The organism is Pseudomonas sp. LBUM1666 (genome assembly GCF_059695775.1).
Genome location: NZ_CP166789.1, coordinates 2,290,067 through 2,744,493 on the forward strand (window position 1 = coordinate 2,290,067; position 454,427 = coordinate 2,744,493).

A 454,427-nucleotide genomic window follows, 5' to 3' on the forward strand; every position below is an offset into this window, starting at 1 on the left:
CAAGTTATTGGCTGATAGTCAGTGAGGTTTCGCAAGTAGTGATGGACCTGTTTCGCAGTGCCCCGATTGCTCAGCCCTTGGCCGCCCGTTTGCGTGCGGCCAATCTGGACGAGTACGTCGGTCAGGAACACGTGCTCGCTCGCGGCAAGCCTTTGCGCGAGGCGCTGGAGCAGGGTGCCTTGCACTCGATGATTTTCTGGGGCCCGCCGGGTGTGGGCAAGACCACCCTGGCGCGGCTGCTGGCGGAAGTCTCGGATGCGCACTTCGAAACGGTTTCGGCGGTACTGGCCGGCGTGAAGGAAATCCGTCAGGCGGTGGAAATCGCCAAGCAGCAGGCCGGCCAGTATGGCAAGCGGACCATCCTGTTCGTCGATGAAGTGCATCGCTTCAACAAGTCTCAGCAGGATGCGTTCCTGCCGTACGTTGAAGACGGCACGCTGATTTTCATCGGCGCAACCACTGAAAATCCCTCGTTTGAACTCAACAACGCGTTGCTCTCCCGGGCGCGCGTCTACGTGCTAAAAAGCCTCGATGAAGCGGCACTGCGCAAACTGGTGCATCGCGCGCTGACTGAAGAGCGTGGCTTGGGCAAGCGGCAACTGACCCTCAGCGATGAAGGTTTCCAGATGCTGCTGTCGGCCGCCGATGGTGATGGCCGTCGTCTGCTCAACCTGCTGGAAAACGCCTCGGACCTGGCTGAAGACAACAGCGAGATCGGCGTCGACCTGCTGCAAAGCCTGCTCGGTGATACCCGTCGGCGTTTCGACAAGGGCGGCGAAGCGTTTTACGACCAGATCTCTGCGCTGCATAAATCCGTGCGCGGCTCCAACCCCGATGGTGCGCTGTATTGGTTTGCACGGATGATCGACGGCGGTTGCGATCCGTTGTACCTGGCCCGGCGCGTGGTGCGTATGGCCAGCGAAGACATCGGCAACGCCGATCCCCGCGCCTTGAGCCTGTGCCTGGCAGCGTGGGAAGTGCAAGAGCGCCTCGGCAGCCCCGAAGGCGAATTGGCGGTGGCTCAGGCCATCACTTATCTGGCCTGCGCGCCAAAAAGCAACGCGGTGTACATGGGCTTCAAAGCCGCGATGCGCAGCGCCACCGAACACGGTTCGCTGGAAGTGCCGCTGCACCTGCGCAATGCGCCGACCAAATTGATGAAGCAACTGGGTTATGGCGACGAATACCGTTACGCGCACGATGAGCCGGACGCTTACGCCGCTGGCGAAGACTATTTCCCGGAAGAACTTGAGCCACAACCGTTCTATCAGCCCGTACCCCGAGGCCTGGAGTTGAAGATTGGCGAGAAGCTCAATCACCTTGCACAACTTGACCGTCTAAGCCCCCGGCAGCGGAGAAAATAGTGATTCCTTTGGTCATTGCGGTATCCGTCGGCGGTATTGCCGGGACTCTGTTGCGTTTTGCCACCGGCAATTGGGTCAACGCTAATTGGCCGCGGCACTTCTATACCGCGACGCTGGCCGTTAATATCGTCGGCTGTTTGCTGATCGGCGTTCTATACGGTCTGTTTTTGATACGCCCGGAAGTGCCGATCGAGGTACGCGCCGGGTTGATGGTCGGCTTCCTCGGGGGGCTGACGACTTTTTCATCCTTTTCACTGGATACGGTGCGCCTGATGGAAACCGGGCAAATGCCGCTGGCCCTGGGCTATGCTGCCATCAGCGTATTCGGCGGGCTGCTCGCTACCTGGGCCGGCCTGTCCTTGACCAAACTTTGATAACGAGAGACCGACATGCTCGATTCCAAACTGTTACGTAGCAACCTTCAGGACGTAGCGGACCGCCTGGCATCCCGTGGCTACACGCTGGATGTTGCGCGCATCGAAGCGCTGGAAGAACAGCGCAAGACCGTCCAGACCCGCACCGAAGCACTGCAGGCTGACCGTAATGCGCGCTCCAAATCCATCGGCCAGGCCAAGCAGCGCGGCGAAGACATCGCACCGCTGATGGCCGACGTCGAGCGCATGGCGAACGAATTGAGCGCCGGTAAAGTCGAGCTGGACGCGATCCAGACCGATCTGGATTCGATTCTGCTCGGCATCCCGAACCTGCCGCACGAATCCGTGCCGATCGGTGATGACGAAGACGGCAACGTCGAAGTGCGCCGCTGGGGCACCCCGACCGCGTTCGATTTCCCGGTTCAGGATCACGTGGCCCTGGGCGAGAAGTTCGGCTGGCTGGACTTCGAAACCGCCGCCAAGTTGTCCGGCGCCCGTTTCGCACTGTTGCGCGGCCCGATTGCTCGAATGCACCGCGCCCTGGCGCAGTTCATGATCAATCTGCACACCAGCGAACACGGTTACGAAGAGGCCTACACGCCTTATCTGGTTCAAGCGCCGGCGCTGCAAGGCACGGGTCAGCTGCCGAAGTTCGAAGAAGACCTGTTCAAGATTGCTCGCGAAGGCGAAGCCGATCTGTACCTGATTCCGACCGCCGAAGTGTCGCTGACCAACATCGTCGCTGGCGAAATCGTCGATTCGAAACTGCTGCCGATCAAGTTCGTCGCCCACACTCCGTGCTTCCGCAGTGAAGCAGGTGCGTCGGGTCGCGATACGCGCGGCATGATCCGTCAGCACCAGTTCGACAAGGTTGAAATGGTCCAGATCGTTGAGCCGTCGACCTCGATGGAAGCGCTGGAAGGCCTGACTGCCAACGCCGAAAAAGTCCTGCAATTGCTCGAGCTGCCTTATCGCACTATTGCGCTGTGCACCGGCGATATGGGCTTCAGTGCGGTCAAGACCTACGATCTGGAAGTGTGGATCCCGAGCCAGGACAAATACCGCGAAATTTCGTCGTGCTCCAACTGCGGCGACTTCCAGGCCCGTCGCATGCAAGCGCGTTTCCGTAACCCGGAAACCGGCAAGCCTGAACTGGTTCACACCCTGAACGGTTCCGGCCTGGCGGTCGGTCGTACCTTGGTGGCGGTGCTGGAAAACTACCAGCAAGCCGACGGTTCGATCCGTGTGCCGGACGTGCTGAAACCGTACATGGGTGGCCTTGAGGTCATCGGCTAAATGGACTATCTGCCGCTGTTCCATAATCTTCGCGGCAGTCGTGTCTTGGTCGTCGGCGGGGGGGAAATTGCCTTGCGCAAATCCCGCCTGCTGGCCGAAGCCGGTGCGCTGCTGCGGGTGGTCGCACCTGAAATCGAACCGCAACTGCGCGAACTGGTTGTCGGCAGCGGTGGCGAGTGTCTGGTGCGAGGCTACCTTGAAGCAGACCTGGACGGTTGCGGGCTGATCATTGCCGCCACCGACGACGAACCGCTGAACGCTCAAGTCTCTGCTGATGCCCATCGGCGCTGTGTGCCGGTCAATGTGGTGGACGCGCCAGCCTTGTGCAGCGTGATCTTCCCGGCGATCGTCGACCGTTCTCCTTTGATTATTGCGGTCTCCAGCGGCGGCGATGCGCCGGTGCTGGCGCGGTTGATCCGCGCCAAACTGGAAACCTGGATTCCTTCCACCTACGGTCAATTGGCCGCTCTGGCGGCGCGTTTCCGCAGCCAGGTCAAACGCCTGTTTCCGGATGTGCAGCAGCGCCGGGCGTTCTGGGAAGATGTGTTCCAGGGCCCGATTGCCGATCGGCAACTCGCCGGGCAGGGCGCTGAAGCCGAGCGCTTGATGCTGGCGAAAATCAACGGTGAAGCGCCTGTTGCCACTGGCGAAGTCTATCTGGTGGGCGCAGGGCCGGGTGATCCCGACCTGCTGACCTTCCGCGCCTTGCGCCTGATGCAGCAAGCCGATGTGGTGCTGTACGACCGCCTGGTCGCGCCGGCCATTCTGGATTTGTGCCGTCGCGATGCCGAGCGGGTTTATGTCGGCAAGCGCCGCGCCGATCACGCCGTGCCTCAGGATCAGATCAACCAGCAATTGGTCGATCTGGCCAAGCAGGGCAAGCGCGTGGTGCGGTTGAAGGGCGGTGACCCGTTCATCTTCGGCCGTGGCGGTGAAGAGATCGAAGAATTGGCGGCCCATGGCATCCCGTTCCAGGTCGTGCCGGGCATCACGGCCGCCAGCGGGTGTGCGGCATATGCCGGGATTCCGCTGACGCATCGCGATTACGCGCAGTCGGTGCGTTTTGTCACCGGGCATCTGAAGGATGGCTCCACCGATTTACCGTGGGCCGATCTGGTCGCGCCGGCGCAAACCCTGGTGTTTTACATGGGGCTGGTGGGCTTGCCGATCATCTGCGAGCAGTTGATCAAGCATGGTCGCGGCGCGGATACCCCGGCGGCGTTGATCCAGCAGGGCACGACGGTCAATCAGCGGGTGTTTACCGGCACGTTGGCCGATTTGCCAAGTCTGGTGGCGGAGCATGAAGTGCATGCGCCGACGCTGGTGATCGTTGGGGAAGTGGTGCAATTGCGCGAGAAACTGGCGTGGTTTGAAGGGGCTCAGGCGCAAGTCTGAACACCGAGTCGTTCCCATCGCCAGCAGGCTAGCTCCTACACTGGATTTGTGTCGTTCACAAATCCCCTGTGGGAGCTAGCCTGCTGGCGATTGGGGTCCTCAAAAACGGCACAAACCTCAGGCCCTGCGCCAAACCCCTTTCCCACTCAACCGCGCCCGATCATGGGTTGCTGTGAAATCCTGCGCCGGCCCTTTCGGCACAACCCCCGTCGGGTTGATGGTCTTGTGGCTGCCGTAGTAGTGATGCTTGATGTGCTGGAAATCCACCGTCTCGGCAATCCCCGGCCACTGATAAATCTCTCTTAGCCAATTCGACAGGTTCGGATAGTCGGCAATCCGCCGCAGGTTGCACTTGAAGTGCCCGTGATACACGGCATCAAAGCGAATCAACGTGGTGAACAGCCGAATATCAGCTTCAGTCAGGTACTCACCGGTCAGATAACGATTGGCACCCAACAGCTGTTCCAGCCGATCAAGCTCCTCGAACAACCCATCGAACGCCTCTTCATACGCCTGCTGCGACGTGGCAAACCCTGCGCGGTACACGCCATTGTTCACCGCCGGATAAATCCGTTCATTCAGCGCATCGATCTCGCCCCGCAGCGGCGCCGGGTAGAAGTCCAGATCATTACCCGTCAAATCATCAAAGGCGCCATTGAACATGCGAATGATCTCCGCCGATTCATTGTTGACGATGCGATTCTGTTGTTTATCCCAGAGCACCGGCACCGTGACGCGGCCGGTGTAGTCGGCGGTATCGGCGGTGTAGCGCTGGTGCATGAAATTGAAGTGATCGAGTTTGTCGCCGGTCGATCCGAGGTTCTGATCGAAGGTCCAGCCGTTTTCCAGCATCAGCCAACTGACCACCGAGACGTCGATGAGGCTTTCGAGCCCTTTGAGTTTGCGCAGGATCAGCGTGCGGTGAGCCCATGGACAGGCGAGGGACACGTAGAGGTGATAACGACCGGCCTCGGCCGCAAAGCCACCGACACCTGTCGGGCCAGGCTTGCCGTCGGCGGTCAGCCAGTTACGACGCTGCGCTTGTTCACGCTGGAACGCGCCGTCCTTGCCGCTTTCGTACCACTGGTCATGCCAGCGACCTTCAACTAACAAACCCATGTTCAAGACTCCTCAACCAATAAGCGTTGGAGAGGAGTCTATTCGCATAGGTTCGATAAAAAAGCGCAAAGGTTGGGCGCTTATGATCGGTTAAATCGATCTGTCCCGAGCGTCCCAATACTGCTGGGCGGTTTCGAAGGCGTGTTCGCGGGTTTGGCCGAGGCCGCGCAAGGCCAGGGCCATGGTTGAGATCAGCGCCATTTGCGGGTAACTGTCGACCACGTCGCCACGCCACACGGCTTTCAGATGCTCGGGCTCAAGCGAGGCTGGTTTGACGTGGCGCTGGCTCGACCGCTGCGGCCATTCCTCGTCCCAGCTTTCGCCACCGGTGGTGCCGTACAGGTGACTGTCGGCGTCCGGGTTGATCTCGATTTCGCCGCCGTCGCCTTTGATCACGATCGCGGTGTCGCCGAGCAAGCCGCTGGCATCGCGATGCACAGCCTGGTAACCGGGGTGGAAAATGCTTTGCAGACCACAGCGGGCATTCAACGGGTTGAGAATCCGCGCCAGGGAGTGGATCGGTGAACGCAGACCCAATGTATTGCGCAGGTCGATCATTCGTTGCAGCGGCGGTGCCCAATCCACCAGCGGCATGAAGGCCAGACCACCGTTATCGAGCGCCACACCCACCTGCTGCCAGTCGCGGCACAACGGGATCTTCAACTCATTCAGCAGTTGCTCGCTGTACAGCCGACCCGCCGTGTGCGCGCCGCCGCCATGCATGAAAATGCGCAGACCATTTTGCGCCAGGCATTTGGCTGCCAGCAGATACCACGGAAGATGACGCTTCTTGCCGGCGTAGGTTGGCCAGTCCAGATCCACATTCAACGTCGGTGCCTGTAAACGTTCGCGCAATGCTTCGGTAAAACCTGCCATCTCCTCAGCGCTTTCTTCCTTGTGCCGTAACAGCATCAGGAATGCGCCGAGCTGGGTGTCTTCGACCTTGTGGTCGAGCACCATGCCCATCGCTTCGCGGGCTTCCTCGCGGGTCAGGTCGCGTGCGCCGCGTTTGCCTTTGCCGAGGATGCGCACGAACTGGGCGAACGGGTGTTCGGCGGGTGTTTCGAGGGTCAGCGCTGGGTAGTCGGTCATAAGCAATTCGTCGGTTTGGGCAGGCCCGCCAGTTTCGCGGCGAGTTTGGCAGGGGTGCCTTTGAACAATCGGTTCAGGTGCAGGCTGTTGCCCTTGTCCGGGCCCAGCTTCAGCGCGGTGTACTTGATCAGCGGACGAGTGGCCGGCGACAACTGGAATTCGGCATAGAAACTGCGCAGCAGTTCGAGGATTTCCCAGTGGTCGGGGCTCAACTCGATGTCTTCGGCGGCTGCCAGGGCGCTGGCCACCTCGGAGGACCAGTCGCTCAGTTCTACCAGGAAACCGTCCTTGTCCAACTCGATGGCGCGTGCGCCGACCATCAGGGATTTCATAGCCAACTGTTGACCTTGTCGTAGTGAATCGACAGCTCGACGAAGGCGGGATAGTCGATAGCCTTGGCCGTATCAGGAATCTCCAGCGCGCGAGCCTGGGCGTCTTCGGCCAGTACGAACAGTTTCAGATTGCGAGCGGTCAGCGCATTGAACGGTGCAGTACCTGGTTGCAAGGCATAGACCGCGTCGCCAGTCAGGAGCAGCGCATCGTCATCGCCAATCACGCGCAGGCAACTGGTCAGGCGATCGTCGCCGAACGGGGAATGAGACAACACATGCAAAGTCGACATCAGAGGGTGATCACCTGGTCGTAACGGTCAATAAGTGCGGTGATTTCGTGGGCGGCCAGCACCTGCGCTTCTTCCAGCGACAAGCCGGCCGGGTCCAGGCCGCGTTCAGCGGCGCTGTCGCCACAGACGAACAGCTCGTCGACACCGAACATCGGCAAGGCTTGCAGGTTGGCGCTCAGGTCCTTCTGCTGGAGGGCCTTGGCATCCTGTTTCGCGGCGAGCTGGAACACCCCGTCATCGAGAAACAGCAGGCCGATCGGCAGATCGAAGGCGCCACCGGACAGCACGATGTCCAGCGCTTCCCGCGCACTCGGCCCGGACCAGGGCGCCTGACGGCTGATAATCAGCAAGGATTTAGGCATCTCACGCGCCTCCGAAACAGATCAGGCGGCCGGCGTCCTGCACCGCGTCATGCAACTGGCCGAGTCCGGACAATTCCCACGGTGCGCCCACCGCCACGGCTTCACGCTGATAGCGCCCGGCTTCTTCTTTATTCAACACGCCACGACGCAGAGCGGCCGCGATACACACGACACCATCCAGTTGATGCTCGGTGATGAAGTTGCGCCATTGCTTGGGCAAATCCTGCTCATCCTGCGGCGTGACCACGCTGCCGGAGGCGTTGTAGACGCCGTCCTGATAGAAAAACAGCCGGACAATTTCATGCCCACCGGCCAACGCAGCCTGGGCAAACAGCAGGGCGCGGCGCGAGGAGGGCGCATGGGCGGCGGAAAACAGCGCGATGGCGAACTTCATGACGGACTCGATCAGCAAAACTGCGGCCATGATAAAGCTTTATCGCCGGGGGGGCTAAATCGATGTTGTCTGTGCGGGCCCCATCGCGAGCAAGCTCGCTCCCACAGGGGGGTTGTGTGATGCCGAAGATTGTAGCTTCACCGCAAAACCTGTGGGAGCGAGCTTGCTCGCGATGGGGCCCGCACAGGCCACACAAGATTCAGCGCGGCATATAACCCAACTGCCAGCGCTTCGGGATTTTCAGCGACAGCAGCCCGACCACGCCGGCCAGCAGACCGCTGACAAACAGGGCCCTGAGCCCCAAGTGATGTTCCAGCAAGGCGCCGAGTACCGCGCCGACAAACATCCCGGTCCAAGGAATCAATTGCACGCGCCACCCGTTGCGCCGTTCGCCGAGCATCCAGCGTCCCAGCCCTCGGCCGAAGCGCGACAGGGCGCCGGTGACGTAGGTCAGGCCGACCGGTAGGCCGTTCACTTCTTCCACCGCGGCATTGAGCATGCCCATGGCGATGATCGCCGCCAGTAGCGCTGGCAATTGTTCGTCGTAGGGCCAGGCAGCGGCGCCGCAGAGCAGCGTGGCGATGCACAGCAGCAAGGGCAGCGCCCGACGGCCGCCGAGGCGGCTGACGACAATCCCCAAGGCGTTGCCGACGATGAAGGTGCCGACGAGGATCACCAGGCGCAAGGTCAGGCCCAGGTCCCCGTCGCTGATGGCGACGGCGAGGCGGGTAGTGTTGCCGCTCATGAACGAGACGAAATCGCCGCTGGCCATGAAGCCGATGGCGTCGGTCATGCCCGCGAGCACCGAGAGGCTGGCCACCAGCGACATGCCAATGCGTCCGCGCCATTTGCGGGTATGCAGATGGCCAGGACTGGCGCGGTCAGTTGAGAGGGATGGCAACATCAGCGAAGGTCGTCCTCAGGCAGCGACCGAAAGGGTCACTTACTCAATCCATATAACTCGCAATACTCCAGCCAGTCCATGCCGGCCATCTCGGCCACTTCCTTGTGCACTTCCAGGCGCTGTGCCTGATAGTCCTCGGGCGTCGCGGCGGTCAGTTGCAGCGTCAGCTCCCAGGCAAACAATCCCAGGCGCTCGGCCTCGGCTTCAAAGGCTTCATGCAAGCGTTCGTCGCGGTACTGCGCCGCGGTCTCGCCCTTGGCTTGAGCCAACAGCGGGTTGAGGTTGTCGAGTTCGACGCGCAGTTCAGGGCGCTCATCGAGAAACTTCTTCAGCGCTTGCTCGTGTTGCTGTTCGGTTGCCGCCATGGTCGCTCCTTGAGGCTGGATTACGAAGACTGCTTTTTGCTGGCCTTGGCCGCTGCTGCCAGGCACTCGAGGGCAAACTGCTCGGGGTAGGTCATTTGAATCGGTGTGGTTTCACCCTTGACGGTTCTTTCGCCGTCGAGGATGTAACGAATCCGCTTGTCGGTGACGCCAATTCGCTTGGCAATCCAGGACGGCGTCTGACCGATCTGGCTGATCAGCTTGTCGGCATATTCAGCGGTCGGTTTGTAATATTCGGCGTTGGGTGTCATGGCCTTTCCAAAAAATGAGCCCGGAAAACGGGCGATGCGGTGTTAATGGCGCGATAGGGTGCGCGAATCGTCACTCGGTGTCGCGGTATAAATGAAGTAAAGCAGAACGATACGCCGTGCCGCGGTGATACAGTCCGCTTTTTCTTGATGAGCGAACGCAATGCGAATTCTGATGGTGGCGCTGGCCGTAACGTTGCTGGCCGGTTGCGCGGGCTCGGTGATGAACGACGCCCGGACTGGAACCCCGTACAAAACCCTGACTTCGGATAAGCCGGAAAAAGTCGTCGCCCAGTGTGTGCAGTTTTCCTGGCAGGATGAAGCTGTGTTCGGTGTCGATGCTGGCGCGTATTTGCAGCCTGGCGAGAAGGGCGGCACTACCGTTTACACGCGCTCGGCGGAATCCTTTGTGGACGTGAAGACCGATGCTTCCGGCACCGTGCTGAATTATTACGCGCAGCATGACGACTTTGTCGCCAAGCGCCGACTGGCGGCGTTGGCGACCTGCTTGTAAGCAGGCTGATGAGCTGACACAGTCCCCTGTGGGAGCGAGCTTGCTCGCGATAGCGGCGGGTCAGTCGACATCAATGCTGAATGGAAAACCGCCATCGCGAGCAAGCTCGCTCCCACAATTGTTCGGTGTTGATCACATCAATGGGGCTGCTCCCACAAGTTATGCGTCGTTGATCAGGCGCTTCTGGAAAAAGAAGCGCTTGTGGCCTGGCGGGTAGTCAGCGATCTGGCCTAACTCGCTGTAGCCGAGCTTCCTGTAGAACTTCGGCGCCTGGAAGTCGAAGGTGTCGAGCCAGATTCCGATGCATTCCTTTTCCCGTGCCAGGTCTTCAGCCATCTGCATCAGCTTCGTGCCCATGCCCTGTCCCCGGGCTTGCTCCGGTACCGACAGCAATTCGATGAATAACCACCGGTAAAAAAACCTGCCATAGAGCCCGCCGAGGATTTCGCCGCTGTCGTCGCGTACCAGCAAGGCGATCGGCTGCGAGTTCGCTTCTCCCGCCTGCGCGGCGTTATAGGCGCGCAAGGGAGTGAGGATCGCCTCACGGTCTTCATTCGTGGGGTTTTGCGATAACTCGATTCGCAGGGTCATGGCTATATCCTTATGGCGGTGAAGTGGCAGCCTATCTTGGTTGCAAGCCTTGTTCCATCCCCTGAGAACAAGTGGAACCGTCGTCATCGCGCAGTTGTCTAGCCTAAACAGCGTCATTCCAGAACGCGGCCAATGAGGACCCATCGTGAATATTTTCGAAGCCTTGCGCGAAAGCCACGACCGCCAACGCACCTACGCCGAAGCGTTGATTCAGACCAGCGGCGACACCCCCGAGCGGGTTGAGGCTTACAAGCAGCTCAAGTCCGAACTTCAGGCCCACGAAACCGCTGAAGAGCGGCATTTCTACATCCCGCTGATGGAATTCGATAACGGCGTCGACCTCAGCCGTCATGCGATTGCCGAACATCACGAGATGGACGAAATGATGAAGGAACTGGACGAGACCGAGATGTCCAGCCCGGCCTGGCTGACGGTCGCGAAGAAGCTCGCCGAGAAGGTCAATCACCACCTGGAAGAGGAAGAGCAGAAATTCTTCCAGATGGCCGGCAAGTTGCTCGACGACAAACAGAAAGAGACGCTGGCGGGTCAGTATGAGAAGGAATACAAGGCTCAACTGTCTTAGCGCCAGGCTTTCGTTTTCGCCTAAGATGTGCGCCTTTTGACGAAAAAAGGGAATGCATTGTCATGTCGAACACAGCCGAGCGGGTCAACCTCATCGAGTCCCAGGTGTTGTCCCACGATTGGTACTTGCTGAAGAAAATCACCTTCGATTACCAGCGCAACAACGGCGAATGGCAACGCCAGACCCGCGAGGTCTATGACCGTGGCAACGGCGCGGCGATTCTGCTGTTCAACCGTGACAAGAAAACCGTGGTGTTGACCCGGCAATTCCGATTGCCGGTGTTCGTCAACGGTCACGATGGGTTGCTGATCGAAGTGGCAGCGGGGCTGCTCGAAGGTGCCGCGCCTGAAGAGCGCATCCGCGAAGAAGCGGAGGAAGAAACCGGTTATCGCGTGCACCACGTGCACAAGGTGTTCGAGGCCTACATGAGCCCCGGTTCGGTGACTGAAAAACTGCATTTCTTCATCGCCGAATACGACGCCGCTTCCAAGGTCAGTGATGGCGGCGGACTGGAGGAGGAGACCGAGGAGCTGGAAGTGCTGGAATGGAAATTCGACGACGCACTTGAGGCGTTTTATCGCGGGGAGATCTGCGATGCGAAGACCATCATGCTGTTGCAGTATGCGGCGATGAAAAACATCTTCGTCGCTTAAGCTGTGTCCCCTCGCCACAAATGCGGGGCCTGTCACGTCAGAACAAATCGCCTGTTCTGCCGGCCCCAGACCATTCGCAACCTTCCAGCGTAAGCAGCTGCTCCTTCGCCTCAAGTCCACCGGCAAACCCGGTGAGTTTCCCCGAAGCGCCAATCACCCGATGACACGGCGCAACAATCGAAATCGGGTTCTTGCCATTCGCCGCACCCACCGCCCTCACTGCACTGGGATTGCCGATCTGCCGGGCAATCTCGCTATAGCTGCGGGTCTCGCCAAACGGAATGGTCAGCAACGCCGCCCAGACCATCTTCTGAAATTCCGTCCCGGCAAAATCCAGTTCCAGGTCGAAACGATTGCGCGTGCCCGCAAAGTATTCCCGCAGCTGCTGAGCGGTGCGCATCAGGATCGGATTATCCGGCGCCTCGCGCATCGGCCCAAGCCGCACCCGGTCGGGTTTGTCGTTTTCCCAGAGGATGGCTGCCAGTCGTGAGCCGTTCGCGACCAGCTTCAACTCGCCCACCGGAGATGCGAGGGTGATGAAGGTGTAAATCATGCCGGTGGACTCCGTAAAAGTGCTGAGCAGAGGCCAAGCATACTGCCTCGACGGGGAGGCGCAATACGCAATCCCAGCCATACTTGCCTGTGCTCTTGAAGCCTTCCCTCTGTTTGTGTACAGAGCCTAAAAACAAAAAGAGACCGACTCATGAAGTTCGAACCTTTTGCCAAATCGCTGATTGCGACCTCATTGGCGCTCAGCTGCCTCAGTGCTTACGCGGCCTCCGTGGCGCCGGTCGCGGCCGAAAACGGCATGGTCGTCACCGCCCAGCATCTGGCCAGTCACGTGGGCGTCGATGTGCTCAAGAATGGTGGCAACGCCGTCGATGCCGCGGTAGCGGTCGGTTATGCGCTGGCGGTGGTTTATCCCGCGGCGGGAAACCTGGGTGGCGGCGGTTTCATGACCATTCAGTTGGCGGACGGGCGCAAGACGTTCCTCGACTTCCGTGAAAAAGCGCCGCTGGCCGCCACCGCCGACATGTACCTGGACAAGGAGGGCAACGTCGTCCCTGACCTCAGCACCCGTGGCCATCTGGCCGTCGGCGTGCCGGGCACCGTGTCCGGCATGGAACTGGCCCTGCAGAAATACGGCACCAAACCGCGCAAGGAAGTGATCGCCCCGGCTATCAAGCTCGCCGAAGACGGTTTTGTGCTGGAGCAGGGCGATGTCGAATTGCTGGAATACGCCACTGACGTGTTCAAGAAGGACATCAAGGATTCCGGTGCGATCTTCCTGAGCAACGGCGAGCCGATGCAGGTTGGTCAGAAACTGGTGCAGAAGGATCTGGCGAAAACCCTGCGGGAAATCTCCGAGAAGGGTGCCGACGGTTTCTATAAGGGCTGGGTGGCCGACGCTATCGTCACTTCCAGTCAGGCCAACAAAGGCATCATCGCCCAGGCCGACCTCGACAAGTACAAAACCCGCGAATTGGCGCCGATCGAATGCGATTACCGCGGCTACCACGTGGTTTCAGCGCCACCGCCAAGCTCCGGCGGCGTGGTGATTTGCGAGATCATGAACATTCTCGAAGGCTATCCGATGAAAGACCTGGGCTATCACTCGGCCCAGAGCATGCACTACCAGATCGAAGCGATGCGTCACGCCTACGTGGACCGCAACAGCTACCTGGGCGACCCGGATTTCGTGAAGAACCCGATCGCCCATCTGCTGGATAAAAACTACGCCACCAAAATCCGAGCCGCCATCGACCCGCAAAAGGCCGGTGTGTCCCGCGAGCTCAAACCCGGCGTAGCGCCCCATGAAGGCAGCAACACCACCCATTACTCCATTGTCGACAAGTGGGGCAACGCGGTCTCGGTGACGTACACCCTGAACGACTGGTTCGGCGCCGGCGTCATGGCCAGCAAAACCGGGGTCATTCTCAACGACGAAATGGATGACTTCACCTCGAAAATCGGTGTGCCGAACATGTACGGCCTGGTGCAAGGGGAGGCCAACGCCATCGCGCCCGGCAAGGCACCGCTGTCGTCCATGAGCCCGACCATCGTCACCAAGGACGGCAAAGTGGTGATGGTCGTCGGCACCCCCGGCGGCAGTCGCATCATCACCGCGGCCTTACTGACCATGCTCAACGTGATCGACTACGGGATGAACATCCAGGAAGCGGTCGATGCACCGCGTTTCCACCAGCAGTGGTTGCCGGAAGAGACCAACCTTGAGACCTTCACTACCAGTCCTGATACGGTGAAGATGCTCGAAAGTTGGGGACACAAGTTTGCCGGGCCACAGGACGCCAACCATGTGGCGGCGATTCTGGTGGGCGCACCGTCGCTGGAAGGCAAGCCGGTGGGCAAAAACCGCTTCTATGGGGCGAACGATCCACGTCGTAATACCGGGTTGTCGCTCGGTTATTGAGGGTTGTTTTTCAAAGGGGACGGATCTATTTTTCGTCCCCTGATCCACTGACTTTTCAAGGAAGGGACCATGGCTACCGCACTGCTGATCATCGACGTCCAGCGCGCCTTGTGCACTGGCGAGTACGCATGTTTTGAGATCAAGCGCGTTATCGAGAACATCAACGACCTCAGTGCCAAGGCTCGCGAAGCAGGCATCCCGGTCATCCTCATCCAGCACGAAGAAAAGGGCGACCTGCTCCAACACGGTTCTGAAGGCTGGCAACTGGCCGAAAGCCTGAAGACTTCGCCGCAAGACCTTCGCGTGCGAAAAACCAATCGAGACTCGTTCTACCGGACCCACTTGCAAGCCCAATTGCAGGATTTTGGCACCGACCGCCTGATCATCTGCGGGCTGCAAACCGACTATTGCGTCAACGCCACTGTCCGCCAGGCCCTGAACCTGGGCTATGACGTAGTGCTCGCCGCCGATGCGCATTCCACCGTCGACAACGGCAACCTCGCCGCCGAAGACATCATCACCGAGCACAATGCAGACCTGGCGCATTTGACGGGGCCCGTGGCGCGGATCGATGTTATGCCGACCAGCGAAATCCGGATATGAAACGCGTGAGGCGCTTGCCCGCGTTGAGTCTTACACGGCCCCGAAAATGTCGATCAACTCAGTCAAAAAAGCACTGACCAAATCCCGCTGACGCGCCGAATGCCTGACCGCCGCATGAAAACCGACCTCATAGCGCAACAGCTCAGGATTCAGCGGATGCAACTGCCCCAGTTGTTCATGCTTCGCCGCATAGTGCTGCGGCAGAAACCCCAAATGCTGGCCCGACAGAATGAGCAGGGCGGCGCCGTCCATGCTGTCCGTGAGCACCGTCAGGCGTTCTATCGAGGTGGGTGCCGGCATTTCCGGCAAAGGATGGCTGGGCCATACCCAATCGTAATCGCTGACGTCATCCCGGGTCAGCTCGCCCACTTGCTCGAACAGCGGATGAGTGGGGGCGCAGTAGGCGATCTGGGTTTCCTGGAATAACGCAAAGTAATCAATATTGGGCAAACGGTGCCAGAAATAGCCGATCGCCAGATCGATATGGCCGTTGATGATTTTCTCTTCCAGCAGCGATGACGACAGCTCTGTGAAATGGAAATACAGCCCTTCATGTCGGGACCGTAACCGCGCAATGGCCAAGGCGATTTTCTTGTTGGCCACCGGATCGATTTGACCGAGCAGGCCGATGTTGATGTTGCCCGACACCTTGCGATTGATGTGCTGGACTTCAACCCGGAACCCCTCGGCAGCCGCCAGTAACCGACGGGCCGCCTCGACAAACTGGCTGCCCTTGGGCGTCACCGAAAATCCACCGCGCCCGCGTTCGCAAAGACGAAACCCCACCCGCGCTTCCAGCGTCGCCAATTGCGCACTGATGGTGGGTTGAGTGGTATTGAGCGCCGTTTGCGCGGCCGAGATCCCGCCCGCCTCAACGACGGTCAGAAATACCCTGATCAAACGCAGATCCAGCTCCGATACAGTTCCCAGCATGCGTGCTCCCGATACTCACTTACATAGGCGTGGATCTATGTGAACAGTGTGCCTGCGATATTTTACAGCCCTGACCAACGCCCTACATTGCAATGAAACCGGCGCTTTGCCCATAAAAACAACAATTACCAGCATAGGAACACGCATATGTCAGGGTCCCCTCAATCTGCGCACGCCATCGAGGCGAGCAGCGGGTTGGCCATCGAAGGCCACTCGATCGATTACATTCCGCAAAACGAACGTCACGCCAAGCTCAGCAGCCAGGGCCCTTTCTGGTTTCTAGGCAACTTCCACTTCTTCACCATCTCCATCGGTTTTGTCGGCCCAAGCCTAGGCTTGTCGGCGCTGTGGACGATGTTGGCCGGTGCGCTGGGCATTATGTTCGGCACCATTTTCATGGCGTTTCATGGCTCGCAGGGTCCGGAAATGGGTCTGCCGCAAATGATCCAGTCGCGTGCGCAGTTTGGTTATCGCGGGGTGATCCTGGCCTTGATGGCGACGATGTTTGTGTTCGTCGGTTTCAACGTGGTGAACATCTCGCTGATCATGAACGGCCTCGAACACGTGTTTGGCATCGACCCGACCATCGTCGCCATTGCGGTGGTGCTGATCGGCGCGCTGCTGTCGATTTACGGCCACGACCTGATGCACAAAGCCTTCAAGTGGGCGTTGCTGGCCACGTTGCCGCTGTATGCGCTGGTCACCATCGCCTTGATGTTCGGTGCGGGGCAGGAGGGTGTCACCCCGGCGACCGACCTGGGTTTCAGCTGGATTGCCTTTGCCACACTGTTTGCCATTGGCGCGAGCTACAACATTTCCTATGCGCCTTATGTCTCTGACTATTCCCGTTATCTGCCGAAAAACACCAGTCGACCAAAACTGATCGCCGCTGTATTCATCGGCGCGTCGTTGTCGGGCGGCTGGATGATCGGCCTCGGGGCCTGGCTTGCGCAGCAGTTGAAAGCGGCGGATGCGCTGGTGGCGCTGAATCAGGTGGGCTCTTCGATGATTCCAGGCCTGGGTAATGTGTTGGTGATCGTTTCGGTGGCGGGCTTTCTGCCGATCATCGCGCTCAACACCTACAGCGCCATGCTGACGTTGCTGACGGGTGTGGATTCGATCAAAAAAATCACACCGACACCTCGTGCCCGAGTGATGTCGATCTCCGCGATCAGCGTCATTCTGTTGACCTGTGTGCTGTCGATCAAAGGCGATGGCATCGCCCTGTTGAATACCTTCCTCGTGCTGCTCCTGTACTTCCTCGTACCGTGGACCGCGGTCAATCTGGTGGACTACTTCTTCGTGCGCAAAGGCCGCTACGCGATCCCGCATTTCTTCACGCCAAAGGGCATTTACGGCGCCTGGCAATTTCGCGGCATCGTCTCTTATCTGATTGGCTTCGCCGCCATGGTGCCGTTCTTCTACATCTTTGATGCTGCGGCCGGCAAAGAGGTGTTCGTCGGGCCGCTGGCGCGGATGCTGGAAGGCGTGGATATCGCCTGGCTGGTTGGCCTGGTGGTCTCGGGCCTGACGTATTACCTCCTCAGCCGTTCGATAGACCTTGAGTACGAACGCCGGATTATCGATTCGATTACTGAGAGCGACATTGTTTCCATGGCTCATCAGTCTGTGGAGGAGGGGCGTTGAACAGCACTAAAAGTACCGTGGTCGCCTGCTGCCAACTGGCGCCGAAAATAGGCGACCTCGCTTACAACCGGAAGCTGACCGAACGGGCGATTCGTTCGGCGGCTCACCAGGGCGCCCAGGTGGTGGTGCTACCTGAGCTGGTCCAGAGCGGCTACTTGTTTGCCGACCGCAGCGAAGCCCTGTCCCTGGCGGAAACCGCCGAAGGGCCGACCTTGCTTCTGTGGGCGGCACTGGCCCGGGAATTGAACATCGTCGTGGTGGGTGGATTCTGCGAGCGGTTAGCCGGCGATGAACTGGCCAACAGTGCGGCGATGATCGATGCCCAAGGCCTGCGCGCCGTGTACCGCAAGGCGCACCTCTGGGATGGCGAGAACGAAATCTTCAGCGCCGGAAACGACGCGCCGCCGGTTGTAGAAACCGTTCATGGACGGATCGGCATGCTGATTTGCTACGACCTGGAGTTCCCCGAGTGGGTGCGACTCCCGGCGCTGGCCGGTGCGGACCTGCTCTGCGCACCGGTCAATTGGCCCGACGGGCCACGGCCGCAAACCGAGCGTCCGGCCGAAGTTGTGCGAGTCCAGGCCAACGCCTCGGTCAACAGAATGTTCATCGCCGCGTGTGATCGACATGGTCATGAACGTGGGGTCAGTTGGGTGCAAGGCTCGGTGATCGTCGATGCCGATGGCTACCCTGTGGCAGGTCCGGCGGAGCAGGGTGGCGAGCAGATTTTGTTGGCGACGCTGAACCTTGCCGAGGCGCGGAACAAGCGAATCAGTGCGCGTAATGATTTGCATCGGGATCGGCGGTCGCAGTTGTATGGGTTGAGTAGTTTGGTTGAGTAATGGGGGCGGACGTTTTGTGACGGAGGGGTAGAGCAGGCGTCCGCTTTCGACAGCCGATAGCAGTCTGTCGTCAGTAGCTTCTTTGACCATCAGCCTTTCCTGTAAGCCGCGAGGGAGCGAAAGAAATTAACGTTCGCAGGACCTCGCGGCTGACCTAGGATGTTTTCAGAAACGGCGTTGAACAAGCCTTTGTAATAGCGAGGTCCGGGGTCACAACACCACGGCACTCATCACTCAGCGGCGAGCGCGGCGTCACTCCTGACCGGTTGGGTGTCAGCGGCCGTCCGGCGACCCACCTTGAACCATGCAGCGTACAACGCCGGGACGAAGAAAATCGTCAGCAGCGTCGCCACGGTAAGGCCGCCCATGATCGCAATTGCCATCGGACCCCAGAACACACTGCGCGTTAGCGGGATCATTGCAAGCACGGTGGCCAGCGCCGTCAGCATCACCGGACGGGCTCGGTGAATGGCGGCATCCAGCACTGCGTTCCACGGGTCTCGCCCTTCGGCGATCTCGATTTGTACTTGATCGATCAGGATCACCGCGTTCCGCATGATCATGCCACCCAGTGCGATGATGCCCAGGATCGCAACGAAGCCCAGCGGCGACTGGAACACCAGCAGCGCCGGCACCACGCCGATCAGGCCCAGCGGTGCGGTCAGCATCACCATCCACATGCGGGAGAAGTTCTGCAGTTGCAGCATGAGTAACAGCAGGATGGTGATTAACATCAACGGAGCCACCGCGAGTAACGCCTTGTTGGCCTTGTCACTTTCCTCAACTGCTCCTCCCACATCGATGCGGTAACCGGTCGGCAGCTTGACTTCGATGTCCTTAAGCAACGGCTGGATTTCCTGCGTCACCGATACACCCTGCTCTCCATCCTTCACGTCGGCACGCACGGTGATCGCCATGTCTCGGTTGCGGCGCCACAGTACCGGCTCTTCCAGTTCTGAGCGCACCTGTGCGACCTGCGACAGCGGCACCACAGTTCCCTGGCGTGTGTAAAGGTTGATGTTTTTCAGTGTGTCGAGATTCAAGCGTTCCTCTGGCACGGCACGGGCCACGATGTCGATCAGGTCCTCGCGCTCCCGCAGTTGCGACAGGGTTGCGCCGTTCATCACGGTCTGGGTCGCCAGCGACACGTCGGCCGGCGTGAGGCCAAGCGCGCTCGCCTTGTCCTGATCAAGTTCCACTTTCAGCGTACGCACAGGGTCGTTCCAGTCGAGCTGGAGGTCGCGCACCTTCGGGTTGGACGCAACTACCTTCTCCACGTCGCGGGCGATCTTACGCACCACCTGGGTATCGGGGCCTACGACGCGGAACTGCACCGGGTAGCCGACAGGTGGTCCCAACTCGAGCCGGGTCACGCGCACCCACGCCTGTGGGAATTGTTGGTCAGCCGAGGCCACCAGCCGCGCACGTACCCGCTCGCGTGCATCCAGGTCCTTAGTCATCACAACGAACTGGGCAAATCCAGGATTGGGTAGCTCGGGGTTGAGCGAGAGATAGAAGCGCGGCGCGCCGGCGCCGGTGTAGGCGGTATAGAAACGCACGTCTTCGTCCTTCGCCAGGATCTCCTCCATGTGCTTGACCTGCTCGGTCGTCGCGGCGAACGAGGAGCCTTCCTTGACGCGCAGGTCAATGACCAGTTCAGGACGCGAACTGTTGGGGAAGAATTGCTGCGGCACCAGCTTGATGCAAGCCAGGGCAAGCACCAGTGCGCCAACCGTCGCACCGATGACCACCCAGCGGTGCTCGATGGCGGCGTCGATCAGGCGGCGTAGGTTGCGGTAGAACTTTGTGTCGTGCTGATCACCGTGCTGGTGCTTGCCCAAGTCGTTGGGCAGCATCTTGACCGCCAGGTACGGCGTGAAGATGCCGGAACAGATCCATGAGAACAGCACTGCGGCGCCGACGATCCAGAAAATGCCACCTGCGTACTCGCCGGTGGTGGACTTCGAGAGGCCGATCGGCAGGAAGCCCACGACCGTGATGAGTGCACCGGTCAGGCGCGGCATGGCGGTGGACTGATAGGAGAAGGCGGCCGCTTTCACGCGGTCCATGCCGGTTTCCATCTTCGCCACCATCATCTCGATGGCGATGATGGCGTCATCCACCAGCAGTCCCAACGCGATAATCAGTGAGCCGAGCGAGATGCGCTCGAGGTTCCAGCCCATCGCCAGCATCACCAGCGCCACGCCGCCCAGCACCAGCGGCACCGTGGCCGCGACCACGAGGCCGGCGCGCCAGCCCAGGCTGGCCAGACTCACCGCGATTACGATGATCAGCGCCTCGGCCAGCGCGCGCCCGAAGTCCAGGATTGCATCTTTCACCGTGGTTGGCTGGTCAGCCACCAGCTCCAGCTCCACGCCGTGCGGAAGTTCTGACTGGATCTTGGCGACTGCCGTGTCCATCGCCTTGCCAAGGTCCACGATGTTGCCGTCGCTGGTCATTGTGATGCCGAGCATCAGCACCGGCTGGCCGTTGTGGCGTACCGTGTAGGTCGGCGGATCCTCGAAACCACGTGTAACGGTCGCAATGTCGCCAAGCTTGATCAGCCGGCCGCCCGCGGAGATGGGTACATTGCGGATAGCCTCTTCGCTGGCGAACTGGCCACTCACGCGCACCATGACGCGGTCGCCGCGGGTGTCAATCTGGCCTGCGGGCAACATCGCGTTCTGGCTCTTGAGGCTTTCGGCAATGGCCAGTGGTGTGATGCCCAGCGCGGCCAGGCGCTCGTGCGAGAACTCGACGTAGACACGCTCGGCCTGCTTGCCGATGAGATCGATCTTCTTGACCATCGGCACCTTCAACATCTGGCGCTTGATGTCCTCGGCCGCGTGCGACAGGTCGGCGTGACCGACGCCGTCGCCCTTGATGGCGTACATCAGGCCGTACACGTCGCCGTACTCGTCGTTCAGGATCGGGCCGATCACGCCGTCAGGCATCTCGAGGCTCAGGTCGTTGAGTTTCTTGCGCGCCTGATACCAGGCTTCGCGCTGGTCAGCCTTGGAAGTGCCGCCGCGCACGGTGAGCGTCATGCCTGCATAGCCTTGCCGCGCGTAGGTGACCACCTTCTCGAAGTTGTCGATCTGCTCGAATTTTTTCTCCATGCGGTTGAGGACCTGGTCCTGCAACTGCTGGGCAGTGGCGCCCGGCCAGATGACCATGGCGGTCATGGACGGAACAGAAAAGTTCGGATCCTCGAGTTGGCCGAGCTTGGTGAAGCTGAAGGCGCCGGCTGCCGCGACAATGAGGAGCATGAACAGGACGATGGCGCGATGGCGCAGCGCCCAGTCGGTGAGGTTGAAGTTGTTCATCGGGCGGCCTGCTGCGTGGTATTCGCGTCAACGATCGCAACACCGGGGAGCGCGACCTTCAGTCCGGACGTCATCTTTTGGACGCCGGCGGTGATGACCAATACGCCTGCTTGCGGCCCGGAGACGAGTACCTCGTCATTGCGGTAACCCCAAACTGCCACACGCTCCAGATCGACGATGCCTACCGGATCCTTGCCCGTGGGCGTGACCACCCATAGCGCCGGCTGACCGCCGATCTGCGTCAATGCCGTGGCTGGCACTGCCGCCACAGAGACACTTGTCATGACTCGCTCGGCCGTCACGGTGGCGGTGGCACCCAGCGGCAGCGCCTGCAACGGCTTGAGCCGCGCGCGATAGGTGCGCGTCTGTGCTGCAGCCTGTGGCGACAGCTCACGCAACGTGACATCGAAGATCTCGTTCGGCGCACTGGCCAGCGAGGCCTTGAAACGCGCGTCCTTGAAGACGGCCAGTTGATCCTCGGGCACGTCGATGACGATCTCGGATTCGCCCGGATTCGCGATCAAGACAACCGGTTGCCCCTCCGGTACGACCTGTCCGGTCTCAAAGCGGACAGCCGTGACGACGCCGCTGCGCGAGGCGCGCAGCACGGTGTACTTGAGCCGGTTGCGCGCGAGTTCGAGCTTTCGCGCCTCGGCCTCGGCGGTCGCATGCGCGGTTTGGGCATTGGTCTGCGCGCGCTCGGCGTCGGCCGCACTGACCGAGCCGTCAGCCTTCAGCGCGGTCAGGCGCTGGCGGTCCGAGTCGGCTTGGCGCGTCTGCTCGACGGCAACCGACCACTGTTGTCGCGATGCTTCCTCAGCGAGGCGGTAGTCACTGTCATCCAGCACAGCCAAGATGTCGCCTTCACGCACAAACTGGCCTACATCGACCTTGCGCTGGGCTACCTTGCCGCCCACGCGGAAGGCCTGGTCGACTTCATGTCGCGACTGTACGGTGCCCACATAGCGACTGATGTCGCGGGCATTGTCGTAGCTGATTGCAGCGGTGCGCACCGGTCGTGGCGCCTGCACGGTGGGCTGGTCGGGGCTACACGCGGACAGCATGACGGCGACGGCCAAGGCGCCGGCCGCAGTAAGGGAATTCTTCAAGACGGTTCCTCTTTGGAAAACGACAGATACTTAGGAAAGTGGTGGCCGGTCGGCTTTGGCGGATGCGGTTGAGTTGGCGGGTTGTTCGAACACCTGCCAGCCCCCGCCCAGTGCCTTGTAGAGCTGCACGCTGTCGAGCAGCAGGCGGGTGTTGCTTTCGTTGGAATTCAGGCGTGCCGCCAGGCGCGCCCGTTGCGAATCCAGCAGTGGCAACAGGTCGATTTGCCCGCGGTTATAGAGCGACTGGGCGCGGTTCTGCGCAGCCTCCGCGGACGCGGCGGCCAATTGCAGCGACCCGGAGCGGCGGCGTTCCTGCGCAAGCGTGACAAGGGCGTTTTCCACATCCTCGAGCGCCCGTACGATGCCGTCCTCGGCGCGTAGCAGCGCCTCTTGTTGAGCGCTTTCGGCAGCATCATTGATTGCTTGCGTGCGCCCGGCGTTAAAGAGCGGCATCGCCAGCAGGCCCGCCACGTTGGTGAAGCGCGCAACGCCGAGATCGGCGCCGTTCAGGCTCAAGCCCTGGCGGCCGAAGGAGGCATCGAGGAACAGCCGCGGAAACCACTCGGCCGCGGCCTGCTTGCGGCGCGCATTGGCTGCATCGAGCTGCGCCATCAGCGCCAGCACGTCAGGTCGGCGTTGCAGCAGCTCGGCGGGCTGGCCCGGCTTGGCCTCGGGCACCACTGTCACATCGCTAACCGAAGTCTGGATGTTCGCGGTATTGAAGGACTGGTCGGCAATCAGCACCGCGATACGATGGCGCGACACAGCCACCTGCGTTTCCAGCGGCGGAATCTGCGCCCGCGCCGACAAGGCGTCGGTCTGCGCACGTTCGACGTCGAAGGCGGATGCCAGCCCCACCTGCTGGCGAGCGGAAACCAGACGCAGTGTCTCGTCCTGCATCGCTGAGATGGCGCGCAGCGTCGCGACCTGGCGTTGCGCGCCGACCAATGTGAAGTAGTTGCTGACGACGTCGCTCATCACCAGCAGGCGTACGCCGCGCATGCTGTGCTCCGCGGCCAGCGCATCGGCGTCGGCCGCCGCTGCGCCGGCGCGCAGGCGGCCGCTCAGGTCGAGCTCCCACGAGACGTCCAGGCCCGCACTGGTGGTCTTGGTATCCGGATAACCCTGTTTCGTGGCCGAGCTGTAGCCGCTGCTGCGATCACTGCCGGAGGCGGATGCGCCGACACTCGGGAACAGCCATGAACGGCTGACCGTTTCGCCTGCACGCGCGGCGCGCAGGCGCTCGGCGGCAATCTTGACGTCGCGATTCTCGCGCGCTGCCCGGCGCACCAGATCCGTCAGCACGGGGTCGTGGTAGACCTCCCACCATGCCGCCTCGGGTTCCATTTCGGAGGCCGTGCTCGTGGAGAAGTTGCTCGGCAGTTCTACCGACGGCGTGAGCACCTCCGTGGAGCAACCGTTCAAGACCAGGGCAACAGACGCGGCGAGCGCTGCCCCCATGACGACGCTGACCACGCGTTCGGCATATTGCAGGGGCGTCTGCCCGTTGCGGGTCAACAGATGGGAAGTTGGAAGTCGCGACATCGGATTGGACTCGTGAAGATTCGAGGTGGCATCAGCGTAGGGCTCGGTGTGCGCGAAGTCGTCAGCGAAGGGTCGCCGTTCGGTCGCCATATCGGGCTCTCATTCAGGTTGGAGACGTCACTCGCCGTCGGCATCCGCCGCGTGCTCACCGGCCGCGGACGCGAGGTCTGAGGCAATCGACTCCAGCAGTTCTTCGGCGGAGGAAAACTCGCGTTGTCGTCCGGTGACCAGGTTTTCGAGGCGGCCCACCAGGGCCCCCGGCGCGGCGTCGCTACGCAGCTTCACTACGTAAGAGCGGCGGCTCGGGTATTTGGATTCAGGGTTCAGGATCATCGCGGACCAGGGGGCAAGAAAGTTCGACGACAGCGTAAGCGTCCCCCTGGGGCGAGTCGTAAGCGAAAGGTCAGACTTCGGTCGGGACAGTAATCCTTACCGCAGAGAAATCGCGCCGCTTCACGCCGGCTTGGCAGCGTGAATCAGCAAGCGCGCACGTTTCGCCAGCTCGGTTCCGTCAGTTTCCGGCGACTGGTCAACCAGCGTGGCCAATGCCTGTTGGTCCTCGGCCGTAGCGTCAGGGTGCTCGCACAGTTCGACCAGCGCTTGCAGCTCCAGCCACGGTGCTTCCTGGGCGCGAGCCTCTTCAACCGCGCGCCGCACCGCAGCGATGCCGGCGTCGGGCTGACCCTGTGCTCGCGAGATCGCTGCCTCCAGCAGCAATAGCTGCGGCAGGTAGACGCGCTCGCCCAGTTCCTCGCCCACCCGAAATGCTTCCTGCAGCTCGACTTGCGCTGCGTTGCAATCACCTGCGAGCAGCAGCGCTTCGGTGGCGTAGCCGAGCACCTCGCTGGCACCGGAGCGCATTCCAAGCCCGGTGTGTTCTTCATAGGCCTCGCGGATGCGACGGTAGCCGTCGCGCGGTGCACCGTTGCGCGCGTCGGCCCAGCCACGCCACCAGCGACAAGCCGTTCGCCCCAGTGCGAGCGAATACTCATCGACCAACTTCTGCATGTCGTCAGCCAGCGCGGCTACACGCACGTGGTTTCCCATCCGCACCTCGATCAACACCTCCTGCCAGGCGGCGACCAGCCAGGTCATGGGTTGGCGCAACGCCTGCGCGCGTACCCGCGCCTGCTGCCTGTGGACTCGGGCTTGCTCAACCAGACCAGAACGCACGAGTTCTATAGCCAGCATGCCGTGCAGCATGACCTGAGGATCAGCCGCAAAAACCTCGTTCGTCCCGATGTCCAGCGGTTCGGCGATCGCGAGGGCGCGTTCCAGCCAGCGGCGAGTCGTTTTCGTGCGTCCCTGGAGGTGATGCACCTCGCCCTGGACGATGCACGCCGCCAGCATGAGCTCTTGATCATTTGCCTCGCAGGAGAGGGCTTCGGCACGCTCAGCCACTTCGAGCGCCAACGCATAGTCGCCGCGCAGACCAAGCAGATAGCCGAACCCGTGCAGCAGACGACCGCGCATGGGGTGTTCGGGGACATCCGCCAACAGCCTGTATGCACGTTCGAAGGCGCTTTTTGCTTCGCTGCCGACACCGAACATGTGGAAAGCCGAAACTCCTTGCAGCGTGGCCAGGGTGATTTCGAGCGCATTGCGCTCCGTCCCTTCGGGAGCCTGCATCAACAGGACCAAGGCACGCTCAGTGAGGCCGATGCACAAGTCCGGGCTGAAGTGCAGTAGTGCGGCTTCCGCGGCCTCGGCGTAATAACGCAGCGCAATCATCGGCTGCCGAGCCCGGTCGAAGTGCATTGCCAGCTCCGAGGCAGCAACCGGCACGCCGGTCGTGCGCTCGCGTTCGAGGGCAGCGCCGACCTGGCGATGGAGTTGGGTGCGCAATGAGCGCGGCGTGCGGTCGTACAGCACTTGGCGGAAGAGAGCATGTCGGAAGGAGTGGGGTGGCTCTAGCGTCTCCTCAACTTCTGTGGCCCGCGATCGTATGAGCCATACCTGCTCGCGTATCAGGTCTTCACAGGCGTGGGCCACCGAAGCGAGGTCTCGCTCGAGGGCCAGTGAAACCGTCTCGATTCGGAATTCAACTCCGCATACCGCTGCGGCCGAGAGGAGGGTACGTTGTTCCGGACCCAGCCTGGCGATGTAGTGATCAATGATGGCTGCGAGGTTTTCGGGAACCGCCAGATCCGCAAGCCTTGCTTCGATGGTGACTTTGTCGTCCTTTGGGTCCATCACTTCACTGGTGATTGACGACACGAACAACGGCACACCGTCAGTGCGCTCGTGCAGGGCGCGCACGAAGGTTTCATCGCGTGCCAGCGAGGTCGAACGCAACGCAATATAGGCAGCGACCTCGGTTTCCGAGAACGGGTCGAGCACCACTTCCTCGCACAGACGTTGCAGGCGCAGTTCGTGGCGCAAGGAGCTCAGGGGATGATCGAGCGCAACCACCTCGGCGAGGCGGAAGCTCGACAGCCACATCAGCCGCGTACGGCCACGTCGCCGTGCCACATAGTTGATGAGCTGGACCGTCGCCCGATCGCTCCAGTGCAGGTCTTCGGTCACCAGCATCAGCGGGCGCTGCTCCGTGTAGCGGTCCAGCAATTCGCCCATTTCCCGGAGCATGCGGTCCGGGCCGACACCGGCAAGCTCGCGCCTCAATGCGTCTTTCTCCTGCGTGGTACTCAGCCACGGGAGTTGAAGCAGCCAGGTCGGTGCCACGGCGCGCATCAGCGCCGGCAGGGTGGGGTCGGTGCGGCACAGATCGGCTAACGCCTCCAGCACCGGCAGATATGGCTCGCCGGCGCCGTAGTGCTCCACGCAATGGCCGCGTGCGCAGGCGATATCGCCAAGGTTTGCGAGGAAATGTTCGATCACCGTCGTCTTGCCAATTCCCGGCTCGCCGGCGAGCCAGACCACGGCGCGCTGGCCGCCATTGGCCCGCTCCCAGGCCCTTTGCAGCCTCGCGACCTCGTCCGTGCGACCGATGAATGACGGTGACGAAGGTGTGCCGGTCGCTGTAACCGTCGCGGATGCAGGCGGCATCGAAAGTGTGGAGGAGGGTGGGGCGATGAAGCGATAGCCGCGCCGCGACACCGTCTCGATGAAACGAGGATGCCTGGGGTCGTCGCCCAGCACCTTGCGCAGATCGCTGATGGCCGTTTTCAGTACTGAATCGCTGACGAACCGATGCCCCCACACGGCATCAAGCAAGGCATCCTTGGTTACCAGCGACCCTGGCTGGCGTGCCAGCACGCATAACAACGTGAAAGGCGTTGGTGCCACTGCAACGGGTTCCCCATTACGCAACAAGCAGGCGTTGGACTCGTCGAGCTCGAATTCGAAGAAGCAGAGCAAGACTGGATCTGGGTGGGGCTGCGGACGTGCCACGGTTGATTCCTAAAGACTAAAACAGGGTTGTGCGCCGCGAAGCTTCACAGGGGGTTCGATGCTGAAAACCGGTGTGCCCGACTTCCCTGTCGACCAGCCATTTGAATCAACGGCTCTCCAGCCTCGGCAGTCTTGAGCCATTGCTCCAATGACAACGCTGATCGGCGCTGAAGCCAAGCGTCGCCGGTCGGAAACTGGCACACGCGCAAACTCGGTTCACGCCGCGCACTTCGGCTCGGCCCTTGGCTCATCGCGGGTTGAGCATGATCCCAAAAAACTAATGACAAAAACATCAATATTGAAATATCTCTCAATATTGAATACCTTGACCTTGCCTGACGATGAGACCTCGCGTCTCACGACTTCAATCACAACAAGGGCCCGAGATGAACAACAACAAGAAAGTTTGCGAATTGCCTCCCGCCGCCGTCGACGTGCTGGTTATCGGTTATGGTCCGGTAGGTGCGACCATCGCTGCGCTGCTCGGCCGCTATGGGGTCACGACCCTGGTACTGGACAAGGTCCATGACGTCGTACTGATGCCGCGTGCCATTGCTCTGGACAACGAGGCGCTGCGCATCCTGCAACTTGCCGGTTTGTCGGAAGACGCTTTCGAGAAGATCGTTATCCCCGAAGTGAAGATGCACTCCCCGGTACTCGGGCAATTCGGCCGAGCCAATACTGAGGGGTGCATCGACGGCCATCCGAAACTTGTGACGTTCTATCAACCCGACCTCGAACACGCGATGCGCAGCCAGGTCTCCCGGCTGAAGTCAGTGACCAGTCTTGGTGGCTTCGAGCTTGAGAGTCTGGTTGAGGAGTCGGATTGCGTCGTCGCCTCCGTACGGGATCAGAATGGGCAATCGCATTCCGTTCGCGCCCAGTACCTGGTCGGTGCGGATGGCGCAAGCTCCAGGGTCAGGGCACTGATTGGCCAGGAGTTCGAAGGGCAGACCTATGCGGAGGATTGGCTGATTGTCGATGTCATGAACCGGCATAAGTCAGCGATTGATCACATTGAGTTTCTCTGTAATCCGCAGCGCCCAACGCCGCACATGCCCGCACCCGGCGGCAGGGAGCGTTGGGAGTTCATGCTGCAACCCGGTGAATCCCGGGAAGAGCTGGAAAGCCCGGAAAGCATAGCGCGGCTGATCGCACCATGGATCAACCCGCAGGAGTTGCAAATCGAGCGCAAGGCGGTGTATCGATTCCACGCGCGCTGCTGCAACAGATTCAGCAAGGGACGCATCTTCCTCGCCGGCGACGCAGCGCACATCACCCCTCCTTTTGTCGGGCAAGGCCTCGTAGCGGGACTTCGAGATGGCGCCAACCTTGCCTGGAAACTGGCCTGGGTCCTTCGCGGCCATGCCGCGCCTGCAATACTCGATACCTATGACGTAGAGCGCCGCCCCCATGCCCAGGCGATGATCAATCTGGCGAAACTCATGGGCCGCATGGTGATGCCCAAGAACAAGATCGCAGCTTTCTTTATCCACGGCCTGATGCGCATGCTGGCGTTGACTCCCGCTACCAGGAAATACTTCGAACAGTTGGACATCAAGCCGAAGAACACCTTCAAACACGGTCTGTTCGTGCAGCATCGCCGGGGCGACAAACTGGTACGTGGCAGCCTGTTTCCCCAAACCTGGATTCGCACCATGCAAAAGCAGATCAAACTGAGCGACGATGCTCTTGGAGACAACCTGACCCTGGTTGGATTCGGTGTTGACCCGTTGTCCCTGCTCACCACTGAGCAGATCGTTTCCTGGGAAAAAATGGGAGGCCACTTCTTAGAGGTCAGAACACGCGGCCAACGCTCCGGCGGCAGCTGTGACTTCATCGAAGACATGAATCATGACATCCTGCCGCTAGCCCCCAAAGGAACGCTCGTCGCGGTTCGTCCCGACCGGATCATCATGCACCACGCCCCTGGCTCAGAGGCCGACAGCCTTCTTCAAGACTGCAGGAACCTGCTGGCTAGCGAAGGCGCCACTCCGGACAGCGTTTCCATTACCATCAACGAGCCCATTAGATTGCGAGCTTGATCATGCATTCCCCCACACTTCCTTTAGAAGCTGATGCGCCAGAACCTCTCACGAGAGGTCACAAGAAGCGTGAGCGCACCCGTCGCGGCCTGGTGGACGCGGCATTGCGTCTTGTCGCACGTAAGGAGGTGGGGGAGATCGCGCTGCTCGAGGTCGCCGCGGAAGCAGCGGTATCCAACGGCACCATCTACAACTATTTTCGAACGCGCGACGAAGTACTCGAGGCGGTGGGCATCGCCATGGCCGCCGAGTTTTCTGACGCCATTTCCGTCTTGAACTCTGACGTGCAGTGCGGTGCGCAGCGGCTTTCGATTGGCGTTCGCATGTTTGTATGTCGGGCCGCCGACGACCATCAATGGGCGAATGCGCTGCTGCGCATCATCCATTTCGACCAGGCAATGCGCACGCGTTTGGCGGACCATGTACTGGGCGATCTGCGTGAGGGGCTGCGTGCGGGTACTTTTGTTTACGTGGACGAAGGGGTCGCCCTGGACATCGTCTTATCATGCACAACCGGAGCAATGCGCTCAGTTGTCGAGGGGCGCGCAGTGGCAGAGCACGATCTGCGGGTCGCCGAAATGGTTCTCCAGGCTCTGGGCGTAACACCTGCCAGAGCCAGGAGAATCGCCGGCAAGCCGCTACCCACCTGATTTGATGTCATCCTTGATCCGCCAGGCTTGATCAATCCATTGCCGATAGCTCTTCGCCTGGCGACGAGACTTCAGCTGATTGCCGATCAATGCCATGAGAGGCGACGTCCCGGGTTTTGTCCGTTTCCCTTGACTCAGCAAGCCGAGCTGCTTCTTGATCACCGACGCCACTGCAAGCGATGCCAGCGCCTTGTTCTTCCAGCGGACGACGATGGGCTCCACTTCGGTGTCCTGACCTGCCATCCACTGTTTCGGCAGGGCTGGCTCGATTGCCAGTGCAGTGGCAAGTCCGACCATCGACACCGAGCCGCTCACCACGCGCTCTGCCACCTCCTTTCTACGCACGCCACCGGTGACCATCAGCGGCATGCGCGCTATTTCTCCTATTTTCTCTGCGAACTCGAGAAAGTAGGCTTCTCGAGCCAGGCTGCTGCCATCGCGTGTCTGCCCCTGCATGGCCGGGCTTTCGTAGCTGCCACCCGACAACTCGACCAGATCGACCGCCTTGCTGTTAAGCATTTCCACTACCCGGGCCGCATCCGCGGCATCGAACCCGCCGCGCTGAAAGTCCGCGGAGTTGAGCTTCACAGCGACGCAAAAGATCGGTGCCACTCGCTGACGTATTGCGTCGATGGTTTTCAGGAGAATTTGCGCACGATTTTCCAGGCTACCGCCCCAGCGGTCGTCACGCCGATTGGTCAGGGGCGAAAGGAATTGGCTGAACAGGTAGCCATGCGCGGCATGAATCTCCACGCCGGTGAATCCGGCGCTCTCGGCCAGCACCGCCGCTTGGGTATAGCGCCCGATCAGCTCTTCGATCTCCTGCTCCTCCAAAGCCCTGGGCGGCACAAACGCTTTTGAAAGTCCGGGGATATCGACCGCCACTGCGGAGGGGCCCCTTGCCGATTGCCCCATTGAAGCCAACAGCTGCCGTCCGGGATGATTGATTTGCATCCAGGCCTGGGCTCCACGACTGCGGCAAGCATCGGCCCATAGCTTGAATTTGCCCAGGTTCCGATCATCCTCAAGTACGACACCAGCGGGTCCGGTCAAGGCGTGACGGTCAACCATGACGTTGCCAGTGATGATCAGACCGGCACCACCCTCCGCCCAACGCTGGTAGAGCTTAACCAGCGCTTCCCCTGGAGCGTGATCCTCATTGGCAAGGTTCTCCTCCATGGCAGCCTTGGCGATTCGGTTTGGAATCACCGTGCCGTTGGGCAATCGAAGCGGTTTGAAGAGATTTGAGCCGGTCATGTTCTGTCCTTCAGCTGATAAAAAGTCGGCCAACATAATTGAACACGCGTGTTCAGTTATGTCAATGTGCAGGACTTTTATTGACCCGATGGCATCGATCATGGCGTCCAGATTGTTTGGTTTATAAGGTCGGTTTCGGACAGAAAATCCAACATGCTAAAAAATAGTGTTGACGTAAAATGAACACGAGTGTTCAATCGGTCCATAAGGTAATCCTGGAGAGAGAACCGTGGAATCCCTGAATCCAACACAGCGTCGCATCCATCAAGCTGCCTTTCGCCTGTTTGCCGAGAGAGGCACCTCACACGTGAACATCCTCGACCTCGCCCAAGAGGCAGGCGTGGCGCGCGGAACGGTCTATAGCAACATCGACAGCATGGAAAGCCTGTTCGAGGCGGTCGCCAGTCATCTCGCGAGGGAGATGCATGAGCGCGTCAACAAGAGCTTCGACTCCCTCTCGGATCCCGCTCATCGCCTTGCAAATGGCATTCGATTCTTCATTCGCCGAGCGCACGAAGACTCCCAGTGGGGCGCGTTCATCCATAAATTCGCCATGAGCAATTCGGCGTTGCGCGAAATGTTCAGCAGCCAAGCGACCCAGGATCTTCTGAGCGGGCTTACCACTGGGCGCTACACGTTTGCGCAGGAGCAATTGCTCTCGGTACTGACGTTGATATCGAGCAGCGTGCTTGGCTCGATTTTCCTGGTGCTGGAAGGTCACCGAACGTGGCGCGAGGCGGGCTCTGATACCGCCGAGCTGGTACTGCGGGCATTGGGTGTGCCGTCAGAGGAGGCTCGTGCGTTGGCGACCAAAGAGTTGCCGGCACTTCCATCTCTCGACTGAGTTCGTAACTGACTTAATTGGCTAAACCCCTGGATTTTCAGGGGTTCGGGACAGCTTTGCCCAAAAAAACCGGAAAACAATAACAATGAACAACAAAATCGAACTGCACCGGTTGGCGACGCAACAGCCCGCCCGGCATCCGCAGCCGACGGTAAAGGCCCAGGATCTGACTCACCTGATTTTCCAACGGCCGGACTTGAATGAGGCGGCGCGTTTTCTGACTGACTTCGGCCTGACGGTAAGTCGGCAGGACTCCGATACGCTCTATATGCGGGCCACCGACGCCACTGCCTATTGTTACCGTGTCCAACGGGCCGAACATGCACGTTTTATCGGGTTCGGACTTGCCGTGCAGTCCCTGGAAGATCTGGAAAAGCTCACTCGGATCCCGGGTGCATCATCGATCGAGAAATCGGATCATCCTGGTAAAGGGTATTACGTCAGACTGACGGATCCTTCCGGTTTCATTGTGGAAGCTGTCTGCGATCAGACGCCTTGCAAGACGCTGGCCCATAGAGCTCCTCTCAACTGGAATCTGGCGCAGGAACAACCGCGAATAAACGCCACGCAGCGCCCGCCGATTGCTCCCCCTGAAGTACTCAAACTGGGTCACATCGTCATTGAAGTGGCCGACTATCAAGCGACCTGTGCCTGGTATACGCAGCATTTCGGGTTTATTCCCAGCGATGTGCAGGTTCTCCCCGACGGCACGCCTATTGTCACTTTCATGCGCCTTGATCTCGGTGACATTCCCGCGGATCACCATACGCTCGCGATTGCGCAAGGGTTCATGGCCGCCTACAGCCATAGCGCCTATGAAGTCGTCGATGCAGATGCCGTGGGTATGGGGCAGCGCGTCCTGCGCGAGCGCGGGTGGGAGCACTCATGGGGCATCGGCCGGCATATTCTGGGCAGTCAGATCTTCGATTACTGGCAAGACCCTTGGGGTGATAAGCACGAGCATTATTGCGACGGGGATCTTTTCACGGCCACTCGGCCTACGGGCATTCATCCGGTGAGTCCTGAGGCAATGGCGCAGTGGGGGCAGCGCATGCCCAAGAGTTTTACCAAACCCAAGATGAGCCTGGCCAATCTGCTTCTGCTGATCCGCAACCTGCGACGCAGCCCGGACCTGACCATTCGAAAGTTGGTAACACTCATGCGGATGTTCGGGTAGAGCTGCCGCCATGTCGGACAACTCAGCCCGGTTTCGCCGGCGGGACGTGCTTAAAGCCGGCGCTTTGATTGCTGGCGGTGCGTGGGTCTACACCGTTGCCAGCCCCTTTTCAGAACAACATCACAGTTCTCGCGCCACCGAACGCGGGACAAACGCCGCTCCAGGAGTACCTTCAATGTCTGCTGTACACGTAGTCCGCTTTGAATTTCAGAACGGTATCCACTGGGGCGTGCTACGCCAGGGCCGTATCACAGTTGTCCCCGGTGTTTTTGAAACCACCGGTGACTTTATTAGCCAGAACAGTATCGACGACCTCGCTCAGCTAAAAGGTTCGGAGTTGGAGGAGGGCGAAGTAAAACTGCTGTCGCCGGTAACCCGCAACCAGCAATTCGTCTGCCAGGGTGCCAATTACCGTCAGCACATGATCGAGTCGGGCATGGACCCGGATGCGAAGAAATTCAACATGATCTTCACCAAGGCGACGAGTTGCCTGGTGGCGGCAGACAGCGACCTGATCAAACCGCGCCACGTGCGCTTCCTTGACTACGAGATCGAGCTAGGCCTTGTGATGAAGCGCTCGATCACCGGCGCTATTGCTGTCACCGACGCCAATCTGCATGAGTTCATTGCAGGCGTTGTCATCGTCAATGACTACTCGGCTCGTGACATTCAGATTCCCCAGATGCAGTTCTACAAGGGCAAGAGCTACCGCACTTTCGGCCCGGTCGGCCCGTACCTGTGCCTTCTGGATGCCAAGAACATGCATTACCTGAAAGAACTGCAGCTGCGCCTGACAGTCAACGACCAGGTACGACAGAACGACAGCACAGCAAATCTGGTTTACGGCCCCGCTGAAACCTTGACCGAACTTTCCTCCTTGCAAGATCTCGCCGTTGGAGACTTGATCGCCACTGGTACGCCTGCCGGCTGCGCTCTAACGATCCCTTCGCCCGGTAAAATGCGCATTGCAGCCCTTTTGCCAGAAGCCACCAAGTGGAAGCTTTTCCTCAAGGCACAAGAGGGTCGGTCTCAGTATCTCAAGCCAGGAGACGTAGTCGAAGCGCGCATTAGCAGCGCGGATGGTGTGATCGACCTGGGCGTGCAACGTAACCGAGTCGTAGAGGAAGCCTGACGATGATGGTGCGATCGCTGAATGACATTGAAAATATCGAGCAGGTCCCGTTGGCGGAACGTGGCTTGGATTCCAGCACCTATGAAGCGCTGAAACGTACCGCCGAGCTTAGCCCCAACGCGCCTGCACTGAGTTTCTTCGTCGACGCTACCAGCTTCAGGAACACCCACCACTGGAGCTATGCCGAACTCGTCGAAGATATCACTCGCGCGGCGAATGCCTTTCACGACCTGGGCATTACCCCGGGTGAAGTGCTGGCCTTCATCCTGCCCAACCTGCCGGAAACCCATTTCACCATCTGGGGGGGTGAAGCGGCCGGTGTCGTCATGGCGATCAATCCGCTGCAAGAGGCCAAACAGATGGCTGCCTTGCTACGGGCCGCCAAGGCCAGCGTGGTGGTAACGCTCGCACCGACGCCGGGCAGTGACCTTTGGCCTAAGCTGGCCTCGCAGCTGGATCAACTTCCCGAGATCAAGCACGTCATTTGGGTTGGCATGGGCCCCTATGTTGATGTAGCTCAGCGTGAATCGCTTGAATCCCTGGCAGAGAAAGAACATGAGTTGCACAGGGGGGCCACGATTCACGAATTACGGACGCTGATGGATGCTCAACCAGGCACGCACCTGAAAAGCGACCGGCAATTCCGCCCTGAGGATCGTTCCTCTTACTTCTGCACCGGCGGTACCACCGGGCTACCCAAGATAGCAATGCGAACCCATGGGGCGGAGGTCTTCAATGCATGGGCCATGGCTACGCACATGCAACCACAGGGGAGCCGCCAGGTCATTTTTTGTGGATTACCGCTGTTCCACGTAAATGCACAGCTGGTGACAGGCCTGATGCCTTGGACCCAAGGTGATCATGTCATCCTCGGCACACCGCACGGTTATCGCGGTGAGGGTGTGATCACACGCTTCTGGGAGATGGTTGAGCACTTCGGCATCAACTTCTTTTCCGGCGTTCCAACCGTCTATTCCGCACTGTTGCAAAACGAGCTGGAAGGCCGCGACCTGTCCAGCCTTCGTTATGCCATGTGTGGTGCCGCGCCGATGCCGGTCGAGCTTTTCCGGGAGTTCGAAGGCCGGACCGGGGTAAAGATCCTCGAAGGCTATGGACTCACGGAAGGCGCGTGCGTCTCCTCGGTTAATCCGCCCCATGGCGAGCGCTATATCGGCTCTATCGGTATACGAATTGCTTACCAGGACATGCGCGCAGTCATGCTCGATGACGCTGGAGTTTATCTGCGCGACGCCGACATCGATGAAATTGGCCTGATCGCCATCACGGGTCCGAACCTGTTCGAGGGTTACGTTGAAGATAGCCATAACCGGGGCCTGTGGATTGAGATCAATGGTCAGCGTTGGCTGAATACGGGCGATCTGGGGCGCCAGGATGAAAATGGCTATTTCTGGCTGACCGGGCGCAAAAAGGAACTGATCATCCGCGGCGGTCACAATATCGATCCAAAACAAATCGAGGAGGCTTTACAGGCCCACCCAGCGGTGGCGTTGGCGGCTGCCATCGGCAGCCCGGACGCCTATTCGGGTGAAGTGCCGGTCGCCTTCGTGCAACTGCGACCAAATCATGACTGTACCGTCGAAGAACTTGAGCAGTTTGCTCAGCGACACATCAGTGAGCGGGCGGCTATTCCCAAGCGGATCGAAATCCTCGAAGCACTGCCATTGACGGCGGTTGGCAAAATCTTCAAGCCCGCCTTGCAGCAGCGCGAGGTGACCCGAGTAATTTGGCAGGAAGTGGAACGTATGTGTCTGAAGGGCATCGAGGTCGAGGTTATACAGCATGAACAACGTGGATTAGTCGCGTGCATCCGGGCCGGGAGAGATAAAGAGTCCCTGGCCCTCCTTCTTGGTCTCTATAGCTTTCAGGTGGAGTGGCTCAAATGAACCTGACTTCGTAAGTTCGGCACCCCGGCCCTGGTAATAGTCAACCAGGGCCTGTTTCACAACTTCGATCAACGCCAACCGGCACTACCAAGTGCACCGGAAGGCGAAGCTTTGCCTGCGCACCAATCAATAAAAACAATACGAGGTGGGAAATGAAACTGAGCAACCGTGCAACCCCGTGTCTCTCGGCTGTGCGAGAAATGTCTTCCTGGATTAAATTCACAGGTGTCGCGGCAATACTCAGCGTTTCAACAAACGCGGGCGCCAATGGCATTGCCTTGAACGAGCAAAGTGCAAGTAGTGCGGGTACTGCTTATGCGGGGAGGTCGTCTTCTGCGCTGGACGCCAGCACTATCTTTGGAAATCCCGCAGGTTTGACCAAATTGAAACGTACTGAGATTTCCGGCGGAGCTGCAGTCGTCTCGGTGAGCGATGACATCAGTGATGCACAGAGCAGTGCCCCGGGAACGAATAAAGGGGACTCGGTACCGTTGGGGGTTGTGCCCTTCGCTTATATGTCGACGCCACTTGATGATCGTTTCTCGATTGGCCTGGGTCTCTATGCTCCGAGTGGTCTGATCAATGATTACGAGAGCACTTTTCAGGGCCGCTACCATGGCTCCTATAGTACGACCAAGGAGATCACCCTTCAGCCCACCATTGCCTATCGGATCAATGACTACGTGTCCATTGGTGGCGGACCGACCATAAACCGTTTCAATGCAAAGCTTCAGAATTACCTGGCCACCGGCGCCCTGAACAACGGCGAGGACACATTGGTCACCATCAAAGGCGATGACACGGCACTTGGCTACAACCTAGGCATCCTGGTTGACTTTACTGAGTCAACCAGTTGGGGGATTAACTATCACTCGAAGGTGGACTATGAACTTGAAGGGCATACTGAAGTTTCCGGCTCCCCGAGCGTTATCCCGCTGGACGGAAAATATGACAACAAGATAGACCTCACCATGCCCGAATCCGTGGACACGTCTATCACCCATCATTTCAATAGTCGCTGGACGGGGTACCTGGGGACCACCTGGAAACGTTGGAGCCGGATCCAGAAGGTCGAGGCCGTCAACAGCGGACTTTCTCCCGTGGGCCAGGCGGCTGGCATGGGACATGTGATCGAAGAAATGAACTGGCGCGACACTTGGAGCACCGCAGTGGGTGCCTCCTATCAATTGAACCAACAATGGCTGCTGCGTGCAGGCTACGCCTATGATCCGTCGCCAATCAGAAATGCCGATCGCAGCGTGCGCATTCCCGTTGGGAATCGCCAGGCCGTGACTTTGGGCGGTGCTTATTCGCCGAATTCCGATCTGACCATAGACTTTGCTTATGGTTATCTCTGGGATTCCAAAGTCTCGGTAAAGCAGGCGAACAACTCCGGTCTTCAACCGGAATACAGTGCCAACTATGACAACAGTGCGAATGGACTTTCAGTGCAGGCAACCTATCGGTACTGATCGACACGATTCCATTTTTAATAGAGTGGATTTTCGCGGCCTTCTTTAAGGTTCACCTTTAATCGTTCATCAACTTTCCCAACGGGGGATGCAGTTCTGTTTGTCTATCAGTACCCACTACCGCGAATACTTTCGCGGTAGTGGTCGTTTTCCATTTCATTACCTCCAATCCATCGAGTTTGCCACGTGAACCTTCTGAATCAGTCCAAATTCTCGACCAAGCTTTTGACCTCGTTCGTCATTTGCGCCCTGATTACCCTGGCCGTGGGTGGGTTGGGAATGGTGGGAATCAATCGTTTGGCCACTGCGCTGTCTTTGACCTTTTCCAACAGCCTGGTCTCAGTGGGCAACATCAACGAGACCATGACCAGCCTGGTCGCTCACAACCGCGGGCTTTACCGGTTGCTTGACGCTCACGCCGGCGATGTGTCCGAAGCGGACAAGGCGCGTGTTCGCCAGAACCTGGCGACGGATCTGGCTCGGGCAGAAGATGCCTTCGCGACCTACCGTGCCACACCTCTGGCGGTTGACGAGCGGGCAGCCGGGGACAAGTACAAAGCACTGTGGCCCGGTTATGTGGCAGGTGCACAGAAGGTCATTGAGTCGGTGGACGTCGGCGATCTTGCGCAGGCACGCAATCGCCTGAACGCGCTGTCGGTTGACGTGTTCATTCATGCCCGCGATCACCTACGGGCCATGATCGATTCGAACAAGCGGCAGATCAAAGAAAGTGCCGAGGGTGCGCAGGAACTCGAAGCCAGCTCAATGCTGATCCTGTTGGTCGGGATCGTGATCGCCTTTCTGGTGGCTGTCGCTCTGGGCATTCTCATTACGCGCATGATCACCCGCCCGTTGGCGGTGGCAGTCGCGAGTGCCCAGCGCATTGCCGGTGGCGATCTGACCCAGAGCATTTCCACTACCCGTGGCGATGAAGCGGGGCAACTGCTCAATGCTTTGGCGGACATGCAGGGCGGCTTGAAACACACCATTGCGCAGATCGCCAGCGCCTCGAACCAGTTGGCCTCGGCCGCCGAAGAGCTGAGCGCTGTGACCGAGGAAAGTACCCGGGGCCTGACGCGGCAGAATAACGAAATCCAGCAGGCGGCCACCGCTGTCAATGAAATGACTGCGGCCGTCGAGGCCGTGGCGCACAACGCCGTGTCGACCTCCAAGGCCTCTAAAGCCGCGGCCGAAGACGCTGCTCATGGCCGCAGTCAGGTCGACCAAACGCTCATGGGCATCAGCACCATGGTGGAAGAGATCACCGAGTCGACCGAAACGGTGACTGAACTGGCCGGGCACATTCGGGAAGTCAGCAAGGTACTGGACGTGATCCGCAGCATTGCCGAACAGACCAACCTGCTGGCGCTCAACGCTGCTATCGAAGCCGCCCGTGCTGGCGAACAGGGACGCGGATTTGCGGTGGTGGCCGATGAAGTGCGCGCGCTCGCCCACCGCACCCAAGCCTCGACCGTAGAAATCGAAGGCATGATCAGTACCGTGCAATCGGGCGCTAATGGGGCCGTCACTGCCATGGGCAAGAGCCTGTCGCTGGCCATCAACACTCAGGAACTGGCCCAGAGCGCCGGGGCGGCGCTGGAGAAGATTACAGACAGGGTCGTCACCATAAACGAGCGCAATCTGGTGATCGCTTCGGCGTCCGAAGAGCAGGCCCAGGTCGCCCGTGAGGTGGACCGTAATTTGCTGAACATTCAGGACCTGTCGACCCAGACCGCTGCGGGTGCCAATCAGACCAGCGCTTCCAGCCAGGAACTGTCGCGGCTGGCCGTCTCCTTCAATGCACTGGTCACTCAATTCAAGCTTTAAGGCTGGAGGACGGCTTCGACCGCGAGGCGATCATTCAGAAACTTGTGGGCTGTAGCGTGTCGACATGGCACTAAAGCGAATAAAACGATTGAAAAAAACCTCTATAAGCTTTAAACGGAAAGCTCGCCGGCACATTGCTGGCAAACAGTACGTGAGTATCGCCAGTTTCTGGCTCAGGGAGCGCTGATGAGTTTTCGTCCATTGACCGACTCCCCACGGCAATCGAACGATTGCGACGTTTTTGCCTCTCAACAAAAAGGGAGTTTGGATACTGTCGCCCTGGCCTACGCTGGCAACGAGGACACGATCGAACAATTGCTGGACTCCGCGCGCAACTGGGCCCACACCACTGGCTGGGTCGTTTACCGCACCGGTGAACAAATGCATTGGGTCGGGCAGGGCAACCCGCTGGAGCAGTGGCCGTCAAGCGTTGCGAATGACGAGTTTGAAGCCTTTTGCCTGTCCATGCACTTGCACCGCTGGCCGACCGGTAGAGGCGAAAGTGTGCTGGGTTGGCTACTGGCGCCAGTCAACGATGCCGCGGAACCGGCGCTCGCCGAGTTTGCCCAGCGCCTGGGCATTGAGGTACAGACCAGTACCCTTGCCCGTGCGCAGATTACTCAGCGAGTGCTGTATGAAATTACCTACCTGGCCAGTTCGACCCGCGACCGGTCAGTGTTTCTGGTGGGGGTTCACCGACTGCTGGCTAGCCTGATCGACGCCGAGAATTTCTATCTGGCGCTGTATGACCCGCACAGCGGCAAGATTGACTACCCGTATTACGTCGACATCATCGACGTTGATGCCGTGGAGTCCTCGCACTACGAATACCTTGACCCTTCGCACCTGTCGTTGACCGGCCAGGTGTTGACCACCGGCCAGCCGTTGCTGATCGACGCCGCCGGCATTCTCGCGGCTCAGGCCGAGGACCGTTTTTACTGCGTGGGTGATCGTCCCGAATTCTGGATGGGCGCACCGTTGAAAAATGCCTCGGATGACGTGTTCGGCATGCTGGCCATGCAGGTCTACGACGTTTCGCGTACCTACAGCGCCGAAGACCGCGCGCTGTTTCTGGTGGTGGCCCGCCACGTGGCCATGGCGCTGGACCGGATTCTGCACCGAGAGGACCTGGAAGCGACGGTGATGCGTCGCACTCTGGAGCTTTCGGCACTCAACAACGCATTGCGGCAGGAAGTGGCAGAACGAGAGCGCGCCGAACATCTGCAGAGTGCACTGTTCCAGATTGCTGAGCTGTCGAGCCAGCCTGGCGACATGGCTGAGTTGTTTCAAACCTTGCATGGCATCGTCGGTGATCTGCTCTTCGCGCGGAACTTCTACATTGCGCTGTTCGACGACGCGACCAGTGAAGTGACCTTTCCGTATTATGTTGATGAGCGGCAAACGACCTGCCCGGTGGCACGGCGTGGGAGCCGGGGCTTGACCGAGTACGTTATCCGTCAGCGTCGACCTTGCCTGATTGACGCCGACGAAGCTGAGCGATTGACTGCGCACGGTGAAATCGAAGTTGCCGATGCGTATTTCCAATCCTATTCCTGGCTGGGCATCCCCTTGTTCGATGGCGATGTGGTGCGTGGCGTGCTGGCGGTGCAAAGCTATACCTCGCAGGTGCGCTATACCCTGCGTGATCAGGAATTGCTGACGTTCGTGTCGCGGCACATCGACACCGCGTTGTCGCGACGCACCGCCGCCGAAGCGATCCATGCTGCCAACCTCATGCTGGAAGCCCGGGTGCAGAACCGCACCCGCGAACTCGATCACGCCAATGCCAAGTTGCAACACGAAAACTCCCATGATGCGCTGACCGGGCTACCGAATCGCACCTACCTGCAACAGCGCCTCAATCTGGCCTGGTCGCAGTTCGGTTGCGCAGGCGGGCACCTGGCTGTGATGTTCATCGACCTCGACCGTTTCAAGATGGTCAACGACAGCCTTGGCCACCATTTTGGCGACCTGCTGTTGAGGCAGGCTGCCCATCGTCTGCGCGGCTGTCTGCGCGATACCGACATGCTGGCGCGCCTGGGGGGCGATGAGTTTTCGGTGCTCGCTCCCGAGGCACCGCTGGACGTGGTGATCGACATCGCCGAACGGATCCTGGTGGCGTTCGACCTGCCGTTTGTCATCAATGGCCATCAGGTTTTTTCGTCCTGCAGTATCGGCATTGTCAGCGCCGACAGTCAGTTCCATCACGAGCCAGCCGACTTGTTGCGCGATGCCGATGCGGCGATGTACCGGGTCAAAAGTGCCGGGCGCGACAGCTACGCGGTGTTCAACCAGGAAGTGCGCCGTGAAGTCTCGGACCAGGTCGAGCGTGAAGGTGCCTTGCGCAATGCGCTCAAACGCACTGACGAACTGCTACCGTATTTCCAGCCGATTGTCAGCGTCGAAACCGGCGAATTGTTGGCCCTTGAAGCGCTGATCCGCTGGCATCAGCCGGGCGGCCGGGTGATCGCGCCGGGCGAGTTTTTACCGGACGTCGAGGGTCTGCGCCTGATCGGTCGACTGGACCTGTACATGCTTACCAGCATCGCAGTAATCCTCGCACAGCCCGAGCACGCCAATTGGCCGCCGGTGCACGTCAATTGCTCCAGCTACAGCATGACGCGCCCGGACTTCGCCAGTGATGTGCTCGCACTGTTGGCGCGGCACGGGGTCTCGCCGTCGCGGATCTGCCTGGAGTTGACCGAAGGTGCGCTGGTCGCTGAGCCGGCGATTGCCCGACTCACCATGCAGCAATTGGCCGACAACGGCATGTCGGTGGTGCTCGATGACTTCGGTGCAGGGTTTTCATCCCTGAGCTATGTGCATCAATACCGTTTCAGCGGCTTGAAGATCGACAAGTCGTTCATCCTCGAATTGACCACCAGTTCCCGCAGTCGCGCGATTGTCCGGGCGATTGTGCGTATGGCCGAATCGCTGGACCTCAGCGTGGTGGCCGAAGGTGTCGAGGATGAAGCAACGTTGATCTTGCTGCGCGAAATGGGCGCAGGGCAGGCCCAGGGTTATTATTTTGCCAAACCGATGGGGTTGGAGGCGTTGTTGGCGAGTTCGCTGATCGGTCGCTAGGGTGCCAGTCTGGTCATGCTCTGGTGGACAGCGGCGGGGGCTTGCTGACAGCTGCGCATCCGAAAGCACATCATCAATGACTTCCCCGCTCTACAAACGTAACCTTGCCCGTTCGCTTCCAAGACAAGAAAAAAAGCCAGGAGTCATTGATGCAACCGATCCGTCTCGGTCTGGTGGGCTACGGCAAAATTGCCCAGGATCAACACGTCCCCGCTATCAACGCCAACCCCGCGTTCCAGTTGGTATCTGTCGCAACGCAAGGGCAGCCCTGCGACGGGGTAGCGAACTTTCAGTCTCTGAGCGAGCTGCTCGAAAACGGCCCGTCCGTCGATGCGATTGCGTTTTGCACGCCGCCGCAAGGACGATTCGTTCTGGTGCAACAAGCGCTGGCCGCTGGCAAACACGTGCTGGTGGAAAAACCGCCGTGCGCCACGTTGGGTGAAGCGATGGCGTTGGTGAATCAGGCAGATGAGCAAGGCGTCAGCGGTCTGTTCGCCTGGCATTCACGCTACGCGCCCGGCATCGAAGCCGCCCGCAACTGGCTGGCCACCCGCACCCTGCAACGCGTACAGATCGACTGGAAGGAAGACGTGCGCAAGTGGCACCCAGGCCAGGCATGGATCTGGCAACCCGGAGGCCTGGGCGTCTTCGATCCCGGTATCAATGCCTTGTCGATTGCAACCCATCTGCTGGCGCTGCCGCTGTTTGTTGAGTCTGCCGAACTGCGAGTCCCCAGCAACTGCCAGTCGCCTATCGCCGCCTCCATTAAAATGTCTGACGCGCACCACCTCGATGTTCGCGCGGAATTCGATTTCGACCACGGTCACGAAGAACTTTGGAGCATCGAGATTCGCTGCACCGAAGGCATCCTGAGACTGGACAACGGTGGCGCGCTGTTGAGTATCGACGGCGTGAGCCAAGCCGTATCGGAGGAAGGCGAGTACGCGGCGGTGTATCGACATTTTCAACAGCTGATTGGCGACAAAGCCAGTGACCTGGACCTCCAGCCGCTGCGACTGGTTGCCGACAGCTTTTTCGTCGGCAGTCGGGCGTTGGTTGCGCCGTTCTACGATTAACATCCGCTCAGAAATGCAGAGTCCCTCAGCAGGTAGAGAACCCGGAAATGACATCCCGGGTCTCGTGTCGGGTTCCCTGCCTGGTAAAAGTGCCGCGCAGGTGAACGTCAGTTGGTGACCAACAGTTCCGGGCCGAGGTAGTCGTTGATGTGGTCGATATCGTCGTCGCCCAGACTGCCTACCGAAGAGGCCAGGCGCAGGCGCGACATCAAGTAGCGCAGCTTGGCCTCGAACAGGTCGTGGCGCGCAACGAAGAGCAGCTCTTCGGCATTGAGGACGTCCGCATTGGTGCTGGTGCCCCCCTCTTTGAAGCCCTTGCGTGTCGAGTTCAGTGAGCGTTCGTTGGACTCCACTGCCCTCTCCAGCGCGCGTATACGTTGGGCGCCGCTCTCTACGCCGCGATACTCACGGGTGGTACCGGTGATGACTTCCTGGCGCGTGGCGTCGAGTTCGTCCAGGGCCTTATAGCTATTGGCACTGGCCTGGCGTGTCAACGCGCTGGTGCCGCCACCGCTGTACAACGGGAAGTTTACTTCCAGCCCGATTGAGGCGTAGCGGTTGCGTTGATTCAGCTCGGAGATTGATTGGCTCTCGCCCGCGGTGTAACCGGCCACGAAGTCCAGTGTTGGCCAGTGGCCGGCCCTGGCGCGCTTTACTTCTTCTTCGGCGAGGTCGCTGCTATGACGGCGCGCATGGATCAGCGGGCTGTCGCTCTGGGCTTTGACCAACCAGTCTTGCAGGTTGCTCGGTAGCAGCGGTGGCGTATCGAAGCTCGGACGCAAGGTGGTGAGCGATTCGGGGGTATCACCGATAAATTCCTCAAGCTTGCGGCGCGCGTTGACCAGGTTGTCCTGCGCTTCGATCAGCTCAACCGCGGCGAGATCGTGGCGAGCGGCCGACTCGTCGATGTCGGTGACGGTGCCGGCCCCCAACTCCATGCGCCGTTTCGCCGAGGCGAGTTGTTCATCGAAGGCGCTCAGCTTGGACTTGGCAAGGGTGATGGTTTCGCTGGCCAGGAGCACGTCGAAATAGCTTTCAGCCAGTCGCACTGCGGCGTCCTGACTCTTGGCATCGAACACCGCGACGCTGTAGTCGGCACGCTGTTTACCTTGGCGGTACTCGGCCATTTTCTGTTTGTTGAACAGCGGCTGGCGCAAGCGCACGTTAGCGCCCTTGGAGTCGTAGTCGAGATCCCTTTCGATGCCGCTCTGACGCTGGGTGCCATTGACCTTGTTGTCGTAGGCCGAGGCATTGACCTGTGGTAGCAGGCCGGCCATGCCGATGGCGCGGTTTTCCACACCGGCCTCCTTTTCATGCACGGCGGCGCGATAGACGGGGCCTTGGTATTGCAACAGATCCCAGGCTTGTTTGAGGTCCATGGCGCTGGCCGGGAGGGACAGCGCTAGCAGGCAGAAGATCAGGCAATGACGGTCCATTTCATTGTTCCTTGAAGGAGCTGTCAACACGCTCGAGCATTGGTTTGAGAAGGTAGCTCATCAGGTTGCGCTCGCCCGTCTTGATAGTGACGCTGGCGGGCATACCCGGACGAATGTGATTGCTGCCAAGCAGGCTCATGCCATCGGGCGTGACTTCTACCTGAGCCAGGTAGAACGGCTGCTTGCTTTCCTCGTCGAGCAGGCGGTCGGCGGAGATGGTCTTCACGCGGCCGGGGATGTTGGGCGTCTGGGCGTGGTTGAAGGCCGGGAAGGCAATGTCTACGGCCAGGCCGGGGGCCATCTTGTCGATCGCCTGCACGGGAATCATCGCGTCGACCTGCAGCGGTTCGTTGTCCGGAACGATTTCCATGATCTTGAAACCGGGCTGAATGATCCCGCCGATGGTCGCAATGCTCAGGGACTGGACCATGCCATCGATCGGCGAGCGAATTATCGTGTGGGTCACTTCATAGTCCAGCGCACGCAAGCGGTCGGCCAGGGTGGTGTTTTCCTTGGCGGTGTCGGTGAGCTGCGATTCGACTTCCTTCTGGTAATCGTGCTGGCGCTGCAGGATGCGCAGCTTGATTTCGGTGGTCTGGCTACGTATGCGAGCGATGTTATTGAGGTTCTCGGCCTGGCCGGCGGAGAGGTCGGCATTGCTGCGTTCCAGCTCAAGCAGACGGTTGCGCGGCACATAGCCTTCGGCCGCCAGCACGCGGGTGCCTTTTAGTTCCTGGTCGAGGAAGTTAATCTGCGAGGCGCGGGCGCCATAGACCTGCTGCAGTCCCTTGAGCTGCACCGCCGACGCCGCAAGGTTTTCCTGCAGGATGCTGATTTCACCAGCGAGGCCGGCGCGCCGGGTGTCCAGCAGACGTTGTTGCAGATTCATGGCGGCCACCAGGCGGTGGTCATTCCCGAAGCGCTTGAGCAATTCGGGATCGTAGTTCACCACATCGAGGCCGTCACGTTCTGCTTCCAGGCGGTTTTCCACCGTCTTGCTGACGATGTACTGGGCGCTGATTGCACCCTGTTCGGCAAGTGCACGCAGCGAGTCGAGGCGGACCACCTCCTGGCCTTTTTTCACTGCATCGCCTTCGCGAACAAGAATGGCCTCCACGGTGCCGCCGCTCAGATGCTGTACGGCTTTGCGATTGCTGGTGACTTTGACCGTGCCTGTCGCGACCACGCCGGCATCCAGCGGCGCCAGCCAGGACCACAGAAGGAAGCCGCCGAAGCCGGCGAGCACCAGCCACATGCCCCAGCGCATGGGTTTGCCGACGTCCAGATCCACCTCGTTCCTGGGATCGGCGTGAATCATCTCGGTGGTTTGGCTCATTTGCATGATCGGTTACTCCCGTGCTTTGACGGAGGCCAGCGGAGTTGACGCGCCTGCAGGCATCACACTGGCCTTGCGCAGCGCTGCGAATACTTCGTCGCGGGTGCCGAGCATCTGCACGCCGCCGTCGCGCAGCATCAGCACCTTATCGACGGCGCAGAGCACATTGGGACGGTGGGAAATCAGAATGACGGTGGCGCCGCGGTTTTTGAGTTGGGCCAGCGCATCGACCAAGGCCTTTTCACCGACGTCGTCGAGGTTGGCGTTCGGCTCATCCAGCACAATCAGATTGGGTTCTCCATACAGCGCGCGGGCCAAGGCGATGCGTTGCTTCTGGCCTCCGGAAAGCGGGCTGCCATCGGTGCCCAGACGGGTCTCATAACCCTGTGCAAGACGCAGGATCATCTCGTGCACTCCAGTCGTCCTGGCGGCGCGGATGACCGCGTCGCTGTCCACTTCGCCAAAGCGCGCAATGTTGTCGGCGATGGTGCCCTCGAACAGCTCCACGTCCTGTGGCAGGTAACCGAGCCAGGGGCCAAGTTCGCCCTTGTTCCAGGTGAATATGTCCGCGCCGTCCAGGCGCACCTTGCCGGCCTGTGCCGGCCAGACGCCGACCAACAGGCGGGCGAGGGTGGATTTGCCCGAGGCGGATGGACCGATAATGCCAAGGCTTTCGCCGGGGGAAAGGTTGAAGCTCACCCCGCGCAGAATCGTGTTGCCGGTGCCGGGGGCACCGGCATACACATTCTCCACCGCCAGCATGCCCAGCGGTCGCTGCAGCGACATGCTCGGTGGCCGGCGCGGATAGTCGTTCAGCATCTCGTTCAACCGGCCCCAAGCCGAACGGCAGCCAAGCAGCTGCTTCCACGACGCGATGACTTGTTCCACCGGGCCCAGCGCGCGGCCGGTGAGGATCGAGCAAGCAATCATCATCCCGGGAGTGATCTTGCCTTCGATCGCCAGCAGCGCGCCGGCACCGAGGATCAGCGACTGCAAAGTGATACGCACGAAGCGCCCGGTGCTGCTGATCAGGGCGGCACGGTCGGAGGCCAGGGTCTGCATTTCCAGTATGCGCAAATGGCTTTGGTACCAGCGCTTGCCGATCGACGGCAGCATGCCCATGGCCTCGATGACCTCGGCGTTGCGCAGGTTGTTGTTGGCGTAGCTGGCGGAGGAGAGGGCGGCCTGATTGGCTTCGGCCAGCGGCTTTTGCGTCGCCTTCTCGGTGAGATAAGCCAGGCCCACCAGAATCAGCGAGCCGATCAGCGTGATCAGTCCGAGCAGCGGGTGGATCAGATAGGCGACCAGCAGGTAGATCGGCGTCCATGGCGCATCAAAGAAAGCGAACAGGCCATTGCCGGTGAGGAACTGACGCACCTGCGCGAGATCCTGCAGGGCCTGGGCCGGATTACCACCGGCGCGGCTCAGGTTGCGCTCGAATGCTGCGGTGAAAATGCGTCGATTGAGGTCCATGTCGAGGCAGTTGCCGACCCGGATCAGCACGCGGGTGCGGAACATTTCCAGCGTGGCCATCAGCAAGAACAGGCCTATCACCAGAATGGTCAACATCGTCAACGTTGTGACGTTGCGACTGACCAAGGCCCGATCATAGACCTGCAGCATATAAATAGCTGGCGTCAACATCATGACGTTGATGACGCCGCTGAACCCTGCCAGCGAGTAAAAACTGCGGCGAAGTCGAAAAAGCGCGTCAGCCAGTTCTGATCGAGTGCTCGATTGTTTGTGCATTTGGGTGACCCCTCTTCGAAAAGCCGTTAGCCCTTGCGGCGCAACAGCTAACAGATGTAGTCCGCAGGCAGTTTGTCGATACGCAGGGTGGTCGCTCTAGGGCGAATCTCCTGCAAATCTCTGCGTTGCTTCCATAGCCAGCAGCGTAGGTGGCGTCGAAACAATCTGAAATAACGTTTCGCTCTAATGCTGCAATGAACTATCTATAAGTCTTTTAAAAACAGCTAGTTGACAGGTCAATTACCAGTCGTCCGTTTTGCGCGTCGTAAAATTGACAATTTTTCGCTATGCAACTTTAGTCTCAGTCAATGAGGGAACCGCGCACCTGGAGCCTGTCAACTTTTTGGCAGCACAAGGTGTGATGATTTTCCCGATGGAGCACACCATGTCGATGATTTCGTTCTACTGCGGAGTGAAGGGGCTGTTCAGGAAGTTCGCCGTTACTTCAAGTTTCCATGGCCCACCCAGGGCTCGGACTCGCTCTGCCTAATCGCTCAGCGAGCCATTCTTTCGCGAATTCCAGGCGCGCATCCCGGAGGGGCCGTGTAACGGCTCTGCCTTCCCGCGCCAGCGCTCGCCCATAAAAAAGAACTAACACACTGCGCAAGCCAGCACCGGACTGGGCGTGGGAGGATTCTTATCGTCCCACGCCCTTCCTCAAAGAGATCGAGGGCAATCAAAATGGCCAATTTCAACAAGTCGGACCTGGAATTCATCCTCAAGCAAATCTTCATCGCAGAAGCGCATGCCGACGGCGCCAGCCTCAGTGATTTGCTACCCAACAGTCAGGTGCCATTCGGCCTGCGCACCGTCGATGGCAGCTACAACAACCTGGTCGCCGGGCAAAGCGAGTTTGGCGCTGCGGACAATTCCTTCCTGCGCCTGCTTGATGCCCAATATCGAGCGGCCTATGCCGCGTCAGGGACGGTGTCCGACTCGCAGCCACGGACTATCAGTAACCTGATCGTCGACCAGACCGCCAACAACCCGGCCGCAGTAGCGGCGAACGGCGGTGCAGACCCGGTGATCAGCCCCGGTCTGGATGGCGTGTTCGGCACGGCCGACGACAAGGAAGTGTTCTTTATCCCCAACGAGTCGCCGGACGTTGGTCTGACCGCCGGCTTCAACTCGTGGATGACCTTCTTTGGCCAGTTCTTCGACCACGGCCTCGACCTGCTCACCAAGAGCAGTACCGACATCGTGTTTATTCCGCTGCAGCCGGACGATCCGTTGTTCGTACCGGGCAGCCCGACCAACTTCATGGTGCTGTCACGTGCAGTGCGTACGGCCGGCGCGGACGGAATTCTCGGCACTAGCGATGATGACCAGCCCAACACCACCTCGCCGTTCGTGGACCAAAGCCAAACTTACAGCTCGCACCCCTCGCATCAGGTGTTCCTGCGCGAGTACGTCCTCAACGCGGCAGGTGACCCTGTTACAACGGGGCGCTTGATTACCAACCGCGATCTTGGCGCTGACGGCAAGTTCGGCACTGCCGATGATGGCGACGGCGAAAATGGCGGTATGGCGACCTGGGCAGTGGTCAAGGCCCAGGCCCGTGACATTCTCGGCATCAACCTGACCGACGCCGATGTGCACAGCGTGCCGCTGCTGGCAACCGATGCGTATGGCAACTTCATCCGGGGGGCAAGCGGCATGCCGCAGGTGGTGATGCGCGTCAGTAACGGTGCTGACGGGATCGCCGGAACAGCTGATGACGTCACTCAACTGGTCGAAGGCAACCGGGATGCTCCGATCAGCCTGGCCAGCGCCGTGAGCGCCGGGCATGGCTTCCTCGACGACATCGCCCACAATGCCGCGCCGGTAGTCGTCGGCGGGGTTCTGCAGGCGGATGCTGACACTGATATCGGTAATTCGCAGCCGGTTGGCGCAGGCGGCAACAACCTGACCTACGACAACGAACTGCTCGACGCTCACTACATTGCCGGCGACGGCCGGGTGAACGAGAACATTGGCCTGACCACCGTGCACCATGTGTTCCACTCCGAACACAACCGCCTGGTCCAGCAAACCAAGGACACCCTCCTTGCCGCCGGCGATCTGGCCTTCCTTAATGAGTGGCTGGTGGACGACGTGGCCGCGATTCCGACTACACCCGCCGGAATCGCGGCGTTGGTGTGGGACGGCGAACGCTTGTTTCAGGCCGCCAAGTTCGGCACCGAGATGCAGTACCAGCACCTGGTGTTCGAGGAGTTCGCGCGGACCATTCAACCGCAGGTCGACGCATTCCTCGCACCTAACGGGTATGACACCTCGATCAACCCGGCAATCCTCGCCGAGTTTGCCCACGTGGTGTATCGCTTCGGTCACTCGATGTTGACCGAGACCGTCGATCGCTTTGACCCCGAGTTCAATCCGCTCCTCACTGACCCGAACAACCCGGACTCGCAACTCGGTCTGATCGCGGCCTTCCTCAACCCGCTGGCGTTTGTCGGCAGCGGGGCGACTGCGGACGAAGCGGCAGGGGCGATCATTCGCGGTGTGACCCGCCAGCTCGGCAACGAGATCGACGAGTTCGTCACCGAAGCGTTGCGCAACAATCTGCTCGGTCTGCCGCTCGATTTGCCGGCCCTGAACCTGGCGCGCGGTCGCGACACTGGCATCCCCACGTTGAATGAAGCGCGCCGTGAGATGTACGCATCAACCGGCGACAGCCAACTCAAGCCGTACATCAGTTGGGCTGACTTTGCGGACAACCTCAAGCACCCCGAGTCGTTGGTCAACTTCATCGCTGCCTATGGCACGCATGACACGATTACGGCAGCGACCACACTGGCAGACAAACGCGCTGCAGCCTTGGCGCTGGTATTCGGCGGTGGTGGTTCACCGGCTGATCGCCTGGACTTCCTCAACAGCACCGGTGCCTATGCCAACGTAACGCTGGCCGGCAAGGATGGGCTGCTGGGTACTGCCGACGACGTGACGGGTGTGACGATCACGGGTCTCGACGACATCGACTTCTGGGTCGGTGGCCTCGCCGAGCAGAAAATGCCGTTCGGCGGCATGCTCGGCTCGACGTTCAACTTCGTGTTTGAAACTCAGATGGAGGCGTTGCAGGACGGCGACCGCTTCTACTACCTGTCGCGTACCGCGGGCCTGAACTTCGGCACCGAGTTGGAGAACAACTCCTTTGCCAAGCTGATGATGCTCAACACCGATGTCACCCACCTGTCGAACACCGTGTTCCTGACGCCGACATTCACCCTCGAAGTGAATCAGGCCAATCAGTTCACTAACCTTGGCGTGGACGGCAGCGCCGATCCGACGGGCGGCCTCATGATCAACGGCGTGGAAATCGTGCCGCTGGTTATCCGCGACAACCCCAACACCGTTGGCTCGGACAGTAATTATCTGCAATACACCGGTGAAGACCATGTCGTCCTGGGCGGCACCGCCGGCAATGACATCATCGTCTCCGGTGAGGGCGATGACACCCTTTACGGCGACGGCGGTAACGACCGCCTCGAAGGCGGCGCCGGGAACGATGCGGTACTGGGCGGCGCGGGCGATGACATCATCACCGACTCGTTCGGCGACAACCGTCTGGAAGGTAATGCCGGTAACGATGTGATCATCGCCGGTAGCATGCTGGTTGGCGGCAACCTGATCCTGGGGGGCGATGGCCAGGACTTCATCATCACCACCGAAGACGTCAGCACCACCTTCGGCGGTCAGGGTGACGATTTCATCCTCGGTGCCAAGACCAACCTGCCAGCTACTGGCAACGAAGGCGATGACTGGATCGAGAAAGGTACCCAGGACGGCGCGCCTGGCGATAACGCCTCGCCGTTGCTCAATGACGATACGATCGGCAATGACATCTTTGTTGGCGGTGGTGGCTTCGACGAAATGATCGGCGAGGGTGGCGATGACATCTTTGTCGGCAGCGATGCCCAGGACAATATGGACGGCATGTCCGGTTTCGACTGGGTGACCTACAAAAATGACAAGGCCGGCGTGACCGTTGACCTGACCATGGCCACGCTGGCGCAGCCACACGGCAACGCGCCAAACCAGAACAACGGGCCGTTCAATCCGGTCGGCGCCTCGCCGGCCTCGATCCTCGACCGTTTTGCCGAGGTCGAAGGCTTGTCCGGTTCGAAATTCGCCGATGTGCTCATGGGCGATAATGTTGATGCGGACACTATCATCAACCACGGTGGTGCCACGGGCGGTGCACTGACCAATGTGGCGTTGATCCGCGGACTGGAGCAGTTTCTGGCCGATGCCGGCTTGCCGACCACCGGCTTTGCCACGGGCAACATCATCCTCGGTGGTAATGGCAGTGACCTGATCGAGGGCCGCGGGGGCGATGATCTGATCGATGGTGACAAATGGATCAACGTCAGAATTGCGGTTTATGGCCCCAACGACGTCAACCATACCGGCCCCGAGATCGCCACCTTCGACAGCATGGTCGATATGATCCCGTTCATGCTCGACGGCACCTATAACCCGGGTCAGCTCAAGGCCGTGCGAGAAATCCTGCCCGGCACCTCGACGGGCGGGGCGGCCTTTGACACCGCCATTTTCTCCGGGCTTCAGTCCGAGTATGTGGTGACGCAGGACACTCGCGGCACAGCCAATGTGGCGGACGATGTCTGGACGGTGACCGATACCGAAGTGGGTCGCGACGGTACCGATACCTTGCTGCATATCGAACGCCTGCAGTTTGCCGATACCCAGCGAGTGCTGGTGACGGGGCTGAATGCACAACCGACGGGCAGGCCGACTGTCGCGGATGGAAACGGCGGCGCGATCACAGTGGGCGACACACTGACCGTCAGCATGGCCAATGTGCGCGATGCCAACAACATCGCGGCGGGTAACCTGCAGGGTTTCGTCAATAACGCCTCAGTGTCCTACTATTGGCAGTTCGAAGCCGACCCCGGCACTGGCGTGTTCGAAGACATCATCCTGCTGCCTGCGGGTGACCTGGCGTTCCAAAGCGCCGACGGCACCACGTTCAAGGTCTCCCCGGATCTTGCCGGGCTGTCACTGCGGGTCAAGGCGATCTACCAGGATGGTCATGGCACGACTGAAGTGGTGTTCTCGCAGCCGACTGACGTGGTGGCTCCCGGCGCGCCGGTCGTGCCGACGGCGTCGACACCGGTAGTCGATGCCACCGCGGGTGGCGAGGGCCTTCACATGGTCCGCTCCGACCTCAACTTCATCCTTGATCAGATCAAGATTGCCGAGGCTGATGCGGCCGGTCAGGACATCCTCTCGCTGATCCCGAATATCCGCGCGCCGTTGGGCCTGCGTGCGGTCGATGGCTCGAACAACAACCTGATGAACCTCAACGGCATTAACAACACCGAGTTTGGTGCTGCGGATAACACCTTCCCGCGCTTGACCGATCCGGTCTTCAATCCGGCGGAAGGTGCTCCTGCCGGCTTCTTCGGCCCCGGCTCGCCGGCCATTCCGGGATCGTCGTATCAGCAGACCAGCGGCTCAGTGTTTGACTCGCAACCGCGCACCATCAGTAACCTGATCGTCGACCAGACGTCGAACAACCCGGCGGCCTATGCCACGGCTTACGACCCGGGTGCGGACGGTATGCTCAACTTCGGCACGGTGGATAATGACGACGTGCTCAAGGATGGCGTACGGATAGTCGCCAGCCCCGGCATGGATGGTCAGTTCGGTACTGCCGACGACCACGATGTGTACCTGTTCGAGAACACCGCGGCGGACGCAGGGTTGTCCGCGCCGTTCAACGCCTGGATGACCTTCTTCGGGCAGTTCTTCGATCATGGGCTGGATCTGCTTACCAAAGGCGGTTCGGGCACCATCTTCATCCCGCTGCAACCGGATGATCCGCTGTATGTGCCAGGCGGCCACACTAACTTCATGGTGCTGACCCGCGCGACCAACCAGCCAGGGGCGGATGGCGTTCTGGGCACGGCCGACGACATTCATGAGCACACCAACACCACCTCGCCGTTCGTGGATCAAAACCAGACCTACAGCTCGCACCCATCACACCAGGTGTTCCTGCGCGGTTATGAGCTTACCGACAATGGCCCGATCGCAACCGGCAGGCTGATCACTAATCGAGACCTGGGGGTGGACGGCAAGTTTGGTACCTCAGACGACAGCGAAATCGGTGGTATGGCGACCTGGAAAGTGGTCAAGGCGCAGGCCAACGACATTCTGGGGATTCACCTTACCGATGCCGACGTCGAAAACGGCCCGCTGTTGGCGACTGACGCCTATGGCAATTTCATCAAGGGGCCGAATGGCTTCCCGATGGTCGTGATGAAGGGGGCTGACGGTCTTGGTGGCACGGCTGATGACGTGCTTGTCGAAGGCAATCCACTTTCTCCCATTAGCCTGACCAATGCTGTGCGCACCGGTCACCAGTTCCTCGCCGACATCGCCCACAATGCAGCGCCGGTGTTCAGCGGTGGTGTACTCGTGCCTGACGCGGATACCGACATTGGCAACGCAGTGCCGTTCAATCCGCAGACCGGGGCCAATCTGGCCTACGACAACGAGTTGCTCGATGCGCACTACATCGCTGGCGACGGCCGGGTCAACGAGAACATTGGCTTGACCGCGGTGCATGCGATCTTCCACGCCGAGCACAATCGGCTGGTTGTGCAGACCAAGGACACCGTGCTCGATTCGGGTGACGTGGCCTTCCTCAATGAGTGGCTGCTCGCTCCGGTGAGCGCGTTGCCAACCAACCAGGCTGAGATCGATGCGCTGGTGTGGAATGGCGAGCGCTTGTTCCAGGCTGCCAAGTTCGGCACCGAGATGCAGTATCAGCACCTGGTATTCGAGGAGTTTGCGCGGGCCATCCAGCCCAGGGTCGACCTGTTCTTTGCACCGACCCAGGTCTATGACGTTGACCTCGATGCCTCGATCGTCGCCGAGTTCGCCCACACCGTGTACCGGTTTGGCCACTCGATGCTGACCGAGACCGTCGATCGCTTCGACGTCGACTTCAACGTGGTCGGCGATCCGAACAGCGCTGATCCTGATCAGCAACTCGGCCTGATCGCGGCGTTCCTCAACCCGTTGGCGTACGCCGCCAGTGGCGTGACGCCCGAGGATGCGACCAGTGCGATCGTGCGTGGGATGACACGGCAAGCCGGTAACGAAATCGACGAGTTCGTCACCGAGGCGCTGCGCAACAACCTGCTGGGCCTGCCGCTCGACCTGCCGGCGATGAACATCGCCCGTGGCCGCGACGTGGGGATTCCTTCGCTCAATGCGGTCCGCCGCGATATCTACAGCCAAACCGGTGATACCCAACTCAAGCCTTACATCAGCTGGGTCGACCTGGTGCAGCACCTCAAACATCCAGAGTCGTTGATCAACTTCATCGCGGCCTATGGCACGCATGACACGATCACCGCGGCGACCACGCTTGAAGGTAAACGTGCCGCAGCCCTGGCGCTGGTATTGGGTGGTGATGATGCGCCGGCTGACCGCTTGGACTTCCTCAACGGCACCGGTACCTGGGCCAACGTAACGCTGGCCGGCAAGGATGGGTTACTGGGTACTGCCGACGATCTGAAGGGGGTGACTGTCACGGGCGTCGATGCCATCGACCTCTGGATCGGCGGCCTGGCCGAAGAGAAAACCCCGTTCGGCGGCATGCTCGGCTCGACCTTCAACTTCGTGTTCGAGAACCAGCTGGAAAAACTGCAGGACGGTGACCGCTTCTACTACCTGGAACGTACCGCTGGCCTGTCGATGAACGCCGAACTGGAAAGCAACTCGTTCGCCAAGCTGATCATGGCCAACACCTCGGCCACGCACTTGCCGGGTCTGGTGTTCTCGGACCCTGGACTCTATCTGGAAAGGGACCAGAGCAAGCAGTACAACGATGGCCTGGGTAACGCCGATCCGCTTGGCGGGGACGGCGAACAGGTGGTGTTCCGCGACAATCCGCTGACCGCAGGGCCGGACACCAACTACATCAAATACACCGGTGAAGAGCACATCGTGCTGGGCGGCACCAACAACGCAGACATCCTCATCGCAAGTGAAGGAGATGACACGGTCTGGGGTGATGGCGGCAACGATCTCATCGAAGGCGGTGACGGCAACGACCAACTGCGCGGTGGCGCCGGCGACGACATCATCACCGACCGCGGCGGCGACGATAATATCCAGGGTGGCGACGGCAACGACGTGCTGCACGGTGGCAACGGCGTCAACCTGATCATTGGCGGGTTCGGCAATGACTTCATCGTGACCGGTGAGGACGCTTCCGAGGCCATTGGTGGCCAGGGTAACGACTTCATCCTGGGCAGCAAAGCCAACGAACAGGACATGGGTAACGAAGGCGACGACTGGATCGAGAAGGGCACTTCGGACGGTGCACCTGGCGACAACTTCGACCCGGCGGGCAATGACCCGGTGATTGGCCACGATGTGTTCATCGGCGGTAACGAAAACGATAAGTTCAACGGCGAGGGCGGCGACGACATCATGGTCGGCAGTCTCGGCATGGGTGACCGCTACATCGGCGGCTCCGGCTATGACTGGGCGACCTTCAAGGGGCTCGCCCAAGGCGTGACCATCGATTACACCGACCGCTTTTTCGATGTTCCACCGATGCCAGGTTCGGGTGCTTCGGCGCTGGTACGTTTCGACATCATGGAAGGTCTATCGGGTTCATCGCACGGTGACTTCCTGCGCGGTGATAACCAAGATGCCACTTCGCTGCCTACTGCGGGTGCAACCGGCAGTGTGCTGACCAACATCAACCTGATCAACGGCCTGGCTGATTTGCTGCCAGACGGAGCGACGTACTTCGATGGCGGCAACATCATCCTCGGCGGTAGCGGTAGCGACCTGATCGAAGGTCGCGGTGGTGATGACATCATCGATGGTGACAAGTGGCTGAACGTACGCATCAGCGTACGGGAAAACGTTGATGGCACTGGCGCGGAAATCGCCACGTTCGACAGCATGGAGCCGATGGTGCAGTTGATGCTGAACGGTACTTACAACCCGGGCCAGTTGGTCATTGTGCGGGAGATTCTGACCGGCAATGACAGCTTCGACACCGCGCTGTTCTCCGGTAATTTGGGGGAATACGGCATCGAGATCGATGGCGACACTGTCATTGTGACCGACTCGGTGGCGGGGCGTGATGGCGTCGATCGCTTGACGGGCATCGAGCGTCTGCAGTTCGCTGACGTGGCGCAATCGTCCGGAGTGGGCACCGCTCAAAACAACGACCCGTCGGGTCATCTGGCAATCCTCGATGCTGCTACCGGTATGCGTGACGATACGCCTGTCGCGGGCCAGTTGCTGCGCGTCAGTGATCGGGGGGTACACGACGCGGACAACCAAAGCGTGGCCAACCCGACCGGTGCGGTGACCGGTGGGGTGGCTTACTACTGGCAGGTTGAAAACATTCCCGGGTCGGGCATCTTTGACGACATCACCGTTATCGCCGCTGGCGAGGCATCGCGGGCGAGTGGCACCACCTTCCGGGTGGGGGCCGATGAGGCGGGTCTGAACATCCGCGTCCGGGCGGTGTACCAGGATGCCAAGGGCACGCTGGAGATCGTCGACTCGTCCGGGAACAGTGCACCGACCGAAGGGGCGACCGTTACCGGGCTTGCCGCGCAGAACCAGGTGTTGACCGCTGACACGTCGAGCATCATCGACCTCGATGGCCTGAGCAATCCGCAGTTCACCTACCAGTGGCAGGTGAACGACGGGCTTGGCTTCGACAACATCGCCGGCGCTACCGGTAGCACGTTCGCGCTTGGTCAGGCTCAGGTCGACATGGAAGTGCGCGTGGTGATCGGTTACGTGGATGACTTCGGTGTGGCCGAAAGCGTTTCGTCCAACATCGTGGGTCCGGTGGACAACGTCAACGATGCACCGACTGCAGGGCCGACCGTAACCGGGCTTGCAGTGCAGAACCAGGTGTTGACTGCTAACCCGGCGAGCATCATCGACGTTGATGGCCTCAGCAATCCGCAGTTCACCTACCAATGGCAGGCGAACAACGGGCCTGGCTTCGTCAACATCGCCGGAGCTACCGGTAGCACGTTCGCGCTTGGCCAGGCTCAGGTCGGCCAGGCAGTTCGCGTGGTGATCGGTTACGTGGATGACTTCGGTGCGGCCGAAAGCGCTTCGTCCAACATCCTGGGACCGGTGACCAACGTCAACGATGCACCGACAGGCGCGTTGCTGATCAGCGATACGACACCGGATCAAGGGCAGGTGCTGACCGCGCTGACGGGTGGGATCGCCGATGCGGATGGGCTGGGCACATTCAGCTTCCAATGGCAGCAAGGTGTCGGCGCTTCCTTCACCGACATCAACGGCGCGACTGCTGCGACCTTCACCCCTGGTGCGGCGCAGGGCAATCTGCAACTGCGAGTGATCGTGCGCTACACCGATGGCTTCGGCACGCTGGAGTCGGTGACCTCGGCGGCGACGGCGGCGGTTACGGTAATAGCTGGTGTGGTACTGCAGGGCAATGCTTTGGCGAACACCCTCACCGGCACCGCGGGTAACGATGTGCTGTTTGGCCTGGGCGGGAACGATACGCTGAATGGCCTCGCCGGTATCGACCAGCTGTTTGGCGGCACTGGCAACGACATCCTCAACGGCGGAGGCGACAACGACGTCCTCAATGGCGAGGACGGCAACGACACCCTCAACGGTGGGCTCGGCGAGGATGCCATGAGCGGCGGTGCCGGCAACGACACGTTTGTGGTCGACAACGTCGGTGACCTTGTCACCGAGGCGCTGGGTGGTGGTACCGATCTGGTGCAAACCAGCCTGACGAACTACCTGCTCGGTGCCAACGTCGAGAACCTGACCTATACGGGCGCCGGTAACTTCACCGGTACCGGTAACGCGCTAGCCAACACCATCACCGGCGGGGTGGGTAACGACTTCCTCAATGGCGGTGCAGGTGCTGACCGGTTGGTGGGGGGGGCGGGCAACGATACCTACGTCGTCGATGCAGCCTTGGACGTGGTGGTCGAGGTGGCGGGTGGCGGTACGGACACCGTGCAGACTTCGCTGGCCAGCCACACGCTGGGCGCTAATGTCGAGAATCTGACCTACACCGGAGTCGGCAACTTCGTCGGCAACGGTAACGGGTTGAGTAACGTCATCACCGGCGGGGTGGGTAATGACACCCTCAATGGTGGCGGCGGCAACGACCAACTGTTCGGTGGCATTGGCACGGATAACCTGAACGGCGGCACTGGCGATGACAGCCTCGACGGCGGTGATGGCAACGATACGGTCACTGGCGGTGCCGGCAACGACGTGATGGTTGCCAGCAGTGGCAACGATATCTTCATGTTCGCAGCGGGCTTCGGGGCCGATCAGATCATCGGCTTCGATGCCAACGCGGTGGGAGGCCAGGACCGGCTCGATATTTCCGCGTTCGGCGTCACTGCTGCGACCTTTGCCGGCAGCGTCATCATCACCGATCTCGGTGCGGATACCTTGATCAGCTCCGCAGGAATAGCTGACTCCATCCGCCTGGTCGGTGTGGCCGATGCAACAACTGTCACTGCCGCAGACTTCATTCTCGCCACTTGAGGTCCTGATCAGTACTGTCGCAGACGCGTAAAAAGAGGAGGGGAAGGCATGGATGCCCTCCCTTTTTTCTTTGAAAAACTGGCTGTTTGTTGAGCTGAAAATGGGTGAACCACCCTGGCAGGTCGGTATGTCGGACCGTAGGAAACGCTCGATCAACATTTGACTGGGGAGTGGAAAAAGAAGGACCGTCAATGCTCTGGAATCAGGCGTTGGATCCAGAGCAGCAGGCAGCGATCCAAATTGGATAAATGCGGTCTTTGACGGATTTTCAGCGAATGACTGTCGCGCAACTCAATAGGACTTGCCTGCGAACCTGAGTGCTTCCCTCTGACTCTTAACTGCTGAACAAGCTGATAAGACTCCAGGCTGCCCCTATCGCAAAAATGAAAAGAATGAGTACCAGCGTGAGGATTAGCGGTTCGACGCGCATGAAAGTGACTCCTCAGAAGGGCTAGCAATGCGCGCCTGATCTGCGGCGCAGGTGTTTTTCAAGGCAACGGTTGCATGTATAGGGAGTGCCTCAGGAAAGTTGTTTTCCAGTGGTAACAGCTTCAAACTCTCAATTAATGCGCTAGTGAACTCACAGCATTCTCTATGCCAAAAAATTTAACAGCCTATAATTCCCCGCCGTCGGGGCTGCCTGATTCTGTGGCCAGTTCTCCATCAAAAAAGTTGAAACAGGAAGCGGGTAATACAGCCCATTTATGGGGGATCTCTCACAATGTGGGTACGGCAATACCACAGGTGCTTGCGCCTTCCGCAACCTGCTGATATCGACCTGATGCGGACACTGAAAAAGGAACTGCAGTTGAACGAACACACATTGTCCCAGCGCCTGGAGCGCGTGGCGGCGCATGTGCCAGCAGATGCGCGCCTGGCCGATATCGGTTCGGATCACGGCTACCTGCCGGTGGCGTTGATGCGCCGTGGCGCCATCGCGGCGGCGGTGGCCGGCGAGGTGGCCTTGACGCCGTTCCGCTCGGCCGAACGCACCGTGCGCGAGAACGGCCTGGAGCAGCGGATCACCGTGCGCCTGGCCAAGGGTCTGGCGGCGATCGAGCCGGGAGACGGGATCACGGCGATCAGCATCTGCGGCATGGGCGGCGAGACGATCCGCGACATCCTCGACAGCGGCAAGGCGCGCCTGAGCGGTCAGGAGCGCCTGATTCTGCAGCCCAACGGCGGCGAGCAGCCACTGCGCCAATGGCTGATGGAAAATGGCTACCGCATCCTCTGCGAGGAACTGCTGCGGGAGAATCGCTTCGACTACGAAATCATCGTCGCCGAGCGCGCCGGGCCGGTGATGTACACCGCCGAGGAGCTTTACTTTGGCCCGCTGCAGATGCAGGCACGCAGCCCGGCGTTCCTGATCAAGTGGCAGCGCATGCTGCGCGAGAAGCAGAAGACCCTGACCCACTTCGCCCGTGCGCGGCAGGCCGTGCCCGAGGAGAAAGTGCAAGACATCGCCCGGCAGGCCCGGTGGATCACCAAGCTGCTGGCTTGATCCCGGCGGACTGATCCCGTGGCTTCGCACTAGCGACGATAGTAGCGGTGATCGTCCTCGTAGCGGTGCCGCATGGCCCGATCTTGATGGCGCTCCCAATCACGACGGCGTTCAGCTTCTCGGCGGGCTTGCTCTCTACGCCACTTATCTCTACGCCAGTCGTCTCGGCGCCAATCGTCTCTACGATCGTGCCAACGGCCGTCATGCCAGTACCGGTCGTCATGGGCAAGCAACGGCCCTGGCTGCTTGCCGGCCATATTGGCCAAGGTCGGCCAAGGGTTGCCGGCGGCCTGGACAGGAGCCTGAACGGCTGCGACTTCAGTTGCGAAAACAGGGGTTGAGGTCTTCATCTGTGTTGCTGATGCCGAGCCCACTGCCGCGAACGCGAACAGGCCGAAGAGCACCATCCGTGGGTCATGGAATTTCATGAGCGAAGACAACCTCTGATTGACAATTGGACGTGTGGCCATCTGGCTGCGGGACGCCTGCGGGTTCGCGCTTACCGAGCGGATGTGCCTATCCACATAGACAGATAAAAAGGGAAAAGTTCTAGGGCGCCGCTGCATAAATAGCCAACGGCCTCAGTGTTCGGCCTTCTTTGAGGTTTGCTATCTCGATGTCCCTTCTGGCCGATAGCTACCGGTTGCGAAGGGCAGCAATCGACCCAGGCTGTGTGAAAACGCACTAAATACGTAGAAAACTGAAAGTTGCGAAGGTTGCCTGTGGAAGGAGCGGACGGAAGCGCGAATTGCCTTGATCAGTTGCATAGACGTTCGTATTGCCGTTTGGGCCGCGTCAGCGGCCCAAACAGCCACTCACGGACGATCAAGCGGCTGGATTCACGCCCTCATCGCTTCAAGCAGTCCTGCGATGCCGAAGATGCTCATCATTCGTTTGAGGTTGTAGGCGAGCACATGAAGGCTCATCTCGGTGCTTACCCTTGGTAGGGTTTTGGTCAGGAAGTGGGTACTTCCCATCCAGTATTTGAGCGTTCCAAAAGGATGTTCAACGGTCTGTCGGCGACGCCTCATCATCGTTGGATCATTTTCCAGCCGTACCTGCATCGCGTCGATTACCGCCTCATGTTCCCAGCGCTTCACACGGCGCTCCTTACCCGTCGTACATTGCTTTTGCATTGCACAGGACTGGCAACCCGAGAAGTAGTAACAATGCAATAACATGCCGTCTTCCATCGACGAATGCCGCCGGGTCAGTAACTGTCCCGCAGGGCATCGATACTCGTCCGACGCCGCAAGATAGATGAAGTCCTGCTTACCAAATCGGCCTTCGGCTTTGCTGCCAGATGTCAGGGGTTTCGGTACGAAGGTAGTGATGCCGGTTTGCTCGCATGCAAGGATTTCCAGACCTTTGTAATAGCCTCGGTCATCCACCACCGTTAGCGATTCGGCCCTGATTTCTTCACGCGCTTGGTGCGCCATATTGCTCAGTTGCCCACGATCATTACCAACGTTGGTCACCTCATGGGAAATGATCAGATGGTGTTTGTCGTCGACAGCTGTTTGTACGTTGTAACCAACCGTTCCGGTGCCTCGGCCGCTCGTGGCCATTGAGCGTGCATCTGGGTCTGTGAGGGAGATCTGCTGGTCTGGACTTTCGTGGAGCTGCGCCTCGATTTCCTTGAGTTTCTGCATCTGCTGTTTCAGCGTTTCGATTTTTTCTTTCAGTCGCTCGGCCTTGGCCTCGGCCACTTCTGGCGTTGCCCGATCCGCCGAATCCATCGCCGCAAGATAACGGTCAATGCTCTGCTCGATCTGTTGCATGCGCGCCTTCACTTTGCCCTGGGTGAAGTTACGGTCGCGGTTGTTGACGGCTTTGAATTTGCTGCCGTCGATGGCGATGATCGATTGGGAGAAGAGATTGAGGTTGCGGCAAAGCACTACGAATTGTCGGCAGACGCTGCGAATGGCTTTGCCGTTGTCTTTGCGAAAGTCGGCAATGGTTTTGAAATCTGGAGCCAAGCGGCCCGTCAGCCACATCAACTCGACGTTACGCTGGGCCTCACGCTCAAGCCGGCGGCTGGACTGAATCCGATTGAGATAGCCGTAGATGTAGATCTTCAGCAAGATCGCAGGATGGTAGGCCGGACGGCCCGTTGCAGCAGGATCGATACCTTCAAACCCAAGTGCTCCCATATCGAGTTCATCGACAAAAACGTCGACCACTCTCACTGAGTTTTCTTCAGCTATGTAATCATCCAAGCACTCGGGCAGCAACGTGACTTGAGTGCGTGCCTCACCTTCAATGAATCGTTTCATGATCGTCCCCGATACGATCTCGACGATCACAAGGTTAGACAATCACAGGCGCTTTCACACAGTCAGGAGCGATTGCAGCCAGCAGCAGAACTCAATTTGCACTGCTGCAATCGAGTGATAACGCTGATATTTCGGGTGACAAAAAGGCGCTCGTTAAATGCCTGACCAAGTACTCGATTAATTAGCGCCGTTCGACGGAATGCCACCCTGTGGCTCCCGCGTAATCAAGTCATTAGGTACCTAAATGGGCCCGTATCGCATACTAGTTTCAGAGATAGAAAAATTCGATAGATGGGAACAGCCTTGGAGTTTTTATGAGGCTTTATCAACGTCACCTTCTCTGGATATAAATGCCCGTGAAAAGCAGCAAAGCGTATGGGCTACAGCAATTGACGGCTCAAGCTGGCTACTGAGCAAAGACTTTGCTGATGGTTGCTCGCTCGTAGATGCTCGTCTTGAGTTAGGTTTTCCTTGGCTTTCTGCCAAGGCCCGACGGCAACTGGTCAAGGGAGCCTCCTATCAATGGCGTTAGCAACCCAAGCAACTCCCAGACTTCAGCGTAACCAGTGTGTTTTCACACAGCCTGGACCCGAAGCAGACGGTGGTTACCCTGCCGATCTTGCCCAGAAAAGGCCATTCGATTCGTCTACGAAAATGGGAGCGACTCATAGAGTTGTTGTGGTTGAGGAGTTATTCAGTGAATTATTTTAGGTAAGTGGTGTTATTTTTAATTATTGCAGTGGATTGGATTTCGATTGCGCTGCACTTAATTAGATTTTTGGATAGGAAGTCTACAATCTGCGCTTTCTCTTTTAAAGATGAAGCATCAGTGGCTTGGCGTTGGATTTCTTTGTTCAAGTTCTCTGCTAGCGTTTCATATGAAGAACTGAATTGGTGTGATAGAGCGTAATGTGTGCCGAATTTAGATTCATACTCTTTCTTGGCTTCTGGCTTGATCAATACTTGTGCTGCAACATAAAATGCAGCACAGCTTGTGTTAGCCATCGCAAGCGGTTCAAGATTCAAGCCTTTTTGATCCGCTGACACGTTGTGAGTAATTGCTGAAAGTGAAATTAAAACTATCTTTAGATGCTTGAGTTTCATGTTTTTAGATCCGGTATAACGACGAACAGGCCCTGAATGGGGAAAAGTACTTTCGTGGACTTGATGGATAACATTCCTTGTTTCCTGTCTAGTCTGGGTTTTGCAGGGGAGCCGATGGCCACGTAAAGGAGCTTACACCATGGCTGGAACGCTACGGTTACTCCCGCAGATACACGAGCAAAATCAGCTTAAACACTACTCGATTCGTTTTGCTCGAGTCTACTGCGCCTGGCCGCTCATGCCGATTTCAGCCTGTCACCAGGGGCAGCCATCGACCCAGGCTGTGTGAAAACGCGCTAAATACGTCGAAAACTGAGAGGCGCGAGGATTGCCTGTGAAATCAGCGGGCGGAAGCGCGAATTACCTTAGTCAGCTACATAGACGTTCCTAATGCCGTTTGGGCCGCGTCAGCGGCCCAAACGGCTACTAACGGGCGAGCCAAGCGGCTGGATTCACGCCCTGATCGCCTCAAGCAGTCCTGCGATGCCAAAGATGCTCATCATTCGTTTGAGGTTGTAGGCGAGCACATGAAGGCTCATTTCGGTACTTACTCGCGGAAGTGTTTTGGTCAGGAAGTGGGTGGCTCCCATCCAATATTTGAGCGTTCCAAAAGGATGCTCAACAGTCTGGCGGCGAACCTTCATCTTCCCCGGGTCATGCTCCAGCCGAACCTGCATCGCGTCGACTACCGCTTCATGTTCCCAGCGCTTCACCCGACGCTCCTTACCCGTCGTACATTGCTTTTGCATTGAGCAGGACTGGCAGCCTGAGAAGTAATAACAATGCAATAACATGCCGTCTTCCGTCGACGAATGTCGCCTGGTTAGTAACTGCCCCGCAGGGCATCGATACTCGTCCGACGCCGCAAGATAGATGAAATCCTGCTTGCCAAATCTGCCTTCCGCTTTGCTGCCAGATGTGAGGGGTTTCGGTACGAAGGCAGTGATGCCGGCTTGCTCGCAAGCAAGGATTTCCAGACCTTTGTAATAGCCTCGATCAGCCACCACCGTTAGCGATTCAGCTCCAATTTCTTCACGCGCTTGGTTCGCCATATTGCTCAGCTGCCCGCGATCATTGCCAACGTTGGTCACCTCATGGGCAATGATCAAATGGTGTTTGTCGTCGACAGCGGTTTGCACGTTGTAGCCAACCGTCCCGGTGCCTCGACCGCTCGTGGCCATTGAGCGTGCATCTGGGTCTGTGAGGGAAATCTGCTGGTCTGGACTTTCGTGGAGCTGTGCCTCGATTTCCTTGAGTTTCTGCATCTGCTTTTTCAGTGTTTCTATCTTTTCTTTAAGCCGCTCTGCTTTGGCCTCGGCCACTTCGGGCGTTGCCCGATCCGCCGAATCCATCGCCGCCAGATAGCGATCAATGCTCTGCTCGATCTGCTGCATGCGTGCCTTCACCTTGCCCTGAGTGAAGTTGCGGTCGCGATTATTGACGGCTTTGAATTTGCTGCCGTCGATGGCGATGATCGACTGAGAGAAGAGATTGAGGTTGCGGCAAAGAACTACGAACTGGCGGCATACGTTGCGAATGGCTTTGCCGTTGTCTTTGCGAAAGTCGGCAATGGTTTTGAAGTCCGGAGCCAAACGCCCCGTTAGCCACATCAACTCGACGTTGCGCTCGGCCTCACGCTCAAGCCGGCGGCTGGACTGAATCCGATTGAGGTAGCCGTAGATATAGATCTTCAGCAACACCGCTGGGTGGTAGGCCGGACGACCCGTTGCAGCAGGATCAACACCTTCAAACCCAAGTGCACCCAGGTCGAGTTCATCGACGAAAACGTCGACCACTCGGACTGGATTTTCTTCGGTTACGTAATCGTCCAGACACTCCGGCAGCAAGGTGACTTGCGTCCGAGCCTCACCTTCAATGAATCGCTTCATGATCGCCCCCGCTACGATCTCGACGATCAGAAGATTAGACAATTGCAGGTGTTTTCACACAGCCTGGGCCCAAAGTGGACATTGAAGACGAGCGCCAAATGACCGATGCATCCAAGCATAAAGTGGAGTAATCGGCACAATAAGCTGTCAGCACAGCCGTTTCTGGTAATAGAGCCGGGTATGTCCCGGCGGATAATCTGCCAAGCGTCCAAATTCGGAGTAACCAAGTTTTTGATAAAACCCCGGTGCCTGAAAGCTGAAGGTCTCCAGCCAAATACCAATGTAGTGCTTTTTCTTTGCGACTTCTTCCGCCATGTGCATCAACCGCTCTCCGATACCCTGACCACGCATCGACTCGGGAACACTGACAAGATCGATTAGTAGCCATCGATAAGAGGCCTTGCCATACAGTCCACCAATGACTTCATTGCTATCGGGGTCTCGTAGCAACAGCGCAAATGTTTCATGGGCATCGTCCCCACCGTTGGCCAGGTTATGGGCCAGCAGCGGGTTCAAAATTCCTAACCTTTCTGCTTCAGTCACATTTGTCGAAAGCTGGATTTCTAAAGGCATGGTGCTCTCCCTGAGCGATGAATAATCGAGACAACAAGGTAGCCCATTTCTGTCATCGCCGAGTGGGTCAGCAAACTCTCATGTGGTTTTGTAAAGACGGATTGAAGGGCTGCTTTTGGCCGTTTTCTGCCGGTCGCGCCGAAGATAGTCTGGATCGAATCTAACCACTGACTCGCCAGGTGCGCGTCCGAGCGAAATGTTGATCTGCGGGACCAGGCCTGGATTCATCCCTCTTTTTGGCTCGAGGGTGGCTGGCGGGTTTGCGAGATCCGCATATCGGGCGCGCACTGGCGCTGCTCCATGCTCGTCCAACCGAGGGCTGGACGGCAGAAGCCCTGGCGCTTGAAGTGGGCATGTCGCGCTCGGTATTCGCGGAGCGATTCACGGCATTGGTCGGACAGCCACCGATGCAATACCTGACACTCTGGCGTATGCACGTGGCGGCTCAACATCTGCGCGAAGGTCGCGGTAATGTGGCGCAAATCGGCTTTGCAGTTGGCTATGAATCCGAAGCTGCGTTCAGTCGCGCATTCAAACGCCAGTTCGGCACATCACCCGGCACCTGGCGCAGACAATCAGCATGAGAAGTCTGCGGATTCCACGCCATCCGCAGTGGCCGTCGCAGCGGGAACTTCAAGGTACTGGCCAGGTCAATAGGGGCCCTGTATCGGAGATGCCGAGCAGCGCTGGTGGCCTGTTTTACGGCAGTGCCGTCCTAGATCATCCGAGTCCGCCCCCTGATGCCAACCAAGAGTTTTCTGCCGGGTCTCTTTCTGGCGTTCTGCGCCGTCGCGTCGATTTGCTCGGTTGCTGCCGAGCGAAGTGCGCCCTCGCAAAGTAACAGCGCATCAACCACGCTAATCGAAACTGCCTCGCGGCAGTATGAAAATGGCCAGTTGGACCAAGCCGCTGCCACGCTGGAGCGTGCCCTGCATATCCAGCCGAACAATCCCGCGACGCTGCATTACCTCGGTGTGTTGCGTCTTCAGCAGGGGCAGTACCAGCAGGCTGAAACGTTGGCGGCGCGCTCGAACATGCGGGTTGGTCGCAACCTCGAGTTACGCAACCGCAACCTCCAATTGATCCAGGCGGCGCAGCAGGCCAAGGCTTCGAGTACCTCACCCAACGCCAAAGAGGACCTGGTCGCAGTACAGAAGGGGCTCGAAGAGGAGGCCAAAAAGCGCCGCGAAGCAGAAATGGCCGCTGCTGAACAACCCAACGCTGGCAACTTCGCTAGCGCAAAGGCAGAGAGGGTATCGGATTCGCCGACAGCTGGCAGACCACGGCCCGAAGGAGAATTGCCAGTGGCTTTCGTCGAGCCAGAGCCGGCGTACGATGAGGTTGAGATTCCCCGCGGCCATTGGCCGCCTCCGGGTAAATGCCGAATCTGGTTTCCTGATCGCCCGCCCGGGCATCAGCCCAAACCCGGCAAATGCAAGAAGCTGCGATATCGGGTTCCGTCAGGAGGCTACCTGGTGCACGGTTGAGTTTATGAGTGTCCTGCGCATTACCTCCCAGTACTAAAGGAGGTGCCAGTGAAAGCTAAAGGACCATTCCAGTCTGGCGTCATGGGTTTAGGCTCAATCCCATGATCAAAAGATACCGGCTGCGATGGCCCATTCACCTCTGCATCTTAAAACGCTGTTCGCCTGAACACTTGATGCAGCACGTCTCCCGCTGAACTTCGTCACTGATGACAATCAGCCCCGCCTCACAGCCTGCGATATGAGTAGAAGACCTCACCTGATTTCCGGGTTTCCAGAATAAAAGAGGAATTATCATGAGCAGCACCTTCTTCATTCCATCCGTGAACATGATGGGCATTGGCAGTCTCGACGAAGCGATGCTCGCAATCCGCAAATATGGTTTTCGTAAAGCCTTGATCGTCACTGATGCAGGCCTGGCCAAAGCCGGCGTGGCCGCCAAGGTAGCCAGCCTTCTGGCCCAGCAGGACATCAACTCCACCCTGTTTGATGGCGCAAAACCGAATCCGACGGTCAGCAATGTCGAGAAAGGCCTTGAGCTGCTTGGTCGCAGCGATTGTGATTTCATTATTTCCCTGGGCGGCGGTTCACCTCATGACTGCGCCAAGGGCATTGCCCTGTGCGCCGCCAACGGCGGGCACATCAGTGATTACGAAGGCGTGGATCAATCCGCCAAGCCACAGATGCCGTTGATCGCGATCAATACCACCGCTGGCACGGCGAGTGAAATGACCCGTTTCTGCATCATTACCGACGAAGTCCGGCACGTGAAAATGGCCATCGTCGACCGTAACGTCACCCCACTGTTGTCGGTCAACGATCCTTCGCTGATGGCAGGCATGCCCAAAGGCCTGACCGCCGCCACCGGCATGGACGCGCTGACCCACGCTATCGAAGCCTACGTGTCGACTGCGGCAACGCCGATCACCGATGCCTGTGCACTCAAGGCCGTGGAATTGATCTCGGCCAACCTGCGCACTGCCGTTGCCCAGGGTGACGACATGACTGCCCGGGAAAATATGGCCTACGCGCAATTTCTTGCCGGCATGGCCTTCAACAATGCTTCGCTGGGCTATGTCCACGCCATGGCGCACCAACTGGGTGGGTTCTACGACCTGCCCCACGGTGTCTGTAATGCGATCCTGCTGCCCCATGTCGCCAGCTTCAACGCCAGCGTATGCCCGGCCCGGTTTAAAGACATCGCGAACGCAATGGGTGTCGACACCCAGCATCTGGATGCGGAAAAAGGCGCCGCCGCGGCCATCACCGCCATCCGTAAACTGTCTTCGGATGTCGGTATCCCGAGCGGCCTCGCCGAACTGGGCGCCAAGGCCGACGATATCCCGATCCTGGCAACCAATGCCATGAAGGATGCCTGCGGCTTTACCAATCCGCGTCCTGCCAATCAGGACGAGATCGAGCAGATTTTCCATACCGCGATGTAACCGATGTGAAGTGACGCCAGCCAGATCAAAAGCCCCGCCTTCGGTTGAAGTGCGGGGTTTTTTTTTGGTTCTTCACGGGTTACTCGAGCCTGTATCTCTTAAATGCGGGGATTCGCAGGAAACAGTGGTCTGTCGCTTCCTGCGATTATCTTTGGGGCGCCTGGTTCGGAACTACGCTAAAGCCATGCGGATCGTCGATAATTGTGACCCACTGTTCGCGCTGCGTCCGTCCCTGGAGCGCCCAATGTTGCCCATTACCACGCGCCTGGTGGCGCTGTTTGTTCTTTGCCTGACTCTTGAAGTGCCAGCCCAGACCAACGCCTGCCCAGCTGGCGAGACACAAGTGTGCCTGGACGGCTGCATCTGCCTGCCAGTGCCTGATGGCATCTACCAGATCGCGGCACCGGCCCTGGCGCTGTGGCTGACCCAAGCCCGCGCTGAAGCAGCCAGCGCCGGCATCCAACCCATTCCACCGCACATCCGGGAGCAACTGCTGCGCTGGTACGACCCCAGCGTCCTCGATATCGCGCGCTACAAAGTCAGCGACAACGGCCAATTCAGCACCGCCACGGCCATGCTGCAAAACCCCGACGTCGGTGCCGTGACGCTGATCGACATCATCCTGTTCCGGGACGCTCAAGCCGCAGAACAGGACGTCGCGCTTTGGGCTCACGAATTAAAGCATGTGCAGCAGTATCAGGAATGGGGGGTAGAAGGATTTGCCCAGCGGTATACACAGGATTTCAATGCTGTGGAGGCGCCGGCTTATGCCATACAGGCTGAGGTCAGGCGGTTGGTGCGGGAAGGGAATTACTGAAGAGTAGCGAACCCCGCTGCTCGGTCACCAACAGCAATGACTGCGGCACAGGACTTTGCGGGTGCTGCGGCTCCTGCAGGGCGGCCAGCTGAAAACCGGCCATGTCCAGCGCATTGAGCCAACTGGACAAGGTGCGCAAGTACCACGGCATGGGTTGCCACTGCCCCTTGAACCCGGCAAAGGTTTCTTCCCGCAAGCCATCCTGATAGTCGCCCGCCGCTGCGGTCCACGGATGCAGCGTCTGGATCACCAGCGTGCCGCCAGGGGCAAGCAGGGCGTTCATGGCGGCGAGCAGAGGGATGATGTCCTGGTGCAACAGGGCGAAGTTGGCGCAGATCAGGTCGTAGTCGCGGCCGATGTCCACCTTCGCCTCCACCAACTCTTCATAGCTCGCCAGATGCACCGGTGAAGAGCCCGCTGCCCGGGCTGCCTCGACCAGCGTCGCATCGCCATCCACACCGACCGCTTTGATGCCCCGTTCAGCCAGTGCGCGCAACAGCCAGCCCTCGCCGCAGCCAAGGTCGAGCACGCGCTCGGGCTGGCGGCCCAGCACCGCCAGCAGGATTGCCTGGTCGGTGACCTTGAGGCGGCTTTCGATGGCGCCGGTGCGGATGGCTTCGATCCAGGATTGGGCGTTGTGGTGCCAGCATTGCAGGAGGGTGGATTCGGGGGTGGGCATGTCGGTGGCCGGAGTTGTGGGTTGGATAAAAGGATAGGACAAGTGCGGGTGGATCGAAAAATCCTTACCAGCCTTTCACTCCGCTCATATCGGGCAGCTTGTGAGCGATGCCCTTGTGGCAGTCGATACAGGTGGCCTCACCGATGGCCAATGAAGTTGAGTGCATGGCAGAAGCGCGCTTGCTCTGGCGGGTGATGTCCATGAACTCGAAGTTCTGGCAATTACGGCATTCGCGAGAGTCGTTGGCCTTGAGCCTTGCCCACACCTCCTTTGAAGCCTGCACCTTGCGCGCGATTTTGTGTGTCCATTCGTGGGGGACGTGGCAGTCCGGGCAACTGGCGCGCCCCCCGGAGCGGTTGGTGTAGTGAATCGCTTTGGCTTCATCCCCGCTTTCAAATCGAGCGTTGATTAACACGCTGAGTCAGTTCTTCCGCTGACTCCTTGCGTTCCGAGTAGCGGTCAACCAGATCCGGGCGCTCGCGCAGCAGCAACGTGAATTTCACCAGTTCTTCCATGACGTCTACCACCCGGTCATAGAGCGAGGACGGTTTCATGCGGTTCCCTTCGTCAAACTCCAGATAAGCCTTCGGCACGGAAGATTGATTAGGGATCGTGAACATCCGCATCCAGCGTCCCAGCACGCGAAGCTGATTCACCACGTTAAAGGATTGGGAACCGCCGCTGACCTGCATGACGGCGAGCGTTTTCCCTTGAGTCGGGCGAACGGCGCCCAGGGCCAGCGGCACCCAGTCAATCTGCGCCTTGAATACGGCCGACATGGCGCCGTGGCGTTCGGGTGAACACCAGACCTGTCCTTCAGACCATTGCATCAGCTCAAGCAATTCCTGAACTTTCGGGTGATCGTTGGGTGCGTCATCCGGTAGCGGTAGTCCCGATGGATTGAAGATCCGCGTCTCTGCACCGAAGTGTTCGAGCAGCCGCGCTGCTTCTTCGACCAGCAACCGACTGAATGACCGTGCGCGGGTCGACCCGTACAGCAACAGGATTCGCGGCTTGTGTCGGCCGTCGTCACTGGCAATGGGCTGAATCAATGACACGTCGAGATTAGGCAGTGAGTGGGTCATGGGGGCTCCCGTTACAGTGTGCTGATGCGGTCGAGTTCGCGCTTCAGTGCATCGCGATCAAGTTGGGCAAAGGGCAGGGCGAGGAACGCCCGGCAGCGTGTTTCGATGCGCGCAAGCGTCGAGTGGAATGCAGCGGCGACGACCGTCTCATCACCCTTCACGTCTGATGGATCCTCCAATCCCCAATGGGCTTTCAAAGCCGGCCCGAAGTAGACCGGGCAGGCCTCACCAGCGGCCTTGTCGCAGACGGTGATGACAATGTCCGGCGGGTTGGCCTCGAAGGCGTCGTTTCCTTTACTGCTTAACCCGTCGATCGCAATCCCGGCCTCTTGCAACGTGGTCAGGCTGCGCGGCAGAACCTGTCCTTTGGGGAAGCTGCCGGCGCTGATCGCCTGGAAGCCTTGCGGTGCGAGATGATTGAACATCGCTTCGGACAGAATGCTGCGACAGCTATTGGCGGTACACATGAACAGAACGCGCATGGCGACTCCTCTTTCCAGACGGGCAAGTGCTAAACGCCCAGGCGCAAGGCCAGGGCAGATAAAGTGATGAACAGAATCGGCAGCGTCAGAACGACTCCCACCTTGAAGTAGTAACCCCAAGTGATGCGGATGCCCTTGCGCTCCAGAACATGCAGCCAGAGCAGTGTTGCCAGGCTACCGATAGGCGTGATTTTCGGGCCCAGATCTGAGCCGATGACATTGGCGTAGATCATGGCCTCACGCACCACGCCGGTGGCGTCACTGGCCTGGATCGACAGCGCACCCACCAACACCGTCGGCATGTTGTTCATGCCGGATGACAGCAACGCAGTGAGAAAACCAGTCCCCAACGCGGCGCCCCAGATGCCGAATTCGGCAAAGTAGTTCAGCGCCACTGTCAGATAGGTTGTCAGGCCAGCGTTTTTCAGCCCATAAACCACCAGGTACATGCCTAGCGAAAAGGTCACGACCTGCCATGGCGCTTCACGCAACACACGTCGGGTTGAAATCACGTGTCCACGTGCAGCAACAGCGAACAGCATCGCGGCACAGACAGCTGCAATGACACTGATCGGAATGCCCAGAGGCTCCAGTGCAAACAACCCAATCAGCAACAAACCCAGAACAATCCAGCCGACGCGAAAGGTCAGCGGGTCTCGCACGGCACGTCGTGGATCTTGTAGATCATCCAGTGAATAGCGTTCGGGTATGTCACGACGGAAAAACCAATACAGCACCCCGAGAGTGGAGCCCACGGCAACGAAATTGACCGGGACCATGACCGAAGCGTACTCGCTGAATCCCAGGCCGAAGTAGTCGGCTGAAACGATATTGACGAGATTCGACACCACCAGGGGCAGGCTGGCGGTGTCGGCAATGAAGCCTGCCGCCATGACAAACGCCAGGGTAGACGCGGGCGAAAAGCGTAATGCGAGCAGTATTGAAATAACGATGGGGGTCAGTATCAGTGCCGCACCGTCATTGGCAAACAAGGCGGAAACGGCTGCGCCCAGTAGCACCGTGAAAGCGAACAGGCGACGACCATCGCCCTTTGCCCAGCGTGCCACATGCAGTGCTGCCCACTGAAAGAAGCCTGCCTCATCAAGCAACAAACTAATGATGATGACTGCGATAAACGTAGCGGTGGCGTTCCAGACAATGCCCCACACCAGTGGAATATCGTCCAGCGTCACGACGCCTGCAATCAGTGCAAGAGCAGCCCCCAAGGAGGCGCTCCAGCCGACACCCAGGCCCTTGGGCTGCCAGATGACCAACACAATGGTCACGAGAAAAATGGTGAACGCAGTAAACATGAGCAGTCTCGACGGGTGATGGGTCAGCAGCAGGCGGCAGTGTTGATAGGGCGGTCGCCCATCGCTTTGAGTCGAGCGCTGTTTTCCTTAAGCCAGTCGGCGTTGGCTTCCAGTGTGGTCTCAAGAATGGTGCGAACCCACTTTGGTAGTTCGGGGTTGAGTCGGTAATACACCCACTGACCCTGGCGGCGATCCAGAAGCAGGCCACATGCCCGGAGCTGTGCGAGGTGGCGGGAGATTTTTGGCTGACTGTCGTCCAGGGCGCAGACCAGTTCGCAGACGCATAACTCTCCCTCACGGGTGATCAGCAAGGTGGCCCGCGTGCGAGTCTCGTCGGACAGGCATTTGAACACGGCGGCAGGGTTCAGCATGGAGGCGTCTTCAATACATGTGGTTATCCGAATATACGGTTATCCATATGTATCGAGCAAGCCAAAATCAGATCAACGTCAGGAAGACGACCTGTCGGATTAATTTTTGCACTCCGCCAACACCACTTTGCAGGTATCGGGCGTGCCACCGGATCGGCCGGCATAGCGTATGCAGTTATTCAGGGATTTTTTGCGAGCCATGTTCAAGGTGGAGCCCCAAGCCAAGCCGCCCTCGCCGGCAGTGGGTAGCGCTTTTGCATAGCAGCTGTCGCCTATGCTTGAGGCCGAATAGCGAGCCGTCGCAGCTTTGCCTGCACATCCCGCTGCCAGCGCCAGGTTGATGGCGAGCAGGGAGGGCAGGACCCATGACGAGCATTGGCGCGCTGTTTTTCCGGTCATCCCATCTCCCCTGTATCAAGAGGCTAGAGGCATGTTTGTGGTCGTGGTTCATTCAGATTAGACGGTGTTGTACCTACCCCTGGGTCGGTTCAGCGGAATTAGCGCATTTGGGTCATTCTTGCAGACAGCCGGAGTAAACCGTACGACAGCGCTCGCTGGACGCCATAACCGCGCCTATGGCATCGTCGAAAAAATACGCCATGTAGTAAACAGGATAAAAACAATGGAGGAGGGTGATGAGGTCGGCGCCAAGGCATCGATGTCCACGCTGACAGCGTTCAATCGGTGCGTGTTGCACCTGGGTCGGCTTGCTCGAGACCGCGGGGCATCCCAATTCATCGCAGACGGCTTGCAGGCCTTCCGCCCGCTGGTGCCCTTCGCTGCGGCATGGTGGGGCGAGATGTCGACGTCAGACGCCAGTACTCCTCCTCAAAGCTGGATGCACGGGCGGATCAATCTGCCTGAGTCGTTTGCCGTCGAATGGCACAAAGTGGCTGTCAGCGACAGATTTTCGCAGGAAACCTTAAGTCAACCCGGGGAAGTGGTGCGCGACAGTGGGTTCACCGATCCCTGCGAGGAGGTGAACGACTTCGCACGGCGTCACGACCTCTACCACCTGATGTGCATCACCTTCGAGTTACCCGAAAGCGGCTTGATGTTCTTCGTCTGTCTCTACCGAGGCCTTCATGCACCGGCTTTCAATGACAGCGAAGCCGGGTTGTTCTCGGCGTTCTGCGACCATCTGTTGCAGTTATGGCGCTTTCAGGTGCAGGACATGATTCGCTGCGACACGGGCAACGGGGCGACCGACTTCGGGGTCGCCCGGATGGACGGCAGTCTGCTGTACGTCGGCGCAAGTCTGTGCGCCGCCATTCAGCGCGAGTTGCCCGGGTGGAGCGGTTCAATGCTGCCCTTTGATGTCATCGCACAACTGCAAAAGGCGCCCTGCGTGATTCGCCTGGGTCGCACTGCAATGACGCTTAGCCCCAACGCCGAGCACGTCATCCTGTCACTCGAAACACAGTCGCGCGGAGCGGTGCTGGCACCTCGCGAGCGCACGGCGGCGATGCTGTTCGCCGCCGGCCATTCCTATAAGGAAATTGCCAAAATCCTTGCACTGAGTCCGGCCACAGTGCGCACCTATCTGCGCAACTGCTACTTGCAGCTCGGCGTGAAGAGCAAAGTGGAGCTGGGTTCTGTCCTGCGGTCATCGACCTCGCTTACGGAGGCCACGCGCCGCGATTAAGCCCCGGTATTTCAACTAATTGCCTTACCCCTCCTCATTTGTGGAGGTCCATCCGACCGCCGCGCTCTATAGGGTATGCCCTGCATATCAGGGGCTTGCGACCGTCCGTTCGGGCCACTTCCAAAACTATAAAAATAGAGGTGAGGCAGTTGAAATTTTCCAGGCTATTTATCGCCGTTGCCGCGACAACGGCATTTTCCTGTGTGGCGCTGGTGGGGTGTCAGACACACGCTTCGACAGGCGCCGACATGGTCATGCGCAACGGCTATGTCTACACCGTCGACGGCAAGAATTCCGTGCAGCAGGCGATCGCGGTCACGGGCGGGAAGATCGTTTATGTCGGCAGCGATGAAGGGGTTGCCTCCTACATCGGCACGCAGACACAGCTGATCGATCTGGCCGGCCGCATGCTGATGCCGGGCTTCGTTGATGCGCACATGCATCCGGGGGATGGCGGCCGCGCCATGACTTTGTGCGACCTGAAATACCAGACGATGACCCGCAAGGTTTTCCAGGAGACCATTCAGGCGTGCCTGGATGCCGACAAGGGCAAAGGCCCCGATGTCTGGCTCGAAGTGGGCAGCTGGGACCGCATGGGCATGACCGGCCTCGACGGCGACGCTGACAAGTCGACGCTGGACGCGCTCAAGACCAACCGTCCAATTCAAGTCCGTTCCACCGACTTCCATACGGTGCTGACCAACTCTCGCGGCCTGGCGGTCGCCGGCATCAACAAGCAAACGGCCAATCCCGGTGACGGCAAGTACATGCGCGACAGCGCCGGCAACCCGAACGGCATCTGCGAAGACGGAGCCGCCGAGGCCATGGCCGCTGTGGTGCCGCCCGCCACCGACGCAGAGAAACTCAATCAGACCCGCGCGGCACTCGACGCCATGCGCCAGCAAGGCATTACCAGTTTCTTCGATGCCTTATCGGGGCCGGAAAACGGCAAAGCATTTACCACCCTGCAACAGTCGGGTGAGCTGACGGCCCGGGCCTTGTTGGCGATCAAACTCGACCCTGCGGCCGCCACGGCAGACCCGGCAAAGACCATCGCCGAAGCCAAGGCGCTGGCTGATACCTACGATCAGGGCGAAGCAAAAGTTGCGCCGGGCGTGAGCATGCGCCACGTCAAATTGTTCATGGACGGCATCATCAACGCGCCGGCGGACACGGGTGCAATGTTGACGCCGTACCTGCGCAATGCCGGCACCGATACGGCGCCGAAGTGGACACCCGGCAAGAACACAGGTGAGCTTTACTTCCCACCGCAAGTGCTCAACCCGCTGCTGCTGAAGGCCGTTCAGGCCGGCCTCGATCCGCACCTTCACGCTACCGGAGACCGCGCGGTGCGTGACTCACTGAACGGCATCGAATACGTGCGCCAGCAACTGCCTGGCAATGGCTTCCGCCCGGCCATTACTCACAACGAGTCGGTGGACCCTACCGACTATGCGCGCTTCAAGGCGCTCGACGTGACCGCCAACATGTCCTTCCAGTGGGCCCAGCAGGCACCGTCCACGGTTGACGGCACCAACGAGCATCTGGGGGCGGCGCGATTTGCCCGCATGGAACCCTCCGGCAGCATCGCTCGTGCCGGCGGCCGTGTGGCGTATGGCAGCGACTGGCCGGTCGACCCGCTCGACGAGTTCCTGGCGCTGAAGATCGGTGTCACCCGCTCAGGCGATCCGCTGAACCCGCACAGCTACGGCCCCAAATATGCGGGCAGGCTGAATGCCGACCCGGCGCTGTCGCGCACTGAAGTGCTGCGCACCATCACCATGAACGCTGCCGAGCAACTGAAACTGGACGCTGTTGTCGGTTCGGTCGAAGTCGGCAAGTTCGCGGACCTGATCGTTCTGGACAAGAACTTCATGCAGGTGCCCGAGGAGGAGTTGGCCCGCAACGATGTGCTGCTGACGGTCGTGGGCGGCCAGGTCGTGTGGGCCAAGGCGCCGTTCGTTGGCCTTGATCCAAAGGCGTTGTCCCAGGCATCAGCAGCCCGCCCAGCCCAATAAAAACAAGAGAGTGTTCCGATGCAGCGATTTATTCCAAACCTGTTGGCCGCAGCCCTGGCTTTTTCTTCGGTGCAAGCCATGGCCGCCGCTGACCTGGTGTTGTTCAACGGCAAGGTCTTCACCGCCGAACCCGGTCAGGGACTGGTCCAGGCAGTGGCCGTGCAAGACGGCAAGATTCTCAAAGTGGGCAGCAATGCCGAAATCAACGCCCTGGCTGACACCCGCACGCAACGGATCGATCTGGCGGGCAAGGTGCTGATGCCGGGAATGATTGATACCCACAGCCACCCGGTGGTTGCGGCCTTCGACAGCATGGGGGCCAACCTGCTGGATGAAGTCAAACTGTTGCCGGAGCTTGAGCAGTGGATTATCGAACAGGATCAGGCGGGCATTGCCCGTGCCGGTGATGTGATCAGCATCGCCGGGGTCAGTTCGGCCTATTGGGACAAGAGCCGTGAGCTGGGCCAGCGCTTCAATCAGGGACGCTGGGCGGATCAGCCGGTGGTCCTCAGCGGGATCGACGGGCACACCGGCTGGGCCAACAACGCCATGCTCAAGCGCCTGAAAATCGACGCGGCGCTGGTAAAAGGTCTGTCGGAACAGGACCGCAGCTTTGTGGGTCACGATGCGGATTTCACCCCCAATGGCTATTTTGCCGAGTCGCGCTGGGACCAGGTACGCAGCCAGCTCCCCGCGCCCAGCGACGAGATCATGTTGAAAGCCGCCCGCGAGGCGGTGAAGGTCAATAATCAATACGGCGTCACCGCCTGGATGGACGCGGCGGCGAATGCCGGCAGTGGCGATTCGCTGTTCGATTTCAAGGCAACCGAGCAGAGTTACGGCGTGCTGCCGCTTTACCGCGAATTGGCAGAGAAGGGCGAGCTCAATGCCCACGTCGCCGCGCTGCTGTTGGCCAACCCGAAAAGTCGGCCGGCTGACCTGGAAGTGCTGGCCAAGGTCATGAAGAAATTCGAGGGTGTGCCCAACCTGAGTTTTCCTGGTATCAAGGTATTCGCCGATGGCGTTCTCGAGTTTCCGGGGCAGACGGCGGCGGTCATCGTTCCCTTCAAGAACAGCCAAAAAAACGGTCAACTGCTGATCGACCCCGCGCACTTCGGTGAGTTGGTCGTGGCAGCGGAGAAGCGCGACTGGATTGTGCACATGCATGCGGTCGGCGACCGTGCGGTGCGTGAATCACTCAATGGTTTTGCCTACGCGCGCAAACTCAACCCGACACCGGTGGCTCATAGCATCAGCCACCTGCAACTGGTCAACCCGAAAGAGTTTCCGCGCTTCAAGCAACTTGGCGTGATCGCTTCCATGCAATTGCTCTGGGCCACCGGCGAGAGTTACACCGTCGAGCTCGTCAAACCCTATATCAGCGCGTTTGCCTACGGTTATCAGTATCCCGCCAAGTCCCTGCATAACGCCGGTGCGGTCATCGCCGGTGGCAGTGACTGGCCGGTATCCAGCCCCAATCCGTGGAACGCCATCGCTCAGGCCAGCACGCGCAAAGGGCCATTGGGCGTGTTGAATGCCAAGGAAAGCATCGATCGCCAGACCATGTTCTACGCCTACACGCTCAATGCCGCCAAGGCCCTGCGCCTGGAGCAGCAGATTGGTTCGCTGACACCCGGCAAACAGGCCGATCTGATCATCCTCGACCGCGATGTCTTCAAGGTCAGCGATGACGAACTGTTCGACACCAAGGTCCTGAAGACCTTCTTCGCCGGCAAAGAGGTGTACGCGCCCGCGTCCTGACCCTCCGTTCACCCGCACCACGCAAAAGACGCCTGGCTCCTCGTATGACGAGGGGCTCGGCATCGCCATGCCCGAAATAACCCGCACCTCCATAAAAATAAGAGACTTGTATGAACGCACGCTCAGTATTGACCCTTGCCACTCTTGTATTGGCACCCCTGACCACCCAGGCACTGCCACTCAACGATGACTTCAGCCTGGACATGACCCTGGGAGTCTTCAGCGACTACCGCACCCGTGGCATTTCGCAAACCCTGGGTGATCCGGCGGCTCAGGCCAGCGCCACGCTGGTGCACAGCAGCGGCCTGTACGTGGGCGCCTGGACCTCGAATGTCGATTTCGGCGGCGAGTTCAAGACTCGGCAGGAACTCGAGTACTACGCGGGCTACTACTGGCAGGCGACCGAGGCCATCAGTCTCGATCTGGGGTACATCAAGTACGACTATCCAAAGGAAGGCCAATTCAACCTGAGTGAGGTCTACGCCATCCTTGACGTTTATGGCGTGAAGCTCGGCGCCAACTACTCAAACGATACGCCGAACTTCTTTGGCGAGGACCAGGACACCCTCTACACCTACCTCAGCTACAAAATCGAATTGCCGGCCGAAATCGGCCTGGACCTGCGCGTGGGTCGCAACGATGTCAAAGACCCGGCTTTCTGGTCCGCCAGTGGCGAAAGCCGTGATGCCTACACCGAGTGGGAAGCCAAGTTGACCCGTGACTTCGTGGGCGTGACCTGGGGCCTTAGCTACATTGATACCGACCTGTCGAAAAGCGAATGCACGAGCTGGTACGGCTATGGTGATCTGTGCACCGCCACTGTGGTTGCCAGTGCCAGCAAGGCGTTCTAAGCGTTCGAGTCCACACCATAAAAACAAGCGCCTCAAAGGAAAACAGCGTAATGACCAAGGTCAGCGATAGTCAGCAGCGAAGTCCCCTGATCGAGACACGTTCGATCGATTACATTCCCGAGGCCGAGCGTCATGGCAGCCTCTACAGCCAGTTCACCCTGTGGCTCGGCGCCAACCTGCAGATCACCGCGATCGTCACCGGCGCCCTGGCCGTGGTGCTGGGCGGCGATGTGTTCTGGTCACTCATCGGCTTGCTGATCGGCCAGGTGCTGGGCGGCGCAGTGGTTGCCCTGCACGCGGCGCAAGGGCCGAAGCTCGGGCTGCCGCAGATGATCTCCAGCCGTGTGCAGTTCGGGGTCTATGGGGCGGCCATCCCGATTGTGCTGGTGTGCCTGATGTACCTCGGTTTCAGCGCCACCGGCGCGGTACTGTCGGGGCAGGCCATTGCTCAGTTGATCCATGTCAGCGACAGTGCCGGCATCCTGATTTTCGCCTCGTGCATCGCGTTCCTGACGATCTTCGGTTACCGGGTCATCCACCTGGTCGGCCGGGTGGCCAGCGTGCTGGGCATCATCGCCTTCGTCTATCTGTTTACCCGGTTGATGACCCTCAACGATATCGGTCTGCTGCTGGAAAACCGTCACTTCGGCTGGAGTACTTTCCTGCTGGCGGTGTCGTTATCCGCGTCCTGGCAGATCGCCTTTGGCCCTTATGTGGCTGACTACTCACGCTACCTGCCGAGCAAGACTTCGTCCTGGAAGACGTTTGCTGCCGTCGGGCTTGGCACGGTGCTGGGCGCTCAGGCGTCCATGGTATTGGGGGTGTTCGCCGCGGCGTTGGCCGGTGCGAACTTCCGCGGTCACGAGGTGGCGACCATCGTCGGGTTGGGCAGCACCGGTGTGATGGCGTCCCTGCTGTACTTGAGCGTGGTGTTCGGCAAGGTCACGGTGTCCACGCTCAACGCTTATGGCAGCTTCATGTGCGTGGCCACCATCATCAGTGGTTTCCGCAGTCGTCTGGAGATTTCCGCCCGCCAGCGGATGGTGTTTGTGTTGGTGATTGTCGCGGCGTCCACCACGCTCGCGCTGCTGGGCCAGTACTCGTTTCTCAACACCTTCAAGTACTTCATCCTGTTTTTGCTGACCTTCTTCACACCGTGGAGCGCGATCAATCTGGTGGATTACTACTTCATCAACAAAGAGCGCTATGACATCCCGGCGTTGTCCGATCCGGCGGGCCGTTATGGCCGCTGGAACATGCGCGGGATCAGCGTGTATGTCATCGGCGTATTGATCCAGTTGCCCTTTGTCGATACTCACTTCTATTCTGGGCCGATGGTCGCGCAGCTCGGCGGTGTCGATATTTCCTGGATCGTTGGTCTGGTGGTGCCGGGGATTCTTTATTACGGGCTGGCCAGGACATCAATGCCGGCGGTGGCCCTGAGCGGAACTGAAAGGCCTTAAGGAGGACATCGGAATTTGGGTGAACCCAAAAAGATCGCAGCCTGCGGCGGCTCCTACAGGTGTACGCCGTCCGGCTGCGAACTTTTGATCTACATTTCCCTTTTCCCGCTGATCACATCAATCCGCAAGGAGACGATCAACATGGACATCCAGGCCCTGCGCGCCGACGCATCCCACCTCGATAAAATCGCCAGCCTGTTCGATGCCTATCGAGGCTTCTACGGCCAGCCGTCGAACCTGCCGCAGTCTCGTGACTTCATTGCCGAGCGCATTGCCCGGGACGAATCCGCGATCTTCTTCGCCCAAGTCCCCAGCGGCGAGGCGCTGGGTTTCGTCCAGTTGTTCCCTACGTTCTCCTCCATCGACGCGCACCGCACCTGGCTGCTTGGCGACCTCTTCACAACTCCCGCCGCCCGAGGGCAAGGGGTCGGCACGTTGCTGATGAACACCGCGCGAGCCTTCGCATTGTTGACCGGCGCCAAAGGCATGGTGCTGGAAACGGCCACGGACAATGTCGGCGCGCAACGGTTGTATGAATCCTTGGGCTATGTGCGCGATACGGGTTACTACTCCTACTGCCTCGATTTGAAACAAGGCTGAGCCAACCGCTGCCGGTTACCTCAACTCCTGCAGGAATGCAGCTTGGGCCTTGGGGCAGGTGAGGATGCGGTAACGCGTGCTCCGGGAAACATCACGGTCCCGAAAGCGTTCATACACCGCCTGGAAAACTTCACGGTTCAATACTGGGTGCTGATGCTTCAAATAGCGTTCACAACACGCGTTGTAGTCTTCAACCGATATGAACTTGTTGAACCAGAAGCGATAGAAGTAACCCAGCAGAAAACCCAGACTGAAGTCGTGATCCAACACCGAATGCGCACAGCATTCGAAATCGATCAGGCGCAGCCTGCCATCGGGGCCAATCAGGATGTTCTTGGGGTGGGGGTCCATGTGCACAAACCCCTCGACCAGCGTCTGCCCAAACAGTTGGAAAATGTCCGACAGCAGCGTTTGCGACTGCTCGGGTTGGGCGATCAGTCGATCGTCGACGCTGCAATGATTGTCGAAAAAACTGACCAGCAAATACTCTTCCTTGAGAAAAGGAAAACGTCCGACGTGGCCGAATGCAGCCAATCTGGGCGATGACTCCGACTTGCCGGACACAACGGACAGATTGATGAATTCGTTGGTCAGGTCATGCAGCCCGAACACACGCTTGAGGCCCAGGAAATTCTGCAGCTGCTTTTTCCAGTGGGTCAGGCGGTTGTGTTTCAACACCCATTTGCGCTCACCTTCGAGCAGGAACACGCGGCGGGTTTCCTCGGGAATATCCAGCAACGCATGTTGATCCGGCTCGGCAAAAAAACGCTGAAGCACAGCCACCAGTTCGTTCTGAACAGACGGATCGAAATGGAAGGTGACGCCAGCAATTTTTTGCTGATTCAGAGGGGAAGTAAGGTGTCTGAGGTGACGCATATAAGTCTCTGCTAAATGCTTTGCGGTCCATAAAACGCCGGCAACCGAGCGCGACGCTTTGTCGTTATCGGCAGGACTCCGCATACCCTTACTCACAGAGCTGATTTTTTACCGCTGGGTTGGCTGCACGTACGCCGTGACCAGCGGCACAGCCCCACCGGCAGCGGTTGAGTTTCTAAAGGCCAAATAGGTCAGGCGCGACCAGGCTGTGCCTCGCGATGCGGGGGTGCAGCCTTGCCAGCACGAGACGGTCTTCGACTCTATGCAAACCCGAGAAACGACAGGATAACCACGACAATCACAATTACCCCGACGATGTAGATGATGTTGTTCATGAATTCCACCTCTCAACCTGAATTGGATGGCGACGCGAGGGTGTTACTAATACAAGGTAGTGCACCTTTGCTCCCACTTCCATTAGGCAGCACAGTTATAGCCAGTATTCCCAGAGTCGCCCCATCTGCTCCTTGGCTCTCAAAGCAAGCGAACGGCGCTGCCACGTTTCCAGCTTGATTTCGTTCGACTTGGCCAGATCAGCGATGAATGCCGCCTGCATCTTTTTTCCAAATCCGGTGCCCAGCACAACGACGTTGACTTCATCGTTGTGCAGGAAGCTGCGCCAGTCGAGGTTGGTGGAGCCGACACTCGACCACACGCCATCGATGACTGCAGTCTTGACGTGGAGTAGCGCGTCACGGCGTTCGTAAAGCTTGACGTTGGCCTCCAGCAGCTCGCTGTAGTAGGCGCGTCCGGCATGGAACACCAGCCACGAATCGGTGCTGCTGGGCAGCACCAGCTTGACGTCGACGCCACGTGCTGCCGCCTCCTTGAGTGCCGCCAGCAACTGCGGATCGGGCACAAAGTAGGCGTTAGTCAGCCATATCTCGGTCTGCGCGCTGTGCAGCGCCGAAATCAACGTCGCATAGATCAGGCTGAACGGCTCATCTGGCGAGCTGCCGATGGCGCGAATTACCTCGGTGCCTTTGCGCTCCTGTGGCGGAAAGTAGTGGCGAGGCGCGAGTGGTTCACCTTTCTGGGTAGTCCAGGTTCCGATGAACAGCTTCTGCAGGTCCGCAACCACGGGCCCCTCGATGCGCAAGTCGGTATCGCGCCAGGGCAAATCACCCGTTGGGCGAGTCTTGGAGTGAGAGCTGAACGAGCCCCCCGAATAGACGCTGCTGATGTTGATCCCGCCGAGAAAGGCAATACGGCCGTCCACTATCAGCAGCTTTCGGTGGTCGCGCTGGTTCACGTCCCAGCCCGCTTTGGCCGTCACCGGATTGATAGGGTTGTACTCCAGCACCTTGATGCCCGCGTCGGTCAATCGAGAGAAGAACGCTGAGGGTGTTCCAAGGGTTCCGACGCTGTCACGGATCAGATTGACCTGTACGCCTTTCTGTTGCTGAGCGATCAGTGCGGCGGCGAAACGCTGACCGACTTCATCATCGTCGAGGATGTAAGTCTCCATGTTGATGTGGTCGCGCGCACCTTCCACGGCTTTGATCATCGACTGGTAGGTGGTGGGGCCGTCCTGTAGCAAGTCGACCTTGTTTCCTTCCGTTAGCGGGCTACCGACAACGGATTCTTCGATTGCGAGGTGCACATCGAAGATGTTGGTTTCTGCACCGGTGGACTTGAGTCGGTCGAGAATGGCTTTGCTGCGCTCGGCTGACAGAGGTCCGTGTACCCCGTCGAGTTGCACTGGCACAGAGGAGGCGCGAGCCATGTCGGGCACTATCTTCGGCAACGTACTGCAGGAAATCACCAATGTCAGGAACACAGCCACGCACAGCACCAGAGGAATACATGCACCCTTGCATCTGGTTAGAAGATTCATCAGGCCACCTCTTGGCGAGGGCGGTAAAAAAAGCTCTGTCCGGGCGTCTTGCGGATTACGCAAGACGCCTTGATGGACGGGTTTCAGCGCTTGATAAGGGAGATTTTCGTTCCCTCGATGCTGACCCCGGCCATTAACCCTTGCTGGTCAAATATGAACGCGTAGGCATCGTCCTTGAGTGTCGAACTCGACAGATTCTTCGCGACCCCTGCGTCAACCACGACAACGGTTGGCCCCACGCCGACCTCCCAGCCCTTGGTCTCACGAACATAATTCACGGCTTTGTCAGTCATCAGGAACACCGCATAACCGTACGATTGGGCACCGGCCTGCAACCCCCATGATCCCGTTACGGAGTTGTAATAATTCTCCACTTTCGAGCCCTTCATCAGCACGCCTTCGCCATAGCTGCCACCAAACACAAGGCCGGCCTTGATGATTTTCGGGAAGACAAGCACCGCTTTGGCATTGCGCGACATGGTTTCGGCAAATGGAGTGGCCTTGTAAAGCGTTTGCAACGCTTGCCGGGAGTCGGTATTCAGATCCTCGGCGGTTGCCGCACCTGCATTGTTCAGGAGGCTCGCTGATGCCAATGATGCTGTCGCGAGGAAGATCGATAGGAGGAAGCGCATTGACTGAGTCATTTTCGTACTCCGGTAAGGGAGCAGGGGATGGGAGCAGCAGTCAGCGCCTGCACCAGACAGGATCCGAACCTACTGAACGTTATCCGGCGCACCCTGATGTGTGTGAATTGCAAAGCGTCGCTTTTGAATGAAGCAGGCCCAAGGCCTTTGATCAGTCGCGACGCCGTCAGATGTTTGGACCACTGTGCAACGGCCGGGTTCGTCGTCAGAAGCTGCTTTTGGCCGATAATTGCCCGTGCTTCGGGAGCTAAGGTCGACCGTCCACTCTTGGGTCACGCACAACCCATTTCCTCGTACGAAGCATCGACGACCGTGATGCGCTCATCCCAAGCAGTTTCAGCGACATCGCGGATAATTTCCGCTAGCGTCTCAACATCCACACCCTCGGCCCTGATGCAGGCCAAGCGTCCGAGCGACCAATCGATAACGGTGCATTGTGGGTACTTCCCTGGCAGTGCGGACAGGGCTTCCTGAGGTGGCTCTTTGCGGGTGTACATGAAGTCAAAGTACGGGGCACTGGCATCCTGAAGCGAGTACACCAGAACCCAAGCATTTGATGGCCCGGGAAACCACATGGTGACGTTACGATGCGCCCATTCTGGCCCACCGTTTTTGATGCGGCGAAGTACTTCGATGATCGAATTACAACCGAGTATTCGGATCATGCGATCAGAATCAAACGTCCAGTCAGGCACAGGCTGGGAGGCTGCTTTACTGGCCAGAAGTGCAGTCATGCTTGCTTTTCTCTTCATCGCATTACCTTGAGTTCGAACGTCCGCTTCAGGCTGATTGCCGTCTGTGGCGAAGGGCAGCGATCGACCCAGGCTGTGTGAAAACACCTGCAATTGTCTAATCTTCTGATCGTCGAGATCGTAGCGGGGGCGATCATGAAGCGATTCATTGAAGGTGAGGCTCGGACGCAAGTCACCTTGCTGCCGGAGTGTCTGGACGATTACGTAACCGAAGAAAATCCAGTCCGAGTGGTCGACGTTTTCGTCGATGAACTCGACCTGGGTGCACTTGGGTTTGAAGGTGTTGATCCTGCTGCAACGGGTCGTCCGGCCTACCACCCAGCGGTGTTGCTGAAGATCTATATCTACGGCTACCTCAATCGGATTCAGTCCAGCCGCCGGCTTGAGCGTGAGGCCGAGCGCAACGTCGAGTTGATGTGGCTAACGGGGCGTTTGGCTCCGGACTTCAAAACCATTGCCGACTTTCGCAAAGACAACGGCAAAGCCATTCGCAACGTATGCCGCCAGTTCGTAGTTCTTTGCCGCAACCTCAATCTCTTCTCTCAGTCGATCATCGCCATCGACGGCAGCAAATTCAAAGCCGTCAATAATCGCGACCGCAACTTCACTCAGGGCAAGGTGAAGGCACGCATGCAGCAGATCGAGCAGAGCATTGATCGCTATCTGGCGGCGATGGATTCGGCGGATCGGGCAACGCCCGAAGTGGCCGAGGCCAAAGCAGAGCGGCTTAAAGAAAAGATAGAAACACTGAAAAAGCAGATGCAGAAACTCAAGGAAATCGAGGCACAGCTCCACGAAAGTCCAGACCAGCAGATTTCCCTCACAGACCCAGATGCACGCTCAATGGCCACGAGCGGTCGAGGCACCGGGACGGTTGGCTACAACGTGCAAACCGCTGTCGACGACAAACACCATTTGATCATTGCCCATGAGGTGACCAACGTTGGCAATGATCGCGGGCAGCTGAGCAATATGGCGAACCAAGCGCGTGAAGAAATTGGAGCTGAATCGCTAACGGTGGTGGCTGATCGAGGCTATTACAAAGGTCTGGAAATCCTTGCTTGCGAGCAAGCCGGCATCACTGCCTTCGTACCGAAACCCCTCACATCTGGCAGCAAAGCGGAAGGCAGATTTGGCAAGCAGGATTTCATCTATCTTGCGGCGTCGGACGAGTATCGATGCCCTGCGGGGCAGTTACTAACCAGGCGACATTCGTCGACGGAAGACGGCATGTTATTGCATTGTTATTACTTCTCAGGCTGCCAGTCCTGCTCAATGCAAAAGCAATGTACGACGGGTAAGGAGCGTCGGGTGAAGCGCTGGGAACATGAAGCGGTAGTCGACGCGATGCAGGTTCGGCTGGAGCATGACCCGGGGAAGATGAAGGTTCGCCGCCAGACTGTTGAGCATCCTTTTGGAACGCTCAAATATTGGATGGGAGCCACCCACTTCCTGACCAAAACACTTCCGCGAGTAAGTACCGAAATGAGCCTTCATGTGCTCGCCTACAACCTCAAACGAATGATGAGCATCTTTGGCATCGCAGGACTGCTTGAGGCGATCAGGGCGTGAATCCAGCCGCTTGGCTCGCCCGTTAGTAGCCGTTTGGGCCGCTGACGCGGCCCAAACGGCATTAGGAACGTCTATGTAGCTGACTAAGGTAATTCGCGCTTCCGCCCGCTGATTTCACAGGCAATCCTCGCGCCTCTCAGTTTTCGACGTATTTAGCGCGTTTTCACACAGCCTGGACCCAAAGCGGACGGAGGGAAAAAACCGTAGAGTCCTCCAGATCGTGAATGTTCGTTTGGTGATGGATTGCGAAAAATCGCCCTGCCTATGGCCAAGAAGTCTTGGAGAAAAACTGCGTTACAGATGGCTGATGATTAGAACGGGATCAAATTCACCGTGATGTCAGCAAAGGATGCTTTATGCCCCTTTTAACGTGGGATCCTTTTGATCTAATCGCCGTACTCGGCGTCTTCCCCTCCCTGGATGAGTTCGAAACATCACACCGTTACGTTATCGAGCAAGGTACTGTCAGACTGAAATTGACAATTTGGCAATATGATTCTGATGTGGAAATTCAGGTGAGTGAGGCTTCACTACCAAACCCCATTATCAAATACACAATGCTTGGATGCCCCGGTATCCGCGTTGTTGATGACAAGCGCGGTAAATTCTTGGAGTTTGCAGCTTCGAATACTTTCACTGGGCGATACGACGGGTATTCGGTAATTCCCTACGGTTTAAGGTTGTGGGTCGAACCTCAAATTTTGCTGGAGCCGTTCACTTACGCGTCTGCTTAGAGAGAATGACGGACGGTCATGAGTATGCGCTTTTGGCTGTTCTCCGTCGGTTGTGACCGGCTGCTATTGGCCGAGGCTGTGTAAAAACGTTTTGGAGCTGGTTTGACGGTCAGAAGAAGAGCGAAAATCCCGTTCCTACGCAAATTTCAGCTCCGCTACTTCACCAAGTACGGGCAGATTTTACGTAGCAACGCGAGCTTAAAATCGGTGCCTGCGTTTTTACACAGCCTGGGCCGATAACTGCCCTCGGTTACGCAGCAATGTCCACGAGCGCTGGTATTGCTGCTGAAAAATCAACATGCATGACGTCGGTGATACCGCTGTTGTGAATGATCTTCGGCGAGAAAAAGGCGATGGTGTTGGCCAGCACCTAACTGCACAGGGAGATCGACCCTGGAACGAGAAGCTTTGGTTCCTTCAGCGCGAGGCTCAATGGCGGCACAGTGCGAATCTGATCCTCAAAAGAAATCAGCCCTGCACGCCAGATGCGTGCAGGGCTTTTTTGTTTTACGCGATTGAACGCTGGCGAACGCCGAATCGCTCACGTTGCGTCGAGCACCACGGCCGGCTTGAGCGGCGTCGCTTGATAAACCAGCAGTTGCCATTGTTCATCGGTTTTCTGCCACGCCGTGAGCGTTCGGTTGTGCAGATGTTTTCGCACGCCCCCGGAGGTGACGGTGGTGAACATCTCGCCAAATGCGATCGCCAGTTCACCCACCCGGGTCACTTTGTCGATTTGATGGTTGAGGGTGTGATAGATGAACTCCCGGGAGCGACACTTCTCAAGGTAGCTCTTGAGATCATCGACCACGCCGCTGGCGTGGATGTAGGTCAGGTCCGGGTGGAACAGGTAGCTGAAGATATCCAGATGACCGCCGAGCATGGCGGCACTGCGTTGTGCTTCGCAGGTGCGGATCACCAGGTCGATCTGATCGTTATGCGTCATCAGCCGTTCCTCGCGCCGCCGTAACGATGATTTCGATCAGCAGTTTGCCGCCCAGGTCGACGCCGTAACAGGCGCGCTGGGGCCAGTGCTGCGGGTTGTTGCTGATCCACCGGGCCCAGATTTCATCTACCACGGGTTTGCTGCCCATGTCTGCCAGCAGCACCTGGGCCGACAGCATGCGAGAAGCGTGAGAGCCAAGGCCTTCGAGGCTGGTGCTCAACGCGGCCAGGGCCTGGTGAGTCTGGCCGGCGATGTCCAGTGAGGTGTCCGCAGAGGTTGCCACGGTATAAACGATGTTGGCGTAGGCGCAGGAACGGCTACGGCCTGCGTGGCCGCTCGGGACGCGTTCAATTGTATGCATAGGGGGCTTCATCCAGGTTGAAGTGAGGCAGAAGCCTGCATCGGCCGGCTTCTGTCATCCGTATTAAACCGGCTGCGTTGCCTCTTCCGCGGCAATGGCGGCTTGCACGCTTGGACGTGCTTCGATGCGTTGCATGTACGACGCCAGTTCCGGCCAGTCTTTGACATCGATATTGAAGAACGGGAGCCACTTGAGCACGGTGAACAGATAGGCATCGCTCAGGCCGAACGCGCCGAGCAGATAGTCTTTGTTAACCAGGCCCTTGTTCAGGTAGTCCAGGCGCTTGAACAGTTTCTGCCGGAAAATTTCTTTTGTGGGCTCAGGAATTTCAGCATTGAACAATGGGGCGCTGCCGCCATGGATTTCCGAGGTGATGAAGTTCAGCAGTTCCTGTAGACGCGTGCGCTCCCAGGTGCCGTTGGCCGGCGCCAAGGAATTGCCCGGAACCTGATCTGCCAGGTACTGCAGGATGGCCGGACCTTCGGTCAAAACCTGGCCATTATCTAGCACCAGTGCGGCCACGTAACCCTTTGGATTGATATCGCGGAAGTCGCGGCCGTCGGCCGTGGTCTTGGTCTTGTTGTTAACTCGGATCAGTTCGAAAGGCAGGCTGAGCTCACGCAGCACGATGTGCGGCGACAGGGAGCAGGTCATGGGGGCAAAGTACAGTTTCATGGATATCTCCTTAAATGCGGGCAACGCGTACCCGAACGTGTTGCCGTTCCAGGCCTGAAACGGCTGTGAACCTCGTTCCAGACATATTGGTGTCATGTCATCAATCGGTAAAATTACGATCTTATGCGCCCATCATTAGGTGCTCTTATGTCCACTCAGGCGACTTTCGCTTCAGTACTGCGAATCGTCATCGGGATGTCGCTGCCGAGGGTCGACTTGCGGATTTCATTGAGAAACGCCTGGGCAGAAGGCGTGCGTTCGCCGGCGGGTGAGCAAACCAGGCCGAACTCACGATAGATCGGTTCGCTCAATTCGAAGACCCGCATGCCCCGGCGATCAACCGGCAGTGTCGAGGCCGGTATGATCGAAATGCCCATGCCTTCACTGATTAACGCAAACGCCGTGGTCCAATCGCGCACGGTGATTTTGATGTCCTTGAGCTTAAGTCCTTCACGCTCTACCAGTGACTGGCCATTGAGGTGGCAGCCGCCGGTCGCGAGGATGAAAGGCTCTTCCACCAGATCCTTGAGCGCGACCGTGGTGGCCGAGGATCTGCGGGCCAAGTCATGGTTCGCGGGGACTGCCGCCACCCAGGAGTCGCGGCCCAGCAACAGCGCACCACGGGACGGGCAGGGGTTCATCACGACGCCCAGGTCGATGCTACTGTTGGTCAGCCATTGTTCGACTTCTTCGTCGGTGCCTTCCAGCGAGACGATTTCGATGCCGGGGTGCAGCCGGCTGAAGCTTTGCAGCAGCGGCGGCAGCAGGTTGGCGAACACGGATGGAAAACTCGCGAGTTTGATCCGCCCCAGATGGCATCCACGCGATGCATCTACCAGGTTCTGGATTGATTCGAACTCGCTGAGCATGCGTCGTGCGCGGTCGATGATCTGCTGCCCGATCGCCGTCGCGGTGGTCTGGCGACGGTCGCGCACGAACACTTTTACGCCGAGCGTTTCCTCCATCTGCGTCAGGGCCTGGCTTGCGCCCGACTGGGTAATGCCATAGCGCTCGGCGGCGCGGGAAACATTTTCGGCGTCAGCCACGGCGACCAGCAGGCGCCAATGCATCAGGTTCATCATCTCAGTAGTTCCTCTTATGTTTGGCTAATCGAGATTTAATTTTACGAAGCACCTGCACAGCCTCAGGATCGCCCCTGAGTACACAGTGAGGTGTTGGAAAATGGGCAAAGTCTTGTCAATGGATCTGGCGGCCAGACCCGCCTCGGCGGCGCCTGTTCTGGTGAGCGTGGCGTTGAGTTCGTTCATGGTTGCGCTGGATGTCACAGCGCTGAACGTGGCGCTGCCGAGCATCGGGCATGACCTGGCAGCGGGTATGGATCGGCTGCAATGGATCGCTGGCGCCTACACCCTGGTGTTTGCGAGCCTGCTGTTGTCGGCCGGTGCGTTAAGTGATCGTCTGGGGGCCAGGAAAGTGTTCCTGTGTGCATTGTTGGTGTTCACCGCTTCGTCGATGGCCTGCGGATTGGCCCAAGAGGTTGTTGAACTGATTTGCGCGCGGGCCGTTCAAGGCATCGGTGCGGCGCTGATGCTACCTAGCTCAATGGCGTTGCTGGTCGAGGCGTATCCCGACCCCAAGGCGCGAGCCAAGGCTGTGGCCCTTTGGGGCGGGATCTCGGCACTCGCGCTGGTGAGTGGCCCGTTGTTGGGCGGCATGCTGGTGGAGCTGGTTGATTGGCGTTCGATTTTTTATCTGAACGTACCGTTTTGCCTGATTGCCCTGGGGTGTTGCGCGGTACGCAGCAGTCGCCTCGCCATCCAGCCGCGTTCGATTGACTGGGCGGGGCAAGTGCTTTCGGCGCTGGCGCTGGTGTCGTTGATCTTTGCCCTGATTGAAGGGCCGGGATGGGGCTGGGGAAACGCCTGGGTCATCGCTACGTTACTGGTGGCGCTGGTTTCGGGCTCGGCGTTTATCTATTCGCAGCAGGCGCAGCGTGAACCGATGCTGCCGTTGAATCTGTTCGAGTCCAGAACTTTTACCGCCGCCATTGGCGCCGGCTTTCTGCAAACCCTGGCGTATTACGGCAGCCTGTTCGTGCTGCCGTTCGCATTGCAGGGGCAGGGCCGGACGCCGCTGGAGATCGGTCTGGCAATGATCCCAATGACGATTGCGACCGGCGGCATGGCAACGCTCTCGGGGCGTTTGTCGAATGCCTTCGGTGCCCGTTCAGTCGGTGCCGCCGGTATGCTTTGTGGAGCACTCGGGGCGGCATTGTTGGCGCTGTACGGAATGGATCGCGTCAGCCTGGTACTCGGCGGGCTGTTGATCGGGCTGGGCGGTGCGACCTTGCCGGTCATCGTCGGCGCTTGTCTGGCGAGTGTGCCAAGCGGCAAGGTCGGCGTCGGGTCCGGGGTACTCAATGCCGCGCGCCAATGTGGCGGAGTGACCGGTATTGCCTTGCTCGGCGCCTCGCTCGGAGAGTCGGGGCGCGCCACCGGCGCCTTATCGATCATTGCCCTGTCGTTCGTTGCCGCCAGCCTGTTGACCGTGCTGCGGATGTACACCGACGAAGTCGATGTCGTGAGGGAATGCTGACCGGCGCGCCGAAGCTGACCGGTGAGTGTTTCAATGAATAGATGTTGCGTTGCCTGCCCCCTGTGGAGCAGGCAGGCAGATGCAACGTTGTTGTGTGGGTTCAGGTTGTGAAAGAGCGATTCGGCAAGGCGCCGAAGCACGCTTGCCGAAGATGCAGCCAACAGCGATGTTCAACCCCAGCGGCGTACCTTGCCGGTGTCCAGTCCCAATAGATCGAGCATGCGGCCAACCGTGTGATCGACCATGTCCTCGATGGATTGCGGCCGGGCGTAAAACGCCGGTACCGGCGGCATCACGATGCCGCCCATCTCACAGATCTGGGTCATGCTGCGCAGGTGTCCCAGATGCAACGGCGTTTCGCGCACCATCAGAACCAATGGCCGGCGCTCCTTAAGCGTCACGTCGGCGGCGCGACTGAGCAGGCTGCCGGTGATGCCGCTGGAAATTTCCGAAAGGCTCTTGATCGAGCAAGGTGTCACCACCATGCCCAGGGTCTTGAACGAGCCGCTGGAAATCGATGCGCCGATGTCTGCTGGATCGTGCACGACGCTGGCAAGGGCTTTGACATCCGCCACTTTCATGTCGAGTTCATGGGCCAGCGTGACTTGAGCCGATTTGGTCATGATCAAGTGGGTGGCGAGCCCCAGCTCGCGCAGCAGCACCAGGGTGCGCACGCCGTAAATCACGCCACTGGCACCGCTGATGCCGACCACGATGCGGCGTTCAGGGCTGCTCATGGGAATCCACCGAGTTGTCGAATGCACTGATCACCGGCGCTTCGCCCGGCAGACCCAAATCGTTCCAGCGCTCGCGCACACGTTCGTAGACCGATGGGCGCAACAGGGTACGGGTCGGGAAGTTGCGAATGTTGCGGTAATCCTTGCAAGCGTTGATTAAGGCTTTGGAACCGAAGAAACGCTTCTCAGGCGGGTTCTGTGCCGGATCCAGCGGCGAGCCGCGGGTGTTGCGCAGAATGTCGATGTCATCGCTGGGCGTGGCGCGCGTGGCCATAGCCCACAGCACTTGATTCATGTCGGTGGGATCGACGTCCTCATCTACCGCGACGATCCATTTGCTGATGTAGGCGCCACCGGGCACCTGGCCGGCGAGGGCCAGGGCTTGTGCGGCATGCCCGGCGTATTTCTGTTCGAGACTGATGATGATCATGCCGAAGGCCCCGGCAGCGGCGGGCGGGCAATACACCCCTTTGATGCCCTGAATGCCGAGCTTGTCGAGGTCGTTCCAGATCTTGGCCGAGCGGATGGTGGAGAAAAACGCGCTTTGCTCGTTCGAGGGGAAATCGGCCATCAGGGCGTTGGTCAGGATCGGTCGGGTGCGGTAGTGCAGGGCGGTGACTTCGATCAGCGGGCAATCGATGTCCTTGTAGCCGTAATAGCCGGTGAACTCACCGAAAGGCCCTTCTTCACGGGTTGAGCCCGGGCGAATGACGCCCTCAATGACAATCTCCGCTGCGGCAGGAATCAGCAGGTCGGAGTTTCTCGCGCGCACCACTTCAATGGGTTTGCCCTTGATGCCACCGGCAAAATCATACTCGCTGACGCCCGGCGGCAACGACTGTGATCCCACCACCATCATCAATGGATCGACGCCCCAGGCTGCCGCGACGGGCAGAGCCTCGCCCCTGGCCCACGCCTGGTGGATATGGCGCAGGGCATCCTTACCCGGTGCCAGCGACAGGCCGACCTCGCGCGGCCCCTGGATCATCATTCGATAAGTGCCGACGTTCAGGTAGCCGGACTCCAGATCCCGGGTGAACACCGCATCCGCCGTACCGGCGTAGGCACCGCCATCCCTTGGCCAGTGTTTGGGGATCGGCAGGCGGGTCAGGTCAATGTCATTGCCGGTGAGGGTGTTCTGGTAGATCGGCGCGGCTTCAGCCGAGATCTCAAGCGGGGCGATGCTGTGTTTGAGCTTGTCTTTGGTGCGCCGGATCAGTTCCATGGTCGGCGTATCCGGTGCCTCTTCAAGGGTGATCGCGGTGCGCGCCACGCTCGGGCCGAAGATGTTCCACAAATGACGCAATCCCAGTGCCGAATCCGCTTGGTCGAAGAGCACCGCAGGCGAGGTGGTCTGGCGAGCCACCAGATAAGTGATTGCGCTCATTTCTTCAATCGGGTCGACGGCTTGCGAGACGGTCTGCAGTTCGCCGATCTTCTCGGCCCGTGCCAGCCAGTCTCGAAGGTCGGCAACCGGTTCAATCAATTCGTTCATCTTGGGTATCCGCAGGGACTGAATAGAAAAAACGGCGGGGGCATTTCTGCACCCGCCGTCAGCAGATCAACGTTTGTCGATCGAGTACTTTCCAGGCCCCAACAGGCAGAGGAAAAGGAAACCGCCGGCGATGCTCACGTTCTTGAAGAAGTGCACGAACAGCGTGTGATGATCGGCCGGATTGGTGGTGTTCCAGAACGCATGGCCGATGATCCCGGTGCCGATGGTGTACAGCACGAAAATCGCTGCGATGGGCCGGGTCCAGAAGCCGAACAGCAGGGCCAGTCCGCCGAAGAATTCGACGAGGGTGGCGACGATCGCGGTGAACTCAGGGATCGGCGCGTTTACCGATTTGAGGTAGGTCACGAAGCTGCCGTGGTCGGTGACATAGGTAAAGCCGAAATAGCCGTATAGGATCAGAATCATGATCCGTGCCACGAGGATCAGTGCGTCGCGTTGGTCATCGAACAGCTGATAGCGTAAGTACATTCCATTGCTCACAAGTCAGATTGGGTAAGGGATGGCGTCGGCGGAGTCTGCTTCAGCCAGGTGAAACGTTCGGTCGAACACCTGTGGGTTCACCACGTTTTCGTGGTTTGGTTGAGCGTCGAAAACGTCGAGTACGTTGCCGGCGGCCAGTTTCGCCATGCGGCTCACTGCCTCGCGGGAAACCCCGGCCAGGTGCGGCGAGCAGATAACGTTGTCGAGGCTGGGCAGACCGCTGCCGTGGGACGGCGGTTCTGGCAGGAACACGTCCAGCGCGGCGCCAGCGATGCGTTTTTCGACCAGTGCCTGATAAAGCGCCTGCTCGTCGACGATGCCGCCACGTGCGGTGTTGATCACATACGCCTGGGGTTTCATCAGGGCTAAACGCTCGGCGGACAGCAAGCCGACCGTTTCGGCGGTCTTAGGGCAGTGCAAGCTGACGTAATCAGCACTTGCCAATCCGTGTTCAAGCACTGCAACCGGTTCTACGCCGTGGGGCAACTGCCGTGGAGCGAGGTATGGGTCGTACACCTTGACGCGCATCCCCAGCGCCACGAGGAGCGTGGCAACACGGGCGCCAATCCTGCCGCAACCGACGAGCAGCACTTCGCGGCCTTCCAGTTCACTGGGCAGGTAGTCGTAGCGCTGATGCCAATTGCCATTGCGCACCAGATGGGTCAACGCCTCGGTACGTTTCGCCAAGGACAGCATGAAACCCAGCGTGTGCTCTGCCACTGCCCGGTGATTGGCATTGGCGCAGACCATCACTGGAATCGCGGCCTCGGTCATCGCCGGGATATCGACGGCGTCGAAGCCGACGCCGATCCGCGACACTACCTGCAAACCCGGTGCGCGTTGCAATTCGGCGGTGCCGAACCGGGTCAGGCCGAGAACCACGCCGTGCACTTCATCGAAGCTCTCGAGCAAGGCCTGGAACTGGCCCTGCTCAATGGTGTTAGGAAACTCCACCACTTCGATGTCGTCACGCTCGCGCAGCATTTGCTTGCCTTCGGCGCCCAGGATATGGGCAATCAGTACGCGCTTCCTGTTCATGCGACGTGCTCCTGTAACGCGTCCCGGGCAAAGAACTCGCCGTCATTGACGCCGATGCGGAACATCACCCGCTGGGCATCCCGCGACAGCTCGGTAGCGCAGTGCAGCACCGAACGGTTATCCCAGATCAGCAGGTCGTCAGGCTCCCACTGGTAGTTGAAAATCCGCTCCGGCGTCAGGGCAAACGCGAACAGCTCATCAAGCAACGCCCGACTTTGCTCTTGCGAATAACCGCTGATGCGCGTGGTGTAGCCCGGGTTGACGTACAGGCTTTCGCGCTGTGTGCGCGGATGCACGGCAACCGTTGGGTGGGTGCTGGCCGGGAAGGTCTGCTCCAGGCGAGTGAAGATTTCCTGGATCGACTCCCCGACATCGTCTTCCTTGACTTTGTAAGTCCAGCGAACGTCATGTACCGCCTGACGATTGTTGACCCGCTCGTACAGATCCTTGGGCAGATCGTCATACACCGATTGCATATCCACGAAGAGCGTATCGCCACCCGTCTCGGGAATCTGTTGCGCGTGCAGCATGGTCAGCGGCAGTGGTTCGGCCAGGTAGCTGGAGTCGCTATGCCACATGTTGCCGAGCTTGCGCGCACCGACCGCGCCAGCTCCGTTGCGGTTATTGATCACCAGAATGTTCGGATACGCCGGGTCGTGGTAACTCTTGAGCTTGAACTGTTCGAGTTCCCCGAAGCACGCTGCGAACTGTTGATAGCCCTCACGGGTCAGCGTCTGGTTTTTCAGTGCCACCACTTTGCGTTCGTATACCAGCTCCTGAATGGCACGAATCTCGTCCAGGGAAGCCGTGTTGATATCGAAATCCGTCACTGCCGTGACGAAGGTTTCCGCCAAATCCGTTCGCTTCACGTTGAGAGTCTCCTGCACGACGTCAGTCAAACGGCCAGCGCAGGCTGGAGTTGATTAGCGGTAGGGGTGCTATCCCGATTTGAATCGCTGCTTTTGAGCATCAGACTCAGATCGAGGATGTCGGCCGGGTTGTGTGCCGAGGTGACCGACATGCGCAGTGCTGCCTGACCGCGTGGTACGGTCGGGAAAAACACGACGGAGGTGTAGTGACCCTGTTGCAGCAGGTACTCACCCTTGGCGATGGCTTCCTCTTCGTTACCGATGCGTACGATCCGGATCGGCAATTCGCTGCCGCTGGTTTCGGTCGGGATCAGGTTGTCGAACAGCTTCATGTTGTTGCGCAGCGAGCGTTGCAGTTTGTGCAGTTCCGGCGTGGCATGGATTTCCGCCGACGCCAGTGCTGCGCCCACGGCAGCCATGTTTGGTGCGCAGGAGAAGCCGTAGGTTGGTGCATAGCGACGGATCGAGTTCTCGATGTGCTTGGTGCCAAGCATCAACAGACCGCCCGCTGCGCCATAACCTTTACCCAGGGACGCGGCCACGATGGTGTTCTCATCCAGGCTGTCCAGTTGCGAGCGGACGAAGCCTTCACCGTGCTGGCCAACCACCGAAATACCGTGGGCATCGTCCAGATACACGAACAGACCGTACTTGTCCTGCAGGGCTCGCAGCTCGCGAACCGGCGCCGCGCCGCCCATCGAGTAGGCACCATCGCCCACGTAGGCGACCTTGCGACCGCCCTGGCACAGACGCTCCAGGTGTTCGAGGTCGTTGTGCTCGATCACGATCACGTCAGTTTCTTCGCGCAGAACCGGGATGTGGTACTGCAGAGTCACGTGGGCGAAACGGTCGAAAGCGATCAGCGGTTTCTCACCGCCGGTGAACAGGCCGGCAGCTAGCAGCGGCAGGGCGCCCATGTTGGCGGCAGCCACGGTCGGGAACACCACCACACCGTTTACATCAAACAGCTTGGCCAGGGTGTGTTCCAGGCGTACTAGCGGTTCGGCGGAGAGGCGTGTGCGGGCTACCGAAAAGTGCGCCGACGGGATTTCATCCATCGAGGCCTTGGCGGCGGCGAGCACTTTGGGGTGGGCGTCCAGGTTGAGGTAACCGCAGCGGGTGTAGTCGATCACTTCCTTGCCGCTGGTGGCAATTTCGATGCGGCGGTTGTCGAGCACACGGCAGGAAACCCCCATCAGACCTTTTTCATACGCGGTGTCGAAATGCGGACGGCTGATTTCAGCCATTCTCGAGGCATTGCGAGCCTTCAGTTGTGGCGCTTTTTCGTCCGGGCTGTTGTTGATTTCAACTGTTTTATTCACGGCGATCTCATCCTTTGAGTGGTCGTTTTCAAGCCGTTGTGGCTTGAGAACGACGCTAGGATCCACGACCGCTGAAACATTTTGCAAAGGACTTCTTGAGTGCTACCTTATGACAAAATCTCATGAGCATTACGAAGTCTTATGGTTGCCAGAATTCCCTCTCTCAATGGATTGAAAGCGTTTGAATCTGCTGCCCGCCATATGAGTTTTACGAAGGCCGCTGAAGAGCTCAATGTCACGCAGACGGCCATCAGTCATCAGATTCGCCGACTTGAAGATGAACTGGGCATTCGCCTGTTTCTGCGGCTCAAGGACGGCCTGGCGCTTACCACTGAAGGTCATGCATATTTACCTGGCATTCGCTCGGCGTTTCATGAGTTGCGCTATTCCACGGAAATGTTGCTCGGGTCGACCAACAACAGCGCATTGACCATCAGCACCCTGGTTTCCTTGGCGTCCAAATGGCTGTTGCCGCGCCTGGCATCCTTTCAGGATGCATTTCCCAATATTGACGTGCGGGTCACCGCATCAACCGAACTGGTCGACTTCCGCAAGGGCGGCATCGACGCCGCGATCCGCTACGGTTTCGGCGACTGGAAGGGCTTGCGGGCGGACTGGCTGATGTCCGACGAGATCTTTCCTGTGTGCAGCCCCAAGCTGCTGACTGGCCCCAAAGCCTTGAAAAGCCCGGTCGATCTGGCCAATCACACGCTATTGCAGGTCAGCGGCATGACCAGCAACGACTGGAACATGTGGTTGAGCGCGGCAGGGCAACCGAAGAAACTCGCCGAAGGCACGCGGCTGACCTTCGATCTGGCAATGATGGCGGTGCAGGCTGCCATTGACGGATTGGGGGTGTGCATCGGTCGCTCCACCTACGTCGATGACGATTTGAAGGCCGGGAAACTGGTAGCGCCGTTCAACCTCAAGTTGAAGTCCGATCTGGGTTTCTACCTGGTGACGCCGCTGGAAATTGCCAACTCGAAAAAAGTCGTGGCATTCCGCACCTGGCTGATCGATCTGGTGCAGAGCGCCGAATCTGCCTCAGCTTCCGAAATCCTTAAATAAGCTTTGCGTTTTGTATTGGCATCTATCAATCCCGCTAGCGGGAAAAACCATGTGATGCAATCGAGATGCTCAGTGGCAGTGCGTAGTCATTTGATATGTCGATAGACCTTTGTTGTGCGGACCGAGAATCCTGTCCCCTCGTATAAGCGATGGGCAGATTCACGATCTGGATTGGAGGTTAAATCCAGAGTTCTCGCGCCGAGGTCATGGCTTTTTTCTATTGCTGCTTGTATGAGTGCTTTGCCGACCCCTTGACCTCGAGCGCTGGCATCTACTACGACGTCTTCGATCCAGGCACGAATGCCTGTCGGAATGCGAAAATGAATTAGGGTTAGCGCCCCCAAAATGCTTCCTCCACCTGCTGCTCTCACTACCAATAAATCGGAGCACTCTGAATCCACAATCTGCTTCAAATCTTCCATTGTCATCGCTTGAGCGTTTTTGGAAAGCTGCGGGAGAAGGTCATTCAAAGATCTGAGCAGCATAGGATCGGTTTCTTGAACCACCTCGACAATAGCGGATTGGTTTGTCATTAGAGATCCTCAAGTGAAGGGGGGAAGCTTCGATGGTTCAATTTGGCACATTCCCCAAAGCGCCTGCGAGTGACCGCTTCTGGCCGATAGTTGTAGGTCGCGAAGGGCCGCTATTGACCAACGTGGTCGATGACCCAAAGAAACGCCAGGCAACGACAAACTCAAACGCCCCATCCCTCCCGCACAGCCCTTCGAATCCCCTCCAACAGCATCGCAAATGCCGGGTTGTCATTGTTCTCGCGCCAGATCAAATGCAGCTCGCTCTGCACACCTTCGCCCAAATCGATATCGCGGAATACCACGTTCTTGAACACCACGCTGGTGGCACAGCGAGGCACCAGGGCCAGGCCCATTCCGGCGTTGACCAAGGCCAGGATGGTCAAGGATGAACCGAGCCATTGCACGTATTCCGGGGCGACGCGGGCAGAGCGGAGCATTCCGGTCAGCAGTTCGTTGAACGGCGGGTAGGCGGCGTGGGAGTACATCAGGAAAGGCTGCGCATCGAGGTCTTTGACCGACACGGTTTCTGCGCTCGCCAGCCGATGACTGCTCGGCACCGCCAGTACAAACGGCTCGCGCACCAGGCATTCGGTGGCGTATCCCGGCTCCAGCAACGGCGCTCGAACGATACCCAGATCGATACGCCGCGCACGCAGGGCTTCATGCTGCTGGTAGGTGTTCATCTCCGTCAGGTCGATTTTCACATGCGGCTGTTTGAGCCGCGCTTCGGCGATGACCTTGGGCAGGAATTCATACACCGCGCTGCCGACGAAGCTGATGTTGACCGAGCCGATGTCGCCCTCGGCAAAACGGCGGGCGGTGACGGCGGCTTGCTGGGCGCGCTCCAGCAGGTTCTGCGCTTCGATGAAAAAGGCGCGGCCGGCGGCGGTCAGGGCGACGCTGCGGGTGGTGCGGGTGAACAGCTCGACGCCCAGGTGATGTTCCAGCAGTTGAATCTGTCGGCTGAGGGGCGGTTGAGTCATGTTCAACCGTTCGGCGGCCCGGCGGAAATTCAGTTCGGTTGCCACGGTGGTGAAGCAGCGCAGTTGAGTCAGTTCGAACATTGATCTAATTCCGGTATCAATCGAATGCCAAGTTAGATTAGACGGGATCAATGTGCGCGTCCATGATCGGCCCGTCCCTAAAAAAACAATGATCGGGAGTCGCCCCTTGAATACCCTCCAGAGTCCGCCGGACCCGAATGTGCTCGCCCGCGCAGCGGCCAAGGTGAAGCGTCATGTGCTGCCGCTGTTTGTGGTGATGTTCATCGTCAACTACATCGACCGGGTCAACATCGGCTTCGTGCGCAGCCACATGGAAACCGACCTCGGCATTGGCGCAGCCGCCTACGGCCTGGGCGCCGGGTTGTTCTTCATCGGTTACGCGATCTTCGAAGTCCCCTCCAACATGCTGCTGCAACGCTACGGTGCTCGCGCCTGGCTGACGCGCATCATGTTCACCTGGGGCGCGGCGGCGATGGCCATGGCGTTTGTGCGCGGCGAAACCAGCTTCTATGTGCTGCGTTTTGTCCTCGGTGCAGCCGAAGCAGGCTTCTTTCCCGGCATCATTTACTACTTCACCCAATGGCTGCCGTCGACCGAGCGCGGCAAGGCCATGGCGATTTTCCTCAGCGGTTCGGCCATTGCCTCGGTGATCTCCGGTCCCGTCTCCGGCGCACTGTTGAACGTCAGCGGTTTCAGCCTGCATGGCTGGCAGTGGATGTTCTTGATCGAAGGCTTTGCCTCGATTGTGCTCTGTGGATTTGTGTGGTTCTGGCTGCAATCCCATCCGCGCGAGGCGAAATGGTTGAGCGCCGAAGAAAAGGACGCACTGGTTGACGCCATCGCGCTGGAACAACAGGCCCGGGAAGCCACACAGACCGTCAAGCCGTCGATGTTCAAGCTGCTGGCCGACAAGCAAATCGCGCTGTTCTGCTTCATTTACTTTTCCATCGCCCTGACCATCTACGGCGCCACGTTCTGGCTGCCGAGCATGATCAAGAAAATGGGCAACCTCGGCGACTTCCAGGTCGGCCTGTTCAACTCGATTCCGTGGATCATTTCGATCATCGCGATGTATGGCTTCGCCGCCATGGCCAGCAAATGGAAACACCAGCAAGCCTGGGTGGCCTTGACCCTGGTGATCGCCGCGTTCGGCATGTTCATGTCCACCACCGGCGGGCCGATCTTCGCCTTCGTCGCCATCTGTTTTGCCGCCATTGGTTTCAAGGCTGCCTCGGCATTGTTCTGGCCGATTCCGCAAGGCTATCTGGATGCTCGCATCGCCGCCGCGGTGATCGCCTTGATCAATTCCATCGGCAACCTCGGCGGTTTCGTCGCCCCGACGGCGTTCGGTTTCCTGGAGCAAAAAACCGGCTCCATCGAAGGCGGCCTCTACGGTTTGGCGGCCACGTCACTGGTCGCGGCCGTGGTGATCTTTTTCGCCCGCACCGCACCGCGTGGCGACTCACTTCGGGCGCTGACCGGCAAACCTGCCGCCGACACGGCAGCCAAAAAATCCATCAGTCATCAAATCCTGAGTTCAGGTTCAAAGGGAGCAGCTTCTTGAAAATCAAACGAGTCACCGTCACCCCAATCGCTTTCCGTGATCCGCCGCTGCTGAATGCCAGTGGTATCCACGAACCCTTTGCGCTGCGCTCGATCATCGAGATTGAAAGCGACAACGGCTACATTGGCCTGGGTGAAAGTTATGGTGACGCCCCGGCGTTGTTGATCCAGCAGCAACTGCAAGACCAGTTGATCGGCCTCGACCCGTTCAACCTCAATCAGCTGCGCCGCATCGTGCAAGCCACCGTGGCGGCGAACAAACCCGCGAGCATTGCCGGTGCGGAACTGGCGCCAGGCTCCCATGCCAGCAAAGCGGTGAGCAACGCGTATTCGGCGTTCGAAGTGGCGTTCCTGGATTTGCAGGCACACTCGTTGAACGTGCCATTGGTGGACTTACTGGGGGGGGCGATTCGCGACGAAATTCCGTTCAGCGCCTACCTGTTCTTCAAGTACGCGCAGCATGTCGATTCACCCTACAAGCCCGACAGTTGGGGCGAAGCGCTGAACGAAGAACAGATCGTCGCCCAGGCGCGGCGCATGATCGAGGCCAACGGTTTCAAGAGCATCAAGCTCAAGGCCGGCACGCTGCCGCCGGAGCACGAAGTGTCGTGCATCAAGGCGCTGAAAAAGGCTTTCCCCGGTTACCCGTTGCGCATCGACCCGAACGGCAACTGGTCGCTGGAAACCTCGATCCGCATGGCCGAACTGCTGGGCGATGACCTGCAATATTACGAAGACCCGACGCCGGGCCTCGATGGTATGTCTGAATTGCACAAGCGCACCGGCCTGCCGCTGGCGACCAACATGGTGGTCACCGATTTCGATGAGTTCCGCCGCAGTGTTGCTTTGAACAGCGTGCAGATCGTCCTCGCCGACCACCACTACTGGGGCGGCCTGCGCGACACCCAGGCGCTGGCGAAAATGTGCGACACCTTTGGCTTAGGTGTATCGATGCATTCCAACTCCCATTTGGGCATCAGCCTGATGGCGATGGCGCATGTCGCCGCCGCGGTACCTAATCTGGATTACGCCTGCGACACGCATTACCCGTGGCAGGAACCGGATGAAGAGGTGATCAAGGGCGGCAAAATACCCATCGTCGATGGTTGTGTGAAGATCACCCGCGCGCCCGGATTGGGCCTGGAACTGGATCACGATCAACTGGGCAAACTGCATGACCAGTACCTGACTTGCGGCATTCGTCAGCGCGATGACGTGAAACAGATGCAGCGTTACAAGCCGGAGTGGAAGGCGGTCAAACCGCGTTTTTGAGTTCAAGCAAACGCTCGATTTGCGCCAGCTCCCAGGTGCTGAGCAAACTGACCGGGTCGGTGCCGTAACGTTGCCAACTGTCGAACACGCCCTCGCGACCGTCCGGGCTTTGGCAACGTTGGCAGTGGCGCAAGTGATTGCCGTCGAAACCGAGGGTCAGGCGCCAGCCCTCGATATCGACTTGCACCTGGCCGGGCTCGGGTTGTTCGTCGAGGCGCTTTAGAAGCCGAACTTCCAGCGCGGCGTCACGCAATTGCTGGTAAACCTCGCGGGCGGTCAGGGGCGGCACTGATGTCTCCGGTGAAGTCGTGGCAAGCGTAGATTCGGGGTGCACAGAATAGAGCGTGCGCTTGAAGCTGTCAGCGGATAGCGGGAGCGCCGAATTTATTCGACGGTCTGCGGGCGCCGGGCAGGCTGACCTTCTTCCTCTCGAAGTTCACGGCTCATGTCATTGCAGCTTTGCGACCAGTCTGTCAGCCACGTCGGCATCGGCGGCGACTGTTCTGCCAATCCCAACTCCCGGGCGTACTCGCCAGGTGCAACCGTGCCTTTGGCAGAGCGGAACAGACCCCGCATCACCACGACACCGACCACGCGTCCCTTGCTCACGAATCGGTGCTCCATAAAGCTCCACTTGTCGTCCCAGCCAAGCATCCTGGTGTGAATCTCGAACGCTTCAAACAGCTTCAGTTCGCGACGAAACTTGCCCCAGGTGTCCCCGACGATTGGCACGGCCTTATTGCGCAGCGCGACCCGGAATGCACCGCTGCGCAGCACGTAGTCCATGCGTCCTATATCGGCCAGGGTGAAATACCGGCCGTTGGTAACGTGTCGGTTGAGGTCGAGATCAAGCGGCCAGACGCGCATGTGGACGACGGTGGTGGCCAAGGCGTCAACGGGCTTGCGCCACGGACGACGAAACAGCATGAGGAACAGTCGGAACCAGAGATTCATAAGTACGCCGATGATTGAGTGACGCGTGCACTTTAGGGAGGAAGGATCGGGTAAGGTAGGTGCGCAAATGACTATTTTCATGCGAAAAGCGCAATAGGATCATTTATGCACGTCACGCTTTTACTGGCGGATCAATGTTCCGCCGCCAGCGCCACGATGGCCCTGGAAGTACTCAGCGCCGCCAACCTGTTTGCAGACACTGCCGGCGCGCCTTTTGAGGTGGTCATCGCCTCGCTTGAGGGTGGTGATGTCGCCGCGTGGGGAGGGCAGACGTTGCGCGTGGACCTGTCCACCGTCGAGATCCCGCGAACCGACCTGGTGCTGATCCCCGGATTCCTCTTCACCTTGAAGGATGCCTTGCCGGCCTTTTCTGCTTATGGGCCATGGCTGCGTCAACAGCATGCGCAGGGGGCCGTGGTGGCGTCGATGTGCACGGCGGCATTCATGCTGGCCGAAACGGGCCTGCTGGAGGGCGTTCGTGCCACCACGCACTGGGCCTTTGCAGACCTGTTTCGTCGTCGGTATGCCGAGGTCCGTCTGGAGGAGACGCAGATCCTCTGCGAGGACAATCGCGTGATCACTTGCGGGGGCGCGAGTGCCGCCATGGATCTTCTGCTGCACCTCGTGCGCCGGTTCGCTTCACTGGAACTGGCGCAAAAGTGCGGCAAATACTTGCTGGTCGACGCTGTGCGCAGCGAGCAATCAGTGTATGTCATGTGGTCATTGCCGAAGAACCATGGGGATGGCGACATCCTGCGGGTTCAACACTGGCTGGAGGAACACTTCGAACAGCCGCTGCTCATTGATGATGTCGCCCAGCGATTCGGGTTCGGCGTCAGGAACTTCAAAAGGCGTTTCAAGGAGGCCACCGGTTACACACCCATTACCTACCTGCAAACCCTGCGTCTGGAGAAGGCAAAACAGCTTCTTGAATCCACCCGCATGACACTCGACAGCATCACTTACGCCGTGGGCTACGAAGACGGTAATTCGTTCCGTAGACTGTTTCGCCAGCGAGTGGGTTTGCTGCCGGCGGCGTACAGGAAGAAGTTTCAACCGGGTGCGAGTTGATTCGCTTGCGCCAAGCCACAGATGATTGGGAGCAAAACATGCAGAAAGCCGCCGTACTCACCTTCGCCCTGATGCTCAATGCAGGGGTGTTCAGCGCGCAAGCACAGGCCGCCGGCGATGCTGAAGCGGGTGCGACACTGTTCAAGCGGATATGCGGTGGCTGCCATCAGGTCGGGGAGTCGGCACGCGGTTCATTCGGGCCGCAGCTCAATGGCATTTTTGGACGCCCTTCGGGCAGCACCACGGATTACCAGTATTCCGATGCGATGAAATCAGCCGGTATCGTCTGGACCCGCGAAACGCTGACTGCGTACCTTGAAGATCCAAAAGAAGTGGTGCCCGGTACTCGCATGATTTTCTGGGGGCTCAGCGACCCGGAAAAGATCGACAACCTGTTGGCGTACCTTCAGACGTTTCAGCTGCAATAAGGCTTTGTGACTTTCGAAAGGCATTCGCTCGCTCGGAACACCCGGTGGTTACGATCTGAATTACAATCCCCTCCCTTTGACGGAGGGGAGCCGTTAGTGGATGTTCTTGCGCTTCTGCATGACTACCTGATCAAGTGGGTGATCGAGCCTGTCACGGATCAGTTTCTTGGCATTTTCGATCTGAACGGCCGCTTCAGCATCGTGTTTCTCTGCGTGTCCTACAGCATCGCCTACAGCCTGTACCGCTTCAGAAAATATCGCGGGCTGACCGACGCACGTTCTTTCTGGCAGTTCATCGGCGGGCGCCGGGTTCATTTTCATCCCTCGGCGTTGCTGGATTACCGGTACTACTTCGTGCGGGCCATCCTGAAGGTCGCGCTGGTACTTCCCATTGTTGGCCTGGTCGATCCGTACGTCCTGCGTTCCGGCGACTACATCTCGTTTTTCAACAATCTTTGGGGCGCCCGCGTGCAGGTGGGGGAGAACCTCTCACTTTCCTTGCTCTACGGGCTGGGCGTGTTTCTGGTGCAAGACTTCATCCACTACTGGACCCACCGCGCCTTTCATTCCCGGTATCTGTGGGCGTTCCACAAAGTCCATCATTCCGCGCCCGTCCTGGTGCCGGCGACGGCAAGCCGGATTCACTTTGTGGAAAAAATGGTCGAGAAACTGACTGACACCGTCTGCCTCGGCGCTTTTGCCGGTGTATTCTGGTACGCCTGTGGCGGGGAGATCAGCCGGTACACCTTGTTCGGCGTGACGTATATGGTCTTGATCCTCAATGCCTTGGCGGCCAATTTGCGTCACAGCCATGTCTGGCTTTCTTTCGGGCCCGTGGTCGAGCATGTACTGAACAGCCCGGCGCAGCACCAGATTCACCACAGTGACGCGCCCCGACATTTCGACAAGAACTTCGGTACCAACCTGTCACTCTGGGACTGGATGTTCGGTACGCTCTACGTCACGCACTCGACGCCTGAGCCTATTCAGTTCGGCACCGGCAAACAGGATCACGACCGTTACCTGACGCTCTATAGCCTGATCGTCACGCCCTTTGTGGACATCGCTCGCAAGATTCCCGTCAGACGTTCAACCAGTGGACGGGATTGGAGCGTGTAAAGCCCCAATCCCGCTCTTTCTATTGTTGGCCAACTGGCAAGGGTGGGGTTCTAGGCGGGATCAATCGTTTTGACCCGATCGATTCGAACGCCGAAGCCAGGCGCAGCAGCGTCGAATCGTCATAGGCACGACCGGCAAATGTCAGCCCGACAGGCATGCCGATGTCGGGCATGACGCCCATCGGCACTGTGACCGTGGGGACGCCCAGGTGCCGGATGGCAAGATTGCCGTTGGCAACCCATACGCCGTTACTCCACGCGATATCCGCAGACTTCGGATCGACATCGGCATTCGCCGGCCCCACGTCGGCGACCGTTGGGAATAGCACCGCATCGAGCCCGAGCCGATCCATCCAGTCCTCAAGATCGATTCGACGCGTCTGTTCAAGTCCGCGCAGTCCGTCAGGCACTGTGGTGATCTGGTCCCACGGTGTGATTCCGCGCTCGGCCATCTTCACGTATTCGTCCATGCCAGCGGCAAGGTCGTCCTCCCGGTTGGGGAGCGTGCCCGGGTCGTGGGGGAAAATCAGCGGTCCGTCGACATCGGCCAGGCGGTTCAACTTGGGATCGCCATTGGCCCGCAGAAAATCATCGAACGCCCAGGCCGACAGATCCCACAATTCATGATGCAGGAACTCTTTGGACACCAGGCCCCGCGTAAACACCGTCGGCGCACCAGGGCGATCACCCTCGCAATTGGAGACCAGTGGGAAATCGACTTCGATGACTTCGGCGCCAGCGGCTTCGAGTGCTTTGCGAGCCTCTTCCCAGAGCCCGATCACGGAAGGACGGGTGATGATTCGCTGCCCCGTCGGACCACCGATGCCAGGCGCATCGCTCGTGCCCGCATCCGGATCCGCGTTGATGTACATGCGCGGAATACCAAAGCGCTTTCCTGCCAGTGCATCGGGCTTCACCGCCAATTCGGCATAGGAAGCGGGGCGCACCGAAGCGACACTCGGAATCGGCACCCAGGGTTGCATCCGCCACAGATCGCCACGGGTGTCGGGATCATCCGCCACCACCACATCGAGCACCTCGAGCAGGTCGGCCATGGTTCTGGCAAACGGTACGACAACGTCCATCGTCGGCGTCAACGGCCAGTTGCCGCGCACCGAGATCACCCCGCGCGAAGGCGTGTAGGCACACAGACCATTGTTCGATGCAGGGCCGCGTCCGCTCGACCAGGTTTCTTCCGCGAGGCCGAATGCCGCGAAGCTGGCGGCCGTTGCCGTACCGGCGCCGTTCGATGAGCCCGAGGCGAAGGGAGCGGTGAGATAGTCAGCGTTGTACGGGCTTTCCGCACGGCCATAGACCCCGCGCTGCATGCCGCCGTTTGCCATGGGCGGCATATTGGTTTTGCCCAGGCAGATCGCGCCAGCAGCGCGAAGCCGTTCGATCGTGAACGCATCGCGATAAGCAATCAGGTTCGCGAAGGCGGGACTGCCGGAGGCGGCAGTGAGCCCCTTCACCAGGTAACTGTCCTTGGCCGTATAGGGAATGCCATCGAGCGGACCCAGCGTCTCGCCCTTGGCCCGACGGGCATCGGACGCCTGCGCCTCGTTCAGCGCTTCGGGGTTTCGAACCACCACCGCGTTGAGGGCGGTGGGCGTGTCGGCACCGTCGTAGGCATCGATCCTGGCGAGATAGGCCTGGACCAGCTCAACCGCAGTGGTTCGGCCTGACTCGAGCGCAGCACGCAGTTCGGCAATGGAAACTTCGGTGACCTCGATCATGCTGTTACCACCGTCTGCTGATGGGCGACGCGATGAATGTTGCCATCGCGCTGAATGTTGGGCTCAGGGACATCACTAATCTCAAAAAAGGTATTCATCGGTGTTCTCGTTGCGCTGCTTTACGCGCTCTATTTAACACCAAGCCGGGAGCAGAGGCATCGCCCAAGGCGATGCAACGTCTTCAGGCTTTGCTGGCCGCCAGGTAAGCGCCAAGGCGTTTTCCCATTTGCTCGCCCAAGGCTTGCAGGCCACTCAAGGGACGGACCATCACTTCAAACTCAACGATTTTTCCTTGTTCGTTGAACCGGATCATATCGATGCCCTTTAACTCTTTTCCGCCGACGTTGGCGCTGAACTCCAGGACGACGTTCAGCCCGTCTGCGGTCGACAGTTCCCGGTGGTAGGCAAAATCTTCAAATACCTCGACGACCGTATTGAGAATCATCGATACCACGGCCGCACCCGGGTAAGGCGTGTGAGCCATCGGGGAGCGGAATATTGCCTGTGGGTCCAACAAACCGGGCAAGGCGCTCAAGTCACCCTTGCTGATCATGTCGTGCCACTGGTTCAGGGATTCTGCGGCTTTGGGATGCAGTTTCAGTTCAGACATTTTCAACTCCTGTATTTTTATTGTTTGGCAAACGCTTCGGTGTTGCTCATGCAAGGGTTCACTGGTGACCATTGACGCAAGCAGGGATGCTGGAACGTGATTTTCCCTGTCACTGATCTGCGACGCACAGTTCCCCGGTGGCGCGTATCAGTGCCTGACCATGCAGACCGTCCTTGATCAGGCTGGATCGTTCTTTGGCTAGCCAGTCCGCGCATTGCGGGTCATTGCGATAGGGCGCGAAGGCGGAGTATTGCAGCAACAGGCGGTTTTGCAGCTCATCGAGCTGTGGCCGGATTTGATTGGCGAGGTCTGGCCGCGGCGTGTCAGGCGCCTTGCCAGCCGCTCGCCATTGGGCCACCAGCCCGTACTGCACCAGCTTGTTGGCTTCAATCTGTGCGGCGATCAATTCGGCTACTTCGTCCGGGTCCAGTTTGCGCTCAACGGCCAGCTTCCTGGCGTTGGCGATGACTTGCGCTTCCCGGGCACTGTCCTGGATCGGTTTGCCACTGTCCCACTTGGTCAGCGCCACGAGATCAGCAATGCTCAGGCGTTCGTTCAACGTTACCAGCAGCGGTTGCAAGCTATCGGGTGCCGGGGAGGGCGCACTGGCCTGTGCGTTGCAGGCGAGTAAACCGAGGACGGCGCAGATCAGCAGTTGCGGTAAATGTGGGGAACGGGGCATCGGCAAACCTCATTGGGAACGGGACTCACAATCAGGTGTTATGTATCACAGGTGCGGCGGAAGCATTAAGCAGGGATCGATTTATTTTGTGCACGAAAAAGCCCGGCTTGTCAGGCCGGGCTTTTCGTTGAGTGCTTCGGTAAAGCTATTCATTTATGCAGCGCGGTTTTCGATCAAACGATCGGAGCCACCTTCAGCAACACGTTTTTCGATCAAACGATCGGAGCCACCTTCAGCGACGCGGTTCTCGATCAGACGATCGGAGCCACCTTCAGCAACACGTTTTTCAATCAGACGATCCGAACCACCTTCAGCGACGCGGTTCTCGATCAGACGATCCGAACCACCTTCAGCAACGCGGTTTTCGATCAAACGATCCGAACCACCTTCAGCAACGCGGTTTTCGATCAAACGATCCGAACCACCTTCAGCCACACGACTTTCAATCAGACGATCCGAGCCGCCTTCAGCGACAACCGGGTGAGCAGAGGTAGCGGCGAAAGCGTTAACTGCAAAAACCGAGAAAGCGATGCTGAGGATAGTTTGGCGTTTCATGATGGTGTGCTCCGGGGTGTAGTTGTTTGGTATGGGGCTGATGTTACGCCGCGGAATTTTTAAGAGAACTTCATTGAATTGATGGTGACTATCGACGCCGGCAATGATCCTCCTATCGTCGGCTCTGCCGCTCAGCCAGAACCGCGGGGGTATGCTGGACCTCTTGAACTGTCGAGGCTCTCCAGGTCCGCAAGGATTTCCTGCGAGGTTCCATGCTCTGGTCGAGAGGATAAATCGATGCACGACTATTACGATTTGGGCACCTACAGCCGCCCGGTGACGACCCACTCGTACCAGGCCCAGCGCTGGTTCGATCGTGGCTTGGTATGGTGCTACGGCTACAACCACGACGAATCCATACGCTGTTTCCACAAGGTGATCGAACACGACCGCGATTGCGCGATGGCCTACTGGGGCATCGCCTACGCTTCGGGCCCCAACTACAACAAGCGTTGGGATGCCTTCATCGAACAGGAGTTGAAAGAAGCCGTGGCCCAGGCCCGACTGGCGACGCAAACCGCGCTGGCGCATATCGACGGCGCAACACCGGTGGAGCAGGCGCTGATCCGGGCGCTGGAGCAACGCTACCAAGCCGACCAAGCCACCAGCCTCGACCAACTCTTCGCGTGGAATGATGCCTATGCGGCGTCCATGCGTGATGTCTACAAAGCCTTTCCCGAAGATCCCGATGTCGTTGCGCTATTTGCTGAAGCGTTGATCGACCGCACACCCTGGCAATTGTGGGACCTGAAAACCGGTAAACCGGCGCCGGGTGCCGACACGCTTGAAGCGGTGGCCGTGCTGGAACGGGCGCTACGGCGGATGGAGCAGCACGGCGATGCGCCGCACCCCGGCGTGCTGCACATGTACGTCCACACCCTGGAAATGTCGCCCTACCCGGAACGGGCATTGCGCGCCGGCGATGTCCTGCGTGACCTGGTGCCGGATGCGGGACATTTGCGGCATATGCCGTCGCACATCGACGTGCTCTGCGGTGATTACCGAGGGGCCATGGTCACCAATAGCCGGGCGATTCTGGCCGACGGCAAATACCTGGAACAGGAAGGGCCGCTCAACTTCTACACCTTGTATCGATGCCACAACTACCACTTCAAACTCTATTCGGCGATGTTCCTCGGGCAGTACCAACCGGCTCTGGAAGCCGCCGATCAGCTGATGTCGACCATCAGGGAAGAACTGTTGCGCGTGGAGCAGCCGCCCATGGCCGACTGGCTGGAAGGCTTCGTATCGATGAAGGTCCATGTGCAGATACGCTTCGGCAAATGGCAGGACATCCTTGCCACGGCGCTGCCGAACGACCAGGCGCTGTACTGCGTGACCACGGCGATGCTGCATTACGCCAGAGGCGTGGCGCACGCGGCCACCGGGTATATCGCCGCCGCAGAAGCCGAACAGCGTCTATTCCTCGAAGCCTGGACCCGAGTGCCGGACACCCGCTACCTCTTCAACAATAAATGCACCGACATTCTGGCGGTTGCCGCAGGCATGCTGCGCGGGGAAATCGAGTACCGTAAGGGCAATTACGACGAGGCCTTCGCCCACATGCGCCAGGCACTGTCTCTGGACGACAACCTGCCTTACGACGAGCCATGGGGCTGGATGCAACCGGTCAGGCATGCGTTGGGCGCGTTGCTTCTGGAGCAGGGCAGGGTAGACGAAGCGTTGCAGGCCTATCGTGCCGATCTGGGACTGGACAACACACTCAGCCGTGCGTCCTGGCATCTGGACAACGTGTGGAGCCTGCACGGCTATGTGGAATGCCTGAAACGACTGGGTCTGGATGCCGAAGCTGCTGCTCCCCAGACGCGCCTTGCTCTGGCCATGGCCCGGGCGGATGTGGAGATTAAGGCCTCGTGTTTTTGCCGTGTTGGGGCGGGGTGTTGTCAGTGATGCTCGAAAGCGCCGGAGATTGCCTATGGATCGCTTGTCTACGTTGTTGTCGCAGTTCGGCGTGCGTGCAAACCTGTTTTACAACGGCAAGCTTTGCGGCATGGCGTCATACGATGGCGCTGACCAGCGCGGTCATATTCACCTGCTGCAGGCAGGTAGCGTCACTTTGCAGGGGGCTGATCGCAAGGACTTGCTGCTCACCCAACCCAGTCTGATTTTTCTGCCACGCCCAAGCCGGCATCAACTGTTCGCCGGTAAGCCCGAGGGCGCTCAACTCTTGTGTGCGTCGATGAAGTTTGAGGGCGGGGTCGATAACCCGTTGTCCGCTTCGTTACCCGATTGTCTGGTGCTGTCCCTGGATGAGCTACCGCTTTTGGCCGATACGCTGAAATGGATGTTCAGTGAGGCGGCAGGCGGACATTGTGGCCGGGAGGCAGCGCTGGATCGCTTGTTCGAACTACTGATCATCTTGTTGTTTCGGCATCTGCTCGACCACCACCAGTTGCGAACCGGAATGATGGCGGGACTGGCCGATATGCGGCTGGCGCGCTCGCTGGTACAGATGCACAACGCACCGGATCGTGCCTGGTCGGTTGCAGAGCTTGCGAGCGAGTCGAACATGTCGCGCGCTGCCTACGCCGTGCATTTTCGGGCCGTTATAGGGCAGACACCCGCAGATTATCTGTTGAGTTGGCGTATCAGCCTGGCGCAAAAGCGCCTGCGTGAAGGGCGGCCGATTACGCTCATCGCCGCCGAGGTCGGTTATGAAAGTCCTTCGGCGCTTGCCCGCGCGTTTCGTCGCAAGACGGGCTACAGCCCCCGGGACTGGATGAAAGATTTGGCAGGAGAGGATGATGCGGCAATGGCCTGAAAGCATCGAATTGCTTCAGGCCATTCCAGGAGGAGATTCATCGGTTTAACGGTTTTCCAACTCAGTCAGAGAGTGGCCAGCTACGAATATAGAAGCGGCAAGCAACCCGATGTCTTTGAGGAGAAACTGACCCGGCGCAACCGTAATGGCTGGAAAACCGAGGCCGGGTTCAATCACGCCTGGCGTCGAAAACATAAAGCTCAAGGTGGTGAAAAACAATCCGGCTGACAACGCGCCACCGATCAATGAAAGCTTCGGTGAGAGCAGGCGACCTGCAATCAGAACACCGATCGAGACCTCCAGAACGCCGAGTAAGCTGGAGAAGGTATCGACACTGAAAATGTCATAAACCCACCCCAGGAAAGGGCTGTTGCTTACCAGCGGTACCAGTCCCTGTGCCTCGTAGTGCGTGAACTTCATGCCGCCGAACCAGAAGTAAATGACGGCGAGCGCAAAGTAAGCACCGTAGGTTCCAAACGCCATGGTTTTAATCCCGAGCGTTGAATTGTTATGTGCGTTGTTGGTTCTGTGGTTCTCAATGTTTAAGGTTTTCATGATCAAGGCTTCCAAAAGTGTGAGGACGAGCGCTATTCAGCAGCCCAATGCGGTTTACGTTGGGAGTGACGACAGTGTTGCCTTTGATTCCAAGCTCGTGGCTTCTGAACGTATTGCGTTCAATGCAGATCGTCTTGACTCACTGCAGGGTCTTTTATGAGGAGCGGTGTTCATTCAGGCAGGCTGCCGTGAGGCGCTCTGCGAGAAAGGCGATGAACACGCGAGTTCTGGCCGGAACATAATCGTCAGCCGCCCTGAGCGCATAAATGGCAGAGGTGGTTGGACTTGAAAACGCCTGCAGCAACGGTATCAGGCGCCCGGCTTGCACATCCTCGTTCACCATGTATTTAGGCAGACGAGCGATTCCCGTGCCCGCCAGGCATAGCGTGCGAATAGCGTCCAGGCTATTGCAGATAAAACCTCCCTCGATCGGAATCGCCCTGCTGGTGGACGTCCGAAACTCCCAGTCGTTGAACCGGCTTTCAAAATTGAGTTTCAAGCAGGGATGGTCAGCGAGTTCGCAAGGCTCTACAGGCACCCCATGGGCTTCGAGATAAGCCGGGGAAGCGCAAACAAGGCGCTCGTTGGCACTCAGTTTATGAGCGACAAGGCTTGGGTCGGATAGCACACCGCTTCTTATCGCCACGTCAATGCGCTCATTTCTGATATCGACAAGGGCGTCGGTCAGGGTCAAATCGATCTTTATGTCGGGATAGAGCCGCATAAAGTCGATCAGGGCAGGCACGACATGGTACTGACCGAGCGCATTGGGCGCAGACACCTTCAACGTCCCTCTCGGCGCATCGGAATCGTGCACGACAGCGGCTTCCAGCGCCTGTATATCCTCCAGGATTGGCCGAGCCAGCAACACATACCGTTCGCCTGCTTGCGTCAGCGTCATGGTTCGCGTCGTGCGCGACAGTAACTGCGTGCCGAGCCGATCCTCCAGACGCTGAACTCTTTTGCTGATCGCCGAGTGGGTCATCTTGAGCTTGCGGGCGGCGGGCGAAAAGCCGCGCGCATCAACGACGGCGATCAAGATCGCCATATCGCTATACCTGTCCATATACACCTCTTTTTGTTCCGTTATGGAACAGGTGCTGGTCAAAAGCAATGAATTCCCTTTTGTTTTGTCACCGTTGAGAATCCTGTCAAAGGGACGGCCCGCGCTGTCCTGGTGCGGCTCGAAACTGCCCATCCCTAATCGAATTCCTCTACAGAGGTCGGTGATGAAAGACTCACACAGCAATCATTTATCCATCACAGGTATCAGCGCCGCGGTATTGGCCTCCCTGACATGGTCGATGAACTTTGTCGCCCCTCTGGTCATTGGTGAATATTCGATATTTGACCTTGCCGCCTGCCGATTCATCATTTCCGGGCTGATCGGCGTCCTGATCCTGATGGCCAATTTCAAAGCCTGGCGTCATCTGACCCTCAACGATTGGCTCGTCACTGCCGGACTGGGATTCATCGGCTACGTGGGCTATTTCATCGCCGTCATCATCGCCGCCACGTACGCTGGCCCCGTCGTTGCGCCGGCCTTTTTAGGGCTCGTGCCCGTCGTGCTGGCCATCAGCGGAAATGTTCAGGGCACGATTTCCTGGCGCTCGCTTCAAGTGCCTTTTGCACTGGCCGTGCTCGGCTTGCTCCTGGTCAACGGCCAGAGCATCGCCGGGTTCGAGGGGCAATCACCCACCACGCTGGCGCTCGGGATCGGCGCGTCACTCGCGGCGGTCGCACTGTGGGTCTGGTTTGGGCTGGCCAATCAAAAAGCACTGATCAAAAGGCCCGGCATGAATGCCTGGGTCTGGACCGCCATGATGATGATTGGAGGCAGCCTGCAAACGCTCCTGTTCATCCCGGTGGGTACGGCCATGGATGTGTTCAACGCTCCCATGCTCGGTTTCGGGCAAAGCGCTATCAGCCACCTTTATCTTCCGGCTTTTGTACTGGCGGCCTTTGCGTCGATTGGCGGCGCATGGGCCTGGACCATCGCCTCCCAGCGCCTTCCCATGACACTGGCCAGCCAGTTGCTGTCACTGGAAATGGTCTTCGCTACCTGCCTGGGGCTGCTGTTTTACTACCGGTGGCCCACGGCGCCTGAAGCGCTGGGTATCACACTGATTGTCGTGGGGGTCGTTAAAGCTATTGGTGCGTTTCATGGCCGCGTCGGAAAAGTTGCTGTGGCTCTTTAAGGATGCTGAACGATTTTGCCAATCTGTTGCGTCGACCAGTTGAATCCACAACCCATCCCGGTCATTCATGGCAGTCAATTATTGGCCAAAACTTGCCCATTTTTAGGTTCCGAACACCAGATAGACAATTAGCGCATCCAGGCACGAAGAGCTTCGAACTCAATGGCGTTTGGATGGTGCAGCCTGGCAGCTAACGCGTCCTCTTCTTTTTGAGAAATGAAGGCTTTGACAGTTTTCGGGATACTGTTTGGCCCAGCCTTGTAGCTCTTGTCAACGCATTGCCAGCTGAACAAATCCTTAAGAAATTCATAGTCTGAGGGTAGTAGCGCTGCCTGGATCAATGCCACTTCCCTTATCAGTGCTGCACTGAAGTCCGCTTGAGGTGATAGACAGGACAGATTTGTTGCAATGCGCACGTATTCCCTGGCCACGAATGACGAGATATCGGCATGGGCGAGTGAAGATGGCTGTGCAAAATGAACTATCCGAGCAATCCCCGAAGCGCCGTTTTCCAAACGCACCACGCAGTAAGGCTCTCCACCGCCAGTAGTCGCAAAAGGAAGAAAGGTTCGACCTTGTTGATCATTTGGATTGAGCCACTCATTGATTTCTCGCTCGGCCTCCTCGGCATCAAGCCATAGAAAATCTTCAAGGCTACTGAGTGCTGCCGTTGCTGGAAGCGTATGTGCTATCCCCATGAGCGTCGCGAGGCGTTCTGGAAACTCAATGTCAATACTGCGTGCAAGCTTTTGAAAGGCTTCTACAACAGTACCGTCTTGTCCGTAATTCAAAGCGACAGGCTCTCCATATCAGATTGCAGGAATTAAATGGGGACAGATCAATTTTGCTGCGTAAGTTTTATGGCCCTTGCGAGCGCTGCGGCTTCGCTGCGTAACGCATCAAATCTTGTGTTCAACTCGACATACCCGGGCTTCCAGGCCCAAACACTCAGTGGACAGACTAGGTGTAACCTGATTGCCGCGTTGCGCCATCGTTGTCGACCATCCGGATGGGGGCAGTTGCACCATTTTACTCGTGCATAGGTAATTGCCTGCTTTTTACCGTTGTATTTCATGTGCGCAATCTGCGCAGTTAGAACCAGTTGCCGCCCACAGGTGATGCCCGCCGCTCGACAGAAGTCGCAATTCAATCCCGAGCAATCTTGTCATTTGCCAAGGCTTAGGGCAGGGTCGATACCACTGACATCTCTGCCAAAGGAGTCACCCCATGTCAAAGCTATATCCCAGTATCGATCCCGAGGGGCTGGTCGAGTACTCAGTGGTCTACACCGACCGCTCGCTCAACCACATGTCGCAGTCATTTCAAGGCGTGATGAAGAACATTTCCAGGACCCTGAAACAGGTCTACAACGCCCAGGCTGTTGCGGTGGTCCCGGGCAGCGGCACATTCGGCATGGAAGCGGTGGCGCGACAGTTTGCCACCGACCAGCAATGCCTGGTGATACGCAACGGCTGGTTCAGTTATCGCTGGAGCCAGATCCTTGAGATGGGCAACATCCCGGCGGCCACCACGGTGCTGAAAGCCCGACCGGTCGACACTGGTCGCCAGGCTGCCTACGCCCCACCCCCTCTGGACGAGGTGCTGGCAGCCATTCAGGCGCAGAAGCCGCAGATTGTCTTCGCCCCCCACGTTGAAACCTCATCAGGGATTATCCTGCCCGACGAGTACCTGCGGGCCGTCGGCGACGCCGTGCATGCGGTGGGTGGCCTGTTCGTGCTGGACTGCATCGCCTCAGGCACGCTTTGGGTTGATATGCAGAAATGCGCAGTCGACCTGCTGATCAGTGCACCGCAGAAAGGCTGGAGCGCCTCCCCTTGCTGCGCTCTGGTGATGCTCAGTTCTTTGGCCCTCGAGCGCATCGAAAAGACGCATAGCAGCAGCTTCGCCTGCGACCTGAAAAAGTGGCTTCAGATCATGCAGGCCTACGAACAGGGCGGACATGCCTACCACGCGACCATGCCCAGCGATTCCCTCGCGCGATTTAACGAAGTGATGAAAGAGACGCAAGCCTACGGTTTCGACAAGGTCCGCGACGAACAACAGGCTCTGGGCGATCGGGTGCGCGCAATGTTGGCCGGCAAAGGCATCAAAAGCGTGGCCGCAGCCGGCTTTCAGGCCCCTGGCGTAGTGGTGAGCTACACCGACGATGCCGACATCAAGAGCGGTAAGAAATTTGCCAACCACGGCCTACAGATCGCCGCCGGAGTGCCGTTGCAATGCGACGAGCCGGCCGACTTCCAGACCTTCCGCATCGGTCTGTTCGGACTCGAAAAGCTGCACAATATCGAGCGCACGGTCAGCACCCTCGAGCAGGCACTGGACGAAGTGATGGATAACTAAGCCATCATCTTGCCCGCAGCACATGCCGGACTTGTGAATTCCAGGAAGGCATCCTGCCCTGGGCACTGCCGGCCCATGGCGCTGATCTTCGAAGAATATGACGCTGGTCGTCCGGACGTCATATTAGAACCACAAGGGAAAGCCCGTGCACGCGTCTTACTGACACGTGCACCCTTCAGCGCTATCAAAAAAGGGTTCCAACGAAGCCTTTCGCGGGGCCAGACGCTGCTTCTCGAACATTCCCTGGTTCCAACGACCGAAAAATTCGTTATAGGCGGCCACCTCGATTTCCAGCCCCGGTGTGCTGTCCATTTGAACCTCACTTGATGGTGAAACCGCCAATGGGTGGTGCCTGGATGGAAGCAACCTACCGACTATGAGCAACCGCAGCCAGTTGCTCAGTATCCACACGAACAAAAACGGAGTCTCCAATAGCCGTCAGCACATCCCCCGCGTAGACCTCACAGATAACGCGAGTTTTGCGTCCGACTTCACCTTCGACTTTCGCACGCAGGGTCAGCGGGACACCCATCGGGGTCGGTTTGATGAACTTGATGCCAAGGTTGCCAGTGACGCAATTGATGCGGGGGAGGCTCCCGACTTCGCGGTGTTCCGTGCGGTAGTGATAAGCCATCGCCGTCCAGTTTGAATGGCAGTCAACCAGCATCGCTATCAGCCCGCCGTAAACCAGATCCGGCCAGCCGCAGTACTTGGCATCGGGCACGTGTTCGGCCATGACATGCACGCCGTCTTCATGCCAGAAGCTCTTGATGTGAAGCCCGTGCGGATTGCTGCTGCCGCAGCCGTAACAAACGCCTTCAGGCGCGGCGGTGTCTTGCAGGGAGGTGTCGAGCCTGGACATAGCGTGGTCATCCTCAAAAATGTGAATCAAACCGTTGGATTTTAACGCTGCAATCGGCTGCGGTCACTCGGGCAAGCCGGCCAGTCGCAGTCCATCCGCGAACCGCGCGAGATCCTCGGGCCGTTGGATTGGCAGCCAGTTCTTCAGGTTGGAGACGCGCAACGATGGTTCCAGCTCGTGCAGGCGCAGTATCGCCTGCTTCGCTTTGTCCATTTGCCCGGTGAGCGCATGACTGGCCGCCATCAGGGCCACCGAGGGAGGTTCCCCAGTGCCTTCTCAGCCCAGTCCGAAGCGGTGTCGAAGCGCCCGGCGAAGAAATGCGCGAGCGCCATTCCGACCTGCATCCTGAACATTTCCGGATCCAGCGGACTCAAGCGAACGGCATGGGTCAAATGCTCTCCAGATTACCCAGCAACCACTCACTGAAGCTTCGCGCCAGCGCATTGTTCTCACTGTCACGATGGGTCAGCATGGCCCAGTTCGGGCCGCGAATGGTTTGCTCCACCAAGGGTTGCAACAATCCTTGGGCGCGCGCCTGACGACTCAATAACTGGCTGACCAGGGCGATACCGAGCCCCGCGCACGCGGCGTCCAGCAGCAGGCCGGGGTCGGAGAAGTTCAGTCCCTGATCTTTCTGGCCGACATCGATGCCAGCTTCCACCGCCCAGTGACTCCAGTCCATTTCCCGCTCCCCGTGAAGGGTTGTGCGCTGTTCCTGTGGCAGTGCGAATTGGCTCGGGTGACACGCCGGATAGAGGCGGTCGGCGTGCAGCACTTTGAAGCTGCACTCGGCCTGGGAGCTAATGTCATCGCGCACCGCGAGGTCGATGGTCTGGGTGGTCATGTCCGGCACTTCATCGGTGCTGAAAATCCACAGATCGACGTGCGGATGCTGACGGCGAAAATCCCCCAGGCGCGGCAGTAGCCAGTGACGGGCGAATGCCGGTGTGGTGTTGAGGACCAGTTGATTGGGCTTCTGATACTGCCCCAAACGGCGAATGCCCACGGCCAGCTGTTGCAGCAACGCCTGGGTGGTGCTGAGCAGGTCGTGACCGGCATCGGTCAGGCTGACGCTGCGTCCACTGCGAAAGAACAAGGGTTGTTCGAGGTACGCCTCAAGGCTGCGGATCTGCTGACTGATCGCCGATTGGGTGAGGTGCAACTCGGCGGCCGCCTTGTGGAAACTGCCCAGTCGGGCGGCGGCTTCAAAGCCGCGAAGGGTGCTGAGTGGCGGCCAGTGCTTGAGCATATTGATAAGTTCCTCTAATCATTTGTCTGCAAAATCCATCGTTTGTTTGCCTGATTTTACAGCCGTAGCATGCATGCCAGGACCACCCAAGCAGTTTTCATTGAACACAATGACTTAACTTAAAGGTACTTGTCATGCAGCAGAAAGAAATTCGAAACAGCGGTTGGATGATGCCGGCCGAGTGGGTCAGGCACGCCGCCACCTGGATGGTCTGGCCACACAACACAGCACTCTGGGAGTCCGCTTGGGGCGTGACATTGCCTCTGGTGCAAGAGGACTTCGCTCGTGTGGCCAACGCCATCGCCCGTTTTGAACCGGTGAAACTGGTCGTCGACCCTTCAGCTATCGCCAGCGCCAAAGCGTTATGTGGGCCGAACATCGAATTGATCGAGCTGGCGGTGAACGACAGCTGGTGCCGGGACTCCGGTCCGAGTTTCGTCTGCCATCCACAACAAGGCCTGGCCGGGGTGAGTTGGCGCTTCAACGCGTGGGGCGGCAAGTCGGCCCATGATCTGGACGAAAGCCTGGCGCGTCGTGCACTCAATCACTTGGGCGTGGAGTGCTTTGGTACCGCGCTGAGCAATGAAGGCGGGGCCATCCATGTGGACGGTGAGGGCACGCTGATCACCACCGAGTCGGTGTTGCTCAACCCCAATCGCAACCCGGGCATGAACAAGGCGGAGATAGAGGAAATCTTCACGCGTCTGCTGGGTGTGAAGAAGACGATCTGGCTGCCAGGCGATCCGGATTACGTGACCGGTGACGTGACCGATGGCCATGTCGATGGCGTGTGCGCGTTCGCCCGCCCCGGGGTTTTGCTGGTGGACGCCACCCACGACCAGCACTCGGTGTATGCCGAAGTGGCCCGGGAAAACCGTCGTGCTCTTGAGTTGGCCTCCGATGCACAAGGCCGACAGTTCGAGCTGATCGAATTGTATGAAGCCAGCGATGCCGTGGACACCGACGCTGAAGTGTTCTGTGCCTCCTACACCAACTTCTACATCGCCAACGACGCCATCATCATGCCGGCCTACGGCATTGATGCTGACAACGTGGCGGCCGCCGTGTTGGGGCAGGCGTTCCCCGGGCGTGAAGTGGTGCCGGTGCGGATCAATCACCTGGCCCACGGTGGTGGCGGTGTGCATTGCATCACCCAGCAACAGCCGGCCTGGCCGGTGGAGGGTTGATGCCATGACGCTTCTGACCATCGCCACCACCCAGATGCCCTGCACCTGGGACCTGCAACACAACCTCGATCAGGCCGAGCTACTGGTGCGCGAGGCCGCGGCCAAAGGCGCCCAGGTCATCCTGTTGCAAGAGCTGTTTGCCACGCCGTATTTCTGCATCGAGCAAAGCTACAAGCACTTGGCGCTGGCCGAAGAATATCGATACAGCCCTGTGCTCAAGCGCTTTGCCGCATTGGCCAAAGAGTTGGGCGTGGTGCTGCCGCTGAGCTGGTTCGAGAAGGCCGGCAATGCCTACTTCAATTCGTTGAGCGTGGCCGATGCCGATGGGCGCCTGCTGGGTGTGTATCGCAAGACCCACATTCCCAACGCCATCGGCTATCAGGAGAAGGAATACTTCAGCCCCGGCGATACCGGTTTTCGTGTCTGGGACACGGCTTTTGGGCGCCTTGGCGTGGGCATCTGCTGGGATCAGTGGTTCCCCGAGACCGCGCGCTGCCTGGCATTGATGGGCGCGGAAGTCTTGCTGTTTCCCACCGCCATCGGTTCTGAGCCTGGCTGCGCGGCGCTGGATTCGCGCGACCACTGGCAGATGACCATGCGCGGTCACGCCGCCGCCAACCTGCTGCCGGTGGTGGCCGCCAACCGCATCGGTCGCGAGGTGGCCACCACCGATCCTGCCCTGCAAATGAGCTTCTACGGCTCGTCCTTTATCTGCAACCACAAGGGCAAGTTGCTCGCCGAGGCCGACCGCGACAGCACCGGTGTGCTCGTGCACAGCCTGGACCTGGCGGTCATGGCGGAGGAGCGCTTGAGCTGGGGCATTTACCGCGATCGCCGTCCAGATATGTACGGTGCGCTGTTGACTCAGGACGGTCGTCACACCCATGCACGCTGGAAGACTCAAGAGGTTTGATATGCACACAATCAAAAAGCTGTTGAGCGGCACCTTGGGCCTGGCGCTGGGCTGTGCTTTGCCGTCGCTGCACGCGGAAGAAAAAACCCTCAGGCTGTACAACTGGGCCGACTATTTTGCCGAGGACACGCTGGCGAAATTCACCGCCGAAACCGGGATCAAAGTGATCTACGACGTCATGGATGGCAGTGAGACGCTGGAGGCCAAAATGCTCGCCGGCGGCAGCGGTTATGACCTGATCTTTCCGGGCGACACCGTCGCCGAACGCTTGATGCGCGCCGGCAGCCTGCAACCGCTGGACACGTCAAAGCTCACTGCCCTGGATGACATCGAGCCCGGTTTGCAGAAGTTGCGCAGGGAGTATGAGCATTCGAGCCAGGCCACCGTACCTTACACGTGGGGCACCATCGGCCTGACCTACAACGCCGAGCAGATTAAACAGCGCATGCCAGATGCGCCGGTGAATAGCCTGGACATGCTGTTCAAGCCGGAACTGGCCGCCAAGTTTGCGGACTGCGGTATCTCCCTGATCGACTCGCCGGACGAAGTGCTGGCGGTAGCGCTCAACTACCTCGGCCGGGACCCCCGCAGTGCCAAGCCTGAAGACCTGGCCGCAGCGAGCGAGCTGCTGATGACAATGCGCCCCTACATTCGCAAATTCCAGTCGCAACCGGTGAGCGATCTGGTCAACGGCAACCTGTGTGTGTCGCTCGGTTACAGCGGGGACATGACTCAGGCGCAACGGGCTGCAGATGCCGCAGGCAAGAAAACTACGTTCCAGTATCACATTCCGCGCGAAGGTACCACGGTGTGGATGGACACCATGGCGATTCCGGTCGACGCCAAACATCCGGAGTACGCCTATGCGTTCATCAACTTTGTCATGCGCCCGGACAACATGGCCGCCATCAGTAACTTCACCGGCTACCCTACCTCCAGCGCCAAGGCGCGGCCGAGCGTCGATGCGACGATGCGCAACAATCCGGACATCTACCTCGACGAGGCCACGTACGCACGGCTGATCGCGGGCAAGTACATTCCCCAATCCGATATGCGGGCGCGCATGCGCACCTGGACCAAGTTCAAGACGGCCACCGCGAAGTGACTTCAGACCAACATTCCAGGGATCAACACATGTCGACGCGTCGCCAGTTCATCAAGCAAGTATCGGTAGTCGCCGGTTTGGGCGTGGCAGCGTCTATCGGGCTTGGCCTGACGCCCCTGCACGCGCAAGCGGCTACCTCCGGCAGTTGGCATATGCCGGATGAGGGCGACAGGCATCAGCGGGCCTTCATCGCTTTTGGCGCACAGGAAGCGATCTGGGAGGATTTCACCCCCGACGTACAAGTAGCCATTGGCCTGATCGCTCGCACCCTTGCGCGATATGAACCGGTGACCGTGTTCTGTCGTGAGCGTGAACGGGAGCTGGCCGAAGAACACTGCGGCACGGCTAACATCAGCTACGTCACCACCGAACTCGACGACATCTGGATGCGCGATATCGGCGCCAACTTTGTCATCGATGGGGACGGCGGGCTCGGCGCCGTGGATTTCAACTTCAACGGCTGGGGCAATAAACAGCAGCATGGCGAGGATGCGCAACTGGCTGCTCTGGTTGCGAGCACCGTGGATGCCCGTCATATCCGCAGCGAGTTGGTGGGCGAGGGCGGAGGTATCGAAGTGGATGGTCACGGCACGGGGATCATGACCGAAAGCAGCTGGATCAATGCCAACCGCAACCCCGATTGGAGCAAGGCCGAGATCGAGCAAGAACTGAAAGCGCGCTTGGGCTTGCGCAAGATCATCTGGCTGCCGGGCATCAAAGGTAAGGACATCACGGATGCCCATGTCGATTTCTACGCCCGCTTCGTCAAGCCAGGCGTTGTGATCGCCAGCCTCGATAACGACCCTCAGTCATACGATTACAGCGTCACGCGTGCCCATTTGGACATTCTTAAAAATGCCACGGATGCCGATGGCCGCAAGCTGCAGGTGCATACCGTGTCGCCACCGCTCAACCCACGAAAGAGCAAGTTCAGCCGCAACAACCCGGACTTTGCGGCAGGTTACATCAACTACTTCGTGATCAATGGGGCGGTCATTGCGCCCGAGTTTGGTGACCGGGCGGCAGACTCAAAAGCCGTTGATTTGTTGTCCGAGCTCTACCCGGACCGTGAAGTGGTACAGCTCAACATCGACGCGATCTCAGCCGGTGGCGGCGGTATCCACTGTGTGACCAGTCACCAACCGTTGGCTTAGTCTGGCTCAACGCTAGGTCATCCGGTTCTGCGAAGCTGTCAGGCCTTGACCCAGCGTTGACGGCTCCAACTGCTCAATGTGTCGACGGCAAATACCAGCAACAGCATCGCCAGAATGACCGTGCTGGCTTGAGCTTCCTGGAACAGGCTGAGGCTGACATAGAGCATTTGCCCCAAACCACCGGCGCCAACGAAGCCGAGCACACTGGCCATGCGGATATTGTTTTCCCAGCGGTACAGGATGTAGGCCAGTAGCTGTGGCAACAGGTTGGGCAGTGCTCCGTAACAGAACGCCCATACGGCATTGCTGCCCTGCAGGCGGATGGCTTCGGCTGGTTCGGGTGGGGTGTTTTCCAGCGCTTCGGCGAACAGCCGGCCGAGCACACCGGTGGTGTGCAAGGCCAAGGCCAGAGTGCCGGCATTGGGGCCGAGCCCGGCGGCCAGGACCATCAGTGCCGCCCACACCAGTTCCGGAACCGCGCGCAAAGCGTTGAGCACCAGACGCGACGCGCTCTGTAAAGGCCAGCCGAAGCGTCCGGCCGCGGGCAATGCCAACAGCAGACCCAGTACCGCCGCGAGCAGGGTGCCGAGGGCGGACATGGCGATGGTTTCCAGAGCGCCGTGGCCGATGGCTTGCAGGTGGCCCGCGCTCAGGTCGGGGCTGAGAAAGCGTTGTGCATAGGCGCCCATCTGCTTCAGGTTGCCGCTGCTACCTAGTTCGCCGAGGTCGATGCTCAAGTAGATAAACGAGGCGACCACCGCTGCGCCGATACACAGGAGCAGCACTAGGTTGATCAGGCGATTCATGCCAGCCTCCAGCGCAGCAGGCGGCTGAGTTGATCGGCGAGCAGCACCAGCAAGAGGAACGTCAGCAACAGGCTGGCCACTTCACCGCCGGCGAACATGCGCAACGACAGGTCCATCTGCTGGCCCAGACCGCCGGCACCGACGAAGCCCATCACCACCGAGGCGCGGATGGCGCATTCCCAGCGGTACACCGTGTACGACAGCAGCTCGGCAGCGACATTGGGCAGGATCCCGTAGAAAAAGGCTGCGAGCCGACCGCTGCCAGCCTGCAATAGCGCGTGGGCCGGGTGCTGGTCGACCGACTCGAAAATTTCCGCGTAGACCTTGCCCAACATGCCGCTGTAGGTAATGGCAATGGCCAGCACCCCGGCCGTCGGGCCGAGGCCGACGGCGCGCACGAACAAAAGCGCCCAGACGATTTCCGGCACGCTGCGCAGGAAGATCAGTAAACCGCGTACCGGCCAACGCAGCAGTTGGCCCCAATAGCTGGGGTGGCCGGCACGGGAGGCGGCAGACAGCGACAGAGCACGGCTGGCCAGCAGGCTGGCGGGGACAGCCAACAACAACGCCAGGGCCATGCCGGCCGTGGCGATGGCCAGGGTCTGCAGGGTGGCTTGCACTAACAGCTCAATGAATTCCTCGCCATGGGCCGGTGGCCAGAAGGCTGAGACAAACCGGCCCATCTCGCTCTGACTGTCACTCGCCACCAGAACACTGAGGTCCAACTCGCTGAAGTGGATGCCCGGCCACAGCAAGGCAAGGGCCAGCAAGGTGAACAGCAGGCGAGGCCGGGTGGCCGGATCTCGGGTATCACGGGTCAGCATCGGGGAATCTGCACACTCAAGGGCGTCGGAGTAATCGGTGGGGATTGCAGCTGCTCGTTGGCGTAGAGCTTGTCGAGCAGCTCGCGGTCGACTTCGCTGGCCGCAAGGTCGAACAGGATCTGTCCGTCACGTAAGCCAATGATCCGCGAAAAGTGCACCAGGGCCAGCTCCACCGCATGCAGGCTGGCGACCAGGGTGACGTTGTGCTGCCGGGCATGGTGGCACAGCACCGACAGCGTGTGTTCGGCCAACACCGGATCCATGGCCGATACCGGCTCATCAGCCAGCAACACCTCGGGCGCTTGATACAACACGCGGGCAATGCCCACGCGCTGTAGCTGTCCACCGGACAGTTGCTGACATTGCGCGAACAACTTGTCGCTGAGGTCCAGCCTGGCCAACGCCGCGCGTGCGCCCGGAATATCCACCGGGTGCAGCAAGTTCAGCAGGCTCTTGCCCAGACCCCACTGACCCAGCTTTCCAGCCAGAACCGCGGTGACCACGCGCTGGCGCGCTGGCAGCGGGGGCGCTTGATGGATCAGGCCGATGCGCGCGCGAAGACGCTGACGCTGACGGGCAGAAAGCTGCCAGGCTCGCTCGCCGAGCACCTGCAGCTCACCGTTGTCCGGTCGCAGGGCGGTGGCCAACAGGTTGAGCAGGCTCGACTTACCCGCGCCGGACGGACCGATGATGGCGACCTGTTCGCTGGCCCCGATGTGCAGGTCCACACCACGTAGCGCCTGGACGCCGTTGGCGTGGGTAAGGCTGACCTGGGTCAGATGCAACGTCATTTGAGCAGTTCGGCGGCGCGTGCGGCTTCCTCGATACCCTTGTAGTTCTCGGGTTTGGTTTCGATGAATCGGCTGGCGGCCTGCAGATCCAGAATCTCCTTGTCCTTCGGATTCGCCGGATCGAGCGCCAGAAAGGCCGCCTTGATCTTGGCCGCCAGCGCCGGGTCGAGGGTCCCGCGTACCGTCCAGTTGTAGTCGTAGTAGGCCGGGGTGGTCGCAAACACTCTGACCTTGGTGGTGTCGACCTTGCCGGCGGCGACCAGTTTTTCCCACACGCTGGCGTTCAGTACCCCGGCGTCCACCTTGCCGGCCTGGACCCAGGCGACAGTGGCGTCATGGGCGCCGGAATAGCCCACGCGACTGAAGTATGTTTCCGGTTTGATGCCGTCCTTCAGCATGAAATAGCGCGGCATGAGACTGCCCGACGTGGATGACACCGAACCGAAGGCGAAGGTCTTGCCCTTGAGATCAGCGAGGGACCTGACGGCCGGGTCGGCGGTGATGAATTTGCTGGTGAACTGGGCGTCCTGTTCGCGCTGTACCAGCGGAATGGCATTGCCGGTTTTCAGGCGGGCCTGCACGAACGTGAAGCCGCCCAGCCAGGCCATATCGATTCGGTCGGTGGCCAGCGCCTCGACCACAGCCGGATAGTCGCTCACGGGAACGAACTCGACCTTCATGCCCAATTGTTGTTCCAGATAGGTGCCCAGCGGCTTGAACTTGCGGAGCAGTTCGGTCGGGGCTTCATCGGGAATCGCGCTGACTTTCAGGGTGTCGGCGGCCTGCGCCCACAGGGTGCAAAAAGATAGCGTCAAGCCGACAGCCAATGCCAGGGTACGGTTGAGCATGAAAATTCTCCGGTGCATTAAGGCAAAAATGTCGATACGCCAGGCGCAAGCTGATTGCTGCATGGCTTTGTGAGGGTAGACGAAATGGAGCGAAATTGACCGCTTTTGGCCCAATTGTGGGTTAAGGCAGGTGGCCCCCAAGCTGGTGGGATCTTTGTGGTCGACGTACAAGACCCCTCCGACATCCCCGCATTGGCGGAACCCTTTTTTCTCAACTTTAACGCCAACTGAAAATTCCGTATTGTGCTGAGCCCGCAGGATCTGCAAAAGGCACATTGTTGGTCAGTTTTGTATCGTCCAAAGCATTGTCTGAACCCTGATATGCGGATGACTGGCCAAAGGTTCCCATTCATCGATGAAAGAGAAACCCTGCTTCAGATAGAAGTTCGAGGCTCTTGTATTGTCCGGGGAGACATCCAGAAAAACGCGATCATGCCCTTTTTCGATCGCACGAGATTTCACCGCCTCAACCAGCTGAGCTGCCACGCCAGAACCACGTGCAGCGGGTGCCACCCACATTCCGATCAGGTTATAGCGATTCGCTTGACTGACCCCGGCTCCTATCATTCCCACCGGTTTATCGTCCTTGATGGCCAACCAGAATTCCGGTCCGGCCGCTGACGAGGCGCGTTCTTTCCACTGCTCGTCACTGTATTGAGCGGCCGCTTGGTAACTCGCACCAAACGCTGTCGGCGTGTCCAGAAGCGCAGCAAGACGAACTTGCTTCAAAAACATCCAGTCTTTGGCTTCCGTCAATCGAATGTCCATGTTCTTCCTTAAAGATGGCGCGCAATGGCTGCTTTCGTAATCTAGTTTTTTTTCTTGATTAGTTTGCCCAGGTAGTACTTAAGGCTTAAGCGATCTTTGGGCCTTGGCTTGTAGTGGGTTTTATTTCTTTGTGCGGGATCGATCACCATGGTTCCCGCGGTGTAGTAATAAAGTGCTATAGACCTGCGCGTAATGTGCTCTGGAGTTGTTAAAGGCTCTGGATGCCCATGATTGCTGTCTTTGTCTGTGTTGAAAATGACACATCGATTGTAAATGGGCAGGACTTTTTTAAGGCAGGTCTTCATGTCGACATCCCAAAGTTCAAGGTTGCCGCCGTATTCCTCTCGCCAGTCTTCATTCAGATAAATGATGATATTCAGTCTGCGTTCAACATTAAGCTTTTTGTTAAGCCTGAAATCCGAGTGTACCCCCAGGAAACCACCACTTTTCGTTTCATGCAGACCGCCACCAGTAAAGTAGGGGTCGGGTATCAAGCCATCAATGCCTGTGAGCTTTTCAAGAAACTGCAACATGGGGGCTGAATTAAAGGCGTTGAAAACAGTCTTCAAAAAGGGGGGGCATTCGTTGGGACTGATTTGACGTTTTAGTTGGCCTTTATAGCCGCGCTCATAGAGCATTTCGTTGTTGGTGGGTTCGATCGGAAAGTGCGAGCAGATACTCGCAATCAGCTCTTCATCCAGGAAATTATCGATGACGATGTGCGGAAATGGCGTAGCCTGAGTATAGCCACTGGCCAATGACGAACCCAAGGCGCTGGCGGCGTTCTGGTCGAAATCAAGCTCCGGGGAGAGGGTCATGGGTAGTGCTTGAGTGATGGGTGCCATTACCGCTCCAATAACTTGATATAAAGACTTGTAGGTGACTTCAAGCAGAGTCCAGCGCACTGCTCGTCGTGTCTCTTCGTAGCTTAACTTTTGCTGTTTTCTTTTTTCAGGCGCTTAAGGATATCGTTGTAAATTTTGGTTCGTCTATGAGTTTTTCCATAACTGCCAGCCGCTGCGACAGTGCCGGACTGCATGTGATCCAGATAACTGAAGATTTTACGCGGTGATAACATTTCAACGACATAGCCTAGCTCGGTCATGCGGTCCTGGAGGGTGTAGCCTGGCACGCGATCATCCATCGAGAAATGCATGTTGTGTTGTTTGATAAGTTTGCAGTTCCACAATGTGCAAAAACTCTTCAAGTAGACTTCTCTGTACGGTTTTGGTTCTCTGGAACGCAATCCCATGGAGATTTTGAGACGTCTGAAATGGTGTTTGAATAGGCGTGAGCTAAAGCGCCAAAGTGTTCGGGTAGTGCCGCGATTTATTTGCTCAACACAACCGACGGCTACGGTTTTTTGGTTTTTCAAGCATTTATTTAGCATCATCGGAAAAACATTTTTATCAAAAACAAATGTGTCGGTGTGCATCAGAAATAAATAATCAGTTTCAACTCGCTCCAAAACCAGGTCAAGTGCTTTGCCATGCGCGATATGCCCAGGTTCTGGCTCAGATACAGAGCGCTCGATTAAATTTATCCAGTCAAGCGTTCGTAAATACTCTGTGCTTTCATCGGCGGAATAGTTGTCAACTACCCATATTGGGACGTTGTGGTTGCCCACATGCTGGTGCAATAAGTCTAAGCATATCTTGGTGATTTCTGGTGTTTTGTAATTGACTATGACGATGCTGAAAGTTTTAGAGTTGTCAGCCAGAAAGCTAGTGTTATTCATCGTTCAGGTGTCCAATGATACTGCATGTTGTTGTAGGAATAATTGAACATGTATACAGCTTTCGCTTGTTTGTCTGTGCACTATTTGCTTGACTATAAAACACAATTTGTTAAGCCGCTTCGTCAAATATAACCATAGCTTACTCTGCCTGATGGAGGGCAAAATAAGCGGGCGTCATCGTATAAGGATCTGCGCTGTAGGTAAACGTTCGCGACTTAATTTGTTACACGTCCCCCCCGCTAGCTATCTCTCGTACGCGCAGCTTGGCTAAGTACAGCCATTGCTGTAGATACCGTGGCACTAACGGCTACTGCGCATTGAGCATTACTGATGAAACGTGCGGCCCAGTGCATCCAGGCGAACGGCGATGGGGGGCAAGCGCTGGCTGCTCAGGGCAAGGGTTTCGACATCGTCTGACGTGTTTTGCGCGATGGTCTGCACAGACTGCAAGCGCCCGACAACTTCGCGGCTTGCCGTGGATTGTTCGCGGGTGGTGGTGACAATGCGCCCATTGAGTTCATCGATATGCGAGATGTCGCTGCCCACCGCCTGCAACATCGCTGCCGCCAGCTGACTGTCTTCGACACAGCGCTCCACGCCTTCACGGCTGTCATGCATGGCCTCGACGGCTTTGCGGCTGCCTTGCTGCAAGGCCTCGATGATTGTTCTGATTTCCTTCGTGGAGAGGGCGGTGCGCTGCGCCAGGCTGCGCACTTCATCGGCCACAACGGCAAAGCCCCGGCCTTGCTCACCAGCGCGAGCGGCCTCGATGGCGGCGTTGAGGGCCAGCAGGTTGGTTTGGTCGGCAATACTGCTGATGACCTCCAGGACAGTACCGATTTGCTCCGCCTGTCCCGCCAGAACCTGCACGGTTGAGTGGGTGCCTTTCAGGCGCGACGCCAACTGAGTGATTTCATGTTGCGCCCGGTTCACACTTTCCTGTCCTCGGGTGATTTGCACGCTGGCCTGGCCGGCATGTTCAACGGCATGTTCGACGTGAACGGCAATATGCCCCATCGCGTCCCCCATCCGCTGCATCGAACCCGTCATCTGGGCAATTTCCGTCAGCTGATGCTTGGCCCCTTTTTCCAGCGTGTTGCTCGCCTTGGCAAGCTCCTGGCCCAGCTCACCCAAGCCGTGAGAGTCGCGAGCAACCCCGTCAACCAGGGCGGTAATCTGCATCAGGAATTGATCGAAACGATCCGCGAGCGATACATGCACCGTGGCCTTGTCTCCCTTGCCAGCATCAACGGCGAGCTGAGACGTGGCCGCGAGCATCTTGTCCAGCATGTCCTGGCTCTCCACCGCTTCGGCTTGACTGTGCACGGCCAGATAGAGCAGGGCGACCGTCTCCATGACCACATAGAACGCGTGAACAAACACCATCGTCCACCCACCGTGATGCGCCATGACGTAGACCGGAAAACCTTGATGTTGCAGCGCATGGAAGACCACGTGATGAACGGCGATCGTGGCAGCGGCGACCAGAATCGGTAGCCAGTCGCGATAAAAAGTCAGTACCGCCAGCAACGCGAAAATACCAAAGTGGGATTCAATGACGCCTTCGGCCTGATTGATATGCAACGCGGCCATGACCATAAAGCCAATGCCCAGGCAACACCGCATCCATCGCGTGCCGCCCATTGCGCGATAAAGCACCGTTAGCAGCAGACTCGTGCCGCCACCCACCAAAAACGCCTGAATAAACGTGTCGTGCCAGTAAGCCAGACCCAAAGCGAAGAGGAACATCAGCCAGATCAGGCCCAGCATGATTCGGTCGGCTTTGCGGTAGTGGTCAAGAAAACGAGGGGGCAAAGGCATTCACTTTTACTCCATGTCATTGAGCCGGAATAAAGCAGGTCATTCCGGCATGTCGAGGCATACATGAGAAACCGTGAAGAGCGTAGCCCTTTGCCATCACTCCTCCCGTGTTTGACGGTGAACACGGGAAACAAAGTCAGAAATAGAGGCAAGTAATGCTGAAGTGACGCGCAGTACGACAGGCTCCCTTGCAAACCGGCCGTGGGACTTGGGTGTTGATTGGAGGACAGGGAACCCACATCGTCGATAGCGTCTAAATTACAGAGAGATGTCCCGCCACGCGGAAGGAACGACTCATGCTCAGATCTCGCTCATTGATTGCAGCTATTACATGCCTTGCGCTGGTTTCCGGTTCAGTGACTGCATTGGCCGATCCTGGTAATGGAAAGGGCCAGGGAGACGGCAAGGGAAACCCGCAAAACAGCCAGGTTCATGGCAACCAGGGAGGTCAGGGAGGCAAAGGCAAAAACTCCGGGGGCGGCGATTGGGATAATGGCCCAAGCATCAATCGCGGCAGCGTTCTTGGGATTGTTGGCGGGTATCGGGACTACTGGAGCCCCGGACCTGCATTGCCACCCGGCATTCAAAAGAACCTCGCGCGAGGCAAGCCGCTTCCACCCGGGATTGCCAAAAAACTGGACGGCCGGTTGATCGGCAGGCTGCCTCATTATGATGGGTATGAATGGCAGCAAGTGGGCACCGACTTGATATTGGTCGCGCTGGCAACCGGGCTTATCTACGAAGTGCTCAACGGTGCTTTTGATTAATGGGCATGATCCATATGCCCATTTGAAGGTGGCAACCGGCGCAACCAGCGCTATTCGTCCACGCTGATGCCCGATCCCCCAAATTCGTTGGGGACATCCTTCAGCTTGGGCAATCCATCCTTGATGCGCAGCACTGTTTCCTGATAGTGGACGTGAACCCCAGGCGAATACGCGAAATCCGGGATGACCGCGGCATACACATCGATCAGCCCCATCTCGGGGTGTTCAGTAAAGAGGTGCCCGCCGCACGTCTTGCACCACTTGCGGTCACTGCGCGGCGTCTTGTTGTAGGTGCCGATGTTGTCAGCACCGCGAGTCACTTGCACCGCCTCGGGTTTCCACAGCGTGAAGGCATTTACCGGTCCTGCTGACCAATGCCGACACGATTCGCAATGGCAATAGCCCATTCCAACCGGCTCGCCACTGACTGTGAACTCGACTGCGCCGCAAAAACAACTGCCCTTGTAAGACCGTTCAATGCTCATGGCATGACTCCTTGATCAATTGTCAGGCGATACCGCCGGACTTCACCCGTCGATGTAGCGCACCGCAGTCGCCGGCGTACGCCGCACCTGCAGTTCGAAAATGTCAGGGCGCGCGTAATGCCCGGTGACGTCGAGTGCCCGCCGCGCTGGCGCCACGAGTGCGACGTCGATGTCCGCATACAGAATGCCTGCCTCTCGGTGTAATGGACCGGCCACGATCCGGCCTTGAGGACTGACCACCACCGAGTCGCCGTCGTTGATCCATTCGTCCGGATCGGGAAACAGTTGCGTACGAGCCGGGAAGTCGTCGGGGATGTCACTGCCGCGCAGCACGGTGCCGCTGCCGAGCACCCAACAGCGGCCCTCGAGTGCAATGTGACGCATCGTGCTGATCCAGCCTTCGCCCGTGTCGTACGTGGGGGCGACGTAGATTTCCACCCCTTGGGCATACAGTGAATAGCGTGCCAGCGGCATGTAGTTTTCCCAGCAGATGAGTGCACCCACGCGACCGACCGGTGTATCGACCGGACGCAACCCGGAGGCATCACCGAAGCCATGCACCATGCGCTCGGAATTGGTTGGCATCAGCTTGCGGTGTCGGTTGAGCACTGCGCCGTTCGCGCCGATAACGACTACGCTGTTATAGAGCGTGCCGCCACCATTGCGCCGGTCGCATTCATTGATGCCGCACACGATCGTCACCGCGTGGACCCTGGCGGCCTCGCACAATTGGCACAGGTCACCGTTGGTGATATCGACGGCGTTGGCCAGCAGCCGCGTGTGCAACTGGCCCATTACAGCCCCGTCCTTTCCCGCCGCCAGCCGCCAGATCCAGGACGGGTAACCGGGAATGTATGATTCGGGCAAAACGATCAGCGAGGCTCCCGCCGCTGCTGCCTCAGCGACCGATTGCACGGCCCGGGCGATCGTCGCGCTGCGATCGAGCAGCACGGGCGGGCGCTGAATGATGGCTACCTTGGTCATGGCGTGCTCCTTTGGTATTTGGCTTTCGAGGTTTCAGCGTGCGCGTGGCGAAGTGGTGGGGCTAGTTCAGAATCTGAAGCGTTGTAATTGCGGAGCCAAGGCAATGGACGAAAGCTACGGTCAGTTCTGCACGGTCGCGCGCGGTGCTGAAGCTCTGTGCGAGCGCTGGACTCCTTTGGTCGTGCGCGAGTTGTTGTGCGGCAGCAAGCGCTTCAATGAACTGCACCGCGGCGTGCCTCGGATGTCCACCAACCTGCTGGCACAACGTCTGCGCCATTTGGAAGAAATCGGCGTCGTGCACCGCACGGCCACCGGCAAAGTCTGGGAGTACAGCCTGACTGAGGCAGGCGAGGAACTGCGTCCCATCATCATGGCGCTAGGGCATTGGGGGGCGCGCTGGATCGGCAGTCGCCTTCGCGATGACGAACTCGACGCGGGCCTGCTGATGTGGGACGTGCGCCGGTTCGTGCGCATCGAAACGTTCCCGTCCCGACCGGTGGTCATCCAGTTCAAGTTCCGCGACGCGCGGCCCGGCGAGCAAGCGTGGTGGCTCGTGGTTGAACAGGGCGTGGCAGACCTGTGCCGCGACGATCCCGGACGCGAACTGACGCTCGTCGTGGACTCCAGCGTGCGAGCGTTGACCGAGGTGTGGACGGGCGACCGCACACCGCGGGAGGCTCTTCAGTCGCGAGAGCTGCGTGTAGATGGCGCGGTGAAGGATGCGGAAAGCTTGTGGCGCTGGCTTGGCACGAGCGCGTTCGCAGGTACCCGGAGCGCTGCACGCTAGCGCTGGCAGCTACCGATTAGGGCCGTGCACATTGCATTCCGTCGGTCGCAGGACTTGAACTGTCTGGGGCTTAATGCGTCATAAGACTCGCGCTATCAACCAACCCTACGGAAGCAATCATGCTTTTAAAGAATAAGAGTCTCGTTGCTGTAATGTCATGCGCCCTGATGCTTGCGGCTGCCCCATTACTCCCTGCTGACCTGTCCATCATGAACTCCGCCTATGCGAAAGACGGTGGTGGTGGTGGTGGTAATGGGGGCGGAAACGGTGGTGGTAATGGCGGTGGCCACGGCGGCGGTCACAGCGGTTCAGGTCATTCCGGCAACTCAGACAGCAACGGCCGCGGTAATGGACTGTCCAGCGATCATGCCGGCAAGGCTGTTCGCGACCGTGGTGAAAGCGGAAACCACTACGGCAGTGAGCGCAATAGTGATCGCGGCCATGGCCAAACGACTTCAGGCATCGCCCATTCCAAAGACACTCGCGGCGTGGCCAAAGCCAGAGCAGTCTCGACCACGACACCAGGCGATCACAACACGAAAGGGTTGAGCAAAGCCGGGACTTCGGTATCGAAAAAATCGCACTGATCAGCCATAAGGGCTGATGGGAAAGTCCAACAGACTCAACTGCAAACCCCGCAGCACGCAACTCTAAACAAAACGGGCGCCCGACAAGGCGCCCGTTTGCGTTTGTTCCGCTGCTTGAGTCCGTAAGCGTCGACCGATCACATCCTTTCTAGCGCAGCAGATGCACCGCCAAGCCGACAAGCGCGCAAGCCATCAGCACCTGAATGACGCCCCGTTTGAAGCGGAACAAGGCAATCGCCGCGGCAATGGCAATCAGTGCAGAGGGCCAATCGAGGTTACCGCTGAAGCCCTTCGGCCACAGCACGTGATAGCCGAAGAAACAAGCCAGATTGAGGATCACTCCAACCACCGCCGCTGTGATTGCGGTAAGCGGTGCAGTGAACTTGAGTTCGTTGTGGGTCGATTCCACCAGCGGGCCACCGGCGAGGATGAACAGGAACGAGGGCAGGAAAGTGAACCATGTCACCAGGGTGGCTGCGACAGCCCCGGCCAGAAATACATGATCGGCGCCGAACACTTGTAAGACGTACGCTCCAACAAAGCCGACGAAGGCCACCACCATGATCAGCGGCCCTGGTGTGGTTTCCCCCAGTGCCAAACCGTCGATCATCTGGGTCGGGGTAAGCCAGCCATAGTGACCGACCGCACCTTGATAGACATACGGGAGGACTGCATAGGCTCCGCCAAAAGTCAGCAACGCGGCCTTGGTAAAGAACCAGCCCATCTGGGTCAAGGTGCCTTCCCAACCAAAGAGGACGATCAAAATCCCCATCGGCAAAGCCCACAACGTGGCGCCAATCAGGGCGAGCGACGCCAGCTTGAACCAGCTGAACCGGGCATGTTCCGGGGACGGGGTGTCGTCATCGATCAAGGCTGGGCCGAAGGATTTTTTGGCAGCACTATGGCCTCCGGTTCTGAACTTCTCAGGCGCAAGGCGCCCTCCGACATAGCCGATTAACGCTGCCCCCAATACGATCAGAGGGAAAGGAACATTGAACGCGAAGATTGCGGTAAATGAAGCTGCTGCTATCGCCCATAGCCAATTATTCTTCAGCGCCCGAGAGCCGATCCTGTGTGCCGCCTGCACCACGATGGCCGTCACGGCAGGCTTGATCCCATAGAAGAGGCCGGCCACCACAGGCACTTCGCCGAACGCGATGTACATCCACGACAAAGCGATGAGGATGAACAGTGAGGGCAGCACAAACAACACTCCGGCGATCACTCCGCCCCAGGTTCGATGCATCAGCCAGCCGATGTAGGTCGCCAATTGCTGAGCCTCTGGCCCAGGCAGCAACATGCAATAGTTGAGCGCATGGAGAAAGCGTCGTTCGGAGATCCAGCGGCGACGTTCTACCAGTTCCTGGTGCATGAGCGAAATCTGTCCTGCTGGCCCGCCGAAACTGATGAAACCGAGCTTCAACCAGAACCAGAATGCCTCGCTCAAGCTGATCGCCTACGGCCTCGATAGATCCTCTTCAGCCGTTGATGCCAACACCTTACTCATTGGGTTGTTCCTCTTTCACAAACTCGGCGAGCAGGCCGTCGAAGATAGCGCTAGCAGCAGCCAGCAAGTGGTCGTCATGGGTAATGGTTTCGCGCAGTCCTGCCAGCACGCGCTCGATACCGGCAGCCTCCAAAGGCTGAATACCGCCGATATCGAGGTAGTGCACCAAGGCCGCGATGCGGTTCAGGCCGGGCTCTTGAAGCTCAAAACTGGCTTGCAGGGTTTCGAAGGTCACGCGATTGCCGACATGACTGAAGGTCGCTTCATCGAAGTCGAAGCCCAGCGCGTCTGCCGGACAGTCATGTGGAGTATTCAGCCAGAGTATCCGAGCTTGAGGATCAATGAAGCGCCGAATCAACCAGGCACAAGCCAGACGGTCAACCCACGGACGCTTACGTGTTGCCCAGACACGACTTTGATAGTCACCACGGTTCAGTGCCGTAATTGGCTCGTCGCGGCTATGTGGTTCATCCGCAGACAACGCTCTGCTGACAGCCAACTCAAGCTCCTGCAAGGCAGAATCAATCTGCTCCTTGGGCTTACCTGGGAAATAGTCGATGTGGGTGAGCTGATCGTAGTTTTTGCGCAGCTTGCGAATTTGTTTGGTGGTGGCCAATGCGTTTTCAGGATTGAGCTGCCCACGGCACTCTTCAATCTCTGCGCGTAGCTTGCTGTAGTCATCGCTACGGTCGAATAACTCGACAAAGCGCTCACCCTCCGGATCGACCACGGGCAGGATGTAAACAGTGCCATTGATAGAAAGGATGTCGCGCTCGACAGACGCCAGAGCATCGCGACAGACACCGGTATCAGGCAACAGATAGGCACCATCGCGCAAAACCGCTGCACCTGAGGCTTTCAGAGCGCGCCAAGCTCGCATGCGCTCGGTGGCATTCGCGGTGGGTAAAGCGAGAATCAATGTCAGCCAGTTGTTCATGTAGAGAGCGCTATTTATTTTGTAGTATTTCTTACATTATCGGTGTTTTTGGTGTTTGGAAAGCCGGAAAGCCAAAATCTGGGATTTTGGCGTGCATTAAATGGTGACTGATTTATTTTAAAGCGCTGTCAGCTGTCGCAAGCAATGACAGATTCATTCCTGAAACTGCCCGTCGTCTGGGAAGCGGGGCTGCTTTTGGACTGATTGCTTCCTATCGTGAAGGACCTCAATCGATTGTTGACTCAACCGGTCGATATAACAGATTGGCTAGCTACTTTCTTGGCAAATCTCTTACCAAAAGCAATCCACCATTTTTCATAATAGAAGGTCGAGATATGCGCGGTGAGAAAGATTGCGGCGAACAACAACGGGCGCTTCAAATATTTTATGACGGTGTCTCCGCTACCCAGCCAAGTATGTATTAGCAGCGGATGAACAACGTAGAGAGCGTACGAGATGGTGGCGATATAAAATAGAGCGCGGTTATTCAGAGTCTGGGCAACTAGTGTCCGACTGTTGAGTAACGTGCTCCCCACCATTGCTGCGGCAAGATAGGGGCGGAAGTAGTTCATGAAGCCCGCATCGGGATGACAGGACAAGACAAACAGGAGGCATAAAAATATTTGCGCGATCCCCGTGGGTGTCGGAAGTTTGACGAGGATGTTGCCCAGTCTGTTGTTGTATATCAGTGCAAGTATGCATCCGGAAAGTATTTCATCAATGCGGTAATAAGTGTTGATTGCGACATGGACATCATTCATGACTCGGTACATCGTGACGGCGATGCAGAGAAAAGGGATTAGCACTACCCACTTGTTTCTCATCAGAACCACCAGCAAAGCGATGGCGAAATAAAACTGGACCTCCATGCACAAACTCCATAGGTGGCCGTTTACACTGCCAAGCCACATAGGTGGCCAGTTGGCAATGAACAGAAAGTTTGCGATGTAGAAATCCGAAGTGCTGTTCATGACAGGTAAAGCAATTAACATGTACAACCAGGCGAGAGGCACAACCCGAAAGATCCTGCGGATTAAAAAATCAACGACACTGCTGTTGTTGAGCAGAAAATTTGTTATCAGGAAACCCGATAGCGTAAAAAATATAGCCATTCCCATAACGCCTGCGGCGGCATTAAATTGCCAAAGCTTTGGGCTGAGTGGTAGCAGGTGGCACGCCAAGACAAGCAAGATGCTTATGCCGCGCCATCCGTCAAGTACGCTGAATCGAGAGCCCGCTACGGAACTACTGTTCATATTTGCATCCCGCTCTTGGGTCGAAAGAGGGTATTCGATAAAGGCAGTGCTGCGTCTGAAGACTGTCTGGATTCATATAAAAAACCAGTAGTTGCAGCGGTGAAAAATTCAAGAAATCAGACCATTTAAGTCTGTAGTCTAGGACACCTTTTGCACTTTACACTTCACGCCAGGGAAAAATTCCAGTCGCGAGGAATTCGCTAAATGACTGGATTTTTGACGTTGTTTGTTTGACGTTGCTTGTTGCCAACCGTTCTGACAGATTGCACGGGTGCTGGAACTGTCCCAACGTTTTTTTTGTTGAGCTGCGGCAGGTCTCGTACCACGACTCTACAAACTGTCTTCTTTGTTGATAGATGACTGAAGAAACTCTGCTATCAGCGATGTAATCTGCTGTTGAATCACCCCACGCGGGCGAGCGCTGTCACCATCCCTGCAAATGATGCCATCGCCTGGTACTTCTTCTTCGAGCAATACCTCCGCGCCAGGTTTGCACACCGACAAGAAACTGAAATGGCTTGCGTCGCTGATTTCGACGTAACGGCTTGACGCCGGAGGCAGCCGTTTGGCCAGGTTGGCAGACTCCAACTCAGCGGGAAGCTCGCTCGACGGTACGCCGGCAGCGATCACCAGCGCTGGTATCGGCAGCGCGGCCAGGCTTTCATCGGTCATGCCCCGTGAAAGGCCCAGGTCCAAGGTAACCACAGCAGTGACGCGTTTATCGCGCAAATCGGCGGACAACGCGGCCTTTGATTCTGAGGTGCTTGCGGAGTTTATCTTTCCATAGACGGTGCAACTTGTTAATTGCGGGTGGGCGTTGCAGTCCTGGGCGAAGCGGTCTGGATCGAAACGAGCACCGGCGATCTCCAGGGCGGTCCAGCCGCCGAGTGAATGGCCCACCACTGCAATTCGGTCATTGGCGACCAAGCCGAATTTTTCAGGTTGAGTCGTGACCCCATCAATGGCTCGGCGCACATCAACGGGCCGCAGCCATAACTGCGCTGCTGCTTGAGGGCTACGGTCATGAGTGGTGGTGCCAGGGTGATTGATGGCGGCGACAATGTAACCCCTATGAGCCAGAGCGCTGGCAAGCCAGATCTGGTTGCTCCAGTTACCCCTGTACCCGTGGGAGAGCACCAACAATGGATGCTTGCCAGCTGCGGGCGGCGCGTCACGAACGGCAGAAGCCCCGACGAACACCACATCATCGCCGATCATTTGCGTGGCTGCGGTAGTTGCACTGGGGTACCAGACGACCATCTCCAGTGCGCGGTCATTGTGCGAGTCCGCCAGTGTGGAAGAGTGGAAGCCGACAGGGTTCTCGTCAGCGAGTGCGATAGTCGTCAGCCAAGTCAACAATAGGGCGCTAAAAGCTATTTTCAATGTCGTTTCTTCCTTGATTAGACCAGTGCATGGCAACCTGAACCCGCCGTCAGGCGCATCCACCTTCGTAGGGAGTCGAAGCTAATGTGGCTGCATATAAGCACGAACATTAAAGCCCACATTCGAACCGCCCGCTGAACGATTTAGCCAATCTGATGCATCCACCGGTTGAATCCACAGCCGATAACAGCCTGTCGCGAAGGGCGGCAATCAACCCTTTGTCACCTCCCGCCTGATCACCCCTTTTAGGGTCTCTACTTCTAGTCAGGTCCTGTACATACAGAGGGGAGCGTGCAATGAGCAACGAACAGGCGGCACCTGAGACGAAAGGCGTTACGGTGAAGTTACTGGCAACGATTGACCTGGGTCCTGAGATCGAGGGTATGGCAGGGCGCCAACTCAGAATGCGCAGGGTGACCATCGAGCCTCGAGGCGTCTTCGGGCCGATTCACAACCATATTGACAGACCAGGCACCGTCTACATTCTGCAAGGAACGATCACTGACCATCGAAATGGAGTCGCCACGGATTATGGGCCGGGAGTGGGCTGGCCCGAGGACAGGAACACCACACACTGGCTTGAGAACAGAGGCACGATTGCGGCGGTGGAGATCTCGGTCGATATTGTCCGGCAAGAGTAAGCTCAGGACCAAAAGGGACCACCGTTAGCCGGTCTCAAGTCAAGGCTTGCCTCAACAGCAGGGGGCCTGAAGCGTCAGCGACAAACTGTCTGCCAAGCGCCTGGCCTGCTGAGTCGCGTCCTCGCGCGCGCGCCGATCAACGTCTTCCCCCAGGATGGTTTTCTCCACAATCACCGAATGCACATCCGTGATGCCGATAAATTTCAGCCAGGCTTCCACGTAGGGCTTCTGGAAGTCGAAGCGCTCTGCCGGTGTGATCGACTGCGCCGAAAAATCCAGGCCGCGGGCGTACATCACCACGGCGAGTTTGTTGTGCAGCATGCCTTCCAGACCGCGTTCCGGGTCAACGCTGAACAGGATGTCTTTCTGCGATACCAGGTCGATGAAGTGCTTGAGTTTGTACGGGATGCTGAAATTCCACAGCGGTACGGACATCACGAGAACATCCGCGCGGTGCAGGTGACTTGCCAACTCTTTTAACGTGTTCCAGGCGTCTTGTTGTGCGGGGGTCAACGGCGTGCCATTCAGCCCGGCGTATTTGGCCTCCATGGCCAGATCATCGAATTCCGGCAGAGCCATGTTCCAGAGGTCGAGGGTGATGATTTCGGTGTCCGGGGTGTTTGCTTGATAACGCGCAATGAAGCTGCGGGCGACTTCAAGGGAAGCCGAACGCTGCTTGCGTGGAGAACACTGAATATGGAGAAGAGTCGTCATGGCACACCTTGGATGATGGGGAGGCAGGGCAGGTGAGAGCATTGCAACATAGTTGTATTTGAAATATAAATCGTAAATTAGAACTCAATTGATCACGTATAAAACTATGTTCGATGCTCTGCTGCTCAAGACATTTGTCACGGTCGTCGATGAAGACGGCTTCAGCCGTGCAGCCCAGAAGCTGCACCTCACTCAGTCTGCGGTCAGTGGCCATGTGCGGCGATTGGAAGAACAGGTTGGTAAACCCCTGTTGACGCGCACCACCCGTTCCCAGCAACTGACTGCCGATGGCGAGCGCCTGGTCTCTTATGCGCGCACGATCCTCGCGCTGAACCGTGATGCCTGGACAGACCTGACACGCACGCCGTTTCACGGGCGGCTGCGGATCGGGGTGTCCGAAGATTTTGTCGAGTCTCGATTACTGCGCACTGTTCAGGATTTCGCGGCGCAGTACCCGGGGATGAAGATCGAGGTGCAGGTGAACATTCCGGGTACGTTACTGGCGCTGATGAAGCAAGGGCATCTGGAGGTGGTCATCGGTTCGCTGTGCGAAACCAGCGAAGCGGGGCTGTTGCTATGGCAAGAACCGCTGGTGTGGGCCTGGTCGGCGCAACCCGTCACCCGGTTACCCACGCCGTTGCCGCTGGCCCTGTTCCCCGAACCGTGTCCTTATCGCGAGGCCGCGCTGACGAGGCTGGCGCAGGCGGGGATCGCCCAACGCACGGCGATGTTGTGCAGCAGCACGGCCGGGTTGCGGGCGGCGGCCCTGGCAGGCTTCGCGATAGCGCCCATGCCACTCAGTCAGTTGGGGCAAGGATTGGCGGTGATTGGGGTAGAACAAGGATTGCCGGATTTGCCGGATGCGCAATGTCGGCTGTTCACCTCGCCTGAGGCGGATCAGGCGATTGTGGCGGCGGTCACTCAGATGATTGTGGAGTATTGCTCTAAGCGGAGGGCTTGATTGTCATTTCAAGGGCCTTCTTGAGCGTCTCGGGTAGCGGTTATTATTGCGCTCCGTTAAACAGGATTGCTCAGGCACGAGCATTCCGTTCGCTACTTACAGAGTGCAATCCACGTACTCGCTCAGCAGCAAATCAAGGATGTGATCCCAGTGGGCAAAGAAATTATCTTAATGCGTCATGGTCAGCCGAATCTGGCTACGCTCGACAAGGTTTCAGCACTTGGTATGAAGCGCTGGATTGAGCAATACGACTTATCCGAAATTGCGAACGAGCCTGTCCCTAAAGCGAGTTTGGAACTGGCCGCTACCGCCAAAGTAATTGTCTCAAGCAGCGCGCCCCGTGCGCTCACATCTATCCGGGCCTTGGGCCTTCAACCCGCCATCGTGGATGAGATTTTTTTCGAGGCACAGTTACCCTATGGACGATGGGCACTGCCGCGACTTTCACCATTCACGTGGGTATTTATTCTTCGTATTTTATGGATGTGCGGTTTCTCCGGGAATGTTGAGTCTGCCCGCAAGGCGAGGGTACGGGCCATTGAGGCAGCACAACGACTTCAGTCCCTTAGCTGTGAAGGCTCAGTTCTTCTGCTCGGTCATGGATTCATGAACCGAATGATTGCAAAGCAGCTGGAAGCTGCTGGATGGACTCGCCATACAAGTACCGGCAATCGATACTGGAGCGCTGCGACCTACCGAACGAGTAGTTGAGGCATATATTTTGATTAGCCAAATGACGGATATTGTCTGGCGCGTATTCGCCAGACGCTTACAGTCCGATGGATGCTGGCACAGCTCTTTGTTTACGGACCGGTACGTGTCAAGGTACCTGTCACCTTGTTCCAACTGTTGTTAGCCAGCTGCACCCTTAACCTCAGGGCGCTCTGGGTTTAAATACACCGCATCTGCCAGCTTCCAGTTGCGTGTCCGAGTACTCCAGCGGCTCGGATTAGCGTCCCTGGCGTCTTCATAAAGCACTGCTCTAGCTTGTAATAGAACCGTCGCCTTGCCTTCGTGGCGTTCGTTCGGCGTGACGTATTTCAAGGCGCTGTGGCGGTGATCTTCGTTGTACCACTCGATAAATTTCTGCACCCAAAGCCTTGCTTCAGTGACCGTATCAAATGGTTGATCCGGCCAGAGTGGGCAGTACTTGGCGGTACGGAAAAGCGCCTCGGCATAAGCGTTGTCATTGCTCACCCTCGGCCGGCTGAAGGACGGCTCGACGCCCAGGGCGATCATGCTTTCACGTAATAAAGAGCCTCTCATAACGTGGCCGTTATCCGAGTGCAACACCAACGGACGACCCGCTGTGTGCTCCCGCAAGCATCCCTTTCTGAGCAACTCACACGCGTGTTCGGCACATTCCACCTCATGCACTTCATTAGCGACCAGCTTGCGGCTGTAGACATCCTTGACCATGTACCAGTAGAAAAAACGGCCTTTGACGGTGCTGGGCAGCCAGGTGATATCCCAGCACCACACCTGATTGGGTGCGTCAGCACGGTGCGTCGTCAGTACTCTGCGTTTCGGGGTCTTGGTACGACCACGGCGCACGTTTTGATTGGCGGCTTTTAACACACGGTAAAACGTCGACTCCGAAGCCAGATAAATGCCTTCATCCGCTAGTTTTGGAACGATTTGGTGCGGGGTGAGGCTGGCGTAGCCAGCCTGATTGGCAGCATCAAGCACCGCTTGGCGTTCTGTCTTACTGAGCTTATTAGCCGGAGCTGCCCGTTGAGCCAGCCGTCGTCCGTCACAGTCAGCGTGTCGCCAGCGTTGGACTGTGCGCAGGCTCAGCCCCAACTCATTGCAGGCTCGATATCGACGAGCGCCATTGAGTACCGCGTCTGCAATCAACTTCATGGCTTGCGTACGATCAGAGGCGTCGATCAGTCTTCCTTGTCCTTGCCCCAGATCGCATTGGCTTTTTTTCTGAGATCCAGCAAGGCCACCGCCTCCGCACGTCCGGCATCAGACTGAATCAATTGACGCTCAAGTATTTTGATACGCCGTTGCTCGGCCGTCTTAGAGGTTCGAGAGTTGAGATCAACGACCGGATTGGCGTTTTGGCATGCCATTCGCCACTGTTGGATTTGCTCAGGGTAAATGCCTTTGATTCGGCAATACTGAGAGATCTCCACCTCGCTCAACGGCGCGGTTTCCATGACAGCATTGAATTTATCGGCGCTAGACCATTGGTCACTGGTCTTGCCGTTTCCCGGAACGATCAAGCCTTTATCTCTAGCCATTTGTCTCCAATTTCGCAGTGACTGTGGCGTGAGATTGAGCGCAACGGCAAGTTCTGCCACTGATCGATTGAGGGGCGGCATCATTTGCAAAACGACCCAGTCTTTGAAGTCGTTGTCGTAGCGTTTGCCTAGCTTGGACATCGATATGTACCTTCGCCCTCTTGAATGAACGAGTCAATCAACAAGGGCGACAGGTAGCCTGACACGGAGGGGGACACAAAAAACGGGCGCCTTGATGGCGCCCGTTTTCATTTCATCCATCGCCCTAACCATGGCCGACCGCACAGCGGCTTTTTACCGTATGAAAGGGTTCACATTTTATTTCACATACTGACTTGATGAAGAGGCGCTAATTTACTGGCCTCCAGAGGTTTTGTAGGCTCTTAAAACAAAATTATCTTCACATTTTATTTCACATATTTTTTGTGAAATGACTTCGGTCAATGGGCTCACGAAATGCTCCGTCAGCCGCGTTTATGCACAGATTGCAATTGCAGAAAACGGGCGCCCATTGAGGCGCCCGTTTTTACTTACTCCTTCACCTGCGCTCGTAAGCGTCGACCGATCACGTCCATCAAGTCACAGCCGTCGCGTAACGGAATGACTAACAGCTGCGAAAAGTCTTTCAATACCACCGTGTCGCAACCGAGCTCGGCGCGGAAGGCGATGTTTTCCAACACCTGCGTGACCGTGCGAATGCGGTAGTCAGCCATGGCTTGCAAGACGTCGAGTGGAGCTTGGGTGTCGATGAGCAGGGAGGCCGGGATCAGGTCGATTCCGGTGAGTGGCATGTATCTTTCCATAGGTAAAACTCCGATCAAGGCAAAGGTTGACTGTCCCTCAATCGTCGCCAAACGAATGGGTGACAGCTGTACGCAGGTTGGCGAACCGGGATCGGAATACCGGCAGACCCGAAGGTCTCCCGCGCACAGCTGCCATAAAGACAACTTTGCTGGCATGCAGAAGCGCTTGCATTAAAGCACAGCGCTTTTGCATCCGATCGATCAGGTCGCCAAACCCGAGTCGCCATTGTGGGCGACGCAGCGGACTCTAAGCTTCATCGGAACGGTGGGCAAGGTGAGGGATTCCGAGAGTTATGTAGGAATTTCATGGTCGTCCTAGGACCTTTGCTAATCACGGCAAATCGAGCAAAGGTGAAAGCTTTATTTAAATAAGGGCATGAGCTAAATAAGTCAGCCACCCCTTAATTCACGGCTTCTTCTCCGGAACCTCAAAACTCACCACCGTACTAGTCAAAATCTTATGACTCGGATCAGCCACTTCAAGAAAAACCTTGTGAGTACCAGGCGTCAGCCCGACCAAAATAATCGGGTCTTCATTGGTGTGCGCCCATGTACCTTTCCAGTCGTCGACTGTCACGTGAAGGTGACCGAGACGAGGTGATACATCAGCGGCAACTTTGCCAAAAACCGGCATGATCCGGGCGTGCTCTGTTCGATACTGGATGATGACAACTCCGCGGGCGAGCGGCGCGGCGAGCGGCGGATAGGCAATGAGTTTTGGCCCTGTCTCAGACTCCAACGGGAGTATGGCCGGTGGCTGATGGGTGTCGGCTGCCTCTTGACCCCACGCGGCGATGCAAAAGAAGACACCCAACGCAAGGGTGGATAGGTTTCCGAGAGCGAGGGGCATGGTGTTTTTCTCCCGCGTGATCTCATTCAAGGCTAGATCAAACCGGGCAGTTGTCTATGTAAAAGCTGCCACGCTCTGCAAAACAGCCGAGTGGGGAGGGGACGGAAGATGGGTGTTGAATACGAGCCCTTATAACGACAGGGATCGGAGAAAAACATCCCGCGGATGGAGCGACGCAAAATGAGAGCTAAGCTTCCTTCTACTGTCGGGCTTATTGAGCAGATTGGGCTTTGCGGCCATGGCGTGTAACCGCCTTCAGCGGTCACCACGCCGTTACAACACCCTGTCCGATCTTGAGCGTCAGCCCTTCACAACCGCCTCGGAGGGGAGCCAATGAAACATTTCGTCATGCTCATCGCGATCTCTTTGCTGACCACTGCTTGTCAGAGCACAAATGATAATGGCGTCACCCGACTAGACAATTGTGTCTGCTATAAATCGTCCGAGGCACAACATTTGCCAGCATCACAAATGGCATGGAAAGACCCCGAAACGTTGCAGAAGCAATTCTCACATTGCATTTGCCGAGCCTTGGTTGACCTGAAGAAGGTCGATGATCCCGGTAAATTTTTCGTGCCCGGAACCGAAATAAGAACCGAACTGAAATAAAGCAAGATCGGAAAAGGCGATCACTAGAGGTGGCGTGCGAAGCAGGCTGCAACCGTCTGGGCTCAACGTTCATATTCAACGTAAGGGCCCAAGTAGAAGCCTTGCGTATCCCAGTTGATTCGATAAATCACTTCTTTCCCTGGCTTGATCTTGGCCGCGACAGTTTTGATCGCGGCACCCGCACATAATCCAGACTCGGCGAGCCCTGCCCCAAGATTCACTTCACCGGCAGGCAAAACGAACGATGCCTTTTGACCGGGACCTATCTTGGCTGCGCGCTGACCATCGATGTAGAACATGGCGTCACATCCCGCACCGACAAACCCGTCATCACGGAGAATGGTCAGGCGTCCCGGATCTTTCGTGCCCTGGCTTTTGAACGCGTACATCTTATCGGCCGGCACTGGCCGAGCTTCAGAAACCGGCATGGGTGAGGTTGCGCACCCGCCCAAGGCCAGCAAGAGCGCCCCTGTTGCGATCATCCGTCGCATCACTTTTCTCTCCTGAAAAAGGGCAGGTGTGAATGCTCTGAGCATAGCGCCAGCTATCAGTGCGCAAGATACAAGGTGGGTCAATATCTCCAGAAAACTGGAGTTACAAGTACCAAAACAGTCAGGATTTCCAGTCTTCCTAGAAGCATTCCAATGGTCAGTAGCCATTTGGCCGCATCAGGTAATGTTGAGAAATTACCGGCCGGCCCAATGATCGTGCCCAGACCTGGCCCGACGTTACACACCGCAGTAGCGGCACCGCTCAACGCTGTTGTCCAATCAAGCCCAATGAGCGCCAGGCCCAAGGCGATGGCCGCAATAGTGATCGTGAAGAAGAACGAGAAGGTCAAAAGCGAGCGCAGGATCTCCTCGTCGATGGGATGACCGTTGTACTTCTTCTGTATCACGGCTCGAGGATGGATCAACTGCTTCAAGCTACTTACCAGGAGAGCGGATGCAACCTGAAAACGGAAGATTTTAAGACCACCTGCCGTTGAGCCTGAACATCCACCGACGAAGGTCAGGTAGAAAAAGAGCAAGACAGCGAAGCTTCCCCACAAGGTGTAGTCGCCAACCGCAATTCCGGTGGTCGTGACGACCGAGGTCACATTCACTGCCACGATACGAAACGCATCCCACCATCCGTAATCGCTGTGAAAATACAGCCAAGTTCCCACGGCCAGCGATGTGACGAACAGGAACCCAATAAATCCGCGTACCTGGTGATCCTTGATCAGCGCGCGTCGATTGCCCCGCAATGTCGCGACGTACAAGGTGAAGGGCAGGCTACCCAGAATCATGATGGCCACCGCTACCCAGTGAATCGCTGGTTGCGTCCAATGCCCAAGTGAGGAGTCCGAAGTCGAAAACCCCCCGGTGGAGATCAACGACATTGCGTGGTTGACCGCTTCAAATGGCGTCATACCAGCGAGCCAGAGCGCCAGGGCTCCGATGCCAGTGAGCCCAAGGTAGAGCAAAAGAATGTACTTGGCTGCCACGTGGGAACGAGGTGTCACTTTCTCCGACCAATCTGAGGACTCTGTCTGGAACAGACGCATGCCGCCTACTCGCAACAGTGGGAGGATTGCCACAGCCATGCCGATAAAGCCGATGCCTCCCAACCAATGCAGCATGGAGCGCCATATCAACAAGCCGGGAGATGAGCTATCCAAACCGGTGAGTACAGTCGAGCCAGTGGTTGTGATACCAGACATCGTTTCAAAGAATGCATCGGTGTAGCTGATATCGCTGATGAACACCATTGGCAACGCTGCGAAGGTGCACACAACTACCCAGCTTCCGGTCGTCAGCAGGTACATATCCCTAGGACGAAGCTGGCCAGTTTCCGGGCGTCCCCGCACGATTAACAGAAGGCCACAGATGAAGGTAATCAAACTCGACCAGAGAAATGCTGACAGATCGTCGCTTCGCTCATAGGCCACCAGTGTGATCATGGGAATAGCCATGCTCACGGCCAGCGTGATCAGAAAAAGTCCTAGGATGAATCCGATAAGCCGAATTGCTGCGAGGGACATAACAATAGCGTTCCAAATTAGCACCGCGCAGTATCGGATGCCGACCCTGATAACCCCGTAAATTTTGCGTAAAGTTTCTGCAAGCAACCCGTCAGGATCCGTGCGTCAAAGGGCCGCTTTGGGCCCAGAGTGTGTAAAAACGGATCGAGCAGCGCCTGACCTATTCATCCTGGAAGAAGCCCCCCTGCACCACGATTGCGAAGCAACCCGAGTAATGGCAGACCGGTCGAACCGGCGTCGGCAAAACCCTCAAATGTCCAGGTGCGCAAACCACGTGGAATCGATTGAGAGCCGACGCGCGAATAGCCCATCATTTACTTATGCTGTCCGAATGTGGGAAATCGAACGGGTCGTGCCCAGCCCTCTAGCGTAGAATTTCCAAACCGCGCCCACCCCCGAGACGGACCCTCAATGCAAACCCCCACAACCAACCACCCCCTCTGGAAAACCTACCTCCTTTTCCTCGCCCCCATGGTCCTCTCCAATTTTCTCCAATCTATGTCGGGCACCATCAACAGCATCTACATCGGCCAAATGCTCGGCACCCAAGCCCTGGCTGCCGTGTCCGGCATGTTCCCCATCGTCTTTTTCTTCATCGCCCTGGTCATCGGCCTCGGCGCAGGTGCAGGCGTGCTCATCGGCCAAGCGTGGGGCGCACGCGAGCCGCACTTGGTGAAAACCATCGCTGGCACCACGCTGCTCTTGGGCGCAATGATCGGTCTGATAGCAGCGGTGCTAGGCAGCGTATTCGCAAGACCAGCGTTGCAGGGTTTGGGGACCCCGGCCGACGTGCTCGACGACGCCGTGTCCTACGCCCACGTGATGATGTGGATCATGCCGTCGCTCCTGGTCTACGTGCTCTTCACTCAACTGCTGCGCGGGGTGAGCGATACGGTGTCGCCGCTGATTGCGTTGGTGGTGTCGACGTGTATCGGGTTGGCGCTGACGCCGGCGTTGATTCGGGGTTGGTTCGGGTTGCCGATGATGGGGATTCAGAGTGCGGCGTATGCCGGGTTGGCGGGTAACTTGTCGGCGATGGGGTGGCTGGCGTGGCGGTTGATTCGCAAGGGGCATCCGTTGGCGCCGGATCGGGAGATGTTTGCGGCGATGCGGCTGGACCTGGTGATTCTCGGAAAGGTGTTGCGCATCGGGTTGCCGACCGGGTTGCAGATGGTGGTGTTATCGGTGTCGGAGCTGGTGATTCTGGCGCTGGTGAATCAGCACGGTTCGCAGGCGACGGCGGCGTATGGCGCGGTGACGCAGATCGTCAATTATGTGCAATTCCCGGCGCTGTCGATTGCGATTACGGCGTCGATTCTCGGTGCTCAGGCGATTGGGGCAGGGCGGCTTGAGCGTATGGGGCCGATTCTGCGCACGGGGCTGTTGATCAACGTGTGCCTGACCGGTGGGTTGGTGGTGTTGGGTTATCTGTTGTCGCACTGGTTGCTGGGGTTGTTCCTCACGGAGGATTCCACCCGGGCGAAGGCGGAGCATCTGTTGCACATCATGCTGTGGAGTCTGTTGGTGTTCGGCTTCCAGGCGATTGTCGGCGGCATCATGCGCGCCAGCGGCTCGGTGCTGGTGCCGATGGCAATTTCGATTTTTTGTGTGGTCGGGGTGCAGTTGCCGGTGGCGTATGTGCTGGACGGGCACTTCGGGTTGCAGGGGGTGTGGATGGCGTTTCCGGTGGCGTATCTGGGAATGCTGGTGTTGCAGACGGCGTATTACAAAATGGTCTGGCAGCATCAGAAGATTGAGCGGTTGGTGTAGGTAGCGACCACAGCGATCTGTCCCTGAACGATGCCCGGACCTGCGGCGCAGGTTCCGCCGGTAATCAGGGCTTCACTTTCCTCTGCGAGTGGAATGGTAAAAGTATGACTGTTTCAGTGGGGGCAGGTCCTAAATGCGAGCAGCGCGCTATTGCACTTTTCGTAAGTAACCTAACAACTAATGGATCCAATAAACACTATTGGAAACCCCTGTAATTCACCAGCCCAGTTGTCATGGGGCTGACGGGGAAGTTGATACGTTAGTACCGGCGTGTGGGACGTTCACAATAACCGCCGTTTGTCGGTGGGATGATCAAAAAATGAACATTCCGGGACCTCGGGCCTCTGATCCTGCAGCACGTCACCCAAGACCTGCTCCAGCAGCCGCAGAAAAGAAGTGGAAAATTAACCTCATGTGCATTGAATGCTAATGGGGATTTTTTACCCGAAATTCAGGAGGCAATAAATAAGCCGGTCATTGATTTGCCAGGCGAATCAATGGGCTAAGCAGTGCCAAGTCTATGAGTTGGCATATCTTATAAAAGTAAGATCGCGCAGGGTTTCGAAGAGTTGAATGCCCTGTTAAATATCGATCTGTACTATCGAATAAGGTGGAGAAAGTACCGTGGCGATAAATACAATTATGAGCCTGCTCGAAAATAAAGAGTGCATGGAATTTTTGCGATTGGGCGTTATTTACGTTCATTTAGTGTCGTGTTGTGTGGCCATTGGTTTGGTGTTGACCAGTGATATTGCGATGGTTAGAGACTTGTTAAAACGAAAAACATTCACTGAGCATGACAATGCTCACATGGAAAGTCTTCAGAAGTCTGTCATCACTGCATTGATAGCGTTGTGGGTGACGGGTGCCGCTATCATCGGGATTGACTACCTGGAAAAAGGTATGAATTACTTTATGAATCCAAAGCTTCACGCCAAAGTGATTATTGTCGTGTTGCTGAGTTACAACGGCCTCTTGTTGCATCGCCTGGTATTGCCCTCGCTGCAAAAGGCAGGCTCGTTGCTCAATCTTGGCTTCAGCGCACGGATGCTGGCGCTGTTCTGCGGCTCGCTGTCGGCCGTGTCCTGGATGTATGCGGCCATGCTGGGGGTCGGGCGCCCGTTGGCCTGGAAATACTCTCTTTCCGAACTGTTGATGGCGTATCCGGTATTGATTGCACTGGGTTTCCTGACGATGCTGGTTTTGACTCAGCGTTTGAAACCACAGGGCTCCGTCGTTGTTTCTCCACGGACAGTAGCGAGCGCATGTTAGGCCTTGTCTAGTCCTGAAATAGGTTTACACCTGTTTCACCCTAACGCCCGATGCACCGCATCGGGCGTTTTGTATTTTAAGGACAGGCGCGTGCGTCATGCCTGAGCTTGATGTCAGCCACCGTCAGACCGACAATCCTGAGTGACCGTGTGATGCGAACCGACAGGCGTGATCGCCTGAGGAGGTTTTCAAATGAGTCCCTCATCGCCCACCCTCCTGCAGGACCGGGCCGCAGCCGGTCGACGTCTGGTGGAGCCGTTACTCAAATACGCGCATCTACCCGATGTCATCATCCTCGCCTTGCCCCGAGGCGGTGTGCCGGTGGCCTATGAAGTGGCCGCTGCGCTGGATGTTCGTCTGGACCTGATGCTGGTGCGCAAGCTCGGGGTTCCGTCCCATCAGGAATTCGCGATGGGCGCCATCGCCAGCGGCGGCATACAAATCCTCAATGAACATGCGCTGCGGGTTCACCCAATTGACCCGGCCACGTTCGATGACGTGGTCGCACGGGAAACTCGGGAGCTGTTACGCCGCGAGCAGCTTTACCGGGGAACGCGCGCGCCTGTGCAACTCAAGGATCAGGTGGTGATCCTGATCGACGATGGCCTGGCGACAGGCGCCTCGATGATGGCGGCGATCCACGCGGTGCGTGTGCACGCACCGTCTCGCATCGTCGTCGCCGTGCCGGTGGCGCCGATTGAGACGGCGGAGGCGCTGCGCAGCGAGGTGGATGAGCTGATATGCCCGCTCATTCCCGACTGGCTGATGTCGATCAGCCGTTGGTACATGGACTTTACCCAGACCTCGGATGCCGAGGTCATCAAGCTGTTGCAGCGGGCGTGGCAGCGAGAGTCCGGCGCCGTTCAGCAGCGTTCCGGTCATGAGTGCTGATGCTTGTCTCTGTCCCAGGACAGAGACAGGATCGTCCCACCACTGGCGACTCAAGAGGGATGCGTGGTCTCCAGCCAATCTTCAAACCGGGTCGCTCCGACAATGGGGTTATCGCCTGGCGTGAGGGACTTGTCATTGATCGGGGCGCCGAAGTAAGGAACCGTGTCGTCCGGAACAGCCTCGCGCGGGTCCTTGGTGTGTTTCAGGTACTCACTCACGAACTCGACAATGGGGCGGCGATCCGGCCCGGCCACTTCCACGGTCTGATTGATCGGCGCTTTTTGAGCGATAGCCGTCAGTGCGGCCGCGACATCCACCGAGGCCACCGGTTGCAACGCGGCGGACGTTAAATGGATGGTGTTGCCGTCCTCGCGACCCGAGTAAGCAATGGCACCAACGAACTCGAAGAACTGCGTGGCCCGCAGAATGGTGTAGGGAACGCCCGATGCCTTGATGAGTTTTTCCTGGGCCATTTTGGCCCGGAAATAACCACTGTCGAGCATCCGTTCGGTGCCGACGACGGACAGGGCAACATGGTGTTTGGTGCCGGCTACCTTCTCGGCAGCGAACAGGTTATGCCCGGCTGTCTCAAAGAAATGCAACGCCGCGTGATCCTCGAATGAGGGTGAGTTCGCCACGTCGACCACCACGTCAGCGCCCTTGAGTGCGTCGGCCAGGCCTTCGCCGGTGATGACGTTGATGCCGGAACTCGGTGACGCTGATATGACTTCATGCCCCAGATCCTGGAGGGTCTTGCAGACTTTACTGCCGATCAGCCCGCTTCCTCCGATGATGACGAGTTTCATGGCCGGTCTCCCGATGCGGTGAGTTGGGACAGTAATTAAACACCCTGGCAGCGGCCGTATCGGACGGTCCTTCGCGCTGCCCGACAGGTGGTCGGAAGTCTGAGCGGCAGGTGGAATTAACGGCGTTTGTTTGCTTTAGTCCACCTATCGCTGGCATACCTGTACGGCGCCTCAGCTCATGACGGGAGCCCGACCGGAGAATCCCATGAAACACCGATTCCCGACCTGCGCCGTGCTGGTGGCCGCCCTCGCATTCGGCGTTTTGCCTTGCGTCCAAGCGACCGAATACACGCAGGTCAATGAAACCGCCAGCACGATCTCCTTCACGTTTAAACAGTTCTCTTCGCGGGTGTACGGTACGTTCCGCAAGTTCGAGGCCACGCTTGATTTCGACACGGCGAACCCGTCGGCAGGCCGGGCCGCGCTCACCATCCAGCTCGACAGCATCGACGCCGGAAGCAGCGACGCCAACAGCGAACTGCAAAAACCAGCCTGGTTCAACACGGCAACGTATCCGGTGGCGACGTTTGAATCGACCGGCGTGAAAGTACTGGGCGACAACCGCTACTCGATCACCGGCCAACTCACGCTCAGGGGGATCACGCGTGAAGTGGAGGTACCGGTCTTCCTGAAGGCCGAGAACGCCATCGGGATTTTCGATGGCCAGTTAACGCTCAAGCGCAGCGACTTCAAAGTCGGTGAAGGTGAATGGGCCGACGGTGTCGTCTCCGACAAAATCAATATCCGGTTTCGGATGGTGGTGCCGGAACAGTAACTCGGCCAGGCGCGCATGGCGTCGGTTATGATAGGCACGCCCGCGAACACACTCTTCACGTCCGCCCCAGAGTCAGAGCCACGAATGCCCCAGATCACCCATTTCAAAACCCCGTGCCCCGAACACATCAATAGCCAGATCCTGCAAATGGTGGTCGATTACCTGACCGACATCAGCATGGTCGCTATCGCGCCGAGCAACCTGTTGTACAACGTGTACCAGTACGCGATCGGCTACGAGGTTCACCTCTATCTGGAAGCATTGAACGGGGCGAAAGGGATTGCGGTGGAGTTGCTCGTCGCGACCGACGAAGACGACCCGGAGAAGGTCATCGGCTTCTTGCTGTACCTGCCGGTCAAGGACGATCCCGATGCATGCGGTGTTGCGTATATGGCGGTGAGTGTCAGCCATCGACGCCAAGGTATTGCCCGGCGGATGCTGCAGGAAATGGTCGGCCGCTACCCGCATGCCGAGCTGACGTGCGCGGTGGTCAAGGTTCCGTATTTTGAGGCAATGGGGTTTCAGGTAGTGGGCGTGCGCGCAACTCAAGTGCTGATGAACACCCGCGATCACGGCAGTGATGGCTTGATGGCCGTGCTGGACGTGGCATCGATCTACAGCTCGCTGGAGGTGCGACAGATTCATACGTACCTGCTGCAAAAACACGGCAAGCGGGCCATGCTCGATGCGGAAAAACAGCGTGACCGGCATCTGGACCAGATGACGCGCAAAGCGAATGAGTTTGTCCGGGAGCGACTGGGTGAACTCGGTTAACTGTGGGAGCGAGCTTGCTCGCGATAGCGGTTGATCAGTCGATATTGATGTTGAATGATCAACCGCCATCGCGAGCAAGCTCGCTCCCACATTGGACTTCTGTTGGTTGTTGGACCGAATCCGATCAGACGCGCAAAGCCCGGCCAAATGCCGGGCTTTTTTGTGTCTGGAATTCGTGCAGATAAAAAAGAGCCTCAAAGCTCTTTGATGGGGAGGAAGTAGAGCCCTCGAGGCTCAAGATGCGCATGAAACAAGTGGTGAGCTTGGTAGGGGTTCATTTCACTCACCACTTACGCAACGGCTTGAGCAAACAAGCGGCTGCGTAGAATCATCGTAGAAAGTTGGGGGTTAGCGCTCAAGTACCGCTAGTCGAATCCATCATTGCGGCGTCAGTTTTCGCGATGTTTCCAGCGTCGCCACGGGCACTTCTTTCGACCATGGCGATGATGGTTTCATACAGTTCGTCCTGTGCCTGCACGGCGCTGATTTCTCCATTCGCCGCGGCGTGTGACAAGGCTTCCGCCGCACCGAGCATCGCCCGCAATCCCGCTGCCTTGATCTCACCCGCGCCAGCAAAGGGGGCGAGGGCGGCTCGGCATTTGTTCAGGAAAATCGCTTCGTATTCACGCTTGATCTTCTCCAGTTCCGGGGAGCTGGCCAGTGCCGCGATGACGCCGGGGATTTCGTTGCCCTGAAGCAGTACGCAGTCGACGTATGACGAGGCGATCACCCTGGCGGTGCCGGGCAAAGTCGGTTCGCCGTTGTGAAGCGCAGCATCCATCAGCGCAGTCTGTCTGGCGTCGAAGTCCTGGTAGAGCGCCGCCAGCAACCCGGATCGCGTGGTGAAGTGATCGTAAACCACCGGTTTGGTGATCCCGGCTTGCTCGGCAAGTCGCCCCAATGTCAGCGCGTCCGTGCCTTCTTCCCGAACGAGTTGCCAGGCGACGTCCAGCAACTGACGTTGGCGGTCCTCCCGGGACATTCGTCGTCGCGGTTGCGGCGTGGAATCTTGCGCGTCTGTTTCGGTGGTTGACATGGCTATGTACCAAAAGTAACTTACTGATCGTAACTTACCAAGAGTATATAAGGTCCGCCTTGTGCTCTCAATCAGGAGTTTCCAGCATGCACGCGCTTATCGTTGTGGCTCATCACGATCCTCGTTCGCTTACCCATAGCCTGGTTGCGCAAGTCGCTCAGGGCATCGCCCTGGACGATCCCGGTCATACCGTTGAAATCGCCGACCTCTCAGCCGAAGGGTTCGATCCGAGGTTCAACGTCGCTGATCTGGCGGTGCATCACCGGGAAGCGCCGCCCCCTGCTGATGTGATTGCCGAGCAAGCGCGGGTAGACCGCGCCGATGCGCTGGTGCTGGTTTATCCGGTCTACTGGTGGTCGATGCCGGCGCTGCTCAAGGGCTGGATTGATCGGGTGTTCGCCAACGGCTGGGCGTTCGATTTCACTGCCGATGCCAAGCTGGAGAAGAAGCTTGGTCATCTGCGGGTTCACCTGATCGGTGTGGGCGGTGCCGACGCTGCCACCTACGCCCGGCACGGTTATGCCGAGGCCATGAAGACGCAGATTGACCATGGGATTTTTGATTATTGCGGTGCTCAGGTGGTGACGTCCGAGCTGCTGCTCGAATCGGAAATTCAGGACCCAGCGGTGCACCTGGACGCCGCGAAAAGCCTCGGTCGCGAGCTCTTTGCGGCATCCAGACACCTCCATCCTGTTAGCCCTGTTCACCCGGCCAGCCCGCCCGACGCAAGGCGTTGAGCAGCGTTCCGGCATCCAGTCCCGGCACCGCATGGCCATTGCCTTCGGCGGTGTCGGAGGCCAGCAAGGCATTGATGATCGCTTCTTCTACGGCTTCGGTGGCGGCCAGGAACAACTCGCTGATGTGGTCGTTGTTGACCATGCTCAGGTTGTCGGTGGTCGGTGCACGCTTACTCTCGTAAGCGGCCGGCGGCACGTGCTGATTACCGGTGGCGAAAGCGATGAAGATGTCACCGCTGTGGTCTTCATTGCCGCCGCCGGTGCGGGCCAGGCCGAGGCTGGCGCGCTGCGCGAGGCGCGTGCACTGGTGCGGGAGCAACGGTGCATCGGTGGCCAGGCAGACGACAATCGAGCCCATGCCCGGATGCGGCAAGGACGCCTTGAGGAACGGCGAGTCCGCCTTTTCCATGTAGCGCCCGACCGGGTAACCGTCGACGCGCAGTTCGTTGCGGATGCCATGGTTGGCCTGGACGATGGCGCCGACGGTCCAGCCGCCCTGAGCACGGTTCAACTGCCGCGAAGCGGTGCCGATCCCGCCCTTGAATTCGTGGCAGATCATGCCGCTGCCGCCGCCGACGGCGCCTTCGATCACCGGACCACCCACCGCCGTGCACAGGGCTTCTGCCACATGTTCAGGCTTCACGTGGAAACCGTTGATGTCGTTGAGCAGACCGTCGAAGGTCTCCAGCACTACCGGCATGTTCCAGTAGAGTCGCCCGTCATCGGGCTGGCTCTCGCGATCCAGCGTCACCAGCGCATCGCGCACCACGCCCAGGCTGTGGGTGTTGGTGAAGGCGATCGGGCTGGTCAGCAGACCGGCCTCGCGAATCCACTCAAGACCCGTGGCATCACCGTTGCCGTTGAGCACATGGACGCCGGCAAAGCACGGTTGCAGGCTGGTGGAACCGGCACGCGGCTCGATCACGGTGACGCCGGTCAGGATGTCGCGGCCGTTGGCGGTGCGTCCTCGCACATTGCTGTGGCCGACCCGTACGCCGGGCACATCGGTGATGGCGTTGAGCGGGCCGGGTTGCAGTTGGCCGAACTGGATGTTCAGGTCGCGGGCACGTGGTTTCATCGTTTCTCTCATCTTCAATTCGTGGCAGAAAAAAGGGGGACTAACCATATCCAATCAAGGCGCGAACCCTGTGGGAGCGAGCTTGCTCGCGATAGCGGTGGATCAGTCTCCTTCAGTGTTGAATGTGATGGCCTCATCGCGAGCAAGCTCGCTCCCACATGGATTGCACCCGGCTGACGGTCATTTGGGTTCACTGACCGTTTTTCACTTTGCTCCAGATCCGCGTCCGCACACGCTCGGTGGCGGGCGGCAGAGGCTGAAGGGTGAATAACGTGGCCATGGCTTCGGCCGACGGATACACGGCCGGGTTGTTGCGGGTCGCTTCGGCCACCAGTGGCGTCGCGCTGCGGTTGCCGTTGGGGTAGGACAGGTGATCACTGACCGGCGCGATGACGTCGGGGCGCATCAGGTAGTCGATGAACGCCAAACCCTGTTCCGGATGCGGTGCGTCCTTGAGCAACACCAGTGTGTCGAACCACACCGGCGCGCCTTCTTTCGGCAGGCTGTAGGCGATCTTCACGCCATTGTTCGCCTGCTCGGCATTAGTCTTGGCTTCCAGCATCGCGCCGGACCAACCTACCGCCACGCAAATGTTGCCGTTGGCCAGGTCGCTGATGAACTTGGACGAGTTGAAGTAAGCAATGTGCGGACGCAGCTTGAGCAGCAGTGCCTCGGCCTTTTTGTAGTCCTCGGGGTTGGTGCTGTTGGGCGGCAGGCCGAGGTAGTGCAGGGCGACTGGCAGCATCTCGGCCGGCGAGTCAAGCATGGCCACGCCGCACTGGCCGAGTTTGGCCAGGTTTTCTTCGTTGAACACCAGGTCCCAGGAATCCACCGGCGCCTTATCGCCCAGCGCGGCGCGGACCTTGTCGATGTTGTAGCCGATGCCATTGGTGCCCCACAGATACGGCACGGCGTACTGATTGCCCGGATCATTGTTGGCCAGTTTCGCCAACAGATCAGCGTCCATGTTTTTGAAGTCGGGCATCTGAGCGCGGGGCAGAGGTGCAAGGGCACCGGCCTTGATCAGGGTCGGCAAGCTGAAGTTGCTGGCCACCACGACGTCGTATCCGCTGCGGCTGGTGAGCAATTTGCCCTCCAATACTTCGGCGCTGTCGAAGGTGTCGTAGACCGGCGAGATCCCGGTGTCACGCTTGAAATCCTGCAGGGTCGTGGGGCCTATGTAGTCATACCAGTTGTAGACGTGAACCGTCGGGCCGTCGGCGGCAACCGCCGATAGCGAGACCGACAAACAGGCGCCCAGTCCAAGATTGATATACGAGCGGTGACGACTCATGATGCGGCACTCCTGGCCTGCTGCAGGCCGGTGATGATCAGGTGCTTGCAGCGTATCGGCAGGGAGTGGACTCACCCATTCCCATCATGGGTTACTCGAAAGGGGTAGGGCGTGGACGCGTTGTTGAAAGAGTTACCGGTGCACCAAGGGCTGGCGCGGGTATTTGGTGCCGTGGGGCAGGACGGGTTCTGGCGTGCGCTGGTGGACACGCTGCGGCTGCTGGTGCCGCTGGACAACGCGTTGGTCGCGGTGATGCGGGCCGGGCGGGTGCCGCGTCTGCTGATCGATTTCGACTCAAAGGGCGGTGCTGCCGAGCAAGAAGAGCTGGCGGATTACAGCGCTGGCATGTACCTGCTCGATCCGTTTTATCAGGCCGCCTGTGCCGGCATTGCCGACGGCTTGCATAGCCTCGAATCGGTGGCTCCCGACCAGTTCCAGCAGAGCGAGTACTACCTGAGCTACTTCCGCACCGTGGTGGGCGGTGACGAGTTGCAGTTCATGGTCAACATCGATGGCGCCGTGCTCGGTTTGTCATTGGGACGTTCGACGCGATTCACGCTTGAGGAACAGGGCCGCCTGCTTTGCGTGCGCGATTGGGTGCTGGCGGCGATGCGCCGTCACCTGCAATTGATGCCGCCGGAAGGACCGGCAACCGAGGCGGTGGCCGGGGATCTGGCGACCCTGCTGGATCGTTTCGACGCGCGTCTGTCGGGGCGGGAAGTCGAAACGGCGCGACTGATTCTTCAGGGCTTCTCAAGCAAGGCCATCGCCCAGCAGATGGGTATTTCCCCGGAAACGGTGAAAGTGCACCGGCGCAATCTCTATCACAAGCTCAATGTAAATGGGCATGGTGAGTTGTTTGCACTGGTGCTCAATCCCCCAGCCTGAACACCAACGCCTTCAACCCGCATTCAACATCGGCATCGGGAAACTCCGGCGGATTGTCCAGCCGTTGCTCGAAACGCAGGCTCGGTGCCTCGCGGGTGACGCCGTCGATGAGGAAGTCCGTACCGAACGCCGGATCGTTCATGCACGCCAGAACCGTGCCCTGGGGGCTGAGCAATTCGGGCAGTCGGCGCAGCACGCGCTGGTAGTCCTTGGTCAGCAGAAAACTGCCTTTCTGAAAGGACGGTGGGTCGATGATCACCAGGTCGTAAGGGCCCTTGCCGATCACCTTGCCCCAGGACTTGAACAGGTCGTGACCGAGGAAAGTCACCTTGCTCAGGTCGTGGCCGTTGAGCCGGTGATTGTCGCGGCCACGGCTCAGGGCCGGGCTGGACATGTCCAGATTGACCACGTGCGTCGCCCCCCCTTCGATGGCCGCCACCGAGAATCCGCAGGTGTAGGCAAACAGATTCAGCACGCGCTTGCCCTGGGCATTGGCCCGCACCCAGTCACGGCCGTAACGCATGTCGAGGAATAGGCCAGTGTTCTGTTTGCGGCCCAGGTCCACCCGGTAATGCAGGCCGCCCTCGGTGATCGTCATCTCGTCGATAGCGTCCCCCAACAGCCACTCGGTGGTGCTTTGCAGCAGGTAGCGATGTTGCAGCAGCAGGGTGTGCGCGCCGGATTGCGTCCACGCAGGCGATTGCGTGAGGTCCATCAGCGTCTGTTTCAAGGCTTCCAGCTGCGACGCTTCGGGTTCCTTGAACAGCGACACCAGCACCACGCCCTGCAACCAGTCGACCGTCACTTGCTCCAGCCCCGGCCAGCACCGGCCCCGGCCGTGGAACAGCCGGCGGGTTTCTGCGGGGGCAGTTGCCAGGGCCGTCAGTAAATGGTCGTGGAGGGTGGAGAGAGCGTCAGCGTTCATCGGGCAGGGCCAGCAATTTGTTGGGGCGGCATTTTAACCACAATTGAGCCAAGGGCGGACCACGCAAAAAACTGTGGGAGCGAGCTTGCTCGCGATGGGGGCATTACATTCAACATCAATATTGACTGATCTACCGCCATCGCGAGCAAGCTCGCTCCCACAGGTTATTGGGGGGTAGTTATCACGTTTAATTTAACTTTACGTGAGGATTTGGCGATCTGTCGGCTCGCATAATCGGCTCCAACGATCAACCGCCGGGAGCCCATCATGTCGCAGTTACCTGCTTCACCCACGGTCAGCAGCCATCCCCGCTGGCTACGGCTGACCCATTGGCTGAACGCCCTGGCGGTGCTGGTCATGGTCACCAGCGGTTGGCGAATCTATAACGCTTCCCCGCTGTACGACTTCAGTTTTCCCAAAACGATCACCTTGGGTGGCTGGCTCGCTGGCGCGTTGCAATGGCATTTCGCGGCGATGTGGCTTCTGGCCGTCAACGGTCTTGTCTACCTGACCATCAACCTCGTCAGTGGTCGTCTGAAACGGCGCTTTTTCCCGGTGTCACCTAAAGGTGTCCTGCATGACGTGTGGGCGGCGTTGAGAGGGCGATTGGAGCATGCCGATCCGAGTCATTACAACCAGGTGCAACGGGTGGCGTACCTGTTCGTGATGGTCGACATCACGCTGCTGGTGATTTCCGGGCTGGTGTTGTGGAAGTCCGTCCAGTTTCCGCTGTTGCGTGAACTGCTGGGCGGTTACGAAGGCGCGCGGCACGTGCACTTTATCGCGATGTCGCTGTTGGTGGCCTTTGTCGCGGTTCATCTGGTGATGGTCGCACTAGCTCCCAAAACGTTGTGGGCCATGATTGTCGGTCGCAAGGAGGTCGTATGAAAAAGCGCATTCAAGGCTCAGGGCTGGACGAGTCGTCCATCCTGACGGATGCCAGGAAAATCATTGCCCCACAAATCGAGGACCGCTCACGCCGCTCGTTCCTGTTGCGCGGCCTGACCCTCGGCGGCGTGGCCATGTTGTCCGGTTGCAACCTCACCGACAACGAAAGCGTCGAAACCGCGTTGTCCTCCATGTCCCGGTTCAACGATCGGGTGCAGGGCTGGTTGTTCAACCCCAATACCCTGGCGCCGACCTATCCCGAGTCAATGATCACCCGGCCGTTTCCGTTCAATGCCTTCTACGGCATCGACGAGGCGCCGACGGTGGAGGAAGAGAGTTATCGACTGGAAGTGACCGGCATGGTCGCCGACAAGCGCAGCTGGCGCCTGGAAGAACTGCGCGCCATGGCCCAGACCGAACAGATTACCCGACACATCTGCGTCGAAGGCTGGAGCGCGATCGGGCGCTGGGGCGGCGTGCGGTTCAGCGACTTCCTGAAGCGGGTCGGTGCCGACACGGATGCCAAATATGTCGGCTTCAAATGCGCGGACGACTACTACACCAGCATCGACATGGCCACCGCACTGCACTCGCAGACCTTGCTGGCGCTGACCTATGACGGCGCGGTGCTGCCGCGCGAATACGGCTTCCCGATGAAGCTGCGCATGCCCACCAAGCTGGGCTACAAGAATCCCAAACACATTCAGGCGATGTTCGTCACCAACACCTACCCGGGTGGCTACTGGGAAGACCAGGGCTACAACTGGTTCGGTGGCAGCTGACGGCGCCTGGCCACTTTACTGCGCAGCCCCGCTGCGCTTATTCGCAACCTGTGCTTCAAGGAGTTCCATCATGAAAAAGTTAGCGACCACGGTACTGTCCATGTGCCTGGCGTTTGGCGCCGCCAGCGTGTTTGCCGCCGATGCTACAACCAATAACGGCATGAGCAACGACAGCATGAGCAAGGATTCAATGTCTAAAGACGCCATGCACAAAGACACGATGAAAAAGGACACCATGACCAAGGATTCCATGAGCAAGGACGCGATGAAGAAAGACACCATGTCCAAGGACGGAATGAAGAAGGATGCGATGTCCAAGGATACCCTGAAAAAAGACGCTCCGTCGTACTGATCCGCACACCCTTGATCGAGGCCAGACCCTGGTTTGCAGGCGCCCATGCAGCGCTGTATGGCGCCTGATTTATCGCCCGATTGCATCAAAAATGAATTTCCGCGAAGTCCGCTGCTCATACCTGATAGGTAGCGGATTCGAGCCCGCGAAATCATTTATACGATCAGGGAGTGGCAAAGTCATGTGTCCAGAATCGATGGCAGGCGATCACTTTCCTGGCGGATTGATTCTTGTGGTTGAGGACGACCCGATGATCCTGGAGTTTCTCTGTGAAATTCTTCAGGAGGAAGGCTTTGTGGTTGAACCGCATGTCAGTGCAGACGCCGCATCGGAATATCTGGAACAGCACGCCAACGAGGTGGTGCTGTTGCTCACGGACATCACCATGCCGGGCAAACTCAATGGTGCGGACCTGGCCAATCTGTTCGGCGACCGCTGGCCGGACAAACCGATCATGATCATGTCCGGTTTTGAAACACCGGAAAGCGCCGGGGTCAGGCATTCGGTGTCGTTCATCAAGAAACCGTGGGCGCTTGGGCAGTTGCTGGACTGTGTGGAAGGTGCCTTGAAGTCGAAACGTACCCTGTAGAACCTGCGGCAGCGTCTGCCTCGCAAATGCTACATTGCTCGGCGAACCCGCCTGGCACTTGCGAGAGGAAGCCCCCCCTTGTCTGCTCAAGAATCTGTCTTCAATACCCCGTACCGCGCTTTTCTGTTCGATATGGATGGCACCGTCCTCAATTCCATCGCCGCTGCGGAGCGGATTTGGGCGGCCTGGGCCTTGCGCCACGGCGTCGATGTCGACTCATTCCTGCCCACCATCCATGGCGTTCGCGCCATCGACACCATCAATCGTCTGGCGTTGCCCGGGGTGGATGCCGAGGCTGAAGCGGCGTTCATCACCGAGGCGGAAATCGAGGATGTCGAGGGGATCATTGAGGTGCCTGGCGCGGCGAATTTCCTGAAGTCGCTGCCCGCCAACCAATGGGCTATTGTCACCTCGGCACCCAAAGCGCTGGCGCTGCGGCGGATGGCCGCGGCGGGTATTCCAGAGCCTTTGGTGATGGTTACTGCCGAAGACGTCAGTGCCGGCAAACCCGATCCCGCGGGCTATCGACTGGCGGCCAAGCGCTTGGGCGTTGAACCGGCCGATTGCCTGATTTTCGAAGACGCCACCGTGGGCATTCTCGCCGCCGAGGCGGCGGGCGCGGGCCTGATCGTGGTGACCGCGACCCACGACCATCCGCTCCAGACCCCGTATGCCACGCTTGCCAGTTATGAGTCGGTCGTCGCGCATGTGGATCACGACGACCAAATCCGCCTGCACACTATCTAATGTGGGAGCGAGCTTGCTCGCGATGGCGGAGTGTCATTCAAAACAAATGTTGAATGTCAGGCCCCCATCGCGAGCAAGCTCGCTCCCACACTGGATTTGTGGATTGACTAATAAACCCCCGGAATCAGCCGCCAACTGCGGGCGCAATAAGCCTCGTATTCGCTGCCGAATTGCGCCCGTAACAGCCCTTCTTCGGAGTGAATACGGGCGATCAGCGGGATTAGCGTCACCGCGGCCAGCAACAAGCCAACGCCGGAGCGAAAGGCCAGTGCCCAGCCCACTGCAGTGATCATCAGCCCCAGATAACTGGGGTTGCGCAAGGTGCGATAAATCCCGTCGGTGACCAGCGTGTGCCCCGGCTGAATCGCCACCAGACCACTGAAACGCTTGCCCAGCACAAACACCGGCCACAGCCGCAGCGTGCCGCCGATGATGAACAACAACGCGCCGAGCCAGCGCACACCTTCGCCACCCAAGGTCCAGAAATCTATCCGGTCGGTGTAGGCCGGCAGGTACCCGCTCAATAATCCGATCACCCCGAACGCCGGCAGCACCCAACGATTGGCCCGGTCTTCACGTTCGCCGGAACTCAGGTTGACCTCGGTGAACAAGGACGCGATGGCCATCACCAAAGTGGCAAACACAATGACCACCAGCGGTGCATGAGCGAAAAACGCCGAGAATCCGCCAAGCCCCCACACCGCGAGCCCAAGGTAGGCGAGGGTGGAAACAACGGCGAAAAACGCCAGTTTGGCCGAGATTTTCATAAGCACCTCGTGCTGATTCTTTTCAATTTAGAGGCCCTGCGCCCCTCACGCGTTCAACCCGGCCCTGGCATTACGCCGAATCACCTGCGGCGGCTGCCCGAATGCCCGAAGGAAGGCTTCGCGCATGCGGCGGCAGTCGCTGAAACCCGACTCTTCCGCGATCTGGTCGAGGGTCAGGCGCCCGCGTTCCAGCAACTGCCGCGCCGTTTCCAGGCGCAGGTTCTCGATGGCCTTGGCCGGTGATTGACCGGTTTCCGCCCGAAAGGCCCGGCTGAATTGCCGAGGGCTGAGGCGCGCGACGTCCGCCAGTTGCTCCACCGACAACGTCTCGGTGAGGTGTTCTCGCGCATAGCCGAGCACGGTTTGAATGCGGTCGGATTTCGCTTCCAGTTCCAGCAGCGCCGAGTGCTGCGACTGGCCACCCGCGCGGCGGTGGTACATCACCAGTTTCTGCGCCACGGAACGGGCCAGTGCGGCGCCGTGATCTTTTTCGACCATGGCCAGCGCCAGGTCGATGCCAGCGGTCATCCCGGCGGAGGTCCAGATCGAACCGTCGACGACGTAGATGCGGTCTTCTTCGACCTTGATCGACGGAAACCGCGCTTGCAGCTCCCGCGCATAAGCCCAGTGGGTGGTGGCCCGCCGTCCGTCGAGCAAACCGGCCTGGGCCAGGACGAACGCCCCGGAGCAGATCGACGCCGTGCGCCGTGCGGTTTTAACGCTGTCGCGCAGGTAAGTCAGCACGCCCTCGGGCGCCTGCTCGAGGATGGCATCGCCGCCCACAACAATTACCGTATCGAACACCCGCTCACCAAAGGCCTCGGTGCCGACGCTCAGCCCACCGGAAGCGCGCAATGTGCGGCCGTCTTCGGACAATACGCTGACGTCATAAAGCGCTTCGCCGGCGCTGAAGTTGGCGTACTCGAACACCGGCATGGCCGCCAGCGCCATGGACTGGAACCCTTCAAACACTACAAATGCCACGGAAGTCATCGAGATGTCCTCAAAAGGTCGTGTCTGAAAAACGTACTTTAAACGTCATTTGAGACGGGCGTTAGACCATTTATAACGGTTCACACCCGGCGACGTTATCGCCTCACTGTGAAGGAAATCGACATGGCCCTCTCATCCAAAGGTACCGCGCTGATCACTGGCGCTTCTTCGGGCATCGGCGCGGTGTATGCCGACCGGCTCGCGCGGCAGGGTTACGACCTGATTCTGGTCGCCCGCAGCCAGGAAAAACTGAACGCCCTGGCCAACCACCTCAGCAACGAAACCGGTCGCGCCGTCGAAGTGGTCGCCGCTGATCTGAAAGACAAGGCCGACGTGCGGCGGATCGAAGAAATTCTACGCTCCGACGCCAGTATCACCTTGTTGGTCAACAACGCCGGGGTCGGCGCTGTCATGCCGCTGCTCGGCAGCCCGGTGGATGACATGGAAGACATGATCACCCTCAACGTGACCGCGTTGATGCGCCTGGCTTACGCGGTGGTGCCAGGCTTCGTCGCTCGCGGCACCGGGACTGTGATCAATATCTCCTCGATCGTTGCCATCGCCCCGGAAATTCTCAACGGCGTGTATGGCGGGACCAAGGCGTTTGTTCTCGGCCTGAGCCAATCGATGCACCGCGAGCTGGCCGACAAAGGCATTCGTATCCAGGCCGTATTGCCCGGTGCCACCGCCACCGACTTCTGGAGCGAGGCCGGCAACCCGGCGGAAAACCTGCCGCAAGAGATCGTGATGTCTGCCCAGGACATGGTCGATGCCGCGCTGACGGGCCTGGCGCAAGGCGAAGTGGTGACCATTCCGGGCCTGCACCAAGGCGATCAGTGGGACGCCTACGAAGCCCAGCGTCAGACGCTTTCAGGTTTGTTCGGCAACTCCACGGCAGCACCGCGTTATCGCTGAAGCGGTAGCCGCCGGGCAGGGTGAACTAAGCTTGGATAAGGACCGTTCACCCTTAAGGAGCTTCACCATGCTTCACATCAGAACACCGTTGATTCTGCACCCGGGCCTGTCGACGCCGGCCCGGCGGATCTGGCTCAAGCTGGAAAACCTGCAACCCAGCGGCTCGTTCAAATTGCGTGGCATGGGCCTGTTGTGCAGTCAGGCAAAAGCGCAGGGCAAACGCAAAGTCGTCTGTCCTTCCGGCGGCAATGCCGGTTTCGCCACCGCCGTGGCTGCCGCCAGCCTGGGGTTGAAAGCCTGCATTGTGGTGCCGCACACCACGCCGGAAACCACCCGCGCACGGATCAGGAAAACCGGTGCCGAGGTGATCGTCCATGGCAAGCTCTGGGACGATGCGAATCAACGGGCGAAGGAACTCTCGCAAGGCGCGGACACTGAATACGTGCCGGCTTTCGATCATCCGGTGTTGTGGGAAGGGCACAGCACGATAGTCGATGAAATCCTCGAAGACTGTCCTCAGGTCGATGCAGTGGTGACGTCGGTCGGGGGCGGTGGTTTGCTGGCGGGCATCCTCACCGGGTTGATTCGCCATGACCGCATGGACTGCCGGATCATTGCTTGCGAAACCCAGGGGGCGGCCTCTTTTGCGGCCGCGGTCGCTGCCGGGCATCCGGTCAGACTGCCGCGGATCGACACCGTCGCCACCTCGCTTGGCGCGGCGCAAGTGGCCTCCTGGCCGGTGCAGCACATCCTCGATTTCCCCCATGAGTGCGTGGTGCTTAGCGATGAAGAGGCAATCATGGGCGTGGTCCGTTACGCCAACGATCTGCGTCAGTTGGTCGAGCCGGCGTGCGGCGTTTCGTTGGCGATTGGCTACCTGGACCATCCGGCGATTGCCGAGGCCCATGATGTGGTGATTGTGGTGTGCGGCGGCGTGAGCATCAGCGCGCAGTTGGTGGCGGGGTGGGCGCGATTATCAGGCGCGGAAGCAAGGTAGGGCTGCAAACGCTATCCGGGTGCTGCGAGCCCCACCGCTACTTTTTCAGCCTTTATTGACCTGCAGCTACGCCTTCCTGGACGAGGATGGCTCTGGCCAGGTCTTCGTCGCTGGCGTTGAGGCCGGGATTTTCCAGGCGAATCTGCTTTAAGTACGACTCCAGATAAGCACCACGAATCGCACCGCCACTGGCGACGAAGCTGGTGGCGTCATCTCGGGCCGGAATCACCCGTTTGTCATCCTTGAAGGTCGAGTACAACGATGCGGAAACCCCAGCCGAGGTGGCGACATCTTTTGCATCTACATCGGCCATGGCCGAACCAACGGGCAAACAAAGCACTAGTGAAGAGATGATAATCAGACGACGCATGACGGTGTCCTCGGAAAGCATGAAGCAAAAAAGGAAGTACCTCATAGTCTAGGATGCGTGGCGGACGTCAGGAGTTCCCTGGCGAAGCGATATCAGTTCAATGCGTGCCTCTGAAAAAAACTCAGCCCCTCGCTGCACACACGATGATCTCCACCAATAACGCTGGATCAGCCAGCTTGGCTTCGCCGCAAGACCAGGCATTGATCGGGATCGAGGTTGACCACAAATTCTGCGGCCACCCGAGATTCAATGTGGGAGCGGGCTTGCTCGCGATGGCGTCGGATCTGGCGCAGTGCATAAACATGTTTAACGACGACTGTTTAAAGACACTCGGTGTTACGTCATAAGCGGCTACAACACCTTGCGTCGTTACCTACGCGTACGCCAGAATCCGCCGGCTTGTGCGGCTATGGGGCGGGCTATATCGTTTCCCGGTCACTGCAAAACAGTGATCGGGTTTGGTAGCCCGCTACGAAGTTGCATGGCAACACCTTATGCAGTCTCTTTTCGGGACTCTGCTTTTATGGTGGTCATGCGTGGGGCTCCATTGTGAGCGCCGGGTTTTCCCAACTTCGACCGGTCTACCAACCCACGTATGGCCGCCACCCTTCGTTTGGTAGCGAGGGTGATGGCTCCTCAATATTGCAAGTTGGAGCTTCATCTATGTTCAAAGTTACGCCTAACCCCCCGAATACCAGTCCGTTACCCTACGACGCCTTTCTTGATCTTGACCCCAGGAAAATGAAAGAGGCGGCCGACCGCGCACTCAGCTTCTACCTCAACCCCGGGGCGTCGAAAACGCAGATACCGCCCCGCAAGCCCAGCACCATTTTCACCATCGACGCAGCGGTGGATGACGAAACGTTGCTCGTCGAGGCCTGTGAATCGTTGGCATCAGCCAGCGCCATGGTCAACGATCTCGCCGACGTAACGGACGGCCCGCGACGGCAAACGATGCTGGTGCTGCAGCGGATGATCATGTTGGGTGAGTTAGCGGTCAATCGGGTATTGGATAACCACAAGCCTGGGTAGCAGCCAGGCGCGCCCGTGAGGGAGCGTGCTCCCTCACGACACTTACTTCTGATGGAACATTCTGTGGTGAGGGGGCTTGCCCCCGTTGGGCTGCGCAGCAGCCCCAAATCGGCCATCGAGTACTTTCTGATACACCGCGACAGCTTTACTGGGGCCGCTGCGCAGCCCAACGGGGGCAAGCCCCCTCGCCACAGGGGTTCAGTGTTAGAAGTACCAGCGCCACCATCACTCGTGACAATCCAGAACAAATGTATTGCCCATTCCTGTCTGTTTCCCCACAGAAGGGCTGCGTACCTTGGGTCCACTGCTACTCCAAAAGGACCCCCCTCATGCTGAATCGCTTGATACTGCCCTTCACCTTGCTTTTCACCTTCAGCGCCGTCCAGGCCGCAGATACTGAAAAATGGTACCCCTCAAAATACGGCGCCAACGATGAAATCGGCGCGCTGAATCTGCTGAACGCCGAGTCGGTGATCAACGCCTCGAAACTGATCAAGACCGGCAAAACCTACCCCTTGGCCGTGCCCATCGACAAAACCCTGCCGGCCTTCCGTCATCGCAGTTTTCACCTGACCAACATCCAGCCGGGCGAAGCGGGCGGCACCACGATGGGGCCGAACAAATTCACCTTCAACGATGAACTGGTGGTGGGCTGGACTGGCGTTGGCACGCAGCTCAACGGCATTGGCCATATCGGTATCGACAACGTCTATTACAACGGCAATCGCGCAGCGGATTTCGTGACCGTCGAAGGGGTGAAAAAGCTCGGCATCGAAAAGGTCCCGCCAATCGTCACCCGTGGCGTGGTGCTGGACATGACCGCCGTGTACGGCAGCGCCATCGTGCCGGAGAAAACCGAGTTCAGCGTCGCCGACATCCAGAAGGCTTTGGACCTGCAAGGCATCGCCATTCAGAAGGGCGATGTGGTGCTGTTCAACACCGGTTGGCTGGAGCTGTTGGGCAAGGACAATGAGAAATTCCTCGCCGTGGAGCCGGGCATCGGCATGGCCGCGGCCAAGTGGCTGGCGGACAAACAGATCGTCGCGTTCGGTGGTGACACCTGGGCCTCGGAAATCTACCCGGCCAAAGACGGCCAGGAATTCCCGGTCAACCAGTTCATGCTGGCCAAGAACGGCATCTACAACCTTGAGCTGATCGACAGCCGAGCGCTGGTGAAAGATAAGGCGTGGGAATTCATGTTTGTGCTGGGGCAGCCGCTGTACAAGGGCTCGACCCAGGTCAACATCAATCCGGTCGCGATTCACTGACACTGATTGCACACGCAAGACGGGACAGGGGATGACAAACGCTCATCCCCTGGCCCGTTGTTGTCATTTGTTTGCCTATAACCCCGGCCCATAGAGTGAAGCGTGCGCCTTGGGCGTATCCCTTCAATTCGAGTGATCGCCTGCCGAACGCAGGCGAGGGAGTTTTTGATGTCCGATATTTTGGGCCAGCAGTTCATCGACGGGCAGCGCAGCGCCCTGGGCCGCGAGACGCTGCACAGTTTCGACGCCAGCACCGGGAAGCCGCTGCCTTACGTTTTTCATCAGGCCGATGATCAGGAAGTCGCGCTGGCAGTGGTAGCCGCCACGCGAGCCTTTGCGCCGTTTCGTCAGCTTTCGCCGCTACGACGGGCCGAATTTCTCACCGCAATCGCCGATGAAATCGATGCGCTGGGAGATGATTTCATCGCGTTGGTGTGCCAGGAAACCGCATTGCCCGAAGGGCGGATACGTGGTGAGCGCAGCCGCACCACGGGTCAGTTGCGCTTGTTTGCCCAGGTGCTGCGTCGCGGTGATTTCCTCGGCGCGCGCATCGATCAGGTGTTGCCTGAGCGCACGCCGCTGCCACGCTTGGATATTCGGCAATACCGCATCGGCGTCGGCCCGGTCGCCGTGTTCGGGGCGAGCAATTTCCCACTGGCGTTTTCCACGGCTGGCGGTGATACCGCTTCGGCGCTGGCCGCCGGTTGCCCGGTGGTGTTCAAGGCTCACAGCGGGCATATGGCGACCGCTGACCGAGTGGCCAGCGCCATCGTTCGCGCGGCGCAACGCACCGGTATGCCGTCGGGTGTGTTCAACATGATTTACGGCGCCGGCGTCGGTCAGGCACTGGTCAAGGCCGATGGCATCAAGGCTGTGGGTTTCACCGGCTCGCTCAAGGGCGGTCGGGCCTTGTCCGATCTGGCCGCCGCGCGACCGCAGCCCATTCCAGTGTTTGCCGAGATGTCGAGCATCAACCCGGTGATCCTGCTGCCCGAAGCGTTGCGCAGCTGTGGCCGCCAAGTCGCCGAGGAACTGACGGCGTCGATCAACCTCGGTTGCGGCCAGTTCTGCACCAGCCCCGGTTTGATCATCGGCTTGCGTTCGCCACAGTTCAGCGAGTTCCTGGAGGTGTTTGCGCAGAACATGGGCAGCCAACCGGCCCAGACCATGCTCAACATCGGCGCGTTGAACAGTTATCGCGCCGGCCTGCAACACATCGCCGCCCACGACCACGTCGATCACCTGGCCGGTCAACCCCAAGGGGATTCGCAGGCACAACCGCAGCTGTTCAAGGCGGATGTGCAGCTGTTACTCGAAGGCGATCCGCTGTTGCAGGAAGAGATCTTCGGCCCCGCTACGGTGGTGGTGGAAGTCGTCGATCAGCAGCAGTTGCGCGACGTGCTCAACAGTTTGCACGGCCAGTTGACCGCCACGCTGATCGCCGAGCCGGCGGACCTGGATCGCTTCAGCGACCTGTTGCCGTTGCTCGAAGACAAGGTCGGACGGCTGCTGCTCAACGGTTACCCGACCGGCGTGGAAGTGAGCGATGCGATTGTGCATGGCGGGCCCTATCCGGCCACGTCGGATAGTCGCGGCACCTCGGTCGGCAGCCTCGCCATTGATCGCTTTCTGCGGCCGGTCTGCTACCAGAACTATCCTGATGAATACCTGCCCGAGGCGCTGCAAAACTCTAACCCGTTGAGCCTCAATCGACTGGTCGACGGCCAGTGGAGCAGGGCGCCCCTGAGCTGAACACCTTGCCCACGCCGGCAGATGTCGGCGTGGGCCCTGACGGATTTGCCCTTTGAATCGAGCACACTCAAACATGGTTCCTTCCTTAGGCAGCATCGCTTCACGCTTGCGACTCAAACAACTGCGGTTGCTGATCGCGCTGGATGATCGTGGCTCGTTGCACAAGGCCGCCGAGCAGATTTCGATTTCCCAGTCCGGCGCCACCAAGGCGTTGGGTGAAGTCGAATCGTTGCTCGGCATGCCGCTGTTCGAACGTCAGCCCAAAGGTCTGGTGGCCAACGAAATGGGCCGTTGCATGATTCGTTATGCGCGGCTGATCTACAGCGATGTCGAACATCTGCGCGAAGAAATGCTCAGCATCATGCAAGGCCAGGGCGGGCGGCTCTCGGTGGGGGTGATCATGGGGGCGGTGCCGTTGCTGACCCGAGCCCTGACCGAGTTGCGCCTGAAGCAGCCGGAGCTGTCTGTGGAACTGGTGGAAAACACCAGCGCCACATTGCTCGGGTTGCTGGATCAGGGACGACTGGATCTGGCGATTTGTCGCACCAGCGTCGGCCAGCGCTCGGACGCTTACGACTGCATTGAACTGAGCGAAGAACCCTTGGCGGTGGTCGCCAGCAAAGACCATCCGCTGGCCAGTGCCGAGTCATTACAGCTGTCGCAGTTGAGTGACTATCGCTGGGTGGTCTATCCCAAGGACATGCCGATGCGTCAGGCCCTGGAGCGTGAACTGAATGAGGCAGGGCTGGAGATTCCGCGTTATCCGCTGGAAACCTCATCCACCTTCGCCACCATTTTGCTGGTGCAACAGGACCCGACCTTGTTGGCGGTGATTCCAGTGGAAGTGGCCCGGTTCTGCGAGCAATTCGACTTGCTGGTGAAGCTGCCGGTATCGATGCGTGCATTGATCGAGCCTTACGGCGTGATCAGCCGGGCCGGCGCCGATCTTTCCCCGGCGGCGACCTTGCTGATCAACGAACTGCAGCAGGACCTGATTACTTGATCACGATTGGATTGACCGGTGCACCGGTGCCGCCAACAACCTTCAATGGCGCGGCGGTGTAGAGGAACTGCCACTGGCCGTCTTCGGCGCAATCGCTGGCCAGATCATCGAGCATCGCCACCTCGGTGAAGGTCACGCCGAGGTTGCGCATCAAGGCATTGTGCAGCGGGATCAGCACGCCCGAGGTGGGGTCGACCGCCACTTCGTTGGCCATGGTGTCGGTCACCAGGTTGGGGATTTCCATCTGGTGAAACCATTCCACCAGCTCGCGGCTGAAGGTCAGCCCCGGCTCGGCGAAATCCTTGTAGAACTCTTCCGGTTCGCGCTCATAGAACGAGCCGATCCAGCCAGTGCGGATGATCAGGATGTCGCGCTTCTGGATCTCGATGCCTTGGGCTTTTGCTGCGGCCAGAAGGTCCAGGTGATTGAAGGTTTCGCCCTTGTCCAGCACCGCTTTGCCGCGATGGCGTGCCATGTCGATCAACACGGCGCGCCCGACAATCCCGCGTTCGGCAATCGGCAGGATGCTGGCCTTGTCCATGCTGCCGATGGTGCTCATGGCGTCGTAGCCATTCCACAGTTTGTTGTCGTGCCAGACATGGCCCAACGCGTCGTATTGGGTCGAGCCTTGCAGGTGCATGAAGATCACGTCGTCGGCGTATTCCACGTGGCCGTCGAAATGGGTCTTGCCGGCCAGAAAGTGGCCCTTGTCCAGCACGTTGACGCGCATTGACGGACGTCGGCCTGGCCACAACGGTTCGCCTTTGGGGTGGCCGATCTGCACTTGCAGGGTGAAGGTCTTGCCCTGGCGGACCGAGGCGATACCCCGGAGGATTTCCGCGCTTTGCAGGTAATTCAGGGCGCCGACTTCATCGTCCGGCCCCCATTTGCCCCAGTTGGTCGGCAGGCCTTCGAGCAAGGCTTTGATGTCGGGAGAACGGTCAGCGGCGGTGTTATTGGCGTTGTGGTCGCACATGAGGTTGTCCTTGGTTTGAGCGGATACCGACGGACCTGAATCCATGCGCGGTACCTGTGGGAGCGAGCTTGCTCGCGATAGCGGCGGGACAGTCAATATCGATGTTGAATGATCAACCGCAATCGCGAGCAAGCTCGCTCCCACAGGTTCCGCGCTGCCTATCGGAGCTGTGTTGGGGTTATTTGATGGGGGAGAACTCCGCTGCGATCAGCAGTTTCGATTCCATCTTTTCCAGCATCGGGAATGCCTTCGGCACGAAGCCTTCGAGCCAATCCGGGTCTTGATACAGCGCGGCCCGTTTCTTGATTCGGTCATCGAGACTCTCGTAGGCCCAGATGTGGATGACCTGATTCAGCTCGCCGATTTCGGTGTACCACCAGCCCACCAGCGTGGTGTAGCGGGAGATCACCGGCAGACCGGTTTCTTCGAAGTGCTTGAGGTAGGTCTGCATTTTTCCGATTTGAATCGTGTAGGTGCGCATTTCGTAAAACATGGGCGTCGTCTCTTCAGGAATGAGTGCCGTGCCAGGCGTTGCTGATGATTCGTTCGATATTGGCGGCGGTGGTCAGGCGTGGATTGACCAGCACGTTGCCGCTGCGCATCGAGTCGCTGACCATTTGCGGCATGTAGTCGAGGTCCACGCCCAGGTCCTTGATGTTGTCGGGAATGCCGATGGCCTTGTTCAGCGCCACCACGTGCTCCACCACTTTGTGTCCGGCGCGGGCAGGGCTCAGGCCATCGACGTTCTCGCCCATGGCCATGGCGATTTCACGAAACAGCTCCGGGCAGGCCGCCAGGTTGTATTCAATGACGTAGGGCAGCAGCGTCGCGTTGGCGATACCGTGGGGAATGTTGAAAACGCCGCCGAAGGTGTGGGAGATCGCGTGCACGTTGCCCAGTTTCGATTGAGCGAACGCGACGCCGGCGAGGAACGAACCGAGCAGCATCTGCTCCCGGGCGTGCAGGTCGGAGCCGCTGAAAAATGCCTTCGGCAGGTGGGTGCAGATCATCTTGATCGCTTGCAGCGCCAGGGCCTGGCTGACCGGGTTGGCCTGCTTCGACACGTAGGATTCGATGGCGTGGGTCAACGCGTCCATGCCCGTGGCAGCGGTGATCGATGGCGGCAGTTTGAGCGTCAGTTCGGCGTCGAGAATCGCCAGTTTCGGAAACAGCGCCGGGCTGATGATCACGGTCTTGAACAGGGTTTTGGTGTTGGTGAAGACCGTGGAGGCCGTGCATTCGCTACCGGTGCCGGAGGTGGTCGGGATAGCAAAGATCGGCAGAGGCGGGTGCAGCAGCTTGTCGTAGCCCTCGTAGTCGAGGATGTTGCCAGGGTTGGTGGCCATGGCCGCGACACCCTTGGCGGTGTCGATGCTGCTGCCGCCCCCGACGCCGATCACCGAATCGCAGTCGTGGTTTTTCAGGAACGCCACGGCGCGTTCCAGCACGTCGGTGGTGGGGTTGGGTTCTACGCCGGAAAACACTTCGTAGTGAATGTCACTGTCGGCCAACGAGGCGAAAAAGCCTTCCATCACGCCCGACGCCATCAGCCCTTCGTCGGTGACCACCAGCAGTTTTTTTCGAACATGCGGCTTGAGCAGCGCACCGGCCTGACGCACCAGGCCGTTGCCGCTTTTCAAGGTCGTGGGGAAATAAAACTGGAACGGGTTCATGTGTGTCTCCGGTTCTTATTGGTCTGGAGACAGTAATAAGCGTCGGGGACTGCCGATAATGAAAAGGTCTGATCTGGGGATCACTGTTTGTCATCACTTGTCGGAAGGGGTGTGCTGGCTTCAAGATCCAGCCCCTCATCGGAACGCCGCCCGCCCATCCCTCTCCCCACGGGGGAGAGGGGGAAAGGGAGCTGATCTCCATGGCTTTCAAACCTGAGTTCGCCACGGTATTTCAGGTCGCAGCACATCGACTAAACACCTCGGTCAGTTCCCTCTCCCCCCGGGAGAGGGCTAGGGTGAGGGCTGGTTCCGAAGCCTGGTGCAAAATCCAGTAACACCACGACTTCACCCTAAACGCACGCAGTCTTCCTCAACTCACAACCAACAGGAGCACCATCATGGATTTGGCTATTTCGGGCCGCTGGGCCATCGTCTGCGCCGCCAGCAAGGGGCTGGGTCTGGCCTGTGCGCGAGCCTTGGCGAAGGAGGGCGTTAACCTGGTGATCAACGCCCGTGGCAACGAAACCTTGCAGGCCGCCGCCTCTGAGTTGCGCAGCCTGGCGACGAGCATCGAAGTGCGCACGGTGGCCGGGGATATCAGTACGCCGGCAGTGCGCGAGCAGGTGTTGGCGGCGTGTCCGCAGGTGGACATCCTGGTCAATAACGCTGGCGGTCCGCCGCCGGGTGACTTCCGCGACTGGCAGCGTGAAGACTGGCTGAAGGCGCTGGATGCCAACATGCTCACGCCCATCGAGCTGATCAAGGCCTGCGTCGATGGCATGGCCGAGCGCGGTTTCGGGCGCATCGTCAACATCACCTCCGGCGCGGTGAAGGCGCCAATCGATGTGCTCGGCCTGTCCAACGGTGCCCGCAGCGGGCTGACCGGTTTCATCGCCGGGCTCGCGCGCCAGTCTCGGCTGGCCGGGCACAACGTGACGATCAACAATCTGCTGCCAGGCCCATTTGAGACCGAGCGCTTGCACAAAACCCTCAGTGCCGCCGCCGAAGCCAACAGCACCTCGGTCGAGAGCATCAGCGAACAGCGGCGCCAGCACGTGCCGGCCCAGCGTTTCGGCCAGCCCGATGAGTTCGGTGCCTACTGCGCGTTCATCTGTAGCGCCCACGCCGGTTTCCTCACCGGGCAAAACCTGTTGCTGGACGGCGGCAGTTACCCCGGTACGTTCTGATCTTTTGGGGGGATGACGATCGGTGATCCCCCAATCAGATCCCCTCATTATTCAGCTGCCGGGTGCGTGATTAGAGTGGGGCGGCTTGCCTAATACCAGTCAGTCATGACGCAGAACCTGTGGGAGCGAGCCTGCTCGCGAAAGCGGACTGTCAGCCAACATCCCTGTTGAATGATGCACCGCTATCGCGAGCAGGCTCGCTCCCACAGGGATTGCGGTGTTCAGAACCTTGACTGACAGGCATTGGGCCGCTTGCATCCACAACAATAAAGAGCGCCCCTCATGAACAATCCAAGTGCCGAAACCCTGCGGCTGACCGCCGCGTCTGCAACCGAGCGCCCCACCAGCGTGCGCTGGCGGATCTTCCTCATCATGTTGCTGCTGACCGCGATCAACTACATCGACCGCGCCTCGCTGTCGGTGGCCTTGCCGCTGATTTCCAGTGAGTTCCAGATCCCGCCGGCGCTGGAAGGCTTGATGCTCAGCGCGTTTTTCTGGTCCTACGCGTTAATGCAAATTCCCGGCGGCATGCTGCTGGATCGTTTCCAGACCCGCCGTGTGATCGTCATCGCGACCGTCGCCTGGGGCGCCTTTCAGGCCCTGGCCGCCGGCGCGCACAACTGGATCACGCTGCTGATCACACGCATGGGCCTGGGCATTGCCGAGTCACCGATCATGCCCGCCGGGGCCAAGCTCAACGGCGCATGGCTGACCCCTAACGAACGCGGGCGCGGCGCAGTGCTGGTCGATGGTGGTGCACCGCTGGGCAGTGCCTTCGGCGCCATCATCATTGCCGGCCTGATCGGCTGGTTCGACTCCTGGCGTATCGCCTTCGTGATTGCCGGCATCGGCACCATGCTCGCCGGCGTGCTGGCCTGGAAGTACATCCGCAACCATCCCAGCGAACACCCTGGTGTAAATGCTGCGGAACTGGCGCACATCACCGAGGGCAATATCAAAGTCAGCCAACCCGGTGCGGTCACCAGCATTCCTCTCAGGGAGCTGCTCAAGGATCGCTCGGTATTGGCCATGTTCGCCGGTTATTGCTGCATCCTCAGCGTGTTCTACGGTTTGCTGACCTGGATGCCGAGCTACCTGCACCAGACCCACGGCCTGAACATTTCGAGCATGGGCGGGGCGACGTTCCTGATCTTCATGTGCGGTTTTGTCGGCGAGCTGGTCGGTGGCTATCTGGGGGATAAATGGAAATCCAGCGGCGCCTCGCCAAACCTTGTGATGCGTAGCATGTTCAGCGGCTCGGCGCTGGTGGCGGCCCTGTGCATGCTGGCGGTTGCATATGCGAGCGAGGCCAGCAAAGCGATTGGTTTGCTTTGCGTGGCGATGTTTTTCATTCGCTGGTGCGGCATGTACTGGTGCATTCCGTCGATCCTCGGCGGCACTTCGAAAACCGGCGTGCTGGCCGGCACCATGAACTTCTGCGGGAACATGGCCGGGGTGATCGTGCCGATCCTGATCGGGCTGATCGTGCAGTTCACCGGGTCGTATTTCCTGGTGCTGATCTTCTTCGTGGTCATGGCCATGCTGCTGGCGATATTCTCCAGCCTGATCGATTATCGGGAACGAGGGCTGGCGTGAAAGGAGCGCAGGGCAGGTGAGCGTCGATATCGAGTGCGTGGTGGTCGGGGCCGGTGTGGTCGGGCTGGCGGTCGCCAGAGCCCTGGCCCGCAGCGGGCGGGAAGTGATCCTGGTCGAGGCGGGCGAGGGCATTGGCGTGGGCATCAGTTCGCGCAATTCGGAGGTGATCCACGCCGGCATTTACTACCCGAGCGGCAGCCTCAAGGCGCAAGTGTGCGTGGAGGGTAAGCAACGCCTTTACGCCTTTTGCGATGAGCGCGGCGTCGATTACCAGCGCCTGGGCAAGCTGATCGTCGCCACGGATGACGGTCAGTGCGTGGCCTTGCGAAAGTTGCTGGAGCAGGGGCAGTGCAATGGCGTCGATGACCTGCAATGGCTGGACGCCGAACAGTCGCGGGAACTTGAACCGGCAGTGTCCTGCGTCGCTGCGCTTTGGTCGCCGTCCACCGGGATTGTCGATTCCCATGCCCTGATGCTGGCGCTTCAGGCAGATGCCGAGGCCAGCGGCACATCGCTGGTTTTTCATACGCCGCTGGCGTCGGCCCGTTGCACCGAGCAAGGTTTCGATCTGCAGATGGGCGGCGCCCAACCGATGGCCTTGAGTTGCCGCGAGTTGATCAATTGCGCCGGACTGTCCGCGCCTGAGGTGGCGAGCCGGATTGAAGGCTTGCCGTCGCAGCACGTTCCCGAGGCACGATTGTGCAAAGGCAGCTATTTCAGTTTCAGCGGCCGGGCGCCGTTCCGGCATCTGGTGTATCCGGCCCCGGAGAGTGCGGGGCTGGGCGTGCACATGACGCTGGATCTGGGTGGTCAGGCGCGCTTCGGGCCGGACGTCGAATGGGTCGATCAGGTCGACTATCGTGTGGATCCACACCGAGCCGATGGCTTCTACGAGGCGATCCGGCGCTACTGGCCGGCGTTGCCCGATAACAGCCTGCAACCGGCCTACAGCGGTATCCGCCCGAAAATCACGGGCCCGACCGAGCCGGCGGCCGACTTTGTCATCAGTGGTCCGGCCGAGCATGGTGTGCCGGGGCTGGTGAACCTGTTCGGTATTGAATCGCCGGGGCTGACCAGTTGCCTGGCGCTGGCCGATCGGGTGGTGCAGCGGTTGACTCCGCACTCCTTGTAGCAGGTCGCGAAGTGACCGGTAATCAGCGTTTACAATGCCGCTCGCCCTGAGGGCTATGCTTGGCAGTGCGCCCATCACAATGGGAGACCTGCGATGATTAACGTACGCACTGCCCGCATGCTTGCTGATTACAAGCGCTGGGCCAATCAACGCCTCTTTGACAGCCTGGCCGCACTGCCGCCGGGTGAGGTCAATAAAGAACGCGTGTCGGTGTTCAAGAACATGATCGGCACCCTGAACCACATTTACGTGGTGGACTGCATCTGGCAGGCCCACCTCGAAGGCCGAGGGCACGGCTTCAAGACGTCACACGATCTGCTGCATCCCGACCTCGCTGAGCTGCGCATGGCGCAAAAGGACATCGATCACTGGTACTGCAACTGGAGCGAACGGCAGACCGATACCTCGCTGGATAAACCCGTCGAGTTCAGCTTTGTCTCGGGGGAAAGCGGCATCATGAGCGCCGGCGCGATACTGATGCATGTGGTCAATCACGCCAGTTATCACCGTGGCTGGGTGATCCAGATGTATTTCGAGATTCCGGTCATGCCGCCGGTCACTGACTTGCCGGTGTACCTGCGTGAGACCGACCCTGCTGCTTTCCAATCGCTCAAAGCACCGGCAGCGGCGCCGACATGTGTTGGGCAATTCGCGAGCGCAACCAACGTTCTGCCGGATCGTTATCGTTGACCCCGTTCCAGACCATGGACAGTTCGGACAGCACGATGTCAAACGGCGGGTCGTCGGCCCGCAGCTGGCTGCTGCCTTCGATCAGCGCGCACGCCGCGTAGTCCGGCACCGTGGCGAGCATGTCGGTGCCGGCCAGCAAGGCACGCAGGCCGGCGAACTGCGGCACCGCCAGCACCACCCGGCGTGAGCGGCCGATGCGCGCGAGGTCGTTGTCGATGGCCCCGGTCAAATCCCCGGAAAACGACACCAGCGCGTGCGGACGTTCGCAGTATTCATCCAGGGTCAGGGTGCCGGGACGATTGTCGCCGCGCAGGATCTTGACGCTCAGGTCACGCAACTTCTTGCGCTTGGCGTTGGCCGGCAGTTCCGTGGTGTAGCTGATTCCGACGGAAATCTCCCCGCTGGAGAGCATCGAAGACATCAGCAGGTAATTCACCCGACGCACCACCACCACGACGTTCTGCGCCTCTTCGCGTATTTGCTTGAGCAGCGACGGAAACAGGCCGAACTCGGCGTCGTCGGACAGGCCGATGCGAAATACATCGCGGCTGGTGGACGGGTCGAAATCCTTCGCCCGGCTGACCGCGCCGGATATGGTGTCCATCGCCGGCTGCAATTCCTTGAGGATCGCCAGCGCCCGCTGGGTCGGCTCCAGCACACGACCGTTACGCACCAGCAGCGGGTCGTCGAACAGGTCGCGCAACTTGGCCAATGAGGCACTGACGGCGGGCTGACCGAGAAACAGCTTCTCTCCGGCCCGGGTCAGGTTTTTTTCGAACATCAGGGTTTCGAAAATCACCAGCAGGTTCATATCGACGCGGCGCAGGTCGTTGCGGTTCATGCGGGCTTCTCGCTGGGTTTCGGGATCTTTTCAGTAAAGCACCAAACGTGTGGCGAGGAGGCTTGTCGGAATGCCGCACCGCCCAGCTTGCTCGTTCCCACGCAGAGCGTGGGAACGATCAGGTGGCCGGGCCCGATTCGGTCAGCACCTTCCTGAACGTTTCCACCAGCGGTCGCAAATTGATCCGGTGCCACGCGGCCCACAGCGGCGTGGTGAAGGAAATCCATGGCACTTCCCGCAGCACCACACCGGGTGGCGCGTTGCGGCTCAGGCCTTTCTGAATCATCGCGATGCCCAGCCCCGACGCCACCAGCCCCAACGCGGTGAAGGGTTCAGTGGCTTCCATGCGAATGTCCGGGGTGAAACCGGCGCGGATGCAGGCGCTGACGAAGTCGTCGCGGCTGGCGAGGTCCTGACGGGGTCGCACGCCGATCCATTCCTGATCGGCCAGGTCTGCCGGGGTCAGTGTTGTGTGGTTCGCCAAAGGATGATGTTCGGGCAGAGCCAACAGCATCGGATCGTCCAGCACCTGAAAACCCAGCAGGTCCGGGTCGTCGGCGACGGGCGGTTCGCTGACCAGTGCGATATCCAGACTACGCTGACGCAGGCCTTCGAGTTGTTCGGCGGAATTGAGGTTGTACAGCGCGACGTGCACGTTCGGCCGGTCGACCCGCAGCACCCGCAAGGCATTCGGCAAGACGCCGGCGTGCATGGCGTTTTCGATGTAGCCGATGCACAAGCCGCCTTCTTCGCCACGACCGAGGCGCTTGCCCAGGGATTCCAGGCGATTGGCGTGGGTCAGCAGGGCACGGGTTTCGGCCAGAAAAGTCTGGCCATCGCGGGTCAGGCGAATGCGTTGCTGGCTGCGTTCGAACAGGGTCAGGCCCAGGCGTTCTTCGAGCTGGGCGATCTGCCGGCTCAGCGGCGACTGGGAAATGTGCAGGCGTTCGGCGGCGCGACCGACGTGTTCCTCTTCGGCGACGGCGACGAAGTAGCGCAATTGGCGGATGTCGATCATGTCAGACCTCTAGGGACTCAAGTGCTGCGCATTATGTCTTGGACGGTCCGATCATCGCAATCTAGCATCTGCTCATCGGTCACATCAGCTGACCCCTGACACTCAAGAGGAAAAACCCATGAGCTTGAAAGACAAATTGCCTGGCACCCTCGGTTTCGGCACCGCTCCATTGGGCAACATGTTCCGCGCCATTCCTGAAGACGAGGCGCTGGCCACCGTGCACGCCGCTTGGGATGCCGGTGTGCGTTACTTCGACACCGCGCCGTTTTACGGCTCGGGCCTGTCGGAAATTCGTCTGGGCACCGCGTTGGCCCAGTACAACCGCGACGACTATGTACTCAGCAGCAAAGTCGGCCGAGTGATTCTCGATGAAGTCGAAGACGCCGCGGCCCGTGACTTGGGCGAAAAAAGCGGAGTGTTCGAACACGGTCGCCCGAACAAGATCGTCAACGACTACAGCGCCGACGCCACGATGCGCTCCATCGAAGACAGCCTCAAGCGCCTGCAAACCGATCGTCTGGACATCGTCTGGGTGCATGACATCGCCCAGGACTTCTACGGCGATCAATGGCTGGAATACTTCAATCAGGCCCGCACCGGCGCTTTCAAAGTACTGACCCGTTTGCGCGAAGAAGGCGTGATCAAGGGCTGGGGCCTGGGCGTGAACAAGGTTGAGCCGTGCGAGCTGACCCTGGACCTGACCGAAGCCCAGCCGGACGGTTTTCTGCTGGCGGGTCGCTACACGCTGCTCGACCACGATCGTGCCTTGCAACGCTTGATGGACGCCGCGCTGGCGCAGAACGTCGAGATCGTAGTCGGTGGTCCTTACAGCTCGGGCATTTTGGCTGGAGGTACACACTTCGAGTACCAGAAAGCCAGTCCGGCAATCATCAATAAAGTCGAGCACATCAAGCGAATTGCTGCCGCGCATGGTGTCGACATCAAGGCAGCTGCGTTGCAGTTCTCCCTGGCTAACCCGGCCGTGGCGGCGGTGATTCCAGGTTCCAGCCGTCCGGACCGGATTGCTGAAGACGTTGCGGCGATGTCGGCCGTCATTCCCGCCGCTTTCTGGCAGGCGATGCGCGACGCGAAACTGGTGTCCGAACGTGCGCCATTGCCGATCATTGGAGGTTGAGCATGAAAATCGATCTGACGGGAAAACTCGCCATTGTCAGCGGCAGCACCGCCGGCATTGGCCTGGGCATCAGCAAGGCGCTGGCTGAATCCGGCGCCACGGTGGTGGTGATCGGCCGTGAGACGACCAAAGTCGAACAGGCGCTGGCGAGCATTCGCCAGAGCGTGCCAGACGCGCAGTTGCGTGGCCTGACCGCTGACCTCGGTACGGCCGAAGGCGCCGAGTTGTTGTTCGCCGCCGAACCGCGGGCGGACATCCTGGTGAACAACCTCGGCATCTTCAACGAGGTGGATTTCTTCGACACGCCGGACAGTGAGTGGACGCGCTTCTATGAGGTCAACGTGATCTCGGGTGTGCGCCTGTCACGGCACTACGTGCCGGACATGGTCAAGCAGGGCTGGGGACGGGTGATCTTCCTGTCTTCGGAGTCCGGGATCGCAATCCCGGCCGATATGCTCAACTATGGCGTGACCAAAAGCGCCAACCTCGCGGTGTCCCATGGTTTGGCCAAGCGGCTGGCGGGCACCGGGGTGACGGTCAATTCGATCCTGCCTGGCCCGACGTTGACCGATGGCCTGGAGCTGATGCTCAAAGACGCCACTGCCAAATCGGGGCGCAGCGTTCGGGAAGAAGCCGATGCCTTCGTGCGCAAGGCTCGGCCAACCTCGATCATCCAGCGTGTGGCGGATGTCGAGGAAGTCGCCAACCTGGTGGCCTACATCGCCTCGCCGCTGTCTTCGGCCACTACTGGCGCGGCGTTGCGAGTCGACGGCGGCGTCGTCGACAGCATGGCGATTTGAACCTTATTGATTGAGAGAGAATATTTCATGGCTACAGCATCAGCATTCATCGACATCCCGGCGACCGCCGACCAGGTTTGGCAATTGATTGGCGGCTTTAACTCGCTGCCGGACTGGCTGCCGTTTATTCCCAAAAGCGAGCTGAGTGAAGGCGGCCGGGTGCGTAGCTTGCAAACGGCGGACGGGGCGGTGGTGGTTGAGCGGTTGGAGGCGTTTGATAACGCTGGGAAGACTTACAGTTATTCGATTTTGCAGGCGCCGTTTCCGGCTACTGACTATCTGGCGACTATCAGTGTTGAAGCGCAGGGGCAGGGCGCGCGAGTGACCTGGTCCGGGCGGTTTGCACCTGTCGGTGTGAGCGACGAGGAAGTGGTGGCGCTGTTTACCGGTATCTACCAAGGCGGTCTTGAAGCCCTGCGGGCCAATTACCCAGCCTGACCCTGGACTGATCGTTCCCACGCAGAGTGGGAACGATCATGTTACTGAGCCGGTAATCTAAGCTCCGCGCACAACCCACCCCCTTCACGATTACTCAACGTCAACGATCCCCCGATCGCCAACGCCAATTGCTGTGCAATCGCCAACCCCAACCCGGTCCCGCCGGTACTGCGGTTACGTGAGTTCTCCACGCGATAAAACGGTTCCATTACCTGGGCCAATTCCTCCTCGGCAATCCCTGGCCCGCGGTCCATCACCTTCACCGACAAGCTGCCGTCAGCCTTCGCTTCCACCCACAATTCGGCGGCGCCAGAGAACTTCAACGCATTGTCCGTCAGGTTCACCAGCACTCGCCGCAAGGCGTGCGGCCGGGTGTTGATCACCGCGTCACTTTTACCGCTGAGCTGAACGTCTTTGCCCATGTCCTGATAGTCGAACACCAGGCTGTCGAGGAACGAATCCAGATTGGTGCGACGACTTTCCTCGGTGGCGCCATGAACGCTGCGGGCATAGGCCACGCCTTCGCGCACAAGGTGTTCTATCTCGCCAAGATCATTCCAGAGTTTGTCTTTCTCGGTGGAGTCGTCCATGAATTCGGCGCGCAGTTTCATACGGGTGATCGGGGTTTGCAGGTCGTGGGAAATCGCCGCCAGCAGTTGCATGCGCTCTTTGAGGTAAGCGGCGATGCGCGCCTGCATCGAATTGAAGGCCATGGCGGCATGCGCGACTTCGGTCGGGCCTTTTTCGTCCAGGTGCACCGCGTGGGTGTTGGGGTCCAGGGTTTCTACCGCTTGGGCGAGGCGGGTGAGGGGGCGGATGGCGATTCTCACGGCCAGCCAGGTGCAGATGAGCATCAGTGCCAGTTGCCCCAGCAACACGATGGGTAACCACGGCGACAACGGCACCATCGAGGGTCGCACGTCGATGGTCACCGGGCTGCCGTCCGCCAGTTTCAGGTGGACCTGAAAATGTTTATCCGGCCCGGGGATGTCGGTCACCGTCATCGGGTAATCCTTGCCGATGGCCTCTTTGATCGACGTCATCGCGATTGGCGAATCGCTCATGGGCACGCCCGGCGAGCCTTCGTTCAACAAATAGCGGTAGTTACGTCGATCCAGTTGTTGCAGCCAGCTCATGCGTTCTTCGGCCGGCAAGCGGTCGAGGATGGCGATGGAGGTCGAGACGTCGGTTTCCAGATTGCCCAGCATCGTGTTCTTCGTGCTTTCGTACCGCTCGTAATACTGCGCGCCGAAAGACAGCGCCTGCGCGAGAATCAAGCCGATCAGGAAGATCAGAGACAGTCGCGAGGCGAGGGTGCGGGGCCAGCGCATAGAGAGATTCATGAGGGCGCCCCGAGCACTTCCACCGGCAGCGAAAACACATAGCCTTCGCTGCGCACGGTTTTGATGTAGGCCGGTTCGCGGGCATCGTCCAGCAAGCGCTGGCGCAAGCGGCTGACCAGCAAGTCGATGGAGCGGTCGAACAGGTCGGCATCGCGGCCTTGGGTCAGGTTCAGCAATTGATCGCGATTGAGCACCCGCTGCGGGTGATCGAGGAACACCCGCAGCAACCGATATTCCGCACCACTGAGCGCGACCATCGTGCCGTCCTCATCGAGCAAGTGCCGGGCCGAGGTGTCCAGGCGCCAGCGCCCGAAGGCCAGCAAGCGACCGCTTTCGGTGACCACCAGGTTGGGCGGCAGCATCCGCGTGCGGCGCAGCACGGCGTTGATTCGGGCGAGCAGTTCACGGGCAGCGAACGGCTTGACCAGGTAATCGTCGGCACCCATTTCCAGGCCGATGATGCGGTCGGTTTCATCGTTGCGTGCGGTGAGCATCAGTATCGGCGTGGCCTTGTGTTTACCGGCGCGCAACTCACGGCACAGCATCAGGCCATCGTCGCCCGGCATCATGATATCGAGCACGATCAGGTCCACCGGCGTGGACTCCAGGAACGTGCGCATTTGCCGTCCATCCGCCACGACGGTGGTGCGCAGGCCGTTTTTCTTGAGGTAGTTGCCTACCAGTTCCCGGATCTCGCGGTCATCGTCCACGATGAGAATGTGATCGACGTGTTCCATTTGGCCAGGCCTCTGTAGATGGGGATGTCGCGCAGTCTATCGAGCCTTGGCCCGCTCGCCCGCAGTCCTTTGTATTGCAGTGTATCTGGCATGTCGGCGGATACACGTGGACGCAAAAACACTCATTTTCAAGGCTTTTGTATCGCTGTGTATCCCGGCCCGGTTTTGATACGTACCGATTTACACGCGCCTGTTCCCGACACAGTCGGGATACCTCGCGGGCTTCTAATAGGTTCCATCGAGGCAAGCCAAACCGCCTCGGCCCAATAAACGATTGACCTATTGAAGCCTTGAGGAAACCACCATGAATACCAAAGCCGTCTACGCCGCTTGCCTGTTTGCCGCCCTGAACATCTGCACCTTGTCGGCCCGCGCCGAAGCCGATGTCTCCGCTAAAACCTACACCTACGGCACGCACCTGGACATCAAGAAAGTGGTGTCGTTGAAACAGGACGCCTCGCCTTTCTGTGGGGTTGTGGATGCCCAGCTGACCTACCTGGATTCCCATAACAAAACCCAGGTCCTGGACTATCGCAAATTTGCTGATGGCTGCAACTCAGACAACTGAGTCCTGCGCTGACCCATTGCCCATCCCAATTGAAACAGGAAGCACATCATGAACAACGTCACCCGCTTTTTGACTGCCATTGCCTTCTCCGCGGCTGGCGCCGCTGCCCATGCCAACGCTGCTGTTGAACAGAAAAGCTGTGGCAGCGCGACTTGCTTCCAGCTGACGCCGGTGGGGGAGAAGGGTGGGAATGCTTTTCTGGTAGAGAACGGTGGTAGCCGGACTCCGCAGGGGCAGTTGTTGGGTAACCAGACTGCTTGAGGGTGTCCGTGAGAGCCACCCCTCACCCCAGCCCTCTCCCCATGGGGGAGAGGGGGAAAGGGGGCAGATCTCCATGCTTTTCAAATCTTGAGTTCGGCTCGGTATTTCACGTCGCAGCAGCTCGGACAAACCACTCGGTCAGTCCCCTCGCCCCTCTGGGGAGAGGGTTAGGGGTGGATTTCGAATCCTAACCACCATTTTCAAGGTGACAACCATGTTTCTCATCGCTTTCCTGGGCGGCATATTGACCGTCCTCAGCCCTTGCATCCTCCCGGTCGTGCCGTTCCTGTTCGCCGGTGTTAAACGTACGCGTTCCTCGATCCTGCTCACCCTCGGCGGCATGGTCATGACCTTCGCCCTGATCTCCAGCCTGGCCGTGGTCAGCAGCGAGTGGGTGATACACGCCAACAACACCGGCCGACATGTGGCTCTCATCGTGATGGCGTTGTTCGCCCTGTCGCTGATTTCCGCCCGTGTCGGTGACTGGCTGGCCCGTCCTTTCGTGGCACTGGGCAACCGCCTCGATCCGGACACCCGAAAAATGTCCGGTCCGCTGGGTTCGGTCATGATCGGCGTCGCCACCGGTCTGCTCTGGGCACCGTGTGCCGGACCGATCCTCGGGGTTATCCTCACGGGTGCCATGCTGCAAGGCGCAAACGCTCAAACCAGCCTGTTGCTGGTGGCGTACGGCCTGGGCAGCGCATTGTCCCTGGGCACCTTGATTTTCGCCGGTCGCGGCCTGGTCAATCGCTTGAAATCGTCGATCCCGGTCACCGGTTGGCTGCGTCGTGGTACGGGGGTTGCGGTGCTGGCGGCTGCGGCGGTGATTTCCACCGGTGCCGATAAAACACTGCTGGCCGGCACTTCGTCCGAAGGCGTCAGCAGCATCGAGAAAGGTGTGTTGGAAACCGTACCGAAAGTCGTCGATTACTTCGTCAGCAAGGTCAGCGCAGACTCGTCCATGGACAACGCCAAAGGCGCCATGCCGTCCATTGCCGGCGCAGTGCAATGGCTTAACTCGCCAGCCCTGACCAACGAGTCCCTGAAAGGCAAAGTGGTGTTGGTGGACTTCTGGACCTACGACTGCATCAACTGCCAGCACACCTTGCCCTACGTGAAGGACTGGGCGAAGAAATACGAGAAGGATGGCCTGGTGGTGATCGGCGTCCACACCCCTGAATACGGTTTCGAGCGCATCATCGACAACGTCAAGGATCAGGTGAAAAAGCTCGGCATCACCTACCCGGTGGCCATCGACAACAACTACGCGATCTGGCGTAACTTCGACAACCAGTACTGGCCGGCTCACTACCTGATCGACGCCAAGGGCCAGGTGCGTTACACCCACTTTGGTGAAGGCAGTTACGAGACTCAGGAGAAAGTGATTCAGCAGTTGCTGGAAGAGGCTAAAGCACCCGCTGCGTAAGGCTTCAAATCAATGGCTCACAGGCTGCACGCTGTGGGCCATTGGTTTTTTCTCCTGACTGCGCCGCCACGCCGCCGGTGGCGCTCCATACTCTCGACGAAACGCCCGACTGAACGCCGTGTCGGTCTGGTAGCCCACCTCTTCGGCAATCCGCATCAACGAGCTGTTACTGCTGCGTAACAGGTTAGCCGCCAGCAACATGCCGGCCAGACGGGTATCGCACGCCAGATAGCCGCACACCAACCGTGTTACCGCGCCACCACCGCCATAGCTCAATTGCCGTGGACGGCGCGCCAGCACCACGTCCAGCCGTGCACCGGTGGCGGGCGCGAGCCCCGGTTGAGAGCTCATCCGATGGGCGTCTCCCTGAGGGAAAACCACCACATCGCCGGCCGTCAGCAGGAGCGGGGGATCATCACCCAGTTCGACATAACACTCGCCTTCGGTGATCAAGTGGAAGATCACCACGCGTTCGGCGCCGGGCTCCAGAAACGGCGCCGCCGTGTCGGCGCTCGGCGACTGGTAGCACCAAGGCGCGGTGAATCGGGCATTGATGAAAATCGCGCCGACCAGGCGGACGACGCGCAGGGTCTGGGACAGGGCGTCCATGGTGGTTTTCCCGTGTTGGCGGGCAGCTTTTGGTGGTGAGCTTGATTGTGAGCCTGTCGCGCCAGAGCGTGAAATCTCCGGACGATCGGGCAGGGTTGGCCGACGATCGGGCAGGACGCCAGCGTTGCCCGGCGCGATAGTTGACCTACAGGGTTCGCCGACCCTGTCATCAATAACAAGAATGAGAGGTTGCCATGCCAAAGTTCGTCATAGAACGCGAGATTCCGGGCGCTGGAACACTGTCAGAAAGGGATTTGAAAGCCATCTCGCAAAAGTCCTGCCGGGTGTTGCGCGATCTGCCAGAGGTGCAGTGGCTGCAGAGTTACGTCACCGGTGACAAGCTCTACTGCGTGTACATCGCGCCGGACGCAGAGCTCATCCGGGAACACGCCAGGCTGGGCGGTTTCCCTGCCAACAGCGTTTCCCAGGTCATGAACATCATCGATCCCACGACGGCGGAGTAATCGTCCGCCAGATCCTGGTCTGTGTTCCAACCCGCGAGGGAGCCAGTCTCCATGAGTACACCCATTGATCTTACTGCTTTGAAAAACCGTCAGATGGCCGCTTGGGCCAGCGGTGACTATGCCGTGATCGGCACCAAGTTGCAGATCGTCGGCGAAGAGCTCGCCGAAGCCTGCGACCTGCTCTGCGATGAACGCGTGCTCGACGTGGCCGCCGGCAACGGTAACGCGACGCTCGCTGCTGCGCGCCGTGGATGCCACGTCACCTCCACCGACTATGTGGCTGCGCTGCTGGAGCGCGGCGAGGACCGGGCCAGGGCAGAACATCTGGAAGTCACCTTCCAGGTAGCCGACGCCGAGGCGCTGCCCTTTGAGGATGCCAGCTTCGATGCCGTGCTTTCGACCTTCGGGGTGATGTTTACGCCGGACCAACCCAAGGCCGCCACGGAACTGGCGCGGGTCTGTCGCCCCGGAGGAAGGATCGGCCTGGCCAACTGGACGCCCGAAGGTTTTGTCGGCCAGATGTTCAAGACCCTCGGCCGCCACCTGCCGCCACCGCCGGGCGCTCAACCGCCTTCGCAGTGGGGCACCGAAGCCTGGCTGCACACGCAGTTCGACGAGCGCAACTTCCTGGTCCAGGTCACTCGCAAGCACTTCAACTTCCGCTACCGCTCGGCCGCGCATTTCATCGATACGTTCCGCACCTGGTACGGCCCGGTCCACAAGGCGTTCCTGGCGCTGCCTCCCGAGGGTGCCGAGGCCCTGGAAAAGGACCTGACCGAACTGTTGAACCGCTTGAACCGGGCGGGAGACAAGTCGCTGGTGGTGCCGAGTGAATACCTTGAGGTGGTGATCACCCGGCGTTGACCTGAACGAGCTTAATGACAATGCAAAACCCCTGTGGGAGCAAGCTCGCTCCCACAGGGGGATGGTGTTTTGTCGGGGGGCAATCACTCATCCAGCCGCTCGGTGTACACCACCCAAACGCTGCACGGCATTTTGTACAGCAGATGCTCCACCGTACTGCCGATCAGCCGGCCCAGGCCGCGATGGCCGATCCGGCCCATGACAATCACGTCAACGTCATAGGCATCGGCAAAGCGGGTGAGAACCTTGGCCGGGTTACCCATGATCATGTGCCGCTGCTCCGGCGCGATGCCGTTGCGCTCGGCCAAGTCGTTGAAGGCATCCTCCTGGTAATCGAATACGGTCTTGGCCTTGCCCGATGAGAAGAACGCCGAACCGTTGTCGAAGCCGAATTCGTCGGCGCTGATGGAAGAAAGGTCATAGGCGTAGACCACATCGAGCTCGGCATTACAGGCGCTCGCCAGTTTCGCCGCTTCGTGAAGGATTCGGTCGTTGAAGGTTTTGTAATGGTCATCGCGATGAAAGGGGTCGACCGCCGCGACGATCTTGCGCGGTAAGGCGTGCACGGCATGGCTGACGAAATGCAGCGGCACCGGGCATTCGCGTAGCAAATGCACATCGAGCGGGGTAAACATCAGCCGCGACAGCAGCGATTCGTGCTCCAGCGCCTTGATCAGCACGTCCATCGGCTGCTCTTTGAGGTGAATCAGGATTTCCTCCAATGGGCGTTCGACCCAGGCCACTTCGGTGGTGACGTGCACACCGATTTTGCGCAAGGGACGGGCCTGTTCCTCAAGCCATTGGCGGTGGCGTTCGACGTAGCCCACGCGCATCTGTTCCAGGGCCTTTTCGTTAACCAGACTGGCGGTCGCCAGGCCTTCAAGGTAGTCGAAGGCGACGATGTGAAGCGCTGCGTCTTCGGCCTTGGCCAGCGCAGCGGCCCTGTCGAAAGCAGGGCTGTGTTCCATCAGCGGTGATGCAACCAGCATGAAGCGGGATTGACCAGACATGACGAACCTCCCGTGGATTAGCCGGCCGACGTGCGGCTCGTGCGACGTACAGCCAGTCTCTAAGTATTGACCATGATCAACCTCCCGTCCGTAAACCGGTTGCAGGCTGAGGTTCGTGCGGTGCCGGATGCGTTGGCACAACCTGTCCCCGATCCCCGATGGACTCAGCGACAAACAGGTGCTGATGTGCCCCGAACATCATGTGCGCCGGGTTTTCCCGGGGGGGAACGCGGGGAGGTAAAGATTGGCGATATTGCCGAGTTGGCCGGGCGCGAGGATATCCAGAACTATTACTTGGGGGCCGTGGGGTAGGGCACTGTTGAACACTAACTGCACATGACGCTAACGGCCTTCGCGGCGCGTTGCAGTTCTTGTTTAACATCGACCGGTATCCGCTGTTTCACGAGTCGTTGCTCGAGGAATGTCTGATCGCCTCGGGTATCAACCTGAGCGTCAATAGCCGCATCCTCTGCTTCTATGGTGGCAGCGTGAGCCTCTATGACCGAGTCGACCTCAGCGTCGCTCTTGGCGGCGTCGAGCGCACCAATGAGTATCGCCACTTCGTCTTCTTCAGCCTTGCCATAGGCTTCTACGGACAGTCCGGCAGCGAACGCCCGCGCCCGGATTTCCACGCCTTTCAGCGTCTGCTTGGCCTGTCCGCACAGCATGTCGTGTTTTTGGCTTTCGACGATTTTCCATTGGAAAAATCCATACGTCATCGTGCCGATAATCGCTACGGTGATACCACCGATCAGGATCCGTTTCATGGCTACAGTCGTGAAAGTCTGGGGATTGAGGGTTCGGTGGACATCGCTTCGTTCTCTATTCGAGGAAATGAAAGCGTAGCACCGGAACCCGGTCCAGCCCCGTCCAATGTCAATGCAAATTGCAGTAGTGAAGGAGCGGCGTGTCTTCAAGATTATGGCGCATTAAGTAACCCGTTCACATCGGCCAACGTCGGAGCATGGGCCCCGGCATGGCGGCAGGACAGGGATGCGCAAGCTGATGAAAATCGCAAGCGATCCGCCAAGTCGGTTATTCCGAGCAAGTCCGATGCCAACCAACCGGCCATGCAAGCGTCACCTGCACCTACCGTATCGGCCAAGTCTACGGCGATAGCCGGCTGCTCGTACCGCCTGTCGGGGGTGTAGAGAACCATGCCGTGTTCACCTCGGGTAAACAGGATTTCAGCCACTGGGTTCAGTGCGCGAAGCTCGTCCAATGCCTGGTGTTCGGTCAGCCCTGGATAAAGGTGCCGAAGGTCTTCGTCGGAAAGTTTAATCATGTCGGCCAGGGCGGTCATCGTCGGGAACGTCTGCTGCCGATAACGGCTGTCCATCAAATTACGCCAGTTCGGATCGTAGCTAATCCGTTTGCCCACTCCTTTGGCCAGCTGAGCGATTTTTACCAATCGGTCTCCAATCGGCTGACGTGCCAGGCTGATACAGCTGAAATGGCACACCTGGGCATGGTCAATCCATCCTTCCGGCATCAGGTCAGGATCGAAAAAATGATCGGCGTCACCCGCAAAAAAGTATCGTGGAGGGCGGCTCGATGGAACGATGGCCACCAAGGGGTCTCGGTCTACTCGTTGGATAAATCGCCCGTCCAGACCTGCCGCCTCTGACTGCCTGGCGATCTCATCGCCCAGGGAGTCCGTGCTGATAGAGCCTGCGAAAGCGCTGCTGACGCCCAAGCGACTTAGCGCTCGTGCAACGTTCCAGGGCGCGCCGCCTGGATAGCCTTTCCATTGTCCGGGGATGCCTTGGACAAGGTCGGTCAGGGCTTCGCCAAATATAACTGCGCGAGGCAATACCATGGTCATTTCCTCAATGTTTTCTCGGAGAGGTTGCTGCTGGTTGATCAACATCGACCACCGGGCCTCGTTCACTCAATGGGCTTCGCCGAACGGCAGGGATGGGTGAGCACCGTTGCGATGGAACATCGCCATTGTCGCTGCGCGCCGATACTCGCTCGGTGTCTGTTCCATTTCGATGCGAAAGTGCCTGTTGAAGTTAGAAAGGTTTTCATAGCCAACCTCAAAGCAGATGTCCGCCACTGACCTCTCTGTTTGCAATAACAGCCTGCAGGCGCGCTGAACCCTGAGCTTGCGCATGAGATCAATGAAGCCGTGGCCGGTAATCCTTTTGAAGAAACGCGAAAAACCGGGCTCGCTCATCTCCAGGCGCTGAGCGATAACCGACAGGCGTATGTCGCCTGTGAGCTCAGTCAGTAGATAGTCAAAGGCCTTGTTGATGCGCTCGGAACTACGGGCATCCAGGGTGGGCGCGTAGCAAGCGCTGGCGAGCAAGTGAACGTCAGGCGAGGGCGCTTTCATCAGCGCGTTGATCAATTGCAGGAACAGAATCAAACGCTCGAGCCCTTGCGCCGGTCCTATGTCCTCCAGCAGTCGCGCTGCCTGTGCAGCCGTTGCCCCGGTGAATTCCAGACCGCGACGTGCTTGTTCGAAAAGGTGTTGAAGCTCGCCCAGCTCAGGCATCGTTGCGCGTAAGGCCAAAATGGCTGCGCCATCAAACTGCAGCACCACATCGCGCCCCGCCAGGTATTCACCTGGCGCGAGATCCCCTATCCAGTCATGGGGAAGGTCGGGGCCGATGAGCGCCACGTGACCTGCACCGAACGCACCGATGTAATCGCCCGCGACGAGCTTGCCGCTGCCTTGGCGGATCAGATGGATTTCGAATTCAGGGTGATGGTTCCAGCGAGCCAGAGAGTAGGGGTAGTCGTGTTCGTACCAGCGAAAGCAATGATCGGGCTCTGGAAGAATGACCTCCAGCTCGGCGGGTCGCTGCTCAAACAGGGCTGCTCGGGAATCAGGCATCTCATGCCCCTTTTTTGTTCTTCGAATGCGACCAACATACGCCTTCTCCGCTGGCACCTGCTAGCTCACGTATTGCCTGCAACTGATACTTTTTTGATCTCGGGCCGCTATGCCACGCTCGGTTAAAAAAGTATCAGATGAGCATCCGCTACGCGTTTGTCCGGGTCTTTTTAAGCTGCTGTAATCGAGTCGTCCACCATTGCGGCTCAGACGTATTTGATCAGCGGTGGTTAACAAACAAAAATAATAGCTCCCGTCGTTCAAGGCGCGGAGCGGAGAGCACTACGATGAACATCCCGAAAGCGCTTTTCCTTTCCGCTGGCCTATCCTTTGCCCTTGTCAGTCAAGCCGCTGAAACAGTGACCATTGCCACCGTCAACAATGGCGACATGATCCGGATGCAGCGGCTCTCCAAAGTGTTTGAACAGCAGCATCCTGATGTGAAGCTCAATTGGGTGGTGCTGGAAGAAAACGTCCTGCGTCAGCGCCTGACCACTGACATCGCCACTCAGGGCGACCAATTCGATGTGCTGACGATTGGTACCTATGAAGCGCCGCTTTGGGGGGCCAAGAGTTGGCTCGAGCCCATCACGGGGCTGCCACCCGAGTACGACCTGGAAGACATCTTCCCTTCGGTACGCCAAGGCTTGTCGGTCAACAACACGCTCTACGCGTTGCCTTTCTATGGCGAAAGCACGATCACCTATTACCGCACCGATCTGTTCAAGCAAGCAGGCCTGAGCATGCCGGAGCACCCGACCTGGACGCAGCTCGGCGAATTTGCCTCCAGGCTCCACCAGCCTGACAAAGGGCAGTACGGCATGTGCCTGCGCGGTAAGGCCGGTTGGGGTGAGAACATCGCGCTGATGAGCACCATGGCCAACGCCTTTGGTGCCCGTTGGTTCGATGAAAAGTGGCAGCCGGAACTGTCCAGCCCAGAGTGGACAGCAGCGGCGCACTTCTACGTTGATACGCTCAAGAAGTTCGGGCCGCCAGGCGTGTCGAGCAATGGTTTCAACGAAACCCTCGCGCTGTTCAACAGCGGTAAATGCGCAATCTGGGTGGATGCCAGCGTCGCAGGCTCGTTCACCACCGATAAAGAGCAGAGCAAGGTCGTCGACAGCGTGGGCTTTGCGCCTGCACCGACTGAGGTCACCGACAAAGGCTCGTCATGGCTGTATGCGTGGTCGCTGGCGATACCGGCAACCTCCAAGCACAAAGACACCGCCAAGGCCTTTATCACGTGGGCAACGTCGAAAGAATACATTCAACTTGTCGCCAAAACAGACGGCATCACCAATGTGCCGCCAGGCACTCGGCAGTCCACCTACAACGAGGCTTATTTGAAGGCTGCACCTTTCGCGCAAGTGACCTTGCAGATGATGCAGCACGCAGATCCTGCGCACCCATCGATCAAGGCTGTTCCTTACGTTGGCATCCAGTACGTCACCATTCCCGAATTCCAGGCGATCGGCACGTCTGTAGGGAAACTGTTTTCGGCGGCGCTCACCGGGCAGATGTCGGTTGATCAAGCCCTCGCCGCCGCACAGACCTCCACCGAACGTGAAATGAAGCGCGCCGGTTACCCCAAGTAATCCCACAACCTGCTCCCGCCTTCTGTGGGAGCGAGCTTGCTCGCGATGACGGCCTCCCATTCAACATTGTGGGTGACTGATCCACCGCCATCGCGAGCAGGCTCGCTCCCACAGTTGATCTTCATAGGTCTGCATGAATCGGTTCTATCGCCATGAATATTTCAACTGCCAAAGCTCACATGGACATCCCGCAACCGGTGCGTAAAAGCCGGTTGGCCAACCCCAGCTGGTTTCTGGTCAGCCCCTCGGTGGCGTTGTTGCTGCTGTGGATGATCGTGCCGCTGGGCATGACCGTTTACTTCTCGCTGATCCGCTACAACCTGCTCTATCCCGGTGAAAACCAGTTCGTCGGGCTGGAGAACTTCAGCTACTTCCTCAGTGACTCGGGTTTCCTGCCCGGCGCCACCAACACCTTGTTGCTGGTCGGCAGCGTGCTGCTGATCAGCGTGGTGTTCGGCGTGTTGATCAGTGCGCTGCTGGAGGCCAGTGAGTTTCTCGGTCGCGGCATCGTGCGGGTGATGCTGATCTCGCCCTTTTTCATCATGCCCACCGTCGGTGCGCTGATCTGGAAAAACCTGATTTTCCATCCGGTGTCGGGGATTCTCGCCTACGTCTGGAAGCTGTTCGGCGCGCAGCCGGTGGACTGGCTGGCGCACTACCCGCTGCTGTCGATCATCATCATTGTGTCCTGGCAATGGCTGCCGTTCGCCATCCTGATCCTGATGACCGCCATGCAGTCCCTCGACCAGGAGCAGAAGGAAGCCGCGCGCCTCGACGGTGCCGGGCCGATCGCGATCTTCTGGCACCTGACCCTGCCGCACCTGGCACGGCCGATTGCGGTGGTGGTGATGATCGAAACCATCTTCCTGCTCTCGGTATTCGCCGAAATCTTCACCACCACCAACGGCGGCCCCGGCTACGCCTCGACCAACCTCGCCTACCTGATCTACAACCAGGCACTGGTGCAGTTCGACGTCGGCATGGCGTCCGCCGGTGGCTTGATCGCGGTGGTGATCGCCAACATCGCGGCCATCGTGCTGGTGCGGATGATCGGCAAAAACCTGACAGACAAAGCCTGAGGCCTGCGCCATGACCCTTCAACAATCCCGCCGTCTGCAAAGCCTGCTGCTCGGCACCCTGGCCTGGGCCATCGCGATCCTGATCTTCTTTCCGATCTTCTGGATGGTGATGACCAGTTTCAAAACCGAAATCGATGCGTTCGCCACGCCGCCGCAGTTCATCTTCACGCCCACGCTGGAGAACTACCTGCACATCAACGAGCGCAGCGACTACTTCAGCTTCGCCTGGAACTCGGTGGTGATTTCCTTCAGCGCTACCGCTCTGAGCCTACTGATCGCGGTGCCGGCGGCGTACTCGATGGCGTTCTACGAAACCCAACGCACCAAAGGCACGCTGCTGTGGATGCTCTCCACCAAGATGCTGCCACCGGTGGGCGTGCTGATGCCGATCTACCTGCTGGCCAAGAGCTTCGGCCTGCTCGATACACGGATCGCGCTGATCGTGATCTACACGCTGATCAACCTGCCGATCGTGGTCTGGATGATTTACACCTACTTCAAAGACATCCCCAAAGACATCCTCGAAGCCGCGCGCCTCGACGGTGCCACGCTGTGGCAGGAAATGGTCCGGGTGCTGCTGCCGATCGCCAAGGGCGGCCTGGCGTCCACGGTGCTGCTGTCGCTGATCCTGTGCTGGAACGAGGCGTTCTGGTCACTGAACCTGACCTCGTCGAAAGCTGCGCCGTTGACCGCGTTGATCGCCTCCTACTCAAGTCCCGAAGGTCTGTTCTGGGCCAAGTTGTCGGCGGTGTCGACCCTGGCCTGCGCACCGATCCTGATCTTCGGCTGGATCAGCCAGAAACAATTGGTCCGCGGCCTGTCGTTCGGCGCGGTGAAATAGCCCTCAAAGAATAAGCACAAAGGAGCGCCACCATGGCCAACCTGAAAATCAAGAATCTGCAAAAAGGCTTCGAAGGTCTGTCCATCATCAAGGGCATTGATCTCGAAGTCCGTGATAAAGAATTCGTGGTATTCGTCGGCCCGTCGGGCTGCGGAAAATCCACCTTGCTGCGGCTGATTGCCGGCCTGGAGGAGGTCACCAGCGGCACCATCGAACTGGATGGCCGCGACATCACCGAAGTCAGCCCGGCCAAGCGCGACCTGGCGATGGTGTTTCAAACCTACGCCCTCTACCCGCACATGACGGTGCGCAAGAACATGTCCTTCGCGCTGGATCTGGCGGGTGATAACAAGCAGGACGTCGAGCGCAAGGTGACTGAGGCCGCACAAATCCTGGAGCTGGAACGCCTGTTGGAACGCAAACCGAAGCAACTGTCCGGCGGCCAGCGTCAACGAGTCGCTATCGGGCGCGCCATCGTGCGTAACCCCAAGATCTTTTTGTTCGACGAGCCACTGTCCAACCTCGACGCCGCTCTACGGGTGCAGATGCGTCTGGAACTATCCCGGCTGCACAAAGAACTGCAGGCCACGATGATCTACGTGACTCATGATCAGGTCGAAGCCATGACGCTCGCCACCAAGGTGGTGGTGCTCAATGGCGGTCGTATCGAGCAGATTGGCTCGCCGCTCGAGCTTTATCACCAACCGGCCAATCTGTTCGTAGCAGGTTTTTTGGGCACCCCGAAAATGGGCTTTCTCAAGGCCACTGTGGTTGCCAACAGTCATCAGGGCGTAGAGGTCGAACTGGCCTCCGGTCGCCATCTGCTGATCCCTCGTGATGGAAGCACGTTGGGCAAGGGCAACGAGGTCACCGTGGGAATACGCCCCGAACACCTAAGCCTGGATGATCAAGGGCAACTGCCCATCACCACGGACGTCACCGAACGCCTGGGCAGTGACACCTTCTGCCACGTCGTCGCCAAGTCCGGTGAAGCACTCACCGTGCGAGTCAATGGCGACTGCGACGTCGCTTATGGAGAGCAGCGGTGGGTCGCGCTGGACGTTGCGCATTGCCATTTGTTCGACGAACACGGCAAGGCTGTCGCCCCGTTGGTGCGTCGCGCCGCCTGATCTTAATCCTCTTCAATGCCCTCGGTTGGGCGTACCCGACATTCAAGAAAACGGATGAACACTCAATGAAACGACTAGAAGGTAAAAGCGCGCTTGTCACTGGATCCGCCCGAGGCATCGGCCGTTCTTTTGCTCAGGCCTATGTTAATGAAGGGGCAACGGTAGCCATCGCTGACATCAACCTTGAGCGCGCCCGGGCCACGGCTGCCGAACTCGGACCAAACGCTTACGCTGTCGAGATGGACGTGACCAACCAAGCGTCTATCGATGATGCGATTGCAGCTGTGATTACGCACACAGGCAAGTTGGATATCCTGATCAACAACGCCGCATTATTCGATCTAGCGCCCATAGTCGACATCACCCGCGACAGCTTCGAGCGCTTGTTTTCGATTAATGTCGCAGGAACACTGTTCACCCTTCAGGCGGCTGCTCGTCAGATGATCAGGCAGGGGCATGGCGGAAAAATCATCAATATGGCCAGCCAGGCAGGTCGCAGAGGGGAGGCACTGGTGGGTGTGTATTGCGCGACGAAAGCGGCAGTGATCAGCCTTACACAATCAGCAGGTCTGGATTTGATCAAGCATGGGATCAATGTGAATGCCATCGCGCCAGGCGTGGTAGACGGCGAGCATTGGGATGGCGTCGATGCGATGTTCGCTCAATACGAGAATCGGCCATTGGGCGAAAAGAAAAGGCTCGTGGGTCAAGAGGTGCCTTTTGGACGGATGGGGACTGCTGATGACCTGACGGGAATGGCCATATTCCTCGCGTCGTCCGAAAGTGAATACGTGGTGGCTCAGACCTACAACGTCGACGGTGGAAACTGGATGAGTTGACGTCAAAGCATCACAGGCACTTGCTACGGTTACGCGCCCCAACAAGGTTAAAAAGCGGCCAACTCGACCCACGTCGATGGCCGCTTTTGACGCCAGCCAGCGTCAAGCATCCGGCTAGTTACCGTCCGCCACTTTCCGTTCTATCTCAGCTATTTTCCGACTGAGCTCCTCAGCTTCCTGCTCCTTGGTTCGAGTTGACGAGGGCGTAACGGCTTCATCCACACCTTTGGCGTCCGCGTCCCTGTCCTCAAGATCTCTTTCGGCGTTTGACGTTGCATTTGATTTGACGTCGTTAACACTGTTATCACTGTTCATATCACTGATCTCCATTGACCTGAACATTGGATTCAATGCCATGGCTTGAGTTCGAGATTTTTTGTCGGCGTCGATCAGCTTGGGCAACGACACGTACCGGCGGTCAGACTGCCCGAATTTTTCCCTGATGACGGTACTCCACCGTCCGAGGAGCAGCCGCTCCTTATTAGCGGTGTAATCCGCCGGGGGAACACGTAATGCCATCGGTCGAAGATTTCAGAATCCAGTCTCACGCTTTCCTGATCGAACTGGACGCCGCAACGATGGGCATGATGACGCTGGTCTCTTCCAAATGTGTTTCAGGACCGGAATGGGAAGAGGCGACCAAACGGCATCACGATGCTTACGAGATATGGAATGACTTTCTTAATGTCTCTCCTTCAAGCACTGACGTAGTCACTCCGTTAAATACTTCGGGCGCTGACTAAGGACGATTTTGGCAGTCCATGGCTGGACGAAAACACGACAACTCCATACTGACGGCGCTTCTACTGGGTCTGGAAGAAAAATTGGCGTCATGAAATAGACGGCTGGCGCCACCCCATGTCGCTTGCAAAGTCCCTACCTTGATCTTTACTAGTCACTGAACGTGAGAGCGTTCCTCATCAAATATGTCTTTTATATCAAGGTTTAAGCACGCCTCTTGAAGTTCCGCCTTGATCTTTTTCTTATCTGCCCAAAAGAAAGCTCAAAGGATGACGAAGAAATGAAAGAGAACTTGGCGGCAGTTATCCGCAAACTCATATCTCCTTCAATGCGGTATGAGATAAGAAACGCTTCAAACTGGTTGCGAGACATTCTTGGACGTGCGTGTTTCTGGCGCTGGGAGATTGCCAGGTTCAGAGTGCAGAACGAAAGTCCTTACGAAATCCTCTATATCGGACGGAAAAAGAAGCGGGAGATGGCCAAGCTTCTCATAAGGGGAAAGTCCCAAGGTGATTCCCCTATGGTCGACGTCGAACCGGAACCTGGCGCGTCGAGTCATGTGGTAGTGGTCAGTGAAATGCCGACCTCAGGGGCCTTGTCTGTACCCCTGTATCTGAGTGCCGTCGTACCGCTGGGGCGATCCATCGAGGAGATCACCACAAAATACGATAGCGAATTGCGTCGAAATATACGCAAGAACCGACCGCGCTACCGAATGGTCCAGACGCTGTTGGATGAAGACATTGAAAAGGCAGACAGGGAAATGCTTCGACCTTATGCCACGGCACGGCAAGGCATCCACGCTGCGCAATTTGCCACGCAGGAGGTTTTCAGGATCGCCAAGACTGTCGGCCGGCTCGACCTGATCATGCTGGAGGACGAGGTTGTTGCATGTCACCTTGGCTGCGTAATAACCCGGGGCGGAAAGCGCTACTGGAGCACGCTACGTTTCGGATATACCGAGGCGATTTTTTCAGATGCCAAAAGACTGCGTGAAGTGAACTCGATTACCACCTTCATGGCACTTGAGTGGGCGATAGACAATGGCTTCGATTATTACGACATCGGTCTGTGCCTGGCACGGCCAGATGACGGACTTCTGAAATGGAAAAGAAGGCGCGGCGGTGATATTGATTCCCTGGGAAACCACGCTTATATGTTTGTCCGGCTGCCCAAGACAGGTACAGCCAAATTCCTCTGGGACACGCCGCTATTCGCTGTCGAAGGAAAGGAATTGACCCTTCACCTTGGCTTGCCGGACGGACCAAGCGATGAGGAGGTCGCCAGCCGCTATCATGAAATGGTATTTGGCGGGCTGCACAAAATTTATCTTTATTGCGCCAAGAGCTCGGGTGAACAGTTTCTCGAAACTTTGCGTAGTCGCTACGCCAATTTGCAGACCCCACCCATTATGGAAAGGATTGCATCCAGCTGAACAATTTCCACGACTGAAATAAATAGAGCGCTTCGCGTCTGACTATTGACCCTGTGCCGCAGGGAGGACTCTTCATGGAAAGCGATGTCTCGCAAATAAGCACTTCGACCACTGGCAATCGGAAAAAATGGACCCTTGCCGCCTACAGGTATATGGCAAGAAAAAGACTCGCACGAAAGGCGGATATCAACTTAAAAAGCTTGGCGGCGAAAACCTGGGATATTGCTCCGGGTGGGACATCCTATTCTCCGCCTGCATTCTTCCTGCCCAATCAAATGGACCGCGTCACAGGGTGGGAGGCGAAGCGCTTTTATCCTTTCGAGCATCCTGCTCGCACAATGGAAGGGCTGGGCAACGTAGTACAAGGCCCGACACGTGGCTACCTGATCAAGGATGTCTGGCTGATCGATGGCGCGCTCTACAAGAACAATGCAAGTCACTGGTTGTCTCTCAAGCCCGGTTTGTTCCCGCGAATTCTCGTGGAAAACGAGATCGAGCGCGGTGCCGCCTACTGCACGCAAAATGGAAATACATGGTTTGGTACATGGTTGATGGAAAACTGCCCGACCTATTCATTGGCATGCGATGAAGGCGTCCCGATAACCACCGCGCCATCCGCCAGGTTTCCTCTATTTACCCAGGCCCCCGCCTATGAGGACTGGTTTGATATGAAGCCGCTTCGCTTGCACAGTGCGTTTTTTCGTGAACTCGTGCTGTTCGACGATGTGAGCAACAATCAAAGCAGGCATTTACGTTTCCGTGCCATGGGTGAAAAGCTACTGTCGCACGTGAGCTATGAGACTCACCCTGGCGTGTTCATTCTCCGGGGTGGGGACGGTGACTTGCGCTTTTTGCGCAATGAAATGGAGCTCGCTGAACATCTGCGCAAGAGCAGAGGGTTTCGCATAGTCGATCCTTTGAAAACCGATGTCCCGACCATAGTGGCGACGTGTGCCGGGGCGCGGACCGTGGTGGGGGTCGAAGGGAGCCAGCTTGTACATGGTGTCAATGTACTGCCGCAGGGTGGTTCGTTGCTGGTGCTGCAGCCACCGAACCGTTTCGTCAGCTACTTCAAGTACCTGACGGATCGCGACAACCAGAATTTTGGCTTTGTGGTCGGAACGCCAGAGGGCGATGGCTTCAAAATCGACATTCAAGAGGTTGAGCGCACACTGGACCTGCTCCCATCCTGATGGGTGATGGCGCCTCACTGCGATTCACCGTTTCAGTGCTCTTTGACCTTCTTGATGCGGAAAATAATCAGCGCAAGGATGGCGATCGCGAGGGGCGTCATCGCCAGCATCGCCTCTCGCGGGGCCACCTCGGCGCCGAGCAGGTGCAACCCTGAGTAGCCAAGCTTGAGCAGGTTCAGCAGGTAGTAAGTAATAGCGATAATCGACAGACCTTCCACGGCGCGCTGGATCTTGATCTGGGCGTCGGCGCGGGCGTTCAGGCTTTTGAGAATTTCCGAGTTCTGTTCTTCCATTTCCACCTGAACCCGGGCTTGTAACAGGTCGCCCAGGTTGGCCACGCTTTTGGCCAGGTGCTCCAGGCGTTGCTCGGTGGCGGTGCAGTACCTGACGGTGGGTTTGAAACGGCGTTCGATGAACACCCCGAGGCGCTGGCAATCGCCTACGTGACTTTCCCGCAATTCGCCCAAGCGCTCGTAAACGAGTTGCGCATAGGCCTGGGTGGCACTGAAGCGGTGGCGGGTTTTCGCGGTACTGCTGACCACTTGGGCTGACAGATTGGAGATGTCCGCCAGCAGGGCTTTCGCGTTGCCGCTGTCGGCGTCGGCGTTACGCTCGGAGAGGGTGACCAAGGTCTTGTCAAAGACATCAAGTTGCGCGCTCAAGGTTTTGGCTGTGGTCAACGACAGCGAGGCCATCATGCGGTAGGTCTCGATTTCCAGCAGACGGCGGATCATCCGCCCTTGGCGGTAAGCGTTGAGGCGCCGGTTGACGAACAGGATGTGGTTGTTGCCGTCCTCGCTGAGACGAAAATCGCTCCAGACCACCGCATCGCCACCGCCCACGCAGGAACCGCACGGGTCCTTGAAGCCGTAGCCGGCGAGGTCCAGGCCGGCTTCGCCACGCACTACGATCTGCACCGAGTTGATCAGCTGCGGCAAATGCGCTTCGACCTTCTGCGCCAGCACCTCGGGCAGCGATGTCCAGGACAGGTCATCGCAGGATGAAGTGACCACCAGGGTCAGGGTGAAGAACTCGGCGTGGCGTTCCCATTTCAGGGCGTGGCCATCGAGTTGGGTGATGCCCTGGGCGGCATGAGGATCGATCGGATCAGAGCAGCAGCGCTCCAGCAGCGCATTGCACTCCGGTTCCCCGCCAAGGAAGGCCAGATGAAACACATGGGCCGGTTCGTCGAAATACAATGACGGACGCGCGTGCAGTTCGTTGTGCAGGGTTTGTCTTTGCGGATGCATGCTGTTCAGGCCATTGATCGACTGCTGTTGTAGGTGGGACAGGTCGATGAACTCACGAGTCACAAGCAGCAATCCATGGTTTTGCGCGGAACAATCAAAAAAAGGCGCCTTCTACAACGTGAATCGGGCGCCCAAAACTGAAGAAATTGCCGCTCACTTTTTGCTTGATTGCTCTCTGATCTGAGTCAGGCTGAGTCGAGGGGTCAATGCTTCAGGGTCGACTCTGACCTCAATCAAGGATGGCCGGGACATATCAAGGCAGCGTTCAAACGCTGGGGCAAATTCCGACGTGGCGGTGACCACCTCGCCATGCAGTCCGTAGGCTTGGGCCAGTGCGGCGAAATCCGGGTTGAGCAATTCAGTGCCTGACACGCGTCCAGGGTAATTGCGTTCCTGGTGCATTCTGATGGTTCCGTACATTCCGTTGTTGATCACAACGAAAATCACATTGGCGCCATATTGCGCTGCAGTCGCTATCTCCTGGCCGTTCATCAAGAAGCAGCCATCTCCTGAAAACGAAACCACCACTCGATCCGGGCAAGTCAGTTTGGCGGCCACCGCCGCAGGAACGCCGTAGCCCATGGAGCCATTGGTAGGGCCTAACTGAGTGCGGTATTGGCGAAACTGATAGAAGCGTTGAAGCCAGACGGCATAGTTTCCGGCGCCATTGGTCAGAATCGCGTCGTCCGCAAGTCTGCGATTCAACCACTCAATGATTTCCGCCATTTGGACATCGCCAGGGGAGGGCGAGTGTTGCAGATTTTCGCGGTAGTTTTTGTTCAGGGTGCGCGTCCATTCACTCTTTATTTGGCTGGTCGCCACCGGAAGTTTTGCGGCTGATTTGGCAAAGGTCGACATGCTGCTGTTGATCGCTAACGCAGGTTGGTAAACCCGCCCCAGTTCCTCGATGCCTTGGTGAATATGGATCAAGGTTTGCTTCGGTACCGGGATTTCCAGGGCCGCATATCCGCCCGTTGAAACCTCACCCATTCTGGAACCCACGACCAACAGCAGGTCGGCGTTTTTTACCGCTGAGGACAACTGCGCTGACGCGGCGAAACCAAGATCGCCGACATAGTTCGGGTGTCGATTGTCGAACAAGTCCTGGCAGCGAAAGGAGGCGGCAACCGGGATATTTTGCTGTTCAGCAAAAAGCCGGATGTCGTGCACCGACTCGGTATCCCAACCGCTGCCACCCAGCACCATTAATGGACGCTCTGATTGCTCAAGCAGTTGCTGCATGGCGGCCATTTGCTCGGCTGCCGGTGTCATCAATACCCGTTTGAAAGGCCCGGCATCACTGACTTCCGCCATTTCGGTCAGCATGTCTTCCGGCAGTGCGACCACTACAGGCCCAGGCCTGCCATTGACCGCTCGGTGGAACGCCTGGCTGATGAGTTCGGGAATTCTGCGGGTGTCGTCTATTTGCACGACCCATTTCGCCAAGGGGCCAAACATCTGGCGAAAATCAACTTCCTGAAAGGCTTCGCGATACTGCTGATCGCGAGCGACCTGGCCAATGAACAGAATCATCGGTGATGAATCCTGAAACGCTGTGTGAACGCCAACCGAGGCGTTCGTAGCACCCGGGCCTCGGGTCACGAAGCAGATGCCTGGCTCTCCAGTGAGCTTGCCGTAGGCTTCTGCCATATAGGCCGCCCCACCTTCCTGGCGGCACACCACCAGATCGATTTCTTCTTGCACGTCATGCAATGCATCGAGAACCGCGAGGTAGCTTTCTCCCGGAACACAAAAAGCTCTTTTGACGCCATGGATGCGTAAGGCATCCACCAATATCTGACCTCCGCTACGACGAGAAATGGTTTTATTCATTGTTATCTCCTGAGTCGAATGGTGCGGTGTGAAAGGGTGAATCGCTCTCTTTCTGGCAGGTACTGACTCGATCAATTGGAAGAACAACGGCTAACGTCTGCGGCACGAATTCTGAGCATCATCGAATAGGGGTACAAACGATGATTGCTCAGCACTTCATTCCCTCAGCTATTGAAGTCGGACTTCAAGTCACCCGGTGACTTTTTATGCTGCCGCGCGCTTCAGGCGTGACTACAAATCGTGAAATTGCAATTTCACACGACTACCGACTAATATACGATCCATATACATTTCATATTGGATTGGACAGTGGGTATCGTAAAAATTTCAGAAGCCATGCACGAGAATCTGCGCGTCGCCAGCGATGCGTTGAGTCGCTCGATCAACGCCCAGGCCGAGCACTGGATGCGCATCGGGATGCTTGCGGAGTTACATCCCCACCTGGACCACAGCGACATCTGCCGCTTGCTGATTCGTGCCGAACTGGCGGGCGGCCTCGATTTAAAACAGCTATGCGCACTCGCCGATTTTTCGCAAAGCGCCCAGGTTGATACCGCACCAGGAGTCAAGCAATGAAGGCCAACGTCAAGCTCAATACCCCGGCAGAAATAGCCATGTCTCGTGCTGCGGGCACGCTGGCCGCCGAGGTCCTGGCCATGATTGCTCCCCACGTCAAAGCGGGGGTCACCACCGACCAACTTGATCAGCTCTGTCACGACTACATCGTCAACGTGCAAAAAGCCATTCCGGGCAATGTCGGCTATCACGGTTTCCCGAAAACCGTGTGTACATCGGTCAACCAGGTGGTCTGCCATGGCATTCCTTCGGCCACGCCACTAAAGGATGGCGACATCGTGAATATCGACATTGCCGTTATCAAGGAGGGTTGGTACGGCGACACCAGTCGCATGTACTTCGTGGGTGAGCCCGGCCCGGATGCCCGACGCCTGGCAGAGACGACCTATGAAGCGATGTGTGCCGGTATTCGTGTCGTCCGCCCCGGCGCTACCCTGGGGGACATTGGCCATGCCATTCAGACGGTGGCCGAAAGAGAAGGATTCAGCGTCGTGCGCGAATACTGCGGACACGGTATCGGCAAGATTTATCACGATGAGCCGCAGGTCCTTCACTACGGCTACCCAGGCCAGGGCCTGAAACTGAAAGCCGGCATGATCTTCACCATTGAACCCATGTTGAACGCTGGCAAACGCCATGTGAAAACGCTGGCTGATGGCTGGACCGTGGTCACCAAGGATCACTCACTCTCGGCTCAGTGGGAGCATATGGTCGCAGTCACTGACGACGGCTTCGAGGTTCTGACCCTTTGGCCCGATAGTGTCGATGGGTATCCCGCCATCGTTTAGGCGCAGCTTGCGAGTGACATAAAGCTACGTCACTGCTTTCAGCTCGCCTGATCAATCGCAAAATGGCGCTAGTGGTTTTGAAACTTCTGCAGTTAGCATTGAGGTTTATCAACGCACCCAACGACCTGTTGGGTAACGTAACCGAGTAGGTCGAACATTGATCGAGCGACGCCAATTTAGCGGAGGCATGAAGGGGAAAAATCTCCGCTATTTGAATGAGAACCCCAACGAGAAGGCTCAAGTGGTTCGGGCAGGATTTCTGTTACTTGAGCATTTCTCGCTGCCCGCATTCACGCAAGCACTGGATACGATTGTCACCGCGAATCTTCTGCGACCCGGGTTGTTCTCTTCCCGGACGTTCGGCTTGACCGATGAGGAGGTCATCAGCGACCTGGGCCTGGTCATTCGGCCGGATACCCGTTTCGATGGCCCGACGATCCAGGACCTGGATCTTCTGGTCATTTGTGGCGGCTACAGGACAGAACTCAAAGCGACGGATGAACTCATCTCCCTGTTGAGGGCTGCATCAGACCAGGGCGTCATTCTGGCCGGGTTGTGGAATGGCGCATGGTTCCTGGGAAGGGCAGGCTTGCTTGACGGATATCGTTGCGCGATTCACCCCGAACATCGTCCCGCGCTTGCGGAAATCTCCAAGGCGACGCATGTCACCAGTGAGCCCTACGTCATCGATCGAGACCGGCTCACGGCTTCCAGTCCCTCGGGGGCATTCCACATGGCGCTGGACTGGATCAAAGGTTTGCACGACAAAGCCCTCGTCGAGGGTATCGAAGACATCCTGGCTTTCGAGGAGTCGCGTTATCGGCGCATAAAGCCGACTGAAAATATCTGTGTGAGCGCGCCATTACGCGAGGTGGTAAAGCTGATGGATGCCAACCTCGAAGAGCCTCTGGAGTTGGAGCAGTTGGCGGTTTACGCAGGCCGTTCGCGTCGACAACTCGAGCGCTTGTTCAAGGAGCAACTGGGCACAACGCCGCAACGGTATTACATGGAGCTGCGAATTACCGAAGCACGTCGACTGCTCCAGCACACAGAGCTGTCCCAGGTGGACGTGTTGGTTGCGTGTGGCTTTGTATCGCCCAGCCACTTCAGCAAGTGCTATAGCTCGTACTTCGGATACAGGCCTTCCAAGGAAACGCGACTCGTCAAATAAAACGGCTTTTTGAGTCTGTGCTTACTCCTGATTGGCGCAGATTTACGCCGACCCTTTGCCAATCATATTTTGGTTACGGACGGCGGCTTGCCCGGTAGGTATATCGCAAACCAATCAACAGAAACAGGGTGATCAGGCCGAGGGCTATCCCACGAGTAATCGCCGGTTTAACCAATGGCACAGGGTTATCTTGTTGGCAGGCTGCGCTATCGACTTCTGCGACGGTGATTTGCCCGTAGTCTGTCAGGTGCCGCTTTTCGCCATTCAGGATCGCCGCCTGTTGTTCCAGATCCAAAGCCTGATACTTCCAGAGCGTTGACGATCCTTCTCGGCAATAGGTGAACGTTTTAGGGGTTGAAGCGGCAATAATACAAGCGTCGTTGATGCCCCGTTTTTTCAGCGTTTCAGCAGCTGACCTTGTGAAGTCCAGATCCAAGGCGGGAATAATCCCTGTAGCAGAAGCCGCGACTGAAACCAAAAGGCTGCCGGCGACGCAGATTGTTGAAATTTTCAAGGCAGGGTTCCCCTTGTTGTTTATTATTTTTTGATTGACGCTCGGAGCTTGGCCAGCCTGCCTTTAAGGAAGTTTGGCAATTAATAAGCCTGCCAGCTTTGGCGGGCGAAAGTCCCCAACCTTGGGGGGATTCCTGAAAGTGGGGCGGTCTGTCGTCTAGATGCTTACCACAATCAACACCCTGTTCAGGTCCTGCATAAACTCCATGATCGTCACCAGGCTTGCGGTCTGCATCAGCACCAGCGGTCGTCTACCAAGACCTATCAGGCATAAACATTCGAAATTCCGGAAAGATAGCCAGGTACCGCAAAAGATGCCAAAGCAAGGCTTGGGCCAATAGCCAAGTATTTCGACGAGACCGATGACTCGGGGGCGTCACCCGGGAAGTGCCCCCCGAACATGGGATAGCGGCCCGTGGAGCTTTCGCGCGTCGCCTCGTCTTGGGTGACATCGTTCGACCATCACGCCGTCTTCGACGCAATAACTCGTCTGCGTTCTTGCAGGCGGGGAAATTCCTGCTTAACTCTGAACATATGGTCAGTCAGTGACTCAGCGGTCACGGTGGCCATCCGAGCACCCTCGCGCGTTTGTTGCTTGTCCGCGTTACCAGATTCAGCCCGAGGAGGCCTATGCGTTGACGCTTGAAAACCACCCTGAGTTATTAATGTATTGGCCTGACACTTCACTGTCAGGTCCACGTGTACTGCTTTCTGCGATAAGGCCCTGTGGGCATCCCAAACGCTGTGCGCTTAGTCCAATGGGTTCAAGGAAGTAAATGTCATGATGCCGAAAACTGCCATCGTCGAGATCTGCGGGAAGTACAAGGTTTATACCGAGCACTATCTCAACACCGCAGCTGACAAGACCATCATTCTGGTCAACGGCTCACTGGCAACGACCGCATCTTTTGCCCAAACGGTGCGTTACCTGCAACCACGATTCAATGTGGTTCTCTACGACCAGCCCTACGCCGGTCAGTCCAGAGAACACAACCTCCACGGCCAACCGATCCGAAAGGAAGACGAGGCCGCGATACTGCTGGAATTGATCGAACACTTTTGTGCACACCATGTACTGTCCTTTTCCTGGGGCGGTGCGGCCACTTTGCTGGCGCTGGCCCAGCGGCCGCGACGAATCGAGAAGGCGGTGATCAGTTCATTCGCAGCGCGTATCAATACACCGATGCGCGATTACCTGGAGAGCGGCCTGAACCATCTCCAGGCTTGCGACCGCCTCAATGTAGGTCGCTTGATCAACAGCACGATTGGCAAGCACCTGCCATCGCTGTTCAAACGCTTTAATGACCGCCATGTCAGAAGCCTGGCCGAGCACGAGTACAGGCAGATGCATTTCCACGTCAATGAGGTGCTGACCCAAGACACCCATTGCTATGTCGCCTGTGCCGCTGCCATCGAAATACCGCTGCTGTTTGTCAACGGCGAATGGGATGAGTACACCTCGGTCGAAGACGCCCGGCTGTTCGCCGATCATGCGTCTCAGTCCCGGTTCCATACCATCAAGAACGCCGGGCATTTCCTCGATATGGAACACCCGGCGGCCTTGCATGACACCCGCCAGGCCTTGCTCGGTTTTCTGGACCCAGCTTGCAGGAAGCAGGGTCGTGTTGCCTCAGATATCCAGGTCAATTACGTATGAGCCATTGAATTCTGGATTTTCATTAATGCCATTTTTTGCATAACCCCGGGCATTGCAAATGACCTGGGTTTTGCCTACCGGATAGTCAAAGCTCCCATGGGTATGGCCATGTAGCCAAAGTGCCGGCTGCCAGACTTTGATCCGGTCTTCGAGGTCTGAAACAAAACTCGCGTTAATCGGCGAATTCTCAAACAGCGGGCCTATGCTCAACCGTGTCGGTGCAAAATGCGAAACCACCACCGTGGGAGTGGTTCTGTCGCGGGTGAAGCAGTCTTCCAGCCAGGCGACGGTCTGTAAAAAAATCAGTTGGGAAACTGCCGGGCTGAACAGATCTGGAAAATCGGGCGAAATTTTTATGTGGGTGAAGTCCCGCATGAGCTTCGTAGCCAGATCAACACCCTGTGCCCGATCCTCTGCAGAATCGAAAAGACGATAGTCAGACCACAGGGTGCAACCCAAAAACCGCACGCCGTTGTGGAGATACTCCGAGCGTTCCAATACGTGGATCTGTGTGCCTTCCGACAATCTGTTCAAGTGCTCATAGGTAGAGATCAAGTCGCTGCCATAAAACTCGTGATTCCCTGCCACGTACACGATCGGAACAGGGCACGATTTGGCCCACTCAATGGCCGCAGCCGGACGGGAGATGTCTCCCGCGAGGACGACAATATCGGCATCCACATCGGGAAAAGGTAACGCGTTGACGGACAAATGGATGTCTGACAGCAAGGCGATGCGCATCGATCAACTCCTACCTGTTTTGAATGTCAGCCCCGTTTAACTCACGTCGAGGCGTCAACAACGGGCGTCAGACGCCGCTCCATAATGATCGTGCGCTCGGCACCGTGAAATTCGTCGCGGACCTTTCGATAGCCCAGCTTGAAGTAAAAGGCTTCTGCGGTGATGGAAGAGGGGACGCGCAGTACTTCGATTCTTGCGTCTTGGGCGACAGATTGAAGGGTTGCCATCAACCGCCTGCCGAGTCCGACACCCTGATGGCTGGGGTCGACGAATACGCTACGCACAACGTCTTGATCAAGGCTGGCCGTGGCGACCACACGCTTATCGATGGTGGCGACAAAGACCTGGCGTTGGCTCAACAACGTGCGGATGGCATCGGCAGAAAAGCTTTTCTCTACCTGTGTGATGACGTCGGGCGGGTAGTCCAGGGCATTGGACTGGCGCAGCGATTGAATGATGACCCGGCTGATGTCTGTCGCATCGTCAGAGATGGCGAGTCGAATCTGGTTATTCATTTTTAAGACCTCGATCCTTGTGCCCTTACCAAAATCCTTTAGTCCGATCTCGAGCGGTCAATGTCGCAATAGCCTGCGCCAGCGACTATTTGAGCTGCGCCGGGTGGTTCGCAGGCCTTCATTGGCTGCGCGCGGTGAACCGAGGCGCACGATATGGATGGGCATGGTCGATGTGTTCCCCCTCACACCTGGAAGAAATCCCTGAGACTTTTCCATTCATTCCAACGAATAACCACAGAGCCGGCGGGATATGGCCGACTTCTGCAGTGTGCGGGAGAAATCGGCCACGCTCTGGAGTCCTTTATCCCCGCGAGTTTTCGAACCACTCCAGCGCCGTGCGCCAGATGCAGATCCCCAGGAAGTAAGCCGACATCAGCAGCCAAAGCCCCATCACCAGCGGGTTGATCACTGGATGGTTGACCACCAGCGACAAGCTGCACAGCAGCCAGATGGCCGTTACCGCGATGTTGATCGGCATGAACTTGCGCACGCGGAACGGGTGGAGGAACTTCATCCGGGTCACGGTCAACAGCGCCAGGCCGATGATGGTGAGAAAAGTGATCCACGGCGACGGGGCGATGATGTACAGGCACAGGGCTACCACGTTCCAGGCGGCGGGGAAGCCCTGGAAGTAGTTGTCCTTGCTCTTCATGTTGACGTTGCAGAAGCAAAACAGCGACGAGACCAGAATCAGCGACACGGACAGCAGCAGCGTGTAGTCCGGCAACGGGATGTAACGATAAATGAACAGCGCGGGGATAAACACGTACGTCAGGTAGTCGATGACCAGATCGAGGATCGATCCATCGAAACTTGGCAGTACCGACTGGACATTGACCTTGCGTGCCAACGCGCCATCCAGCCCATCGACGATCAGGGCGACGCCCAGCCACAGCAGGCAGTTTGTGGCCTGGTTTTCCAGCAGGGCGAGGGTCGCGAGGAAGGCAGTGACCACGCCGGTGGCGGTAAAACCATGGGCGCCCCATGCTTTGAGCCTGGCGATGTGTAGGGTCGATATCACGGGGGCGTTCTCCAGAAAGTGAAGCAAGCCTGTTATCACCCCTTCAATTGGGGGTGTCGGCAAACCAAGTCAGGTTGCATGTATCGACCGGGTATCCGGGGATAAGGTTCACCATCTGTAAATCTTAGCTGGGCCGCAAAAAAATACCCCGGATAAATCCGGGGTATTAAATGAAACATCGGCACAGGGCGATACGTTGTACTCAGCGCAGTAATCGGCGGATTGATCGGCTGCAGACAGGCTCATTCACAGCGCCTTGCTCATGAACACCCGACTCGTGCCTGGTGGGTCGCAGGGCACTTCGCCAAAGCGCTGCCAGCCGTGTTTTTCATAGAACTGCGGGGCCTGGAAACTGAGGGTATAGAGCACCGCCGAGCGGCAACCGCGACGACGGCCTTCGTCCTCGTACGCGTTGAGCAGTCGAGAGCCAAGCCCGGAGCCGCGCAGGGACTCGGGCAAGTAGAACAAATCGAGAAACAGCAGACCGAGCGACGTACGTCCGGTAATACCGCCCAGCACCTGACGGGTATCCGGATCGCGGACCGTTACTGCCAGCGACTGGCGGTCGTTGATGCCGCTCATCTGATCATTGAAGGCACTCAGCCCGGCGCTGAGTACTTGCTCGATTTCAGGTTCGATGACGTCGCTGACGACAATCAGGTGGCGGTCCATGTGTTCGTTGATCCTGTGGGCATCGGGTTAGCGAGGGTAGAACACTCGCAGCCGATGGTCATCGGGGTCAAGGGCAATAAGGGTTTCACGTCAGCCAAACGGTGGTGGCGCATTTGCCGGCGAGGACTATCGTTGCCTGACTGGATCACTCCAACCGATGAGGACATCGTCATGAACACCAGCGATCTGCTCGAACAACTTCTGCGGGCCGGCCAAGGCTCAATGTCGCAACAGGGTGGCAGTGGCGCGTCGGCCCAAGGTGGTCTCGGTGGATTGCTCGGCGGCCTATTGGGCGGTGGTGCCGGTTCAAGCGCCGGGGGTGGTGGCCTGGGTGGTTTGCTCGGTGGTCTGCTGGGCGGTGGCTCCGCCGTGGGTGGTTCGACCCGGACCCGGTCGGGTGGCGGCACTAATTACGCGGCGCTGGCGTCACTGGGGATGATGGCATTCCAGGCCTATCAGGCCTGGCAACGCAGCCAGGCCTCGGCGCCGCAACAGGCACCGCGCACTGTCGACCTGTTGTCCGGCCCGGAAGTCGAGGACCACAGCCATGCAATACTTCGTGCATTGATTGCAGCGGCGAAGGCCGATGGACGGATTGATGACGCCGAGAAACAGATGATCAGTACCGAAATCGGCCGCCACACCGATGACCCAGAGCTCCAGCAATGGCTGGATGACGAAGTCGCACGGCCGCTGGACGCCGCCGATGTGGCGCAGTCGGCCACGGATTCCGGCATGGCGGCGGAGATGTATCTGGCCAGTGTGATGCTGGTGGACGATCAGCAGGACGCCGAACGTAGCTATCTGGATGAACTGGCTGCGGCGCTGAGTATCGATCCGGAGCTGCAAGTGCATCTGGAGCAACAGGCCAAAGGTGGTGTGGCCTGATGATCGTTCCCGCGCTCTGCGTGGGAACGATCATAATCAGCTGAAGCCTAGGGCTCTACCGGGTTTCAGGCGTTTTTCGGCACCAGAAACGTAACGCCGAAGCTCTCGGCGATTGCCAGGATCCGCGGCAAATCCTGCGGCACTTTGAGCTGATCCACCGCGGCAAAGAACTGACCACCGCGCGGATCAGACACCACGCCGATCATCTTTGCCGTCGCGCTGACGTTCTTGTAAGCATGAATAGTCCCACCGGGGATATGCACATAACCCCCGGGGAGAACGGTGGTGGCCTTGCCCGCAACCGTCACTTCCACCTGCCCGTCAATGACGTAGAACGCTTCGTCCCAAGGGTGAAAGTGCGGAGGTGGCCCGCCGCCTTGCACGCCTTGCTGGATATGCATTTCAAAAGGTTTGCTCAGATCCCCGCCCGCGAGAATGGTGATGGCCTCACCCACGACATTGACCGGGTCGGGGGTTTTTTCGGGCTCGATGACATGAACCGTTCGCATGATTGCTCTCCGAAGGATGAGTCCACACCCGCTGAGTATATTCACTTGATCTGGCGCCGGGTGCCGCGCCACAAGCCCGTCTGTCCGGGGGATTTCAACGCCGATGGAATTTTCTTCCGGGGGTGTCGCTCTGCTGATGTAGAGACGTGCTGATTCAGCGTCCTGCCACTGGCCTCAGACCGAGAGACGACCCCATGACTGCCCTGACACGACTTGAATCCCAGCCGGCCCACCAACGCGCGATCCTGACCGCCGGCAGCCTGAAATCTATCTACGAACAGTTATTGCTGAGCGACGATATCGAACACCAGCGCGCACTCGGCCAAACCTTCCTCGAGGCTCAACTTGCGCAAGCAATGGACCTGCCGGAAGACATGCCACGAGACCTGTCCGCGCTGCCAACCTTTGTCGTACAGCATTGCACCGACGTGGCACGCCAATACGCCGATTACCTGCAACAGCGCAAGGACGGCGGGCCGCGGCAGTTCTTCACCAACAAGGCGCACGCGTTGTATTTCCTGCAAGCCGTTGCCCCGACCAAACTGGTGGATGGCGCGTGGTTGTATGGCCTGTTGCGGCACTGGCAGGACCCGCGTTTCGAAGGGCTGATTTGCACCTACCTGGAAGAGCTGGGCGACGGCAACCCGGCGCAAAATCATGTGGTGATTTACCGCAAGCTGCTCGCCGAACATGGTTTGCTGGACAACGCGTTCATCCCGGACCAGCGTTACTTGCAAGGTGCGGTGCAATTGGCGCTGGGTTATTGTAGCGACGATTTTTTGCCGGAAGTGATCGGCTACAACCTCGGTTATGAACAACTGCCGCTGCATTTGCTGATCAGCGCCTATGAACTCAGCGAGCTGGGCATCGATCCGTATTACTTCACCCTGCACGTGACCATCGACAATGCGAGCACCGGCCACGCGCAAAAGGCCGTGCAGTCGGTGCTGCAACTGCTGCCGGTGGAAGGTAACCGTGAAGACTTTCTGCGCAGGGTTGCGCTGGGTTATCGGCTCAACGATCTGGGGCAGGGCAGTCGCGCGATCATCGAGTCGTTCGACCTGTACGGCGAGTTGCTGAGCATGCTTGAACGCAAGCGCCCGTTCGGTCAGCACATGCATTCCGACTATTGCCGGTTTGAAGGCAAGACCGTCAATCAATGGTTGTCGTCGCCGGAGCAATTGCCAGGCTTTCTCAGCGCGATGGAAAACAAGGGCTGGATCAAGCGTCACCAGGACCCGCAAGCCAGCCGTTTTTGGCAATTGGTCGATGGCGACGGCGCGGCCATGTTCGGGGTGTTCAGCCCCTACGAAAAACAACTGCTGCACGACTGGATTGCCGGGGACTGGCGACCTGAGCGAGCGCCGGCCGCGGTTCGACGCGGTAGCAGTGCCGTGACCGAACCACCAGTGCCCGTCAATGATCCGGATGTCCAAAGCCTGCACGCTACACTTAAAGGGCTTGCCGCCGACGAGCAAATCCAGGTGTTGATTCCGTGGCTGTCTGCCCATCGGCACGCCCACCCCGCTGGCCTGATGGCCACGCGACGGTTCATCGAACTCAAATCCGGTTTTCGATAGGGAGCCCTTCATGAATCAGGAAGAACACCTTAGCGCCGCCGATCTGGCCTTACTGCAACTGGGGCGTCGCTTGCAGGCCGACGGTTACCGTTTCATCACGCCAACGCCGCTGACCCATCAGCGGGTCAATGATCGCGTCTTCGGGCAAAGCGCCCGGACCCTGCGCGAAGTATTTGGCTGGTCGCGGCCGTTTGAGCCCGGTCTGTTGTCGGTGGATGAGCAGCGGCAGTTGCAACAGGCAGGTGTCCTCGAGGAATGCAATGGTCGACTGAAAAGTCATGTGCGCTGGTCAAGCCTCGATGACCTGTTGTTCGTGCATTCGGGTTACCCCACTGATGCCGCTGACGCGGTGTTCTTCGGTCCCGACACTTATCGTTTTGCACAATTGATTCACGCCCATCTGCAACAGAGCTTCGCGCCGATCAGGCGCGCCGTGGACATTGGTTGCGGCGCTGGCGTCGGAGCGATTGTGATTGCCCGCGCTCGCCGTGAAGCCGAAGTGCTGGCCGTGGACATCAACCCTTTGGCGTTACGCATGACGGCGGTCAATGTCGCGCTCGCCGAGGTGGCTAATGTCAGCATCGAGGCCAGCGATGTGCTGCAGGACGTCGATGGCCACTTCGACTTGATCGTCGCCAATCCGCCCTACATGGCCGACCCGGCCGAGCGTGCTTACCGGCATGGCGGCGGCGCGCTTGGCGCGCAATTGTCGTTGCGCATTGTCGAGCAAGCCTTGTATCGGTTGGCCCCCGGTGGGTCTCTGGTGCTGTACACCGGCGTGGCGATGATCGATGGCATCGACCCGTTTCTGGATGCGGTGACGCCGCGTCTGGAATCGCCGATGTTCGGCTGGACCTACCACGAACTCGACCCCGATGTGTTCGGTGAAGAACTGTTGACCCCTGGCTATCAGCGGGTGGAACGAATTGCCGTCGTCGCCCTGATTGTCACGCGTATCGGCCCAGGCATCGGGGGCACCGTGACCTCGTCAGCCGGTGCGCCATGACCAGGAGCCTGGACGATTACAATCGCATGCGCGATTTCTCGGCGACCTCTGAACCGGCCGCCGGCAAACGTTCGGGCAAAAAAAACGCGAAAGATCATGCGTTACAGTTTTGCATCCAGAAGCACGACGCCTCGCGCCTGCATTACGACTTTCGCCTGGAGCTCGATGGCGCACTGAAAAGCTGGGCGGTGCCCAAAGGCCCGTCACTGGACCCCAAGGTCAAGCGCCTGGCGGTGCACGTCGAAGATCATCCGATGGATTACGCAACTTTCGAGGGCAGCATTCCCGAAGGGCATTACGGTGCCGGCGAGGTGATTGTCTGGGACCGTGGGGTGTGGATTCCTCAGGACGACCCGGCCGAGGCGTACGCCAAGGGCAAGCTTAAATTTGAGCTAAAAGGCGAGAAGCTCGGCGGCCTGTGGAACCTGGTGCGCACGCACATGCCGGGCAAGCAGGAGCAATGGTTTCTGATCAAGCATCAGGACGGTGCGGCCAAACCCGAAAGCGATTACGACGTGGTCGCCGCCGAGCCTGACAGCGTGCTCAGTGACCGGACCATTGTTGCCAAAAAGTCGAAGACCGCTGCCAAACCCAAACCCGTCAAGAAACCCGCCACCCCGGCGCGCAAAAAAACATCGGCGCCATTGACCGGCGCCCGCAAAGCCAAATTGCCGGAGCTGCTCAAACCGGAACTGGCGACGCTGGTCGAAAAGGCCCCGTGCGGCGAGTGGAGCTATGAGATCAAGTTCGATGGCTATCGGATCATGGCCCGCATCGACCACGACGAAGTCAAACTGTTCACCCGCAACGGCCACGACTGGACCCATAAACTGCCGAAACAAGCCGAGGCGTTGTCCGCGCTAGGCCTCGAATCCGCCTGGCTCGACGGGGAAATGGTGGTCGCCGACGAGCAGGGCGTGCCGGACTTTCAGGCCTTGCAAAACGCCTTCGACTCGGGCCGCAGCGGCAACATCGTCTACTACCTGTTCGACATGCCTTACCTCAACGGCGTGGACCTGCGCGAGGTGCCGGTCGAGGAGCGAAGGGTTGCGCTGTCGACCGTGCTCAACCCCAACAAAGACCCGCTGCTGCGCTTCTCCGATGCCTTTAGTGAAGAACCGGAAGCCTTGCTCAACAGCGCCTGCCAAATGCAGATGGAAGGGCTGATCGGCAAGCGTCTGGGCTCGCCTTACGTGTCGCGACGCAGCAGCGACTGGATCAAGCTCAAGTGCAAGCATCGGCAGGAATTTGTAGTCGTCGGCTTCACCGACCCGAAAGGCTCGCGCAATGCCTTCGGTGCGCTGCTGCTGGGATTGCATGACCGCGACAGCGGTGAGTTGCGTTACGCGGGCAAGGTCGGCACCGGGTTCAACGAGACGACGCTCAAGCGCATCTACGAGCAACTGAAACCGCTGCAAACCAAAAAGATTTCGGTGGTCAATCCACCGAGCGGTTTTGACGCCAAGGGTGTGCACTGGCTCAAGCCCACGCTGCTGGCGGAGGTCGCTTTTGCCGAAATGACCAAAGAAGGTTCCGTCCGTCACGCGGTGTTCCATGGCCTGCGTGACGACAAACCTGCCGAAGACATTACCGAGGAGCGTCCGAACGCCGTGAAGACTTCAGCCGCGAAGAAAACCACTGCCGAAAAACCTTCCACCCCTGCCAAAAAGAAAGCCGCGCCCGCGCCCTCACAAATCGGCCTGGGCGAGGGCAAAGTCCGCATCACTCACCCGGACCGGGTGATTGACGCCAGCAGCGGCACCACCAAAGTGCAACTGGCGGAGTATTACGCCAGCGTCGCCGAATGGATTTTGCCCGAGCTCAAGGACCGGCCCGTGGCGCTGGTGCGCGCCCCGGACGGCATCGCCGGCGAACTGTTTTTCCAGAAGAACGCCGAGCGCCTGGCCATTCCGGGAATCACCACCCTGGACAAGGCACTCACCGGCCAACCGGTGATGATCATCAACAACGCCGAAGCCCTGATCGGCGCCGTGCAGATGAGCACTGTCGAGTTGCACACCTGGAACGCCACCTCGGACAACCTCGACAAACCCGACCGCTTCGTCCTCGACCTCGACCCGGACCCGGCGCTGCCCTGGAAAAGCATGGTCGAAGCCACCCAGCTGACCCTCTCGGTACTCGATGAACTGGGGCTCAAGGCGTTCCTCAAAACCAGCGGCGGCAAAGGGATTCACCTGGTGGTGCCACTGACTCGCAAGCTGGGCTGGGATGAGGTGAAAGACTTCAGCCACGCGATCGTCAGCCACATGGCCACGTTGCTGCCGGAGCGTTTTTCCGCCGTGTCGGGCCCGAAGAACCGGGTCGGGCGGATCTTCATCGATTACCTGCGCAACGGTCTCGGCGCCACGACCATTTGCGCCTATGCCGTGCGCACCCGCGAAGGGCTGCCGGTGTCAGTGCCGATCTTTCGCGAGGAGGTGGGCGAGCTCAAGGGTGGCAATCAGTGGAACGTGCACACTGTGCATGAACGCCTGGCCGAGGTCGGTGATGAACCTTGGGCGGACCTGAAGAAAACCCGGCAGTCGATCACCGCCGAGATGCGGCGGCGGGTCGGGATGAAGAAGTAGTCGATACGCCAGCACCCCATCTGATGGGCGCTGGCGGTCTCGTCCGTGTTACTTGATAAATGCCTGTAGATCACCGATCAGCTTGTCGATCGCCACTTTGAAATCCTTGGTGGTGATCTTCTGGCTGGCGTTTTCCAGTGTGGTGCCGAAGACTTTGCGCACCACTTTGGCCACGGTCTGATTGTTGCTGGCGTCGATGAACTCGGCCTCGATGAACAGTGTGGTGTCCTGATCGCGATGACCACTGACAGCGGAAACACCCCCCACGACGGCGGCGACCGGCACCACTTCATACCACTTCATGCCTTCATTCTCGGCATTCACCCCGGTGATCGCCGCGCGCATGATCAATGTTTTAGAACCGGCCGGCGCTGATTTTTCGCTCGTCACCACCCGATATTTCTGGCCCAGCACGCCTTTGGCCTTGCTGGTCATGTAGCTCTGCAACTCGTCCAGGGTTTGCCGGTTAACCCGCTCATTGGGCTGGGGCGCCGGGTAGAGCTCCAGCTTGTTGAAGGCCACGGTGTTATAGGCGTCTGGATTCCAGGACGGGCTCACCCAGCGCATGGCTGTTTCGCCGCTGGTGGTGGTGACCTCTTGCAAGTTGTTGTAGTTGGACAGGAAGCCGGAATACTGCTCACGCTCGGTGACTTTCGAGGTGCAACCGCCGAGCAGCAGGCTGGCCAGCGCAGCGCCAATAAACAGTTTTCGGGACAAGTTCATAGTGGTGTTTGCTCCATGGATTAAATCGTTTTTTTCGGTCGCAGGGCATCAGAAACGCCAGGTCATGTTGCCGGTCAAGGCCTGAATCCAGGCATTGTCGAACTCGCCGGAAGTTCGAATACCCGACGTGGATTTGGTCTGGTCCACCGGCATGTCGCCGAGCCAGACCATGGCCCAACTGACATTGATGTCGGTGACCTCGTTCAGAGCATAGGTGGCTCCGGCCGCAATGCGCCAGGATTCGCCCATGGGAACGGTAAAAGTTCGGTTTGCGTCCGAAACGGCGCTGCTGTCATACGCCGCGCCGACGTTCCACAACAGTTGCGGCGTGGCCTGATACTGCGCGCCGAGCGCCAGTTGCCAGGTGTCTTTGAAATGGGCGTCGATCGTAGTCGCTTGAGCGCCAAACGCGGTGGTGTCGACTTGCATCGCGATCTCACCGAACTCTGACCAGTCCTGCCAGTTGACCGAGGCCAGCAAGGCCCATTGCGGGTCGAGTTGCTGGAACAGGCTCAGGGTGGCGGTTTGCGGCACCGTCATGTCGAGTTGGGTGTTCAGGCCGTCCAGGCGCTCCAGCGCGGGCCCGTCGCCTTTGACGTCCAGCCCGTCTTCGAAGTCCAGATCAACTTTGCTGGTATAGGACAGGCCGATACGGGTACCGGGTTGCGGGGCATAGATCACCCCCACGTTCGCGCCGAAACCCCAATCGTTGTCTTTGTACTTGAACTGGCCGTCGCTGCGGTCGGTAAAGCCGAAAGGCTCGCGGTCGATCGCGGTTTGGGCTTGCAGCATGCCGTACATGGCTTTCACGCCGACGCCCATCGACCATTGCTCGTTGAATCGGTAAGCGACACTAGGGACAAACGACAAACCGGCGAGGCTGGCGTTTTGTGCGAAGTAGCGCCCGGACCATTCGTTGTCGTAATTGGCCGCCAGACCAAAGTCAGCGTACTGGCCGAAGCCAACGCTCCAGTGGTCATCGAGTTGATGGCTGATGAAAAAACTGCCGCCGGGAATCGGGTCGAGGGCGTTGCCACTGCCAGTGCCGGTGCCATTGGTGTTTGAGTCGCGATCGAAGCTCAGGTCGCCGTAGAGAACCTGCAAACCACCGGTGATCTGTGTGCCGGGCAGATAACTCATGCCCGCCGGGTTACTGGCGATGGTCGAGGGGCCTTGAGCACGGGCCGCGGCACCGGCGTTGGCCAGGCCGGCGTTATCGGTGCCGATTTCATAGAGCATGATGCCGCCGGCGTAAGCGTGCTGACTGCACAGGGCTAGCACAGTGAAGACGGGCAGCGTGGTCGTTTTTATCTGCATGGGTTTACCTCAGCAAATGTCCTTCCCGAACGCAGGTGGCCAGCATCGACCACCCCTAAGTTCGACTGCTTATTTGGCCATGGCTGCTCGGGCTGCTTCGATCTTCGCTTTGACAGAATCGAGGTTGAAACTCGCGCCTTTTTGCATCGGCGGGAACTCAATCGCGGTTTCGGCCAGTTTGGCGACCTGTTGTTGAACAAACACGAAGCGCCAGAACTGGTATTTGAACCAGTCAAAGTACTGTTGCGACCCTTCAGCCGCCTGGTTTTGCGGCCAGCCGGTACGTTCGAAAGGGTCAAGACGCAGGTTGGTCAGGATTGGCACGTCCACCGCCAGTTTGGCGCCCATCCACCCCCCGGGCTGGTCGATAAAGCGGAACTTGTAGTCATCGATCCGCACGGCGCCCAGTGCACTCTCGCCGAAGTAGAAAACCTCATGGCGATTGGACGGACCTTTGCCCGTAATCATCGGCGTCTGGTCGTAGCCGTCGAGGTGGACCTTGTAGGTCCTGTCGCCCAGCTGCTTGCCCTTGAGCAGTTCTGCGGCAATGTTCGGGTTGCCTGCCGCCGCGATCAGGGTCGGAAACCAGTCCATCCCGGACATGATGCCGTTGGCTATCTGGTTTGCCGGCACTTTACCCGGCCAACGAATGATCGCCGGTACCCGGAAGCCACCTTCCATGACCGTGCCTTTACCCATGGCAAACGGCGTTTGGCCGCCATCCGGCCAGGTAAAGTTTTCCGCGCCGTTGTCGGTGGTGAATATCACGATGGTGTTGTCATCCATGCCGTCTTTTTTCAGCTTGGCCATGACGTCACCGACGATGTCATCGAGCTGCGCCATGCCGGCTTCCTGTTCGGACCAGCCATTTTCTGCGTTGCGCATGGCTTCGTACTTGTCGGACAGGTGCGTGACGATGTGCATGCGAGTTGGATTGAGCCAGAGGAAAAACGGTTTGTTGTCCTGTTTGGCCTTGTCGACGAAGGCAAAGGCCTTGTCGCGAATCTCCTCATCGACGGTTTTCATCCGGTCCGGGTAGAGGGTGCCGGCGTCTTCGATTTTCTGTTTGCCGACCTTGCCCCAGCGCGGCATCACGGTCGTATCGTCAGTCGTCGTGGCCCAGCTGTGAACCATGTTTCGCGGGCCGACGGTGGGTAGAAGTTCTTGCGGATAATTGGGGTGCGCCGGATCTTCCATGGCGTCGAGGTGGTAGAGATAACCGAAGAACTCGTCGAAACCATGCACGGTCGGCAGGAATTCGTTCAAGTCGCCCAAGTGGTTCTTGCCGAACTGACCGGTGGCGTAACCCATGGACTTGAGTGTGGTGGCGATGGTGACCGCTTCGGCGGGAATACCAATGGGAGAACCGGCCTGCCCGACAGTGGTCATCCCGGTACGGATCGGCAGTTCACCGGTAATAAAGTTGGCGCGCCCGGCGGTGCAACTGGCCTCGGCGTAGTAGTCGGTGAAACGCATGCCTTCAGCCGCGAGCTGGTCGAGATTGGGGGTTCGCCCGGCCATCATGCCCTGGTTGTAGACACCGATGTTGGACCAGCCGATATCGTCGCCCATGATCACCACAATGTTGGGGACGGTTTTGTCGGCTGCTTGAGTGATGCCGGGGAGAACCATTGCAGACAGAAATAAGGGGACGGCGAACACCGAGGATAGCTTTGTCCGGTTCATATCGAGCTCCTGCGCACTAGCGTTGGTACTCTGAGGCGAGCCCCCGACCGCCCAGGAAATTTTGGATCCCCCGCGAAGAGCGTAGGTAAGAATTGTGAAATTTCCAGTAATTGGTTTTTCGGCCGAAGGCCTTGTTTCATGGGCTTTACAGCTTGTCGTGGATTCGGATGATTACTGACCTTTCAACCAGACGAAGTCCTCAATCCGTGCCTGGGCCTGCCATCTGGGATGTGTTGTTCGAAGTGCGGGAGGGCATGGAGCGGCGAGCGTGGCTCGCCGCTCCAACGACTATTGCTTGCCAACAGCGGCCGCCAGCAGCGGCGCTATCTGTTCATCGGTCAGTGCCGCCTGGACCTCCATGGTCATGAGGTCGCTCCATTCCAGCACCCACTTCTGAATGGCTGCCGGATCACTGGCCTCTGCCACGCCAAAACCGGATGCACCACCGACGGCGTGCCAGCGCCCCAGCATCTTGACGCCAGCGGGTGGAGCACCCCCGGTCTTGAGGAAACGCTCGATCGCGCTGTTACGATTTGCCGAACTGATAGACCAACTGACTATGAATAACATTTGCCACCTCCTGCTACGGATTGGCACCTGCTGCTCTTCGCGCACCTGGCGGGTGCCGGGACCACGGTCACGCTTGAGTGTCCAGCTTCATCCCTGACTGGCTTGAAACCATTGCTCCCATGAGAAGGCATAGCAGCGGGCCAGACTTTGCGTATGACCGCTGATCCTGTTTCGTTGCATGGCAACGAGTTTTGCAGGTGCTTCGAGGACGATGTTCATGGTGCTGATTTCACGCATCGCGCAGCAGGTCGTTGGCGTTGAGCAGCGCGTAGGCAATCTCCGGGTGCTTCTCCAGTGCGCGACGAATCGCGGCCGGGATCGACTGACGGGTTTTGCGGCATAGCCCCGGTTGTTCGCCGAGATTGATGCCGATACCGCGCATGGTGCGTACTTCGTTGAAACTGGGGACGATGTCTACGCGGATGCCCAACTGTTCGTACATTCGCTGTTGCAGGCGTTCCAGATCACTCAGGCTCTGGAGGTTTTCCAGGCGTTCGACCAGGCGCTTTTCCTCCAAGCGGGTCAAAAACAGGATGCGCACGTCCGCCCCTGGTGTTTCCAGCAGCGGGTCACGCCCGCAGTCGCAGGCGCCGGGCGGGCAGGGTTGGCGGATCGGAGGCGTGGTGGTCATGGGGTTCAATCATAGAGTGCTCCAATCCGGTTTGCCCATAGGGTTTTTGCCCTTCTGGCGAACGGGTCACGCCGGGTCTAGGCTTAAGAGTCGTGCACAGGCTCAGGAGCGGGATCAATGAAAGCCAACGCGAGTGTTTTCTGCCTGCTGTTCATCCTTGCGCTGGCCCCGGGCGCTCGTGCCGACGATCCGCCAACACCGGACGTCACCCCGACGATCAACCCGCAAGTGGTCGATAAACTCATCGATATGGGCACCTACCTGCGCAGTCTGCCGACGTTTCAGGTCGACGCCGAAGTGTCCCGGGATACCGTTCTGGAGTCCGGCCAGAAGATCAAGACCGAGGCCTCTACAGTCTTGAAAGTGGTGGGTCGCGATCGGATGTATGCCAAGACGGAAGGCGATGTTCGAACGCGAGAGTTCTTCTACAACGGCAAGAAACTGACCCAGTATTCACCGTTTCTCAAGTACTACACCACCGTGGATGCACCGCCTGAAGTCTCCGATACGCTGCACTTGATAGAAAACCATTACGGGATTCAGGTGCCCATGGAGGACCTGTTTCTGTTTGGCAGCGATCAGGCGCAGATCGATGCGCTGAAAGCGGCGCTGTATGTCGGCCCGTCGACGATCAAGGGGCAACTGTGTGATCACCTGGCCTTTCGGCAGGAGGGCGTTGACTGGCAGTTGTGGATCACCCGAGCCGACAAGCCACTGCCGTGCAAACTGGTGATAACCACCACCGATGAACCGGGGTTTCCGGAATACAGCGCGGTGTATCGCTGGAACCTGAAGCCGGGCATCAAGGACTCGATCTTCACCTTCGCACCGCGTAAGGGCGATGTGGCGATTCCTTTGAAGAAAGCCAGTGATCAGGGAGGGGAATGACATGAACAGGACGATGTCGTGGAGCCTGTTGTTATCGCTCGTAACCACCTCGGTACTGACGCTGAGCCTGGTCACTTATGTGGATGCCCGACCCCAGCGCGCCCAAGGGCAAGCCAGGGCATCGGTCAATCGTGCGCCGCCGCCCAGTGCCCAAAGGGCTCAGCGCATTAACACCGGCAATACCGCGCAACGCGCTACCAACGTCAACGCGGGCAATCGGGTCAATGCCGGCAACAGAGTCAATTCTGGAGATCGGGCGAATGCCGGTAACGCAGTCAACTCTGGAAATCGGGCCAATACCGGAAACACGGTCGGCAACCGAACCAACATCAACATCAACAACAGCAACCGTAACGTCAACATCGACAACAGCCGCGACGTGGACATCGACGTAGACGGGAATGGCCGCTATGGCTACGACAATCACTACCATCCGATCGCCACGGCGGCGGCCGTCACCGCAACGGTCGCGGTAACAGCGGCGGTGGTCGGGTCGATCTTCACGCCAGCGCAATTGCCCCCCAGTTGCGTGCAAGTCATCCAGTACAACACGGCTTACATGCAGTGCGGTTCAACCTGGTATCAACCGCAGTATCAGGGCAGCGATGTGACGTATGTCGTGGTTAATGCGCCTTGAGTCGGGGGATCACGTTCCGACTGCTTGATTTCAGAGGAGACGCAGCATGGAGCGATTCACGGGTGGTTGCCTGTGTGGCAACGTCCGAATTGAGGCGTCGGGACTCCCGTATCGGGTCGGCCTTTGTCACTGTCTCGACTGCCGCAAGCATCATGGGGCGCTTTTTCATGCTTCCGCGATATTCCCTCAGAGTGCGGTGACGATCGAGGGCGAAACACGCGACTACGCCGGGCGGTTTTTTTGTCCCCGCTGCGGCTCGTCCGTTTTTGCGCGCACCGACGACGAAATCGAAGTGAACCTGGGGTCCCTGGATGCCCCTGACCAACTGATGCCAACCTACGAAAGCTGGATCGTGCGTCGCGAGTCCTGGTTGCCGCCGTTTCCGCTCACGAGACGATACGAGCGCGATCGTGACGCCACAGGTCGCTTTGAGGAGTAGGTGCCGATGCTTGAATCGGGTCTGGAGCGCTGCATGAAAGTGGGCGTGATTTCCGATACCCATGGCTTGCTCCGCGCCGAAGCCCTTGCTGCACTGCAGGGTTGTGAACGGATTATTCACGCGGGCGACATCGGCAACCCCGACATTCTTGATCAACTGGCATCAATAGCCCCGCTGCACGTGGTCCGCGGGAACAATGACCTGGACGCCCCTTGGGCGGAAAATCTCGCCGACTGCCTATGTTTCGACCTGAACGGATGGCAGACCTTGCTGGTACATGACAGTGCCGATGTCCCAGCCGTGCTTGATGCAGGCATCAAGCTGGTGATCACCGGCCATTCGCACAAGCCCCGCATAGAATGGCGCGGCGAACAGCTCTACCTCAATCCCGGCAGCGCGGGACGCCGGCGCTTCAAGCTGCCGGTGACGCTGGCTCTGCTTGAGGTGCTTGAGACCTCAATTGAGCCGCGTCTGATATCGCTGCTGGAATGACCTTTCCCTGGACTGTAGTTTTTTCTGAGTTTTCCAGCCGCTATATACTCGACGGCCCCTTTACCACCTCATGCAAGAGATCCCCATGGCAAACCACGACCTCACCTTCCTCCCCGACCCCGATCCGCAATCCATCTCCTCGGATGTCGCCGGTTTTGGCGGCCTACTGGTCTCCACCCAGATCCCCACCCGCGCCGACGGCAGCCTGGAGTTGGGCGACATCGCCCTGCAAAGCGAATGCACCCTGCAGGCGCTCAAGGTAGCGCTCGAGCAGGCCGGCAGTTCCATGGACCGGGTTCTGCATCTGACCATCTACCTCACCGACATGGCCGACCGCGCCGCCTTCAACGAGGTCTACCAGCGCTTCTTCGCCAAGCCCTGGCCGGTTCGCGCCGCCGTTGGCGTGGCCTCCCTGGCGGTCGAAGGCATGCGCGTGGAAGTCACTGCGATGGCGGCCAAGGGCTGAGTTCGCGGGCTTATCCGGCGGTCCCGCTCAACGAGCGGGCGCCACCGGGCGGGTTGGCAAAGACTGCTTCAAGGATGGCTTTTATTGGCCGTCTACGAGGCGAGGCAGCCCCAAGGGATTAACCTCGCGCAATGACTCTGGCAGTAGCGCATCAGGAAAGCCCTGGTAAGTCACCGGGCGCAAAAAACGTTCAATCGACGTCATGCCCACCGAGGTGAAGCGGCTGTCCGATGTCGCCGGAAACGGTCCACCGTGGATGGTGGCGAAAGACACCTCCTGAGGATGCGCGAAGGCGTTGACAACAATTCGCCCGGTGCGCCGCTCCAGAACCGGCAGCAAGCGATGAGCCAGTGGCATATCGCGCTCGTCAATATGCATGGCGGTGCTGAGTTGGCCCTTGAGCGAGCGAGCGACGGCGAGCAGTTCATCCTCATCCTTGACGTTCACCAGCAGTGCTGAAGGACCGAATACTTCTTGCGCAAGTACCGTCTCGGTCAGGAAGCGTTGACCGTCGATCTCATGCAACACCGATCGGCCATCAAAATCCGCACTGCAAGCCAAGCCTTCGGCGACGCGATTTGCACCGACGCTCTCCATCGCGGCGAGGCCGCTCAAGTAGGACGCATGAATACCCGGCGTCAGCATAGTGCGCGCCGATGCTTCGGTGACGCGCTTGACCATGGCGGCGCGCAGCGCTTCAAAACCAACTCCATTGATCGCGATAAGGAGGGCGGGTCTGAGGCAGGCTTGCCCCACATTGACCAGCATGCGCTCGATAAAACCATCACCGATTTGCCCTCCACGCGCGGCCAACACATGGGGCAGGATGAGCGTGGGGTTGACGCTGGTCATCTCGGTGAACACGGGAATGGGATCAGGGCGTTGCTGCGCACGCCGGTACAGCGCCATGCCGCCACCCTCCGAGCCGGTGAACGTCACGGCCTTGATCAACGGATGATCGACCAAGGCTTCGCCGATCGTGTTGCCACTGCCACGCACCATCGAGAAAACACCCTCAGGCAGTTCGTTCTCTTGCACCGCCTTGCGGATGGCACGCGCCTGAATTTCAGATGCGCCTGGATGGGCGTTATGCGCCTTCACGATGACGGTCGCGCCTGCTGCCAACGCTGAAGCGGTATCGCCACCTGCGACCGAATATGAAATGGGAAAGTTGCTCGCGCCGAAAATAGCCACCGGGCCGATCGCCATTTTCTGAAGTCGATGATCCATGCGTGGGCGGGGTTGACGATGAGGCTGTGCCGGATCGATAGCCAACTGGAGGAAGCGTCCTTTGCGTACGACATCCGCGAATTGGCGAAACTGGGTGGCGGCTTTTGCCGCTTCGCCCTCAAGCTGAGCCTCGGGCAGGCCCGTTTCGAGCGCGGCCCGAGCAGCAAGCTCATGGCGGACAGCGTCGAGATTGTCAGCAATGCTTTCCAGAAACGCCGCGCGCCGGGTGAGCGAGGTATGGCTGTAACGGTCAAATGCTTCGTCGGCGAGCGTCGCAGCCTGGTCGACGTCCGCCACGCCACCGAATGCGAAATCCGGTTCGATCAACTGGTTGGTTGCGGGGTTGAGTGCCTTCATCGTTCCTTCAGTGGCCGGGACTTCGTTTGCGCCAATGATGAGGTTTCCAGTCAATTTCATGGTGTGTTACCTCTGCTGCGTCAGGGACGCGATCAACTCGTCCGTCGCCACAATGGCGTGGGCGAACGTGGGACCGTTGAGTTCATGCGCGGCGTGCATCATTTCCGGTTTGAAGGCAGCGGTCGCATCACGCACCAGTGTGACGTGGTAGCCGAGCTCCACGGCGTAGCGCGCTGTTGCCTCGATGCAGGTATTCGCCAGCAGGCCCACGATGATCACGTGCGTGATGCCCTTCTGCTTGAGGCGAAAATCAAGGTCGGTATTGGCAAAGCCGCTCGAGCCCCAATGTTCCTGAACGACGATGTCACCCTCCTTTGGCGCGAAATCGGGGTGCCATTCGCCGCCCCATTCCCCGCGTGCGAAGTGATGCATGTGCATGAGCTTGCATTGGGTGGGGCTTGGATGATCCCAGCCTTCGTAGTCGCCTTGCTCCCAACGGCGGTGCGGTACGATGACCACCGGGATATCGAGTGCACGGACGGTACGGTCGAGGGCGCGCAGATTGTCGAGCAGGCCGACTTGCTCGGCAATCGGCTCTATCAAGGGGTAGACCTTTCCACCTTCCGACAGGAAATCATTGTAAGGATCGACCAGCAGATACGCGGTTCTGTTGAGGGGATAAATGGCTTTGGACATGGCGACTTTCTCCAGTGATTTTGGATGACCAGTGCCGTGGGCTTGCCTTGGCACGCTGTAGATATGATAATCATAGCAACTGTGAAAGAGGCAAGTCCTTATGTCGGTAAACACTCAAACGCTGTGCCCGATTTCACGGGCTGAGGCAATAGTCGGCGATCGCTGGACCGTACTGGTCCTGCGTGAGTTGTTCATGGGGAGCCATCGATTCGACGAGATTCAGGCGCAGACCGGGGGAACCCCGCAAATGATCGCGGCGCGCCTGAAAAACATGGAGGCTGATGGACTCGTCGCACGCCGTCCTTACAACGAGCGGCCGCCACGCTACGAATATCACCTCACTCCGAAAGGGCAGGCCTTCTATTCTGTGGTGCTTGCACTGCGCGCGTGGGGAGAAACCTGGTGCAAGTCGCCGGAGGAGGAGTTGGCAGTCGTTTATACCCACAAAACCTGTGGCCAGCCCGCAGGGCTAGGGCCGCTTTGCGAACATTGCGGCGAACTCTTGCGCCGTGAAGAGCTGATCAGCGAGCCGAGCGCCGCCTACATCGAAGAACGAAACGCACGGCGTGAGGCATTCAAAGGGGGGCGAATCCAGCAGTAAGGAGGGAATCCACTGTGTTCGTTGCTCCCTGAACTTGTTGGTCCGCATGGTAGGACGAGCGCACCAGCGGACCGGAGGCAACATTCTTGAAGCCCATCCGCGTACCTTGTTCGGCGAACCAGGCGAACACGTCCGGGTGCACGAAACGCTGGACCGGCAAGTGGCTGCGAGACGGTTGCAGGTATTGGCCGAGGGTGAGCATGTCGACATCGTGCTCACGCATGCGCTGCATGACCTCGATGACTTCCTCGTCGGTCTCGCCAAGTCCCAGCATCAGGCCAGACTTGGTCGGTACAGCTGGGACCAATTGCTTGAATTTCTGCAGCAGGTCCAGTGACCAATCGAAATCCGAACCCGGCCGCGCGGCTTTGTACAGGCGCGGGACGGTCTCCAGATTGTGGTTGAACACATCGGGTGGTTCAGTGGCGGTGATCGCCAGGGCGACGTCCATCCGGCCACGGTAATCCGGCACCAAAGTTTCCAGCTGCACGCCCGGCGACAGCTTGCGGATTTCGCGCAGGCAATCGACAAAATGCTGGGCGCCGCCGTCGCGCAAGTCGTCGCGGTCCACCGAGGTGATCACCACGTACTTGAGGCGCAGGTCGGCGATGGCTATGGCGAGGTTCATCGGCTCGTCGGCATCCAGCGGTTTGGGACGGCCGTGGCCGACATCGCAGAACGGGCAACGGCGGGTACAGATGTCACCCATGATCATGAAGGTCGCCGTGCCACCGGAAAAACACTCGCCGAGGTTCGGGCAGGAGGCTTCTTCACAGACGCTGTGCAGCTTGTGTTTGCGCAGCAGCTGTTTGATCCGGTCGACCTCGGGGGAGATCGGAATGCGTACGCGAATCCAGTCGGGTTTGCGTGGGAACTCATCGGTCGGGATGATCTTCACCGGAATTCGCGCGACTTTTTCTGCACCGCGCAGTTTGACTCCGACTTGCATTTTTACCGGGCTTTTGCCGGTCGATTCCACAACTTCGCTCATGTGTAGTGTTCTTCTGTTCGAGTGGGGGAGGCGAGTTCGGCAGCGGAACCTGTGGGAGCGAGCTTGCTCGCGATAGCGGAGTGTCAGTCGACATCAATGTTGAATGATCAATCGCCATCGCGAGCAAGCTCGCTCCCACAGGGACAGTGCTGTGTAATCAGTCGCGGTAGACAGGGAAATCGCTGCACATCGCAGCAGCCTGTCTGGCGACGTGGGCCTCGACATCGGCATCGCCGAGGTGATCGAGAATGTCGCAGATCCAGCCCGCCAGCTCGATGCTCTGGGCTTCCTTGAAACCACGGCTGGTGATCGCCGGCGTGCCGATGCGCAGGCCAGAGGTCACGAACGGCGATTGCGGGTCGTTCGGTACGGCGTTCTTGTTCACGGTGATGCCGGCACGACCGAGGGCGGCGTCGGCGTCTTTGCCGGTCAGGCCCTGACGAATCAGGCTGACCAGGAACAGGTGGTTGTCGGTACCGCCCGACACGACGTCGTAGCCTCGATCAATAAAGACTTTTGCCATCGCCTGGGCGTTGCGGATTACTTGCGCCTGATAGGACTTGAAGGCCGGCTCCAGCGCTTCTTTGAAGCACACGGCCTTGGCCGCGATGACATGCATCAACGGGCCTCCCTGGCCGCCGGGGAACACCGCAGCGTTGAGTTTTTTCTCCAGTTCCGGATTGGCCTTGGCTAGGATCAGGCCGCCACGCGGGCCGCGCAGGGTTTTGTGGGTTGTGGTGGTGACGACATCGGCAAAGGGAATCGGGTTCGGGTACAGACCGGTCGCCACCAGCCCGGCAACGTGGGCCATGTCGACAAACAAATAAGCGCCGACCTTGTCGGCAATCGCCCGGAAGCGTGGGAAGTCCAGGGTCTTCGAGTAAGCGGAGAAGCCGGCGATGATCATTTTCGGCTGGTGCTCGACGGTCAGGCGTTCGACTTCGTCGTAATCGATCAGCCCGGTAGCGGTGTTAATGCCGTACTGAACGGCGTTATACAACTTGCCGGAAAAACTGACTTTGGCGCCGTGGGTCAGGTGACCGCCGTGGGCCAGGCTCATGCCCAATACGGTGTCGCCGGCTTGCAGCAACGCCAGATAGACCGCTGCGTTCGCCTGGCTGCCGGAGTGCGGCTGGACGTTGGCGTAGTCGGCGCCGAACAGCTGTTTGGCGCGGTCGATGGCCAATTGTTCGACCACGTCGACGTGTTCGCAACCGCCGTAATAGCGCTTGCCCGGATAGCCTTCGGCGTACTTGTTGGTCAGGCCGCTGCCTTGCGCTTCCATCACCCGTTGGCTGGTGTAGTTTTCCGAAGCGATCAGCTCGATGTGGTGCTCTTGACGTGCGTCTTCGGCGTTCATCGCTGCCAGCAGTTCGTCGTCGTAGCCTTTGATCTGGTCGTGCTTGCTGAACATGGTGGAGTCCTCTGTTGTTCTCAGGATTGGCTGATGTACCCCTGTGGGAGCGAGCTTGCTCGCGATAGCGGTCTTTCAGTCGACATTTATGGTGGATGTCAGTCCGCTATCGCGAGCAAGCTCGCTCCCACAGGGGTTATGCGTTGTTCTCAGGCGTAGTCGGCAATCGACGGGCAGGCGCAGATCAGGTTGCGGTCGCCAAACACGTTGTCGACGCGACCGACGGGCGGCCAGTATTTGGCGTCGATCAAGGTTTCAAGTGGGTAAACCGCTTGCTCACGGCTGTACGGATGCGTCCACTCGCCGACGATTTCCGCCGCGGTGTGCGGGGCGTTTTTCAGCGGGTTGTCTTCCTTGTCCAGCGTGCCGTTTTCCACTGCACGGATTTCTTCGCGGATGCGGATCATGGCGTCGCAGAAGCGGTCCAGTTCTTCCTTGGATTCGCTTTCGGTCGGCTCGATCATCAGCGTGCCGGCGACCGGGAACGACATGGTCGGGGCGTGGAAGCCGAAGTCGATCAGGCGCTTGGCGACGTCATCGACGCTGATGCCGCTGCTGTCTTTCAGCGGACGCAAATCGAGGATGCATTCGTGTGCCACCAGGCCGTTGCTGCCGGTGTACAGCACCGGGTAATGCTCTTCGAGGCGCCGGGAAATGTAGTTGGCATTCAGGATCGCCAGCTGCGAAGCGCGCTTCAGACCCGCGCCGCCCATCATCCGAATGTACATCCAGGTGATCGGCAAAATGCTCGCGCTGCCGAACGGTGCCGCGCAGACCGCGCCTTCCTTGCGTTCCATCTGGGCGTGGCCCGGCAGGAACGGGGTCAAGTGCGACTTGACGCCAATCGGGCCAACGCCCGGGCCGCCACCGCCGTGGGGAATGCAGAAGGTTTTGTGCAGGTTCAGGTGCGACACGTCGCCGCCGAACTTGCCTGGGGCGCAGAGGCCGACCATCGCGTTCATGTTGGCGCCGTCGATATACACCTGGCCGCCGTGGTCATGAATGATGCCGCAGATTTCGCGGATGCCTTCTTCGAACACGCCGTGGGTCGACGGGTAGGTGATCATCAGCGCGGCGAGGTGTTCGCGGTGCTCGATGGCCTTGGCGCGCAGGTCTTCGATGTCGACGTTGCCGCGTGCATCACACGCAGTGACCACCACACGCATGCCGGCCATGTTGGCGGTGGCCGGGTTGGTGCCGTGGGCGGAGGACGGGATCAGGCAGATGTCGCGACGGTCTTCGCCACGGCTCTGGTGGTAGGCACGGATGGCCAGCAGGCCGGCGTATTCACCCTGGGAACCGGCGTTCGGTTGCAGCGAGATCGCGTCGTAACCGGTGGCGGCGCAGAGCATCGCTTCCAGTTCATCGGTCAGCTGCTGATAGCCGGCGCTTTGCGCGGCCGGAGCGAACGGGTGCAGGGCACCGAATTCGGCCCAGGTCACCGGGATCATTTCGCTGGCAGCGTTGAGTTTCATGGTGCAGGAGCCCAGCGGGATCATGGTGCGGTCCAGCGCCAGGTCCTTGTCGGCGAGCTTGCGCAGGTAGCGCATCAGCTCGGTTTCCGAGTGGTAACGGTTGAACACCGGGTGGCTGAGGATTGGCGACTGGCGAACCAGCGCGGCCGGGATGGTGCTAACCACGGAGGCGGCGAGGGCGGCGAAGTCCGGCAGAGTCTTGCCGTCGGCCAGCAGGGCCCACAGGGTTTCCACGTCGGCTTGCGAGGTGGTTTCGTCGAGGGACAGGCCCAGACGTTCAGCATCGACCACACGCAGATTGATTTGTTTTGTACGTGCTTTTTCGTGCAATGCGGCAGTGTGCGCGCCGGTCTTGATCGTCAGCGTATCGAAGAAGCTTTCTTGCTCGACAGTCAGACCGATTGCGCTCAAGCCATTGGCCAGAATGGCGGTCAGGTGATGCACGCGGTTGGCGATCTGCGTCAGGCCTTTCGGACCGTGATACACGGCGTACATGCTGGCGATGTTGGCCAGCAGCACTTGCGCGGTGCAGATGTTGCTGGTGGCTTTCTCGCGGCGGATATGTTGCTCGCGGGTCTGCATCGCCAGGCGCAGCGCCGGCTTGCCGAAACGGTCGACGGAGACACCGACCAGACGGCCCGGCATGTCGCGCTTGAACGCATCTTTGGTGGAGAAATAGGCCGCGTGCGGGCCACCGAAGCCCAGCGGTACGCCAAAGCGTTGCGCGCTGCCGATGGCCACGTCGGCGCCGAATTCGCCTGGCGGGGTCAGCACGGTCAGGGCCAGCAGGTCGGCGGCGACGGCCACCAAGGCGTTGGCGGCGTGGAAGCGTTCGGTCAGTTCGCGGTAGTCGAACACATCACCGTTGCTCGCCGGGTATTGCAGCAGGGCGCCAAAGAACGGCGTCACGTCAGTCAGTTCAAGTTCGTCGCCAACCACCACGTCGATGCCCAGCGGCTCGGCACGGGTGCGCAGTACATCGAGGGTTTGCGGGTGGCAATGTACCGAGGCGAAGAACGCGTGGCTGCCCTTGTTCTTGCTCAGGCGTTTGCAGAAGGTCATGGCTTCGGCGGCGGCGGTGGCTTCATCGAGCAGCGAGGCGTTGGCGATCGGCAGGCCGGTGAGGTCGCTGATCAGGGTCTGGAAATTCAGCAGCGCTTCGAGGCGGCCCTGGGAAATTTCCGGTTGGTACGGGGTGTACGCGGTGTACCAGGCCGGGTTTTCCAGCAGGTTGCGCAGGATCGGCGACGGCGTGTGCGTGCCGTAGTAGCCCTGGCCGATGTAGGTCTTGAACAGCTGGTTTTTGCCGGCGATGGATTTGATCAAGGCCAGGGCATCGGCTTCGCTCAGGCCGTCTTCGAGGCCGAGGACGCTGGTGCCCTTGATGCTGTCGGGGATGACGCTGGCGCTCAGGGCTTCCAGCGAGTCGAAGCCGAGGCTATTGAGCATGGCTTGCTCATCAAAGGCACGCGGGCCGATGTGGCGGGCGATGAATTCGTTGCGGGTGTCGAGCAGGGTGGTCATACGCAAAATCCTCAAGCGTCGTCGTGGGTCAGGCGCTCGTAAGCGGCCTGGTCGAGCAGACTGTCCATCGCGGTGGAGTCGCTCGGGCGCATACGAAAGAACCAGCCTTCACCCAGCGCGTCTTCGTTGATCAATTCGGGGGAGTTTTCGAGTGTTGAATTCACCTCGACCACTTCACCGTCCAATGGCATGTACACGCTGCTGGCGGCTTTCACCGACTCCAGCACCGCCACCTCATCACCTGCACCGAAGGTGCGCAATTCAGGCACCTGAACGAAGACCACGTCACCCAGCGCTTGCTGGGCATAAGCGGTGATCCCCACAGTGATCAGGCCATCGCTCTCAAGACGCAGCCATTCGTGATCGACGGTAAAACGCAATTCGCTCATATCAACTCCTCATTGTTCAGACTCATCCACTGCTGGTGGCGGATGGCGATGGGCAGGCTCGTGCCGGGCAACGAGCGTGGCTTGAGGGTTGATAGCAAGGGCGGTGCCAATGTTATTTATTTGTTTTAAATCAATTGGTTGTCGATTTTTTATGCGAATGGATAGAGCACGACCGTATTGAAATCAATACAAGCACTCAGGGAGGAGGGAGCGAAACCCGGGCCAGACACGTCGCGAAGGTTTTGTCTTGAATTCAATACGCTGTATTGATTTGCATACATAGCAGGTCAACACACCACCCCTGTGGGAGCGAGCCTGATCTGGCCTAATGAATTTGGACACATCAATAGGGCGCTATGATGGCGCCCAAATCTGAGGTGTGCATGATGATGCGAAAATCCTATTCCAGTGAGTTCAAACTCAAAGCTGCAAGCATGGTGCTCGATGAGGATCAGCCGATTCCCGAGATCTGTGCCAGCTTGGATATCGGCCCAACAGCTTTGCGCCGCTGGGTCGATCAGGTGCGAAAAGAGCGCGCCGGATCGACGCTTGTGGGTACCAAGGCGATCACCGCCGACCAGAAGCAAATCCAGGAACTCAAAGCCCTGCTGAGGCAGAAAGACCGGGATATCGAAATCCTAAAAAAGGCCAGTGCTCTCCTGCTTTTGGACTCCAAAGATCATTCCCTCTGATCAGTGAGCTGGGCGAGCAGTACGGCATTACAGACTGCTGCCGCGTGTTTGAAGTCAACCGCAGCAGCTATTACGCCTGGCGTCAGCGCCAAGGTAAAACCAACCCGAAGCGCGAAGCGCTCAAGGTTGTTTTGATTAAATACCACAAGGCATCAAGAGGCTCGGCAGGTGCACGAACCCTCTCCGAAGACCTGCGGGGTGACGGCCATCAGGTGGGCCGCTACATGGCCCGCGGTTTGATGAAGGAAGCTGGGATCGCTAGCCGTCAGCGCAGACCTCACAAGTACAAGTCATCGGGCGTTGAGTCGCTGGTGGCTGAGCATGAGCTGGAGCGTGAGTTTTACGTAGCTGATATCAATAAGGTTTGGTGCGCGGATATCACCTATATCCAGCTGGGCAAGCGCTGGCTCTACTTCTCAGTCGTTCTGGATCTATTTGCGCGACGAGTGGTGGGCTGGTCGTTTTCACTGGTCGCCGACGCGACGCTGGCACGCGAATCACTGCGAATGGCCGTCGAATTGAGAGGGCAACCCAAAGGCGTACTGTTCCATTCTGACCAGGGATGTCAGTACACCAGCCATAAATTCAGGGACGAACTGATGGCGCACGAGCTTAGGCAAAGCATGAGTCGAAAAGGCCAATGCTGGGATAACGCCCCGATGGAGCGTTTTTTTGGAAGTTTGAAGTCCGAATGGGTGCCTGAAGACGGCTACAACTCGGAACACGAAGCCCGAGTTGATATAAACCGCTATGTGACGCGCTACAACAATGTCAGGCGCCACAGTTACAACGGTTACCACTCACCTGTAGCAGCGGAAAAGCTGGCGGCGTGAGAACCGAAAAAAATGTCCAAAATTACTGGACCAGTTCAGCCTGCTCGCGAAAGCGTCCTGCCAGTTAGTATCGATGGCAACTGACAGACCGCTTTCGCGAGCAAGGCTCGCTCCCACAGGGGGATGTTGGTGCAAATGCATTGTGGCAGTGGCTTCAGGGTTTGTTGGGAATGCCGTATTTACGCAGCCGGATAGCGATCGCACTGTGCGACGTTTGCAAGCGTGCGGCGAGTAAACGGCTGGAGGGATAACTGCTGTAGAGCTGTTCCAGCAGGTTCTTTTCAAACCCTTCGACGGCATCCTCCAGGCTGCCAACCTCACCGTCGTTTCGTCGCTCCACGGCGGTTCTGGCGATGTCGAGGTCGTCGATGTCCACCAGCGGGTTTTCGCAAATAGCGGCGGCGCGGAAGATCACGTTTTGCAGTTGCCGCACATTGCCCGGCCAACGGTTACCGAGCAGCGCCGGATAGGTGCCGGGCGCCAGTCGACAGACCGGGCGCTGGATCTGCGCGCACGCCTGCTGCATGAAGTGGCTGGCCATCAACAGGATGTCGTGACCGCGTTCGCGCAACGGCGGTACTTGCAGGTTGAGCACATTGAGGCGGTAGAACAGATCCTCGCGAAAGCTGCCTTCGCTGACCATTTTTTCCAGGTCACGGTGGGTCGCGCTGAGGACCCGCACGTTGACCCTGACCTCACGATCACCACCGACCCGGCGGAAGCAACCATCGCTTAAAAAGCGCAGCAACTTGGCTTGCAAGTAGGGCGACATTTCGCCGACTTCGTCTAGGAACACCGTGCCTTGGTCGGCCAGTTCCAGCAGGCCGAGTTTGCCGCCACGCTGGGCGCCGGTGAACGCGCCCGCGGCGTAGCCGAACAGCTCGCTTTCGGCGAGGCTCTCCGGCAGTGCCGCGCAGTTCAGGGCCAGGAAGGGCGAGTCATGCCGGGCGCTGATCGCGTGGCAGGCGCGGGCGACCAACTCTTTGCCGGTGCCGGTTTCGCCCTGAATCAGCAGCGGTGCGTCGAGTGTTGCCACTCGCTGGGCACGGGCCTTGAGCGTACGAATCGCCGGGGACTCGCCGAGCAGCGCGTCGAAACCTTCGGCATGGTCATGATGCAGCGCCGAGAGGCGTTCACCGATGCGGTTCGGTTGATACAGGGTCAGCAGGGCGCCGGCATCGGTGATCGGCATGGCGTCCAGCAGCAGGGTCTGGCCACCGAGGCTGACCTCGTGCATGGGCAGGCGGTAGCCGTGTTCGATCAATGTGCGTTGCAAGGCGGGATCATCGAAGAGCGCCGTCAATGGCTCACCGGCCGGTTCTCGACCGCACAGAGAAATCAGCGCCGGGTTGGCCAGCAGCACATGACCGCGCTCATCCACCGCCAACACCGGGTCGGTGCTGGCCGCCAGCAAGGCATCGAGTTGCAAGCGTCGGCGCTGCCCCGGGAGGATGTCGACCATCGTCACCGCTTGCACGCCCTGGACGCCAAGAAAGGCGTCGCGCAACTCTTCCAGCACATCGGCGCCGAGGGTCGGGGCATCGATGTAAACGTTGGGCGGCACCATCTCGACGGCATCCAGATTGAAACGGCGCCCACCGAGCAGGGCCAGCACTTCCTGGGTAATGCCGACGCGGTCGATGAAGGTAACGTGGATGCGCATAGGGTGGCCTGCAAGGGTTGCGAACAGAATGAGTATGACCGGCACGCGCCGTGTCTGTCAGGTGCTGCCGGTGGTGCGCGAACAGGCGGCCAGATCTTCAAGGAATGCCTGAAGGATCGGCGGCGGGGCAGTGCCGCGTCGGGTGATTACATCGAAAGGCGACATCAGTTGCAGGCTCGTCGGCGCCAGTTGGTGCATCTCGCCGGTCTTGACCCACTGAGCGGCGAAGTGCATCGGCAGAAAGCCCAGATAGGCGCCGGAGATCAGCAGAATCGCCAGCGCTTCGATGTTGTCCACCGTGGCCGCAGCCTTGCTGACGCCCAGGTGTTCCAGGTCGTATTGCTGCATGTAGCCCCTGACGACAATCCGGCTGGCGGCAATCTCTTCGAGCAGTTCATCGCCCTCGGCCTTGCTGCCATACAGCGGATGCCGCCGTCCGCAATACAACCCCAGTGCTTCCTGATACAGCGGTGAGTGCAGCAGGCCCGGAACGTAGATCGGAAAGTGCCCGATGGCCAGGTGCAGTCGGCCGTCGAGCACGCGTTCTTCCAGTTCTGCGGGGGTGCCGACGTACACGTTCAGGTGCACATCATGCCCTCTGGATACGAAGCGCTGGGTGGTGCGCGGCAGTGGAGAATCGGGATCGGTAATGGTGGTGTCGATAATCCCCAGGTTGAGCTTTCCGCTGATGTGTTGTTTGAGTACGTCGGCGTCCATGCAGAAGTTTTCCACCGCCGAGAGCAGACGCTGAGTGGCTTCATGAATCGCCACGCCTTGCTCGGTCAGGCGAAAGCCGCTGCGCCCGCGTTGACAGAGCTTGACCCCCAGCCGGGTTTCCAGATGAGTCATTTGTTCGCTGATGGTTGACTGGCCGGCATTCAACGCCGCCTGCGCGGCAGAGAAACCGCCGCACCTGACAATCGTGGCAAACACCCTGAGCAGTTTCAGATCGACATCGTGCAGCTGGATCACCTTGAACCTCCCGCGTGTGGATGCATCGGTAATGCCGATATGAGTATCTGATGTTTAGCATTTTTTCCACGAAAACCTGCGCCCATAGTCATTCCAACGGCGGTCGCCTTCCAAGTCCGCCAGCTGATAACAAGAATTGGAGATGCCTGAAATGTCGAACAACGGTTATGAATCCGGTCGCCTGAACCTGCCATTCGTGGGTCACTGCACCTTTGGCAAATCCCCGGTGTGCACCGATTGGGATGCATTGGATGCGGACGTGGCGGTCCTCGGCGTGCCCAACGACATGGGTACCCAGTGGCGTTCCGGCGCACGCTTCGGACCACGCGGCATTCGTGAGGCATCGACCCTGTTTTCCTTCGGCCATGCCGGCGCCTATGACCACGAAGATGACGTCATGTACCTGACCGCCGCCGACGTGCGCATGGTCGACGTCGGTGATGCCGACATCGTGCACACCGATATGGTCACCAGTAACGAGAACACCGAGTACGCCGTACGCAAGATTCTGGATGCCGGTGTCATGCCGGTTGTACTCGGTGGCGATCATTCGGTTCACGCCCCGGTGATCAAGGCGTTCGAGGGTCGTGGCCCGATCCACATCATCCACTTCGATGCCCACCTGGACTTCGTCGACGAGCGCCACGGTGTTCGCTACGGCCATGGCAACCCGCTGCGCCGCGCGTCCGAAATGAACCACATCGTCGGCATGACCCAGATGGGCATCCGCAACGTGTCGTCGTCCAATCGCGATGACTATGAAGCCGCCCACGCGGCCGGCTCGAAGATCCTTTCTGTCCGTGATGTGCGCCGCCTCGGCGTCGAAGGTGTGCTGGCGTTGATCCCGCAGAACATCAACTACTACATCACCATCGACATCGACGGTTTTGACCCGTCCATCGCCCCTGGCACCGGCACCCCAAGTCACGGCGGCTTCCTCTATTACGAAGTGCTGGAAATCATCCAGGCCCTGGCTAAACGCAGCAAGGGCAACATCGTTGGCATGGATCTGGTCGAGGTTGCACCGGTCTATGACCCTTCCGGCATGACCTCGATTCTGGCGGCGCAACTGCTGCTCAACAGCATCGGTTTCATCTTCCATGAGCGGGCTCAAGCACGGCACGCGATGAGCGAAACCACCACGGCCACGGCGTGATCTGACCGCCGCACAGAGGGAATGAAAATGGACACGATCGTTAAGCAGTATCTCCAGAAATTTGGTGTATCCGAAGCCACCCAGACCTTCCTCAGCAAGGTGCAAAAAATGTTCATCGGTGGCGCCTTTGTCGAGGCCAGCGACGGGCAGACATCCGATGTTATCGAACCGTCGACCGAGGGCCTGATCACGCGGATTCCGATGGGCACCACGCAGGATCTGGACCGCGCCGTGCAAGCCGCCCGCGCGCAGTTTGACGGTGGCGCCTGGAGTCAGGCCAAACCGGCAGAACGCGAGCGGCTGATGCAACGCCTGGCGGACCTGATTGAAAGCAACGCCTTTGAGCTGGCGGAAATCGAATCGATCGACATGGGCAAGTCAGTTGCCTTCGCGCGGGATGTCGATATCCAGGGCACCGTCGATACGCTGCGTTATTTCGCCGGTTGGGCGACCAAGCTGCATGGCCGAACCGTTGAACCGTCGCTGCCGGGCAATTACCTGGCCTATACCCGTAAGGAAGCGGTGGGTGTGGTCGGCGCCATCGTGCCCTGGAACTTCCCGCTGCAAACCATGGCCTGGAAGCTCGGCGCGGCGCTGGCAACCGGTTGCACCGTGGTGGTCAAACCTGCCGAACTGACCTCGTTGTCGGCCTTGCGCTTTGCCGAACTGGTGCAGGAAGCCGGCATCCCGGACGGGGTGATCAATATCGTGACCGGACGCGGCAGCGTGGTCGGTGCGGCCATGGCCACGCACCCCGGTATCGACAAGCTCACCTTCACCGGCTCGACCCCGGTCGGCCGTACCGTAGGCCGCGCCGCGCTGGACGAAATGAAGCGACTAACCCTCGAACTCGGAGGAAAATCACCGGTAATCGTATTGGCGGATGCCGACGTGCCGGCCGCCGCCCAGGCCATCGCCAACGGCGTGTTTTTCAACTCGGGTCAGGTGTGCGATGCCGGTACGCGGGCCTACATTCATCGCAGCGTCTACGACGAATTCCTGCGCGAACTGATCGCCTACACCCGCACGCTGAAAATCGCACCGGGCCTGGATCCAGACTGCTTCATCAGCCCGTTGGTCTCGGCGTTGCAGAAGGAGCGAGTGACCGATTACATCGAAACCGGCAAGCAAGAGGGCGCCGAACTGGTCTACGGCGGCCAGCCTGTCGAAGGCCCCGGTTTCTTCGTCGAACCGACCATTTTTGCCCATTGCCGCAACGACATGCGCATCGTCCAGGAAGAGATCTTTGGTCCGGTGCTGGTCACCGCACCGTTCGACGATGAAGAAGAGGCCTTGGCCCTGGCCAATGACTCGCCTTACGGCCTGGCGGCTGCACTGTATTCCAATGACCTTGGAAAGGTGCACAGCCTGATCCCGCGGTTGAAAGCGGGTTCGGTCTACGTCAACGCCCACGGCACCCTCGATCCGTCGATGCCGTTCGGTGGCTACAAGCAGTCCGGGTTCGGCAAGGACCTGGGCGCGGAGCAGCTCGATTACCTGCTCGAAACCAAGGCGGTCTGGATCACGCTCCCCTGAGTCAAGGCTGACTCAATCCCTGTGGGAGCGAGCCGGCTCCGGGCGGCGTTCCGACGAAGATGCCGGCACATTCAGCATCAATGTCGCCTGACACATCGCCTTCGCGAGCAGGCTCGCTCCCACAGGGGTGTACACCAAAAGTATGCAGTTATCTCGTCATGATCTTCCAACAATAAGAGACCATCATGAACACTAACGCCAAGTCAGCCCTGAGCGTGTCCGTCCTGGACGACAAACCCGTCGTCGAAAGCCATTCGATTGACTTCATCCCGGAGAGCGAGCGCACCGACAAACTGTCGAGCCAGGGCCCGTTCTGGTTCCTCGGCAACTTCACCTTCTTTACCATGACCATCGGCTTCGTCGGCCCGAGCGTCGGCCTGACCGCGCTCTGGACCACACTTGCCGGCACGCTGGGCATCATGTTCGGCACGCTGTTCATGGCGTTTCACGGTTCGCAAGGTCCACACCTTGGCCTGCCGCAGATGATCCAGTCGCGTGCGCAGTTCGGCTATCGCGGTGTGATCCTGGTGCTGCTGGCGACGCTGTTTGTGTTCGCCGGTTTCAACATCGTCAACCTGGTGTTGATGATGCAGGGGCTGCACACGCTCTTCGGCTTCAACCCCGCGGTGATCGCGGTGGCGGTGACGATACCGGCGGCGGTGTTGGCGATCCTCGGGCATGACTGGATGCACCGCAGTTTCAAATGGGCGTTGTACCTGTCGCTTCCGCTTTACGGCCTGGTGACGTTGGCCGTGCTGATGGGCTGGGTTCCTGATGCAGTTGCGCCGGCACTTGCGGCCGGTGAAGTGGCCCCGGCGCCGCTGGGCTTCAACTGGACCGGTTTCATCGCCCAGTTCGCGGCAGCGGCGAGTTACAACATCGCTTACGCCCCGTATGTGTCCGACTATTCGCGTTACCTGCCGAAGAACACCTCCAGCGGCAAATTGATCGCGGTGGTGTTCCTGGGTGCCTCGTTGTCCGGCGCATGGATGATCTCTGTCGGTGGCTGGCTGGCCGATCACCTGCATTCCACGGACGTGCTGGTGGCTCTTGGGCAAGTCGGCAACACCGTGTCGCCACTGATGGGGACTGTGGTGGTGGTCGTCACAATCCTGGCGTTTCTGCCGGTCATCGCCATGAACATCTACAGCGCCAAGTTGACCACGCTGACCTGCGTCGACTCGATCAAGCACATTGAACCGACCCGCAAGGCACGCATTCTGGCGATTGGTTTTGTGATCCTGCTGCAACTGGGCGTGGCCCTGAGCATCCAGAGTTCGGGCAAAGGTCTGTCGGTGTTGAGCATCTACCTGGTGGTGATGCTGTACTTCCTGGTGCCCTGGACCTCGGTCAACCTGACCGACTACTTCTTCGTCCGCAAGGGTCGCTACGCCATCCCGCATTTCTTCATGCCCCACGGCAACATCTACGGCAGCTGGGGCCTGCGCGGCATTGCGGCGTATGCCATCGGCTTCATCTCGATGATCCCGTTCTTCTACATCTACGACGGTGTTGAACAGCGTGAGGTCTATGTCGGCCCGCTCGCCAAGGCGCTCGGCAGCATCGACATCGCCTGGCTTGTCGGGTTGATCGTATCGGGGCTGGTGTACTACTGGTTCAGCCGCTCGATCGACCTCAAGCGCGAAGAAATCGTCATCCAGCACATCGAAAAAACATCCCCGCAATACACCACCGGCGACACGTTGACCAAGCCGTCGTTGCCCGTTTTCAACAAATCGGCGGTCCGGAGATAATCATGGCTACGCAAAAGTACGACTACATCATCATCGGTGCCGGCTCGGCAGGTTGTGTGTTGGCCAACCGCCTCAGCGAAGACCCAGCCACTTCAGTTTTGGTGCTGGAATTCGGCGGCAGCGATCGCAGTGTGGTGATCCAGATGCCGAGTGCCTTCTCGATCCCGATGAACACCAAAAAGTACAACTGGCGCTACGAAACCGAGCCGGAGCCGTTCCTCAACGGACGTCGTATTCACTGCCCAAGGGGCAAGGTGCTCGGTGGCTCGTCGTCGATCAATGGCCTGGTGTACATCCGTGGCCACGCCTACGACTTTGACGAATGGGAGTCCCTCGGTGCAGAGGGTTGGGGCTATCGCAATTGCCTGCCTTACTTCAAACGGGCCGAGCATTACGAGGAGGGCGGTGACGGCTATCGCGGCAGCACCGGCCCCTTGCACACCACCAACGGCAATCACATGAAAAACCCGTTGTACGGGGCCTGGGTGGAGGCCGGCGCAGAAGCAGGCTACATCAAGACCGAGGACTGCAACGGTTACATGCAGGAAGGCTTCGGTGCCATGCACATGACGGTGAAAAACGGCGTGCGCTGCTCCACGGCCAACGCTTACCTGCGTCCGGCCATGGGACGTCCGAACCTGACCGTGATCACCCATGCAATGACCCGTCAGATCATCCTTGAAGGCAAGCGAGCCGTCGGAGTCATGTATGACCACGAAGGCCAGATGCACCAGGTGTATTGCAACCGGGAAGTTCTCGTATCGTCCGGGCCCATCGGCTCTCCGCACTTATTGCAACGCTCCGGTATCGGCCCGGCCGAGGTCCTGCGCAAAGCCGGGATTGGCGTGCGCCATGACCTGCCGGGAGTAGGGGAGAACCTGCAGGATCACGCCGAGGTGTACATCCAGTTCGGCTGCAAGGAGCCAGTGACGCTCAACAGCAAAATGGACCCGCTGAGCAAGTTGATGATTGGCCTGCGCTGGCTGTTGTTCAAGGACGGACTCGGCGCCACCAATCATTTCGAGGCCGGTGGTTTCATCCGCTCGGACAAGGGCCTGCGCTGGCCGGACATTCAGTTCCACTTTCTGCCCGCGGCCATGCGTTACGACGGTAACAAACCGATCAAGGGCCACGGCTTCATGGTGCTCACCGGGCCGAACAAACCCAAGAGCCGCGGCTATGTTCGGGTGCGTTCCGCTGACCCTTACGAACATCCAGAGATTCAATTCAACTACCTGCAACGCGAAGAAGATCGCGAAGGTTTCCGCCGCTGCATCCGCCTGACCCGCGAGATCATCGGCCAACCGGCGATGGACCGCTTCCGCGACGGCGAGATCGCGCCTGGGCCACAGGTGAACACCGACGAAGAAATCGACGCCTTCGTGCGTGAAAACCTGGAAAGCACCTATCATCCTTGCGGCTCGTGCCGCATGGGCGAGGACGAGATGGCAGTGGTTGATTCCGAGTTGCGTGTGCGGGGCATCGCGGGTTTGCGGGTGATCGACTCGTCGGTGTTCCCGACCGAGCCAAACGGCAACCTCAACGCACCGACCATCATGCTGGCCGAGCGGGCCTCCGATCTGGTTCGTGGGCGCACCATGCTGCCGGCGTCCGATGCGCCCGTCGGGCTTGTCCAGGATTGGGAGACCAGCCAGCGATCATCGTTGCCAGGACGCAATGTGAGGGTTTAAACCCGACGGGTTAACCGCTTAGGAGAAGACATATAAAACGGGCGCCTTCAGGGCGCCCGTTTTTTTACTTTGCTGCACGTACAGGCGCTAGCTCATTTCAACACCAGCAAGCGATAAACCCCGCCCTCGCTTTCTATCCCATGGGTGTCATGGGTGAAACCCGGGAAGGATTTATCGAAGGCTTCCAGCGCCTTGAGATAGGCCAGCAACGGCCCATCCGCAGGCCCGGCGTTTTCACCCGGCATCAGCAATGGAATGCCCGGCGGATACGGCACGATCCCGGTCGCGGCGATGCGTCCAGCGGCTTCTTCGAGTGTCACCCGTTCGATGTCGTTTCTGACCAGTTTTTCGTAGGCCTCCACCGGGCTGAATTCGGCTTTCGGAAGTGTGCCGAACGCCTGGGCCATGTTGGCGGTGGTTTTGTGTTTCTTCATGGCAGCGAAGATTTCGTCGGCCAGGTCCTTGAGGCCCATGCCGGCGTAACGAGTCTGGTTGGCGGCCAGCAGGTCCGGCAGGCACAGTTCCAGTTCGACGTTGTCGTCATAGTCGCGTTTGAAGTCGAGCAGGGCATTGAGCAAGGTGCCCCATTTGCCTTTGGTGATGCCGATGGAGAACAGGAACAGGATGGTGAAGTCGGTGGTTTTCTCGACCACGATGCCCTGACGTCCCAGGTAGGCCGTGAGCACACAGGCCGGGATGCCCGAGTCGAGCAGGTTGCCGTCGTCGCCCATGCCGGGGCTGAGCACCGAGACCTTGATCGGGTCGAGCATGCAGTAGCCTTCTTCGATGTCACCGAAGCCGTGCCATACCGCGTTGGGATGCAGTACCCAGCAGTTCGGCTCGGTTTTCAAAAGCACCGGGTCGACTTCATGGAACGGCACGGTGGCCGCGCCAACCTGCACGGTCGGCGGCTGCCAGCAGGTAAAGAACCAGTCATCCTTGCTCAACATATCGTTGTGCATGCGCGAGACGACCTGGCGGAAACTGATGGCTTCTTCGATCGATTCGGTGGTGAGGATTTGCCCGCTGGGCGCTTCCATCATCGCCGAGCTGACGTCGCAGGAAGCCATGATCGCGTAGTTGGGCGAAGTCGAGGCGTGCATCATGTACGACTCGTTGAAGCGCCCGTGTTCGATCGGGTTGCGGCCGTTACGCACGTGAATCATCGAGGCCTGGGAGAGGGCGGCCAGCAACTTGTGGGTCGACTGGGTGGCGAACACGGTCGGCTTCGAGTCGTCGTGATCGTCCGGGTTGCCGTGCATGGCGTGGCGCTCGCGGTACAGCGGGTTGAAACGCGCATATCCGTACCAGGCTTCATCGAAATGCAGACGATCGACGCTTTGCCCCAGCAGCTCTTCGACGCGGGTGACGTTGTAAGTCAGGCCATCGTAGGTGGAGTTGGTGATGATGGCGTGGACGGGTGTCGGGTCGATGCCTTGCTTGACCAGCGGGTTGCTGGCGATAGCGGCTTTCACGCCGTCGCTGCTCAGGGTTTGCGGCAGGATCGGGCCGATGATGCCGTAGCGGTTACGGGTCGGCACCAGATAGGTCGGAATGGCCCCGGACAGGGTCATCGCATGCTCGGCGGACTTGTGGCAGTTGCGGTCACACAGGGCGATCTGATTGCGCGTGACGCTGGCCATGAGGATGACGCGGTTGGACATCGACGAGCCGTTGGTGACGTAGTAGGTGCGGTGGGCGCCGAACACCTTGGCGGCGTATCGCTCGCCCTGGCCGATGGGGCCGCTGTGATCGAGCAGCGAACCGAGTTCACCGACCGAAATCGACAGGTCGGAACGCAGCAGGTTCTCGCCAAAAAACTCGTAGAAGGCGCGCCCCGCAGTACTCTTCAGAAACGCTGTGCCGCCGGCATGTCCAGGGGTGTGCCACGAGTATTCATAGGTGCGGGAAAACTTCACCAGCGCCCCGAACATGGGGGGCAGCGCGGCTTGGCGATAACGTTCGATGGCCGCCAGGATGCGTCCACTGAGGAAACGGCTGGTGTCCTCGGGCAACCAGATGAAGTCATCGGCGTGTTGCATGACCACCAGCGGAATGCTCGACGCGGTACTGCGGTCGCTAATCAGGAAAACCGGCACCCGGGTGTTGCGCTCGCGCAGGCTGACCAGCAGTTGGATGCATTCCTCATGGCCTTCGCTTTTGTCCATTTCCCAGCTGAGCAGTACGCATTGAATGGCCGGGTCCGAGCGCAGGATCGACGTGGCGTCGCTCAGGGTTTCCGACGCCAGCACCCGGATGGCGCGTTCCTCCACATCGTTGATCAACTGATGCAGGGCGCGACCAAAGACGGTGCGTTTGTCCGGCGGGCTGCTGACCAACAGCGTGAGCATTCCGAGCGTCTGTCTATATTCCGTCATAATTAAGCCTCCACTCTGACTGCTTGCAAGTTATTGACCGGCACCGGCTCGCCCGTGATGTGCTGAGCGCTGACGGTCTGTGTCGGTACGCTGTTATTGAGTGCTTCGAGGCGGATCAGGCGATTGTTGACGAAGCCAAACAGCGTGTAACCAAAGATTGTTGCCACGCCGCCGAGCATCAGTGCCTGCGCGCCCGAGCTGTACAGCGCCAGGTAGCTGTAAGCCGCCGCCACCCACGCAATGATGTTGGTTATCAGCGCCGTGCCCGCCGGAACGTTGGAGACCTTTTGAATGGTCATCAACGCGGCCATGGAGAGGATGTAGGGCACCAGGTTGGTGACCACCGCGAGGTTGACGAGGGTGTCGAACTGCTTGCTCAGGTCAGGGCTGATGGTGAGAAAAGCCAGCGCCGTCTGCACTGCCAGCAGCACCAGCATGCCGACAATGGGTGTTCCGGCCTTGTTGGACTTGGCAAAAATCGACAGGAAATAACCGGTGTCCGCGGAGCTTTTGTAGACCTGAGCGATGGTGAATTGCCAGCCCAGCAGCGAACCGACGCACGCCAGTACCATCGCGGCCATCACAATGTCGCCGACCATAGGGGTGAACATCTTGGCAAAGACCAGCCCGAACGGTGCAGTGGAGGAGGCCAGTTCAGGGTTATCGACGATACCGGCGATGACGTTGGTGGAGACGATGTAGATCACCGCCGCGCCGAGGGTGCCGCCGAGTACCGCAATGGGTACGTTCCTCTCTGGATTTTCCACAGCATCGGTGTTGGCGCACGCCGACTCCAGGCCGAGGAATGCCCATAAGGTGATCGCCACCGATGCACCTGCGGCTTCGAACCAGCCCATGTTGTGGGGGTTCCAGCCGGCGGCGTAGACACTGCTGTCGAACCAGAACCAGCCAATGGTGGACACCAGCACCACCGGCGCAATCACCCCCCAAACCGTAATCGCACCGATCCGGCCGGTAATCCGCGCGCCGCCGAAGTTGGCGAAAGTGGTGATCCACAACAGAGCGATGGTCGCCAGACCCACTTGCAGTGAGCCCAGTTCAACATGGAACAGTTCCTGGATGTAGCCGACCGCCGTAATACTGATCGCCACGTTGGCAATCAACAGCGAGAGGCCATAGGTGTAGTTCGTGATGTAGTTACCCGCCTTGCCGAAGGTGTATTCGGCATAGCCGCCCATGCCCCCGGTCTTTCGACTGAGCATCCCGCAGCGCGCAAAGGCATAGGCCAGCGCCAGGGAACCAGTGGCCGTGATCAGCCAGGAAAGGATGGAAATACCACCAACTTCGGCAAGCTTTGTGGGGAGTAGCACAATGCCGGATCCCAACATGTTGACGGCTGTCAACATCGTCAGTTGCCCCACGGTCATTTTCTTTGCGACTGACATTCCGTTGCCTCATTCGTTGGCGGGAGAGAGTGTTAGCTATAGCAAAGGATCAAAATGCCGCAAGAAACGTCCGTAAGACGCTGAGAAAACAAGCTATAGCGCACTTAAGGCATTTTGCTGGCCCCTAAGTTTGAAAGTTTTGACCAAAATCAATTTATTTTCAGATAGTTAGGATCGAATGCAAATGCGGAATGTGATGGTTGCGCTGATTTCGTTAGGCCTGGCGAGCGTTGCCGCCTCTGTCCAGGCCAAAGAGCTGGCATCGAATGATCGTTACATTTGCAGCTGGGGTGCAGGTACCGCGGCGAGAGCCCAGGAACTCAAGCTGTCCGGGGTTTCACTGTATGCAGCGCGGCAGAAGTTACATACCTACAAGTTCAGCAAGCCGTGGATGCACATGATGGCGATGGGCATTACCGAGCAGACCTATGACAGTCATTCGCGGATGAAGCCCGCAGCCCTGCGCGAGAGCTTTTACGAGGAGTGCGTTCGGTATAAGTTGGCGCGCAAATGACGAGGGCGGTCCGCCACAATCACCCGGACACGGCTCCTGCGCCGTACCGGGGTGGTTACGTCAGACATTGGGTACTTCAGACCTTCCCTAAAGAGAGAAAACTATCGACTTCTTCTCAGGTTTTTTGCCTTTAACCTCCTGAGCATACCCATTACCGGCCGCAGGAGAGGCACCCTGTCAAAGATGGAAAGCTCATGCAGGTCCGTCCGCGAGGGCCTTTGATAGCCACAATTCCAGGTGAAATAGTAAGCCGAAACTTCTTTATTCTTATGAATAAGCGTATTGAGAGCAGCGTCATAATGCATCGGACCTCCGTCAGGATGTCCCGGTGGCCGCTCCAGAACCTGCAATAAAAAATCCCTCAATTTCCCAAAGCATTTCCCGTTTACAGCATAGAAATGGGCCAAATGTATTGGCCGGTCGACTGCTTTCCAAGCGGGTAAGTTTGAATTTTCTTCAAACGGATGCCCAAAATAGACGATGTCCCACTCCATACCTTCCAGAGACTCGATCGCCTCTCTCCCATATTGAGAAATATGTCTGGAAAACTGTATGTCGTCCTCCATGATCAAGATATTTTTCAAATTCAGGCGCATTGCTTCTTCCAGTACCCCCAGATGACTCAAAAAGCAGCCTCTGACCCCGACGTTCGGGAAGCCATTTCCTTCACTGGGCGTAACAGCCTCAAAAAAGCCTATTTTTTCATCATCAATGTGAAAGCCATTGCGAGTGAATTCTTCGACTGTTTCTAAACGGCGATCCTTTCTTGACGAGATATTGATGATTCTTACTCGATCAAAATACTCGATCACATTCATCTGTCAGGTCCTTAGCGCAGACAATCAGGGCAGTTGGATTGGGGAACCCGCAGAATTCGGAAAAAAATCGTATGTAAGCACTGCCGACACACTCTCGCAGCGTCAGAGTAGGGCCACTTTCTGCATTTCCTGACGGCTCGGCGTCAACTTCCATGACCTCAACCTGACAGGCTGAATGCTTGGCGATTTTGTCCGTTCTCTCTATCGACCCCGGATTGCAGTATAGGCAGCATTTCCAGATGAAGTTTTAGTCTCGTAAATCGGCGTGCAGCACCCGTTCGAGAAGACACGCCAGATAGGTGCTCCGGGCGGAAAGCTCCGATAGGTCCGGACATTTACCGCTGGCGCCAGCCCTTCGGCGGGGTGCAAAGCGAAGTCGTCAAGGTCTCCTATACTGGATCGTTCCGAGAGTTTCCCTACCCTTCACAGCGAGGAGAACGCACATGACCATTCGTATTGGCGACGAAGCACCGGATTTCACCGCCGAAACCACCGAAGGCACGCTCCATTTCCACGAATGGATTGGCGACAAGTGGGCCATCCTGTTCTCACATCCGAAGGATTTCACCCCGGTCTGCACCACTGAACTCGGTTATATGGCCGGGCTAAAGCCGGAGTTCGACAAACGCAACACCAAGATTGTCGGCCTCAGCGTCGACCCGGTCGGTAACCATCAGACCTGGGCCAAAGACATCGAAGAAACCCAGGGCCATGCGGTCAACTACCCCATGATCGGCGACGAGAATCTGGTGGTGGCCAAGCTCTACGACATGATTCACCCGAACGCCAGTGGCGGCGCTCGTACTGCCGTGGACAACGCCACGGTGCGGTCGGTGTTCATTGTCGGCCCGGATAAAAAGATCAAGGCGATGCTGGTCTATCCGATGAGTGCCGGGCGCAACTTCGATGAAGTGCTACGGCTGCTCGATGCTATTCAGTTAAACGCCAAGCACACGGTTGCCACGCCGGTGAACTGGCGTCCGGGTGAGGACGTGATCATTCCTACGTCTGTATCCGACGACGACGCAAGGAAGAAGTACCCGGATGGCTTCAAGACGGTGAAACCTTATTTGCGTACGGTGGCACAACCGAAGTAATGGTCAGTCATTCATCCTGTCTTCAATCGCGATGCCTTTTACGCGCATTGCATTGATCTGCTCGGCGCGGGTGCCAGGGAGGTTGAGCATGGTTCCCTGGCGCAGCGCCGAGACTTCTACAGTGTTCCAGGGCTGAGAATGCACGGGGAGCCTTTACCTGCCATGCCGTCTTCATGCGTCAAAAACTCTTGGTCGCCTGGTACTTTCAGAAAGTTGCCGACAAACCCGCCTTTACAGGCGTCGTCGGCGGTCGAGCCCATGCCATTGCCCAAGTGCTTCGTTGCTCGGTGCTGGGCGCTTTGCCGGGTCGTGGGCCAGCGTCCTGATGCGGGCTGACACCCCCGCGTGAAGCTATTACACATGGATAGAATTCACTGGACTAACGTGCTTGTTGTGGCGTTATTTTGACGCCACCCTCCCTAAAATGAAATTTCGAATTATTATTGTGACGAGCTATTGACGTAATGGCGATGTGCTTATAGGCTCAATTTAGCCGATAAAGATTCCTTCAACCGACAAAAGAATAACCCCCTACGCAAGGAGGCGGTGTTATGCGCTCAACACTTGTCATTAAATTTGTGTTGTTGTCTGTGATCCTGAATGGTGCAGCCGTTGCTAGTGCCCAGGCGACCAATTTGGCCAATGAAATTAGTCGCATAAGTAGCGCTTGCGAGGAGTTAGGGCCTCAACTTTGTACTGCTCTCAAAGAGCACGCGGGTGGCGCACTGCTTACTTTTGGAAAGGGCCTTGGTTTGCCTTCATTGATCACTGATATTTACGTCGATGATGCCCATTCTGCGAAAGTTAACAGTGTCATTCATCACGCTGACTCGGGCGTGGATGTATCCGTCAATTCTTCTGCGCGTGACGGATTAATGGCGGCGGTTGACAATAAGCCATTCAAGATTGATTCATCTCTCCAGGATAAAAGTCTGGTGGGGGTATCTGATATCAACCAACCCAATGCAGTACCGCTTTCTGCGGCAGCATGGTTATTTTCTTCCGCGTTATTTGGGTTTATTGTGGTCGCCAACCGACGGAAGATATAGGTGGTAGTTAACGTTTTTGGCAATAAGGGTTGTTTAGATAGTCACTCTGGTGGTTGGGTAGACACACAGCTTTGTATATTGTTTTTGCGGATGATGTCTGTCTTGCAATGATACTTTGTTTGTAATTGTTGATATCAGTTAGTTGCGCTGGCAAACGTAATCATAGCCAGGTTGACAGTGCCGCAGTTGAGCTGGCTCAAGCGGGCCTGGTGTAGTTAATATTGGCGCGGAATACATCGGGGGTGGCTTGCTTGCTCCAAGCTATTGTTAAATAACACTATTTCGCTGTTTTGCACTAACGTTCCGGTTTCAGGTGTGTTGCATCGTCGGAATTGACCGCCCAGAAGCTCAAGGTGATTGCTGTTCAGTAGTTTCTTTGGCTTGAAATAGGCTAGAGTGATTTGACTAGGTTTTTTTGTTCTAAACTCCTTGCATGGCTACTTAGACGGAGGGATCCCGATGTTCCGTTCATTGATACCTGTGCTGTGCGCGCTGGCCGTTTGGCCCAGCATTTCCAACGCCGTCGAAAACGACCCGACTTACCGGCTGAGTCCGGGAGATAACCTTTCTGTTTCCGTGTGGGGCGAAGACAAGCTCAAACAGGATGTACGCGTACTCCCCGATGGCAGCATTACCTTCCCGCTGGCAGGGCAGGTCAATGTTTCGGGGCTTGATGCCTCCGCTGTCGCGAAGCTAATCGCTCTCAAGCTTGAGGCTTTCATACCTGATCCGCAGGTGAGCGTTGTCGTCACCGGCACCGAAGGTAATCTCGTCTACGTTCAGGGCAAAGTGGTGAAACCCGGCACCGTGCATATGTCAGGTCAAACGTCAGTGCTGCAGGTAATAAGCATGGCGGGCGGGCTCGACAAATTCGCCGATAAAGACGACATTAAGGTCGTGCGGCTCAATGGGGCTAAACAAGAGATCCTGCGCGTCGACTACAGCGAGTTGATGTCAGGGAAAGACATGACCACCAATTTTCTACTTAAAGCCGGCGATACGCTGGTCGTGCCTTAGCCTTGCGCGAGGCACTAGGGATTACTTTGCTTGGATTTCGAACTACCGGGGTTGCGACGGCAATCCTGGCTTTGTCGTGTTCGGACATGGCCTATGCTGCTACTTGGCAATCAGCAATAGCAGTGCCTTCGACGGTCGAGTACGACAGCAACCCACTGCTGCTCACGAGTGATGAGAAAGGGGTGACCCGTACCATCATCGCCCCCGATTACAGCCTCGTGGGTACTTCCGGACGGGATGAGTTCCAGTTCGGTCTCGGGGTAAATATCGTGCGTTCGTCGGATACGTCGATCGTTTCGGACCGTGAAGATCCCAGATTAAGGTTGGGGTGGCAGCGCGAGACCGAAACGGGTGCTTTTGGACTCACGGCGAGGTATGAAGAAAACTCTACGCTTTCCACGGTGGTTCAGGAAACCGGCGTAGTTGCCTCTGATGGCACGCAAAAGATGTATGTGGTGGGCGGCAACTGGAGCACTGCTCTCAGCGAGCGAAGCACCCTGGTTAACGAGACTGACTACACTCATGTCACTTACGACGTCGATACACTGACCGACTATGACGAGCTGGCGACCCGCTTCAGCTGGAACTATGCATGGAGTGAGCAAGTCGAGCTATTCACCCGTCTTGGCGTGAGGCGCTATGAGCCGGCGGAGGGTTCTGCGGTGGCTTCCTCAAACAGCTACACCCCCACGGTCGGCTTGAATGTCCAATTCTCCGAGCGGCTTAAGGGGACGGCCTATGCGGGTCTCAACCAAGTCTCCGGCACAGGTAGCGGCCCCAAAGGCCAAGGCGGTTTAATGTTGCAATATGCCGGTGAGCGTATTGATACCAGCATCGACGCCAGTCGTAGCACTCTCGCCAGCGGGGACGGTGGTTTCGTCGAGGTTGATGCCCTGAGGGGTACATGGAGCTATGCCATCGACGAGACCCGTCGCACCGGTTTCGATGTCTCCTGGCAAGACGCCAAAGGCCGGACGCCTAATACCCTGCAAAATTACAGTGCCTGGTTTAGCCAAGAACTCTCGCCTTTTTGGATTGCACGCCTATCCTACACATACAAAGAACGCCAGCAAGATGGCTTGCCGGATGCCACTGCAAACGTCGTCGGGCTGACGCTGACTTATAGTTATCCCGGTCTCTGACATTCAGCTGTGTGAGAAATATGGCCTCTGATTACGAAATGTCGTTTAACGACTACCTAGCTATCATCAAGCACCATGCCTTGCTGTTGATCCTGAGTTTCGTGGCCATACTCGGCGTGTGCATAGCGGTAGCGGTCTCTCTCCCGCCTACCTATGAGTCATCCGGCACGATTCTGGTGGAGTCTCAGCAGATTTCGCCAGACTTGGTGGCGGCCAACAACAATACCTTTGCCGATGAGCGCATCGAAGTCATTCGCCAGCGCGTGATGACCCGTGAGCATCTGGAAGGGATTATCAACAAATACAATCTTTTTGCTTCGCAAAGTCGGCAACTGAGCGTTACCGAGAAGATCGAAGAAATGCGCAATGCGATTGTGGTCTCCCTGGTCAGTGCTGCCGTTAAGGGGCGCGGAGAGGTGACGATTGCTTTCCGTCTTTCCTTTGAGCACAGGCAGCCAGAGATTGCGAACAAAGTTGCCAAGGAGCTGGTGACGCTGTTTCTGGATGAAAACATCAAGCAACGCACCGAACGCGCCAGTGAAACGACAGAGTTCCTGACACAGGAGGCGGACAAACTCAGGGTGGAACTGGAAGCCCTTGAGAACCGGTTGGCGGACTTCAAGCAGGCACACAGCAACGCGCTGCCCGAGCATCAGGAGCTGCGCATGAATATGTTGACGCGCGCCGAAACCGAGCTTAAAGAGGTCGACCGTGACTACAAAACTGCCCGTGAGGAGTTGCGCTTCAATGAGTTGGAGCTTTCCGCCGCGAATGCCGGGTTAGCGACCAGGCCTGGAGCACCCGGTGCGGCAGTTGATAAACCACAGGATCTGGCTAGCCTCAAAGCGGAGTACACCAGGTTGCAGTCGCTGTATACGCAAGCCCACCCCGACGTGCGTGCCGTCAAACGCAAAATTGCTGCACTTCAGGCTGGCAAAGGTGCTGATGGTGCAGCGGCTTCGGTCAATCTGGACGTTGCCAAGGCTCAGGCGCGGATCTCCGCAGCAGAAGCACGTATCAAGTCGCTGGCCGATCAAAAGCAGCAAATACTCGGAAAAATAGCCGAATACGAGGCACAAATTCTTGAGACGCCGCAAATCGAGCGCGGCCTGGTCACGGTGATGCGTGACCATGATAACGCTCGTAAAAAATATGAGGAGATTCGCACGAAGGAAATGAGTGCGAAAATTTCCGAAAGCCTGGAGCAGGAAAACAAAGCCGAGCGTTTTGTTCTTCTGGAGTCACCGCTGATGCCAGAAAAGCCAGTACGGCCGAACCGTAAAAAAGTGGTTGCCATGGGTTTCTTGCTGGCCCCGGTGGGGGCTGGCGCGCTGGTGATGCTCCTCGAGATGATGAGTCAGCGTGTGCGCGGTGCCCAGGCCTTGGCCAGCGTGCTGGGTAGACGCGTATTGGTTTCCATTCCCTACATTCACACCAAGGCTGAACTGGCACGCCGAAGGAAGTGGCGAATGCTATTGATCGTCTGTGGAGTCGCGATAATCGCGATCTTTCTGGTGCTCCTGCACTTCCTCTACATGCCTCTGGATCTTCTGATATTTAAAGCTCTGGGCCGGTTTGCATAAGGAATATAGCCATGGAAATATTCAATCCCGATACCGAAAAAACCGAGCAACAGACCTCGTCAAAAGCCATGACACCGACCGCGCAGTCCTCAGGTCTGAATGCACTCAGTTATGTGCAAACCAAGGTTGTACCTTTGCGACCAGATCACCTTGAGCGCAACCGCATTGTGGCTTACAACAAAAATTCGAATGTGGGCGGGGCATTCGATCTACTGCGTACACAAGTGCTAAAAATCATGGAAGAAAATGGCTGGCGCACGCTCGCCATCACCTCGCCGACTCCAGAGGCAGGCAAGACGGTGTTGGCTATAAACCTGGCAATGAGTATCGCGCATCACACGACCAAGACGGCGTTACTGGTGGACTTCGACTTGCGTCGTCCGAAGGTGGGTGAGTATCTGGGTCTGCCGATGGATAAATCGCTTAATGAATTGTTGGCAGATGAAGCTGAACTGCAAGAAGTACTGGTCAATCCGACCTTGCCGCGCTTTGTGGTCCTGCCGACGCGTGAGCCGATTCCTCTTTCCACCGAGGTGTTGTCATCGCCTGCAGTGAGCCATTTGATTGCTGATCTGCGCGAGCGCTACAACTCACGCATCGTGATTTTCGACTTGCCGCCGTTGTTGAGTTCGGATGATGTGATTAACGTCCTGCCCAGGTTCGACTGCGTCCTGCTCGTTGTCGCTAATGGATTGAACAGCAAGAAAGAGATCGAGGAAAGCCTGCATCATCTTGGGACAGCCAATCTGATTGGCACGGTGTTGAACAAAGCCGAGCCCGAAAACCGCTCTTACTACTAGAGCATCACCCGCAGGAGGTCGGCGCTATTGGCTAGCGCCGACGCTCAGTGCCAAGGGTACTTCTGCTCCCAGCTCCAGGCGTGCGCCACTATCTGTTCAAGTGAGCCAAATTGCGGTTGCCAGCCAAGTAATGTGTTGGCCCTGCGGGGGGCGGCCACAAGGCGTGGTGGATCGCCCGCGCGACGTGGCGCTTCGCTGACAGAGATAGCCTGGCCGGTCACGTAGCGCGCGGTATCTATCACTTGCTGTACTGAGAAACCTTGACCGTTACCGAGGTTGAACGCCGTGCTTGCACCCCCTGCCAGCAGATAATCCACGGCAAGCGCGTGAGCGGCAACGAGGTCGACAACGTGGACGTAGTCGCGAATGCAAGTGCCGTCAGGTGTGTCGTAATCACGGCCATAGACGGTGATGGTTGCACGCCGTCCGGAGGCTGCTTGCAGGATCAGGGGCAGCAGGTGGGTTTCCGGTTCATGGCGTTCACCTAACTGTCCTTCAGGGTCTGCGCCGGCGGCGTTGAAGTAGCGCAGGCAGACCGATTTCAGCCCATAGGCGCGGTCGAAATCTTCAAGCATCTGCTCCACCATCCACTTGCTGCGACCATAAGGGTTGATCGCGGCCTTGGGATGCTCCTCGTCGATGGGTACATACACCGGGTCACCGTAGACGGCGGCGGTCGAGGAAAAAATGAAGTTTTTAACCCCAGCACGAACCATCGCCTGGAGCAGCGTCAGGGTGGCGGCGAAGTTGTTTTGATAGTACTTGGCAGGTTCAGCGACGGATTCGCCCACCTGTATAAAGGAGGCGAAATGGAACACGGCATCAAAGTGTTGTGCGGCAAACAGGACGTCAAGGGCTTGCGCGTCGGCTATGTCTAGTTCGACCAATTTTCCGCCCGCCAAAGCGCTGCGATGGCCTGTGGAAAAATTGTCTGCCACCACCACTTCGTGACCTGTGCGCAGTAGCTGCTTAACCATGTGCGAGCCGATATAACCCGCGCCACCCACCACCAAAAATTTCATCCTGATCTCCGATTTCCTGGGCACTATTGCTGTGCAAGCATAGATTGCAACGACAACGCGATCCGCCTGACCATTAATAGCCGAGACTCACTACGTTTGGAACGCCAAAGGAGAGAATATTTCGAACAAGATACAGCGAGCGCGCCAATTGGAGCTACCCTCTGAGGAGGCATATGGGTAACCTGCGAGAATAATTATCAAATGAAAAACTCTGCCAAAGTTATCGATTACTCATTAAAAATATTTAAAGCAGAATGGCCAAATTTAGTGTTGTGGTCATATCTGTTATCGCCCTTGATTGTTAGGACGCTAACAAACTATCAATACTCTAAAATTGATTTATTGGTCGTTTACACCCTTGGCATGTCAGTGTTGTGGCTTTTGGCAATTAGATTTATTTCATCCAATCAATTCAAGGTTCACCTCATTCTACTGCCATTCTATTTGGTAGCAGCTGTTGATCTCTTTTTGGTGTTGAATTTCAACTCGAGATTAACAGCTGCCTATATATTTATTGGCTTGACAAACCATCAGGAGGCAAGCGAATTTCTACCGACCTATTGGCAGCCCATCAGTATAGTTTTGGTGATTTTCATATTTTGCTATGGGGTTGGGTTAATTGGCCTGCATAAGCGCGAATTATATAAAAACAAAGGTATTTTTGTTTTGGTTGTTAGCGCCTTGCTAGTGGGGTATGGGGCGTATTTTTATAAAACTGTAAAACTTAATTCTTTCGGGAAATCTGCAGTCATGGATCTCCTTGCAAAAGATCAAAGCACGCCAGCAGGTTATTTGTCGCAAATTGCCCTGACTGCAAACTTGTATTTGGGGACGGAGGAACTTATCAAGCGTCGTCGGGAATCTGATGTAAAAATAACCAGCCTGTCGGATCAATCAAATATAGAAACCATTGTTTTTGTAATCGGTGAGTCATCACGGCCGCAGAACTGGTCCCTCTACGGTTATAACAAGGAAACCACCCCGAATCTCGGTAAGCAGGCGGGGGTTTTCAAGTTTAATCAGATCTGTACGACAGCCCCCTATACCTCGTTCGCGGTTCCTTCAATGCTGAGCCTTGAGCCTATATCGGATTGGGACGCCATTGCGTCAACCAAATCATTGGTGGGTATATATCGCGCAGCCGGGTACATGACCTATTGGTTGTCTGTACAGGAGGTTGATAGTTTTGGCGGAATAATTCCACAAATAGCTGCAGAGGCAGAATACCGCCAATATTTTGAAAGAAGCTATGATGGCGCAATGATTTCAGAATATGAAAAAATACTAAATAAAAGCGATACACAAAAGAAAGCCATATTCATTCATGTCAAGGGTAGTCATTTCGAGTATTCACGCCGATACCCAGAGCATTTCGATAAGTTCAAGCCGTCAACAAACAGCTTCAAAGACAAAATTACCGCAGAATATGATAATAGTATTTTGTATACGGACTGGCTGTTAAGCACAATTATTGATCGGTTGAAATCAAGCAAAAAACCATCTGTCTTGATTTATTCATCGGATCATGGTGAGAACATGATGGATGACAGTCGAGGGCTACTGGGTCATGGAATTGGCAATAAATATGATCTCCCGGTTTCGGCATTTATCTGGGCATCCGATAATGTTTCAAGCCAGCAATCGCTTAAGCTTTTAAAGCTGAAGGAAAGAGAAAGCCAGAAAATCAGCATATCCTCCTTGCCACATACTCTTTTAAATATCACCGGGGTATTAACGAACAAGTATAAAAGTGCGGATGATTTATTAAGTGAAGATTTTGTATCGTCGAAATGTCCACATCTTCTCGGCGCAGGCTATGTTCCATCGTTTGATTTTTATGCCCTTTAAATAGCCCTCACGGAACAACACCGCAAGGTGTTGTTCCATCAGGTTGAGGTCGGCTGCGCATCGCCTAAGGTTGTGCTTGCGTGACGTCTTTTTTCAAGAACAACCAGTTCGACGCCTGCAAGCCGTCGAACTTGATTGTATAGCGGCCATCAAGGTAGGTCGCGGGCAGCTTCTTCATTTGCCCCAGAATGCCGTGGGTGAACAGTGTCAAGCCTTGCGGTGCCTGGATGGTTAGCGTGCCCTCGAGGGGCTCAACGTAAAAAGGTATTTTGTCGCCGTCCTGGGGGACGGCACGGGTGCCTAACGAAATCAGTAAATCCTTCGATCGGCCCAAAGGCGCGTCATCCAGACTTTGCACCACCACACTGGCGTTGGCGGTCTTCACTTGAACCTTGATGTTGCCAAGGTTGATCGACTCGCCGCCGATCCAGCCGGTAGCGGCCTGGGTACGCGGTGTATTGACGGTGTAGACGCCTTGTTTCCAGTTGCGCTTTAACTCACCGGTGTCGGTCGTGGACTCGATGGCATTGGCGTCCAGCAGCGACTGGTCAGGGTCATGAAATTCCTGTGCATTGCTTGGAATAACGCTCTGTTGCAACCAAGGCAATTCCGGCGTCTGTGGCATCGCGATTTCCAGCTTGCCTTTCTCCATGGCTGTGCGCAGGAAAGCAGAGTTGGCCGGTGTGATCATTTGGTTGAACAGGGTTTTTGACGTCGGCGCGAAGACGTAGGTGGTTGTTGCTTCGCGAACGTCTGCACGGCGATAAAGCAAGGCGGCGGCGGGCAGGGTGGCCAGCATTGCAGGGTCGTTATAGGCGTGCCAGTTGTTGGCACTCATCCCTACGCCCCCCATGGGTTCCTGGCTGTAGGCATATTGCATCAGTGCATCCCAACCTTGGTGGCTGGCGGTGCCGGCGATATAGAGTGGCAGCGAGTGACGGTCTGGAGTCGGGAAGGGCTCATTGTTCCACTCGGTGACGGTCAAGGGTTTGCCGATGACCTGGCCGGCGGCAATCCAATTCACTATGCCGTCGCTGTAGAGCGGGTTTTTCTCGACCTGTCCGGAGCCACCGTAGCTATGGACGTCTATTACGTCGCCGGAAGTAAGTGCCGGCAGGGAGTTCAGGCCATTGCGGCCCCAGCTACTGGTTGTGGCGATGGGGACCTTCACGCCTATTCCACGCAGGTGTTGAATCATGTCGACGTTGAAACGTCGCTCCAGATCGTTAAGGAACATCTTGGAGGGGCCTGGCTCCCAGGAGCGCCAGGTCTGGTCTGCAGACAGATTGTGCTGTTTGGCAAAAGCCTCGGCCTCCGCCATGTAGACGCGGTTGTGCTTCGGCAAATTCTTGTCTGGCAACAGGGCGTTGCCAAAATGGTTGGTGACGTCGTTTTCGTTGGTAATCAGTACGGCGGCGATCGCCGGGTCGTCTTTGTAGGCGAGACCGGTATAGCTGTTTACATGGGTCATGTAGGCTTCGGCAAAGCGCTTCATGGCTTTCTGAATGGTGAGATTCACATAGGAATAGCCCTTGAGATAGGTAAAGTTTTGCTCTTCTTTTGGCAACTCATCGAAGCCATAAATGTTGTCGTTTTCAGTAAAGACTCGCTGGACGTGCAGATCGAGCCACACATAAATGCCTTCGTCTTTCAGGCACTTGATCCACCAGTCGATTTTTTTCAGCGATTCCGGGCTCAGTTGCTGGGTGCTGCGCGTGACCCTGCCGTCGCCAAAGATGTTTGGCAAGACCCATGGCGAGTCATGGTGGTGCAGTCGTACAAGATTGAAGCCCAGTGCCGACAGGCGCTTGGCCTGCAGCTTGATTGCATCGTCTGAGGTTTGGAACAGCGCGTAGGCCGAAAGGTTGGTGCCCCAGAAACGCGCCGTGGTGTTGTCGGCAAATTGCAATTGCTCGCCGGAGGCTTTGACGAAGCCGCGCTTGCCTGCAGGTTTTTCCTGAGCGTTGAGAAAGGACAGGTCGACCGGCGAGGTTTTCCAGTCGAGCTTGTCAGTCGGCCAGCTCTTTGGGTCCGACAAGCCGAAGCGCTCGGTAACGGTTGGGCCGACCGCCACATCGCCAGAAACGCTCAAGGTCGCTGTGAAATCCAGGCGGCCAGGTTTGATCGTGTTCTTGTAGAAAAAAGCACGCACCTCGGATTTACTGCCCGGTTCCAAGTACACACTCGCCAGTGCGGGCTCGAAGCGCATTTCGATGCGTCGCCCTTGTGCATTGCCCCAGGTCCAGCCGCGGTTGTCGGGTAGCAAAGTGGGCTCGCCCATTTCTCCAGCAAAAAGAGCGGGGTCGAATTCGAAGACGATGCCGCCACCTGAAACGCCCGACTTCCCGCTGTGTGCATCCACCGAAAAGTTCCAGGTCAGCTTTTGCTCGTCTTGCTTCTGAATCTGTGCAGCCAAGTCGAAATCCAGCGCTTTGTTTTTGCCTGCAAGGGAGTATCGATAAGGGGTGTTTACCTTGAATTCGGTCTGCAGATACGTCCAGTCCCAGTTGCGCCCAAAGAACGAGAATGTCGTAGCAATTGCTGGACTTCCTCCACGCTCCAGCATTGGCAGGCCGTTGCGCTCATCCACACTGACGACCCAGTCCGACGCCCAGGTACGAAACGGCCAAGTAGCAAAAACCAGCAGGAGCAGTATCTGGGGGCGGCGAGACAACTGGATCATGGGTTCTACCTGAGTTGGAGATGGGCACTCGCCGAGACGGCCGTCGAGGTGTGCTTGAGCCTGCGTGCCATCTGAGCGTAGGCCACGCACAGTCCAGCCACCGACCAATACACCACGGGGATGACCGTGATACTGCTAACGGTAACGATGGTGATCAGGATCCCGGCCAGTGTCGCCAGAAGTGCACGTCCAAGTCGGCGTGCCTCATCGTCTTCGTTGGGGAACGAACGCATCCCCTTGCGGATGCCCTGGAGAACACTGGCGAAAAAGACCACGAAAAGCGTCAAACCAATCAAACCGAACGACAGCGCTATGCCGATATAGGTGTTCACGATATCGATGATCCCCTGGCCCTGAATCATGGACTGCATTTCCGGTGTGCTGCGGAAATTGAAAGAACCCAGCCAAGGATTGCGCTGGATAACGATCACGGCGTTATCAATCAAGCGCTGCCGGTAGGTGATATTTTCGACTTCCACCGTGCCGATAAACGGTAGCAGATCAAGCACTTTTTGCCCGCCCGGCACGATGGCCAGCAAGGGAAGGGCGAGCGCTCCGGCGGCGGCCAGCAGCATCAGGCGTTTGATCGCTTTACGGCCGGTGCCGATGAACACGACGATCATGACGGCTGCACCGATCCAGGGGCCACGCGACAGCGGTGCGTACAGACCACCGGCGAGCAACAGTGCGCCGAGGCTGCGCTGCAATTTGCTGCGTACCTCCTCCTGCAAGTACAGGTAAAAGCCGATGGCCACGCTGATGACGAAGCCCAGCGCAATGGCCTGGCCGGTAGTGGCACTGGCGCGTAATGAGCCACCACGGCTCAAGTAGCCGGGATCCCATTGCATGCCCATGGCGTAGACAACCGCGCTGTACAGCTGCCAGTGCTTGGCATATTCGAAGAGACCTATAAGCGACAGCACCATGGCGGCGAGTACAAAACCGAACAGAGCGTCCTTGAAGTCGCTGAGGCTCTTCAGCGCCCGGCTGGCAACGTAGTAAGGCAAAAAAACTTCGAGGAACAGGTAGAGCATTTGGCGCAAGGTGTCGGTGACGGTGGTTTCGCGCAGGAAAAGCAGACTCGTCAGCAGGAGGTAGGCGGCTAACAGTTTGTCAGGCCAGGTGCGCCCGAAAGGGACCGTGTCGGCGCGCTTGCGCAGAACCAAAAAAGCCGGAAGCAACACACACAGTGCCAGCACACGAATATGGTTAAGGGCAAAAAAATAGTTGACCAGGCCGAAGCCCGGAATCTCCGCCGTGGCCGGCGGGATGAGAAACAGCAGAAGGAAAAATAGCGCCACGGGATTGCGTTCGCGATTTCGTGCGAAGGTCAAAACGATCGCGGCAATGCCCGCATACACCCAGAAGCTGTGCGACACAAATGCCAGAAGCGTCAATACGAACCACAGATTGCGCCGACGAGTGAAATTACGGTCGGGAATCAGGTCTGCTGCTGGTCGACGTGCCATGGCAAATACGATGCCAGTAAGGACCAGAATGACGATTAACGCTCGGAAGTGCTCAGGCATGGATGATTGGACTTATTGATTGATGAGCGACGGCTAGTGGAATGGCCAAACGCGACTATAGTTCCTTTTGAGCCATTGAGTCCGGGGATGATGCTATGTCGTTAGTTAATTTGGCGCCAACGTTTAGCCTTCGTAAGCGAGCGATCTCTGCCGGGGCATGGAATCTGGGGGCGCTGGTTACGTCTCAAGCCTTTCGCTTGGGCGGCAACCTGATCATGGCCCGTCTGCTGATGCCGGAGATGTTCGGCATCATGATGATCGCCATCACCGTTTCTCTGGTTCTGCACATGCTTTCCGATGTCGGCTTGCGCCAGAACATCATCCAGAGCCCGCGTGGCGAAGATCCGGTATTTCTCAATACCATCTGGACCGTGCAGATCGTGCGTGGCTTTATCCTTTTTGCTTCGACACTTCTCCTCGCGGCCTTCGCCTGGTATGCACAGACCATTAATCTGTGGTCGCCCAATTCCACCTACGCCGCACCCGAGTTGCCGCTGGTGTTGGCCGTGACCGGCTTCTCGGCAATCATCGTTGGCTTTCAGTCGACCAAAATCGACCTGGCAGTGCGCGCTTTCCAGCAAAAGAAAGTGGTGCTCACCGAGTTTGGGTCTCAGGTCGTCGGGCTGGTGGTCATGCTGGCCATCGGTTACTTCACCCGGTCCATCTGGTCGCTGGTGATTGCAGGTCTGGTCCAATCGATGGTCAACACGCTGCTGGGGCATTTCTGGTTTGAGGGCCCTTCTAACCGTCTGCAGTGGGAGCGTTCTGCGCTCGATGAATTAGTTGGCTTCGGCCGTTGGATACTGTTGTCGTCGGCAGTGGGTGTATTGGCCCTGTACGGTGACCGTGTCTGGTTCGGCGGCAGTATGACGCCCGCTGAACTGGGCGTTTACTCCATTGCCGTGCTGATTTTGGGAGCTGTTCAGCTTGCGTTGCAAAAGATCGTCGGGGCCGTGGCCTTGCCGGCCTTCAGTGAGGCCTCAAGAACGAATGACACCGTACGGCTCCACGCTTTGTACTACCGCTTGAAATTGATGCTCGATCTTGCCTGCCTGTTCCTCTGTGGACTGTTCCTGACCGGCAGTCCACTGCTTATCAGCATTTTGTACGATGAACGTTACGCTCAGGCCGGCAACATGATGGCCATTCTTTCACTCTCGTTTTTCACCATGCGCTACCTGCTGGCGAATCAGGTCTGGATTGCCTTGGGACTCACCAAGTACCAGGCCATCGATAACATTATTCGCGTGGTCTCGTTGTGGGTGCTGCTGCCTCTGCTGTTGGCGATTGGCGGGGTCAAATATGCGATTTGGGGCGCTGCCCTGTACACGTTCCCTACGCTTATCCTGGTTTTTTATGTCAATTGTCGTCTGGGGATGTTCAGTCTCAAGCGTGAATTGGTGGTGCTGCCTATGCTGGCGGTGGGGGCATTGTGTGGGGTGTTATTGACGGATTTTGTTAGATGGCTTTGATCTATTTCTCGTGATGTTTCCAAAGCTGTGGCACAGCGTCGCCATTGAAGTGTTGATGGTCGTCGCCAAAAAATGTGGCCTTGATGTGTGGTTGAAATTTCCAACGTAATCTCGATGTCGTGGAGCTTTGAATCATGAGAGAAACTGATTTGAATACCTCTGTGATGGGGCGCAGAAGCTTCCTCCAGGCTTCTGCTCTATTGAGTCTTGGGGGACTCATGTTCGGATTTTCCAAAGCGGTTGCCCGGCCTTCTGCTGCTAAATCCGAGTTTGTTGTCATCAACGGATGGGTGCTGCCTGCCCGGCATTTTCGGCAAACACACGCATGATCAAAGACTACCAATCGCAGAAAGAACTCCGCGACCACTATGACGTCTGCATCATAGGTGGTGGGCCGGCCGGCATTACGCTGGCCTTGCGTTTAGCCGGTAATGGTCGGCGTGTGGTGCTTGTCGAGGGCGGCGGGCACGAGTATTCGCCGGCCTCGCAGAACCTCTACACAGTCTCATCGTCAGGCCTCGAGATGTACGCTCATGAAACACGCCTGCGTTATCTTGGCGGGACCTCCAATCACTGGGCCGGGCGATGCCGTCCATTCGAAAAGTCGGACTTTACCGTGGGCCCTCCGGTGCCCGTGCCGGGTTGGCCCATCGCGTTTTCCGAGATCGAGCGCAATCTGTCGGCGGCCATGGATATTGTCGATCTTCCGCCGCACTCCGGATTCAAGGCTATCAATGCGACTTTGGACGGCACCGACTTTGACGCCGATCGTTTCCTGTTAAGCCCACCGACACGATTTGCACAAAAATATGCCAGGGAACTGAATGAGACCGAGGGGCTGGATGTCTTCATCCATTGCAATTGCGTCGATCTTGAGTTCGACAGCAAGACCGGCCGCATAGCAACGATCGTCGTCTCGGACTACGAGTTGCATCGAGAGCGAGTCACGGCAAAGCAATTCATTCTGGCGACAGGCGCGATCGAGAATGCCAGGCACCTGCTCAACAGCGAGTCTCTGGCAGCTGGCGGTATCGTAAGCAAGGATGGTTTCGTCGGTAGATGCTTCATGGAGCACCTGAACGTCGAAATGGGAAACTTTATCCTGAACGACGGGCAGGGTACAGATGCTCGGAAGGAGTACTTCACGACCGATGCATTCGTGATGGAGCACAAGTCAGGTAAAGGGAATGTGACAGCGACGCTTGTAGCTGAAGTGAAATCCTATGGGCGAATGGCTGCCATCAAGAGCTTTTTCGAGAACCTCGTTTGCGAAGTGGGTGCGGAGCGCAAGGTTGAATTTATTGCCAAGTTCGATTGCCCTGGAGATGGGGTGCTCGGCACGCTGATCGAGCAGTTTCCCAACCCTGATAGCCGAATCTCATTGCTCGACGAGCGAGATGCGTTAGGGATGAGGAAGGCAAATGTTCATTGGGAACTGACCCCTGCAGACAGAGAAACCGTCAAGTCCATAGGGCTCGAAGTGGCAAAGTGTTTTGCGGACACAGGGCTGGGCTTCGTCAAGTTGGAAGAGTGTGTGTATGACGTCGATTTGCCACTGAAGCTCAATCCCCATGCTCATCATATGGGGACCACGCGGATGGCGACTTCGCCTGAGTTTGGTGTGGTCGACGAGAACTGCAAAGTGTTTGGTGTCGAGAATCTTTACGTTGCGGGCAGCAGTGTTTTCGCTACAGGCGGTGCCTGTAACCCCACGATGCCTCTTTTGCAAATTGTTCTAAGGCTGGCGGATTATCTTAACCATCAGATGGGGCCCGGGGTGGGCAGATATTCATGAAGGGGGAGGGGAGCATGTGTGGATTATTTGAGTGTTGGATTTTAGGGAAGCGTCTACGCTTAGGGTAGTGGTAATGAAGAATCAGGGTGTATCTAACCTTGGCACAGGTGTCTATCGCTGAAATAATTGAGGCTGACAGGATGATTGGTCTACTGAAACGTACGATTGCTTATATTGCAAAAACAACGGGGTATGGGACTCCGCTCTATAAAAAATTCTGTAAACCGGACGGGTATGAATGGGCTAAACATATGGTTCGGTGGGGGGGGCTGCACTCCATCGGTCAAGGCGTATGGATCAATCCTGCTGCCAACATACCTGACCCTTCACTAGTACGACTCGGAAATAATGTAGGTTTATCTTGTTGCACGCTGTTCGGCCACGATGGAGTAGTCGGCATGCTCGAGGTGGTCTTTGATAGAAAACTTGATTCTGTCGGTCCTGTCGACATTCTTGATAATTGTTTTATCGGCTATGGCGCTATGATCTTGCCGCGTGTGACTGTTGGCCCTAATTCGATTGTCGCAGCCGGTGCTGTAGTCGTAAAAGATGTTCCGCCTGGGGTGGTGGTTGCGGGTAATCCAGCCAAGGTTATTTGTACGCTGGAAGAGGTGTTGGCGAAAGTCGAAGAGCGTAGTGCCACTTATCCGTGGATTGACCTTATCAGGCAGCGCAATGGTGTATACGACCCGGCATTTGAGCCGATGCTTATAAAAATGAGAGCGGAATATTTTTTTGGCGTGCAACCCAATGGTTAGTGCTCCCCTTGATGTGTTGGTGGTTAATTACAATACAGCGGAGTTGTTGCAACCGATGTTTAATGCGTTACGCCAGTCAAATAGCGTGAATCGCACGCGCTATTTGGTGGTGGATAATGCCTCTGTCGATAATTCGCTGGAGTGCCTGGCAACTATTTGTCCAGAGGCATTGCAACTCGCCAATGAAAATAATGTTGGCTTTGGGCGTGCCAATAATCAATTGGTTGAACACCTGCAGGGCAAGTATGCGTTGCTCCTCAATACCGATGCCTTTGTTGCTGCGGATACCCTGAGCAAGACGCTCGACTACATGGAGACTCATCCTGATTGCGGTGTCCTCGGCGTTCGATTGGTGGGACGAGAGGGAGATTTGCAGCCCTCCTGTCGCTATTTTCCAACGCCTTTGAATGCCTTCCTTTCGCATACAGGGCTTGATCGCTTTTTCCCTGTGGTGAAAAGAGTCGACGACATGACCTGGGATCATGCTTCGGTGCGTGAGTGCGACTGGGTGCCCGGGTGCTATTACCTGATCCGTCGTGAAGTCATCGACCAGGTTGGCTTGTTCGATCCGCGCTACTTCCTTTACTTCGAGGAGATAGATCACTGCAAACGCGTTAAACAGGCAGGCTGGAAGGTCGTCTACTACCCGCATACCACGGTGGTGCATATCGGCGGTGAAAGTGCCAAGTCTGTTGACAAACTCAATGCGGTTAGTCGCCAGCTACCCACGTTACAAATCGAAAGTGAGCTTTTGTACTTCCGCAAGCACCACGGTCTGCCTGGTTTGGCCTCACACATGCTACTGGTGAGTCTGGGTGATCTGATTGTGGCGCTCAAGGCGCTATTGAAAGGCCGCGGTCGGGCCGCTTTAGGGGCGTGTTGGCAGCATACTCGTGTGACCTGGGCACTGCTGCGCGATACCAAATTCGCTAGCCAACCAACACGGTAGAGCCAGTTATGTTCGAAAACATACGTGCGGATTTACGTGCATACGCCGGAGATTGGGGGGCTCAGGGGTTTTGGGTGATGGTGGTTTATCGCTTTGGGCGCTGGCGTTACGGTGTGCGACCGGCACTGTTACGCAAGTTGTTCTCCTTTATATACAAAGTGCTCTTCAAACTGGTGCAGATCGTCACGGGTATCGAGCTGCCGTGTGAGGTGGTGGTCGGGCGCAACTTCGTCATCGATCATTTCGGCGGAATCGTGATCAGTGGCTATGCGCAGTTCGGCGATGATTGCCGTATCCGCAATGGCGTCGTCGTGGGCCTCAAGAATGTGAGTGAGCCGATTGCTCCGGTGATGGGTAACAATGTCGATATCGGTGCAGGGGCCAAGGTACTGGGCAATATCCGCATTGGTAACAATGTCGTGATTGGTGCCAATGCTGTGGTGCTGACCGATGTACCGGACGACTCGGTGGCAGTGGGCGTACCTGCGACTATCAAGAAAAGGAAGTACGCAGAATCGAGGGAGTTCTCATGAACCACCCGATGGATTACTTCAGTTGCGTCGCTGAGTGAACGCCATGGCTATGGGTATGGGTGTCGTTGTTATCGGTCGCAACGAAGGCCTGCGGCTTGAGCGTTGTCTGATTTCTCTCGTCGGTTCGGCGCAGAAGGTTGTTTATGTCGACTCTGGATCAACGGACGGTTCAGTGCAGATGGCACTGAGGCTTGGGGTCGAGGTGGTCGAGTTGGACATGACGATTCCCTTTACGGCTGCGCGTGCGCGCAACGAAGGATTTGCCTGCATGCAACGCTTATTGCCGGCGATGCGTTATGTGCAGTTCGTCGACGGTGATTGTGAGGTTGTCGGCGGTTGGCTGCCCCGGGCGCTGGCCTTTCTTGATACACATCCTGACGTCGCGGTGGTCTGTGGACGGCGCCGTGAACGTTTTCCGCAGCACTCGGTTTACAACTTACTGTGTGATTACGAATGGGATACGCCGGTAGGTGAGGCCAAGGCATGTGGTGGCGATGCGCTGATGCGGGCTGACGCTTTCGCCGAAGCGTCCGGGTTTCGACCGGGCCTTATTGCCGGAGAAGAGCCTGAATTGTGCGTGCGTTTGCGTGGGAATGGTTGGAAGGTCTGGCGTCTGGGCGAGGAAATGACCTTGCACGATGCAACCATGACCCGGTTCGGCCAATGGTGGCAGCGTACCCTGCGCGGTGGTTATGCCTTTGCCGAGGGCGCATTTTTACATGGGGCCGCACCGGAGCAACATTGGCTGCGTGAGTCGCGCCGTGCCTGGTTCTGGGGATTGGGCGTCCCGCTGGCGACTGTTATCGCGAGTTTGGTGTTGGGATGGTTTGGGCTGCTTGTGCTGCTGGTCTATCCATTGCAGGTCGTGCGCCTCGCCCGCAGGGGCGATAGATCCACGCGCGAAAACTGGCTGCGGGCTTTCTTTCTCGTGCTGGGGAAATTTCCCGAGATGCTCGGGCAAGTCAAGTTTCTACTGAACAGATTCGGCGCCGGCAAGACGGCGTTGATCGAATACAAGTGAGACTTATATGAATAATTGGGTGATATTAAAGAGCGTGTTTTTTTTACACGCAGGGTATTCTTTAAGGGCATTGAATAACAAGTTTAAGATGCTGGTGTTGGTTGCAAAAAACTGGTCCGAGCTAAAGTTGTTTTGCGGGCGTATGTCGAGCGCTCTGGGTAAGTCCGGTGTAGAGAAGTTAGGCGGGGATTGTGTGGGCGTTGTTCATTGGCCATACATCAGTAGAAACTGGAGCCCCAAGAATAAACTTAGTGTGTTGGCCTCGCATTACGAAGTGGTTACCAAAAGCTGCCCGCAGCTATTGCTGTTGGGGCGAAGTGACAGTTTGATGCTGAGTGATTTGTCGGAGTTTGCTGCTGGCTGTTCCCTGGTGCTGGATCGTCCCTTCTGGTTTATGCGTGAAGGGGAGCTGGTGTTGAACTTGTTTCAAGGTGATCTGCGCATTGCATCAATAGCATTCACCTTGTGTCGTACGGACACTGAGTTATGTATTTTTATCGGCGCCGTTCAAGGGATACATAAAGGCGTCGAGAGTGAACTGTCGTTGAGTATCTACAGGGACCTGACAAAAGACTTTGAAGGCCTTCGGCCAAGAAGCTTTCTGATCGAAGTTATTAAATACATTGCCATTAATATCGGTGTTGAAAAAATTTATGCAGTAGGGGATGGGTATCGCCACCATCGTCATCCGTATTTTGGCGCTCACAAAGCTCTAGAACTGGCGGCAAATTATGATGTGATCTGGTTAGAGCATGGAGCGACTCCATCAGAGCGCGAAGACTTTTTCGAGATTCCCATGATTCTGTCCAGGAAGCCGCTCGACAGTATTGCTTCAAAAAAACGTGCCATGTACCGCAGGCGCTATGAGCTGCTGGATGATACGTTTAAAAAGATAGACAGCGTGTTGATAGACAGTTATATCAGCAGCCGTGTGGCTAGTTGACGTTCCTGATACCTGTACTACTGTGGGATTACTTACAGTAATAATCCACCGCAACGACAACTAAGTCTGGTTCCTATGCGTATCGCTTATTTCATCAATCAATACCCAAAAGTCAGCCATAGCTTCATTCGTCGAGAGATTTTGGCGTTGGAACGTCAGGGGTTTGTGGTGCAGCGCATTGCTCTGCGTGGCTGGGATGCCGAATTGGTGGATGCCGAGGACGTGTCCGAACGCGATAAAACCCAGTATGTGCTGCAGGACGGAGTCAAAGAACTGATAGTGCCTGTGCTGCAGGTGCTGCGTGCCCAGCCGCGACGCTTTTTTTCGGCGCTGTGGCTGGCGCTACGCATGGGCCAGCGTGCCGATCGCCCCTGGCCCTATCATTTGGTTTATTTGTCCGAGGCGTGTCGCGTGCTGACCTGGTTGCAGGCGTTTGGGGCCGAGCATGTGCATGCGCATTTCGGCACCAACTCAACCGAGGTGGTGATGCTGGCCAATGTACTCGGTGGGCCGGCGTACAGTTTTACCGTGCACGGGCCGGAAGAGTTCGACAAACCGCAGTTTATTCACTTGGGCGAGAAAGTTCGGCGCGCCGCCTTTGTCGCTGCTATCAGTTCTTATGGGCGCAGCCAGCTGTTTCGCTGGGTGGCTCATGCACACTGGCCAAGGGTAAAGGTGGTGCATTGTGGGCTGGAGCGGGCGTTTCACGACGTGCCGGCCGTTGCCGTGCCATCCGCGCCGCGGTTGGTTTGTGTAGGTCGTTTGTGTGAGCAGAAGGGTCAGCTTTTACTGCTTGAGGCCGCCCGCATTCTGGCAGCACAAGACGTGGAGTTCGAGATAGTACTGGCCGGCGATGGAGAAATGCGCGCGGAAATCGAAGCCCTTATTGCACGGCATGGTTTGCAGGCGCGGGTGCGAATTACCGGCTGGATCAGCAGCGATCAGGTGCGGGCGGAGATTCTTGCGGCGCGGGCCTTGGTGTTGCCGAGCTTCGCCGAGGGATTGCCGGTGGTCATCATGGAAGCCATGGCGTTGCGCCGACCGGTACTGACGAGCTATGTGGCGGGCATTCCCGAATTAGTGCGACAGGGTGAGAACGGTTGGTTGTTTCCCGCTGGAGCGGTGGATGAGTTGGCGGCGGCGCTGGCAGACTGCCTTGCGCAACCTGTCGAGGTGTTGCAGCGGATGGGCGAGGCGGCTTATCAGAGAGTGCTGGAGCGACACGACATCGATATCGAAGCAGCCAAGTTGGCTAATTTGTTTAGGGCGCAAGCATGATCACATTACTTAGTTGGCTGTTCAGCTCACTGCTGATACTCATCCTCCTGCCGGTGTTGGTGCTGTTTGTGCAGGTGCTGACGGCCTGCCTGCCTGCGCGGTCGCGCTCGACGGCGCAAGGATCGCGACCGCGGGTGGCGGTGTTGATACCGGCACACAATGAATCCTCGATCATCGTCGCGACGTTAAATAGCATTCGGCCGCAGTTGCTTTTGGGTGATCGCCTATTGGTGGTGGCGGATAACTGTTCTGACGACACGGCCGCGCTGGCCCGCACGGCGGGCGCCGAGGTGGTGGAGCGCAGCAATGATCAGCAGCGTGGCAAGGGTTATGCGCTGGACTGCGGGGTGCGTCATTTGGCGAGCGATGCGCCGGACGTCATGATTGTTGTCGATGCGGATTGCCAGGTGGCCGAGGGTTCAATTGAGCGTTTGGCAATCTGTTGCATCGACTCAGGGCGGCCAGCGCAAGCACTTAATTTAATGCGTGCTCCAGCAGGTTCCGGGCTAAAAGTGCGGCTTGCCGAGTTTGCCTGGTGTGTGAAGAATCGGGTACGGCCGCAGGGTTGGACCCGGCTTGGTTTGCCCTGTCAGCTAATGGGCACGGGAATGGCTTTCGTCTGGCGGGATCTGACGTTGATCGATTTAGCCAGTGGCCACATCGTTGAAGATTTGAAGATGGGCTTGGATTTATGCCGAAGCGGCAAGCCACCAGTGTTTTGCCCCGATGCGCTGGTGACCAGTTACTTTCCGCGCAGCGATGAAGGCTTAACTACCCAGCGTACGCGCTGGGAACATGGTCATTTGGGGGTGATTCTCGGGGATACGCCAAAGTTGCTGGTGGAGTCGATTGGCCAGCGTAACGGGAGTCTGCTGGCGATGACGCTGGATTTGATGGTCCCTCCATTGGCCTTGTTGACGTTGGCCTTGGCGGCGGCATTTGGTCTGTCATGGTTGGTGTTTTTGCTGTCCGGAGCGTTGGCGCCAGCATTGATCGCTTCTTGCGGGGTGGCAATATTGGGTGTGACTATCTTGCTGGCATGGAGCCAATTTGGTCGCGGGATTATTTCTTTTTCAGCCTTGTTGTATGCGCCGTTCTACGCGGTGAAGAAAATCCCTCTGTATCTCGGATTTTTGATTAAGCGCCAGGTTGAATGGGTGCGTTCGAAGCGAGATGACAGCTAATGCGTGCTTTATCCTGGCAGCACAGCTGGCAAACGATTACCCAGAAACTCAGGGTGATTAGCGATGTTGATGACGAACAAGCATTGATTGATGCGTTATCCAGACCTGACGTGACGACAGTGCTCGGGTTCGCGAATGCCCATGCCATGAATCTGGTGGCGGCCAATACCGACTACTTTAACGCGTTGCTGGCTGCGGACGTGTTATTGAGGGATGGCTCCGGCATGGCCATCCTGTTTCGTCGACTCGGCCTGGAGCCAGGGCTGAATATGAATGGCACCGATTTCATTCCCAAATTACTGGCCGCGTTCAAGGGGCGGCGCGTGGCTTTCTGGGGTACTGAAGAGCCCTTTCTAGCCAATGCGGTACAGCGTAGCGAAGCAATATTTGCGGTCAATGTAGTCTCTGCTCACCATGGTTTCGCGCCAGTGGATGCTTACATAAACCTTGCCCGGCAGTTTCAGCCGGAACTGGTTGTTTTGGGTATGGGCATGCCCAAGCAAGAAGCCGTTGCTGCCAGGTTAGCCATCAGTGGCGTGCCCTGTCTGGTCGTGTGCGGAGGGGCGATTCTGGATTTTCTCGGCGGCAAGGTGACTCGTGCTCCGCAATGGGTGCGTCGTCTCGGTTGTGAGTGGGTGTTCAGGCTACTAGGTGAGCCAAAGCGATTATTCAGACGCTATGTGGTGGGTAATCCGATGTTCTTGTTGCGCACGTTGATCTACAGGGATAAAGGCAAGGTGACGTGTTCAAAATAGATGGCTTGTAAACTCAAATACCCCTTCCTTGAGTTGTGCTGATAACCAAATGAAAGAATTCATAGCAGAGTCGATGCGTAAGTTCATATCTCCTTCGATGCGATTTGAGCTAAGGAAAGCTGCTGCCTGGCTGCGGGATATACTTGGGCGGGCCTGTTTTTGGCGCTGGGAAATTGTCAGGTTCAGACTGCGGGAAGACAGCCTTCACGACATTCTCTATGTGGGGAGGAAAACACAGCGGGAGTTTGTGAAGGTCCTACTGGGCGCTGAATCTCAAGCGGTTGATAGTCAGTTGAAGTTGGGCACGTCAGACCGGACGGTGTGGGTCAGTGAAATGCCGACCTTGGGTGCCTTGTATGTGCCTCAATATTTGAGTGCGGTCGTTCCGCTGAGCAGGTCAATTGAGGATATTACGGCCAGGTACAATACCGAGTTACGTCGAAATCTGCGCAAAAACCGGCTGCGCTATCGTATGAAACAAGCCTTGAACGACGACGAAATTGAAATCGCAGATCGGGAAATGCTTAAGCCCTATGCCAGAGCGAGGCATGGAGCCGCCGCCTCTCAAATTGAATCGCATGAGGTTCAAAGGGTGGCAAAAAATGCCGGTCGGCTCGATCTGGTATTGCTGGAGGATGAAATTGTTGCATGCCATCTTGGGTGCGTAATAACCCGGGCAGGAAAACGCTACTGGAGCACGATCCGTTTCGGCTATCCCGATGTTGTATTTTCAGATGCCAAGAAGTTACGTGAAATTAACTCGATCACCACGTTCATGGCGCTTGAATGGGCGATAGAAAATGGTTTTGACTATTATGATATCGGCACTTGCCTGGCACGCCCGGACGATGGACTTCTTGAGTGGAAGAGAAGGCGTGGCGGTGATGTTGATACGCTGGGCAATCACGGCTATTTATTTGTTCGACTGCCCAAGGTGGGCGCCGCGCAATTTCTTTGGGAGACGCCTCTGTTTGCTGTCGAAGGCAAGAAGTTGACACTTCATCTTGGGTTGCCGGACGGTCCGAGTGACGAGGAAGTCGCTAATCGATATCGCGAAATGGGTTTTGGTGGCCTTTTCAAAATATACCTCCATTGTTCCAGGGAGCCGGGAGAAGCGCTTCTCGACACCTTGCGTAGTCGCTACGCTCATCTGAAGTCACCGCCGGCCCTGGAAAGTACCGTATCCACCTGAACGGGTTGCTGATTTTAAAGAGATGCAGTTTTTGCCCGTATAACCACATCTGGATGGCCTTGAGATCGTCCAGGTACTCAGGAATAGTTAGTAGGCATGCTTGCCGGAGAAGGCAAACACCGTTCGTACAAGGATGACGAAATCGAGCCAAAGCGACCAGTTGTTGATGTACTCGATGTCCGAGTCAACACGCCGAATCATCTGATCTATATCCCTTGTTTCACCACGATAGCCACGTACCTGAGCCAGGCCTGTGATGCCCGGTTTAATGTTGTGACGCGCAAAGTAGCCAGAGACGTCGGGCGAGTACTGCACATCGTGTTGAATAGCGTGCGGGCGAGGCCCCACCAGAGACATTTCCCCCATCAAAACGTTGAATAGCTGCGGTAGCTCATCCAGGCTGGTTCGCCGAATAAAGGCGCCAACCCTGGTCATGCGTGGGTCATTCTTTTGCGCCTGTTTGACGATGCCGTCTTCAGGCTGATGGACGATCATGCTTCTGAACTTCCAGATCCGAAAAGCTTCTCCACTCCACCCCATGCGCTGCTGACGAAAGAATATGGGGCCGGGGCTATCGAGCTTGATGGCAATGGCGACGGCTGCCAGGACTGGCGTTGCAAGAACCAAAATGAGAAAGGCCAGGACTTTGTCCTCAAGGTTCTTCAGAAACAGACGCATCCCCATCAGCGGAGTTTCAGACAAGGTCAGCACGGGAATGCCGGCAATTTCGCGAACACTGTGGTTGATCAGGCGCAACGAGAAAATGTCAGGCACCCAGTTAACAGAGATGTGTTTATCAAACAGCCTTAAATAAACATCCTGGATGACCTCTGAGCCACCCAGAGGGGTCACGAAATAGACGGTACGAATGGCATGTTTAACAACTAACTCATCAAGGTCGGAGATATCGCCCAGTATCGACAGACGTTGCGCGCCTTCCAGACTTTCCTTGCCCCGATCATCGTCCGCACCAATCAACACACAGCCCACTATGCGCTCACCGAGCCAGGGATTATTGCTGATTTTCTGGTGAAGATAGCTGGCCAGCTCGCCCGAGCCAATGATGAGCGAGTTTTCCAATTGAGTCGGGTGGGCCAAAAACTTCTTCTGCATCTCGCGTGTCGCGAGGTGCAAAAGCAACTGAGCAAAATATCCAACTACAAATAGCTGCCCGACCAATAAGCGCGAGTACTGTTCGCTTTGCTTGGTAAGAAAGGCCATGGCAACGAGAAAGCCAAACGTGGCAGTCCACGCTTTCAAAAGCTTGAAGGCTTTGACGGTAAAACCAACATTGCTGCGGTAAATAGCATAGTGGTCGTACACGACGGCCAAAGCCCCCAGCAGCAACAGGAGCAGGATGACATAGGACTGCGTTATGAAGCCGATATGATAATTGATCAAAAACCATGCAACACCGGTCACCGCAACACAATCGAGACCAGCCTGAATAACGATACTGGTACTGCTTCTTCGCTGGAGAACGGAACGGGTACTGTTGGGCTCAAATATCATATTTAGACCTCATGTCTGCTGCCCCTCGCGTTCGATGATGACGCGATTCAGTTCATGCTGCCCTCGCTTGAGAGCGTTGGCATCACCGTGATTAGCCACCCACCTTCGAAAATTACAGGCTTTGGGAGCATGTGGCGACGCGTGCTATCACTTTAGCAGTACTGTGAAATCATTCACTGAATCTGCGTAGTTCTGAGTAGTTTAGTAGAACCTCCGGGCCTGAAAAAATGAAGCCCATCGAGATACCGGCCTACCTGCCGCAGGGGCCGTCCGCGGCGTGGGTGCCGGGGAGGTTGAGCATGGGCCGCGCGAGTTTGGGCGTGCGGTCATTGAGGCTTACACCGAGCTGAAATTTGTGTGCATTGCGCACTGATTCCATCGCGGTAAAACGAGACGGCGCCCACAATGGGCGCCGTCTTCGTTTGGGCCGATCAGACGCGTTCGAACAACACGGCGATGCCTTGGCCGCCGCCGATGCACATGGTTGCCAGGGCATAACGACCCTGAACACGGTGCAGTTCGTGAATCGCCTTGGTGGCGATAATCGCACCGGTCGCGCCCACCGGGTGGCCCAGAGAAATCCCGGAACCGTTCGGGTTGACCTTCTCCGGGTCGAAGCCCAGTTCCTGCGCCACGGCACACGCCTGGGCAGCGAATGCTTCGTTGGACTCGATGACATCCAGGTCGGCAACGGTCAGGCCGGCGCGTTTGAGGACCAGGCGGGTGGCGGGAATCGGTCCCAACCCCATCAGCTCTGGCTCCACACCGGCATGGGCATAACCGACCAGTCGGGCGATGGGCTTGAGGCCTTGGTCGAGAACCATCTGACCGGTGGCCAAGATCAGCGCACCGGCACCGTCATTGAGGCCCGACGCGTTGCCGGCGGTGACGCTGCCGTCTTTTTTGAAGGCCGGTTTCATCTTGCCCAATTGCTCGGCATTGACCTCGGCGCGGACATGCTCGTCCGTCGCAAACGTCACGGTACCTTTGCGGGACGCCACTTCGATCGGCACGATCTGGTCGGTAAACCGCCCTTCAGCAATCGCCCGGGCCGCTCGTTGCTGGCTGAGCAGCGCCAACTCATCCTGAGCCTGACGAGTGATGCCATAACGCTCGGCGATGTTTTCCGCAGTAATGCCCATGTGGAAACCGCCAAACGGGTCTTGCAGAGCGCCGAGCACGTAGTCGATGGCTTGCATATCACCCATGCGTGCGCCCCAGCGCGCCTGCGGCAAGATATAGGCCCCGCGGCTCATGGATTCGACGCCGCCCGCCAGCGCAGCGCCGGCATCCCCCAACATCAAACTTTGAGCTGCACTGACAATGGCCTGCAAACCAGAACCGCAGAGGCGGTTGACGTTGAAGGCGGGCGTCTCTTTCGGCAGGCCGGCATTCATCGCCACGACACGAGAGATGTAGGCGTCACGTACTTCCGTCGGGATCACATGACCCATCACCACGTGACCGATGTGTTCAGGTGCCAGACCCGAACGTTCAATGGCGGCGCGGCAAACGTCAGTGGCCAGTTGGATAGGTGGCACATCTTTGAGCGAACCGCCAAAGCTGCCGATGGCCGAGCGGACGGCGCTGATAACAAAAATGTCGGATGGGTTCATGCGGGTTCCCCTGGAACAGTTCTGGACTCAAGTATGCTTTCGCACTGTTATGTGGGGGTGAGTCTAGACACAGCGATGATTTTGGCCTATGCCAAAACTGCTCAAGGGGGATGGTGTTTTTTGCCATTAGACATGTGTCGGAGCAGTGACGGGCAGATTCAGTTCATACGACAGGCCGGTTCGACCTCATTCATCCAATTGCCGCGCCGGAAAAAACAGCTCAAAGCAGGTGATGTCCTCGCTGCTGCTAACGCTGTAAGCCCCATTGTGCAGCTGCATGATCGTCGCCACGATCGACAGGCCCAGGCCGTTGGAGTGCGCCGAGCGTTCGCGGGATTCGTCGACGCGGTAGAAGCGCTCGAACAGTCTTGGCAAGTGTTCGGCGGGGATGGTCTGGCCGTGGTTGCGCACTTGTAGACGGATGCCGTCGGCCGTGGGCGTGGCGCGGATGAACAGCTCGGAGTCAGGCGCGCCGTATTTGATCGCGTTGGCGCAAAGGTTGGCCAAGGCGCGGCGCAGCAACATCGGTTCGGCCCAGATCACTCCGCTGCCCTGGGCATCAATGCTGATCCCCACATCCGCCGCCAGCCCTTCGAAATAGTCGGCCATGCGTTCCATTTCATCGGCAGCATCCAGCTCCTGCCGTTGGCGCAAAGCACTGGCCGGGTCGGTGCGGGCCAGAAACAGCATGTTGTCGAGCATCCGGGCCAGGCGCTCCAGCTCTTCGACATTGGAGGCGAGCAGTTGCTGATAGGCCTCAATGCTGCGGTTTTGCTGCAGGGCGACCTGGGTTTCGCCGAGCAGGTTGTTGATCGGGGTGCGCAGTTCATGGGCCATGTCGGTCGACACCTGACCCAGTTGCACGAAGCCCTTGCCGAGACGGTCGAGCATTGCGTTGAACGCCTCGATCATCGGCAGCAGCTCTCGCGGTGCGCCCTGGCTGTCGAGGCGCTCGGTGAGGTTGCCGACGCCGATGCCTTGGGCGTGTCGGGCCAGGCGCCGCACGGGCAGGAGCCCGCGATGCACCAGCAGGTAGCCGGACAGCGCCAGCAGAATCGCCGCCACGCTGGCGAAGAGGTACACGTTGAGGCGGTAGCGGGCGAGGACCGCGGTGCGCTCGGTCATCAGGCGCCCGGTGACCACTTGCAGGCTGCCCAGGTCGCCGGAGTCGATGGTCGCCGCCAGCGCCGCGAAGGGCACGCCGTCCACACTCGGGTAATGCTGCACGTCGGCCAGCACCAACGGATGGTCCATGGCCACCGGTGCCAGCGACGGTACGGCGAGGTTTCCGGGGTTGACCACCAGCAAGGGTTTTTGTCCGGGGGCGCCGATGGTCAGCAGCGCCTCGCGATTGCCGAGCATGTTCTGGAACAGCGCCGGTTTGGTCTTGATCAGGTCCAGCGTGTTGCTGTCGTTGAGGAAGGTGCGCAGTTGATCGATGCGGTTGACCAACGCGGCGTCGTCGCGGCGGATCAGCTCGCGTTCCAGATCCCGGTACAACGCCACACCCAGGAGGGTCAGCGAGACAAAGGCGAGTAAGGCAAACACCAGTGCCAGGCGAAGCGTTAATGAGTGGCGAAGGCGGGAGGTCATGCTTGCGTATCGAAGCGGTAGCCGATACCGCGCACGCTGTGAATCAATTTGAGTTGGAACGGGTCGTCGATTTTCAGCCGCAGACGCCGCACCGCGACATCCACGACGTTGGTGTCACTGTCGAAATTCATGTCCCAGACCCGCGAAGCGATCATCGAGCGCGACAGAACCTGGCCCTGGTGCGTGGCGAACAGATGCAGCAGGGCGAACTCCTTGTTGGTCAGGGTGATTCGCACGCCGGCGCGGGTGACGCGGCGTTTGAGCACGTCGATTTGCAGGTCGGCGACTTGCAACTGTTCTTCTTCCCGGGAGGAGCCGCGCCGGGTCAGGGTGCGCAGGCGTGCCACCAGTTCGGCGAAGGAAAACGGTTTGATCAGGTAATCGTCGGCGCCCAGTTCCAGGCCCTTGATGCGGTCGGCGATGTCATCGCGGGCCGTGAGAAACAGCACCGGGGTGTCGGCTTCCTTGCGCAAGCGGCGCAGGACTTCCCAGCCATCCATTTTCGGCATCATGACGTCCAGCACAATGACGTCGAAATCGTTCTCCAGAGCCAGGTGCAAGCCATCGACGCCATCGCGGGCCAGGCTGACGGAGTAGCCGAGTTCCTGCAGGCCGTTGAGCAGGTAATTGCCTGCTTTGGGTTCGTCTTCGACTACGAGGATGTTCATGGGATCTGCCTGGTTCGGTGTCAGCAACATGCATATCGCGGCGGCGGGCTACAGAGGTCAGCCAGTGGCGCCAGTGTAGCCCGATCCTCTGTGAGTACAGGCGGCTGATCAGTTACCACCAAGGCAATCCATGCCCTGTACCTGGTAATCCATCACGTGCTTGCGACCCTGATGGTCGAGGTAAATCAGCTGCGCGGGGACGATGCCGCAATCTTGCGTGATGATATTGCTGGACAGGTCTTTGGCGATATCCAGGTTGACGAAGAAACCGGTCTTGTCGTGGATGACAGGTTCGGCGGTCTGGGTATCGGCAAACGCCGAACCGGTGGCGAGGAGAGCAGCAAAACCGAGGATTAACATTTTCATGATGATTCCCTCTATTCAGAGGCGGATTGGCTGCCGACGGGTTGCCTGGCAGTGGATTCAGGTTAACCAGGCGATCCGCACAGCCGACCCACAGTTGAATGACAATTTTGTAATGAAACGGCGCCGACGTTACGGTTGGCGACCAGCGGCTTCGAGGATCAGGTCAGCGATTTCTTTGGAGTGGGAGACCAAAGACAGATGGCTCGACGGCAGCTCGATGGTGGTCGCGTTCATGCGTTTGGCGAGGAAGCGTTCCAGGTCTGGGTTGATGGTTTGATCGAGGCTGGAGACCGCGTACCAGGACGGTTTTGTGTGCCAGGCGGCAGCGGTGGTGCGATCGGTGAACAGGGTTTTGGCGATCGGTTGCTGGACGGCAAACAGTTCCATCGCCTTGTCGTGGGGCACGTCACTGGCGAAGTACTTGAGGAAGGCGTCTTGCTTCAGGCTGATGAAACCATCGTGTTCCTCGGTGCCGGCGCGCACGGGCATGGTCGGGTACTTGGCCGACAGCGCGACGAAGTCCTCGCCCGCGTCCGGTGCTCGGGCCGCAACGTAAACCAGCGAACTGACGTTCGGATTGACCCCGGCGTCACTGACCACGGTGCCGGCGTAGGAGTGGCCGACCAGTACGGTCGGGCCGTCTTGTTGATCGAGCACGCGTTGGGTGGCGGCAACGTCGTCGGCGACCGAGGTCAACGGGTTTTGCACCGCAGTCACGTGCAAGCCGGCAGCCTGCAACCGGGTGATCACGTCCGACCAGCTCGAGCCGTCGGCCCAGGAACCGTGCACCAGCACGACGTTGTTGGCCTTGACCGTCGCGATGTTGCTGGCCATGGCGGAACCGCTGCCCAGCATCAGCAGGCTGGCGGCGATCAGGCAGAGTTTGCTCAATGGTTTCATGGTGTTGACCCTTTTCATCAGTGTGAGGTGTGTCACCCGCGGTGGGTGACTGACGACGCCACTGTATGAAGCGAGGGTGCTGGCTAGGCTGACAACTCAATGACAAGTTTGTAATGCACGGCGCGCCGGTCTTTATGTCTGCCTGCCGTATGTCGGGAGCGAGGAACGCCACCCATGAAAAAACTTCAAAACGAAGACTGTCTTTGGGAGTTTGAGCATGAGTGATGATCCAAAGAGCGAAGCCCTGGCGGCCTGGTATCAGCTCCTGAAAGTGCCTGAAATCCGGATGGATGCCGAAGAGCAATATGACGAGTTGCTCAAGGCTGCCGATGAGATGGAGCGCACCGGACTCATCAACAGCGTTGAATGGCGCAGGCTGGTTCAAGAGGCGAGCGCTGCTTTTGCCAATGCGAAAGAAGGGTTGGGGCGCGGAACGTAGTGGTCAAACCCTGGTGGTCAAACTTCGCCTGCTGGCTGTTCGGCCTGTTGGGCAAACCACTGCATGATCAGCGAACAGGCTGGATGAGCGGCGGCGGAAGGTTGCAGGTTCAAGGCGTAAATGCCGCGGGTCTTCAACGGGTGGCCGAACGGAACGACGAGCACGCCTCGTTCGAGTGATTCGCCTGCCAGGGTCAGGTCAGTCATGGCGACCCCCAGCCCTCGCGCCGCCGCATCGAGCGCCAACTCGTCGAGGTTGAAGGGGATGTGGCGGTAGTCCTCAAGTGACTGGCCGCCATTGGCGTGCAGCCACTGGACCCAGTCATGCTTGTCCGCCGAGCGATGCAACAGCGGGAAACGCACGAGATCAGCCACCGACTCCAACGGCTGGGAGGTGCTGCCCAGGCCCGGGGCGCACACCGGCACCAGCGCCTCCTCGAACAACGTCAGGCAGTCAGGATCGCGGGACGGCTCTGGCAGATAGAGGATGTAGGCGTCGCTGTCGATGGCCGGTTCCACCACTTCCGTGGCTACGGTTTCGATCGACAGCGAAACCTGCGGATGACTTCGATAGAACTCGCTCAACTTTGGCAGCAACCATCGAACCGCCAGCGACACATGCATGCGTATGCGAAAGGGTCGTTTTTGCGGTGTCAGCCGATCTTCAAGGGTTTTCAGTTGCGCCAGAATACTTCGGGCGGTCGCAAGTACCTGTTCGCCTTCCGGTGTCAGCCGAACACTGCGGCTATTCCTCACGAACATCGGCAAGTCGAAGTGGCTCTCCAACTGCTGGATTTTTCGGCTCACTGCGCTTTGGGTCAGGCACAGCTTTTGCGCCGCTTGCGTGAAGCTGCCCGAGCCTGCGACCTCGACCAGCGCCTGCAAGGCCTGGAGAGAAGGAACGTGGTGAATTTTATCCATGCGTTTTTTGAATAGCTCGATGATTTTATAACGTTGGTTGTATCACTACAGGCCTTATAGATTCTAGCTCTAGCCAGCACCAGCCGGAAATACTCATGCGATGACGTCATGTGCGGTGCTTGCGGAACGACAGGTAGATGAGGTGATGCATGACCAATGTATGTGGATGGATTGCGCAGGCGGGGAGTTCACCCGCTCGCGATGCTCTCAAAGGCACGCAAAAAACCGATTGGCTGATTGTCGGTGCCGGTATCACCGGCCTGTGCGCCGCTCATACGCTCGCTGAAATTCACCCTCAGGCGCGGATCGTGATTGTCGACAGACAACGGGCCGCACAGGGCGCGTCGGCGCGCAATTCAGGCTTCGTGGTGGGTCACGAACATCCGGCCAAGGATGAGCTGATCGGCAACCCGGGTTTTGCCGGTTTTGAAGTCGATACCTCGATTTCCCGTGCCGCCAGTGACGAAGTGCGCCAGCGCATTGCTCGCCTGGGCATCGAATGTGAATTCAGGGAATCGGGCTACTTCTTCGCCGTCAACGATCGCGGCAAGTTGACCGATGTCGCCGCCAAATTGGCAACGCTACGCGCTGTCGGCGCCTCTGCGCACTTTCTGGAAGGTGAACCGCTGAGCAAACAACTGGGCACCGCGCATTACCGGGCCGCGATCTGGTGCGGCAATGGCAACGCACTGCTGCAACCCGCGAAGTACGTGAAGGGCCTGCTGGATACGCTGCCGGCCAACGTGACCCTGTTTGAGAACACCGATATCACTGGCCTGGAGCGTTTGGGCAAAGGGCGTATTCGCGCCAATGGCACCGATGGAAGCATCGAAGCCAGGCAAGTCCTGGTGTGCCTGAACGCGTTCATCCCGCGCTCAGGGATAGAAGACAGCGGGACGTTCCCGATGGAACTCAGCGCCAGCCTCACACGACCGCTCAGTGACGCCGAGTTCAAGTCCATCGGCGCGGTTGAGCCTTGGGGCGTGCTGTCCACCCGGCCTCTGGGCGCCACGGTGCGACTGACTCCGGACCGCCGCGTGATGATCCGCAACACGGCGGAATACCGTTCTCGGGATTTATCCGACAGTGAGCTTCTGCACCGCCGCAAACACCATGTGCTCGGCTTGCAACGACGCTTCCCGTTCTTGAACGAGCAGGACATTCAATACACCTGGACCGGACACTTGAGCGCTTCACGCACCGGGCAACCCTATTTCGCCAAGGTCGATGAAGGGGTGTTTGCGGTGGCCGGCTGCAATGGTTCGGGCGTCGCACGCGGCACCCTTTGGGGACGCTTGCTCGCCGAACTGGCATCGGGTGCCAGCTCGCCCATCCTCGAATCAGTGATGCGCAGGGCCCAGCCAGGCTGGCTACCACCGCGCCCCTTGCTCGATATCGGTGCCATGCTTCGAATGCGCGTGGAGGCGGTCAGGGCCAAAACGGAAATCTAGAACACCCGGCGATCAAAGAATAAAAACTCATCAAACACACGGTGATTGAACATGCGCGTCAATAACATTTCCCTGATGGTCGTGCTGACGACGTTGTCGGCAGCCACTTATGCCGACGAAGTCGTCAATATTTCAAACTGGAACGGCTACATCGCCGACGACACCTTGACCACGTTCACCAAGGAAACGGGGATCAAGGCAACGTACGACATTCACGACAGCAACGAAGTGCTCGAATCCAAACTGATGACCGGCAACACCGGCTATGACGTGGTGAGCCCTTCGAACCATTTTCTGTCCCGATTGATCAAAGCCGGGGCGGTGCAGAAACTCGATAAAAGCCAGCTGCCCAACTGGAAAAACCTTGATCCGGCGTTGATGAAAAAACTCGAGGTCAATGATCCGGGCAACCAATACGGTTATCCGTACATGTGGGGTACGGCGGGTATTGGCTACAACGTCGAGAAGATCAAGGCGATCTTCGGCAACACCGATGTCACCCATTCCTGGAATCTGTTTTTTGATGAAAACAACATCAAGAAGCTGAGTCAGTGCGGCGTGGCGATTATCGATAACCCTACGCAGATCCTGCCGATCACCCTGAATTACCTGGGGCTGCCGCCCCACAGCCATGAGCCGGCGGATTACAAGAAGGCCGAGCAGGCGCTGCTCAAAATCAGACCTTACGTCCAGTATTTCCACGCCTCCAAGTACATCAGCGACCTGGCGAACGGCAATGTCTGCGCGGTGATCGGTTTCAATGGCGACATCGTGCAGGCGGCCGCCAGCGCCAAGGAAGCCAACAACGGCATCGACATCGCCTATTCGATCCCTGACGAAGGTTCCACCTTGTGGTTCGACATGGTGGTCATGCCCAAGAGCGCGCCGCACGAGAAGAATGGCTACGCCTACATGAACTACCTGCTGACACCTCAAGTCATTGCCAACATCAGCAACAGTATCCATTACGCCAACCCCAACCTTGCGGCGGATGAATATGTGACTCCGGTAGTGAAGCAGGACCTGGCGATCTACCCGCCGAAAAGCGTGCTGGACAAGTTGTTTACCGTCGAGGAACTCCCCGCGGCCATCGCACGGTTGACTACCCGCCTGTGGACCAAGTTGAAAACCAATACCTGATGATCAGGTGTACGCCAATAGCCGACCGCACAACACCACGCTGACCCATAACCCAATCGACAGCAGCGCCTGGATTTTTGCGATTTCAGGCGCTGCAGTGCCCGTGTTCCACTGGGTGACCGAGCGGTATATCCCGACGTGGAAAAGAGCAGCGTTGAGCCCGGCAGTAGCGATCAGGCATAGCTTCAAGATGAAGATGTCATTCGATGCGAAGTCATGGGGATGGGCTGAAAACATCATCAGCCCGGCGGGCACGATCAACAGCAGGGCCAGGATGGACCAGGTCAGCAGGTGGCGAGCCAGGGCCGTCACCGCAATCTCTTTCGACAGCCCGAGCACCCGCAGATCGAACATCACGACAGAGCCGACCAGCACCGAAAATCCAATGATGTGAACCACCTCAACCATCGGATACAGCCACAGGTCGCCGCGCATTGCCGCGCCAAGCTGCGAGTCACCCACCCAGTCCAGCCAGCGGTCCGGACTCGATCCAGCGCTGGCATCGATGGCCTGCATCATCTCAACTCTGTGGTTTTGTCGCCGACCGTGATGCGTTCGGCGCGCATTTCATCGGGTTTGTTGCGATTCTGATAGCCGACCACGGTGGCCGTGTTCCCCACACTCAGCATGTCCCGGGAAAGGCCGCGATTTTCCATGCGCGAGGGCGGTGCCAGGACGACGTTCCAGGTTTTGTCTTGCGTTTTTAGGCGCATGAAGCCGTGCGGATGGGAGTAACCGGATTCTTCTATCGTGCCGTTTAGCTGCAGGGGGTTGCTGGAGTCGTATTCACTCCAGCCGTGATGCGCGAACGCCGCCGTTGCAGCCAGTAACAGTGACAATCCAATGCTGCCGAGCATGCCTTTCATGACAAGTCTCCTGTTGCAGATCATTGATCAACGTGAGTCGTGACGTGTTTTCACCACAGAGGGTTTTTAGAATAGCCCGACATTTTTCAGCATTGCGCCGAGCAAATGTTTCTGAAGAAGTAGATGTTTGAATATCAATAGCTTGCTTGTCGGCTGCGCCGTCGTGTGACGAACTCATCGCGGAAGTAACCCAGGTGCGCAATGGGCTCACCGAAAGAGGTCAGCCCAAGGCGCAGGAAGATCAGAAACACCGACCACGCGCTGCTGCGGTCATCGGCATGAGGGTTGGCCATGTGTTCACCTTCCTGGTTCGAGCGGGTCCGGTTCAATCGTCGCGTGACGATAGCGAATTCGTTAAATGCTGGCTCTCTAACCATGGCCTACGCTTATCCGCAGGCCAATGTTCATTGAGCAGGGTTCGCTCCCTGATCGATTTTCACCCGGCACCTATAAAAACAATGCAATCGGGAGACAACTTATGTCCGCTTTGTTCCGTCGATTCAGCCGCTGCATCGCAACGGCCGTTACTGCAGCTGCGCTCGCGACACCGGCCTTTGCGCTGGACACCGTCAAGTTCATGGCCCCGGGTTCTGTGGGTGGCGGTTATGACCAGACCGCCAGGATCCTGGGCAAAGCCTTGATCGAGGCCAACACGGCCAAATCCACCACCTTCGAGAACAAGGGCGGAGCAGGGGGGACGTTGGGGCTGGCGCAGTTCGCCAACAGCACCAAGGGCGATCCGGATGCGCTGCTCGTTGTCGGCGCGATCATGGTCACTGCCATTGAACAGAACAAGCCGCAAATCACCTTGAAGGACGTGACGCCGATTGCCCGGCTGTTTACCGAATACAACGTGATTGCCGTCCGCAAGGAGTCCGAATTCCAAACCCTGGAGGACTTGCTGAAAGTCTTCAAAGACAAGCCGACCAGTATCTCCTGGGGCGGTGGCTCCAAGGGGTCGATCGATCACATAGGCATTGCCGAATTGGCCGCCAAAATGGGTGTTCCGGTGAACAAGGTGAACTACGTCGCCTTCGCGGGTGGGGGTGAAGTCGTTGCCCAGGCATTGGGCGGGGCGATCAAGGTGATCACCGGTGGCTATGCCGAGCTTGGCCAATACATCAGAAACGGCCAGTTCCGTGTACTCGCCATCGGCGCGCCCGAACGCGTTGAAGGCATCGATGCACCAACCCTCAAGGAGAAAGGCTACGACGTGACCATCGGCAACTGGCGGGGTGTTTACGGTGCCGCGAACCTCACGCCCGAGCAGCGTAAAGAAGTGACCGACGCCGTCGTGGCCGCCACCAACAGCAAAGTCTGGAAAGACAATATCGACACCAACAAATGGTCACCCAACGTCCTGACCGGCGATGAGTTCGGCAAATTCGTCGACGAAGAGCATGTGCGGCTGCGTGCGATGCTGGTCGAGGTCGGGCTGGTTTCAAAATGACTCAGCCTCGCGCAATAGTCCCGGTACAACTGGCGATCGGCGCCGGAGTGATTGCCATCAGCGCCGTGTTGGCGGTCGGCGCATTCCGGTTTCCTCCCGAGATGGGGTTCGTCATCCTGGGGGCCCACGTCTATCCGTACGCCGTCGCGGTGTTCCTGGGCGTCGTCGGTCTGTTGCTGTGTTATCAGGCCGTCACCGGTGGTTTCCGTGAGCTGGCAGACCACAGCGACGAAGCTGCCCAAGCGCTGCCCGGCGGCAAATCCGGCGCAGCCTGGGTGACGGCGGGGCTTGTGGGGGTGGCCGTGCTGATTAACCTCATCGGCTTCGTATTGGCCGCCGCGCTGCTGTTCGCCTGTTCGGCACGGGGGTTTGGCAGTCGTCGGCCGGTGAAGGACCTCGCTATCGGCATTGCCTTGACCCTGCCGATTTACTGGCTGTTCAACGCCGGGCTAGGGGTTTCCCTGCCGCCCCTTGTCAACGCCTGGATCTGACCCGGGCTGAAGGAGGTAATCAAGGTGGAAACTCTCGCGAACCTGGCCATTGGTTTTTCCGCTGCGCTGACACCGATCAATTTGATGTGGGGTTTTATCGGCTGTTTGCTCGGCACCGCCATTGGTGTCTTGCCGGGTATTGGGCCGGCGCTGACCGTTGCGCTGCTGCTGCCGATTACCGCCAAGGTCGATCCTACGGGCGCCTTGATCATGTTCGCCGGTATCTATTACGGCGCGCAGTTTGGCGGCTCGACCACCTCTATCCTGCTCAACACGCCCGGTGAATCGTCCTCCATGGTCACGGCCCTGGAAGGCAATCTCATGGCGCGCAACGGCCGGGCAGGACCGGCCCTGGCAACGGCCGCGATAGGCTCATTTGTTGCCGGCACCATCGCGACGGTGTTCCTGACGTTGTTTGCCCCTATTGTCGCCACGCTGGCGCTCAAGTTTGGTCCTGCCGAGTATTTCGCGATTCTGGTGTTGTCCTTCACGACGGTGTCTGCGGTACTCGGCGCTTCGATGCTGCGCGGTTTTGTCTCGCTCGGGATTGGACTGACCATCGGCTTGATCGGCCTGGACTCGACCTCGGGCATTGCCCGCTACACCTTGGCGGTGCCGGAGTTGGTGGATGGCATCGAAGTCGTGCTCGTCGCGGTCGGTTTGTTTGCAGTGGGTGAAGCCTTGTACAGCCTGCTTTATCAAAAAGAAGAAGCGTCCGGTCGGCACCGCTTGACCTCGTTGTGGATGACGCGCTCTGACTGGAAACGCTCGGTCCCGGCCTGGCTACGGGGCACGTTGATCGGTTTTCCATTCGGGTCGATTCCGGCAGGGGGCGCTGAAATTCCAACGTTCCTGTCCTATTCGGCGGAGCGCAAATTGAGCAAGTACCCGAAAGAGTTTGCGGGCAACAAGGGCGAGGGGGCGATCGAGGGGGTTGCCGGTCCCGAGGCGGCCAACAACGCGAGCGCGACGGGTTCTTTGGTGCCACTGCTGACACTCGGGATACCGACATCCGCCACCGCGGCAATTCTGTTGGCCGCGTTCCAGAACTACAACCTGCAGCCGGGGCCGATGCTCTTCCAGACGTCGGGAGAATTGGTCTGGACCCTGGTGGCCTCGCTGTATGTCGGCAACGTGATTCTGTTGGTGTTGAATCTTCCGTTGGTGGGCCTGTGGGTCAAGCTCCTGCAGATTCCCCGGCCGTACCTGAACGCCGGCATTCTGGTGTTTGCCACCATCGGCGTGTACGGCATGCGGCATTCTTCCTTCGACCTGTTGCTGATGTTGGCGATCGGTTGGGGCGGGGTGCTGATGCGTCGTTTCGATTTCCCCGTCGCCCCCGTGATCGTCGGCATGTTGCTGGGGCCCATGGCTGAAAAGCAGCTGCGTAACGCGTTGTCCATCAGCGAGGGAGACTGGCTGGTGTTTGTGACGCAACCGATTTCGGCTGCGTTCCTCGCGCTAACGCTGCTGGTGCTGGTGATCCCGCATCTGCTTCACGCCCGCGGTATCAAGTTGCATGAGGACGATTGAGCTCAGTGGCCAGCGCAGCCTGCCGGGAAGGCAGGCTGCACAGGTAATGCTGTTCACTTAAGCTCGGTGTTTCCAGGCATACACATGCGTAGCGAGGGGGCGGTGGATCAAGAGCCGACCTGTCTTTTGTTGGTCGTGTGCATATCCGTTTCTGCGGTCACGGCGGCTTAGGGTTCCACCCTTACGGCGGGTCACTTTGGAAAAGAACCCCAAAGTAACCAAAGGGTTCTTGCCCCTTTCGTTCGGTGCCTCGCCCAGGCTCGGCATGCCCGCGCTCCGGTCCTGCTCCGTGGGCCCGCCGCCATCGGCCATCCATGGCCGGGGGCGGCTAACCCGGCATCCATGCCGGGTTGCCCACTGCGCAGAACCTCCACTCGGCCTCTCGAGGGGGCGTGCACCGTAAAAGCCAAAGCGAGGCGGCCTACCGGCCGGCCTGTTTCCTCAACGCCTGCGCGTATTGATCGTTCCCACGCTCCCGCGTCGGAATGCCGCCGGGGACGCTCCGTTCCGCTGTCGACACAAGGCTCGAGTCTTGAGCAGGGGTGACGCGGAGCGTCACGGGATGCATTCCTTTGCTGCGCGTGGGAACGATCAGTGGGTGAGCGCTGAGTGCTGTTGCTGTTGCTGTTGCTTTTGCTTTGGCTTTGGCTCTGGCTCTGGTTTTTGATCTTGATCTGTCTGCCCCTTTCCCAGAGGCCGAACGCAGGCGTTGCGCAGGGGGCACCGCGGCAAGGATGCCGCGGTAGCCGCCCCCGGCCATGGATGGCCGATGGCGGCGGGCCCCCGGAGCAATGCCGGAGTGAGGGCATGCCGAGCTTAGGCGAGACACCGAATGGCGGGGCAAGAGCCTTTGGTTACTTGGGGCTTATCCAAGTGACTCGCTGTAAAAGCGAAACCGCCAGCAGCCGTTACCGCAGAAACGGATATGTACCCCGACCTTAAGTGAACAGCATTACGCTGCACGGGGTGCTTTGGTTAAACCAGATTGATCGTGACGTCGATGTTGCCACGGGTCGCTTTGGAGTACGGGCACCGCTGGTGGGCGCCATCCACCACCGCCCGTGCGACGGCCGGGTCCAGACCCGGAAGGCTGACATTGAGACGGGCCTGCAGAAAGAAGGCATCTTCGGTCTTGCCCAGATCCACCTCGGCATCGACGGCAACATCGCTCGGCAGGGTCACGTTCAATGCGACAGCCGCCTTACCCATTGCGCCAATGAAACAGGCCGACCAACCTGCAGCCAGCAGCTGTTCGGGATTGGTACCACTCCCTGACGAGCCAGGCGCGGAAAGCTTGACGTCCAAACGTCCATCGTCGCTTCGCGCCTCGCCGTTACGGCCTCCGGTCGTGTGGGTCTTGCCGGTGTAAAGCACGGTATCGATTTCATTGATCATGAGGTGGTTCCTGCTGGGATGTTGGGCTCTTTAGCCTGGGTTCATCGGAGAACGCCAGGTGTGCGACGCCGCCCACTTTTTCACCTTCATGTACTGCGTATGTGTCCTGATCCGGCGATTGTGTATTGCTGTGTAAGATCGCCCGCGAAAATACAGAGCGATACAAATCTGCCGGCCGGGCTGGAAATGACGACCAAGCGTTGGTCCTCCACAACTGGCTGGACCGGCCGAGACATCACCCTCGTTTAGGCAGTTTCCAGTTTGGCCGAATGAAATGGCAGGTGTAACCGTTGGGATAGTGTTCGAGGTAGTCCTGATGTTCCGGTTCTGCTTCCCAGAACGGGCCAGCGGGCACGATTTCAGTGACGACCTTGTCGGGCCACAAGCCAGATGCATCAGCGTCGGCCACCGTATCCTCGGCTACCTGCTTCTGTTCATCGTTGAGATAGAAGAGTGCCGAGCGATAGCTCATACCCACATCGTTGCCCTGACGGTTCTGCGTCGTCGGGTCGTGGATCTGAAAGAAAAACTCGAGGATCTGGCGATAGCTGATCTGGTCCGGATCGAACACGATCTCGATCGCTTCCGCGTGCGTGCCATGGTTGCGGTAAGTCGCATTGGGCACATCACCGCCCGAGTAGCCTACCCGCGTGGACAGCACGCCGGGGTAGCGTCTTAGCAAATCCTGCATGCCCCAGAAGCAGCCACCGGCCAGGATGGCAGTTTCAGTTCGCGTCGTCATAGTACGGTCCCTCCCATCAGTGAATTTGGGATCAGGTATCAATGTACCTCAAGTGGTTTTGCCTTTTGGCCGAAAAAGCTCACTCAATTCTTGGCCAGCGATCCTCAATCTCATACCACGGCGCTTTCGATGCAACACACACGTGTTTCTGTTTTTCACTCAGAAACGGTGTATCCAGCGTGCCTATCGCCACGGACAGCCAATCCGAATACTCGCCTTTGGAATCAGACCAGAACAGCGAAGAGCCGCAATCGCCACAGAACTGTCGGGCGACACCTTCGGACGAGTGATAGGTTTTCAGCGTCTCGCCCCCCGCAATGATCGAAATCGCCGACCTGAGGGCGCTTGCATACGTCGCGAACGCTGTCCCGTGGCCCTTGCGACATTTGCTGCAATGGCAATGGGTAACCGCTTTCAACTCGGCGGCCACTCGATATTTCACTGCGCCGCACAGGCAACTTCCTTGGTGAAGTGCATCCATGTTCATCGTTTCTCAGGTGTCGGTCGCGCCACTGTAGCGCTCTGGTGTTGGGGTTGGCGAGTTGGGTGAAACACCAGGCTCGCTGGCCTTTTCTACGAGGCGGTGGAAGACGCAATTATGCGCGACGATCCGCGTGGTGCAGCAGCGCATTGAGCAGGTCCTGCTGTGTACGGTCCAGTCGTTCCAGCATGGTTTTCCCTCGCGCGGTATCAGAACTTGTCCGGTACGTCTTGCAGGCAAAAGAAGAGAGTAGGGGACACGCGTAGCCTGGCTAACGGGTGCCCCCTTCGTTACGCAAAAATCAGAACTTGAACGCTTGTCGGCCTACCAGTAACCAGTGGCCTTTCTGTTTTTGCCAAATCTGGAAGTTCTCGATTTCGGTTGGAACCACTTCGGTGCCCTTCAGCGCTTGTGCCGAGAAGTGATGGCGAACCAACGCCACGTCACCCGAGATGGTGATGGTCTGGTTCTGCATCTCTAACGTTTTGAACGCGCTTTTGCCGGTTTCGATATCGTCGATGAATGCTTTCTTGTCCTGGATCTTCCCGCTGGAGTGCCCGTAGGTGAGGTTCTCGGCGGTCAGCGCTTTCAGTTCGGCAATGTTCTTGTGCAACATGGCCTGCGTCAGATGATCGACGGCTTGCGCGACATCCTTGTCTGCGGAAGCAGGGGCGGCGGCTACGTAGCCACTGAAGAGGCACAAGAATCCAATCAGCAGTTTCACTTTTTTCATGGGTGTTTCCTTGTTTTTGTGGGTCGTCGGAGCGAGAGTGAAAATATCACTTATCGGTCATCGTACAACCTAGCATGCAGCCAAGAAAAAAACGAACTTGCGTTGAGGGCTTGTCTCGAGGTTTAAGCTCGCATATTGCCGGGTGTGGTCAGCGCAACTCGCCACTACAATGCGATCTGTAGTAACTCATCATTTATAGGGATATTGGCTAGTGGATGACAACAGAAGGCCCATCAAGACGCGCTCTGCGGGCTGGGCAAAACGCATCACCGACATTCTGGTGAAAAGAGACATTTCCCCCAATCAGATATCCGTCGCCAGCATCGCCTTCGCGTTTGCCGGCGTCGTGGCGCTCAATATTGATAGCGGTGTCATTGGATCGATCTGCTGCGCGATCGGCATTCAGTTGCGCCTGCTGTGCAACCTCTTCGATGGGATGGTGGCGATAGAGGGTGGCAAGAAGTCCGACATCGGCAGTCTCTACAACGAATTCCCGGACCGGATAGCCGACAGCCTGCTGATCGTAGGGTTGGGGTATGCCATTGGGCAATCCGACCTCGGATGGTTCGCTGCCCTGGCGGCTACCCTTACTGCTTATGTCAGGGTGTTCGGCGGCTCGATTGGCCTCAAGCAGACCTTCATCGGCCCTATGGCCAAGCAGCATCGAATGGCCGTAATGACCGCAGGACTGCTGCTGAATGCCGTCGAAGCCAGCGTTTATGGCACTCACTATGTACTGTTGATCGCGCTGGCTGTCATCGCCATTGGCTCAGTCGCAACCTGCGTCACGCGAACGCTGGCGATCGCCAGGCAGCTAAAAGGGGCCGACCATGTGGATCAGTAATGCGCTGATTTCTGTTCTTCGACTGCTGATTGGCGTCACGGCCAGATGGGAGAGTCCGCCGGATCTCACGCGTCAGCGAATCTATTTCGCCAATCACACCAGTCACATGGACACCTTGGCCATCATTGCGGCCCTGCCGCCCGAAGCCAGGTTGAATGTGAAGCCGATCGCCGCTGCCGATTACTGGGGAAAGAACCGGTTTCTGTCGTACATCTCCCAGAAAGGCCTGAATGCCGTGCTGATTGACCGTAAACCGGCGCCCGGTAAAAACGCGCTGGAGCCCATTTTCGATGTGGTGCAGGCGGGTCATTCGATCATCTTCTTTCCGGAAGGCACTCGCTCATCCGAGGCACTGCCCGGGGAATTCAAATCAGGTCTTTTCCGGCTGGCCGAGACCTTCCCCGATGTCGACCTGGTGCCTATCTACCTGGAAAACCTTCATCGCTCCATGCCCAAAGGCAAACACGTCCCTCTGCCGATCATCTGCACGATCCGTATCGGCAATCCGATGGAAAGGATTGCTGGCGAGGATAAACAGGTGTTTCTGGAACGCGCGCGTAACGCCATTGTGGGGCTGTCGAAATGAGTCTTGAATCAAAGTTTTTGTGGTTCTTTTTTGGATTGGCATGCTTGCTGGCGATTGCTTCGCTGGCCGGTCGATTGCTGGCCCGGCGGGCCAAAACGGAAGGTGCTGTCTCGACCATCGAAAACCTCAATCAGCGCGTGAATGCCTGGTGGGGGATGGTCATCATCTTCTTCGCTTCCTACCTGCTGGGCGGCAATGCAACGGTCGTCCTGTTCGGATTCATCTCACTGTTCGCGCTCAGGGAGTTCATCACCCTGACACCGACCAGACGGGGTGATCATAACGCTCTGTTTTCGGCGTTTTTCATCCTGATCCCGCTGCAATACATTCTGATCGGTACTCATTGGTATTCGATGTTTACGCTGCTGATTCCGGTGTATTCATTCCTGCTGCTACCGGCGATTGCGGTGCTGAGTCAGGACACTGACGGCTTCCTGGAAAGGACGGCGAAGATCCAGTGGGGCGTGATGATCTGCATTTATTGCATCAGCCATGCGCCCGCACTTTTGCTTTTGGATCTGGAAGGGTTCACCGGCCAAAACGCGCTGCTGCTGTTCTATCTGGTGTTCGTCGTTCAGTTGAGTGACGTGTTGCAGTACGTGTTCGGCAAGCTCTTCGGCAAACACAAGGTTGCGCCGCTGGTGAGTCCGTCAAAAACGGTGGAAGGACTGGTCGGTGGAGGCCTGTCTGCAACGCTGATTGGCGGCTGCATGTTCTGGATGACCCCCTTCAGCTTCTGGCAGTCACTGATGATGTCGTTCGTCATCGTGGTGATGGGCTTCCTCGGTGGTCTGGTCATGTCGGCAATCAAACGCAGTTTGAGCGCCAAGGACTGGGGAACCATGATCAAAGGTCACGGCGGCATGCTCGACCGGATGGACTCGATTTGCTTCGCGGCGCCGATCTTCTTCCACCTGACGCGATACTTCTTCTCCGCTGCCTGATTCGGGCGCCATCAAAACCGAAAAAACATACCGCATGTCGCAAAGACATGCGCGTATGGATACGTCGCTTCATTAACCACTCGTGCCAGCCGATAACCCTTTCAGCAAACCAATGCGCAGTTGGCTTTACGCCACTGACAAACGTACTGAGAGAGGATCCACAGAGTGTCCATAAAATTACGTTTGATTCTGCTGATTGGCACCGGGCTGATTACCGCGTTGATCATGAGTCTGGTCAGTTACCTGGGAAACACCCAGATGGCTGAGGCGGTGAGTGACAATGAGGTCAGTATGGCCGTGCTGCGCAATCACCTCGAAGCCGACATGATGCACGACGCGTTACGCGCCGACGTGCTGTCCGCGATGCTGGTCGGGTTGGGTAAAAGCACCAGCAGCAAAGCCGAGGTGCGCAGTTCCATCGAGGAGCATGCGGCGCACTTTCGTGAAATGCTCGGTGAAAACCTCAAGCTGCCGGTCAACGACACCCTTAAAGCGGGTCTGAACAAGATCAAGCCCAGCCTCGATACCTACATCAGCGCAGCCGAACGCATCGTCGCGCTGGCGCTGGAAAATCCGGAAGCCGCGCAGCAACAACTGGGCAGTTTCAGTAGCGTATTCAGCCAGCTGGAAGATCAGATGGCCGCCCTCAGCGAACTGATCGAAACCAACACCCAACAGACCAGTGTCGGCACTCAGAAAGTCATCAGTAACGCCAACTTCACCCTCGGCGGCGTCCTGATCGCCAGCCTGTTATTGCTGCTGGCCCAAGGGCGCTGGGTGATGCTGAGCATCATGGGGCCGTTGCAGACCGCCAGCCGCATCGCCGACAGCATCGCCCATGGCAACCTGAGCGAACCGATTGTCGAGCCCACTCACAACGATGAAGCCAGCGCGCTGATTCGCAGCCTCGCGACCATGCAGCGCGACCTGCGCGGCATGATCGAAGTCGTGCGCAGCAACGCCCACGGCGTGAGCGGCATGAGTGCGCAATTGAGCAGCGGCTGCCACGAAGTCGCCGGCAGCAGCCAGCAACAAAGCGTAGCGGCCAGCACCATGGCGGCTGCCGCCAGTGAAATGACCGCGAGCATTGAGGAAATTACCCGGCACGCCGAGCGTGCGCTGAACATGGCCAATCAGGCCGAGGCACTGGCCAAGGATGGCGGTCGTGTGATCCATCAGGTGGTTAGCGACATGGACGGCATTGCGCGTTCGGCGCAGCAATCGGCCCAGGTGATCCGCACGCTGGACAAGGAGTCCGAAGGTATTTTCAGCATCATTCAGGTGATCAAGGGCATCGCCGACCAAACCAACCTGCTGGCGCTCAACGCCGCGATCGAAGCCGCTCGCGCCGGTGAGCAGGGCCGTGGATTTGCCGTGGTGGCCGACGAAGTGCGCAGCTTGGCGGGACGCACCAGCGCCTCCACCCAGGAAATTGCCACGATGGTCTCACGCATCCAGCAAAGCACCCGTGAAGCGGTGACCAGCATGGAGGCGGGCGTGGCGCAGGTCGACAAAGGCATGGCCGTGACCACCGACGTCGAGCGCGCCATCCGCGAAATCCTCGACGCCACGTTGAACACCACGCAACTGGTCAACGACATCACCCGCACCATCGGTGAGCAGAGCCTGGCCAGCAATGAAATCGCCCATCAGGTCGAAATGATTGCCGGCATGTCCGAAGGCAACAGCAAGGTCATTGGCCGGACCGCCTCGACCACCGATGAGTTGTCCACCCTGGCAGGCAAGCTGTCGCAGTCGGTGGATCGGTTTCGGCTTTGAGGCTGGTGTCGATCAATTGATTTTTCGGTGATTGTGAGGGCCTCTTCGCGAGCAGGCTCGCTCCCACATTTGAAATGCATTCCAAAGTGGGAGCGAGCCTGCTCGCGAAGGCAATATCTCAGGCGGCACCGAACCAAAGCCCTAAAGATACTTATCCGTCACCGCGCCTTCCGAGGCGCTGGACACGGTCTTCGCGTACTTGGCCAGCACCCCGCGTTTGTACTTGGATTCCGGGCGCACCCAACGGGTCTTGCGCTCGGCCAGTTCGGCGTCAGAGACATCGACCGTAATCTGCCGTGTTTCGGCATCGATGGTGATCTTGTCGCCGTCTTCAATCAGCGCGATCGGCCCGCCATCAAAGGCTTCGGGTGTGATGTGGCCCACCACAAACCCATGTGAACCGCCGGAGAAGCGGCCATCGGTGATCAGCGCAACGTCCTTGCCCAGCCCTTTGCCCATCACCGCCGAAGTCGGCGAGAGCATTTCGCGCATGCCCGGGCCACCCTTGGGGCCTTCGTAGCGAATCACGATCACATCACCGGCTTTGACTTCGCCGTTGAGGATGCCGGTGAGCGCACCTTCCTCACCGTGGTAGACCCGCGCCGTGCCTTCAAAGCGCAAACCTTCCTTGCCGGTGATCTTGGCCACTGCACCAGTGGGCGAAAGGTTGCCGCGCAGCACCACTAAATGGGAGTCTTTTTTGATCGGTTGGTCGAAGGGCAGGATCACGTCCTGTCCCTCGGGATAGTCGGGCACGTTTTCCAGGTTTTCGGCCAGGGTCTTGCCGGTGACCGTCAGCGCATCGCCATGCAGCATGCCGGCGGCGAGCATGCGCTTCATCAGCGGCTGAATGCCGCCGATGGCCACCAGTTCACTCATCATGTATTGACCACTGGGGCGCAGGTCGGCCACCACCGGCGACACTTTGCCCAGCTCGACGAAATCATCCAGCGTCAGCTCGACATCCACGGCATGCGCCATGGCCAGAAGATGCAGCACGGCATTGGTCGAGCCGGCGAGGGCGATCACCACGCGAATCGCATTTTCAAAGGCTTTGCGGGTCATGATGTCGCGCGGTTTGATGTCTTGCTTGAGCAGCTCCATGACCTGCTGGCCGGCGCGGAAACTGTCCGACGCCTTGTCGCTGCCGACGGCGTCCTGAGAGCTGGAACCCGGCAGGCTCATGCCCAGCGCCTCAATCGCGGAAGCCATGGTGTTGGCCGTGTACATGCCGCCACAGGAGCCGGGGCCGGGAATCGCCACTTCCTCGATTTGCTTGACCTGAATCTCGCTGATATCCCCCCGCGCGTGCTGTCCCACAGCCTCGAACACGGAGATGATGTCGGTGTGGCCGGCGCCCGGCCGGATGGTGCCGCCATAGACGAAGATGGAAGGGCGATTCAGCCGCGCCATGCCGATCAGGCAGCCCGGCATGTTCTTGTCACAACCGCCCACGGTCACCAGGCCGTCAAAGCCTTCGCAGCCGGCCACGACTTCAATGGAATCGGCGATCACTTCCCGCGACACCAGCGAATACTTCATGCCTTCGGTGCCGTTGGCGATGCCGTCGGAAATGGTGATCGTGTTGAAAATGACGCCCTTGGCGCCAGCGGTATTCGCGCCTTTTTCGGCTTCAATCGCCAGCTTGTCGATGTGCATGTTGCAGGGCGTGACCATCGCCCAGGTGGAGGCGATGCCGATCTGCGGTTTCTTGAAGTCCTCGTCCGTGAAACCCACGGCGCGCAGCATGGATCGTCCCGGCGCACGTTCCACGCCGTCGACCACTTGGGAGGAATATTTGCGCAAATCGTTTTTGTCGCTCATGACTGCTCCTCACAGGCTCGTCGAGAAAATCACGATCAGTATAGTGGGCTCAGCGCTCCTGCCCGGACTATCAAGTCGGGAACAGACGCGCGGGTTTGCCGTGTCGTGATATTCTTCGCCTAACTTGCTTTGACCTATTCAGTTTGCGCGTCCTTGAGACGCGCCAACAGAATCACTGTCGCTCAAGTAGCTGAAGCCAATAACGATAAAAAGTCAGTTCAGTAGGGACATATAAACTGAGGTCGATGGACACGTCGGCCTTGTGTGCCCACCCTCCAATCCTTGTGAGTGCGGAACCCACAGCATGCTGCCTGCATGCCGTGAACCAGGGGCCTCAAGCGTGGGGATGGAAGGGCGGATGGCGTTTTATCATAGGTGCTACACATGTTTAAAAAAATGAACACGGCCCTGCTGGGGCTGGCTTTGTCGATGGGGATCGCGTCCGCGCAAGCGGAAGAGGCAAAGAAAGTCGATGTGCTGCTCATCGGCGGCGGCATCATGAGCGCGACCCTCGGTGTCTGGCTCAATGAGCTGGAACCGGGTATGTCGATGGAAATGGTCGAGCGCCTCGACGGCGTCGCCCAGGAAAGCTCCAACGGCTGGAACAACGCCGGTACCGGTCACTCCGCCCTGGCCGAGTTGAACTACACCCCGGAAGACGATAAAGGCAACGTTCAGATCCCGAAAGCCGTTGAAATCAACGAAGCCTTCCAGATCTCCCGTCAGTTCTGGGCCTGGCAGGTTCAGCAAGGCGTGCTGAAAAACCCGCGTTCGTTCATCAACTCCACGCCACACATGAGCTTTGTGTGGGGCGATGACAACATCAAGTTCCTGAAAAAGCGCTACGAAGCCCTGCAAGCGAGCCCGCTGTTCGCCGGCATGCAGTACTCCGTAGACCCGGCAGTGATCAAGAAGTGGGTTCCGCTGATGATGGAAGGGCGTGACCCGAACCAGAAAGTCGCGGCCACCTGGTCTCCGATCGGTACCGACGTGAACTTCGGCGAGATCACCCGCCAATTCGTTGCGCACCTGCAAACCACGCCAAAGTTCGACTTGAAACTGTCTAGCGAAGTGCAAGACATCACCAAGAACGAAGACGGCAGCTGGCGCGTCAGCTACAAAAACCTGAAAGACGGCACCAAAACCGAAACCGACGCCAAGTTCGTGTTCATCGGCGCGGGCGGCGGTGCACTGCACCTGCTGCAGAAGTCCGGCATTCCTGAAGCCAAGGAATACGCAGGCTTCCCGGTAGGCGGCTCGTTCCTCGTCACCGAAAACCCGACCATCGCCGAGCAACACCTGGCCAAGGCCTACGGCAAAGCCTCGGTTGGCGCACCGCCAATGTCGGTTCCGCACCTGGACACCCGTGTCCTGGACGGCAAGCGCGTCATCCTGTTTGGCCCATTCGCGACCTTCAGCACCAAGTTCCTGAAAGAAGGCTCGTACCTGGACCTGCTGACCACCACCACCACGCACAACGTGTGGCCAATGACCAAAGTCGGCATCAAGGAATACCCGCTGGTCGAGTACCTCGCCGGCCAACTGATGCTGTCTGACGAAGACCGCCTCAACGCCCTGAAAGAATACTTCCCGAACGCCAAAGCCGAAGACTGGCGCCTGTGGCAAGCCGGCCAGCGCGTGCAGATCATCAAGCGTGATGAAGCTGCCGGTGGCGTGCTGAAGTTGGGTACTGAGATTGTTGCTTCGCAAGACGGCACCATTGCTGGTTTGCTGGGCGCATCGCCGGGTGCATCGACTGCTGCGCCGATCATGCTGACCGTGCTGCAGAAAGTGTTCAAGGACAAGGTTGCTTCCCCAGCCTGGCAGGAAAAGCTGCACCAGATCGTGCCGAGTTATGGCACTCAGTTGAATGGCAGTCCTGAGAAGGTGGCTGAGGAGTGGGCTTACACCGCCAAGGTGTTGCAGCTGACTCCGCCGCCGGCGATTGGTCAGGTGGTGGCTCCGGCTGCTGCTCCGGCTGCTCCGGCTAAGGCGCCAAAAGCTAATGCTGCGACTGATATGGCTCTGTAACTAGAGGCCTAATCAAAAGCCCACTGAACCGGTGACGGTCAGTGGGCTTTTTTGTGGGCGCAATTCAGTTCTTGCAGGTTACGCAACACTTAAGGCCGAAGCGGGCAGACCGCTATCTCAATACTGCGTTGGTTTTTTCTCAACGTCCTTCGAACCGCTAGAGGTGGCCGCATCTTTGTCCGTCTCTTCCGAGTCCGCACCGGAGTTTGAACCCGCAGCTTCCTCACCTTTTTTGTCGGCCTTGTCCTCCTTGGATTCAGAGCCCTGAGCCTGGTTGATTTCAGGAAGCGCGGCAGAGTCTTCAGTCACCTTTTCGGCAGCAAACGCGAAAAGCGAGCAGGCGAACAGGCCCGCGATCGTGAGAGCAGCAATTGTCCTGTTCATCATTTAGGCCTGCAATGTGAGGGGGTGTATAGCGTTGGAAAAACCGGGAAGGGGAAGGTGCTGAGGAGCTGACAAGCGGTTGTGGCTCTTGAGTTCGTAGCTCCAGAGATGGCCAAAGCAGTGCCTTCATCCGTCGCAACAAAATGGCTTAAGATCATCGAAGGCTGGAATGGAATATCTCGACTAAAGGACGCGACATTTATGGAAATCCCCTTTTCTCAAATCAGCGAGCGTTTGAACAATCGCCGATTTTCGGTAGCAGACAACGCCCACGGGCTATCCGATGCACGCACAGTATTTCACTACCATGTCGAGGAAGATGCTATTTGGGGCACTTATCAGGGTGGCCATATCCGCATGGGTAATCAAGTCGGACGCGTGACAGGCCCCGATACCATTGAGCTTCTTTATCAGTGCCTGACTACGGATGGTGAGATGCTTGCCGGCTGGTCTCGTGGCGAGGTAGGCGTTGATCACGCAGGACGTACCACTCTGACCTTTGTATGGGGTTGGTTGTCGGGCGCGACTGGAGGTGGGGAGTCGAGCTACGTCGAGCTTGTCGCGTAGCGGTTAAGCAGAAAAAGTCGGGCTCCGCCGCCGGTGATTGGTCAGGTGGCGGCTCCGGCTATTGCCCCAGAAAGGTGAACGATCATTCAATGTCGTACATCAATTCCAAGCTTTTTATCCATTCATTCGGCGCGTTGTATCTTGCGTAGTAAATCTCCCTTTCTGCTCCGCTTAAATTAGTAAAAAACGGCGAGAAGTAGCTGTCGTTATAGTAGCCCTGAGCACCTTGCATATTTCCTCCCCACCACAAAGGGTTGTACCCCTCAAACGCTATCCAGGGTGGCGGAACGGTCAATTTCTCAAGCTGAATGATGTTCAGAAATTCGACGCTGTTCGTAACCACCCGGATCGTTGTGGCGTTAAATTCTCCGTCGGATCTGAAATAGATCAAGTGGTTGTTTTCTCGGATGTCTGAGTAATGTTTTACGGGAGGGTCGTTGAATAGTTTTTCAGTCTTGAAGCTGAAATTCGGTTCGACGAGTGCCGAAAACTTATGAGCGTCTTCATAGCCGATTAAGAAAGCTGAGTAAAAGGCCGAGACGCCGATATTCTCCAAAGACACCACCTGCGGATAGTCAGTCAAAGGCCAAGTAAGGCGTGATAACGGCTTAGTAAAAACTGACTTCAACTCTGGTATGGAGTAACCGGCGACTTGTTCTTCCGGGGCTCGCCTTACGAAGATTTTGATGCGGCTGAAAATATTCATTCCCTATCCTCGATCCCTGAAATTACAAATCAACCTTGTCCGTTTTTGAGTACTGACAGATAGGCGTGCTGCTCTGCTATCCAAGCATCCGGGTAGGGTTCCGAGTCCTCTGGAAACTCGGTTCGATACGTTCCTAAATCCAGAAAGTCGTAGTAAATCTGCATTGCTTCAATATGGGACATAGCCCAGAAAACCCATATACATTCACTGCCAGGCTCGTTCAGGTTTCGGGCGGCATCTCCGGTAGGGCCGAGGGAGATGCAGGAGGGGAGCAGTTGGCTGTCTTCGTCAGGGGAGAGCCAGATTTCGTGGAAGTACCTTTTGGGCATTGAGGGTTCTACTTTGTTGGAGTGCAGGATGTATTGGGAAAAGTGGACGGATCTATTTGTAAGGAATACAGGCGGCACTTAAATATAAAGTCACCTTTATCGTGCCTTGTCGTGAATGAACACCGCCTCTGTGTATAACGAGATAGCTGCTATAAGCCTTGCAATAAGCTATCCGTGATCATTCCCGAAAAAGCTGTCTCTACCGGCCCGATGAGAAAGACAGGTCCCACTCCATCCCATTGAACCGTTACGGTTCCACCGTCACATTCAACCTCAACGGAATTGTCTAACAAGCCACGACGAATTCCGTTAACAGCGGCGCCACAAGAGCAGGAACCTGAGCCGAGCGGAATGCCACCCCAGCGCTCCCAAATGCGCAACCGAATATGCTTTCGGTTAATGATCTGGACGAAATGCACGTTCGTCCTGAGGGGGAATAGGGGATTTGTTTCAATTGTCGGGCCGATTGTCGCTATATCAATGGCTGTTAGATCATCCACAAAATAGGTGCAGTGCGGATTTCCCATGCTGCAAGCTGTTGGGCCACCAGCAAGTGGCAAAACAGTTGTATCCAGTTCCAGAGCCAGGGGAATATCCGACCAGTCGAAAAGCGGCTCCCCCATGCTGACAGAAATTGCGCCGGTTGAAGTTCGTTCGCAAGTGAGTAGACCGCGGTTGGTTCGGAGCGCTATCGAGGTAATATTTGATTCGCGCATCAGCATATCCGCGGCGCCCCGCGTTGCACTGCCACAAACCTCCAGCGTGGAGCCATCTGCATTCCAAAACATCAAACGCGCATCTGCATCATCGCAATCGAGCACCACCGCGAGTTGATTGAATCCGACTCCCCGGTTCCGATCACCCATTCGCCGAGCCAGGGTACTTGTCATTGGATTGGCCGCGTTTCGCGAGTCCACAATAATGAAGTCATCGCCATTGGCATGCATTTTATGAAAACTCAGCGGCATAAATAGATCCTGGCGGAATTGACGTTTAAAGGCGATCTAGTCCCAATTCGGTGTTCTGATCCGTATTTTCCTGCGCTATCTGCATCTGTAATGCACGCAGCCGCCGGCTCACAATAACGGCACGCTCCGCAGTCGCGGAAGCCACTGCACCGCAAACTCATAATGTAGGAGGCCCAATGGGCAAGATGGCGATTTTCCTGGGTGGATTTCTGGTGTTGACCATTTTGATTGGTGCCCTGGCCACGATCTCTCCCGCTTAGTCCTTCCTGCGATCAGACATCCTCCCGCCAGCGCCGCGCCTGAACGAGCAACGCCGGCGCAAAGTGCAACACGACCATTCGCACCAGATGATGGGTCAGGATGAACACCACGTTCAGCCCGCCACTGAAGGCGACGAGGGCGATGGTTTCGATGGCGCCAGGCATGTACGCCAGCCACAACGACAAGGGATCGCTGCCCAGGACCCGTCCGGCCACTGCGGCAAACGCCGCTGCGATCAGCAACATCAAGGCGACGGCCATCAACCCGGCTCGTCCGTGGCGGACAAGTTCTGCGAGGCTGATGTCTTTGAATTTCGAGCCAATCAGCACGCCGAGGAGGACCACGGCGGTGTCGACACTCCATGACGGCAGGTGGAAGGCCTGGAGATAGCCCAGTTTGATGTAGACGCCGGTGACGACGATCGCGGTGAGCATGAACGGTGCCGGAACGCCGACCCGCAACAGCAAGCGGCCGAACAACATGCTTAATGCGATCAGCGACAGCAGGGTCAGCGCAGTACTCGTGAGCAGCGGGCTGCTCTCGGTAAGCGCCACGTCGGTTTGTCCGGGAATGCAAAAACTGACCAGCACGGTGATCGACAGCAGTCGGACCAGGTGCACGACGATCACTTTGCTGGACGCGCGTTCGGACTCAAGTAAATCGAACACGGCGGCGAGTGCGCCCGGATACACGGCTAACAGGGAGTCCTTCGGGTTCCATCCCGAGACCTTGAGCAGCCACAAACCGGCCACGGTGCTCTGGACCGTCAGGCCCAGCAGCATGAAGCCCAGGCTGGGCAACATGGCGGCCGCTGTTTGGCTGTTCCACGACGCGAACATCAGGCCGGTCGCGATCCCCAACACGATTTGCACGTAGCCAAGGCTGAAGGGCAGCGTGGGGGAAAAACGCAAGTTGCTGGCGATCAACGCGGTGGCGAGTATGGAGCCCAGCAACAGGCCATGAGGGAGACCGGCATATTGCAGCGCGGTGCCGACGCCGGTGGCGATCAGCAAACACAATAGGGTTTTCATGGTGTTGATGAGTCTTCCTTGATTCTTGTTGAACCCAACGCTTGCATCCGGGCCACGCACGTTTTCCCATCTAACGGAGTGAAGCGTCAAGTGACAAAAAGCACAACGCCTCCACAGTGGGAGGCGTTGCAGTTTCAGCGATACTGCTGCGTTACTTAATCTCGAAGCGATCCAGATCCATCACTTTTGCCCAGGCGGCTACGAAGTCTTTGACGAACTTCTCCTGGGCATCAGCGGTTGCATAGACTTCCGCCAACGCTCGCAGCTGCGCATTTGAGCCGAAGACGAGGTCGACACGGGTGCCTGTCCACTTCACTTCGCCGGTTTTGCGATCGCGCCCTTCAAACTCTTCATTAGCCTCCGACACCGGTTTCCATTCCACGCCCATATCCAGCAGGTTTTTGAAGAAGTCGTTGGTCAACGCTTCCGGCTGCTTGGTGAATACACCGTGCTTGGTTTGTCCGACGTTGGTGTTCAGCACGCGCATGCCGCCAATGAGCGCGGTCATTTCTGGCGCGGTGAGTGTCAGCAGTTGCGCCTTGTCGATCAACAGCTGCTCGGCCGGGATGCGGTACCTGCCTTTGAGGTAGTTGCGAAAGCCATCGGCGATGGGTTCGAGGAAGCCGAAAGACTCCACGTCCGTCTGCTCTTGGGTGGCGTCCATCCGTCCTGGCGAGAAAGGTACCGTCACGGTTTGACCAGCATTTTTCGCCGCCTGTTCGACGCCTGCGTTACCGGCCAGCACGATCAGGTCTGCCAGTGAGATCTTCTTGCCGCCGCTGTTGAACTCGCTTTGGATACCTTCGAGTTTCGCCAGCACGTTCGCCAGTTGGTCAGGCTGGTTGGCCTGCCAGAATTTCTGTGGGGCCAGACGCAAGCGCCCACCGTTGGCGCCGCCGCGTTTGTCGGAGCCACGGAAGGTCGAAGCCGCCGCCCAAGCCGTTGATACAAGCTGCGAGACCGACAGGCCTGAGGCCAGAAGTTTACTTTTGAGCGCGGCGACATCGCTGTCGGTGACCAAAGGATGGTCGACATCTGGAATCGGATCTTGCCAAATCAGTTCTTCGCTCGGCATTTCCGGGCCGAGGTAGCGGGAGAGGGGACCCATGTCGCGGTGGATCAGCTTGAACCAGGCACGGGCGAATGCGTCGGCCAACTGGTCTGGATTGGCCAGGAAACGCCGCGAAATCGGTTCATAGATCGGGTCGAATCGCAGCGACAGGTCGGTGGTCAGCATGGTCGGATTACGACGTTTGGACGGGTCGTGAGCATCCGGAATGATGCCGGCGCCGGCGTTGTTTTTCGGTATCCACTGGTTCGCACCGGCCGGGCTTTTACTCAGTTCCCACTCGAAGCCGAACAGGTTCTCCAGGTAGTTGTTGCTCCATTTCGTGGGCGTGGTGGTCCAGGTCACTTCCAGACCGCTGGTGATGGTGTCCGCGCCTTTGCCGGTGCCGAAGCTGTTCTTCCAGCCAAAGCCCTGTGCTTCGAGGCCAGCGGCTTCGGGCTCGGCGCCGACATTGTCGGCAGGTCCGGCGCCGTGGGTTTTGCCGAAGGCGTGGCCGCCAGCGATCAGTGCCACGGTTTCTTCGTCATTCATCGCCATGCGCGCGAAGGTTTCGCGGATGTCCTTCCCGGCCGCGACCGGGTCCGGGTTGCCTTCCGGGCCTTCCGGGTTCACGTAGATCAGGCCCATTTGCACGGCGGCGAGCGGGTTCTCCAGGAAGCGCCCCTGGTCGGTGCGGCTCTCCTCGTTTTCCCCCGGCTCGGCTACGAGAGGGCCTTCGCCGGGCTCTTGCATAACCTTCTGCTCTTTGCCGTAGCGGGTGTCGCCGCCCAGCCATTTGTTTTCCGAGCCCCAGTAGACGTCTTCATCAGGTTCCCAAACGTCCGGACGACCGCCGGAAAAGCCGAACGTCTTGAAGCCCATGGACTCCAGCGCGACGTTGCCGGTAAGGACGATCAGATCCGCCCAGGAAATTTTGCGGCCATATTTTTGCTTGATCGGCCAGAGCAGCCGGCGCGCCTTGTCGAGGCTGACGTTGTCCGGCCAACTGTTGAGCGGCGCGAAGCGTTGCTGACCGGAGCCGGCGCCACCACGACCGTCACCGGTGCGGTACGTACCGGCGGAGTGCCAAGCCATGCGAATGAAGAGTGGCCCGTAGTGACCGAAGTCTGCCGGCCACCAGTCCTGGGAATCGGTCATCAACGCAGTCAGGTCTCTTTTGACCGCTTCAAAGTCCAGGCTTTTGAATGCTTCGGCGTAGTTGAAGCCCTCGTCCATCGGATCGGACAGGGACGAGTGCTGATGGAGGATCTTCAGATTCAGTTGGTTCGGCCACCAATCGCGGTTCGTCGTGCCACCGCCAGCGGCGTGATTGAACGGGCATTTCGATTCATTTGCCATGTGTGAGCTACCTTTGGTCGTGTTCATCCGGCTATCCGGCCCAACGTGGGCGTTAAATAGCAACGAGCGAAACCAATGACACAGGCTGCAGGGCCAGCAGTTTGATCAACTGATTGTTTTGATCACACGGGAATTCTGAACAGCGGCAATCGAGTTGCCTGCACGGTGGCCTACGGCAGGTTTAGTCAGGCTTCTGACCCATTCCTATCTCCTTATCAGCTCTTGACCGGCCGGCTTAGGGGGCCGGCGCTCGAGTAAGGTTAGACCCCAGTTGGGAAGTCAGCTAATAGGGGGAGTATTGGGTCGTGATAGGCAGAGTCTTTTACTGGCATCAGGGGCAGGCCCCGCATCTATTTGAAGCATAGACGCGGGAAAGCCGTTACTTACGCACGTTCTGGTACAGCATCAACCTTGAGGTTTCGTGCATGGCGCGGGTCAGTTGCGACAGGCGTTTGAACTCTTCAGGGTTTTGCTCGGCGACGTTGTCCAGCGGCGTCGGTGAGGCCAGGTCATGGAGACTTGGCGAGCTGCCGTCATGCTCCATCTGCACCATGTAGTGTTGAGTCACGCCGGCAATCAGCGGGAACGTTCCCTCACGCAGTACCAGCGGTACCACACGCTCACCCTCGGGCGCAGGCTGCTGAATGTCACGGCCCATGCCGCTGTTGCGAAACTCAAGGCCGGCCATGCCTGCCACGGTGGGCAGCAAGTCCACCAGGCCGACCGCTTCCTCGACCTTACGCGTTCCCAGCAAACCCGGCGCGTGGATGATCATCGGCACCGCGTTGCTTTCCAGACCCAGTTGCTCATAAGCCGGTGCCAGGAACGGGATCTGCGCGATTCGGGTGTTGTGGTCACCAAACAGCACGAAAATGGTGTTGTCATACCAGCCGCCTGCTTTGGCGATTTCCATCAAGCGTCCGATGTTGAAGTCCAGCAAACGCACGGCGTTGTACTGCTCGACACTGCGCGACCCTGCGGCCTGTACTTCCTCCAGGGTAGGGTGCTTGACCTCGAATCCATCATTGGTCTTGGGAATCGTGAAGGGACGATGGTTGCCGGCGGTCTGCACATAGGCGAAGAACGGTTTGTCCTTGGGCAGTGCTTGCAGGATCTGGTCGGTTTCCTTGAACAGATCCAGATCGGAAATCCCCCAGACATCCACTACCGGGGACTTCCAGTCCCGCTCTTCGAACAAGCGAACGCCGTCGATGCTTTGCCGGATCAAGGCATTCATGTTGGCCCAGCCGGAGTTGCCGCCGATGGTGTAGATCTTCTCGTAACCGGTGAACGCATTGATCAGTGTGTTTTGCTTGGTGATCAACGGATTACGCGTCGCGGTTTCCTGACGGGTGACGTCGGGCACTCCGCTGATGCTGGCCCAGACGGTTTTTGCGGTCCCCGTCACCGGCACATAGAAGTGCTCGAAGAACCAGCTTTGCGTGGCCAGGCGATCGATGTTCGGCGTCGGATTGATCGGGTTGCCGTAGGCCCCGACAGCGCTGGTGCCCAGCGATTCGAGCATGACGAACATCACGTTCGGTGGCCGCGAGCCTGGTACTTTATAGGGTTGTGGCGCCTGGTGACGGACGAAATCAAGGGTTTGCGGGTCGGGCTTGTCCACGCTCAGGTAGTTAGCCATCACCGCGTAGTGCTCGCGCACCTGCGCTTCGTCATAGCGCGATTGGCCGACTTTGACCGTGTCGTAGAGGAATAACACCGGGTTCAGGCCCAACGCGGCAACCTGGTTATTGCCCGAGAAAAACGCATCGCTCCAGCGCAACGGGACCGGGTTTTCGAGGTTCATGTTTTCGACACGACCTAAAATGCCCAACAGCACCGCCACGACCATCAACGCGCCACCCAATGTCGCGGAGAGCTGGCGAATGACTTTGCGAGGGCGGTCCAGCGTTACGCGTTCCAGACGCACCAGAGCCAATGTCACCAACGCGACCGTTGCCAGCCAACCCAGTGAAATCCAGATCACCGGGTAGGTCTGCCAGACCATGTCACGGGATATTTGCGCATCCTCGATGAAGCGCAGCACGGTGGCGTTGATCCTCACGCCCAGGTAGGCGTAATGACCAAAATCGATGATGTAAATCAGCAGCAGGACGCTCAGGGCCGCGACCAGATACACGCGGGCGATGCGGCGCAGCAGACGGCTGCCGATCAGGTTCCAGCGAGGAATCCAGGCCAGCAACGCCAACGGCAACATCGCCAGGATGGCCAGGCGCAGATCGAAACGAAAGCCGATCCCCAGGGTTTCCAGGACGTCATTTTTGTCGATCAGGGCGTTGGCGTCGAAACCGGAATAGCCGAAAAAAAACATGACCCGAAGCACAGCAAACAGCGCGAACGTAATCGCTGTCGCGCCCAGCCAGTAATGTAAACGTCTCGAGTGCAACCAACCCATCCATGTTCCCCTGTTAATAAAGTCGTTAAATCTCAAACGGAACTGGACACATCGCCCATTGCACCGCGGCGCTTGGTTGCCCGGCGATACGTCCAGCGCACGGCGAGCATCAGCAGGGCCATGCAGCAATACAGACCCAGCAGCGGATCAACCAGGTAATCCCAATAGTTTTGCGAAGGTTTGATCCCGGCAATGAAGGCCAGGGTCGCGCAGGCAAGCATCACGACGGCCAGGCCGTTGCGCAGGTAAAACAGGCCCAGTGTCAGCACGGCGACAAAAATCAGCATGGGGCGCGGGCTGTAGCCAAACCTATAGGGGTCCAGGACACTCATGCCCAGGGTTGCCGGGTACAGCACCAGGGCCATCGCGGCGAAGAGGATCAATACGCCGGTTTTACCCCGTGCAGGCGGCAGGATGTCCAGCCGACGCAAGCAGCCCCACGCCATGAACACCATTGAGGTGATCGCCAGGTCATCAATGTAGCTGCGCAAATAGGCGGCCAACGATAACCCGTCCAGCGATATGAAGCTGACTGCCAGCAATGCGGCCAACAGTGCGATCCGCCAGGTCCTGGGCAAGCCGAAAGAAGGCAGCACCAGAAAGATGATCATTGCGAAGCTGACATGGGCTTGCCACAGGCTGATCATTTGCGACGCTCGTTGAGCCAGGCATCGTTGAAGGTGACGTGCTTGATGAAGGTGTTGTTCCAGGAATAAACCAAGTGATACATACCGTCGGGACTGCGGATGAAGTACGGGTATTCATATTCAAACTCACACCCTTGGCTTTTACAGACACGGTTGTCGAGGTTATCCAGGAACTGTGCCTCCAGCGGTTGACGAAGCGCGCCGCTGGAACCGCGAAACTCTTTACCGATGATTTCCTTGTAGGCCTCGGGAGAAAACGGAGCGCCTTCGGGATCAGGCGACTTGTCCAGGTCCCGCAACGAGCGCCAATCGTCCATTTTCGCGTCGGTCCCATAAAGGCTCAGCTTGAAGCGTCCTTCCTGCAGGTCGTTGAGCGCCACCAGCAACCCATGTTCGGGCGTCGCGACGGCGGCCAACGATGAGTTCGGATTCGAGGGGTCGAGCGGATAAGGTTCGCTCCAGGTTTGACCGGCGTCTTCGGTGCGGGTCGCCAGAACACGGTGGTGGGTGTCGCCGGCATAGCGCAGCAAGGCGATGCCGCGCTGGCCGTCCAGCGGAACCACCGTGGGTTGCAATGAATTATTGCCGTGGCTGATGCGGAATTTGTCGATCACATCGCCGTCTGCGCTCAAGTAGAGGTACTCGGCAAACTTGCCCAGAAACTCATGGTAAACCGGCAAGCCGATGGAGCCGTCGGCATGAAACACCGGTGCCGACCGGACCAGGGTGCTGATGTTCAGAAAGGGTGAGGTGATCAGCTGGCGCGGGGCGGACCAGCTTTCACCGAAATCGTCTGAAACCATCACATTGACCGCGCTGCCGGCCCAGCCACCCATGGACACGGACACGTAGAACAACCACACGCGATTATCCGGCGCGAGGGCAACCACCGGATTGCCCAGCTTGCGAATGTATTTTCGCGTGCCCTGTTGGGTCGAATCCCGAGTCGCCAATACCTTTTCTGCACCCCACTCGCTGGTTTTCGGGTCGAACCGGGCGGAGCGCACCTGTACATCGGCTGCGCCTTCGCGGGAGCCGGCGAACCAGACCGTCATCAGACTACCGTCGGGTAAGGCGGTCACCGCCGAGGAATGCACAAAATCCACCAGCCCGGAGGAGGCGAAGCGGCTGGTATAAATGGGCTTGGCCACTTGGCCGGCCACTGCCATCACTGGACTTATCAGGGCAAAGGAGGAATGCGTATTGGCAGGATTGACGAACCACGCGGCCGCAAACAGACAAGAAAGTGCAAGGTATGCACCGAGGGCAGGAATGCTGGGAAGTTTGATGCGCATAATTAAGACTTTGGCATCTCATGGCCCGATAAAGCGCTCAAACTAACACTCGGTAGTACACGATCGGGTTTTATGATTTTCTAATTTGTAAGCAATTGTTTGTAGCGTGCTGCCCGGTCGATGAACAACACGAAACGGGCAGGCTGAAACGACCGGACTAGAGGGATATCGATTCGAGCCAGCGGGGCGGAAGGGCGATCTGCACCGCTGGTCGAAAAAACCGGACATGAACGGCGAGAAACAGAAAACGAAGCTGATCAAGAGCAGTTTCGAACCTGCAGAGCCGACTGACGCGGCGGCTATTCGAGTTGTTCGAATAGACGGGCGTCAGGGGACTCGGCGATAACGGGGTCAGAAGTAATACCCGATATTGACGTTGGTCCGGTAATACCACTGATTGCTGCCAACCGAACGGGTATTGGTAAAGCCCGTACCGTTCTCCGCACCGCCATAGGGGTTGGCGTTTTTTGCCCAGGTCAGGTCGACCCACGCCATGATCGGCATGGCCAGGAACTGCGCGCCGACGGTGTACATCTGCGAGTCGTCCCAACCGCTCTTGTCTTTCATCATGCGACTGTAGTCGTTGTACAGCTTGATCTTCTTCAGTTGCCCAAGCTTTGGCGTCGGGATGTCATAGCCGACGTTCAGCGAAGCAATGGTGGCCTTGGAGGCGATCAGGTACGCCGGGGTCAGGCCGTTGCCGCCCATCAGCACCGAGTCGTTGCTGACACCGGCAGGGTTTTTGGGGTCGTACTCGTAGCGAATGCCTTGGGTGGAGACGGTCCACGCGCCGGCGTTGATGATCGCGTGGATACCGCCGGCCCAGTAATCGCCGTCGTCTTTGGTGGTGGCATTGTACAACTGGGCGGTGGCCACCGACGCGCCGATTTCGGTTTTCCAGCCGTCATTGATAAAGGTCCGCGCGACCCGGGCGTTGATCTGGTTGTGTTTCTCGTTGTCCTGGCGCGACTGGGTGAAGGGGATCGCATTGTCCTTGAGGTCTGCGTAACGCCCGACTTCCGGCGAGTAGCGAATGTCGGAAGGCAACATGCGCGGGAAGTACCCCAGTTGCAGATCCCAGTCCTGATCCTTGTAGCTGTATTTCAAGCCTGTGCCGGCGCTGACGCCATAGCCCATGAAGAAGGGCAGGTGATAGCTCCAGCCAAATTGCGGATAGGGTTCCAGGCCAAACGGTTTGAACGGCGCGCCCAGTTGCAGGTTTGAGTTGCTGTTCAGGCGGTAGCCGACGAAGCCGCGGTCAATGGAGCGCTTGCCGTCATCCTGAAACCAGTAGCCGACATCGCTATAGAGATTTTTGTAGGTCGCCTGTACGTCGACGCGGAAGGTGTCGAAGAGGAAACGCCCGTTGTTTTCGGTGGTGTCCCAATGCTCGTCGCGGTAGTTGGTCCGCAGGGCTCCGCCGATGTCCAGGCTGCTTTCGCCATCGTCGCTGCGCCAGGCGAAATGCGGAAACGGCTTTTTACCGGTCGTCGATGTCACGGGCGCAGCGGGACCGGGTTCACCGGCGAAGCTCACGCAACTGCTCATCATCAGTCCCATACATATAACGTAATGCTTCATGTTGACTCCGCTGCTCAATTGAACGCTACAAAGTGACCGGCAACACTGTTCCGTTCGCCTTGAAAGTGGCGATGGGCGGATAACGTTGAGTGTTGCTTTGATTAAGTGCGTTTCTGTTTTTATTGTTTCATGGGTAATACGGCGTATGGCCTATGAACTCATGGTTACCTGAGCAGAAACTATGCCAACTGCGGAAGCGCTTTCGGGTGCTTAAAAACTCAATAAAAACAATTGTTTATATGGGAAACGTATTTGTTTGTGTTGCCCATGAAACAGGCGCGTCAAGGGGTAACGAAACTGCACGTTCACTGTGCGTTTTTTATTTCACGCGCATAAAAAAGGCCTACAAAAATGGCGCAATTGCTGTTCATTCAAGAAAGGTTTGGGGTGGGATGGGATTGGTGCGGGATGGGGGGCATATCCATTTCTGCGGGAGCGGCTGCTGGCGGTTTCGCTTTTACAGCGAGTCACTTGGAAGAGCCCCAAGTAACCAAGGGCTTCTGCCCCTTTCGTTCGGTGCCTCGCCTAGGCTCGGCATACCCTCTCTCCGGTCCTGCTCCGTGGGCCCGCCGCCATCGGCCATCCATGGCCGGGGGCGGCTAACCCGGCATCCATGCCGGGTTGCCCACTGCGCAGAACCTCCACTCGGCCTCTCGAGAGGGCGGTGCATCAAGATCAAAAGCTGCAGGCGAGCTAACGCTCGGCCTGTTGAGTGGTGAGAAGCAAAAGCTGTACGCCGATTCATTGTGGGAGCTGGCTTGTCGGGTCGCCGCATCGCTGCGATGGTGGCCTGGTAGCCGACCAATCTCTTGCAGGTGTACCCCATCCAAATGTGTGTGCGGGCTAGCCCGCGATGCTGTTGATGTTGTCGTTGCTTTGCTTTGCTTTGCTTTGCTTTGCTTTGGCTTCGGATCTGCCGCCCCTTTCCCAGAGGCCGAACGCAGGTATTGCGCAGGGGGCACCGCGGCAAGGATGCCGCGGTAGCCGCCCCCGGCCATGGATGGCCGATGGCGGCGGGCCCCCGGAGCAATGCCGGAGTGAGGGCATGCCGAGCCTGGGCGAGGCACCGAATGGCGGGGCAAGAGCCCTTGGTTACTTGGGGCTCTTCCAAGTGACTCGCTGTAAGAGCGAAACCGTCAGCAGACACGGCCAAAAAAACGGATATTCACCCAATCAAAGCCCCCGGTCAGCCCCCACCACCAATCTATGGGGGGCTGCCTGAAACCCTGTGTTTAAAGGTCGAGTACCAATCGCCGACTCTTGCAACCCGACACACACACCATCATGGATGTGTTGGCCGCACGCTCGGCTTTGGTCAGCACGCCGTCCCGGTGGTCGACATCACCTTCCAGAACCCGTGTTTCACACGAACCGCACACCCCTTCGCGACAGCTGTATTCGATGTCGCAACCCGCCTCGAGCAGCACGTCGAGCAAACTCAAACCGGGCTCGATCGACAGCGTCTTGCCGGTTTTTTTCAGTTCGACACTGTAGCTGCTCTGCGCGTCTTCAGACGGTGGCAATTCGGCCGCCGCGAAGCGCTCGATATGCGCATGAGGGTAACCGAGGCCTTCGCAGGTGCTTTCGAATGCATCGAGCATCGGCGTCGGACCGCAGCAATAGAAGTGCGTATCGCTGGGCTGATCGGCCAGATAAGCGCTCAGGTCTGGTGGCATGCCCTTTTCATCGTTGAAGTGATAGACGACTTTGGCACTCAAGCCGCTGAGTTCCTCAACCAGCGCGGCTTCCTGTCGCGAGCGGGCGCAGTAGATCAGCTCGGCGGATTTTCCCAGCGCCAGCAGTTGGCGGAACATGCAGTAAATCGGTGTGATACCGATACCGCCGGCCACCAGCACGCTGTGTTTGGCACTCAGGTCGAGCTGGAAATTATTGCGCGGCGACGAGATCGGCAGTTGCATGCCGACCCGCAGTTGCGCGTGCACAAATTCCGAGCCGCCGCGGCTGTTGCGATCACGCAGGATGCCGATCACGTAACGGCCTCGATCGCTCGGCGAGTTGAGCAATGAATAACTGCGCACCAGTCCGTTGGGTAAATGCAGGTCGATGTGCGAGCCAGCTTCAAACGGGGCGAACACCGTGTCGCCAAACGGCCGCAACTCGACGCTGATGATGCCTTCGGCTTCATAGCGCAGCGTGTGCACGCGAGCGGTGAGGGGGGAGGAATGGGACATCGGTCACCTCTTTTCGACAGTACGCAAATCGAGATCGAGACGCGCACTGGCCTCGATCTCCACCCGCAGTTCGGGAAACACCAGTGCGCTGACTTCGACCAGCGTTGAGGTCGGGAAAACGGCCTGACCTTCGAAGAAGTCACGGCGCGCGCGGCCCACTTCATCCTTGTCGGCGATTGCCGTGACATACACCGTCAAACGGTAAATGTTGCCGACATGCCCACCCGCCGCTTCAACCAGCGCCCGGACTTTGTTCAGCACGACAAGTGTCTGGGCGTAGGCATCGAGCGGCGCGTCAGCCACAACAGCCAGGCGTGTAGCGGGATGGCCGGTCATGCCGGACATCACCACTTCATTGCCGATCAGCAAGGCATTCGACCAGGTGGCGCTGGCCGGCTCGATCAACGAGCCGGCCTGAACACGTTGCACGGCTGCGTTCATGGCAACTGCTTCGCGTCGATCAGCTCCAGTTGGGCCTTGGCCGCGTTTTTCAGGTAGCGGCGCAGACGCACCACACCGAGGTCATGCTGGTAGAGGTTTTCCCGCTGGTTGGCGTCCGGCTCCATGAATTCGAGCAGCACCCGGTCCTGTTCCAGCACCGCCCAGTGCCGTGCTTCCAGGCGATTTTTGTAGAGGAAACGCCAGGTGTCGCGCTGCCAGCCGGTCAGTGGGCGGCAACGCCAGTGGAACACCGCCGACAAGGAGCGGCTGCTCGGTGTGTAGCTGCCGATGATGGTGAAATTGCCGCCCGGGCCGCCAGTTTTCGGATAGGGGATTTCCAGACGCAGCCAGTGGCAGCCGTTATCCATGAACTCGGTCCAGTCGAAATTCACCCCGCGCTGGCCTTCTTTCTCGAAGAAAAATCCATAGTCGGTGTCGCGGGTGACGAACTTGGCGGTGGCTTCGCCTTCGCTCATGGAGTGCGACATCTTGTGCAGGTAGGTGCCGTGCATCGGGTCCATGACGTTGTCGATCACATAGCGATAATCGCCTTTCCACTCGGTGTAGCAGAGGAAGCTGCTCCATTCCGGGGAGGTCAGTTGCTCTGGCAGGACCAGCTCCGGCGGGGTGTCCACGTGCGGATCTGCAGCGTTGTACAGAAAGATGGCGCCAGCGGCTTCACGGGTGTGGAACATGCGTGTCGGGCGGCTGCCTTCGAGCTTGCAACCGGGGCTGCCGGGGACTTTGGTAACCGTGCCGTCACAGCGCACTTCGACGCCGTGATAAGGGCATTGCAGACGGTCACCCAGCACCGGACCCTGGGACAGCGGCGCACCGCGATGAGGGCAGTGATCTTCCAGGGCGTGGACGCTACCGTCATTGTCGCGCCACAGGGCGATTTTGTAGCCCAGACGGCGAATCGACACCGGTTTTTCGTCCAATTGATCGGAGGGCAGAACCGGGAACCAAAGGTTTTTCAACCCGTTGGCCAAGAGGTTTTCAGCTGGATCGACGGTTGTATTCATGTTCATTTCTTATTGTCCTCCGGCGGGTCATTCGCCCAGCCGAGCCATCAGGGTTTTATAGGCGTCTGCTGTCCACTCTCCGGTGGTCAGCGGGCAGGGCGGCCCGGCCAGATTCAGGTGCGCGAGCAGGTCGGGCAACTCGGTCACCCCGTTGCCAAAGGCGCGTTCGATGGAGTCGCCGAGCAACTCTTCGAATTGGGTGTTGGGACGTTTGCGGGCCTGATGGGGCTCCAGGTAGGGTTCGGTATTGCTCATCTCATTGACCTCCGTTACGTACCCGTTCACGGATCATTTCGCGCACGGGAATAAAGTCATACGTCGGGAAAACTTCGGTGCTGAACACACCCCAGGCGGAGCGTTCGAGCTCGACGTTGAGGGTCGGTAGCAGGCTCGGCGGCAAACGCAGAGTGACGATCTGGCCCAGGCCCATGGCCACGGTCCAGGACACCACCTCGACGCCTTGCGGGGGAAACCGCTCCCACCAATCCTGCTGCTTCATGTGCCGCTGAATCTCTTCCAGGTTCTTTGATTGGTCGTGCTTGAGCAGCACGGTCACCAGCAAGGTCTCGCTCATGGCTATGGTCCTGCTCACGCCACGTTCGGCATCGGCACGCTCCAGGCGTCGTAGCCATAAACCCAGTCGGCGTTGCCGCCATCCTTGAGCCATTGGTTGCCGCGCGAGCCGATCTGGATCTGGCTGGTGCGTTGCAGCCGTGCCTGCTGATAAGCCTGCAGGGCATCGGCGATCTGCGCGGTGCTGGTCAGGTCTTGCAAATGGCGAGCGAGCACCACCGCGTCTTCGATCGCCTGACCGGCGCCTTGCGCCATGAACGGCATCATCGGATGGCAGGCATCGCCCAGCAGGGTCATCGCGCCCTTGGACCAGAACGGCAGCGGATCGCGTTCATACAACGCGGTCTTGAGCACCTCGTTGCACGCATCCAGCAGGGCGCGAGCATCCGGGTGGAAGTCTTGATAGTGGCTGCGCAACTCATCGGCATCGCCGGCGCTGGTCCAGGACTCTTCATGCCAGCTGTCCTGAGCGGTGGTGGCGAAGATAAAAATGTCCCGACCCTGGTTCAGCGGAAACGTCACGATCTGGCTTTGTGGGGTAGGGCCCCACCATTTAGTGAACGCCTGAATGTTCGGTACATGGGCCACGCGTTCGGCAGGTACGACGGCGCGGTATGCGACCACCCCGGTAAAGCGCGGTTGCTCATCACCGAACAGCGCATTACGCACCACCGAATGGATGCCATCGGCGCCGATCAACAGATCGGTGACGTGGCGGCTGCCATCCTTGAAGCGCAACTCGATACTGTCGGCGGTTTGCACGACGTGCTCGGCGCGTTTGCCAAACTTCACCTGTTCTTGCGGGAAGACGTCCGCCAGCGCGGCCAGCAGATCGGCGCGGTGAATGGTCAGTTGCGGTGCACCGTATTTCTGTTCGGCGGCATCGGACATTTCCAGGCGCGAAGTTTCCTCGCCGCTGTCCCACAGACGGCTGATCCGGTGCGTTGGACGAGCGGCCGGAATGCGCACGGCAGCGCCCACCCCAAGACCATCCAGAGCACGTACGGCATTCGGTGTCAGGTTGATATCGGCACCGACCCGCAAAAAGGCTTTCGACTGTTCGAATACGGTGACGTTATGGCCTGCGCGAAGCAGGGCAATGGCGGCGGTCAAGCCACCGATACCGGCCCCGGCAATCGCGATATTCAGTGAGGACATGAGTAAATCCTGCTCAAGGTTTCGGTTTGTCGGTGAGGAACTTGCCTTGCGGCGCTTCGACGTTTTGCTGGCGTCGGGTATTGCCATCGATGCCGCCGGCAATCGCCCATTCAGCGAACATCGTCGGGCCAGGCTCGAAGGCGCGCGGTTCCCATTCGCCGGTCAGTTGGTCTTCGTCGGCGTAGTACTCGACCAGCGCGCCGGCCGGGTTCTTGAAGTACCAAAAGAACGCCGAAGACACCGGGTGCCGACCCGGACCGATTTCCGTTGCCCAGCCGCGGCGGGAAATGTGCATGCCGCCGCCGAATACTTCGTGCACATCGCGCACGGTGAAGGCGACGTGGTTCAGGCCGGCACGAGGGGCGGGCAGTTGCAGCATGAACAGGTCGTGGTGGCCACCTTCTTCGGCGGTGCGCAGGAACGCCCCGCGATCCGGATAACGGTCAGAGGCCTGGAAGCCGAAGCGCTCGTGGTAGAAGGCTTCGCAGGCGTTGACGTCCTTGACGAAAAACACCACATGGCCGACTTCGATCGGCGTGGCGCGGTCGTAGATCGGTGCGGCTTTGTTGATCCGGCCTTTGGTCTGCCAGGTGTTATGGCCGCTGCACTCGATCTCCAGTTCACGCTTGCGGGTCACTTGCAGGCGGATCGCCAGGCCGTTGGGGTCGGTGCAACCGATGCGCCCATCCGCTTCGATGAAGCCCGGATCGTTGGCGATTCGTTCGCTATAAAGCTTCAAGTCAGCGTCGCTTTCGACGCCCCAGACCACTTCGCGCACGGTCGAACCGGCTTCGATGGCGGGCGGCAACCCTGCCTTGTTGATGTCGGCAAGCACCACGCGGCAACCGTTGAGGGTTTCGAAGATCACTTCGTCAGGCTGCTCGCTGACTTTCGTCAGGCCCCAGTCGCTAAAAAAACGCACGCTGGTGTCGAGGTCCTCGACGCCGTAGGTGACTTCATCAATGCCTAAAACGCTCATAACCCAACCTCTCGTTGCACACCGGCCCAGGCCAGCGGCTGTTCATTCATGCCCCAATAAAGGCTTTTCTGTTCCATGTACTGCAGGATGCCGAGACGACCTTTTTCACGGCCCAGACCGCTGTCGCGCCAGCCGCCGAACGGTGTTGAAATCGAGAACTGTTTGTAGGTGTTGATCCACACCGTACCGGCCTGAATTTTTCGGCCCAGCGCCCAGGCGCGTTTGTAGTCGCGGGTCCAGATACCAGCAGCGAGCGCGTACAGGCTGTCATTGGCCTGCTCGAGCAATTGCGCTTCGTCATCGAAGGGCATCGCCACCAGAACGGGACCGAAGATCTCTTCCTGACAGACCTGTTGGCTGTTGTTCAAACCTTCGAGGATGGTCGGCGGGTAGTAATAACCCTGGTCGTACACGCCGCCGCTCGGACGCTTGCCACCGAGCAACAGGCGCCCACCTTCGGCCAGTCCCAGAGCAACATAACGCTCCACCGACTCGCGGTGGCCGGCGCTGATCAACGGGCCCATTTGGGTACGTTCATCGGCCGGATCACCGACGCGCAGTTCGGCCGCAGCGGCCACCAGACGCGACATGAACGGCTCATACAACGCGCGGGCGACGAACAACCGCGAGCCGGCGATGCAGGCTTCGCCCGAAGAGCTGAAGATGCCGTACAGCACACCCGCCACCGCGTGATCGAGATCGGCGTCATCAAGGACGATGGTCGGCGATTTGCCGCCCAGTTCCAGTGACACCGGCATCATCTTGTCAGCGGCGATGTGGGCAATGTGCTTGCCGGTTTTGGTGCCACCCGTGAACGACACGCGCTTGACCAGCGGGTGGCGCGTCAACGCATCACCGAGCAGCGAACCCTTGCCTGGCAGCACACTGAGCAGGCCTTTCGGCAAGCCTGCGTCCTCGCAGATGCGTGCCAGTTGCAACGCCATCAACGGGGTGATTTCCGCCGGTTTGATCACCACCGCGTTGCCCGCTGCCAGTGCCGGAGCGACCTTCTGCGCTTCGCTGGCAATCGGCGAGTTCCACGGGGTGATCGCGGCGATCACGCCCATCGGTTCGTACACACTCATGCTGACGAAATCACCGCGCGATGGCGTGATGGTTTCTTCGAGGGTTTCGCAGGCCGAGGCGAAGAACTGGAACGTGCCGGCGGCGCTGGCCACCAGGGCACGGGTTTCGTTGATCGGTTTGCCATTGTCCTGGCGCTGCAATTGCGCCAGCTCTTCGCTGCGCTCACGGATCAGCTCGGCGATGCGGTACAGCACGCTGGCCCGTTCGTGAGGTTTGCGCTGCGCCCAGCCGCTGTGCAAAAACGCCTGATGGGCGCCTTGCACGGCGTCTTCAACGTCGTCGACGCTGGCGGCATTCAGCCAGGCGACGGCTTCGCCCGTGGCGGGGTAGCACGTGGCATAACGCTCGCCGCGACCGAGGCGCCAGTCGCCGGCAATGCAGATCGGTAAAGTCTGTTCGAGAGTCATCGACTGTCCCCTAAATCGAAATCGCATGGGCGTGGTTGCCCAAGGCGCGGACGACGCTGTAAACGGTCAGCGCCGAGGTCTTCGGGTTGGCCAGCAGCGGTTTGCCACGCAAGCTCAGTTCGAAACCGCCGAAGGCACCGCGGGCTTCGAAGTGATGGACGTTCTCCTCGCTCAGCGGGTCGGCGATCAGCGTCACGTGGGTGCGATCCAGGCCGAGCCCGGCCAGCGACAAGGTCGCTGCGACGTTGGCGTTTTTTGGATAGAGCCGTGCCGCTTCCCGGGCGCTGCCCTGAAAAATCACCGTAGCTTCGGTAATGCTGTCCAGGTCACAGGCCTGTTCAGCCGGGGTGTTTTTCCAGGCTTTAGCCGGTTTGCGGCCGGTGTAATTGACCGAATCCAGCCCACCGACTTTGGCCGCCGACAAGGCGTCGATGCCGCCGATGGCGCCGGGCAGCAACTCGATGCGGGTCTGGCCGCGTTCGGCCGCTGCTTCCAGGCGTTCAACCAGGCCGACTTCGGACAGCGCGCCGACCGAGACGATCAGGCAGGCAATGCCACGCTCCAGCGCGGGCAATACATGTTCTTCGATGGCGCGGTGGCCGGCGCACTCGACCAACAGGTCCGGGCGGGCATCGGCCGGCAACGCGGTCAGCACCTGTGGCGGTTGCTTGAAGCTGGCCAGCCGCTGGCGGACCAGTTCTTCAGAGCCGGCCGAAGCGATGACGTAGTCAACGCACAGCTGCGGATCCTTCTCCAACAGTTCGAGCACACCGACGCCAATGGCGCCGCAGCCGATCATGGTGATATGCAACATGACGAAGTCCTCAGGCCGTGGCTTTTTGCGCTTTGGTTTCGCTGTTGGGCGGACCGGCGAACTGGGTGGCGAAGCTGCCGACGGCGAGCATGTCGACTTCCAGCAGGAACGGGCCGGGTTGAGCCAGTGCGCCGTCGACCACGCGGCCGAAATCCTTCAGGTCGGTGACCAGGCCGTGGCGCAGGTTCAGCGATTCCGCCAGCTTGGAATAATCCGGCGTGTGCAGGTCGACGTAGCAGTGACGGCTGCCATAGACCGCGTCCTGAATGTTGCGAATCACGCCGTAGCGCTGGTCGTTCATCAGCAGAATCACCACGTTGGCTTTTTCTTGCACCAGCGTCGCCAGTTCGCCGAGGTTGAGGATGAAACCGCCGTCACCGGCGAGGGCGAAGACCTTGCGCTCAGGCGCCGTTTCAGCCGCGGCGACAGCAGCGCCGATGCCCATCGACAGGCCCTGGCCGATGCCGCCGCCGAGGGCATGCACGCCGGCGCGCGGGTGGAACAGGGTCAGCAGGCGGTTGCCCCAGATGCTGTTGGACAGCGTGACGTCGCGCACCCAGGAGAAATTGCGCCCGGTGATGGCTTGCAGCTGTTCGACCATGGCCGAGTACGGGCCGAGGTCGGCGATCAATTGAGTGCGGGATTTTTCGCGGACGTCCTTGAGTTCAGCGAGGAATGTCGGGTCGATCTGCAGGCGACCTTCCAGACGATCCGCCAGGCCTTCAAGGGCCAGTGCCGAATCACCACAAATGAATAATTCGCTGTTGTAGCTGCGACCTTCGATGGCCGGGTTGGCGTCGATGCGCAAGGTGTTGCGTGGCAATTTCAACGCGTACTTGAAGGTTTCGTTGCTGCGCAGACGGGAGCCGGCGATCAGCAAGGCGTCGCAGCTTTGCAAGAACTGCTCGACCAATTTGTTTTGCGAGAACGCGCCGAGGCAACGCTCGTCATCTTCGTTGACCACGCCGCGACCCTGGGTCGAGGTGATCACGCCGACGCCCATGTCCAGCAGGCGTTTGACTTGCGGCCCGGCATGCCGCGCGCCACCGCCGAGCCACAGCAGTGGACGGGTGGCCGTGGCCAGACGCTCGGCCACCAGGTCCAGCGCTTCGGGTGCGGGGACGGCCACTGGAATCGGCAGCGGTGAGAGGTCGGTCGGCATCGTGATAAACGTCGACTGGATGTCGATCGGAATTTCCACGCTGACCGGCCCGGTAGGAGCGGTCAGGGCGGTTTGCACGGCCAGTTTCAGGGTGCTGATGGCGGTTTCGACGCTGCGTACACGGAATGCAGCCTTCGACACCGCCTTGAGCATGGTCAGTTGGTCGCGGGCTTCGTGGATGTAGGCGAATTCCTGGTCCAGGTACGGTGTTTCGATCTGCCCGGTGATGTGCAGCAGCGGTGTGCCGGCGGTCAACGCTTCGACCATGGCGCCTGCGGCGTTGCCGGCTGCGGTGCCGGTGGACGTCAGGCAGACACCGAGGCCGCCGGTGGTGCGGGCATAGGCGTCGGCCATGTTGGTGGCGCCGGCTTCACCGCGAGCCATGACGAAGCGGATGTTTCCGCGAACGGCAAAGGCATCGAGGATCGGCATGTTGTGGATCGAGATCACGCCGAACGCGGCCTTGACGTCGCACTGCTCGAGAAACGCGGTGATGGCAGCGCCAACGGTGACAGTATTTTCATTACGCATGGCGGGACAGGCCTCCAGAAACATCGATATGGCTGCCTGTGGTGTAAGCCGACAGAGGCGAGGCCAGAAACAGGATCGCGCGGGCCGCTTCAATCGGCAGGCCCAGGCGCCCTAAGGGAATGTGTTTTTGTTGAGCAAGCCGGGCGGTCCATTGGGTCCAGTCCAGGTCCCGCTCTTCGCGGGCCTCGAAACGTCGGCGCCATTGCCCGGACTCAACCAGACCAATGAGGATGCCGTTGACCCGAATGCCCTGACCGGCAAATTCGGTGGCCATCGAGCGCACCAGGTTCATGACCCCGGCGCGAGCGGCCGAGGTGGCGACCATGTGCGGTTCCGGCTGGCTGGCCAGCAGCGAATTGACGCAGACAATGGCCGCGTTCGGCTGGCGTTGCAGCTGTGCCATGAAGGCGTGGACCGGGTTGATCACCGAGAAGAATTTCAGGTTCAACTCTTCGGTCCAGGCACTATCGCTGGTGTCGGCGAAGGTCGACACCCGACCTTGCCCAGCGTTGTTGATCAGCACGCTGGCCGGGCCCAGTGCGGCCAGACTAGCCGCGGCAAACGCCTTCACCGAGTCCGCATCGAGCACGTTGCAAACATGGGCGAGCAGCCGTGCTTCCGGGAAGCGTTGACGCAACTCGGCTTCGGCGCTGCGCAGCCGGTTTTCGTCCCGGCCACAAAAGGCCACGGCCGCACCGGCTTCGAGCAACAACTCGACGCAGGCCAGGCCAATGCCCGAAGAGCCGCCGGTGACAATTGCAGTGCTGTCTTGCAGTTGATAAAGGCTCATTTCAATCCCTCATCAACGCAGTGACGCGGTGCTGACCGTCATGGGCAGCAGCGCTGTTGTAGTTGAGCAGTCGCGACAGTTCGTCGGCGCTACGGCGCACTTGCAGCAGCAACTCGTTGAAGTTGACGTGAGCGATCTGTGCGGTCGGGATCGTGACGCCCAGCGCGGCGACGATCCTGCTCGTCTCATCGCGCACCGGGGCGGCGACGGTCGAGATCGTTGACTCGAAGAAGCCTTCGCTGCTGACGAAACCGCGCTGGCGGTCGGCCTGAACCAGGTCGAACAGCTCCATCACAGTTTTCGGCGTGCATGGCGAGAACTGCTCCAGGTGTTCCTCCGGGTACAGCTCACGCAACTCGGCCAGCGACAGGTCTTCGAGCAGAATGCGCCCGAGGACAGTGGCGTGGGCGGGCAGGCGAGTGCCGACGTTGACCGCGCTGGAGAACACTGACGGCGGCGAGACCTTGGCCACGTAAACGATCGAACGACCATCGCGCACCACCAGGTTGCTCGGGTAGTTGAGGCGGTCGCACAAACGTGCCAGCAGTGGCTGGCCCAGTTCGGTCAGCTCCAGCGAAGCCAGGTATTCAAAGCCCAGGCGCAGCACCGACATGCCCAGGCGGTATTCATTGCCGCTGCGGGTGACGAAGCCCATGGTTTCCAGGGTCGTCAGCAGACGAAAGATGGTCGAGCGTGGCAGCGCCAGACGCCGGGCCAGTTCCGGCGCGGTCAGCGTGCGATTGCGCCGGCTGAATTCGCAGAGCAGCAGCAGGCCGCGCTCCAGGCCCGGCACGATGTATTTGTCCTGAGCGTCCTTCAGCAGATCTGAATCGTTCATAGAGATGCACCTGTCAGGGATTCTTTAATGGCAAAGGCCAGACGGCCTGCCACGACATAAGGTTGTTCAATAGGGCTGGCATGCCCGGCATCGGCAATCAGGTTGAACGTGGCGCCCAACGCCTTGGCCAGGGTCAGGCAGCTTTCGGGCGCCGTGATACCGTCGGCTTCGCCGCAATGCACTTCGCAAGGCATCGACAGCGGTGGGTGCCGCAGCAGGTCATCGCAGCACAACAGTTCAATGGCCTGGCGATAGCCATCGGGATTGAGCCGCGCCATGTTCCACCGCACCCAGGCCAGTGCTTTCGGGCTGGCGGCGGGTGACAGCATGTAGGAACTGCGTTGCTCGGCCATCTGCTGAATGCTCAGTTGTTCCAGGGCACGCAGGCGTTTGTTGCGCACTTCCTGACGTTGCAAGGCACGTGATGGATGGCCATAGCCTTGGGCTGGGCTGATCAAGACCAGCCGGCTGATCCGTTGCTGCTGCACGCCGCTGGCGAACGCCGTGGCGGTAATCGCCCCGAGGGAGTGACCCACCAGCACACAGCGCTGGATGCCCAGTGCGTCGAGCATCTGCAGCAGTCGTTCGGCGTAGTCCGAAGCGTCGGGGGCCAGCGATCGCAGCGGCGTGGAATCACCGTAGCCGGGAGCGTCCCAGGCAATCACCCGGGCGCTCTGGCCAAGCTCCTGCGCCACCTCTAACCACGACGCCGAGCCCGAGCCGATCCCGTGCAACAACACAATGGCCGGCCCGGCCCCGCATTCGCGAAAGGCCTGGCGACCGCCTGCGATCTCCAGCGTGCGCACTGGAAAGTTCAGGGCCAGTTGTGCCTGGAGCTCAGCCGTGAGCGGCGGGACGAGATTATCGATGGCGTACGACATGGGTTTATCCGCGCTTGATCGAGGCCAGAGGGTGTTCTGGCGGGTAGGTCGGGGTCAGCGGTTTTTTCGCGCCGAGCATCACGCACATCAGCGCGTCTTCATCGCCGATGTTGATCTCTTCGCGGTACACGCCGGGCGGCACGGAAATCACGTCGCGGTCGGTGAGGATGGTTTCGAAACGCTCACCGTCCTTCTCGATCACCACTTTGAGTTTGCCGCGCAGCACAAAGAACACTTCTTCAACGTCGGTGTGCAGGTGCGGCGGGCCTTCGTGACCGGCCGGAATCACCATGGTGGAGAACGTGAAGTTCTCCGACGGAATGGTGTTCATGTCGGTGCTCACGCCCGTGCCGCCGGTGCCGATGTAGCGCATTTGCGCACGGCGGAATTTCGGGTCGTAGTCGGCCTGGAACTTCAGCGCGTTCCAGTCGTACTTGCGTGTGTCGTAGCGGGCGATGCGGGTTTTCATCCAGCTTTCGAGATCGCTGCCGGCTGGCTGTTCCCAGCTTTTCGGGGCGGTTTGTTGTGCGGATAGATCGGTCATGGCTATCTCCAGATCAAGTCAAGGCATGACGAACCCGCCGTTGACCGGCAGGGTTTGTCCAGTGATGAATCGGGCGAGGTCGGACAGCGCGAACAGCACGGCGCCGCTGACGTCTTCGGGAAGTTGCGGGCGTTGAATGGCCCGGTGGTCGTTGTACAAACGGTGACGTGCTTCGGGTACGTAGGCGGTGGCTTCGACCAGCACCAGGCCGGGCGCGATGGCGTTGACCGTGATGTTGTCGATGCCCAGTTCGCGAGCCAGGCTGCGGGTCATCGCGATGATTGCGCCCTTGCTGGCGACATAGGCCAGCAGGTTGGGCGCACCCCACAGCGGCGTGTCGGACGCCAGGTTAACGATGGCGCCATGACCACTGGCGCGCAGGGCTGGCAGGCACGCCTTGGTCATCAGCCAGGTGCCGCGCACGTTGACTTGCATGACCTGATCCCAGGTATCGAGGCTCAGCTCTTCGCAGGTCTTGCCGCCGGAATTGGTGATTGAAGCGTTGTTCACCAGACCGTCGAGCCCGCCGAGCAAGCGGGTGGCTTCAGCCACGCAGGCATCGATCGAATCGGGTTGCGCCAGATCAACCGTCACGCCATGCACGGTCAGGCCTTCGGCGACGAGCTCAGTGGCCGATTGCTGGACGCGTTCGGCAAGAATGTCAGCGATCACCACGTGGGCACCGGCGCGGCCGATGGCTTGGGCAAAGGCATAACCCAATCCGCGGGCGCCCCCGGTGACCAGGATCCGGCGGCCTTCGAGCAAACGATTGAGGGCCGTCATCATTGCGTACTCAGCATGGCTTTGGGCATGTAATGCAGAACGCGCTTCTCGGCCCAGACCACCGCGCCGTAAGAGAGCACACCGATCAGCGTGAGCATGACAATGGCGACGAATACGCCCGCGGTGTTGCCCTGACCTTCAGCATCGACCAGCAGGAAGCCCAGGCCCTGGTTGCCGCCGACCAGCTCACCGACGGTGACGCCGATCACAGCGAGGGTCGAGGCAATGCGCAGGCCCGAGAACAGCGCGGCCATGGCCGAAGGGAACTCCACCAGGCGGAAGATCTGCCAGCGGCTGGCGTTCATGGTCCGGACCAGGTTGATCATGTCCGGGTCTACGGTGCGGATGGCCGACAGCACGTTGATCATCACCGGGAAGAACACAATCAGGATTGCGATCAGGATCTTCGGGTAGATGGTGTAGCCCAGCCACATCACGAACAGCGGGGCGAAGGCGACTTTGGGGGCGATTTGCAGGGCCAGAATGTAAGGCGACAGCATGGCTTCGGCAGCGGGGGAGAGCCCGAGCGAAACACCGATCGCCACGCCGAGCAGAGCGCCCAGACCGAAGCCGACGATGATCTCGAATGCGGTGATCAAGGTATGTTGCAGCAAGCCGCCGGTTTGCCACATCACCACACTTTCCTGGGCCACGCGGCTCAGGTGCGGCATGACGAATTCAGGCATGCCGAGCAGTCCCGGGCCCCATTGCCAGAGCACCAGGAACAGGATCAGCAGTGCAACGCTGCCAAGCATGGAGTTATTGAGGTTTTTCATCGTGTCGTTACCTTGTTGTCACTCGCCGTTATTGCGCAGCTGTTTGGGTGTCGATGAACTGGTTGGTGTACAGGTCGTCGAGCTTCGGTTCCTGGGTGACGATGCCTTCGCTGACATAGAACGTGCGGACCGCTTCCAGCCGCGCCGGATCGATGCGGCCCAGTACGGTTTGATTGGCGTAGACGTGTTCGACGTAAAGCTTGAAGACCTTCTCCAGCGAATCTTCCTTGCCTGCGTAGGCGGGCACAGCTTTGGCGAAGGTGACCGCCGCGGCGCGCGGGTCCTGAATGATGTCGCGCATACCTTGCAGGGTGGCCTGGACCACGCCGCGAACAATCTCCGGGTGCGTCTTGATGGCGTCGTCCGAAGCGAGGATCGCCTGGGCCATGCTTTCGAAAATTTGCGATTGCGGGATCAGTTTGATCTTCACACCGGCTTCTTCAGCGTTGACCACCCAGTCCGGTACGCCCGCCATCGCCTGGGCTTTGTCAGCCGAGAACAACTGCCAGACACCCGACGGGCCGGCCGCCTGGATGTTCACGTCGGTTTTGCTCAGGCCTGCTTTGCGAAGGGAGGCAAGCAAGGCGTAGTAGGTGGTGTCCGAGTAGGACATCACCGTCATGGTCTTGCCCTTGAGGTCGGTGATCGAGTTGATATTTTCGGCGGCATTGGTGGCAATCATGGTCACACCGCCGGCGCCCAGCACGGCGACGGAGCGCACCGGAATACCGTTGGCCCGCACCACAATCGGAGTATCACCCAGGGCACCGCCGAGCATGGCGTTACCGGCACCGATCTGCTTCGCCACGTCCACACCGCCCTTGGCCGCGATGAAGGTCATATTCAGGTTCTGGGCGGCGTAGTAACCCTTTTGCTGGGCAATGATCCACGGGGCGAACGCCGGCGAGTTCGGCGGCGCCGGCAACAAGTAGGTCACGTCGGTGGGCTGCGCCTGCGCGGCGAAGGCCATGCCCAGGCCGAGCGCAATGCCGGTGGCCTGGCTGAAGCGTTGAAACAGAGACTTGAACATGCGTACTCCTGAATCGGTTGATGGCCGCAAGGGCGTTGATCAATGCAGTTCGGTGTCTTCGCCGACTTTCAGCAACTCCATCAGGCGACCGGCCAGAGGACCGATCTCCGGCAGCTTGCGGCGCTCCAGCGGGTTGTCGCGAAACGGCAGGTCGACGTTGATTTCTTCGATGATGGTGCCCGGGCGGGCACTCATGACCAGCAGCCGGTCGGACATGGCGATGGCTTCGATCAGGTCATGGGTAATGAACAGGGCGGTTTTCTTTTCATCGAACAGCATCCGCGCCATGTCCTGCTGCAGGATCATCTTGGTCTGCGCATCCAGGGCCGAGAACGGCTCGTCGAGGAACAGCACTTGCGGGTCGATGGCCAAGGTACGAGCCAGGGCCGCACGCTGACGCATGCCGCCCGACAGCTGGAACGGGTAGTGGTCGGCAAAGCCTTGCAGGTGGCAGCGATCGAGCAGATCTTTGGCCACGGCCTGACGCTTGGCGGCCGGTACACCTTGAATTTCCAGGCCCAGTTCGACATTGCGACGAATGCTGCGCCATGGCATCAGCAGGTCTTTTTGCAACATGAAAGCGACTTGGCGAACCGGACCTGTGACCGCTTCACCGCCGACAAATACTTCGCCTTCGGAAGGTCGATACAGGCCGGAGCCCATGTTGAGGATGGTGCTTTTGCCGCAACCGGAAGGGCCGATGATCGACACCACTTCACCGCGGCGAATCTTGAAATTGACGTCGCGAATGGCAAACGGCGCTTCGGATTTTCCTTTGGCCGGGAAACATTTGCCGACATTGCGAAATTCAATTTCGATGGGCTCCAGATCTTCCTTGGGAGCGGGTTTATTCCATTGAGGGGCGATGGCGTACATCTCGTTCACAGCCATTGGGAAGGGTCTCTGGTCTGTTTTATAGGTGATACGGTGTTTAGTGCATGAACAATGCCACCCCAATGCCAGGTTGAATTGTTGTTAGAAAAGCCTTGGTTATTAATGAGTTGCGAAGTTTTTGATGTTTTTGACTTGTTTCATATACGAAACGTGGTTTCTTGTATGGCACGAAATTTCACATCGAATGTGCATGCCATGGGAAACGGCGAGAAAGAAGGGGTTGTTGAGGTAACGCGGAGAGGGGAGAAATAGAGGGTTTTGTTTTACATATGAAACGATGGGGGCGGCTTTTTGTATTTTGGGTCCGGATTGGTGTTGTTCGTTCGGGCCTCATCGCGAGCAAGCTCGCTCCCACAAGGGTTATGTGTCGACGCCGATCAACTGTGGGAGCGAGCTTGCTCGCGATGAGGCCCGAACAAACACAGAAGCTTTCAGTTCTGTGTGCTATTTACCGCTAAACACCGCCGGCCCGCGCTCGGTGAACGCCGCCAGCCCTTCAGTGAAATCGGCGCTTTCGCAGGCCTGTCTCCGCAACTCCGCAATCTGCTCCATCGCCTGCACGGGCATCGGTTGCAGGTCTTCCAGAATTCGCAATTGTTCCTTCACATTTTGAGCTGTTCAAAGACTTCGGGCGGCAGCCGGGGTGGGCGGCTGGACGATGACGTTGTGAGGGTTGCCTTTTGTCGGTGTGCCTGAACCGGACTCTCGATCGGTTGATCCATGTAGAAGGGCTCAGGAGCTGTCGTCATTCTCCGATCGAGGAACTCAAACCATGCAGCCCAAGGCACACCTGCGATACGACCTGACGCTGCTGATGCTGTTTGTGCTGATCGTCGTGGTGTCGGGTTATTCACCCCGCAGCCGTGTGGATTGGGCACTGGAAAACCTGTTGGTGCTGTTACTGGTGGGCGCGCTGGTGGCTGTCTCTGGCCGGTTTCGCCTGTCGGCTGTTTCCATCAGCCTGGTATTCGTTTTCCTGTGCATTCACGAACTGGGTTCTCACTACACCTATGCCAAGGTGCCGTACGACCAATGGTGTTCAGCCTTGACCGGGGTCAGCTTCGATAAAGCGCTGGGGTTGCAGCGCAATCATTTTGATCGGCTGGTCCATTTGAGTTACGGGCTGTTGATGGTCTATCCCATTCGAGAAGTGCTGGTGCGCCTGACGCCGTTGCGGGGTTTCTGGTTGGTGTTTATGGCGTTGAACATCATTTTGTCGACGTCGGCCATTTACGAGCTGGTGGAATGGATCGGTGGCGCCTACCTGGGCGACGACACCTCGCGTGCCTTCATCGGCGCGCAGAACGATCCCTGGGATTCACAGAAGGACATGGCGTTGGCGGTGGCCGGCGCCTTCGTCAGCGAGTGCGTGGTTTTGCTGTGCCAGCAAAAGCACGCCGCGCCTCAGGCTGAGCAACCGTTTTAAATCACCCGATAAGAAAAACCGATACCCGCTTAAGGATTTCCCAGAGGCGGGGCAGGCATCTGCGGCTTTAGAGTTACGCCCAACATTCGAATGTCGGGTGGCCTCCTTCGTGATGGGTCATCGTGAGATAGACTCAACAGCGAACATCCGACAGTGGGAGTGACAGCTGTGGCGGAACTCCGATGGATTCGCTGATCACAGCCGCAGCACAGGCGCTGGCAGCGGGTGATCCGCTCGGCGCGCTGAACCGGGTCGCGTTGCGCGACGATGCGCCGGCGCTGGCGTTGCGCGGTATTGCGATGGCGCAACTCGGCGACCTGGTGCGGGCCAAGGCGCTGGTGCAGAGGGCGGCGCGGGCCTTCGGGCCGAAGGAGGCCTCGGCTCGGGCGCGGTGCGTGGTCGCCGAGGCCGAGATTGCACTGGCCTCCCGGGAGTTGGGCTGGCCGGTGAAGGCACTCGAGTCGGCGCGAGTGACACTTGAGGCGCACGGCGATCGAGTGAACGCCGCTCATGCGCGGTATTTGCAGATTCGGCGTTTGCTGCTGATCGGGCATCTCGAAGAGGCCGACGTGCTGCTCGCCGAGCTTGACCCTGCGCCATTGCCACCGGCATTGCGCACCGCCCACGAACTGGTCGTAGCGGGGATCGCGATGCGGCGACTCGAGACGAACAAGGCGCGGTCTGCACTCACAAGGGCCGAGCACGCCGCGCGCGACGCCGATATTCCTGCGCTGACGGCCGAGGTGGAAAACGCTGCCCTAGTCCTGGACACGCCCGTCGCGCGTTTGATTGCCTATGGTGAAGAACGGCCTCTGTTGCTGGATGAGGTTGAAGCGTTGCTCGCGTCCACGTCACTGGTCGTGGACGCCTGTCGCTACGTCGTGCGTGGCACCGGCATGTCAGTTCCCCTCGCTACACGCCCGGTTTTGTTTGCCCTCGCACGGGCACTGGCCGAAGCGTGGCCGGCCGACGTGTCGAGGGAAACGCTGATTACCCAGGCCTTTCGTTTGAAGCACGCCGATGAGTCCCTTCGCGCACGGTTGAGAGTCGAAATCGGGCGACTGCGCGCGGCGCTGAAGCCCTTGGCCGGCGTGACGGCTACCCAACGCGGGTTTGCGCTGGTGTCGCTGGTTGCCTCTGACGTTGTGGTGCTGGCGCAACACGTCGAAGAGAAGCACGGGTCGGTGTTCGCTTTCCTCGTCGACGGTGAGTCGTGGTCGAGCTCGGCCCTGGCACTGGCCCTCGGTGCCAGCCAGCGGACAGTGCAACGGGCACTCGAGGAGTTGGCCCGCGCGGGCAAGGTGCAGTCGTTCGGTCGCGGTCGGGCCCGTCGCTGGATGACCCCGCCGGTGCCGGGTTTCGCGACGACCTTGTTACTCCCGGTTCCGTTGCCGGGTGACTAGGATGAACGCCACCCACCCGTAACGAGGAATGCCAACATGAAACAGTCAGCAGCTCAAATCCTTCGTGAATATGGACCCTTTGTCGGTGTCGACAAGGTGCATGGCGTCACCTGGGACGGCCAGCACGTGTGGTTTGCCACCGGCGACAAAATCAACGCACTGGACCCAGCAAGTGGCAAGACACTGCGTTCAATCGACGTCGCTGCCCATGCCGGCACCGCCTTCGACGGCCAGCACCTGTTCCAGATCGCCGAGGACCGCATCCAGAAAATTGACCCGCAGACCGGCCGTGTACTCGCGACTATTCCGGCGCCTGGCGGCAGTGACTCAGGGCTGACGTGGGCGGAAGGGACGTTGTGGGTCGGTGAGTATCGGGATCGCAAGATTCATCAGATCGATCCCGAGACCGGCGCGATTCTGCGCACCCTTGAATCCAATCGCTTTGTCACCGGGGTGACCTGGGTCGAAGGTCAGCTGTGGCATGGCACCTGGGAAGAAGACGAGAGTGAGTTACGCCATATCGATTCGACCACCGGCGAGGTGCTGGAGAGCGTGAAGCTGCCGGCCGGCGTCGGGGTGTCGGGGCTTGAATCGGATGGCGGCGATCAGTTTTTCTGCGGCGGCGGTGGCAGTGGAAAGGTGAGGGCGGTGCGGCGCCCCAAATAAGGCGCCGCTCAATCGCTTAAGGCGCGCCAAACAACATCGTCCAATAAACGCCTTCATCGCTACGCGCGTCCGCCGCATAGGCTGCGCCCATCTGGGTAAACATCGGGTTCATCAGGTTGGCGCAATGCCCGGGGCTGGCCAGCCAGCCCGACATGGCCTTGCTCGGTGAGCCCTGGCCGGCAGCGATGTTCTCGCCGATCTGCCGGCCACGGAAACCAGCGGCTCTGGCCCGGTCCGCGGGCATATCACCGTCGGGGTCCTGGTGGGCGAAGTAGTTGCCGTAGGCCATCGCCTTGCTGTGCCCTTGCGCCGCAGCGCCCAGGGCTGCGTTCCAGGCCAATGGCCGTGCGGCGGCGTAGCGCTGACGACCGCAAAGGCGCGGCTTTGAGCGTGCCGCATTGACCTGTGCCAGCAACGCTTTGCTAACGGCTCGCGAATCACCCACTCGACTGTCCAGCACGGGCTGCGCCAGCACCACTTGCCACTCACTCCGGGCGCGACTGACGCCAATGTCGGCATATTGGGTATCGAGCAACGCCCCGCAGTAATCGCTCTGGAGCAAGTCGAAGGCCTCATCGGCATCCTGCGCACCGACCACGCGAATCGTGCGCACGGTCACCGCCTGATAGCCGGACGCTTTCAATCGATCACGCAAACCACCGCCATAGCCGATCGGCAAGGCCAGGTTCGACTTCAATGCCAGCGGCGATAACGCTCGACCCGCGCGCCCCAAGCAGCGATCGGGGTGAGCGCGGTAGTCGTTGATGGCTTCCACCAACTGCCGTTCGGCACCGGCGTGGGCGGGGTTGGCGAACAGGGAAAGCAGAGGAATGAAACAGAGCGAGGCAACGCGAACGGACAGGACGGTTTGGCGCATGGATGAATAGCTCTGAGCGGGCAAGTGGAATTCACGGCTCGGCTATGACTGGCGCTTCAACACAAGGTTCACGGGCGAAAGAGACATATTTGCGCTGGGCGCAGTGCGTCCTCCAAAGAGGGCGTGGAGGTGTCGTATGATGGCTTTTTTTTCCGTCACAAGGACCCACCCATGCCGTTAAGCAAACGCGATCAGGCGCACATCGACCGTCGCCTGGTGGCCACCCTGACCGAGGCGTGTGAGACGGCCAAAGTGGAAATCCTCGGGTTCTGCTGGCTGACCCACGAGGTCGATTACGACCAGTTCCCCTCCAGTCTGCGGGTCATCTGGGTCTTCGATACGCAGGCCAATAAGGATCAGGCGCTGGCGAGCGGGCAGGGCGAGCGCATGCTCGAGTTGACTGCCGTTGCGTTAAGCGAAGCGGACGTTCTCGTCAGCCCGGTATCGGCGCATGTGCAGTTCGATTCTGAAGAAGAATGCCAGCGCGCCAATGGTGGAAACTGGCAGCAACGCTTGTCGCGCCCGCTCACTTCGAAAACTTCCTCGCCCCGGCCACGCAAAGGATCACCGCGACGGTAACCCCCAGCATGCCGATGCTGACGTGCTCGTGAAGCAGCGTGGCCGCCAGCGCCAAACCAAAAAACGGCTGCAGCAGTTGCAGCTGGCCGACGGCGGCAATCCCCCCTTGGGCCAGCCCGCGGTACCAGAATACGAAACCGATCAGCATGCTGAAGATCGATACGTACGCCAGGCTGAACCACGCGGCAGGGGTAATTCCCGAGAACGAAGCCGGGGCCATGAACCAGGTCAGCGGAACCATGACGGGCAGCGACAGCAGCAATGCCCACGAGATCACCTGCCAGCCCCCCAGTGTTCTTGAAAGCTTGGCGCCTTCTGCATAACCCAGCCCGCAGGCGAGGATGGCCAGCATCATGAGCATGTCGCCGGTCGGCGAAGCGGTCAGGCCTTGCGAGACGGCAAACCCCACGACCAACGCGCTGCCCAGCACCGAGAAGAACCAGAACACCGGCCGTGGACGCTCCCCTCCGCGCAACACGCCGAACACCGCTGTAGCGAGCGGCAACAGGCCAACGAAGACGATGGAATGCGCCGACGTCACGTACTGAAGCGCCAGCGCCGTCAGCAGCGGAAACCCTACGACAACGCCCATTGCCACGATCGCCAAAGGCAAAAGCTGACGCTTGGCAGGTCGTTTTTCTCTAAACAGCACCAGCATGCAAAGCGCCAGAAGTCCGGCAATCGCCGCTCGGGCAACGGTCAGGAACACCGGGTCGAACTCCAGCACGGCTAACCGTGTGGCCGGTAACGAGCCGCTGAAAATCAGCACGCCGATGAACCCGTTGAGCCATCCGCTCGCGGTCTTTTCCGTCGTTGGGTTTTGCAGGGTCCGTTCCATCTGAGGGCACTCTCAATTTGCAGAGATCCATCGTATGATCGACGATCACTACAATCAAAAAATTGTCATGGATACATCTCGACATGCCTCGCTCACGGTACAAGTCATTAGTGGATGCTTTGGCGGCTGACATCCGGTCAGGCCGATTGTTGCCGGGCACGCGCTTGCCGACGCATCGCCAATTGGCGGCAACAGAAGGGCTGGCATTGGTGACCGCCTCTCGAGTCTATGCAGAGCTCGAAGCCATGGGGCTGGTCAGCGGCGAGACGGGGCGAGGCACGTTCGTGCGGGAGACGTCGTTGCCGCCTGGCTTGGGTATCGACCAGAAAAACGTTGCCGTGGGAATGACCGACCTCAATTTCAACTATCCCTCGTTGCCAGGGCAGGCAGAACTCTTGCGCAATGCGCTGCGCCAGCTCGCCTCGGGCGGTGATCTGGAATCCCTGTTGCGCTACCAGCCACACGCCGGGCGTCTGCATGAGCGCGCCTCGGTGGCGCGCCATTTGCTCGCCCGAGGGCTGACGGTGGATGCCGAGCAAGTGTTAATGGTCAGTGGTGCCCAGCATGGGCTGGCCGTGACGATGATGGCGCTGCTGCAACCCGGTGATGTGATTGCAGCGGATGCGCTGACCTATTCAGGATTCATCGTACTGGCCGAAGCCTTGCACCTTGAAATCGTGCCCATTCCCGTGACCGAACAGGGGCCTGATCTGGAGGCGCTGGACCGTCTGTGCCGGAGTCGCCGTGTGCGGGCGGTGTACACGATGCCGACGCTGCACAATCCGCTGGGGTGGGTGATGAGTGCCGATCAGCGCGATTCGCTGGTGACGATTGCACGCAGGCATGACTTGCTCATCATCGAGGACGCCGCGTATGCGTTCCTTGCCGAGAACCCGCCGGCACCGATAGCGCAACTCGCCCCCGAGCGGACCGTTTACGTTTCAGGGCTCTCCAAGAGTGTGGCCACCGGACTGCGCGTAGGTTTCGTCGCCGCCCCGGCCGAAAAAGTGCCCGCGCTGGAGCGAACGATCAGGGCGACCACCTGGAATACCCCGGGTGTGCTGACAGCGATCGCGAGCACGTGGCTCGACGATGGCACCGTCATGCAACTGGAAGCTGAAAAACGTCGGGATGCGCAGGCCAGGCAGACCATGGCCGCAGAAGTGCTGGCGGGCCTTCCATGTATTCGCCACCCGTCGTCCTATTTTCTTTGGCTGCCTTTGTCTGAAGATGCGAGGGCAGACCAGATCGCCGCGGCGCTGCTGCGTGAAAAAGTCGCGGTTTCAACCGCTGAGCCTTTCGCCACGTCTGCCCATGTACCGCATGCGATCCGCTTGGCGCTGGGGTCTGCGGAGATGGGCGCACTGCGTGAGGCGCTTGAAAAAGTGAAGTGGGTGATTGGTGCTTACACATAGCCCGAAGTAGCCCACCGCCGTCTATATTGAAAGGTCCAAGAAGGACTGGTCGATACGCTCACGAAGGGCAATCCTTTTCATCCAGCATTTTCAATCAGGAGATCATCATGACCCAGATCGAAAAAGTACTGTACACCGCCAAAGTCCACACCACGGGTGGGCGGGACGGCGCATCACGCAGTGATGATGGACGTCTCGAAGTCAAGCTTTCGTCCCCTGGCACCAAGGGCGACGGCACCAATCCGGAGCAGTTGTTCGCCACGGGTTGGTCAGCCTGCTTCATCGGTGCGATGCAAGTCGCTGCCGGCAAAATGAAGGTCACGCTCCCGCCTGACCTGGCCATTGACGCCGAAGTGGACCTGGGCACCAACGCAGGTGGTTATCTCCTGCAGGCTCGCCTCAACATCAGCCTGCCGGGAATGGATCGCGAAACGGCTCGGGCGCTGGTAGATGAAGGGCACAAGCTGTGTCCGTACTCCAAAGCCACGCGGGGCAACATCAACGTCGAAATCAACCTGGTCTGAGCCGGACCTGTCACGCAATTTGGGCAAGGCATCGCAAGGGTGAAGCTTAACGTTTCGCCCTTGCGAGATGACCACGTGCCCAATGCCTCTGCTGAGTGGTTGGCAAGGCGTCTCCCTGCCGCCAATGTCAGCAACACCTAATTGCAAACCTGTTGTATTGCCCTGTATCTAACCCTCGTTTTTGCGGACTTGCTTACAAATGTCCCTGCCACCGGATACTTGGCGGACACATCGTTCTGGCCCAATTGCGTGGCCCGATTGATTGACCCTGTCGAGGTGGAATGGCGGCGCCATCCACTTAGCAGAGTGCCTTCTCCGGGGTTTTCCGCCGTTATGGCATGACCCGCGGCTCGACCGTGCCAAGCATCTGGAAACGAACCATGTCCCGTAAATCGAACAAGCACCGCATTGGCCTGATCGCCGTCGCCCTGGCCGGCGGCATGAACCTGGCTTCTTCCGCCTTCGCCGTGGAGGCGTTGCCCCAGGGTTATCAGGTGGCTTCCGCAGTCAAGGCCGGGGAGGGCAAGTGCGGCGAAGGCAAGTGTGGTGAAGGGAAATGCGGTGACGCTTCCTTCTCACGCACTGACACCGATGACGACAGCCGGGTTTCGCGCAACGAGTTCCTGGCCGTGGCCCCGACCCGTGGTGCGGATTTCGAGGTGATTGACGCCGACCACGACGGCTTCCTCTCCGAGGCCGAAACCTTCAAATACATGAAAGAAGTCTATGAATCCAATGGCAAGGAAGCGCCCAAGGAACTGTTCACGCGCCTCAGCAAAGCACGCGCCTGAGTCGACACCGTCACCGATCGCCCTCCCTGCGCCTAGCCGGGAGGGCGTTTTGCTGTCTGGAACGCGGCAAGCGTTCAGCGATCAAGCATGAACGACCGGTTTCAGGCTGTGTGAAACCGTCCGGGATTGTCTAACCTTTTTACGTCGAGATCGTAAAGGGCGCCTTGCACCGCCCGACCTCCGCCTAGGCCATTCTCACCACGGACGGACTCATCGTATCCCTCAGCTGAGGTATGAAGATGAAGCACACATTCGCGGTTGCTATAGCGACCCTTGCGCTTTGCCTCTCGGCCCTCGCCAGCGCCGCTCCCGATCCCAAGGCCATTCAGCCCTTCCTCGTCAATGTGGCGGACAAGGAACTCGTCGATCTGCGCAGCCGTATCGCGGCGACCCGCTGGCCGGACAAAGAGACGGTTTCCGATCGATCACAGGGCGCACAGCTGGAACAACTGCAGGCGCTGGTTCGCTACTGGGGCACGGACTACGACTGGCGCAAGGCCGAGGCACAGCTCAATAATCTGGCGCAGTACGTGACCACCCTCGACGGGGTCGAGATCCACTTTATCTGGGTGCGCTCCCCCCACCCGAACGCTCTGCCGATGATCATGACCCACGGTTGGCCAGGCTCGGTGTTCGAGTTCATCAAAGTCGTCGGTCCGCTCACCGATCCGCCCGCGCACGGGGGCAATGCGGCAGAGGCATTCGATGTGGTGATTCCGTCCATTCCTGGCTACGGCTTCTCCGGCAAACCGAGTGGTATCGGTTGGGATCCGGACCACATCGCGCGGGTCTGGGCGCAGCTGATGCAGCGCCTCGAGTACAGCCATTACGTGGCCCAGGGTGGCGACTGGGGCGCCCCCATTACCAGCGCGATGGCGCGCCAGGCACCGCCCGGATTGCGCGGCATTCACCTTAACCTGCCCGCCACGATACCGGCGGAAGCGAGCGCGGCGCTCGCTGTCGGCGGACCGGCGCCGGCGGGATTTTCCGAGGAGGAGCGCGCGACCTATGACGCCGTCGCCACGCTCGTCAAACAGGGGAATCTGGCGTACAGCACGATGATGGCCGCGCGGCCACAGATGATCGGTTACGGCGCGACGGATTCACCGGCCTTCCTCGCCGCGCTCATGCTCGTGCATCCAGGCTTTGCCCGGTGGACATACGGCGCTGACCCCCAACAGTCGCCGACGAAGGATGAAGTGCTGGACGACATCACGCTCTACTGGCTGACCAATAGCGGCGCCTCGGCAGCCAGGCTTTACTGGGAGAACATGGGGCGAAGTCCGCTTTCTTCGGCCGCACAGAAGACCACCGAGATTTCGCTGCCGGTGGCCGTCACCGTGTTTCCAGAAGATGTCTACTGCCCGCCAGAAACATGGGCCCGGCGCGCTTATAGCAACCTGATCTACTTCCACCAGGCCGACAAGGGCGGCCACTTCGCGGCCTGGGAACAGCCGCAGCTGTTTACCGAGGAACTTCGCACGGCGTTTAGATCGCTGCGCTAGTCGAACACTGCCCGTGGGGACGGCCTACGCGGTCTGGACCGGTATCGGCGCGGCGGGCACCGCCACTTACAAACCATCGCCCAACACCTTGAGGTACTCGGGGCTTTCGGATATCGAGTTGTGCCCCGTACCCGGTATGACCTTCAGCGACGCCACCCCTTTGGCGAAATGCGTGAAGAGCCGTTCGGTGCTGGAACGCGGTATCACTTCGTCGTGCTCAGCCGCGATCAACAGCGTCGGCACCGTGATGTGGGCGGCGTACTTCCAGGATTCAAAGGTGTCCTTGAGCAGCCACTTCACCGGGAAGATGGGGAACTGCCGGGCGGCGAGTTCTTCAACGCTGTTGTAGGGCGTGATCAGCACCAGACGCGCCGCCGGGCGTTGGCTGGCGAGGCGCACGGCGACGCCCGAGCCCAGGCTGCGACCGACCACCGTAATGTGCGGGTGCGTGGCGTAGACCAGGTCAAACAAGGTCATGGCGTCGCGCGAAATCATCTCCTCGGAGGGCGACCCGGAACTGCCACCGTAGCCTCTGTAGTGCAGCAAGTAGAGAGCTTGATCGGCAAAGGCTTCGGAAAAGGAAGGCAGGCTCCGGGAGACGTCCTCGGCATTTCCACCGAAATAGATCAACGCATTCGGCCCCTCGTGCGGCCTGACGGACACCAGCACCTGAGCGTCGTCGACGGACAGCGTGAGCAGCGTTGCCGAGGTGCCGACAGCGCGCGGTTGCGGGAAGTAGATGAGGGCGCGCTGGAACACAAACAGCGCAGCGCAGAGCGCCAGATACACGACGGCGATGATGACGACGATTGACACCAGGATTCGTGGCATTCGGCTAACTTTAGTGGGCGGCATTGACGGCTCTGGCCTGAAGACGGCTATCGCTTGATCGCTGTCAGAGTGTAGTAGACCGATAGCGCGACGCACCGGGAGGGCCATCCATGCCCATCGCTGTGAAATGGCTCAACGTTCTGCCCGCCGAAAGAGCGGCGCTGAGGCTGGGTTTCGCCTTCCATTTCTGCGTACTCGCCAGCTATTACCTGGTACGACCGCTGCGCGATGCCTTGGGTCTTGAGGGTGGCGCCGACAAGTTGCAGTGGCTGTTCACGGCGACCTTCGTGGTGATGCTGTTGATGGTGCCGCTGTTTGGTGCGCTGGTGTCGCGGCTGCCGGCCACCCGTTTCGTGCCGTTGATCTATCGCGTGATCGCCGTGTCGATGCTGGTGTTTGGTGTGTTGATCGCCAATCACGTTGCACCGGTGACCGTCGGGCGCGTGTTTTTCGTCTGGATCAGCATCTACAACCTGTTCATCGTCTCCATCTTCTGGAGCGTGTTGGTCGACCGGTTTTCCAGCGAACAAGGGCGGCGGCTGTTCGGCTTCGTCGCGGCCGGTGGAACGCTGGGCACGTTCATCGGGCCGTTGCTGGCGGCGACCATGGCCACCCGGTTTGACCCGGTGGCGTTGACCATCGCCGCGGCGGTGCTGCTGGAAGTTGCGGTGCGTTGCTATCGGGCGCTGCTGTCCCGTACCGAATCGCAATCCGGCCGTCGGTCGCTGGATGACCGGCGCATGGGCGGCAGCATGCTCGCCGGCATCACCCTGATTCTGCGCTCGCCGTATCTGTCGGGACTGGTGCTGTTCATGCTGTTGCACACCAGCGCGGCGACCTTGTTGTATTTCGAACAGGGACGAATTGTCGCTGGTAGCTATGCTGATGTGGCCAGCCGGACGCAATTCTTCGCCGTCGTGGATTTGATCGTGTCGGCGCTGACCTTGGTCTTTCAGTTGGTGTTGACGGCGCCGTTGATCCGTTTGATTGGCATCGGCGGTGCGCTGGCAGCCCTGCCGTTGGCGACAATCGTGGCGTTCGCCGCTATGGCCCTGGCGCCCGTACCGGCAACCGTTGCGCTGGCACAGGGGCTGCGCCGTGCGGTCGAGTTCGCCATCGTGCGTCCGGCGCGGGAAGTGCTGTGGACCGTGGTCAGCCGAGAGGAAAAGTACAAGGCCAAGAATGTGATCGAAACCCTGGTGTATCGCGGTGGAGATGCCGCCAGCGGCTGGCTGTCCGCCGGGTTGACGGCGTTGGGCGCGGGATTCGGTCTGGTGGCGCTGGTGATCGTGCCGTTTGCCGGGCTGTGGGGCGGGTTGTGCCTGTGGCTGGCCAGGCAGCAGGCGCAAAGGGCTGACAGCAAAAATGTGGAAGGGCAATTCCATGAGCCACACTGATGGGTACACGCGTCGAAAAATACTCACGCTGGCTGCCGGTGCTTCGGCGGTTTTCACCTTCGATCCGGCTTTTGCAGCATCCACGCCGTCGACCGAAACAGGAGGCAAGAACATGCTGACCCGGGCCATTCCATCCAGCGCCGAACTCTTACCGATCGTTGGGCTGGGTACGTATCGCGGCTTTGATGTCGAGCCTTCAAGTGCCGCCTACAAGCAACTGCCTGCTGTGCTGCGTGCGTTGTTCGAGAAGGGCGGGAAGGTGATCGACAGTTCGCCGATGTACGGTCGCGCCGAACAGACGACCGGTGAACTGCTGTCGATTCATGAGCCGCGCTCGCCGGCCTTTCTGGCCACCAAGGTGTGGACCCGTGGCCGCGAAGAAGGCATCGCGCAGATGGAACAGTCCTTCAAACTGTTGCAGACCGACCGGATCGACCTGATGCAGATTCACAACCTGCTGGACTGGAAAACCCATTTGCCCACGCTGCGCAAATGGAAGGAAGAAGGGCGCATTCGTTACATCGGCATCACCCATTACACGGCGTCGGCGTATGACGAGGTGGAAGCGGTGCTCAAGGCCGAGCCATTGGACTTTTTGCAGATCAACTATGCCCTGGACGATCGCGGCGTCGAGAAACGCATCCTGCCGCTGTGTCGCGAGCGGGGCGTGGCAGTGATTTGCAATCGGCCGTTCGGCGGCGGTGATTTGCTCGCCCGCTTGAAGGGCAAGCCGCTACCAGGATGGGCCGCGCAAGTGGGGATCAACAGCTGGCCGCAACTGGCGCTGAAGTTCCTGCTGACGCATTCGGCGGTGACCTGCGTGATCCCCGGCACCGGGAACCCGCGTTACATGGCGGAAAATGCCGGTGCAGGTTTCGGTCCGATGCTGACGGGGGCGCAGCGCGAGCAGTTGATCGATATTGTCGGTTAGGCGCGCTAGCGAAACCGCTCCGGGATGGCTTCGGCAAACGGATACATCGAGAAGTAGGGCCTGGCTTCGTCGATGACCCGCTGGACGGACGGTCTGTTCATCAGCCTGTCGAAATAGGCTTTCAAGTGACCGTAGTCGTCGGGGAACGGCTCGAGCGTACTGGTATAAAAAAGTGCCGGAGCCGCGGCGCAATCGGCCAGGCTGAAATCTGCACTGGCGAGCCAGATTCTCGACGTCATCTGGCGGTCGAGCATGCCATATGCCGTCTGCAGTGTGGAACGTTCCCTGGTCAAATCGCCGTGAGCGTCGCGCAGGCGATCAAAGACAATCTGTTGCAGCGGCGCCTGCAGATAGTGGTCGCATACACGGTCCCACAGACGGACCTCCAGCGCGGTGTCCCAATCGTTGGGAACGAGCGGATGTTCACCTGGATAAAATCGGTCCAGGTATTCGATGATGATCGTGGTCTCTGCCACGTTGCGCTGGCGAGCGTGGTCGCGGATGACCGGGAATTTGCCGAGCGGCCACAGCGCTTGCAGCTCTGCTTTGTCTGCATCGTTCGCGAGATCAATGATCTGTTTTTCGAATTCGACAGCGTTTTCGTAGAGCGCGATGAGCACTTTGTGGCAGAACGACGACAGCGGATGGTAGTAAAGCGTCAGCGACATCTCTCAGCTCCTCGAAAGGCAAGTGACCTCCATCATCATAGTCGCCGTCCGGGACGGTTAAGCGCGCGGTGCTAGACTTTCAGGGTGGGATGGATGATCGAACAACCTGATCCGGCGGTGCGATGGTGAGAGCGCTGGAGGTATGACATGACGACTCAACTGCTGGCTAAAGAACACATCAACGTGGTGGTCCGCAATTATGTAGAAGGCATGGTGTTCGCCGATGAAGCCTTGCTGCGACAGGCCTTTCATCCTTCTTGCCGCATCATTGGCCATTACGAAGAAAAGCTTGAATGGGCATCCCTGGAGGAATTTATCAGCGCGATCAAGGCCGAGGGGCCGGCAGCCAAAGAGGTCAAACCGTTTTGGGAAGTGCTCAGCATCGATGTCACGGGCGATGCCGCCGCGGTAAAAGTCACTGATGATTATCTCGGCATGCGATTTACCGATTATCTGTCGCTGCTGAACATCAATTACCGCTGGATGATTGTGAACAAGCTGTATTACCTGAACGAATAGCGCGTGAGCCCGGGAGCCAAAAGCTCCCGGGCATCGTTATGCGATCAGTGCCGATCCAGCCACACCGTCTGGGCATTGCAGAATTCGCGCACACCGAAATGCGAGAGCTCACGGCCAAACCCGCTTTTCTTCACGCCGCCGAAAGTGACGCGCGGATCGGAGGCGCAATAACCATTGATGAACACGCCACCGGTTTCCAGTTCACCGGCCATCTGCTCGGCAAGCTCGACGTTGCGTGTGTAAATGGTTGAGGCGAGGCCGAACTCACTGTCATTCGCCAGTGCCAGCGCATGGGCTGCATCGCGTGCGGTGATGATCGAGGCGACCGGGCCAAACAGTTCCTGTTTGAACGAGGTCATCTGGTCCGTGACATCACCGAAAACAGTGGGCTCGTAAAAGTTGCCGGCGCCTTCAGCCTTCTTGCCGCCCATCAGCAACGTCGCACCTTCTTCCAGGGTGTCGCGCACCTGTTGATCCAGTTCATCACGCAGATCAAAGCGGGCCATCGGGCCGATGTAGGTGTCGGCGGCCAGTGGATCGCCGACCACCAGTTTTTGCGTGGCTTCGACGAACTTGCGCGTGAATTCCTCGACGATGCCTTGCTCGACGATCAAGCGTTTGGCGGCCGCGCAGACTTGCCCGGTGTTTTGGTAACGGCCAATCACGGCGGCTTTGACCGCTTCGTCGAGGTCGGCATCGTTGAGCACGATGAAGGGATCGGAGCCGCCCAGTTCCAGTACACACTTCTTCAATGCCGCACCGGCTTGAGCGCCGATGGCCATGCCGGCTCGCACGCTGCCGGTGAGGGTGACCGCTGCAATACGTGGGTCAGCAATGGCTTTGGAAACGCCGTCGGGCGTGACGTTTATGACCTCGAACACGCCTTCAGGGAAGTCGGCTTGCTTGAAGGCTTCCCGCAACAGATAAGCGCTGCCCATCACGTTGGGCGCATGTTTGAGCACGTAGGTGTTGCCGGCGATCAACGCTGGAACCGCGCCGCGCAGGACCTGCCAGATCGGGAAGTTCCACGGCATCACCGCGAGAATCGGGCCGAGCGGGCGATATTCAATGCGCGCCTTGCCGCCTTCAATCAGCGTCGGTTCAGCGCTCAGCATCGCCGGGCCATGTTCGGCATACCACTCACAGAGTTGCGCGCACTTTTCAATTTCACCGCGCGCCTGAGTGATCGGCTTGCCCATTTCCAGGGTGATCATGTTCGCCATCGCGGCGGCGTTGTCGCGCAATGCCTGCGCCAGGGCGATCAACAACTGCGAGCGTCGATCAACCGGTTTGCTGCGCCAGGCGCGAAACCCGGCAGCGGCACGGGAAAGGGCGGCGTCCAGTGCCAATGCGGATTCGAAAGGGTAGTGGCCGATCTGCTCGCCGTTGGCGGGGTTGATCGAAATGGCATGGGTGAGGCTGGAAACTTGAGTCATGGCACCGTCCTGCGAGGTGGGGATGCGCTCAGGTTACGGTGGCGTTTGTTTTCTGGAAACTGAATAATACTGAGCATATCGTTCACGTTTGGAGAATGCCTTGGATCTGGTCCAGCTGGAAATTTTCAAAGCCGTCGCCGAGCACGGCAGCATCAGCGCGGCGGCTCAGCACATCCATCGGGTGCCGTCGAACCTGACGACGCGGATCAAGCAGCTGGAACTGGATCTGGGTGTGGACCTGTTTATCCGCGAGAAGAGCCGCCTGCGCTTGTCGCCGGCCGGCTGGAGTTTCCTCGACTATGCCCGGCGCATTCTCGACCTGGTCCAGGAGGCTCGCGCGACGGTGGCGGGCGAAGAACCGCAGGGTTCGTTTCCGCTGGGGTCACTGGAGAGCACCGCTGCGGTGCGTATCCCTGAGCTGCTGGCCGCGTATAACCAGAAGCACGCCAAGGTTGAGTTGGACCTGTCCACCGGACCTTCGGGGACCATGATCGACGGGGTGTTGTCGGGACGATTGGCGGCAGCGTTTGTCGATGGACCGGTGTTGCACCCGGCATTGGAGGGCGTGCCGGCGTTCGAGGAAGAAATGGTGTTGATTGCGCCGCTCAACCATTCCCCCATTCATCGTGCGCGGGATGTTAATGGCGAAAACATTTATGCCTTCCGCTCCAATTGCTCTTACCGCCACCACTTCGAAAGCTGGTTCGCCAAGGACGCGGCGGTACCCGGCAAGATTTTCGAAATGGAGTCCTATCACGGCATGCTGGCGTGCGTCAGCGCCGGTGCAGGCCTGGCGCTGATGCCCCGCAGCATGCTCAACAGCATGCCCGGATGCACCACGGTGAGCGTCTGGCCGCTATCGGAATCGTTCCGCTATTTGCGCACCTGGCTGGTGTGGCGCCGGGGGACGGTGTCGCAAAGTCTGACCATGTTTGTGCGCTTGCTTGAAGAGCGCGGGGTGGTGCGGGATGAGGCGGTGCGCTAGTTCGCGCTTGAGAATGTCCAGATCGGCGTGCCGGCTCATTCCCCGGCTTTCGTCGACTTGATCAGATTGCTGCGCAACTTCACGATCGCCTTCTGCAGGATCGTGAACTCGTCGAGCGTCAGGCCCGTCGCGTCGGCGAGGCCCATTTCCGGTTGGCTTTCGCGCAGCTGTCGACCGTTCTTCGTCAGGCTGATCCGTACCTGGCGCTCGTCCTCGGGATCGCGCTGCCTTTGCAAAAAGCCCATCGCTTCCAGCTTCTTCAGGATCGGGGTCAGCGTGTTCGATTCCAGAAACAGCTTTTCGCCCAGGCTGCCCACGGTCTGATTGTCTTCCTCCCACAGCGCGACGATGGTGATGTATTGCGTATAGGTCAGCCCAAGCTGCTCGAGTATCGGCTTGTAAGCCTTGCCGAAGGCCAGGTTGGTGGAATAGACCGCAAAACACAGGAATTCGGAGAGCTTCAGGTTGTCGGGGGCGGCGTTGTCGGTGGGTTTCATGTGTATCCTCATTGGCCAAAGACGGATGGCTCGAAAAAAAGTGAAATATACCTCGTGTGCGATTGTATCGGAACGACTATAACTGACAGTGGCGACCGGTTCGACGGCGAAAGTCGAACCGGTCGTACGGTGCATCACGCTGTCAGGGCGTTGATGACAACGTCGATATTGCCGCGCGTTGCCTTCGAGTACGGGCAGATTTGGTCTGCGGCGTGCGCCAGCTCCGTCGCGACGTCTTGCGTCAAGCCTGGCACGCGAAGAGTCAGCCGGGCCTGGAGGAAGTAGGCCGGACCGGTCTGGCCCAGATCGACTTCAATATCAATGGCCATATTGGACGGCAGCGTCACCTTCATATTTTTCGCCGCCAGCTCGACGGCAGCGGTGTAGCAGGCCGACCATGCGCCGGCGAAAAACTGCTCTGCTGATGGGTGCGGCACAATGGCTGCGAACTCGTGTGCCAGTCTAGGGTTTCCAGGCGACGAGAGCTGGATGGCGAGGCCGCGGGAAGAGTTGTCACCGTCGCTGAACGTCGTGTGGGTTTTGCCTGTGGCCAGGACTTTTTCGATCTTGCTCATGGTTGAGTCCTCAACGTTTTGTTGGGTTGCGATTCGTATGCGCTTAAAGCGCATGCGATATATATGGCGTATCGACCATGCCGATCGATAACAACGCCGCGCGGTGCGTCAAGCCGTGAGGACGTTCAGGGCCACGTCAATGTTACCCCGCGTCGCTTTCGAGTACGGGCAGATTTGATCGGCGGTGTGCGCCAGTGTCGTCGCGATGTCGTGGGACAGACCCGGCACGCGCAGGGTCAATCGAGCCTGAAGGAAGTAGGCCGCACCGGTCTGACCCAGATCGACTTCGATGTCGACGGACAGATCCGACGGCAGCACCACGTTCATCTCACCGGCCACCAGCCCGACGGCGGCGGTGTAGCAGGCCGACCATGCGCCAGCGAACAGTTGCTCGGCAGTCGGGTGCGGCTGGGTGGCTGCGAACACGTGGGCTGGCTTGGTGTTGCCAGGCGTCGACAGGGTGATGTCGAGGCTGCCGTCATGGCCGCGCGAGGTAGTGCCAGCGTTGCTGACGGTGGTGTGGGTTTTGCCGGTGGCCAGTACTTTTTCGATCTTGCTCATGATGATTTCCTAAGTTTTTACTGTTTTCGTATGCGCTTATATCGCATGCGATATATTTAATAGATTAAAGCGATCTTCACGCCGTCAGGACGTTCACCGCCACATCGATGTTGCCCAGCGTCGCTTTCGAGTACGGGCAGAGCTCGTGTGCGGCGTGCGCCAGTGCGGTTGCGACGTCGTGTGCCACGCCCGGCAAGCGGACAAAGAATCGAGCCTGAAGGAAGTAAGCCTGACCGGTCTGGCCCAGATCGACCTCGATGTCGACGGACACATCGGCCGGCAGCACCACTTTTTTCGCCTTGGCTATGTGCTCGATGGCGGAGATGTAGCAGGCCGACCATGCACCGGCGAACAGTTGCTCGGCGGTCGGGTGCGCTTGGGTGGCTGCGAACACGTGGGCCGGTTTTGCGTCACCTGGCGACGACAGCTCGATGTCGAGGTTGCCGTGGGCACGGGTCGCATCGCTGAACGTGGTGTGGGTTTTGCCGGTAAACAGTACTTTTTCGATCTTGCTCATGGAATGAATCCTCAACGTTTCAATAGGTGCGATTTACGTGTCGCATACGTTTGTATCGTGTGCGATGTAAATAATACTCGCGCAGAGCTCAATCCGTGTCAAGGGGTGGCGCGCTGCCCAGCCGACGAATGGTTTGTTGCCGGGATATGCCGAATTCGTCGTCGACCGGCGCTAAAGCGATCAAGCCGTGGCGTCTGGAATGGGCCAGTCTGGACGGTCTGTCCAAGGAGTTGATGATGAAACGACTGTCCCTGGCCGAAGCTCGCGAGCTGGCCGAATCGATCTTGCTGCACAACGGTTTTAACGTTGCCCACGCTCAGGCGGTGGCCGCCACGGTGATTGCCGGCGAGCGCGATGGCTGCGCCTCTCACGGTTTGTATCGGGTATTGGGGTGTGTGAATTCGCTCAGAGCCGGCAAGGTGGTGGCCGATGCGGAGCCACAGGTGATCGACCAGGCACCTTCGATCGTGCGGGTTGATGCGGCGGGTGGTTTCTCCCAATTGGCGTTTCAGGCGGGTCTGCGATTACTGGAGGAGAAAACCCGGGCAAACGGGATTGCGGCTCTGGCGATCAATCGCTGTGTGCATTTTTCTGCCCTGTGGGTCGAGATCGAGCAATTGACCGCTGCCGGCCTGGTGGCGCTGGCGTGTAATCCCAGCCATGCCTGGGTCGCGCCGGCAGGGGGCAGTCAGCCGGTGTTCGGCACCAATCCCATCGCATTCGGCTGGCCGCGTTCGGGTAAGGATCCGTTTGTGTTCGACTTCGCCACCAGTGCGATTGCCCGGGGCGATATCGAATTGCACCGGCGTGCCGGCCAAGCGATTCCCGAAGGCTGGGGCGTCGATGCAGACGGGCAGCCGAGTACTGATGCGAACGTGGTACTCGATGCCGGCGCGATGCTGACGTTCGGTGGGCACAAGGGCTCGGCGCTGGCCGCCATGGTGGAGTTGATCGCCGGGCCGTTGATTGGCGACCTGACCAGTGCCGAATCGCTGGCCTACGACGCGGGCAGCAAGTCGTCGCCTTACCACGGCGAGCTGATCATCGCCCTCGATCCGCGACGCTTTCTCGGCGAGGCCACCGAGCAGCATCTGGCCCGTGCCGAAGTGATGTTCCAGAGCATACAAGGGCAGGGCGCGCGCTTGCCGTCGCAACGGCGTTACGAGGCGCGAGCGCGCAGTTTGGTGGAAGGCGTGCAGATTCCCGAAGCCTTGTACAACGACTTGAAAGCACTGCTGGATTGAAGAAACGGAGGGCAACCGATCCCCCTGTGGGAGCGAGCTTGCTCGCGATAGCGGTGTAACAGTCGACAGAAATGCTGAATGTTATGGACCCATCGCGAGCAAGCTAGCTCCCACAGGAGGTCGCTGCACATATGAGTGTTTTTTAAACCGGGTCGCGATGGCTGTTGCCATCGACCAGACGGGCGATGCCCAACGGATTCGCGTTTTTCAAGGCGTCCGGCAAGAGCGCATCCGGGCAGTTCTGGTAGCACACCGGGCGCAGGAAACGCTCGATGGCCAGGCTGCCGACCGAGGTGCCACGGGCATCGGAGGTGGCCGGGTAGGGACCGCCATGCACCATCGCATCGCAGACTTCGACGCCAGTCGGGTAGCCGTTGAACAGTACCCGGCCGACTTTCTGTTCAAGCAGCGGCAGCAGTTCGCTATGGGTTTGCAGGTCACCGGCTTCGGCAATCAGGGTGGCCGTGAGTTGTCCGTGCAAACTCTGCAATGCCCGTTGCAGTTCGACCTTGTCGGCCACTTCCACCAGCACCGTGGTCGGCCCGAAAACTTCTTCCTGCAACAGAGAATCGCCGTTGAGCAGCAGGCTGACGTCGGCCTTGAACAGCTGCGGCTGGGCCTGCTTGCCCTGTTGTTCGCGGCCGGCCAGGTGGCTGATGTGCGGATGCGCGTGCAGCGCCTGCACGCCCTTGACGTAGCTGGTTAACGTGCCGGCGTTGAGCATGGTTTGCCCCGGCTGGTCGGCCATTACCGCACTGAGCGATTCAATAAATGCGCTGAATTCAGGGGAGCGAATGCCAATCACCAATCCGGGGTTGGTGCAGAACTGGCCGCAACCGAGCACCACTGACGCGGCGAGTTCGCTGGCGATTTTCTCGCCGCGCCGTTGCAGGGCTTCGGGCAACACCAGTACCGGATTGATGCTGCTCATTTCGGCGAATACCGGAATCGGCTGAGGTCGTGCGGCAGCCATGTCGCAGAGGGCGCGACCGCCCTTGAGCGAACCAGTGAAGCCCACTGCCTGGATCGCCGGATGCTTGACCAACGCTTCGCCGACACCCGCGCCGTAGATCATGTTGAACACACCCTTGGGCATGCCGGTTTGCTCGGCGGCGCGGATGATTGCATCGGCCACGAGTTCGGCAGTTGCCATATGCCCGCTGTGGGCCTTGAACACCACCGGGCAACCGGCGGCCAGGGCGGCAGCGGTGTCGCCACCGGCGGTGGAGAACGCCAGCGGGAAATTGCTCGCGCCGAACACTGCGACCGGGCCGACGCCGATTCGGTACTGGCGCAAATCCACACGTGGCAGCGGCTGACGGTCGGGCAAGGCCCGGTCGATGCGCGCGCCATAGCAATCGCCACGGCGCAGGACCTGAGCGAACAAGCGCATCTGACCGCTGGTGCGACCGCGCTCACCCTGAATGCGTCCGGTTGGCAGCGCCGTCTCGCGGGTGACTAGGGCAACGAACTCATCGTCCAGCGCCTCCAGTTGCACGGCGATGGCCTCGAGAAACTCCGCTCGGCGGCTCGCCGGCAAGTTGCGGAAGGCCGGGTAGGCGGCAGCCGCGGCTTGGGCGGCGGCGTCGACTTCTTCAACGGTGGCTTGCGTGAACGCGTAGGGCAGCGCTTCGCCGGTGCTGGCGTCATGGCTTTGCACGGTGATGTTGCCGGCGGCACTGCGTGTACCGCCGATGTAGTTGTGGCCAATGATGTGGGGCATGAATAACTCCTGTCAGGAAGGTGGGCTCAAGCCAGCGAATCGCCCCGGCGAGTGGCGGCCGGTTCGGCGGTGTCCAGGCCTGCGATCCGCGCAGCGGATTCGGCATCCACCACATGCAGCGACTTACCACGGGTTTCTCGAGTCAGGCCGACGGCGACGATGGAGATCAGCGCGGCACAGACCAGGTACCAGGCGATCGGTGTCGAGCTGTGGTACTTGTTGAGCAAGGTGAGGGCAATCAGCGGTGCCAACGAGCCGGCGAAGATCGGTGCCACCTGGTAGCACAGGGACAACGCGGTGTAGCGCACGTGGGTCGGGAACATTTCGGCCATCAGCGCCGAGTAGGGCGCGTAGGTCATCGACTCGATCGCCAGGCCCAGGGTGATTGCCCCGATGATCAGCCAGTTGTTGCCGGTGTCCATCATCGGGAAGCCGATGAATCCCCAGAATGCGGTGAGGATCGCACCGGTCAGGTACACCGGTTTGCGCCCGACCAGGTCAGACAGATAACCCATCAGCGGGATCATGAAGAAATGCAGCAGGTGCGCGCCGAACATCAGAAACAGAATCTCTGAGGTGTCCTTGTGCACCACCAGCTTCAGGTAGGTAATCGAAAAGGTCACGACGGTGTAGTAGAGAATGTTCTCCGCAAACCGTGCGCCGATACCGACCAGCACCGCACGCCAGTGATGACGCAGCACTTCGACCACGCCCAATTGTTGTTGCTTGTTTTGCGCCTGACGGGCCTGGGCTTCCTTGAAGATCGGCGCGTCGTCGACGCTGGTGCGAATCCAGTAGCCGATCAGCACCACCACCGCCGAGAACCAGAACGCTACACGCCAGCCCCAGGCGAGGAACTGCTCCTCCGACAGGTTCGACGACAACAGCAGCAACGCGACGGTCGCCACCAGGTTACCGGCCGGCACACCGGCTTGCGGCCAACTGGCCCAGAAGCCTCGGCGATTGTCCGGGCAGTGTTCGGACACCAGCAGAATCGCACCACCCCATTCACCACCGAAGGCGAAACCCTGGATCAGCCGCAGCAGCACCAACAACACGGGCGCGGCGTAGCCGATCTGGTCGAAGCCGGGCAGGCAACCCATCAGGAATGTGGTGATGCCGACCACCACCAGGCTCAATTGCAGCAGGCGTTTGCGGCCGAACTTGTCACCGTAGTGACCGAACACCAAACCACCCAGCGGGCGGGCGAGGAAACCGACCGCATACAGGGCGAAGGCGGCGAGGATGCCATCGATCGGGCTGTCGGTCTGGCGAAAAAACAGCTGACCGAAGACCAGTGCCGAAGCGGTGCCGTAGAGGAAGAATTCATACCATTCGGCGACGGTACCGGCCATGGCGGCGGCCACGACACGTTTGAGTCCCGAGGGTGTGGTTGCGCGGGAGGTGCTGTGAGGATTGGACATGCTGACGTTTCCTGTAGAGGCGCAAAGACAGGCAGCCGGGCCGGGTCCGCAAGGGGCCCGCCCGGCAATCACTCAGAGACCGACGTCCGGCAGTTCCGGACGATTGGCCAGGGCCTTGGCCATGATCTGCTCGACGAAAACCCGATCGGCTTCCGGCAGGGCCAGGCGTGGCGGACGGGTCAGGGCGCTGCCGCGACCGGCGATGGCTTCGCACAGCTTGATGCACTGCACCAGGTCGGCACGGGCGTCGAGGTGCAGGATCGGCATCAGCCATTCGTAGATCGGCATGGCTTCGGCGAAGCGACCGGCCTTGGCCAGGCGGAAGATGGTTTCGCCTTCTTTCGGGAACACGTTGGACATGCCCGAGACCCAGCCCTCGGCGCCCACGGCGATGCTTTCCAGCACCACGTCATCAAGGCCGGCGAACAGCACAAAACGGTCGCCCACTTCATTGCGCACGTCGATGAAACGCCGGGTGTCGCCGGAGGAGTCCTTGAAGCACACCACGTTGTCGCAGTCGGCCAGGGAAATCAGGATGTCCGGGGTAACGTCGTTTTTGTAGATCGGCGGGTTGTTGTAAACCATCAGCGGTACGTCGGCGTTTTTCGCCACGTAACGGTAGTGCTCGGCGGTCTCGAACGGCTTGGAACCGTAGACCAACGCCGGCATCAGCATGACGCCGTCGACACCGACCCGGCGCACGGCGTTTGCGACTTTGGCCGCTGCGATGCTGGTGAATTCGGCCACGCCGCAGATCACTGGCACGCGACCGCGGGAGGCGTCGACCGCGACTTCAGTCACGGCGATTTTTTCTTCGGCGGTCAGCGAGGTGTTTTCCCCCACCGAACCGCACACCACCAGGCCCGACACGCCGTCACGGATCACGTTGGAAATCACCTGGTGGGTTTTTTCCAGGTTGATGGAGAAGTCGTCGTTGAATTGAGTGGTCACCGCGGGGAAGACACCACTCCAGTTAATGCGCTTGCTCATTGTTGCCTCCGGTTCGTTAATTGTATTTCGTATACGATATTGCAAGTGAAAAGACTCGGCCAGTGCTTTTTTCAGTGACGAGGGGTTTTTTGCTAGCCGTTGGTCAGAGTTTTGGGTGAGGGTTTGTAAAGCTGTGCTCAGGCCCCAGGCCAGGTGTCGGACAGTCGATAGCCTTGTGGCCACGGATCGCTCGGATCGAGCAGCAATTGATGTGTACCGGTAATCCAGGCCCGGCCGGAAATGCACGGGTAAATAGCCGGGCGTCCGGCCACTTCGGTCAGCGAATCGATGCGGCAGTGGAACTCGGAACCGATGATCGAACGGCCGATAAAACGCTCGCCGACCTGCATCAAGCCCTTGGCCTGCAGCACCGCCATACGCGCTGAGCAACCGGTGCCGGTCGGCGAACGGTCGATCTTGCCGGGTTGAATCACCACCGCATTGGCGCCGGTGGCGATGCCATTTTCATAGGCTAGGGGAGCCGCGATCTGGCAGAAGGAAATGTGCGACCACTCGGGGTTCAGCGGATGGACGAAGCCCAGTTGTTCATTGGCCGCGCGGGTGATTTTCAGCCCGACCTCGACCAGTTCGGCCGCTTCATCAGGACGAATGGAAAAGCCCAGGCGCTTCGCATCGGCAATCACAAAACTGTCGCCGCCGTACGCGGTGTCGACCTGCAATGAGCCGACGCCTTCGACTTCGATCCAGGCGTCGAGGCGGTCAGCGAAGGAGGGCACGTTCTTGATTTCCACCCGTTCGACCTTGCCGTCACGGCAGTCGGCCACCGCTTCGATCAGCCCGCCCGGCGCTTCGAGCACCAGCCGGGTTTGCGGTTCGGTCATCGGCAGGATGCCACTGTCGAGCAACACAGTGGCCACGCACAGCGAGTTGGAGCCGGACATCGGTGGTGTGTCGGCGGGCTCCATGATGATCCAGGCCATCTGCGCCCGAGGATCCTTGGCCGGCACCAGCAGGTTGACGTGACGGAACACGCCGCCCCGAGGTTCGTTGAGGACGAAGTTGCGCAGGGTTTGGTCCTTGGCAATCCAGCGCGACTGTTCCCACACGGTGGCCCCGGGTGGTGGCGCGACGCCGCCGACGATCACATCGCCGACTTCGCCTTCGGCGTGGCAGCTGACTACATGGATGACTTTTGATGAGCGCATGGTTTGCTCCTTGTTTTGTCTGTTAGGGCCTCATCGCGAGCAAGCTCGCTCCCACATTGATTTTGTGTACACCACTAAACCCTGTGGGAGCGAGCTTGCTCGCGATGGGGCCATCAGCTATTTCACCGATTTCAGAAAAGCCGCGGTTTCCGCATGCACCGGATTGCCAATAACCTGATCCGGCGAGCCGATCTCATGCACCAAGCCATTGCGAAAGAACGCCACACGATCAGACACATCCCGGGCAAAGCGAATCTCATGAGTCACCAACACCATGGTCATACCGTCTTCGGCAAGCATGCGCATGGTGTCGAGCACCTCGCCCACCAGCTGCGGGTCGAGGGCCGAAGTGGCTTCGTCGAACAGCATGTAGTCCGGCGACATGGCCAGGGCGCGGGCGATCGCCATGCGCTGTTGCTGGCCGCCGGAGAGCTTGCCGGGAAAGGCTTTGAGCTTGTCGCCCAGACCGACGTGGGTCAGTTGCTTGACCGCCAGTTCCTCGGCTTCGGCCTTGCTCTTGCCCAGTACTTTACGCGGCGCCAGCATTACGTTTTCCAGCACGGTCAGGTGCGGGAACGCATTCCATTGCTGGAACACGATGCCGATTTTCTGCCGCAGACGGTTGAGGTCCGTGGCGCTGTCGTGGACCTCGACACCGTCGACGCGAATGTTGCCTTTCTGGATCGGCTCCAGGCCGTTGATGCACATCAGCAGGGTCGATTTGCCCGAGCCGGAGCCGCCGATGATCGACACCACCTCGCCCTTGTTCACCGTCAGGTTGACGCCCTTGACCACTTCGAGGTTGCCGAAGGATTTGTGTACGTTGTCGATCTCAATCATTTTCTTGCCACCTTCTTTCCAGACGAGCGCCGAGGCGAGCGACCACCAGGCTCATGACGTAGTAGATGAGGCCCGCGATGCACAGCACCAGCAGCGGTTCCTGAATGCGGGTCACGATGGTTTGCGAAGCGCGCAGCAGTTCGACGATGCCGATCCACATCACCAGCGCGGTGTCTTTCATCACGCTGAGGACCAGGTTCAGCCAGCCGGGAAAGGCTACCCGCGTGGCCATCGGCAGGACGATCCAGCGCAGGTCCTGCAAGAAACTCAAACCAAGGGAGCGACTGGCCCGGCGTACGGTGAACGGCACCGAAAGCACGCCGCTGCGCACGATCTCGGTGAAGTACGCGGCGGCGTAGACCCCGAGCACAATGCAGCCAACGCTGAAGGCGCTGATGTTCAAGCCGACGATGCTTTTCAGCGAGTTGAACAACACAAACTGGATCAGCAACGGCACGCTGCGAAACACGTCCAGTACCCACGCCAGTGGCAGGCTGGCGCGCGGCAACAGTGCCCGCAGCAAGCCGAACAACAGCCCGGCGAAAGAGCCGAGGATGATCGACCAGAACGTGAGTTTCAGAGTGACCCAGGCGCCATCAAGCAAGAACAGCAGGTCATTCCAGGAAAAACTGGTGGTCAACATGGTCACCTCCTCAGTAACGGAACAGCCGCCAGGCCATCAGCCGGGCTACGGCGACGATCGCCTTGGCAATCAGGTAATACAGCGCCGCGGCGATGGCGAAATATTCGAAGGTGCGGAACGTCTTGACGTTGTAGTCCTGGGTCACGCCGGTGAGGTCATTGTTCAGCCCGACGATCACCCCCAGCGACGTCATCAGCACCGCCCAGACCATCTGGTTACTCAACGGGTAGAACACGATTCGCAACAGCTGCGGGACGATGATCATCCGGTAGGCCTGGAAGGCACTCATGCCCAGCGAACGCGCGGCGCGCACTTGCGTGCCGGGCACAGCCTTGAGGCCGCCGCGAAAGTTTTCCGCCAGGTAGCCGGCGTTGTTGAAGGTGATCCCGGCCAGCAGCGCGAACCATGAGCTGACATGCAAATCCAGCGAGCCAAGGCCGAAGTAGAGGACGTAGATCTGGAACAGCGACGGGGTGTTGCGGGCTATCGACACCCAGCCGTTGCCGATGCCGCGCAACAACGGTTGTTTGGTTTCGCGCATCACCGTCAGGGCCAGGGCGATCAGCACGCCGAAGATCATCGACAGCGCGGCGGTCTCGAAGGTGACCCAGGCGCCGGCGAGCATGTCCGGCAGGGCGCGCAGGGTCGCGCGCCATTGGAAGGTGTAATCAAACATGCGCGTGGCTCTCCAGAGAGGCGGCCGATTGCAGCCAGGCCGGCAAACGACCGCTGGCCGTGGCGCTGCAGGCGGCGTCAACACATTCGGCAAGGTTGGCGAAGTGCACCTTGCGGCCCACCAGGCCGGGTGCGTAGTGGGCGTGTTTGCCTGAGTTGGTCATCAAGGTTTTGGCGGCCGGCGGGATCACCGGCTCACCGAGCATGCACCAGCAGGTATCGGTGACCAGCGTCGCGCCGAAGGCTTCGATCACGGCGATATGTCCAGCCTTGCGGGCCTGCTCCAGCACCGCACGACCGCAGGTGATGGCGAGCACCACCTCGGGATGCTTGTGCCGACCCCGACACAGCCGCGCCAGATGCGCGAACTCGCTCAGGGAGAAATGCGGGTTGCCCAGCGAGACCACATCCACCCGGTTGTCGCGGGCACTGTTGAGCTCACGCCAGCTGAGCAGCAAATCTTTCAGGCGGATTTTTTCCACCGGCACATCGGCGTCCGCCTCCAGCACCTGCGCCGGGTCGAGTGCTTCCGGCGTCACCCCGGAGATATGGAACAGCGGCGCGGCGGAGGTGGTGGCGAAAGCCGCACCGAAAGCTTTCAGGTCATCCAGGCTCGGCTTGCTGTGTTCCAGCCCAAGCACCAGCGGAATCCGGCTGCCGGCCAAGGCACCGATGTGGTAACCGAGCAGCGGGTAGAAGGCATCGTCCAACTCGCGCAAAACCGGCAATTCGATTTGCAGTCTCGCTTTACGTTGCGCGTCCAGATGGCAGCCGATCAAGGGCGCGCGGCCGGTCAGGGCGATGCAGATGTCCAGGTAGTCCGGGTATTTCAGGGTGCGTGCGCCGAGTACGCTGTTGGCATACACCACGGCGTTGGATTCGGCCCAGACGATTTGCTCGCCGGCCTTCGGCGCGCTGTCGAGCAGGTAGGGCGCGCAGGTGAAACTCAGCTGTGCGCCCATCGCCATGTACGCATCGCCCAAGGCACTGGCCGGTACGCCGAGTGCCGGATCAATGCCCAATTCGCGCCAACGGCGCTGGTCGACGGAAATCGAATTGAGGGTGGTCGGCACCCGTACTTTGGCTCCCCACTGCACCAGTTGTTCAGCAAAGCGCAGGCTCGCAGGTCCGGTATAAATGCAGCCGTCGATGTGCGCCTGGGTGACATCCACCAGATGGCGGGCGCCTTGCAGTTCAGCCATGCGCAGGACGATCTGCATGGCCACCTGGGCAGCCTTGCCATGCTCGCCGTCGAGCAGCGCCTGATCGTGTTCGGTGAGTTCGATAGCGGTGCTTTTTTCTGCTGTCTGCAACGGACTGTCGAGTGCCTGCCAGGCATCGCCCGGCAGGTGTTCGAACACGGTCACCATTGAGGCTTCGACCCGAGCAAAGGCCTTGCCGCGCAAGGCGGCGAAGGCCTCCCGGCCGATGCACAGCACCGGCAGGGAACGCTCGAAAATGGTCTGTGCCACGAGCACGCCCAGGGTCAGGATCTCATCGGGTTCGGCCAGCACCAGTGCGGCCGGCGCATGACCGTTGCTGATCAGTTCCATCAGCACACTGCTGCCGGTGCACGAGCCGCGGCCGCTGGGAATGGCCAGCACCCGGCCAGCCAGAAGTTCGCCGCTCAGCGGGTGGTGACGGTCGATGATCTCTCCACTATACGGATCGACCCCGCCCCAGAAACTCAGCCCGACATCGGCAAACAGCAGGGCGCCTTGGGCGGCGCCGGCGACCAGGCTGCGACCGGTCAGAGAGGTTGGCCTAGGCATGCCGGACACCTCAGTAATAGACCTTGGGCACGGTCAGGTCGGTGGGTGAAATCTCGGTGCCGACCCATTTGGTGAACAGCTCGTTGTATCGGCCGCTGCGCACCTGCTGATTGACGAACAGGTTGAGGTAGTTGAGCAGGCCATACTCGTTGCGCTTGGCGCCCAGGGACACGTAGTCGATGGTGTACGGCGCGTTACCGGCGATTTTCAGGTTCTTGTATTTGCCCGACTTGATCGTGGCGGCGGCCACGGTGTTGGTGACCACGGTAGCGTCGATGTGACCCTGGGCGACCGCCAGCAGCGTGTCGTTCTGCGACTGATAGGCGCGGAAGGTGCCGGTGCCCCAGTTCTTCACGTCTTTTTCCAGAGCGATGGCTTCATAGGTGCCGCTGGTGTTGCCCAGGGCTTTGCCTTTGATATCGGCGAAGCTGTTGATGCCGGTGTTGTCGCGGGTCAGCACCACCATCTGAAAGGCGAAGTACGGCACGGTAAGGCCGACGGTCTTGGCCCGTTCGAGGGTGTCGGACGTGGACGCAACGATCACGTCCGCACGCCCGGAGACCAGCGCCGGAATTCGATCGGGGAAGGGTGTTTCAACCACTTCGGCGTCGACCCCGAGGATTTTCGCCAGGTCGCGGCAGTAGTCCACGTCGAAACCGGCCGGGTTGTTACCTTCATCGCGGAAACCCATGGGTGGGAAGTCCAGGGTCACGGCGCAGCGCAGCTTGCCCGAACCAATGATGTCGTCGAGCTTGTCGGCCTGGGCGGTGGCAATGAAGGACGTACTGAGAACAGCGCTGAGGGCTACGGCAAATGCGGGGTTTTTCATAGAGGCCTCGTTGTCGGAAAGTGCTGTTGGATATCGTATTGTGAATTTCGTATACGATATGTGATTAGCAATGAGCGTGCCCGTTTCCGAACTGAGGCGAGAATTATTCGCCAAGCCTTGAGCTAAACGTCCTGCAAGATTTTGGGAATGGGATGTAGGAGAAGAACGCTTCGATGGCCTGTATCAGGTGGTGTTACAGAAGGGAGCAGTGGGAACGCCGGGCGCCCCATAAAGGAACACTCGCCCGGATTCAGCGACGGCTTTCGCGATACTGACTCGGCGCCAGACTGGTCAAGGCGCGGAACTGCCGGCTGAAGGCGCTGTGATCGGTGTAACCGCAGCGCAGGGCGATCTCGGTGATGGGCAGGTCGGTGTGCAGCAACAGTCGGGAGCCTTCTTCCAGGCGCGCCTTGTGAATCATCTGCCGTGGGGTGAGTTGGAACACCCGTTTGCAGTGGCGCTCCAGTTGCGCCACGGAAAACCCGGCGATCGCGGTCAGTTCGGCGAGGCTGATCGGCCGGGCGAAATGGCTTCGGATGTGCGCGTCCACCGCCGCGAGCTTCTGGAAGGCCGGATGGCTGGACTGTGGCGCTTGCAGGTCGCGGGAGATGCCGGCCAGGCCGACGATCTGACCTTGCAGGTCGCGCAGCGCGAGTTTGTGGGTCAGGCACCAGACCGGCTGGTTACCGTAATACAGGTGCAGTTCGAGTTGGTCGGCCAGTTCGCGGCCGGTGGACAGCACCCGCCGATCCTGCTCGGTGTACAGCGGGCCGAAGCGCTCGGGAAAGACCATGTCGGCGGTGCGCCCGAGCAGCTCGTCACTGTGTTTGAAGCCGCAGCGCCGGGCCAGGGTCTGGTTGACGAAGGCGTAGCGGGCCTCGCTGTCCTTGATGAAAAACACCACGTCCGACAGGGTGTCGAGCAGCGCCGCGATCGGCTGCAGACTGCTCAGCAGGGTGGGCAGGTCGCAGGGTTTGAAGGTAGTGAGCGAGGCATACATGGCGCTGGGCGTCTGGAGGCAATGCCCCGGATCATAGAGACTCGGCGACGGAGCCGAAAGCCCCGGGCCGGCATTCAGTCGGGCGGCGAGTCATCCAGGCACAGCAAGGTCTCGATCCGCGCCGGACTGAACGGTGGCCGTGGCGCCGAAGGTTGCCAGCCGAACAGGTGCTGCAACGCGCCGCCACACACCCGGCCCTGGCAGGCGCCCATGCCGCAGCGGCTGGCCAGCTTGGCGTCGCGCCAGTCAGTGTGCCCGGCAAGCGCTGCGTAAGGCACGTCTTCGCAACGGCACACCAGGGTGTCGGGTTGTGCCAGCGACTTGAGTTGCGGATCGAGGGTGAAGGCCTTGTTGAGGGCGTTGGCGAAACCCTGCCAGCGCGCACGGCGCGGCCACAATGCTCGGGCCGAATCAAGGTCACCGACGGCGGCGTGGCCAGCGATGGCGCCTTCGACCAATGCCAGTTCACTGCCGCCAAAACCGGTGCATTCACCTGCCGCGTAGTGATCGGCGCGGCGAGTGGTCTGCCAGGCATCGACAGCAATCGCTTGGCCATCGAGTTCGCAGCCCAGGGCCTGACCGAGTTGGGTATTGGGGATCAGACCGAAACCGCAAGCCAGGCGATCACATTCCAGTTCGACGATTTTTCCTTGCTGTTGCAGGCGCACACCTTCCAGCCGCTCATTGCCCAGGGCGGCCAGTACATAGGTTCCGGTACGGTAATGGCGGTCGAACAACGTGACCGACTGCATCAGCTTGTTGGGCCAGCGTGGCAGTTGCGCGGCGAAACCGGCGACGGCGGCCGCGCTGGCCTGCTCGGCAATGCGCAGCACCTGGGCGCCGTTATGTTTCGCGGTGGCGGCGCTGGCCAGCAGTAACGGTCCGCTGCCGGCAATCACAATGCGTTCGTCCTGCACTGGCAGGCCACCTTTGATCAGTGCCTGGAGGCCACCGGCGCCAGTCACGCCGGGCAGCGTCCAGCCGGGGAAGGGCAGAAGCAACTCGCGGGCGCCAGTACACAGAATCAATTTGTCGTAACCGATCAACCAGCCTCGATCGGCGTCTTCAACCAGCAGTTGTTTCGGCCCGGAGCAGGCGATCACCCGAGTGCCGGAGTGGCGATGGATGTTGCTGCACGCCTCCAGTCGCTTGCGCATCTGACGTGCCGGGTTCGGCAGGTTGGCTTGAGGACCATCACGCCAGATTTGACCGCCCGGCAATGGGTTGTCGTCGAGCAGGACGATGCGTGCACCGCTGGGCGCCGCAGCGAGCGCAGCGACCATGCCGGCGGGACCGGCACCGATGATCAGCAGGTCGGCGTATTCGCTCATGCTTGAGTCTCCACGTGCATGCCGTCACGGCACAACGTCTGGCAGGCCAGGCGCCGTCGACCGTCGATGGTCACCCGGCATTCCTGGCAAATACCCATGCCGCACAGCGGGGCGCGGCGTTGGCCACTGACGGATGTGCGCGTGCAGCCATCGCCGCTCAGGGCCAGTGCTGCGGCAACACTGGTGCCTTCGGCAACCCGCAGGGCACGTCCGTCCAGCATCACTTCAGGCATAAACGGGCGCTCCGAGAAAACGTTGCGGCAAATAAGGTTGCGCGGCCAGTGGCGGCGCTTCGTCGAACAGCTGCGCGACCAGCAGGTCGGCGGTGCCGGGTGCAGTGGTCACGCCGAGGCCCTCGTGGCCGACCGCCAGCCATAAACCTTTGCGTTGCGGGTGCTGACCCACCAGCGGCAAACCGTCGGGGCTGGCAGCGCGAAAACCGGTCCAGGCGCGGATGCCGTTGAGCTGAGCCAGCCCAGGCATGTAGTCGGTGGCACGCCGGAGCATTTTCGCCAGCATCCAGCCCTCGACCTGCGGGTCGGTGGTGCCGAATTGTCGTGAGGCGCCGATGAACAGTTGCCCGGTCGGCCGGGGTTGAATGTTGCAAGCCGTCGAAGGACCGCTGGCGTTGTGGGCACTGGTGACGTAACCGAGTTCCACCAGGGTGTGGGTGACTTTGCCGGGATAGCGGTCGGTGATCAGCAAGTGGCCTTTCTTCGGCTCGATCGGCAACTCCGGGCACAGCTCGTTGGCCTGGATGCCGTTGGCCAGAATCACCGCTTCGGCGCTTAGCCAGTGGCCGTCGTCGAGTCGCACGCGGTTGCCGTCGACTTCGCTGACCCGCGCCCGGCGTTGGCTGATGTTCGGTGTGTCGAGCATCCAGTTGGCGGTTGCCGGGGCATACAGAATGCCGTCGCCATTGATCAGCAGTCCGCCTTCCAGGCCCTCGCGCAGTTCCGGTTCGCGTTGGTGCAAGGCACTGCTGGAGATCAATTCGCAGGCCACGCCTTGGGCCTGCAAGTTCAGGTATTTGCTGTGGGCGACGGCCATTTCTTCGGCATTGGCCGCCAGCCAGAGGGTGCCATTGCAACGGTAGGCACAGCCATCGGGAAGGGCTGGTGCCAGTTCGCGCCAGCGTTGCAGGGAATATTGACTGAGGGCCAGTTCGGCCGGGTTGTCGTCGAGGACCAGCAAATGGCCCATGCCCGCCGCCGTTGCGCCGGGCAGGCCGGCGTCCAGCACCAGCACGCGCAAGCCGCGACCCGCCAGCGCCTGGGCACAAGCGGCGCCGATAATGCCGGCGCCGATCACGATCACATCGGCCATATTGCCCTCACTCACGGGCGAATGCCCCAGGCGAACGGGTCGTCCTGCTCGATGATCAGGCTGGCTTCGGCGCTGATAAAGGCGCGGCCGCGAATGGTCGGCACGATGCGCTCGCCCTGAAGTTCGTAGGAACCCTCGAACTCGCTGCCGATGACACTGGCCTGACGCCAGATCTGTCCCGGCTGCAATTTGTCGTCGGCCGCCAGGCACGCCAATTTGGCACTGGTGCCGGTGCCACAGGGCGAGCGGTCGTAGGCCTTACCGGGGCAGAGGACGAAGTTGCGGCTGTCGGCTTGCTCGTCATCGGCGAACAGCTCGACATGGTCGATCAGCCCGCCGTCTTCGCCGCGAATGCCTTGAACCTCCAGTGCTTGCTGCACGGCGTAGGTGTAGGCGGTCAGCGTATCGAGGTTATCGCCCGCAACGCGCAGGCCATGCTCGGCAATCAGGAAAAACCAGTTCCCACCCCAGGCAACATCGCCGGTCACTTGACCGATACCCGGCACCTGCAGCGACAGCGCTTTGCGGTAACGGTACGCCGGCACGTTGCGCACGCTGACCGAGTGGTCTTCGTGCAGCGTTGCCTGCACTGTGCCCACTGGGGTTTCGATGCTGTGCACCCCTGGGCCGATCTTGCCCAGATGCGCCAGCGATGCCACCAGCCCGATGGTGCCGTGCCCGCACATGCCGAGGTAACCGCTGTTATTGAAGAAAATCACGCCAGCACAGGCGCTCGGGTCTACCGGCTCACAGAGCAGGGCGCCGACCAGCACATCGCTGCCTCGGGGTTCCAGCACGCAAGCGGCGCGCCATTGATCATGCTGTTCGGCCAGCCGCTGTCGACGCTCGGCCATGCTGCCGTTGCCCAGGTCAGGAAAACCGGCGGTCACCAGGCGGGTCGGTTCGCCGCCGGTGTGGGAGTCGATCACGGTGATGCGTTTCATGGAATGGCCACGTCCGTTCAGATGAGTGAACGAAAGAGTGGCCTGTGCGAGGGCTTGCCGGCTTGATGGTTTTATCCAGTGCCGATGACGAAATCGGCACAGTGCGGCGAGCCGTCAGTGGTGATGAGGCAGGTGCTCGAACAGGGTCTTGCAGACGCCGGCAATGTGCTCGTCGAGCAACTTCACCGCCAGGTCCACGTCACCGGCGCGACAGGCTGCAAGGATTTCCCGGTGTTCGTGATCGGCGCGTTCCTTGCCGGCCGACAGGCTCATCTGCATGCGCAGGTAGCGCTCCAGCTTGTCGTTGACCGAGCGGATCAGGCCGACCAAAAAAGGTCGTTGCGCCGGTTCGTAAAGACAAGCGTGCAGTTCCCAATTGAGCTCGGCCCAGCGCCCCACGTCATCTTCGCCGATGAACTCCTGGCAGATGCGTTCGGCGCGGGCGAAGGTGTCTTCGGTCATGTTCGGAATGGCCAGGCGCAGCACCTTGTCTTCGAGCAGCATGCGCACTTCGAACATCTGCGCCAGTTCCGCATCGGAAACCCGCGTGACCATCGCCCCGCGATTGCGCTGGAACATCACCAGGCCTTCGGCCTCCAGACGTTTGAGGGCTTCGCGCACGGGAATCTTGCTGACGTTGAACTGGCGGGCAATATCGTCCTGGCGAATCGGCTCGTCCTCGGCGAAATGCCCGGCGACGATGGCGTCACGCAGATGACGGGTGATGATTTCCGACGTAGAAGGCGAATTGCCAAGGTCGGGAGCGTTGAGTTTGGTCAGGGCCACGGTCGTGTTCGTTAGGATTGAATTGCAGATATGGTATACGAATTTGCCTTGGGTGTTCTTTCGGCGATAGCCAGGATCTCCAGCCACCGTCTGTCAGCCATCAACGTTCGGGAAGGTTCCAGCTTTCGCGGATTTGCTCATATTCCGCCTCAGGCATTTGAACCAGCAGAGGCGACTGGCGAGGATCCAGCCAATTGAACAAGCGAGAAATATCCGCTGGATCCATGGCGGTGCAGCCCCGCGTCGGCGAGGAGGGGCCACGCCAGATGTGGAAAAAAATGCACGAGCCCGAGGCGGGGGACGCCGGCGTATTGTGCTCGATGAAAATGCCTTTTCGATACATGTCGTCATCGCGACGCATACGTTCGGAACTGTTCCAGTCTTTCGAAACAGTCGCTCCATCGACCAGCTCGTTATAGCGGGCGGAGTGGCTGTCATCCACGCATTCGATGGTCGACGTCAGCGCAAGGTACGGCAGTCTGGTGTCGGCCGTGCTGTCGTAGCCAAACGCCGTTCCCAGTTTAAATACCCCGGCTGGTGCTTTTCCATCGCCTTCATGTTTGACCGGACCTTCGCGTTGCTCAACGCTGCTCAGACCCTTGCCCCACGCCAGACCGCTCTTGCCGACCACCACCGGAAACGATCCTTCGTATTGTCGAAAGCTGTTCCCATGCCGTTCATAGCGCTGGGCCGTGCCCTGGATGTCAGTCCAGTTTTTTGTGGTGACCACAATCAGCTGATTGGCGGTGTCGAGAACATCGCGTGTACCCAGCGGCGTGATAGGGAAGTCCATGACGTTCTTCGGCGATCCTTCCCCGCTGTAGGTGAAGTGCCACCATTCCTTGGAGTACCCGGTAAACCCTTCTTTCTCCATGGCCCTGCTGAGCTTCTGGCGATTGTCCCTGGCAGCAGCGCTGATCGTCGGGTTGTCGGTATGCGCTCGCTCATCAAAGCAATCGAACCCCGTGCCCATGTCGAGCGCGCCGTCGCGCCAACGCTGGCCATAGGGGGCCGTGCAATCGACTTGCCCGGCTGAAGGCGTCCAGCTAGCGGCGGGCAGGGCATCCGGACCGGTCAGTGTCAGATCCACGGTTGAGCCTTTGGAGTGGTTCGACACCCGGGCCACGTAACCCAGGCGCCAGAAGTCCTGCTTGTCCACACGTGGATAGAACTCGGCCTTGCGCGGGTCACCCGGCACCAAAGCAAAGCGCCCCATGTCTGCAACGGCACGGCTGGGCCGATAACAGTCAAACACCTTCAAACCGTAGCCTTGCGCACGCAATGCTGTTTGTACCCGAGCGAGGGCCTTGGCGGCGTCCAGCGATAACAGGCATTGCGCCGCGGCGTAACCGTCGAGTGGGTGTCCGGTGAAGTTGTGAGCGCTGGCATAGCGAATGTCTTGCTCGATGCCCGGATCAATCGTACGCAGATACACCATGTTCTCGGGTCGTGTCTCTGCACCGGCGATGCCGGGTGCGACGATGCTCAGGCACAGGGCCCATCGCAGACAGGTCCGCGTGAGCCTGTTTTGCTGGTCCATTGCGCAACGATGGTGGTTTGATCTGCCCGTCAGGGTTTTGGACGATCGAATGTCCAAGGCTCGCCTCTCGTATGATTTTTTACGCTTTCTTTACAGTGATCATTTTCGTCCGACACGATACTGGCCGCGTTTTTTGACGTCGATACGTATAGCACTTCACCGCTTGGCTTAGCGACGTGTGGACCACTGTCATTAATAACCGTTTGAATCAATGCCTCTTTACGGCCGCCTATCTCAAACGGCCTCGGGGAGCCGTCTCGCTCAAGGATGGCATGCACTTTCTCCCCCTTCATTCAGAGAGTCTACCGTGAGCGAAACAACCACCGTTGCACATGAAAATTCTCAAGCCAAAACGTCAGGTGCAGGCTTGCTCGTCGCCGCTGTCGGCGTGGTTTACGGGGACATTGGCACCAGCCCCCTTTACACATTGAAAGAAGTATTTTCCGGCCACTACGGCGTTCAGGTAAATCACGACGGAGTGCTGGGCATTCTGTCGTTGATCTTCTGGTCACTGATCTGGGTGGTCTCGATCAAGTACGTGCTGTTCATCCTTCGCGCCAACAACCAGGGCGAAGGCGGCATTATGGCGTTGACGGCTTTAGCCCGCCGCGCGGCAGCCCCTTATCCGCACATGAGCAAGGTACTGGTAATGCTCGGCCTGTTCGGTGCGGCACTTTTTTACGGGGACAGCATGATCACCCCGGCTATTTCGGTGCTCTCTGCGGTTGAAGGACTACAGCTGGCGTTTGACGGAATAGAGCACTGGGTGGTGCCCTTGTCGGTGATCGTGCTGGTGGCGCTGTTCTTGATACAAAAACACGGCACGGCTCGCATCGGTATCCTGTTTGGTCCAGTGATGGTGCTGTGGTTTGTAGTGTTAGGTGCGCTGGGGATCTATGGCATTTTGCAGCGCCCGGAAGTATTGCAAGCGCTCAACCCATACTGGGGAGCACATTTTTTTATCGCTCATCCGGGGATCGGTGTGGCCATCCTGGGTGCCGTCGTATTGGCTTTGACCGGTGCTGAAGCGCTTTATGCCGACATGGGCCACTTTGGTCGCAAACCGATTTCTCGTGCCTGGTTCATTCTCGTGTTGCCCGGTTTGGTGCTCAACTACTTTGGCCAAGGCGCCTTGATCCTGGGAAACCCGGAGACCGTGCGCAACCCGTTCTATTTGCTGGCGCCTGAATGGGCACTGTTACCGATGGTCGCGCTCTCCACACTGGCCACGATCATCGCTTCTCAAGCCGTGATCTCCGGTGCTTTCTCCCTGACTCGCCAGGCCATCCAGCTGGGTTACGTCCCTCGCATGTTTATCCAGCACACCTCCAGCCAGGAGCAGGGACAGATCTACATCGGCACGGTTAACTGGGCGTTGATGGTCGGTGTCGTGCTGTTGGTGATTGGTTTCGAGTCGTCCAGTGCTTTGGCCGCAGCTTATGGCGTCGCTGTGACGGGGACCATGCTGATCACAACAATCCTGTCTTCGGCTGTCGTCCTGCTCCTATGGAAAACGCCGCGCTGGTTGGCCATCCCGATGCTGCTCGGATTTTTGCTGGTAGACGGTCTGTATTTCGCGGCCAACGCGCCGAAGATTTTTCAGGGCGGTGCGTTCCCGGTGATTGCCGGCATCGGTCTGTTCATTTTGATGACGACCTGGAAGCGGGGCCGGAAGATTATCGTTGAGCGGCTGGATGAAACCGCGCTTCCTCTACCACTGTTCATCGGCAGCATCCGTACGCAGCCTCCCCATCGCGTACAAGGCACGGCGGTGTTTCTGACGGCCAGGGCCGATGCCGTTCCTCATGCGCTGCTGCACAACCTGTTGCATAACCAGGTTTTGCATGAACAAGTCGTGTTGCTCACTGTAGTGTCTGAAGACAGCCCACGCGTGAGTGCTGACAGAAGGTTTGAGGTCGAAGCCTATGGTGAAGGCTTCTTCCGGGTCAGCCTGCACTTTGGTTTTATCGAGGAGCCCGATGTCCCCTTGGCGTTGAGTCTGTGTCACTTGGCTGAGCTGGATTTCAGTCCGATGCGCACGACCTATTTCCTCAGCCGAGAGACGGTCATTGCGACCAAACGCATGGGTATGGCTCGTTGGCGAGAGAACCTGTTCGCCTTTTTACTCAAGAACGCCAACAGCAATCTGAAGTACTTCAAGTTGCCACTGAACAGGGTGATAGAGCTGGGCACACAGGTCGAGATGTAGCGATAAACAAAGCGGTTGATTCCAGCACATCGTCGGCGACCCACAACTCTATGTTGTTGAATAGATCAGCTCTCAGGGGAAATGATTGAATCCGGGCCAGGCTCAGCTGCCAGTTTCAATCGGTCAGCTTTACTAATGTATTTAGACTTACTGGCCGGTGCCAATTTGGCACTGGCCTTTTTTGCGTGAGCCTTTAATAACTGCTGTATTTTTTTACGACGGTTCATGTTTTCTGCTCGGTTTGTAAACTCTTCAATGATGGCAGAGGTTGGTGCACGAAGCCTAGGGCGTGAGACAGGGCTGCACTGCGTCTTCCATGATAAAGATGACATCGGCCCAGCGAATATCCGTTGGACCAATGGGGCTACGTACGTTCGAACTTGTGTCTCTCAGGCAAACGCAGCCTCGACAAATGCCTCCAGCGCCTTGTCTTCCAGGATCTCTATAGAGAAGTGCCCGAAGCGCTTGGGTAACCAGATGATGCGTGTCCCGGACGGGGATAGCAGGTTCTCGCGGGCCAACGGCGCTCCGTTTTCGTCTACTGGCTGAACACCGGCGACCATCAATTCGTCATAGGCCTTCTCGATGTCCGGTGTCGAGTAGCAGTGGCGATAAATCATCCCTTCGCCCGAGGCGTCCAACAGTTCCTTCAGGTTCCCCGCCAACGGCTGTACCAGCATGAAACGCTCTTGGCCGATCAGCGCAATCGCGTAGTGCACATGCAGACCACCTCGCTCCCAAACGAGCGTTTTGGAGATCCTGGCTTTCAGTATCTGTGCGTAGTAAGCACAGGCTTCCTCGAGATTTTTGACCAGTACATCGACGTGACTGAACTTCAATTCCATTGCATGCCTCCTGCCGGCCCTGCGCCCTGTTGATCCATGGGTACTGATCCTGGGATTGCCCAATCACAGACTGAGGTGAGCATGCCATTAACGCCCTCTCTTGCGTTGCAATGATCCTTTAAAAAATCGCAGTCTGGCGAGAGCAAGCGCCCTCGCCACAGGGTTAGCGTCACGCGTAAATTGCCATCAGCTCCCACCCCGTTTATTCAACGCCTCTTCCGCCGCCGCAATTTCAGCCTGACGCTTGACGATCATGTCGCCTATCGGCGGACCCTGGAAGCGTCGGGCTTCAAAACCGAACCAGACGATGGCCGTCAGCACCAGAAATCCGATGGTGATGTACAGCGCCCAATCGTTCGGTGGCTGGATGCCGATGACGAAAATGATCACCATCGAGAGGATCGAGAGGAGGGCAAACACTGTGTACCAGAAGCGTCCCATGTTCCACGGCCCCATGGTCGGCCACTTCGAAGTCCCGTAGGTAAACAGGCCCAGCACGATGGGAATGATGAAGGAGAAGAACAGGAAGATCACCGTGCAGGACACCACGATGGTATAGACCGGTGTTTCGCCGACCGAGATCACCGACGATCCCCAGACGAACAACACCGCGAGGGTGGCACCGGTCCAGATCGCCGCCACCGGGCTGCGAAGGGTCGGCGAGACCGAAGCCAGTGTTTTGGAGAAGGGCAGGCCGCCGTCCCGGGAGAACGCGAAGATCATGCGTGAGACCGAGGTCACGGTCGCCAACCCGCAAAGAAATTGCGAGATGAAAATTGCCACGTAAAGCGCCAACTTCACCGTTGGATTGACCTGGGTGTCCATGGCCCAGAAAAACACGGTCCAGCCATGCTTCGCCGCCTCGTCCATGTTCGGCAGCATCAGCACAAACGAACTGAGCATGACCCAGCCGAACAGCAGCGACCAGACCACCGACATGACCATGCCGCGTGGCACTGACATGGCGGCATTTCGGGTCTCTTCCGAGGTATGTGCAGAGGCGTCATAGCCGGTGATGGTATAGATCGGCAATAGCAGGCCGAGCATGAAAATCCAGCCGTTCGACACCTGTGGCCAAACGCTGCCGCCAGCCTCGCCGGAATAGTTGCTGAAGGTCCATAACCGGGCGAACTCATAGCTGGGTGCAGAGATCAGGCAGACGATGGTCAGCGCGAGCGCCGTGGCGAAGATCAGATACCCCGAGAAGTCGGTGAGCTTCGCGGTCAGGCCGATACCCAGGTGGTTACACAAGGCCTGGAGGCCAGTCAGGATCGCCAGGAAAATCATCCGTGTCGTGATGGTGTCTTCCATGCCCAGGGCCGGTCCGAAGGCGCCGAAAAAGAAGTAATAGGTGCCGACGTTGATCGCGCCGAGCACGGTGACCAGCCCGAGCAAGTTGAACCACGCGGTCAGCCAGCCGGTGAAGCGGTTACCGAGAATCGAGCCCCAGTGATAGAGGCCGCCAGCGGTGGGGTAGGCCGAGGAAATTTGTGCCATGGCCATGGCGAAAACCCCGGAGATCAGGCAACCGATTGGCCAGCCGATGCCGATTGACGCACCGCCCGCACCCGAGGTGCCCTGAGCGAGTGAATTGATACCACCCGAGAGGATGCAGATGATCGAAAAGGAAATGGCAAAGTTGGAGAAAACGCCCATGCGTCGCGAGAGCTGCTGGGCATAGCCCATGTTGTGCAGCACTTTGACGTCATCGTCTTGCGGCGCGCTCGTGCCGGGCTGGCTTGCTGGATTCATGTTGTGTGCCCCTTAGGTTTTGATACGCATCCATCCGGGTTTTACGTTGCCGGATGGGCTGGCCTTCAACCCCTTGTCGTACTGCTCCTGTTTCTTACGGATAAACCCCGTCCATGCTGCGAGTTCGCACCTTGGCCATGGACAGACAACTGCTCTACAGACGGCCGTGGTACGCCGCTTCGAAAATTTCTGCCGCGCCATTTCGGGTCAATGGCAGCGGGTTGCCGCCGGCACAAGGGTCGACAATCGCCATGTCCGCGATCAGGTCGGCCTGCCGATCATCCACCCCCAGCTCAACCAGCGTGTGCGGCACGCCGATGTCCTTGCGCAACTTGAGGACGAAGGCCAGAAAACTGTCGAAGCCGGGAGAGGGCAGACGCAAATAAGCCGCGAGGCGGGTGATGCGTTCCTCGATGGCCGGGCGATTGAATTTCAGGACATAGGGCATGAACGTGGCGTTGGTCATGCCGTGATGGGTGTCGTACAGGGCGCCCACCGGATGTGAGAGGGCGTGCATGCCGCCCAGACCTTTCTGGAAAGCGGTAGCGCCCATCGCGGCAGCCGCGAGCATTTCCGCTCGCGCCTCCAGGTCCGAAGGTGTGTGTACGGCTCGCACCAGGGCATTGGCGACCAGGCGCATGCCTTCCACCGCAATCCCTTCGGCCATGGGGTGAAAACCTGGGGCGCAATACGATTCCAGGCAATGCGCAAACGCATCCATGCCGGTGCCAGCGGTGACCTTGGCCGGCATGCCGACGGTGAGGGCCGGGTCGCTGATGACCACACGCGGCATCATCTTCGGGTGGAAGATGATGCGTTTGGTGAGCGTACGCTCATCGATGATCACTGCCGCACGGCCCACCTCGGAGCCGGTACCCGCCGTGGTCGGCACCGCAATGATCGGGGCGATGCTGCCTTCGTCGGCGCGGGTCCAGTAGTCGCCGATGTCTTCGAAATCCCACACCGGGCGGGTCTGGCCACTCATGAAGGCGATGAGCTTGCCCATGTCCAGGCCACTGCCACCGCCGAAGGCGACCACGCCATCGTGTTTGCCGGCGCGCCAGGCATCGAGCCCGCCAGCGAGGTTGGCTTCGACGGGGTTGGGCTTGAGATCGCAAAACAGCGCGACGCCAAGGCCGGCATCACGCAAGGAATCCAGCGCGGCCGTGGTGATCGGCGCGCGCCCCAGGCCACTGTCGGTGACCAGCAACGGTCGCTGGATACCCTGGCTGCGACAGACCTCGGCCAGCTCGCTGATGCGGCCGACGCCGAAGCGGATGCTCGTGGGGTAGTTCCAGTTCCCGGTCAGGCTCATGGCTCAGATCTCATGGCGCAAATGGAAGGATTTTGCTCGGGTCAGGTTGTCATAGCCCAGGCGCGACAGCGTGACGCCGCGCCCGCTGTTTTTCACCCCGGTCCAGGCCAGGGCCGGGTCCAGGTAATCGCAGCGGTTCATGAACAAGGTGCCGGTGTCGATCTCATTGCCCAAGCGTTCGGCGGCGGCAAGGTCTTGGGTCCAGATGGAAGCGCTGAGCCCGAACTCACTGTCGTTCATCAAGGCGATGGCTTCGTCGTCGCTGGCCACCGGCATGATGCCGACCACGGGACCAAAACTTTCCTCGCGCATCACCGACATCTGATGGGTGACATCCACTAGTACTTGCGGCGCGAGATAGGCGCTGCCCGGTGCGTCGGCAGGAAAATCCTTTGGATCGATCAGCGCCCGAGCGCCCTGTGTCAGCGCGTCGGCGATCTGCCCGCGAACGAATTCAGCGGCGCTCGGTGTCACCAGCGGACCGAGCGTGGTGGCTTCGTCCAGTGGATTACCCAGCACGTATTGGCGGGTCAAAGAAACAAAGCGCTCGACAAACGCCGGATAGATTTTTTCATCGACATAAATGCGCTCGACGGCACAACAGCTCTGCCCGGAGTTGAAGAAGCTGCCATCCACCAGGTTTTCCACTGCATGGTCGAGGTTGGCGTCTGCCCGGACGTAGGCCGGGTCTTTGCCGCCGAGCTCCAGGCCCACGCCGAGGAAACCTCCGACGGCAGCGTGTTCCATGGATTTTCCGGCTTCGACCGAGCCGGTGAAGTTCACTTGCTGCACGCGTCCAGAGGCAATGATCGCTCCGGTATAAACATGACTGAGCAGCAGGTTCTGGAACAGCCCTTCGGGCAGGTGGGCGCGGCGAAAGGCCTCGGCGAACCGTTCACCCACCAGCAACGTTTGCGACGCGTGTTTGAGGATGACGCTGTTGCCCGCCATCAGCGCCGGAATGATCGTATTAACTGCCGTCAAATAGGGGTAATTCCAGGGAGCGACGACCAGGACCGTACCCAGCGGTTCGCGTTTGATGTGCCGTCGGAAACCGGCGACAGGCGTGGGCTCAAGCGCTGCCAAGGCGTCAGGCGCTATGGCGATCATATGGCGGGCACGCTCTTCGAAACCGCGCAGTTCGCCCGCGCCAAAACGCACCGGGCGGCCCATTTGCCAGGCCAGTTCCGGGACGATTTCATCTTTCATGGCCAGCATCGCGTCCACAGCGGCGCTGCAAAAAGCCGCGCGCTCACTCAGGGGCCGACGTTTCCATTGCGCCTGGGCAGCTTCGGCCGCCGCCAGAGCCCGGTCGATTTGCGCCGCATCGGCGCAGCGGCGTTCGGCATAGACCCGGCCATCGACCGGTGAGATGAGTTGAATCGTTGAAGTCATGATGGCGGTCTCAATAGCGCTCAAACCCGCGCTGCAGTTCCCAGTCTGTGATCCGCCGGTCGTACTCTTTCTGCTCCCATTCGGCGGTGTGCACATAGTGGTCGATCACTTCATCGCCGAACGCCTCGCGCAACATGGTCGAGCCCTGAAGTGCGGCACAGGCTTCGCGCAGGGTCTTCGATACTTCAGGCAAGTGTTCGTCGACGTAGGCATCGCCCTCGAAGGGCGGCGCGAGGCTGAGCTTCTCGTCGATACCGGCCAGTCCCGCAGCGATCAAGGCGGCGAAGGCCAGATAAGGGTTGAGGTCGGCGCCGCCAATGCGACATTCGATGCGGATGGATTTGCTGCCTTCTGCGCACAAACGAAAGCCCGCGGTGCGATTGTCCCGACTCCACACCGCTCGGGTCGGGGCAAAGGTGCCGGCCTGAAAGCGCTTGTACGAATTGATGTAGGGCGCGAGAAAACAGGTGATGTCGTTGGCGTATTTGAGCTGCCCGGCCACCCAGGAACGCATCAGTTTCGACATGCCGAACTCCGCCTTGGTGTCGAAGAACAGCGGCTTTTTCGCGTTCTTGTCCCACAGCGAATTGTGGATGTGGCTGCTGGAACCGGCGGCGTCATAGCGCCACTTGGCCATGAACGTGATCGCCTTGCCCTGCAGTTGCGCGATCTCTTTGCAGGCGTGCTTGATGATGACGTGGTGGTCGGCCATGGTCAGGGCATCGGCATAACGGATGTTGATTTCTTCCTGGCCCGGCCCCCATTCACCCTTGGAGTTTTCCACGGGAATGCCGCTGGCCTGCAGATGTTTGCGAATCGCCCGTAGCACCGGCTCTTCGCGGGTGGTCTGCAGGATGTTGTAGTCCTCGATGTAGTGACCGGCCGTCTTTGGCTTGTGGTAGTTGCGCTCGTGGATCGCCTCGTAGCTCTCGTCGAACAGATAAAACTCCAGTTCCGAAGCAAACATGCCGGTGTAGCCGCGCTCGCGCAGTCGCTCGATCTGCTTTTTCAGAATCGCCCGCGGGCTGTGCGGCAGGTCGCGCCGATGGTGATGATCGAGCACATCGCAGAGCACCAGCGCCGTGCACTCAAGCCAGGGCACCCGTCGCAACGTGGCCATGTCGGGTTTGAGCACAAAGTCGCCATAGCCTTTGCTCCAACTGGCCGCGGCGTAACCTGGCACCGGCTCCATGTCGATGTCGTCGGCCAACAGGTAATTGCAGCAGTGGGTTTCTTCATGGCCGCTGTCGATGAAAAACTCGACCTGGAATCGTTTGCCGACCAGTCGGCCTTGCATGTCGACCATGCAGACCAGAACGGTATCGATCTCGCCGGAGGCGGCGGCACGCTTGAGTTGATCAAAACTGAGGAGGGGCTCGGTCATCACGTAGTCCTGCGTGAATTGTTTGGGCCTGTCTGAAATAGCTGTTGCAGACGCTCTCCAGAACAAACCAAAACCTGCAGACGCGAGCATCGTGTGCAATGAGCTGCTGTAAGCGTAGCCTACTGTTGCAGTGTGCAAGTTTCGGAAATTGCAGCCTGATGACTCGGGCGCAAAGGCGAGAACTGATCGCCCTCCAACGCGAGGAAACAAACATGACAAAGAAGAAAGTGCACAACACCTACCAACGTCTCGAACAGCAGTACCCGGATTACTTGGCTGCCGTGGAGGCGTTGGGTACGGCGGTGCGTCATACGGGCCCACTGGAAGAGATCGTTGTCCAGCTGATCCAGCTCGGTGCCGCGGCGGCCATCCGCTCTGAGGGCGCGGTGCACAGTCATACCCGACGGGCACTGGAGGCGGGCGCTACACCAGAGCAGATCCGTCACACGTTGATCTCACTGACCAGCACGATCGGTTTTCCAACCGTCGTTGCGGCCATCAGTTGGGCGGATGATGTGATTGAGACATGAAAGAGCTTGATCCAGCGCCGAAGCATCGTGGCGCCGATACGCCGAGGCTATTTCCCCGAGCCGTTCTGCTTGATATCTCCGCAAAAAATATCGACGTTGCCACTGTCCGGTGCACTTCGCACGATGATGGAGTACTCACCGGAAAGCAGGACCGGCAGTGCGACAGGTGCGCTTCTAGAGAAAGCCCAGCCGCGTATGGCTTGGCGTTCGGTGGTGACATGATCATTCATTGCGTAAGCGACTGGCCCGGGTTGCTGGCAGCTGCCTTTATTGATGAAGGTGAAGAGGCGCAAGGGCAGGGACGCTCCGCTTGGAGCACCACTGATGAAGAAACTGAACCCGGTTTGTTTGCCCCAGTCGGCCAACGTTACATTGCCGATCTGACCGGTGTTTTGCCGTGTGGCAACCAAAGGAACGCTCACGCCATGGTTTGATGAAGTGGTGCAGCCGAAAAGGCTTGCGGTGACCATTAGCGCTGCAAGTGAGTTACTGCGCTTCATTGCCAATCTCCTGCGTTGAAGAACTGCAATGGGAGATTAGCCGGTATAGCTCATTAATCGCCTCCCTGGCGTTGCCTGTTCGAAATTCTCCATTCATGCGGAATCTGGCAACAGTGTTTGTCCAGTGGATCGCTGTTCGAAGGAGGGGTAAACACCTGGCATCGTCTGGTGGGCGCGTACCGCCAACTCTACTTAGCAACAGGCGAGCAACCTCACCATTAAGCCAGGTACCGCCGAAACCACCCCAGCGTCCGGTCCCAGGCCAACTTGGCCGCGGCCTCATCGTATCGAGGCGTGGAGTCGTTATGGAAACCATGGTTGGCGCCGGGGTAAATGTAGGCTTCATACGTCTTGCCCGCGGCTTTCAGTGCCTTCTCATAGGCGGGCCAGCCTTCGTTGATGCGCGTATCCAGTTCACCGTAGTGAAGCATCACCGGCGCCTTGATTCGGGCGACATCCTTGGCCTCTGGCTGGCGACCATAAAAGGACACGCCAGCCCCCAGTTCCGGATAAGCCACGGCCGCCGCATTGACGACGCCACCGCCGTAGCAGAACCCGGTGATGCCGACTTTTCCGCTGGTCGCGTCATGCTTCATCAACCACTCGATGGCAGCGAAAAAGTCGTTCATGAGCTTTTCAGGGTCGACCGTCGCCTGCAGCTCCCGGCCTTTGTCATCGTTGCCGGGATAGCCGCCCACCGACGTCAGACCATCAGGGGCGAGGGCGATGAAGCCTGCCTTGGCCACACGCCGCGCGACGTCTTCGATATATGGGTTGAGCCCGCGATTTTCATGCACGACCACCACCGCCGGCACCTTGCCGGTGGCTTTCGTCGGGCGCACCAGATAGCCACGGACCTGCCCGTTGCCCTTGGGGGATGGATAGGTGATGTATTCGGCAACAATGTCCGGGTCAGTAAATTCAACCTGCTCGGCGAGTGCATAATTTGGGCTCAGGGAGGCGAGGAGCGCGCTGGCGGTCAAACCGCCCAAGGTGAACAACGCCGCTCGATCCAGAAACTCACGCCGGTTGATCTTGCCGTGGGCGTAGTAGTCATACAGTTCGAGCAGTTCCGGAGCAAAGTCTTTCGCAGTGAGACGGGTCATCTGTGCGCTTCCTCTTGGGCGGGGCGGTGAGCGATACCTATCGAGCGTAGCCGCTCACATACAAAGAGGCCTCGAAGACTAATGCCAATCAGTTAAGCCAAAACGCGATCCGTAATTGGATGGACTCGCCCAAGCCGAGGCGTCAATGCGCCACGGTGGCAGTCTAAACAGCCAACGACAGCGAGGGCGAGTCCATGAAAAATCATAGTTCGATTGATCAATCCCTGTCTTCTTCCGATTTGTCGGCCTGCACAACCTTAGCGGTCGATCTGGCCAAGCAGGTCTTTCAGGTCGCCGGTGAAGATGTCCTCGGCCAGGTGCGCTACGAGCAGCGGATTAAGTCGCGCGAGGCGTTTTATGAGTTTCTCCAAAAGATGCCGCCTCATGTCGTGGTTTTGATGGAGACCGGTCCGGGTGCTCAAGCCTGGGCCCGGCAGCTGCAAGACCAAGGCAATCTGGCGCGGATTCTTCCAGCCGGTTTGGTGGCCACACATCGCAGCGGACCTAAAAATGATCGCAACGATGCGCTGGCGATTCTGCGGGCTGGTCGCGATGAAAAAATCTGCGCAGTACCGGTCAAAAGCGTTGCGGCGCTGGCAATGCAGGCGTTGCATCGCGCCCGTCAGGGCTATGTGCGTCGACGCACGGCAGTCAGTAATCAGATGCGCGGCCTGCTGCTCGAGCACGGCGTGGCCTTGGCGCAGGGCGATGTTGCGATCAGCCAGAAAATTCCGCGGGTACTGGAAGATGCTACCCAGCCGGTGCCGGGTCTGCTGCGTGAACTGATCGACGAACTGTTGGCCGAGTGGCGCCATTTGGGCGAGCGCATCAGAGTGCTGACGGGACGCCTGGAAGTGGCCGCCAACGCCGACATGACGGCGAAGCGACTGATGACTGTGCGCGGCATCGGCCCAGTCACTGCCACGGCACTGGTGGCCAAGGAAACCAAGCCTGAGCGATTTCCCAATGCCCGCAAGTTTGCCGCGTACTTTGGCATGGTGCCTGACCAGCACAGCAGCGGGGAGACGGTCCGGCTGGGGGACATGACCAAGCGAGGTGATGTTTATTTACGCAGCCTGATGATCCAGGGAGCCCATGCGGTGCTGCAACAACTACGACCTGATTCCCAGCAACCCGATGACCGCCGCTTGTTGCGCTGGATGAGCCGGCTGGGCCGTAAGGAGGCTGCGATCAGGCTAGCCAACCGTAACCTGCGAATCGTCTGGGTGCTTTTACAGAATGACCAGACTTATCGTCGCCACGCTGGTGATGGCCAGCAAGCGACGATGAGCCACTGAGCGACAGAGTTCTGCCACCGAGGTACTAACTGTCCGCCCCTTTGCTGAAAAAAATTGACCCCAGGTAAGACCGGCGTGGATTGATGCCTAAGCTGCTACTGGCCTTCGAGGCCTGACTGTAATCGGCATACCACGAGCTTTTCCAATTTTGGCCAGAAGCCGAAGACGGCTTCCACGAATAGGCCTGATACATAGATGCAACGGGGCGACGGTTATTCAAAAGCGGGTAGACAGTGGGGGCGAGTCCATACATAGCAGCTGGAGAAGCCTGCGTTCGGCTGCGCAGCAGTCGTAAAACCTGAGTTTGTAGTCTTCCTGAAACACCGCATTGCCTGATTTCACGACTGCTTCGCAGCCGAACGCAGGCTTCGCCAGCTGCTTCGCAGCCGAACGCAGGCTTCGCCAGCTGCTACGGAGTGTGTCGTTCCTTAACTGATCGGCATTAGCCTTGAAGACTGGGTTAAAAACGCGAAGAGGGTGACTCAAGCAAACGGGGCGCCTGCTTTTGGGGTGGGGTAGGCGGGAAAGGGCTTTCAGCCCATCAGTGCCATCAAACAATATGAAACAAATAGCTGGTTGAGTTGTGATGTAACGAAACTATAGAAGTGTTCTGCTTTCCCGCGAGAAAAGTTAATTTTTCTTACGTTGAAAGTTGCTTGCTTAAACCCTCGCCATGGAGGTGCGCAGGGTTCGTTTCACGGAAGCATTGAAAAATGTCCCGTGTTTTTTGAGGTGATAAGGAGCTTCAAGCAATGGCGTTAATAGGTGAGACAACGCAACAAAAATCAAAACGATGGTCAGCCCTAAGCGTGCTAATGCTGCCAGTACTACTGGTGACCGTAGACAATACGGTGCTTGGATTCGCGTTACCAAAGATTGCCGAGGCCCTGAGTCCGAGCGCTAGTCAGCAGTTATGGATGATCGACGCCTATTCCTTGGTATTGGCGGGATTACTGGTGTCGATGGGTAGTCTGGGCGATCGAATGGGTCATCGAAAGTTGTTACTGGCCGGGTCTTTGGGGTTTGTCATTGTGTCGGTGCTGACCGCCTATTCCCATACGGCAATGCAACTGATTGCCGGTCGAGCTTGCATGGGGATTTTCGGTGCGATGTTGATGCCCTCGACGTTGGCATTGATACGTTCGGTGTTTGTGGATCGAGAGGAGCGCAGAGTAGCTGTCGCGATCTGGGCAACAACGCTGACGGTAGGATCAGCGCTCGGTCCTTTGGTCGGTGGAGTTTTGCTGGAGTTTTTCAGCTGGGAGGCGATTTTCCTATTGGCGATACCCGTATTGGTGCCGTTGTTGGTATTGGGACCGGTGTTGTTGCCCGAGTCCGAGAAAGACTGTTCAGGGCCATTGGATCCGCTAAGTATCCTGCAATCGATGGTTGCCCTTAGTGCCATCGTTTACGGCATTAAACACAGCGCCAGTAATGGGGTCGACGGGATGGCACTGACAGCATTTGTAACCGGCATGGTTGCTGGATGGATGTTTGTGCATCGGCAGTTACGTCTGCCTGTGCCGCTGATGGACCTGAGTCTGTCTCGAAGTGGCACCTTTAGCGGCTCCGTACTCATCAATCTGATGAGCCTCGCGTTCCTCGTCGGCTTTGTATTCTTCACCACTCAGTTCTTACAGATCGTTCTTCAGATGTCACCGTTGAATGCCAGCTTTGCGTTAGTACCTGGTCAGATCATGGCGATCGTAGCGGGAATGGCAGTCGTGCCTGTAGCGCGGCGAGTACCGGTGCATGTGCTGGTACCGATTCTGATGGCGTTTGCTGGGGCGGCGTTTTTGTTGGTCGCCAGCATCGGCAGCAGTCTGATCGTTCTGGTGGTGGCTTTTGCCTTGCTGAACATTGGCGTGGGCGCGATCGCGACGGTATCCAACGATGTGATTTTGTCGGCCGCGCCGCCGGAAAAGGCGGGTGCAGCGTCGGCCATTAGTGAAACGGCCTATGAAGTGGGTGTGGTTTTGGGGACGACAGTGCTCGGTGGTCTCGTCACTGCCTACTATCGCGGTGCATTGCAGCTTCCGGGCTTTTTGAGCGAGGTGCAGACGATGCTGGCGAGTGAGACGCTATCGGGTGCCAATCATGTAGCGGTGCAGTTGTCAGGAGATCAAGCACGAGAGCTGATGATGCAGGCGGGAAGTGCATTCGAGGGTGGAATTAATCTGGTTTCGTGGGTGACGTTCGGCTTGGCACTCATGGCGATTTTAATTGCCTGGCGCGCTCTGCGGATACCGAAGACGACGCTTGCTGAAGGGCAGTGATCGAAAACGAACGTCGGGCCGTTTGCCACATGGCCCGACTGTTTCAGTGCTCGCAGTTACCAAGCAGGTTCCAGGTGTCACCCTGTCTGCTCAGCCTCTGTTGTTCCCTCTATTTACGTCCTCGACTGTTTGAACGCGCGCCGGAATTTATGCAGCAGCGGTTCGGTATAACCATTGGGTTGTGCGCAGCCCTCGAACACCAGTGCGCAGGCCGCTTGAAACGCAACTGACTGCTCGAAGTCCGGCGCCATCGGTGTGTAGATCGGATCACCGGCGTTTTGCTCATCGACGACCCGCGCCATGCGCTGCAAAATCTCGACGGTCTGGTCCTGGGTGATCACCCCGTGTCGCAGCCAGTTGGCCATGTGTTGGCTGGATATGCGCAAGGTCGCGCGATCTTCCATCAACCCCACGTTATGGATGTCGGGCACCTTCGAGCAGCCAATGCCTTGTTCGACCCAACGCACCACATACCCCAGCAAGCCTTGCGCATTGTTTTCGACTTCCTGACGAATCTCATCGGCCGACCAGGATGGGAGGGTGACGACCGGCACGCTGAGCAAGCCGTCCAGAAGTGCCGGGCTGGCGCCACCGAAGTCCGTTGTTTCAAGGGACTCCTGCACCGAGCGCACGTTGACCTGATGGTAATGCAGCGCGTGCAAGGTGGCGGCGGTCGGCGAGGGCACCCACGCGGTATTCGCGCCCGCTTTTGGGTGGGCGATTTTTTGCTTGAGCATATCGGCCATTCGGTCCGGCATGGCCCACATGCCTTTGCCGATCTGCGCCCGCCCACGCAATCCACAGTCCAGACCGACGAGCACGTTGTTGCGCTCGTAGGCTTCGATCCACGCGGTGTTTTTCATGTCACCCTTGCGCAGCATCGCGCCCGCTTCCATGGCGGTGTGCATCTCGTCGCCGGTGCGATCCAGGAAACCAGTGTTGATGAACGCGACCCGTGAGGAGGCTGCCGCGATGCAGGCTTTGAGGTTGACGCTGGTGCGCCGCTCCTCGTCCATGATGCCCATTTTCAGGGTATGGCGTTTGAGCTGGAGCAGGTCTTCGATGCGGCTGAACAATTGCTCGGCGAAGGCCACTTCGGCGGGGCCGTGCATTTTCGGTTTGACGATGTAGACACTGCCGGCCCGGGAGTTGCCGCGACGTTGCAGGTCATGCAGGGCAATCAGGCTGGTGATGACGCCGTCGAGAATGCCTTCCGGGATTTCCAGTCCATCCTTGTCGAGAATCGCCGGGCTGGTCATCAGGTGTCCGACGTTGCGGATGAACAGCAACGAACGCCCGTGCAGCGACAGTGAACGGCCATCGGCGCCAGTGTATTCGCGGTCCGGGTTCAGCCGTCGTGTGATGGTTTTACCGTTTTTCTCCAGGTCCTCTTTCAGGTCGCCCTTCATCAAACCCAGCCAGTTGCGGTACACCTGCACCTTGTCATCGGCGTCGACCGCCGCGACCGAGTCTTCACAATCAATGATGGTCGAGAGGGCCGCCTCAATCAGCAGGTCCTTGACCCCGGCGGCGTCAACCTGGCCGATCACACTCTGGCGATCGATCTGAATCTCGACGTGCAGATCGTTGTTTTTCAGCAGGATGGCCGTGGGGTCGGTGAGCGAACCTTGGTAGCCGATGTATTGCGCGGCGTTCGATAAACCGGTTTGGCTGCCGTCTTTCAAGGTGGCTTCCAGTGTGCCGTTGTCGATCCGGTAGCGCGTCACCTCGGCATGGGAACCGCTGCTCAAGGGGAATGCCTGATCCAGGAAGCCACGGGCAAAAGCGATGACTTTCGCCCCACGCACCGGATTGTATGTCCGGCCCGGTTCGGCGCCGCCGTCATTGGAAATCACATCGGTACCGTACAGCGCGTCGTACAGCGAACCCCAGCGCGCATTCGCGGCATTCAGCGCATAACGCGCGTTGACGGCCGGGACGACCAGTTGTGGTCCGGCCTGCACACTGATTTCCGTATCGACGTTGGCGGTGCTGACCTTGACGTCTGCGGGTTGCGGTTGCAGGTAACCAATACCGCTCAGGAAGCTGCGATAAGCCGGCATGTCGTTGACCGGTCCAGGGTGTGAACGGTGCCAGGTGTCCAGTTCGGTTTGCAGGCGATCACGTTCAGCCAGCAGCGCGCGGTTGATAGGTGCCAGTTCATGCACCAGTGCGGCGAAACCACCCCAGAACGCTTGAGGGTCCAGGCCGGTTCCCGGCAGCACGTCCAGATCAACGAAACGTTGCAAGACAGGCGCGACCTTGAGGCCTTGGCAGTTCACGAAATCGGTCACTTTTTGCATCTCCATCTCACAGTGTTATCGAGCGCTAAACCGCGCCCGGCTCAATTCAGTTCAGGCATTGCGCGCCGGCCTTGGCCACTTGTGCATCCTGCTCGGCTTTGACACCGGACACCCCGACCGCGCCGATCACCTGGCCGTCGACGATGATCGGCACGCCGCCCTCAAGGGACGTCAGTAATGGCGCCGACAAAAAGGCATGACGCCCGCCATTGACCATCTCTTCATAACCTTTGGATTCGCGCCGACCGAGGGCCGAGGTGCGAGCCTTTTCGGTGGCGATGTAGGCGCCAATCGGAGCGCAACCGTCGAGGCGCTCGAGGGCCAGGGGATGGCCGCCGTCATCGACAATCACGATGGTCACGGCCCATTGATTGTTCTGCGCTTCGGTGCGTGCAGCTGCAAGGATTTGGCTGACTTCGGTCTGGCTCAGTACGGCTTTGCTTTTCATGGGGGTTCTCCAGTACTTGGTTAGGGCAAGGCGGCTTCGACCAGTTCGATCCAGTGCCTGACAGGGGTTCGGCCCGCACCGTCAAGGTGGGACTGACAGCCGATATTGGCCGTGACAATGACTTCGGGATGTCCGCTTTCCAGCGCATTGAGCTTGTTGTCGCGCAGTTGCCGGGACAGTTCGGGTTGGGTCAGCGAATAAGTGCCGGCCGAGCCGCAACACAGGTGACTGTCGGCAACAGGCGTGAGGTTGAAGCCCAGACTCGTCAGAATCGCTTCCACCGCACCGCCCAGTTTCTGCGCGTGCTGCAAGGTGCAGGGGCAGTGGAAGGCCAGGCGCTGGGCGCTGTGGACACCGAGCTTTTCCAGCGGCTCATCGCGCAGCACTTCGACCAGATCCTTGGCCAGCGCACTGACCTTTTTCGCTTTCTCGGCATAAGCCGGGTCGGTGCTGAGCAGGTGACCATAGTCTTTGATGAAGGCACCGCAACCGCTAGCGGTTTGCACGATGGCCTCGGCACCGTTTTCAATGCTCGGCCACCACGCATCGATATTGCGCCGGGCGCGATCCAGGCCGGCCGCCTGAGCGTCGAGGTGATAATCCACGGCGCCGCAGCAACCGGCTTCGCGAGCAGTCGTCACACTGATCCCCAGTCGATCCAGTACGCGCGCGGCGGCCGCGTTGGTATTGGGCGACAGGCTCGGTTGCACGCAGCCTTCAAGCATCAGCACCTGCCGGGTGTGGCGCGTGACCGGGCGCGGCTTGGCCGGATAGATGTGGCGAGGCAACTTTATCTGCAAGGTGTTGGGCAACAACGCCCGAAACACCTGACCGCTGCTGACCAGCCCTTTGAACAGCGTCGGATTGGGTACGACGCTGCGCAATCCCTCGCGTAACAAGCGCTGACCGAGCGGGCGCGGCACCGCCGCATCGACCACGGCCCGGCCGATGTCCAGCAAGTTGTGGTAATCGACGCCGGAAGGGCAGGTGGTTTCGCAGTTACGACACGACAGGCATCGATCCAGGTGCTGTTGGGTCTTCTGCGTGACCTCGTTGCCCTCCAGAACCTGCTTGATCAGGTAGATGCGCCCCCGCGGTCCGTCCAGTTCATCGCCCAGCAATTGATAGGTCGGGCAGGTGGCATTGCAGAAACCGCAGTGCACGCAGGTGCGCAGGATGCTTTCGGCTTCTTCGGCGCGGGGTAGTTGACGGGCATGTTCGCTCAAGGTGGTCTGCATGGGTCAAAGCTCCGCGTACAGGCGCCCGGGGTTGAAGATGCCCCGGGGGTCGAGTTGTTGCTTCAAGTTCCGGTGGTAACGCATCAATGCGTCAGGCAACGGTTGGAACGGGCTGTCGATCAGGCCATGGGTGTAGCAAGTCACATGGCCGCCGACTTCTTCCACGATCGATCGAATGAACGTTGCCTCCGCATCAGATTTGAGCCAGCGCTGCGCACCGCCCCAATCGAGCAGCTGACGGCCAGGCAGGGAAAGCCGAGGCGTGTTGTGAGGGACGGACAGGCGCCAAAGTGCCTGGTCCTCATCGAAGAAGCTCAATCGATGTTCGTTGAGATCATCCCAATACGAAGCGTCCAGCAACTCGCCGCCGAGCCGGTCATGAGCCGCCGCCACCGAGCCTTCGCCACCTTCAAGCCGCAGGTGCAGGCGCTGCCCATCGTGGCACGCGGCGCTGATCGGCAGCGGCTGTTGCCCCCATTCGGCGAGGCGCAGCAACGCGCGATCGCTGTCCATTTCAAGGCCGATGCTTAAGGTTTGACGCGGCTTGGGCAGGACCTTGAGTGAGACTTCGGTGACCACGCCCAGCGAGCCGTAGCTGCCGGCCATCAAGCGCGACAGGTCGTAGCCAGCGACGTTTTTCATGACTTCGCCACCGAAGCGCAAATGCTTGCCATGACCGGTGATGACCCGTGTCCCGAGGACGAAGTCTCTGACGGACCCAGACCAGGGACGCCGTGGTCCCGACAGCCCGCTGGCGATCATGCCCCCGACAGTCGCGCCGTCGCCGAAGGAGGGCGGTTCGCAGGGCAACATTTGCTGCGCTGCGTCCAACACTTCAGCCAGTTCTGCCAACGGGGTGCCGCAGCGGACGGTGATCACCAGCTCGGTCGGGTCGTAGCTGACGATGCCTCGGTGGCTGCGGGTGTCGAGCACTTCGCCCGCCACAATGCGCCCAAGAAACGCCTTGCTGTTGGCACCTTGAATGCGCAACGGCGTGGCGTTTTGTAGCGCCTGGTTGACCTGCTCGAGCAGTGCGCCGCTGTCGTCGATATCGTGTTCGCTGGGCATCAGAAACGCTCCAGTTCAGGGAAGGGCAGCTGACCCATGTGAACGTGCATGGCGCCGAACTCGGCGCAGCGGTGCAACGTCGGAATGTTCTTGCCGGGGTTGAGCAGGCCACTCGGATCGAAGGCGGCTTTGACGGCATGGAACAGGGTCAACTCATCGCTATTGAACTGCGCGCACATCTGATTGATTTTCTCCCGGCCCACGCCGTGTTCACCGGTAATGCTGCCACCGACCTTCACGCACAATTCGAGGATCTTGCCGCCCAGGGCTTCGGCGCGATCGAGTTCGCCCGGTTGGTTGGCATCGAACAGAATCAGCGGGTGCATGTTGCCGTCACCGGCGTGGAAAACGTTGGCCACCCGCAGGTCGTACTCGGCCGACAACGCGGCGATCGCGTGCAGCACGCCGGGTAGCTCGCGGCGCGGAATCGTCCCGTCCATGCAGTAATAATCCGGTGAGAGACGGCCCACCGCCGGAAAGGCATTCTTGCGTCCGGCCCAGAAGCGCACGCGTTCGGCTTCATCGCGGGCCTGGCGCACTTCGGTGGCGCCGGCCTGTTCCAGCACCTGGCGCACGCGGTCGCAGTCATCATGGACGTCGGCTTCAACGCCATCGAGCTCACACAGCAGAATGGCTTCGGCATCGACCGGATAGCCGGCGTGGATGAAGTCTTCGGCGGCGCGAATGGCCAGGTTGTCCATCATTTCCAAACCGCCCGGGATGATGCCGGCGGCAATAATGTCACCCACCGCGCGGCCAGCCTTCTCGACGGAATCGAACGCCGCCAGCAGCACTTTGGCGGTCTGGGGTTTGGGCAGCAGTTTGACCGTGACCTCGGTGATGACACCGAGCATGCCTTCGGACCCGGTGAACAACGCCAGCAGATCGAAGCCCGGAGAATCGAGCGCCTGAGAACCCAGGGTCAGGTGTTCGCCGTCGACGGTGAGGATGTCGACCTTGAGCAGGTTGTGCACGGTCAGCCCGTACTTCAGGCAATGCACGCCACCGGCGTTTTCCGCCACATTACCGCCGATTGAACAAGCGATCTGCGAGGAAGGGTCCGGCGCGTAATACAAACCAAACGGCGCTGCCGCCTGGGAAATCGCCAGGTTGCGCACCCCCGGCTGAACCCGAGCCGTGCGGGCGGCGGGGTCGATGTGCAGAATAGAATTGAAACGAGCCATCACCAGCAGCACGCCTTTTTCCAGCGGCAATGCACCGCCGGACAAACCCGTGCCGGCGCCGCGGGCAACCACCGCGACCTGCCGCTCATGGCAGAGTCGAAGCACGCCTTGCACCTCGTCGATGTGGCGCGGCAGCACTACCAGCATGGGCGTGGTGCGGTAAGCAGAAAGTCCGTCGCATTCGTACGGTTTGAGCTCTTCCTGTTGATGCAGGACTTCCAGATCCGGCCATTGCGTTTGCAGGGCCTGCAGCAAGGCAGCTCTGTCGACATCAGGCAGGACGCCGTCGACGCGTTCATCGTAAAGAATGTTCATAGTCGGTTGATGACCCTCAGTTGTTTTTATAGGAGGTCTGTGTCCGTTTACCACTGACTTGCATCATTGGCCTGAGGCGTTCTACTGTCTATGTGTTGTTTGGCTGGTCGAACCAGTTTTTTATTCGGTAGTTTTTTATTGGTTAAAAAAAACGTTTTTAAAACATCAGCTTATGTTTGTGTTTGAACATTTGTGTATTTGGCAGTGAAACTGGTCATACCAGCTGGAGAGTCGATGAACAGCGCCGAAACGAGCCGTAATCCACAAGTCGCCGACGTGGTCTGTGAACGCATAGAACGGCTGATCGTGGACGGGGTACTCAAGACCGGGCAACTGTTGCCGTCGGAGCGTCGTCTGACCGAAAAACTCGGCGTTTCCCGCACCGCACTTCGCGAGGGCCTGAAGCTGTTGCGCGCGCGCGGGATTATCAGGACGGAGCAGGGCAAAGGTTCATTTGTAGCCGACCTTTCGGGTCAAGGTGCAGCGTCACCGCTGATGCACTTGTTTAGCTCACAACCCCGCACGCTCTACGATTTGTTCGAAGTCCGCAGCCTGCTCGAAGGCGAGTCCGCACGTCTGGCGGCGTTGCGCGGAACCGACGCCGACTTTGTCCTCATCACCCGCAGCTACGAGGCATTGCTCAATGCTCATAGCCGTTCGCTGGAGGCGTCCGAACACGCCCGGCTCGACCATGCGTTTCACCTGGCGATTTGCGAAGCCTCGCACAACCCGGTGCTGGTGCAGACCTTGCGCTCGCTGACGGACTTACTGCTCAACACGGTGTTTGCCTCGGTCAACAACCTTTATCACCGCGAACCGCAAAAGCGTCAGATCGACCGTCAACATGCGCGGCTCTACAACGCCGTCACCGGCCGTATGCCGGAACAGGCACGCAAGGCGGCCATCGCTCACATCCAGAGCATCTGCGAGAACCTCAAGGAAATCGAAAGCGAGGAACAACGTCTGGTTAGGGCTACGTTGCGACTTGAGGGGTGGGCGTAAGGCCCGGGCGGTGAGCCCGGGCTACGTCAATCAATGCCCGCCGACCACCATAGAACTGAACGGCGCCACATACGCCTGCAACGTCACCAGGCCACCGACCAGAATGGCCAGGATGATCGAGTGGAAAAACACATAACGCAGGATTTCCCCTTCATGCCCGTACCAGCGCGTGGCGGTGGAGGCCACCACGATTGACTGGGCGTCGACCATCTTACCCATGACCCCGCCGGAGCTGTTGGCCGCAGCCATCAACACCGGGCTGAGCCCCAGTTGCTCCGCGGTCACCCGTTGCAAGCCGCCGAACAGCACGTTTGACGCCGTGTCCGAGCCGGTCAAGGCCACGCCGAGCCAGCCGAGCAGGGTGCCGAACATGGGGTAGAAGATGCCCGTCGCGGCGAAGGCCAGACCCATGGTGGCGTCCAGGCCCGAGTAGCGGGTGAGGAATCCGAGGGCGAGCATCGCCACGATAGTAATCAACGAGTAACGCACCAGCCAGATCGTTCGCAGGTAATGGTGGATCAACTGCGGGATGGAGTAACCCATCAGCAACCCGCCTAGGATCGCCGACAACAGGATGCCGCTACCGGTGGCGGTGAACCAGTTGAACTTGTAGATCGCCTCTTCGGTTTTCGGCGCAGGCACCACCGGTGGAACCTTCTCGATCTGCTGGTGAATGGTGGTGAAGGTCAGCGTCGGGGCGAAAATAGGGTTGGCTTCGCGCATCGGTTTGCCTTGCGGGTCGAGTTTGGCCGAGCTGGTGGCCGGATCGATCGCCGCGCGAGTATCGAACATGTTTTTGAAGCTCTGGGTGCCCCAGGCGAACACAAAGATCGTGAGGATGATCCAAGGCATCCAGGCGCGCATCACCGCCGAGCGGTTTTCGCTGTTGAAGGTGGCGGTCGCCGTGGGTTGTACGTCGTGCTCATCGTCGATCTTTGAGTTGTCTACCCGCCCTGACAGCGCGGCGGAGGTATGGATGGTGGCCGGTTTCCAGACCTTGATGAAACCGGTCAGGCAGGCCATGGAAATCAGCGCGGCGATCACGTCCACCAGCATCGGTCCGTGGTAGTTGGAGACCAGGAACTGCGGCACGGCAAAACTGACGCCGGCCACCAGAATCGCCGGCCAGATTTCCAGCATCTTGCGCCAGCCGGCGAAGGCCCAGATCAACCAGAACGGCACGATCACCGAGAAGAACGGCAATTGCCGGCCGACCATCATCGACAGTTCCATCTCATCCAGCCCGGTCACCTTGGCCAGGGTGATGATCGGTGTGCCCAGTGCACCGAACGCCACGGGCGCGGTGTTGGCGATCAACGCCAGGCCAGACGCGGCCAGTGGCGAGAAGCCCAACCCGATCAGAATCGCCCCGGTCACCGCCACCGGCGTACCGAAACCAGCGGCCCCTTCGAAGAAAGCACCGAAGCAGAAGGCAATCAGCAGCAATTGCAGGCGTCGATCGTCGGTGATGCGCGCGAGGGAATCCTGCAGCACTTTGAACGAGCCGTTCTCGGTGGTCAGCCGATGCAGGAAGATGATGTTGAGCACAATCCAGCCAATGGGCAGCAAGCCGTTGGCGGCGCCGTAAAGTGCGGCCGAGCCAGCCATGTTCGCCGGCATGCCGAAGGCGAAGATCGCGATCACCAGCGCAGACGCCAGGGCCATCAATGCGGCCAGATGCGCCTTGATATGGAAAAACGCCAGGGCTGCCAGCATCACCACGACCGGCACTGCTGCCATGAGGGTTGAAAGTATCGGGTTGCCGAATGGATCGTAGATTTGCTGCCAGACCATGTTCCACCTCTGCTTTTTATTGTTGGGAGTGCAGACCCCGTGGGGGCGGTGGCTTCTAGTATAGGTGGCATTACGCCGCTGTCCTGGCAGGCCTGTTAGTGGGCCGCACTGAGCTAACATGGCCAATGGGTAAATGCGCTACTCGGACTTCAACGACGGGAGAAATGCAGCCATGACTGAACGCCATATGCACCACAAGGAAACGCTGTCGAACGGATGCAAGATCGAGGTCAAAGCCGAGATATTGAAGGACGGCTCACTGGGGATGTTCATCGGTGTTTACCGACCGGACGGCACGGCCATTTTTGAGGACCACGATCCAAAACCGCATCTGCTGGACATGGAGGCTGCCTTTGACTGGGGGATCGAAAAGGCCAAGACCCTCGGCAACAGTCAGAAAACTCTGTAAAGCCCGGTTTTGGACACCCTCATGAAGAAGGCAACAACCACCATGAAGAAAGAGCAGGTCGGTGCAAAGGAAGAAGAGGGCGCAGATTCGGCTTCTCAGTTGATCGACGCGAGAATCAAGGCGCTGGGAGATTGGCGGGGCGAGACGCTCGCTCGGGTCCGAACGCTCATCCAGCAAGCCGACTCCGACGTGGTCGAGGAATGGAAGTGGCGGGGCGTTCCAGTGTGGTCGCACGCCGGAATCATCTGCACCGGCGAGACCTACAAGCAGGTCGTGAAGCTGACGTTTGCCAAGGGCGCCTCGCTGGAAGACCCGTCCGGCCTCTTCAACACCAGTCTTGAAGGCAACACCCGACGTGCCATTGATTTGCATGAAGGTGACAAGCTCGATGAGAACGCATTGAAGGCGCTCATTCTCGCCGCTGTGGCGCTCAACACATCGGCACGAGCGGCCGCTCGTAGCAAACCGGCTGCTAAATCCTGATTCGTCTTCGCCGATCTGCCAGTCGAAAAGCACGCTGACGAGATGGCCGCAATCGATGTCTCTCGTCATGGCTTGTGAAGTGTGTTGTCGTACAACAATGCTCAGTCATCAAATTACCCATACCCTGCGTTTAACACCCGAAACGTCAAAGGGCCAATGGCCTCGCAACCAGCAGCTCGCGTGCGAAATCGCAATGTTAACGGGCGGTTCTTGTCGAGACGAACGGCTGTTTTTTCAGATTGACAGCCAGGTAGTGAACTCGATATAAAAGACACGGTTGTACGACGACAGACGATCTTCGGCTGTTAAACCCTAAAAATAAAAAAGAGTGTCGGCCCCATCATGAATCCAACCCGCCCGCGCATCTCCCTGAATGCCGCTTCCTATGGTTCGACCTTGACTGATTACCCATCCCCACAGTCAGGCCTGTCGCATACAACTGTCCCACCAAACGCCCGATAGCTCTTGCCAAATGTCCAACTCCTGCCGTTGAGCATGGAGTACCCATTTTCGAGCCCGCAATACAGTGGCGTGGACCCATCGCGTTTTTTGGCGATGCGTCACGACACAATTGATCTCGCTTGAAACCGAGAGATCATCACCATAATCCAACAATAAAGTGATGCCATGAATCTGAACGAGCCCATCAATCCGCAACGAATCGGCCAGGCCGTCGGCAAGTACCGCTGGACGATTTGCGCGCTGTTGTTTTTTGCCACCACCGTCAATTACCTGGACCGCCAGGTACTGAGTCTGTTGGCTCCGGATCTGTCGACGCAATTTGGCTGGAGTAACACCGATTACGCGAACATCGCCTCTGTCTTTCAGTTTGTGTACGCGATTTCCATGCTGTTCGCCGGCCGCTTCGTTGACAGGATCGGCACCAAGAAGGCCTATGTGGTAGCGATCTGCATCTGGTCGACCGGCGCGATCATGCACGCCTTTGCGGAGCCGATGGGCGAGGGCATTGCCGGCATCAGCAGCGCCTTGGGCCTTGCCGTCATCCCTGTTTCGATCGCAGGTTTCATGTTGTCGCGCGCCGTGCTGGCGATCGGCGAAGCGGGTAACTTCCCGATTGCGATCAAGGCTACCGCCGAATACTTCCCGAAGAAGGAACGCTCCTTCGCCACCGGTATCTTCAACTCCGGCGCCAATGTGGGCGCGATCCTGGCACCGATCTGCGTACCGCTGATTGCCGGCCTTTGGGGCTGGGAAGCAGCGTTCATCGTGATCGGTGCGTTGGGCTTCGTTTGGGTAGCGGTGTGGATTGCACTGTACGAAAAACCGGAGCAGCAAAAACGTCTGTCGGTGCAAGAGTTGGCCTATATCCGCAGCGATCAGGGCGCGCAAGCGCTCACCGGCACAGATTCGGGGGCCGCTGCCAAAAAAGTATCGTGGTTCAAATTGCTGACCTACCGCCAGACCTGGGCCTTTGCCTTCGGCAAATTCATGACCGACGGCGTGTGGTGGTTCTTCCTGTTCTGGCTTCCGACCTATCTGTCGGCGCAATACGGCATGAAGGGCCAGGCCATCGTGTTGCCGCTGGCCGTGCTGTACAGCATGACCATGGTGGGCAGCATCGGCGGCGGCTGGTTCCCGAGCTATTTCATGTCACGCGGTGACGCACCGTATAACGGTCGTATGAAAGCCATGCTGGTGATCGCTTTCTTCCCGCTGCTGGTACTGCTGGCGCAACCATTCGGTTACATCAGTTTCTGGGTGCCGGTACTGCTGATCGGCGTGGGCGCATCGGCGCACCAGGCGTGGTCGTGCAACATCTTCACCACTGTGTCTGACATGTTTCCGCAAAAATCCATCGCGTCGGTGGTCGGCATTGGTGGTTTGGCCGGCGGCTTGGGCGGCGTCGTGATGACCAAGACCGGCGGTTGGGTGATCGACCATTACAAATTGATCGGCGATATCCATACCGGTTACATGATCATGTTTGCCATCTGTGCGCTGGCCTATCTGGTGGCGTGGAGCGTGATGAAGGCGCTGGTGCCGCGCCATAAGGAAATCACCGATTTGTAAACGGCGACGCGATTGGCCTGCTGACGTCCCGTCCGCAGGTCATTCAACTGTTAGTCCTTGAGCATCTGTTTCACACCTTCGATACGGTCGTGCGTGGAGTTTTGCGCCTGGTCGCCCATGATGATCGCGATGTTGCCTTTGCCCGCCAGCCTGTCCTTCACCTGTGAGCTCGGTCCGCCGCCGTTTGCAATTACGGGTGCCGACGGCGGCGACATCACTGATCGCTGGGCCGAGACGTTGATGCGGAAGGAGTTGATGCGCAAGGTTTGGAATGACTGTCAGGCGACGGCACCTGTCATTTGACCCAGAGAGGTGCGTGACTGGCGATAGCATTTTTCCATCCTGCCACGCTTCCCGCAGGGCCAAATCGTTCTAAAAAGCCCGCCTTGCGCTTTGGAGTTTGTACTACTCTTGAAGTTGTAGGTGAAGACGCAGACTGATGCGCAAGCGGATGGCGAGGAAACGTGGGGCGCGTTCCGAAGGGTACACGGTTAGAAAGATCTCCGCGCTGAGATCCAGCCCTTATGCCGTGTGAAGCAGGACAGCACAAAACTGTTCTGTGGGAGTCCTGATAAACCTTGTAAGCCGGAGACCAGCACCGGCCACCTACTCGATTTACAAAGCCCGCCTTGTGCGGGCTTTTTCGTGTCTGCGGGATCCGTTTGTATCGGAACGTATCCCGCGCACTTGCAGCTACCTTCGCATACAAAACCAGGGCATTGGCGACACTTGCGCGATACACGGCGGCCTCCAAATAGAGCCACCGCATCCGCGGCAACCTCCGCGCGACTTTCCGCGCACCCATTGGAGAAATGCCATGTCCCGATTCAACCACCGTATTTCCGCTGGCATGCTCGGCGTCGCCGTTGCCGCGGCATTCACCGCCTTCGCTGGCCTCGCTCAAGCTGAAGAAGCGCCTGCGGGAAAAAACTGGCAGGCGGGTCTACACCGCACCGATCTGCTGCGCCAGGATCTCGACGTCGCCGGGCGTGAAGTGATCCAGGTTCTCGTTGATTTCGAACCGGGTGTGGTCTCCCCCAAGCATTCTCATCCGGGGGTAGAAGTGGCCCACGTCATCGAGGGCACGTTTGAATATCAGCTCGAAGGACGACCACCGATAACGCTCAAGGCTGGCGATTCCTTGTACATCCCGGCAGGCACTGCGCACGTCGCGAAGAATATCGGCGGGAACAAAGCGTCTGAGCTGGCGACGTACATTGTGAAGAAAGACACGCCGCTGGTCGTGCTGGAAAAGTAAACGAGGGATCGGGTTACCGGCGGTCACGACGCATTGCCATCGCGCGGCTTCCCAGCGCGATGGCCAGTGCGACAGCGATCAACACCAGCGCCACGGCGAAGGTGATCCGCAGACCGTTGGCAATCGCTTCGGGTCGCGCCGTTGCAAGGTCGACAGCGGCCACTGCGAGCGCGAACACCGCGCCCAAGGCTGACGCCCCCGTGATCAGCCCCAGATTGCGCGACAGGTTGAGCAGGCCGGAGATGACGCCTCGCTGGTCCGGCTGAACATCCGCCATGACCGCAGTGTTGTTGGCGGTCTGGAACAGGGCATAGCCGAGGGTTATCACGACCATGGGCAAGAGGTAGCCACCGATGCCGAACGTCTCCGGCAATACTGACAGCGTGAGGCATCCAGTCGCCATTGCCGCGAGCCCGGCGAGGGTCATGCGTTGGGCGCCAAAGCGGTCGGCAATACGGCCAGCGGGCACACCCGTCAGTGCCGCGACAAACGGCCCGACCGACAAGACCAGTCCAACCAGAACCGCATCGAGCCCCAGCCCATGCGCGAGGTAGAAGGGCCCGACCACGAGCGTCACCATCATCACGGTCGCGACGAGCAGGCTCATGGCGAGGCTGCCACTGAGCACGGGATCGCGGAACATCGCCAATCGAATCAACGGTGAGGTGACTCGAGCCTCGGCGAACACAAAGAGGCAGGCGCCGCCGCCCGCCGCCAACAGCAAGGCGATGTTGATCGGCCCGAAACTGCCTCGCCCAAGGGTCATCGCCAGCGCATAAGCGGCGAGTGTCAACGTTAGCAACAGTGTGCCCAGTGGGTCGAAACCGGCGCGATCGGTCTTGGATTTCTGGCGATCGGCGGGCAAGTAACGATGCGCGAGCACCAGCGTCAGCAAGCCCAGCGGCACGGTGATGAAGAAGATCGCCCGCCAGCCGAACCCGCCAATCAGCAGGCCACCGAGCGACGGCCCCATCGCGGTGCCAATCGCCGACATCGTCCCGAGCAAGCCCATGGCGCTGCCGGTTTTTGCCTTCGTCACCGTCTCGCCGACAAAGGCCATGGTCAGCGCCATCATGATTGCCGCACCGATTCCCTGCAGCGCCCGGGCGCCAATCAGCATCCATAGCGTGGGCGCCAAACCGCACAGGGCCGACGCCAGGGTGAACACGCCGATGCCGGTCAAGAGCAGCCGCCGACGGCCAGTGATGTCACCGAGCCGACCGACACTGACAATCAGGGTGGTGATGGCGAGAAGGTAGGCGAGGACGATCCACTGCACGTGCTGGAAGGAGGCGTTGAACACCTGCGCCAGAGTCGGCAAACCCACATTGGCGATGCTGGTGCCGAGCGAGGACAGCAGCATCGACAGTGAAAGACTGGCCAGCGCCCACCGAACAGAAGGTGTCTGTTGTGCACGCTCTGCGACTGCACTGATTGATTTCATGCTGTTCCTCTTTTCTGGCCACTCCCGAAGCGGAGCTATCAGAAAACTACGCCCCGGCCTAACATGGCGGAAGGCGCACCGTTTGCACTTGATACGTGCGTCCAACGCCATATCACTCTGCCGCGGGGCGCTGCATGTCCACTCCCGACCTCAACTTGCTGATCACCCTTGATGTGCTGCTCGCCGAAGGCAGCGTGGCGCGCGCCGCCAAACGCTTGCGCCTGAGCCCGTCGGCGATGAGCCGGGCATTGGCGCGATTGCGTGAAACCACCGGCGATCCGCTGTTGGTCAGGGCCGGACGGGGTCTGGTGCCCACCCCGCGAGCGCTCGAACTGCGCGAGCGGGTCAGTCAACTGGTGCAGGACGCAGAAGCGGTCCTTCGGCCTGCCGAGCAACCCGACCTCAAGCAGCTGAGCCGCACGTTCACGCTGCGCACCAGTGAGGGCTTTGTCGAGAATTTTGGCGCGGACCTGATTGCGCGCATCGCCGAGCAAGCCCCTGGCGTACGGCTGCGCTTCATGCATAAACCAGACAAAGACAGCGCGTCACTGCGCGACGGGACGGTCGATCTGGAAACGGGTGTGGTGGGGAAGGCCACTGGGCCGGAGTTGCGTACCCAGGGCTTGTTTCGGGACCGTTTCATTGGTGTCGTGCGAATCGGGCATCCTTTGAGCAAAGGCGAGATCACCCCCGCGCGTTATGCGGCGGGCAGCCACATCAGTGTCTCTCGGCGGGGGCTCGACAAGGGCCCCATTGATGAATCCCTTGAGTTCCTGGGACTGGAGCGGCAGTTAGCAACAATCGTTGCAGGCTTCTCTACTGCACTGGCGCTCGCCCGGACCACTGATCTGATCGCCAGCGTTCCCGAACGGCACACCGCCAGCCTGCGCGCCGGCATGCACAGCTTTGCACTGCCGTTGTCTCTGCCGGCGTTCACCGTCGCCATGCTCTGGCATCCGCGGCTGGATGCCGATCCTGTGCATCGCTGGTTGCGGGGTTGCCTTCGAGAGGTTTGTTCTGAGTAAAAAATTGTCAGATTTGATCTAATGTTCATTAGTGAAACTATGAAGTTTCACTTGTGTAACTTTTGCATGACTATTCTGGTTCTATAAGTGAGTAATTTTGGCATAAAAATACTTTGAACTTATTAATATACACGTGGTAGCTGAAAGGCTTTGTCGCAAATGGGAATTAACTGCTAATGCAGCTAAATGGCGCAACGCTATCAATGGTGGCAGTTAACTAGTAGTGAGCGTAGTTGTAATGTTTTAATTACTTAGTGTGTATAACCTGATGAAATATAAATGATTATGTTTTGGCGGTGATTAGGCGTTTTGTCGTGCCGCAGCGCGGTCAGCAAGTCGGGATCCAATTAAGACTAATGGCGAAATATTGGCGACCGATATATCAGAAAAATAACTTCATAATAATACTGACGCATTTCCGATGCGGTGCTAGTGTTTCTAACTCCTTTTAACCGTACTTGTCTGTCTGCAGAGGCCATGCGTCATGCCGACTCCAAATCCACGGATTGCGATACTGGGTAATAGAGTTCCAAGCTTGAATCTTCCGGAGCTTGAGCACTTCGCCGATCTGGGCAGCTTGTTGGCTGCACCCGCATTTGATGTCGTGCTGCTGGACCTGCCTGCGGTTTATTCCGGGCGGGTGCTTCGCAAGTTGCGCACCATTCACCCATATCGCTACAGCCTCATTTACTGTTGCCGTGATCAGAACGGCTGGTGCGAAGCCTTGGGTGATGGCGCGTGCCCTGTCGAATCCAGCGAAATAAGAACCTTCTGGGGGGTGTGGCAAGAACGCTACAGGTTGTTCAAACGGGGTTCTGCCCCCGAGCGTTTTGAAAGTCGGGTGCTTTCATGGTTGTGGTTGCGCGACAACGCCCACATCTATGCCCTTCGAGACCCGGAGGTGCCTCAGCATTATCGCTATCCGTTGCTGGATGCCCTGGCTGATAACGAGCAGGTCAATTCGTTTGTCTGGCTCAGTTTGATGGTGCAACAGGACTGGCTGGAGGAGGGGGTTCTGGTCGATCGCGTTCGCCTGTGTTCGGAGTGTGGCTCGGGCCGGCTCAATTACATTGATGTGTGTGCCGAATGTCAGGCCCTGGACATTTCACGGCAGCCTTCATTGCACTGCTTTACCTGTGGGCATGTGGGGCCACAGGAATCCTTTCTCAAAGACGGGGTGTTGTTGTGCCCCAACTGCTTGAACCGGTTGCGCCACATCGGCAGTGATTACGACCGCCCGATGGAGAACTATCGCTGTCGGTCATGTCAGGCGTTTTTTGTCGATGCCGAAGTGCAGGCGCGCTGCCTGGATTGCGGCCTGTCACACACGCCGGACAAGTTGCGAGTACGCGAAGTCAGAGATTTCCGACTGGCCGAGGCCGGCCGTTTCCGCTGCCGTCAGGAGTTCAGCGATCAAACAGTTCATCACTTCGGTCGACTCAATCTGTTGGGCGGCAAGGATTTCTATGACCTGCTGACCTGGCAGATGCAGGTCGTACGCCGCTACCAGTCGCCTGCCTTCTCATTGCTCGGTCTGCGCTTCGTCAACCTGGCCGGTACGTTGACTCGCCTGGGTGAACACCATGGCCATGCCTTCATCGATAGCGTGGCTGATCGTTTGAAGGAAACCGTCAGGGAAACAGACCGCTGCTCTCGAAGTACCGAAGAGTACTTCTGGATCATGCTTCCCCATACCGATGGCAAGGGACTGGAGACCGTCAAGCAACGCTTGAGCCGGGTCGCCGAGTTGTTTTCAGCACCGGAGGTCAGCGATATTTCCCTGCGTGTCGTCAGCATCACGGCGCCCCACGATCTTCTCGAACAAGAAGATGGCGAACTACTACTGGCCCGTTTGGCCAGTGAGTTGGCTTGACCGCCATGAGCCCTTTAATGGAGCAACTCCTCAACGCACTCAGCGGGCTCATGGGGCCGGATGGTTTGAGCCGGTTGTTTTTCATGCTTTTTCCGTTGTTTCTGATCTTTGAATTACCCCTGATGATCATGGTGATGCTGGGTGTGTTGCGCTGGTTCACACGTCGGCGCACCCGGGTGCCGAAGATCAGTGTCTATCGGCCCAAGGTCTCTTGCATCATTACCTGCTACAGCGAAGGGATGGATGTTCAGACCACGCTGTTAAGCCTGTGCGAGCAGACCTATCCCGGCCACATCGAGATGATTCCGGTGGTGGACGGGGCCACGGTGAACCAGCCGACGCTCAGCGCTGTGCGCAGTTTTAACGTGGATCCGCAGTTGTACCCCAGGCGTCATTTGCGCCCGATCGCCAAATGGCAGAGGGGCGGACGGGTGTCTTCATTGAACGCCGGCCTGTCGCTTGCCAGCGGTGAAATCGTGATGGCGCTCGATGGCGACACGTCCTTCGACAACAACATGGTCAGCTCCATCGTGCGCCATTTCGAGGACCCGTCGGTGCCTGCGGTCGCCGGTAGCCTGCGAGTGCGCAATGTCTGGGCGTCCTGGGTGACTGCGATGCAGGCGCTGGAATACCTGTTATCCATCCACATGTCGAAAATCGGTCTGGCCGAATGGAACCTGGTCAATAACGTCTCGGGGGCCTTCGGGGCATTCCGTCGCAGCTTTCTGGTGAAAATCGGTGGCTGGAACACGCACACCGCGGAGGATCTGGACCTGACGTTGCGCATCAAGAGTTACTTCAAGCGACACGACTTGAGGATTCCCTTCGAGCCGGAAGCGATTGGACACACCGATGCCCCGTCGACGCTCAGTCAGTTTCTGATGCAGCGCCTGCGCTGGGATGGCGACCTGTTTTTTCTGTACATCAGAAAGCACAACCACAACATCAACCCCAACTTGTTGGGCTGGCCGACCTTTCTGATGATCCTGCTCAGCGGCTTCTTTTTTCAGCTGGTGCTGCCGTTTCTCATCTTCAGCTACACCTTGCTGGCGTTATTTGTTCTGCCGGGCAAGACGCTGTTGTTTCTGTTTGTACTGATCTATGCGCTGTACCTGACGATCACCGCGATGTTGTTCGGCGCCATGTTGGTGATGGTGTCCGACCGACCTGCAAAGGACATCGTCCTGGGGTTGTTGGTGCCTTTCTTTCCTCTGTTCATGCTACTCCTGCGGTGCTGGAGCGCAGTGGCCATGCTCAACGAGATCTTTCGCCGGGGCCACGAAGAAAGCTCTATGGCACCGTGGTGGGTGCTTAAACGAGCCACGAGGTTTTGATTATGCGATCGATACTTCTGCTGCTGACGCTGTCGTTGCCCCCCACGTTACTGGCCGCACAACCCCTGCCGGCTCCGGCGGTGGGGGCGCCGTCGAGCCAATGGTCCCAGGCCAGTTATGTCTGGGACAGCGAAGCGTTGCTCGATCCCGATCAACGTAAGGCGGAGCTCGAGCAACTGCGTAAAGCCGGGATGGACAAGATCTACCTTGGCCTCAAGTCCTCCCAGTTGAAAGACCTTGCCACGACACGCCAACGGCTGGAGCAATTGTTGCGGGACGCGGCCGGCAAGGGGGTGCAAGTCAGCCTGTTGCTTGGCGATCCGGCCTGGATCGAGCCGCAGGAACGCCATCAGCTCACCGACTTACTGGCGAAGCTGAAGGGGCTTTCATTCACCAGCCTGCACCTGGACCTGGAACTCGAACAACTGGGCGTGCCGGTCCCTGATCAGCGCTTGAAGGACTTGCTCGATACCCTGCGCGCAGCCTCCGCAGCCAGCCCATGGCCGGTAGAAATCTCCAGCCACCATCGTTGGTTCGCTGAGGTAAAACCCGGAAAAACCTGTCTGCCGTGCGCGCTTCCCGAAGCGGGCGTGCGTCAGGTCAGCCTGATGATCTACACCCGTAACCCGAAAAATAGCGCACGAATGGCAGAGCAGATCGCCCAACGCTGGCCCGATCTGCAGTTTCGCCTGGCGCAAAGCACGGAGCCGCAACTGGATGCCACAGAATCCTGGGCCGGCGCGTCACCTGAGCAGTTGCAGCACCAGACCAGTGTCTGGCGCGAACAGCTGCAACCACGGGGGATTGCCGGCATTGACTGGCAAGCCTGGCGAGACTTTCCAAAACGGTGAGCCGTCATGAAGATTCGATTCGACAGTCGCAAAGAACTGAACCCCACCCAGGAACAGGGTTTGACTGTGCTCTACGCGCCGGGCAAACGCATGGCGTTTCGCGTGCGTTGGTATTTGATCCTGTTCCTGGTCGCGAGCCCCTTGATCTGGCTGGGAGGGAAGCTGGCTTACGGCATGTTGATGATCGACGCACCGGCGCAATTGCGCCTGCCAATTCTTGAGGTGCGCGCGCGGGATGCCGGACGGGTCGATCACCTTTTTGTCATGGCCGGTGAACAGGTCCAGATCGATCAGCCGTTGGTCAGTCTCGACAATCCCGAATGGCGTGCGCGGCTCTCGCAGCTCGCCGCGATGCCGACCAAAACGGTGCCCGCCACCAACACCAAACTGGACACGAGGGAGCGTCAGTTGCTCAGGACCCGAGTGAGCAGGACGGAGGAGCGCGTGCAGGTGCTTGAGGACCTCGTTTTATCAGGCGCCGTCTCTCGTGGAGAAGTGCTGGCCGCCCAGTCCGAACTCGACGCTTTTAAAGCAGACCTGTTGGCGTTCGAGCGCCGCGAACAACTGGCTCGTCAGTCGCCGTTGAGCGTTGAGCGCGAGATTATTCAGCAGGTCGCCGAGCAACAGTGGTTGAAGACGCGCCTCGCCGCATTGTCGGTCAAGGCAACGCAGAGCGGTCGAATTGCGGAGGTGTTGGTCTCGCCCGGCGAAAACGTCGGCGCCGGTACGTTGTTGATGCGCCTTGAGCGGGGTGAAGAGCCCCTGCTGTGGATTTATCTGGAACCGCTGAATATCAGCTACGCCGCGATTGGCCAGCCGCTGCGCGTTCGCATGCCCGATGGCGAGTGGTTGGCGGCCCATGTTGTCCAGGCCGTCGACAGCGCCGGTCGCACGCCGACGGTGTTGCGCGGGCCATTCGCTGCCAGCGAGATGGGCTTGCAGGTCGCCGCCCGGTTTGATCGCCCTCTGTCGCCGCGCTGGAGAATCGATCAACTGCCGTTGAATGTGCGCTTTCCCACCGACTGGGAACAAATGCTCAGTAACAGCCGTGAACTCATCGAGCAATTAGGCGACTTCATTGCAATGGATCGAACACCCACTACCGCACAGGGGAGTAAATAAATCATGACTGCTGATCGAATTCTTGTGACGGGCGGTGCCGGTTTCATCGGTTCGCACCTGGTCGAAGCACTGCTTGAAAGCGGTTATAGCGTTCGGGTACTGGACGATCTTTCCAGTGGAAAATTGTCGAACTTGCCGATTGATCGCTGCCATTTGACCTTGGTAGTGGGGGATGTCGCCGACGCGCCGACGGTGGAGCGCGCGATGAAAGACTGCAGCGCGGTGGTGCATCTGGCGGCGGTGGCCTCGGTGCAGGCGTCGGTCGATGACCCGGTCGCGACTCACCAAAGCAACTTCATCGGTACGCTGAATGTCTGCGAAGCCATGCGTCAGGCCGGCGTAAGACGAGTGGTTTACGCGTCCAGTGCGGCGATCTATGGCAACAATGGCGAGGGCATGGCGATTACCGAGGACACGCCCAAGAATCCGCTGACCCCGTATGCCGCCGACAAGCTGGCCAGCGAACATTTCCTCGATTTCTACCGACGCCAATACGGTCTCGAACCGGTCATTCTGCGGTTTTTCAATATTTACGGACCCCGTCAGGACCCTTCATCGCCTTATTCCGGTGTCATCAGCATTTTCAGCGAGAGGGCGCAAAAAAAACTCCCCATCACGGTTTACGGTGATGGGGAGCAAACAAGGGATTTTGTTTACGTCGATGACCTCGTAAAGGTCCTGGTACAGGCGGTCGGTGAGTCGGAGCCGATTATCGAACCGGTCAATGTCGGGTTTAACCGATCCACCAGCGTTAACGAACTCGTGGCGACGTTAAGCGAACTCCTGGGACGACCCGTGACGTTGAACCACGACGCGGCGCGTTCCGGTGATATCAAACATTCACGCGCCGACAACAGTCGCCTGCTTGAGCGTTTTTCCTTGAACTCACCGACCTGTTTTACCGAGGGTCTGGGTCAACTGCTCAGAAGTATTGATTCCGGGGGGCGGTAGCGGCGAGCTCAGTCGCCAGCAGGTGCTCCTCCAGCACATCGTTCAGGAACCGGAACTGATCATTAAGCCCGATCACTTCATTGTTGAAGTGATTGGCGGCCGACGGCATCAGCAACGCCTCGAAGTTTTTGTCGAACACCAGTTCGAACGTTTTGCGGGAAATGAATGACTGGGAATAGTAGTTACTGCCGAACACCGCAAAGCTCACGGCCAGAGTCACGGAGTGAATCATGACGTGCGCTCCTCGGACAGGACGTACCAGGAAAAAACGCTCAGTGTGACGGCCGTCAGGGCCAGGCAGGTCAGGAGATGGATAATCATGATTCGCCCCTCCGATGCGGGGTTTTGCGTTGAGTTAAGGCTGATCCTACGCTGACGGTTTTTGAGCGGAAGGCATTCGCGGCGATGGTGAATATCGACATAAGTGATGGTGGGATCATCGCCGACTGTTCCGGCCCCTTCGCGAGCAGGCTCGCTCCCACATTGGACCGCATTCTTCCGGGAGAACTCGGTTAAATGTGGGAGCGAGCCTGCTCGCGAAGGCGGCCTGAAGAACACCTCAATCCCAAGCGAACAAACACCGACACCTATACTCAAATTAATAGGCCTTTGAACACCGGACATCCCGTTCGGGCAAGTCTGTAGGAACCGCGATCTTGAACCTGCGTTCGCTGATCGTCGCCGTGTTGGTGGTGCTGGCGGGATGCGCCACGCCTGTGCGTGCCCCGGTGGAAGTGGTGCCGGTGATTGTTTCCCAAAGCACCTGGCAGATGGTGGACCAGGAGATTGTTGCGGCGTCGCAATCGGCCACCGAGCAGACCAAAATCTACGCGCGCGGTGCCATGGACTACTGGCGAACGCGGGTTTATCAACTGACCGAAGAGAACTTTATTCCGTGGTTCAGCAGTTACTGGACCCAGGAATGGCTGTCGATGAAGGTCAGCTGGTACACCCTCAGCGCCAAGGGAGAGCAGGATGCCTCGGCCAAGCGCCTGGCAGCCTATCTGCTGGAGCAATACCAAGAGCGTGTGCTGGCACCGGTCGCGGTGGAGATCGATCCCGACGCGATTCTCGGCCTGGCAACGGCGTTCTACGTGGACATTCTTCAGGAAGAACTGCAGAAAATCTCCCAGCGCCACGGAGTGCCCATGGCTCAGCTCAACGGGCGGATCCAGAAAATCCCGGCGATTGCCCTGGGGCCACCGCCTGCCCGCGACGCCTCGCTCTATCAGGTCGTGCACACCCAGCCGCTGAACACCTTGCCGGCCTACGCGGCGCTGATCGAGAAGATCCACAAGGCCGGCGGTGAGAAGGGGGTTGATTCGACAGATACCGCCATGGCGCCGGTGGCCAAGCGCGCCAGCCAACGGATGGAAGCCGAAATGGTCCCGCGAGGTGCGGCCAGTGCAGTGGCCGCTGCTGCGGGCAAATTGGCCGGGGGCTTGATTTCCGTGGGTGTGGCGGGGATTCGCGCGATTATCCAGGCCAATGACCGGCCTGACAGCGAGGCACTGATTCGCAGCAGTCTGGGTAACACGTTCGACAAGGCCTGGCTGAAGCTGGTGCAGAACCCGACCACCGGCGTGATGGCCGGTACGTTGTACTTGGCGGCGCAGATCGAGGGCAATCTGGCGGGGAGCGCCGAAGTACCGTCGGTCAGTTCGGGCAGCGGATCTGTCGATTGGGGGCCGACGGAATCGACTAACCAGCAGATCACCCCATAACCAAGGAGAACGACCATGTCCTACGTTGATGGCTTCATCGCAGCGGTACCCACCGCCAACCGCGAAAAATTCAAGAAACACGCCGAAACCGCCGCTGTCATTTTCAAGGAAAGCGGCGCCCTCAGCGTCGCCGAATGCTGGGGTGACGACGTCCCTGACGGCAAAGTGACCTCGTTTCCAATGGCGGTAAAACTCAAGGAAGACGAAACCGTGGTGTTTTCCTGGATCATCTGGCCCGACAAGACCACACGCGATGACGGCATGGAGAAACTCATGACCGATCCGCGCATGCAGCCAGACGTCAACCCGATGCCGTTCGATGGCCAGAGGCTGATCTTTGGCGGGTTCGAAATGATCGTAAAAGCCTGAAACCAACGACAGGATCACTCCGGCGTCGGGGTGATCCTGCAACTCTTGCGATTACGAATCTCGCTATCCGTCGGCCGCTCTTTGATGAACTCGAAGCGCGGCTCACCTTCGTTGTAATGAACCAGCCAGCCCCATTCCAGCTCGGACTCATCCTGACCGGGTTTCGGTGGCACAGCCCACCACGGTTCCTTGCTGATGATCTCTCGCATGGCCCCCTCCAGTTGAATCGTTTGCATGAACTATAACTTGGATGTCAGGAGGTGCCAGATATGAGCGACGAATCCCATGAGCCGTTAAAACGACTGTTTTTTGCCCTGAACTGCACACCCGAGCAACGTCGGGCCATTGCCCAATGGCGCAGCGCACTTGGGCTCAGGAGCGGACGCCCGGTGCCGGTGGAGAACTTTCATCTGACGTTGATGTTTTTGGGCGCTGTCGAGGTGGCGCAGATTGCCGATATCTGCACGGCCGCCGCCAATATTCGAACACCGGGTGTGCCTTTGAGGGTTGCGCTTGATCGGCTGGATGTCTGGCGCAGGGCAGGGGTGTTGGTGCTCGCTCCAGAGCAGGCATCACCGGAGTTGCTTCGGTTGGTTTATGCGCTTGAGCAGGCAATGCTGCCGTTCGGGTTTGAGGACTCGCCGAAGGAGTTTCGGCCGCATCTGACGCTGATGCGTGATTACCGGGTGCCGGTGCCAGAGTCCGCGACGCCGCCCGAGTTCTATCTGCGGGCCGATCACTTCACCCTGTTCGAATCCCATAAGGGTCGCTACCGAGCGCTGGCCGAGTGGCCGCTCGTTCCCTCATAAAAAAAGGCGCCCGAGGAGGGCGCCCAAATTCACCTTAACCGAGGAAGCCAGGTGAGGCCGTTCTGGAGAGAGGTGCAGCGGTGGTAAGGCGCTGCGTGAACGGAAAACAGTAAGCAGCAATTTTGATGTTGGATGTTATGGCCTCATCGCGAGCAAGCTCGCTCCCACAGTGGTCTGTGGTGGAGCACAGATTTGTGAACGACGCTGATCCCCTGTGGGAGCGAGCCTGCTCGCGATGGCGGCTTCGAGTGAATTACTTACCGAGCTTCACCCGCGTCCACCCGCGGGTCATCACCCGCTGAACACCAATCGGCATATCCGGAATGGCATACAACGTCGCCATCACAGCCTGCGACGGATACGACCCCGGATCATCCCGAATCGCTTCATCCACCAAAGGCGTGGCCGCCGCGTTGGCGTTGCTGTAGCCGATGTTGTTGGTGATCTCGGCGATGATGTCCGGGCGCATCAGGAAGTTCATAAACAGGTAGGCGTTTTCCACGTTCGCCGCGTCCCGAGGGATAGCGACCATGTCGTAGAAACTGCCCGCGCCTTCCTTGGGAATGCTGTAATCGATCTTCACCTTATCGCCCGCTTCTTGGGCGCGCGCCTTGGCTTGCAGCACGTCACCGGAATAACCGACCGCCACGCAGATGTTGCCGTTGGCCAGGTCCGAGATGTATTTCGACGAATGGAAGTACGCCACCGACGGCCGAATCTTCATGAACAGCGCTTCAGCTTCGGCGATCTGATCCTTGCTCTGCGAGTTCACCGGGTAACCCAGATAGTGCAGGGCGGCCGGGAGCATTTCAGTGGGCGAATCAAGGAAACTGATGCCGCAGGCTTTCAGCTTCGCGGCGTTTTCCGGTTTGAACAGCAGGTCCCAGGAATTGGTCGGCGCGTTGCTGCCGAGCACTTCCTTGACCTTCTCCGGGTTGAAGCCGATGCCGATCGAGCCCCACATGTACGGGAAGGCGTGGCCGTTATCCGGGTCGCTGGCGGCAGCATTTTTCAGCAGCACCGGATTGAGGTTTTTCCAGTTCGGCAGCTTCGACTTGTCCAGTTCCTGATAGACGCCAGCCTTGATCTGCTTGGCCAGGAAACTGTTGGACGGCACGACGATGTCGTAGCCGGATTTGCCGGCGAGCAGCCGTGCCTCAAGGGTTTCATTGCTGTCGAACACATCGTAGGTCACGCGGATGCCGGTCTCGTCTTCGAACTTCTTGACGGTGTCCGGGGCGATGTAATCCGACCAGTTGTAGACGCGCAGTACCTTGTCATTGGCCTGGGCGCCGGTAGCCATTGCGCCCAATAAGGACAGTGTCAGCAGAGTCCTGCCAAACATTTTCATCGGTACAACTCCATTTCTCTTTTTATTCAAAATCACACAGCAAAAAATGCAGTGAACACAAAACCTGTGCAGTAAACACAGAACATGTGGAGTAAACCCAAAACCTGTGGCGAGGGGATTTATCCCCGTTGGGCTGCGAAGCGGCCCTAAAACCTGCAACCGCGGTGTATCAGGTTCACCGCATTCACTGGTTTTACGACTGCTGCGCAGCCGAACGGGGATAAATCCCCTCGCCACAGAAGCTCCCTCGCCACAGTTAACTCAACAGCCTAGGCCGTCGCTTCTACCATTTGCTTTTTAGGTTGCTGCCAGGATTCGCTGGCGGTCTGGTCCATCGCTTCCTGGATCGCACGTTTGCGGGTCGCTTCGGCGCGGCGGCTGAAGAACCAGACCATGAAGGTCACGATCGAAACCGCCAACAGGATCAAGCTGGCCACGGCGTTGATCTCAGGCTTCACGCCCAGACGCACCGCCGAGAACACTTCCATCGGCAGGGTCGTCGAACCCGGGCCGGACACGAAACTCGCCAGCACCAGGTCATCCAGTGACAGGGCAAACGACATCATGCCGCCGGCCGCCAGTGACGGCGCGATCATCGGAATGGTGATCAGGAAAAACACCTTGAACGGCTTCGCCCCGAGGTCCATGGCGGCTTCTTCGATGGACAAGTCCAGCTCACGCAAGCGCGCCGAGACCACCACCGCCACATACGCCGCACAGAACGTGGTGTGGGCGATCCAGATGGTGACGATGCCGCGTTCCTGCGGCCAGCCGATCAGTTGTGCCATGGCCACGAACAGCAGCAACAGCGACAGACCGGTGATCACTTCCGGCATCACCAACGGCGCCGTCACCAAACCACCGAACAACGTACGACCTTTGAAACGCGTCACGCGAGTCAGCACAAACGCCGCCAACGTGCCCAGCGCTACAGCGGCAATCGCGGTGTAGCAGGCGATTTCCAGCGAGCGCAACACCGAACCCATCAGTTGCGAGTTGTCGAGCAAGCCGGCGTACCACTTGAACGACCAGCCGCCCCATACGGTTACCAGTTTCGAGGCGTTGAACGAGTAGATCACCAGAATCAACATCGGCAGGTAGATAAACGACAGGCCGAAAATCAGCATGAACTTTGAAAATCCGAAGCGTTTCATCCCCGTGCCTCCATCTCTTTGGCCTGGCTGCGGTTGAACAGCAGAATCGGCACAATCAGGATCAACAGCATCACCACCGCCAGGGCAGACGCCACCGGCCAGTCGCGGTTATTGAAGAACTCTTGCCACAGCACGCGACCGATCATCAGGGTCTCCGGGCCGCCCAACAGTTCCGGAATCACGAACTCACCGACCACCGGAATGAACACCAGCATGCAACCGGCGATGATCCCGTTCTTGGCCAGCGGCACAGTGATTTTCCAGAAGTTGTTGAAGTTGCTCGAACCCAGGTCCGACGCGGCTTCCAGCAGGCTGTTGTCGTGCTTCACCAGGTTGGCGTACAACGGCAACACCATGAACGGCAGATACGCATACACCACGCCGATATACACGGCCGTGTTGGTATTGAGGATCTCGATCGGGTGCGACGTCAGCCCGGTCCACATCAGGAAGCCGTTGAGCAAACCGTTGTTGCTGAGGATGCCCATCCACGCATAGACGCGGATCAGGATCGCGGTCCAGGTCGGCATCATGATCAACAGCAGCAGAACGTTTTGCGTTTCCTTGCTCGCTTTGGTGATCGCATAGGCCATCGGGAAACCGATCACCAGGCACATCAGCGTGCTTAAAAACGCGACCTTCAACGAGCCGAAGTAAGCCGAGATGTACAACTCATCTTCGGTCAGCAGCGAGTAGTTGCCGATGTTCAGCAGCAGCTGAAATTTCTGCTCGGCGAAGGTGTAGATCTCTGAGTAAGGAGGAATGGCCAGGGCCGCTTCCGAGAAGCTGATCTTCATCACCAGGAAGAACGGCAACAGGAAAAACAGGCACAGCCACAGGAAAGGAATCCCGATGACGAGCTTTCGACCACTCGGCATCAGCCGCATAAACTGCTGATTGAGTGTTTTCATGAGCGCAGTACCACGCCGCTGTCGTCTTCCCACCACACGTAGACCTTGTCGTCCCAGGTCGGACGTGCACCACGGCGTTCGGCGTTGGCCATGAACGACTGCACAACCTTGCCGCCAGGCAGTTCCACGTAAAACACCGAGTGACCGCCGAGGTAAGCGATGTCATGCACCTTGCCGCTGGACCAGTTGTAGCGGGTATCGGGTTGGGTAGTGCTGACCAGCAGTTTTTCCGGGCGGATGGCGTAGGTGATCGACTTGTCCTGCACCGAGGTGCTGACGCCGTGACCGACGTAAATCTTCTGCTCCAGGTCCGGGCTGTGAATGATCGCGTGACCTTCAAGGTCTTCCACAACCGTACCGTCGAAGGCGTTCACGTTGCCGATGAATTCGCAGACCATGCGGCTGACCGGGGCTTCATAGATGTCGACCGGGCTACCGATCTGGGCGATCCAGCCCAAGTGCATGATCGCGATGCGTTGGGCCATGGTCATGGCCTCTTCCTGGTCGTGGGTCACCATCACGCAGGTCACGCCGACGCGCTCGATGATTTCTACCAACTCCAGTTGCATCTGCGAGCGCAACTTCTTGTCCAGCGCGCCCATCGGTTCGTCGAGCAGCAACAGCTTCGGACGCTTGGCCAGGGAACGAGCCAAGGCCACACGCTGACGCTGACCGCCGGACAACTGATGGGGTTTGCGTTTGGCGTACTGGGTCATGTGCACCAGCCGCAGCATCTCTTCAACGCGGGCGTCGATTTCGCTGGTGGACAGACGATCCTGCTTCAGGCCGAAGGCGATGTTCTGCGCCACCGTCATGTGCGGGAACAGCGCGTAGGACTGGAACATCATGTTGATCGGCCGTTCGTACGGCGGCATGTCGGTGATGTCGACACCGTCTAGCAAAATCCGGCCTTCGGTCGGGCGCTCGAAACCTGCGAGCATGCGCAGCAGGGTCGATTTACCCGAACCGGAACCGCCGAGCAGGGCGAAGATTTCCCCTTGATGGATCTCAAGCGAGACATCGTCCACCGCGGTGGTTTCGTCGAATTTCTTGGTGACGCGGTCGACTTTCACCAGCACCTTTTTCGGTGACTGGTGACCTTCAAGAGCCTTCCTGTAGATGCTGGAGGCGTTTGCCATGTGAAACTCCCAACAGGTTTCAGTCGTCGGGCCAACGCGGCCTGACTTAATAGTTGATTGCAAGCCCGAGCTGTACGATGTCAGTGAATTCGGCAGTGCCCCCTGTAGGAGTGAGCCTGCTCGCGATAACGGTGGATCAGTCAACATTGATGTCGCATGACACATTGCAATCGCGAGCAGGTTCACTCCTACAGGGGTATTGCGTTTGACTCACTGGCATCGCCCGGCCTGGGCTTATTCGGCGCCGCCATCCTGGCTGCCTGGGTCGTACTTGTTGTTATTGCAGTGTGTTGTTTCGCAAGTCACGGACGCGCAAAGGCACGCCCGCCTGACTCGCGGGGGCAGTAAAGGGTTGTTTTAAGTCAGCGGGTTTTACGCAACGCCGCCCGTCGCCGGCACGCATCACCGAACGCCTGGAAAATACTCAAGTAGGGCGGGTTCGAAAGCACCTGCCATTCCGGGTGCCACTGCACACCGACGGCAAAGGTCGGGCTGTGTTCCACCGAGATCGCTTCGATCAGGCCATCCGGCGCGATGGCTTCCGCACGCAGGCCGGGCGCAAGTCGGTCGATGCCCTGGCTATGAATCGAATTGACCTGGAACACCTGCGGCAAATCCAGTGCCTGGAACACACCGCCCGGTTGCACGTTGACCGCGTGAGCCGGTGCGTATTGCACCGCCAAATCCGGATGATTCGCTTCCCGGTGATCCAGCATGCCGGGGAGTTCGTGGACCTTCTGATGCAGGCTGCCACCGAACGCCACGTTCATTTCCTGAAAGCCCCGGCAGATGCCGAGCACCGGCACGCCGGCCGCAATGGCCGCACGCAATAAGGGAAGGGTCGTGGCGTCCCGTTGCGGATCGTGATCCGTGCCGGGGGCGCTGTCGGGGCCTTGATAGTGGAAAGGTTCCACATTCGAGGGCGAGCCGGTCAGCAGCAGACCGTCGAGCTGCGCGAGCAGGTCATCGATTTCGGTCAGATCGCCTAAGGAAGGAATGACAACCGGCAGCCCCAAAGCCGCGACGCTGACAGCACGCAAGTACTTGTCGCCGCTGACATGGTAGGGGTGCAGGCCAATCTGTTTGACGCACGCTGTAACGCCGATCAATGGCTTGAGTGCCATTTTTATCACCTCGAAGTTTCACACTTGAACGAGCTTTTCCGGAGCTTAGCCTTGTTGATTTTAATTAACAACTCTCATGTAAAAAATTCTAAACGCCGCACGTCCGATCTTCAGGATTTACACGGTGTGCAAGACTGATTTGGCACTCTCGTGCCCAAGAAAGGCCAGAAAATAAAGGTTGAAAGGCCAAGTGTTCGCTATTGACTTCACTTTGCCGTTCGGGTTGACTGGGCTCGCAACAAGGTAGTGAACATAATAATTAACAGCTAATAGGTGCATCATGTCGGTCCCTCTGCGTACCGTTCAACTCAACGAAGCAAACGCATTCCTTAAGAAATATCCTGAGGTTTTGTACGTCGACCTTCTGATTGCGGATATGAACGGTGTGGTGCGCGGCAAGCGCATCGAGCGCACCAGTCTTCATAAGGTTTACGAAAAAGGCATTAACCTCCCGGCGTCGCTGTTTGCTCTGGACATCAACGGTTCTACGGTGGAAAGCACCGGCCTGGGTCTGGACATCGGTGACTCAGACCGAATCTGCTTCCCCATCCCCGATACCCTCAGCATCGAGCCATGGCAGAAGCGCCCGACCGCGCAACTGTTAATGACCATGCACGAACTCGAAGGCCAGCCGTTCTTCGCCGACCCTCGCGAAGTGTTGCGTCAGGTCGTGAGCAAGTTCGATGACATGGGCCTGACCATTTGCGCGGCGTTCGAACTCGAGTTTTATCTGATCGACCAGGACAACGTGAACGGTCGTCCGCAATCGCCACGTTCGCCGGTCTCCGGTAAGCGTCCGATGTCGACCCAGGTCTACCTGATCGACGACCTCGACGAATACGTCGATTGCCTGCAAGACATCCTCGAAGGCGCGAAAGAGCAGGGCATCCCTGCGGACGCCATCGTCAAGGAAAGCGCCCCGGCGCAGTTCGAAGTGAACCTGCACCACGTCAACGACCCGATCAAGGCCTGCGACTACGCGGTGTTGCTCAAGCGTCTGGTGAAGAACATCGCCTACGACCACGAGATGGACACCACGTTTATGGCCAAGCCGTATCCGGGCCAGGCGGGCAACGGTTTGCACGTGCACATTTCGATTCTCGACAAAGAAGGCAACAACATCTTTGCCAGCGAGGATCCCGAGCAGAACGCCGCACTGCGTCACGCGATCGGCGGTGTGCTCGAGACCCTGCCGGCGCAGATGGCGTTCCTGTGCCCGAACGTCAACTCGTACCGTCGTTTCGGCGCGCAGTTCTATGTGCCGAACTCGCCGAGCTGGGGCATCGACAACCGTACCGTTGCGGTACGTGTGCCGACCGGTTCGCCGGACTCCGTGCGCATCGAGCATCGCGTAGCGGGCGCCGATGCCAACCCGTACTTGTTGATGGCGTCGGTCCTGGCCGGTATTCACCACGGCCTGACCAACGAAATCGAGCCGGGCGCACCGGTGGAAGGCAACAGCTACGAGCAGAACGAGCAGAGCCTGCCGAACAACCTGCGCGATGCACTGCGCGAGCTGGACGACAGCGAAGTCATGGCCCGTTACATCGACCCGATGTACATCGACGTGTTCGTGGCGTGCAAGGAAAGCGAGCTGGCCGAGTTCGAGAACTCCATTTCCGACCTTGAGTACAACTGGTACTTGCATACGGTTTGATTGCTTGAACCCGGTTCCAGGCTGAAAACCCGATCAACTGTGGGAGCGAGCCTGCTCGCGATAGCGTCGCATCAGTCAGCATTGATGTCGCCTGATTCACCGCTATCGCGAGCAGGCTCGCTCCCACAGGGGATTGCATTACAAGTTTTAACTGACGATCACTTATTCCTCTGCGTCGAGTCACAACCATGACAAACACTCGCAGCGACTGGGAACAACGCTTCCAGTCCTTAACACTCGAAGGCCGTGCATTCATCGACGGCCAATACTGCCCGGCACTCAGCGGCGACACCTTTGAATGCATGAGCCCGGTCGACGGCCGCTTCCTGGCCAACGTCGCGAGCACCGACGAAGCCGACGCAAACGCGGCAGTCGCCGTCGCGCGCCGCACCTTCGAGTCCGGCATCTGGGCGCGATTGGCACCCGCAGAACGCAAGCGCATCCTGATCCGCTTCGCCGACCTGATCCTGGCCAACCAGGAAGAACTCGCCCTGCTCGAAACCCTCGACATGGGCAAGCCGATCAACGACTCGATGAACATCGACATTCCAGCGACCGCCAACGCGATCCGCTGGAGCGCCGAAGCCATCGACAAGATCTACGACGAAGTCGCCGCCACGCCGCACGACCAACTCGGCCTCATCACCCGCGAACCTGCCGGTGTGGTCGCCGCCATCGTGCCGTGGAACTTCCCGCTGATCATGGCCAGCTGGAAGTTCGCCCCAGCCCTCGCGGCCGGCAACTCGTTCATCCTCAAGCCTTCGGAAAAGTCACCACTGACCGCCATCCGCATCGCGCAACTGGCTCTGGATGCCGGCATCCCGAAAGGCGTGTTCAACGTCCTGCCGGGCTACGGTCACACCGTCGGCAAGGCGCTGGCGTTGCACATGGACGTCGACGTGCTGGCCTTCACCGGCTCGACCGCGATTGCCAAGCAACTGCTGATCTATTCCGGGCAAAGCAACATGAAACGCGTCTGGCTCGAAGCAGGGGGGAAGAGCCCGAACGTGGTGTTCGCCGACGCGCCGGATCTGCGCGCGGCAGCACAAGCGGCGGCCGGTGCGATTGCCTTCAACCAGGGCGAAGTCTGCACCGCTGGTTCGCGCTTGCTGGTGGAGCGTTCGATCCGCGAGCAGTTCATTCCGCTGCTGGTGGAAGCGCTGCAAGCCTGGAAGCCGGGTCACGCCCTCGATCCAGAAACCACCGTCGGCGCGGTCGTCGATCAGCGTCAACTGGACAACGTGTTGCGCTACATCCAGATCGGCAAAGACCAGGGCGCACAACTGATCGCCGGCGGCAGCCGCACCCTCGAAGCCACCGGCGGCCTGTACGTGGAACCGGCGATTTTCGACGGCGTGACCAACGCCATGACCATCGCCCGGGAAGAAATCTTCGGCCCGGTGCTGTCGCTGATTACCTTCGACACCGAAGAAGAAGCGCTGGTCATCGCCAACGACAGCATCTTCGGCCTGGCCGCAGGCGTGTGGACCAGCAACCTGAGCAAGGCCCACACCTTCGCGCGCGGCTTGCGCGCCGGCAGCGTCTGGGTCAACCAGTACGACGGCGGCGACATGACCGCGCCGTTCGGCGGGTACAAGCAGTCGGGTAACGGTCGGGACAAATCGCTGCATGCGTTCGACAAATACACCGAACTCAAAGCGACCTGGATCAAGCTCTAACACCTCTACAACGGCGGCCGCCGGCACATGCCAGCGGCCATCGGAGAAACTTATGAAACAAGCACATGTAAACAGCTACTACGCCGCCACCCGCAACTTCACCGGCGACTTCCCGGTGCTCGAACAAGCGGTGGACTGCGACGTCTGCGTGATCGGCGCCGGCTACACCGGTTTGTCCTCGGCCCTGTTCCTCGCCGAAGCGGGCTACAGCGTGACCGTGCTCGAAGCCGCCAAAGTCGGTTTCGGCGCCAGCGGTCGCAACGGCGGCCAACTGGTCAACTCCTACAGCCGCGACGTCGACGTCATCGAAGAACGCTACGGCGACAAAACCGCCGAAGTCCTCGGCAGCATGATTTTCGAAGGCGCCGACATCATCCGTCAGCGCATACAACACTACGACATCCAGTGCGACTACCGTCCGGGCGGCATCTTCGCCGCACTGAACAAGAAGCAGCTCAAAGGCCTGGCCGAGCAGAAAAGCAGCTGGGAACGCTACGGCAATAAAAACCTGAAAATGCTCGACGCGGCGGACATCAAGCGCGAAGTGGGTTGCGACAACTACGTCGGCGGCCTGCTCGACATGCAGGGCGGCCACATCCACCCGCTGAACCTGGCCCTCGGCGAAGCCTCGGCCATCATCGGCCTGGGCGGCAAAATCTACGAACAATCGGCCGCAGTGGAAATCACCTACGGCGAACCGATCACCGTGCGCACCGCCAAAGGCGTGGTCCGCGCCAAGTACCTGCTGATCGCCGGCAACGCCTATTTGCCGCAAGACCTCGACAACCGCGTCACGCGCAAAAGCATGCCGTGCGGTTCGCAAATCGTCGTCACCGAGCCGTTGTCCGAAAAGGTTGCGCGCAGCCTGATCAAAAACAACTACTGCGTCGAAGACTGCAACTACCTGCTCGACTACTACCGTCTCACCGCCGACAACCGCTTGCTGTACGGCGGCGGCGTGGTCTATGGCGCCCGTGAACCGGACGACATCGAACAACTGATCAAGCCGAAAATCCTCAAGACTTTCCCGCAACTGAAAGACGTGAAAATCGACTACCGCTGGACCGGCAACTTCCTGCTGACCATGTCACGCATGCCGCAATTCGGCCGCATCGAAAAAAACGCCTACTACATGCAAGGCTACAGCGGCCACGGCGTCACCTGCTCGCACCTGGCCGGCAAACTGATCTCGGAAATGATCCGCGGCGACGCCGAACGCTTCGATGCGTTCGCCTCGCTCCCGCACATGCCCATGATCGGCGGCCGCACCTTCCAGGCCCCACTCACCGCCATGGGCGCCGCGTACTACGCACTGCGTGACCGATTCGGCATCTAACCCCAACTCAATCCCTGTGGGAGCGAGCTTGCTCGCGATGAGGCCATATCAGTCGCTATCAATGTCGCCTGATACACCGCCATCGCGAGCAAGCTCACTCCCACAGAGATCCATGGCATACACAAAATTTGTATACGACCAGGACCAAACTGTGGGAGCGAGCCTGCTCGCGATGAGGCCCTATCAGTCACTATCAATCCCAACTGACCCACAGCAATCGCAACTGCATTTCTCAAGGCCAACCCCCTGACTTCAGGACAAAACAACCTTTTTACCCACCCATTCATCGAACCTGCTGAGCAACACCACCAAACGTGATTTAATACCCGCCTTTCAAATTTCCGGGACAGGGAAGCGGTGTTTTTCGCGGCCAAAAGTCGCCCGCCATCCACCCCCATAACCCTTAAGTATTCTTCGCATAAGGCTGTCATGGACACGGGCTCACGACTCAAACTAGTACGCGAAAGCTACAAACTCTCCCAGCGCGAGCTGGCCCGGCGTAGCGGCGTCACCAATGCCACCATCTCCCTGATCGAACAAAATCGCGTCAGTCCCTCCGTCAGCTCCCTCAAAAAACTGCTCGAAGGCATCCCCATGTCGTTGGCAGACTTCTTCACCTTCGACCAACCACCCCGCGAACATCAATACGTGTTCCGCGCCAATGAACAGCCGGATCTCGGGCGTCATGGCTTGCGGTTGCTGCTGATTGGCGCTTCGGTGCCTAGCCGGCAGATGCGGCTTTTGCGCGAGCAGTACGCGCCTGGGGCGAGTTCGGGGGAAGAGCCGATTGTTCACTCGGAAGGGGAGGAGTGTGGGTTGGTTACGCGGGGGACGGTTGAGTTGACGGTTGATGGGCAGATTAGTGTGTTGAATGCTGGGGATGGGTATTACTTTCCGACGACGTTGCCGCATCGGTTTCGGAATATTGGGGCGGATGAGGCGGAGATTATTAGTGCGAATACCCCAGCTAACTTCTAGTTAACTGTTTCAGTGTTTCCCTGCATTGGATGCAGGGCTCTGGAGGTTTTGAACGTTGTAGTCATGACGGATTATGTGTTTATGGATATTCGAACAATTGGCTATTACCTCTGGGCATGGATCATGGTCTTCGCCTGTGCAGGTTTTTACTCCGTGATACTTATGTTGGGGTTGATTCAGGTAATAACCCTGGAAGACACGCACTTCTATGCTATAGGGCTTGCAATTTATGTGGTTCTTTGCTTTCTCGGCTTGCGCTACTACGTTCCGAGGTTGCGGAAAATGGAACTCGATGAGACGTTGAATGGCAGGTACACCAGTGTGCGAGCTTCCAGGATAGCAATCTTCATCGGCGCTTCAATTGGGACCATAATTTTTATCCCTCAGATAGATAAGATTAAGTTTTTGAGTGATTTGCCCCATTGGGGTGCTATTGGAGTTGTGTTTTTTACTTTTGCATGTGCCGTGTTTGTTTTTTCTCACTATGTCTGGAAGCCGGGTCGCAGGCGCTAATTAACATCCATGATGTGCACAAGCCGCATCAAAAAAAAGCGAAAAAGGTGACAGATTTATTTAGATATATAGATCTGGCACCTTTTTATTACCTTTTTACTAAGGCCTCGGCGTGAGGATCCTGAGCCACCTGGAATGCTTGGCGCGGGGGCTGGGGCTGAAAGAAGTCAAACTGGACGCTACGGTGAACGCGGCTGACTTTTACCGGCGATACGGTTTTGTGGGTGACGAACCTGCTATTTACTATTCGCCTTCCGGGCTTCAGTTGGCTTGTGTTCCGATGGTGAAGGGGCTTTAAGCCACGGCTTTCTTTTCAGCATCGGCGAGTTCAACGAAAAATTGTCCTACAGTCACCAGTAGTCCGTTGTGGTGGCGATGATCGTCGTTCATGATCCAAGCGTCTGCCGTTAACCCACGGTAGTCTGTTTCCCATCGTTTCCAGCCTCGACCACGTTTCAAGAGAGTCCTCATGAGTTCAGGGATTAGTCAAAAGCTGCAGGGTAGCCGCAAGGAACTGCTCGATATCGGCCTTCGCAACACAATGCTGAACTTCCGCGCGTCAGCCAAGACGTTGGCTGTGGTGGATGAGCTTTCAGAGTCAGTGTTCCACCTGCTTTATCGGCAGGAGAAGGCCATGAGCTTTTCGCCAATGGCACGCCAGAAGTTGGCGGCGTTGGCGAAAACCACTCAGATCGAGGGGGAAGACGCTCAGGACGCTGCGACTGATGAGTTGCTGTTGCATGAACTCGACGGTTTGGGCGAGTCGGGCTTTGTCGACGATGAGCTGGACGAGTCTGGTCGAGCGCGTCGACATACGGATACGCGCCTGCAGACAGCACTTGATGAGGAACGCCTTTTCCTGCAGCTGTTGAGGATTCACAGTGAGGCACGAGCCTTTATCGAGGAGCAAGGCGTTAACACCCTGTTTCTGGCACTGGGCTTCCTTCATTGGTACGAAGCGGACAGCTCAGAGAACCTTCGCAAGGCTCCCTTGATGTTATTGCCGGTGACGCTTGAACGCAGCGGCGCAAAGGATGCCTTCAAGCTGAAGTATTCCGGTGATGAGTTAATGCCTAACTTGTCTTTGATCGCCAAGCTCAAGACCGATTTTGGTCTCGACCTTGCGGCCTGTGAGTTCAGTGAGGACCGCTTCGATGCTACGGAGGGTAGTCTTGACAGCTTTTATGCCGAAGTCACGGACCTGATAAGCAAGCAACCCCGCTGGAAGGTTTCAACCAACGAGGCTGCCCTCGGGTTCTTTTCCTTCGGCAAGTTCCTGATGTTCAAGGATCTGGACCCGAAGAGTTGGCCGCAAGACCAGCAGCCTGACGCCCACCCAGTCATCAACCGGCTCCTGGGTCCGGGTTTCGGTGACCAGCATCCCGCCTATGCCGAGGATGTGAACATCGACTCGGTGCTCCAACCTGGGGAAGTGCGATTCGTCAAAGATGCAGACAGTAGCCAGACTGAAGCGATTCTCGAAGTGCGAGAGGGCGCCAATCTGGTTATCCAGGGACCACCGGGTACCGGTAAGTCGCAGACCATCACGAACATCATCGCGGAACTGATTGCCCAGAAAAAAACTGTGTTGTTTGTGGCCGAAAAAATGGCCGCCCTTGAAGTGGTTAAACGTCGACTCGATGAATGTCACTTGGGCGATGCAGTGCTTGAGTTGCACAGCCATAAGTCGACTAAAACGTCGGTACTCAAAGAACTCGGACGTACGCTTGAACAAGGCCGGCCATTGACCAAAGTGGGCGAGGATGATCTGGCCAACCTGGCGGAACTGCAAGGCAACTTGAACCGTTATTGCTCCGCAGTGAGTGCGGCTGTGGGTGCCAGCGGCATGGACTTTGTCGAGGTGCTGGGGCGATACCTCAAACTCAAGCGCAGCTACGGTGTGTTGCCTACGATTGCTTTTGCGCCAATGGCGTCATGGACTCAGGCTGATCAGCTGAAACGCCGCGAACTGGTCGAAGAATTGACACTTCATCTCAAGGAAATGGGCCGTCCGGACCAAAATCCGTTCTGGGGAAGCAAACGAACTTTTTTCTCTCCCATTGAACAGAACAATGCGAACGATGCGTTACAACAAGCAAGTGCGCACTTAGCCGCTTTGGACGCTGCCGCCAAGGCGCTGTCGATTCGACTGATGCTGACTCAGCCCGCCACTCTCGCGGACGTTGCTGTCATCTGCCGCGCCGCAAGGCGGGCGGCCGAAGCGCCTCGTTTGCAAGGTGTGGAGCTGAGTACGGGAGACTGGCAGTTGCGCCGCGATGCCATTCGTGAATTGCTTGATGCTGGCCAGCGCATGAGCATGTGCAAAGCTAACCATGGCGCTCAGTTGATCGAGGCCGCGTGGGAACAGGATCTGTTGGAAGTTCGGCAGAACCTGCTGGCCTACGGTGACAAATGGTGGAAGGTATTTTCGGGGCGCTATCGTGCGGCCAAAACTCGTTTGCAAGGGCTTGCACAGGGTGCGCTGCCTGGCAGCAATGCCGAACAACTTAGTTTGGTCGATTCGGTTTTGACCTATCAACAAAGCCAGAAGGTTTATAACCAGCACGAGGGGCTGGGCAGTGCCCTATTCGGTGCTCAATGGCAGCGTCAGCAGTCCGACTGGGCGGTACTCGAGCGCGTTAGTGCCTGGGTTGTACAGCTCTACGAAGACCTCGGTAATGGCCATGTACCACAAGGAATCATTGCGTTTCTCGCCGGGCACACGGACGCTAGTGGGCTTGGGGAAACGGTCAGTGACATCGAGGAACATCTCGCTGGCCTTGATCAGGCATTGCTAGCTGGGCTGGAAGTCATCGGCATGCACGATGACAACGCCCAAACGCTGCGCAACTTGGATCTGTCTGCCTTGGGCACACGCTTGCAGCTGTGGCAGGCCAGCCTGAGCGCGCTTTACCAAATGGCTCGGCTCAACGTGCTGTCGGGCGAAATGCATCAGGCCCAACTGGACGAGTTGTTGAACATCGCCCTGCGCAGTGACACGCCCGATCAGATACCCGCCATCCTCGACTTTTCCTGGTATTCGGGGCTTGTGCAAAAGGCCTACGCCGAAAAACCAGCACTACAGCAATTTGACCGCATCAAGCACGAACATCAGATCGCCAGGTTCAAAGCACTTGATGCAGCTTCGTTGAACCATGCTCAAACATATTTGGCGCGCCAAGTATGGGAGCATATGCCCAATGTGAACCAACCGGGTGAAATGGCAACGCTGCGTGCAGAACTGAATAAAAAGCGCCGGCACATTCCGATACGCCAGCTGATCGATAAGGCTGGTCGCGCGATTCAGCAAATCAAGCCGGTATTCATGATGAGCCCTATGTCGATCGCCAACTTTTTGCCTCCAGGCAAGCTGGCATTTGACGTGGTGGTGTTCGACGAAGCTTCTCAAGTCAAGGCTGTCGATGCGTTTGGCGCGATATTGCGCGGCAAGCAAGTCGTGGTAGTGGGCGACACTCGGCAGATGCCACCTAGCGATTTGTTCAGCCGCGACATCGCGCCTGATGACGAGAACGACGCCACCGCAGATATCGAAAGCATCCTCAGTCTGTTCAAGGCGGCGGGTAGCCAGGAACGCTACCTGCGCTGGCACTACCGCAGCCGGCACGAATCACTTATCGCTGTCTCCAACGTCGAGTTCTACGACAGCAAGCTGGTGGTATTTCCCTCGGCTGGCCAGCATCTCCACGCCAAGGGTGTGAGCTTCGATTATCTGCCCCACGCACTGTATGACCGTGGTCGCACTCGAACCAACAAGGATGAAGCCAAAGCAGTCGCCCATGCGGTGATGAAACATGCGTTGGAGACGCCGGAACTTTCCTTGGGAGTAGCCGCCTTTAGTGTCCCTCAGCGGGATTTAATCAACGTTGAGGTCGAGTTATTGCGGCGTAAGACACCTCAGGCCGAAGTGTTTTTCACCGCACAGGGCAGCGAGCCGTTCTTCGTAAAAAACCTTGAAAACATTCAAGGAGATGAGCGCGACGTGATCTTCATCAGTATTGGTTATGGCCGAAATGAATCCGGCCGTATCGCCCGTGAATTTGGTCCGCTCAATAAAGATGGCGGGCATCGTCGGCTTAACGTTTTGATCACGCGGGCCAAATTGGCGATGCGCGTGTTTTGTAATTTTCGTGGTGATGAGCTGGACATTGATGCCACAGCCAAGCACGGCGTACGCGCCTTGAAAAACTTCCTCAAGTATGCGGAAACGGGCGAATTGGAAGTCGCCAAAGAAACCGGCAAGGCTACAGACTCGCCCTTTGAGGACGAGGTTATCCGAGCCTTGCGCGATCTTGACTACCAAGTAGAGCCGCAAGTCGGCACTGCCGGTTACTTCATTGATCTCGCTGTGAAAGACCCTGAGTTCCCAGGCCGCTACGTACTGGCTGTTGAATGTGATGGTGCGGCCTACCACAGTTCACGCTCTGCGCGTGATCGCGATCGGTTGCGCCAAGGCGTGCTTGAGGGCCTAGGCTGGAACTTCCATCGTATCTGGAGTACCGATTGGTTCCGTAATCCCAAGCAAGAAATTAGCCGCACAGTGGCAGCGATCGAGGCGGCGCGCGAACGCATAGCCAACCGTCGTAACGTCCCGGTTGCAGAGAGTTTGATCGAGCCCCTGCATGAAATTCTCCGTGATGAAACTGTTGACGAAGTCGAGCCGGCCGCCAGTCCGCCTTATGAAAAAGCGCGGCTCGCTGCAGTAACCAACCAAGTGGAACTGCATCAACATCAACCTGAACAACTGCTACAGCTGATCCGAACAGTCGTTGATATTGAATCTCCGGTGCATTCAGTCGAGGTTACCCGACGGCTCATGGATGCTTTCGGTGTGACACGGCAAGGGTCAAGAATCACTGCGGCTGTTGAGCATGCGATTGGTATGGGTGTTAAACAGAGGCACTTCTTGCGTCGTGGCGAGTTTCTTCACCTGACCGAGAGTCGACTCGTTGTCATCCGCAGCCGAGCGCATTGGGAGTCCGCCGAGCGCAAGTTGGAGTGGGTCGCGCCTGAAGAGCTAGACCAAGCCCTGATAGAAATCATCGTCTCTGGATTTTCTATGAGTCATGACGATGCGATCTCTGGAGCATTGAGGTTGCTGGGCTTTGGTCGTGCCACTGCCAAGGTGACAGCGCTATTGGAAGAAAGAATCGAGCAATTGATCAGTGATAGGCGTTTGGAGTTGAGAGAGGGTCGATTGGCGGTGTGTGCCTGATAAAGTATGCCGTTGTGCAAATAATAGAAAACCCGCAGTGATGCGGGTTTTTTTCGACTCGAATTTGGTCACTGACCCTTTGGCGAATCAAACCCACGCTGCTCAATCACCCGAAACACATCGCTCACGTCCTGGACCATGATCCGGGCGATGTTGGTGACGGTGTTGATGTCGTTTCCTGCGTAGTCGGGGAGGCTGGTGCAGGCCATGAGGTTGAGGTACTTGAGGACGGCGCTGAGGCGTTCGCTGACGCAGTTGTGGAGTTCGCGGAGTGGGGCGTCGCTGTCGATGAGGAGGACGGGGTATTCGGTGGCGAATTGGGACATGGGGGTGAAGCGGCGAGGCGGGTTTTGGGTTGTCATGGTTTTAGTCCTAGAAAGATGAATCACATCCGTCATAACCAATTCACAGTCGGAAATCGGCTGTGTTGTGGCTGACGGTACTTGGTGTCTTCTTTTTAGGGCTGCGAATCCCTGCCGCTAACTGCAGCCAGCGACGGGGCGAACTATAAGCGGCGGTTTTGGTGTCTGCAAATGGGGGTGTAGGACGACAGATCGGGTTTTGCCGTTGATCGTGGAGGCTGCAATTGGCTGTTTGGCATTTGTGGATTCAGAAGTTGTTTGGTGTCAGATCAATCTTATTCGCTGGATTTACGACTGCTGCGCAGCCGAACGCAGGCTTCGCCAGCTGCTACAGGGGTTGGGTGATGTTTAAAAGTTCGGCAGGGTTTGGGGCGGCTTCGCCGCCCAGCGGGAGCAAGCTCCCTCGCCACAATGGGTGGTTTCCTACAAGATTTTCGGAGCTGGAAATTAATAGATCACAGCCTGTGGCCGCTCCGCCGATCACGTAATGGGGGCTCAGAAACAACAAAGCCCCGAATTATCGGGGCTTTGTTCTTTGCGGTTGCGCAGTTTAAAAACCCTTACGGCACACCCTCCGACGTCATTGTCTGGCCTGCGGTGAATGCGGGTTGGGATTGGTGTTTTTCGGTCCCGCCAGTGCCCATGCTATCAGCCCGAATAGTGGTACAAACACGATCACCACCATCCATACGAGTTTGTTGCTGGATTTGCCTTCGGCTTTTCGCACTTTGTTGATTGCCCATAACTCGATCAGCAAAAGAACAGCCGTGAGTACGATCCAGATGGTTTCGGTTTGCATGAGTCACCTCCTGATAGTCATTCAGTTAGGTGAGCGGGTGTGGGCGGGGTTCATTAAATTTCGGAGTTTTGTGGGGATGACGGGCAAAGCGAAAACGGGCTTGCTCGCGAAAGGTGTGACATTCGACTTGGATGTTGAATGTCATGGCCTCATCGCGAGCAGGCTCGCTCCCACAGGGGGATGGGGTTACCAGTTATAAGCTGTTGGCGAGTTTGCCGGTTGAGAGGCGGCGTTTGTAGGCGGTGTCGCGGTTGGCTAGCCAGTAGTAGAGCGGGGAGGTGATCAGCAGGCCGACCAGCCAGGACAAGTCCGCCCCATTGATGTGCTCCGAAATCGGCCCGACATACAGCGGCGTGTTCATAAACGGAATCTGCACCACGATCCCGATCGCATACGCCAACAACGCCTGCGGGTTGTACCGTCCGTAAATCCCGCCATCTACTTTGAAGATCGAGCCGATGTCGTACTGACCTTTGTGAATGGCATAGAAGTCGATCAGGTTGATCGCGGTCCATGGCACCAGCACCACGAGCAGCACCAGCACCATGTCGACGAAGTGGCCGATGAAGTTGGCGGAGGCGCCGACGGCGGCGAAGCAGCAGGCGGCGAGGACGATGATGGAGAGGACGGCGCGGCTTTTGGCGGTCGGGATCCAGCGGTAGGCGAAGGTTTGGATCAGGGTGATCAGCGAGAGCGCGGCGCCGTAGAGGTTGAGGGCGTTGTGGCTGATGACGCTGAGCAGGAACAGCACGAGCATCAGTGGGCCGATGGAGCCGGTGGCGAGTTTGACGGCGTCCATGGTGTCCATGCCGACGGGCGTGGCGAGGACGGCGACGGCGCCGAAGATGAACGAGAGGCTGGAGCCGAGCACGGTGCCCAGGTAAGTGGTCCAGAACGTTGCGGCCACGGGCACGTTGGCTGGCAGGTAGCGCGAGTAGTCGGAGACGTAGGGCGCGAAGGCGATTTGCCAGAGAGCGGCGAGGGAGACGGTGGCGAGCCAGCCGGAGATGTTGAAGCTGCCGCGGGTGAGGAAGTCGGCGGTCTGCACGTGGGTGAAGATGTAGCCGAAGCCCAGCACGATGCCGGCGCCGAGCACCCAGGTGCCGATGCGGTTGAGCACGTGGATGAAGCGGTAGCCGATGATGCCGATGATGCCCGAGCCGAGGGCGCCGATGACGATGCCCACGGGCACCGGCACGCTGTCGACCACGCCGTGCAGGGATTTGCCGGCGAGGACGATGTTGGAGGCGAAGAAGCCGATGTACATGATGCCGGCGATCAGCACCACCAGCAGTGCACCGAGCGAGCCGAACTGGGCGCGGCTCTGGATCATCTGCGGAATGCCCATTTGTGGGCCTTGCGCGGAGTGCAGCGCCATCAGCACGCCGCCGACGAGGTGACCGACGAGGATGGCGACGATGCCCCACACCAGGTTCAGGTGGAACATTTGCACGCCCAGGGCGCCGGTGACGATGGGCAACGGGGCGATGTTGCCACCGAACCAGAGGGTGAACAGGTCTCTGGTTTTTCCGTGACGATCTTCGGGCGGCACGTAGCCGATGGTGTGTTTTTCGATGAGCGGGGCGGAGGTTGTTGCTGCGGTAACCATGACGGACTCCAAGGCAATTTGAGTACGTGGACGTACTTCGGTGAGCGCTGCACGGGGGCGACGCTTTTCTTGTTGGAGTTGATGATGTGCGGTGGGGAGTGAGAGATAAATTAGTAAGTTTGTGGGTATAGACGCTAAAAAATGTATGTCGGTGGCGTTTGGGAATTCCCCAGCCGGGCGCTGTTTTGTGGCGAGCGAGCTTGCTCGCGCTGGGCTGCGTAGCGGCCCTGAAATTCTGCGGGTTGACTGGCCATTTTTGTGAGTGCTACGCACTCAAGCGGGAGCAAGCTCCCTCGCCACAGAGTTATCTGCGAATGCTGCATTGTGGGAGCGAGCTTGCTCGCGATAGCGGTCTGTCAGCCAAATCAATTTTGACTGTCAGGTCCTCATCGTCGGATCGCCGCCCGGAGCAAGCTCGCTCCCACAGGGGATTTTGGGGTGTTCAAAATCTTTGTTATTCGCTGATTGATTGCAGCATCCGATGGAGCATAGCGTCGCAACCGTTCAATTGCGCCAAGCTGACGAACTCGTCGGGTTTGTGGCCTTGATCCATGCTGCCGGGGCCGCAGACGACGGTGGGAATGCCTGCTGCGTCGAACAGACCACCTTCGGTTCCGAAGGCTACGGTGCCAAATTCTCGGGAGCCGCAGAAAGCAGCAATCAACTCAGCCGCTTCGCTCTGCGCATCAGTCGCCAAACCGGGATACGCCGACAACTCGCTAAATCGAATTTCACTCTGCTCACTCACCGCACGCATGCGCGGCAAAACCTTCTGCTCGGCATAGGCCTTCAGCTCCTGCGCAACGTCACTTGGATCATGCGAGGGCAGGGCGCGGATTTCGAAGTCGAAACGGCAATCGGCGGGAACGATGTTCAAGGCCTTGCCGCCGGAAATCACACCGGTTTGCACGGTGCTGAACGGCGGATCGAACCGCGCGTCGTGATGCTCCGGCGCTTTGAGCCGGTTGCCAATCCGCCCCAGTTCACCGATCAGTTCAGCGGCGTATTCAATCGCATTGACCCCGAGCGGCGCGTAGGCCGAATGGCACGCTTCACCGTGAATATCGCAACGCATCGCCAGTTTGCCTTTATGGCCCAGCACCGGTTTGAGCTCGGTCGGTTCACCAATGATGCAGAGCATCGGTTTGACCGGGCGCTGTTCCAATTCCGACAGCAACGAACGCACACCAAGGCAACCGACTTCCTCATCGTACGAAAGCGCGATGTGCACCGGCAGCCGCAGCGTGGCTTTCACCAGCGACGGGACCAGCGCGAGTACGCAGGCGATGTAGCCTTTCATGTCCGCGGTGCCACGACCGTACAACATGCCTTCGCGCTCGGTGAGTTCGAACGGCGCAACGGTCCACGGCTGGCCGTCGACGGGCACCACATCGGTGTGCCCCGACAGCACGATGCCCGGCCGGTCCGCCGGGCCAATGGTGGCGAACAGATTGGCCTTGCTGCGCTGCTCGTTGTAGACCAGCTCGCAAGGCACGTCGAAGCGCTCAAGGTAGTCGCGGACGAACTCGATGAGGTGCAGGTTTGATTCGCGGCTCGTGGTGTCGAACGCCACCAACGTTTTCAGCAAATCGAGGCTGTTGCTCATCGGTCGTCTCCGGCGACACCGTAGCCAGGGGATTTGTCGGGGGCGAGGGCGCGGTCGATGTAGTCCTGAACCTGTGGGCGATAGGCGTCCCAGAGTTTCTCAAGCTGGCCGATCGGGTCGTGATCCGCCCAATCCACCCGCAGGTTGATGATCGGCCAGGTCAGCTCGCCGACCACCACCACCGCCGCCGAATGCACTGGCCCGGCTTCGCCGCCCGCCGCGATGGCCGCTTTCATTGCCGCGAGCAAGCGGTCGGTCAGTTGGCCTTCGCCATGCTCGAACGCCTCGACCATGGCTTCGATCACTGATCGGTCCGCCAGCATGTTGCCGGCAGCCACGCATTGATCGCCGGACACGGCGTTGTGGTTGCCCAGGGTTTGCGAACCGCTGAAGTGCGCGGTGCGGCCGAGATGGTCAATCGCCGTGATCTGCCGATATTGGCTGTAGCCATTGCGGGTCAGGACCTTGTCCAGCGCCTCGGCCGGCGTAAGGCCTTGTTCCATGAGTGCGAGGGCTTCCGGGCCGAGCGATGGCAGGGTGATGTTTTGTGTGGAGACGGCGCCGACACCCGGCAGCAGCCAGGGGCAGCGGGCGCCGACGGCGATGCTGGAGGAACTGATCGCAATGCCGAACTGACCGGTTTCGGGGCAACGTGCTGCGATGGAAAAGGTCATGGTTTTGCTCCTTGGTTTGCCTTGGCGAAATGGGTGTCTGGGCGGACGCTATCGCGAGCAAGCTCGCTCCCACAGGGGATCTTCAGGGGCCACAGATTTGTGTACGACGCTGATCAAATGTGGGAGCGAGCTTGCTCCGGGCGGCGTTCCGACGATGGCCGCGACTCGGTAAACCTGCTTACTCAGGAATCACCGCAATCACATCAATCTCCATCAACCACTGCGGCTGCCCCAACGCTGAAACCACCAACCCGGTCGAGATCGGAAACACGCCTTTAAGCCACTTGCCGACTTCCTGATACACCGGCTCGCGGTAACGCGGATCGATCAGGTAGGTGGTGGTTTTCACGATGTGGCTGAGGTCGCTACCAGCCTCTTCCAGCAACTGTTTGACGTTGCGCATGGCTTGCTCGGTTTGCGCGCGGGGGTCGCCGAGGCCTACCAGGTTACCTTCGAAATCGGTGCCGACCTGGCCGCGAACATAAACGGTGTTGCCGGCCCGGACCGCTTGGCACAGGTCGTTGTCCAGGCTCTGGTTCGGGTAGGTTTCTTTGGTGTTGAACATGCGAATACGGGTATGGGTTGGCGTGGACATCTGAAGCTCCTAAAAAGAAAAATGGCTCAAGCGCTGACAGTGGCTTTATGGGCGGCCGGGACGGTTTCAGCCTCGCGTTGCGCGGCATCGTGATAGTCGAGGTATGAACGCTGGATGGCGATGTGGTCAGCCACGTACTTGGCGTCATGCCAAACGCCCCAGATGAACGAAGACCCGCGACGCGACTGCCACGGCAGGCCGAGGAAATACACGCCAGCTTCGCTCGACACGCCTCGCTGATGCTGCGGCTTGCCGTTGTCGTCGAAGGCATCAACCTTGAGCCAGCTATAATCCGTGGCAAAACCGGTGGCCCAGATGATCGAGGTCACGCCGGCCTTGGCCAGGTCGAGCTCAAGAATCGGATTAGTCACGCAGTCCGGATCGGAAAAGGTAATGCGCGCTTCAGGTTCTTCCGGCAGGTCCAGACCATTGCGCTCGATGTAGGCATCGGCGGCATTCAGCAGTGTCAGATAGTTCTCATCGCCGCGTGCCAGGTTGTCAGCAAGGTTCGGCTGGAAAGTCGCTACGCCGCCGTTGAACGATTGGGTCAAACCCACCAGTGTCATGCCGCGATGGGCCAGCCCACGGAAGTCCACCGTACGGCCGCCATGCGCGCCGCTCACGGCGATGGTGACGTGTTCCCGGCCGGGTTTCATGGCCGCCTGATCCCATTCGCCGAGCACACCCAGCCACCAGCAGAAATCACGGTTGCGATAGGCGCGAGGAGGGCGGTCGTGTGCGCCGACCGAGAGGTAAACCTTCTTGCCGGCACGCTGCAGCTCATCGGCGATTTGCACGCCCGACGAACCGGCGCCGACGACCAGCACTGCACCCTCGGGCAGTTGCGCCGGGTTGCGGTATTCGGCCGAGTGGATTTGGGTGAATGGCTGATCTTTCGGCGCGATTGGCGGGATAACAGGGCGCTGGAAAGGCCCGGTGGCAGCCACCACGCGGTTGGCCTCGATCACGCCTTCGGAGGTTTCAATGGTGAAGCCCGGGCGACCGACATTGCGCTCAACCTTCAGCACGTCCACGCCGGTGCGGATCGGGGCATTGAATTTCTTGGCGTAGGCTTCGAAGTAGTCGGCAACCCGCTCTTTCGGGGCAAAGGCGTCGGGGCTGAGGTCGTCGAAATCAAGACCGGGAAAACGGTCGTGCCAGGCCGGACCGTTGGCCACCAGCGAATCCCAGCGCCCGGTGCGCCAGCGCTCAGCGATACGGTTGCGCTCCAGCACCAGGTGCGGCACCCCGAGTTTGCTCAAGTGTTCACTCATGGCCACGCCAGCCTGACCGGCGCCAACAATCAGCGTATCTGTTTTTATTTTTTCAGTGGTCATCTCTATACCCTTCGAAGTTGGATTTAGGTCGGTAACGGCCTGCCATTTCTTGGGGTCAAGACTAGGGATCACCCTGGTATCGGTAAAATATTATTAAGCTGGCATTTGAGTATAAATAACTGATGCAGAGCGTTTGGTTCGGTGGCTCTCCCTTTAAACGCTAGGCGCTGGCGTCGGTTTCATGCTCGTCGGCGAAGGCCATGAGCACGTCCAGATCGAGTACATCCAGCTTGATCCGGGAAATAAAAGCGGAGAACGCCAGGTTGGCGGCGAGCAGACGCAGATCGGAGGCCCAGGCCGGGACATGGACCGGCCCCTGGAGCCAGCCGGACTCGAAGAGCGGGGCCAGGCGCACGGTATCTCCCAGGCTGAGGCGCCCGGCGAACAAATGGCCCACCAGTTCCGGCCGGTTGTCGCGGATCGCGATGCGCAACAAGGTATGCACGCCGAGCAAACCGGTCAGGTAGGCGGCATCTTTGGTGAAGGCCGAACCGCCGCGCAGGTCGGCACCGCGGAACACCCGCTGGGTCGAGCGGAAGGACTCCTCTTGTGATTGACCCGCCGCGAGAAAACCTTCGAACACCTGAATGAAATCGGCGCCATCCAGCGCCTGCTGGACCGCGAGCACGCGCAGGGCGAGGCGGCGCAGGCGGTTGATGTCCATGCTGCCGGTGAACAGCTCGGCCAGGGTGGCGATGCCCTCCTGAGTCTGGGTCGTGCGTGGCGCCCCCAGGCCCAGGCTTTTGAGGTTGGGTTGCAGCGCGCCGTTTTGTGCCGTGGCGATATGCACGAAGGCCTCATGCTGCAACAGTTGGTTCTTGTCCAGTTCCGAGAACAGGGCGCTGGCACGCAGGCGGATGCGACTGGCCCCGGCGATGGCCTTGGCGGCCAGGGTCGGATCGAGCACGACCGTGATTCGGTCCGGTCCGAAGAAGCGGTCCAGTTCCGGCTGCATCCAGGCGGCGAAGACCTCGGCCGGGATTTCGGCCGGGCTCGGTGGAATCCGGGTACCGCCCAGAAGGGCGTCGGTGGTCTTGAGGAAGAATTGGGCCGCGTCCAGCATGCTCAGTTTCAGGCGTGGGTAGTAGAAGTCCGGGCGCCGGTACAGCGCTGACGAATACTGCGTAAAGGCGGGCGTGCCAATGGCACCGAGCATGTGCCCCGCCGTGGCATAGCTGCGCGCCGTCATGGCGAGGTGGCACCCGGCCGGATGGCCCTCATCGCAGCGGCCGATAAAGGCTTCGAGGGCGGCGATGTCGGCGCTGTGGTCACGCGGGCGCAGCTCAACCTTGGGCAGTTCGGCCTGCCCGGCGCGCCAACGTGTCAGGAATGCTTCTTCGACCCCATCCGGCCAGGCCAGGGCATCCAGCACGCGGATCTTGCGGGCCAGACCGGGCAGGGCGGCATCGAGTTCGGACAGGGGCGCGGCGCTCATGGAGATCTCCTTGAGAAACAAGGTTCAATTGAAAAAGTTTAGTCGTTGTCGATGCATCCCGTTGTGAGAGGTCAAGTCTGAACTAAGCTGTTCGATGTGCTTGCGGATGCAGGGTCTTGGCCATCCTGGCACGGCTGAAAACCAGGACCACGCTGACGCAGCCGTCGTGGCGAGGATGAGCGCATGCAAAGCACTGGAGAGCAAAAGCGGGCCCGTGTACTTGATCCGGTTGATCGTGTCACGGAGGTCATCTTCGGCCTGCTCATGGCAATGACCTTCACCGGAACCATCAGCGTGGCCACGTCTGGCCAGGAGGCGGAACGGACGATGATGATCGCCGCGCTGGGTTGCAACCTCGCCTGGGGGCTCGCGGACGCCGTGATGTATTTATTGCGAACCCTGATCGAGCGGACACGCAACCGTACGCTTCGCGCCAACCTGCGCGATGCGCCGGATGCAGCCGCCGGGCAAGCGCTCATTGCCGAGGCGTTACCCCCGCGTCTCGCAGCAGCGGCGGGCCCTGAAGAGCTGGAATCGTTACGTCGCCGCCTGGTCGAGTATTCATCCATGCCGGTACAGCCGCGCCTCGGTTGGGATGATTTCAGGGGCGCTGTCGGCGTTTTCCTGTTGGTGGTGTTATCGACATTCCCGCTTGTAGTGCCGTTTCTGTTGCTCGACCAGACAGCGCTCGCCGTGCGCCTGTCTAACCTGGTCGGACTCGGAGTGCTGTTCATCGCCGGTTGGATGCTCTCGAAGTACGCCGGCGCAAAACCGTGGCAAGGCGGTCTTGCGATGGCAGTCACCGGCGCTGTTCTAATCACCGCGATCATCGCGCTCGGTGGATGAGCAGATTGCAACCCTACGCTGTTTATTGGTGAGGTCTCGATCATGGCAAAGGACAAGAAAAAAGCCCCTAAGCGTAATGCTGCTGAATACCTGAAGCTGAAGAACAAGGATTATCTTGAGCAACTGCGCAGCTTGCACGTCGAACTGGTCAAGTTGCAGGAGTGGGTAAAAGCCAAGGGCATCAAGCTCTGCATCGTCTTCGAGGGGCGCGATGGCGCTGGCAAGGGCGGAACGATCAAGGCGATTACCGAACGCGTCAGCCCGCGTGTCTTTCGGGTGGTGGCGCTAACGGCGCCGAGTGATCGAGAGAAAAGCCAGATGTATGTCCAGCGTTACCTGCCGTACCTTCCCGCGGCTGGCGAAGTGGTGATCTTCGATCGCAGTTGGTACAACCGGGCGGGCGTCGAGCGGGTGATGGGGTTCTGCACCAAAGAGCAGGTGGCCAATTTCCTGAAGACAACGCCTCTCGTGGAGCGTGCAATCGTCGACTCGGGTGTGATCCTGCTCAAGTATTGGCTGGAAGTCAGCGAAGAAGAACAGACCCGCCGGCTTCAGGAGCGCATCAAGGATGGGCGCAAAATCTGGAAACTGACCCCAATGGATCTCAAGTCATACAGCCGCTGGTATGACTATTCACGCGCGCGTGACGACATGTTCAAAGCAACCGACACCGATCATGCCCCATGGCTGGTGGCCAACTCCAACGACAAGCGGCGGGCGCGCCTTAACATCATCACCGATTTGCTCAGCCGTATCCCGTACAAGGATGTAGCGCGCGAGGAGGTGATATTGCCCAAACGGCAGAAGCCAGGCGGCTATCGCGACCCGGATTATCCACACCGGCGAGTGCCCGAAAAATTCTGACGGGCACGTTTAAGCGAATCTGCGCGGTACACCTAAAGGCCACAGTTCTATGAGCGATTCGGACTCTTCGCCTCCCGTCCCGGAACCGGGCCGGATTGCACGCCGCAGTACCGGCGACGAAAACGGCTGGGGCCGCTGGCTTCCTGGGCTTCGCACGCTGCGTGGGTACCAGATTACCTGGTTGCGTCACGACATCATGGCCGGGCTGGTGCTCACCACGATGTTGGTGCCCGTCGGCATCGCCTACGCCGTGGCATCGGGCGTACCCGGCATCTATGGTCTCTACGCGACCATCGTTCCGCTACTCGCTTACGCATTGTTCGGGCCTAGCCGAATTCTGGTGCTGGGACCGGATTCCTCGCTGGCCGCCGTTATCCTGGCTGTCGTCCTTCCCCTGTCGGGCGGCGACCCGCATCGCGCCGTCGCCCTCGCGGGTATGATGGCGATCGTTTCAGGCGCCGTGTGCATCCTGGCGGGCATCATGCGTTTGGGCTTCGTTACGGAGTTGCTTTCCAAGCCGATCCGCTACGGGTACATGAACGGCATCGCGCTGACGGTTTTGATCAGCCAACTGCCCAAGTTTTTCGGTTTTTCGATTGAGTCCGACGGCCCGCTGAGAAACATATGGGCTATCGCCACCGCGGTGATGGAAGGAAAGACCAACTGGACCGCGTTCATGATCGGCGCAGCCACCTTGGTCGTGATCCTGCTGCTCAAGGGCTTCAAGCGCGTGCCCGGCATTTTGATCGCCGTGGCAGGCGCGACCGTTGCCGTCGGTGTGCTGGACCTTGGCACGCGCGCGGGGGTGTCGGTCCTCGGTGCTCTTCCACAAGGTTTGCCTGCGTTCGCCATCCCCTGGATTACCCGCGCCGATATTGTCCCCGTGCTCATCGGCGGTTGCGCCGTGGCCCTGGTGTCGTTCGCCGACACCAGCGTGCTCTCGCGTGTCTATGCGGCACGGACCCGTACCTACGTGGACCCGAACCAGGAGATGGCGGGGCTCGGTTTTGCCAATCTGGCGGCTGGATTTTTCCAGGGTTTTCCGATCAGTAGCAGTTCGTCACGTACCCCCGTGGCCGAAGCCGCAGGCGCCAAAACCCAGTTGACTGGGGTTGTCGGCGCGTTGGCCGTTGCCTTATTGCTGATGGTGGCGCCGAACCTGTTGCAGAATTTGCCCAGCAGCGCACTGGCAGCGGTCGTGATCGCGTCGGCCATCGGCCTGGTTGAAGTCGCCGACCTGCGGCGAATTTATCGAATCCAGCGCTGGGAGTTCTGGTTGTCGATCGTCTGCACCGTCGGCGTGGCCGTGTTCGGTGCGATCGAGGGCATCGGCCTGGCCATCGTGATCGCCGTGATCGAATTTCTGTGGGATGGCTGGCGGCCATATTCCGCGGTGCTGGGGCGAGTCGATGGCATCAAGGGCTACCACGACATCAAGCGCTATCCCGACGCTCACCTTATACCCGGCCTGGTGCTGTTTCGCTGGGATGCGCCGTTGTTCTTCGCCAACGCCGAACTGTTCAATGACCGAGTGCTCGACGCAGTGGCGGCATCGCCTACGCCCGTGCGCTGGTTGGTCGTTGCGGCGGAACCCGTCACCAGTGTGGACGTGACCTCTGCCGACGTGTTGGCTGAGCTGGACGAAACCTTGCACGCGGCAGGTATCAAGTTGTGCGTGGCCGAGATGAAGGACCCGGTCAAGGACAAGCTGAAGCGATTCGGGCTGTTCGCGCGGCTTGGCGAAACGGCGTTCTTTCCAACCATAGGCGTTGCAGTCGACAGCTATCTTGTGATCCATCCGGTGGATGGGGCGCGCTGAGTGGTATTGGCGTCACTCAGCGACGGTCGTTCTCAGCGTTATCCAGATTGACCGAATCGCCCGGTTGGACGCCGAGTTTGTCGCGAATATCCTCGAACATCGCGTCGTATTCTTTGTGCCCGCGCATGATGAGACTGGCATTGGCAGGCAGTCCATGCTTGGCCGCAGCCTTTGCCACGCGGCTGGCAAAGTTGAAGGCCGTGTCGCGGTGCATATCGAATTCTTCAGTGAAGCTTTTACCTGATACCTCTCCGTCCATCTTGAAGTGCATCAGCATGCCTTCCTTGGGATCGCGGCGGACTTCATAGAAGACATCAATGTTGTATTCCGGGACTCCGGGAGTGCCAGGAGCATTGGTACGATTCAGGTGACCGGGCTTGAACATGATTGGCTCCTTTGTTTAATAGGTGGTGCTATCAATTTGTAGCAGCGCAAATCTGCCCTTAAAGCTTAGGTGAATGCTTGGGGTTTTCTACCTCCAAGGTGCACGAAAAGAGAATCCGTACCAGAATGCACGAACCCGTTTTGATTCTGGAGAACCAAGATGATCAGCAAAAACACGATTTGTCTGTGGTACGACGGCACCGCGCTGGACGCTGCGACGTTCTACGCCGAAACCTTCCCGGACAGTGCTGTGGGAGCTGTCCTTCGTGCGCCTGGCGACTATCCGGCAGGCAAGCAAGGCGATGTCTTGACGGTCCAGTTCACGGTGATGGGCATCCCTTGTCTCGGACTGAACGGGGGCTCGGCGATCAAGCACAACGAGGCTTTTTCGTTCCAGGTGGCGACCGACGATCAAGCCGAAACGGACCGTTTGTGGAACGCGATTGTTGGAAATGGCGGCCAGGAAAATGTATGCGGCTGGTGCCAGGACAAGTGGGGACTGTCATGGCAGATCACCCCACGTGTTCTGACCGCCGCGATAACCAATCCTGATCAAGCAGCGGCCAAGCGCGCGTTCGACGCCATGATGGAGATGGGAAAGATCGACGTCGCTGCGATTGAAGCGGCTGTTAAGGGTTAACCAGCGCTGCGCCATCAAGTCTCCTGACAGGCCGCAAGATAAGCGGCCTGTGAGTCATGAAGTGGGCGCGCTATGTTGAGTGCATGTTTGATAACCCGCAGTTCCTGGCCTGTGAGCCGCTTCCGGCCGAAATCGTAGAAGACACCACCCGGATCACTGTGCACCGAAAAAAAGCCGATGATCTCGTCGTCAGTCTCCTTGAGGATCAATTCCATATGGGCCTCGTTCGAGGTATTCGCCGTTAAATAGGTGAATCCTTCAACGACCGCGCTACCACTCCCGTTCACCTCATCCCACATCAGGACACTCCCTTGTGCAGTTTCAACCCCTTGAAGATGCCAGGACGCCGAGTCTTCCTGAAGTACTTGCAGTGCCGGCAGAAATCGCTCGCAGGAGAGGATGTCGAGTTCGTATTTGCGCTTGCCATAGTGTGCGGGATGCATGACTTCTGCTGAAGGCTCTGACGGTTGTGCCGCGCCGGCTACGTTCGCTATCAAGAGGTGGCTTGACGCAACTTCTGAAGGTTGTTCACTCCAGCCATTCAAGTCGGAAACAGGGGGCACCAAATAAGCCGTATTGTTTCGCCGGCGCGTAAACGGTCGTTGTTATCAAAGAACGCGAATGTTCTTTTACCCACGGTCGGCAAAATGTCTTTGAGGAGGATGACCGGAGCGCTGTAGTCAACACCAGGATCCTGAGACCAGAACATCGGGCAGTAGGTTTTCATCTGTGAAAGTTCCGTTGTAAATCCGTATCACTTGATCATTGCAATCCTGGCCACTGGGTAACGTTCTTCTGTAGCCGCGGCCATCCGGGCATGAACACACAGATCGCCAGCGCATCGCAAGAGCAGAGCGCTGAGGCTGAAGAACTAAGCCCAAACAGGCTTGTGCAGAAGTCTCAGCGCTTCAAGATTGAAAAGCCAACCCTCCAACAACACTATCTGCCCATGACCTACACACCTCGCACGTACATGATGTATTCCTCCATGACCGCTTCCGGCGGGCCATGAGGTCATGCGTGCTTGGAACCTGACGTATTAACCAAGGCCCCGCCAGAAATGGACGGGGCTTTTTAGTTCTCCGTCCGCCGATGGCTAATGGAGATTGAAATGTTAGAGATCAAACGAGCCCATCACGGCGATTGCCGGGCGGCATTCGACATTCGCCGTCAAGCGATACGGCATCAATGCATCGGCGCCTATACCTCGGAGCAAATGGACATCTGGACGGCAGGGGTCGCAGAGGACGGATATTGCGACCTGATGGAAAAACACTTTTATCTGGGGTGTATTCAGGGAGAACCCGTGGCGACAGGCATGCTTGATCTGGAGAGGCGTGAAATCGGCGCGATCTTTGTCCTGCCCGGCTTTATGCAACGGGGCATTGGTAAGCGCATTCTGGATTACCTTGAGTGTCTGGCCCGGGATCTGGGCCTGGAGGACGTTAATCTGGACGCTACGTTGAACGCTGCTCACTTCTACCGGCAATGCGGTTTTGTCGGTGAGCAGACGGCTATTTACCATTCGCCCTCTGGTCTGCAACTCGCTTGCATTCCGATGGTGAAGGCGCTTTTACGTTCTTGAACAGCTACTGCGCTTTCCAGTGACCACCACCCGACTCGCAATCAATCTTCGCCTGACTTAAATGCTCAGCACCGTAGTAATACGTAGTGACCTGAGCATTGTTCGGAATATTCAGCGATGTGCTGTTCTTGTCCTTGCTGGTGGAGTGAGGATTGGCTAGCGATTCTTGCGTCAACGTCGCGATGCAAGTGGCTTGAGAATGATCGGCGCACTGTTCGACTTTTTTCTTGGTGCTGGTCAGCATTTGCTTGCTTTCGTTGCTGCATGACCAATCGATGGCGTTCACTGGCATGCCTTCGTACTCATAGCAGCTATGTGTTTCGACCACCGGCACGGAAGGGCTTTGGGAGCGGGTCAGCACGTCACAGCCTTCAGCCATGACCAGGGTGGGACTCAGGCTGGCAAGCAAAAACAGCAGTCTACTGTTCATCGGGATTTCCTCTCCAATGGCGCCTTGTTTGATCAAAGATCAGCGCTGATAGGGTTTCGAAAACGCGATGAGGCGCGGGGTTCCATTGGTTTTTCAGATCCGCTGTGGGAGGGGACGCAAAAAGCGCAGGCCCGATGGTATGCTCGCCGCGCCACGCGCTGGCAATCCAGGGAACACTCTTTAAGGAAGGGGATGGCGGATGATCGATTTCAACAACAAAGGCTTTTTCAAACTCAAGCAAAACAACGAGTACGCGGAGCGAGTCACCGCGCTGCTGCTGGACGGCGAGCAGGTCATTGATGCCTATAAATCCATGCGCGACGGCGTGGTGTTTACCAATAAACGAATTATTGCGGTCAACGTCCAAGGCATCACCGGCAGCAAAAAAGATTTCACTTCGTTGCCTTACAAAAACATCGTCGCTTACTCCGTGGAAACCTCGGGCACCTTCGACCTGGATTCTGAGCTGGAGATCTACTTCTCGGCGCTGGGCAGAGTGAAATTTGAATTCACCGGAAGGACGTCGATGGTCGAGATTTCGAAACTCATCTCACAGCATCTGTTGGGCTGAGTTTTCAGGTTTCGTGACAGTTTTTCAGAGGTGAAAATGGACGCATGGACACTGCATTGGCTGGAAGCCTCGGGAAGCCTTGCCGAACTTCGCTCCGATTTGATCGGCGAATTTGACGCCGCTTACAAGACGGTCTCCCGTCTGATGACGCCTCCAAGACTTGATGTGTTGATCCAGCGGCTCGCTGGCGAGACCATTCCTGAAATGGGCCTCGTGGGGCGAGCCTATCGAAGCACCATGTTCACGATGACCATCGACCCGGACAACCCGAATTTGTTGCCAAGCCTGCGCACGGGCACGCTGCATCGACAAATCGTCCATGAGGTTCATCATTGCTTGCGCATGGCGGGGCCTGGCTACGGTTGGACCTTAGGTGAAGCCTTGGTCAGCGAGGGACTTGCCGGACAGTTTGTCCGGCATTTGCTCGGCAACGACCCAGAGCCTTGGGAGTGCGCCGTTACCGGCGCCGATTTGCTTCGCTCCCCGGTCGACCTGAAAACCCTTGAGTCCAAGTACTACAACCACGGCGAGTGGTTTTTCGGTTTTGGTGCTCACCCGAAATGGCTTGGCTATACGCTCGGTTATCAGATGGTTGGGCGCTGGCTTGCGTCAGTGGGCGAAATCGATGCTGCAACCTGGATCAACGTGCCTGCTCAAGATATTGTCGCCTTAGCGCTTGAAGAAGGCTTTGTGTTGCTCTAACCCAACGACCACTAAGGCCTTCAAGCCTGGGAGCTGCGAGATGACTCAAACACTGGAACGCGCCATTGCCATCGCCGCCGCTGCACATGAGGGGCAGGTCGACAAGGGCGGTAGCCCTTACATCCTGCATCCGTTGAAAGTCATGTTGCGGGTCACGACGCTGGAAGAACGCATCGTCGCGGTGCTGCATGACGTGGTCGAGGACTGCGGCATCAGCCTTGATGACCTGCGCAAGGAAGGCTTCAGCGAAGCCGTTCTGACCGCCATCGAGTCGGTCACTAAAGTGCCGGGTGAGTCCTATGAAGCCTTCGTCGAACGCGCGGCGCAGAACCCGATTGGCCGAGTGGTGAAACTGGCGGACCTGGAAGAGAACAGCGACTTGTCGCGGATCGCGCAGCCGTCGTGGGAAGACCTGGAGCGTATTGAAAAGTATCGACGCGCGATTGGCGTGTTGCGCTCGTAACGAGCCGAACAAATAGATCCGTCCCCATTTCCTCCACCTACAACACATTCAATACGGAAGGATTGCCCTCTCCCTTGCGAGAGAGGGCAGATGCCAGCCTAGGTGTGATGAATTTCCCGATCCTTGGTTTCCGGCAGGAAGAACGTGCCAAGAATGGCCGTCATCACGGCGATGACAATCGGGTACCACAGCCCGTAGTAGATATCACCCGTGGCCGCGACCATGGCGAACGCCACCGTGGGCAGAAAGCCGCCAAACCAGCCGTTGCCGATGTGGTAGGGCAGCGACATCGAGGTATAGCGGATGCGCGCCGGGAACAGTTCCACCAGCCAGGCGGCGATCGGGCCGTAGACCATGGTCACGTAGATCACCAGGATGGTCAGGAGCAGCAGCACCATCGGGTAGTTGGTCTTGGCCGGGTCGGCCTTCTCGGGGTAGCCGGCGTCCTTGAGCGCAGTGCCGAGGGTGGCGGCGAAGGCATCGTTCTTGACCTTGAAGTCGGCGCCCGGCATACCGGTGCCCTCGAAACTCTGGATCACCTTGTCGCCGATGCGGACCTGCGCGACGGTGCCAGGCTCAGCCTTCTCGTTCTTGTAGGGGATGGCCTTCTTCGCCAGCACGGTCTTGGCCAGGTCGCAGGAGCTGGTGAATTTGGCCTTGCCCACCGGGTCGAACTGGAACGAGCACTGGTCGGGATTGGCGACCACCGTGACCGGGTTTTTCTCCTGCGCGATGAATACGTCGGGGTTACCGTATTGGGTCAACGCATGGAAGATCGGGAAGTAGGTCAGGGCCGCGAGGATACAGCCGGCCATGATGATGCCCTTGCGGCCGATGCGGTCGGACAGGCTGCCGAATATGACGAAGAACGGCGTGCCGATCAGCAGGGAGCCGGCAATCAGCAAGTTGGCGGTCTGCGGTTCGATCTTCAGCGTCTGCAGCAGGAAGAACAGCGCGTAGAACTGCCCGGTGTACCAGACGACGGCCTGGCCGGCGGTGCCGCCGAGCAAGGCCATGATCACGATTTTCAAGTTGTCCCAGCGGGCGAAGGATTCGGTCAGCGGCGCCTTGGAGGACTTGCCCTCAGCCTTCATTTTCAAGAACACCGGCGACTCGCTGAGCTGCAAGCGGATGTACACCGAGACAATCAGCAGCAGGATCGACAGCAGGAACGGAATCCGCCATCCCCAGGCCTCGAAGGCTTCGGTGCCGAGGATCGTCCGGCAGGCGAGAATCACCAGCAGTGAAAGGAACAGGCCCAGGGTCGCGGTGGTTTGAATCCATGAGGTGAAATAACCACGTTTGCCTTTCGGCGCATGCTCCGCGACGTAGGTCGCCGCGCCGCCGTACTCACCGCCCAGCGCCAGGCCTTGCAACAGGCGCAAGGTGATCAGGATGATCGGCGCCGCCACGCCAATGGTTGCGTAGCCAGGCAGAAAACCGACGATGGCGGTGGAAATACCCATGATCACGATGGTGATGAGGAAGGTGTGCTTGCGCCCGATCATGTCGCCCAGTCGACCGAACACGATGGCGCCGAAGGGGCGTACCGCGAAGCCGGCGGCGAACGCGAGCAGCGCGAAGATGAAGGACGTTGTCTCATTGACGCCGGCGAAGAAGTGCTTGGCAATGATCGCGGCGAGAGACCCGTAAAGGTAGAAGTCGTACCACTCGAACACGGTGCCCAGGGACGAGGCGAAAATGACCTTGCGCTCCTCCTTGGTGATCCCGTGGTGGGGCGCGCTGCCCGTGGATGTGTTGTCGATTGCGGCCATGAGTCTTCTCCGTCGTTCTTGTTGTAGGCCGGAGTACCTCACTACCTTTTTGCCGCACCCAGGCCCAGGGGCTGATGTCGTCGGATGACGAATTGCGCGAAGTCTGCGAACAGGCTGACGGCCTCGCATCGCTGCAAGGTTTCTTGAAGCATAATCACGTTCCGCCAGATATCCACTCGCCATCGCGCTCAACCCCAGGCTGACACGCCGCTGGAGGCGTGAAGACTCAAGTCTTGATCACGTACCCATAGGCTCGAATGCGACCCCCTTCCTGTTTCAAGTACACGCCTTGGAGTTCCGGCGTGAAGCCAGGCAGTGAGTTGATGCCTTCCTCCAGCGCCAGGAAGTACTTGAGCACCGCACCTCCCCATATTTCCCCGGGCACCACGCAGAGCACGCCGGGTGGATAGGGAAGGGCACCTTCGGCAGCGATGCGACCTTCGGCGTCTGCCAGCGCCACCAGTTCGACATTGCCACGGATGAATTCGAACTGCGCTGCTTGCGGGTTCATGGCCTTTTTCGGGAAGTGTTCCTTGCGGAACATCGCCTTCTGCAATTGCTGGACGTTGTGGGTGCGGTAGAGGTCGTGCATCTCCTGGCAGAGCTGGCGAATGGTGTAGTTGCGATAGCGCTCCTGGTGCTGCGCATAGATGGCCGGCAACACCCGGCTCATCGGCGCGTCATCACTGATGAAGCGTTCAAAGCGTGCGATCTGTGAGGCGAGATGAGTCATCTTCGCCCAGTCTTCGGCCGGGGTAAGCAGGAACAGAATCGAGTTCAGGTCGCACTTTTCCGGAACGATGCCATTCTCGCGCAGGAAGTTGGCGAGGATGCCGGCATGGATACCGAAGTCGGTGTAACTGCCATCGACCGGGTCGATGCCGGGCGTGGTGAACAGCAACTTGCAGGGGTCGATGAAGTATTGCTTGTCGGCGTAACCGCTGAAGGCATGCCAGCGATCCTTCGGATGGAATTCGAAAAACCGGATGTCGTTGGCGATGTCTTCAGTCGGATGGTCCTGCCAGGGGCGACCGTCAATGGTGTCCGGCACGAAGGGGCGGACCATGGTGCACGCTTCCAGAATCAACTTGCGTGCGTCGATGCCGAACTTCACACAGTCTTCCCACAGGCGCAGGCCACTGCGGCCGGAATGGATGCGCGCGTTCACATCCAGTGAGGCGAACAGCGGGTAAAACGGGCTGGTAGAGGCTTGGGCCATGAAGGCGTTGTTCAGCCGTGCATGGTTGCAATAACGGGCCTGGCCTTTGATATGGCGATCTTTCTTGTGGATCTGCGAGGCTTGGGAAAACCCCGCCTGCTGTTTGTGCACCGATTGAGTGACAAAGATCCCGGGGTCGTTCTCATGCAGATCCAGCAGCAGCGGCGAGCAATCCTTCATCATCGGGATGAACTGTTCGTAGCCCACCCACGCCGAGTCAAACAGGATGTAGTCGCACAGTTTGCCGATGCGATCGACGACTTGTCTGGCGTTGTAGATGGTGCCGTCATAGGTGCCCAGCTGAATGATCGCCAGACGAAACGGCCGTGGCTGCTGGGCCTTGTCCGGTGCGACTTCGCTGATGAGTTCGCGCAGGTAATCTTCTTCGAAACAATGGGCGTCAATCCCGCCGATGAACCCATAAGGGTTGCGCGCGGTTTCCAGGTAAACCGGGGTCGCCCCCGCCTGGATCAACGCACCTTGATGAATGGATTTGTGGTTATTGCGGTCGAACAGCACCAGATCGCCAGGCGTGAGCAGCGCATTGGTGACAACCTTATTGGAGGCCGATGTGCCATTGAGCACGAAGTAGGTCTTGTCGGCGTTGAACACCTGCGCCGCGTGTTTTTGCGCCAGAAGTGCCGGGCCTTCGTGGATCAGCAGATCGCCGAGTTTGACGTCGGCGTTGCACATGTCGGCGCGAAACAGGGTCTCGCCGAAGAAGTCGAAGAACTGCCGGCCAGCCGGGTGTTTGCGGAAAAACTGGCCGCCCTGGTGGCCAGGGCAAGCGAACGTAGCGTTGGCCGATTCGGTGTAGTGCTTGAGCGCATCGAAGAACGGCGGCAGGAGACTTTCTTCATAGGCTTTTGCCGCGGTCTCCAATTGGTTGCCATGGTATTCGGCGTTGTTGCGTGAGGGGTCAAAAATGCCATTCACCTGAAGCAGAACATCTTGCAGGTGCTTGTAGACGTCCCGGGCGCGGTTGCCGGAACCAGGGGAGGCGACGAGAAAAATGGGGATGTCGAAACCGGTACGCTGCAGGGCGTCCAGGGCGCCCGCCATCACATCCTCCACAGAGAACACCGCAACCGCGACGTCGGTGTAGTCGGTTTGATTGAGCGGAATCACTTCTCGGGAGGTGTGGAAACAATCGAACGCGGAATCACTGGCGGCTATTTTCAGGGCTTTCATGCGGGGAATCTCCTAGCGGACAGTCACTTGTCGGCTTTTTTTCAAGAGATCAATTTAGCGAGGGCGCCTTCAAGGTTCCCTGATCCAAATCATGTCGCCACTGGTTATAGACCATGCGGGGAAGGGTTACGGCTTTTTTACCGGATTTTGCCAAGGACTGCCGACAGGCGTTCGACCACTTCTGCTTCGGCAACCCCTTCGTTGGCGCCTTCATGAAAGACCGCGCAACTCGCCGCGTTTTCGCCATCAACGCAGCGATAGACCGCCACTACGCTGCCCGGGCCGGCGCCGGAGTGTCCGCTCAACTTCAGATCGCCCATGACCAAACCCTGCATCAGGCCGAGACCGTAGCCCGGGGAAGTCCATGGGCGACCGGGAATCGGGCCGCCGAGGACACGTGCTGTTTGCATCGCTTGCTGCAGTGCGTTTGGCAGAAGGTGCCCGGCCAGCAGACCGTCCAGACAAAGGGCGGCTTCCTCAAGTGGGCCAACCAGCAAGCCGTGATAGACCCAGCCGGGGTCGTAGGATGGCGAGCTTCCCATGTTCACGCCCTGCAGATCGGCTTGCGTTTTGGCGAGGCGTACGCGGGTTAAACTGAGGGGGGTGAACACACGCTCCGTGAGCGCAGCTTCAAGCGTGCGCCCCGTCACGCGTTCAATCAGTCGCACGACGAACAGATAGCCGACGTTTGAATACCGCCAACCGTCCCCGGGTGCATAGCGCAACCGGCTGACATCAAGACGTTGCAGCATGTCATCGGCCGACCAGGGCGTCTCATGGTGGGTCACGGCGTTGTGGTAGTCGGCGAGTTCGCCATAATCCGCCAGCCCGGCCTCATGCCGCAGCAGCTGGCGCAGCGTGAAGGGGCCTTCAGCAACGGTGTCGTCAAGGTTGATCAACCCGTCACGCACCAATGACAGCGCCGCGGCGGCGAGTACGGTTTTGGTAAAGCTCCACCAGGGCACCCTTGTATCCGGCCTTTCAGGCGTTATGAGAGCGCCGTTCGATACAAGGGAACACAGCATGAGTTGACTCTGGGTGGAGGAGGGAGCGAATGGCCCTTGGCTTCTGCTGATCAGGCATGACCCAACGCAATCGCGAACGAGACCACGATCATGCAGGCAAAGGCAAAATTCAGATTCATGAAGTTTTCA

The 454,427-nt window shown here is 58.7% G+C and carries 420 protein-coding genes and 13 pseudogenes; 198 read left to right on the top strand and 235 right to left on the bottom strand.

Translation table 11 applies throughout. From position 1 onward, the window contains the following. Window positions 1-41: 41 nt before the first annotated feature. From ACA056_RS10370 to cysG, 4 genes are read left to right on the top strand one after another with little or no spacing between them, the layout of a single operon-like run. Window positions 42-1,364: a replication-associated recombination protein A gene (locus tag ACA056_RS10370; protein WP_008029505.1), complete on the top strand. Its 1,323-nt coding sequence runs from the start codon at window positions 42-44 to the stop codon at window positions 1,362-1,364. After that, window positions 1,364-1,738 carry a fluoride efflux transporter CrcB gene (gene crcB, locus ACA056_RS10375; protein WP_497272444.1) on the top strand — a complete coding sequence of 125 codons (375 nt, stop codon included), beginning with the start codon at window positions 1,364-1,366 and terminating at the stop codon, window positions 1,736-1,738. The genes ACA056_RS10370 and crcB overlap by 1 nt, the downstream gene beginning before the upstream one ends. 15 nt (window positions 1,739-1,753) lie before the next feature. Then, window positions 1,754-3,034, top strand: coding sequence for a serine--tRNA ligase (serS, locus tag ACA056_RS10380; protein ID WP_008154844.1), 1,281 nt, complete (start codon window positions 1,754-1,756; stop codon window positions 3,032-3,034). Further along, window positions 3,035-4,429, top strand: coding sequence for a siroheme synthase CysG (gene cysG, locus ACA056_RS10385; protein WP_497272446.1), 1,395 nt, complete (start codon window positions 3,035-3,037; stop codon window positions 4,427-4,429). A 117-nt stretch (window positions 4,430-4,546) separates the two neighbouring features. Here the strand turns inward: cysG and ACA056_RS10390 are convergent, their stop codons facing one another. The 9 genes from ACA056_RS10390 to ACA056_RS10430 all read right to left on the bottom strand — a co-directional run bounded on the left by ACA056_RS10390 (window position 4,547) and on the right by ACA056_RS10430 (window position 9,556). Beyond that, on the bottom strand, window positions 4,547-5,548 hold the full coding sequence (locus ACA056_RS10390; RefSeq protein ID WP_497272448.1) for a glutathione S-transferase family protein: 1,002 nt from the start codon (window positions 5,546-5,548) through the stop codon (window positions 4,547-4,549). Window positions 5,549-5,638: 90 nt separating this feature from the next. Beyond that, window positions 5,639-6,640 carry a glycosyl transferase family protein gene (locus ACA056_RS10395; protein ID WP_497272450.1) on the bottom strand — a complete coding sequence of 334 codons (1,002 nt, stop codon included), beginning with the start codon at window positions 6,638-6,640 and terminating at the stop codon, window positions 5,639-5,641. Further along, window positions 6,637-6,972 (bottom strand): TusE/DsrC/DsvC family sulfur relay protein, encoded by a 336-nt coding sequence (locus ACA056_RS10400; RefSeq protein WP_497272452.1) that lies wholly within the window; start codon window positions 6,970-6,972, stop codon window positions 6,637-6,639. Before ACA056_RS10400 ends, ACA056_RS10395 begins: the two co-directional genes overlap by 4 nt. Next, complete coding sequence (tusB, locus tag ACA056_RS10405; RefSeq protein ID WP_497272454.1) at window positions 6,969-7,262, bottom strand: sulfurtransferase complex subunit TusB; 294 nt, start codon at window positions 7,260-7,262, stop codon at window positions 6,969-6,971. Before tusB ends, ACA056_RS10400 begins: the two co-directional genes overlap by 4 nt. After that, window positions 7,262-7,624: a sulfurtransferase complex subunit TusC gene (gene tusC / locus ACA056_RS10410; protein ID WP_497272456.1), complete on the bottom strand. Its 363-nt coding sequence runs from the start codon at window positions 7,622-7,624 to the stop codon at window positions 7,262-7,264. Before tusC ends, tusB begins: the two co-directional genes overlap by 1 nt. A 1-nt stretch (window position 7,625) precedes the next feature. Continuing rightward, window positions 7,626-8,018 (bottom strand): sulfurtransferase complex subunit TusD, encoded by a 393-nt coding sequence (gene tusD / locus ACA056_RS10415; RefSeq protein ID WP_497272458.1) that lies wholly within the window; start codon window positions 8,016-8,018, stop codon window positions 7,626-7,628. A gap of 199 nt (window positions 8,019-8,217) precedes the next feature. After that, on the bottom strand, window positions 8,218-8,922 hold the full coding sequence (locus ACA056_RS10420) for a YoaK family protein (RefSeq protein WP_497272460.1): 705 nt from the start codon (window positions 8,920-8,922) through the stop codon (window positions 8,218-8,220). A 35-nt stretch (window positions 8,923-8,957) separates the two neighbouring features. Next, window positions 8,958-9,287 (bottom strand): DUF6388 family protein, encoded by a 330-nt coding sequence (locus ACA056_RS10425; RefSeq protein ID WP_403137533.1) that lies wholly within the window; start codon window positions 9,285-9,287, stop codon window positions 8,958-8,960. Between the two features lie 20 nt (window positions 9,288-9,307). Continuing rightward, the gene (locus ACA056_RS10430) at window positions 9,308-9,556 is read right to left on the bottom strand and encodes a hypothetical protein (protein WP_008154823.1); all 249 of its coding nucleotides are present in this window, start codon (window positions 9,554-9,556) and stop codon (window positions 9,308-9,310) included. A 160-nt stretch (window positions 9,557-9,716) separates the two neighbouring features. Between ACA056_RS10430 and ACA056_RS10435 the strand changes: the two genes are divergently transcribed. Continuing rightward, window positions 9,717-10,067: a hypothetical protein gene (locus ACA056_RS10435; protein WP_497272463.1), complete on the top strand. Its 351-nt coding sequence runs from the start codon at window positions 9,717-9,719 to the stop codon at window positions 10,065-10,067. Window positions 10,068-10,226: 159 nt separating this feature from the next. Here ACA056_RS10435 and ACA056_RS10440 read toward each other — a convergent pair whose 3' ends face one another. Then, window positions 10,227-10,658, bottom strand: a complete 432-nt coding sequence (locus ACA056_RS10440; RefSeq protein ID WP_497272465.1) for a GNAT family N-acetyltransferase — start codon at window positions 10,656-10,658, stop codon at window positions 10,227-10,229. 145 nt (window positions 10,659-10,803) lie between these two features. Here ACA056_RS10440 and ACA056_RS10445 point away from each other — a divergent pair, with 145 nt between their 5' ends. Continuing rightward, entirely contained in the window at window positions 10,804-11,241 is a 438-nt protein-coding gene (locus tag ACA056_RS10445; RefSeq protein ID WP_497272467.1) for a hemerythrin domain-containing protein, read from the top strand. Between the two features lie 62 nt (window positions 11,242-11,303). Next, window positions 11,304-11,894, top strand: a complete 591-nt coding sequence (locus ACA056_RS10450; protein WP_497272469.1) for an NUDIX domain-containing protein — start codon at window positions 11,304-11,306, stop codon at window positions 11,892-11,894. A 37-nt stretch (window positions 11,895-11,931) separates the two neighbouring features. Here the strand turns inward: ACA056_RS10450 and ACA056_RS10455 are convergent, their stop codons facing one another. Next, window positions 11,932-12,447 (bottom strand): methylated-DNA--[protein]-cysteine S-methyltransferase, encoded by a 516-nt coding sequence (locus ACA056_RS10455; protein ID WP_497272471.1) that lies wholly within the window; start codon window positions 12,445-12,447, stop codon window positions 11,932-11,934. Window positions 12,448-12,597: 150 nt separating this feature from the next. Here ACA056_RS10455 and ggt point away from each other — a divergent pair, with 150 nt between their 5' ends. Beyond that, entirely contained in the window at window positions 12,598-14,325 is a 1,728-nt protein-coding gene (gene ggt, locus ACA056_RS10460; RefSeq protein WP_497272473.1) for a gamma-glutamyltransferase, read from the top strand. 69 nt (window positions 14,326-14,394) lie between these two features. Beyond that, the gene (locus ACA056_RS10465; protein ID WP_497272475.1) at window positions 14,395-14,928 is read left to right on the top strand and encodes a cysteine hydrolase family protein; all 534 of its coding nucleotides are present in this window, start codon (window positions 14,395-14,397) and stop codon (window positions 14,926-14,928) included. A 30-nt stretch (window positions 14,929-14,958) separates the two neighbouring features. On the opposite strand, the gene ACA056_RS10470 is transcribed toward ACA056_RS10465, so the two are convergent. Further along, window positions 14,959-15,861, bottom strand: coding sequence for a LysR family transcriptional regulator (locus tag ACA056_RS10470; RefSeq protein WP_140894216.1), 903 nt, complete (start codon window positions 15,859-15,861; stop codon window positions 14,959-14,961). A 147-nt stretch (window positions 15,862-16,008) separates the two neighbouring features. Between ACA056_RS10470 and ACA056_RS10475 the strand changes: the two genes are divergently transcribed. Then, window positions 16,009-17,508, top strand: a complete 1,500-nt coding sequence (locus ACA056_RS10475; protein WP_497272477.1) for a purine-cytosine permease family protein — start codon at window positions 16,009-16,011, stop codon at window positions 17,506-17,508. Beyond that, window positions 17,505-18,350 carry a nitrilase family protein gene (locus ACA056_RS10480; RefSeq protein WP_497272479.1) on the top strand — a complete coding sequence of 282 codons (846 nt, stop codon included), beginning with the start codon at window positions 17,505-17,507 and terminating at the stop codon, window positions 18,348-18,350. The genes ACA056_RS10475 and ACA056_RS10480 overlap by 4 nt, the downstream gene beginning before the upstream one ends. Window positions 18,351-18,580: 230 nt before the next feature. Here ACA056_RS10480 and ACA056_RS10485 read toward each other — a convergent pair whose 3' ends face one another. The 5 genes from ACA056_RS10485 to ACA056_RS10505 form a co-directional block, all read right to left on the bottom strand. Further along, entirely contained in the window at window positions 18,581-21,676 is a 3,096-nt protein-coding gene (locus ACA056_RS10485) for an efflux RND transporter permease subunit (RefSeq protein WP_497272481.1), read from the bottom strand. Beyond that, a complete protein-coding gene (locus tag ACA056_RS10490) occupies window positions 21,673-22,785 on the bottom strand; it encodes an efflux RND transporter periplasmic adaptor subunit (protein WP_497272483.1) in 1,113 nt (370 codons plus the stop codon). The genes ACA056_RS10485 and ACA056_RS10490 overlap by 4 nt, the downstream gene beginning before the upstream one ends. A gap of 30 nt (window positions 22,786-22,815) precedes the next feature. Next, complete coding sequence (locus ACA056_RS10495) at window positions 22,816-24,330, bottom strand: TolC family protein (protein ID WP_497273509.1); 1,515 nt, start codon at window positions 24,328-24,330, stop codon at window positions 22,816-22,818. Window positions 24,331-24,447: 117 nt separating this feature from the next. Beyond that, entirely contained in the window at window positions 24,448-24,663 is a 216-nt protein-coding gene (locus ACA056_RS10500; protein ID WP_497272485.1) for a hypothetical protein, read from the bottom strand. Window positions 24,664-24,783: 120 nt separating this feature from the next. Continuing rightward, entirely contained in the window at window positions 24,784-27,681 is a 2,898-nt protein-coding gene (locus ACA056_RS10505; protein ID WP_497272487.1) for an AAA family ATPase, read from the bottom strand. A 386-nt stretch (window positions 27,682-28,067) separates the two neighbouring features. On the opposite strand from ACA056_RS10505, the gene mhpA reads away from it, so the two are divergent. Next, window positions 28,068-29,726: a bifunctional 3-(3-hydroxy-phenyl)propionate/3-hydroxycinnamic acid hydroxylase MhpA gene (gene mhpA, locus ACA056_RS10510; protein ID WP_497272489.1), complete on the top strand. Its 1,659-nt coding sequence runs from the start codon at window positions 28,068-28,070 to the stop codon at window positions 29,724-29,726. A 2-nt stretch (window positions 29,727-29,728) separates the two neighbouring features. Further along, a complete protein-coding gene (locus ACA056_RS10515) occupies window positions 29,729-30,376 on the top strand; it encodes a TetR/AcrR family transcriptional regulator (protein ID WP_497272491.1) in 648 nt (215 codons plus the stop codon). Here the strand turns inward: ACA056_RS10515 and ACA056_RS10520 are convergent. Continuing rightward, the gene (locus ACA056_RS10520) at window positions 30,365-31,633 is read right to left on the bottom strand and encodes an NADH:flavin oxidoreductase/NADH oxidase family protein (protein ID WP_497273510.1); all 1,269 of its coding nucleotides are present in this window, start codon (window positions 31,631-31,633) and stop codon (window positions 30,365-30,367) included. The two genes, ACA056_RS10515 and ACA056_RS10520, sit on opposite strands and share 12 nt — an antisense overlap. Window positions 31,634-31,862: 229 nt before the next feature. Here ACA056_RS10520 and ACA056_RS10525 point away from each other — a divergent pair, with 229 nt between their 5' ends. From ACA056_RS10525 to ACA056_RS10565, 9 genes and pseudogenes are all read left to right on the top strand, one after another. Beyond that, on the top strand, window positions 31,863-32,477 hold the full coding sequence (locus tag ACA056_RS10525; protein WP_497272493.1) for a TetR/AcrR family transcriptional regulator: 615 nt from the start codon (window positions 31,863-31,865) through the stop codon (window positions 32,475-32,477). 85 nt (window positions 32,478-32,562) lie between these two features. Continuing rightward, window positions 32,563-33,654: a VOC family protein gene (locus ACA056_RS10530; protein ID WP_497272495.1), complete on the top strand. Its 1,092-nt coding sequence runs from the start codon at window positions 32,563-32,565 to the stop codon at window positions 33,652-33,654. Window positions 33,655-33,829: 175 nt separating this feature from the next. Further along, window positions 33,830-34,786 carry a fumarylacetoacetate hydrolase family protein gene (locus tag ACA056_RS10535; RefSeq protein WP_497273511.1) on the top strand — a complete coding sequence of 319 codons (957 nt, stop codon included), beginning with the start codon at window positions 33,830-33,832 and terminating at the stop codon, window positions 34,784-34,786. 2 nt (window positions 34,787-34,788) lie between these two features. Beyond that, complete coding sequence (locus ACA056_RS10540) at window positions 34,789-36,690, top strand: acyl-CoA synthetase (protein WP_497272497.1); 1,902 nt, start codon at window positions 34,789-34,791, stop codon at window positions 36,688-36,690. A gap of 152 nt (window positions 36,691-36,842) precedes the next feature. Next, a complete protein-coding gene (locus ACA056_RS10545; RefSeq protein WP_497272500.1) occupies window positions 36,843-38,162 on the top strand; it encodes an outer membrane protein transport protein in 1,320 nt (439 codons plus the stop codon). A 186-nt stretch (window positions 38,163-38,348) separates the two neighbouring features. Beyond that, window positions 38,349-39,131, top strand: a pseudogene (locus ACA056_RS10550) (MCP four helix bundle domain-containing protein); the annotation flags it as partial. Continuing rightward, window positions 39,126-39,989 (top strand): methyl-accepting chemotaxis protein, encoded by an 864-nt coding sequence (locus ACA056_RS10555; protein WP_497273512.1) that lies wholly within the window; start codon window positions 39,126-39,128, stop codon window positions 39,987-39,989. The pseudogene ACA056_RS10550 and the gene ACA056_RS10555, both read left to right, overlap by 6 nt. Window positions 39,990-40,175: 186 nt before the next feature. Next, window positions 40,176-43,073, top strand: coding sequence for an EAL domain-containing protein (locus ACA056_RS10560; RefSeq protein WP_497272502.1), 2,898 nt, complete (start codon window positions 40,176-40,178; stop codon window positions 43,071-43,073). A gap of 149 nt (window positions 43,074-43,222) precedes the next feature. After that, window positions 43,223-44,149, top strand: coding sequence for a Gfo/Idh/MocA family protein (locus tag ACA056_RS10565; RefSeq protein ID WP_497272504.1), 927 nt, complete (start codon window positions 43,223-43,225; stop codon window positions 44,147-44,149). A gap of 107 nt (window positions 44,150-44,256) precedes the next feature. Here ACA056_RS10565 and ACA056_RS10570 read toward each other — a convergent pair whose 3' ends face one another. From ACA056_RS10570 to ACA056_RS10580, 3 genes are read right to left on the bottom strand one after another with little or no spacing between them, the layout of a single operon-like run. Continuing rightward, entirely contained in the window at window positions 44,257-45,585 is a 1,329-nt protein-coding gene (locus tag ACA056_RS10570) for a TolC family outer membrane protein (protein WP_497272506.1), read from the bottom strand. Window position 45,586: 1 nt separating this feature from the next. Beyond that, a complete protein-coding gene (locus tag ACA056_RS10575; RefSeq protein ID WP_497272508.1) occupies window positions 45,587-46,927 on the bottom strand; it encodes an HlyD family type I secretion periplasmic adaptor subunit in 1,341 nt (446 codons plus the stop codon). A gap of 6 nt (window positions 46,928-46,933) precedes the next feature. After that, entirely contained in the window at window positions 46,934-48,670 is a 1,737-nt protein-coding gene (locus tag ACA056_RS10580; RefSeq protein WP_462041387.1) for a type I secretion system permease/ATPase, read from the bottom strand. Between the two features lie 681 nt (window positions 48,671-49,351). On the opposite strand from ACA056_RS10580, the gene ACA056_RS10585 reads away from it, so the two are divergent. Beyond that, window positions 49,352-60,235 (top strand): peroxidase family protein, encoded by a 10,884-nt coding sequence (locus ACA056_RS10585; RefSeq protein WP_497272510.1) that lies wholly within the window; start codon window positions 49,352-49,354, stop codon window positions 60,233-60,235. Between the two features lie 808 nt (window positions 60,236-61,043). Beyond that, window positions 61,044-61,739 (top strand): tRNA (adenine(22)-N(1))-methyltransferase, encoded by a 696-nt coding sequence (locus ACA056_RS10590; protein WP_497272512.1) that lies wholly within the window; start codon window positions 61,044-61,046, stop codon window positions 61,737-61,739. Between the two features lie 29 nt (window positions 61,740-61,768). Here the strand turns inward: ACA056_RS10590 and ACA056_RS10595 are convergent, their stop codons facing one another. Continuing rightward, window positions 61,769-62,167, bottom strand: coding sequence for a hypothetical protein (locus ACA056_RS10595; protein WP_497272514.1), 399 nt, complete (start codon window positions 62,165-62,167; stop codon window positions 61,769-61,771). Between the two features lie 411 nt (window positions 62,168-62,578). Then, window positions 62,579-64,015 (bottom strand): IS1182 family transposase, encoded by a 1,437-nt coding sequence (locus tag ACA056_RS10600; protein WP_497272516.1) that lies wholly within the window; start codon window positions 64,013-64,015, stop codon window positions 62,579-62,581. A 244-nt stretch (window positions 64,016-64,259) separates the two neighbouring features. Here ACA056_RS10600 and ACA056_RS10605 point away from each other — a divergent pair, with 244 nt between their 5' ends. Continuing rightward, window positions 64,260-64,547 carry a hypothetical protein gene (locus tag ACA056_RS10605; protein WP_497272518.1) on the top strand — a complete coding sequence of 96 codons (288 nt, stop codon included), beginning with the start codon at window positions 64,260-64,262 and terminating at the stop codon, window positions 64,545-64,547. 170 nt (window positions 64,548-64,717) lie between these two features. Here ACA056_RS10605 and ACA056_RS10610 read toward each other — a convergent pair whose 3' ends face one another. The 3 genes from ACA056_RS10610 to ACA056_RS10620 all read right to left on the bottom strand — a co-directional run bounded on the left by ACA056_RS10610 (window position 64,718) and on the right by ACA056_RS10620 (window position 67,581). Then, a complete protein-coding gene (locus tag ACA056_RS10610) occupies window positions 64,718-65,119 on the bottom strand; it encodes a hypothetical protein (protein ID WP_497272520.1) in 402 nt (133 codons plus the stop codon). A 452-nt stretch (window positions 65,120-65,571) separates the two neighbouring features. Further along, complete coding sequence (locus ACA056_RS10615; protein ID WP_497266342.1) at window positions 65,572-67,008, bottom strand: IS1182 family transposase; 1,437 nt, start codon at window positions 67,006-67,008, stop codon at window positions 65,572-65,574. 147 nt (window positions 67,009-67,155) lie between these two features. Continuing rightward, window positions 67,156-67,581 (bottom strand): GNAT family N-acetyltransferase, encoded by a 426-nt coding sequence (locus ACA056_RS10620; RefSeq protein ID WP_497272521.1) that lies wholly within the window; start codon window positions 67,579-67,581, stop codon window positions 67,156-67,158. 242 nt (window positions 67,582-67,823) lie between these two features. Between ACA056_RS10620 and ACA056_RS10625 the strand changes: the two are divergent. From ACA056_RS10625 to ACA056_RS10640, 4 genes and pseudogenes are all read left to right on the top strand, one after another. Beyond that, window positions 67,824-68,165, top strand: a pseudogene (locus ACA056_RS10625) (helix-turn-helix transcriptional regulator); the annotation flags it as partial. A gap of 156 nt (window positions 68,166-68,321) precedes the next feature. Beyond that, window positions 68,322-69,068 (top strand): tetratricopeptide repeat protein, encoded by a 747-nt coding sequence (locus ACA056_RS10630; protein ID WP_497272523.1) that lies wholly within the window; start codon window positions 68,322-68,324, stop codon window positions 69,066-69,068. 293 nt (window positions 69,069-69,361) lie between these two features. Beyond that, window positions 69,362-70,510, top strand: a complete 1,149-nt coding sequence (gene yiaY, locus ACA056_RS10635) for an L-threonine dehydrogenase (RefSeq protein WP_140679976.1) — start codon at window positions 69,362-69,364, stop codon at window positions 70,508-70,510. 244 nt (window positions 70,511-70,754) lie between these two features. Continuing rightward, complete coding sequence (locus ACA056_RS10640) at window positions 70,755-71,327, top strand: eCIS core domain-containing protein (protein ID WP_497272525.1); 573 nt, start codon at window positions 70,755-70,757, stop codon at window positions 71,325-71,327. Here the strand turns inward: ACA056_RS10640 and ACA056_RS10645 are convergent. The 7 genes and pseudogenes from ACA056_RS10645 to ACA056_RS10675 all read right to left on the bottom strand — a co-directional run bounded on the left by ACA056_RS10645 (window position 71,296) and on the right by ACA056_RS10675 (window position 75,656). After that, complete coding sequence (locus tag ACA056_RS10645) at window positions 71,296-72,006, bottom strand: class I SAM-dependent methyltransferase (protein WP_497272527.1); 711 nt, start codon at window positions 72,004-72,006, stop codon at window positions 71,296-71,298. The two genes, ACA056_RS10640 and ACA056_RS10645, sit on opposite strands and share 32 nt — an antisense overlap. Window positions 72,007-72,070: 64 nt before the next feature. After that, a pseudogene (locus ACA056_RS10650) lies at window positions 72,071-72,376 on the bottom strand (NapC/NirT family cytochrome c); the annotation flags it as partial. A 22-nt stretch (window positions 72,377-72,398) separates the two neighbouring features. Continuing rightward, window positions 72,399-73,091, bottom strand: coding sequence for an arsenical resistance protein ArsH (gene arsH / locus ACA056_RS10655; RefSeq protein WP_497272529.1), 693 nt, complete (start codon window positions 73,089-73,091; stop codon window positions 72,399-72,401). 11 nt (window positions 73,092-73,102) lie between these two features. Further along, window positions 73,103-73,573 (bottom strand): arsenate reductase ArsC, encoded by a 471-nt coding sequence (locus ACA056_RS10660; protein WP_134422558.1) that lies wholly within the window; start codon window positions 73,571-73,573, stop codon window positions 73,103-73,105. Window positions 73,574-73,602: 29 nt separating this feature from the next. Further along, window positions 73,603-74,886, bottom strand: a complete 1,284-nt coding sequence (locus ACA056_RS10665) for an arsenic transporter (RefSeq protein WP_497272532.1) — start codon at window positions 74,884-74,886, stop codon at window positions 73,603-73,605. Window positions 74,887-74,909: 23 nt separating this feature from the next. Next, complete coding sequence (locus ACA056_RS10670; protein ID WP_497272534.1) at window positions 74,910-75,257, bottom strand: metalloregulator ArsR/SmtB family transcription factor; 348 nt, start codon at window positions 75,255-75,257, stop codon at window positions 74,910-74,912. A 99-nt stretch (window positions 75,258-75,356) separates the two neighbouring features. Further along, on the bottom strand, window positions 75,357-75,656 hold the full coding sequence (locus tag ACA056_RS10675) for a hypothetical protein (protein ID WP_497272536.1): 300 nt from the start codon (window positions 75,654-75,656) through the stop codon (window positions 75,357-75,359). A gap of 223 nt (window positions 75,657-75,879) precedes the next feature. Here ACA056_RS10675 and ACA056_RS10680 point away from each other — a divergent pair, with 223 nt between their 5' ends. The 6 genes from ACA056_RS10680 to ACA056_RS10705 all read left to right on the top strand — a co-directional run bounded on the left by ACA056_RS10680 (window position 75,880) and on the right by ACA056_RS10705 (window position 83,595). After that, window positions 75,880-76,902, top strand: coding sequence for a helix-turn-helix transcriptional regulator (locus tag ACA056_RS10680; RefSeq protein WP_497272538.1), 1,023 nt, complete (start codon window positions 75,880-75,882; stop codon window positions 76,900-76,902). A gap of 149 nt (window positions 76,903-77,051) precedes the next feature. Next, window positions 77,052-78,920, top strand: coding sequence for an amidohydrolase (locus ACA056_RS10685; protein ID WP_497272540.1), 1,869 nt, complete (start codon window positions 77,052-77,054; stop codon window positions 78,918-78,920). Window positions 78,921-78,938: 18 nt separating this feature from the next. Further along, window positions 78,939-80,681, top strand: coding sequence for an amidohydrolase (locus ACA056_RS10690; protein ID WP_497272542.1), 1,743 nt, complete (start codon window positions 78,939-78,941; stop codon window positions 80,679-80,681). Window positions 80,682-80,791: 110 nt separating this feature from the next. Then, on the top strand, window positions 80,792-81,532 hold the full coding sequence (locus tag ACA056_RS10695; RefSeq protein WP_497272544.1) for a TorF family putative porin: 741 nt from the start codon (window positions 80,792-80,794) through the stop codon (window positions 81,530-81,532). 50 nt (window positions 81,533-81,582) lie between these two features. Continuing rightward, window positions 81,583-82,995 carry a purine-cytosine permease family protein gene (locus ACA056_RS10700; protein ID WP_497272546.1) on the top strand — a complete coding sequence of 471 codons (1,413 nt, stop codon included), beginning with the start codon at window positions 81,583-81,585 and terminating at the stop codon, window positions 82,993-82,995. A gap of 141 nt (window positions 82,996-83,136) precedes the next feature. After that, complete coding sequence (locus tag ACA056_RS10705) at window positions 83,137-83,595, top strand: GNAT family N-acetyltransferase (protein WP_497272548.1); 459 nt, start codon at window positions 83,137-83,139, stop codon at window positions 83,593-83,595. A 15-nt stretch (window positions 83,596-83,610) separates the two neighbouring features. Here the strand turns inward: ACA056_RS10705 and ACA056_RS10710 are convergent, their stop codons facing one another. From ACA056_RS10710 to ACA056_RS10725, 4 genes are all read right to left on the bottom strand, one after another. Then, a complete protein-coding gene (locus ACA056_RS10710; protein ID WP_497272550.1) occupies window positions 83,611-84,471 on the bottom strand; it encodes a phosphotransferase in 861 nt (286 codons plus the stop codon). A gap of 430 nt (window positions 84,472-84,901) precedes the next feature. Next, a complete protein-coding gene (gene cls, locus ACA056_RS10715; protein WP_497272552.1) occupies window positions 84,902-86,308 on the bottom strand; it encodes a cardiolipin synthase in 1,407 nt (468 codons plus the stop codon). An 83-nt stretch (window positions 86,309-86,391) separates the two neighbouring features. Further along, complete coding sequence (locus tag ACA056_RS10720) at window positions 86,392-86,952, bottom strand: lipid-binding SYLF domain-containing protein (RefSeq protein ID WP_497272554.1); 561 nt, start codon at window positions 86,950-86,952, stop codon at window positions 86,392-86,394. Between the two features lie 272 nt (window positions 86,953-87,224). After that, entirely contained in the window at window positions 87,225-87,875 is a 651-nt protein-coding gene (locus tag ACA056_RS10725; RefSeq protein ID WP_497272556.1) for a hypothetical protein, read from the bottom strand. Here ACA056_RS10725 and ACA056_RS10730 point away from each other — a divergent pair. Together ACA056_RS10730 and ACA056_RS10735 are read left to right on the top strand one after the other, a co-directional pair. After that, window positions 87,840-89,276 carry an IS1182 family transposase gene (locus ACA056_RS10730; RefSeq protein WP_497266342.1) on the top strand — a complete coding sequence of 479 codons (1,437 nt, stop codon included), beginning with the start codon at window positions 87,840-87,842 and terminating at the stop codon, window positions 89,274-89,276. The two genes, ACA056_RS10725 and ACA056_RS10730, sit on opposite strands and share 36 nt — an antisense overlap. A gap of 356 nt (window positions 89,277-89,632) precedes the next feature. Then, window positions 89,633-90,010: a hypothetical protein gene (locus tag ACA056_RS10735; protein WP_149662273.1), complete on the top strand. Its 378-nt coding sequence runs from the start codon at window positions 89,633-89,635 to the stop codon at window positions 90,008-90,010. A 541-nt stretch (window positions 90,011-90,551) separates the two neighbouring features. Here ACA056_RS10735 and ACA056_RS10740 read toward each other — a convergent pair. The 4 genes from ACA056_RS10740 to ACA056_RS10755 form a co-directional block, all read right to left on the bottom strand. Beyond that, entirely contained in the window at window positions 90,552-90,956 is a 405-nt protein-coding gene (locus tag ACA056_RS10740; RefSeq protein ID WP_497272558.1) for a nuclear transport factor 2 family protein, read from the bottom strand. Next, window positions 90,946-91,317, bottom strand: a complete 372-nt coding sequence (locus tag ACA056_RS10745; RefSeq protein ID WP_497272560.1) for a Rid family hydrolase — start codon at window positions 91,315-91,317, stop codon at window positions 90,946-90,948. Before ACA056_RS10745 ends, ACA056_RS10740 begins: the two co-directional genes overlap by 11 nt. A gap of 63 nt (window positions 91,318-91,380) precedes the next feature. Further along, a complete protein-coding gene (gstA, locus tag ACA056_RS10750) occupies window positions 91,381-91,992 on the bottom strand; it encodes a glutathione transferase GstA (RefSeq protein WP_497272562.1) in 612 nt (203 codons plus the stop codon). Window positions 91,993-92,147: 155 nt separating this feature from the next. Beyond that, a complete protein-coding gene (locus ACA056_RS10755; protein WP_497272564.1) occupies window positions 92,148-93,074 on the bottom strand; it encodes a LysR family transcriptional regulator in 927 nt (308 codons plus the stop codon). Between the two features lie 100 nt (window positions 93,075-93,174). Between ACA056_RS10755 and ACA056_RS10760 the strand changes: the two genes are divergently transcribed. Further along, complete coding sequence (locus ACA056_RS10760; RefSeq protein ID WP_497272566.1) at window positions 93,175-94,548, top strand: DHA2 family efflux MFS transporter permease subunit; 1,374 nt, start codon at window positions 93,175-93,177, stop codon at window positions 94,546-94,548. Between the two features lie 170 nt (window positions 94,549-94,718). Here ACA056_RS10760 and ACA056_RS10765 read toward each other — a convergent pair whose 3' ends face one another. The 6 genes from ACA056_RS10765 to ACA056_RS10790 form a co-directional block, all read right to left on the bottom strand. Continuing rightward, the gene (locus ACA056_RS10765; protein WP_045157110.1) at window positions 94,719-95,285 is read right to left on the bottom strand and encodes a UbiX family flavin prenyltransferase; all 567 of its coding nucleotides are present in this window, start codon (window positions 95,283-95,285) and stop codon (window positions 94,719-94,721) included. Next, window positions 95,272-96,780, bottom strand: coding sequence for a UbiD family decarboxylase (locus tag ACA056_RS10770; protein WP_497272568.1), 1,509 nt, complete (start codon window positions 96,778-96,780; stop codon window positions 95,272-95,274). Before ACA056_RS10770 ends, ACA056_RS10765 begins: the two co-directional genes overlap by 14 nt. A gap of 66 nt (window positions 96,781-96,846) precedes the next feature. Further along, entirely contained in the window at window positions 96,847-97,269 is a 423-nt protein-coding gene (locus tag ACA056_RS10775) for a DoxX family protein (RefSeq protein ID WP_045157108.1), read from the bottom strand. A 15-nt stretch (window positions 97,270-97,284) separates the two neighbouring features. After that, window positions 97,285-98,319 (bottom strand): hydroxyacid dehydrogenase, encoded by a 1,035-nt coding sequence (locus ACA056_RS10780; RefSeq protein ID WP_497272570.1) that lies wholly within the window; start codon window positions 98,317-98,319, stop codon window positions 97,285-97,287. Beyond that, complete coding sequence (locus tag ACA056_RS10785) at window positions 98,316-99,188, bottom strand: TauD/TfdA dioxygenase family protein (RefSeq protein ID WP_497272572.1); 873 nt, start codon at window positions 99,186-99,188, stop codon at window positions 98,316-98,318. Before ACA056_RS10785 ends, ACA056_RS10780 begins: the two co-directional genes overlap by 4 nt. Window positions 99,189-99,214: 26 nt before the next feature. Continuing rightward, the gene (locus tag ACA056_RS10790; protein ID WP_497272574.1) at window positions 99,215-100,510 is read right to left on the bottom strand and encodes an aminotransferase class I/II-fold pyridoxal phosphate-dependent enzyme; all 1,296 of its coding nucleotides are present in this window, start codon (window positions 100,508-100,510) and stop codon (window positions 99,215-99,217) included. 141 nt (window positions 100,511-100,651) lie between these two features. Between ACA056_RS10790 and ACA056_RS10795 the strand changes: the two genes are divergently transcribed. Beyond that, complete coding sequence (locus ACA056_RS10795) at window positions 100,652-101,578, top strand: transcriptional regulator GcvA (RefSeq protein ID WP_497272576.1); 927 nt, start codon at window positions 100,652-100,654, stop codon at window positions 101,576-101,578. A gap of 86 nt (window positions 101,579-101,664) precedes the next feature. On the opposite strand, the gene ACA056_RS10800 is transcribed toward ACA056_RS10795, so the two are convergent. Then, entirely contained in the window at window positions 101,665-102,111 is a 447-nt protein-coding gene (locus ACA056_RS10800) for a GNAT family N-acetyltransferase (protein ID WP_497272578.1), read from the bottom strand. Between the two features lie 161 nt (window positions 102,112-102,272). Then, the gene (locus ACA056_RS10805; protein ID WP_150656220.1) at window positions 102,273-103,175 is read right to left on the bottom strand and encodes a LysR family transcriptional regulator; all 903 of its coding nucleotides are present in this window, start codon (window positions 103,173-103,175) and stop codon (window positions 102,273-102,275) included. A gap of 106 nt (window positions 103,176-103,281) precedes the next feature. Here ACA056_RS10805 and ACA056_RS10810 point away from each other — a divergent pair, with 106 nt between their 5' ends. Then, window positions 103,282-104,679 carry an MFS transporter gene (locus ACA056_RS10810; protein WP_497272581.1) on the top strand — a complete coding sequence of 466 codons (1,398 nt, stop codon included), beginning with the start codon at window positions 103,282-103,284 and terminating at the stop codon, window positions 104,677-104,679. Further along, complete coding sequence (locus tag ACA056_RS10815) at window positions 104,676-105,950, top strand: glucarate dehydratase family protein (protein WP_056743766.1); 1,275 nt, start codon at window positions 104,676-104,678, stop codon at window positions 105,948-105,950. The genes ACA056_RS10810 and ACA056_RS10815 overlap by 4 nt, the downstream gene beginning before the upstream one ends. On the opposite strand, the gene ACA056_RS10820 is transcribed toward ACA056_RS10815, so the two are convergent. Beyond that, entirely contained in the window at window positions 105,934-106,239 is a 306-nt protein-coding gene (locus ACA056_RS10820; protein ID WP_497272583.1) for a DUF7693 family protein, read from the bottom strand. The genes ACA056_RS10815 and ACA056_RS10820 overlap by 17 nt on opposite strands. 95 nt (window positions 106,240-106,334) lie before the next feature. Then, window positions 106,335-106,904: an acyl-CoA thioesterase gene (locus ACA056_RS10825; RefSeq protein WP_497272585.1), complete on the bottom strand. Its 570-nt coding sequence runs from the start codon at window positions 106,902-106,904 to the stop codon at window positions 106,335-106,337. A 105-nt stretch (window positions 106,905-107,009) separates the two neighbouring features. Between ACA056_RS10825 and ACA056_RS10830 the strand changes: the two genes are divergently transcribed. From ACA056_RS10830 to ACA056_RS10840, 3 genes are all read left to right on the top strand, one after another. Further along, the gene (locus ACA056_RS10830) at window positions 107,010-107,975 is read left to right on the top strand and encodes a GlxA family transcriptional regulator (RefSeq protein WP_497272587.1); all 966 of its coding nucleotides are present in this window, start codon (window positions 107,010-107,012) and stop codon (window positions 107,973-107,975) included. Window positions 107,976-108,013: 38 nt separating this feature from the next. After that, the gene (locus ACA056_RS10835; RefSeq protein ID WP_497272589.1) at window positions 108,014-108,403 is read left to right on the top strand and encodes a c-type cytochrome; all 390 of its coding nucleotides are present in this window, start codon (window positions 108,014-108,016) and stop codon (window positions 108,401-108,403) included. A 96-nt stretch (window positions 108,404-108,499) separates the two neighbouring features. Next, the gene (locus ACA056_RS10840; RefSeq protein WP_497272591.1) at window positions 108,500-109,522 is read left to right on the top strand and encodes a sterol desaturase family protein; all 1,023 of its coding nucleotides are present in this window, start codon (window positions 108,500-108,502) and stop codon (window positions 109,520-109,522) included. A gap of 19 nt (window positions 109,523-109,541) precedes the next feature. Here ACA056_RS10840 and ACA056_RS10845 read toward each other — a convergent pair whose 3' ends face one another. The 4 genes from ACA056_RS10845 to ACA056_RS10860 all read right to left on the bottom strand — a co-directional run bounded on the left by ACA056_RS10845 (window position 109,542) and on the right by ACA056_RS10860 (window position 113,104). Then, window positions 109,542-111,257, bottom strand: coding sequence for an amidase (locus ACA056_RS10845; protein ID WP_497272593.1), 1,716 nt, complete (start codon window positions 111,255-111,257; stop codon window positions 109,542-109,544). Between the two features lie 181 nt (window positions 111,258-111,438). Further along, the gene (locus ACA056_RS10850; protein WP_497272595.1) at window positions 111,439-111,867 is read right to left on the bottom strand and encodes a nuclear transport factor 2 family protein; all 429 of its coding nucleotides are present in this window, start codon (window positions 111,865-111,867) and stop codon (window positions 111,439-111,441) included. Between the two features lie 109 nt (window positions 111,868-111,976). Continuing rightward, window positions 111,977-112,549 carry a chorismate mutase gene (locus ACA056_RS10855; protein ID WP_497272597.1) on the bottom strand — a complete coding sequence of 191 codons (573 nt, stop codon included), beginning with the start codon at window positions 112,547-112,549 and terminating at the stop codon, window positions 111,977-111,979. 153 nt (window positions 112,550-112,702) lie between these two features. Then, complete coding sequence (locus ACA056_RS10860) at window positions 112,703-113,104, bottom strand: hypothetical protein (protein WP_497273513.1); 402 nt, start codon at window positions 113,102-113,104, stop codon at window positions 112,703-112,705. Window positions 113,105-113,341: 237 nt separating this feature from the next. On the opposite strand from ACA056_RS10860, the gene ACA056_RS10865 reads away from it, so the two are divergent. Both ACA056_RS10865 and ACA056_RS10870 read left to right on the top strand, forming a co-directional pair. Further along, a complete protein-coding gene (locus ACA056_RS10865) occupies window positions 113,342-115,015 on the top strand; it encodes a tetratricopeptide repeat protein (RefSeq protein ID WP_497272599.1) in 1,674 nt (557 codons plus the stop codon). A 25-nt stretch (window positions 115,016-115,040) separates the two neighbouring features. Continuing rightward, window positions 115,041-115,886 (top strand): AraC family transcriptional regulator, encoded by an 846-nt coding sequence (locus ACA056_RS10870; RefSeq protein WP_497273514.1) that lies wholly within the window; start codon window positions 115,041-115,043, stop codon window positions 115,884-115,886. 45 nt (window positions 115,887-115,931) lie between these two features. On the opposite strand, the gene ACA056_RS10875 is transcribed toward ACA056_RS10870, so the two are convergent. Both ACA056_RS10875 and ACA056_RS10880 read right to left on the bottom strand, forming a co-directional pair. After that, window positions 115,932-116,441, bottom strand: a complete 510-nt coding sequence (locus ACA056_RS10875; protein WP_497272601.1) for a YkgB family protein — start codon at window positions 116,439-116,441, stop codon at window positions 115,932-115,934. A 154-nt stretch (window positions 116,442-116,595) separates the two neighbouring features. Beyond that, window positions 116,596-117,639: a LysR family transcriptional regulator gene (locus ACA056_RS10880; RefSeq protein ID WP_497272603.1), complete on the bottom strand. Its 1,044-nt coding sequence runs from the start codon at window positions 117,637-117,639 to the stop codon at window positions 116,596-116,598. A gap of 31 nt (window positions 117,640-117,670) precedes the next feature. On the opposite strand from ACA056_RS10880, the gene ACA056_RS10885 reads away from it, so the two are divergent. Continuing rightward, window positions 117,671-118,639, top strand: coding sequence for a DMT family transporter (locus ACA056_RS10885; protein WP_497272605.1), 969 nt, complete (start codon window positions 117,671-117,673; stop codon window positions 118,637-118,639). Window positions 118,640-118,767: 128 nt separating this feature from the next. Here ACA056_RS10885 and ACA056_RS10890 read toward each other — a convergent pair whose 3' ends face one another. Next, complete coding sequence (locus tag ACA056_RS10890; protein ID WP_497272607.1) at window positions 118,768-119,430, bottom strand: SMI1/KNR4 family protein; 663 nt, start codon at window positions 119,428-119,430, stop codon at window positions 118,768-118,770. A gap of 436 nt (window positions 119,431-119,866) precedes the next feature. Here ACA056_RS10890 and ACA056_RS10895 point away from each other — a divergent pair, with 436 nt between their 5' ends. Then, on the top strand, window positions 119,867-121,000 hold the full coding sequence (locus ACA056_RS10895) for an aminotransferase class V-fold PLP-dependent enzyme (protein WP_497272609.1): 1,134 nt from the start codon (window positions 119,867-119,869) through the stop codon (window positions 120,998-121,000). A 367-nt stretch (window positions 121,001-121,367) separates the two neighbouring features. Here ACA056_RS10895 and ACA056_RS10900 read toward each other — a convergent pair whose 3' ends face one another. The 3 genes and pseudogenes from ACA056_RS10900 to ACA056_RS10910 form a co-directional block, all read right to left on the bottom strand. Continuing rightward, window positions 121,368-121,862, bottom strand: coding sequence for a PaaI family thioesterase (locus ACA056_RS10900; protein ID WP_497272611.1), 495 nt, complete (start codon window positions 121,860-121,862; stop codon window positions 121,368-121,370). A 63-nt stretch (window positions 121,863-121,925) separates the two neighbouring features. After that, a pseudogene (locus tag ACA056_RS10905) lies at window positions 121,926-122,260 on the bottom strand (CadC-family transcriptional regulator); the annotation flags it as partial. Beyond that, the gene (locus ACA056_RS10910) at window positions 122,251-123,111 is read right to left on the bottom strand and encodes a LysR substrate-binding domain-containing protein (protein WP_497272613.1); all 861 of its coding nucleotides are present in this window, start codon (window positions 123,109-123,111) and stop codon (window positions 122,251-122,253) included. The pseudogene ACA056_RS10905 and the gene ACA056_RS10910, both read right to left, overlap by 10 nt. Before the next feature lie 134 nt (window positions 123,112-123,245). Between ACA056_RS10910 and ACA056_RS10915 the strand changes: the two genes are divergently transcribed. Genes ACA056_RS10915 through ACA056_RS10930 form a run of 4 tightly spaced genes read left to right on the top strand, consistent with a single transcriptional unit; the run spans window position 123,246 to window position 127,470 of the window. Further along, window positions 123,246-124,298, top strand: coding sequence for an agmatine deiminase family protein (locus ACA056_RS10915; RefSeq protein ID WP_497272615.1), 1,053 nt, complete (start codon window positions 123,246-123,248; stop codon window positions 124,296-124,298). A gap of 4 nt (window positions 124,299-124,302) precedes the next feature. Continuing rightward, a complete protein-coding gene (gene aguB / locus ACA056_RS10920; protein WP_497272617.1) occupies window positions 124,303-125,211 on the top strand; it encodes an N-carbamoylputrescine amidase in 909 nt (302 codons plus the stop codon). 1 nt (window position 125,212) lies between these two features. Next, the gene (locus tag ACA056_RS10925) at window positions 125,213-126,316 is read left to right on the top strand and encodes an extracellular solute-binding protein (RefSeq protein WP_497272619.1); all 1,104 of its coding nucleotides are present in this window, start codon (window positions 125,213-125,215) and stop codon (window positions 126,314-126,316) included. 29 nt (window positions 126,317-126,345) lie between these two features. Then, window positions 126,346-127,470, top strand: a complete 1,125-nt coding sequence (locus ACA056_RS10930) for an agmatine deiminase family protein (protein ID WP_497272621.1) — start codon at window positions 126,346-126,348, stop codon at window positions 127,468-127,470. Between the two features lie 38 nt (window positions 127,471-127,508). On the opposite strand, the gene phnE is transcribed toward ACA056_RS10930, so the two are convergent. From phnE to ACA056_RS10970, 8 genes are all read right to left on the bottom strand, one after another. Continuing rightward, entirely contained in the window at window positions 127,509-128,276 is a 768-nt protein-coding gene (gene phnE, locus ACA056_RS10935) for a phosphonate ABC transporter, permease protein PhnE (protein WP_497272623.1), read from the bottom strand. Continuing rightward, window positions 128,273-129,100, bottom strand: a complete 828-nt coding sequence (locus ACA056_RS10940; RefSeq protein ID WP_497272625.1) for a PhnE/PtxC family ABC transporter permease — start codon at window positions 129,098-129,100, stop codon at window positions 128,273-128,275. The genes phnE and ACA056_RS10940 overlap by 4 nt, the downstream gene beginning before the upstream one ends. Beyond that, the gene (locus ACA056_RS10945; RefSeq protein WP_497272627.1) at window positions 129,094-129,891 is read right to left on the bottom strand and encodes a phosphonate ABC transporter ATP-binding protein; all 798 of its coding nucleotides are present in this window, start codon (window positions 129,889-129,891) and stop codon (window positions 129,094-129,096) included. The genes ACA056_RS10940 and ACA056_RS10945 overlap by 7 nt, the downstream gene beginning before the upstream one ends. Beyond that, a complete protein-coding gene (locus ACA056_RS10950) occupies window positions 129,888-130,739 on the bottom strand; it encodes a putative selenate ABC transporter substrate-binding protein (protein ID WP_497272629.1) in 852 nt (283 codons plus the stop codon). Before ACA056_RS10950 ends, ACA056_RS10945 begins: the two co-directional genes overlap by 4 nt. A gap of 282 nt (window positions 130,740-131,021) precedes the next feature. After that, the gene (locus ACA056_RS10955; RefSeq protein WP_497272631.1) at window positions 131,022-131,507 is read right to left on the bottom strand and encodes a GNAT family N-acetyltransferase; all 486 of its coding nucleotides are present in this window, start codon (window positions 131,505-131,507) and stop codon (window positions 131,022-131,024) included. A 41-nt stretch (window positions 131,508-131,548) separates the two neighbouring features. After that, entirely contained in the window at window positions 131,549-132,352 is an 804-nt protein-coding gene (locus ACA056_RS10960; protein ID WP_497273515.1) for a 2OG-Fe(II) oxygenase, read from the bottom strand. An 83-nt stretch (window positions 132,353-132,435) separates the two neighbouring features. After that, on the bottom strand, window positions 132,436-133,245 hold the full coding sequence (locus ACA056_RS10965; RefSeq protein WP_497272633.1) for a glycosyltransferase family 2 protein: 810 nt from the start codon (window positions 133,243-133,245) through the stop codon (window positions 132,436-132,438). Window positions 133,246-133,569: 324 nt separating this feature from the next. Further along, entirely contained in the window at window positions 133,570-135,066 is a 1,497-nt protein-coding gene (locus ACA056_RS10970; RefSeq protein WP_497272635.1) for a methyl-accepting chemotaxis protein, read from the bottom strand. A gap of 296 nt (window positions 135,067-135,362) precedes the next feature. Between ACA056_RS10970 and ACA056_RS10975 the strand changes: the two genes are divergently transcribed. Then, window positions 135,363-135,833: an anti-virulence regulator CigR family protein gene (locus ACA056_RS10975; RefSeq protein WP_497272637.1), complete on the top strand. Its 471-nt coding sequence runs from the start codon at window positions 135,363-135,365 to the stop codon at window positions 135,831-135,833. 50 nt (window positions 135,834-135,883) lie between these two features. On the opposite strand, the gene ACA056_RS10980 is transcribed toward ACA056_RS10975, so the two are convergent. Both ACA056_RS10980 and ACA056_RS10985 read right to left on the bottom strand, forming a co-directional pair. After that, window positions 135,884-136,318 (bottom strand): GFA family protein, encoded by a 435-nt coding sequence (locus ACA056_RS10980; RefSeq protein WP_497272639.1) that lies wholly within the window; start codon window positions 136,316-136,318, stop codon window positions 135,884-135,886. Between the two features lie 42 nt (window positions 136,319-136,360). Continuing rightward, the gene (locus ACA056_RS10985) at window positions 136,361-137,302 is read right to left on the bottom strand and encodes a carbon-nitrogen hydrolase family protein (RefSeq protein WP_497272641.1); all 942 of its coding nucleotides are present in this window, start codon (window positions 137,300-137,302) and stop codon (window positions 136,361-136,363) included. Between the two features lie 103 nt (window positions 137,303-137,405). Here ACA056_RS10985 and ACA056_RS10990 point away from each other — a divergent pair, with 103 nt between their 5' ends. Together ACA056_RS10990 and ACA056_RS10995 are read left to right on the top strand one after the other, a co-directional pair. Next, window positions 137,406-138,089 carry a winged helix-turn-helix transcriptional regulator gene (locus tag ACA056_RS10990; protein WP_497272643.1) on the top strand — a complete coding sequence of 228 codons (684 nt, stop codon included), beginning with the start codon at window positions 137,406-137,408 and terminating at the stop codon, window positions 138,087-138,089. A gap of 152 nt (window positions 138,090-138,241) precedes the next feature. Further along, window positions 138,242-138,379, top strand: a pseudogene (locus tag ACA056_RS10995) (hypothetical protein); the annotation flags it as partial. A 445-nt stretch (window positions 138,380-138,824) separates the two neighbouring features. Here the strand turns inward: ACA056_RS10995 and chrA are convergent. The 4 genes from chrA to ACA056_RS11015 all read right to left on the bottom strand — a co-directional run bounded on the left by chrA (window position 138,825) and on the right by ACA056_RS11015 (window position 143,759). Next, window positions 138,825-140,129 (bottom strand): chromate efflux transporter, encoded by a 1,305-nt coding sequence (gene chrA, locus ACA056_RS11000; RefSeq protein WP_497273516.1) that lies wholly within the window; start codon window positions 140,127-140,129, stop codon window positions 138,825-138,827. Window positions 140,130-140,175: 46 nt separating this feature from the next. Further along, window positions 140,176-141,120 (bottom strand): chromate resistance protein ChrB domain-containing protein, encoded by a 945-nt coding sequence (locus ACA056_RS11005; protein ID WP_497272645.1) that lies wholly within the window; start codon window positions 141,118-141,120, stop codon window positions 140,176-140,178. Window positions 141,121-141,362: 242 nt separating this feature from the next. Further along, the gene (locus ACA056_RS11010) at window positions 141,363-142,376 is read right to left on the bottom strand and encodes an acyltransferase family protein (protein WP_497272647.1); all 1,014 of its coding nucleotides are present in this window, start codon (window positions 142,374-142,376) and stop codon (window positions 141,363-141,365) included. Window positions 142,377-142,706: 330 nt separating this feature from the next. Next, the gene (locus ACA056_RS11015; protein ID WP_497272649.1) at window positions 142,707-143,759 is read right to left on the bottom strand and encodes an alpha/beta hydrolase family protein; all 1,053 of its coding nucleotides are present in this window, start codon (window positions 143,757-143,759) and stop codon (window positions 142,707-142,709) included. A 296-nt stretch (window positions 143,760-144,055) separates the two neighbouring features. Here ACA056_RS11015 and ACA056_RS11020 point away from each other — a divergent pair, with 296 nt between their 5' ends. Beyond that, window positions 144,056-144,400, top strand: a complete 345-nt coding sequence (locus ACA056_RS11020) for a cupin domain-containing protein (protein WP_497272651.1) — start codon at window positions 144,056-144,058, stop codon at window positions 144,398-144,400. Between the two features lie 51 nt (window positions 144,401-144,451). Here the strand turns inward: ACA056_RS11020 and ACA056_RS11025 are convergent, their stop codons facing one another. Further along, complete coding sequence (locus ACA056_RS11025; protein ID WP_497272653.1) at window positions 144,452-145,114, bottom strand: FMN-dependent NADH-azoreductase; 663 nt, start codon at window positions 145,112-145,114, stop codon at window positions 144,452-144,454. A gap of 106 nt (window positions 145,115-145,220) precedes the next feature. Between ACA056_RS11025 and ACA056_RS11030 the strand changes: the two genes are divergently transcribed. Both ACA056_RS11030 and ACA056_RS11035 read left to right on the top strand, forming a co-directional pair. Further along, the gene (locus tag ACA056_RS11030) at window positions 145,221-146,075 is read left to right on the top strand and encodes a LysR substrate-binding domain-containing protein (RefSeq protein ID WP_497272655.1); all 855 of its coding nucleotides are present in this window, start codon (window positions 145,221-145,223) and stop codon (window positions 146,073-146,075) included. Between the two features lie 150 nt (window positions 146,076-146,225). Next, window positions 146,226-146,786, top strand: a complete 561-nt coding sequence (locus ACA056_RS11035) for a histidine phosphatase family protein (RefSeq protein ID WP_497272657.1) — start codon at window positions 146,226-146,228, stop codon at window positions 146,784-146,786. A gap of 141 nt (window positions 146,787-146,927) precedes the next feature. Here ACA056_RS11035 and ACA056_RS11040 read toward each other — a convergent pair. The 3 genes from ACA056_RS11040 to ACA056_RS11050 form a co-directional block, all read right to left on the bottom strand. Beyond that, window positions 146,928-148,465 (bottom strand): IS3 family transposase gene (locus ACA056_RS11040; protein ID WP_497272435.1). Its coding sequence is split into 2 segments (ribosomal slippage): window positions 146,928-147,997 and window positions 147,997-148,465, totalling 1,539 coding nucleotides; the frame shifts between segments, so codons are not numbered across the junction. 389 nt (window positions 148,466-148,854) lie between these two features. Then, on the bottom strand, window positions 148,855-149,127 hold the full coding sequence (locus tag ACA056_RS11045; RefSeq protein WP_497272659.1) for a hypothetical protein: 273 nt from the start codon (window positions 149,125-149,127) through the stop codon (window positions 148,855-148,857). A 406-nt stretch (window positions 149,128-149,533) separates the two neighbouring features. Further along, on the bottom strand, window positions 149,534-149,977 hold the full coding sequence (locus tag ACA056_RS11050) for a DUF6130 family protein (protein WP_497273517.1): 444 nt from the start codon (window positions 149,975-149,977) through the stop codon (window positions 149,534-149,536). A 333-nt stretch (window positions 149,978-150,310) separates the two neighbouring features. Between ACA056_RS11050 and ACA056_RS11055 the strand changes: the two genes are divergently transcribed. After that, window positions 150,311-150,586 (top strand): hypothetical protein, encoded by a 276-nt coding sequence (locus tag ACA056_RS11055; RefSeq protein WP_497272661.1) that lies wholly within the window; start codon window positions 150,311-150,313, stop codon window positions 150,584-150,586. A gap of 62 nt (window positions 150,587-150,648) precedes the next feature. Here the strand turns inward: ACA056_RS11055 and ACA056_RS11060 are convergent, their stop codons facing one another. Then, window positions 150,649-151,077: a hypothetical protein gene (locus ACA056_RS11060; protein ID WP_497272663.1), complete on the bottom strand. Its 429-nt coding sequence runs from the start codon at window positions 151,075-151,077 to the stop codon at window positions 150,649-150,651. 80 nt (window positions 151,078-151,157) lie between these two features. After that, a complete protein-coding gene (locus ACA056_RS11065; protein ID WP_497272665.1) occupies window positions 151,158-152,612 on the bottom strand; it encodes a TrkH family potassium uptake protein in 1,455 nt (484 codons plus the stop codon). A 411-nt stretch (window positions 152,613-153,023) separates the two neighbouring features. Here ACA056_RS11065 and ACA056_RS11070 point away from each other — a divergent pair, with 411 nt between their 5' ends. The 3 genes from ACA056_RS11070 to ACA056_RS11080 all read left to right on the top strand — a co-directional run bounded on the left by ACA056_RS11070 (window position 153,024) and on the right by ACA056_RS11080 (window position 156,545). Next, window positions 153,024-154,382 carry an MATE family efflux transporter gene (locus tag ACA056_RS11070; RefSeq protein WP_497272667.1) on the top strand — a complete coding sequence of 453 codons (1,359 nt, stop codon included), beginning with the start codon at window positions 153,024-153,026 and terminating at the stop codon, window positions 154,380-154,382. Window positions 154,383-155,006: 624 nt separating this feature from the next. Then, on the top strand, window positions 155,007-155,654 hold the full coding sequence (locus ACA056_RS11075; RefSeq protein ID WP_497272669.1) for a hypothetical protein: 648 nt from the start codon (window positions 155,007-155,009) through the stop codon (window positions 155,652-155,654). Between the two features lie 192 nt (window positions 155,655-155,846). Beyond that, entirely contained in the window at window positions 155,847-156,545 is a 699-nt protein-coding gene (locus tag ACA056_RS11080) for a phosphoribosyltransferase (protein ID WP_497272671.1), read from the top strand. A 50-nt stretch (window positions 156,546-156,595) separates the two neighbouring features. Here ACA056_RS11080 and ACA056_RS11085 read toward each other — a convergent pair whose 3' ends face one another. Next, complete coding sequence (locus tag ACA056_RS11085; protein WP_497272673.1) at window positions 156,596-157,351, bottom strand: SDR family oxidoreductase; 756 nt, start codon at window positions 157,349-157,351, stop codon at window positions 156,596-156,598. 205 nt (window positions 157,352-157,556) lie between these two features. Between ACA056_RS11085 and ACA056_RS11090 the strand changes: the two genes are divergently transcribed. Both ACA056_RS11090 and ACA056_RS11095 read left to right on the top strand, forming a co-directional pair. Continuing rightward, window positions 157,557-158,126, top strand: a complete 570-nt coding sequence (locus ACA056_RS11090) for a YceI family protein (protein WP_497272675.1) — start codon at window positions 157,557-157,559, stop codon at window positions 158,124-158,126. A gap of 84 nt (window positions 158,127-158,210) precedes the next feature. Further along, window positions 158,211-158,900, top strand: a complete 690-nt coding sequence (locus ACA056_RS11095; protein ID WP_497272677.1) for a GNAT family N-acetyltransferase — start codon at window positions 158,211-158,213, stop codon at window positions 158,898-158,900. 355 nt (window positions 158,901-159,255) lie between these two features. On the opposite strand, the gene ACA056_RS11100 is transcribed toward ACA056_RS11095, so the two are convergent. Continuing rightward, window positions 159,256-159,936: a TetR/AcrR family transcriptional regulator gene (locus ACA056_RS11100; RefSeq protein WP_497272679.1), complete on the bottom strand. Its 681-nt coding sequence runs from the start codon at window positions 159,934-159,936 to the stop codon at window positions 159,256-159,258. 86 nt (window positions 159,937-160,022) lie between these two features. Between ACA056_RS11100 and ACA056_RS11105 the strand changes: the two genes are divergently transcribed. Next, window positions 160,023-160,673, top strand: a complete 651-nt coding sequence (locus ACA056_RS11105; RefSeq protein WP_497272681.1) for an NAD(P)H-dependent oxidoreductase — start codon at window positions 160,023-160,025, stop codon at window positions 160,671-160,673. Here the strand turns inward: ACA056_RS11105 and ACA056_RS11110 are convergent. Both ACA056_RS11110 and ACA056_RS11115 read right to left on the bottom strand, forming a co-directional pair. After that, complete coding sequence (locus ACA056_RS11110; protein WP_497272683.1) at window positions 160,630-161,751, bottom strand: DmpA family aminopeptidase; 1,122 nt, start codon at window positions 161,749-161,751, stop codon at window positions 160,630-160,632. The genes ACA056_RS11105 and ACA056_RS11110 overlap by 44 nt on opposite strands. Window positions 161,752-161,941: 190 nt before the next feature. Beyond that, entirely contained in the window at window positions 161,942-163,045 is a 1,104-nt protein-coding gene (locus ACA056_RS11115; RefSeq protein ID WP_497272685.1) for an extracellular solute-binding protein, read from the bottom strand. A 111-nt stretch (window positions 163,046-163,156) separates the two neighbouring features. On the opposite strand from ACA056_RS11115, the gene ACA056_RS11120 reads away from it, so the two are divergent. After that, entirely contained in the window at window positions 163,157-163,933 is a 777-nt protein-coding gene (locus ACA056_RS11120) for a helix-turn-helix transcriptional regulator (protein ID WP_497272687.1), read from the top strand. Here ACA056_RS11120 and ACA056_RS11125 read toward each other — a convergent pair. After that, the gene (locus ACA056_RS11125; RefSeq protein ID WP_497272689.1) at window positions 163,917-164,858 is read right to left on the bottom strand and encodes a class I SAM-dependent methyltransferase; all 942 of its coding nucleotides are present in this window, start codon (window positions 164,856-164,858) and stop codon (window positions 163,917-163,919) included. The genes ACA056_RS11120 and ACA056_RS11125 overlap by 17 nt on opposite strands. 267 nt (window positions 164,859-165,125) lie before the next feature. Between ACA056_RS11125 and ACA056_RS11130 the strand changes: the two genes are divergently transcribed. From ACA056_RS11130 to ACA056_RS11150, 5 genes are all read left to right on the top strand, one after another. Beyond that, window positions 165,126-165,746 carry a cytochrome b/b6 domain-containing protein gene (locus ACA056_RS11130; protein ID WP_497272691.1) on the top strand — a complete coding sequence of 207 codons (621 nt, stop codon included), beginning with the start codon at window positions 165,126-165,128 and terminating at the stop codon, window positions 165,744-165,746. After that, a complete protein-coding gene (locus ACA056_RS11135) occupies window positions 165,743-166,528 on the top strand; it encodes a molybdopterin-dependent oxidoreductase (protein WP_497272693.1) in 786 nt (261 codons plus the stop codon). Before ACA056_RS11130 ends, ACA056_RS11135 begins: the two co-directional genes overlap by 4 nt. A gap of 70 nt (window positions 166,529-166,598) precedes the next feature. Then, window positions 166,599-166,880 (top strand): pentapeptide MXKDX repeat protein, encoded by a 282-nt coding sequence (locus tag ACA056_RS11140; protein WP_497272695.1) that lies wholly within the window; start codon window positions 166,599-166,601, stop codon window positions 166,878-166,880. A 181-nt stretch (window positions 166,881-167,061) separates the two neighbouring features. Beyond that, the gene (locus tag ACA056_RS11145; RefSeq protein WP_497272697.1) at window positions 167,062-167,469 is read left to right on the top strand and encodes a response regulator; all 408 of its coding nucleotides are present in this window, start codon (window positions 167,062-167,064) and stop codon (window positions 167,467-167,469) included. 78 nt (window positions 167,470-167,547) lie between these two features. Beyond that, on the top strand, window positions 167,548-168,216 hold the full coding sequence (locus tag ACA056_RS11150) for an HAD-IA family hydrolase (protein ID WP_497272699.1): 669 nt from the start codon (window positions 167,548-167,550) through the stop codon (window positions 168,214-168,216). Between the two features lie 107 nt (window positions 168,217-168,323). Here the strand turns inward: ACA056_RS11150 and ACA056_RS11155 are convergent, their stop codons facing one another. Next, window positions 168,324-168,983: a methyltransferase family protein gene (locus ACA056_RS11155; RefSeq protein ID WP_497272701.1), complete on the bottom strand. Its 660-nt coding sequence runs from the start codon at window positions 168,981-168,983 to the stop codon at window positions 168,324-168,326. A gap of 45 nt (window positions 168,984-169,028) precedes the next feature. Then, window positions 169,029-169,976 (bottom strand): GlxA family transcriptional regulator, encoded by a 948-nt coding sequence (locus ACA056_RS11160; RefSeq protein WP_497272703.1) that lies wholly within the window; start codon window positions 169,974-169,976, stop codon window positions 169,029-169,031. Window positions 169,977-170,099: 123 nt separating this feature from the next. Here ACA056_RS11160 and ACA056_RS11165 point away from each other — a divergent pair, with 123 nt between their 5' ends. Next, a complete protein-coding gene (locus ACA056_RS11165; protein WP_497272705.1) occupies window positions 170,100-170,891 on the top strand; it encodes an SDR family NAD(P)-dependent oxidoreductase in 792 nt (263 codons plus the stop codon). Window positions 170,892-170,958: 67 nt separating this feature from the next. Continuing rightward, the gene (locus ACA056_RS11170) at window positions 170,959-171,888 is read left to right on the top strand and encodes a pyridoxal-phosphate dependent enzyme (RefSeq protein ID WP_497272707.1); all 930 of its coding nucleotides are present in this window, start codon (window positions 170,959-170,961) and stop codon (window positions 171,886-171,888) included. Window positions 171,889-171,940: 52 nt separating this feature from the next. Here the strand turns inward: ACA056_RS11170 and ACA056_RS11175 are convergent, their stop codons facing one another. Next, window positions 171,941-172,258, bottom strand: coding sequence for a DUF2388 domain-containing protein (locus ACA056_RS11175; RefSeq protein WP_497272709.1), 318 nt, complete (start codon window positions 172,256-172,258; stop codon window positions 171,941-171,943). Between the two features lie 663 nt (window positions 172,259-172,921). Between ACA056_RS11175 and ACA056_RS11180 the strand changes: the two genes are divergently transcribed. The 4 genes from ACA056_RS11180 (at window position 172,922) to ACA056_RS11195 (ending at window position 177,313) form a co-directional block, all read left to right on the top strand. Continuing rightward, complete coding sequence (locus ACA056_RS11180; protein WP_140683711.1) at window positions 172,922-173,290, top strand: DUF6124 family protein; 369 nt, start codon at window positions 172,922-172,924, stop codon at window positions 173,288-173,290. Between the two features lie 329 nt (window positions 173,291-173,619). Further along, complete coding sequence (locus ACA056_RS11185) at window positions 173,620-174,558, top strand: cyclase family protein (protein ID WP_497272711.1); 939 nt, start codon at window positions 173,620-173,622, stop codon at window positions 174,556-174,558. Window positions 174,559-174,726: 168 nt separating this feature from the next. Continuing rightward, window positions 174,727-176,310: an aldehyde dehydrogenase (NADP(+)) gene (locus tag ACA056_RS11190; protein ID WP_497272713.1), complete on the top strand. Its 1,584-nt coding sequence runs from the start codon at window positions 174,727-174,729 to the stop codon at window positions 176,308-176,310. Between the two features lie 73 nt (window positions 176,311-176,383). Beyond that, entirely contained in the window at window positions 176,384-177,313 is a 930-nt protein-coding gene (locus tag ACA056_RS11195; protein WP_497272715.1) for a LysR family transcriptional regulator, read from the top strand. Here ACA056_RS11195 and ACA056_RS11200 read toward each other — a convergent pair. The 3 genes from ACA056_RS11200 to ACA056_RS11210 form a co-directional block, all read right to left on the bottom strand. Then, a complete protein-coding gene (locus ACA056_RS11200; RefSeq protein WP_497273518.1) occupies window positions 177,306-178,289 on the bottom strand; it encodes a cyclase family protein in 984 nt (327 codons plus the stop codon). The two genes, ACA056_RS11195 and ACA056_RS11200, sit on opposite strands and share 8 nt — an antisense overlap. 178 nt (window positions 178,290-178,467) lie before the next feature. Further along, window positions 178,468-178,782 carry an NIPSNAP family protein gene (locus ACA056_RS11205; RefSeq protein WP_497272717.1) on the bottom strand — a complete coding sequence of 105 codons (315 nt, stop codon included), beginning with the start codon at window positions 178,780-178,782 and terminating at the stop codon, window positions 178,468-178,470. A gap of 13 nt (window positions 178,783-178,795) precedes the next feature. Continuing rightward, window positions 178,796-179,962: an iron-containing alcohol dehydrogenase gene (locus ACA056_RS11210; protein WP_497272719.1), complete on the bottom strand. Its 1,167-nt coding sequence runs from the start codon at window positions 179,960-179,962 to the stop codon at window positions 178,796-178,798. Window positions 179,963-180,360: 398 nt separating this feature from the next. Here ACA056_RS11210 and ACA056_RS11215 point away from each other — a divergent pair, with 398 nt between their 5' ends. The 4 genes from ACA056_RS11215 (at window position 180,361) to ACA056_RS11230 (ending at window position 184,567) form a co-directional block, all read left to right on the top strand. Beyond that, window positions 180,361-181,149: an SDR family oxidoreductase gene (locus ACA056_RS11215; protein ID WP_497272721.1), complete on the top strand. Its 789-nt coding sequence runs from the start codon at window positions 180,361-180,363 to the stop codon at window positions 181,147-181,149. Between the two features lie 282 nt (window positions 181,150-181,431). After that, window positions 181,432-182,745: an MFS transporter gene (locus ACA056_RS11220; protein WP_497272723.1), complete on the top strand. Its 1,314-nt coding sequence runs from the start codon at window positions 181,432-181,434 to the stop codon at window positions 182,743-182,745. A gap of 16 nt (window positions 182,746-182,761) precedes the next feature. Continuing rightward, complete coding sequence (locus ACA056_RS11225) at window positions 182,762-183,877, top strand: NAD(P)/FAD-dependent oxidoreductase (RefSeq protein ID WP_497272725.1); 1,116 nt, start codon at window positions 182,762-182,764, stop codon at window positions 183,875-183,877. Window positions 183,878-183,970: 93 nt separating this feature from the next. Beyond that, entirely contained in the window at window positions 183,971-184,567 is a 597-nt protein-coding gene (locus ACA056_RS11230) for a DinB family protein (RefSeq protein WP_497272729.1), read from the top strand. On the opposite strand, the gene ACA056_RS11235 is transcribed toward ACA056_RS11230, so the two are convergent. Beyond that, complete coding sequence (locus tag ACA056_RS11235; protein WP_497272731.1) at window positions 184,488-185,408, bottom strand: LysR substrate-binding domain-containing protein; 921 nt, start codon at window positions 185,406-185,408, stop codon at window positions 184,488-184,490. The two genes, ACA056_RS11230 and ACA056_RS11235, sit on opposite strands and share 80 nt — an antisense overlap. 118 nt (window positions 185,409-185,526) lie before the next feature. Beyond that, window positions 185,527-186,426, bottom strand: a complete 900-nt coding sequence (locus ACA056_RS11240) for a LysR substrate-binding domain-containing protein (RefSeq protein ID WP_497272733.1) — start codon at window positions 186,424-186,426, stop codon at window positions 185,527-185,529. 118 nt (window positions 186,427-186,544) lie between these two features. On the opposite strand from ACA056_RS11240, the gene ACA056_RS11245 reads away from it, so the two are divergent. Genes ACA056_RS11245 through ACA056_RS11255 form a run of 3 tightly spaced genes read left to right on the top strand, consistent with a single transcriptional unit; the run spans window position 186,545 to window position 188,799 of the window. Beyond that, complete coding sequence (locus tag ACA056_RS11245; RefSeq protein WP_497272735.1) at window positions 186,545-187,561, top strand: aldo/keto reductase; 1,017 nt, start codon at window positions 186,545-186,547, stop codon at window positions 187,559-187,561. A gap of 2 nt (window positions 187,562-187,563) precedes the next feature. Further along, window positions 187,564-188,361 carry an SDR family NAD(P)-dependent oxidoreductase gene (locus ACA056_RS11250; protein WP_497272737.1) on the top strand — a complete coding sequence of 266 codons (798 nt, stop codon included), beginning with the start codon at window positions 187,564-187,566 and terminating at the stop codon, window positions 188,359-188,361. A gap of 27 nt (window positions 188,362-188,388) precedes the next feature. Beyond that, window positions 188,389-188,799, top strand: a complete 411-nt coding sequence (locus tag ACA056_RS11255; protein ID WP_056741866.1) for an SRPBCC family protein — start codon at window positions 188,389-188,391, stop codon at window positions 188,797-188,799. 41 nt (window positions 188,800-188,840) lie between these two features. Here the strand turns inward: ACA056_RS11255 and ACA056_RS11260 are convergent, their stop codons facing one another. Continuing rightward, window positions 188,841-190,142 carry a sensor histidine kinase gene (locus ACA056_RS11260; RefSeq protein WP_497272739.1) on the bottom strand — a complete coding sequence of 434 codons (1,302 nt, stop codon included), beginning with the start codon at window positions 190,140-190,142 and terminating at the stop codon, window positions 188,841-188,843. Further along, window positions 190,139-190,879, bottom strand: a complete 741-nt coding sequence (locus tag ACA056_RS11265; RefSeq protein ID WP_497272741.1) for a response regulator — start codon at window positions 190,877-190,879, stop codon at window positions 190,139-190,141. The genes ACA056_RS11260 and ACA056_RS11265 overlap by 4 nt, the downstream gene beginning before the upstream one ends. 304 nt (window positions 190,880-191,183) lie before the next feature. Between ACA056_RS11265 and ACA056_RS11270 the strand changes: the two genes are divergently transcribed. From ACA056_RS11270 to ACA056_RS11280, 3 genes are all read left to right on the top strand, one after another. Further along, window positions 191,184-191,447 carry a DUF2790 domain-containing protein gene (locus tag ACA056_RS11270; protein ID WP_497272743.1) on the top strand — a complete coding sequence of 88 codons (264 nt, stop codon included), beginning with the start codon at window positions 191,184-191,186 and terminating at the stop codon, window positions 191,445-191,447. A 48-nt stretch (window positions 191,448-191,495) separates the two neighbouring features. Beyond that, a complete protein-coding gene (locus tag ACA056_RS11275; protein ID WP_497272745.1) occupies window positions 191,496-191,708 on the top strand; it encodes a hypothetical protein in 213 nt (70 codons plus the stop codon). A 214-nt stretch (window positions 191,709-191,922) separates the two neighbouring features. Continuing rightward, the gene (locus ACA056_RS11280; RefSeq protein WP_497272747.1) at window positions 191,923-193,134 is read left to right on the top strand and encodes a cytochrome c biogenesis protein DipZ; all 1,212 of its coding nucleotides are present in this window, start codon (window positions 191,923-191,925) and stop codon (window positions 193,132-193,134) included. A gap of 9 nt (window positions 193,135-193,143) precedes the next feature. Here ACA056_RS11280 and ACA056_RS11285 read toward each other — a convergent pair whose 3' ends face one another. Further along, window positions 193,144-193,743: an AraC family transcriptional regulator gene (locus tag ACA056_RS11285; protein ID WP_497272749.1), complete on the bottom strand. Its 600-nt coding sequence runs from the start codon at window positions 193,741-193,743 to the stop codon at window positions 193,144-193,146. Between the two features lie 194 nt (window positions 193,744-193,937). Between ACA056_RS11285 and ACA056_RS11290 the strand changes: the two genes are divergently transcribed. Then, window positions 193,938-194,207 (top strand): DUF4242 domain-containing protein, encoded by a 270-nt coding sequence (locus ACA056_RS11290; protein ID WP_095131691.1) that lies wholly within the window; start codon window positions 193,938-193,940, stop codon window positions 194,205-194,207. A 51-nt stretch (window positions 194,208-194,258) separates the two neighbouring features. After that, on the top strand, window positions 194,259-195,071 hold the full coding sequence (locus tag ACA056_RS11295; RefSeq protein WP_497272751.1) for a class I SAM-dependent methyltransferase: 813 nt from the start codon (window positions 194,259-194,261) through the stop codon (window positions 195,069-195,071). Window positions 195,072-195,154: 83 nt separating this feature from the next. Here the strand turns inward: ACA056_RS11295 and ACA056_RS11300 are convergent, their stop codons facing one another. After that, window positions 195,155-196,081: a universal stress protein gene (locus ACA056_RS11300; protein ID WP_497272752.1), complete on the bottom strand. Its 927-nt coding sequence runs from the start codon at window positions 196,079-196,081 to the stop codon at window positions 195,155-195,157. Between the two features lie 102 nt (window positions 196,082-196,183). Here ACA056_RS11300 and ACA056_RS11305 point away from each other — a divergent pair. Next, window positions 196,184-196,333: pseudogene (locus ACA056_RS11305) on the top strand (NAD(P)-dependent alcohol dehydrogenase); the annotation flags it as partial. A gap of 74 nt (window positions 196,334-196,407) precedes the next feature. Here the strand turns inward: ACA056_RS11305 and ACA056_RS11310 are convergent. The 3 genes from ACA056_RS11310 to ACA056_RS11320 all read right to left on the bottom strand — a co-directional run bounded on the left by ACA056_RS11310 (window position 196,408) and on the right by ACA056_RS11320 (window position 198,923). Next, entirely contained in the window at window positions 196,408-196,848 is a 441-nt protein-coding gene (locus tag ACA056_RS11310; RefSeq protein ID WP_497272754.1) for a hypothetical protein, read from the bottom strand. Between the two features lie 152 nt (window positions 196,849-197,000). Further along, window positions 197,001-197,900 (bottom strand): carbohydrate kinase family protein, encoded by a 900-nt coding sequence (locus tag ACA056_RS11315; protein ID WP_497273519.1) that lies wholly within the window; start codon window positions 197,898-197,900, stop codon window positions 197,001-197,003. A 72-nt stretch (window positions 197,901-197,972) separates the two neighbouring features. Next, on the bottom strand, window positions 197,973-198,923 hold the full coding sequence (locus ACA056_RS11320; protein ID WP_497272756.1) for an AraC family transcriptional regulator: 951 nt from the start codon (window positions 198,921-198,923) through the stop codon (window positions 197,973-197,975). 287 nt (window positions 198,924-199,210) lie between these two features. Here ACA056_RS11320 and ACA056_RS11325 point away from each other — a divergent pair, with 287 nt between their 5' ends. The 5 genes from ACA056_RS11325 (at window position 199,211) to ACA056_RS11345 (ending at window position 204,407) form a co-directional block, all read left to right on the top strand. Then, complete coding sequence (locus ACA056_RS11325; protein WP_497272758.1) at window positions 199,211-200,518, top strand: ABC transporter substrate-binding protein; 1,308 nt, start codon at window positions 199,211-199,213, stop codon at window positions 200,516-200,518. Between the two features lie 179 nt (window positions 200,519-200,697). After that, the gene (locus ACA056_RS11330; protein WP_497273520.1) at window positions 200,698-201,597 is read left to right on the top strand and encodes a carbohydrate ABC transporter permease; all 900 of its coding nucleotides are present in this window, start codon (window positions 200,698-200,700) and stop codon (window positions 201,595-201,597) included. A gap of 10 nt (window positions 201,598-201,607) precedes the next feature. After that, the gene (locus ACA056_RS11335; RefSeq protein WP_283180389.1) at window positions 201,608-202,438 is read left to right on the top strand and encodes a carbohydrate ABC transporter permease; all 831 of its coding nucleotides are present in this window, start codon (window positions 201,608-201,610) and stop codon (window positions 202,436-202,438) included. Window positions 202,439-202,470: 32 nt separating this feature from the next. Further along, complete coding sequence (locus ACA056_RS11340; protein ID WP_497272760.1) at window positions 202,471-203,568, top strand: ABC transporter ATP-binding protein; 1,098 nt, start codon at window positions 202,471-202,473, stop codon at window positions 203,566-203,568. Between the two features lie 65 nt (window positions 203,569-203,633). Next, window positions 203,634-204,407: an L-iditol 2-dehydrogenase gene (locus ACA056_RS11345; RefSeq protein ID WP_497272762.1), complete on the top strand. Its 774-nt coding sequence runs from the start codon at window positions 203,634-203,636 to the stop codon at window positions 204,405-204,407. A gap of 114 nt (window positions 204,408-204,521) precedes the next feature. On the opposite strand, the gene ACA056_RS11350 is transcribed toward ACA056_RS11345, so the two are convergent. Beyond that, window positions 204,522-204,722, bottom strand: a complete 201-nt coding sequence (locus ACA056_RS11350; RefSeq protein ID WP_497273521.1) for a hypothetical protein — start codon at window positions 204,720-204,722, stop codon at window positions 204,522-204,524. Window positions 204,723-204,919: 197 nt separating this feature from the next. On the opposite strand from ACA056_RS11350, the gene ACA056_RS11355 reads away from it, so the two are divergent. The 3 genes from ACA056_RS11355 (at window position 204,920) to ACA056_RS11365 (ending at window position 207,776) form a co-directional block, all read left to right on the top strand. Beyond that, on the top strand, window positions 204,920-205,150 hold the full coding sequence (locus ACA056_RS11355; RefSeq protein WP_497272764.1) for a hypothetical protein: 231 nt from the start codon (window positions 204,920-204,922) through the stop codon (window positions 205,148-205,150). A 278-nt stretch (window positions 205,151-205,428) separates the two neighbouring features. After that, window positions 205,429-206,583 carry a GNAT family N-acetyltransferase gene (locus ACA056_RS11360; protein WP_497272766.1) on the top strand — a complete coding sequence of 385 codons (1,155 nt, stop codon included), beginning with the start codon at window positions 205,429-205,431 and terminating at the stop codon, window positions 206,581-206,583. Between the two features lie 74 nt (window positions 206,584-206,657). Further along, window positions 206,658-207,776 carry a glycosyltransferase 61 family protein gene (locus tag ACA056_RS11365; protein ID WP_497272768.1) on the top strand — a complete coding sequence of 373 codons (1,119 nt, stop codon included), beginning with the start codon at window positions 206,658-206,660 and terminating at the stop codon, window positions 207,774-207,776. Window positions 207,777-207,808: 32 nt separating this feature from the next. Here the strand turns inward: ACA056_RS11365 and ACA056_RS11370 are convergent, their stop codons facing one another. Together ACA056_RS11370 and ACA056_RS11375 are read right to left on the bottom strand one after the other, a co-directional pair. After that, window positions 207,809-209,026, bottom strand: coding sequence for a DUF3422 domain-containing protein (locus tag ACA056_RS11370; RefSeq protein WP_497273522.1), 1,218 nt, complete (start codon window positions 209,024-209,026; stop codon window positions 207,809-207,811). Window positions 209,027-209,179: 153 nt separating this feature from the next. Beyond that, entirely contained in the window at window positions 209,180-210,859 is a 1,680-nt protein-coding gene (locus ACA056_RS11375) for a thiamine pyrophosphate-binding protein (protein ID WP_497272770.1), read from the bottom strand. 309 nt (window positions 210,860-211,168) lie between these two features. Between ACA056_RS11375 and ACA056_RS11380 the strand changes: the two genes are divergently transcribed. The 3 genes from ACA056_RS11380 to ACA056_RS11390 all read left to right on the top strand — a co-directional run bounded on the left by ACA056_RS11380 (window position 211,169) and on the right by ACA056_RS11390 (window position 213,394). Beyond that, window positions 211,169-211,435 carry a ParD-like family protein gene (locus tag ACA056_RS11380; RefSeq protein ID WP_497272772.1) on the top strand — a complete coding sequence of 89 codons (267 nt, stop codon included), beginning with the start codon at window positions 211,169-211,171 and terminating at the stop codon, window positions 211,433-211,435. After that, window positions 211,432-212,223 (top strand): type I methionyl aminopeptidase, encoded by a 792-nt coding sequence (gene map, locus ACA056_RS11385; protein ID WP_497272774.1) that lies wholly within the window; start codon window positions 211,432-211,434, stop codon window positions 212,221-212,223. The genes ACA056_RS11380 and map overlap by 4 nt, the downstream gene beginning before the upstream one ends. 157 nt (window positions 212,224-212,380) lie before the next feature. Next, window positions 212,381-213,394: a GlxA family transcriptional regulator gene (locus tag ACA056_RS11390; RefSeq protein WP_497272776.1), complete on the top strand. Its 1,014-nt coding sequence runs from the start codon at window positions 212,381-212,383 to the stop codon at window positions 213,392-213,394. A gap of 73 nt (window positions 213,395-213,467) precedes the next feature. Here ACA056_RS11390 and ACA056_RS11395 read toward each other — a convergent pair whose 3' ends face one another. Beyond that, on the bottom strand, window positions 213,468-213,908 hold the full coding sequence (locus ACA056_RS11395; RefSeq protein WP_497272778.1) for a hypothetical protein: 441 nt from the start codon (window positions 213,906-213,908) through the stop codon (window positions 213,468-213,470). 780 nt (window positions 213,909-214,688) lie between these two features. On the opposite strand from ACA056_RS11395, the gene ACA056_RS11400 reads away from it, so the two are divergent. Next, the gene (locus ACA056_RS11400) at window positions 214,689-215,564 is read left to right on the top strand and encodes an alpha/beta fold hydrolase (protein ID WP_497272780.1); all 876 of its coding nucleotides are present in this window, start codon (window positions 214,689-214,691) and stop codon (window positions 215,562-215,564) included. Here the strand turns inward: ACA056_RS11400 and ACA056_RS11405 are convergent. The 4 genes from ACA056_RS11405 to ACA056_RS11420 all read right to left on the bottom strand — a co-directional run bounded on the left by ACA056_RS11405 (window position 215,538) and on the right by ACA056_RS11420 (window position 218,513). After that, window positions 215,538-216,305 carry a metallophosphoesterase gene (locus ACA056_RS11405; RefSeq protein WP_497272782.1) on the bottom strand — a complete coding sequence of 256 codons (768 nt, stop codon included), beginning with the start codon at window positions 216,303-216,305 and terminating at the stop codon, window positions 215,538-215,540. The two genes, ACA056_RS11400 and ACA056_RS11405, sit on opposite strands and share 27 nt — an antisense overlap. A gap of 41 nt (window positions 216,306-216,346) precedes the next feature. Further along, window positions 216,347-216,820: a GNAT family N-acetyltransferase gene (locus ACA056_RS11410; RefSeq protein ID WP_497272784.1), complete on the bottom strand. Its 474-nt coding sequence runs from the start codon at window positions 216,818-216,820 to the stop codon at window positions 216,347-216,349. Between the two features lie 301 nt (window positions 216,821-217,121). Next, window positions 217,122-217,841 carry a phosphatidylcholine synthase gene (gene pcsA / locus ACA056_RS11415; RefSeq protein WP_056741835.1) on the bottom strand — a complete coding sequence of 240 codons (720 nt, stop codon included), beginning with the start codon at window positions 217,839-217,841 and terminating at the stop codon, window positions 217,122-217,124. Window positions 217,842-218,087: 246 nt separating this feature from the next. Next, on the bottom strand, window positions 218,088-218,513 hold the full coding sequence (locus ACA056_RS11420; RefSeq protein ID WP_497272786.1) for a GNAT family N-acetyltransferase: 426 nt from the start codon (window positions 218,511-218,513) through the stop codon (window positions 218,088-218,090). Between the two features lie 171 nt (window positions 218,514-218,684). Here ACA056_RS11420 and ACA056_RS11425 point away from each other — a divergent pair, with 171 nt between their 5' ends. Then, the gene (locus ACA056_RS11425; protein WP_497272788.1) at window positions 218,685-219,401 is read left to right on the top strand and encodes a tellurite resistance TerB family protein; all 717 of its coding nucleotides are present in this window, start codon (window positions 218,685-218,687) and stop codon (window positions 219,399-219,401) included. A gap of 65 nt (window positions 219,402-219,466) precedes the next feature. On the opposite strand, the gene ACA056_RS11430 is transcribed toward ACA056_RS11425, so the two are convergent. Further along, the gene (locus ACA056_RS11430) at window positions 219,467-219,910 is read right to left on the bottom strand and encodes a cupin domain-containing protein (RefSeq protein WP_497272790.1); all 444 of its coding nucleotides are present in this window, start codon (window positions 219,908-219,910) and stop codon (window positions 219,467-219,469) included. Between the two features lie 194 nt (window positions 219,911-220,104). Between ACA056_RS11430 and ACA056_RS11435 the strand changes: the two genes are divergently transcribed. From ACA056_RS11435 to ligD, 3 genes are read left to right on the top strand one after another with little or no spacing between them, the layout of a single operon-like run. Beyond that, window positions 220,105-221,490, top strand: a complete 1,386-nt coding sequence (locus ACA056_RS11435) for an iron-containing redox enzyme family protein (RefSeq protein WP_497272792.1) — start codon at window positions 220,105-220,107, stop codon at window positions 221,488-221,490. 10 nt (window positions 221,491-221,500) lie between these two features. Then, entirely contained in the window at window positions 221,501-222,496 is a 996-nt protein-coding gene (locus ACA056_RS11440; protein ID WP_497272794.1) for a methyltransferase, read from the top strand. Continuing rightward, window positions 222,493-225,084, top strand: coding sequence for a DNA ligase D (gene ligD, locus ACA056_RS11445; protein WP_497272796.1), 2,592 nt, complete (start codon window positions 222,493-222,495; stop codon window positions 225,082-225,084). The genes ACA056_RS11440 and ligD overlap by 4 nt, the downstream gene beginning before the upstream one ends. A gap of 48 nt (window positions 225,085-225,132) precedes the next feature. On the opposite strand, the gene ACA056_RS11450 is transcribed toward ligD, so the two are convergent. The 5 genes from ACA056_RS11450 to ACA056_RS11470 form a co-directional block, all read right to left on the bottom strand. Then, on the bottom strand, window positions 225,133-225,807 hold the full coding sequence (locus ACA056_RS11450) for a DUF3313 domain-containing protein (protein ID WP_497272798.1): 675 nt from the start codon (window positions 225,805-225,807) through the stop codon (window positions 225,133-225,135). A gap of 48 nt (window positions 225,808-225,855) precedes the next feature. Continuing rightward, window positions 225,856-227,124 carry an OmpP1/FadL family transporter gene (locus tag ACA056_RS11455; protein ID WP_497272799.1) on the bottom strand — a complete coding sequence of 423 codons (1,269 nt, stop codon included), beginning with the start codon at window positions 227,122-227,124 and terminating at the stop codon, window positions 225,856-225,858. Window positions 227,125-227,193: 69 nt separating this feature from the next. Continuing rightward, entirely contained in the window at window positions 227,194-228,810 is a 1,617-nt protein-coding gene (locus ACA056_RS11460; RefSeq protein ID WP_497272801.1) for an arylsulfatase, read from the bottom strand. 288 nt (window positions 228,811-229,098) lie between these two features. Further along, on the bottom strand, window positions 229,099-229,380 hold the full coding sequence (locus ACA056_RS11465; protein ID WP_056741823.1) for a DUF3303 domain-containing protein: 282 nt from the start codon (window positions 229,378-229,380) through the stop codon (window positions 229,099-229,101). A 229-nt stretch (window positions 229,381-229,609) separates the two neighbouring features. Further along, the gene (locus ACA056_RS11470) at window positions 229,610-230,011 is read right to left on the bottom strand and encodes a hypothetical protein (protein WP_497272803.1); all 402 of its coding nucleotides are present in this window, start codon (window positions 230,009-230,011) and stop codon (window positions 229,610-229,612) included. Window positions 230,012-230,128: 117 nt separating this feature from the next. On the opposite strand from ACA056_RS11470, the gene ACA056_RS11475 reads away from it, so the two are divergent. The 5 genes from ACA056_RS11475 (at window position 230,129) to ACA056_RS11495 (ending at window position 232,933) form a co-directional block, all read left to right on the top strand. Further along, a complete protein-coding gene (locus ACA056_RS11475) occupies window positions 230,129-230,899 on the top strand; it encodes a DUF2092 domain-containing protein (RefSeq protein WP_497272805.1) in 771 nt (256 codons plus the stop codon). Window position 230,900: 1 nt separating this feature from the next. Beyond that, on the top strand, window positions 230,901-231,536 hold the full coding sequence (locus tag ACA056_RS11480) for a hypothetical protein (RefSeq protein ID WP_497272807.1): 636 nt from the start codon (window positions 230,901-230,903) through the stop codon (window positions 231,534-231,536). Between the two features lie 46 nt (window positions 231,537-231,582). Continuing rightward, window positions 231,583-231,975: a GFA family protein gene (locus tag ACA056_RS11485; RefSeq protein WP_347803860.1), complete on the top strand. Its 393-nt coding sequence runs from the start codon at window positions 231,583-231,585 to the stop codon at window positions 231,973-231,975. Between the two features lie 33 nt (window positions 231,976-232,008). Next, entirely contained in the window at window positions 232,009-232,467 is a 459-nt protein-coding gene (locus tag ACA056_RS11490; protein WP_497273523.1) for a metallophosphoesterase family protein, read from the top strand. Between the two features lie 85 nt (window positions 232,468-232,552). Continuing rightward, window positions 232,553-232,933 carry a RidA family protein gene (locus ACA056_RS11495; protein ID WP_497272809.1) on the top strand — a complete coding sequence of 127 codons (381 nt, stop codon included), beginning with the start codon at window positions 232,553-232,555 and terminating at the stop codon, window positions 232,931-232,933. 81 nt (window positions 232,934-233,014) lie between these two features. On the opposite strand, the gene ACA056_RS11500 is transcribed toward ACA056_RS11495, so the two are convergent. Both ACA056_RS11500 and ACA056_RS11505 read right to left on the bottom strand, forming a co-directional pair. Then, window positions 233,015-234,580 carry an aldehyde dehydrogenase (NADP(+)) gene (locus ACA056_RS11500; protein WP_497272811.1) on the bottom strand — a complete coding sequence of 522 codons (1,566 nt, stop codon included), beginning with the start codon at window positions 234,578-234,580 and terminating at the stop codon, window positions 233,015-233,017. A 6-nt stretch (window positions 234,581-234,586) separates the two neighbouring features. After that, the gene (locus ACA056_RS11505; RefSeq protein WP_497272813.1) at window positions 234,587-235,216 is read right to left on the bottom strand and encodes a cysteine hydrolase family protein; all 630 of its coding nucleotides are present in this window, start codon (window positions 235,214-235,216) and stop codon (window positions 234,587-234,589) included. A gap of 100 nt (window positions 235,217-235,316) precedes the next feature. On the opposite strand from ACA056_RS11505, the gene ACA056_RS11510 reads away from it, so the two are divergent. Then, the gene (locus ACA056_RS11510) at window positions 235,317-235,817 is read left to right on the top strand and encodes a winged helix-turn-helix transcriptional regulator (protein ID WP_497272815.1); all 501 of its coding nucleotides are present in this window, start codon (window positions 235,317-235,319) and stop codon (window positions 235,815-235,817) included. Here the strand turns inward: ACA056_RS11510 and lipA are convergent. From lipA to gcvH, 4 genes are all read right to left on the bottom strand, one after another. Then, window positions 235,792-236,808: a lipoyl synthase gene (lipA, locus tag ACA056_RS11515; RefSeq protein WP_497272817.1), complete on the bottom strand. Its 1,017-nt coding sequence runs from the start codon at window positions 236,806-236,808 to the stop codon at window positions 235,792-235,794. The two genes, ACA056_RS11510 and lipA, sit on opposite strands and share 26 nt — an antisense overlap. A gap of 157 nt (window positions 236,809-236,965) precedes the next feature. Further along, a complete protein-coding gene (gene glyA / locus ACA056_RS11520) occupies window positions 236,966-238,222 on the bottom strand; it encodes a serine hydroxymethyltransferase (protein WP_497272819.1) in 1,257 nt (418 codons plus the stop codon). A 149-nt stretch (window positions 238,223-238,371) separates the two neighbouring features. Then, entirely contained in the window at window positions 238,372-241,221 is a 2,850-nt protein-coding gene (gene gcvP, locus ACA056_RS11525) for an aminomethyl-transferring glycine dehydrogenase (protein WP_497272821.1), read from the bottom strand. 11 nt (window positions 241,222-241,232) lie between these two features. Continuing rightward, window positions 241,233-241,610 carry a glycine cleavage system protein GcvH gene (gene gcvH, locus ACA056_RS11530; RefSeq protein WP_497272823.1) on the bottom strand — a complete coding sequence of 126 codons (378 nt, stop codon included), beginning with the start codon at window positions 241,608-241,610 and terminating at the stop codon, window positions 241,233-241,235. A 383-nt stretch (window positions 241,611-241,993) separates the two neighbouring features. On the opposite strand from gcvH, the gene ACA056_RS11535 reads away from it, so the two are divergent. Continuing rightward, on the top strand, window positions 241,994-242,302 hold the full coding sequence (locus tag ACA056_RS11535) for a transposase (protein ID WP_497266314.1): 309 nt from the start codon (window positions 241,994-241,996) through the stop codon (window positions 242,300-242,302). Window positions 242,303-242,328: 26 nt separating this feature from the next. Further along, a complete protein-coding gene (locus ACA056_RS11540; RefSeq protein ID WP_403108674.1) occupies window positions 242,329-243,135 on the top strand; it encodes an IS3 family transposase in 807 nt (268 codons plus the stop codon). 154 nt (window positions 243,136-243,289) lie between these two features. Here the strand turns inward: ACA056_RS11540 and gcsR are convergent, their stop codons facing one another. Together gcsR and ACA056_RS11550 are read right to left on the bottom strand one after the other, a co-directional pair. Beyond that, window positions 243,290-244,798, bottom strand: coding sequence for a transcriptional regulator GcsR (gene gcsR, locus ACA056_RS11545; protein WP_497272825.1), 1,509 nt, complete (start codon window positions 244,796-244,798; stop codon window positions 243,290-243,292). Window positions 244,799-244,855: 57 nt separating this feature from the next. Beyond that, complete coding sequence (locus tag ACA056_RS11550) at window positions 244,856-245,770, bottom strand: LysR family transcriptional regulator (RefSeq protein WP_497272827.1); 915 nt, start codon at window positions 245,768-245,770, stop codon at window positions 244,856-244,858. 151 nt (window positions 245,771-245,921) lie between these two features. Between ACA056_RS11550 and speB the strand changes: the two genes are divergently transcribed. The 4 genes from speB to betA all read left to right on the top strand — a co-directional run bounded on the left by speB (window position 245,922) and on the right by betA (window position 251,907). After that, complete coding sequence (gene speB, locus ACA056_RS11555; protein ID WP_497273524.1) at window positions 245,922-246,926, top strand: agmatinase; 1,005 nt, start codon at window positions 245,922-245,924, stop codon at window positions 246,924-246,926. Window positions 246,927-246,953: 27 nt separating this feature from the next. After that, window positions 246,954-248,462 carry an aldehyde dehydrogenase family protein gene (locus ACA056_RS11560; protein ID WP_497272829.1) on the top strand — a complete coding sequence of 503 codons (1,509 nt, stop codon included), beginning with the start codon at window positions 246,954-246,956 and terminating at the stop codon, window positions 248,460-248,462. Between the two features lie 185 nt (window positions 248,463-248,647). Then, a complete protein-coding gene (locus tag ACA056_RS11565; protein WP_497272831.1) occupies window positions 248,648-250,216 on the top strand; it encodes a purine-cytosine permease family protein in 1,569 nt (522 codons plus the stop codon). Between the two features lie 2 nt (window positions 250,217-250,218). After that, a complete protein-coding gene (gene betA, locus ACA056_RS11570; protein WP_497272833.1) occupies window positions 250,219-251,907 on the top strand; it encodes a choline dehydrogenase in 1,689 nt (562 codons plus the stop codon). Between the two features lie 92 nt (window positions 251,908-251,999). Here betA and ACA056_RS11575 read toward each other — a convergent pair whose 3' ends face one another. Then, the gene (locus ACA056_RS11575) at window positions 252,000-254,285 is read right to left on the bottom strand and encodes an Orn/Lys/Arg family decarboxylase (RefSeq protein WP_497272835.1); all 2,286 of its coding nucleotides are present in this window, start codon (window positions 254,283-254,285) and stop codon (window positions 252,000-252,002) included. A 2-nt stretch (window positions 254,286-254,287) separates the two neighbouring features. After that, window positions 254,288-255,691 (bottom strand): putrescine-ornithine antiporter, encoded by a 1,404-nt coding sequence (gene potE, locus ACA056_RS11580; protein ID WP_497272837.1) that lies wholly within the window; start codon window positions 255,689-255,691, stop codon window positions 254,288-254,290. 184 nt (window positions 255,692-255,875) lie between these two features. Between potE and ACA056_RS11585 the strand changes: the two genes are divergently transcribed. Further along, the gene (locus ACA056_RS11585) at window positions 255,876-256,205 is read left to right on the top strand and encodes a hypothetical protein (protein ID WP_008146735.1); all 330 of its coding nucleotides are present in this window, start codon (window positions 255,876-255,878) and stop codon (window positions 256,203-256,205) included. A gap of 101 nt (window positions 256,206-256,306) precedes the next feature. Here the strand turns inward: ACA056_RS11585 and ACA056_RS11590 are convergent, their stop codons facing one another. After that, the gene (locus tag ACA056_RS11590) at window positions 256,307-257,023 is read right to left on the bottom strand and encodes a glycosyltransferase family 25 protein (RefSeq protein WP_497272839.1); all 717 of its coding nucleotides are present in this window, start codon (window positions 257,021-257,023) and stop codon (window positions 256,307-256,309) included. Between the two features lie 443 nt (window positions 257,024-257,466). Here ACA056_RS11590 and ACA056_RS11595 point away from each other — a divergent pair, with 443 nt between their 5' ends. Beyond that, window positions 257,467-258,120, top strand: coding sequence for a peroxiredoxin (locus ACA056_RS11595; protein WP_008155786.1), 654 nt, complete (start codon window positions 257,467-257,469; stop codon window positions 258,118-258,120). A gap of 3 nt (window positions 258,121-258,123) precedes the next feature. Here the strand turns inward: ACA056_RS11595 and ACA056_RS11600 are convergent. Then, window positions 258,124-258,395, bottom strand: a pseudogene (locus tag ACA056_RS11600) (cytochrome C); the annotation flags it as partial. A 276-nt stretch (window positions 258,396-258,671) separates the two neighbouring features. On the opposite strand from ACA056_RS11600, the gene ACA056_RS11605 reads away from it, so the two are divergent. The 5 genes from ACA056_RS11605 to ACA056_RS11625 all read left to right on the top strand — a co-directional run bounded on the left by ACA056_RS11605 (window position 258,672) and on the right by ACA056_RS11625 (window position 263,711). Continuing rightward, on the top strand, window positions 258,672-259,169 hold the full coding sequence (locus tag ACA056_RS11605) for a hypothetical protein (RefSeq protein ID WP_497272841.1): 498 nt from the start codon (window positions 258,672-258,674) through the stop codon (window positions 259,167-259,169). Between the two features lie 459 nt (window positions 259,170-259,628). Continuing rightward, window positions 259,629-260,186: a polysaccharide biosynthesis/export family protein gene (locus tag ACA056_RS11610; RefSeq protein WP_497272843.1), complete on the top strand. Its 558-nt coding sequence runs from the start codon at window positions 259,629-259,631 to the stop codon at window positions 260,184-260,186. 86 nt (window positions 260,187-260,272) lie between these two features. Then, complete coding sequence (locus ACA056_RS11615; protein ID WP_497272845.1) at window positions 260,273-261,328, top strand: hypothetical protein; 1,056 nt, start codon at window positions 260,273-260,275, stop codon at window positions 261,326-261,328. A 20-nt stretch (window positions 261,329-261,348) separates the two neighbouring features. Further along, a complete protein-coding gene (locus ACA056_RS11620) occupies window positions 261,349-262,911 on the top strand; it encodes a GumC family protein (RefSeq protein WP_497272847.1) in 1,563 nt (520 codons plus the stop codon). 68 nt (window positions 262,912-262,979) lie between these two features. Next, complete coding sequence (locus tag ACA056_RS11625) at window positions 262,980-263,711, top strand: CpsD/CapB family tyrosine-protein kinase (RefSeq protein ID WP_497273525.1); 732 nt, start codon at window positions 262,980-262,982, stop codon at window positions 263,709-263,711. Between the two features lie 44 nt (window positions 263,712-263,755). Here the strand turns inward: ACA056_RS11625 and galE are convergent, their stop codons facing one another. Continuing rightward, entirely contained in the window at window positions 263,756-264,733 is a 978-nt protein-coding gene (galE, locus tag ACA056_RS11630; RefSeq protein ID WP_497272849.1) for a UDP-glucose 4-epimerase GalE, read from the bottom strand. A gap of 201 nt (window positions 264,734-264,934) precedes the next feature. Between galE and ACA056_RS11635 the strand changes: the two genes are divergently transcribed. Beyond that, window positions 264,935-266,581, top strand: a complete 1,647-nt coding sequence (locus ACA056_RS11635) for a phosphoethanolamine transferase (RefSeq protein WP_497272850.1) — start codon at window positions 264,935-264,937, stop codon at window positions 266,579-266,581. Window positions 266,582-266,645: 64 nt separating this feature from the next. Here ACA056_RS11635 and ACA056_RS11640 read toward each other — a convergent pair whose 3' ends face one another. Beyond that, window positions 266,646-269,264 carry a glycoside hydrolase 5 family protein gene (locus ACA056_RS11640; protein ID WP_497272851.1) on the bottom strand — a complete coding sequence of 873 codons (2,619 nt, stop codon included), beginning with the start codon at window positions 269,262-269,264 and terminating at the stop codon, window positions 266,646-266,648. Window positions 269,265-269,269: 5 nt separating this feature from the next. Further along, on the bottom strand, window positions 269,270-270,793 hold the full coding sequence (locus ACA056_RS11645) for an O-antigen ligase family protein (RefSeq protein WP_497272853.1): 1,524 nt from the start codon (window positions 270,791-270,793) through the stop codon (window positions 269,270-269,272). Window positions 270,794-270,888: 95 nt separating this feature from the next. On the opposite strand from ACA056_RS11645, the gene ACA056_RS11650 reads away from it, so the two are divergent. The 11 genes from ACA056_RS11650 to ACA056_RS11700 all read left to right on the top strand — a co-directional run bounded on the left by ACA056_RS11650 (window position 270,889) and on the right by ACA056_RS11700 (window position 282,673). Then, the gene (locus ACA056_RS11650; RefSeq protein ID WP_497272855.1) at window positions 270,889-272,265 is read left to right on the top strand and encodes an oligosaccharide flippase family protein; all 1,377 of its coding nucleotides are present in this window, start codon (window positions 270,889-270,891) and stop codon (window positions 272,263-272,265) included. A 325-nt stretch (window positions 272,266-272,590) separates the two neighbouring features. Continuing rightward, on the top strand, window positions 272,591-274,060 hold the full coding sequence (locus ACA056_RS11655; protein WP_497272857.1) for an FAD-dependent oxidoreductase: 1,470 nt from the start codon (window positions 272,591-272,593) through the stop codon (window positions 274,058-274,060). A gap of 140 nt (window positions 274,061-274,200) precedes the next feature. After that, complete coding sequence (locus ACA056_RS11660) at window positions 274,201-274,818, top strand: acyltransferase (RefSeq protein ID WP_497272859.1); 618 nt, start codon at window positions 274,201-274,203, stop codon at window positions 274,816-274,818. Then, entirely contained in the window at window positions 274,811-275,767 is a 957-nt protein-coding gene (locus ACA056_RS11665) for a glycosyltransferase family 2 protein (RefSeq protein WP_497272861.1), read from the top strand. Before ACA056_RS11660 ends, ACA056_RS11665 begins: the two co-directional genes overlap by 8 nt. 8 nt (window positions 275,768-275,775) lie before the next feature. After that, window positions 275,776-276,300, top strand: a complete 525-nt coding sequence (locus ACA056_RS11670; protein ID WP_095132884.1) for a serine O-acetyltransferase — start codon at window positions 275,776-275,778, stop codon at window positions 276,298-276,300. A gap of 43 nt (window positions 276,301-276,343) precedes the next feature. Further along, on the top strand, window positions 276,344-277,321 hold the full coding sequence (locus tag ACA056_RS11675; protein ID WP_497272863.1) for a glycosyltransferase family 2 protein: 978 nt from the start codon (window positions 276,344-276,346) through the stop codon (window positions 277,319-277,321). Between the two features lie 7 nt (window positions 277,322-277,328). After that, complete coding sequence (locus ACA056_RS11680) at window positions 277,329-278,264, top strand: DUF535 family protein (protein WP_497272865.1); 936 nt, start codon at window positions 277,329-277,331, stop codon at window positions 278,262-278,264. A gap of 75 nt (window positions 278,265-278,339) precedes the next feature. Continuing rightward, window positions 278,340-279,542 carry a glycosyltransferase gene (locus tag ACA056_RS11685; protein ID WP_497272867.1) on the top strand — a complete coding sequence of 401 codons (1,203 nt, stop codon included), beginning with the start codon at window positions 278,340-278,342 and terminating at the stop codon, window positions 279,540-279,542. Continuing rightward, on the top strand, window positions 279,539-280,726 hold the full coding sequence (locus tag ACA056_RS11690; protein WP_497272869.1) for a glycosyltransferase family 2 protein: 1,188 nt from the start codon (window positions 279,539-279,541) through the stop codon (window positions 280,724-280,726). The genes ACA056_RS11685 and ACA056_RS11690 overlap by 4 nt, the downstream gene beginning before the upstream one ends. Beyond that, window positions 280,726-281,481: a WecB/TagA/CpsF family glycosyltransferase gene (locus ACA056_RS11695; RefSeq protein WP_497272871.1), complete on the top strand. Its 756-nt coding sequence runs from the start codon at window positions 280,726-280,728 to the stop codon at window positions 281,479-281,481. The genes ACA056_RS11690 and ACA056_RS11695 overlap by 1 nt, the downstream gene beginning before the upstream one ends. A gap of 49 nt (window positions 281,482-281,530) precedes the next feature. Beyond that, window positions 281,531-282,673: a hypothetical protein gene (locus ACA056_RS11700; RefSeq protein ID WP_497272873.1), complete on the top strand. Its 1,143-nt coding sequence runs from the start codon at window positions 281,531-281,533 to the stop codon at window positions 282,671-282,673. An 87-nt stretch (window positions 282,674-282,760) separates the two neighbouring features. Here ACA056_RS11700 and ACA056_RS11705 read toward each other — a convergent pair whose 3' ends face one another. From ACA056_RS11705 to ACA056_RS11730, 6 genes are all read right to left on the bottom strand, one after another. Beyond that, window positions 282,761-284,185, bottom strand: coding sequence for an undecaprenyl-phosphate glucose phosphotransferase (locus tag ACA056_RS11705; protein ID WP_497272875.1), 1,425 nt, complete (start codon window positions 284,183-284,185; stop codon window positions 282,761-282,763). A 431-nt stretch (window positions 284,186-284,616) separates the two neighbouring features. Then, window positions 284,617-285,801: an acetyl-CoA C-acyltransferase family protein gene (locus ACA056_RS11710; RefSeq protein ID WP_497272877.1), complete on the bottom strand. Its 1,185-nt coding sequence runs from the start codon at window positions 285,799-285,801 to the stop codon at window positions 284,617-284,619. A 186-nt stretch (window positions 285,802-285,987) separates the two neighbouring features. Next, window positions 285,988-287,394, bottom strand: a complete 1,407-nt coding sequence (locus tag ACA056_RS11715) for a heavy metal sensor histidine kinase (protein WP_497272879.1) — start codon at window positions 287,392-287,394, stop codon at window positions 285,988-285,990. Beyond that, window positions 287,391-288,062, bottom strand: coding sequence for a heavy metal response regulator transcription factor (locus ACA056_RS11720; RefSeq protein WP_497272880.1), 672 nt, complete (start codon window positions 288,060-288,062; stop codon window positions 287,391-287,393). The genes ACA056_RS11715 and ACA056_RS11720 overlap by 4 nt, the downstream gene beginning before the upstream one ends. A 108-nt stretch (window positions 288,063-288,170) precedes the next feature. Continuing rightward, window positions 288,171-288,428, bottom strand: a complete 258-nt coding sequence (locus tag ACA056_RS11725; protein WP_497272882.1) for a DUF2790 domain-containing protein — start codon at window positions 288,426-288,428, stop codon at window positions 288,171-288,173. 129 nt (window positions 288,429-288,557) lie between these two features. Next, the gene (locus ACA056_RS11730; protein WP_497272884.1) at window positions 288,558-289,328 is read right to left on the bottom strand and encodes an alpha/beta hydrolase; all 771 of its coding nucleotides are present in this window, start codon (window positions 289,326-289,328) and stop codon (window positions 288,558-288,560) included. A 217-nt stretch (window positions 289,329-289,545) separates the two neighbouring features. Between ACA056_RS11730 and ACA056_RS11735 the strand changes: the two genes are divergently transcribed. Beyond that, on the top strand, window positions 289,546-289,767 hold the full coding sequence (locus ACA056_RS11735) for a hypothetical protein (RefSeq protein ID WP_497272886.1): 222 nt from the start codon (window positions 289,546-289,548) through the stop codon (window positions 289,765-289,767). Between the two features lie 17 nt (window positions 289,768-289,784). Here ACA056_RS11735 and ACA056_RS11740 read toward each other — a convergent pair whose 3' ends face one another. Next, the gene (locus ACA056_RS11740) at window positions 289,785-290,687 is read right to left on the bottom strand and encodes a LysR substrate-binding domain-containing protein (RefSeq protein ID WP_497272888.1); all 903 of its coding nucleotides are present in this window, start codon (window positions 290,685-290,687) and stop codon (window positions 289,785-289,787) included. Between the two features lie 149 nt (window positions 290,688-290,836). Here ACA056_RS11740 and ACA056_RS11745 point away from each other — a divergent pair, with 149 nt between their 5' ends. Further along, on the top strand, window positions 290,837-292,138 hold the full coding sequence (locus ACA056_RS11745; protein WP_497272890.1) for an NAD(P)/FAD-dependent oxidoreductase: 1,302 nt from the start codon (window positions 290,837-290,839) through the stop codon (window positions 292,136-292,138). Window positions 292,139-292,189: 51 nt separating this feature from the next. Then, on the top strand, window positions 292,190-293,278 hold the full coding sequence (locus ACA056_RS11750; protein ID WP_497272892.1) for a polyamine ABC transporter substrate-binding protein: 1,089 nt from the start codon (window positions 292,190-292,192) through the stop codon (window positions 293,276-293,278). A 3-nt stretch (window positions 293,279-293,281) separates the two neighbouring features. On the opposite strand, the gene ACA056_RS11755 is transcribed toward ACA056_RS11750, so the two are convergent. The 3 genes and pseudogenes from ACA056_RS11755 to ACA056_RS11765 all read right to left on the bottom strand — a co-directional run. Continuing rightward, the gene (locus tag ACA056_RS11755; RefSeq protein WP_497273526.1) at window positions 293,282-293,794 is read right to left on the bottom strand and encodes a DUF6644 family protein; all 513 of its coding nucleotides are present in this window, start codon (window positions 293,792-293,794) and stop codon (window positions 293,282-293,284) included. Continuing rightward, window positions 293,794-294,144 (bottom strand): DUF6152 family protein, encoded by a 351-nt coding sequence (locus tag ACA056_RS11760; protein WP_497272894.1) that lies wholly within the window; start codon window positions 294,142-294,144, stop codon window positions 293,794-293,796. Before ACA056_RS11760 ends, ACA056_RS11755 begins: the two co-directional genes overlap by 1 nt. Before the next feature lie 155 nt (window positions 294,145-294,299). Next, a pseudogene (locus tag ACA056_RS11765) lies at window positions 294,300-294,437 on the bottom strand (chromate transporter); the annotation flags it as partial. 185 nt (window positions 294,438-294,622) lie between these two features. Between ACA056_RS11765 and ACA056_RS11770 the strand changes: the two are divergent. Genes ACA056_RS11770 through ACA056_RS11780 form a run of 3 tightly spaced genes read left to right on the top strand, consistent with a single transcriptional unit; the run spans window position 294,623 to window position 297,618 of the window. Further along, window positions 294,623-295,594, top strand: a complete 972-nt coding sequence (locus ACA056_RS11770) for a tripartite tricarboxylate transporter substrate binding protein (RefSeq protein ID WP_497272895.1) — start codon at window positions 294,623-294,625, stop codon at window positions 295,592-295,594. Further along, window positions 295,591-296,085, top strand: a complete 495-nt coding sequence (locus ACA056_RS11775; RefSeq protein ID WP_497272897.1) for a tripartite tricarboxylate transporter TctB family protein — start codon at window positions 295,591-295,593, stop codon at window positions 296,083-296,085. The genes ACA056_RS11770 and ACA056_RS11775 overlap by 4 nt, the downstream gene beginning before the upstream one ends. A gap of 24 nt (window positions 296,086-296,109) precedes the next feature. Then, window positions 296,110-297,618, top strand: a complete 1,509-nt coding sequence (locus ACA056_RS11780; RefSeq protein ID WP_347804456.1) for a tripartite tricarboxylate transporter permease — start codon at window positions 296,110-296,112, stop codon at window positions 297,616-297,618. A gap of 975 nt (window positions 297,619-298,593) precedes the next feature. On the opposite strand, the gene ACA056_RS11785 is transcribed toward ACA056_RS11780, so the two are convergent. The 4 genes from ACA056_RS11785 to ACA056_RS11800 form a co-directional block, all read right to left on the bottom strand. Further along, entirely contained in the window at window positions 298,594-299,013 is a 420-nt protein-coding gene (locus ACA056_RS11785) for an organic hydroperoxide resistance protein (protein ID WP_497272899.1), read from the bottom strand. Between the two features lie 235 nt (window positions 299,014-299,248). Then, the gene (msrA, locus tag ACA056_RS11790; protein ID WP_497272901.1) at window positions 299,249-299,755 is read right to left on the bottom strand and encodes a peptide-methionine (S)-S-oxide reductase MsrA; all 507 of its coding nucleotides are present in this window, start codon (window positions 299,753-299,755) and stop codon (window positions 299,249-299,251) included. A gap of 79 nt (window positions 299,756-299,834) precedes the next feature. Next, window positions 299,835-300,236 carry a GFA family protein gene (locus ACA056_RS11795; RefSeq protein WP_497272903.1) on the bottom strand — a complete coding sequence of 134 codons (402 nt, stop codon included), beginning with the start codon at window positions 300,234-300,236 and terminating at the stop codon, window positions 299,835-299,837. Between the two features lie 301 nt (window positions 300,237-300,537). Continuing rightward, entirely contained in the window at window positions 300,538-300,969 is a 432-nt protein-coding gene (locus ACA056_RS11800; RefSeq protein WP_111448695.1) for a nuclear transport factor 2 family protein, read from the bottom strand. 211 nt (window positions 300,970-301,180) lie between these two features. Between ACA056_RS11800 and ACA056_RS11805 the strand changes: the two genes are divergently transcribed. From ACA056_RS11805 to ACA056_RS11825, 5 genes and pseudogenes are all read left to right on the top strand, one after another. Further along, window positions 301,181-301,813 (top strand): CDP-alcohol phosphatidyltransferase family protein, encoded by a 633-nt coding sequence (locus tag ACA056_RS11805; protein WP_497272905.1) that lies wholly within the window; start codon window positions 301,181-301,183, stop codon window positions 301,811-301,813. Continuing rightward, on the top strand, window positions 301,800-302,399 hold the full coding sequence (locus ACA056_RS11810; protein ID WP_046049021.1) for a lysophospholipid acyltransferase family protein: 600 nt from the start codon (window positions 301,800-301,802) through the stop codon (window positions 302,397-302,399). Before ACA056_RS11805 ends, ACA056_RS11810 begins: the two co-directional genes overlap by 14 nt. After that, complete coding sequence (locus ACA056_RS11815) at window positions 302,396-303,343, top strand: phosphatidate cytidylyltransferase (protein WP_497272907.1); 948 nt, start codon at window positions 302,396-302,398, stop codon at window positions 303,341-303,343. The genes ACA056_RS11810 and ACA056_RS11815 overlap by 4 nt, the downstream gene beginning before the upstream one ends. Before the next feature lie 165 nt (window positions 303,344-303,508). After that, window positions 303,509-304,264, top strand: a pseudogene (locus ACA056_RS11820) (MCP four helix bundle domain-containing protein); the annotation flags it as partial. Window positions 304,265-304,396: 132 nt separating this feature from the next. Then, window positions 304,397-305,122, top strand: a complete 726-nt coding sequence (locus ACA056_RS11825; protein ID WP_497273527.1) for a methyl-accepting chemotaxis protein — start codon at window positions 304,397-304,399, stop codon at window positions 305,120-305,122. A 141-nt stretch (window positions 305,123-305,263) separates the two neighbouring features. On the opposite strand, the gene ilvD is transcribed toward ACA056_RS11825, so the two are convergent. Further along, entirely contained in the window at window positions 305,264-306,946 is a 1,683-nt protein-coding gene (ilvD, locus tag ACA056_RS11830; protein ID WP_497272909.1) for a dihydroxy-acid dehydratase, read from the bottom strand. Between the two features lie 384 nt (window positions 306,947-307,330). On the opposite strand from ilvD, the gene mqo reads away from it, so the two are divergent. Next, complete coding sequence (mqo, locus tag ACA056_RS11835; RefSeq protein WP_497272911.1) at window positions 307,331-308,977, top strand: malate dehydrogenase (quinone); 1,647 nt, start codon at window positions 307,331-307,333, stop codon at window positions 308,975-308,977. Between the two features lie 117 nt (window positions 308,978-309,094). On the opposite strand, the gene ACA056_RS11840 is transcribed toward mqo, so the two are convergent. Continuing rightward, on the bottom strand, window positions 309,095-309,361 hold the full coding sequence (locus tag ACA056_RS11840) for a hypothetical protein (RefSeq protein WP_497272913.1): 267 nt from the start codon (window positions 309,359-309,361) through the stop codon (window positions 309,095-309,097). A gap of 201 nt (window positions 309,362-309,562) precedes the next feature. Between ACA056_RS11840 and ACA056_RS11845 the strand changes: the two genes are divergently transcribed. After that, window positions 309,563-309,928 (top strand): avidin-fold protein, encoded by a 366-nt coding sequence (locus tag ACA056_RS11845; RefSeq protein WP_497273528.1) that lies wholly within the window; start codon window positions 309,563-309,565, stop codon window positions 309,926-309,928. A gap of 82 nt (window positions 309,929-310,010) precedes the next feature. Here ACA056_RS11845 and ACA056_RS11850 read toward each other — a convergent pair whose 3' ends face one another. The 27 genes from ACA056_RS11850 to ACA056_RS11980 all read right to left on the bottom strand — a co-directional run bounded on the left by ACA056_RS11850 (window position 310,011) and on the right by ACA056_RS11980 (window position 339,079). Next, the gene (locus ACA056_RS11850; RefSeq protein ID WP_497272915.1) at window positions 310,011-310,634 is read right to left on the bottom strand and encodes a hypothetical protein; all 624 of its coding nucleotides are present in this window, start codon (window positions 310,632-310,634) and stop codon (window positions 310,011-310,013) included. Window positions 310,635-311,112: 478 nt separating this feature from the next. After that, window positions 311,113-311,931, bottom strand: coding sequence for a diaminopimelate epimerase (dapF, locus tag ACA056_RS11855; RefSeq protein ID WP_497272917.1), 819 nt, complete (start codon window positions 311,929-311,931; stop codon window positions 311,113-311,115). A gap of 272 nt (window positions 311,932-312,203) precedes the next feature. Then, entirely contained in the window at window positions 312,204-313,223 is a 1,020-nt protein-coding gene (locus ACA056_RS11860; RefSeq protein ID WP_497272919.1) for an AbrB family transcriptional regulator, read from the bottom strand. 151 nt (window positions 313,224-313,374) lie between these two features. After that, window positions 313,375-315,630, bottom strand: a complete 2,256-nt coding sequence (gene katG / locus ACA056_RS11865) for a catalase/peroxidase HPI (protein WP_497272921.1) — start codon at window positions 315,628-315,630, stop codon at window positions 313,375-313,377. A gap of 379 nt (window positions 315,631-316,009) precedes the next feature. Beyond that, window positions 316,010-318,046: an LTA synthase family protein gene (locus ACA056_RS11870; protein ID WP_497272923.1), complete on the bottom strand. Its 2,037-nt coding sequence runs from the start codon at window positions 318,044-318,046 to the stop codon at window positions 316,010-316,012. 32 nt (window positions 318,047-318,078) lie between these two features. Further along, on the bottom strand, window positions 318,079-318,693 hold the full coding sequence (locus ACA056_RS11875) for a hypothetical protein (RefSeq protein WP_497272925.1): 615 nt from the start codon (window positions 318,691-318,693) through the stop codon (window positions 318,079-318,081). Continuing rightward, window positions 318,690-319,988 (bottom strand): sialidase family protein, encoded by a 1,299-nt coding sequence (locus ACA056_RS11880; RefSeq protein ID WP_497272927.1) that lies wholly within the window; start codon window positions 319,986-319,988, stop codon window positions 318,690-318,692. The genes ACA056_RS11875 and ACA056_RS11880 overlap by 4 nt, the downstream gene beginning before the upstream one ends. Before the next feature lie 351 nt (window positions 319,989-320,339). Further along, window positions 320,340-321,569: a putative porin gene (locus ACA056_RS11885; RefSeq protein ID WP_497272929.1), complete on the bottom strand. Its 1,230-nt coding sequence runs from the start codon at window positions 321,567-321,569 to the stop codon at window positions 320,340-320,342. A 1,232-nt stretch (window positions 321,570-322,801) separates the two neighbouring features. After that, on the bottom strand, window positions 322,802-323,761 hold the full coding sequence (locus ACA056_RS11890; RefSeq protein WP_497272931.1) for a PDR/VanB family oxidoreductase: 960 nt from the start codon (window positions 323,759-323,761) through the stop codon (window positions 322,802-322,804). Between the two features lie 3 nt (window positions 323,762-323,764). Then, window positions 323,765-324,202 carry a Rid family hydrolase gene (locus tag ACA056_RS11895; protein ID WP_497272933.1) on the bottom strand — a complete coding sequence of 146 codons (438 nt, stop codon included), beginning with the start codon at window positions 324,200-324,202 and terminating at the stop codon, window positions 323,765-323,767. Further along, a complete protein-coding gene (locus tag ACA056_RS11900; protein ID WP_497272935.1) occupies window positions 324,199-325,233 on the bottom strand; it encodes a Rieske 2Fe-2S domain-containing protein in 1,035 nt (344 codons plus the stop codon). Before ACA056_RS11900 ends, ACA056_RS11895 begins: the two co-directional genes overlap by 4 nt. A 21-nt stretch (window positions 325,234-325,254) precedes the next feature. Then, the gene (locus ACA056_RS11905) at window positions 325,255-325,482 is read right to left on the bottom strand and encodes a recombinase-like helix-turn-helix domain-containing protein (protein ID WP_027923567.1); all 228 of its coding nucleotides are present in this window, start codon (window positions 325,480-325,482) and stop codon (window positions 325,255-325,257) included. Window position 325,483: 1 nt separating this feature from the next. Beyond that, entirely contained in the window at window positions 325,484-325,801 is a 318-nt protein-coding gene (locus tag ACA056_RS11910) for a hypothetical protein (protein ID WP_123368846.1), read from the bottom strand. A gap of 14 nt (window positions 325,802-325,815) precedes the next feature. Beyond that, window positions 325,816-326,958, bottom strand: coding sequence for an FAD-dependent monooxygenase (locus ACA056_RS11915; protein WP_497272938.1), 1,143 nt, complete (start codon window positions 326,956-326,958; stop codon window positions 325,816-325,818). Window positions 326,959-326,971: 13 nt separating this feature from the next. Continuing rightward, a complete protein-coding gene (locus ACA056_RS11920; RefSeq protein WP_497272940.1) occupies window positions 326,972-327,937 on the bottom strand; it encodes a VOC family protein in 966 nt (321 codons plus the stop codon). Next, window positions 327,934-329,430, bottom strand: coding sequence for an aldehyde dehydrogenase (locus tag ACA056_RS11925; RefSeq protein WP_497272942.1), 1,497 nt, complete (start codon window positions 329,428-329,430; stop codon window positions 327,934-327,936). Before ACA056_RS11925 ends, ACA056_RS11920 begins: the two co-directional genes overlap by 4 nt. 10 nt (window positions 329,431-329,440) lie before the next feature. Further along, window positions 329,441-330,244 carry an aspartate dehydrogenase gene (locus ACA056_RS11930; RefSeq protein WP_123368849.1) on the bottom strand — a complete coding sequence of 268 codons (804 nt, stop codon included), beginning with the start codon at window positions 330,242-330,244 and terminating at the stop codon, window positions 329,441-329,443. Window positions 330,245-330,254: 10 nt separating this feature from the next. Further along, a complete protein-coding gene (locus ACA056_RS11935) occupies window positions 330,255-331,937 on the bottom strand; it encodes a thiamine pyrophosphate-binding protein (RefSeq protein ID WP_497272944.1) in 1,683 nt (560 codons plus the stop codon). Beyond that, on the bottom strand, window positions 331,930-332,727 hold the full coding sequence (locus ACA056_RS11940) for an SDR family oxidoreductase (RefSeq protein WP_497272946.1): 798 nt from the start codon (window positions 332,725-332,727) through the stop codon (window positions 331,930-331,932). The genes ACA056_RS11935 and ACA056_RS11940 overlap by 8 nt, the downstream gene beginning before the upstream one ends. A gap of 1 nt (window position 332,728) precedes the next feature. After that, on the bottom strand, window positions 332,729-333,565 hold the full coding sequence (locus ACA056_RS11945; protein WP_082555898.1) for an IclR family transcriptional regulator: 837 nt from the start codon (window positions 333,563-333,565) through the stop codon (window positions 332,729-332,731). Next, window positions 333,562-334,446 carry an alpha/beta fold hydrolase gene (locus tag ACA056_RS11950; protein ID WP_497272948.1) on the bottom strand — a complete coding sequence of 295 codons (885 nt, stop codon included), beginning with the start codon at window positions 334,444-334,446 and terminating at the stop codon, window positions 333,562-333,564. The genes ACA056_RS11945 and ACA056_RS11950 overlap by 4 nt, the downstream gene beginning before the upstream one ends. A gap of 4 nt (window positions 334,447-334,450) precedes the next feature. After that, on the bottom strand, window positions 334,451-334,990 hold the full coding sequence (locus tag ACA056_RS11955; RefSeq protein ID WP_497272950.1) for a cupin domain-containing protein: 540 nt from the start codon (window positions 334,988-334,990) through the stop codon (window positions 334,451-334,453). An 18-nt stretch (window positions 334,991-335,008) separates the two neighbouring features. After that, the gene (locus ACA056_RS11960) at window positions 335,009-335,776 is read right to left on the bottom strand and encodes an SDR family oxidoreductase (RefSeq protein WP_497272952.1); all 768 of its coding nucleotides are present in this window, start codon (window positions 335,774-335,776) and stop codon (window positions 335,009-335,011) included. Continuing rightward, entirely contained in the window at window positions 335,773-336,549 is a 777-nt protein-coding gene (locus ACA056_RS11965; RefSeq protein WP_027923579.1) for an ABC transporter permease, read from the bottom strand. Before ACA056_RS11965 ends, ACA056_RS11960 begins: the two co-directional genes overlap by 4 nt. A gap of 28 nt (window positions 336,550-336,577) precedes the next feature. Further along, on the bottom strand, window positions 336,578-337,579 hold the full coding sequence (locus ACA056_RS11970; RefSeq protein WP_497272954.1) for an ABC transporter substrate-binding protein: 1,002 nt from the start codon (window positions 337,577-337,579) through the stop codon (window positions 336,578-336,580). A 39-nt stretch (window positions 337,580-337,618) separates the two neighbouring features. Further along, window positions 337,619-338,455, bottom strand: coding sequence for an ABC transporter ATP-binding protein (locus tag ACA056_RS11975; protein WP_050590200.1), 837 nt, complete (start codon window positions 338,453-338,455; stop codon window positions 337,619-337,621). Window positions 338,456-338,917: 462 nt separating this feature from the next. Further along, complete coding sequence (locus tag ACA056_RS11980; protein ID WP_497272956.1) at window positions 338,918-339,079, bottom strand: hypothetical protein; 162 nt, start codon at window positions 339,077-339,079, stop codon at window positions 338,918-338,920. A gap of 166 nt (window positions 339,080-339,245) precedes the next feature. Between ACA056_RS11980 and ACA056_RS11985 the strand changes: the two genes are divergently transcribed. The 3 genes from ACA056_RS11985 (at window position 339,246) to ACA056_RS11995 (ending at window position 341,968) form a co-directional block, all read left to right on the top strand. Next, window positions 339,246-339,899 (top strand): DUF2238 domain-containing protein, encoded by a 654-nt coding sequence (locus ACA056_RS11985; RefSeq protein WP_497272958.1) that lies wholly within the window; start codon window positions 339,246-339,248, stop codon window positions 339,897-339,899. A 182-nt stretch (window positions 339,900-340,081) separates the two neighbouring features. Further along, window positions 340,082-341,302, top strand: coding sequence for a winged helix-turn-helix domain-containing protein (locus ACA056_RS11990; RefSeq protein ID WP_497272960.1), 1,221 nt, complete (start codon window positions 340,082-340,084; stop codon window positions 341,300-341,302). A gap of 36 nt (window positions 341,303-341,338) precedes the next feature. Continuing rightward, window positions 341,339-341,968 carry a Vgb family protein gene (locus tag ACA056_RS11995; RefSeq protein ID WP_497272962.1) on the top strand — a complete coding sequence of 210 codons (630 nt, stop codon included), beginning with the start codon at window positions 341,339-341,341 and terminating at the stop codon, window positions 341,966-341,968. A 16-nt stretch (window positions 341,969-341,984) separates the two neighbouring features. Here ACA056_RS11995 and ACA056_RS12000 read toward each other — a convergent pair whose 3' ends face one another. After that, on the bottom strand, window positions 341,985-342,845 hold the full coding sequence (locus tag ACA056_RS12000) for a CAP domain-containing protein (protein ID WP_497272964.1): 861 nt from the start codon (window positions 342,843-342,845) through the stop codon (window positions 341,985-341,987). Window positions 342,846-343,016: 171 nt separating this feature from the next. Between ACA056_RS12000 and ACA056_RS12005 the strand changes: the two genes are divergently transcribed. Continuing rightward, window positions 343,017-343,424 (top strand): hypothetical protein, encoded by a 408-nt coding sequence (locus tag ACA056_RS12005; protein WP_497272966.1) that lies wholly within the window; start codon window positions 343,017-343,019, stop codon window positions 343,422-343,424. Here ACA056_RS12005 and ACA056_RS12010 read toward each other — a convergent pair. Continuing rightward, complete coding sequence (locus ACA056_RS12010) at window positions 343,372-344,262, bottom strand: DMT family transporter (RefSeq protein ID WP_497272968.1); 891 nt, start codon at window positions 344,260-344,262, stop codon at window positions 343,372-343,374. The genes ACA056_RS12005 and ACA056_RS12010 overlap by 53 nt on opposite strands. An 83-nt stretch (window positions 344,263-344,345) precedes the next feature. Between ACA056_RS12010 and ACA056_RS12015 the strand changes: the two genes are divergently transcribed. The 5 genes and pseudogenes from ACA056_RS12015 to ACA056_RS12035 form a co-directional block, all read left to right on the top strand. Continuing rightward, a complete protein-coding gene (locus tag ACA056_RS12015; RefSeq protein ID WP_497272970.1) occupies window positions 344,346-345,677 on the top strand; it encodes an aminotransferase-like domain-containing protein in 1,332 nt (443 codons plus the stop codon). A 107-nt stretch (window positions 345,678-345,784) separates the two neighbouring features. After that, window positions 345,785-346,201, top strand: a complete 417-nt coding sequence (locus ACA056_RS12020) for an organic hydroperoxide resistance protein (RefSeq protein ID WP_046055505.1) — start codon at window positions 345,785-345,787, stop codon at window positions 346,199-346,201. 380 nt (window positions 346,202-346,581) lie between these two features. After that, window positions 346,582-346,992 carry an HvfA family oxazolone/thioamide-modified RiPP metallophore gene (locus ACA056_RS12025; RefSeq protein ID WP_497272972.1) on the top strand — a complete coding sequence of 137 codons (411 nt, stop codon included), beginning with the start codon at window positions 346,582-346,584 and terminating at the stop codon, window positions 346,990-346,992. 239 nt (window positions 346,993-347,231) lie between these two features. Continuing rightward, a complete protein-coding gene (locus ACA056_RS12030; protein WP_497272974.1) occupies window positions 347,232-348,497 on the top strand; it encodes an epoxide hydrolase family protein in 1,266 nt (421 codons plus the stop codon). Next, window positions 348,493-348,561: pseudogene (locus ACA056_RS12035) on the top strand (SMR family transporter); the annotation flags it as partial. The gene ACA056_RS12030 and the pseudogene ACA056_RS12035, both read left to right, overlap by 5 nt. Before the next feature lie 2 nt (window positions 348,562-348,563). On the opposite strand, the gene ACA056_RS12040 reads toward ACA056_RS12035, so the two are convergent. Next, window positions 348,564-349,352, bottom strand: coding sequence for an alpha/beta hydrolase (locus ACA056_RS12040; RefSeq protein ID WP_497272976.1), 789 nt, complete (start codon window positions 349,350-349,352; stop codon window positions 348,564-348,566). Window positions 349,353-349,438: 86 nt separating this feature from the next. On the opposite strand from ACA056_RS12040, the gene ACA056_RS12045 reads away from it, so the two are divergent. Together ACA056_RS12045 and ACA056_RS12050 are read left to right on the top strand one after the other, a co-directional pair. After that, the gene (locus tag ACA056_RS12045) at window positions 349,439-350,725 is read left to right on the top strand and encodes an NTP/NDP exchange transporter (protein ID WP_497272978.1); all 1,287 of its coding nucleotides are present in this window, start codon (window positions 349,439-349,441) and stop codon (window positions 350,723-350,725) included. After that, window positions 350,712-351,656: an aldo/keto reductase gene (locus ACA056_RS12050; RefSeq protein WP_497272980.1), complete on the top strand. Its 945-nt coding sequence runs from the start codon at window positions 350,712-350,714 to the stop codon at window positions 351,654-351,656. The genes ACA056_RS12045 and ACA056_RS12050 overlap by 14 nt, the downstream gene beginning before the upstream one ends. A gap of 5 nt (window positions 351,657-351,661) precedes the next feature. On the opposite strand, the gene ACA056_RS12055 is transcribed toward ACA056_RS12050, so the two are convergent. Further along, complete coding sequence (locus tag ACA056_RS12055; protein WP_497272982.1) at window positions 351,662-352,324, bottom strand: glutathione S-transferase family protein; 663 nt, start codon at window positions 352,322-352,324, stop codon at window positions 351,662-351,664. Between the two features lie 147 nt (window positions 352,325-352,471). Here ACA056_RS12055 and ACA056_RS12060 point away from each other — a divergent pair, with 147 nt between their 5' ends. Beyond that, window positions 352,472-352,843: a nuclear transport factor 2 family protein gene (locus ACA056_RS12060; RefSeq protein ID WP_056745311.1), complete on the top strand. Its 372-nt coding sequence runs from the start codon at window positions 352,472-352,474 to the stop codon at window positions 352,841-352,843. Between the two features lie 44 nt (window positions 352,844-352,887). On the opposite strand, the gene ACA056_RS12065 is transcribed toward ACA056_RS12060, so the two are convergent. Continuing rightward, window positions 352,888-354,279: an aldehyde dehydrogenase family protein gene (locus tag ACA056_RS12065; protein ID WP_497272984.1), complete on the bottom strand. Its 1,392-nt coding sequence runs from the start codon at window positions 354,277-354,279 to the stop codon at window positions 352,888-352,890. Between the two features lie 100 nt (window positions 354,280-354,379). On the opposite strand from ACA056_RS12065, the gene ptrR reads away from it, so the two are divergent. Then, a complete protein-coding gene (gene ptrR, locus ACA056_RS12070) occupies window positions 354,380-355,264 on the top strand; it encodes a putrescine utilization regulator PtrR (protein ID WP_497272986.1) in 885 nt (294 codons plus the stop codon). A gap of 35 nt (window positions 355,265-355,299) precedes the next feature. On the opposite strand, the gene ACA056_RS12075 is transcribed toward ptrR, so the two are convergent. The 4 genes from ACA056_RS12075 to ACA056_RS12090 form a co-directional block, all read right to left on the bottom strand. Beyond that, complete coding sequence (locus tag ACA056_RS12075; RefSeq protein ID WP_497272988.1) at window positions 355,300-355,761, bottom strand: MarR family winged helix-turn-helix transcriptional regulator; 462 nt, start codon at window positions 355,759-355,761, stop codon at window positions 355,300-355,302. 134 nt (window positions 355,762-355,895) lie between these two features. Beyond that, the gene (locus ACA056_RS12080) at window positions 355,896-356,336 is read right to left on the bottom strand and encodes an Ohr family peroxiredoxin (RefSeq protein WP_497272990.1); all 441 of its coding nucleotides are present in this window, start codon (window positions 356,334-356,336) and stop codon (window positions 355,896-355,898) included. Between the two features lie 108 nt (window positions 356,337-356,444). Further along, on the bottom strand, window positions 356,445-356,897 hold the full coding sequence (locus ACA056_RS12085; RefSeq protein ID WP_497272992.1) for an Ohr family peroxiredoxin: 453 nt from the start codon (window positions 356,895-356,897) through the stop codon (window positions 356,445-356,447). Window positions 356,898-356,973: 76 nt separating this feature from the next. Continuing rightward, a complete protein-coding gene (locus ACA056_RS12090; RefSeq protein ID WP_497272994.1) occupies window positions 356,974-357,414 on the bottom strand; it encodes an Ohr family peroxiredoxin in 441 nt (146 codons plus the stop codon). Window positions 357,415-357,650: 236 nt separating this feature from the next. Between ACA056_RS12090 and ACA056_RS12095 the strand changes: the two genes are divergently transcribed. Beyond that, window positions 357,651-358,658: an Ldh family oxidoreductase gene (locus ACA056_RS12095; protein ID WP_497273529.1), complete on the top strand. Its 1,008-nt coding sequence runs from the start codon at window positions 357,651-357,653 to the stop codon at window positions 358,656-358,658. Window positions 358,659-358,800: 142 nt separating this feature from the next. Here ACA056_RS12095 and ACA056_RS12100 read toward each other — a convergent pair whose 3' ends face one another. The 16 genes from ACA056_RS12100 to ACA056_RS12175 form a co-directional block, all read right to left on the bottom strand. Then, the gene (locus ACA056_RS12100; protein ID WP_497272996.1) at window positions 358,801-360,381 is read right to left on the bottom strand and encodes an aldehyde dehydrogenase (NADP(+)); all 1,581 of its coding nucleotides are present in this window, start codon (window positions 360,379-360,381) and stop codon (window positions 358,801-358,803) included. A gap of 26 nt (window positions 360,382-360,407) precedes the next feature. Beyond that, window positions 360,408-361,805: a fosfomycin efflux MFS transporter AbaF gene (abaF, locus tag ACA056_RS12105; RefSeq protein WP_497272998.1), complete on the bottom strand. Its 1,398-nt coding sequence runs from the start codon at window positions 361,803-361,805 to the stop codon at window positions 360,408-360,410. Window positions 361,806-361,877: 72 nt separating this feature from the next. Beyond that, entirely contained in the window at window positions 361,878-362,795 is a 918-nt protein-coding gene (locus tag ACA056_RS12110) for a dihydrodipicolinate synthase family protein (RefSeq protein ID WP_033056590.1), read from the bottom strand. 137 nt (window positions 362,796-362,932) lie between these two features. Further along, a complete protein-coding gene (locus tag ACA056_RS12115) occupies window positions 362,933-363,961 on the bottom strand; it encodes a trans-3-hydroxy-L-proline dehydratase (RefSeq protein ID WP_497273000.1) in 1,029 nt (342 codons plus the stop codon). A gap of 117 nt (window positions 363,962-364,078) precedes the next feature. Beyond that, complete coding sequence (locus tag ACA056_RS12120; RefSeq protein WP_497273002.1) at window positions 364,079-364,801, bottom strand: amino acid ABC transporter ATP-binding protein; 723 nt, start codon at window positions 364,799-364,801, stop codon at window positions 364,079-364,081. Beyond that, window positions 364,794-365,444 carry an amino acid ABC transporter permease gene (locus ACA056_RS12125; protein ID WP_008157201.1) on the bottom strand — a complete coding sequence of 217 codons (651 nt, stop codon included), beginning with the start codon at window positions 365,442-365,444 and terminating at the stop codon, window positions 364,794-364,796. The genes ACA056_RS12120 and ACA056_RS12125 overlap by 8 nt, the downstream gene beginning before the upstream one ends. A 10-nt stretch (window positions 365,445-365,454) precedes the next feature. After that, window positions 365,455-366,120: an amino acid ABC transporter permease gene (locus ACA056_RS12130; RefSeq protein WP_008157202.1), complete on the bottom strand. Its 666-nt coding sequence runs from the start codon at window positions 366,118-366,120 to the stop codon at window positions 365,455-365,457. Continuing rightward, complete coding sequence (lhpI, locus tag ACA056_RS12135; RefSeq protein WP_497273005.1) at window positions 366,113-367,891, bottom strand: cis-3-hydroxy-L-proline dehydratase; 1,779 nt, start codon at window positions 367,889-367,891, stop codon at window positions 366,113-366,115. The genes ACA056_RS12130 and lhpI overlap by 8 nt, the downstream gene beginning before the upstream one ends. Window positions 367,892-367,901: 10 nt before the next feature. After that, complete coding sequence (locus ACA056_RS12140; RefSeq protein WP_008157204.1) at window positions 367,902-368,720, bottom strand: ABC transporter substrate-binding protein; 819 nt, start codon at window positions 368,718-368,720, stop codon at window positions 367,902-367,904. Window positions 368,721-368,970: 250 nt separating this feature from the next. Then, entirely contained in the window at window positions 368,971-369,720 is a 750-nt protein-coding gene (locus ACA056_RS12145; protein WP_074877194.1) for an AraC family transcriptional regulator, read from the bottom strand. A 74-nt stretch (window positions 369,721-369,794) separates the two neighbouring features. Then, on the bottom strand, window positions 369,795-371,051 hold the full coding sequence (locus tag ACA056_RS12150) for an FAD-dependent oxidoreductase (protein ID WP_497273008.1): 1,257 nt from the start codon (window positions 371,049-371,051) through the stop codon (window positions 369,795-369,797). Continuing rightward, window positions 371,048-371,284, bottom strand: a complete 237-nt coding sequence (locus tag ACA056_RS12155) for a (2Fe-2S)-binding protein (protein ID WP_497273010.1) — start codon at window positions 371,282-371,284, stop codon at window positions 371,048-371,050. Before ACA056_RS12155 ends, ACA056_RS12150 begins: the two co-directional genes overlap by 4 nt. Next, window positions 371,277-372,392: an NAD(P)/FAD-dependent oxidoreductase gene (locus ACA056_RS12160; RefSeq protein WP_497273012.1), complete on the bottom strand. Its 1,116-nt coding sequence runs from the start codon at window positions 372,390-372,392 to the stop codon at window positions 371,277-371,279. The genes ACA056_RS12155 and ACA056_RS12160 overlap by 8 nt, the downstream gene beginning before the upstream one ends. After that, a complete protein-coding gene (locus ACA056_RS12165; protein ID WP_497273014.1) occupies window positions 372,389-373,321 on the bottom strand; it encodes a 4-hydroxyproline epimerase in 933 nt (310 codons plus the stop codon). Before ACA056_RS12165 ends, ACA056_RS12160 begins: the two co-directional genes overlap by 4 nt. A 114-nt stretch (window positions 373,322-373,435) precedes the next feature. Next, window positions 373,436-374,107, bottom strand: a complete 672-nt coding sequence (locus ACA056_RS12170) for a GntR family transcriptional regulator (RefSeq protein ID WP_176471612.1) — start codon at window positions 374,105-374,107, stop codon at window positions 373,436-373,438. Window positions 374,108-374,207: 100 nt separating this feature from the next. Further along, entirely contained in the window at window positions 374,208-375,647 is a 1,440-nt protein-coding gene (locus ACA056_RS12175) for a M15 family metallopeptidase (protein ID WP_497273016.1), read from the bottom strand. Window positions 375,648-375,954: 307 nt separating this feature from the next. Between ACA056_RS12175 and ACA056_RS12180 the strand changes: the two genes are divergently transcribed. Further along, window positions 375,955-377,856: a potassium transporter Kup gene (locus ACA056_RS12180; protein ID WP_497273018.1), complete on the top strand. Its 1,902-nt coding sequence runs from the start codon at window positions 375,955-375,957 to the stop codon at window positions 377,854-377,856. A gap of 65 nt (window positions 377,857-377,921) precedes the next feature. On the opposite strand, the gene ACA056_RS12185 is transcribed toward ACA056_RS12180, so the two are convergent. From ACA056_RS12185 to ACA056_RS12210, 6 genes are all read right to left on the bottom strand, one after another. Then, window positions 377,922-378,083 carry a DUF2986 domain-containing protein gene (locus tag ACA056_RS12185; RefSeq protein WP_192409656.1) on the bottom strand — a complete coding sequence of 54 codons (162 nt, stop codon included), beginning with the start codon at window positions 378,081-378,083 and terminating at the stop codon, window positions 377,922-377,924. A 162-nt stretch (window positions 378,084-378,245) separates the two neighbouring features. Further along, on the bottom strand, window positions 378,246-378,701 hold the full coding sequence (locus ACA056_RS12190; protein ID WP_497273020.1) for a VOC family protein: 456 nt from the start codon (window positions 378,699-378,701) through the stop codon (window positions 378,246-378,248). A gap of 186 nt (window positions 378,702-378,887) precedes the next feature. Beyond that, a complete protein-coding gene (locus ACA056_RS12195; RefSeq protein WP_497273022.1) occupies window positions 378,888-380,453 on the bottom strand; it encodes an amino acid permease in 1,566 nt (521 codons plus the stop codon). 154 nt (window positions 380,454-380,607) lie between these two features. Next, window positions 380,608-381,768: an iron-containing alcohol dehydrogenase gene (locus ACA056_RS12200; protein ID WP_497273024.1), complete on the bottom strand. Its 1,161-nt coding sequence runs from the start codon at window positions 381,766-381,768 to the stop codon at window positions 380,608-380,610. 3 nt (window positions 381,769-381,771) lie between these two features. Beyond that, on the bottom strand, window positions 381,772-383,163 hold the full coding sequence (locus tag ACA056_RS12205) for an aldehyde dehydrogenase family protein (RefSeq protein ID WP_497273026.1): 1,392 nt from the start codon (window positions 383,161-383,163) through the stop codon (window positions 381,772-381,774). Window positions 383,164-383,173: 10 nt separating this feature from the next. Then, window positions 383,174-384,547 carry a glutamine synthetase family protein gene (locus ACA056_RS12210; protein WP_497273028.1) on the bottom strand — a complete coding sequence of 458 codons (1,374 nt, stop codon included), beginning with the start codon at window positions 384,545-384,547 and terminating at the stop codon, window positions 383,174-383,176. A 212-nt stretch (window positions 384,548-384,759) separates the two neighbouring features. On the opposite strand from ACA056_RS12210, the gene ACA056_RS12215 reads away from it, so the two are divergent. Continuing rightward, window positions 384,760-385,077 carry a carboxymuconolactone decarboxylase family protein gene (locus ACA056_RS12215; RefSeq protein ID WP_033056561.1) on the top strand — a complete coding sequence of 106 codons (318 nt, stop codon included), beginning with the start codon at window positions 384,760-384,762 and terminating at the stop codon, window positions 385,075-385,077. Window positions 385,078-385,124: 47 nt separating this feature from the next. Here the strand turns inward: ACA056_RS12215 and ACA056_RS12220 are convergent, their stop codons facing one another. Together ACA056_RS12220 and yghX are read right to left on the bottom strand one after the other, a co-directional pair. After that, window positions 385,125-385,577: a hypothetical protein gene (locus tag ACA056_RS12220; RefSeq protein ID WP_497273030.1), complete on the bottom strand. Its 453-nt coding sequence runs from the start codon at window positions 385,575-385,577 to the stop codon at window positions 385,125-385,127. Window positions 385,578-385,795: 218 nt separating this feature from the next. Then, entirely contained in the window at window positions 385,796-386,683 is an 888-nt protein-coding gene (gene yghX, locus ACA056_RS12225) for a YghX family hydrolase (RefSeq protein ID WP_497273032.1), read from the bottom strand. 239 nt (window positions 386,684-386,922) lie between these two features. Between yghX and ACA056_RS12230 the strand changes: the two genes are divergently transcribed. Next, window positions 386,923-387,981, top strand: a complete 1,059-nt coding sequence (locus tag ACA056_RS12230; RefSeq protein WP_497273530.1) for an IS110 family RNA-guided transposase — start codon at window positions 386,923-386,925, stop codon at window positions 387,979-387,981. A 752-nt stretch (window positions 387,982-388,733) separates the two neighbouring features. Further along, window positions 388,734-390,257, top strand: coding sequence for an MFS transporter (locus tag ACA056_RS12235; RefSeq protein ID WP_497273034.1), 1,524 nt, complete (start codon window positions 388,734-388,736; stop codon window positions 390,255-390,257). A gap of 113 nt (window positions 390,258-390,370) precedes the next feature. On the opposite strand, the gene ACA056_RS12240 is transcribed toward ACA056_RS12235, so the two are convergent. Genes ACA056_RS12240 through glcD form a run of 5 tightly spaced genes read right to left on the bottom strand, consistent with a single transcriptional unit; the run spans window position 390,371 to window position 396,813 of the window. Further along, window positions 390,371-392,551, bottom strand: coding sequence for a malate synthase G (locus ACA056_RS12240; protein ID WP_497273036.1), 2,181 nt, complete (start codon window positions 392,549-392,551; stop codon window positions 390,371-390,373). Between the two features lie 55 nt (window positions 392,552-392,606). Then, window positions 392,607-393,008 (bottom strand): heme-binding protein, encoded by a 402-nt coding sequence (locus ACA056_RS12245; protein WP_008157093.1) that lies wholly within the window; start codon window positions 393,006-393,008, stop codon window positions 392,607-392,609. A gap of 20 nt (window positions 393,009-393,028) precedes the next feature. Next, complete coding sequence (gene glcF, locus ACA056_RS12250; RefSeq protein WP_497273038.1) at window positions 393,029-394,246, bottom strand: glycolate oxidase subunit GlcF; 1,218 nt, start codon at window positions 394,244-394,246, stop codon at window positions 393,029-393,031. A 3-nt stretch (window positions 394,247-394,249) separates the two neighbouring features. After that, entirely contained in the window at window positions 394,250-395,314 is a 1,065-nt protein-coding gene (gene glcE, locus ACA056_RS12255; protein ID WP_497273040.1) for a glycolate oxidase subunit GlcE, read from the bottom strand. Further along, window positions 395,314-396,813: a glycolate oxidase subunit GlcD gene (gene glcD / locus ACA056_RS12260; RefSeq protein WP_497273042.1), complete on the bottom strand. Its 1,500-nt coding sequence runs from the start codon at window positions 396,811-396,813 to the stop codon at window positions 395,314-395,316. Before glcD ends, glcE begins: the two co-directional genes overlap by 1 nt. A 234-nt stretch (window positions 396,814-397,047) precedes the next feature. Here glcD and glcC point away from each other — a divergent pair, with 234 nt between their 5' ends. Further along, window positions 397,048-397,815 (top strand): transcriptional regulator GlcC, encoded by a 768-nt coding sequence (gene glcC, locus ACA056_RS12265; protein ID WP_497273044.1) that lies wholly within the window; start codon window positions 397,048-397,050, stop codon window positions 397,813-397,815. A gap of 30 nt (window positions 397,816-397,845) precedes the next feature. Here glcC and ACA056_RS12270 read toward each other — a convergent pair whose 3' ends face one another. Next, complete coding sequence (locus ACA056_RS12270) at window positions 397,846-399,609, bottom strand: L-lactate permease (protein ID WP_497273046.1); 1,764 nt, start codon at window positions 399,607-399,609, stop codon at window positions 397,846-397,848. Window positions 399,610-399,781: 172 nt separating this feature from the next. On the opposite strand from ACA056_RS12270, the gene ACA056_RS12275 reads away from it, so the two are divergent. From ACA056_RS12275 to ACA056_RS12285, 3 genes are all read left to right on the top strand, one after another. Next, on the top strand, window positions 399,782-400,018 hold the full coding sequence (locus ACA056_RS12275; RefSeq protein WP_008151753.1) for a hypothetical protein: 237 nt from the start codon (window positions 399,782-399,784) through the stop codon (window positions 400,016-400,018). A 42-nt stretch (window positions 400,019-400,060) separates the two neighbouring features. Next, window positions 400,061-400,501: a DUF1801 domain-containing protein gene (locus ACA056_RS12280; RefSeq protein WP_497273531.1), complete on the top strand. Its 441-nt coding sequence runs from the start codon at window positions 400,061-400,063 to the stop codon at window positions 400,499-400,501. A gap of 627 nt (window positions 400,502-401,128) precedes the next feature. Next, window positions 401,129-402,532: an MFS transporter gene (locus ACA056_RS12285; protein ID WP_497273049.1), complete on the top strand. Its 1,404-nt coding sequence runs from the start codon at window positions 401,129-401,131 to the stop codon at window positions 402,530-402,532. A gap of 53 nt (window positions 402,533-402,585) precedes the next feature. Here ACA056_RS12285 and ACA056_RS12290 read toward each other — a convergent pair. Further along, window positions 402,586-402,687: pseudogene (locus ACA056_RS12290) on the bottom strand (rhizopine-binding protein); the annotation flags it as partial. Between ACA056_RS12290 and ACA056_RS12295 the strand changes: the two are divergent. Continuing rightward, window positions 402,674-402,835, top strand: a pseudogene (locus tag ACA056_RS12295) (sugar phosphate isomerase/epimerase); the annotation flags it as partial. The pseudogenes ACA056_RS12290 and ACA056_RS12295 sit on opposite strands and share 14 nt — an antisense overlap. Before the next feature lie 514 nt (window positions 402,836-403,349). Beyond that, window positions 403,350-403,790 carry a cupin domain-containing protein gene (locus ACA056_RS12300; protein WP_497273051.1) on the top strand — a complete coding sequence of 147 codons (441 nt, stop codon included), beginning with the start codon at window positions 403,350-403,352 and terminating at the stop codon, window positions 403,788-403,790. Between the two features lie 13 nt (window positions 403,791-403,803). Here ACA056_RS12300 and ACA056_RS12305 read toward each other — a convergent pair whose 3' ends face one another. After that, the gene (locus ACA056_RS12305) at window positions 403,804-405,234 is read right to left on the bottom strand and encodes an MFS transporter (protein ID WP_497273053.1); all 1,431 of its coding nucleotides are present in this window, start codon (window positions 405,232-405,234) and stop codon (window positions 403,804-403,806) included. Window positions 405,235-405,368: 134 nt separating this feature from the next. Here ACA056_RS12305 and ACA056_RS12310 point away from each other — a divergent pair, with 134 nt between their 5' ends. The 6 genes from ACA056_RS12310 to ACA056_RS12335 all read left to right on the top strand — a co-directional run bounded on the left by ACA056_RS12310 (window position 405,369) and on the right by ACA056_RS12335 (window position 412,390). Next, complete coding sequence (locus ACA056_RS12310) at window positions 405,369-406,259, top strand: LysR family transcriptional regulator (RefSeq protein WP_497273055.1); 891 nt, start codon at window positions 405,369-405,371, stop codon at window positions 406,257-406,259. A 535-nt stretch (window positions 406,260-406,794) separates the two neighbouring features. Next, on the top strand, window positions 406,795-408,132 hold the full coding sequence (locus tag ACA056_RS12315) for a TackOD1 domain-containing metal-binding protein (protein WP_497273057.1): 1,338 nt from the start codon (window positions 406,795-406,797) through the stop codon (window positions 408,130-408,132). A 17-nt stretch (window positions 408,133-408,149) separates the two neighbouring features. Next, the gene (locus tag ACA056_RS12320; RefSeq protein WP_497273059.1) at window positions 408,150-409,466 is read left to right on the top strand and encodes a glycosyltransferase family 2 protein; all 1,317 of its coding nucleotides are present in this window, start codon (window positions 408,150-408,152) and stop codon (window positions 409,464-409,466) included. A 2-nt stretch (window positions 409,467-409,468) separates the two neighbouring features. After that, window positions 409,469-410,317 carry a hypothetical protein gene (locus ACA056_RS12325; protein ID WP_497273061.1) on the top strand — a complete coding sequence of 283 codons (849 nt, stop codon included), beginning with the start codon at window positions 409,469-409,471 and terminating at the stop codon, window positions 410,315-410,317. Between the two features lie 6 nt (window positions 410,318-410,323). Next, window positions 410,324-411,439, top strand: coding sequence for an HlyD family secretion protein (locus tag ACA056_RS12330; protein WP_497273063.1), 1,116 nt, complete (start codon window positions 410,324-410,326; stop codon window positions 411,437-411,439). A 3-nt stretch (window positions 411,440-411,442) separates the two neighbouring features. After that, on the top strand, window positions 411,443-412,390 hold the full coding sequence (locus tag ACA056_RS12335; protein ID WP_497273065.1) for an NAD-dependent epimerase/dehydratase family protein: 948 nt from the start codon (window positions 411,443-411,445) through the stop codon (window positions 412,388-412,390). On the opposite strand, the gene ACA056_RS12340 is transcribed toward ACA056_RS12335, so the two are convergent. After that, a complete protein-coding gene (locus tag ACA056_RS12340; protein WP_497273067.1) occupies window positions 412,362-412,622 on the bottom strand; it encodes a hypothetical protein in 261 nt (86 codons plus the stop codon). The genes ACA056_RS12335 and ACA056_RS12340 overlap by 29 nt on opposite strands. 424 nt (window positions 412,623-413,046) lie before the next feature. On the opposite strand from ACA056_RS12340, the gene ACA056_RS12345 reads away from it, so the two are divergent. Continuing rightward, entirely contained in the window at window positions 413,047-414,114 is a 1,068-nt protein-coding gene (locus tag ACA056_RS12345; protein WP_497273069.1) for a hypothetical protein, read from the top strand. Window positions 414,115-414,129: 15 nt separating this feature from the next. Continuing rightward, entirely contained in the window at window positions 414,130-414,483 is a 354-nt protein-coding gene (locus tag ACA056_RS12350) for a DUF1428 domain-containing protein (RefSeq protein WP_497273071.1), read from the top strand. Window positions 414,484-414,497: 14 nt separating this feature from the next. On the opposite strand, the gene ACA056_RS12355 is transcribed toward ACA056_RS12350, so the two are convergent. Beyond that, window positions 414,498-414,692, bottom strand: a complete 195-nt coding sequence (locus ACA056_RS12355; RefSeq protein WP_033056474.1) for a hypothetical protein — start codon at window positions 414,690-414,692, stop codon at window positions 414,498-414,500. Window positions 414,693-414,752: 60 nt separating this feature from the next. Between ACA056_RS12355 and thpR the strand changes: the two genes are divergently transcribed. Continuing rightward, window positions 414,753-415,292, top strand: coding sequence for an RNA 2',3'-cyclic phosphodiesterase (gene thpR, locus ACA056_RS12360; protein ID WP_497273073.1), 540 nt, complete (start codon window positions 414,753-414,755; stop codon window positions 415,290-415,292). 253 nt (window positions 415,293-415,545) lie between these two features. On the opposite strand, the gene ACA056_RS12365 is transcribed toward thpR, so the two are convergent. From ACA056_RS12365 to ACA056_RS12385, 5 genes are all read right to left on the bottom strand, one after another. Beyond that, window positions 415,546-416,643, bottom strand: coding sequence for a polyamine ABC transporter substrate-binding protein (locus ACA056_RS12365; RefSeq protein WP_497273075.1), 1,098 nt, complete (start codon window positions 416,641-416,643; stop codon window positions 415,546-415,548). Between the two features lie 269 nt (window positions 416,644-416,912). Further along, entirely contained in the window at window positions 416,913-417,797 is an 885-nt protein-coding gene (locus ACA056_RS12370) for an ABC transporter permease subunit (protein WP_497273077.1), read from the bottom strand. Continuing rightward, window positions 417,794-418,675: an ABC transporter permease subunit gene (locus ACA056_RS12375; RefSeq protein WP_497273532.1), complete on the bottom strand. Its 882-nt coding sequence runs from the start codon at window positions 418,673-418,675 to the stop codon at window positions 417,794-417,796. Before ACA056_RS12375 ends, ACA056_RS12370 begins: the two co-directional genes overlap by 4 nt. 29 nt (window positions 418,676-418,704) lie before the next feature. Then, complete coding sequence (gene potA / locus ACA056_RS12380) at window positions 418,705-419,847, bottom strand: polyamine ABC transporter ATP-binding protein (protein ID WP_123367913.1); 1,143 nt, start codon at window positions 419,845-419,847, stop codon at window positions 418,705-418,707. 362 nt (window positions 419,848-420,209) lie between these two features. After that, a complete protein-coding gene (locus ACA056_RS12385) occupies window positions 420,210-420,971 on the bottom strand; it encodes a gamma-glutamyl-gamma-aminobutyrate hydrolase family protein (RefSeq protein ID WP_497273079.1) in 762 nt (253 codons plus the stop codon). A 280-nt stretch (window positions 420,972-421,251) separates the two neighbouring features. On the opposite strand from ACA056_RS12385, the gene ACA056_RS12390 reads away from it, so the two are divergent. The 7 genes and pseudogenes from ACA056_RS12390 (at window position 421,252) to ACA056_RS12420 (ending at window position 432,367) form a co-directional block, all read left to right on the top strand. Further along, window positions 421,252-422,628 (top strand): glutamine synthetase family protein, encoded by a 1,377-nt coding sequence (locus tag ACA056_RS12390; protein WP_033056466.1) that lies wholly within the window; start codon window positions 421,252-421,254, stop codon window positions 422,626-422,628. A 188-nt stretch (window positions 422,629-422,816) separates the two neighbouring features. Next, window positions 422,817-424,307: an aldehyde dehydrogenase gene (locus ACA056_RS12395; RefSeq protein ID WP_497273081.1), complete on the top strand. Its 1,491-nt coding sequence runs from the start codon at window positions 422,817-422,819 to the stop codon at window positions 424,305-424,307. Between the two features lie 52 nt (window positions 424,308-424,359). Continuing rightward, complete coding sequence (locus tag ACA056_RS12400; RefSeq protein WP_497273083.1) at window positions 424,360-425,643, top strand: NAD(P)/FAD-dependent oxidoreductase; 1,284 nt, start codon at window positions 424,360-424,362, stop codon at window positions 425,641-425,643. 429 nt (window positions 425,644-426,072) lie between these two features. Further along, window positions 426,073-426,621, top strand: coding sequence for a cupin domain-containing protein (locus ACA056_RS12405; protein WP_007895886.1), 549 nt, complete (start codon window positions 426,073-426,075; stop codon window positions 426,619-426,621). Between the two features lie 81 nt (window positions 426,622-426,702). Beyond that, window positions 426,703-427,134, top strand: coding sequence for a hypothetical protein (locus ACA056_RS12410; protein ID WP_497273086.1), 432 nt, complete (start codon window positions 426,703-426,705; stop codon window positions 427,132-427,134). A 103-nt stretch (window positions 427,135-427,237) separates the two neighbouring features. After that, window positions 427,238-427,432: pseudogene (locus ACA056_RS12415) on the top strand (GNAT family N-acetyltransferase); the annotation flags it as partial. Between the two features lie 171 nt (window positions 427,433-427,603). Next, window positions 427,604-432,367: a DUF3320 domain-containing protein gene (locus ACA056_RS12420; protein WP_497273088.1), complete on the top strand. Its 4,764-nt coding sequence runs from the start codon at window positions 427,604-427,606 to the stop codon at window positions 432,365-432,367. Window positions 432,368-432,435: 68 nt separating this feature from the next. Here ACA056_RS12420 and ACA056_RS12425 read toward each other — a convergent pair whose 3' ends face one another. The 8 genes from ACA056_RS12425 to ACA056_RS12460 all read right to left on the bottom strand — a co-directional run bounded on the left by ACA056_RS12425 (window position 432,436) and on the right by ACA056_RS12460 (window position 440,784). After that, the gene (locus ACA056_RS12425; RefSeq protein ID WP_497273090.1) at window positions 432,436-432,729 is read right to left on the bottom strand and encodes a fructose-bisphosphate aldolase; all 294 of its coding nucleotides are present in this window, start codon (window positions 432,727-432,729) and stop codon (window positions 432,436-432,438) included. 580 nt (window positions 432,730-433,309) lie between these two features. Next, window positions 433,310-433,528 (bottom strand): PLD nuclease N-terminal domain-containing protein, encoded by a 219-nt coding sequence (locus tag ACA056_RS12430; protein ID WP_497273092.1) that lies wholly within the window; start codon window positions 433,526-433,528, stop codon window positions 433,310-433,312. Between the two features lie 193 nt (window positions 433,529-433,721). Further along, window positions 433,722-435,137: a purine-cytosine permease family protein gene (locus tag ACA056_RS12435; protein WP_497273094.1), complete on the bottom strand. Its 1,416-nt coding sequence runs from the start codon at window positions 435,135-435,137 to the stop codon at window positions 433,722-433,724. Window positions 435,138-435,591: 454 nt separating this feature from the next. Further along, a complete protein-coding gene (argE, locus tag ACA056_RS12440; protein WP_497273096.1) occupies window positions 435,592-436,743 on the bottom strand; it encodes an acetylornithine deacetylase in 1,152 nt (383 codons plus the stop codon). After that, window positions 436,740-437,417 (bottom strand): DUF1028 domain-containing protein, encoded by a 678-nt coding sequence (locus ACA056_RS12445; RefSeq protein WP_348127650.1) that lies wholly within the window; start codon window positions 437,415-437,417, stop codon window positions 436,740-436,742. The genes argE and ACA056_RS12445 overlap by 4 nt, the downstream gene beginning before the upstream one ends. A gap of 178 nt (window positions 437,418-437,595) precedes the next feature. Further along, the gene (locus tag ACA056_RS12450; protein WP_008027166.1) at window positions 437,596-438,012 is read right to left on the bottom strand and encodes a RidA family protein; all 417 of its coding nucleotides are present in this window, start codon (window positions 438,010-438,012) and stop codon (window positions 437,596-437,598) included. Between the two features lie 26 nt (window positions 438,013-438,038). Further along, window positions 438,039-439,349, bottom strand: coding sequence for a flavin-containing monooxygenase (locus tag ACA056_RS12455; RefSeq protein WP_497273098.1), 1,311 nt, complete (start codon window positions 439,347-439,349; stop codon window positions 438,039-438,041). Between the two features lie 160 nt (window positions 439,350-439,509). Beyond that, entirely contained in the window at window positions 439,510-440,784 is a 1,275-nt protein-coding gene (locus ACA056_RS12460; RefSeq protein WP_497273100.1) for a peptidase MATCAP family protein, read from the bottom strand. Window positions 440,785-440,967: 183 nt separating this feature from the next. Here ACA056_RS12460 and ACA056_RS12465 point away from each other — a divergent pair, with 183 nt between their 5' ends. Genes ACA056_RS12465 through ACA056_RS12475 form a run of 3 tightly spaced genes read left to right on the top strand, consistent with a single transcriptional unit; the run spans window position 440,968 to window position 444,313 of the window. Then, window positions 440,968-441,630: a hypothetical protein gene (locus tag ACA056_RS12465; RefSeq protein WP_497273102.1), complete on the top strand. Its 663-nt coding sequence runs from the start codon at window positions 440,968-440,970 to the stop codon at window positions 441,628-441,630. 42 nt (window positions 441,631-441,672) lie between these two features. After that, entirely contained in the window at window positions 441,673-442,494 is an 822-nt protein-coding gene (ppk2, locus tag ACA056_RS12470; protein ID WP_497273104.1) for a polyphosphate kinase 2, read from the top strand. Between the two features lie 49 nt (window positions 442,495-442,543). Further along, the gene (locus ACA056_RS12475; RefSeq protein ID WP_497273106.1) at window positions 442,544-444,313 is read left to right on the top strand and encodes a SulP family inorganic anion transporter; all 1,770 of its coding nucleotides are present in this window, start codon (window positions 442,544-442,546) and stop codon (window positions 444,311-444,313) included. Between the two features lie 16 nt (window positions 444,314-444,329). On the opposite strand, the gene ACA056_RS12480 is transcribed toward ACA056_RS12475, so the two are convergent. Then, window positions 444,330-444,698, bottom strand: a complete 369-nt coding sequence (locus ACA056_RS12480; protein ID WP_497273108.1) for a DUF5064 family protein — start codon at window positions 444,696-444,698, stop codon at window positions 444,330-444,332. A gap of 159 nt (window positions 444,699-444,857) precedes the next feature. Between ACA056_RS12480 and ACA056_RS12485 the strand changes: the two genes are divergently transcribed. Further along, entirely contained in the window at window positions 444,858-445,337 is a 480-nt protein-coding gene (locus ACA056_RS12485; protein ID WP_497273110.1) for a VOC family protein, read from the top strand. Between the two features lie 14 nt (window positions 445,338-445,351). Here ACA056_RS12485 and ACA056_RS12490 read toward each other — a convergent pair whose 3' ends face one another. Further along, window positions 445,352-445,780 (bottom strand): hypothetical protein, encoded by a 429-nt coding sequence (locus tag ACA056_RS12490; RefSeq protein ID WP_497273112.1) that lies wholly within the window; start codon window positions 445,778-445,780, stop codon window positions 445,352-445,354. 668 nt (window positions 445,781-446,448) lie between these two features. Between ACA056_RS12490 and ACA056_RS12495 the strand changes: the two genes are divergently transcribed. Beyond that, window positions 446,449-446,922 carry a GNAT family N-acetyltransferase gene (locus ACA056_RS12495; RefSeq protein WP_497273114.1) on the top strand — a complete coding sequence of 158 codons (474 nt, stop codon included), beginning with the start codon at window positions 446,449-446,451 and terminating at the stop codon, window positions 446,920-446,922. A gap of 4 nt (window positions 446,923-446,926) precedes the next feature. Here the strand turns inward: ACA056_RS12495 and ACA056_RS12500 are convergent, their stop codons facing one another. Further along, entirely contained in the window at window positions 446,927-447,352 is a 426-nt protein-coding gene (locus tag ACA056_RS12500) for a hypothetical protein (RefSeq protein WP_497273116.1), read from the bottom strand. Window positions 447,353-447,551: 199 nt separating this feature from the next. Between ACA056_RS12500 and ACA056_RS12505 the strand changes: the two genes are divergently transcribed. The 3 genes from ACA056_RS12505 to ACA056_RS12515 are packed head-to-tail and all read left to right on the top strand — an operon-like array spanning window position 447,552 to window position 449,088. Next, entirely contained in the window at window positions 447,552-447,923 is a 372-nt protein-coding gene (locus tag ACA056_RS12505) for a PH domain-containing protein (protein ID WP_046049313.1), read from the top strand. A 36-nt stretch (window positions 447,924-447,959) separates the two neighbouring features. Next, window positions 447,960-448,625, top strand: coding sequence for a DUF2268 domain-containing putative Zn-dependent protease (locus ACA056_RS12510; RefSeq protein WP_497273118.1), 666 nt, complete (start codon window positions 447,960-447,962; stop codon window positions 448,623-448,625). Between the two features lie 40 nt (window positions 448,626-448,665). Then, window positions 448,666-449,088 (top strand): HD domain-containing protein, encoded by a 423-nt coding sequence (locus ACA056_RS12515; protein ID WP_497273120.1) that lies wholly within the window; start codon window positions 448,666-448,668, stop codon window positions 449,086-449,088. Between the two features lie 98 nt (window positions 449,089-449,186). Here the strand turns inward: ACA056_RS12515 and ACA056_RS12520 are convergent, their stop codons facing one another. The 3 genes from ACA056_RS12520 to ACA056_RS12530 all read right to left on the bottom strand — a co-directional run bounded on the left by ACA056_RS12520 (window position 449,187) and on the right by ACA056_RS12530 (window position 454,298). Continuing rightward, a complete protein-coding gene (locus tag ACA056_RS12520) occupies window positions 449,187-450,863 on the bottom strand; it encodes an MFS transporter (RefSeq protein ID WP_497273122.1) in 1,677 nt (558 codons plus the stop codon). 226 nt (window positions 450,864-451,089) lie between these two features. Then, window positions 451,090-453,273 carry an ornithine decarboxylase SpeF gene (gene speF, locus ACA056_RS12525; protein ID WP_497273124.1) on the bottom strand — a complete coding sequence of 728 codons (2,184 nt, stop codon included), beginning with the start codon at window positions 453,271-453,273 and terminating at the stop codon, window positions 451,090-451,092. A gap of 137 nt (window positions 453,274-453,410) precedes the next feature. Then, on the bottom strand, window positions 453,411-454,298 hold the full coding sequence (locus ACA056_RS12530; protein ID WP_497273126.1) for a serine hydrolase domain-containing protein: 888 nt from the start codon (window positions 454,296-454,298) through the stop codon (window positions 453,411-453,413). Between the last annotated feature and the right edge of the window lie 129 nt (window positions 454,299-454,427).

Bases quoted from the DNA above. Each gene is read 5' to 3' on its own strand.
- ACA056_RS10370 (WP_008029505.1), top strand. From the start codon at position 42: ATGGACCTGTTTCGCAGTGCCCCGATTGCTCAGCCCTTGGCCGCCCGT.
- serS (WP_008154844.1), top strand. From the start codon at position 1,754: ATGCTCGATTCCAAACTGTTACGTAGCAACCTTCAGGACGTAGCGGAC.
- cysG (WP_497272446.1), top strand. From the start codon at position 3,035: ATGGACTATCTGCCGCTGTTCCATAATCTTCGCGGCAGTCGTGTCTTG.
- ACA056_RS10390 (WP_497272448.1), bottom strand. From the start codon at position 5,548: ATGGGTTTGTTAGTTGAAGGTCGCTGGCATGACCAGTGGTACGAAAGC.
- ACA056_RS10395 (WP_497272450.1), bottom strand. From the start codon at position 6,640: ATGACCGACTACCCAGCGCTGACCCTCGAAACACCCGCCGAACACCCG.
- ACA056_RS10400 (WP_497272452.1), bottom strand. From the start codon at position 6,972: ATGAAATCCCTGATGGTCGGCGCACGCGCCATCGAGTTGGACAAGGAC.
- tusB (WP_497272454.1), bottom strand. From the start codon at position 7,262: ATGTCGACTTTGCATGTGTTGTCTCATTCCCCGTTCGGCGACGATCGC.
- tusC (WP_497272456.1), bottom strand. From the start codon at position 7,624: ATGCCTAAATCCTTGCTGATTATCAGCCGTCAGGCGCCCTGGTCCGGG.
- tusD (WP_497272458.1), bottom strand. From the start codon at position 8,018: ATGAAGTTCGCCATCGCGCTGTTTTCCGCCGCCCATGCGCCCTCCTCG.
- ACA056_RS10420 (WP_497272460.1), bottom strand. From the start codon at position 8,922: ATGTTGCCATCCCTCTCAACTGACCGCGCCAGTCCTGGCCATCTGCAT.
- ACA056_RS10425 (WP_403137533.1), bottom strand. From the start codon at position 9,287: ATGGCGGCAACCGAACAGCAACACGAGCAAGCGCTGAAGAAGTTTCTC.
- ACA056_RS10430 (WP_008154823.1), bottom strand. From the start codon at position 9,556: ATGACACCCAACGCCGAATATTACAAACCGACCGCTGAATATGCCGAC.
- ACA056_RS10435 (WP_497272463.1), top strand. From the start codon at position 9,717: ATGCGAATTCTGATGGTGGCGCTGGCCGTAACGTTGCTGGCCGGTTGC.
- ACA056_RS10440 (WP_497272465.1), bottom strand. From the start codon at position 10,658: ATGACCCTGCGAATCGAGTTATCGCAAAACCCCACGAATGAAGACCGT.
- ACA056_RS10450 (WP_497272469.1), top strand. From the start codon at position 11,304: ATGTCGAACACAGCCGAGCGGGTCAACCTCATCGAGTCCCAGGTGTTG.
- ACA056_RS10455 (WP_497272471.1), bottom strand. From the start codon at position 12,447: ATGATTTACACCTTCATCACCCTCGCATCTCCGGTGGGCGAGTTGAAG.
- ggt (WP_497272473.1), top strand. From the start codon at position 12,598: ATGAAGTTCGAACCTTTTGCCAAATCGCTGATTGCGACCTCATTGGCG.
- ACA056_RS10465 (WP_497272475.1), top strand. From the start codon at position 14,395: ATGGCTACCGCACTGCTGATCATCGACGTCCAGCGCGCCTTGTGCACT.
- ACA056_RS10470 (WP_140894216.1), bottom strand. From the start codon at position 15,861: ATGCTGGGAACTGTATCGGAGCTGGATCTGCGTTTGATCAGGGTATTT.
- ACA056_RS10475 (WP_497272477.1), top strand. From the start codon at position 16,009: ATGTCAGGGTCCCCTCAATCTGCGCACGCCATCGAGGCGAGCAGCGGG.
- ACA056_RS10485 (WP_497272481.1), bottom strand. From the start codon at position 21,676: ATGAACAACTTCAACCTCACCGACTGGGCGCTGCGCCATCGCGCCATC.
- ACA056_RS10495 (WP_497273509.1), bottom strand. From the start codon at position 24,330: ATGTCGCGACTTCCAACTTCCCATCTGTTGACCCGCAACGGGCAGACG.
- ACA056_RS10500 (WP_497272485.1), bottom strand. From the start codon at position 24,663: ATGATCCTGAACCCTGAATCCAAATACCCGAGCCGCCGCTCTTACGTA.
- mhpA (WP_497272489.1), top strand. From the start codon at position 28,068: ATGAACAACAACAAGAAAGTTTGCGAATTGCCTCCCGCCGCCGTCGAC.
- ACA056_RS10515 (WP_497272491.1), top strand. From the start codon at position 29,729: ATGCATTCCCCCACACTTCCTTTAGAAGCTGATGCGCCAGAACCTCTC.
- ACA056_RS10520 (WP_497273510.1), bottom strand. From the start codon at position 31,633: ATGACCGGCTCAAATCTCTTCAAACCGCTTCGATTGCCCAACGGCACG.
- ACA056_RS10530 (WP_497272495.1), top strand. From the start codon at position 32,563: ATGAACAACAAAATCGAACTGCACCGGTTGGCGACGCAACAGCCCGCC.
- ACA056_RS10535 (WP_497273511.1), top strand. From the start codon at position 33,830: ATGTCTGCTGTACACGTAGTCCGCTTTGAATTTCAGAACGGTATCCAC.
- ACA056_RS10540 (WP_497272497.1), top strand. From the start codon at position 34,789: ATGATGGTGCGATCGCTGAATGACATTGAAAATATCGAGCAGGTCCCG.
- ACA056_RS10545 (WP_497272500.1), top strand. From the start codon at position 36,843: ATGAAACTGAGCAACCGTGCAACCCCGTGTCTCTCGGCTGTGCGAGAA.
- ACA056_RS10555 (WP_497273512.1), top strand. From the start codon at position 39,126: ATGCAGGGCGGCTTGAAACACACCATTGCGCAGATCGCCAGCGCCTCG.
- ACA056_RS10560 (WP_497272502.1), top strand. From the start codon at position 40,176: ATGAGTTTTCGTCCATTGACCGACTCCCCACGGCAATCGAACGATTGC.
- ACA056_RS10565 (WP_497272504.1), top strand. From the start codon at position 43,223: ATGCAACCGATCCGTCTCGGTCTGGTGGGCTACGGCAAAATTGCCCAG.
- ACA056_RS10570 (WP_497272506.1), bottom strand. From the start codon at position 45,585: ATGGACCGTCATTGCCTGATCTTCTGCCTGCTAGCGCTGTCCCTCCCG.
- ACA056_RS10575 (WP_497272508.1), bottom strand. From the start codon at position 46,927: ATGCAAATGAGCCAAACCACCGAGATGATTCACGCCGATCCCAGGAAC.
- ACA056_RS10580 (WP_462041387.1), bottom strand. From the start codon at position 48,670: ATGCACAAACAATCGAGCACTCGATCAGAACTGGCTGACGCGCTTTTT.
- ACA056_RS10585 (WP_497272510.1), top strand. From the start codon at position 49,352: ATGGCCAATTTCAACAAGTCGGACCTGGAATTCATCCTCAAGCAAATC.
- ACA056_RS10595 (WP_497272514.1), bottom strand. From the start codon at position 62,167: ATGAAATTCCATGACCCACGGATGGTGCTCTTCGGCCTGTTCGCGTTC.
- ACA056_RS10600 (WP_497272516.1), bottom strand. From the start codon at position 64,015: ATGAAACGATTCATTGAAGGTGAGGCACGCACTCAAGTCACGTTGCTG.
- ACA056_RS10605 (WP_497272518.1), top strand. From the start codon at position 64,260: ATGGGCCCGTATCGCATACTAGTTTCAGAGATAGAAAAATTCGATAGA.
- ACA056_RS10610 (WP_497272520.1), bottom strand. From the start codon at position 65,119: ATGAAACTCAAGCATCTAAAGATAGTTTTAATTTCACTTTCAGCAATT.
- ACA056_RS10615 (WP_497266342.1), bottom strand. From the start codon at position 67,008: ATGAAGCGATTCATTGAAGGTGAGGCTCGGACGCAAGTCACCTTGCTG.
- ACA056_RS10620 (WP_497272521.1), bottom strand. From the start codon at position 67,581: ATGCCTTTAGAAATCCAGCTTTCGACAAATGTGACTGAAGCAGAAAGG.
- ACA056_RS10630 (WP_497272523.1), top strand. From the start codon at position 68,322: ATGCCAACCAAGAGTTTTCTGCCGGGTCTCTTTCTGGCGTTCTGCGCC.
- yiaY (WP_140679976.1), top strand. From the start codon at position 69,362: ATGAGCAGCACCTTCTTCATTCCATCCGTGAACATGATGGGCATTGGC.
- ACA056_RS10640 (WP_497272525.1), top strand. From the start codon at position 70,755: ATGTTGCCCATTACCACGCGCCTGGTGGCGCTGTTTGTTCTTTGCCTG.
- ACA056_RS10645 (WP_497272527.1), bottom strand. From the start codon at position 72,006: ATGCCCACCCCCGAATCCACCCTCCTGCAATGCTGGCACCACAACGCC.
- arsH (WP_497272529.1), bottom strand. From the start codon at position 73,091: ATGACCCACTCACTGCCTAATCTCGACGTGTCATTGATTCAGCCCATT.
- ACA056_RS10660 (WP_134422558.1), bottom strand. From the start codon at position 73,573: ATGCGCGTTCTGTTCATGTGTACCGCCAATAGCTGTCGCAGCATTCTG.
- ACA056_RS10665 (WP_497272532.1), bottom strand. From the start codon at position 74,886: ATGTTTACTGCGTTCACCATTTTTCTCGTGACCATTGTGTTGGTCATC.
- ACA056_RS10670 (WP_497272534.1), bottom strand. From the start codon at position 75,257: ATGCTGAACCCTGCCGCCGTGTTCAAATGCCTGTCCGACGAGACTCGC.
- ACA056_RS10675 (WP_497272536.1), bottom strand. From the start codon at position 75,656: ATGACCGGAAAAACAGCGCGCCAATGCTCGTCATGGGTCCTGCCCTCC.
- ACA056_RS10680 (WP_497272538.1), top strand. From the start codon at position 75,880: ATGGAGGAGGGTGATGAGGTCGGCGCCAAGGCATCGATGTCCACGCTG.
- ACA056_RS10690 (WP_497272542.1), top strand. From the start codon at position 78,939: ATGCAGCGATTTATTCCAAACCTGTTGGCCGCAGCCCTGGCTTTTTCT.
- ACA056_RS10695 (WP_497272544.1), top strand. From the start codon at position 80,792: ATGAACGCACGCTCAGTATTGACCCTTGCCACTCTTGTATTGGCACCC.
- ACA056_RS10700 (WP_497272546.1), top strand. From the start codon at position 81,583: ATGACCAAGGTCAGCGATAGTCAGCAGCGAAGTCCCCTGATCGAGACA.
- ACA056_RS10705 (WP_497272548.1), top strand. From the start codon at position 83,137: ATGGACATCCAGGCCCTGCGCGCCGACGCATCCCACCTCGATAAAATC.
- ACA056_RS10710 (WP_497272550.1), bottom strand. From the start codon at position 84,471: ATGCGTCACCTCAGACACCTTACTTCCCCTCTGAATCAGCAAAAAATT.
- cls (WP_497272552.1), bottom strand. From the start codon at position 86,308: ATGAATCTTCTAACCAGATGCAAGGGTGCATGTATTCCTCTGGTGCTG.
- ACA056_RS10720 (WP_497272554.1), bottom strand. From the start codon at position 86,952: ATGACTCAGTCAATGCGCTTCCTCCTATCGATCTTCCTCGCGACAGCA.
- ACA056_RS10730 (WP_497266342.1), top strand. From the start codon at position 87,840: ATGAAGCGATTCATTGAAGGTGAGGCTCGGACGCAAGTCACCTTGCTG.
- ACA056_RS10735 (WP_149662273.1), top strand. From the start codon at position 89,633: ATGCCCCTTTTAACGTGGGATCCTTTTGATCTAATCGCCGTACTCGGC.
- ACA056_RS10740 (WP_497272558.1), bottom strand. From the start codon at position 90,956: ATGACGCATAACGATCAGATCGACCTGGTGATCCGCACCTGCGAAGCA.
- ACA056_RS10745 (WP_497272560.1), bottom strand. From the start codon at position 91,317: ATGCATACAATTGAACGCGTCCCGAGCGGCCACGCAGGCCGTAGCCGT.
- gstA (WP_497272562.1), bottom strand. From the start codon at position 91,992: ATGAAACTGTACTTTGCCCCCATGACCTGCTCCCTGTCGCCGCACATC.
- ACA056_RS10755 (WP_497272564.1), bottom strand. From the start codon at position 93,074: ATGATGAACCTGATGCATTGGCGCCTGCTGGTCGCCGTGGCTGACGCC.
- ACA056_RS10760 (WP_497272566.1), top strand. From the start codon at position 93,175: ATGGGCAAAGTCTTGTCAATGGATCTGGCGGCCAGACCCGCCTCGGCG.
- ACA056_RS10765 (WP_045157110.1), bottom strand. From the start codon at position 95,285: ATGAGCAGCCCTGAACGCCGCATCGTGGTCGGCATCAGCGGTGCCAGT.
- ACA056_RS10770 (WP_497272568.1), bottom strand. From the start codon at position 96,780: ATGAACGAATTGATTGAACCGGTTGCCGACCTTCGAGACTGGCTGGCA.
- ACA056_RS10775 (WP_045157108.1), bottom strand. From the start codon at position 97,269: ATGTACTTACGCTATCAGCTGTTCGATGACCAACGCGACGCACTGATC.
- ACA056_RS10780 (WP_497272570.1), bottom strand. From the start codon at position 98,319: ATGAACAGGAAGCGCGTACTGATTGCCCATATCCTGGGCGCCGAAGGC.
- ACA056_RS10795 (WP_497272576.1), top strand. From the start codon at position 100,652: ATGGTTGCCAGAATTCCCTCTCTCAATGGATTGAAAGCGTTTGAATCT.
- ACA056_RS10800 (WP_497272578.1), bottom strand. From the start codon at position 102,111: ATGACAAACCAATCCGCTATTGTCGAGGTGGTTCAAGAAACCGATCCT.
- ACA056_RS10805 (WP_150656220.1), bottom strand. From the start codon at position 103,175: ATGTTCGAACTGACTCAACTGCGCTGCTTCACCACCGTGGCAACCGAA.
- ACA056_RS10825 (WP_497272585.1), bottom strand. From the start codon at position 106,904: ATGAATCTCTGGTTCCGACTGTTCCTCATGCTGTTTCGTCGTCCGTGG.
- ACA056_RS10830 (WP_497272587.1), top strand. From the start codon at position 107,010: ATGCACGTCACGCTTTTACTGGCGGATCAATGTTCCGCCGCCAGCGCC.
- ACA056_RS10835 (WP_497272589.1), top strand. From the start codon at position 108,014: ATGCAGAAAGCCGCCGTACTCACCTTCGCCCTGATGCTCAATGCAGGG.
- ACA056_RS10845 (WP_497272593.1), bottom strand. From the start codon at position 111,257: ATGATCGAGGTCACCGAAGTTTCCATTGCCGAACTGCGTGCTGCGCTC.
- ACA056_RS10850 (WP_497272595.1), bottom strand. From the start codon at position 111,867: ATGTCTGAACTGAAACTGCATCCCAAAGCCGCAGAATCCCTGAACCAG.
- ACA056_RS10855 (WP_497272597.1), bottom strand. From the start codon at position 112,549: ATGCCCCGTTCCCCACATTTACCGCAACTGCTGATCTGCGCCGTCCTC.
- ACA056_RS10860 (WP_497273513.1), bottom strand. From the start codon at position 113,104: ATGAAACGCCAAACTATCCTCAGCATCGCTTTCTCGGTTTTTGCAGTT.
- ACA056_RS10865 (WP_497272599.1), top strand. From the start codon at position 113,342: ATGCACGACTATTACGATTTGGGCACCTACAGCCGCCCGGTGACGACC.
- ACA056_RS10870 (WP_497273514.1), top strand. From the start codon at position 115,041: ATGGATCGCTTGTCTACGTTGTTGTCGCAGTTCGGCGTGCGTGCAAAC.
- ACA056_RS10875 (WP_497272601.1), bottom strand. From the start codon at position 116,441: ATGAAAACCTTAAACATTGAGAACCACAGAACCAACAACGCACATAAC.
- ACA056_RS10880 (WP_497272603.1), bottom strand. From the start codon at position 117,639: ATGGGCAGTTTCGAGCCGCACCAGGACAGCGCGGGCCGTCCCTTTGAC.
- ACA056_RS10885 (WP_497272605.1), top strand. From the start codon at position 117,671: ATGAAAGACTCACACAGCAATCATTTATCCATCACAGGTATCAGCGCC.
- ACA056_RS10895 (WP_497272609.1), top strand. From the start codon at position 119,867: ATGTCAAAGCTATATCCCAGTATCGATCCCGAGGGGCTGGTCGAGTAC.
- ACA056_RS10900 (WP_497272611.1), bottom strand. From the start codon at position 121,862: ATGTCCAGGCTCGACACCTCCCTGCAAGACACCGCCGCGCCTGAAGGC.
- ACA056_RS10910 (WP_497272613.1), bottom strand. From the start codon at position 123,111: ATGCTCAAGCACTGGCCGCCACTCAGCACCCTTCGCGGCTTTGAAGCC.
- ACA056_RS10915 (WP_497272615.1), top strand. From the start codon at position 123,246: ATGCAGCAGAAAGAAATTCGAAACAGCGGTTGGATGATGCCGGCCGAG.
- aguB (WP_497272617.1), top strand. From the start codon at position 124,303: ATGACGCTTCTGACCATCGCCACCACCCAGATGCCCTGCACCTGGGAC.
- ACA056_RS10925 (WP_497272619.1), top strand. From the start codon at position 125,213: ATGCACACAATCAAAAAGCTGTTGAGCGGCACCTTGGGCCTGGCGCTG.
- ACA056_RS10930 (WP_497272621.1), top strand. From the start codon at position 126,346: ATGTCGACGCGTCGCCAGTTCATCAAGCAAGTATCGGTAGTCGCCGGT.
- phnE (WP_497272623.1), bottom strand. From the start codon at position 128,276: ATGAATCGCCTGATCAACCTAGTGCTGCTCCTGTGTATCGGCGCAGCG.
- ACA056_RS10940 (WP_497272625.1), bottom strand. From the start codon at position 129,100: ATGCTGACCCGTGATACCCGAGATCCGGCCACCCGGCCTCGCCTGCTG.
- ACA056_RS10945 (WP_497272627.1), bottom strand. From the start codon at position 129,891: ATGACGTTGCATCTGACCCAGGTCAGCCTTACCCACGCCAACGGCGTC.
- ACA056_RS10950 (WP_497272629.1), bottom strand. From the start codon at position 130,739: ATGCTCAACCGTACCCTGGCATTGGCTGTCGGCTTGACGCTATCTTTT.
- ACA056_RS10955 (WP_497272631.1), bottom strand. From the start codon at position 131,507: ATGGACATTCGATTGACGGAAGCCAAAGACTGGATGTTTTTGAAGCAA.
- ACA056_RS10960 (WP_497273515.1), bottom strand. From the start codon at position 132,352: ATGGCACCCATCACTCAAGCACTACCCATGACCCTCTCCCCGGAGCTT.
- ACA056_RS10965 (WP_497272633.1), bottom strand. From the start codon at position 133,245: ATGAATAACACTAGCTTTCTGGCTGACAACTCTAAAACTTTCAGCATC.
- ACA056_RS10970 (WP_497272635.1), bottom strand. From the start codon at position 135,066: ATGCCTTTGCCCCCTCGTTTTCTTGACCACTACCGCAAAGCCGACCGA.
- ACA056_RS10975 (WP_497272637.1), top strand. From the start codon at position 135,363: ATGCTCAGATCTCGCTCATTGATTGCAGCTATTACATGCCTTGCGCTG.
- ACA056_RS10980 (WP_497272639.1), bottom strand. From the start codon at position 136,318: ATGAGCATTGAACGGTCTTACAAGGGCAGTTGTTTTTGCGGCGCAGTC.
- ACA056_RS10985 (WP_497272641.1), bottom strand. From the start codon at position 137,302: ATGACCAAGGTAGCCATCATTCAGCGCCCGCCCGTGCTGCTCGATCGC.
- ACA056_RS10990 (WP_497272643.1), top strand. From the start codon at position 137,406: ATGGACGAAAGCTACGGTCAGTTCTGCACGGTCGCGCGCGGTGCTGAA.
- ACA056_RS11005 (WP_497272645.1), bottom strand. From the start codon at position 141,120: ATGAACAACTGGCTGACATTGATTCTCGCTTTACCCACCGCGAATGCC.
- ACA056_RS11010 (WP_497272647.1), bottom strand. From the start codon at position 142,376: ATGAACAGTAGTTCCGTAGCGGGCTCTCGATTCAGCGTACTTGACGGA.
- ACA056_RS11020 (WP_497272651.1), top strand. From the start codon at position 144,056: ATGAGCAACGAACAGGCGGCACCTGAGACGAAAGGCGTTACGGTGAAG.
- ACA056_RS11025 (WP_497272653.1), bottom strand. From the start codon at position 145,114: ATGACGACTCTTCTCCATATTCAGTGTTCTCCACGCAAGCAGCGTTCG.
- ACA056_RS11030 (WP_497272655.1), top strand. From the start codon at position 145,221: ATGTTCGATGCTCTGCTGCTCAAGACATTTGTCACGGTCGTCGATGAA.
- ACA056_RS11045 (WP_497272659.1), bottom strand. From the start codon at position 149,127: ATGGAAAGATACATGCCACTCACCGGAATCGACCTGATCCCGGCCTCC.
- ACA056_RS11050 (WP_497273517.1), bottom strand. From the start codon at position 149,977: ATGCCCCTCGCTCTCGGAAACCTATCCACCCTTGCGTTGGGTGTCTTC.
- ACA056_RS11055 (WP_497272661.1), top strand. From the start codon at position 150,311: ATGAAACATTTCGTCATGCTCATCGCGATCTCTTTGCTGACCACTGCT.
- ACA056_RS11060 (WP_497272663.1), bottom strand. From the start codon at position 151,077: ATGCGACGGATGATCGCAACAGGGGCGCTCTTGCTGGCCTTGGGCGGG.
- ACA056_RS11065 (WP_497272665.1), bottom strand. From the start codon at position 152,612: ATGTCCCTCGCAGCAATTCGGCTTATCGGATTCATCCTAGGACTTTTT.
- ACA056_RS11070 (WP_497272667.1), top strand. From the start codon at position 153,024: ATGCAAACCCCCACAACCAACCACCCCCTCTGGAAAACCTACCTCCTT.
- ACA056_RS11080 (WP_497272671.1), top strand. From the start codon at position 155,847: ATGAGTCCCTCATCGCCCACCCTCCTGCAGGACCGGGCCGCAGCCGGT.
- ACA056_RS11085 (WP_497272673.1), bottom strand. From the start codon at position 157,351: ATGAAACTCGTCATCATCGGAGGAAGCGGGCTGATCGGCAGTAAAGTC.
- ACA056_RS11090 (WP_497272675.1), top strand. From the start codon at position 157,557: ATGAAACACCGATTCCCGACCTGCGCCGTGCTGGTGGCCGCCCTCGCA.
- ACA056_RS11095 (WP_497272677.1), top strand. From the start codon at position 158,211: ATGCCCCAGATCACCCATTTCAAAACCCCGTGCCCCGAACACATCAAT.
- ACA056_RS11100 (WP_497272679.1), bottom strand. From the start codon at position 159,936: ATGTCAACCACCGAAACAGACGCGCAAGATTCCACGCCGCAACCGCGA.
- ACA056_RS11105 (WP_497272681.1), top strand. From the start codon at position 160,023: ATGCACGCGCTTATCGTTGTGGCTCATCACGATCCTCGTTCGCTTACC.
- ACA056_RS11110 (WP_497272683.1), bottom strand. From the start codon at position 161,751: ATGAAACCACGTGCCCGCGACCTGAACATCCAGTTCGGCCAACTGCAA.
- ACA056_RS11115 (WP_497272685.1), bottom strand. From the start codon at position 163,045: ATGAGTCGTCACCGCTCGTATATCAATCTTGGACTGGGCGCCTGTTTG.
- ACA056_RS11125 (WP_497272689.1), bottom strand. From the start codon at position 164,858: ATGAACGCTGACGCTCTCTCCACCCTCCACGACCATTTACTGACGGCC.
- ACA056_RS11130 (WP_497272691.1), top strand. From the start codon at position 165,126: ATGTCGCAGTTACCTGCTTCACCCACGGTCAGCAGCCATCCCCGCTGG.
- ACA056_RS11135 (WP_497272693.1), top strand. From the start codon at position 165,743: ATGAAAAAGCGCATTCAAGGCTCAGGGCTGGACGAGTCGTCCATCCTG.
- ACA056_RS11140 (WP_497272695.1), top strand. From the start codon at position 166,599: ATGAAAAAGTTAGCGACCACGGTACTGTCCATGTGCCTGGCGTTTGGC.
- ACA056_RS11145 (WP_497272697.1), top strand. From the start codon at position 167,062: ATGTGTCCAGAATCGATGGCAGGCGATCACTTTCCTGGCGGATTGATT.
- ACA056_RS11155 (WP_497272701.1), bottom strand. From the start codon at position 168,983: ATGAAAATCTCGGCCAAACTGGCGTTTTTCGCCGTTGTTTCCACCCTC.
- ACA056_RS11160 (WP_497272703.1), bottom strand. From the start codon at position 169,976: ATGACTTCCGTGGCATTTGTAGTGTTTGAAGGGTTCCAGTCCATGGCG.
- ACA056_RS11165 (WP_497272705.1), top strand. From the start codon at position 170,100: ATGGCCCTCTCATCCAAAGGTACCGCGCTGATCACTGGCGCTTCTTCG.
- ACA056_RS11170 (WP_497272707.1), top strand. From the start codon at position 170,959: ATGCTTCACATCAGAACACCGTTGATTCTGCACCCGGGCCTGTCGACG.
- ACA056_RS11175 (WP_497272709.1), bottom strand. From the start codon at position 172,258: ATGCGTCGTCTGATTATCATCTCTTCACTAGTGCTTTGTTTGCCCGTT.
- ACA056_RS11180 (WP_140683711.1), top strand. From the start codon at position 172,922: ATGTTCAAAGTTACGCCTAACCCCCCGAATACCAGTCCGTTACCCTAC.
- ACA056_RS11185 (WP_497272711.1), top strand. From the start codon at position 173,620: ATGCTGAATCGCTTGATACTGCCCTTCACCTTGCTTTTCACCTTCAGC.
- ACA056_RS11190 (WP_497272713.1), top strand. From the start codon at position 174,727: ATGTCCGATATTTTGGGCCAGCAGTTCATCGACGGGCAGCGCAGCGCC.
- ACA056_RS11195 (WP_497272715.1), top strand. From the start codon at position 176,384: ATGGTTCCTTCCTTAGGCAGCATCGCTTCACGCTTGCGACTCAAACAA.
- ACA056_RS11200 (WP_497273518.1), bottom strand. From the start codon at position 178,289: ATGTGCGACCACAACGCCAATAACACCGCCGCTGACCGTTCTCCCGAC.
- ACA056_RS11205 (WP_497272717.1), bottom strand. From the start codon at position 178,782: ATGTTTTACGAAATGCGCACCTACACGATTCAAATCGGAAAAATGCAG.
- ACA056_RS11210 (WP_497272719.1), bottom strand. From the start codon at position 179,962: ATGAACCCGTTCCAGTTTTATTTCCCCACGACCTTGAAAAGCGGCAAC.
- ACA056_RS11215 (WP_497272721.1), top strand. From the start codon at position 180,361: ATGGATTTGGCTATTTCGGGCCGCTGGGCCATCGTCTGCGCCGCCAGC.
- ACA056_RS11220 (WP_497272723.1), top strand. From the start codon at position 181,432: ATGAACAATCCAAGTGCCGAAACCCTGCGGCTGACCGCCGCGTCTGCA.
- ACA056_RS11230 (WP_497272729.1), top strand. From the start codon at position 183,971: ATGATTAACGTACGCACTGCCCGCATGCTTGCTGATTACAAGCGCTGG.
- ACA056_RS11235 (WP_497272731.1), bottom strand. From the start codon at position 185,408: ATGAACCGCAACGACCTGCGCCGCGTCGATATGAACCTGCTGGTGATT.
- ACA056_RS11240 (WP_497272733.1), bottom strand. From the start codon at position 186,426: ATGATCGACATCCGCCAATTGCGCTACTTCGTCGCCGTCGCCGAAGAG.
- ACA056_RS11245 (WP_497272735.1), top strand. From the start codon at position 186,545: ATGAGCTTGAAAGACAAATTGCCTGGCACCCTCGGTTTCGGCACCGCT.
- ACA056_RS11250 (WP_497272737.1), top strand. From the start codon at position 187,564: ATGAAAATCGATCTGACGGGAAAACTCGCCATTGTCAGCGGCAGCACC.
- ACA056_RS11255 (WP_056741866.1), top strand. From the start codon at position 188,389: ATGGCTACAGCATCAGCATTCATCGACATCCCGGCGACCGCCGACCAG.
- ACA056_RS11260 (WP_497272739.1), bottom strand. From the start codon at position 190,142: ATGAATCTCTCTATGCGCTGGCCCCGCACCCTCGCCTCGCGACTGTCT.
- ACA056_RS11265 (WP_497272741.1), bottom strand. From the start codon at position 190,879: ATGGAACACGTCGATCACATTCTCATCGTGGACGATGACCGCGAGATC.
- ACA056_RS11270 (WP_497272743.1), top strand. From the start codon at position 191,184: ATGAATACCAAAGCCGTCTACGCCGCTTGCCTGTTTGCCGCCCTGAAC.
- ACA056_RS11275 (WP_497272745.1), top strand. From the start codon at position 191,496: ATGAACAACGTCACCCGCTTTTTGACTGCCATTGCCTTCTCCGCGGCT.
- ACA056_RS11280 (WP_497272747.1), top strand. From the start codon at position 191,923: ATGTTTCTCATCGCTTTCCTGGGCGGCATATTGACCGTCCTCAGCCCT.
- ACA056_RS11285 (WP_497272749.1), bottom strand. From the start codon at position 193,743: ATGGACGCCCTGTCCCAGACCCTGCGCGTCGTCCGCCTGGTCGGCGCG.
- ACA056_RS11290 (WP_095131691.1), top strand. From the start codon at position 193,938: ATGCCAAAGTTCGTCATAGAACGCGAGATTCCGGGCGCTGGAACACTG.
- ACA056_RS11295 (WP_497272751.1), top strand. From the start codon at position 194,259: ATGAGTACACCCATTGATCTTACTGCTTTGAAAAACCGTCAGATGGCC.
- ACA056_RS11300 (WP_497272752.1), bottom strand. From the start codon at position 196,081: ATGTCTGGTCAATCCCGCTTCATGCTGGTTGCATCACCGCTGATGGAA.
- ACA056_RS11310 (WP_497272754.1), bottom strand. From the start codon at position 196,848: ATGAAACGGATCCTGATCGGTGGTATCACCGTAGCGATTATCGGCACG.
- ACA056_RS11315 (WP_497273519.1), bottom strand. From the start codon at position 197,900: ATGGTATTGCCTCGCGCAGTTATATTTGGCGAAGCCCTGACCGACCTT.
- ACA056_RS11320 (WP_497272756.1), bottom strand. From the start codon at position 198,923: ATGCCTGATTCCCGAGCAGCCCTGTTTGAGCAGCGACCCGCCGAGCTG.
- ACA056_RS11325 (WP_497272758.1), top strand. From the start codon at position 199,211: ATGAACATCCCGAAAGCGCTTTTCCTTTCCGCTGGCCTATCCTTTGCC.
- ACA056_RS11330 (WP_497273520.1), top strand. From the start codon at position 200,698: ATGGACATCCCGCAACCGGTGCGTAAAAGCCGGTTGGCCAACCCCAGC.
- ACA056_RS11335 (WP_283180389.1), top strand. From the start codon at position 201,608: ATGACCCTTCAACAATCCCGCCGTCTGCAAAGCCTGCTGCTCGGCACC.
- ACA056_RS11340 (WP_497272760.1), top strand. From the start codon at position 202,471: ATGGCCAACCTGAAAATCAAGAATCTGCAAAAAGGCTTCGAAGGTCTG.
- ACA056_RS11345 (WP_497272762.1), top strand. From the start codon at position 203,634: ATGAAACGACTAGAAGGTAAAAGCGCGCTTGTCACTGGATCCGCCCGA.
- ACA056_RS11350 (WP_497273521.1), bottom strand. From the start codon at position 204,722: ATGAACAGTGATAACAGTGTTAACGACGTCAAATCAAATGCAACGTCA.
- ACA056_RS11355 (WP_497272764.1), top strand. From the start codon at position 204,920: ATGCCATCGGTCGAAGATTTCAGAATCCAGTCTCACGCTTTCCTGATC.
- ACA056_RS11360 (WP_497272766.1), top strand. From the start codon at position 205,429: ATGAAAGAGAACTTGGCGGCAGTTATCCGCAAACTCATATCTCCTTCA.
- ACA056_RS11365 (WP_497272768.1), top strand. From the start codon at position 206,658: ATGGAAAGCGATGTCTCGCAAATAAGCACTTCGACCACTGGCAATCGG.
- ACA056_RS11370 (WP_497273522.1), bottom strand. From the start codon at position 209,026: ATGCATCCGCAAAGACAAACCCTGCACAACGAACTGCACGCGCGTCCG.
- ACA056_RS11375 (WP_497272770.1), bottom strand. From the start codon at position 210,859: ATGAATAAAACCATTTCTCGTCGTAGCGGAGGTCAGATATTGGTGGAT.
- map (WP_497272774.1), top strand. From the start codon at position 211,432: ATGAAGGCCAACGTCAAGCTCAATACCCCGGCAGAAATAGCCATGTCT.
- ACA056_RS11400 (WP_497272780.1), top strand. From the start codon at position 214,689: ATGATGCCGAAAACTGCCATCGTCGAGATCTGCGGGAAGTACAAGGTT.
- ACA056_RS11405 (WP_497272782.1), bottom strand. From the start codon at position 216,305: ATGCGCATCGCCTTGCTGTCAGACATCCATTTGTCCGTCAACGCGTTA.
- ACA056_RS11410 (WP_497272784.1), bottom strand. From the start codon at position 216,820: ATGAATAACCAGATTCGACTCGCCATCTCTGACGATGCGACAGACATC.
- ACA056_RS11420 (WP_497272786.1), bottom strand. From the start codon at position 218,513: ATGGACCGCCACCTGATTGTCGTCAGCGACGTCATCGAACCTGAAATC.
- ACA056_RS11425 (WP_497272788.1), top strand. From the start codon at position 218,685: ATGAACACCAGCGATCTGCTCGAACAACTTCTGCGGGCCGGCCAAGGC.
- ACA056_RS11430 (WP_497272790.1), bottom strand. From the start codon at position 219,910: ATGCGAACGGTTCATGTCATCGAGCCCGAAAAAACCCCCGACCCGGTC.
- ACA056_RS11435 (WP_497272792.1), top strand. From the start codon at position 220,105: ATGACTGCCCTGACACGACTTGAATCCCAGCCGGCCCACCAACGCGCG.
- ACA056_RS11440 (WP_497272794.1), top strand. From the start codon at position 221,501: ATGAATCAGGAAGAACACCTTAGCGCCGCCGATCTGGCCTTACTGCAA.
- ligD (WP_497272796.1), top strand. From the start codon at position 222,493: ATGACCAGGAGCCTGGACGATTACAATCGCATGCGCGATTTCTCGGCG.
- ACA056_RS11450 (WP_497272798.1), bottom strand. From the start codon at position 225,807: ATGAACTTGTCCCGAAAACTGTTTATTGGCGCTGCGCTGGCCAGCCTG.
- ACA056_RS11455 (WP_497272799.1), bottom strand. From the start codon at position 227,124: ATGCAGATAAAAACGACCACGCTGCCCGTCTTCACTGTGCTAGCCCTG.
- ACA056_RS11460 (WP_497272801.1), bottom strand. From the start codon at position 228,810: ATGAACCGGACAAAGCTATCCTCGGTGTTCGCCGTCCCCTTATTTCTG.
- ACA056_RS11465 (WP_056741823.1), bottom strand. From the start codon at position 229,380: ATGTTATTCATAGTCAGTTGGTCTATCAGTTCGGCAAATCGTAACAGC.
- ACA056_RS11470 (WP_497272803.1), bottom strand. From the start codon at position 230,011: ATGACCACCACGCCTCCGATCCGCCAACCCTGCCCGCCCGGCGCCTGC.
- ACA056_RS11475 (WP_497272805.1), top strand. From the start codon at position 230,129: ATGAAAGCCAACGCGAGTGTTTTCTGCCTGCTGTTCATCCTTGCGCTG.
- ACA056_RS11480 (WP_497272807.1), top strand. From the start codon at position 230,901: ATGAACAGGACGATGTCGTGGAGCCTGTTGTTATCGCTCGTAACCACC.
- ACA056_RS11485 (WP_347803860.1), top strand. From the start codon at position 231,583: ATGGAGCGATTCACGGGTGGTTGCCTGTGTGGCAACGTCCGAATTGAG.
- ACA056_RS11490 (WP_497273523.1), top strand. From the start codon at position 232,009: ATGAAAGTGGGCGTGATTTCCGATACCCATGGCTTGCTCCGCGCCGAA.
- ACA056_RS11495 (WP_497272809.1), top strand. From the start codon at position 232,553: ATGGCAAACCACGACCTCACCTTCCTCCCCGACCCCGATCCGCAATCC.
- ACA056_RS11500 (WP_497272811.1), bottom strand. From the start codon at position 234,580: ATGAAATTGACTGGAAACCTCATCATTGGCGCAAACGAAGTCCCGGCC.
- ACA056_RS11505 (WP_497272813.1), bottom strand. From the start codon at position 235,216: ATGTCCAAAGCCATTTATCCCCTCAACAGAACCGCGTATCTGCTGGTC.
- ACA056_RS11510 (WP_497272815.1), top strand. From the start codon at position 235,317: ATGTCGGTAAACACTCAAACGCTGTGCCCGATTTCACGGGCTGAGGCA.
- lipA (WP_497272817.1), bottom strand. From the start codon at position 236,808: ATGAGCGAAGTTGTGGAATCGACCGGCAAAAGCCCGGTAAAAATGCAA.
- glyA (WP_497272819.1), bottom strand. From the start codon at position 238,222: ATGTTCAGCAAGCACGACCAGATCAAAGGCTACGACGACGAACTGCTG.
- gcvP (WP_497272821.1), bottom strand. From the start codon at position 241,221: ATGACCACCCTGCTCGACACCCGCAACGAATTCATCGCCCGCCACATC.
- gcvH (WP_497272823.1), bottom strand. From the start codon at position 241,610: ATGAGCGAATTGCGTTTTACCGTCGATCACGAATGGCTGCGTCTTGAG.
- ACA056_RS11535 (WP_497266314.1), top strand. From the start codon at position 241,994: ATGATGATGCGAAAATCCTATTCCAGTGAGTTCAAACTCAAAGCTGCA.
- gcsR (WP_497272825.1), bottom strand. From the start codon at position 244,798: ATGCGCATCCACGTTACCTTCATCGACCGCGTCGGCATTACCCAGGAA.
- speB (WP_497273524.1), top strand. From the start codon at position 245,922: ATGTCGAACAACGGTTATGAATCCGGTCGCCTGAACCTGCCATTCGTG.
- ACA056_RS11560 (WP_497272829.1), top strand. From the start codon at position 246,954: ATGGACACGATCGTTAAGCAGTATCTCCAGAAATTTGGTGTATCCGAA.
- ACA056_RS11565 (WP_497272831.1), top strand. From the start codon at position 248,648: ATGAACACTAACGCCAAGTCAGCCCTGAGCGTGTCCGTCCTGGACGAC.
- betA (WP_497272833.1), top strand. From the start codon at position 250,219: ATGGCTACGCAAAAGTACGACTACATCATCATCGGTGCCGGCTCGGCA.
- ACA056_RS11575 (WP_497272835.1), bottom strand. From the start codon at position 254,285: ATGACGGAATATAGACAGACGCTCGGAATGCTCACGCTGTTGGTCAGC.
- potE (WP_497272837.1), bottom strand. From the start codon at position 255,691: ATGTCAGTCGCAAAGAAAATGACCGTGGGGCAACTGACGATGTTGACA.
- ACA056_RS11585 (WP_008146735.1), top strand. From the start codon at position 255,876: ATGCGGAATGTGATGGTTGCGCTGATTTCGTTAGGCCTGGCGAGCGTT.
- ACA056_RS11590 (WP_497272839.1), bottom strand. From the start codon at position 257,023: ATGAATGTGATCGAGTATTTTGATCGAGTAAGAATCATCAATATCTCG.
- ACA056_RS11595 (WP_008155786.1), top strand. From the start codon at position 257,467: ATGACCATTCGTATTGGCGACGAAGCACCGGATTTCACCGCCGAAACC.
- ACA056_RS11605 (WP_497272841.1), top strand. From the start codon at position 258,672: ATGCGCTCAACACTTGTCATTAAATTTGTGTTGTTGTCTGTGATCCTG.
- ACA056_RS11610 (WP_497272843.1), top strand. From the start codon at position 259,629: ATGTTCCGTTCATTGATACCTGTGCTGTGCGCGCTGGCCGTTTGGCCC.
- ACA056_RS11615 (WP_497272845.1), top strand. From the start codon at position 260,273: ATGGCCTATGCTGCTACTTGGCAATCAGCAATAGCAGTGCCTTCGACG.
- ACA056_RS11620 (WP_497272847.1), top strand. From the start codon at position 261,349: ATGGCCTCTGATTACGAAATGTCGTTTAACGACTACCTAGCTATCATC.
- ACA056_RS11625 (WP_497273525.1), top strand. From the start codon at position 262,980: ATGACACCGACCGCGCAGTCCTCAGGTCTGAATGCACTCAGTTATGTG.
- galE (WP_497272849.1), bottom strand. From the start codon at position 264,733: ATGAAATTTTTGGTGGTGGGTGGCGCGGGTTATATCGGCTCGCACATG.
- ACA056_RS11635 (WP_497272850.1), top strand. From the start codon at position 264,935: ATGAAAAACTCTGCCAAAGTTATCGATTACTCATTAAAAATATTTAAA.
- ACA056_RS11640 (WP_497272851.1), bottom strand. From the start codon at position 269,264: ATGATCCAGTTGTCTCGCCGCCCCCAGATACTGCTCCTGCTGGTTTTT.
- ACA056_RS11645 (WP_497272853.1), bottom strand. From the start codon at position 270,793: ATGCCTGAGCACTTCCGAGCGTTAATCGTCATTCTGGTCCTTACTGGC.
- ACA056_RS11650 (WP_497272855.1), top strand. From the start codon at position 270,889: ATGTCGTTAGTTAATTTGGCGCCAACGTTTAGCCTTCGTAAGCGAGCG.
- ACA056_RS11655 (WP_497272857.1), top strand. From the start codon at position 272,591: ATGATCAAAGACTACCAATCGCAGAAAGAACTCCGCGACCACTATGAC.
- ACA056_RS11660 (WP_497272859.1), top strand. From the start codon at position 274,201: ATGATTGGTCTACTGAAACGTACGATTGCTTATATTGCAAAAACAACG.
- ACA056_RS11665 (WP_497272861.1), top strand. From the start codon at position 274,811: ATGGTTAGTGCTCCCCTTGATGTGTTGGTGGTTAATTACAATACAGCG.
- ACA056_RS11670 (WP_095132884.1), top strand. From the start codon at position 275,776: ATGTTCGAAAACATACGTGCGGATTTACGTGCATACGCCGGAGATTGG.
- ACA056_RS11675 (WP_497272863.1), top strand. From the start codon at position 276,344: ATGGCTATGGGTATGGGTGTCGTTGTTATCGGTCGCAACGAAGGCCTG.
- ACA056_RS11680 (WP_497272865.1), top strand. From the start codon at position 277,329: ATGAATAATTGGGTGATATTAAAGAGCGTGTTTTTTTTACACGCAGGG.
- ACA056_RS11685 (WP_497272867.1), top strand. From the start codon at position 278,340: ATGCGTATCGCTTATTTCATCAATCAATACCCAAAAGTCAGCCATAGC.
- ACA056_RS11690 (WP_497272869.1), top strand. From the start codon at position 279,539: ATGATCACATTACTTAGTTGGCTGTTCAGCTCACTGCTGATACTCATC.
- ACA056_RS11695 (WP_497272871.1), top strand. From the start codon at position 280,726: ATGCGTGCTTTATCCTGGCAGCACAGCTGGCAAACGATTACCCAGAAA.
- ACA056_RS11700 (WP_497272873.1), top strand. From the start codon at position 281,531: ATGAAAGAATTCATAGCAGAGTCGATGCGTAAGTTCATATCTCCTTCG.
- ACA056_RS11705 (WP_497272875.1), bottom strand. From the start codon at position 284,185: ATGATATTTGAGCCCAACAGTACCCGTTCCGTTCTCCAGCGAAGAAGC.
- ACA056_RS11710 (WP_497272877.1), bottom strand. From the start codon at position 285,801: ATGAACCCATCCGACATTTTTGTTATCAGCGCCGTCCGCTCGGCCATC.
- ACA056_RS11715 (WP_497272879.1), bottom strand. From the start codon at position 287,394: ATGACCTCCCGCCTTCGCCACTCATTAACGCTTCGCCTGGCACTGGTG.
- ACA056_RS11720 (WP_497272880.1), bottom strand. From the start codon at position 288,062: ATGAACATCCTCGTAGTCGAAGACGAACCCAAAGCAGGCAATTACCTG.
- ACA056_RS11725 (WP_497272882.1), bottom strand. From the start codon at position 288,428: ATGAAAATGTTAATCCTCGGTTTTGCTGCTCTCCTCGCCACCGGTTCG.
- ACA056_RS11730 (WP_497272884.1), bottom strand. From the start codon at position 289,328: ATGAAACCATTGAGCAAACTCTGCCTGATCGCCGCCAGCCTGCTGATG.
- ACA056_RS11735 (WP_497272886.1), top strand. From the start codon at position 289,546: ATGAGTGATGATCCAAAGAGCGAAGCCCTGGCGGCCTGGTATCAGCTC.
- ACA056_RS11740 (WP_497272888.1), bottom strand. From the start codon at position 290,687: ATGGATAAAATTCACCACGTTCCTTCTCTCCAGGCCTTGCAGGCGCTG.
- ACA056_RS11745 (WP_497272890.1), top strand. From the start codon at position 290,837: ATGACCAATGTATGTGGATGGATTGCGCAGGCGGGGAGTTCACCCGCT.
- ACA056_RS11750 (WP_497272892.1), top strand. From the start codon at position 292,190: ATGCGCGTCAATAACATTTCCCTGATGGTCGTGCTGACGACGTTGTCG.
- ACA056_RS11755 (WP_497273526.1), bottom strand. From the start codon at position 293,794: ATGCAGGCCATCGATGCCAGCGCTGGATCGAGTCCGGACCGCTGGCTG.
- ACA056_RS11760 (WP_497272894.1), bottom strand. From the start codon at position 294,144: ATGAAAGGCATGCTCGGCAGCATTGGATTGTCACTGTTACTGGCTGCA.
- ACA056_RS11770 (WP_497272895.1), top strand. From the start codon at position 294,623: ATGTCCGCTTTGTTCCGTCGATTCAGCCGCTGCATCGCAACGGCCGTT.
- ACA056_RS11775 (WP_497272897.1), top strand. From the start codon at position 295,591: ATGACTCAGCCTCGCGCAATAGTCCCGGTACAACTGGCGATCGGCGCC.
- ACA056_RS11785 (WP_497272899.1), bottom strand. From the start codon at position 299,013: ATGATCAATGAAATCGATACCGTGCTTTACACCGGCAAGACCCACACG.
- msrA (WP_497272901.1), bottom strand. From the start codon at position 299,755: ATGACGACGCGAACTGAAACTGCCATCCTGGCCGGTGGCTGCTTCTGG.
- ACA056_RS11795 (WP_497272903.1), bottom strand. From the start codon at position 300,236: ATGGATGCACTTCACCAAGGAAGTTGCCTGTGCGGCGCAGTGAAATAT.
- ACA056_RS11800 (WP_111448695.1), bottom strand. From the start codon at position 300,969: ATGAAAAAAGTGAAACTGCTGATTGGATTCTTGTGCCTCTTCAGTGGC.
- ACA056_RS11810 (WP_046049021.1), top strand. From the start codon at position 301,800: ATGTGGATCAGTAATGCGCTGATTTCTGTTCTTCGACTGCTGATTGGC.
- ACA056_RS11815 (WP_497272907.1), top strand. From the start codon at position 302,396: ATGAGTCTTGAATCAAAGTTTTTGTGGTTCTTTTTTGGATTGGCATGC.
- ACA056_RS11825 (WP_497273527.1), top strand. From the start codon at position 304,397: ATGGCGGCTGCCGCCAGTGAAATGACCGCGAGCATTGAGGAAATTACC.
- ilvD (WP_497272909.1), bottom strand. From the start codon at position 306,946: ATGAGCGACAAAAACGATTTGCGCAAATATTCCTCCCAAGTGGTCGAC.
- mqo (WP_497272911.1), top strand. From the start codon at position 307,331: ATGTTTAAAAAAATGAACACGGCCCTGCTGGGGCTGGCTTTGTCGATG.
- ACA056_RS11840 (WP_497272913.1), bottom strand. From the start codon at position 309,361: ATGAACAGGACAATTGCTGCTCTCACGATCGCGGGCCTGTTCGCCTGC.
- ACA056_RS11845 (WP_497273528.1), top strand. From the start codon at position 309,563: ATGGAAATCCCCTTTTCTCAAATCAGCGAGCGTTTGAACAATCGCCGA.
- ACA056_RS11850 (WP_497272915.1), bottom strand. From the start codon at position 310,634: ATGAATATTTTCAGCCGCATCAAAATCTTCGTAAGGCGAGCCCCGGAA.
- dapF (WP_497272917.1), bottom strand. From the start codon at position 311,931: ATGCCGCTGAGTTTTCATAAAATGCATGCCAATGGCGATGACTTCATT.
- ACA056_RS11860 (WP_497272919.1), bottom strand. From the start codon at position 313,223: ATGAAAACCCTATTGTGTTTGCTGATCGCCACCGGCGTCGGCACCGCG.
- katG (WP_497272921.1), bottom strand. From the start codon at position 315,630: ATGGCAAATGAATCGAAATGCCCGTTCAATCACGCCGCTGGCGGTGGC.
- ACA056_RS11870 (WP_497272923.1), bottom strand. From the start codon at position 318,046: ATGGGTTGGTTGCACTCGAGACGTTTACATTACTGGCTGGGCGCGACA.
- ACA056_RS11875 (WP_497272925.1), bottom strand. From the start codon at position 318,693: ATGATCAGCCTGTGGCAAGCCCATGTCAGCTTCGCAATGATCATCTTT.
- ACA056_RS11880 (WP_497272927.1), bottom strand. From the start codon at position 319,988: ATGCGCATCAAACTTCCCAGCATTCCTGCCCTCGGTGCATACCTTGCA.
- ACA056_RS11885 (WP_497272929.1), bottom strand. From the start codon at position 321,569: ATGAAGCATTACGTTATATGTATGGGACTGATGATGAGCAGTTGCGTG.
- ACA056_RS11890 (WP_497272931.1), bottom strand. From the start codon at position 323,761: ATGTCCCATTCCTCCCCCCTCACCGCTCGCGTGCACACGCTGCGCTAT.
- ACA056_RS11895 (WP_497272933.1), bottom strand. From the start codon at position 324,202: ATGAACGCAGCCGTGCAACGTGTTCAGGCCGGCTCGTTGATCGAGCCG.
- ACA056_RS11900 (WP_497272935.1), bottom strand. From the start codon at position 325,233: ATGAACATGAATACAACCGTCGATCCAGCTGAAAACCTCTTGGCCAAC.
- ACA056_RS11905 (WP_027923567.1), bottom strand. From the start codon at position 325,482: ATGAGCAATACCGAACCCTACCTGGAGCCCCATCAGGCCCGCAAACGT.
- ACA056_RS11910 (WP_123368846.1), bottom strand. From the start codon at position 325,801: ATGAGCGAGACCTTGCTGGTGACCGTGCTGCTCAAGCACGACCAATCA.
- ACA056_RS11915 (WP_497272938.1), bottom strand. From the start codon at position 326,958: ATGTCCTCACTGAATATCGCGATTGCCGGGGCCGGTATCGGTGGCTTG.
- ACA056_RS11920 (WP_497272940.1), bottom strand. From the start codon at position 327,937: ATGAGCGTTTTAGGCATTGATGAAGTCACCTACGGCGTCGAGGACCTC.
- ACA056_RS11925 (WP_497272942.1), bottom strand. From the start codon at position 329,430: ATGACTCTCGAACAGACTTTACCGATCTGCATTGCCGGCGACTGGCGC.
- ACA056_RS11930 (WP_123368849.1), bottom strand. From the start codon at position 330,244: ATGTTGCATATCACCATGATCGGCTGCGGCGCCATTGGCGTCGGTGTG.
- ACA056_RS11935 (WP_497272944.1), bottom strand. From the start codon at position 331,937: ATGCGTAATGAAAATACTGTCACCGTTGGCGCTGCCATCACCGCGTTT.
- ACA056_RS11940 (WP_497272946.1), bottom strand. From the start codon at position 332,727: ATGAGCCTTTATCAACTGCAAGACAGCACTGCAATTGTCACCGGCGGC.
- ACA056_RS11945 (WP_082555898.1), bottom strand. From the start codon at position 333,565: ATGAACGATTCAGATCTGCTGAAGGACGCTCAGGACAAATACATCGTG.
- ACA056_RS11950 (WP_497272948.1), bottom strand. From the start codon at position 334,446: ATGTCGTACGCCATCGATAATCTCGTCCCGCCGCTCACGGCTGAGCTC.
- ACA056_RS11955 (WP_497272950.1), bottom strand. From the start codon at position 334,990: ATGACCGATCTATCCGCACAACAAACCGCCCCGAAAAGCTGGGAACAG.
- ACA056_RS11960 (WP_497272952.1), bottom strand. From the start codon at position 335,776: ATGATGACGGCCCTCAATCGTTTGCTCGAAGGCCGCCGGATCCTGGTC.
- ACA056_RS11965 (WP_027923579.1), bottom strand. From the start codon at position 336,549: ATGAAAAACCTCAATAACTCCATGCTTGGCAGCGTTGCACTGCTGATC.
- ACA056_RS11970 (WP_497272954.1), bottom strand. From the start codon at position 337,579: ATGTTCAAGTCTCTGTTTCAACGCTTCAGCCAGGCCACCGGCATTGCG.
- ACA056_RS11975 (WP_050590200.1), bottom strand. From the start codon at position 338,455: ATGTACGCCATCGCCCCTCAATGGAATAAACCCGCTCCCAAGGAAGAT.
- ACA056_RS11985 (WP_497272958.1), top strand. From the start codon at position 339,246: ATGCAGCCCAAGGCACACCTGCGATACGACCTGACGCTGCTGATGCTG.
- ACA056_RS11990 (WP_497272960.1), top strand. From the start codon at position 340,082: ATGGATTCGCTGATCACAGCCGCAGCACAGGCGCTGGCAGCGGGTGAT.
- ACA056_RS11995 (WP_497272962.1), top strand. From the start codon at position 341,339: ATGAAACAGTCAGCAGCTCAAATCCTTCGTGAATATGGACCCTTTGTC.
- ACA056_RS12000 (WP_497272964.1), bottom strand. From the start codon at position 342,845: ATGCGCCAAACCGTCCTGTCCGTTCGCGTTGCCTCGCTCTGTTTCATT.
- ACA056_RS12005 (WP_497272966.1), top strand. From the start codon at position 343,017: ATGCCGTTAAGCAAACGCGATCAGGCGCACATCGACCGTCGCCTGGTG.
- ACA056_RS12010 (WP_497272968.1), bottom strand. From the start codon at position 344,262: ATGGAACGGACCCTGCAAAACCCAACGACGGAAAAGACCGCGAGCGGA.
- ACA056_RS12015 (WP_497272970.1), top strand. From the start codon at position 344,346: ATGCCTCGCTCACGGTACAAGTCATTAGTGGATGCTTTGGCGGCTGAC.
- ACA056_RS12020 (WP_046055505.1), top strand. From the start codon at position 345,785: ATGACCCAGATCGAAAAAGTACTGTACACCGCCAAAGTCCACACCACG.
- ACA056_RS12025 (WP_497272972.1), top strand. From the start codon at position 346,582: ATGTCCCGTAAATCGAACAAGCACCGCATTGGCCTGATCGCCGTCGCC.
- ACA056_RS12030 (WP_497272974.1), top strand. From the start codon at position 347,232: ATGAAGCACACATTCGCGGTTGCTATAGCGACCCTTGCGCTTTGCCTC.
- ACA056_RS12040 (WP_497272976.1), bottom strand. From the start codon at position 349,352: ATGCCGCCCACTAAAGTTAGCCGAATGCCACGAATCCTGGTGTCAATC.
- ACA056_RS12045 (WP_497272978.1), top strand. From the start codon at position 349,439: ATGCCCATCGCTGTGAAATGGCTCAACGTTCTGCCCGCCGAAAGAGCG.
- ACA056_RS12050 (WP_497272980.1), top strand. From the start codon at position 350,712: ATGAGCCACACTGATGGGTACACGCGTCGAAAAATACTCACGCTGGCT.
- ACA056_RS12055 (WP_497272982.1), bottom strand. From the start codon at position 352,324: ATGTCGCTGACGCTTTACTACCATCCGCTGTCGTCGTTCTGCCACAAA.
- ACA056_RS12060 (WP_056745311.1), top strand. From the start codon at position 352,472: ATGACGACTCAACTGCTGGCTAAAGAACACATCAACGTGGTGGTCCGC.
- ACA056_RS12065 (WP_497272984.1), bottom strand. From the start codon at position 354,279: ATGACTCAAGTTTCCAGCCTCACCCATGCCATTTCGATCAACCCCGCC.
- ACA056_RS12075 (WP_497272988.1), bottom strand. From the start codon at position 355,761: ATGAAACCCACCGACAACGCCGCCCCCGACAACCTGAAGCTCTCCGAA.
- ACA056_RS12080 (WP_497272990.1), bottom strand. From the start codon at position 356,336: ATGAGCAAGATCGAAAAAGTCCTGGCCACAGGCAAAACCCACACGACG.
- ACA056_RS12085 (WP_497272992.1), bottom strand. From the start codon at position 356,897: ATGAGCAAGATCGAAAAAGTACTGGCCACCGGCAAAACCCACACCACC.
- ACA056_RS12090 (WP_497272994.1), bottom strand. From the start codon at position 357,414: ATGAGCAAGATCGAAAAAGTACTGTTTACCGGCAAAACCCACACCACG.
- ACA056_RS12095 (WP_497273529.1), top strand. From the start codon at position 357,651: ATGAAACGACTGTCCCTGGCCGAAGCTCGCGAGCTGGCCGAATCGATC.
- ACA056_RS12100 (WP_497272996.1), bottom strand. From the start codon at position 360,381: ATGCCCCACATCATTGGCCACAACTACATCGGCGGTACACGCAGTGCC.
- abaF (WP_497272998.1), bottom strand. From the start codon at position 361,805: ATGTCCAATCCTCACAGCACCTCCCGCGCAACCACACCCTCGGGACTC.
- ACA056_RS12110 (WP_033056590.1), bottom strand. From the start codon at position 362,795: ATGAGCAAGCGCATTAACTGGAGTGGTGTCTTCCCCGCGGTGACCACT.
- ACA056_RS12115 (WP_497273000.1), bottom strand. From the start codon at position 363,961: ATGCGCTCATCAAAAGTCATCCATGTAGTCAGCTGCCACGCCGAAGGC.
- ACA056_RS12120 (WP_497273002.1), bottom strand. From the start codon at position 364,801: ATGATTGAGATCGACAACGTACACAAATCCTTCGGCAACCTCGAAGTG.
- ACA056_RS12125 (WP_008157201.1), bottom strand. From the start codon at position 365,444: ATGTTGACCACCAGTTTTTCCTGGAATGACCTGCTGTTCTTGCTTGAT.
- ACA056_RS12130 (WP_008157202.1), bottom strand. From the start codon at position 366,120: ATGTTTGATTACACCTTCCAATGGCGCGCGACCCTGCGCGCCCTGCCG.
- lhpI (WP_497273005.1), bottom strand. From the start codon at position 367,891: ATGCCTAGGCCAACCTCTCTGACCGGTCGCAGCCTGGTCGCCGGCGCC.
- ACA056_RS12140 (WP_008157204.1), bottom strand. From the start codon at position 368,720: ATGAAAAACCCCGCATTTGCCGTAGCCCTCAGCGCTGTTCTCAGTACG.
- ACA056_RS12145 (WP_074877194.1), bottom strand. From the start codon at position 369,720: ATGTATGCCTCGCTCACTACCTTCAAACCCTGCGACCTGCCCACCCTG.
- ACA056_RS12150 (WP_497273008.1), bottom strand. From the start codon at position 371,051: ATGAGCGAATACGCCGACCTGCTGATCATCGGTGCCGGTCCCGCCGGC.
- ACA056_RS12155 (WP_497273010.1), bottom strand. From the start codon at position 371,284: ATGCCTGAAGTGATGCTGGACGGACGTGCCCTGCGGGTTGCCGAAGGC.
- ACA056_RS12165 (WP_497273014.1), bottom strand. From the start codon at position 373,321: ATGAAACGCATCACCGTGATCGACTCCCACACCGGCGGCGAACCGACC.
- ACA056_RS12175 (WP_497273016.1), bottom strand. From the start codon at position 375,647: ATGGACCAGCAAAACAGGCTCACGCGGACCTGTCTGCGATGGGCCCTG.
- ACA056_RS12185 (WP_192409656.1), bottom strand. From the start codon at position 378,083: ATGAACCGTCGTAAAAAAATACAGCAGTTATTAAAGGCTCACGCAAAA.
- ACA056_RS12190 (WP_497273020.1), bottom strand. From the start codon at position 378,701: ATGGAATTGAAGTTCAGTCACGTCGATGTACTGGTCAAAAATCTCGAG.
- ACA056_RS12195 (WP_497273022.1), bottom strand. From the start codon at position 380,453: ATGAATCCAGCAAGCCAGCCCGGCACGAGCGCGCCGCAAGACGATGAC.
- ACA056_RS12200 (WP_497273024.1), bottom strand. From the start codon at position 381,768: ATGAGCCTGACCGGGAACTGGAACTACCCCACGAGCATCCGCTTCGGC.
- ACA056_RS12205 (WP_497273026.1), bottom strand. From the start codon at position 383,163: ATGACTTCAACGATTCAACTCATCTCACCGGTCGATGGCCGGGTCTAT.
- ACA056_RS12210 (WP_497273028.1), bottom strand. From the start codon at position 384,547: ATGACCGAGCCCCTCCTCAGTTTTGATCAACTCAAGCGTGCCGCCGCC.
- ACA056_RS12215 (WP_033056561.1), top strand. From the start codon at position 384,760: ATGACAAAGAAGAAAGTGCACAACACCTACCAACGTCTCGAACAGCAG.
- ACA056_RS12220 (WP_497273030.1), bottom strand. From the start codon at position 385,577: ATGAAGCGCAGTAACTCACTTGCAGCGCTAATGGTCACCGCAAGCCTT.
- yghX (WP_497273032.1), bottom strand. From the start codon at position 386,683: ATGACCCGTCTCACTGCGAAAGACTTTGCTCCGGAACTGCTCGAACTG.
- ACA056_RS12235 (WP_497273034.1), top strand. From the start codon at position 388,734: ATGGCGTTAATAGGTGAGACAACGCAACAAAAATCAAAACGATGGTCA.
- ACA056_RS12245 (WP_008157093.1), bottom strand. From the start codon at position 393,008: ATGAAAAGCAAAGCCGTACTGAGCCAGACCGAAGTCAGCCAAATCCTT.
- glcF (WP_497273038.1), bottom strand. From the start codon at position 394,246: ATGCAGACCACCTTGAGCGAACATGCCCGTCAACTACCCCGCGCCGAA.
- glcE (WP_497273040.1), bottom strand. From the start codon at position 395,314: ATGCCCAGCGAACACGATATCGACGACAGCGGCGCACTGCTCGAGCAG.
- glcD (WP_497273042.1), bottom strand. From the start codon at position 396,813: ATGAACATTCTTTACGATGAACGCGTCGACGGCGTCCTGCCTGATGTC.
- glcC (WP_497273044.1), top strand. From the start codon at position 397,048: ATGAACAGCGCCGAAACGAGCCGTAATCCACAAGTCGCCGACGTGGTC.
- ACA056_RS12270 (WP_497273046.1), bottom strand. From the start codon at position 399,609: ATGGTCTGGCAGCAAATCTACGATCCATTCGGCAACCCGATACTTTCA.
- ACA056_RS12275 (WP_008151753.1), top strand. From the start codon at position 399,782: ATGACTGAACGCCATATGCACCACAAGGAAACGCTGTCGAACGGATGC.
- ACA056_RS12280 (WP_497273531.1), top strand. From the start codon at position 400,061: ATGAAGAAAGAGCAGGTCGGTGCAAAGGAAGAAGAGGGCGCAGATTCG.
- ACA056_RS12285 (WP_497273049.1), top strand. From the start codon at position 401,129: ATGAATCTGAACGAGCCCATCAATCCGCAACGAATCGGCCAGGCCGTC.
- ACA056_RS12300 (WP_497273051.1), top strand. From the start codon at position 403,350: ATGTCCCGATTCAACCACCGTATTTCCGCTGGCATGCTCGGCGTCGCC.
- ACA056_RS12305 (WP_497273053.1), bottom strand. From the start codon at position 405,234: ATGAAATCAATCAGTGCAGTCGCAGAGCGTGCACAACAGACACCTTCT.
- ACA056_RS12310 (WP_497273055.1), top strand. From the start codon at position 405,369: ATGTCCACTCCCGACCTCAACTTGCTGATCACCCTTGATGTGCTGCTC.
- ACA056_RS12320 (WP_497273059.1), top strand. From the start codon at position 408,150: ATGGAGCAACTCCTCAACGCACTCAGCGGGCTCATGGGGCCGGATGGT.
- ACA056_RS12325 (WP_497273061.1), top strand. From the start codon at position 409,469: ATGCGATCGATACTTCTGCTGCTGACGCTGTCGTTGCCCCCCACGTTA.
- ACA056_RS12330 (WP_497273063.1), top strand. From the start codon at position 410,324: ATGAAGATTCGATTCGACAGTCGCAAAGAACTGAACCCCACCCAGGAA.
- ACA056_RS12335 (WP_497273065.1), top strand. From the start codon at position 411,443: ATGACTGCTGATCGAATTCTTGTGACGGGCGGTGCCGGTTTCATCGGT.
- ACA056_RS12340 (WP_497273067.1), bottom strand. From the start codon at position 412,622: ATGATTCACTCCGTGACTCTGGCCGTGAGCTTTGCGGTGTTCGGCAGT.
- ACA056_RS12350 (WP_497273071.1), top strand. From the start codon at position 414,130: ATGTCCTACGTTGATGGCTTCATCGCAGCGGTACCCACCGCCAACCGC.
- ACA056_RS12355 (WP_033056474.1), bottom strand. From the start codon at position 414,692: ATGCGAGAGATCATCAGCAAGGAACCGTGGTGGGCTGTGCCACCGAAA.
- thpR (WP_497273073.1), top strand. From the start codon at position 414,753: ATGAGCGACGAATCCCATGAGCCGTTAAAACGACTGTTTTTTGCCCTG.
- ACA056_RS12365 (WP_497273075.1), bottom strand. From the start codon at position 416,643: ATGAAAATGTTTGGCAGGACTCTGCTGACACTGTCCTTATTGGGCGCA.
- ACA056_RS12370 (WP_497273077.1), bottom strand. From the start codon at position 417,797: ATGAAACGCTTCGGATTTTCAAAGTTCATGCTGATTTTCGGCCTGTCG.
- ACA056_RS12375 (WP_497273532.1), bottom strand. From the start codon at position 418,675: ATGCCGAGTGGTCGAAAGCTCGTCATCGGGATTCCTTTCCTGTGGCTG.
- potA (WP_123367913.1), bottom strand. From the start codon at position 419,847: ATGGCAAACGCCTCCAGCATCTACAGGAAGGCTCTTGAAGGTCACCAG.
- ACA056_RS12385 (WP_497273079.1), bottom strand. From the start codon at position 420,971: ATGGCACTCAAGCCATTGATCGGCGTTACAGCGTGCGTCAAACAGATT.
- ACA056_RS12390 (WP_033056466.1), top strand. From the start codon at position 421,252: ATGTCGGTCCCTCTGCGTACCGTTCAACTCAACGAAGCAAACGCATTC.
- ACA056_RS12395 (WP_497273081.1), top strand. From the start codon at position 422,817: ATGACAAACACTCGCAGCGACTGGGAACAACGCTTCCAGTCCTTAACA.
- ACA056_RS12400 (WP_497273083.1), top strand. From the start codon at position 424,360: ATGAAACAAGCACATGTAAACAGCTACTACGCCGCCACCCGCAACTTC.
- ACA056_RS12405 (WP_007895886.1), top strand. From the start codon at position 426,073: ATGGACACGGGCTCACGACTCAAACTAGTACGCGAAAGCTACAAACTC.
- ACA056_RS12410 (WP_497273086.1), top strand. From the start codon at position 426,703: ATGGATATTCGAACAATTGGCTATTACCTCTGGGCATGGATCATGGTC.
- ACA056_RS12420 (WP_497273088.1), top strand. From the start codon at position 427,604: ATGAGTTCAGGGATTAGTCAAAAGCTGCAGGGTAGCCGCAAGGAACTG.
- ACA056_RS12425 (WP_497273090.1), bottom strand. From the start codon at position 432,729: ATGACAACCCAAAACCCGCCTCGCCGCTTCACCCCCATGTCCCAATTC.
- ACA056_RS12430 (WP_497273092.1), bottom strand. From the start codon at position 433,528: ATGCAAACCGAAACCATCTGGATCGTACTCACGGCTGTTCTTTTGCTG.
- ACA056_RS12435 (WP_497273094.1), bottom strand. From the start codon at position 435,137: ATGGTTACCGCAGCAACAACCTCCGCCCCGCTCATCGAAAAACACACC.
- argE (WP_497273096.1), bottom strand. From the start codon at position 436,743: ATGAGCAACAGCCTCGATTTGCTGAAAACGTTGGTGGCGTTCGACACC.
- ACA056_RS12445 (WP_348127650.1), bottom strand. From the start codon at position 437,417: ATGACCTTTTCCATCGCAGCACGTTGCCCCGAAACCGGTCAGTTCGGC.
- ACA056_RS12450 (WP_008027166.1), bottom strand. From the start codon at position 438,012: ATGTCCACGCCAACCCATACCCGTATTCGCATGTTCAACACCAAAGAA.
- ACA056_RS12455 (WP_497273098.1), bottom strand. From the start codon at position 439,349: ATGACCACTGAAAAAATAAAAACAGATACGCTGATTGTTGGCGCCGGT.
- ACA056_RS12460 (WP_497273100.1), bottom strand. From the start codon at position 440,784: ATGAGCGCCGCGCCCCTGTCCGAACTCGATGCCGCCCTGCCCGGTCTG.
- ACA056_RS12465 (WP_497273102.1), top strand. From the start codon at position 440,968: ATGCAAAGCACTGGAGAGCAAAAGCGGGCCCGTGTACTTGATCCGGTT.
- ppk2 (WP_497273104.1), top strand. From the start codon at position 441,673: ATGGCAAAGGACAAGAAAAAAGCCCCTAAGCGTAATGCTGCTGAATAC.
- ACA056_RS12475 (WP_497273106.1), top strand. From the start codon at position 442,544: ATGAGCGATTCGGACTCTTCGCCTCCCGTCCCGGAACCGGGCCGGATT.
- ACA056_RS12480 (WP_497273108.1), bottom strand. From the start codon at position 444,698: ATGTTCAAGCCCGGTCACCTGAATCGTACCAATGCTCCTGGCACTCCC.
- ACA056_RS12485 (WP_497273110.1), top strand. From the start codon at position 444,858: ATGATCAGCAAAAACACGATTTGTCTGTGGTACGACGGCACCGCGCTG.
- ACA056_RS12490 (WP_497273112.1), bottom strand. From the start codon at position 445,780: ATGCATCCCGCACACTATGGCAAGCGCAAATACGAACTCGACATCCTC.
- ACA056_RS12495 (WP_497273114.1), top strand. From the start codon at position 446,449: ATGTTAGAGATCAAACGAGCCCATCACGGCGATTGCCGGGCGGCATTC.
- ACA056_RS12500 (WP_497273116.1), bottom strand. From the start codon at position 447,352: ATGAACAGTAGACTGCTGTTTTTGCTTGCCAGCCTGAGTCCCACCCTG.
- ACA056_RS12505 (WP_046049313.1), top strand. From the start codon at position 447,552: ATGATCGATTTCAACAACAAAGGCTTTTTCAAACTCAAGCAAAACAAC.
- ACA056_RS12510 (WP_497273118.1), top strand. From the start codon at position 447,960: ATGGACGCATGGACACTGCATTGGCTGGAAGCCTCGGGAAGCCTTGCC.
- ACA056_RS12515 (WP_497273120.1), top strand. From the start codon at position 448,666: ATGACTCAAACACTGGAACGCGCCATTGCCATCGCCGCCGCTGCACAT.
- ACA056_RS12520 (WP_497273122.1), bottom strand. From the start codon at position 450,863: ATGGCCGCAATCGACAACACATCCACGGGCAGCGCGCCCCACCACGGG.
- speF (WP_497273124.1), bottom strand. From the start codon at position 453,273: ATGAAAGCCCTGAAAATAGCCGCCAGTGATTCCGCGTTCGATTGTTTC.
- ACA056_RS12530 (WP_497273126.1), bottom strand. From the start codon at position 454,298: ATGCTGTGTTCCCTTGTATCGAACGGCGCTCTCATAACGCCTGAAAGG.